Annotated in this window: 350 protein-coding genes, 3 tRNA genes and 4 pseudogenes (2 of these 357 only partly in view); 167 read left to right on the top strand and 190 right to left on the bottom strand. The window is 48.6% G+C overall.

Features of this window, described 5'->3' with window-relative positions:
* Together B5M13_RS05205 and B5M13_RS05200 are read left to right on the top strand one after the other, a co-directional pair.
* Nucleotides 1-1,179, top strand: partial view of an ABC transporter permease gene (locus B5M13_RS05205; RefSeq protein ID WP_080054644.1) — the end only. The gene continues 1,230 nt to the left of window position 1, outside the view; 1,179 of the gene's 2,409 nt are visible here — the last part of the coding sequence; the start codon falls outside the window, past its left edge; the stop codon is at nt 1,177-1,179.
* A gap of 32 nt (nt 1,180-1,211) precedes the next feature.
* On the top strand, nt 1,212-1,826 hold the full coding sequence (locus B5M13_RS05200; protein ID WP_080054642.1) for a hypothetical protein: 615 nt from the start codon (nt 1,212-1,214) through the stop codon (nt 1,824-1,826).
* Here the strand turns inward: B5M13_RS05200 and B5M13_RS05195 are convergent, their stop codons facing one another.
* The gene (locus B5M13_RS05195; RefSeq protein WP_080054640.1) at nt 1,827-2,297 is read right to left on the bottom strand and encodes a Uma2 family endonuclease; all 471 of its coding nucleotides are present in this window, start codon (nt 2,295-2,297) and stop codon (nt 1,827-1,829) included.
* A gap of 44 nt (nt 2,298-2,341) precedes the next feature.
* Here B5M13_RS05195 and B5M13_RS05190 point away from each other — a divergent pair, with 44 nt between their 5' ends.
* The gene (locus tag B5M13_RS05190; protein WP_080054638.1) at nt 2,342-4,765 is read left to right on the top strand and encodes an ABC transporter permease; all 2,424 of its coding nucleotides are present in this window, start codon (nt 2,342-2,344) and stop codon (nt 4,763-4,765) included.
* A gap of 4 nt (nt 4,766-4,769) precedes the next feature.
* On the opposite strand, the gene B5M13_RS05185 is transcribed toward B5M13_RS05190, so the two are convergent.
* Complete coding sequence (locus B5M13_RS05185) at nt 4,770-5,219, bottom strand: hypothetical protein (protein ID WP_080054636.1); 450 nt, start codon at nt 5,217-5,219, stop codon at nt 4,770-4,772.
* Nucleotides 5,220-5,305: 86 nt separating this feature from the next.
* Between B5M13_RS05185 and B5M13_RS05180 the strand changes: the two genes are divergently transcribed.
* The 3 genes from B5M13_RS05180 (at nt 5,306) to B5M13_RS05165 (ending at nt 13,069) form a co-directional block, all read left to right on the top strand.
* Nucleotides 5,306-7,753 carry an FtsX-like permease family protein gene (locus tag B5M13_RS05180; protein WP_080054634.1) on the top strand — a complete coding sequence of 816 codons (2,448 nt, stop codon included), beginning with the start codon at nt 5,306-5,308 and terminating at the stop codon, nt 7,751-7,753.
* A gap of 120 nt (nt 7,754-7,873) precedes the next feature.
* On the top strand, nt 7,874-10,261 hold the full coding sequence (locus B5M13_RS05175) for an ABC transporter permease (RefSeq protein WP_080054632.1): 2,388 nt from the start codon (nt 7,874-7,876) through the stop codon (nt 10,259-10,261).
* 423 nt (nt 10,262-10,684) lie between these two features.
* A complete protein-coding gene (locus B5M13_RS05165) occupies nt 10,685-13,069 on the top strand; it encodes an ABC transporter permease (RefSeq protein ID WP_080054627.1) in 2,385 nt (794 codons plus the stop codon).
* Between the two features lie 17 nt (nt 13,070-13,086).
* Here the strand turns inward: B5M13_RS05165 and B5M13_RS05160 are convergent, their stop codons facing one another.
* A complete protein-coding gene (locus B5M13_RS05160; protein ID WP_080059809.1) occupies nt 13,087-13,530 on the bottom strand; it encodes a hypothetical protein in 444 nt (147 codons plus the stop codon).
* A 41-nt stretch (nt 13,531-13,571) separates the two neighbouring features.
* Here B5M13_RS05160 and B5M13_RS05155 point away from each other — a divergent pair, with 41 nt between their 5' ends.
* Both B5M13_RS05155 and B5M13_RS05150 read left to right on the top strand, forming a co-directional pair.
* Complete coding sequence (locus B5M13_RS05155) at nt 13,572-15,932, top strand: ABC transporter permease (protein WP_080054625.1); 2,361 nt, start codon at nt 13,572-13,574, stop codon at nt 15,930-15,932.
* Nucleotides 15,933-16,026: 94 nt separating this feature from the next.
* Nucleotides 16,027-18,411, top strand: a complete 2,385-nt coding sequence (locus tag B5M13_RS05150; RefSeq protein WP_080054623.1) for an ABC transporter permease — start codon at nt 16,027-16,029, stop codon at nt 18,409-18,411.
* Here B5M13_RS05150 and B5M13_RS33290 read toward each other — a convergent pair.
* Nucleotides 18,397-18,540 (bottom strand): hypothetical protein, encoded by a 144-nt coding sequence (locus B5M13_RS33290; RefSeq protein ID WP_155297188.1) that lies wholly within the window; start codon nt 18,538-18,540, stop codon nt 18,397-18,399. The two genes, B5M13_RS05150 and B5M13_RS33290, sit on opposite strands and share 15 nt — an antisense overlap.
* Nucleotides 18,541-18,630: 90 nt before the next feature.
* Between B5M13_RS33290 and B5M13_RS05145 the strand changes: the two genes are divergently transcribed.
* The 10 genes from B5M13_RS05145 to B5M13_RS05100 all read left to right on the top strand — a co-directional run bounded on the left by B5M13_RS05145 (nt 18,631) and on the right by B5M13_RS05100 (nt 31,852).
* The gene (locus B5M13_RS05145; RefSeq protein WP_080054621.1) at nt 18,631-19,260 is read left to right on the top strand and encodes a hypothetical protein; all 630 of its coding nucleotides are present in this window, start codon (nt 18,631-18,633) and stop codon (nt 19,258-19,260) included.
* A gap of 182 nt (nt 19,261-19,442) precedes the next feature.
* Nucleotides 19,443-21,803: an ABC transporter permease gene (locus B5M13_RS05140; protein WP_080054618.1), complete on the top strand. Its 2,361-nt coding sequence runs from the start codon at nt 19,443-19,445 to the stop codon at nt 21,801-21,803.
* Nucleotides 21,804-21,997: 194 nt separating this feature from the next.
* Nucleotides 21,998-22,543 carry an RNA polymerase sigma factor gene (locus tag B5M13_RS05135; RefSeq protein WP_080054616.1) on the top strand — a complete coding sequence of 182 codons (546 nt, stop codon included), beginning with the start codon at nt 21,998-22,000 and terminating at the stop codon, nt 22,541-22,543.
* Nucleotides 22,518-23,354, top strand: coding sequence for a HEAT repeat domain-containing protein (locus B5M13_RS05130; protein WP_080054613.1), 837 nt, complete (start codon nt 22,518-22,520; stop codon nt 23,352-23,354). The genes B5M13_RS05135 and B5M13_RS05130 overlap by 26 nt, the downstream gene beginning before the upstream one ends.
* An 84-nt stretch (nt 23,355-23,438) precedes the next feature.
* Nucleotides 23,439-24,305 (top strand): DUF4097 family beta strand repeat-containing protein, encoded by an 867-nt coding sequence (locus B5M13_RS05125; protein ID WP_080054611.1) that lies wholly within the window; start codon nt 23,439-23,441, stop codon nt 24,303-24,305.
* Nucleotides 24,305-25,147 (top strand): DUF4097 family beta strand repeat-containing protein, encoded by an 843-nt coding sequence (locus B5M13_RS05120; protein ID WP_080054609.1) that lies wholly within the window; start codon nt 24,305-24,307, stop codon nt 25,145-25,147. Before B5M13_RS05125 ends, B5M13_RS05120 begins: the two co-directional genes overlap by 1 nt.
* Nucleotides 25,148-25,301: 154 nt before the next feature.
* Nucleotides 25,302-26,480, top strand: a complete 1,179-nt coding sequence (locus B5M13_RS05115) for a serine hydrolase domain-containing protein (RefSeq protein WP_080054607.1) — start codon at nt 25,302-25,304, stop codon at nt 26,478-26,480.
* A gap of 171 nt (nt 26,481-26,651) precedes the next feature.
* Nucleotides 26,652-29,003 (top strand): ABC transporter permease, encoded by a 2,352-nt coding sequence (locus tag B5M13_RS05110; RefSeq protein WP_080054605.1) that lies wholly within the window; start codon nt 26,652-26,654, stop codon nt 29,001-29,003.
* An 81-nt stretch (nt 29,004-29,084) separates the two neighbouring features.
* Nucleotides 29,085-31,460 carry an ABC transporter permease gene (locus tag B5M13_RS05105; protein ID WP_080054603.1) on the top strand — a complete coding sequence of 792 codons (2,376 nt, stop codon included), beginning with the start codon at nt 29,085-29,087 and terminating at the stop codon, nt 31,458-31,460.
* Nucleotides 31,461-31,558: 98 nt separating this feature from the next.
* Nucleotides 31,559-31,852 (top strand): hypothetical protein, encoded by a 294-nt coding sequence (locus B5M13_RS05100; RefSeq protein WP_026261813.1) that lies wholly within the window; start codon nt 31,559-31,561, stop codon nt 31,850-31,852.
* A 93-nt stretch (nt 31,853-31,945) separates the two neighbouring features.
* Here B5M13_RS05100 and B5M13_RS05095 read toward each other — a convergent pair whose 3' ends face one another.
* Together B5M13_RS05095 and B5M13_RS05090 are read right to left on the bottom strand one after the other, a co-directional pair.
* Entirely contained in the window at nt 31,946-33,382 is a 1,437-nt protein-coding gene (locus B5M13_RS05095; RefSeq protein WP_080059808.1) for a SusD/RagB family nutrient-binding outer membrane lipoprotein, read from the bottom strand.
* Between the two features lie 115 nt (nt 33,383-33,497).
* Nucleotides 33,498-36,740 carry a SusC/RagA family TonB-linked outer membrane protein gene (locus B5M13_RS05090; protein ID WP_080054601.1) on the bottom strand — a complete coding sequence of 1,081 codons (3,243 nt, stop codon included), beginning with the start codon at nt 36,738-36,740 and terminating at the stop codon, nt 33,498-33,500.
* A 742-nt stretch (nt 36,741-37,482) separates the two neighbouring features.
* Between B5M13_RS05090 and B5M13_RS05085 the strand changes: the two genes are divergently transcribed.
* Entirely contained in the window at nt 37,483-38,535 is a 1,053-nt protein-coding gene (locus B5M13_RS05085) for a DUF4097 family beta strand repeat-containing protein (protein ID WP_080054599.1), read from the top strand.
* Nucleotides 38,536-38,613: 78 nt separating this feature from the next.
* Nucleotides 38,614-38,961: a hypothetical protein gene (locus B5M13_RS05080; RefSeq protein WP_080059807.1), complete on the top strand. Its 348-nt coding sequence runs from the start codon at nt 38,614-38,616 to the stop codon at nt 38,959-38,961.
* Here the strand turns inward: B5M13_RS05080 and B5M13_RS05075 are convergent.
* Both B5M13_RS05075 and B5M13_RS05070 read right to left on the bottom strand, forming a co-directional pair.
* On the bottom strand, nt 38,884-39,438 hold the full coding sequence (locus B5M13_RS05075) for a biopolymer transporter ExbD (RefSeq protein ID WP_080054597.1): 555 nt from the start codon (nt 39,436-39,438) through the stop codon (nt 38,884-38,886). The genes B5M13_RS05080 and B5M13_RS05075 overlap by 78 nt on opposite strands.
* A gap of 5 nt (nt 39,439-39,443) precedes the next feature.
* On the bottom strand, nt 39,444-40,106 hold the full coding sequence (locus B5M13_RS05070) for a biopolymer transporter ExbD (protein ID WP_245859783.1): 663 nt from the start codon (nt 40,104-40,106) through the stop codon (nt 39,444-39,446).
* Between B5M13_RS05070 and B5M13_RS05065 the strand changes: the two genes are divergently transcribed.
* Together B5M13_RS05065 and B5M13_RS05060 are read left to right on the top strand one after the other, a co-directional pair.
* Nucleotides 40,089-43,118, top strand: coding sequence for an FAD-binding and (Fe-S)-binding domain-containing protein (locus B5M13_RS05065; RefSeq protein WP_080059806.1), 3,030 nt, complete (start codon nt 40,089-40,091; stop codon nt 43,116-43,118). The genes B5M13_RS05070 and B5M13_RS05065 overlap by 18 nt on opposite strands.
* A gap of 116 nt (nt 43,119-43,234) precedes the next feature.
* Complete coding sequence (locus tag B5M13_RS05060; protein ID WP_080054592.1) at nt 43,235-44,287, top strand: hypothetical protein; 1,053 nt, start codon at nt 43,235-43,237, stop codon at nt 44,285-44,287.
* 85 nt (nt 44,288-44,372) lie between these two features.
* On the opposite strand, the gene B5M13_RS05055 is transcribed toward B5M13_RS05060, so the two are convergent.
* Nucleotides 44,373-45,338, bottom strand: a complete 966-nt coding sequence (locus B5M13_RS05055; RefSeq protein ID WP_080054591.1) for an RpnC/YadD family protein — start codon at nt 45,336-45,338, stop codon at nt 44,373-44,375.
* Nucleotides 45,339-45,418: 80 nt separating this feature from the next.
* Between B5M13_RS05055 and B5M13_RS05050 the strand changes: the two genes are divergently transcribed.
* On the top strand, nt 45,419-46,099 hold the full coding sequence (locus tag B5M13_RS05050; protein WP_080054590.1) for a 3-keto-disaccharide hydrolase: 681 nt from the start codon (nt 45,419-45,421) through the stop codon (nt 46,097-46,099).
* Between the two features lie 112 nt (nt 46,100-46,211).
* Here B5M13_RS05050 and B5M13_RS05045 read toward each other — a convergent pair whose 3' ends face one another.
* A complete protein-coding gene (locus B5M13_RS05045) occupies nt 46,212-46,925 on the bottom strand; it encodes a DUF1028 domain-containing protein (protein WP_080054589.1) in 714 nt (237 codons plus the stop codon).
* A 123-nt stretch (nt 46,926-47,048) separates the two neighbouring features.
* On the opposite strand from B5M13_RS05045, the gene B5M13_RS05040 reads away from it, so the two are divergent.
* From B5M13_RS05040 to B5M13_RS05035, 3 genes are all read left to right on the top strand, one after another.
* Entirely contained in the window at nt 47,049-48,524 is a 1,476-nt protein-coding gene (locus tag B5M13_RS05040; protein WP_080054588.1) for an acyl-CoA synthetase, read from the top strand.
* A 3-nt stretch (nt 48,525-48,527) separates the two neighbouring features.
* Nucleotides 48,528-48,650 carry a hypothetical protein gene (locus B5M13_RS34390; RefSeq protein WP_262508068.1) on the top strand — a complete coding sequence of 41 codons (123 nt, stop codon included), beginning with the start codon at nt 48,528-48,530 and terminating at the stop codon, nt 48,648-48,650.
* A 70-nt stretch (nt 48,651-48,720) separates the two neighbouring features.
* Nucleotides 48,721-50,277, top strand: coding sequence for a sodium:solute symporter family protein (locus B5M13_RS05035; RefSeq protein ID WP_245859781.1), 1,557 nt, complete (start codon nt 48,721-48,723; stop codon nt 50,275-50,277).
* A 122-nt stretch (nt 50,278-50,399) separates the two neighbouring features.
* Here B5M13_RS05035 and B5M13_RS05030 read toward each other — a convergent pair whose 3' ends face one another.
* The 19 genes from B5M13_RS05030 to arfB all read right to left on the bottom strand — a co-directional run bounded on the left by B5M13_RS05030 (nt 50,400) and on the right by arfB (nt 81,717).
* Entirely contained in the window at nt 50,400-51,791 is a 1,392-nt protein-coding gene (locus B5M13_RS05030) for a sialate O-acetylesterase (RefSeq protein ID WP_080054587.1), read from the bottom strand.
* 239 nt (nt 51,792-52,030) lie between these two features.
* Nucleotides 52,031-53,491 carry an FAD-dependent oxidoreductase gene (locus tag B5M13_RS05025; protein ID WP_080054586.1) on the bottom strand — a complete coding sequence of 487 codons (1,461 nt, stop codon included), beginning with the start codon at nt 53,489-53,491 and terminating at the stop codon, nt 52,031-52,033.
* Between the two features lie 110 nt (nt 53,492-53,601).
* Nucleotides 53,602-55,047 (bottom strand): RagB/SusD family nutrient uptake outer membrane protein, encoded by a 1,446-nt coding sequence (locus B5M13_RS05020; RefSeq protein ID WP_080059804.1) that lies wholly within the window; start codon nt 55,045-55,047, stop codon nt 53,602-53,604.
* 103 nt (nt 55,048-55,150) lie between these two features.
* Nucleotides 55,151-58,558 (bottom strand): SusC/RagA family TonB-linked outer membrane protein, encoded by a 3,408-nt coding sequence (locus B5M13_RS05015; protein ID WP_245859779.1) that lies wholly within the window; start codon nt 58,556-58,558, stop codon nt 55,151-55,153.
* 22 nt (nt 58,559-58,580) lie between these two features.
* Complete coding sequence (locus tag B5M13_RS05010; protein WP_080054585.1) at nt 58,581-59,609, bottom strand: FecR family protein; 1,029 nt, start codon at nt 59,607-59,609, stop codon at nt 58,581-58,583.
* A gap of 43 nt (nt 59,610-59,652) precedes the next feature.
* On the bottom strand, nt 59,653-60,303 hold the full coding sequence (locus B5M13_RS05005; RefSeq protein WP_080054584.1) for an RNA polymerase sigma-70 factor: 651 nt from the start codon (nt 60,301-60,303) through the stop codon (nt 59,653-59,655).
* 304 nt (nt 60,304-60,607) lie between these two features.
* Nucleotides 60,608-62,890 carry a DUF7133 domain-containing protein gene (locus tag B5M13_RS05000; protein WP_080059802.1) on the bottom strand — a complete coding sequence of 761 codons (2,283 nt, stop codon included), beginning with the start codon at nt 62,888-62,890 and terminating at the stop codon, nt 60,608-60,610.
* A 68-nt stretch (nt 62,891-62,958) separates the two neighbouring features.
* Nucleotides 62,959-63,588: a 3-keto-disaccharide hydrolase gene (locus B5M13_RS04995; RefSeq protein ID WP_080054583.1), complete on the bottom strand. Its 630-nt coding sequence runs from the start codon at nt 63,586-63,588 to the stop codon at nt 62,959-62,961.
* A gap of 99 nt (nt 63,589-63,687) precedes the next feature.
* A complete protein-coding gene (locus tag B5M13_RS04990) occupies nt 63,688-65,193 on the bottom strand; it encodes a RagB/SusD family nutrient uptake outer membrane protein (protein WP_080054582.1) in 1,506 nt (501 codons plus the stop codon).
* 20 nt (nt 65,194-65,213) lie between these two features.
* Entirely contained in the window at nt 65,214-68,609 is a 3,396-nt protein-coding gene (locus tag B5M13_RS04985) for a TonB-dependent receptor (protein ID WP_080054581.1), read from the bottom strand.
* 132 nt (nt 68,610-68,741) lie between these two features.
* Nucleotides 68,742-69,860, bottom strand: a complete 1,119-nt coding sequence (locus B5M13_RS04980; protein ID WP_080054580.1) for a FecR family protein — start codon at nt 69,858-69,860, stop codon at nt 68,742-68,744.
* A gap of 69 nt (nt 69,861-69,929) precedes the next feature.
* A complete protein-coding gene (locus B5M13_RS04975) occupies nt 69,930-70,568 on the bottom strand; it encodes an RNA polymerase sigma factor (RefSeq protein WP_080054579.1) in 639 nt (212 codons plus the stop codon).
* A gap of 212 nt (nt 70,569-70,780) precedes the next feature.
* A complete protein-coding gene (locus B5M13_RS04970) occupies nt 70,781-72,238 on the bottom strand; it encodes a sulfatase family protein (RefSeq protein ID WP_170061088.1) in 1,458 nt (485 codons plus the stop codon).
* Nucleotides 72,239-72,253: 15 nt separating this feature from the next.
* Nucleotides 72,254-73,759 carry an arylsulfatase gene (locus B5M13_RS04965; RefSeq protein WP_080059800.1) on the bottom strand — a complete coding sequence of 502 codons (1,506 nt, stop codon included), beginning with the start codon at nt 73,757-73,759 and terminating at the stop codon, nt 72,254-72,256.
* A gap of 51 nt (nt 73,760-73,810) precedes the next feature.
* The gene (locus tag B5M13_RS04960) at nt 73,811-75,409 is read right to left on the bottom strand and encodes a RagB/SusD family nutrient uptake outer membrane protein (RefSeq protein ID WP_080054578.1); all 1,599 of its coding nucleotides are present in this window, start codon (nt 75,407-75,409) and stop codon (nt 73,811-73,813) included.
* A gap of 27 nt (nt 75,410-75,436) precedes the next feature.
* The gene (locus tag B5M13_RS04955) at nt 75,437-78,931 is read right to left on the bottom strand and encodes a SusC/RagA family TonB-linked outer membrane protein (protein ID WP_080054577.1); all 3,495 of its coding nucleotides are present in this window, start codon (nt 78,929-78,931) and stop codon (nt 75,437-75,439) included.
* A 397-nt stretch (nt 78,932-79,328) separates the two neighbouring features.
* On the bottom strand, nt 79,329-80,336 hold the full coding sequence (locus tag B5M13_RS04950; protein ID WP_080054576.1) for a FecR family protein: 1,008 nt from the start codon (nt 80,334-80,336) through the stop codon (nt 79,329-79,331).
* Between the two features lie 45 nt (nt 80,337-80,381).
* Nucleotides 80,382-81,059 (bottom strand): RNA polymerase sigma-70 factor, encoded by a 678-nt coding sequence (locus B5M13_RS04945; protein WP_080054575.1) that lies wholly within the window; start codon nt 81,057-81,059, stop codon nt 80,382-80,384.
* A 256-nt stretch (nt 81,060-81,315) separates the two neighbouring features.
* Entirely contained in the window at nt 81,316-81,717 is a 402-nt protein-coding gene (gene arfB, locus B5M13_RS04940; protein WP_080054574.1) for an alternative ribosome rescue aminoacyl-tRNA hydrolase ArfB, read from the bottom strand.
* Nucleotides 81,718-81,887: 170 nt separating this feature from the next.
* Here arfB and B5M13_RS04935 point away from each other — a divergent pair, with 170 nt between their 5' ends.
* From B5M13_RS04935 to B5M13_RS04910, 6 genes are all read left to right on the top strand, one after another.
* The gene (locus tag B5M13_RS04935) at nt 81,888-82,262 is read left to right on the top strand and encodes a hypothetical protein (protein WP_080059799.1); all 375 of its coding nucleotides are present in this window, start codon (nt 81,888-81,890) and stop codon (nt 82,260-82,262) included.
* A 17-nt stretch (nt 82,263-82,279) separates the two neighbouring features.
* A complete protein-coding gene (locus B5M13_RS04930) occupies nt 82,280-82,972 on the top strand; it encodes a hypothetical protein (protein ID WP_080054573.1) in 693 nt (230 codons plus the stop codon).
* Nucleotides 82,973-83,150: 178 nt separating this feature from the next.
* On the top strand, nt 83,151-83,510 hold the full coding sequence (locus tag B5M13_RS04925; protein WP_080054572.1) for a hypothetical protein: 360 nt from the start codon (nt 83,151-83,153) through the stop codon (nt 83,508-83,510).
* 87 nt (nt 83,511-83,597) lie between these two features.
* Nucleotides 83,598-83,945 (top strand): hypothetical protein, encoded by a 348-nt coding sequence (locus B5M13_RS04920; protein WP_080054571.1) that lies wholly within the window; start codon nt 83,598-83,600, stop codon nt 83,943-83,945.
* Between the two features lie 76 nt (nt 83,946-84,021).
* Complete coding sequence (locus B5M13_RS04915; protein ID WP_080054570.1) at nt 84,022-84,372, top strand: hypothetical protein; 351 nt, start codon at nt 84,022-84,024, stop codon at nt 84,370-84,372.
* Nucleotide 84,373: 1 nt separating this feature from the next.
* Nucleotides 84,374-84,724, top strand: coding sequence for a hypothetical protein (locus B5M13_RS04910; protein WP_080054569.1), 351 nt, complete (start codon nt 84,374-84,376; stop codon nt 84,722-84,724).
* A gap of 60 nt (nt 84,725-84,784) precedes the next feature.
* Here B5M13_RS04910 and B5M13_RS04905 read toward each other — a convergent pair whose 3' ends face one another.
* From B5M13_RS04905 to B5M13_RS04875, 7 genes are all read right to left on the bottom strand, one after another.
* Complete coding sequence (locus B5M13_RS04905; RefSeq protein ID WP_080054568.1) at nt 84,785-85,423, bottom strand: hypothetical protein; 639 nt, start codon at nt 85,421-85,423, stop codon at nt 84,785-84,787.
* Nucleotides 85,424-85,511: 88 nt separating this feature from the next.
* A complete protein-coding gene (locus B5M13_RS04900; protein WP_080054567.1) occupies nt 85,512-86,762 on the bottom strand; it encodes an FG-GAP repeat domain-containing protein in 1,251 nt (416 codons plus the stop codon).
* 43 nt (nt 86,763-86,805) lie between these two features.
* On the bottom strand, nt 86,806-87,666 hold the full coding sequence (locus tag B5M13_RS04895; protein ID WP_080054566.1) for an MBL fold metallo-hydrolase: 861 nt from the start codon (nt 87,664-87,666) through the stop codon (nt 86,806-86,808).
* A 19-nt stretch (nt 87,667-87,685) separates the two neighbouring features.
* Complete coding sequence (locus tag B5M13_RS04890) at nt 87,686-88,537, bottom strand: SDR family NAD(P)-dependent oxidoreductase (RefSeq protein ID WP_080054565.1); 852 nt, start codon at nt 88,535-88,537, stop codon at nt 87,686-87,688.
* 29 nt (nt 88,538-88,566) lie between these two features.
* Nucleotides 88,567-89,301: an SDR family oxidoreductase gene (locus B5M13_RS04885; protein WP_080054564.1), complete on the bottom strand. Its 735-nt coding sequence runs from the start codon at nt 89,299-89,301 to the stop codon at nt 88,567-88,569.
* Nucleotides 89,285-89,635, bottom strand: a complete 351-nt coding sequence (locus tag B5M13_RS04880) for a darcynin family protein (protein ID WP_080054563.1) — start codon at nt 89,633-89,635, stop codon at nt 89,285-89,287. The genes B5M13_RS04885 and B5M13_RS04880 overlap by 17 nt, the downstream gene beginning before the upstream one ends.
* 77 nt (nt 89,636-89,712) lie before the next feature.
* A complete protein-coding gene (locus B5M13_RS04875; RefSeq protein WP_245859777.1) occupies nt 89,713-90,408 on the bottom strand; it encodes a Crp/Fnr family transcriptional regulator in 696 nt (231 codons plus the stop codon).
* A 14-nt stretch (nt 90,409-90,422) separates the two neighbouring features.
* On the opposite strand from B5M13_RS04875, the gene B5M13_RS04870 reads away from it, so the two are divergent.
* Both B5M13_RS04870 and B5M13_RS04865 read left to right on the top strand, forming a co-directional pair.
* The gene (locus tag B5M13_RS04870) at nt 90,423-90,989 is read left to right on the top strand and encodes a hypothetical protein (protein WP_080054561.1); all 567 of its coding nucleotides are present in this window, start codon (nt 90,423-90,425) and stop codon (nt 90,987-90,989) included.
* A 151-nt stretch (nt 90,990-91,140) separates the two neighbouring features.
* Nucleotides 91,141-91,620: a hypothetical protein gene (locus B5M13_RS04865; protein WP_080054560.1), complete on the top strand. Its 480-nt coding sequence runs from the start codon at nt 91,141-91,143 to the stop codon at nt 91,618-91,620.
* Nucleotides 91,621-91,689: 69 nt separating this feature from the next.
* Here the strand turns inward: B5M13_RS04865 and B5M13_RS04860 are convergent, their stop codons facing one another.
* Nucleotides 91,690-92,049 (bottom strand): hypothetical protein, encoded by a 360-nt coding sequence (locus B5M13_RS04860; RefSeq protein ID WP_080054559.1) that lies wholly within the window; start codon nt 92,047-92,049, stop codon nt 91,690-91,692.
* A gap of 237 nt (nt 92,050-92,286) precedes the next feature.
* Here B5M13_RS04860 and B5M13_RS04855 point away from each other — a divergent pair, with 237 nt between their 5' ends.
* Both B5M13_RS04855 and B5M13_RS04850 read left to right on the top strand, forming a co-directional pair.
* The gene (locus tag B5M13_RS04855) at nt 92,287-92,706 is read left to right on the top strand and encodes a hypothetical protein (protein ID WP_155297187.1); all 420 of its coding nucleotides are present in this window, start codon (nt 92,287-92,289) and stop codon (nt 92,704-92,706) included.
* Between the two features lie 116 nt (nt 92,707-92,822).
* The gene (locus tag B5M13_RS04850) at nt 92,823-93,758 is read left to right on the top strand and encodes a homoserine kinase (protein ID WP_080059798.1); all 936 of its coding nucleotides are present in this window, start codon (nt 92,823-92,825) and stop codon (nt 93,756-93,758) included.
* Nucleotides 93,759-93,825: 67 nt separating this feature from the next.
* Here the strand turns inward: B5M13_RS04850 and B5M13_RS04845 are convergent, their stop codons facing one another.
* Nucleotides 93,826-95,157, bottom strand: a complete 1,332-nt coding sequence (locus B5M13_RS04845; RefSeq protein ID WP_080054557.1) for a lytic transglycosylase domain-containing protein — start codon at nt 95,155-95,157, stop codon at nt 93,826-93,828.
* 351 nt (nt 95,158-95,508) lie between these two features.
* Here B5M13_RS04845 and B5M13_RS34600 point away from each other — a divergent pair.
* Nucleotides 95,509-97,452, top strand: a pseudogene (locus tag B5M13_RS34600) (beta-N-acetylhexosaminidase); the annotation flags it as partial.
* A gap of 116 nt (nt 97,453-97,568) precedes the next feature.
* Nucleotides 97,569-97,943 (top strand): discoidin domain-containing protein, encoded by a 375-nt coding sequence (locus tag B5M13_RS34595; RefSeq protein WP_394334311.1) that lies wholly within the window; start codon nt 97,569-97,571, stop codon nt 97,941-97,943.
* 78 nt (nt 97,944-98,021) lie between these two features.
* Here the strand turns inward: B5M13_RS34595 and B5M13_RS04835 are convergent, their stop codons facing one another.
* Nucleotides 98,022-98,756: an SH3 domain-containing protein gene (locus tag B5M13_RS04835; RefSeq protein WP_080054556.1), complete on the bottom strand. Its 735-nt coding sequence runs from the start codon at nt 98,754-98,756 to the stop codon at nt 98,022-98,024.
* Nucleotides 98,757-98,927: 171 nt separating this feature from the next.
* Here B5M13_RS04835 and B5M13_RS04830 point away from each other — a divergent pair, with 171 nt between their 5' ends.
* The 3 genes from B5M13_RS04830 to B5M13_RS04820 all read left to right on the top strand — a co-directional run bounded on the left by B5M13_RS04830 (nt 98,928) and on the right by B5M13_RS04820 (nt 100,344).
* Nucleotides 98,928-99,374: a hypothetical protein gene (locus tag B5M13_RS04830; protein WP_080054555.1), complete on the top strand. Its 447-nt coding sequence runs from the start codon at nt 98,928-98,930 to the stop codon at nt 99,372-99,374.
* 145 nt (nt 99,375-99,519) lie between these two features.
* The gene (locus B5M13_RS04825; protein WP_080054554.1) at nt 99,520-99,909 is read left to right on the top strand and encodes a helix-turn-helix domain-containing protein; all 390 of its coding nucleotides are present in this window, start codon (nt 99,520-99,522) and stop codon (nt 99,907-99,909) included.
* 48 nt (nt 99,910-99,957) lie between these two features.
* A complete protein-coding gene (locus B5M13_RS04820; protein WP_080054553.1) occupies nt 99,958-100,344 on the top strand; it encodes a VOC family protein in 387 nt (128 codons plus the stop codon).
* A gap of 44 nt (nt 100,345-100,388) precedes the next feature.
* On the opposite strand, the pseudogene B5M13_RS34590 reads toward B5M13_RS04820, so the two are convergent.
* A pseudogene (locus B5M13_RS34590) lies at nt 100,389-100,729 on the bottom strand (sensor histidine kinase).
* Between the two features lie 1,571 nt (nt 100,730-102,300).
* Complete coding sequence (locus tag B5M13_RS04805; RefSeq protein WP_080054550.1) at nt 102,301-103,017, bottom strand: LytR/AlgR family response regulator transcription factor; 717 nt, start codon at nt 103,015-103,017, stop codon at nt 102,301-102,303.
* A gap of 449 nt (nt 103,018-103,466) precedes the next feature.
* On the opposite strand from B5M13_RS04805, the gene B5M13_RS33980 reads away from it, so the two are divergent.
* The 6 genes from B5M13_RS33980 to B5M13_RS04785 all read left to right on the top strand — a co-directional run bounded on the left by B5M13_RS33980 (nt 103,467) and on the right by B5M13_RS04785 (nt 110,796).
* Nucleotides 103,467-105,167 (top strand): hypothetical protein, encoded by a 1,701-nt coding sequence (locus B5M13_RS33980; RefSeq protein WP_245859775.1) that lies wholly within the window; start codon nt 103,467-103,469, stop codon nt 105,165-105,167.
* Nucleotides 105,154-105,597 carry a T9SS type A sorting domain-containing protein gene (locus B5M13_RS33975; protein ID WP_245860043.1) on the top strand — a complete coding sequence of 148 codons (444 nt, stop codon included), beginning with the start codon at nt 105,154-105,156 and terminating at the stop codon, nt 105,595-105,597. Before B5M13_RS33980 ends, B5M13_RS33975 begins: the two co-directional genes overlap by 14 nt.
* A 70-nt stretch (nt 105,598-105,667) precedes the next feature.
* On the top strand, nt 105,668-105,811 hold the full coding sequence (locus B5M13_RS33685; protein WP_170061086.1) for a hypothetical protein: 144 nt from the start codon (nt 105,668-105,670) through the stop codon (nt 105,809-105,811).
* Between the two features lie 512 nt (nt 105,812-106,323).
* Entirely contained in the window at nt 106,324-108,516 is a 2,193-nt protein-coding gene (locus tag B5M13_RS04795) for an alpha-galactosidase (protein WP_080054549.1), read from the top strand.
* 130 nt (nt 108,517-108,646) lie between these two features.
* Nucleotides 108,647-110,305 (top strand): FAD-binding dehydrogenase, encoded by a 1,659-nt coding sequence (locus B5M13_RS04790; RefSeq protein WP_080054548.1) that lies wholly within the window; start codon nt 108,647-108,649, stop codon nt 110,303-110,305.
* A 56-nt stretch (nt 110,306-110,361) separates the two neighbouring features.
* Nucleotides 110,362-110,796 carry an SRPBCC domain-containing protein gene (locus B5M13_RS04785; RefSeq protein WP_080054547.1) on the top strand — a complete coding sequence of 145 codons (435 nt, stop codon included), beginning with the start codon at nt 110,362-110,364 and terminating at the stop codon, nt 110,794-110,796.
* A gap of 10 nt (nt 110,797-110,806) precedes the next feature.
* On the opposite strand, the gene B5M13_RS04780 is transcribed toward B5M13_RS04785, so the two are convergent.
* On the bottom strand, nt 110,807-112,414 hold the full coding sequence (locus B5M13_RS04780; RefSeq protein WP_170061085.1) for a T9SS type A sorting domain-containing protein: 1,608 nt from the start codon (nt 112,412-112,414) through the stop codon (nt 110,807-110,809).
* 312 nt (nt 112,415-112,726) lie between these two features.
* On the opposite strand from B5M13_RS04780, the gene B5M13_RS04775 reads away from it, so the two are divergent.
* The 6 genes from B5M13_RS04775 (at nt 112,727) to B5M13_RS04750 (ending at nt 118,294) form a co-directional block, all read left to right on the top strand.
* Nucleotides 112,727-114,199, top strand: a complete 1,473-nt coding sequence (locus B5M13_RS04775) for an APC family permease (RefSeq protein ID WP_080054545.1) — start codon at nt 112,727-112,729, stop codon at nt 114,197-114,199.
* 206 nt (nt 114,200-114,405) lie between these two features.
* Nucleotides 114,406-115,098: a hemerythrin domain-containing protein gene (locus tag B5M13_RS04770; protein WP_080054544.1), complete on the top strand. Its 693-nt coding sequence runs from the start codon at nt 114,406-114,408 to the stop codon at nt 115,096-115,098.
* A 103-nt stretch (nt 115,099-115,201) separates the two neighbouring features.
* The gene (locus B5M13_RS04765) at nt 115,202-115,828 is read left to right on the top strand and encodes a TMEM175 family protein (RefSeq protein ID WP_080054543.1); all 627 of its coding nucleotides are present in this window, start codon (nt 115,202-115,204) and stop codon (nt 115,826-115,828) included.
* Nucleotides 115,829-115,843: 15 nt separating this feature from the next.
* A complete protein-coding gene (locus B5M13_RS04760) occupies nt 115,844-117,217 on the top strand; it encodes a peptidoglycan DD-metalloendopeptidase family protein (RefSeq protein WP_080054542.1) in 1,374 nt (457 codons plus the stop codon).
* A 77-nt stretch (nt 117,218-117,294) separates the two neighbouring features.
* Nucleotides 117,295-117,657 (top strand): hypothetical protein, encoded by a 363-nt coding sequence (locus tag B5M13_RS04755; RefSeq protein WP_080054541.1) that lies wholly within the window; start codon nt 117,295-117,297, stop codon nt 117,655-117,657.
* A 103-nt stretch (nt 117,658-117,760) separates the two neighbouring features.
* On the top strand, nt 117,761-118,294 hold the full coding sequence (locus B5M13_RS04750) for a ferritin (protein WP_080054540.1): 534 nt from the start codon (nt 117,761-117,763) through the stop codon (nt 118,292-118,294).
* A gap of 48 nt (nt 118,295-118,342) precedes the next feature.
* On the opposite strand, the gene B5M13_RS04745 is transcribed toward B5M13_RS04750, so the two are convergent.
* The 4 genes from B5M13_RS04745 to atpA form a co-directional block, all read right to left on the bottom strand.
* Entirely contained in the window at nt 118,343-118,639 is a 297-nt protein-coding gene (locus B5M13_RS04745) for a hypothetical protein (RefSeq protein WP_080054539.1), read from the bottom strand.
* A gap of 101 nt (nt 118,640-118,740) precedes the next feature.
* Entirely contained in the window at nt 118,741-119,310 is a 570-nt protein-coding gene (locus B5M13_RS04740; protein WP_080054538.1) for a DUF4136 domain-containing protein, read from the bottom strand.
* A 366-nt stretch (nt 119,311-119,676) separates the two neighbouring features.
* On the bottom strand, nt 119,677-120,561 hold the full coding sequence (gene atpG / locus B5M13_RS04735; protein ID WP_080054537.1) for an ATP synthase F1 subunit gamma: 885 nt from the start codon (nt 120,559-120,561) through the stop codon (nt 119,677-119,679).
* Nucleotides 120,562-120,753: 192 nt separating this feature from the next.
* Complete coding sequence (gene atpA / locus B5M13_RS04730; RefSeq protein WP_080054536.1) at nt 120,754-122,328, bottom strand: F0F1 ATP synthase subunit alpha; 1,575 nt, start codon at nt 122,326-122,328, stop codon at nt 120,754-120,756.
* Nucleotides 122,329-122,701: 373 nt separating this feature from the next.
* Here atpA and B5M13_RS04725 point away from each other — a divergent pair, with 373 nt between their 5' ends.
* The 3 genes from B5M13_RS04725 to B5M13_RS04715 all read left to right on the top strand — a co-directional run bounded on the left by B5M13_RS04725 (nt 122,702) and on the right by B5M13_RS04715 (nt 126,080).
* Complete coding sequence (locus tag B5M13_RS04725; RefSeq protein WP_245859773.1) at nt 122,702-123,472, top strand: FKBP-type peptidyl-prolyl cis-trans isomerase; 771 nt, start codon at nt 122,702-122,704, stop codon at nt 123,470-123,472.
* Between the two features lie 120 nt (nt 123,473-123,592).
* Entirely contained in the window at nt 123,593-125,707 is a 2,115-nt protein-coding gene (locus B5M13_RS04720; RefSeq protein ID WP_080054534.1) for a carboxy terminal-processing peptidase, read from the top strand.
* A 46-nt stretch (nt 125,708-125,753) separates the two neighbouring features.
* A complete protein-coding gene (locus tag B5M13_RS04715; RefSeq protein ID WP_317046984.1) occupies nt 125,754-126,080 on the top strand; it encodes a hypothetical protein in 327 nt (108 codons plus the stop codon).
* 42 nt (nt 126,081-126,122) lie between these two features.
* Here the strand turns inward: B5M13_RS04715 and B5M13_RS04710 are convergent, their stop codons facing one another.
* A complete protein-coding gene (locus B5M13_RS04710; protein ID WP_080054533.1) occupies nt 126,123-127,538 on the bottom strand; it encodes an MATE family efflux transporter in 1,416 nt (471 codons plus the stop codon).
* 139 nt (nt 127,539-127,677) lie between these two features.
* Here B5M13_RS04710 and B5M13_RS04705 point away from each other — a divergent pair, with 139 nt between their 5' ends.
* The 5 genes from B5M13_RS04705 (at nt 127,678) to B5M13_RS04685 (ending at nt 132,496) form a co-directional block, all read left to right on the top strand.
* Complete coding sequence (locus B5M13_RS04705) at nt 127,678-128,448, top strand: DUF4290 domain-containing protein (RefSeq protein ID WP_080054532.1); 771 nt, start codon at nt 127,678-127,680, stop codon at nt 128,446-128,448.
* A gap of 104 nt (nt 128,449-128,552) precedes the next feature.
* A complete protein-coding gene (murA, locus tag B5M13_RS04700; protein WP_080054531.1) occupies nt 128,553-129,860 on the top strand; it encodes a UDP-N-acetylglucosamine 1-carboxyvinyltransferase in 1,308 nt (435 codons plus the stop codon).
* Nucleotides 129,861-130,037: 177 nt separating this feature from the next.
* Nucleotides 130,038-130,682, top strand: a complete 645-nt coding sequence (locus B5M13_RS04695) for a DUF305 domain-containing protein (RefSeq protein ID WP_080054530.1) — start codon at nt 130,038-130,040, stop codon at nt 130,680-130,682.
* Nucleotides 130,683-130,724: 42 nt separating this feature from the next.
* Nucleotides 130,725-131,555 (top strand): bacteriorhodopsin, encoded by an 831-nt coding sequence (locus tag B5M13_RS04690; RefSeq protein WP_245859771.1) that lies wholly within the window; start codon nt 130,725-130,727, stop codon nt 131,553-131,555.
* Between the two features lie 35 nt (nt 131,556-131,590).
* Nucleotides 131,591-132,496, top strand: a complete 906-nt coding sequence (locus tag B5M13_RS04685) for an SAM hydrolase/SAM-dependent halogenase family protein (RefSeq protein WP_080054529.1) — start codon at nt 131,591-131,593, stop codon at nt 132,494-132,496.
* A gap of 59 nt (nt 132,497-132,555) precedes the next feature.
* Here the strand turns inward: B5M13_RS04685 and B5M13_RS04680 are convergent, their stop codons facing one another.
* Nucleotides 132,556-134,388, bottom strand: coding sequence for an ABC transporter ATP-binding protein (locus B5M13_RS04680; RefSeq protein ID WP_080054528.1), 1,833 nt, complete (start codon nt 134,386-134,388; stop codon nt 132,556-132,558).
* A gap of 188 nt (nt 134,389-134,576) precedes the next feature.
* Here B5M13_RS04680 and B5M13_RS04675 point away from each other — a divergent pair, with 188 nt between their 5' ends.
* The 4 genes from B5M13_RS04675 to B5M13_RS04660 are packed head-to-tail and all read left to right on the top strand — an operon-like array spanning nt 134,577 to nt 136,994.
* Nucleotides 134,577-134,921 carry a PadR family transcriptional regulator gene (locus B5M13_RS04675; protein WP_080054527.1) on the top strand — a complete coding sequence of 115 codons (345 nt, stop codon included), beginning with the start codon at nt 134,577-134,579 and terminating at the stop codon, nt 134,919-134,921.
* 9 nt (nt 134,922-134,930) lie between these two features.
* Nucleotides 134,931-135,602, top strand: coding sequence for a hypothetical protein (locus B5M13_RS04670; RefSeq protein ID WP_080054526.1), 672 nt, complete (start codon nt 134,931-134,933; stop codon nt 135,600-135,602).
* A gap of 4 nt (nt 135,603-135,606) precedes the next feature.
* A complete protein-coding gene (locus B5M13_RS04665; protein WP_080054525.1) occupies nt 135,607-136,302 on the top strand; it encodes a hypothetical protein in 696 nt (231 codons plus the stop codon).
* Nucleotides 136,303-136,307: 5 nt separating this feature from the next.
* Nucleotides 136,308-136,994 carry a hypothetical protein gene (locus tag B5M13_RS04660; RefSeq protein WP_080054524.1) on the top strand — a complete coding sequence of 229 codons (687 nt, stop codon included), beginning with the start codon at nt 136,308-136,310 and terminating at the stop codon, nt 136,992-136,994.
* Between the two features lie 44 nt (nt 136,995-137,038).
* Here the strand turns inward: B5M13_RS04660 and B5M13_RS04655 are convergent, their stop codons facing one another.
* On the bottom strand, nt 137,039-138,100 hold the full coding sequence (locus B5M13_RS04655) for a glycosyltransferase family 4 protein (RefSeq protein ID WP_080054523.1): 1,062 nt from the start codon (nt 138,098-138,100) through the stop codon (nt 137,039-137,041).
* Nucleotides 138,101-138,201: 101 nt separating this feature from the next.
* Here B5M13_RS04655 and hemE point away from each other — a divergent pair, with 101 nt between their 5' ends.
* Nucleotides 138,202-139,245, top strand: coding sequence for a uroporphyrinogen decarboxylase (gene hemE, locus B5M13_RS04650; RefSeq protein WP_080054522.1), 1,044 nt, complete (start codon nt 138,202-138,204; stop codon nt 139,243-139,245).
* 261 nt (nt 139,246-139,506) lie between these two features.
* Here hemE and B5M13_RS04645 read toward each other — a convergent pair whose 3' ends face one another.
* From B5M13_RS04645 to B5M13_RS04635, 3 genes are all read right to left on the bottom strand, one after another.
* Nucleotides 139,507-140,508 carry a bifunctional heptose 7-phosphate kinase/heptose 1-phosphate adenyltransferase gene (locus tag B5M13_RS04645; RefSeq protein ID WP_080054521.1) on the bottom strand — a complete coding sequence of 334 codons (1,002 nt, stop codon included), beginning with the start codon at nt 140,506-140,508 and terminating at the stop codon, nt 139,507-139,509.
* Nucleotides 140,509-140,592: 84 nt separating this feature from the next.
* Complete coding sequence (locus tag B5M13_RS04640) at nt 140,593-142,110, bottom strand: NADH-quinone oxidoreductase subunit N (protein WP_080054520.1); 1,518 nt, start codon at nt 142,108-142,110, stop codon at nt 140,593-140,595.
* Nucleotides 142,111-142,209: 99 nt separating this feature from the next.
* Nucleotides 142,210-143,022, bottom strand: coding sequence for a TerC family protein (locus tag B5M13_RS04635; protein WP_080054519.1), 813 nt, complete (start codon nt 143,020-143,022; stop codon nt 142,210-142,212).
* Between the two features lie 474 nt (nt 143,023-143,496).
* Between B5M13_RS04635 and B5M13_RS04630 the strand changes: the two genes are divergently transcribed.
* Nucleotides 143,497-148,566 carry a translocation/assembly module TamB domain-containing protein gene (locus B5M13_RS04630; protein WP_080054518.1) on the top strand — a complete coding sequence of 1,690 codons (5,070 nt, stop codon included), beginning with the start codon at nt 143,497-143,499 and terminating at the stop codon, nt 148,564-148,566.
* A 6-nt stretch (nt 148,567-148,572) separates the two neighbouring features.
* On the top strand, nt 148,573-151,011 hold the full coding sequence (gene tamL / locus B5M13_RS04625; RefSeq protein WP_080054517.1) for a translocation and assembly module lipoprotein TamL: 2,439 nt from the start codon (nt 148,573-148,575) through the stop codon (nt 151,009-151,011).
* 7 nt (nt 151,012-151,018) lie between these two features.
* Here the strand turns inward: tamL and B5M13_RS04620 are convergent, their stop codons facing one another.
* Nucleotides 151,019-151,738, bottom strand: a complete 720-nt coding sequence (locus B5M13_RS04620) for an arylesterase (RefSeq protein WP_080054516.1) — start codon at nt 151,736-151,738, stop codon at nt 151,019-151,021.
* Nucleotides 151,739-151,868: 130 nt separating this feature from the next.
* Between B5M13_RS04620 and B5M13_RS04615 the strand changes: the two genes are divergently transcribed.
* Nucleotides 151,869-152,561 (top strand): ABC transporter ATP-binding protein, encoded by a 693-nt coding sequence (locus tag B5M13_RS04615; RefSeq protein ID WP_080054515.1) that lies wholly within the window; start codon nt 151,869-151,871, stop codon nt 152,559-152,561.
* A gap of 119 nt (nt 152,562-152,680) precedes the next feature.
* Nucleotides 152,681-155,269: an ABC transporter permease gene (locus B5M13_RS04610; protein ID WP_170061233.1), complete on the top strand. Its 2,589-nt coding sequence runs from the start codon at nt 152,681-152,683 to the stop codon at nt 155,267-155,269.
* A gap of 155 nt (nt 155,270-155,424) precedes the next feature.
* Here B5M13_RS04610 and B5M13_RS04605 read toward each other — a convergent pair whose 3' ends face one another.
* Complete coding sequence (locus B5M13_RS04605; RefSeq protein ID WP_080054513.1) at nt 155,425-156,057, bottom strand: ABC transporter ATP-binding protein; 633 nt, start codon at nt 156,055-156,057, stop codon at nt 155,425-155,427.
* 318 nt (nt 156,058-156,375) lie between these two features.
* Between B5M13_RS04605 and B5M13_RS04600 the strand changes: the two genes are divergently transcribed.
* The gene (locus B5M13_RS04600; RefSeq protein ID WP_080054512.1) at nt 156,376-157,383 is read left to right on the top strand and encodes an IS110 family RNA-guided transposase; all 1,008 of its coding nucleotides are present in this window, start codon (nt 156,376-156,378) and stop codon (nt 157,381-157,383) included.
* A gap of 37 nt (nt 157,384-157,420) precedes the next feature.
* On the opposite strand, the gene lpxA is transcribed toward B5M13_RS04600, so the two are convergent.
* From lpxA to B5M13_RS04580, 4 genes are all read right to left on the bottom strand, one after another.
* Entirely contained in the window at nt 157,421-158,215 is a 795-nt protein-coding gene (lpxA, locus tag B5M13_RS04595) for an acyl-ACP--UDP-N-acetylglucosamine O-acyltransferase (protein WP_080054511.1), read from the bottom strand.
* Nucleotides 158,216-158,298: 83 nt separating this feature from the next.
* Nucleotides 158,299-159,693, bottom strand: coding sequence for a bifunctional UDP-3-O-[3-hydroxymyristoyl] N-acetylglucosamine deacetylase/3-hydroxyacyl-ACP dehydratase (locus B5M13_RS04590; protein WP_020594596.1), 1,395 nt, complete (start codon nt 159,691-159,693; stop codon nt 158,299-158,301).
* A 103-nt stretch (nt 159,694-159,796) separates the two neighbouring features.
* Nucleotides 159,797-160,825 (bottom strand): UDP-3-O-(3-hydroxymyristoyl)glucosamine N-acyltransferase, encoded by a 1,029-nt coding sequence (gene lpxD, locus B5M13_RS04585; protein WP_080054510.1) that lies wholly within the window; start codon nt 160,823-160,825, stop codon nt 159,797-159,799.
* A 173-nt stretch (nt 160,826-160,998) separates the two neighbouring features.
* The gene (locus B5M13_RS04580) at nt 160,999-162,240 is read right to left on the bottom strand and encodes an HD domain-containing protein (protein WP_080054509.1); all 1,242 of its coding nucleotides are present in this window, start codon (nt 162,238-162,240) and stop codon (nt 160,999-161,001) included.
* Between the two features lie 127 nt (nt 162,241-162,367).
* On the opposite strand from B5M13_RS04580, the gene B5M13_RS04575 reads away from it, so the two are divergent.
* Nucleotides 162,368-162,441 (top strand) — tRNA-Ile (locus B5M13_RS04575).
* A gap of 321 nt (nt 162,442-162,762) precedes the next feature.
* On the opposite strand, the gene B5M13_RS33275 is transcribed toward B5M13_RS04575, so the two are convergent.
* The 4 genes from B5M13_RS33275 to B5M13_RS04555 all read right to left on the bottom strand — a co-directional run bounded on the left by B5M13_RS33275 (nt 162,763) and on the right by B5M13_RS04555 (nt 168,657).
* Complete coding sequence (locus B5M13_RS33275; RefSeq protein ID WP_155297184.1) at nt 162,763-163,401, bottom strand: DUF805 domain-containing protein; 639 nt, start codon at nt 163,399-163,401, stop codon at nt 162,763-162,765.
* Nucleotides 163,402-163,906: 505 nt separating this feature from the next.
* Nucleotides 163,907-166,009 (bottom strand): WG repeat-containing protein, encoded by a 2,103-nt coding sequence (locus B5M13_RS04565; protein WP_080054508.1) that lies wholly within the window; start codon nt 166,007-166,009, stop codon nt 163,907-163,909.
* Between the two features lie 193 nt (nt 166,010-166,202).
* Complete coding sequence (locus B5M13_RS04560; protein WP_080054507.1) at nt 166,203-167,876, bottom strand: protein kinase domain-containing protein; 1,674 nt, start codon at nt 167,874-167,876, stop codon at nt 166,203-166,205.
* Nucleotides 167,848-168,657, bottom strand: coding sequence for an FHA domain-containing protein (locus tag B5M13_RS04555; protein ID WP_080054506.1), 810 nt, complete (start codon nt 168,655-168,657; stop codon nt 167,848-167,850). The genes B5M13_RS04560 and B5M13_RS04555 overlap by 29 nt, the downstream gene beginning before the upstream one ends.
* 233 nt (nt 168,658-168,890) lie before the next feature.
* Here B5M13_RS04555 and B5M13_RS04550 point away from each other — a divergent pair, with 233 nt between their 5' ends.
* From B5M13_RS04550 to B5M13_RS04540, 3 genes are all read left to right on the top strand, one after another.
* A complete protein-coding gene (locus B5M13_RS04550) occupies nt 168,891-169,901 on the top strand; it encodes an FHA domain-containing protein (RefSeq protein WP_080054505.1) in 1,011 nt (336 codons plus the stop codon).
* 107 nt (nt 169,902-170,008) lie between these two features.
* Complete coding sequence (locus B5M13_RS04545; protein WP_080054504.1) at nt 170,009-171,505, top strand: protein phosphatase 2C domain-containing protein; 1,497 nt, start codon at nt 170,009-170,011, stop codon at nt 171,503-171,505.
* Between the two features lie 46 nt (nt 171,506-171,551).
* The gene (locus tag B5M13_RS04540; RefSeq protein WP_080054503.1) at nt 171,552-175,517 is read left to right on the top strand and encodes an FtsW/RodA/SpoVE family cell cycle protein; all 3,966 of its coding nucleotides are present in this window, start codon (nt 171,552-171,554) and stop codon (nt 175,515-175,517) included.
* Between the two features lie 12 nt (nt 175,518-175,529).
* On the opposite strand, the gene B5M13_RS04535 is transcribed toward B5M13_RS04540, so the two are convergent.
* From B5M13_RS04535 to B5M13_RS04460, 16 genes are all read right to left on the bottom strand, one after another.
* Nucleotides 175,530-176,858, bottom strand: coding sequence for a PrsW family glutamic-type intramembrane protease (locus B5M13_RS04535; RefSeq protein WP_080054502.1), 1,329 nt, complete (start codon nt 176,856-176,858; stop codon nt 175,530-175,532).
* Nucleotides 176,859-176,865: 7 nt separating this feature from the next.
* Nucleotides 176,866-177,828, bottom strand: coding sequence for a YML083C domain-containing protein (locus B5M13_RS04530; RefSeq protein ID WP_080054501.1), 963 nt, complete (start codon nt 177,826-177,828; stop codon nt 176,866-176,868).
* Nucleotides 177,829-177,925: 97 nt separating this feature from the next.
* Complete coding sequence (locus tag B5M13_RS04525; RefSeq protein WP_080054500.1) at nt 177,926-178,627, bottom strand: DUF4339 domain-containing protein; 702 nt, start codon at nt 178,625-178,627, stop codon at nt 177,926-177,928.
* Nucleotides 178,628-178,734: 107 nt separating this feature from the next.
* Complete coding sequence (locus B5M13_RS04520; RefSeq protein WP_080054499.1) at nt 178,735-179,235, bottom strand: hypothetical protein; 501 nt, start codon at nt 179,233-179,235, stop codon at nt 178,735-178,737.
* A gap of 136 nt (nt 179,236-179,371) precedes the next feature.
* Nucleotides 179,372-179,935, bottom strand: a complete 564-nt coding sequence (locus B5M13_RS04515) for a BUD32 family EKC/KEOPS complex subunit (protein WP_080054498.1) — start codon at nt 179,933-179,935, stop codon at nt 179,372-179,374.
* Between the two features lie 83 nt (nt 179,936-180,018).
* A complete protein-coding gene (locus tag B5M13_RS04510) occupies nt 180,019-180,624 on the bottom strand; it encodes a hypothetical protein (protein ID WP_155297183.1) in 606 nt (201 codons plus the stop codon).
* A gap of 44 nt (nt 180,625-180,668) precedes the next feature.
* Entirely contained in the window at nt 180,669-181,109 is a 441-nt protein-coding gene (locus B5M13_RS04505) for a hypothetical protein (RefSeq protein ID WP_080054496.1), read from the bottom strand.
* 39 nt (nt 181,110-181,148) lie between these two features.
* Nucleotides 181,149-182,027: a tetratricopeptide repeat protein gene (locus B5M13_RS04500; RefSeq protein ID WP_080054495.1), complete on the bottom strand. Its 879-nt coding sequence runs from the start codon at nt 182,025-182,027 to the stop codon at nt 181,149-181,151.
* Between the two features lie 46 nt (nt 182,028-182,073).
* Nucleotides 182,074-182,655 carry an RNA polymerase sigma factor gene (locus tag B5M13_RS04495; RefSeq protein WP_080054494.1) on the bottom strand — a complete coding sequence of 194 codons (582 nt, stop codon included), beginning with the start codon at nt 182,653-182,655 and terminating at the stop codon, nt 182,074-182,076.
* Nucleotides 182,656-182,817: 162 nt separating this feature from the next.
* The gene (locus B5M13_RS04490) at nt 182,818-183,588 is read right to left on the bottom strand and encodes a caspase family protein (RefSeq protein WP_080054493.1); all 771 of its coding nucleotides are present in this window, start codon (nt 183,586-183,588) and stop codon (nt 182,818-182,820) included.
* Between the two features lie 4 nt (nt 183,589-183,592).
* Nucleotides 183,593-185,233 (bottom strand): protein phosphatase 2C domain-containing protein, encoded by a 1,641-nt coding sequence (locus B5M13_RS04485; protein ID WP_080054492.1) that lies wholly within the window; start codon nt 185,231-185,233, stop codon nt 183,593-183,595.
* A 31-nt stretch (nt 185,234-185,264) separates the two neighbouring features.
* Complete coding sequence (locus tag B5M13_RS33970) at nt 185,265-186,044, bottom strand: FHA domain-containing protein (protein ID WP_245859769.1); 780 nt, start codon at nt 186,042-186,044, stop codon at nt 185,265-185,267.
* 50 nt (nt 186,045-186,094) lie between these two features.
* On the bottom strand, nt 186,095-187,483 hold the full coding sequence (locus B5M13_RS04475; protein ID WP_080054491.1) for a hypothetical protein: 1,389 nt from the start codon (nt 187,481-187,483) through the stop codon (nt 186,095-186,097).
* Nucleotides 187,484-187,591: 108 nt separating this feature from the next.
* The gene (locus B5M13_RS04470; protein WP_080054490.1) at nt 187,592-188,272 is read right to left on the bottom strand and encodes an FHA domain-containing protein; all 681 of its coding nucleotides are present in this window, start codon (nt 188,270-188,272) and stop codon (nt 187,592-187,594) included.
* Nucleotides 188,273-188,353: 81 nt separating this feature from the next.
* Nucleotides 188,354-189,655: a protein kinase domain-containing protein gene (locus B5M13_RS04465; protein WP_080054489.1), complete on the bottom strand. Its 1,302-nt coding sequence runs from the start codon at nt 189,653-189,655 to the stop codon at nt 188,354-188,356.
* Between the two features lie 51 nt (nt 189,656-189,706).
* Nucleotides 189,707-191,521, bottom strand: coding sequence for a serine/threonine-protein kinase (locus tag B5M13_RS04460; protein ID WP_080054488.1), 1,815 nt, complete (start codon nt 191,519-191,521; stop codon nt 189,707-189,709).
* A 755-nt stretch (nt 191,522-192,276) separates the two neighbouring features.
* Between B5M13_RS04460 and B5M13_RS04455 the strand changes: the two genes are divergently transcribed.
* Together B5M13_RS04455 and B5M13_RS04450 are read left to right on the top strand one after the other, a co-directional pair.
* Nucleotides 192,277-192,951 carry a response regulator transcription factor gene (locus B5M13_RS04455; RefSeq protein WP_080054487.1) on the top strand — a complete coding sequence of 225 codons (675 nt, stop codon included), beginning with the start codon at nt 192,277-192,279 and terminating at the stop codon, nt 192,949-192,951.
* 2 nt (nt 192,952-192,953) lie between these two features.
* Nucleotides 192,954-194,339, top strand: a complete 1,386-nt coding sequence (locus B5M13_RS04450; protein ID WP_080054486.1) for a sensor histidine kinase — start codon at nt 192,954-192,956, stop codon at nt 194,337-194,339.
* Between the two features lie 115 nt (nt 194,340-194,454).
* Here B5M13_RS04450 and B5M13_RS33965 read toward each other — a convergent pair whose 3' ends face one another.
* The 3 genes and pseudogenes from B5M13_RS33965 to B5M13_RS04440 all read right to left on the bottom strand — a co-directional run bounded on the left by B5M13_RS33965 (nt 194,455) and on the right by B5M13_RS04440 (nt 198,715).
* Complete coding sequence (locus B5M13_RS33965; protein ID WP_245860042.1) at nt 194,455-194,919, bottom strand: sigma-54-dependent Fis family transcriptional regulator; 465 nt, start codon at nt 194,917-194,919, stop codon at nt 194,455-194,457.
* Nucleotides 194,920-194,961: 42 nt separating this feature from the next.
* Nucleotides 194,962-196,349 (bottom strand): annotated as a pseudogene (locus B5M13_RS04445) (sigma 54-interacting transcriptional regulator); the annotation flags it as partial.
* Between the two features lie 56 nt (nt 196,350-196,405).
* Complete coding sequence (locus B5M13_RS04440) at nt 196,406-198,715, bottom strand: tetratricopeptide repeat-containing sensor histidine kinase (RefSeq protein ID WP_080054485.1); 2,310 nt, start codon at nt 198,713-198,715, stop codon at nt 196,406-196,408.
* Nucleotides 198,716-199,034: 319 nt separating this feature from the next.
* Here B5M13_RS04440 and B5M13_RS04435 point away from each other — a divergent pair, with 319 nt between their 5' ends.
* From B5M13_RS04435 to B5M13_RS04365, 16 genes are all read left to right on the top strand, one after another.
* On the top strand, nt 199,035-199,862 hold the full coding sequence (locus B5M13_RS04435; RefSeq protein ID WP_080054484.1) for an alpha/beta hydrolase: 828 nt from the start codon (nt 199,035-199,037) through the stop codon (nt 199,860-199,862).
* Nucleotides 199,863-199,905: 43 nt separating this feature from the next.
* Nucleotides 199,906-200,730 (top strand): alpha/beta fold hydrolase, encoded by an 825-nt coding sequence (locus tag B5M13_RS04430; RefSeq protein WP_080054483.1) that lies wholly within the window; start codon nt 199,906-199,908, stop codon nt 200,728-200,730.
* A 65-nt stretch (nt 200,731-200,795) separates the two neighbouring features.
* Nucleotides 200,796-202,298 carry an aldehyde dehydrogenase family protein gene (locus tag B5M13_RS04425; protein ID WP_080054482.1) on the top strand — a complete coding sequence of 501 codons (1,503 nt, stop codon included), beginning with the start codon at nt 200,796-200,798 and terminating at the stop codon, nt 202,296-202,298.
* 52 nt (nt 202,299-202,350) lie between these two features.
* Entirely contained in the window at nt 202,351-203,106 is a 756-nt protein-coding gene (locus tag B5M13_RS04420; RefSeq protein ID WP_080054481.1) for an SDR family oxidoreductase, read from the top strand.
* A gap of 39 nt (nt 203,107-203,145) precedes the next feature.
* Nucleotides 203,146-203,781, top strand: coding sequence for an alpha/beta fold hydrolase (locus tag B5M13_RS04415; RefSeq protein WP_317046983.1), 636 nt, complete (start codon nt 203,146-203,148; stop codon nt 203,779-203,781).
* Entirely contained in the window at nt 203,778-203,927 is a 150-nt protein-coding gene (locus tag B5M13_RS34510; RefSeq protein ID WP_317046982.1) for a hypothetical protein, read from the top strand. The genes B5M13_RS04415 and B5M13_RS34510 overlap by 4 nt, the downstream gene beginning before the upstream one ends.
* Nucleotides 203,928-204,096: 169 nt before the next feature.
* The gene (locus tag B5M13_RS04410; RefSeq protein WP_080054480.1) at nt 204,097-205,536 is read left to right on the top strand and encodes a TolC family protein; all 1,440 of its coding nucleotides are present in this window, start codon (nt 204,097-204,099) and stop codon (nt 205,534-205,536) included.
* A 10-nt stretch (nt 205,537-205,546) separates the two neighbouring features.
* Complete coding sequence (locus B5M13_RS04405; RefSeq protein WP_080054479.1) at nt 205,547-208,810, top strand: efflux RND transporter permease subunit; 3,264 nt, start codon at nt 205,547-205,549, stop codon at nt 208,808-208,810.
* Between the two features lie 16 nt (nt 208,811-208,826).
* Nucleotides 208,827-209,960 carry an efflux RND transporter periplasmic adaptor subunit gene (locus B5M13_RS04400; RefSeq protein WP_080054478.1) on the top strand — a complete coding sequence of 378 codons (1,134 nt, stop codon included), beginning with the start codon at nt 208,827-208,829 and terminating at the stop codon, nt 209,958-209,960.
* A gap of 372 nt (nt 209,961-210,332) precedes the next feature.
* The gene (locus tag B5M13_RS04395; RefSeq protein WP_080054477.1) at nt 210,333-211,394 is read left to right on the top strand and encodes an aldose 1-epimerase family protein; all 1,062 of its coding nucleotides are present in this window, start codon (nt 210,333-210,335) and stop codon (nt 211,392-211,394) included.
* Nucleotides 211,395-211,429: 35 nt separating this feature from the next.
* Nucleotides 211,430-212,929, top strand: a complete 1,500-nt coding sequence (locus tag B5M13_RS04390; protein WP_080054476.1) for a sugar ABC transporter ATP-binding protein — start codon at nt 211,430-211,432, stop codon at nt 212,927-212,929.
* 23 nt (nt 212,930-212,952) lie between these two features.
* Nucleotides 212,953-213,942 (top strand): ABC transporter permease, encoded by a 990-nt coding sequence (locus B5M13_RS04385; protein WP_080054475.1) that lies wholly within the window; start codon nt 212,953-212,955, stop codon nt 213,940-213,942.
* Nucleotides 213,943-214,088: 146 nt separating this feature from the next.
* A complete protein-coding gene (locus B5M13_RS04380) occupies nt 214,089-215,036 on the top strand; it encodes a sugar ABC transporter substrate-binding protein (RefSeq protein WP_080054474.1) in 948 nt (315 codons plus the stop codon).
* Between the two features lie 111 nt (nt 215,037-215,147).
* Entirely contained in the window at nt 215,148-216,014 is an 867-nt protein-coding gene (locus tag B5M13_RS04375; RefSeq protein WP_080059793.1) for a ThuA domain-containing protein, read from the top strand.
* 20 nt (nt 216,015-216,034) lie between these two features.
* Entirely contained in the window at nt 216,035-219,223 is a 3,189-nt protein-coding gene (locus tag B5M13_RS04370; protein WP_080054473.1) for a PVC-type heme-binding CxxCH protein, read from the top strand.
* Between the two features lie 25 nt (nt 219,224-219,248).
* Nucleotides 219,249-220,142, top strand: coding sequence for a sugar phosphate isomerase/epimerase family protein (locus tag B5M13_RS04365; protein ID WP_080054472.1), 894 nt, complete (start codon nt 219,249-219,251; stop codon nt 220,140-220,142).
* 226 nt (nt 220,143-220,368) lie between these two features.
* On the opposite strand, the gene B5M13_RS04360 is transcribed toward B5M13_RS04365, so the two are convergent.
* Nucleotides 220,369-222,564, bottom strand: coding sequence for an outer membrane protein assembly factor BamB family protein (locus B5M13_RS04360; RefSeq protein WP_080054471.1), 2,196 nt, complete (start codon nt 222,562-222,564; stop codon nt 220,369-220,371).
* 598 nt (nt 222,565-223,162) lie between these two features.
* Here B5M13_RS04360 and B5M13_RS04355 point away from each other — a divergent pair.
* The 3 genes from B5M13_RS04355 to B5M13_RS04345 are packed head-to-tail and all read left to right on the top strand — an operon-like array spanning nt 223,163 to nt 226,849.
* The gene (locus B5M13_RS04355) at nt 223,163-224,077 is read left to right on the top strand and encodes a helix-turn-helix domain-containing protein (RefSeq protein WP_080054470.1); all 915 of its coding nucleotides are present in this window, start codon (nt 223,163-223,165) and stop codon (nt 224,075-224,077) included.
* A 27-nt stretch (nt 224,078-224,104) separates the two neighbouring features.
* Nucleotides 224,105-224,560 (top strand): (2Fe-2S)-binding protein, encoded by a 456-nt coding sequence (locus B5M13_RS04350; RefSeq protein WP_080054469.1) that lies wholly within the window; start codon nt 224,105-224,107, stop codon nt 224,558-224,560.
* Between the two features lie 33 nt (nt 224,561-224,593).
* Nucleotides 224,594-226,849, top strand: a complete 2,256-nt coding sequence (locus B5M13_RS04345) for a xanthine dehydrogenase family protein molybdopterin-binding subunit (RefSeq protein ID WP_080054468.1) — start codon at nt 224,594-224,596, stop codon at nt 226,847-226,849.
* A gap of 188 nt (nt 226,850-227,037) precedes the next feature.
* Here B5M13_RS04345 and B5M13_RS04340 read toward each other — a convergent pair whose 3' ends face one another.
* The 4 genes from B5M13_RS04340 to B5M13_RS04325 all read right to left on the bottom strand — a co-directional run bounded on the left by B5M13_RS04340 (nt 227,038) and on the right by B5M13_RS04325 (nt 229,987).
* Entirely contained in the window at nt 227,038-227,544 is a 507-nt protein-coding gene (locus tag B5M13_RS04340) for a hypothetical protein (RefSeq protein WP_080054467.1), read from the bottom strand.
* Between the two features lie 12 nt (nt 227,545-227,556).
* Nucleotides 227,557-228,711, bottom strand: a complete 1,155-nt coding sequence (locus B5M13_RS04335; RefSeq protein ID WP_080054466.1) for a zinc-dependent alcohol dehydrogenase — start codon at nt 228,709-228,711, stop codon at nt 227,557-227,559.
* Nucleotides 228,712-228,855: 144 nt separating this feature from the next.
* On the bottom strand, nt 228,856-229,623 hold the full coding sequence (locus tag B5M13_RS04330; protein ID WP_080054465.1) for a hypothetical protein: 768 nt from the start codon (nt 229,621-229,623) through the stop codon (nt 228,856-228,858).
* Nucleotides 229,624-229,633: 10 nt separating this feature from the next.
* Nucleotides 229,634-229,987 (bottom strand): hypothetical protein, encoded by a 354-nt coding sequence (locus B5M13_RS04325; RefSeq protein ID WP_080054464.1) that lies wholly within the window; start codon nt 229,985-229,987, stop codon nt 229,634-229,636.
* A 190-nt stretch (nt 229,988-230,177) separates the two neighbouring features.
* Here B5M13_RS04325 and B5M13_RS04320 point away from each other — a divergent pair, with 190 nt between their 5' ends.
* From B5M13_RS04320 to B5M13_RS33270, 9 genes and pseudogenes are all read left to right on the top strand, one after another.
* Nucleotides 230,178-230,459, top strand: a complete 282-nt coding sequence (locus tag B5M13_RS04320; protein WP_155297182.1) for a hypothetical protein — start codon at nt 230,178-230,180, stop codon at nt 230,457-230,459.
* A 15-nt stretch (nt 230,460-230,474) separates the two neighbouring features.
* A complete protein-coding gene (locus B5M13_RS04315) occupies nt 230,475-231,338 on the top strand; it encodes a manganese catalase family protein (protein WP_080054462.1) in 864 nt (287 codons plus the stop codon).
* 154 nt (nt 231,339-231,492) lie between these two features.
* Nucleotides 231,493-231,717: a hypothetical protein gene (locus B5M13_RS04310; protein ID WP_179950478.1), complete on the top strand. Its 225-nt coding sequence runs from the start codon at nt 231,493-231,495 to the stop codon at nt 231,715-231,717.
* 437 nt (nt 231,718-232,154) lie between these two features.
* Nucleotides 232,155-232,700: a carboxymuconolactone decarboxylase family protein gene (locus tag B5M13_RS04305; RefSeq protein ID WP_080054461.1), complete on the top strand. Its 546-nt coding sequence runs from the start codon at nt 232,155-232,157 to the stop codon at nt 232,698-232,700.
* Between the two features lie 22 nt (nt 232,701-232,722).
* Nucleotides 232,723-233,625: a helix-turn-helix domain-containing protein gene (locus B5M13_RS04300; RefSeq protein ID WP_080054460.1), complete on the top strand. Its 903-nt coding sequence runs from the start codon at nt 232,723-232,725 to the stop codon at nt 233,623-233,625.
* A 26-nt stretch (nt 233,626-233,651) separates the two neighbouring features.
* Nucleotides 233,652-234,530, top strand: a complete 879-nt coding sequence (locus tag B5M13_RS04295; RefSeq protein ID WP_080054459.1) for a helix-turn-helix transcriptional regulator — start codon at nt 233,652-233,654, stop codon at nt 234,528-234,530.
* Between the two features lie 71 nt (nt 234,531-234,601).
* A complete protein-coding gene (locus B5M13_RS04290) occupies nt 234,602-235,144 on the top strand; it encodes a YceI family protein (protein WP_080054458.1) in 543 nt (180 codons plus the stop codon).
* A complete protein-coding gene (locus B5M13_RS04285; protein ID WP_080054457.1) occupies nt 235,141-235,653 on the top strand; it encodes an SDR family NAD(P)-dependent oxidoreductase in 513 nt (170 codons plus the stop codon). The genes B5M13_RS04290 and B5M13_RS04285 overlap by 4 nt, the downstream gene beginning before the upstream one ends.
* Before the next feature lie 32 nt (nt 235,654-235,685).
* Nucleotides 235,686-235,956, top strand: a pseudogene (locus B5M13_RS33270) (hypothetical protein); the annotation flags it as partial.
* Between the two features lie 159 nt (nt 235,957-236,115).
* Here B5M13_RS33270 and B5M13_RS04280 read toward each other — a convergent pair.
* The 5 genes from B5M13_RS04280 to ubiE form a co-directional block, all read right to left on the bottom strand.
* A complete protein-coding gene (locus tag B5M13_RS04280) occupies nt 236,116-237,423 on the bottom strand; it encodes an amidohydrolase family protein (RefSeq protein WP_245859767.1) in 1,308 nt (435 codons plus the stop codon).
* Between the two features lie 590 nt (nt 237,424-238,013).
* A tRNA-Val gene (locus tag B5M13_RS04275) sits at nt 238,014-238,091 on the bottom strand.
* 123 nt (nt 238,092-238,214) lie between these two features.
* Nucleotides 238,215-241,232 (bottom strand): amidohydrolase family protein, encoded by a 3,018-nt coding sequence (locus B5M13_RS04270; protein ID WP_245859766.1) that lies wholly within the window; start codon nt 241,230-241,232, stop codon nt 238,215-238,217.
* Between the two features lie 225 nt (nt 241,233-241,457).
* The gene (gene porT, locus B5M13_RS04265) at nt 241,458-242,177 is read right to left on the bottom strand and encodes a type IX secretion/gliding motility protein PorT/SprT (protein WP_080054456.1); all 720 of its coding nucleotides are present in this window, start codon (nt 242,175-242,177) and stop codon (nt 241,458-241,460) included.
* A 5-nt stretch (nt 242,178-242,182) separates the two neighbouring features.
* Nucleotides 242,183-242,911: a bifunctional demethylmenaquinone methyltransferase/2-methoxy-6-polyprenyl-1,4-benzoquinol methylase UbiE gene (ubiE, locus tag B5M13_RS04260; RefSeq protein WP_080054455.1), complete on the bottom strand. Its 729-nt coding sequence runs from the start codon at nt 242,909-242,911 to the stop codon at nt 242,183-242,185.
* Nucleotides 242,912-243,118: 207 nt separating this feature from the next.
* Here ubiE and B5M13_RS04255 point away from each other — a divergent pair, with 207 nt between their 5' ends.
* The 7 genes from B5M13_RS04255 (at nt 243,119) to B5M13_RS04225 (ending at nt 249,187) form a co-directional block, all read left to right on the top strand.
* On the top strand, nt 243,119-244,327 hold the full coding sequence (locus tag B5M13_RS04255; RefSeq protein ID WP_080054454.1) for a dipeptidase: 1,209 nt from the start codon (nt 243,119-243,121) through the stop codon (nt 244,325-244,327).
* Nucleotides 244,328-244,403: 76 nt separating this feature from the next.
* Nucleotides 244,404-244,835: an ABA4-like family protein gene (locus B5M13_RS04250; RefSeq protein WP_080054453.1), complete on the top strand. Its 432-nt coding sequence runs from the start codon at nt 244,404-244,406 to the stop codon at nt 244,833-244,835.
* Between the two features lie 88 nt (nt 244,836-244,923).
* Nucleotides 244,924-245,694 carry a hypothetical protein gene (locus tag B5M13_RS04245; protein ID WP_080054452.1) on the top strand — a complete coding sequence of 257 codons (771 nt, stop codon included), beginning with the start codon at nt 244,924-244,926 and terminating at the stop codon, nt 245,692-245,694.
* A gap of 91 nt (nt 245,695-245,785) precedes the next feature.
* The gene (locus B5M13_RS04240; RefSeq protein WP_080054451.1) at nt 245,786-247,093 is read left to right on the top strand and encodes a Gfo/Idh/MocA family protein; all 1,308 of its coding nucleotides are present in this window, start codon (nt 245,786-245,788) and stop codon (nt 247,091-247,093) included.
* Between the two features lie 55 nt (nt 247,094-247,148).
* Nucleotides 247,149-247,358: a type II toxin-antitoxin system HicB family antitoxin gene (locus B5M13_RS04235; protein WP_080059790.1), complete on the top strand. Its 210-nt coding sequence runs from the start codon at nt 247,149-247,151 to the stop codon at nt 247,356-247,358.
* Between the two features lie 82 nt (nt 247,359-247,440).
* Nucleotides 247,441-247,686, top strand: coding sequence for a type II toxin-antitoxin system HicA family toxin (locus B5M13_RS04230; protein WP_080059789.1), 246 nt, complete (start codon nt 247,441-247,443; stop codon nt 247,684-247,686).
* Nucleotides 247,687-247,870: 184 nt separating this feature from the next.
* Nucleotides 247,871-249,187: a Gfo/Idh/MocA family protein gene (locus B5M13_RS04225; RefSeq protein ID WP_080054450.1), complete on the top strand. Its 1,317-nt coding sequence runs from the start codon at nt 247,871-247,873 to the stop codon at nt 249,185-249,187.
* Nucleotides 249,188-249,212: 25 nt separating this feature from the next.
* Here the strand turns inward: B5M13_RS04225 and B5M13_RS04220 are convergent, their stop codons facing one another.
* Both B5M13_RS04220 and B5M13_RS04215 read right to left on the bottom strand, forming a co-directional pair.
* Nucleotides 249,213-249,629: a response regulator gene (locus B5M13_RS04220; protein WP_080054449.1), complete on the bottom strand. Its 417-nt coding sequence runs from the start codon at nt 249,627-249,629 to the stop codon at nt 249,213-249,215.
* 137 nt (nt 249,630-249,766) lie between these two features.
* The gene (locus B5M13_RS04215; RefSeq protein WP_245859764.1) at nt 249,767-250,525 is read right to left on the bottom strand and encodes a sugar phosphate isomerase/epimerase family protein; all 759 of its coding nucleotides are present in this window, start codon (nt 250,523-250,525) and stop codon (nt 249,767-249,769) included.
* Nucleotides 250,526-250,844: 319 nt separating this feature from the next.
* On the opposite strand from B5M13_RS04215, the gene B5M13_RS04210 reads away from it, so the two are divergent.
* The gene (locus B5M13_RS04210) at nt 250,845-251,540 is read left to right on the top strand and encodes a 3-keto-disaccharide hydrolase (protein ID WP_155297180.1); all 696 of its coding nucleotides are present in this window, start codon (nt 250,845-250,847) and stop codon (nt 251,538-251,540) included.
* 71 nt (nt 251,541-251,611) lie between these two features.
* On the opposite strand, the gene B5M13_RS04205 is transcribed toward B5M13_RS04210, so the two are convergent.
* Nucleotides 251,612-252,616, bottom strand: coding sequence for a YpdA family putative bacillithiol disulfide reductase (locus tag B5M13_RS04205; protein WP_080054447.1), 1,005 nt, complete (start codon nt 252,614-252,616; stop codon nt 251,612-251,614).
* Nucleotides 252,617-252,955: 339 nt separating this feature from the next.
* Here B5M13_RS04205 and B5M13_RS04200 point away from each other — a divergent pair, with 339 nt between their 5' ends.
* Entirely contained in the window at nt 252,956-253,819 is an 864-nt protein-coding gene (locus tag B5M13_RS04200; RefSeq protein WP_080054446.1) for a M12 family metallopeptidase, read from the top strand.
* A gap of 111 nt (nt 253,820-253,930) precedes the next feature.
* Here the strand turns inward: B5M13_RS04200 and B5M13_RS04195 are convergent, their stop codons facing one another.
* Entirely contained in the window at nt 253,931-257,674 is a 3,744-nt protein-coding gene (locus tag B5M13_RS04195; protein ID WP_080054445.1) for an SdrD B-like domain-containing protein, read from the bottom strand.
* A gap of 209 nt (nt 257,675-257,883) precedes the next feature.
* Between B5M13_RS04195 and priA the strand changes: the two genes are divergently transcribed.
* The 4 genes from priA to B5M13_RS04175 all read left to right on the top strand — a co-directional run bounded on the left by priA (nt 257,884) and on the right by B5M13_RS04175 (nt 265,586).
* Nucleotides 257,884-260,409, top strand: coding sequence for a replication restart helicase PriA (gene priA / locus B5M13_RS04190; protein WP_080054444.1), 2,526 nt, complete (start codon nt 257,884-257,886; stop codon nt 260,407-260,409).
* Nucleotides 260,410-260,512: 103 nt separating this feature from the next.
* A complete protein-coding gene (gene pyk / locus B5M13_RS04185) occupies nt 260,513-261,949 on the top strand; it encodes a pyruvate kinase (RefSeq protein WP_080054443.1) in 1,437 nt (478 codons plus the stop codon).
* A gap of 225 nt (nt 261,950-262,174) precedes the next feature.
* Nucleotides 262,175-264,733, top strand: a complete 2,559-nt coding sequence (locus B5M13_RS04180; protein ID WP_080054442.1) for a circularly permuted type 2 ATP-grasp protein — start codon at nt 262,175-262,177, stop codon at nt 264,731-264,733.
* A complete protein-coding gene (locus B5M13_RS04175; protein WP_080054441.1) occupies nt 264,723-265,586 on the top strand; it encodes a transglutaminase family protein in 864 nt (287 codons plus the stop codon). Before B5M13_RS04180 ends, B5M13_RS04175 begins: the two co-directional genes overlap by 11 nt.
* A 157-nt stretch (nt 265,587-265,743) precedes the next feature.
* Here the strand turns inward: B5M13_RS04175 and B5M13_RS04170 are convergent, their stop codons facing one another.
* Together B5M13_RS04170 and yihA are read right to left on the bottom strand one after the other, a co-directional pair.
* Nucleotides 265,744-266,265, bottom strand: a complete 522-nt coding sequence (locus B5M13_RS04170; protein WP_080054440.1) for a DUF5606 family protein — start codon at nt 266,263-266,265, stop codon at nt 265,744-265,746.
* Between the two features lie 97 nt (nt 266,266-266,362).
* The gene (gene yihA, locus B5M13_RS04165; protein WP_080054439.1) at nt 266,363-267,022 is read right to left on the bottom strand and encodes a ribosome biogenesis GTP-binding protein YihA/YsxC; all 660 of its coding nucleotides are present in this window, start codon (nt 267,020-267,022) and stop codon (nt 266,363-266,365) included.
* A gap of 279 nt (nt 267,023-267,301) precedes the next feature.
* Here yihA and B5M13_RS04160 point away from each other — a divergent pair, with 279 nt between their 5' ends.
* The gene (locus tag B5M13_RS04160; RefSeq protein WP_080059787.1) at nt 267,302-267,787 is read left to right on the top strand and encodes a thioredoxin family protein; all 486 of its coding nucleotides are present in this window, start codon (nt 267,302-267,304) and stop codon (nt 267,785-267,787) included.
* A 49-nt stretch (nt 267,788-267,836) separates the two neighbouring features.
* Here B5M13_RS04160 and B5M13_RS04155 read toward each other — a convergent pair whose 3' ends face one another.
* The 9 genes from B5M13_RS04155 to tgt all read right to left on the bottom strand — a co-directional run bounded on the left by B5M13_RS04155 (nt 267,837) and on the right by tgt (nt 278,778).
* Nucleotides 267,837-269,078 carry a glycosyltransferase family 4 protein gene (locus tag B5M13_RS04155; RefSeq protein ID WP_080054438.1) on the bottom strand — a complete coding sequence of 414 codons (1,242 nt, stop codon included), beginning with the start codon at nt 269,076-269,078 and terminating at the stop codon, nt 267,837-267,839.
* On the bottom strand, nt 269,075-270,724 hold the full coding sequence (locus B5M13_RS04150) for an alginate lyase family protein (protein WP_080054437.1): 1,650 nt from the start codon (nt 270,722-270,724) through the stop codon (nt 269,075-269,077). The genes B5M13_RS04155 and B5M13_RS04150 overlap by 4 nt, the downstream gene beginning before the upstream one ends.
* Nucleotides 270,721-271,821 (bottom strand): non-hydrolyzing UDP-N-acetylglucosamine 2-epimerase, encoded by a 1,101-nt coding sequence (gene wecB / locus B5M13_RS04145; RefSeq protein WP_080054436.1) that lies wholly within the window; start codon nt 271,819-271,821, stop codon nt 270,721-270,723. The genes B5M13_RS04150 and wecB overlap by 4 nt, the downstream gene beginning before the upstream one ends.
* A gap of 12 nt (nt 271,822-271,833) precedes the next feature.
* Nucleotides 271,834-272,958 carry a glycosyltransferase gene (locus tag B5M13_RS04140; protein ID WP_080054435.1) on the bottom strand — a complete coding sequence of 375 codons (1,125 nt, stop codon included), beginning with the start codon at nt 272,956-272,958 and terminating at the stop codon, nt 271,834-271,836.
* Entirely contained in the window at nt 272,955-273,977 is a 1,023-nt protein-coding gene (locus tag B5M13_RS04135) for a glycosyltransferase family 4 protein (protein ID WP_080054434.1), read from the bottom strand. Before B5M13_RS04135 ends, B5M13_RS04140 begins: the two co-directional genes overlap by 4 nt.
* 64 nt (nt 273,978-274,041) lie before the next feature.
* Nucleotides 274,042-275,367 carry a hypothetical protein gene (locus tag B5M13_RS04130; protein ID WP_080054433.1) on the bottom strand — a complete coding sequence of 442 codons (1,326 nt, stop codon included), beginning with the start codon at nt 275,365-275,367 and terminating at the stop codon, nt 274,042-274,044.
* Complete coding sequence (locus tag B5M13_RS04125) at nt 275,364-276,401, bottom strand: CgeB family protein (protein ID WP_080054432.1); 1,038 nt, start codon at nt 276,399-276,401, stop codon at nt 275,364-275,366. Before B5M13_RS04125 ends, B5M13_RS04130 begins: the two co-directional genes overlap by 4 nt.
* Nucleotides 276,398-277,531 carry a Wzz/FepE/Etk N-terminal domain-containing protein gene (locus B5M13_RS04120; RefSeq protein ID WP_245859762.1) on the bottom strand — a complete coding sequence of 378 codons (1,134 nt, stop codon included), beginning with the start codon at nt 277,529-277,531 and terminating at the stop codon, nt 276,398-276,400. Before B5M13_RS04120 ends, B5M13_RS04125 begins: the two co-directional genes overlap by 4 nt.
* Before the next feature lie 116 nt (nt 277,532-277,647).
* Nucleotides 277,648-278,778, bottom strand: coding sequence for a tRNA guanosine(34) transglycosylase Tgt (gene tgt, locus B5M13_RS04115; protein WP_080054431.1), 1,131 nt, complete (start codon nt 278,776-278,778; stop codon nt 277,648-277,650).
* 168 nt (nt 278,779-278,946) lie between these two features.
* Here tgt and B5M13_RS04110 point away from each other — a divergent pair, with 168 nt between their 5' ends.
* The 4 genes from B5M13_RS04110 (at nt 278,947) to B5M13_RS04095 (ending at nt 281,444) form a co-directional block, all read left to right on the top strand.
* Nucleotides 278,947-280,140 carry a glycosyltransferase gene (locus B5M13_RS04110; protein WP_080059785.1) on the top strand — a complete coding sequence of 398 codons (1,194 nt, stop codon included), beginning with the start codon at nt 278,947-278,949 and terminating at the stop codon, nt 280,138-280,140.
* A gap of 70 nt (nt 280,141-280,210) precedes the next feature.
* On the top strand, nt 280,211-280,840 hold the full coding sequence (gene rsmG, locus B5M13_RS04105) for a 16S rRNA (guanine(527)-N(7))-methyltransferase RsmG (protein ID WP_179950477.1): 630 nt from the start codon (nt 280,211-280,213) through the stop codon (nt 280,838-280,840).
* 103 nt (nt 280,841-280,943) lie between these two features.
* On the top strand, nt 280,944-281,249 hold the full coding sequence (locus B5M13_RS04100; RefSeq protein ID WP_080054430.1) for a PH domain-containing protein: 306 nt from the start codon (nt 280,944-280,946) through the stop codon (nt 281,247-281,249).
* Nucleotides 281,250-281,370: 121 nt separating this feature from the next.
* Nucleotides 281,371-281,444, top strand: a tRNA-Asn gene (locus B5M13_RS04095).
* 159 nt (nt 281,445-281,603) lie between these two features.
* Here the strand turns inward: B5M13_RS04095 and B5M13_RS33265 are convergent.
* Nucleotides 281,604-283,037, bottom strand: a complete 1,434-nt coding sequence (locus tag B5M13_RS33265) for a relaxase/mobilization nuclease domain-containing protein (protein WP_155297179.1) — start codon at nt 283,035-283,037, stop codon at nt 281,604-281,606.
* Entirely contained in the window at nt 283,037-283,405 is a 369-nt protein-coding gene (locus B5M13_RS04085) for a plasmid mobilization protein (protein ID WP_080054429.1), read from the bottom strand. Before B5M13_RS04085 ends, B5M13_RS33265 begins: the two co-directional genes overlap by 1 nt.
* Before the next feature lie 293 nt (nt 283,406-283,698).
* On the opposite strand from B5M13_RS04085, the gene B5M13_RS04080 reads away from it, so the two are divergent.
* Nucleotides 283,699-285,513, top strand: coding sequence for a type IV secretory system conjugative DNA transfer family protein (locus B5M13_RS04080; protein ID WP_080054428.1), 1,815 nt, complete (start codon nt 283,699-283,701; stop codon nt 285,511-285,513).
* A 115-nt stretch (nt 285,514-285,628) separates the two neighbouring features.
* Nucleotides 285,629-285,982 carry a cupin domain-containing protein gene (locus B5M13_RS04075; protein WP_080054427.1) on the top strand — a complete coding sequence of 118 codons (354 nt, stop codon included), beginning with the start codon at nt 285,629-285,631 and terminating at the stop codon, nt 285,980-285,982.
* Here B5M13_RS04075 and B5M13_RS04070 read toward each other — a convergent pair.
* From B5M13_RS04070 to B5M13_RS04055, 5 genes are read right to left on the bottom strand one after another with little or no spacing between them, the layout of a single operon-like run.
* Entirely contained in the window at nt 285,979-286,404 is a 426-nt protein-coding gene (locus B5M13_RS04070) for an NUDIX hydrolase (protein WP_170061084.1), read from the bottom strand. The genes B5M13_RS04075 and B5M13_RS04070 overlap by 4 nt on opposite strands.
* Before the next feature lie 34 nt (nt 286,405-286,438).
* The gene (locus B5M13_RS33260; RefSeq protein ID WP_155297178.1) at nt 286,439-286,744 is read right to left on the bottom strand and encodes a CU044_2847 family protein; all 306 of its coding nucleotides are present in this window, start codon (nt 286,742-286,744) and stop codon (nt 286,439-286,441) included.
* Nucleotides 286,719-287,426, bottom strand: a complete 708-nt coding sequence (locus tag B5M13_RS04065) for a hypothetical protein (protein ID WP_080054425.1) — start codon at nt 287,424-287,426, stop codon at nt 286,719-286,721. The genes B5M13_RS33260 and B5M13_RS04065 overlap by 26 nt, the downstream gene beginning before the upstream one ends.
* Before the next feature lie 6 nt (nt 287,427-287,432).
* Nucleotides 287,433-288,173, bottom strand: coding sequence for an SDR family NAD(P)-dependent oxidoreductase (locus B5M13_RS04060; RefSeq protein ID WP_170061083.1), 741 nt, complete (start codon nt 288,171-288,173; stop codon nt 287,433-287,435).
* A gap of 57 nt (nt 288,174-288,230) precedes the next feature.
* Nucleotides 288,231-290,888 (bottom strand): S1 family peptidase, encoded by a 2,658-nt coding sequence (locus B5M13_RS04055; protein ID WP_080054423.1) that lies wholly within the window; start codon nt 290,886-290,888, stop codon nt 288,231-288,233.
* 325 nt (nt 290,889-291,213) lie between these two features.
* On the opposite strand from B5M13_RS04055, the gene mobF reads away from it, so the two are divergent.
* From mobF to B5M13_RS04040, 3 genes are all read left to right on the top strand, one after another.
* A complete protein-coding gene (gene mobF, locus B5M13_RS04050; RefSeq protein WP_218919477.1) occupies nt 291,214-293,970 on the top strand; it encodes a MobF family relaxase in 2,757 nt (918 codons plus the stop codon).
* On the top strand, nt 293,948-294,346 hold the full coding sequence (locus tag B5M13_RS04045) for a hypothetical protein (protein WP_080054421.1): 399 nt from the start codon (nt 293,948-293,950) through the stop codon (nt 294,344-294,346). Before mobF ends, B5M13_RS04045 begins: the two co-directional genes overlap by 23 nt.
* 295 nt (nt 294,347-294,641) lie before the next feature.
* On the top strand, nt 294,642-298,028 hold the full coding sequence (locus B5M13_RS04040; protein WP_080054420.1) for a hypothetical protein: 3,387 nt from the start codon (nt 294,642-294,644) through the stop codon (nt 298,026-298,028).
* Nucleotides 298,029-298,131: 103 nt separating this feature from the next.
* Here B5M13_RS04040 and B5M13_RS04035 read toward each other — a convergent pair whose 3' ends face one another.
* The 8 genes from B5M13_RS04035 to B5M13_RS03995 form a co-directional block, all read right to left on the bottom strand.
* Entirely contained in the window at nt 298,132-298,338 is a 207-nt protein-coding gene (locus B5M13_RS04035) for a hypothetical protein (RefSeq protein ID WP_080054419.1), read from the bottom strand.
* A gap of 263 nt (nt 298,339-298,601) precedes the next feature.
* On the bottom strand, nt 298,602-299,531 hold the full coding sequence (locus B5M13_RS04030; RefSeq protein ID WP_080054418.1) for an ArdC family protein: 930 nt from the start codon (nt 299,529-299,531) through the stop codon (nt 298,602-298,604).
* 195 nt (nt 299,532-299,726) lie between these two features.
* A complete protein-coding gene (locus tag B5M13_RS04020; RefSeq protein WP_080054416.1) occupies nt 299,727-300,200 on the bottom strand; it encodes a JAB domain-containing protein in 474 nt (157 codons plus the stop codon).
* A gap of 12 nt (nt 300,201-300,212) precedes the next feature.
* Nucleotides 300,213-301,124: a toprim domain-containing protein gene (locus B5M13_RS04015; RefSeq protein ID WP_080054415.1), complete on the bottom strand. Its 912-nt coding sequence runs from the start codon at nt 301,122-301,124 to the stop codon at nt 300,213-300,215.
* Between the two features lie 42 nt (nt 301,125-301,166).
* Nucleotides 301,167-301,355: a helix-turn-helix domain-containing protein gene (locus B5M13_RS04010; RefSeq protein WP_080054414.1), complete on the bottom strand. Its 189-nt coding sequence runs from the start codon at nt 301,353-301,355 to the stop codon at nt 301,167-301,169.
* A 140-nt stretch (nt 301,356-301,495) separates the two neighbouring features.
* Nucleotides 301,496-302,716: a tyrosine-type recombinase/integrase gene (locus tag B5M13_RS04005; RefSeq protein ID WP_218919476.1), complete on the bottom strand. Its 1,221-nt coding sequence runs from the start codon at nt 302,714-302,716 to the stop codon at nt 301,496-301,498.
* Between the two features lie 355 nt (nt 302,717-303,071).
* The gene (locus tag B5M13_RS04000) at nt 303,072-303,878 is read right to left on the bottom strand and encodes a TIR domain-containing protein (protein ID WP_080054412.1); all 807 of its coding nucleotides are present in this window, start codon (nt 303,876-303,878) and stop codon (nt 303,072-303,074) included.
* 531 nt (nt 303,879-304,409) lie between these two features.
* Nucleotides 304,410-305,012 carry a master DNA invertase Mpi family serine-type recombinase gene (locus B5M13_RS03995; RefSeq protein WP_080054411.1) on the bottom strand — a complete coding sequence of 201 codons (603 nt, stop codon included), beginning with the start codon at nt 305,010-305,012 and terminating at the stop codon, nt 304,410-304,412.
* A gap of 150 nt (nt 305,013-305,162) precedes the next feature.
* On the opposite strand from B5M13_RS03995, the gene B5M13_RS03990 reads away from it, so the two are divergent.
* Nucleotides 305,163-305,990: a TaqI-like C-terminal specificity domain-containing protein gene (locus B5M13_RS03990; RefSeq protein ID WP_080054410.1), complete on the top strand. Its 828-nt coding sequence runs from the start codon at nt 305,163-305,165 to the stop codon at nt 305,988-305,990.
* Here B5M13_RS03990 and B5M13_RS03985 read toward each other — a convergent pair.
* From B5M13_RS03985 to B5M13_RS03970, 4 genes are all read right to left on the bottom strand, one after another.
* On the bottom strand, nt 305,956-309,762 hold the full coding sequence (locus B5M13_RS03985) for a DUF7149 domain-containing protein (protein ID WP_080054409.1): 3,807 nt from the start codon (nt 309,760-309,762) through the stop codon (nt 305,956-305,958). The two genes, B5M13_RS03990 and B5M13_RS03985, sit on opposite strands and share 35 nt — an antisense overlap.
* Nucleotides 309,763-310,287: 525 nt before the next feature.
* Nucleotides 310,288-310,812: a hypothetical protein gene (locus B5M13_RS03980; protein WP_080054408.1), complete on the bottom strand. Its 525-nt coding sequence runs from the start codon at nt 310,810-310,812 to the stop codon at nt 310,288-310,290.
* A gap of 47 nt (nt 310,813-310,859) precedes the next feature.
* Nucleotides 310,860-312,194, bottom strand: a complete 1,335-nt coding sequence (locus B5M13_RS03975) for a radical SAM/SPASM domain-containing protein (RefSeq protein WP_080054407.1) — start codon at nt 312,192-312,194, stop codon at nt 310,860-310,862.
* On the bottom strand, nt 312,142-313,002 hold the full coding sequence (locus B5M13_RS03970; protein WP_080054406.1) for a recombinase family protein: 861 nt from the start codon (nt 313,000-313,002) through the stop codon (nt 312,142-312,144). Before B5M13_RS03970 ends, B5M13_RS03975 begins: the two co-directional genes overlap by 53 nt.
* A gap of 234 nt (nt 313,003-313,236) precedes the next feature.
* Here B5M13_RS03970 and B5M13_RS03965 point away from each other — a divergent pair, with 234 nt between their 5' ends.
* The 4 genes from B5M13_RS03965 to B5M13_RS03950 all read left to right on the top strand — a co-directional run bounded on the left by B5M13_RS03965 (nt 313,237) and on the right by B5M13_RS03950 (nt 315,896).
* On the top strand, nt 313,237-313,803 hold the full coding sequence (locus B5M13_RS03965; RefSeq protein ID WP_080054405.1) for a hypothetical protein: 567 nt from the start codon (nt 313,237-313,239) through the stop codon (nt 313,801-313,803).
* 70 nt (nt 313,804-313,873) lie between these two features.
* Nucleotides 313,874-314,353 carry a hypothetical protein gene (locus B5M13_RS03960; RefSeq protein ID WP_080054404.1) on the top strand — a complete coding sequence of 160 codons (480 nt, stop codon included), beginning with the start codon at nt 313,874-313,876 and terminating at the stop codon, nt 314,351-314,353.
* A gap of 153 nt (nt 314,354-314,506) precedes the next feature.
* Entirely contained in the window at nt 314,507-315,124 is a 618-nt protein-coding gene (locus B5M13_RS03955) for a type IV toxin-antitoxin system AbiEi family antitoxin domain-containing protein (RefSeq protein WP_080054403.1), read from the top strand.
* On the top strand, nt 315,117-315,896 hold the full coding sequence (locus B5M13_RS03950) for a nucleotidyl transferase AbiEii/AbiGii toxin family protein (protein ID WP_080054402.1): 780 nt from the start codon (nt 315,117-315,119) through the stop codon (nt 315,894-315,896). The genes B5M13_RS03955 and B5M13_RS03950 overlap by 8 nt, the downstream gene beginning before the upstream one ends.
* 33 nt (nt 315,897-315,929) lie before the next feature.
* Here the strand turns inward: B5M13_RS03950 and B5M13_RS03945 are convergent, their stop codons facing one another.
* The 6 genes from B5M13_RS03945 to B5M13_RS03915 all read right to left on the bottom strand — a co-directional run bounded on the left by B5M13_RS03945 (nt 315,930) and on the right by B5M13_RS03915 (nt 322,890).
* Complete coding sequence (locus tag B5M13_RS03945; RefSeq protein ID WP_155297177.1) at nt 315,930-317,240, bottom strand: hypothetical protein; 1,311 nt, start codon at nt 317,238-317,240, stop codon at nt 315,930-315,932.
* Between the two features lie 4 nt (nt 317,241-317,244).
* Complete coding sequence (locus B5M13_RS03940; RefSeq protein ID WP_080054400.1) at nt 317,245-318,297, bottom strand: nucleoid-associated protein; 1,053 nt, start codon at nt 318,295-318,297, stop codon at nt 317,245-317,247.
* Between the two features lie 99 nt (nt 318,298-318,396).
* Entirely contained in the window at nt 318,397-318,639 is a 243-nt protein-coding gene (locus B5M13_RS03935; protein WP_080054399.1) for a hypothetical protein, read from the bottom strand.
* Nucleotides 318,636-318,911, bottom strand: coding sequence for a helix-turn-helix domain-containing protein (locus tag B5M13_RS03930; protein WP_080054398.1), 276 nt, complete (start codon nt 318,909-318,911; stop codon nt 318,636-318,638). The genes B5M13_RS03935 and B5M13_RS03930 overlap by 4 nt, the downstream gene beginning before the upstream one ends.
* Before the next feature lie 131 nt (nt 318,912-319,042).
* Nucleotides 319,043-320,257 (bottom strand): site-specific integrase, encoded by a 1,215-nt coding sequence (locus B5M13_RS03925; RefSeq protein ID WP_080054397.1) that lies wholly within the window; start codon nt 320,255-320,257, stop codon nt 319,043-319,045.
* A 947-nt stretch (nt 320,258-321,204) separates the two neighbouring features.
* Entirely contained in the window at nt 321,205-322,890 is a 1,686-nt protein-coding gene (locus B5M13_RS03915) for a glucosidase family protein (RefSeq protein WP_080054395.1), read from the bottom strand.
* 145 nt (nt 322,891-323,035) lie between these two features.
* On the opposite strand from B5M13_RS03915, the gene B5M13_RS03910 reads away from it, so the two are divergent.
* From B5M13_RS03910 to B5M13_RS03895, 5 genes are all read left to right on the top strand, one after another.
* Entirely contained in the window at nt 323,036-324,046 is a 1,011-nt protein-coding gene (locus B5M13_RS03910; protein ID WP_080054394.1) for a hypothetical protein, read from the top strand.
* Nucleotides 324,043-326,250 carry a hypothetical protein gene (locus tag B5M13_RS03905; protein WP_080054393.1) on the top strand — a complete coding sequence of 736 codons (2,208 nt, stop codon included), beginning with the start codon at nt 324,043-324,045 and terminating at the stop codon, nt 326,248-326,250. Before B5M13_RS03910 ends, B5M13_RS03905 begins: the two co-directional genes overlap by 4 nt.
* Nucleotides 326,251-326,305: 55 nt before the next feature.
* Nucleotides 326,306-329,275, top strand: a complete 2,970-nt coding sequence (locus B5M13_RS03900) for a PVC-type heme-binding CxxCH protein (RefSeq protein WP_080054392.1) — start codon at nt 326,306-326,308, stop codon at nt 329,273-329,275.
* 172 nt (nt 329,276-329,447) lie between these two features.
* Nucleotides 329,448-329,651, top strand: a complete 204-nt coding sequence (locus B5M13_RS33255) for a hypothetical protein (RefSeq protein WP_155297176.1) — start codon at nt 329,448-329,450, stop codon at nt 329,649-329,651.
* Nucleotides 329,641-330,048 carry a putative toxin-antitoxin system toxin component, PIN family gene (locus B5M13_RS03895; RefSeq protein WP_080059783.1) on the top strand — a complete coding sequence of 136 codons (408 nt, stop codon included), beginning with the start codon at nt 329,641-329,643 and terminating at the stop codon, nt 330,046-330,048. The genes B5M13_RS33255 and B5M13_RS03895 overlap by 11 nt, the downstream gene beginning before the upstream one ends.
* Nucleotides 330,049-330,065: 17 nt before the next feature.
* Here B5M13_RS03895 and B5M13_RS03890 read toward each other — a convergent pair whose 3' ends face one another.
* Complete coding sequence (locus B5M13_RS03890; protein ID WP_080054391.1) at nt 330,066-334,115, bottom strand: hybrid sensor histidine kinase/response regulator transcription factor; 4,050 nt, start codon at nt 334,113-334,115, stop codon at nt 330,066-330,068.
* Between the two features lie 84 nt (nt 334,116-334,199).
* Here B5M13_RS03890 and B5M13_RS03885 point away from each other — a divergent pair, with 84 nt between their 5' ends.
* The 6 genes from B5M13_RS03885 to B5M13_RS03860 all read left to right on the top strand — a co-directional run bounded on the left by B5M13_RS03885 (nt 334,200) and on the right by B5M13_RS03860 (nt 341,875).
* Nucleotides 334,200-337,490: a SusC/RagA family TonB-linked outer membrane protein gene (locus B5M13_RS03885; protein ID WP_080054390.1), complete on the top strand. Its 3,291-nt coding sequence runs from the start codon at nt 334,200-334,202 to the stop codon at nt 337,488-337,490.
* Nucleotides 337,491-337,499: 9 nt separating this feature from the next.
* Complete coding sequence (locus tag B5M13_RS03880) at nt 337,500-339,002, top strand: RagB/SusD family nutrient uptake outer membrane protein (protein ID WP_080054389.1); 1,503 nt, start codon at nt 337,500-337,502, stop codon at nt 339,000-339,002.
* Nucleotides 339,003-339,368: 366 nt separating this feature from the next.
* Nucleotides 339,369-339,593: a DUF2798 domain-containing protein gene (locus B5M13_RS03875; RefSeq protein WP_080054388.1), complete on the top strand. Its 225-nt coding sequence runs from the start codon at nt 339,369-339,371 to the stop codon at nt 339,591-339,593.
* A 19-nt stretch (nt 339,594-339,612) separates the two neighbouring features.
* On the top strand, nt 339,613-340,185 hold the full coding sequence (locus B5M13_RS03870; protein WP_080054387.1) for a Crp/Fnr family transcriptional regulator: 573 nt from the start codon (nt 339,613-339,615) through the stop codon (nt 340,183-340,185).
* Nucleotides 340,186-340,218: 33 nt separating this feature from the next.
* Complete coding sequence (locus B5M13_RS03865; RefSeq protein WP_080054386.1) at nt 340,219-340,794, top strand: Crp/Fnr family transcriptional regulator; 576 nt, start codon at nt 340,219-340,221, stop codon at nt 340,792-340,794.
* 64 nt (nt 340,795-340,858) lie between these two features.
* Complete coding sequence (locus tag B5M13_RS03860) at nt 340,859-341,875, top strand: NAD-dependent epimerase/dehydratase family protein (protein WP_080054385.1); 1,017 nt, start codon at nt 340,859-340,861, stop codon at nt 341,873-341,875.
* On the opposite strand, the gene B5M13_RS03855 is transcribed toward B5M13_RS03860, so the two are convergent.
* Nucleotides 341,865-343,247: an MFS transporter gene (locus B5M13_RS03855; protein ID WP_080054384.1), complete on the bottom strand. Its 1,383-nt coding sequence runs from the start codon at nt 343,245-343,247 to the stop codon at nt 341,865-341,867. The two genes, B5M13_RS03860 and B5M13_RS03855, sit on opposite strands and share 11 nt — an antisense overlap.
* Before the next feature lie 272 nt (nt 343,248-343,519).
* Nucleotides 343,520-344,374, bottom strand: coding sequence for a helix-turn-helix domain-containing protein (locus tag B5M13_RS03850; protein ID WP_080054383.1), 855 nt, complete (start codon nt 344,372-344,374; stop codon nt 343,520-343,522).
* Between the two features lie 274 nt (nt 344,375-344,648).
* Here B5M13_RS03850 and B5M13_RS03845 point away from each other — a divergent pair, with 274 nt between their 5' ends.
* From B5M13_RS03845 to B5M13_RS03830, 4 genes are all read left to right on the top strand, one after another.
* Complete coding sequence (locus B5M13_RS03845; RefSeq protein ID WP_080054382.1) at nt 344,649-345,557, top strand: helix-turn-helix transcriptional regulator; 909 nt, start codon at nt 344,649-344,651, stop codon at nt 345,555-345,557.
* Between the two features lie 57 nt (nt 345,558-345,614).
* Complete coding sequence (gene ilvB, locus B5M13_RS03840) at nt 345,615-347,348, top strand: biosynthetic-type acetolactate synthase large subunit (RefSeq protein WP_080054381.1); 1,734 nt, start codon at nt 345,615-345,617, stop codon at nt 347,346-347,348.
* Between the two features lie 362 nt (nt 347,349-347,710).
* Nucleotides 347,711-348,745, top strand: a complete 1,035-nt coding sequence (locus B5M13_RS03835; RefSeq protein WP_080054380.1) for a GntR family transcriptional regulator — start codon at nt 347,711-347,713, stop codon at nt 348,743-348,745.
* Nucleotides 348,746-348,763: 18 nt separating this feature from the next.
* Nucleotides 348,764-352,177 carry a VCBS repeat-containing protein gene (locus tag B5M13_RS03830; protein ID WP_080054379.1) on the top strand — a complete coding sequence of 1,138 codons (3,414 nt, stop codon included), beginning with the start codon at nt 348,764-348,766 and terminating at the stop codon, nt 352,175-352,177.
* Between the two features lie 170 nt (nt 352,178-352,347).
* On the opposite strand, the gene B5M13_RS03825 is transcribed toward B5M13_RS03830, so the two are convergent.
* The 8 genes from B5M13_RS03825 to B5M13_RS03785 all read right to left on the bottom strand — a co-directional run bounded on the left by B5M13_RS03825 (nt 352,348) and on the right by B5M13_RS03785 (nt 360,937).
* Nucleotides 352,348-352,668 (bottom strand): hypothetical protein, encoded by a 321-nt coding sequence (locus B5M13_RS03825; protein ID WP_080054378.1) that lies wholly within the window; start codon nt 352,666-352,668, stop codon nt 352,348-352,350.
* Between the two features lie 272 nt (nt 352,669-352,940).
* Nucleotides 352,941-353,573, bottom strand: coding sequence for an NAD(P)-dependent oxidoreductase (locus B5M13_RS03820; protein ID WP_080054377.1), 633 nt, complete (start codon nt 353,571-353,573; stop codon nt 352,941-352,943).
* Nucleotides 353,574-353,794: 221 nt separating this feature from the next.
* The gene (locus B5M13_RS03815) at nt 353,795-354,265 is read right to left on the bottom strand and encodes a MarR family winged helix-turn-helix transcriptional regulator (RefSeq protein ID WP_080054376.1); all 471 of its coding nucleotides are present in this window, start codon (nt 354,263-354,265) and stop codon (nt 353,795-353,797) included.
* Between the two features lie 340 nt (nt 354,266-354,605).
* Nucleotides 354,606-354,914 (bottom strand): hypothetical protein, encoded by a 309-nt coding sequence (locus tag B5M13_RS03810; RefSeq protein WP_080054375.1) that lies wholly within the window; start codon nt 354,912-354,914, stop codon nt 354,606-354,608.
* Nucleotides 354,915-354,961: 47 nt separating this feature from the next.
* Nucleotides 354,962-356,233, bottom strand: coding sequence for an MFS transporter (locus B5M13_RS03805; protein WP_080054374.1), 1,272 nt, complete (start codon nt 356,231-356,233; stop codon nt 354,962-354,964).
* A gap of 405 nt (nt 356,234-356,638) precedes the next feature.
* Nucleotides 356,639-357,082, bottom strand: coding sequence for a MarR family winged helix-turn-helix transcriptional regulator (locus B5M13_RS03795; protein WP_080054373.1), 444 nt, complete (start codon nt 357,080-357,082; stop codon nt 356,639-356,641).
* 694 nt (nt 357,083-357,776) lie between these two features.
* On the bottom strand, nt 357,777-359,999 hold the full coding sequence (locus B5M13_RS03790; protein ID WP_080054372.1) for a TonB-dependent receptor family protein: 2,223 nt from the start codon (nt 359,997-359,999) through the stop codon (nt 357,777-357,779).
* Nucleotides 360,000-360,397: 398 nt separating this feature from the next.
* The gene (locus tag B5M13_RS03785; RefSeq protein ID WP_080059782.1) at nt 360,398-360,937 is read right to left on the bottom strand and encodes a hypothetical protein; all 540 of its coding nucleotides are present in this window, start codon (nt 360,935-360,937) and stop codon (nt 360,398-360,400) included.
* Nucleotides 360,938-361,237: 300 nt separating this feature from the next.
* Between B5M13_RS03785 and B5M13_RS03780 the strand changes: the two genes are divergently transcribed.
* The 4 genes from B5M13_RS03780 to B5M13_RS03765 all read left to right on the top strand — a co-directional run bounded on the left by B5M13_RS03780 (nt 361,238) and on the right by B5M13_RS03765 (nt 367,843).
* A complete protein-coding gene (locus B5M13_RS03780) occupies nt 361,238-363,805 on the top strand; it encodes a TonB-dependent receptor domain-containing protein (protein ID WP_080054371.1) in 2,568 nt (855 codons plus the stop codon).
* A gap of 63 nt (nt 363,806-363,868) precedes the next feature.
* A complete protein-coding gene (locus B5M13_RS03775) occupies nt 363,869-364,582 on the top strand; it encodes a LolA family protein (protein WP_080054370.1) in 714 nt (237 codons plus the stop codon).
* A 1,116-nt stretch (nt 364,583-365,698) separates the two neighbouring features.
* Nucleotides 365,699-366,727, top strand: a complete 1,029-nt coding sequence (locus B5M13_RS03770) for a LacI family DNA-binding transcriptional regulator (RefSeq protein WP_080054369.1) — start codon at nt 365,699-365,701, stop codon at nt 366,725-366,727.
* 60 nt (nt 366,728-366,787) lie between these two features.
* Nucleotides 366,788-367,843: a glycoside hydrolase family 43 protein gene (locus tag B5M13_RS03765; RefSeq protein ID WP_080054368.1), complete on the top strand. Its 1,056-nt coding sequence runs from the start codon at nt 366,788-366,790 to the stop codon at nt 367,841-367,843.
* A 161-nt stretch (nt 367,844-368,004) separates the two neighbouring features.
* Here the strand turns inward: B5M13_RS03765 and B5M13_RS03760 are convergent, their stop codons facing one another.
* The 19 genes from B5M13_RS03760 to B5M13_RS03680 form a co-directional block, all read right to left on the bottom strand.
* A complete protein-coding gene (locus B5M13_RS03760; protein WP_080054367.1) occupies nt 368,005-371,442 on the bottom strand; it encodes a VCBS repeat-containing protein in 3,438 nt (1,145 codons plus the stop codon).
* A 205-nt stretch (nt 371,443-371,647) separates the two neighbouring features.
* The gene (locus B5M13_RS03755; RefSeq protein ID WP_080054366.1) at nt 371,648-373,186 is read right to left on the bottom strand and encodes a RagB/SusD family nutrient uptake outer membrane protein; all 1,539 of its coding nucleotides are present in this window, start codon (nt 373,184-373,186) and stop codon (nt 371,648-371,650) included.
* Between the two features lie 33 nt (nt 373,187-373,219).
* Nucleotides 373,220-375,298, bottom strand: a complete 2,079-nt coding sequence (locus tag B5M13_RS03750) for a SusC/RagA family TonB-linked outer membrane protein (protein ID WP_245860040.1) — start codon at nt 375,296-375,298, stop codon at nt 373,220-373,222.
* Nucleotides 375,295-376,353: a TonB-dependent receptor plug domain-containing protein gene (locus tag B5M13_RS33960; protein ID WP_245859760.1), complete on the bottom strand. Its 1,059-nt coding sequence runs from the start codon at nt 376,351-376,353 to the stop codon at nt 375,295-375,297. Before B5M13_RS33960 ends, B5M13_RS03750 begins: the two co-directional genes overlap by 4 nt.
* A gap of 580 nt (nt 376,354-376,933) precedes the next feature.
* Nucleotides 376,934-378,439, bottom strand: coding sequence for an aldolase/citrate lyase/malate synthase family protein (locus B5M13_RS03745; RefSeq protein WP_245859753.1), 1,506 nt, complete (start codon nt 378,437-378,439; stop codon nt 376,934-376,936).
* Nucleotides 378,373-378,822 carry an aldolase/citrate lyase/malate synthase family protein gene (locus B5M13_RS33955; RefSeq protein WP_245859751.1) on the bottom strand — a complete coding sequence of 150 codons (450 nt, stop codon included), beginning with the start codon at nt 378,820-378,822 and terminating at the stop codon, nt 378,373-378,375. Before B5M13_RS33955 ends, B5M13_RS03745 begins: the two co-directional genes overlap by 67 nt.
* Nucleotides 378,823-378,930: 108 nt before the next feature.
* Nucleotides 378,931-379,515, bottom strand: coding sequence for a LutC/YkgG family protein (locus B5M13_RS03740; protein ID WP_080054365.1), 585 nt, complete (start codon nt 379,513-379,515; stop codon nt 378,931-378,933).
* Between the two features lie 178 nt (nt 379,516-379,693).
* Nucleotides 379,694-381,070, bottom strand: coding sequence for a lactate utilization protein B (locus B5M13_RS03735; RefSeq protein ID WP_080054364.1), 1,377 nt, complete (start codon nt 381,068-381,070; stop codon nt 379,694-379,696).
* Nucleotides 381,070-381,807 carry a (Fe-S)-binding protein gene (locus tag B5M13_RS03730; protein ID WP_080054363.1) on the bottom strand — a complete coding sequence of 246 codons (738 nt, stop codon included), beginning with the start codon at nt 381,805-381,807 and terminating at the stop codon, nt 381,070-381,072. The genes B5M13_RS03735 and B5M13_RS03730 overlap by 1 nt, the downstream gene beginning before the upstream one ends.
* Nucleotides 381,808-381,962: 155 nt before the next feature.
* The gene (locus B5M13_RS03725) at nt 381,963-383,228 is read right to left on the bottom strand and encodes an MFS transporter (RefSeq protein ID WP_080054362.1); all 1,266 of its coding nucleotides are present in this window, start codon (nt 383,226-383,228) and stop codon (nt 381,963-381,965) included.
* Between the two features lie 147 nt (nt 383,229-383,375).
* Complete coding sequence (locus B5M13_RS03720; protein ID WP_080059781.1) at nt 383,376-384,839, bottom strand: NAD-dependent succinate-semialdehyde dehydrogenase; 1,464 nt, start codon at nt 384,837-384,839, stop codon at nt 383,376-383,378.
* Between the two features lie 11 nt (nt 384,840-384,850).
* A complete protein-coding gene (locus B5M13_RS03715; RefSeq protein WP_080054361.1) occupies nt 384,851-385,978 on the bottom strand; it encodes a zinc-dependent alcohol dehydrogenase family protein in 1,128 nt (375 codons plus the stop codon).
* 164 nt (nt 385,979-386,142) lie between these two features.
* Nucleotides 386,143-387,135 carry a D-2-hydroxyacid dehydrogenase gene (locus B5M13_RS03710; protein WP_080054360.1) on the bottom strand — a complete coding sequence of 331 codons (993 nt, stop codon included), beginning with the start codon at nt 387,133-387,135 and terminating at the stop codon, nt 386,143-386,145.
* 207 nt (nt 387,136-387,342) lie between these two features.
* Complete coding sequence (locus B5M13_RS03705; RefSeq protein WP_080054359.1) at nt 387,343-387,972, bottom strand: YhcH/YjgK/YiaL family protein; 630 nt, start codon at nt 387,970-387,972, stop codon at nt 387,343-387,345.
* 80 nt (nt 387,973-388,052) lie between these two features.
* Complete coding sequence (locus B5M13_RS03700; protein WP_080054358.1) at nt 388,053-389,261, bottom strand: YncE family protein; 1,209 nt, start codon at nt 389,259-389,261, stop codon at nt 388,053-388,055.
* 124 nt (nt 389,262-389,385) lie between these two features.
* Nucleotides 389,386-390,828 (bottom strand): RagB/SusD family nutrient uptake outer membrane protein, encoded by a 1,443-nt coding sequence (locus B5M13_RS03695; protein ID WP_080054357.1) that lies wholly within the window; start codon nt 390,826-390,828, stop codon nt 389,386-389,388.
* Nucleotides 390,829-390,842: 14 nt separating this feature from the next.
* Entirely contained in the window at nt 390,843-394,367 is a 3,525-nt protein-coding gene (locus B5M13_RS03690) for a SusC/RagA family TonB-linked outer membrane protein (RefSeq protein WP_080054356.1), read from the bottom strand.
* 312 nt (nt 394,368-394,679) lie between these two features.
* Nucleotides 394,680-396,860: a glycoside hydrolase family 20 zincin-like fold domain-containing protein gene (locus B5M13_RS03685; RefSeq protein ID WP_080054355.1), complete on the bottom strand. Its 2,181-nt coding sequence runs from the start codon at nt 396,858-396,860 to the stop codon at nt 394,680-394,682.
* Nucleotides 396,861-396,867: 7 nt separating this feature from the next.
* Nucleotides 396,868-397,665 (bottom strand): polysaccharide deacetylase family protein, encoded by a 798-nt coding sequence (locus B5M13_RS03680; protein ID WP_080054354.1) that lies wholly within the window; start codon nt 397,663-397,665, stop codon nt 396,868-396,870.
* Between the two features lie 401 nt (nt 397,666-398,066).
* Here B5M13_RS03680 and B5M13_RS03675 point away from each other — a divergent pair, with 401 nt between their 5' ends.
* A complete protein-coding gene (locus B5M13_RS03675; RefSeq protein ID WP_080054353.1) occupies nt 398,067-399,029 on the top strand; it encodes a hypothetical protein in 963 nt (320 codons plus the stop codon).
* Between the two features lie 205 nt (nt 399,030-399,234).
* Here B5M13_RS03675 and B5M13_RS03670 read toward each other — a convergent pair whose 3' ends face one another.
* From B5M13_RS03670 to B5M13_RS03650, 5 genes are all read right to left on the bottom strand, one after another.
* The gene (locus B5M13_RS03670; protein ID WP_080054352.1) at nt 399,235-401,340 is read right to left on the bottom strand and encodes an outer membrane protein assembly factor BamB family protein; all 2,106 of its coding nucleotides are present in this window, start codon (nt 401,338-401,340) and stop codon (nt 399,235-399,237) included.
* A 338-nt stretch (nt 401,341-401,678) separates the two neighbouring features.
* Nucleotides 401,679-403,028 (bottom strand): TolC family protein, encoded by a 1,350-nt coding sequence (locus B5M13_RS03665; RefSeq protein WP_080054351.1) that lies wholly within the window; start codon nt 403,026-403,028, stop codon nt 401,679-401,681.
* Nucleotides 403,018-406,122: an efflux RND transporter permease subunit gene (locus tag B5M13_RS03660; RefSeq protein WP_080054350.1), complete on the bottom strand. Its 3,105-nt coding sequence runs from the start codon at nt 406,120-406,122 to the stop codon at nt 403,018-403,020. Before B5M13_RS03660 ends, B5M13_RS03665 begins: the two co-directional genes overlap by 11 nt.
* 8 nt (nt 406,123-406,130) lie before the next feature.
* Nucleotides 406,131-407,165: an efflux RND transporter periplasmic adaptor subunit gene (locus B5M13_RS03655; RefSeq protein WP_080054349.1), complete on the bottom strand. Its 1,035-nt coding sequence runs from the start codon at nt 407,163-407,165 to the stop codon at nt 406,131-406,133.
* Between the two features lie 331 nt (nt 407,166-407,496).
* Complete coding sequence (locus tag B5M13_RS03650) at nt 407,497-408,060, bottom strand: Crp/Fnr family transcriptional regulator (protein WP_170061082.1); 564 nt, start codon at nt 408,058-408,060, stop codon at nt 407,497-407,499.
* A gap of 207 nt (nt 408,061-408,267) precedes the next feature.
* Here B5M13_RS03650 and B5M13_RS03645 point away from each other — a divergent pair, with 207 nt between their 5' ends.
* Together B5M13_RS03645 and B5M13_RS03640 are read left to right on the top strand one after the other, a co-directional pair.
* Nucleotides 408,268-409,188 carry an alpha/beta hydrolase gene (locus B5M13_RS03645; protein ID WP_080054347.1) on the top strand — a complete coding sequence of 307 codons (921 nt, stop codon included), beginning with the start codon at nt 408,268-408,270 and terminating at the stop codon, nt 409,186-409,188.
* Nucleotides 409,189-409,222: 34 nt separating this feature from the next.
* On the top strand, nt 409,223-410,218 hold the full coding sequence (locus B5M13_RS03640; protein ID WP_080054346.1) for an alpha/beta hydrolase: 996 nt from the start codon (nt 409,223-409,225) through the stop codon (nt 410,216-410,218).
* 83 nt (nt 410,219-410,301) lie between these two features.
* Here the strand turns inward: B5M13_RS03640 and gcvP are convergent, their stop codons facing one another.
* Nucleotides 410,302-413,208 (bottom strand): aminomethyl-transferring glycine dehydrogenase, encoded by a 2,907-nt coding sequence (gene gcvP, locus B5M13_RS03635; protein WP_080054345.1) that lies wholly within the window; start codon nt 413,206-413,208, stop codon nt 410,302-410,304.
* Between the two features lie 160 nt (nt 413,209-413,368).
* Here gcvP and B5M13_RS03630 point away from each other — a divergent pair, with 160 nt between their 5' ends.
* The 3 genes from B5M13_RS03630 to B5M13_RS03620 all read left to right on the top strand — a co-directional run bounded on the left by B5M13_RS03630 (nt 413,369) and on the right by B5M13_RS03620 (nt 417,004).
* Complete coding sequence (locus tag B5M13_RS03630) at nt 413,369-415,186, top strand: hypothetical protein (protein ID WP_080054344.1); 1,818 nt, start codon at nt 413,369-413,371, stop codon at nt 415,184-415,186.
* A gap of 68 nt (nt 415,187-415,254) precedes the next feature.
* The gene (locus B5M13_RS03625) at nt 415,255-416,151 is read left to right on the top strand and encodes an alpha-1,2-fucosyltransferase (RefSeq protein ID WP_080054343.1); all 897 of its coding nucleotides are present in this window, start codon (nt 415,255-415,257) and stop codon (nt 416,149-416,151) included.
* Between the two features lie 22 nt (nt 416,152-416,173).
* Nucleotides 416,174-417,004: a glycosyltransferase family 2 protein gene (locus tag B5M13_RS03620; protein ID WP_080054342.1), complete on the top strand. Its 831-nt coding sequence runs from the start codon at nt 416,174-416,176 to the stop codon at nt 417,002-417,004.
* A gap of 6 nt (nt 417,005-417,010) precedes the next feature.
* Here B5M13_RS03620 and B5M13_RS03615 read toward each other — a convergent pair whose 3' ends face one another.
* On the bottom strand, nt 417,011-417,730 hold the full coding sequence (locus tag B5M13_RS03615) for a class I SAM-dependent methyltransferase (protein ID WP_080054341.1): 720 nt from the start codon (nt 417,728-417,730) through the stop codon (nt 417,011-417,013).
* A gap of 79 nt (nt 417,731-417,809) precedes the next feature.
* On the opposite strand from B5M13_RS03615, the gene B5M13_RS03610 reads away from it, so the two are divergent.
* The gene (locus B5M13_RS03610; protein WP_080054340.1) at nt 417,810-418,655 is read left to right on the top strand and encodes an FkbM family methyltransferase; all 846 of its coding nucleotides are present in this window, start codon (nt 417,810-417,812) and stop codon (nt 418,653-418,655) included.
* Here the strand turns inward: B5M13_RS03610 and B5M13_RS03605 are convergent.
* From B5M13_RS03605 to B5M13_RS03590, 4 genes are read right to left on the bottom strand one after another with little or no spacing between them, the layout of a single operon-like run.
* Nucleotides 418,652-419,818 carry a glycosyltransferase family 4 protein gene (locus B5M13_RS03605; RefSeq protein ID WP_080054339.1) on the bottom strand — a complete coding sequence of 389 codons (1,167 nt, stop codon included), beginning with the start codon at nt 419,816-419,818 and terminating at the stop codon, nt 418,652-418,654. The genes B5M13_RS03610 and B5M13_RS03605 overlap by 4 nt on opposite strands.
* 4 nt (nt 419,819-419,822) lie before the next feature.
* Nucleotides 419,823-420,167, bottom strand: coding sequence for a DUF2304 domain-containing protein (locus B5M13_RS03600; protein WP_020596179.1), 345 nt, complete (start codon nt 420,165-420,167; stop codon nt 419,823-419,825).
* Nucleotides 420,164-420,850, bottom strand: a complete 687-nt coding sequence (locus B5M13_RS03595) for a glycosyltransferase family 2 protein (RefSeq protein ID WP_080054338.1) — start codon at nt 420,848-420,850, stop codon at nt 420,164-420,166. The genes B5M13_RS03600 and B5M13_RS03595 overlap by 4 nt, the downstream gene beginning before the upstream one ends.
* Nucleotides 420,840-422,930: a DUF7657 domain-containing protein gene (locus tag B5M13_RS03590; protein WP_080054337.1), complete on the bottom strand. Its 2,091-nt coding sequence runs from the start codon at nt 422,928-422,930 to the stop codon at nt 420,840-420,842. The genes B5M13_RS03595 and B5M13_RS03590 overlap by 11 nt, the downstream gene beginning before the upstream one ends.
* 128 nt (nt 422,931-423,058) lie before the next feature.
* On the opposite strand from B5M13_RS03590, the gene B5M13_RS03585 reads away from it, so the two are divergent.
* From B5M13_RS03585 to B5M13_RS03575, 3 genes are all read left to right on the top strand, one after another.
* The gene (locus B5M13_RS03585) at nt 423,059-424,084 is read left to right on the top strand and encodes a lysylphosphatidylglycerol synthase transmembrane domain-containing protein (protein WP_080054336.1); all 1,026 of its coding nucleotides are present in this window, start codon (nt 423,059-423,061) and stop codon (nt 424,082-424,084) included.
* Nucleotides 424,085-424,169: 85 nt separating this feature from the next.
* Nucleotides 424,170-425,765 carry a M28 family peptidase gene (locus B5M13_RS03580; protein WP_080054335.1) on the top strand — a complete coding sequence of 532 codons (1,596 nt, stop codon included), beginning with the start codon at nt 424,170-424,172 and terminating at the stop codon, nt 425,763-425,765.
* Between the two features lie 426 nt (nt 425,766-426,191).
* Nucleotides 426,192-426,878, top strand: a complete 687-nt coding sequence (locus B5M13_RS03575; RefSeq protein ID WP_080054334.1) for an ATP-binding cassette domain-containing protein — start codon at nt 426,192-426,194, stop codon at nt 426,876-426,878.
* A gap of 248 nt (nt 426,879-427,126) precedes the next feature.
* Here the strand turns inward: B5M13_RS03575 and B5M13_RS03570 are convergent, their stop codons facing one another.
* The 8 genes from B5M13_RS03570 to B5M13_RS03530 form a co-directional block, all read right to left on the bottom strand.
* Nucleotides 427,127-427,789 (bottom strand): outer membrane beta-barrel protein, encoded by a 663-nt coding sequence (locus tag B5M13_RS03570; RefSeq protein WP_080054333.1) that lies wholly within the window; start codon nt 427,787-427,789, stop codon nt 427,127-427,129.
* 742 nt (nt 427,790-428,531) lie between these two features.
* Nucleotides 428,532-429,731 (bottom strand): MFS transporter, encoded by a 1,200-nt coding sequence (locus B5M13_RS03560; RefSeq protein ID WP_080054331.1) that lies wholly within the window; start codon nt 429,729-429,731, stop codon nt 428,532-428,534.
* 199 nt (nt 429,732-429,930) lie between these two features.
* A complete protein-coding gene (locus tag B5M13_RS03555) occupies nt 429,931-430,881 on the bottom strand; it encodes an NHL repeat-containing protein (protein WP_080054330.1) in 951 nt (316 codons plus the stop codon).
* Between the two features lie 49 nt (nt 430,882-430,930).
* Nucleotides 430,931-432,625, bottom strand: coding sequence for a glycoside hydrolase family 43 protein (locus B5M13_RS03550; RefSeq protein ID WP_080054329.1), 1,695 nt, complete (start codon nt 432,623-432,625; stop codon nt 430,931-430,933).
* 29 nt (nt 432,626-432,654) lie between these two features.
* On the bottom strand, nt 432,655-433,944 hold the full coding sequence (locus B5M13_RS03545; protein ID WP_080054328.1) for a nucleoside hydrolase-like domain-containing protein: 1,290 nt from the start codon (nt 433,942-433,944) through the stop codon (nt 432,655-432,657).
* 63 nt (nt 433,945-434,007) lie between these two features.
* Complete coding sequence (locus B5M13_RS03540; protein WP_080054327.1) at nt 434,008-435,018, bottom strand: pectinesterase family protein; 1,011 nt, start codon at nt 435,016-435,018, stop codon at nt 434,008-434,010.
* 56 nt (nt 435,019-435,074) lie between these two features.
* Entirely contained in the window at nt 435,075-435,848 is a 774-nt protein-coding gene (locus tag B5M13_RS03535) for a rhamnogalacturonan acetylesterase (protein WP_245859748.1), read from the bottom strand.
* Nucleotides 435,849-435,907: 59 nt separating this feature from the next.
* The gene (locus tag B5M13_RS03530; RefSeq protein ID WP_080054325.1) at nt 435,908-437,554 is read right to left on the bottom strand and encodes a glycoside hydrolase family 28 protein; all 1,647 of its coding nucleotides are present in this window, start codon (nt 437,552-437,554) and stop codon (nt 435,908-435,910) included.
* 132 nt (nt 437,555-437,686) lie between these two features.
* Here B5M13_RS03530 and B5M13_RS03525 point away from each other — a divergent pair, with 132 nt between their 5' ends.
* Nucleotides 437,687-438,529, top strand: a complete 843-nt coding sequence (locus B5M13_RS03525; protein WP_080054324.1) for an IS982 family transposase — start codon at nt 437,687-437,689, stop codon at nt 438,527-438,529.
* Nucleotides 438,530-438,612: 83 nt separating this feature from the next.
* On the opposite strand, the gene B5M13_RS03520 is transcribed toward B5M13_RS03525, so the two are convergent.
* From B5M13_RS03520 to B5M13_RS33250, 8 genes are all read right to left on the bottom strand, one after another.
* Nucleotides 438,613-440,259, bottom strand: a complete 1,647-nt coding sequence (locus tag B5M13_RS03520) for a RagB/SusD family nutrient uptake outer membrane protein (RefSeq protein WP_080054323.1) — start codon at nt 440,257-440,259, stop codon at nt 438,613-438,615.
* A gap of 21 nt (nt 440,260-440,280) precedes the next feature.
* Complete coding sequence (locus B5M13_RS03515) at nt 440,281-443,604, bottom strand: TonB-dependent receptor (protein WP_080059780.1); 3,324 nt, start codon at nt 443,602-443,604, stop codon at nt 440,281-440,283.
* A gap of 283 nt (nt 443,605-443,887) precedes the next feature.
* A complete protein-coding gene (locus B5M13_RS03510) occupies nt 443,888-444,925 on the bottom strand; it encodes a FecR family protein (protein ID WP_080054322.1) in 1,038 nt (345 codons plus the stop codon).
* Between the two features lie 371 nt (nt 444,926-445,296).
* Entirely contained in the window at nt 445,297-446,667 is a 1,371-nt protein-coding gene (locus tag B5M13_RS03505) for a DUF3748 domain-containing protein (RefSeq protein ID WP_080054321.1), read from the bottom strand.
* 27 nt (nt 446,668-446,694) lie between these two features.
* On the bottom strand, nt 446,695-447,339 hold the full coding sequence (locus tag B5M13_RS03500; protein WP_080054320.1) for a gluconate 2-dehydrogenase subunit 3 family protein: 645 nt from the start codon (nt 447,337-447,339) through the stop codon (nt 446,695-446,697).
* Nucleotides 447,336-449,081, bottom strand: coding sequence for a GMC family oxidoreductase (locus tag B5M13_RS03495; protein WP_080054319.1), 1,746 nt, complete (start codon nt 449,079-449,081; stop codon nt 447,336-447,338). The genes B5M13_RS03500 and B5M13_RS03495 overlap by 4 nt, the downstream gene beginning before the upstream one ends.
* Nucleotides 449,082-449,433: 352 nt before the next feature.
* Nucleotides 449,434-450,069: an RNA polymerase sigma factor gene (locus B5M13_RS03490; protein ID WP_245859747.1), complete on the bottom strand. Its 636-nt coding sequence runs from the start codon at nt 450,067-450,069 to the stop codon at nt 449,434-449,436.
* Nucleotides 450,070-450,470: 401 nt separating this feature from the next.
* Complete coding sequence (locus B5M13_RS33250) at nt 450,471-450,728, bottom strand: hypothetical protein (protein WP_155297175.1); 258 nt, start codon at nt 450,726-450,728, stop codon at nt 450,471-450,473.
* A 543-nt stretch (nt 450,729-451,271) separates the two neighbouring features.
* Here B5M13_RS33250 and B5M13_RS03485 point away from each other — a divergent pair.
* A complete protein-coding gene (locus B5M13_RS03485) occupies nt 451,272-451,484 on the top strand; it encodes a hypothetical protein (protein ID WP_080054318.1) in 213 nt (70 codons plus the stop codon).
* Here the strand turns inward: B5M13_RS03485 and B5M13_RS03480 are convergent.
* Nucleotides 451,481-452,821 (bottom strand): hypothetical protein, encoded by a 1,341-nt coding sequence (locus B5M13_RS03480; protein WP_080059778.1) that lies wholly within the window; start codon nt 452,819-452,821, stop codon nt 451,481-451,483. The two genes, B5M13_RS03485 and B5M13_RS03480, sit on opposite strands and share 4 nt — an antisense overlap.
* 173 nt (nt 452,822-452,994) lie before the next feature.
* Between B5M13_RS03480 and B5M13_RS03475 the strand changes: the two genes are divergently transcribed.
* The 3 genes from B5M13_RS03475 to B5M13_RS03465 all read left to right on the top strand — a co-directional run bounded on the left by B5M13_RS03475 (nt 452,995) and on the right by B5M13_RS03465 (nt 460,381).
* On the top strand, nt 452,995-456,042 hold the full coding sequence (locus B5M13_RS03475) for a SusC/RagA family TonB-linked outer membrane protein (protein ID WP_080054317.1): 3,048 nt from the start codon (nt 452,995-452,997) through the stop codon (nt 456,040-456,042).
* Nucleotides 456,043-456,149: 107 nt separating this feature from the next.
* Nucleotides 456,150-457,634 (top strand): RagB/SusD family nutrient uptake outer membrane protein, encoded by a 1,485-nt coding sequence (locus B5M13_RS03470; RefSeq protein ID WP_080054316.1) that lies wholly within the window; start codon nt 456,150-456,152, stop codon nt 457,632-457,634.
* 266 nt (nt 457,635-457,900) lie between these two features.
* Nucleotides 457,901-460,381 (top strand): hypothetical protein, encoded by a 2,481-nt coding sequence (locus tag B5M13_RS03465; RefSeq protein WP_080054315.1) that lies wholly within the window; start codon nt 457,901-457,903, stop codon nt 460,379-460,381.
* Nucleotides 460,382-460,543: 162 nt separating this feature from the next.
* Here B5M13_RS03465 and B5M13_RS03460 read toward each other — a convergent pair whose 3' ends face one another.
* Nucleotides 460,544-461,373, bottom strand: the 3' portion of a protein-coding gene (locus B5M13_RS03460; RefSeq protein WP_080054314.1) for a hypothetical protein. It continues 193 nt past the right edge of the window; only the last 830 of its 1,023 coding nucleotides appear in the window; its start codon lies off the right edge, out of view; it ends in the stop codon at nt 460,544-460,546.

Raw genomic sequence — 461,373 nt, 5'->3', positions numbered from 1 at the left:
TCGTTCCGGCCACTGGGTGTACTGAAAGGTCAAATTGCCTCAACCGTACGGAGTGGCAAACTGCGGCAGGTGCTGGTGATCACTCAGTTTTCCATCGCCATTGTTCTGATTATCAGCACCGCCGTAGTCTACAACCAGATGAAATACATCCAGAATTATCGACTGGGCTACGCCAAAGATCAGGTGTTGATTCTCCGCGATGTAGGCGATTCGACGACCAATTACGAAACGCTGAAACAGCAACTGGTTCAGACCGGCTTTGTGCGTGATCTGGGTCGCTCATCGCGGATACCGTCGGGACGCTTGCTGGATTCATACGGGGCTATGGCCATGAAAGGCGACACAATGGCACCCGTCAAAATCAACCTGCGGGGGCTAAGCGTCGATTACGATTTTATTCCAGCCTATCAGATCAGCATGGCTGCCGGGCGAAACTTTGCCCGCTCTTACTCGACCGACACGGCGATGGTTATTCTGAACGAAACCGCCGTTCGGCAACTCGGCTGGACACCTGAGCAGGCAATTGGCAAACCATTTCAGTATGGACCGGCTAAAGGGCAGATTATCGGTGTTACGAAAGATTTTCATTTTGAATCCCTGCACCAGCAAATGGCGGCTTTGGCGATGATTCTGCGGCCTGGACAACTTAACTGGCTGTCGATTCCACTCAAAGGCAACACGCCCGAAGCGGTACAACGGGTCGAGTCGGTCTGGAAGCAATTCTTTCCGCAGCAACCGTTCGATTACAAATTTTTGGACGAACGCTTTGATCGGCTCTATGCACGCGAGCAAACCCAGCAAACCCTGTTCAGCGTGTTTTCGGGTATCGCCATCCTAATTTCATGCCTGGGTCTGTTTGGGCTGTCGATGTTTATGGCCGAAGCCCGTACCAAAGAAATTGGCATTCGAAAAGTGTTGGGCGCGTCGGAAGCCAGTCTGGTCGCCCTGTTCTCGAAAGACTTTATGAAGCTGGTACTGGTCGCGCTGGTGATTGCGTCGCCGGTGGCCTGGTACGCCATGCACAACTGGCTAAAGGATTTTGCCTACCGCACCGACATTCAGTGGTGGGTGTTTGTACTGGCCGGTGGCCTAACGGTCCTGATCGCCCTGTTGACGGTCAGTTTCCAAAGTGTGAAAGCCGCGTTAACGAACCCTATTAAATCACTTAAATCGGAATAAATAGCAGGGAGCATGCCCCTTTCTGAACAAGTATGAAAACACATATCACAATCCTACTGGCGCTGGCAAGCTCATTGGCTATGGCGCAGAAACATTCGTCGCTCAGCACGAGCATTAACGACGATGAGAAGACCCTCTCAATTCGTGTAAACGGTACAGTCGATGGGCAAAAGATCGACTACGACCGGAGTTTTAATGTGTCGGGTTTAAATCTTGCCGAACGCAACGCCCTTCGCGAACGCATTCTGGACTCATTGCACATCAGCAGACCTGAACCACCGATTCCACCCACCGAGCCTGCAATGAGTATAGCTGCTCCTGCAGCGCCCAAGGCCCCTAAAGCGCCCAAACCTCCTCGTTTTGATGGCAGTGAGTCTGTCACGATCATCAGTAGCGATGGACCGATGATAACCAGTAGTAATGGTAACAGTCAGGCTGTAGCTGTTGGCGGGAAGAATCCGTATACCAAAGAGGTGAATTACGATTCGGAGACGGGCAAACTATTCCTGCGCTACCGATTCCAGAAAGACGGTGAAGACATCACCTACGAACGCACGCTCAACGCCCGCGACAAGTCGCAGCAGGAACGGCAACAGCTTATCGAGCGGATTGAAAAAGAGATTGGTATACCGAAGAGTGGGAAGTGATTAGCCTTCAAAGATTTCGCTCAACTGGAGTTGAATGCCGGTTACGGGATCAGCGACGAGGCCATTCGCAAAGTTAAGCTGGCGACGATCTGGCAATAGAATGGAAACGGTTTGAACAGTGGGTACCACCAGCCAGACGGACTTCACACCGGCCGGGAAATGTTTTTTGTAAATGCGTTCGGTCAGGCTGTTCAAGCTTTGTTCAGGAGAGAGAATCTCGATGGTTGTTAACGGAACATCCTGTACAACAATTTCATCGGCTAGCCAATCGGCTTTCCGTTTGGGCATAATAGCGAGGTCAGGGCGGGCCTTGCCAGATGCAAAATCGAAATCAAGCTCTGTCAGGATACTGTATTGAGTACGATAAGAGAGTTTCAGCAGGAAAGCCAGATTGCTCTGCAACTCAGAATGATTATAACTCGACATTTTTTCATCTTCGAACTCGGTGGGTTGATCAATGACGGCCTCCATAACGCAACGAAGTTTTTTATCAAAGATAACAAAAAGGCCATAAGATGCTCCTTAACTATATCAAAATCGCCTGGCGGAATCTGGTTCGCAACAAAGCTTTTTCAGCCATCAATATTGTCGGGTTGGCGCTCGGGTTGGCCACATGCCTGCTCATCAGTTTGTACCTGTTCAATGAACTGAGTTATGACCGCTACAGCGAAAAAGCCGACCGGATTGTGCGGGTCGTTTTTCAGGCCATTACGAATGGTGGACAGATCAATGAGGCCAATGTGATGCCACCTGTTGCCTCAACGTTAAAAGCTGACTACCCGGAAGTGGAAGAAGCGACCCGTATCCGGGCTGCCGGGGCACCATCGATCACGGTGGGCGATAAAACGTTTCGGGATGATCAAATTGCGTTCGTCGACTCCAACTTCTTTCAGGTATTTACCCTACCCCTGCTTCAGGGCGATGCCAAAACAGCGCTGATCCAGCCCAACACGGCTGTTATCACCCAGGCGATGGCGCATCAACTTTTTGGTACTGAAAACCCGATTGGAAAATCGATACCAATCAAAAGCTGGAATGCCCTCTTTCGGGTAACCGGTGTAATCAAAAAAGTACCCGTCAACTCGCACTTTCATTTCGATATGTTTGTGTCGATGGCCGGGAATTCCGATGCCAAATCGCCTTCGTGGATGACATCGAGCTATCACACGTATTTGGTACTTGCCAAAGGATACGATCCCGCAAAGCTGGAAGCGAAAATGCCACAGTTGGTCAGCAAATACATGGCGCCACAACTTCAACAGGCCTTTGGTATGACGCTAAGCCAGTTCCGCCAGAAGGGCAACGATGTTCGCTTTCTGCTTCAACCCTTAACCGATATTCATCTGCGCTCGAACCTGACGGGTGAGCTGGAACCCAACGGTGATGCGCAGTATGTCTATATTTTCGGGGCCATTGCCCTGTTTATGCTGATCATCGCCAGTATCAACTTCATGAACCTGAGTACAGCCGGAGCCTCGAAACGGGCCAAAGAAGTGGGCATCCGGAAGGTAATGGGCTCGGTGCGCCAGAGCCTGACCAGCCAGTTTCTAATCGAGTCGCTGCTCTTAACCGCTATTGCGCTGGTGCTGGCCGTCGGGCTGGTTTATCTGACCTTACCCCTTTTCAATGAACTGGCTGGCAAAGAACTCACCTTCAATTTTTCGACCAAACCCTGGCTTCTGCCGGGTTTATTATTGCTGGGTGTGGTCGTGGGCCTACTGGCGGGCAGCTACCCTGCCTTTTTCCTGTCGTCGTTCAGGCCCGTTCAGGTGCTGAAAGGAACCAAGTTCACGGGCGACCGAAAGAGTATTGGCCTGCGAAGTGGCCTGGTGGTAGTTCAGTTTTTCATTTCAATCACGCTAATGATTGGCACGACGGTCGTGTACCGGCAACTCAGCTACATTCAGAATAAACGGCTGGGTTACGATAAAGATCAGGTACTGGTACTACCCGAAACATGGCAGTTAGGCAACCAGGCAGAGGTGTTCCGCAACCTGGTTATGCAGGACCCTCGGGTGGTCAATGTCAGCACATCGGGGTATTTACCAGCGGGGCCGAGCTACAACAACAACTACATGATTTACCCTGAGTCTAACTCAACGCAGTTGGTCAAAACGCTACGGTACGAGGTTGATTACAATTATATTCCGACGCTGGGTATGCAGATGGCTTACGGTCGAAATTTCTCCAAAGCCTATGGCACCGACTCGTCGGGGGTAATTCTGAACGAAACAGCCGCCCGCACGTTTGGCTGGAACGGTAATGCGCTTGGCCATACGATTACACATACGGAAAACGATGGCAAGCTGGGAACGTATCGGGTTGTTGGTGTAGTAAAGGATTTCCATTTCCGCTCGATGCACGAAGCCATTTCGCCCCTGGTCATGGTGCTGGGTAGTACCTCTGGCGCTGTCATCGTGAAAATTAAAACCAAAGACATTCGTGGACTATTGGCTTCGCTAAAAAAGCAATGGGAGCAACTGACCACCGAAGCGCCATTTACCTACTCGTTCCTGGATGAACGCTTCAACAATACCTATCTGGCCGAACAGAAAACCGGGCGCATTCTGGGTCTTTTCGCCGGGCTGACCATTTTTGTAGCCTGCCTGGGCCTGTTTGGACTGGCGACGTTCATGGCGGAGCAGCGTACCAAAGAGATTGGCGTTCGGAAGGTATTGGGTGCCAGTGTTCCAAGTATCGTCGGTCTCCTTTCTAAAGATTTTCTGAAGCTGGTGGCTATGGCCATTGTGCTGGCAAGTCCGGTGGCCTGGTACGCCATGAACCGATGGCTGGCTGATTTTGCCTATAAGATCGACATCGAATGGTGGATGTTTGTGCTGGCGGGTGTACTGGCAGTCGGCATTGCGCTGTTGACCGTGAGTTTCCAGAGCATCAAAGCCGCGCTGATGAATCCGGTGAAATCGTTACGGGCAGAATAAGGATTTACAGAAATTTACTCAGATCAACGTTCAATGTATCAGACTGAGCTGAGGTCTCAACAAGGCCACCATTTCCCAGACGATACCGATACCATTCAGCGGTTTTATAGTTATACACAAAACCTTCCAGAATGCCGTATAAACCGCCATCGACTAACCGAATGACTTTGTCCAGATCGCTCTTCACAGCTCTTGTATGGCAGATTTCAATAATGACGCGGGTTTGTTCCGTTTCATTATCGTAAAGAATCAAATCGGGAGTAGGGCTGCTGATCCCTTCACCAAGCATGGTTTCCGGTAAGGGTTCGTAAGGTATACTTCTGCGATGGTAGTATAGAACACCTAGTTCAACATGAAGTCTGGAAATGATACGTTGATGGGTGATAGGAGCATTTACGCCCATTTCATCCTCCATGACGAGGAATTTCTGAGGTATAGGATCTGGATAACCCATATCAATTGGACTTTAAAATACGACCTATCAAAGATAAGTAAACCAATGTAATAAAGTTATCACCTTTCGCTTCGTAACCCGACCTCATGCTTCTTAACTACGTCAAAATCGCTATCCGCAATCTGAGTCGTAATCGGCTGACCACGCTCCTTAACGTAGCAGGGCTATCGGTAGGCATTGCATCCTGTCTGGTCATTTACCTCATTGTACAGTTCGAATTGGGTTTCGACAAACGATTGCCAGATCGTGAGCAGGTATACCGACTCGTCTCCAAATTTAAGTTCGGGGACGATTTTTACTACAATTCGGGCTTATCAGCACCAATCCCGGAAGCAGTACGAACCAAACTGGCGGGGGTCAGAACCGTAGCTCCATTTCACGCAGGCAGTTTCCAGGTAGTTGACATTCCACGGCAGGGTGCAGAACCGCTTCAGGTCCGTGCCGAAAAGAACGAGCGTGAATGGATGGTCAGTACGAACGAAGCCTTTTTCGAGATTTTGCCCCGAGAGTGGTTGGCGGGTTCGCCTAAAACATCCCTGTCGAAACCCGGACAGGTAGTGCTTACCGAGAAGCAGGCCCAGTTGTATTTTGGCAATGCCAGTCCGGCACTTGTCGGCCGACAGTTAATCGGCAAGCAATACAAAGACACCCTGATGCTGACGGTTTCAGGCTTGATAAAAGACCTCGAAACGCCCAGCGATTTTGACTATCAAGCCTTTGTTTCGCTGGCGACACAAACCACCAGCAAAAAACGACGGGACAATCTGGGATTCGAGCAGTGGAACAATACCAACTCGTCGTCGCAATGTCTGCTCAAACTAGCACCCGGCACCGATCCCAAACGATTTGGTGAGCAGGTGACCAAACTGGTAGCGGCCAACGTACCACCCAGTGAAGAATCGGGCGACCGCTGGCTGTTGCTCCAACCGTTGTCCGACATTCATTTCAACGCCGATTATGCCAGCGGCCATCACATTGCCCATAAACCAACCTTACTCACCCTGGGCTTAGTGGGTGGCTTTCTGCTGCTACTGGCCTGTATCAACTTCATCAATCTGGCCACGGCCCAATCGACACAACGGGCGAAGGAAATCGGTATTCGTAAATCGCTGGGTAGCGAACGGAGCCAGTTGATGGCGCAGTTTCTGGGCGAAACCCTGTTGCTTACCTTGCTGGCGTCAAGTCTGGCTATGCTATTCTCGCAGGGAGCGATAGCCTATCTGGGTGAACTAGTCCCGAAAGGTGTGGTTCTTGATTACACCCGACCGAGTCTGTACCTCTTTCTGCTGGGCGTAGCCATTTTTACGGCCTTACTGGCCGGTTTTTATCCGGGTACACTGCTGGCCCGTTTGTCACCAGTCGTTACATTGCGGAAGCAGACGGGGCTGACAACGGGCAATGCACTTTTGCGAAAGGGGCTGATTGTCGGACAGTTTACCGTAGCGCAGGTGTTTATCATCGGCGCATTGCTGGTGGGGCAGCAACTCCGGTTTATGATCAACGCCGACCAGGGGTTTCAGCGCGAAGCTATCGTTACGTTTCACACACCAACCAGCTCGTTTTTTAATGGCGATCACCACGATGTTCGGTTTACGCTGGCCGACCGAATTCGTAAACTGGTGGGTGTCGAACGGGTAAGTCTGGCCAATCAGACTCCCCTCTCGGGTGGGTATTCGACCTCCACACTGGAATACACAGGTAAAAAGGGCAAATCGGAGGTGAATGTATACCGAAAGGAAGTGGATACTAGCTTTATCGCGCTATATGGACTAAAGCTGTTGGCGGGTCGAAATCTGATGGCAAGCGATACGGCTAATGAGTTTGTCATCAACGAAACCCTGGCCCGGTATATGGGGTATCAAAAGCCCTCGCAGGCCATTGGCAAGATGCTGGGCAAAATGCCCATTGTGGGTGTCGTCCGAAATTTCAACCACCGTTCGCTACATAACCCCATCCAGCCTACAGCCCTGATGAGCCAGAAAGAGAACCTGCATATCTTTAATGTACGCTTCAGACGGACCGGAGCCACTTCGTTCGATCAGACGCTGGCTCAGGTCAAAGCCCTCTGGGACGGTACGTATCCAGATGAGACCTTTGAGCCCAAATTCGTTGACGAATCGATAGCTGAACTCTACGGCACCGAACGCGACCTGGGCAAACTCATTTCACTGGCAACGGGGATAGCTGTCTTTATTAGCTGCCTGGGACTATTTGGCCTGGTTACCTTCACGGCCGAACGTCGTACCAAAGAAATTGGTATTCGCAAGGTTTTAGGGGCATCTGTCGTCAGTATTGTCACCCTGCTCTCAAAAGATTTTCTGGCGCTCATCTTAATAGCCATCCTCATTGCGTCGCCCCTGGCCTGGTGGGGTGTCCGTACATGGCTGGACGGATTCGCCTATCGTATCGATCTTCCCTGGGGCATGTTCTTCCTCGCCGGACTTCTTGTCATTGGCATTGCTCTCATCACCGTAAGTTTTCAGAGCCTGAAAGCAGCGTTTAGGAATCCGGTTACGTCTTTGCGGAGTGAATAGCTTGGGGCGAGGGGCAAGGTGCATGGAGCGAGGGGCTGGGAGTAGGGAGTACGTCCTCCATTACTACTCCCAACTCCTCGCTCCCGACTCCTTGCTCCCTGCTCCTTTCCCCTTACTCCTATGCTCCTTAATTATCTGAAAATCGCCTGGCGGAACTTGCGCAAAGACAAGTTTTACAGCCTGATCAACATTCTGGGTCTGACCATTGGGGTCACCTGTGGATTACTTCTACTGCTCTACGTGACCGACGAGCTTAGCTACGATCGGTATCAGGCCAAGGCTTCGCAGATTTACCGCATCGTTTCACACATTACCGAGCCGGATAAAGTGAACCGCTGGAGCAGTACCCAACCGGCGCTGGCGCCCACGCTGAAAAAAGATTACCCGTTCGTAAAAAACTACGTGCGGTTCTTTCCCTATGGTCGGATGCTGTTTCGGCAGGGGGAGAAACGATTTTATGAGGAAAACGTCTATTCGGCCGACTCTACGGTGTTCGACGTATTCAGCTACAAATTTGTAGAAGGCGATCCCAAAACAGCACTCAATCAGCCGGGTAGTGTGGTCCTGACGGAGACAGCTGCTCAGAAATTTTTCGGTTCGAATAGCGCACTGGGGCAGTCGTTACAAACCAATGATACAACCTTCTACAAAGTAACGGGCGTACTGGAAGACATTCCCAAAAACTCCCACTTTACCTTCAACGCTCTGCTATCGACAGGCCGGGACGAACGGCAGGCGGCTACGGTTTGGGGCGGTTTTTACATCTATAGCTACCTCGTGTTGCCCGAGCATTTCGACACCAATATACTGGTCAGTAAGTTTCCGCAGGTGTACGATAAATACATCGGCCCTATCTTCAAACGGATGGGCATCAAAGTTACTTACGAACTCCAACCGCTGACGAGTATCCACCTGTATTCGAACATGGAAGGTGAATCGAACGGCAATATCGGGTACGTCTATACGTTCAGTGCGGTTGCTTTTTTTATGCTCCTGATTGCGAGTATAAACTACATGAATCTGGCAACGGCCCGTTCAGCCAAGCGGGCTAAAGAAGTTGGTCTTCGAAAAGTGATGGGCTCGTTGCGAAGCCGACTAATGGCTCAATTCCTGACCGAATCCGTTCTGATGACGGTACTGGCGTTGGTATCCAGCCTGATTCTGGTCTTGATTCTGCTCCCCTTTTTCAATAGCGTTTCGGGTAAAGACATCCATTTTGTCGAATTACTCCGACCACAGTTTCTGTTGATAGCCTTGTCCATTGTCGTGTTTACAGGCTTCATCAGCGGTAGTTATCCAGCATTCTATCTATCAGCTTTCGAACCGGCAGCGGTGCTCAAAGGGTCGTTCAATGCCAAAGGCGGTAGTTTCTTCCGAAAAGCGTTGGTTGTTGCGCAGTTTTCCATCTCGCTCATCATGCTCATCTGCACCTGGATTGTGTATAAGCAACTGAACTTCATGCGCAATCATGACATGGGGTACGACCGCGAGCAGGTGCTGACCGTCAACTACCAGGACCGGCAACCCCGCGAGCGTTTTTATTCCTTGCGCAATAGTCTGCTAGCCAATCCAAACATTCGGGAAGTAGCTTCAGCCTCCTCACCCACCAGCAATATTGGCGGCCGGGTCATTTTCACCGTCGAGTCGAATACCGGCCTGAAAGAGATGGGCTTCAAACCGATGCAGGTCGATTACGATTACCTCCGAACGATGGGGATGAACGTTGTACAGGGGCGTGATTTTTCCGATAAAATTCCCGCCGATACGCTCAACTCCGTCATTGTCAATCAGGCAGCCGTACAACGCATGGGCTGGAAAGAACCGCTGGGCAAAAAAGTGATTCTGGGCGGTCTACCGCAAAATGGTCAGCCAAGCCCGCCAACAGCACAGGTAATCGGCGTTGTCAAAGACTTCCATCAGCAGTCGCTCTACAATCCGATTGAGCCGCTGATTATCCTTTGTCGGCGTGCCAATCCTGTGATTCACATCAAAATACAGCCCCAGAACGTGGAACAAACGCTGGCTTTCATCGGCAAGACATGGCGCGAAACCTACCCCGACAAGTTGTTTGAATACCGCTTTCTGGATCAGGACTTTGCGTCGGCCTATGAGGCCGATGAGCTACGGGGTCGCATCTTCACTGCTTTTTCAGCGCTGACTATCCTGATTGCCTGTCTGGGGCTGTTTGGCCTGGCGACCTTTACCACCGAGCAGCGGGTCAAAGAAATTGGCGTTCGGAAGGTGCTGGGCGCATCGGTGTCGAGTGTGGTGGTGCTGCTATCGAAAGACTTCACGAAACTGGTGCTCTTCTCGTTTCCCATCGCGATACCCATAGCCTGGTATTCGATGTATAAATGGTTGCAGAATTTCCCGTACAAAACCGACATCGGCGTTTGGGTATTTATAGCTGCCTGCGTGCTTACCCTCCTGATTTGCTGGGCAACGGTTATTTACCAAAGCGTAAAAGCCGCCATAACCAATCCGGTGAAAAGCTTGCGCAGCGAGTAGTCTGAACCGGGGTTTATGTGGAAGCTGTTTAAATTTTTACAGATGGAGCCCAAACAGGGGCGTTTTTGTCATGCTGACGAAGGAAGCATCTTCGATAGCTATAAGAATGCTGTTACCGAAGATGCTTCCTTCGTCAGCATGACAAAACACTCCAATTTCTGTTCTAAGCAGGAAAGTTTAAACAGCTTCGTGATTTGACTGACCACCTTCTTTGAATGCTGTTAGAAAATCAGGGTCGATCAGTCAAATCAGCTAAATCCCGCCGGGCCGCCTGTCCGTAAATGACAACTGGGCGTCCGTTTGCGGACAAAGATGTTCAATATCCAACAAGTTATACCACTGACAGTCAATAGCATAACTCTAATAAAAAGATTTGGTCGTGTATTTGTTGTAGGCGTAGTATCTTAACACTAAACGCCGGTCATGATCAGAAACTACCTCAAAATCGCACTGCGGAATCTTTGGAAAAACCGCCTGTTTAGTAGTCTCAACGTTGTAGGCATGGGGATTGGTCTGGCGGCTGTCGGGCTGATGAGCCTGTACATCATTCACGAACTCAGCTACGACCGTTTTCATACCCATGCCGACCGGATTGTTCGGGTCGTTCACTATGCGAACTGGCCCGGTGGTAACCTCCAGTTGGCACCTACATCTGCCCCTTTTGCCGACGCGCTAAAGGCCGAATACCCTGACATTGAAAAAACCGTACGCATTCATCCCGAAGGAGGTGGACAGATCACGTACAAGGATAAAAAACTGGACGTTGGCGACATCATGTTTGCCGATAAAACGGTCTTCGACGTTTTCTCCTTCCCGTTTCTATACGGCGATCCAGCCAGCGCCCTCACGCAGCCGCAAAGTATCGTTCTGACCAAAAGCCTGGCCGAAAAACTGTTTGGCGATGCCGCTAAAGCCGTTGGACAGACAATTGAATTCAGCAACCACTTTCCCAACAAGGTGACAGGGGTGATCGAGGATACTCCGTCCAACTCACATTTACAATTCAGTGCCCTGCGTTCGCTACCCGACAATTATACCAACGGCTGGCAGAATTTTGAGCTGTATACCTACTTGCTGCTAGCCAAAGGCAGCGATTACAAAACGCTGGAACCTAAACTGGCTTCGTTCTTCCCCAAATACCTTAAACGGGAAATGGGCGACGTAACCTACCGGATGGAGTTACAGCCCATAACCTCCATTCACCTGCATTCGCACCTGGATTACGAACTTAGTCCAAACGGCAACAGTACCACCATTTATACCTTTGCCGTGGTGGCTGCCCTGATTTTACTGATTGCCGGTATCAACTATGTCAACCTCTACACCGCCCGATCTATTGCCCGTACCCGCGAAGTAGGCGTTCGGAAAGCAATTGGCTCCCGTCGTGGTCAGTTGATAAGCCAGTTCCTGACCGAGTCGATGCTGATGGCATTTCTAGCTAGTCTGGTCGGACTAATAGTAGCCAAGTCAGCCTTACCTCTGTTCAATGACCTGGCAGGCAAATCGCTGACGTTAAGTCAATATGGCCCTGTGGCTACGGGTCTGGTGCTGATGGCATTTACCGTTTTGCTGGGCGTTGGCAGTGGTCTTTATCCGGCATTTCTTCTTTCCGGCTTCCGGCCGGTAATAGCTCTCAATGGACGGCTGGGGACGAAACTCGGCGGCAGCCGATTCCGCGAAGCACTGGTTGTGTTTCAGTTCGTTGCGGCTGTTGTCCTGATTACCTGTTCGTGGGTTATTTACCGTCAGATGGGTTATTTTTTGCATAAAGACCTGGGCTTCAATAAAGACCAAGTATTAACCTTCCATCTGGATAATCAGGGCGTCCGCAAACAGATTCAATCGTTGAAAGAAGAGCTGCGAAAAAGTCCGCTGATTGAGCAGGTATCGGCCGCCACCAATCCGATTGGCAACAACAACATCGGCACCAATGGCATGTTTTTCGAGCAAAATGGTATCATGCCAACGAGCACGCAGGTCGTTCAAACGTTCCAGGTCGATGCCGATTACCTGAATACAATGCAAATCAAACTATTGGACGGTCGCAACTTTACCGAGTCGATCAGTGATGGGTTTGGCGCGGTGCTTGTGAATGAAACCCTGGCCAAAACGCTGGGGTGGCAGCATCCGGTGGGTAAGCGAGTCAAGTATTTCCTGGGCAAAGATCAAACCGTTGAAGCACGGGTGATCGGCGTTGTCAAGGACTTCCATACGTACTCGCTCCAGCATAAAATTGAGCCACTGGTGTTGCAAATGCCCGCTCCTGATCAAAAAGATAATCTGTATGTGCGCATTCGGCCTGCCAAAACAACCGAAGCACTGGCTTATATCCAGTCGGTTTACCAGAAATTTGACCCCGATGCGGAGTTAAGCTTCCATTTTCTGGACGAGAACTTCTCCCAACAGTATCAGGCCGAGCAAAAACAGGGACATGTCTTACTTACCTTTACTATACTGGCCGTATTAATTGCCTGCATGGGCTTGTTTGGGCTGGCTGCTTTTGCCGCTGAAGCCCGGACGAAAGAGATTGGTGTTCGGAAAGTATTGGGCGCTTCGGTGGCGAGTATTGTCGCCTTGCTGAGCAAGGATTTTCTCAAGCTGGTTCTCATCGCAATCGTCGTGGCTACACCGGTTGCCTGGTACATTGCCAATCAATGGCTGCAAAGTTTTGCCTACAAGATCGAGCTTGCCTGGTGGTTCTTCCTACTGGCCGGTCTGATTGCTACCGTTATTGCCCTGGCTACCGTCAGTTTCCAAAGTATAAAAGCTGCCTTGATGAATCCAGTTAAATCACTTAAAACGGAATAAAAAGAGCCAGGAAGGGCTTAAAGGAATTGATTTAAGTCTAGTTGAAGTAGCTCTGAGAAGGACGATTCGGTTGGTAAACCACCATCACCCATTCGATAGCGGAACCACTGGTTAGCGATGTAGTCGTAGATAAAACCTTCGATAATGCCATAGTCATCATCGTCGATAAGCCTAATGACCTTCCGTAAGTCCCGACGAAGGCCATCTGTATGACAAACTTCGATTATGATAGGTGTGACCCGATTTTGATTGTCGTAAAGAATTAAGTCAGGAACGGGGCTAGCTTCGCCTTCATTAAGCATTGTTTCTGGCAACGGCTCCAGATGTAACGTATGCTTGTGGTAAAAAAGCGGTCCCAATCCTGAATTGAGCTTAGAAATAATCCGTTGATGAGCTTTAAGCCCATAAACGCTCATGTCATCATGAACAAAAAACGGAGCGTTCATCGGTGAATTATACATAGCCTTGTCGTCGGTTTCAAACAAATTTAATACATACACCTATGCTAACCAACTACCTCAAAATAGCGCTTCGAAATTTATTGCGCAGTAAGGGCTTTTCGGTTATCAACATCGTCGGTCTGTCTATCGGCATGGCCAGTGCCATTCTGATTATTCTCTGGATCCAGCACGAACTCAGCTACGATCAGTTTCATGAAAAGAAGGACCGAATTTATGAAGCCTGGAATCGGTCGATTTTCAGCAATAAACTCGAATGCTGGAATACGACGCCACGGGTGCTGGCGAAGACCATGACCCGTGATTTCCCGGAAGTAGAACGCACAGCCCGTGTCGACTGGACCCAGGACATGCTATTTACGGTTGGCGATAAACGGCTGGTGGTAAAAGGTAATGTCGTAGATTCGACGTTCCTGAGCATGTTCAGTTTCCCTTTGCTGCGGGGCAATCCAAAAACGGTACTGAATGGGGCGAATACCCTTGTCGTTACCGAGAAGCTGGCGCAAAAGTTGTTCGGCAATACTGACCCCATGGGTCGTACTGTAAAACTGAACAACAAGGATTTATTCACCGTAACCGGCGTGTTGAAAGACCTGCCCACCAACACCCGCTTCAACTTTGAGTATCTACTATCCTGGGCCTACAACAGACAAAACGGCAATGACGACGAATATTGGGGCAATAATTCAACCCAAACGTATGTCGAATTGAAACCGAAGGCCACGCTGGCCTCCATAGAGCCCAAGTTAAAATTGCTGCGTAAACGGTATGATAAAGACGACCCGAAAGGCGAGGTTTTTCTCTATCCCATGAGCCGGTGGCGGTTATACTCCAGTTTTACTCATGGTGTCGAAAACGGGGGCCTGATTGATTTTGTCAAACTCTTCGGCCTCATCGCCATTTTTATTCTGCTGATTGCCTGCATCAATTTTATGAACCTAAGTACGGCCCGCAGCGAGAAACGAGCCAAAGAGGTGGGCATTCGGAAAGCATCGGGAGCACAGCGCGGTTCACTGATTGCTCAGTTCCTGGGCGAGTCTATTTTAATTGCTTTTCTGGCGGGCATTGCCGCCCTTGGTATTGTGCAGGCCAGTTTACCCGCCTTCAACACGCTGACCGACAAACTCCTGTCGGTTCCTTACAACCAACTGTATGCCTGGTTCTTTTTCGGCGGTTTTGTGCTGCTGGCCGGACTGCTGGCGGGTAGTTATCCAGCATTTTTTCTCTCATCTTTTAAACCCGTAAACGTGTTAAAGGGCCACTTCCGAAAGGTAAATGCCCTCATAACGCCCCGGAAAGTGCTGGTTGTACTTCAGTTCACCTTTGCCGTTATGCTGATAATCAGCACCATCATTGTTCGTGAGCAGATTCAGTACGCCCGCGACCGAAGCATGGGCTATGCTAAAGACAATCTGATCTATCACAGCCTGTCGGGTGATATTGGCAAAAACTACGAACTCATCAAGAACGAGCTGATGGCCAGCCAGGTAGCTGTTTCGATCAGCAAAACCAGTGCACCACTTACGCAGGGATGGAGCAATAGCTGGGGCTTTCAATGGGCAGGGAAAGCTCAAAATGACAAAACCATCATTGATCGGTTCGGTGCCGACGATAACCTGATTAAAACGACGGGCCTACAACTGGTACAGGGCCGCGACTTCGACCTGAAACAATACCCCAGCGACTCAACAGCGATGATTCTGAACGAGTCGGCCGTCAAATTAATGGGCTTTAAACAGCCAATTGGTCAGGTCGTACAAGACAATGGACGCGACTGGCACGTGGTGGGGGTCATTAAAGATTTTATTCTTCAGTCGCCCTATTTCCCAACCAAGCCAATGGCCATCGAAGGTAGTAAAGGCTGGCTCAGTATCATGCATATCAAACTGAACCCGGCCAATTCAACCGAACAGAACCTACGCAAAGCCGAGGCTATTTTCAAAAAATATAACCCGGAATATCCGTTCGATTATAAATTTATCGATCAGGAGTATGCCCGAAAATTCGATAACGAACAACGGATTGCCACCCTTTCGGGCCTGTTCGCTGGCCTGACGATCCTTATTTCATGCCTGGGTTTGATTGGTCTGGCAACGTTTACGGCCCAGCAACGCACCAAAGAAATTGGCATTCGCAAAGTTTTGGGTGCATCCATACTCAGTGTCGTTGCGTTACTGTCCAAAGACTTTGTGCGGCTGGTGATCATCTCGATCCTGATTGCCTCGCCCATAGCCTGGTACGCGATGGATAAATGGCTGGCCGACTACGAGTACAAAGTTCAGATTCAGTGGTGGATGTTTGTGCTGGCGGGCCTGCTGGCCGTAGGTATTGCCTTGCTAACCGTGTCGTTCCAATCGATAAAAGCGGCTCTGATCAATCCAGCAAAATCACTTAAAACGGAATAAATAGCATGGTGTGGGGAGCATGGAGTAAAACAATCCCTGCTCCCCGCACCGCGCTCCATGCCCCCTGCTCCTCGCTTTTTTAACCTCCTTCCCTATGCTTCGATTTGCTATTCGTAATCTCCTAAAAACCAAACTATTTGGTTTGTTGAACGTAACAGGTCTTGCTGTCGGAATGGCGGCATCGGTGCTTATTCTGCTATGGGTACAAAACGAGTTAAGTTTTGATAGTTATCACGCCAAATCGGCCCGTACCTATCCGATTATCAGCCATAATCAGGTTAATAAAGAAGAAACCTGGCACTGGTCCACAACGCCCTTACCGCTGGCAGAACTGGCCAGGCGGTTGCCCGAAGTGGAAACAATCACCCGCCTTTCCAAGCCCTTCTGGAACGGCCTGACGATGAAAATTGGTGACCAATTGATTCAGGAACCGAAGGTCGCCTGTGTCGATGAAAATTGGTTTTCAGTATTCGATTACGCGCTTGTCGATGGTAACCTGACCGATTTTAATCGCAACATGCGTAGCATTGCCCTAACCGAATCAAAAGCTACCAAGCTGTTTGGTTCAGCTAAAGCCGTTGGGCAGTTGGTCCGTATCGATACGCTGGATTATGTGGTACGGGCTGTTTTTAAAGATAACCCGGTCAGCTCGAGTTTTCAGTATGATTGTCTGATCCCTTTATCGGCCCACCTTTCGAATCCGGACACGTATAAAAATGAGAACAACTGGAACAATTTCAATTACGAAACGTACGTGGTTCTCCGCCCCGGAGCCGATGCGAAAAAAGTCAGCAAAAAACTAACCCAAATCGTTCAGGTGGCCAAGCCAGACGAAAAAACTAAGAAACCTGATACCAGCATCACCCTCGAACTGGAAGCCCTGACCGATATGCACTTCGACACCGTCGATCGATACGGCAGTGAACAGGGCGACCGACGGACCGTTTACATTTTCTTTGGGCTGGCCCTGGCCATTCTGCTTATGGCGTGTATCAATTACGTGAATCTGACGACTGCCCGGGCCAGTGTTCGAGCTAAAGAAGTGGGGGTAAAAAAGATCATCGGGGCCGGTCATTCGCAACTATTTGCCCAGTTTATGCTGGAATCTATTCTGATGTGTGCGGTAGCGCTGGGGATTGCGCTGGTATGTACCTATAGCTTCCTGTCTGTATTTAATAGCCTGACCAACAAATCCTTTTCCATCCATTTTGGAAACCCCTCGTTGTGGGTAGTTCTGGTTGGTACTATATTGACCGCTATCGTTCTGACCGGCATTTACCCGGCGGTGCTCCTGTCGTCGTTTCAACCCGTCCGGGCCATACGGGGCCTCAATGTGCTGGGATCGACCAACAGCCTGTTCCGCAAAAGCCTGGTGGTTGTTCAGTTCACGATTTCCATTGCCTTCCTGATCGCCATGCTGGTCGTTTACTATCAAATCAAGTTCATTCGCACCACAAAACTGGGTTACGACCGCGATCACATTCTGTCGCTTACCATTCCCTGGGGAGTTCAGCCCAAGGTCGATCCACAAGTGATGAAAAGCAAGCTCCTGCAACATTCCAGCATTAAAGAAGCGACCATTGCCAGCCAGAACATTGTGGAAATCAAAAGCGCCCATAGTGGGAGCCTCGACTGGGATGGCCGCCCGGCCGATTTTCAGCCCACCGTCGGCCAGATTTCGGTCGAGCCTTCGTACCAGAACGTATTCAACCTAAAAATGGCCGAAGGACGCTGGTTTGCCGAAAATAATACGGCCGACGAGCATAATGTTGTTCTGAACGAAGCGGCCGTCCGAAAATTTAAGCTACACAAGCCCGTTGTTGGTCAGCGTTTCCATTTTCAGGGATCGAAAGGGGTCGTACTCGGCGTTGTTCGGGACTTTCATTTCAAAAGCCTACACGAAGAAATCAGTCCGCTGGTGATGTTCAACAATCCGGGCTGGCGCAGTGGTATTTACGTAAAAATTGTACCGGGCAAAGAGGCCGACGCCATTAAAGCTATTCAGCAAATCTGGACCGAGCTGGTACCGAGCCGTCCGCTGGAATACACATTTCTGGATGAAACATTTGATCGACTTTACAAAACCGAAGCCCGCACGGCTACGTTGTTCAATGCCTTCGCCCTGGTTGCGGTTCTGATCTCCTGTCTGGGCTTGTTTGGGCTGGCTACATTTACGGCCGAAATGCGAACGAAAGAAATTGGCATCCGAAAAGTGCTGGGTGCCTCGGTAATGAGTTTGATGACGCTGCTATCGACCGATTTTCTGAAGCTAGTTCTGATTGCGATGCTAGTAGCCATTCCCGTCGGCTATTATTTCATGAATAGCTGGCTCCAGTCTTTCGCCTATAAAATTAATTTGTCTTGGTGGTTGTTTGCGCTGGCGGGCCTGTTAGCCGTCGTCATCGCCCTGTTGACCATCAGTTTTCAAAGCGCCAAAGCCGCCCTGATGAATCCTGTGAAGAGTTTACGGAACGAGTGAATAGTTGGGAGTTGGGAGCATGGTGCCTGGCGGCTGGTTTACTACGCCATACACCACGCTCTTAGCACCCAGCCCTTTGTCCACTGGCGTACAGCGTTTTGTCCGATTTCGGACATTCAATTTCTTCATATATAGCGAACAAATTGATTAACAAGCCAATACACTCTTGGCATGATGATAGAGGGGAGTAATTTTACTTAACTTTATTTCTGCCGATTCATGAAAACGCTGTTTACGCTGGTATTGGTTGCGGTTAGCTTTGGTGCAATAGCACAACGGTCGTCGAGCAAACATGTATCGACGGATGGTCGGCATTTACGGATTCGTGTTGATATGCAGGAGGCCGGAAATTCGCTGCATTACAACCGCTCGTTCGATGTATCGGAGATGGAGAAAAGCGAAGTAAAAGCCCTGGAAAACAGCATCATCGATTCGCTGGAACGCGCGTTTAGCGAGCCAGCCGTAGCCGTTACGACAAGCCACAAGCGGGATAGCTGGAGCAAGGAGAAATCATACAAATCCGATTATTCGCCAGCCCAGCAGGCATCTTATGATGAACAACGGATAGCTTATTCCAGAAACTCAGAAGAGAAGGAGAAAATGTATGAGTTTTCTACCGAAGCCAAAGCCAATCCTTCGTACTCACCCAGCGAGGTGTCGCCCCAATCGGTGAAAGTTCAGGAAGACAAAGAAAACGGTCGGCTCTGGATGCAGTATACGTTTATGAAAGACGGCGAGGAACTGATCATTGAACGTACAGCCAATGTACTTGGCAAGAGCGAACGCGAAAAACAAGCCATTATCCGTGAAACCGAACGCAGCTTCGGTATCAAAACGGTGAATCAATAACTGGAAAAACGGGAAAGGCAGAAGGGAGAAAAGGAGTAAGGCTACGAAAGCCCTGTTCCTTTTCTCCCTTCTGCCTTTCCCGTTTTTCCAGTTATGGGCCATCAAGTGTAAACAAATAGAGAATTAGTTAATATCTAATTTTTTATTTACTTTACTTCGTTTCTTTATTCCGCCCACTTCTCATGTTCCGTAACTATCTCAGCATCACGACCCGTAACCTTAAACGCAACTTTCGGTACGTTATCATCAATGTACTGGGACTAAGCATCGGCATTGGTTTTGGGATATTGGCTTTTCTGAATTACCAGTACGCGCATACCTTCGACAACTGGCATAGAAACCGCGCCCGCATTGTTCGGGTCGAGAGCGTAAAAGCGGATAACCTGACGCTGTATGGCACTTGCCCATCGCCACTAGCTACAGATGCCCAGCAAATTTCGGGCGTTGAAACGGGGGTACGATTTGAAGCCCGCCGGGCCGTAGTCAAGTACGGCGATAATACCTTTAACGAAGTTCTACATTTCGCCGACCTCAATTTCTTCCGTGTTTTTGATTTTAAGATCATTAAAGGCTCGGCCGATTTTTCTGACCCGTCGAGCGTTCTGATTTCAAACGAGATTGCCACAAAGTATTTCGGTAGTGAAAACCCGATTGGCAAATCCATTATTGTATATGCCGATCAGCCGTTCAAAAAAGTACTGACCGTACGCGGTGTGATCGATAGTCAGCAAAAGCAATCCAGCATCCGATTCGACTTCCTGACGCACCTTTCCAACCAGTTTGACAACAATAAGCCCGTCGATTATACCAATTGGGAATACCGGGCCGATGCCGTATTCCTGCTGCTAAAGCACGCTTCCGACCGAACAGCGGTTGAAGCTTCCCTGGCTAACTTTGTGGCTCGCCAGCAATCGGCCGACCCGGATTGGAAAATCAGCCGATTCGTCGTTGAGCCCTTTGCTACAGTGGCTCTTTCTGGCCGCAGCCTGCGAAACAACAGCTTATATCCATCGCTGCCCGCTGCGGCTGTTTGGGGAACCGTGGCAATGGCCATTATGATTCTACTGACGGCTGCTTTGAACTTTGCCAATATGACCATTGCGGTCTGTAATGGTCGGCTGCGTGAAATAGGCGTTCGAAAAGTGCTTGGGGGAACGCAAAGCCAATTAGTGGTGCAGTTACTTACCGAATCGAGCGTAATCTGTACGCTGTCGATTTTGCTGGGCATGATTCTGGCTTATCCGATCGTAATCTGGTACAACCATATGTGGTCGTATCTGGAACTGACCATCGACTATACCCAGCCTACAGTACTTGCTTTTCTGCTTGGCTTATTGATTTTTGTTACGCTCCTGGCCGGTTCTTACCCTGCTTTTTACGTGAGTGCCTTTCGTCCGACTCATATTTTCCGGGGAGCCCTGCGTTTTGGGGGCTCAGGGCTTTTCTCCCGCATTATGATGGGGATACAGATTGCCATTTCCCTAACAGCCGTGGTTACCGGACTTAGTTTTGAACGCAATGCCGAGTTCAATCGAACCGCCAATGTGGGTTATGACCGGCAAAATGTCATCGGGGCTTATGTGTATGATGAATCGACCTGGCAGGTTTTCAAAACAGCCGCTCAGTCGATTCCGAACATTGAAGCCGTTGGGGGTACGCAGAATCTGCCCGGTTTTAGCTACAGCATGACCAATTTCAACCTGAATAGTGAGTCGCACGAGAGTATGCTGTATAACGTGGGCGATGATTTTCTGCGAATGCTCCAGATTGAGCTTCGCGATGGTCAGCCACTGCTCCCGCTTCAGGGCGACCAGCCCGCCCAGACAGTACTGGTCAACGAAACCTTTTTGCGTGAATTTGGTGAAGGTAAACCACTCATCGGTCAGTCCATCCGACTTGATTCAACCACGTATCAGATCGGCGGAGTCGTGCGCGATTTTATGACTAATACACCGTTTCGTCCCATTTCTTCGGCTATTATCCGGCCCGTACCACCCAGCCGGTTTGTCTATTTTATTGCCCGCGTGAAAGCTGAACATCAAAAGCAGGTATTTGCTGAACTCGAGAAAACCTGGAAACGACTGTTTCCCTATAAACCATTTGATGGTGTTTACCTCAACAACGCCCTGGCCGAAGCCGAATCCGTGTCGACCAGTATTGCCGAAACAATGGGCGTTTTCTCGCTGGTTACAGTATTGTTGGCTATTTCGGGCCTGTTCTCATTGATCTCACTCAATGTACTGAAACGAATGCGTGAGGTAGCGGTTCGGCGGGTATTAGGCGCTACCGGAGCGCAGGTAGGCTGGGTACTGCATAAAAACTACCTCTGGATTTTGGCTATAGCCACGCTTGTCGGTTGTTCGTTAGGCTACTATATGGCGATCATGATCATGAACAGCGTGTTCAAAATCAACAATGGCGTTTCGGCGGTCGCTATCATCCTCTCGGCTATAGCTGTGCTGACCATCGCCTTTTCGACCATCCTGCTCAAGCTCTGGCAAACTCTTAAGTTAAATCCTGTGGATGCGTTGAAGGCCGAGTAGTTTTTGAGCGTAGGGCATTGGGGTAAGGGCAGAGGGTATCTAGCAAAGGCTACCCTCTGCCCTTACCCCAATGCCCTACGCTCAAAAAAATTTTCCCTTTCTCTGTAACCTTGCTCAACTTCCGCAGTTTCCAGTCCAAAACCCACTAAACGCAATAGCAAAACGGTTTGAACGCGCTGACAGACAACGCACTCATGCTGCAGGTAAAAGCAGGAAATCTGGACACGATGGGCTTACTCTTCGAGCGATACCATCGGCCCTTGTTCGGCTTCCTGTTCCATATGACCAACCAGCGGGAGGCTAGTGAAGACATGCTGCAAACGGTGTTTTACCGAATGCTGAAATACCGGCATACCTTCACGGGCGATGGCGAGTTCAGAAGCTGGATGTATCACCTGGCCCGCAATGTTCTGGTCGATCATAGCAAGCAGAACAAACAAAGTTCGCAGCAGTACGACCTGGCCGAAGTTGCCGAGCGAATTGGCGGGGGCCCAATGGCCGACGAGCGATTCCAGAAAGAACAGGAGCTGGATACGCTGAACCGGGCCATGGCCAAACTGAGTCCTGATAATCGCGAAGTGTTGGTACTTAGCCGGTATCAGGAATTGAAGTACGAGGAAATTGCCCGTGTACTCAACACGACAGAAGGTGCGATAAAAGTGCGGGTCCATCGGGCAATGGCTGAGTTAAAAAAAATTTATCTGACTCTTGAGAATGGAAAAACTGCCTATAAACTGTGAACAAACGCAGGAACAATTCAGCGAATGGCTCAGCAACCAGCTACCCGATGGTGAACGAGCGATTATGGAAGCGCACCTGGCAGACTGTTCGGCCTGTCGGGAAGATGCCGAATCGACCCGGCAACTCTGGCAACTAATGGGCAAGTTACCTGCTCCCGAACCAAGTGCGGCCGCAAGGGTACGGTTTCAGGCTATGCTCGACACGTATAAGGACACAACGGCTGTCGAAAAGGAAAGTATATTCGAAACACTACTAGCCAAACTTCGCCAGCTCTGGACACCCCAGTACGCCATGCGGCTGGCCTACAGCATAGCGCTGCTGGCAGTCGGAATAGCGGCCGGGTACTGGTTCCAGCGATCCAGTACGCCCACGGTAGCCTATCAACAGCAGGTCGACACACTGTCGCGGCAGGTGGAACAGATGCGTCAGATGATGATGCTCTCGCTACTGGAAAATCCGGCGGCTTCCGAGCGGCTCCGGGCGGTGAGCTATACGGAAGAAATCAATGAGGTCGACGATAAAGTCATCGACGCCCTGCTGACAACATTAAACAACGACTCAAACGTGAACGTCCGGCTGGTTACGCTCGAAGCGCTGGCTAAACTGGCCGATAATCCCAAAGCCAGAGAAGGGTTAGTCCAATCGATTGCCCAGCAGGACTCGCCCCTGGTGCAGTCGGCACTGGCCGATGTGATGGTGAAATTGCAGGAAAAACGATCCATTAAGCCCCTTCGGCAATTACTCCGCGACGATAACCTGAACCACATGGTCAAAGGTAAAATTGAACAAAGTATTCGGGAACTGTCCTGATTGTAACGCGGGTGGAAACCCGCGATTCCAGATCGATGTGCGGGTTTCCACCCGCGTTACTAAAACCATAAACCCCAAAAAGCTATGCAACTGTTTATGATCCCCGTTTTGGCGGGGCTGGTGCTCTCTTGTGCCCAAACACCGGCCAGCGCCCAGGAGGCCAAAGAACACATCCGTAAAGAATTTACGGTCTCAAAAGGCTCCAGCAACGTATTTGCCCTGTACAACATCAACGGCTTCGTCAAAGTCGAAGGCTATTCGGGCGACAAGGTTATTGTCGAAGTCGACAAAGCGATCACGGCCAAAACCAATGCTGACCTGGAGATTGGCAAGAAAGAATTTCAACTCGGTTTCGACCAGAAAGGCGACAGCGTTACGGTTTACATCGCCGAACCGTTCGACTCGCGCCCTCGTCGGCAACGGCGCAACAACTGGAACAATGACCGCGATATTGAGTATGATTTTACCCTCGATTTTACAGTGAAAGTGCCCAATCACATGAACCTCGTCGTCTCGACCGTTAACCGGGGTGAAGTGACGGTGAACGATGTGAGTGGCACGGTGAAAGCCCGGAATGTCAACGGAGCAATTACACTAACCAACATCAAAGGTACCACCGATGCCAACACAGTAAACGGAGCCGTCGATATCAAGTACTTGGGCAATCCGCCTGAAAACTCGTTTTATCATACCATCAACGGCGATATTCGGGTAACCTATCAGCCTAATCTGTCGGCCGATCTTCAGTTCAAAAGTATGCATGGCAGTTTTTACACCGATTTCCCCAATGCCGAAGCCTTACCGATGGAGGCTGTTAAATCAGAACAGAAAACGGGCAGCGGCACCGTCTACAAGCTCAACAAAACCACTGCCGTCCGAATCGGTACTGGTGGAAAAACATTCAAGTTTGAAACACTAAACGGAAGCATTTACATTAAAAAACAATCCTGATGAAAACGATTAAATTAAGCCTTGTAGCCTTATTACTAAGCGTACTCACCGCCGGCTCCATACTAGCGCAGAATGACGTAAAAGAACAACTGGTTGTCCCACTGAGCGACCCCGGCAAGCCGGGTACACTGCGAGTAAACCTGATAAATGGCTCGATTAACGTAGTTGGCTATAGCGGAAAAGATGTCGTGATCGACATTGTAGCTAGTGGGAGCAAACGAGGCCGACGCGATGATGACGACCGGGACCGGGGCGCAGCGGCAGGTATGAAACGAATCAGCGCCGGTAATCCACTCGATATAAGTGCCCGCGAAAAAAATAATACGGTAAACATAGAAGCCAACTCCATCAATCAGCCTATTGACCTGACCATTAAAGTACCCCAGCAATTTAACCTGCGTATCGGCACGGTTAATCACGGCGAAATCACGGTTGATAATGTATCGGGTGAGCTGGAAGTCAACAACGTCAATGGCGCTATTGAGCTGACGAATGTGGCAGGTTCGGCGGTAGCCAACACCGTGAACGGTGTCGTAAAAGCCACTTTTAAGAATGTCAATGCCGATACACCGATGGCCTTTTCGACCCTCAACGGTAATGTGGATGTAACCTTTCCGGCCAATGCAAAAATGAACGTCAAGCTCAAATCAGACCGGGGTGATATGTACAGCGACTTCGATATTGATGTTGACAAGACCCAGTCGAAAGTGAACCGGACTAATCAGAACGGTATGTATCGGGTTAGTATCGACGATTGGGTACAGGGCAAAATTAACGGAGGTGGCCGCGAAATCATGATGAAAAACATGAACGGCAACATCTACATCCGCAAAGCCAAGTAAGGTTTATGGTTTACAGGATTCGGTTTACAGTAAACTGATGCATCAACTGCTCCTGCGTCAGCCACCGTAAACCGAATCTTATAGACCAGCATGCAACCCCACCGTGTCAATTTGCATCTTGCCATTGATACACCCCTCAAACCAGCTCAATCCCATGAATGTCTGGCTCACATCTGTCCTCTTGCTTGTTACCCTGGTAGCCGAACCCGTTCATCCGAAGCGCCTGCCCATACTAGCTCGACTACCCGAAAAAGCATCGACCGATAATCCGCTGGAAACCACCGTCGATTCACTGGTCGAACGGGCTGCTCAGCAATTTATGCGGCTGCCTCAGGCTGTCGGGCTTTCCATCGGGATTATCAAAGGTGGTCAGCCATTTGTGTACAACTATGGAACCATCGAACGAGGCCGACAGCAACTTCCAACCAGCCAGACCGTTTACCCCATTGCATCCATTACCAAGACATTTACTGGGGCTTTATTAGCCCAAGCCGTAGTCGATGGGAAAGTACAATTGAACGACGACGTTCGTAAGTACCTGACCGGTGATTATCCAAACCTGGTCTATCAGGGGCACCCTATTCGGCTCGTTCATCTGATTAATCATCGGTCGGGCTTACCTTTCCTGCTCCCAAACAAACCCGAGGCCTTCAGCAACACCAACACACCCGCGTCGGCCGTGGCTATGGAACTTATGCGTCCTTACAGCCGCACCGATTTTTACAATGATCTTCACCAGATCAAGCTGGACACGATTCCGGGCGTTGCCTTCAAATACTCCAATACAGGGGCTCAATTGCTGGGGTATATTTTAGAACGCGTTTACGAACAATCGTTCGAACAGCTTGTCCAGCAAAAGTTGACCCAGCCACTGGCAATGAGGGATACAAAAATTACGTTGACGCCTTCGGCTCAGACCCGCATGGCCAAAGGCTATGACTGTGAAGGTATTCTGATGCCTGATAGCCCCGACGAGCTCCAGGCTGCCGGAGCATTAAAATCAACCGTTGTCGATATGTTGAAATACATTCAGTGGAATATTTCCGAAAAGTCCCTTACAGCTAAATTAACCCATCAGCCAACCTGGACAAACGGTAGCCAGTATGCATCAGGCTTAAACTGGCAAATGCTTCAATCGGCAGGCAATCGGGTGATCTGGCAGGATGGTAATATTCCGGGTTTCAGTAGCTTATGCGTCAACTACCCCGAACAGAATCTGGGCATTGTCGTTTTCGCAAACGAGTGTGACCGCACAACCGCTTCCCGGATTAAAGCCATGACCAATCAGATTATAAAACAACTGGACGAACGGGCCATATCACTACCTAACTAACTTTTCGAACCAACTATCGTTAATACTGCCTGTCCGCAACTGAACTAAACCCGTCCGAAACCGGACGTAGTTGCTTTTTACCCCTAAAACAAATATCTGATAATCAGCCAACTAAAACAGATGGTATAATATTTGAGCATACGTTACCCAACCTAAACAGACGGGTATACGATGCTCAGCAATTACCTTAAAATAGCGGTCCGAAATCTCTGGAGAAACAAGCTATACACCAGCCTGAACGTCGGTGGTTTGGCCATTGGTCTGGCAGCCTGTATGCTGATGGCCTTATATGTCGATCATGAGTTTTCGTATGATGGTTTTCATCCCAACGCCAGCCGGATTGCCCGCGTCACCACTGTGATGAAAACGCCGGAGTCGCCGTTGTCGATAGCAGCCAGCCCGTTACGCTTAGGTCCCACACTGAAACACGACTACCCCGAAGTAGAAACAGCCGTTCGGTTTCTGATGACTGGCGCTACCGTCCGGACGAAGAGGCAATTGGCCGAACAGACCGATGTATACTATGCCGACAACGACGTTTTCTCGGTTTTCAACTATCCATTCGTAGCTGGTAACCCCCGGACCGCCTTACTCAATCCGAACAGTGCTGTCGTTACCGAACGGTTTGCCAATAAATTTTTCGGCCGGACCGATGTACTGTCCCAGTTGGTTCAGATCAACAAAGAAACATACCAGATCACGGGCGTGATGGCCGACCTGCCCAGCAATACAGACCTACCTATTAGTGCGCTTCTCTCGGTAAAACCAGACAAGACAACCAGTTGGCTGGAAGATGATTTTCCAGCCTATACGTATGTAAAGTTCAAACAGGAGCCGAAATTGGGCGATTTCACCAAAAAGCTGGCTCTGTTGGCCAAAAAGTACATTGATCCGGAACTAAAAAAAGCAGGTGCTGAAAATTACTCCATTACCTTTCCGGTCGAGTTATTACAGGATGTGCATTACAGCCAGGACAAGTTGGAAGACACACCCAAAGGGTCAAAACAATACAGTTATCTGTTTGCCTTTCTGGCCGTGTTTGTACTGGCCATTGCCCTGCTTAATTACATCAACCTGGTAACAGCCAAAGCAACCGAACGGGCCAAAGAGGTAGGAATTCGCAAAGCCAGTGGTGCCCACTATGGTCAGTTGGTCCGTCAGTTTCTGTTTGAATCGTTCCTGCTGAGCGGTCTGGCGATTGCCTGCGCCCTACTGCTGTTACACCTCACTATCCCGGTCTTTAATGAGCAACTGGCGATCCAATTACGACTCGACTCGCTTGATGCCATACCCCTGATCGGCTGTACGTGGCTCCTTGTCACGCTATTGGGTGGTCTATATCCAGCCTTTGTATTATCCGGCTATCGCCCCGTCGATGTGCTGAAAGGCCGGTTAGCCAGCTACGGCCAGGGTTTGTGGTTCCGTAAATCCATTATAGTCTTCCAGTTTGTGCTGGCGGTCGGTATGATTGCCGGGGTGCTGGTCATTCACCGGCAAATGACTTACCTGCGTCATTACGACGTTGGTTTTACCCGCGATCAAATCCTGAGCGTGTACCTACCCGACGACTCAGCCATGCGCGCAGGTGCTCCTGCCTTCGCCAACAGCCTCAAACAACGGTCCGAAATTGGTGGCGTAACGCTGGGCTCCGGTTTGGCGGATGGCCCGATGGCGATGTCGTCAACTACAATCCAGTCGGGCGGTAAAAAACGTGAACTGATGGCCAACTACATGTTCATCGACGAAACGTTCGTTCCGCTATTGAACATCCGACTGAAAGCGGGACGCAACCTATCTACGCAATATAAAACGGACATCAAAGGCGGCTTTCTGGTCAACGAAGCTTTTGTGAAACTGGCAGGCTGGAAAGGAGGAATCGGGCAGGCCATGGAAGGGTTTGGCCATAAAGGTGAAGTGGTTGGCGTGCTAAAAAACTTCAACTACCGCTCGCTGCACAACCCGGTTGAGCCACTCATCCTCATTTACCGTACCGTCCTGATCAACAATGTAATGGTACGCGTCAAACCCAGTGATTTATCGGTGGTCAAAACGATTTGGCAACAACATTACCCAAACAACCCGTTCGATTACAGTTTTCTGGATGCGTCGTTCGATGCGAAGTACCGAAAAGATCAATTGATGGTCATGGTATTCAACTGCTTTGCCGGGTTAACAATTCTGGTATCGTGCCTGGGTCTGTTTGGCCTGGTCGCCTTTACAACCGAACGCCGAACGAAAGAAATTGGCGTACGGAAAGTACTGGGCGCATCAGTCGCCAATATTGTTACCCTGCTCACCAACGATTTTCTGAAACTGATTGGGCTAGCCATTCTGATTGCCAGTCCGCTAGCCTGGTGGGCCTCCGATCGCTGGCTACAGGCATTTGCGTACAAAACCGATCTGTCGTGGTGGGTATTTGCCCTGGCAGGTGTACTGTCCATCGCCATTGCCTTGCTGACGATTAGCTTCCAAAGTATAAAAGCGGCTCTGATGAATCCTGTCAACTCACTTAAAACGGAATAAATGGCTTGGAGCAGGGTGCAGAGAGCGTGGAGTAAGTTAGCTCTCTGCACCCTGCTCCAAGCTCCTTACTCCACACAACCTATGCTAAGAAACTTCCTAAAAACGGCCTTTCGCAATCTCTGGAAACACAAGCTGTTTACCTTCATCAACATCTTTGGCCTGGCGTCGGGGATGCTGGTTTGTATGCTGGCGATGATCGACATAAAAGGGGCTTTTGACTACGACACCTTTCATCCGCACGCCGACCGAACATACCGGATTCTTACCGATGTCACGACGACAAACAACGACAAACAGGGATTTGCCACCTCGCCCTTACCTCTGGCCGAAACCATAAAACGTCAATACGCTTTTGTGGACCGGGCCACCCGAGTCATTCGCAACTATAGCGACTTTACAGCCAATCGAAAACAATTGCCGGTAGTGTATAGCGCTGTTGATCCAGATTTCTTTACCCTTTTCGGGTTTCAACTGGCAAAAGGCCAGGCCGCTATTGCCCCACGCACAGCCGTACTTACTCCCAAAACGGCAGCACGTTTTTTCGGCACAGCCAATCCAATTGGCAAACGCATCGACCACCCCGAACTGGGTGCGTTGACTATTGCCGGTATTTTGGCCGAACCACCTGCCAAAACCCACCTGAATTTCGATGTACTGATTTCAACAGCCACCCTTTCTGGTTCGGATTGGAATCAATTACGCACCAACTGGAAACAGTATACGCAAGGGTATACGTACATCTCGCTAAAGCCCGGCACCCCTGCTGATGCGCTCACAAGTGTGCTACCCACCTTAGCCGCTCAGGTAACAAAAGGCTTACACTTTGCCAACGAAAAAGGGTATACGTTCCGCAGTCAGCCGTTGGCAACCCTATCGCCATCGCGGGAAGAGTTGATGCTGGGCACCTATGAACCTTCGTTGGGTAAGCTGGAAACCGAAATGATCGTTGGCTTACTTACGCTGTTGCTGGCTTCGTTCAACTACATCAACCTGACCCTGGCCCGCTCCCTGAGTCGCGCCCGCGAAGTCGGAATCCGGAAAGTAGCTGGCGCCTTGCGCTGGCAACTGATGGGACAGTTTATGGCCGAATCAGCCATACTGTCGATGCTGGGGCTTGGCTTAGCGTATGGGATGCTGCAATTGGTGAAGCCTATGCCTTTTGTACAACAATGGCTCATTGGTGGTGTACAGTGGGAGCAGGATGTACGCGTGTGGATAGTGTTCATCATCTTCAGCCTGATCACGGGTATGCTGGCAGGGCTGTTGCCTGCCCGCGTGCTTTCCGGCTTTCAACCGGCGCAGGTACTTCGGAGTCAAACGGGCCTGCGTGTACTGCGCGGAATCAGTCTTCGCAAGTCGCTGATTGTGGTTCAGTTTTCGATTTCATTGATCGCCATGATCGCTTTACTAGGTATGGCTCGTCAACAGCATTTTATGGGCACCACCAACTATGGATTTCAGCGGGATAATGTACTGATCGTACCGCTCAATGGAGCTGATCCTGTTCGGTTGACAACCGAAATCAATCAGTTGGCGGGTGTCGAAAAACTAACGGCTACGTCCGATCTGTTTGGCGAAAATGGAGGGCGCTGGGAGATGATCCGACGCCAGCGAGCCACCGGCGACTTAGCCAGGGCCCATATCTATGCAACAGACGCCAACAGGATACAAGTGGCCGGATTGACCGTACTGGCTGGACAGAATATGCCTGTTTCCATGGGTGATTCGGCTTCCCGATTTGTCTTAATCAATGAAGAAGCCGTCCGGGCTTTCCAACTGAAAGAACCCGGAGCCGCTGTAGGTCAAACACTCTGGCTGAACGATAGCACAGAAGTCCAGATAGCGGGTGTACTCAAAGACTTTCATTTTTCTACGATGGCCAGAAAAATAGAACCACTTGTTCTGCGCTATGAACCCAACACATTCCGCTACCTGAACGTCAAAATAGGCGGTGGAAAGCCAGAAGAAACACGGGCCACTATTGCTCAGATCTGGAAACGACTGAATCCCTATGAACCCTTTGCGGGCGTATGGTACGATGATTTTCTACGGAATCGCCATAACCATACCGACGATATTTCATTTATGGGCTTATTGATTGGTTTTGCGTTATCGATTGCCTGCCTGGGGTTATTGGGCATGGTAACCTATACAACTCAATTGCGCACGAAAGAAGTGGGTATTCGTAAAGTGATGGGCGCCCGTATCGATCAGGTTATCTGGCTGTTGTCGTGGGATTTCCTGAAGTTATTGCTAATTGCCGGAGCCATTGCCCTACCCATCGGGTATCTGGCCACCAGTTTCTTTTTGATGAGCTTCGCCTATCACATTTCGGTAGGTGTGGGTATGTTAGGTGCCTGTTTTGGTACGATGTTGCTTTTAGGCGGCTTAACGATTGGCTGGCGCACATATCGAACGGCGTTGACCAATCCAACCGATAGTTTACGATCTGAGTAGCGTGGTGCAGGGTGCAGAGTGTTTTGCTCCTTACACCATGCACCCTGCACCACGCTCCGTGCAAAATAAATTTTAATCAAATTCCTTTTCCTAACACTATGTCATACATCGCTATACCTATTTCTTCGATGCCTGGGAAGCAGGAAATCGAAATCGACGTGACTATCAATGGCCAGAAACAGGCACTGCACTACCGTGTCGAACTGTTCTACTGGAGCGATTGCCTGGTGCCCACTTTCGACCGGGTCGAGTGCATCCGACAGTTGCTCTCTACGTATGACCAGGATTGGACGCTCTATTACATCGGTTCGCCAACCGATGAGTTTGTCCCGATCACCTTCGTCAAGAAAGAGGATCTGGCCAAACAGCGAACCTTGCTGATGAGCCGATAAGATAACCTGATAAGTTGCTAATAGAATGATGAATCAGAAAGGCCAGTCAACTTGACTGGCCCTTTTTTCTTTATGCTTCACTCAAACCAGGTTCTATTTATAAATCGCCAGCGCTTCAAACGTAGCGGGTACAGGCTTCGGTGTACTTGGGTTCGAGTTGATCTCATTTTGCGGGTAGATAAACCGCCACGGCAGTTGGGTACCACTATTCGGTGTCAGCTTGATCCCATAGGCTTCGGCACGAGTCCGGCGTTCATCGTTCCAGCCAATGTGCTGCCCGTAAAATGAAACGTAACGTTCCTGTAAAATTTCGCGGAGCAACGCATTATCGGCCGAAATACCATCGGCATTTTCAATCCCACCTGCCGCAAAATCAGCCGCTACGTAAGGCTCATATTTGTAAGAACCCGCCGTCAGATAAGCCGCGTTAATGTTACCACCCGTGTTCAACCAGGCCCGGTACGCATTCAAATGACCCAGAGCCGTAGCAAACCCTTTTCCCGAACGCAAGGCGGCCTCAGCCAATGTCAGGCTATTTTCCTGATACGTAACCAACGGAAAACTGGCACTTTGCGCGAAGAAGCCCGTTGTTCCGGTTGTATTCGGCTCCATTTTGCCAGGACTGTTGACGCCGACTTCCAGGTAATAAAACTTAAACCGGGCTGTCTCATTCGTTTTTGAATTGCCCCGGTATCGCGCACTCGTCGGATTGAGCAACGTCGTGTTATACGCGTTCACGGCATTAATATCACCCGTTCGAGAGCTAGCCAGAAAAGACCAGTATTGATTCTGGTTTACGTTAGCGGTGTTGCCATGGGGCGCATACAACGAATTGGCAAATACGCTGATCCCACTCTGAGCGGCTGTATAGGCTTCATCATACTTCTTCAGATCGGTCAGCAACCGGGCTTTCAATGTATAAGCTACCTGTGTCCATTTCGTGGCATCGCCCCCAAAGTGAATATCCTCGGTCGTCACCGTCCCGACCCCTGATTTCAGATCGGTAATAGCCTCATCCAGCGACGCCAGGAGCTTGGTATAGACCGTTGGCTGGGCTTCAAATGCCGGATTAGGATACTTCGCGTTATCACCTGCCTGATCGAATGGGATGTCGCCCCATAACTCCGTTCCCGTAGCCAGTGCATTGGCCCGCAGAATTTTAGCAATCGCAACCATTTTACGGTTCCCCAGGGCGGTTGCCTGCGCAATGGTTAGCAGCGCATTGGCATTCGTTGCCTGATATACCAGATTCCAGTCGCCATCATAAATCCCGGCCGACACGTTGTAATTATAATAATCCAGCCATTGCCGGTCGGCCCCGGACGCGTAACCCGACCAGATGGTTGTCAATCGGCTGGCCATGCCTTCCTGCGTAGCCATGTTGGCAATCTCGGTCCCGGTCAGCAACAGGCTGGCGGTCGATTTAGTAGGATTGTTTGGGTCTACGTTCAGATTCTCAACAATCGACGAGCAGGCGAATAGCTGAAGGCCAAACACAAAGGCAAAAACTGATCTATAGAGTCGTTTCATGAAGATTTCAATGATTAGTGCATACTGGATAATGTAGAATGTAAAATGAATAATGGATAATGGTCGTTCGCCTGAGATCTCATTGTGCATTGTACATTATTCATTCTCCATTTAATTAGTAATTGATTTTTATACTGAACAGCAATGACTTCGTGTTCGGGCTGTTGAAGTAATCCTGTCCGCGCGAGTTGCTGGCTCCGTTGAGGGCCGTTTCGGGATCGATCCCCACCATCTTTGTCCACAACACCGGGTTCCGACCCGTTACCGTAATGTCGATCGACTGCAACTTGCTCTTCTGGCGGAACTTGGGCGAACTGATGGAATACCCTAGTGAAAGTTCGCGGATACGGGTCCAACTGGCATCGGTGATAAACTGCTCGACAAGTGTGCTGAAACCGCCCCCAATGGATGTGTAATAGGATTGATCGAGCAGTACGGGCCCCGCGCCAAAGTCCTTGATATTACCCCGAACGGTGCTTCCGGCAGCAATGGTTTTACCCGCATAATTTTTCAGGTCCTGCGTCAGCGTTACCTCATTACCGACATCGGCATGGGTGCCAAAATTGTAGAGCGTTCCTCGGGTGCCATTGTAGAAATCACCGCCCTGGAATGTCTCGAAAAGTACATTCAGCGAGATTTTTTTATACGTCAGATTGGTACCGAAGCCTCCCCGATAATCGGGGTTTGGATCGCCGATAACGCCAAACTGCGAGGCCACCTGCGGGAACCCATTGGCGTTCAGGTTAAGTGAGCCATCATCTTTCCGAAGATAGGTGCCTCCGTAGAGCGCCGACATAGCATAGCCCACTTTCGCAACGGTACTGGCGGTTGTACTGAAGCCTCCTAACGTAATAATGTCCGTTCCGGCCAGGTTTGTTACCCGGTTTATGTTTCGGCTTAAGTTCCCAAACACATTCCAGTTAAATCCACTCTTGTTCAGTAGGTTATAGTTTAACTCCACTTCCCAGCCTTTGTTGGTCATAGAACCCGCGTTGGTGTATTTCGAGGTATAGCCGGTTGAGCCTGCCACTGCTACGTTGAGCAACAGGTTCATAATCTCGTTCTGGTAATAGGTGAAGCCAGCCGTCAGGCGGTTGTTCAGGAAACGAAGGTCGGTGCCAATTTCCCATTCGGTTTTCCGTTCGGGTTGCAGAAAAGGGTCGCCCTGGGTAGCACTGCGAACATAAGCCCCATTGCCATAGCCGGAGCCACTGAGCGTGTTGGCCCAACTGCTGAATGAGGCATTTACGTAGGTCGTAGCATTCCGATACGCATCGGGCTGCACGCCCACCGTACCGTAGGAAGCCCGCAGTTTACCAAACGACAGAACAGGGCTATCACGAAAAATAGGAAGCTGCGTAAACTGCCAGGCCACATCGGCCGATGGGTAATAGAACGTCGATTTAGTCTGACTGCCGAAGGTAGAGCCGGATTCACCCGCCAGCGAAGCATTGACATAGAGCTGGTTATAAAAGCCCAGGTTCAGAGTCGAATACAAACGGGCCATCCGGCGGTGTGTCGTTGTCCGATAGGGCGCATCGTTCGATACCAGCGAATTACCAAAATTGGCGGGTGCATCTGGAATGATGAACGTGTTCATGGTTCCGCCCAGATTGAGGTATTTCCGGTCGTTCAGGTTGAAGCCTACGATGAGCGTACTCGTAATATTCTTACCAAAATCCTTGAATATACGACCAATCAGATCGCCGTTCATCTCCGATTCCTTATAGATATTCTCCTCATAACTTCCCAGGCCGCTGTTTGACGCCGAGTTTACCGGGTAATTTGTAATACGGTGATCGGTGTTGGCATCAATACCGCCCCGGACCGTAACGTCGAACCAGGAGGCAGGGGTAATGAGCAGTTCTGAACTCATAATGAATCGATCAACTTCCGAAAAGTTGGTCAACTCATTGATTGCCCACAACGGGTCGTTATAAATCGGATTGGCCAGGGCACCCAGGTAATTTCGATATGCCCGCTGCCGATTCGGAATGGCACTTGCCGTTGGCGACGCAAAGTAATTCCCTTTATAATCTCGACTGTCGAAATCGGCGGGGGTACGGAGGTAACCAATGTACAGACCGTTTACGCTATTACTCCGTTGAATCCGGTTCGAGGTCGTTCGGGCGTAGGTAGCGTTGGTCGATGATTTTATAACATCGTTGAACCGACGTTCGGAGTTAAACCGGAGTGTAGTCCGATTATAATCACTTTGACCGTTGATGATCCCTTTCTGACGCAGATCGCCAAAGCTCAGGTAGAAATTCCCTTTATCATTTCCCCCACTGATCGACAGATTGTTATCGACATAGGTACCCGTTCTAAAGACCGCATCTTTCCGAATGTCGTTGTAGGTTTCCTTCGAGTTCTTGGTGATAATGGGGTAATACGTCTTGCCACTATAAGCCTCAAAACGAGCCCCATTCATATTGACAACGTCGTCGCCCCCGGCCCGATTGGCAATTTTATCGCCCCACGAATTGGCAACCGTCGGGTTATATACCCCATCCGACCCCTGCCCATAATTGCTTTGCAACGGGTGTAGCAGATTGGGTTTATCGAACGACACGGTAGAGCTAAATGAGATGTTCACCTTATCGCTATTGGCCCCTTTTTTGGTTGTGATCACAATTACCCCGTTGGCTGCCCGTGACCCCCACAAAGCCGCTGCCGACGCTCCTTTCAGAATTTGCATCGAGGCAATATCTTCGGGGTTGATGTCGTTCAGACGCGACTGCTGGGTTACCCCGGCAACGCCGTCGCCCAGCGTCGAGTTGCTGATGGGAATCCCATCCACAATAACCAGCGGCTGCGTCGAGCCTGTAATCGTGTTCTGTCCCCGAATCTGGATGTAGGAACCTGCCCCTGGGTCACCCGCCGACTTGGTAATCTGAACACCAGCCGCTTTGCCCGACATCCCATTGATCACTCCCGTTTCGCCCGACCGAACGATGTCTTTAGCTTCGATTTTGGAGGCTGTTGCCCCACGTTTATCCGCATTCTCCTTAAAGCCTAAAGCACTCACAATCACTTCATCGAGCGACGTTTCATCGTGCTGTAACCGGACCGATATGGAGGTCTGGTTACCAACGGTTACTTCGGCCGTTTTCATCCCAATGAATGAATAAATCAGTACCGCATTTTTGAACAGATTGTCGGGGATGGCAATGGAATACGTTCCTTCTGCGTTTGTTGATGCCCCAATGGTGGTGCCTTTGATCACTACGTTTACACCAGGAAGCCCTGAGTTATCTTCGCCAGACGTGACCGTACCTTTTATAACCCGGCTCTGTGCCAGAAGCTGAAGGGGGATAAAAAAGGCAAAAAGTAAGCTAAGTAGTTGTTTGTGCTGCATTTCACTCCATGATTAGGTTAAAAAGAACACCTACGCCAGTAACTGACTGGTGCTAATGGAAAAAGAACAGGCGCTTTATTACGTGGAAAGAAATCTGGACAAGGCAGGCATTATGCCCTTCCTCGTTAGGGTACTTAAAGACTTATTGATGCTGGCCAGGCATAGAACCGAATAACCTGTTGCCAGGCTATTTTTAATCCAAATATAATTCCAATAAAAACATAAAATCAATACTATATTTTTAATTAAAATATTTATTCACAATTTTATTCTAATAAATTAACAAATAATTAAAATATTATTTCACATTCTTCGATTATTTCAAAATAAAAACCAAAATAGCCTAATAATTCTACTAACCAGCTAAGTATTTTTTTAAGATAATGCTCTGAATTATAAGTAGTACACATTAATACCTATCCGTATAAATAACTAATAATAGTACTATTTTACGATTCATGGCACTTTATTATGTGCCAATTAATGACCTAACGAAATACTATGGATCTTGGTAAAGCGTCATACCTGTCCGCGAATGAACAGCTGTGTGTCCGCAGACGGACAGGTAAAATGTGCACACCAAAAACAACACACTACAAATCAATGGCTTACACAAAGTGGCACAGCCCTTGCCAATCCATTATTAACCGTATGGTCAATGCCTAACGGATGACAACAACAGCTAATGCAACCTTCGTAAGCGAAACCGCATCTTTAGTACATCGAAATCAAAACCAATCGTATGAAACGGAATCAATTCTTCTTAACACTCCTCGGCGTAACAACCCTCTCGCTGACAACCCTTGCCAATCGCCCATCCGACGATCCAGCCCCTTACCAGACCAAAACCTTTTCGGGCAATATCAACACCGTTCGGGCCGAAACCTCGGGTGGTAGCCTGACCGTAGAGGGCGGTTCAGGAAAAGACGTAAAAGTAGAAATGTATGTACGCGGCAATAACGGCAACGGCAATCTGGATAAGGCCGAAATCGAAGAGCGGCTCAGAGATTACGACATCTCCATTACGCAGGAAGGCAACACGGTAGTGGCCACCGCCAAACGCCGGAACAACGACCGCGACTGGAAGCGCTCGCTCAGTATCGGCTTCAAATTCTATACCCCCCGTAACATCGCTACCGATCTGCGTACATCTGGGGGTAGCATTCACCTGGCCGCTCTGACCGGCACGCAGAAATTCCGCACGAGCGGTGGTAGCCTGCACATGAGTGATGTGGATGGCGACATCAACGGCCAAACCTCCGGCGGTAGCATTCATCTCGACGGTTGCCAGGCAAATGGCTCCGGTGAAATCGATCTGCAAACCTCGGGCGGCTCCATCGAAGCCAAATCATCATCGGGCAAAATGCGGCTGCACACCTCAGGCGGCAGCATTCGCCTGACCGACCTGAAAGGCCCTATTGATGCCCAAACCAGTGGCGGTAGCGTGAATGGTGAAGACATTGAAGGCGACATCAAAGCGGGTACATCGGGGGGCTCGGTTCGTCTGGAAAACATCGCTGGTAGCATCGACGCTAGTACCAGCGCTGGTGGCGTAGACGTGAGCATCAGCAAACTGACGGGCCCGATTCGTCTGTCGACCAGCGCCGGTAGCGTTCGCGTCAGAATGCCCCTCGATAAAGGCATCAGCTTAAACCTAAGCGGCAACCATATCAAAATTCCGCTGAACAACTTCAGTGGCGATACAGACCGGAACCACATTAAAGGTACGCTCAATGGTGGTGGCATCCCCGTTACACTTTCGGCTTCGGCAGGTAGCGTGTATGTGAACCAGTAAGGGATATATGATGTATGATATAGGATGTATGGCCGAGCTTTTACAAGCTATACATCCTATATCATACATCATATCTATATGAGTAATTCCTTCTTCGACCGCCGACTTCTCCTGAATACCCTACTGACGCTGATTGGTAGTGCTTTTCTGCTGTATTGCATTCGCGTTGCCATAGCCGCCCATCTTCCTTACCTGGTCGCAACCATTTTAGCCACAGGTTTGGGATTTCTGGAACCCCGCAAAGGCTGGTTTCTGGCCATTGTCCAGGCAGCATCGATCTGGCTTGTCTACACGTTCGTTCTCGAACACCCGACCAATTCCTTCAATATCGAACTGGAGAATTTCGGACTATACGGTTCCATGATCCTGACGTTTGTGGGCAGTTTTATCGGCAGCCGCCTGAAGCGTGTCTTTGATCGGGGGTGAATGCAAGAATTGGGTTACCGATGATCGCTCAGCAGGAGTTAATGCATCTACTAAGGCATATCGCTTAAACTTAACAAGATGCATCTCGTCAAGCATATCTACTATATCAGCGTAGGTTGACTCATCGGTCGGTTTAATAACGATAACAACTCGGTCTTTTAGTTTTTTTGATAGGTGTAGTAGAGTTCCCCTCATGGCCTTCCCTTGAAGGTGAGCCATCGTTAAATTAGATTGCTGCCCTGGTTCACCAAACGCATAGAGTACATTATGATCACCTATTAAATATATAGTCAGTATTGTGCTCCAGCCGTCAATCTGAACGTATTCACAATTGATTTTATCTGGTACAGCTAAAGCCATAACATTTAGTCGTTGTACCATTTTTGCCCAAACAAAAAACACAATTAACAGCAGAGCAACGCTAACAAAAGGCGTAAAATCAACGCGAAGAGAAGCAGATATTCGTCGTGTCAGCATAGTGATTAGATAATAGGTATTCTTTTAGCATATAAAGGAATCTGTATCAATACAGGAGTTGACAGGTTAGCCGCTTTATATCGTTTGTATTTCCCCAGCATAGCCTTCTCGTCAACAGTCAGATCGTACCCCAGATGAAACCCGATATGCCCAAGAATTTGCAGTTCGTCCAGCACATCAACAATATTTTTGAAAGTTGCCTGATTCGTAGGTTTAATCAGGACAATAGCCCCATACTTGTGGTTCAGGCTGATGCTCAGTAGCTGCTTCCTGATGCCTTCAACGGAGTAGTCGGTTTCTAAAAACTCCGCATTCGAGCCATCGGGTCGATACCTCAGAAAACCTATTCGATTGTTGGCCAAAAGGAATACGTGTGCATCTGGTTTCGGATGCTCTGCACAGAAAATCTTCTTGGTATTACGAATAGATGTAGACATGATGGCAGGCTTTTGCACCGTTTTGATCAGCATAAAGAAGGTCAATAGCAAAAAGGCAAGATCGACAAAGGGGGTAAAGTCAACGCGAATAGGTGTAGATGTTCGGCGGAAAGTCATAGCGGTAGTCGTTTGCTGATGGATGAACCAGCGTAGCGTTTTCCATAATCTGCCTGTGGTTTTCGTATCTTTACGATGCGTTTGATTCTTGCCTGTATGTTTCGTCTTCCTCATAAACCGCCTTTTGCCTCGCTGGAACCTTCATTTGAAGGGGACCTCTATTTCGATGAATCACCCGAACACACCGCCCAGCGTTTACTCTACGCAACGGATGCATCGGTTTATCAGGAGATGCCCATAGCGGTAGCCCTACCCAGATCGGTCGCCGACATCAAACGATTGCTACGATTCGCCCAGCAACATGGGTTAGGCTTGATTCCTCGTGCAGCCGGAACCTCACTCGCCGGTCAGGTCGTAGGCAGCGGCATCGTGGTCGATATTTCTAAGTACTTCGGAAAAATTCAGGAAGTTAATACTGCCGAACGATGGGTACGTGTACAACCCGGCGTTATTCGCGACGATCTGAATGCCTTTCTGAAACCACATGGTCTGCTGTTTGGCCCCGAAACCAGTACGGCCAGCCGGGCCATGATTGGCGGAATGATTGGCAACAACTCCTGTGGCCTTCACTCCATCATCTGGGGCACCACCCGCGACCATCTGATCGACGTTCGGGTCGTTCTTAGCGACGGTGCCGAGGTCAAGTTTGGTCCACTGACAAAAGAGCAATTCGACGCCAAATGCCGGGGCGAAAACGTGGTTAGCCCACTTGAACAACGGCTATACGTGCAGTTTCGAGACTGGCTTTCCAAACCCGAAATCCAACAGCACATCCGCGATGGCTACCCCAAACCCACCGTCACCCGCCGAAACACGGGGTATGCGCTGGATGCACTAGTGGATTTTTTTAGCGGAGAGCAGGGAGCAGGGAGCAAGGAGCAGAAAAACGTGAGTTCGGCTTCGCTTATTACCCCGCTCTTCAACTTTGCTAACCTCATTGCGGGTTCAGAAGGGACTCTCTGCTTTATTGTCGAAGCCAAATTGAATCTACTGCCCTTGCCGCCTAAAGAAACGGCCCTGGTCTGCGCCCACTTTTCGACGATCCGCCAATCGCTGGAAGCCAATCTGGTAGCGCTGGCGCACCACTGTGCGGCCTCGGAACTGGTCGATGATTACATCCTGCAACTGACCAAAACCAACATCGAACAAACCAAAAACCGGGCGTTTGTGGAGGGCGACCCTAAGGCAATCCTGATGGTCGAGTTTTTCGATGACACCAAAGAAGGGGTTACCCAAAAAGCCAATGCATTTGTAGCTACACTAAAAGAAAAGGGATTGGGCTACACCTACCCGATTCTGTTCGACGAAGAAACAAAAAAGCCCTGGGCACTGCGAAAAGCAGGACTCAGTATCATGTACAATATTCCGGGCGACGCAAAACCAGCCAACGTGATCGAAGATACGGCCGTTGATGTTCACGACCTGCCCGACTACATCGACGAACTGGACCGGATGGCCTGGGAGAACCATGGGCTAAAACTCGAATACTCGGCCCATGCCGGAGCGGGCGAAATTCATGTTCTTCCCCTCATCAATCTAAAATCGTCGGAGGGGCGCGCCAATTTCCGGGCGCTGCTGATGGATACGGCACAGTTGGTCAAAAAATACGGTGGCTCCTTATCGGGTGAGCACGGCGACGGGCGGCTACGGGGCGAATTCATTGCCTATATGTTGGGTCCAGAAAATTACCAGTTGTGCAAAGAAGTCAAAACCCTTTGGGACCCCCACAACACCTTCAATCCCGGCAAAGTCATTGATCCGCCACCGATGAATGAGTCGCTGCGTTCGGAAGCCGATATAGTGATTTCGCAACCTAAAACCGTTTTCGACTTTTCGAAAGATGGTGGTTTGCTCGAACTGGCCGAAAAATGCTCTGGCTCCGGCGACTGCCGTAAAACCGAAATTTCGGGCGGCACCATGTGCCCAAGCTACATGGCTACCCGGCGGGAACGCGATACTACCCGCGCTCGCGCCAATATTCTCCGGCATTTTTACAGTAACCAATCGGCACCTACTGAGCTGGACTATGAAGCAGCCAAAGAGGTACTCGACTTATGTTTGTCGTGCAAAGGCTGCAAAGCTGAATGCCCGTCGAGCGTCGATATGGCGCGCATGAAAGCCGAATTTACGCAACAGCATTACCATGAAAAAGGCGTTCCGCTACGGGCCAAACTCGTTGGTAACTTCACGAAGCTGATGTCGTTGGCTAGTCTGGCTCCCTGGGCTTACAACGCCATTTACAACGCTCCTGCCCTTCGCCGGGTAGCCAACCAACTGGTCGGCTTCCACCCCGACCGAACCATGCCGCATTTAGCGGATACGACGTTGAAGACATGGGCGAAGAGCAGGGAGCAGGGAGCAGGGAACAAGGAGCACATTTCCCAATCCATGCCCCATGCCCCACGCCCCATGCTTTTCGCCGATGAATTCACCAATTACAACGACGTGGAGGTTGGGCAGAAAGCGATTCAGTTGCTGGAGCGACTAGGCTATACGGTCACGATTCCCGACCATGCCGAGAGTGGCCGAACCTACCTGTCGAAAGGCCTGGTCGATGAAGCCCGAAAGCTCGCTATTCGAAACGTAACCTTACTAAAAGATCAAGTAACCGACGAAACGCCTTTGATTGGCTTAGAACCTTCGGCCATTCTGACGTTCCGTGACGAATATCCTGATTTAGTGCCGACTGAACTGAAGGCGGATGCCCAGCGCATTGCCAAAAACGTTTTTCTGTTCGAAGAATGGCTGGCTCAGGAAGTGGAAGCCGGTCGAGTAAACAAGCGTTTATTTACCGAAGAAGCCCGATTGGTGAAAGTACACGGCCATTGCCACCAAAAAGCCCTCTCGTCGATGGTTCCCGTGAAAAAGGTGCTTTCTTTACCTACTAATTACAACGTACAGCTGATACCATCCGGCTGCTGCGGAATGGCTGGATCATTCGGTTACGAAGCAGAGCATTACGAGTTATCGATGCAAATTGGTGAGCTAGTCTTGTTCCCTACGGTACGAAAAGCAGAAGAGGCTATTATTTCGGCTGCGGGTACAAGTTGCCGCCATCAGATCAAGGATGGAACCGGCAGAAAAGCCCAGCACCCCGCCGAGATTTTATTTGATGCGCTGAAGTAACGACGTAACACGGACAAGATGCCCGCATTCAATACCACTGCGGACATCTTGTCCGTGTTACAAAACCTTTTGCGTTTTCAGTAGTTCTTTTTAAACCTAAAACATTCACAGTTCTCATGGAAAACTCAAATTCTTCAGCCCTTAGCGACGGCGCCCAACAGGCCAATCTGGTGTCGAACGAAAACGCAGAAGCGATGTTCGGTGCCGATCAGGGCGAAACAAATATGGTTAAACTCGTCGACGGTAAACTGACACCTATTGGTGATACCGACGATGATGTTGTAGATGAACAACTTCGCAATCGCTATAGCTCCGACGAAGAACGAACCGTACAGGGTGATCCATCGCGGGGAAAAACGTACGAAAATTCGGAAGCCTCATTGCACGTAGGCGAAGGGGTTGATGAAGCCATCTTACCGAATGATCCAATTGCCGTTGCCGACATCACGGGAAATCCAGATGCGGGTTCAACAACGGCAACCGGTCTTCCATCGGAAGACGAACCCAATAATTCGACCAATTCAGACTCGAAAAGCACATCGACCAATTCGTTTGCAGGCTGGAATTATATTGGCGGAGGGCAACCGCTGGGCAGCAATGGCGTTCAGAACATGATTCCGCCCACACCCGGCACACCCGACCCAACGCAGCCTATTCCGCCAACGCCCGGTGTGCCTCCGGAAACGCCCCCCACTCCACCAACACCCGGCCCTGAAATCCCTGACTTACCGGATACCCCAAAGCCAGCCGTTCCCGATATTCGGAATGTTCCTGCTTCATTAAGCACATTCACAGCTACGGTAGCGGCTCCGGCCGAACCGAAGTCGGCCAATGCAGAGAAGGATACCCAATATGAAGGGATTCATGAGGACATAGCCGAAGCTGCCAAAGCTGCTCCCGGTACGGAGGAGGGTATGGAAGACGCCCCCGATACGGGCGATTCGGCTCGACCCTACGATGTGAATGCCAAAGACCCAACTCAGAATCAACCCGGCGAACGACCCGAGGAAAAGCGGGAAGCGGAGAGTTTACCCCGCGAAATGGCCGATGAAAGTAGCATTGCGGCACAGGATATGATTTCTGGCCCCGATCGTTCCGACCAGAAATCGACCGAAGGACTCGACCGGAAATACAACGATCTGGATGCTTCCCGCGACATGGCAACCTAGCACGCCAACCCTCCAAAATCTGAAAGCGCCCACAACAGGAGTCATTCTCTGTTTTGGGCGCTTTCAGATTTATAAATGACTCGGATTATTTTTTCAGTTCGCTCTTCACCTTTCGCACAAACTCGTCCGAGACACTAGCGAAGTTAGCAATCTCAGCATCTGTAAATTTCTCAGCAAGCAGCAGTTTAAGGACTACTTCAAGGCTTTTTTGTTCGACGCCTTTCTCAAGACCTTTCTCAAGACCTTTCTCAAGACCTTTCTCAAGGCCTTCCTCATATCCTTCTTCCAAGCCTTCTTCTCTGGCTAGCATTTTGATTGTCTCGATGATACCCATAGCTCTCTGACTCCCGGTTAACAGTTCAATCTCCTTATCAAAGTTACGATTTATGTCTGGATCTCCAATGTAGACGAATGTCTTTAAAAAGAACAGAAAACGTCGAATTTGTTCGCTGTCGTACCGTTGGCTTTGAATCAACGCTTTGGCAATGGTCAGTCGTTGTTCACCCAGTTCTTTTTCAGGAATTTTGCCTAACAACAAGGCTTTCTGGGCCGCCAGAACGATGAGCGCAAACGGATTAGCCATTGCCAGCAACTCACTCTCCGAATGATCGAGAATATGATAGGCGTTGTATTTGTACGTGATCTCAGTTCCTAAAAACCGTTTGTGGTACTGATCCGGTCGGGGTTGATTTTTACCACCTGTAAACACTGCCAGGGCAACAATATCCACTTCATATCGATCATAAATACGGTACCAGTATTGCAACATCCGATGGGCAAATCCGCGCGTGTCGTCACCCTGAATCTCCAGGTGTACCAAAATCCATTCTTCAGTACCGTCCAGCAACCAGGCTTTGACCAGCATATCGACAAACCGGGAACCACCCTGCTTTTCCAGTTCAGGAAAGAGTTCGCTCAATTCTTTGTCCATAAACTCAAAACCTCGGTTCATATCGAATAACTCGTCAGCCTCTGGAAAGAAAAATCGTAATAAATCAGGAAAAGCTTCCTCAAAAGCGCTTTTCAATAAAATGTCGTTCTTTCTACGCATCTGGCAAAGATAGACGATGTGCGAACGTGTAGTTAAAATCCACCGTTCCAGTTACCTTTATCTCAAAAATTCTAAACTCCATGAAACGATTACTGATTCTGAGCGTACTCTTTTGTCCATTATCCTTCACATTTCCCCCAAAATGGACCTCGTTATTTGATGGAAAAACGATAAAAGGCTGGCACAGCTACCATAAAGATGGGGTTGTAGGCTGGTATGTCGAAGATGGAGCCATGACGCCCGACGGTACGGGCGGTGATCTCGTTACAGATAAGGAATACGAAAACTTTGAGCTGGAGTTTGAATTCAAAATCCCCAAAGGCAGCAACAGCGGTGTTGTGTACAAAATCATCGACAGCCCGGATATTAAGTCAACCTACATGTCGGGACCAGAGTATCAGGTGATTGACGACAAAGGCTATCTGGATGGTGACGGAAAGCCCTATAAGTTGAAAGATACGCAGTTAACCGGCGCCAACTACGACATGATTCCCCCAGCCGACATGAATGCTGCCAAAGCACCGGGCGAATGGAACAAAGGCCGCATCGTGGTTAACAAAAACCATGTAGAGCACTTTCTGAACGGCAAAAAAATGGTCGATTACGAATACGGCTCCGACAACTGGAAAGCCCTGGTTGCCAAAAGTAAGTTTGCCAACTGGCCCTACGCAACGCCCCATGCAAAAGGCAAAATCGCCCTCCAGAACCACAGCCCCAAAGAGCGTGTCTGGTACCGCAATATACAGATTCGGGAATTGTAAATAGTTATTCGCCTTTGCGTCGGGATTGTCATTCGTAGTCATTAGAATACATTCCAATAATGACAATCCCTGACGCTAAAGGCAACTGACTACGAATACCGAAGAGGCTGGTTTATTTTTTACGTTTCCAGTCATTTAATTTTTTCCGCAAAGCCTCTACTGCGTTTATTTTATTATTGATGCCATACACAATCAAATTCAAGTATGGCCTCTGCGGTGAATCGTCTGGCCGTGCAATGGTCAGAAATGCACTGGATGCCGTTCGTTCACCACACCGCTTATCGCCACCCCGTTTCGCACCCGCTTCCAGTGCCCGCATGAGTATCTCTTCCAGAGGCAGCTCCTCTTGCTGTGCCTGTAACGCAGCATCCAGAACAGCCCGCAACAGCGCTGCACTGGATAATGTATTTCCCTGTACTGATAGCCCTTTTGCCGTTAAAGCTCCTTTAAAAGCTGTTGTTTCGCTGCCGGTATAGGTCATCACCCTGTCTGGATACTTGATGCAGACGATGGCGTACTGCTGTACTTCAGGGTCGAACTCCGGGTCTTTCATCGCTTCCAAAATTTGTTCGGGTGGGGCATCAACCATAATCATCCTTCGCCCCTGAGTACGGGCTGCTCCACTACTCATGGCCTGCACAACAACGGCCCCTTTCCCCGGTACGATTGACCCGATACCATAGACGCTGTACGTACAGGAAGCCCCCGCTATCCCAATGGCTTTGGTTTGGGGATCAATAAGTATGATCGACCAGGTCGCGTAAGCTTGGATGACGGTAGCGATCAGTACCAAACCAATCAGACTCAATCGCTGAAGAGCTTTCATGCTGAAGAAAGTAGTATAGACATTTTTGGGTAACTTACGATTCAGTACGCATATCGCCAATACATTTGGTAAACCAACACTAGTTAATAGGGTAACAAGCTGCTAATTGCTACTTTGGGGTCTATGATTCATCTTATTCAGCAAGCTCATCGCCATTTATACAATACGGCCATTCAGTCTAACGGTCAAAGCTATACGTACCAACAATTACTTGAGGATTCGGCAGTGTTTAGCCAGAAACTGCTCAACGGTCAGAGCGATCTTGCCGAAGCACGCGTAGCCTTCATGGTCGAGCCGGGGTACGACTATGTACGGGTGCAATGGGGCATCTGGCGTGCCGGGGGTATTGCGGTGCCGCTCTGCATTACGTATCCGCCAGCATCCCTGCAATATGTGATCGACGATACAACAGCCAGCATCATAGTAGCCTCTGCCCGATACACGTCTGTTCTCCAACCGCTTGTCGACGCTAAAAATCTGCGTTTTATCGAGTTAACTCAGCCAGAAAGTTACCCGTCTGTTGAACTGCCCGACATTGACCCAGCGCGGGGTGCGATGATTCTGTATACCAGTGGCACGACGAATCTGCCTAAAGGTGTGGTAAGCACACACGCCAATCTGGAAGCACAGATGACAACCCTCGTGGAAGCCTGGGAATGGCAGCCGACCGATCATATTCTTTGCGTATTGCCGCTGCATCATGTGCACGGCATTATCAACGTAATCGGTTGTGCGCTCTGGTCGGGCGCCTGTTGTGAGTTTCTGCCGGAATTTTCGCCCACAGCCGTTTTCAACGCCTTTCAGCAGGGCGCCATTAACCTATTTATGGCTGTGCCCACCATTTATTTCAAACTGATTGCCTATTGGGAAACGCTCCCGAGCGACGAACAGCAGGCCCTGACAACTAGGATGTGCTCGTTCCGGCTGATGGTTTCGGGATCCGCGGCCTTGCCTGTGACGGTCATGGAGAAGTGGGAACGGGTCAGTGGTCATGTGTTGCTCGAACGCTATGGTATGACCGAAATTGGTATGGCGATCAGCAATCCATACCGAGGGCAACGGGTGCCAGGGCATATTGGTCAGCCGCTACCGGGCGTTGGCGTTCGATTAGTGGACGACGAAAACAACCCGGTTGCGGATGGGCAGCCCGGCGAAATTCAGGTGAAAGGGCCAACGGTGTTCCGTGAGTATTGGCAGCGACCACAGGCTACCCAGGATGCATTTACCCTAGACGGCTGGTTCCGTACGGGCGATGTGGCAGTAGTTGACGAAGGGAGTTATAAAATTCTGGGACGCAGTTCGGTCGATATTATCAAGTCGGGTGGCTACAAGCTGTCGGCGCTTGAAATCGAAGAGGTATTACGAACGCACCCAGCCATCGGCGATTGCGGTGTTATCGGACTGCCCGACGAAGAATGGGGCGAAATTGTGGGCGCGGTGCTGGTTACCAAAGAACCGATTGACATAACCGCCCTGAACCAGTGGATGCGCACCCAGATGCCTGGTTACAAAGTACCGCGCCATTATCGGATTGTGACCGAACTACCCCGTAATGCCATGGGAAAAGTGACGAAGAACGACTTAAAACAAATTTTCTGACCAATGGACTTTCTGACTGCGTTTCCGTACTGGTTTATTATCGTGATCATGATTCTCAACGCCATTGCAGTTCAATTTATGAACATCGACATCCGTAACGACGATAAGAAAATGGATAATGAGTAATTGATAATGAATACCTCCTGCTGGATGGCATCAGATTATCCATTATCCATTTTACATTATTCATTGCCCTATGACCTACTTCTCCGAACATGCTACGGTGCTGCTTTGCATGGTAGTTTACCTGATTTCACTGATTACGTTTGGCTGGTATCTGCAACGGCAGGCCAGCAAAACCGTGGGCGAATACTACGTAGCCAATCGTAGGATACCCGGCTGGGTGGTATCGCTGGCCTTCTTTTCAACCTTTGTCAGTACGAATACCTACATCGGTCAGGCGGGAGAATCGTTCCGATACGGCCTTTCCTGGACCTGGGTGGGCGTTTTCTGGGCGGTGTTCTGCATTATTTCGTGGCAGATTTTAGGTCCCCGAATGCGGAATCAGAGCATCCGGCTCAAGTCGTTTACCGTGCCCGACTATTTTCAGTTGCGCTACCAAAGTCAGCTTTCCCGAAGTATCCGGGTGCTGTCGGCCGTGATTATTCTGTTTGCCACTGTCTGGTACATGACGGGTATTGCCAAAGGGTGTGCTCATCTGCTCCAGTCGCTGCTCGATATTCCCTATGCGTACGGCGCGGCCTTTATGCTGTTCTTCACCTGTTTTTATACCATTGCGGGCGGGATGTACGGCATTATGTGGACCGATGCCGTTCAGGGTATTCTGATGTTCATTGTAGCAATCATCATGCTCGCCTTGCCCTTCATCTACGCAGGAGGGTATGATGCGTTGATGGCTAAAATTGCGTTTGTCGATCATGTATCAAAAAAAGGAGCCCCTATTGGCAATGGGCTGGTGACGTTTGGACAACTAACTTCATTTACGTATATCGTCGGAATTGGGCTTTCGATTGGTATGAAACAGATCTCCGAACCCAAATTACTCATCCGGTTTTATACCGTGAAAGACAAGGCAGGTATGAAGTTTGCCATGACCTGGACGCCTATTTTCATGGGTGTCTCACTCGTTTGCGTTATGGGCCTGGGCGCATTGGTACACGGCATGGTCACCAGCGACGAAGCCGCTAAACTCATCAACAACACCGACGAAGTGGTGGGCTTTATGCTCAAGAAATTCAACAATCCATTGATTAGTGGTATTTGCCTGATGGGATTGTTTGCGGCTGGTATGGCGGCACTGGCCTCGGTCACGCTGGTGGTGGGTACAACCCTTGTGAAAGACATCTGGAATGTCTGGAAGCCGATGCCCGTAGACAAAATTATTCCCCGCACCAAAGTGGTTATGCTGCTGTACTGCATCATTGTCTACTATTTCACCATTTTCCCTCCTGCCGATGTCGTTGAACTGTCGGCCTTTGCCGGTTCGGTTTACGTAGCCAGTTTCTTCCCAACTATTTTTGGTGGGTTATATTTCCGTTGGGGAACGGACTTTGGTGCGATTGCTTCCATGCTGGCAGGGATTGTAGTCAACATTCTCTGGCGATTTGGCGTTCGAACCCGTTACGAAAGTCTGGGCGATATTCATGAAGTTTTCCCGGCATTTCTGGCTTCGTTCATAGCTTATGTGCTGGTGAGCCAGCTAACGGGCCAACGGAAACCGACACCGGATCATCTGACTACTGTTTTCGGCGAAGAATCGAAGCTGGATTTTATTCCATCCGCCAATCGTTAAAACCGTTTTCTACAGCAATCCAAAAACTATAAATCTCCCGGCAGATAGCCACCGGGGATTTATCAAAACCAACCTATTTCTGAAACCTCCTGATTGGTCTGGACGAAGCCATCTTGGGCCAATCAAAATTTAGTCAGGCCCAAATCCCAATTATCGGTGCGAAACGGGATGACGGGTAAGCCTTCTCTGCTGAACAGATTTGGTTCGGGGGCGTCGCGAAAAGCAAACCGCACAGCTACGGGAGTTTTGACGCTCTCGGCCCAAACCTCAATCTCATTGCCGGCGATCCGGGCCTTGGCTTTTACAAACACCTGATCGATACCCGCAATGCCAAATTCAGTCAGTTCATTCCCTGTACTTATGAACCCGTTTGGCACTTGATCGAACATGAGCCGAATTACCGAACCACGTATTTGCATCGACCGATATTTAGGGCTCTTATAGGCGATTATCGGTCGTTTGTAAGTCTCAGCTAACGCCCAGCTTGCCAGCCGATTACCAACCTCTTTTTTAAAGATCGGATGTACATCATCCAGATTATCAGCTAAATCAGTTGTAACAACCATACCCGTTTTGGGTATATCCATAGCGTTGGTCTGGGCTTCCCGAAGTAGTGGCGTTTCAAATTTTCCTCCGTACCGATACGGAGCCAGTTGTACGTAGTAAAACGGAAAATCAGTCTGCCAAAGCCCTCGCCAACCCTCGACCAGCAGGTGCATGAGCCGGTAATAGGCTGGCGGATAGTGCCGGTTCGATTCACCCTGATACCAGATCACTCCTGCAATAGCAAACGACGTAATGGGGGCAACCATGCCATTGTACAACCAACCGGCTTTGGCAGGTGCCCATTGGTTTTGGGGCATCATCTGAATCGAGTGACGCGTCTCAGGGTAAAGCGTAGCCAATGCTTCGGGCATCCAAGATTCAATCTTTGTAGCGCCCCACGACATATCAATCAGGCCAATCGGGACATTCAGGCCTGCATGCAGCTTTTTACCGAAAAAATAACCGACCGCACTAAAGGCTTTCAGACTAGCCGAATCGCAGATTTGCCACCGCCCTTTTACATCGTCCTGAGCTACAGGAGCCGAGCGTTTTGTCATTTTAAACAGACGGATGGCTGGATTGAACGCCTGTGGCAACTCAGCCTGCGCATCTTTAACGCCCCCTGCCGCACTCAGGCCCATATTCGACTGCCCGGAACAAAGCCAGACCTCCCCAATCAGGATGTTGGTCAATTGGATGGTCGAACTCCCCGCAATGGTAATCGTATGAGGCCCACCAGCGGCTGGCGTTCGCAATCGAACTGTCCAGGTAGCATCGTCGGCGCAGGTTACGCTTATGGGTCGATTGTCCCAACTGGCCGTGACGGTAATTTTTTCCGGTGGACTGCCCCAACCCCAGATGGCAACATCTGTCTGTTGCTGCAATACCATATTCGATCCCAGAATAGACGGTAAACTAACTTCAGCCCTAGCAGCCAGAGCCAGTAGGAAGAAGACTATGGTTTTCACTAGCTTTATGTTTTAACAAATTATATGGTGTCTATCCGTGGTGTCGGTTACTTTAACCGACACGTAAGGGTTCTCAAAACCTAATTCGATTCGTTCGATTTTAAGAAACTTCACGTGTCAGCTAGGAGTAGCTGACATCACGATATGCTTTAGTCAGGATTTGACTTTTTTGATCAACCCTAAACTCCCATTTAGATCTCTCCTTGCGTCGGGGTGACAACATATAAAACTTCATAACCCTAAGCCCGCATACCCAGCTTGGTCAGTAATTGGGCGGCATCGCTCCAGGCTACTTCATTGGGCAGTTTATTGGTTTTGGCCGCAATGGAAGCCACAGCACCAGCCGCTTCGCCCATGGCAACGGCATTGCCCGTTACCCGATAACTAGCATGAGCTACAAAGTCGCCACTGATGCAACGTCCGGCCATCATGAGTCCATCCACATCTTTGGCAATCAGTGCCCGTAGTGGAATGTCGTACGGGATCATTTTGATGCCACCCCGACCGATGGTTTCTACCTCGTTGGTTTTCCGATCAGCCGCGTGAATGTCGACGCCAAAGGTTGGTCGAACTACCGCATCCTCATGTCGGGCACCAACTACCAAATCCTGTTTGGTAACTGTATAGCGACCATGAATCCGTCGGCCGTCACGAATACCAATCTGCTCGGGGGTTGCCACAATCTGCATACCCTCCCAGGGCCCACCTAGTTTGTTCAGCCCCCGCACAATGTTGTACACTTCAGCTCTGGCCTGAACAGTAGCTTCGGTAATCTCATCAGCATCGAACGCTTTGATATTGTACTCATGATTGACCATAATCATGACCAGATTATCCCGAATCAGAAAGAGCGTTGGCATACCATATGAAGGCGTAATACCTGCCCTAGCAATCTCCTTTTTGAACGCTTCAACCGCTGGAACATGCCAGTTCTTTTTATCACCATCGTTCGTGTAAAACGAAATGAACTGCTTCAGAGCCGCCGGATCACGAACAACAGCCAACGTATTGAGTGTCAGCGGCTGGCAGGGACATGTATCGCCACCATGCCCGATTTCCCAACTGTTGCCTGCCTGGGCTCCCACATCACCATCGCCGGTAGCATCGATAAATACTTTGGCTTTCCAGGCTTCACGACCCGACTTGGAATCGGTCACAATGGTTGTAAGCTGTTTTTTGTCTTTATAAGCGGACGATACGCGGGTGAGCAACCGAAACTTTACACCCGCTTCGATACACATTTCTTCCAGCAACACTTTCATTTCGTCGGGGTGGTACACAAACTGATCAGCAATTTTGTTGCGACGGGCATTTCGCTCATCGAGTTTCACCTTGATTTCTTTGGTCAGCCCTGGCTTGTCGAAATCGAAAATGTAGGTCAGTAGCCCGGCCGTCCAGACGCCCCCCAAGCACCCGTGAACTTCAATCAACTGCGTTTTGGCTCCCGCGCGGGCAGCCGTAATGGCGGCCGATACACCCGCCGGCCCGGCTCCACACACCACGACGTCAAACTCGCCTTTGATGGGTAAATTGCGGGCGGGTTCTTTAAATTCGTCAGCCGTTTTCAATGCGGCTTGGGCGTCTGATGCCAGTACAGGCAACGCAGCGGCTCCCGCGCCAGCAAGCGTCGATTGAATAAATTTCCGGCGGTTCAGGCTGAACATGGCCGATAGGCGATTTTGATTCTCCGTTGATTCCATGGACGAGAGATATAGGAATGAACAATGAATAATGCAAAATGGACAATGAACTCACGCACAGGCCAATAATTACCCATTTTACATTATCCATTGTTCATTGAATTGAACATTTAGTACCCTGGATTTTGGTCTTTTACTGGATCAATAGCGGTATTGTAACTTACTTCCGAAACCGGAACAGGCCACAGATAATGTTTCTGAACGATGGTTTTGCCTTTGGCAGCCAGAATGATTTCGGCCGCTTTACCCGTTCGTTTGAGTTCGAGCCAGCGTTTGCCTTCATATTGAAATTCATAACCCCGCTCTTTCACCAGTAAATTCAGGAATGCAGCCGCCGATCCGTAATCAGCAAGTTTGAAATCAACCGACGATGGGGTGCCCGACGGCTTCCCATACGCCCGGCGATGCACCTGATTGAGGGCTTCCATCGCGGCTGTTGTTGGGCCATTCGCGGCCTGACTGGCGGCTTCAGCATAAATCAGCAGCAGATCGGCGTAGCGGTACCAGCTTACATCATTGGCGGCTCCCGCAAATTCGAGTGAATTCGGATCAATGTATTTCTTACTAAGCAAGGATGTAGTACCAACCCCGATATTCCACGAATACCAGAGCATTTTCCGCAGGTCGGCGTTATCCCAATTGCTGTAGGTGGGCAAGGTACTATCGCTGTACAGCCCAAATACACCACCACCACCACCCAGCAGTTTGGTTCCGGGATGATTGGTTAATGTAGGAAACAGATTACCCTGACCAGGTTGGTGCGAGAACTTTAGGGAGAAGATCTCTTCGCTGGTTGTGATGACATCAGGCCCAAAAATCTTCAGAAAATCATCGACGGTTGCGACCTGAACCAGCGCGTATTTATTGGTTTTAATCACTTCATCAGCTTTATCGCGGGCTTCGGCATATTTACCAAGTTGCAGGTATACATCAGCCAGCATGGTTTTGGCCGCCCATTTTGTAGGTCTGCCAATGTCCGTTACCTGATCGGGCAGGCTCGTTTCGGCCACCTGCAAATCCGACAAAATCAGCGCATATACTTCATCGACGGAGTTTCGTTTTGCCGTGATATCGGCCATATTCGCTTCTGTCCGAATGGGTACTCCACCCCAGTTACGTACCAGATGGAAGTAACTGAACGCCCGCAGAAACTTGGCTTCAGCGATTGACTTGGCAATATCGGCCTGACTGATCGCCTTCCCGTTGGGTGCATTTTTAATCACCAGATTCGCATTGCGGATACTCAGATAGAAGGCCGACCACGCACCCGATACCCGGCTAACGTTGACGTTGTCCAGTCCCGCAAAATTATTCAGGATGGCATAGCTGCCCCGGCCAAGCCCATAGTCGGTATGCCCTTCCAGTACGGCGATATAAACGCCCATACCACTGGTATTACTATCGCGCAAAGGGGTATAAATAGCATTAACGGCTGCCTGTACTTCGGCCAGCGTATTGTAGAACGTCTCTACAGCCAGTGATTTAGGCGCTTCCTTCAGCACATCCTCACAGGATGCCAACAAAAGCGTGGAGAGGAGGAATAGGAGTTTTTTCATAATTCTGAATGATTGAATTGCTGAATGATCGAATGATCGAATTGCGGGCGATTTGAAAATCCCATTCAACAATTCAATCATTCTATCATTCAATCATTGGCAATTAAAACCCAGCTCGCACACCAAAGGTGATGGACTTGGCAGTAGGGTAGCTGTATTGGTCGAAACCCTGGGCAATGGAGTTGGACCCACCACTGGAGTTCACTTCGGGGTCCCACCACGAATAGTTGGTAAACGTCAGCAGGTTTTGGCCACTGGCATACACTTGCATCGACCGAATCCAGGTTGCCCCCCATTTCTGAATGGGTAGGTTATACGCCAACTGAATGTTTTTCAGCCGTAAGTACGATCCGTTTTCCACAAATCGATTTGAAACGTTGACACGTGTGGTACTGCTCACGAGCGGATATTTAGCGTTGGTGTTGGTCGGTGTCCAGTGATTCAGAAAAACCTCGCGCGGCATATTCAGCCCATACCCGTAATCGACCGTATTGTTGATGGCACTGGTGTTGAAAATGTCGTTGCCCTGTGTGCCCTGCAAAAAGAGGGTCAGATCGAAGTTTTTGTACGACATGCTGGAATTGAATCCGTAGATGAATTTGGGATTGGGATTCCCGATGAATGTCTTGTCGCGAACAGTGATGGCCCCATCGCCATCCATATCCTTGTATTTTATTTTGCCTTTATCGTCGTACCCATCTTCGATATAGCCCCAGAACATGCCCATCGGCTGGCCTTCCCGAAGAATATTTCGCGTATCGGTAATGGCCGATATATCGACAAAAGCGCCCAGAATATCCTGCCCACCGTATAATTTTACCACCTTGTTCCGATTCAGCGCCACATTCGTGTTTACATTCCACTTTAACGCGCCCGTCAGAATATTGGCGTTAATTCCCAACTCCAACCCTTTGTTCTGCACTTCGCCTACGTTCTGAATCGTCGTGGTAAAGCCTAGGGACGACGGAAGCTGTACGGTATTCAGCAGATCGCGGGTGTTTTTGATGTAGTAATCGGCTGTGATCAGGATGCGGTTTTGCAGGATGCCCAGATCTATGCCGATGTCCTTTTGCTCCGTAGTTTCCCATTTCAGATTGCCGGGAAGGTTTGTACCGGGCGAGTAGGCCGTATAAAGCGCATCTCCAAAAATGGTTTTTCCCGAATATAGCTGGTTCAGTGTGGCATAGGCATTAATGGCCTGACTGCCTGTAAGGCCCCAACTGGCCCGAAGTTTCAGATCTGAGACCAGGTTGCTGTTCTTCAAAAATTCTTCGTTCGAAATGCGCCACGCCAGGGCACCGGATGGAAAGTACCCCCACTTACTGCCTTCGCTGTACTTGGACGACCCATCGGCCCGAAAGCTAATCGTTGCCAGGTATTTGCTATCGAACGCATAATTGACCCGGCCCAGATACGACAACAAAACCGATTTGGAATAACCCGATGCTGGAATACCAGGAGTTCCGGCCGCTCCCAGATCAGACGTCTGACTGGAATTACTGATGTAGTTGGCCCCGCTGCCGCTCAGCGTCGTCGTCAGAAAATCCTGATAGGTAAACCCAGCCACGGCCGAAATGCTGTGCTTCTGCCGGATGGTCTTGCTATAGCTAATGGTATTCTCATTCAACAGGCTGGTTAGCTGGGTTGTACTCACATTGGCGTTACCCGTTGAACCGAAATAGTTGGTCGTTGTGTAGGAGTCGGTGCGGTCGTCGGAGTTTTCGATACCACCCGAAATTTTGATGGTCAGCTCGGGGATGGGATTATAAATAAACGCGGCATTGGTCAGAACCCGGTTGCCTTTGGTCAGGCTGCTCTGCTCGTTCAGTATGTTAATTGGGTTACGGAGCTGTGTATTAACAAACGCATAGGTTGTGCCAAATACTTCGTAAGAGCCGTCGGCTTTGTAAGGCCCTAAAACGGGCGGGGCCGATATGGCTCCCGCAATGAGCGATCCGCCCCGGTTGCTACCCTGGCTATTCTGGGCGTTCGTCGTGATTTTGGTTAACGTACTGGCAAAGTTGACCGATAGTTTTTTGCTGAGCGCATGGTTAATATTGGTCCGTATAGAGTAGCGGTTGTAGTCGCTGCCGCGAATGATTCCGTCCTGACTGAATACACTTCCCGACAGTGAAAACTGCGTTTTTTCGGTTCCCCCACTAATGTTCAGCGATGCCGTTTTCATAGGAGCGGTTTGAAATACGAGGTTCTGCCAGTCTGTACCCTGACCGAACGCGTTGATCTGGTCCTGGGTGAAATAAGGTTTCAACCCATCGTTGGCTGCCTGTTCGTTATAGAATGTCGCGTATTCTTTGGCATTCATCATATCCAGCTTTTTGCGCAGGGTTTGCGAACTGTAGCTGGCTTCGAAATCGACCGTGGCCTTGCCCGACTTTCCCCTTTTAGTGGTAATGAGGACCACACCGTTTGCCCCACGAGAGCCATAAATAGCGGTCGCCGAGGCATCTTTCAGTATCTCGATGTTTTCTATATCGGCATTGTTCAATACGGTCGGATTACTACCCGATAGGGGAAACCCATCCACTACATACAGCGGCTCGTTACTCCCCTGAATCGAGTTGGTACCGCGAATCCGCACGCTGACACTCCCACCGGGAGCACCCGTATTTTGCAACACCTGCACCCCAGCCGCCCGACCCGACAACGCCTGTAGCACGTTCGTAGCCGGATAGGCGTTTAGGTCTTTGGCCTTTACCTGAGCCAGCGACCCCGTCAGGTCACTTTTCTTAACCGTACCATAACCTACGACCACCACTTCGTCCAGCGATTTATCGTCGGGTATCATTTGTACATCGATATTGGTTCGGCTACCGATGCTGATCTCCTGATTCTGATAGCCCACAAAGGAGAAGACCAGCGTAGCCGCTCCATCTGGTATATTCAGTCGGTATTTTCCTTCGGCATCGGTGGTGGTGCCACGGGTCGTATTTTTCACTACCACGCTTACCCCAGGAAGCCCTTCACCCGTTTCGCTTTTGACGATCCCCGAAATTGATCTTTCGATAACTACCGGAGCCAATGCCTTTTCGGTTGACAGCGTAGGGGCTGCCGCATTGTCAACGAGCTGGGGCGTTACGGAGGTCTGCGCATTCAGCATTGACGTTTCCGAGCGAACGTCGGCTGTGAGTGACTTTCCCGGCTTTTTTTCGCCAATCACCATATACACCCCACTTTTCACTTTCTTGTAGCGAAGCCTTTGTGGACGAAGGATTGTATCCAGATTTTTTTCCAGTGAAGCCGCCGGATCGACCATCGAGGAAAGTACTGTCTGATCGTTGATCAGTTTGTCTTCAAATAAAATATCGACGTGGTAGCGCGCCTTAAACTGGTTGAGTACATCCCGGAGTTGAAGCATCTGCGAAGCGGTCATGGAGGACTGAACGGGCTTTTGTGCAGCCCAATTAGCAGCCATCACCTGTGCTTCTCCGGGGTAGCCATTCAGCAATACGCTGATGAGCAAAGCCACTGATGAGCGGAGAGCCTGTTGCATGTGAGTAAGTAAAGGTTAGGAGTTAATTCGTAAAGGTTACGTTGTTGTTATCGCGGTGGTAGTTGATCTGGAGCAGATCAGCCACCAGTTTGATCAGTTCATTAGCATCCTGAGCCGGGAAAGCCCCCGAAATGGTCCGATTGGCCAGTTCTTCGCCTTCTATATGGACAGTCAGGCCATAGTTATCGTGCAAGGTCTGGGCAATCTCCCGCAGTGACGTAGTCTCGAAGGTAAAACGGTGTTGTTTCCACGACGATGCATTTTCAGGATGCGGGGTTTGCTTCAACGCCAGGTTGCCCTGCGCATCGAGCGTGACTAGATCACCAGGTTTCATTAGCATGGCGGGTTCATTCGGCTGTTTCGGCAGAGTCAGAGCAACTTTTCCCGAACGCAACACAACCTGCGTCCGGCGCTCCCGACTGAAAACTGTGAATTGCGTCCCCAATACATTCACTGCCAAGCCCTTCGGAGTCAGAACGACAAATCGCTGGTGATTTGGGAGATGACGCACGGAGAAGTCGGCCTCCCCGGTTAGTTCAACCTGTCGTCCGGCCGTTGCAACGGATAGGAGCGGAATATGACTTTCTGAAGCAAAGCTAAATCGCGGGAAACGAATGCGAGAATTGGCATTCAACTCCACAACCGACCCATCAGGCAACAGGCAGTGTTTGGTTTCGCCAAAGCCGGTTTCGATGGTTTTGTAGCGAATAACGTCGCCAGCCAGCCAGTTGCCAATGCCCAGAATCAGGATCACAGAAGCAGCCGCCAGCCAAACACCCATCCGCCTATTGCCCCACCATCGAACGGCTCTTTCCTCAGTTGGAGAATTTATCCAAACGGTAGTATATATACGTTTTCGGGTAGCGTCAAAAGCGTTCTGCCAGTTGGTCGTTAGTTGGAGGTTGGCAAGTTCCCACTCATGCAGCCACTGGTAATACGTATCCTGATTACCGGGTTGGGCCAGCCAGCGTTCAATTGATTTTTTCTGGATTGGACTCACCTTTCCGGCGAAATAGTCGAAAACGAGCGTTTTATTCACAAGTTCTTCCATAACAAAGGGGTTTGGGGAATGACACCGTATGGTTAATTTACCCTTAGTGTAATCCAACAAAAAGTAGACAAACCATCGTCAGAATGGCCCGCCGGATTTGAGACAAGGCCCGCGACAGATGGGCTTCTACGGTTTTCAGCGCAATACCCAGCTCGGTAGCAATTTCCAGATTTTTCCGGTTTTCGAATCGGCTCATCAGAAACACGCGCTGGCACTGGGAGGGTAATTCTTTGATGACTTTCTCCAGGCGCTGAAAGGTTTCATCGTACTCGACCAACGTCTGGGGCGACTCCTCCGCTCCCGCATACTCCAACTCATCAATCGACGCCGGAGCGCGGTTGCCCGTTAGCTCGTCGCGCAGGTAATTATAGGCCCGATGGCGCACGGCGGCATAGAGATAGGTACGATAGGTAAATTGTACAGAGCGATTTGCATCCGTTTTCCAGAGCTGGTAAAATATTTCGCTGACAATATCTTCGGCCACCTCACGGGTATACACAAACCGCAGTGCATGGCTGCAAAGGGGATTATAATAAAGCCGGAACAGAGCTTCAAACCCTTTTTCCGACGATTCGGCGAAGGCCGCTCTGATAAAATACTCGTTATCCACAACGGCCGTTGCGTGACTGCCCGCACGCAGGGGGCGGGGTACATCACCTGAATCGAAGCGCTGATATCCTTCTGGTTCGGTCATAAGATTGCCGGTCAAGTACGCGAATGACACGAATGCTGGCGATTACCCTTAGTCGAAAATAACTTTTTTGTGAAAATTTTTCTCTGATTTTCACAAAAACCAACCAAAAAGCCCTAGAGACCCTATAAAAATAAATTCCCGGCAGACATCCACCGGGAATTTACCAAACCAACCTATTACTGGAACACGGATCATTATGATGGTTATGATAGATTAAGATCTGTGTAAAACATAAGAATCATAACAATCTGTGTTCTATCCGCTTAGTCAACTTTGTTGCCCGAAAGTAGCACAACCAAATTCGTTATTTCTTACTCTGCCGCAACAAATCGCGCTCTTTAATCAGCTCATCCCAGGTCCAGGGTATTGTGCGACCAGCCGTTTGTTCCCGGATTTTCTTTACCTGTTCGGGTTTGACCAGCACGAAATTAGTCATATAGCCCGACGACATTTCCGGAAAACTCTGCATACCCAGTTCCAGCCGGACATAGGTCAGTACCGACGCAATCCACTCATCGCTGTTCGTACCCATAGGCGGCATCATTTCGTGATACGTAACGCCATCGACAGGCCCCGTCAGTCCATTGAGCATGATCTTGATGACTTCGTCGCGGTTTTCGAGCAGCTTGAATTTACCAGCCAGATGGGGTGCCATTTTCGTAGGCGTACCTTCGCCCTGCGGCCCGTGGCAGGTTGAGCAAAGCGACGTAAAAATCTGCTTCCCCTCCCCTACCCGCTTTCGGTCTTCCGGCAACAGGGCGGCCAGGCGACTGCTGCCAACTTTTCGGGTTTCCTCGGCTTTTTTCAGGGTTCGTTCTATGCTCGTCAGTATTACATGATCGGAATGCCGGGCCAGGATAGCCTGTCCAATTGCTTTGGCGTTATCGGCCTTACTGTACGACAGCGATAGCAGCAGTTGCGCCAGCACATCGCTGTCCGTATCGTTTTTGAGCGACTCCAGCTTATCAAACACCTGCCTATCAGCCGTTTTAATCCAGGGTTCGCTGAGCCATAAGGCCATCTTCCGCATTTCGGGTGCTGGATCGCTCAGGGTAGTCAGCAGTAGTGGTTTGTCGATGGCATCCAGCCCTTCCAGTGTCCACAAGGCGTGAATCCGGGCCAGGCTTGATGGTTTTTTGGTCAATGGTCCTTTCTGGCCCAGCGCGATTTTTCTCAATGAAGTCACTGACGACTTGTCGTTGCGCACAATGATTTCTTTTTGGGCATTATCGCGCCACCAGCCGTTCGGATGATCCAGATAGGTGACTAGTTTGGTCGTGGTTTCGTTCAGCATTTTGGGGGCTGGACTGGGTTTTATACCATCGTAAACCAGCCGGTAGATACGCCCCCGGTCAATGTTTTTGTTCAGCCCTTTGCTCATGATCTGGGCGTACAGGTAACTCCCCGGCTGAGCCCAGGTCGATTCCTGAATGATGCCCCGGTACATATCGACAATATACAGACAGCCATCGGGCCCTGTGTAGGTGTTGATGGGCCGGAAATTCATATCGGTCGATGAAATGAATTCGTCCTGATGATACACGTTATACAGTCGGATTTTTCCGTTTTCGTTTTTGATATTGGCCCGTCGGATAATGCGGGCAACGGGTTCGGCCACGATATAATCGCCGAAGATTTGTTTTGGAAGTCGATCTCCGCGAAAAACAGATTGGCCACAGATGGACGTAAAATCGGCCATCGTACTGTCGGGACGAAGGGTTTTGGGGCCACCATTCACATCGGGCGTTTTAATGGCTGACCAAACATGGTTGAATCCGTCTTCGAACGCATCCGGTAAATCGAGCTGTCCATAGGCCGGGTTAATCTGAAAGCCCGATGCCGCAATGCCAGATGCAGCCCGGCTGAAGAAAACGCGTCCGTAATCGTCGTGCGTCAGCCCCCACTGGCCAGCCGCAAACGGAAGTGTATCGGCCTTAAGCACACCTTTTTTGTACCGATAGCGAATGGGATCGATGGTTTCATAAATCCAGTTGTCCAGGTTCCAGTCAAGGCCACTGCGCTGGTGTTCCACATTACCGAAAGCTTTCCGTTTATTCTGAAACACAGGCCTTTTCTTATCAGCTTTACCATCGCCATTGGTATCCTGATAGGCGTAAATATCGTAGGAATCGGTTTCATTGACCAGCAGTTCGTGACCGATACACAGAATGGCACGGGGCAGCAGCAGGTCTTTCAGAAACACCGAACTCTTGTCCATTTTGCCATCACCGTTGGTATCTTCCAGCAGCATAATTCGACTTTTGGGCAGGTTTTGTCCTGTTGCCAGTACGGTCTGCATGTAGGTTTCCATTTGCGCCACATACAAGCGCGCATTGCCATCCCAGGCTAGTGCTACGGGTTCTGAAATCATTGGCTCACTAGCCACCAGTTCGAGGTGATAGCCTTTGGGCAGTCGAAACGTTTTCATACTGGCTTCCGGCGATAGCGGTACAGTAGTCGGAGTCTGACTGACAGATCGGGGTGTCTCGAATGGATCTTCCTGGCTATCATCCGCACGCTGATAAGCAGTGAAAAGCAGTATCGACGACAGAATGACAATCGTGGTAATCCAGTAAGAATGTTTCATACCAATTTTATAAAGTTCTTTTTTGACAGGATTTACAGGGTATACCCTGTAAATCCTGTCAAAAAGCATCAAGGAAGTTCGTCAATCTCAATATCTTTATAAGCCACCTGCGTAACGCCAGCCCCATGAATCTGTAATCCAATAACACCCGACTGCGGAATGGTTTCGTCCGATTCTGTGTAATCGACCGTCTGATGGCCATTGACATACAGCCTAATCCGGCGATTTTCGGCCTGTATCCTAAAATCGTTCCAGTCGGCTACTTTTATCCATTTAGCCGTTTGTACAGAATCTGGCTGGACCAGCGTCACTTTTCGGCGCGACTCGTCATACAGGCTCCCCCAGTACTTCGGCCCCCAGTCGGCCTGATAGCCAATCATTTCGTAAGCCGGGCTGGTCAGTCGTTTACTCCGAAACTGTACGCCCGCATTTACAAAACCTTTCGTTCCGGTTAGCCGAACTTTCAGCCGCAGGATGAAATTGGCGTAGGAGCGGGTGGTACACAGAAAATCGTTGTGCGGCACCATCCGATCGGGGTGTCCGGCGGCAATCGTTCCATTTTCGATTCGCCAAGTGTTTACCGTGTCGCCTTCCCAACCCCGAAAGGTTTTCCCATCGAATAGCCGGACGCTCTTTTTTAGAGGGATTGCATAGAAGCTGAGGAGAGATACAGTGATTATAAGCAGAAAGGACTTCATAGTAAGTGCTTCGGATTTAATAGAACACAGATTTTTATGATTAAGGCTAATTATCATACCCATACGAATCTGTGTTCTATTGATATCTACTCAAGCTCGTTAATACCCAGGATTTTGTTTCAGATCAGGGTTGGTAATGATTTCGCTTACGGGAATCGGATAGAGCAAATCCCGGTCGGTTACGTTAAACGCAGTGGCAATAGGGGCTCCACCTGTCGGATAATAATACGCCTGTGGGTTTGCTTTGACTTTAGCGCCAAACGCCGACATCACCTGTACAGCCGTGCCACTTCGGACCAGATCGTGCCAGCGTTTGTTTTCAAAAGCCAGTTCAACCTGCCGCTCTTTCAGGATGCTGGCTTGCAGGGCCGTCTGACTGCCTGCTGTCAAGGGATTTAATCCAGCTCGTACCCGAACCTGATTCAGATAGCCTACCGCATCGGCCTGCCGCCCCTGCTCGTTGGTCACTTCGGCCAGCATCAGCAGCACCTCAGCGTACCGATAAATCGGACCATTATCGGCCGTCTGCCCATAGACGGAGTGCGGATGCAGGTATTTTTTGATGTAAGGCGTATGGTTATACGTAATTCCTATCAGGGGTGACGGCCCGGTATAAAACCCGATGGAAGCCGCAAATCGCTGGTCTTTAAGTGTATCTTCATACGCCTTCAGCAAGTCGGGCGTCGGAACGTTGTACCCCCCATAGGTTTGCTGCGAGGCAGGTTTCACCCCCGTAATAACCGATGGGTCGGCCAGCACAGGTATAAACAGATAAGGCAGCGCATTAAAGATAGCCTGTGAAGTTCCCTCGGCGTACTGTATGTCGAAAACGATCTCCTTATTACCTTTATTGGTCGGCTTAAAAATATCAGCGTAGTTGGGCAGCAGGCTGTAACCCAGCGTGGTTACGGTTTTCAGAGCGGTTTCGGCATCGGCCCAGGCTTTCTGATCCATGTAGGCATCGGCCAGCAAGGTATACGCAGCACCCGCCGTAGCCCGCCCGGTTGCCGAAGCAACAGCAGGCAGTAGTTTAGCCGCAGCCGACGCATCAGCCACAATCTGTTTGTAAACCTCCGTAGCGTCGGAACGTGCCTTAAAGGTGGTTTGGTACGATGTAGCCGGTTCCAGAAACAGCGGCACACTGCCAAAATTTTTGACCAGATCGAAGTAGGCAAAGGCCCGCAGAAAAAGTGCCTGTCCTTTCAGATTGGCTTTCGCCGACTCAACGAATGTTGCCGATTCGAGGCTTTTCAACACCTGATTGGCCCGGGAAATAATCAGATAATCGTTCGTCCATTTGCCCAGCGTATAGGTATTGTTGGTTTCTACAGTAAACGTAGCCGGATCTTCCTGCTGCTTTCCGCCACGCTGAGCAATGTTATAGATAAAGAAGGTATTGTCGGACCGCATTTCGTTCAGAACCCAGTCCTGATTGTAGATTCCCTGAAGGGGGGCATAAATACCACCCACAGCCTGTTCAAAATCGGTCTGCGACTGATAGAAATTGTCCGCTGCCAGCGAGGTTTCAGGAACCACCTCCAGAAAACTCTTGCAGGCACTCAGCATCAGCAACGCTATACTAACGATAAGAGATTTAGGTTTCATGATGTAGGATTTTCCGTGGTTTATAGGCCAATATTGACACCGAAGCTGATCGTCCGGGGAACGGGATAGGAGTTTTCGTCGACGCCCGGCGAACTGCCACTGCTCGAATTTCGGGTATTTACTTCTGGGTTGCCGGGGTATTTGGTAATCACCCAGGCATTCTGAATGCTGCTGTAAACCCGTAGGTTTCGGACACTCTTGATCTTGATCGGCAGCGTGTAGCCCAGGGTAATGTTCTTGAACGACAGAAAACTGCCGTCTTTCAGGTAGCGCGTACTCCAGCGGTCGCGTTCGAGATAAGTAGTTCCCTGCTGCACACTGCCGTATTTACCATCACCCGGATCGGAGGGTGATTTCCAGCGATTTTTCACTTCGGCCAGTACGTTAAATGGCCCGTCGAGATTCGTCAGCCAGTTTTCGTAATGGGCCAGAATCTGGTTGCCATAACTGCCCGTAATGGTCAGGCCAAAGTCGAAATTTCGGTAATTGATCTGGTTGGTCAGCCCGAAAATGTATTTTGGCCAGGGCGTTCCGGTTGTGGTGTAATCTTCTGGAAAAGTAATCTTGCCGTCGCCATTGATATCCCGAAATTTGATAATACCCACCTGCGAATCAGCGTATTTGGGCGAATTATCGAAATCCTGCTGGTTCTTGTAAACGCCATCCCACACGGCTCCCCAGAACAACCCAACCGGCGAACCGACCTGCGAAATATGACTGGTAAACCCATAGTTGGTCATGCCATGGTAGAGCGCCGTTACTGATGACAGTTTCTCAACCCGGTTCCGGTCGAACGACAGATTCAGGGTGGTGTTCCAGCTAAAACGATTGGTGTGGATATTGATGGTATTGAGACCGATTTCATGCCCCCAGAATTTCAGTTCGCCAATGTTGGTCTGGATGTTGCTGAAGCCCGACGATACCGGCACCGATACGTTATACAACAGGTTACTGGAGATGGTACGGTAGTAGTTATACGTCAGTTGAATCCGGTCGTTGAGTAGGTACACATCCGCCCCAATGTTCAGTTGTTTTTTCTGCTCCCAACCTAAGTTATTATCGCCCAGATTGTTGGCTGCCCGTCCCTGAAACAGTGTATTCGCAAAGGCGTAATATACCGGACCAACTGTTGAGCGGAAGGTATAGTTACCAATCTCAAAATTCCCGGTAAGCCCGTAGCTGGCTCGTAGTTTCAGGAACGAAATGGGAGTCAATTTCCAGAAGGCCTCTTTCGAAACAATCCAGCCAATGGACGCCGAGGGGAAATTTCCCCAGCGGTTGTTGGGCCCAAAGCGCGATGAGCCATCCCGCCGAATCGAAGCGGTTAGCAGGTATTTTCCTTTGTAATTGTAGTTGAGTCGCCCCAGAAAGGAAAGCAATACCCACTCCTGCACATTGCTGGTCACAACGGTTTTTCCGGCCGCACTCACCGCCTGAATTTTGTCGTCGGGATAATTGGTGGCCGTAACCAGCGTGTTATCGCTGCGAGAACGCTGAGCCGTGAAATCGACCAGCGCGTCGATACTATGCCCATTCAGCTCCCGCTGATAGGTCAGTGAGTTTTCGTTGACCCAGTTGTAGGAACGGGTACTATTGTCCGAGCCACTCGGGATCAGCGGTGGGGGCGAAAACAATTTACCAATGGTCGATGGATTGAACTGGAAAATACTGTTGTAACCCAGTTGGACATTGGCTGTTGTTTTGGCTTTCAAACCCTGTATTATTTCGTATTCCAGATAAGCATTGGACAGTAGCGACAGGGTTTTGTTTTTATAGATTTTTTCCTCAGCCACCCGCAGCCAGTTCGGGTTCCCAAACGAAGCAGGGTCTGAAGCGGTTAAGGCCAAGCTCCCATCGGCATTATAGGGACTGGTCAGTGGACTGGTCGAGAGGGCTGATGAAACGATATTTTCGGACCCATAAGGATTCCCATCGGTCGGGAAATTCCGGTTTATGGCGTAGTTCGGCGCTACATTGAATCCGATTCGAATTCGGTCGCTGGGTGTAAAGATTGTATTGGACCGCAACGACAGGCGTTCAAATCCGGTGCCAATCACAACGCCATCTTCTTTAAAATAGCCACCTGTCACCGAAGTCAGGATGTTTTTGGTTCCCGAACTCAGCGTTAGGTTATAACTCTGAACGGCTCCGGTTCGGGTCACAACGTCGTACCAGTTGGTGCCTTTCCCGGCATACTGCGCTGGATTCTGGAATACAGGATTTACGGTTCGGCCATTGAATTCGGCGATTTCTTTCTCAAACTGAGCGTACTCCTGCGCATTCATCATTTTCAGCTTCCGGGCGTCAGGAATTTGCTCGAAACCATAATAGGTATTGAAATCAATCTGCGTTTTACCCGCTTTGGCGGCTTTAGTCGTAATCAGCACAACCCCATTTCCCGCCCTCGATCCATACAGAGATGAAGCAGCTGCATCTTTCAGGACACTAATGCTTTCGATTTCGGCTGGATTTATCGTATTAATATCGCCCGTAATCGGCATTCCATCCACGACATACAACGGATTGGCTCCAGCCGTAATCGACACCGATCCCCGCACTTTGATATTCATGCCCTCACCGGGGCGCCCCGTCACCTGATCGATACGGACACCAACCAGCTTGCCCTGTAGCATCTGGGCCACCTGGCCCACCGGCGGATCTTTCAACTCTTTGGCTGCGATACTGGTAATGGCTCCACTAATATCCTCTTTCACCTGCGTACCATATCCCACCACCACCACTTCGTTCAGCGATTTCTGATCGGGCACCAGTTGCACCTCTATCAGTGTCCGATTCCCGACAACGACTTCCTGATTTACATACCCCACAAACGAAAATACCAGCGTTGTTACCGACCCGTTGCCAGATTCATCGGGAATAACCAGGCGGAATTTACCCTCCGAATCGGTCGTTGCACCACGGGTCGTATTTTTAAGTACAACGCTGACGCCCGGCAAGCCTTCGCTGGTTTCGCTGCGAACTACTCCAGTCAACGTTCGATCAACGAATTCGGCGGAGGCCGGATACTTAGTCGTAGCCCCCTCACCCACATCTTCCGACGTAGGTCCACGCACAATGGCAATCTGACTACCTGTTACCACATACCTTAGTTGCAGGGGTTTTAACAGCCGTTCCAGAATATCGGCCAGTTTTTCGTCGGTAGCCGCCAGCGATACTTTCCGGTCGATTTGAACAATCTGCCGACTGTAAACGAACTTGATATGCGCGGTTTTTTCCAGCGTTTGCAGAGCCTGCCGGAACGTGTTGTTATCCAGTCGGATACTGACTCGCTGGTCGAGGAGTTCCTGGGCATTCGCTGCCAGAACGCCGTTGACCAGCCATACCGTAAGCAACAATTGGAGTAGCGAGATTCGCATAAGCATCCGAATCGTTTCGTGATTTGTAAACTTGTACATAACTTGGGGGTAGGTCTAGTTATTCCGGGCAAAGGAGTAGCTATACCGGTCGGCGGTGGCCCGAAATAGCCGCCCGATCGGTCAAGTACGCCCGTTATGTTGCAGCATAGCGGGCTTTTTTAGTAAGAAATTTTAGCAGCCTTTGCTGGTAATAATGACGCGGGCATCCACCACTTCGTACGAAGCGCCGATAGAAGCACACAACAACTGGAGTTGGTCGTAGAGCGAAACACCCGCCAGGGATGCCGTTAGGGTACAATGCCGCAGCGCCGACACGTCGTAAATAATCTCCACACCATACGCTTTCTTTAGCCGCTCAAAAACTGACGTGGCCGGGGTATCGTCAAACACGAACGTTTCCGGTGTTTCGGATGTCGAGGGAAGCAGGGTCGGTTTCGCCACCAGCTGTTTCTGGTAACTCCCCTGGCTAGCATCGTACGTTACCTGTTGATTGGCCGTCAGCACAACGCCTGCCTTCGGCACATTCGGAGATGATCGGGCCGAAACCCAGTCTTTCTGCTCCATGACCGACACTTTACCCGACAGAACAGACACCATCATACGGGTTTCACCAGGCCGGGCCTGCACCCGGAACCGAGTACCCAGCACGCGCGTTACGAGCGCTCCGCTATAGACCAGAAATGGCCGTTTCCCTTCGTGAACAACCGAAAACAGGGCATCGCCTTTTAGATACACTTCCCGCTTATCCGAATCAAAGGTGTATGGATAGGAAGCCTGGCTATGAGCCATCAGAGTCAACAGACTCCCATCGGGTAACGAAAGCTGTACGGGTTGCGACGTACCATTGACCTGATTCACCCATTTATCCGTGGTAGGCTCATCGACCTTAGATGGATTATGAGAAACAGTCGTCGAGTTGGTTTCACCGCGATTGACCAGAAACCACCCGCCAGCGCTCAGTATGAGCAATACCGTAGCTGCCGCTAACCATCGATACCGAGTCCATAGGTTTCGCTGAACGGGCCAGTTCGACTGTACGGGTACGTGCCGGGTCAGTTTCACGATCTGTTCTACCTCCAGTTGCTCCTGCCCAACCGAAAGACTATGCGGACGATTTTTGAGGGCTTCGGCCATGTCTTTAGCCAAAAGCAGCGTGTCGCGCCGGTCGGGATGCTGCTGCTGCCACTGCTCCCAGAACTGACGCGCTTCGGGCTGGTTGTGTTTTACCCAGGCCAGAAACCAGCTATCCGTCAGGAAATCTTCGACGGTATACTGTTGATAGGTTTTCATATCGTGTGGGAGTAAGCCGTTCAGTTGTTAATAGGGGCTTTTTTCGGGTTGATACTCAGCACATCGTCTTTATTTTGTGAACGATTCGTGCAACAGCCAGCCCGCCAATAGCGAAAGCAACGACGGCCAGCTTTCGCGCAGGCGAGTCAATCCCCGATGCAACAGATTGGCAACCGATTGCTTGTTAACAGCCAGTATATCAGCAATTTCCTCGTTCGACAGTTCGGCATAAAATTTCAGGTGAATGGCTTCCCGTTGCCGATCCGACAACTGCGCCAGCAGTGCATTGAGCCGGGCAGTCTGGTACTCCGATAATTCGGTATGAATCAGTGCCTGTTCGGCCGTTATGTCGTCTGAACTTACGTCATCGAATGGCATTGTCGCTTCACTAACGATGGCCGAATGACGCATCGCTTCCCGATGAATTTTGCGTCGAAGCGATTTATAGAGATAGGGTCGGATAAAGGACGTCTGTACAATCTTGTTTCGGTAAGTCCACAAGTCTAGAAACAGGTCTTGCAGGCAATCTTTCAGCAGATCGGAATCGCGGGTGAAACGGCCACCGTAGAAGTGTAGTTCCCGGTAAAAATGCTGAACAAGTCCCTGAAAAGCCGCTTCCTGCCCCTCCCGGAACTGTTGCCAGAGTACGGTTTCGTCGGTTCGCTCCCAGGTGCGCTGTGCGGTATGACTCAGGTCGGGCTTCAGCATAATCGTTCCTCGTTATCCGTAATCTATTGAGTAGTCTGATGGATGATTCCGGGTGGATACGCTGGTTAATAGGGGCGATAAGTCAAATAATACTCAGGATTGTGCAAAAATTATTAAAAAATAAGTTTGCCTAACTACTTACGGACTCTGAGCATAACCCTCAGTCGCCAAAGCAATTAGGCAATCGTTAGAGATTAGGATATTGAGTCAGTCTATTGCGTAATCCGGCCGGGTTCGCGAACGTTGGTACCGGCCCGCTTCTGAATGTCGTCACCCAGATCGGCGCGGGCCTCTTCAGCGATCTTCTCTAGTTTGGCGACAATCTCAGGATGCTGCTCCCGAACGTCGTAGCGCTCACCCGGATCACGACGGAGATCGTACAAACCAGCCGGAAATTCGTGGGTTTCGGTGCTGGGTCCCGGTTTACCGTTCTGGCCAGGCAAGAACCCTTCGTAAGTACGACCGGGATGGGCCAATACCAGTTTCCAGTCCCCTTCTCGAACCGCTTCCAGGCTGTTTTTACGATAATAGTAGTAGAACTTATCCCGAGGAGTAACGGATTCATCGCCTTTGAGCAGGGCAATCCAGTCGACACCATCAATGCGATTTTTAGGAAGCCGGGCACCGCAGAGCCTGGTTACGGTCGGCAGAATATCCATCGTGGTCAGGAGCTTATTGCATACCCGGCCTGCTGGCACCACGCCCGGCCAGCGAACCAGACAAGGCACCCGATGCCCGCCCTCAAACGAGGTTCCTTTCCCTTCGCGGAAGCCCCCCGACGAGCCCGCATGATCGCCATAGTTGAGCCAGGGGCCATTGTCGCTGATGAAAATAACCAGCGTGTTTTTATCCAGGTTCTGCTTTTTCAACTCACCCAAAATCTGCCCAACAGACCAGTCCAGCTCGGTCAGCACATCACCAAAAAGCCCACGGGCGGTTTTCCCTTTAAACTTATCCGAAGCCGCTAACGGTACGTGCGGCAATGGATGAGGGACGTACAGAAAGAACGGGGCATTTTTGTGACGCCGGATGAAGGAAAGCGCCTTTTCGGTCACTGTTGAGGTGATCTTGCTGGCATCGTTCAGATCTTTAATCTCTTCTTTAGGCTCGTTTCCTTCAATCCAGTTTAGAGGAGGGTAATGCGCCTGCGCCTGTGCCGGGTGCAATGGCCACATATCGTGCGAGTAGGGTACACCGTAATATTCATCGAACCCCTGTTGAAGCGGCAAAAACTGCTTCCGGTCGCCCAGGTGCCATTTTCCAAAAATACCCGTAGCATATCCCCGTTCTTTAAGCAAGTCAGCCAGGGTTTCTTCGTTCGGGTTCAGGCCGATGGGTGAGTTAGGCCCAAGGGCACCCGAAATACCCAGCCGATTCGGATAACAACCCGTCAGCAGAGCCGCCCGCGACGCGCTACAGACCGCCTGAGCGACCAGGAAGTTGGAGAATCGCGACCCTTCGGCGGCCATGCGATCCAGATTTGGCGTTGTGTAGTCCAGTGCTCCGGTTACGGATAAGTCGCCATAGCCCATATCGTCCATAAAAAACAGAACGACATTGGGTGGAGCTGGAGCCGGTTTCTCGACCCAGGCACTGATCAATAAACCAACGCCAATCAATGCGAAGGTAGTTAGTAATACGTGAGACAACCGTCGGGGAAGTAAATTCATAGCAGGTAGTTTTAGTTATAATTTCGGGTTGATGATTTCCCATTCGTTGATGTGCGTTGGTCTGTGTTCTCTGGCAACGATGGCATCAAGTTGCCGCAGCAGGTCGGGATGCTGGGCGGCTACGTTAGTCGTTTCACTGACATCGTGGGCCAGATCGTACAATTCCCAGGTGGCAGCCCGGTTCTTCCGCAAATTAGTCTTTACGGCTTTCCAGTTACCCACCCGAATGGCGAGTTGTCCACCCTTTTCAGGATATTCCCAATATAAAAAGGGGTGCTGCTTCTGACGGTCCGATTGCCCGAGCAGGGTTGGCAGAAACGACAGGCCATCGGTAGTGAACGGCTGTTTGTAGCCGACCAGATCGGCCAGTGTAGCCAGCAAATCGTACTGCACCGAAACCTGATCGGTGACCTGTCCCGCCTTTATTTTTCCCGGCCATCGGGCCAGCATGGGTTCGCGAATACCGCCTTCGTAGACATCCATTTTCAGTCCCCGCAACGTACCAACGCTGTTGAAATACGCAGCCTCTACCCCACCGTTGAACGTGGTGCCGTTGTCGCTCGAAAACATGACCAGCGTGTTGTCGTCCAGTTTCAGCTCTTTCAGTAGTTGCATGATCTGCCCCACTTTCGTATCCATATAAGTAATCATGGCCGCATAGGTTGCGCGTGGGTAGGGCGTCGATGCGTAACTCTGCTGACCCAGATACGGTTTGTCGTCAAACTTACCAACATATTCGTTCACAGCCGCTTCGGGAGCCTGCAAGGATGCATGCGGCACAGTGAATGGCAAGTACAAAAAAAATGGGCCATTCTTGTTCTGCCGAATAAAACTCTCTGCTTTCTGAGCCAGTTTGTCAATCGCGTAGTCATTGCCCCGATAGTAGGCAAACGCTTCGGGGGTAGCTGTTTCGGGTGTCAGTTTCCGGTGTACGTCAATAATGGGATTATTCAGGCGGTCAGGTTTTCCGTTTTCCCAGAGGTGCGTCGGGTAGTAATTATGCGCCTGTTTTTGATCCAGATAGCCATAGAAGTAATCGAAGCCCTGCTCGTTCGGATTGCCGGTGGTGCTCGCCATGCCTAATCCCCATTTACCAATGCAGGCCGTCTTGTACCCCGCCTGTTGCAGCATCCGGCCGATGGTAAACGCCCCCGGATACAGTGGCATCTGTCCACCTTCCAGCGAGTCGGCAAAACCACCCATTTCATAATTGCCCCGGATGTACGAATGTCCACCGTGTTTGCCGGTCAGTAGCATACAGCGGGCGGGTGCGCAGACGGGCATACTGGTGTAATGCTGGGTAAACCGCATGCCCTCGCGGGCGATCTGGTCCAGATGAGGGGTTCTGATTTTCTGCTGTCCATAACACCCCAATTCGGCATAGCCCAGATCATCGGCATAGATATAAATGATATTGGGCGGACGGACAGGCGAAGCTTGTTGAGGCCGATACGCCATCAACAAGCCACCTGCCAGCAGGAGTATAAAACAAACGTTGAGTAAAGACGGTCGTTGCTTCATGAAAATTGCTATTCCTAAAAACATAGAACCGCCCGGGCGGTTCTATTACTTCTACCAACCCGGATTCTGCGAGAGTGTGGGGGTAAGGTTTCGTTCTTTTTGCGGAATGGGCCAAAGATAATGCCGGGATTTATCGAATACCCGATTGATACCCACAACCTGAACCGTTGTCAGTTTACCATCCGTTCCTTTATACGTGATGCCATAAACCGGGCCGGGGACTACCGTTTCAGCCGTTTTCCAGCGACGAATATCGAACAGGTGCTGCCCTTCGAATGCCAGTTCAACCGTCCGCTCCCGACGAACGATAGCCCGTAACTCAGCCTGGGTTGGTGTACCTGTAATGGACGGTTGTTTCACATCAGAACGGCCATTGCGAACGGTATTGATGGCATTGAGCACACTCGCGTCGATCTGGTTCAACTCGATCTTCGCTTCGGCATAGGTCAACAGGATTTCGGCATACCGTAGCAGGATGATGTTGATACCGTTGTTGCCCGGATTAGCGTAATCGTCTGCATTGATGTACTTCTTGAGGTTGAAGCCTGTAGTCGAGGCAATGTAGGTGTTCCCAATCGCATCGGGGGTACCGCTGTTCGGTTCAGGACGGAACGTAGCGCCACTCGGCAATACATCGCCCGTCAGGAAAATCGAAAATTTGAGCCGGGGGTCACGATTAGCATAGGGAGTTACCGGGTCATAGCCGCTGGTTGGGTCGGAAATGAGCTTACCCGCCGTCGTCTCGTACATATCCACCAGCGCTTTGGTCGGTACAAAGTTGCTGTTGGCGCTTTTCTGACTGTATGGTGCCATATAAGAGAACACGTTGACGGGGTAGGTATCCTTGATAAACTGCCGATCCAGCAGCACCTCCTTGTTGTTCTCAGCCGCATACGAAAACAGCTTTTCATACGAATCGTTCAGTCCATAAATACCCAGCTTGATCACCTGATCGGCCGCATCGGCAGCTTGCTGATAGCGACCGGCATACAGATTAGCCCGCGCCCGAAGCCCAACAGCTGCGCCTTTGGTAATCCGGCCTTTATCGACGGCCGCATACGTAGCAGGCAATAGCCCGGCCGCATCGCTCAGTTCTTTATCGACAAAATCCCAGATCTGTGAAACAGGTGTGCGCGCTAAAGCCCGGCTTTCGTCCAGTGAAATAGCCGTTGTTACGAGTGGTACGTCACCAAACAAACTCGCCAGTTTGAGGTATTGGTAGGCCCGTAGTGCCCGCGCTTCGCCTTTGAACTGGTTAATAAGCGTAGTATTGGTCGATGGCACTTTATCCACATTGGCCAGAAAATAATTGCAGGCCCGGATACCCTTGTACGCTTTGGCCCACTCACCATATACCCGCGAGCTGGTAGCATCATATTGTCCCAGCTCGATATAGGCGTGTAAATCGAACGGCTGATTGACGTGGCCAATATCCGTCAGAGCGTCCCAGCTAAAAATATTGGTACTGTCGAGATCGGTGTACAATGAATTGGCCGCCAGCCGGGCATCGTTCTCCGTTTTCCAGAACAGGTCTTCCGACAGGCGGTCATTCGGAACAGTGTCCAGCAGATCACGGTCGCAGGAAGTTAGTGATAGTCCAGCGCTAAGTGCCAGTACGACCAGAGGTATATAATAACGTATTGGTTTCATGAGATTATCGGCGAAAAAAAGGTCGGGTTAGAAGTTCAGGTTAAGGCCAAGCGTATACAGCGACGTTTGCGGATAATATACCGCCCGACCCGACCCAACTTCAGGGTCCAGATTCCACTCGTTCAATTTCGAAATGGTAAATATGTTGGTAGCCGACACATACGCCCGAATCCGGTTCAGCCGCAACTTGCTGGCGATCGGGGCAGGCAGTGAATACGCCAACTGAATGTTTTTCAGCCGGATATACGAACCATCGATAATCAACCGATCCGACGTAGCCACGTTCCGCAGATCGAACTTCAGTGGTCGGGGGAAACGCGCATCGGTATGGTCGGGCGTCCAGTAGTTGTTGGTATAGATCGAGTGGGTAAAGCCTTCCTGGTTACCCATTTCGGCCAACGCTCCAGCTAAACGGGTATCGACTTTGGCAGCGCCTTGAAAGAGCAGGTTCAACTCAAAATTCTTGAATGAAAAACTGGAGTTAAGACCAAAGGTGTACTTCGGAAAATTATTCCCGATGTTAGTCATATCATTGGCGTCGATCTTGCCATCGCCGTTTAGATCTAGATACTTTACGTCGCCGGGTTTAGTATTGGCCGCATAGGTCGCCTTGTAGGCATCGATCTCCGCCTGCGACTGAAATAGCCCGGCAGTTTTGTAGCCCCACAAGGTGTTGATGGGTAACCCCACGGCGATAATGTAACGGGGGTCAATATCCGAACCGAGAATGTACGGCCCGGTGCCTTTCAGATCGACAACCTTATTTTCATTAATGCTGAAATTACCGCCCAGATTATACTGAAAACCCGATGTGCTTTTAGCCCCGCGATAGTTCAGGCTAAATTCCCAGCCCTTGTTTTCGACCGAACCGGCATTTTGCGGAGGAGCCGTCAGCCCAACCGTCGCCGGAATATCCAGATTCAGCAGAATATCGTTGGTGAGCTTGCGGTAATAATCGACCGTCAGGTTCATACGCCCCCGCAGGAACGATGCATCGAGGCCCAGGTCCAGTTGGGTTGTCGATTCCCAGCCCAGGTTGGTATTCGCCAGACTCGTTTGCCGATAGCCCTGCACAGCCGCGCCATTGAAATCATAGCCACTGGCTTTCAACGAGGCATAATAGCTGTACAGATCGACCGACTGGTTCCCTGTTATGCCCCACGAACCGCGTAGTTTCAGATCGCTAATCGTTGGCTGGATACCCTGCCAGAACGCTTCTTTCGAGAGCCGCCAGCCTGCTGAGAACGATGGAAAGAAACTATACTGCTTATTACCCGTAAACTTCGACGAGCCATCGTAGCGGCCATTCACTTCGACCAGGTATTTGCCATTGTAATCGTAGTTGATCCGCCCGAAATACGACCGAAGTCCATAGACTGCGTCGTTCCCCGAATTGCTCTTGGTGCCATCATTCGCCCCCTGCCCAATCGACTGAATATCGTTGTTGTAGAACCGTTCGCGGTAGGCAGTCAGGAAGTTTTGGGTGTTACCAATCTGCGAATATCCCAGCAAGCCTTTAATATTATGATCGCCGACACTCTTTGTGTACGTCAACAAACTGATGAGCGTGTACTCCCGTAGCGTATTCCTAACCTCATTCAGGGTGTTGTTGGCCACCGTTTTGGTGATATTCGTATTCTTATCGGTGTTTACGTACGAATTGGCGAAGTTCTTTTCCTGCGTGTAATAAGCCCGTCCTGCCAGTTGGGTCGAGAAGGTAAGCCCGTCCACAATGTCCCATTCGCCCTTAATCGAGCCAACCAGATAGTCCGCAAATCGCTTGTTCAATCCACTGATTTCGGCGTACATGATGGGATTATTCCCCTGCGTACTCAGACCATACGTGCCATCCGCGTATTTGGGAACGGCCCACAATGAGCCATGTAACAAGAAATTGATCGGGTCGACATTCGGGGTTTGGGAGTAATTGTAGCGGTAGTTAATATCGCCACTCACGCGCAATCGGGGTGTAATGGTATAATCGGTATTGAGCCGGATTTCCCCGATTTTGCTGTTATAATTCGTAATAATCCCGCCCTGATCCTGATAGCGCAGGCTCAACCGGGTACGCAAAGCCTCACCGCCACCCGCTACCGATAAGGTGTGGTTTTGCTGAGGAGCCGAATGTAGTACTGTCTGAAACCACGTATTGGGCAATGGATATTTCTCGCGGTCGGTAGCGGTTACGTAGGCCTGTATCGACTGTTCGGTAAAGCGGGCGGGCAAAGCCGAACCGGCATTCGTATAAGCCGCCACCTGCATCCGCATATAGTCTTCAATACCCATCATATGGGGGGTATTGATGGATTTCTGAATGGCGTAATAGCCGTTGTAATCCACCTGAACCTTGCTGCCTTTGGCCCGTTTGGTGGTTACCAGTACCACGCCGTTCGTAGCCCGCGAGCCGTAAATGGCGGTTGAAGCCGCGTCTTTCAGAATCGAAATGGATTCAATATCGTCCGGGTTAATATCCTGCAAACGCTGCTCAATCCCATCGACAATCACGAGCGCATCGTTTTTGCTCATGTCGTACCCACCCGAGCCGTTGTTGGTGCCTGCCGTGTTGCCAATACCGTTGATGTTGAAGGTCGTAATTCCCCGAACCCGAATGGCCGTTGTGGATCGGCCCGGCGATCCACCCTGATCTAACACCGTAACGCCCGGCAACTGTCCCTGCAACGACTGCTGGATGTTGGAAACCGGCCGACGGGCCACTTCTTCGCCACCAATCTGCGATACGGCATTGGTCAGGCTTTCGCGCTTCTGCGTTCCGTAACCCACCACGACGACCTCGTCAAGCTGCTTATTATCTGTGACCAGCGTAACATCCAGGCGGCTGCGGCCTCCGACCGAAACCTCCTGCGTTGTAAAACCAATCCCCGAAAAAACCAGGACGGCTGTGGCGGGAGCATCAATCGTGAATTTTCCATCGGCATCTGTACTGGTCCCTTTGGTGGTGTTCTTAATGACTACGTTGATGCCGGGTAAGGTCTCACCCGACTGGCCTTTCACCGTACCCGTAATCGGTCCTGCAACCACCTCGGTTCGGATACCCATCGATGCTAACGCGGCTGGTGTTTTTACAGGTATATCCACCGATGAATTAAGCTCCTGGGCAGTAACGGTTTCGACCTGCTGGCTATTGAGAAGCGCTACTTTTTTCGGCTTTTTTTCAGCCAGAATCAAGTACGAATTGCTGTTTACTTTTTTGTAGCGTAATCCCAGAGGACGCAGCAGAGTCTCCAGATTTTTTTCGAGCGTCGATTTGGCATTAAGCTTATCCGACGAGACCGAAATCCCATCGACGGTTCGCAGTTCGAACAGGATCTCAGCACCATATTGGGTTTTCAGATCATTCAGCACATCCTTGAGCTGACGGTTCAATACATGGGTAGTTGCTACCTGCTTTTGCTGAACATTGCTGGCAAATACAACCGATTGCGACCAGCCGGGTCGAAGCCCAACCAGCAGGAGCATGGAAAGTAAACCTATCGGTACGGTTTTTCGTAGCGGATTTATCATAAAATAAAGAGGGTTAATACGTGGACTGCCTGGAAGTGAGCAGAATAGGGTCAATAATCAGTAGCGAACGTGTTCTTAGTGCTGACAACAACTAGCCTGAGCATGGCTAATCGGGCAATTGCCCGTGGTGACGAAGGGGAGTAAAGGCAACAAATTCATATTAGTATTGTTAATTGATGGGCAAAGATTACTTAACAAAAAGCCTTTTCCAAGGAAAATCTAAAAAATTGACAATCAACAACTTACCAATTAGTCTATCGAGAAATACGGTTATTCGGGAGGCAATCGAATCATTAAGAATAGCTCCGTTCAGCAAAGCCGTTGAAGAACAGGAAGTTGTTGACTATGGGTAAACCTGATTCACTACTCTGCGCCCTACCTAGTCCGATACACGTCATTACTGATCCATAATCTGCACCTGATTGCCCTGCCGAACCACACTGATGTCGAGCAGTTCTGAAATGGACTGCAAAAGCTGATCGACATTGTCGGCCCTGAACGAACCCATGAGTATCCGCTCGGCCAGCGCCCGGTCCTTGATCGAAACCTGGAGGCCGTAATTTTCTTCGAGCAGATAAGCTACTTCCTGCAGGGTGGTTTCATCGAACACGAATCGTTTTTCCTGCCAGGCGAGTTGTTGCTGCGGCTGCTGGAGCGTTTTCAGGGCTAAATGGTTCTGTGGATCGAGCGTTACCAGATCGCCCGGTTTCATCGTAACCTGCTTAGCCGTTTGCCCTTCCTGGTAATGCAACCGCACTTTCCCCTTGTTCAACACCACTCTGGCCCCTCGCTTTCGGGCAAAGACGGAGAATTCTGTACCCAATACAACCACGTCGAACTTATTCGCCGTTTTTACCACAAACTTCTGGTCATCAGCCGTGTGAGTCACAGAGAAAGCCGCTTCGCCCGTCAGCCAGACTTCGCGGGTTTCATGGCCAAAACCCCAGCGAGGCACCCGCAAGCTGGAATTGGCATTCAGCACCACCGTGCTTCCATCGGCCAGTCGCATCGAACGCGTTTCTCCAAACGCCGTTTGGTAGGTCTGATACCGTATCTGGTTGCGGAACAGAAAACTACCCAATCCAAGCAGCAGTAGAACAGTAGCCGCTACCAGCCATTGACGCCAGGTTCGCTCATCCGTAAGTGGCCGAACATTTGCACCCTCCGCAACGCTACCCGCATCCGAATGTGGGTTTTCCGTTAAAAAGGTGACGTAGCGTTGGAGGGCGTTGCCGGTCTGAGCCAGATACTGCGGGTGCTTCATTTCCCACTCTTCCAGCCATTCGTAGTATTGCTCTTCGTTGGATTTCTGTTGGAGCCACTGAGCGATCATCTCACGCTGGAGGGGCGAGGTTTTTCGATCAAAATGGCTAAATATCAACTCTTTGTTTATTTCGGCTTCCATAGCGTAGAGCTGGTTGATGAAACAATGGGTGGCTAACTCAATTAATTAATACGGCAAAAGCAACCGCCAGGCGGCCACGAGCATGACGAGCCAATGATCTTTCAGCCCTTTCCGAACCAGGCCCAGCGCCTTGACCATGTGCACTTCGACTGTTTTGATGGAGATCCCCAGTTCAGCTGCGATGTCGGCATATTTCTTTCCCTCGAACCGACTCAACAGAAACACTTTACGGCATTGTGGAGGCAGGGCTTCAACCAGATCTTCGACCCGCCGAAATACCTCTTCGAACTGGAGAACCTGATCGGGCCGCTGGCTGCTGGCGGTTTCCCGCGTTTCGGCATTCTCAATATCGTCCAGTTCCTGAAATTCCAGCCGGAGGTAGTTATAGGCTTCGTTGCGAACGCTGCGAAACAGGTAGTAGCGATAGGATGAGGTAACGTTCTCGTAGGCCTTGGTTTTCCAGAACTTGCAGAACACATCGCTCACCAGATCTTCGGCGGTTTCTTTCGAATACACGAACCGAACGGCATGGCTGCACAATGCCTGATGATACCGCCGGAATAGCAGCTCGCAGCCTTTTTTCGGGCTTTCGGCAAACGCCCGTCGGATGAAGAGTTCAGTATCGGTGCTGGCCGTTTCCGCTTGTTCATGGGCCAAACCCTGATCGGTAAGCGGTACCGGAGTCGGTTGATCGGACGTTGGGATCAGGGGTCGAATTTGCATAGCCTATGACGTACGGAAGGTGTCGCCAAAAAGTCAATCATCTACTATACAAGACAACTTCTACAGAAAAACCCCTTAGTCAATTGTAAATTTTTCTCAAAAAGATTCTATTGGCTCATCACCCCCTCCGCTCGTTCGCAATTGAACCACGAAATGAGCCTTTTCTCTATTAATCGATTGAAGTGTCGGTTACTAATAACCATCCTTGTGGTGTCAGACGCTCACATCTAACACCACAAAACAGTCAACAATCGCCCTAATAATCCACGCGTTTGCGACCCTCTTTCACGTCAGCTTTACGCTTCTTCTGACTAATGCGTTCTTCAATTGAAGCTTTGGAAGGCTTGGTAGCTTTGCGGGGTTTAGGTGTTTCGAAAGCTTTTTCAATCAGCCGATAAAACTTCCTGGTAACTTTCTCCTTATTGGCTAGTTGAGTGCGCTCGGTTTGATGGGTCAGGACCAGTTCGCCCTCCGTAGTCAGTTTAGTTGCTAACTTCTCTTCCAGAATGGCCCGCTCATCGTCGGTAAGCAATGTCGATAGACGAACATTGAACCGCAACTCCGCTTTGGTGGCAACTTTGTTCACATTCTGGCCACCCGCTCCCCCACTGCGGGCAAACTGGTACTGAATTTCGGGCTGTAATCGTGTGGCATCCATACCGGGCAAGGTAACTAACAAATCAGAAAAAACCCATCCTTGCAGTGAACAATCCCCACAAGTGTCAGTTCCTTTTCAAAGCAAACCAATACCACGGGCGGAAGGCTCTGGCAGCCAATCAACCAAAAGCCTTTCGCACGAAACAATCACTTACTCAACAAAACCAGCTAATGATTTCCAACGATCAAACTCAGATTTCGCTCATCGATGAAACCGTCAATACGCTCGACGGAAACATCGATACTACCACCGCAACGGATGGGCTATCGCTCATCGATAAATGGCTGAACCGCCTGGAGGATGTCAGCGATGAAGCCACCGACGACATTGCCGAAACACTCGAACGACTTCGGCCTGAACTGGATTCTGCTCAACGGTACAACCGAATCGATAACCACCAGATTGCGAACTTGCTACAGGATCTGATTGAGCAAACCCGCAACATTGCCACTACGGTTGAAGCCAGCGCCGAGCAGGTAGAGCTTTCACAATTGATTGCCGTTCTTGAAAACCTGCATCGCCAGGCAGTAAGTCAGCTTCAGTAACAAAACCTTTTATTCCTATGGCACTGAATCAGCATGCATCGAACTTGATTGATATAACTGTAAAAGCCTTCAACGGCGATTCGGCCAGTGTATCCCCAACGGATGGTATGTCGCTTATTGATAGCTGGCTAGACTTTTTACAAACCGATCATCAGCATGATACGTCGCTGGAAGACAGCCTGACCAGCTTACGAGCCGAATTGCAAAACAGCCAGCATGATGGTGCTCATATCCAGGAGCTTTTGAGTGAACTAACGCAGCAGGTAAGTCAACTGGCTAGTTCGGCCGATACTGACAACAAACCGAAGCTGACCAGTTTAAGCAATGCTTTAACTGGTTTTCAGCAACTAATGGATGGGAAATCTGGGCATGATCATACCGATAGCCAGGCTCCCATGACCAGCACCGTTGGTGGCGAATCGACTTCGATGGGTATTGGCGCTTCGACAATAAGTGATGATGACAATGATTTATCGGATCGAACCGGCGGAACAGTAGATAGTGAATCAGCAGCCCCAGCCACTTCATCGTCGAAGGGGTCAAAAGAACGTTCGGCCGATGAAACGGGTGATACAAGCTATTCAGATAGTAATCGGTCGTCGGCTAACAAGCTCTCCCGAAGTGATACATCCCGAATAGATGGTATGGGGGTTTCCGGGGGCACTACCGATTCCGATACAACACAGTCGGGTGGGCGGTCGCAGTACTAACAGGCAAAACTCGTTTGCTACTCAGCTTATCACATGAAACCAACCCTTTCTAAAGCAGTCGCTTACAAAAAGCCCAAACAAACGCCCATTTAGCGAAGTTATTCTAAGATCAATCACCGACAGACTGGGAATTGTCGGCCTACATAGTCGCCCGGCCTGTTGCTAACATTCAAGCAATATGGTTTCTCACGCATTGGATCAGCGGTTATTTGAGCGAACAGATAGCCTTACTGACGAACATAATTCCATTTTAACGTCTACTCCCGGACGTGTCGAACTCATTGACGGTTGGCTGAAAGTAATTCAGGGTAATGAGCGAACAACGCTCATCGAAGAAAAACTGACGGCCCTACGAGACCAGCTCCAACTGAATCATCCTGATCCAGACCAGGTGCGGGCTTTACTGTTAGACCTTGCGGATTCAACCTCGTTGATTGCTCAGGGTTCACACATGCAGGAACAAACTGCTTCCAAACTGGAAGACTTGGCTACTACACTGCGTAAGCTGGCAGGTGTTCAGGTGGTTGAAACAAGATAGATTAACCGTTTACAGTGGTTGGTGCAAGAGACTGCTGCATCAACCACTGTAAACGGAATACCGTAAAACCATTTAACCATTTTCACTATGCTAGGATCGAATCAATGGGAAGCGAGTATGCTCGACAATACACTCGCTATGTTCCGCAACAATAGCCAGCCTATCTCTTCCGATCAGGGTATCATGCTGATTGATGGTTGGTTGCAAGCCTTGCAGGGCGACCCCAATATGAACCAGCTTACGGGTCAACTTACTGAGTTGCGTACGGCATTGCAGGATACGTCGCCCGATACAGTATATATCCGACAGCTAATGGGTAGCCTGGCCGACAAAGCACAGGCCATAGCCGAAGATGAAAACGCAGAAGGAACCTGGACGGGTGGCCTGGAAAGCCTGTCTAAAATTTTACGTCATTACGGCGACCAAGCCAGTTAACCACTGAAACGGACTCACTATAAGCCAGGTTAGTAGTGATACTTTAAACCTGCCACCACCATAAACAAGACTACAGATGGAAGCAACAGAAACAACACTCGAACACCGGATGCTGATTGATACATTAGGTGCATTCGGCGATGGAACACACGCTACCATTACGGCTGACCAAGGGATTTTACTACTCGAAGGCTGGCGCAATGCACTCCCCGGTAATGTAGGTACCGAACGCATTCTAGGGGAAATTACGGCCCTGCGCGATCACTTAAAATCAGGCCATGTGGATGGCGAAAAAGTACGCCAATGGCTTTTTAACATGTCCAGCCACATGATGATTCTGTCGCATGAGCCTTCAGTCGACAGAGCCGCCGTGCCTCAGCTCCAACAACTAGCCACAGTGCTCCGCAACTTTACTAACCAGATCTGATATGTTTACGCACGAAGATGCCTCCGAACTGCTCGATTCGACCATGACCGTTCTGGAAAGCGAATCGGGTTCCACCACGCCCCAGGATGGTTCCAACGTTATTGATCAATGGCTGACTCAACTCCATCAGGCCGATAACGCTGGCCCTATTGCCCAAACGCTTGAGCAGGTGAAAGAACAACTGCTAATGGAGTCTGTAAATAGTGACGAGCTTTGCCATCTATTGAACACGCTGGCGACTCAAACGTCTGAGTTCAGTACAATGATGGGCTCGGAAGGCGACATGGCGACGCGGCTGGAGGCTCTTTCGGCGGGACTAAAACTGCTGGCGGGGCAGGTCAATCACGCTTAACATCTGCTCAGTGCCTATCTGCGATAGAGTTACGGATGAGCACTGAATGTATCAGGAAGGTCAGTTTCCTGATACCGCTTTCGCCAACGAACGCCATGCCTGGTTCAGTAAGTTCTGAATTTTCTGCCAGTCGGCCTCAGTGATTGCCTCGCCCTGGTGATCCCGAAACAACATAGCTTCGGTACGCAGCCGACCATATTCGGCACAACGATCCACCGGAATCTGGTAAAGATTAGCCACCGTCTGTGCCTGAAGTCGGGCCCATTCAACGGGTGGATAATGTTCCCGCTCCCGGCGGATAATCCACCATTCCAGTTCATGGCGGGCTGTTTGATCTATATTGAATGGTTGTTTACTGATAGCGCTAATAGCTCCATAAAACGCTTCCAGGTCAGGTAGGGCGCGGTTGTAATCAGCTCTACTTTTTCCATCTTTAAATACAAACGCAGCTTTGGCTGCGTGATAGGCAATCACAAACGAACGCCAGAATGGGGCGTGTACCTGTCTTCGTACCAACTCGGCCGATTGCCAGAAGAGTCTTAAGGGATGCCGCTCGTAGTAGGATCGCCACATATCGGTGTCAAGCCGGGCTACATCGGCCGGGTCAAAATGACGTAAATCAACCTTGAAGGGCCTATATACATCAACGAGTACCCACCCTATCAACAGAACCAGTACGACCAGTGCAATTCGTTTCATCGCCTTTTACAATCCAGGCTCTACCTCGTTTTCAGTGTAAATGGGTACGACTGTCAGCCTGCCAGACAAACATTGAGCATCTTTCCAATCAACGTTTTAACTGATTCCAGTAGATCAGTACATTGAGCGTTGCTCGGCCCGATGCAATAAGATCTAAGTCACCATCGCCGTCCAGGTCAGCGGCTTGAATGTCTTCGCAGGCCATCCGCACACTATCGTCGATAGGATATCCCCCTACATTATCCTGTTCCTGCGGTTTGTATAGTCGAACGCCAACTTTCTTTTCGGCATTTGGATTACGCCAGCCTGCTACAATCTGGTCGCTGCCTATTCCCAGAAAATCGCCACAAACCAGCGCATGGCCCTGGTTGAATATGTCGGTGAGTACGTTGATTTGCTTGTCTGTAACGGCTTTTCTGCCTTTCTGAACCGAATAAGCCCCCGTTTCAACCTGGAGCAGATTACCGTGCATAGGCTGAATTGTTGCAATCGATTTCCCCTTATCCATTCGTCGGATTTCACCGATACCGTCTACACCTTTATTCAGGAGTGGTAACGCATTACTGGCCCCTTCATCATCGACCGGACGCCATTTGTTCTTCCGCCATTCAAAAATCTGCCCACCTTCTTTTCCCGCTACAATGAGCCCTGTGGCATCGCCATCTTCCCAGATTTCAAAGTTATGCGTCAGGTGCATGGTCGAGTCAACCAGATGCCGTTTCCAGCTATCGCGCGGGTTTTTCGGAAGTTCGTATCCCCAGATTCGGACGCCCTGCCCGTTCCCATTCCGATTATGCAAGCCATGCAGCGGCACTACGATCAATTGATAGGTCTTCCCCACTTTTGCCCAGCGCATTCGGTGAGTAGTTACCTCGTGCGGCAGTCGAATCGGTTCCCAGCGCTGAGTAGGGTCCTGGGGTCGAACCAGATAAAAAACGGCCCCCGATTTCGTACTGTCGTCGGTTTCGGCAGGGTTCCAGCCAGCGCCCACAGCAACTTCCACGCGCCCATCACCATCCAGATCGCGGGCAGTTATGCACACGTTGTCCTGCGGAGTCAGGTTTGCAGCCATCACGTACCGTTTCCATCGGGCAGAGGTATCGCCTGCCATGCGAGTGCCCGGATTTTTATACCAGACAAACTCTTTCTGATCGGCCAGCAGTATATCAGATTGACCATCGCCGTCTACATCGCCAATAGCCAGCCCATACCCAATACTAATCTGATTATCAACCACCTGAACCTTAAAATTCGGCATACCTGACGGCGATGAACCTGGTTGAGCCAATGCAGGCGCAACAACGGCCAGACCCAGAAGTAAAAAGAAGGCGTTTTTCATGATGGATATTGTCTTACAGACCAAAGTCGGCGCAATTCGGCTTCTACCGACTCAGGCTTACGCGCTCGCCCAACTGCATCACCCGATAAGGCGTATCGTATTGCTGACAAACACGCACAAAATCAGCCGGGTCAGCTGTGTTGAAGGCAAACAGGTCGTAATGATGCGGTATCACGAGCCTAGCGCCAATTTCTTTCCCGAGTCGGGCGGCTTCATCCGCGTCCAGATTACCGGCTACCCGTCGTTCGGGCTTATTGCCATTGATGGGCAGGAAGGCTATATCGACCTGAAACGGCCGTAGTAATTCGACCATGCCTTCGTACCAAAGCGTGTCTCCGGAGTGATACACACGGTATGGCCTTTCGTGGCCCGGCCCAATTTCAACCACATACCCCATGAACTTAGGACGCCCTTCAATATCCCGTTCGAGTTCGTTATGCGCAGCCGGAACCCCATGAAGGACAAACCCTTCGACCGAGACCGACTGTCCATCGATCAGGCCAATAGGCCAGGCCACATCACATTGAAGCCGGTCGGCAATGAAGGCTCGATTCGCTTCAGGAATAACCAGTTGAATCGCCGGATTTGCCTGAATTAATGGAAGCAGCGTTTCAGCATCGAGGTGATCGGTATGGTTATGGCTCGATGTTACCACATTGACACCCGTCAGCATGTCTGGTTTTATAACCAACTCCGAAATACGAACATGCGGCTTATCGGTATTGGCATATTTGCGGCTTAAGGAATCCGATAGATAGGGGTCGAACAACAACTGCTTACCGGCATATTGAAGGAGAAAGCCGCTTTGGCCAAGCCACCAGATATGTAGGGCATCGGGTTGCTCACGAGCGATTTCAATATCGGCCAATAGGGCATTGTCTTTTTGAAAGGCAGGTTTCAGCATATGGGTAGTTGGATATGTATTATTTTTTCAGTCCGCTTATGCGCTCCACAATCCAGTCTACAAGTCGAGCAGGGAGCCGGGGTATTAGCCAGCCTATCAATTTATTCGGTACAATGGCATAGCGGATTTTAGGCCGTGCCGCTTCATGAATAGCTACGATACGTTCACCCAGGTAATCGACCGAAAAACCATTCGCTTCGGAGGTTTCGACCTGCTTCAAAAACCATTGCATGGCCGGATAATAGGGTGTAGCCTGATAAGCACGCATATCCGTTCCTTTACTCCAAATGGGCGTTTTTACCGCACCAGGGCCGACAATGATCACCTTGATCCCAAACAAAGCCAGTTCCCGGCGCAGACTATGCGAAAACCCTTCGACGGCAAACTTCGATCCCACGTACGCGCTCATAAAAGGAATCGCCACTTCCCCGTTTACCGAACTGATATTCAGAATACGACCAGGTTGAACGGGGTGGTCGGGCCGAGCGCCCAGCAGGGGCAGAAAGGCCTGTGTTACCTGCACCAGACCAACCACGTTGACATCAAAATGCTGCCTGAAAACATCCATCGGCTGGTACTGTACAGGCCCACCAAAAGCAACGCCCGCATTATTGACCAACCCACCCAGGCCGCTACCCGCCAGTCGTTGGGTCAGGTAATCAGCAGCGTTCGAGACGGCTTCAGAATCGGTCACATCGAATACGAGCGGTTCAAACGGAGAGCCAAATTCAGCCTTCAGCCGGTCGCCATCCTGCGCGTTACGAACACTTCCGAACACCGTGTACCCACGTTCGATGAAGTGTTTGGCGGCTCCATAGCCAATACCAGTCGATACTCCCGTTATCAGAATAGTCTTACTGAGCGATTTCATGCTGTAAAGCTACGCGGAACAGGCATTCATCAGCCATTTTTCAGCATCCGGTCGGCAAGTCCGGGAACCAGGCGGTGAATAATTCGAAACAACTTAACCCTCCCAACATTCACGACCTTCCGTCCATGTTCTACCCCCCGAATCAGTTCATCTGCGACTTGTTCGGGCGAAATCTTTCCTCTGCCTCGTCCGGTAGTCATGGGCGTATCGACCAGCGGAAGCACAACATCGACAACCTGCACCGTTGAATCTTCTAACTGATACCGTAAGGCTTTCGTGAATACCTGCAAACCCGCTTTTGTAGCCGAATAAACCGGAGCCGACCGTTTGGGCGAAATACCTAATCCCGACGTGATGTTTACAATAGCGGCTTCGGGCTGCTGACGTAACTGAGGAAGCAAGGCATCGCAGAGTTGAATAGCAGTCGTCAGATTGATCTGGATTTCACTACCAATCCGTGACTGTCCCAAAGCGTCGTCGCCGAGGAGGTAATTGAATTGTATCCCTGCGTTATTGATCAAAACCGAGCAGTCTGGAAAACGCTCCTGAACCGTTTGAATCAGGTCCGCTACCTCCGAAGACACTGCCAGGTTGCACCGAATAAACGTCACAGCTGGATACCCGTCGCGCAGTTCAGCCATTCGTTTTTCGTTTCGTCCAATAACTATAAGTCGATTTCCCCGGCCATACAGGCTATGCAGAAGCGCCAGCCCTACCCCCGACGTTCCGCCCGTAATGAGGATAGTCTTATTGGTTAGTTTCATGGCGTGGCTGGCTGGCTTCAAATTCCCGAAAACCGTCTTCGACCGACACAATCACATCGATCAGTTCAATGTAGGGTTCCCCAAACAGTGACGTATCGCGTAGGGACTCTATCAGAAAATAGTAGTGGCGTAAATCCATACAGGAAATTAGTAGCACGTCCGACACACGAGCGTGAAAGGCCTCAGCATCAAATAAGCGAGTCGTCACCTGCGACTGGTACTTAGCCAGCACAGGCGTTACTTCGGCCGTAAAAATAGCATTACGCTCTGCGCGTGTTAGTTTCAACCAGGCCGGTAAGGCCCGGTACAGAACGGAGATGGTGTATGTTGTCATAAACAAGGTTTTGATTGGTTACGACAAAACAAGCGTCCGTTAATTAGCCAGACATTTACATAGGTAAAGAAATGCGTTTACCGATCAGCCCGGATTCGGCTTAGCTGCGTTGGTGTAATGCCCAGATGCGAGGCAATGTGGTACTGCGGAACGGCCTGTTCGATTGCAGGAAAATTGCGCTGAAATTTTTCGTAACGCGCTTTGGCATCCAGCATGACCAGATCGATTTCGCGCTGTTCTTTAATCAGAAACAGGTGTTCGGCTTGCTTACGAGCCAGTCGTTCCAGGGTTGGGTGTTCATCGTACAACGCTTCAATCTGTCGAAAATCGGCTATCAATACCGAACAAGGAGTTAAGGCCTGGACTGACAACGGACTTGGGCGATTAAGCAACAGAGCATAATAAATGCCCATCAGATCATTTTCGATGAAAAACGTTTTGTTGTATTCGACACCATCAGGCGACGTAGCGAAACAGCGAAAGATCCCACTCATGACAAAGGCGACGCTATGGGTGGTGTCGCCAGCGCGTACAAAGAAATCATGTTTGGCGATGGCCTCAGGAGTGAATAAGCGTCCTAACGCGGCCTGCGCTTCTGGCGTAAGCTTAACCAATACGCCGAGTTGGCAAAACAACTTTTCCATATCCTGCAAAATACGCGATTCAGTCAACCAATTCGTTGTAAATTGAGTTACCGATTTAAAGAGTGGACGAGCGAATGAGCGAATGAGTGAAAGCTCTTCTGCGACCCACTCATCCACTCTTTCACTCATTCGCTCTTTAAAAAATGCAAGACATTGAGCCTTTTTATGGTTGGGAAAAGTACTACAATGCTTCGGAAGACGACCGTTCGCCGTTTCACGAGCGTGAGTACAATATGCAGCAATACGAGAACACGATTTACGGCTATTACATCCACCCACTATGGGATGAAATAGGCTCCGAAACGCTGTATTGCAAGATTCTGTTCGCCAATTACGACCGTGAATTTGTGGTTATCGAACTGTTTGGCGAATGGAACGACACCTTACACAACGATATCATGTATTTGAAACGCCAGGTGGTCGATCCGCTTGTCGATGAGGGAATTAAGTATTTTATTCTCGTCACAGAAAATATCCTCAACTTCCACGGCTCCGACGACAGCTATTACGAGGAGTGGTTCGAAGATGTGGAAGACGGCTGGATTGCGGCCATTCATTCGCCGGAGTTCATTGAACGTGAATGGAAAAAATACCATCTCGATTACTATATCAACTTCGGTGGTACGCTCGACATTGCCAACTGGCGTACCCTCAAACCCGCTGGTCTGTTCGAATTAGTTAATAATTTAATCGTAAGACGATTAGGCTAAAGAAGAAAGGATGGAAAGGCCGTTACTAACGCCTTTTATCCCTCCTCATTTCTTCCTCTCCTGCCCTATCTCCTTTCCTCCCTCTTCTCCTTGCTTTTCCTCTTGTTTCTCGTCAACTTTCGCCCATTACCAACATCCCACAAAACATCCTATGGATACGAATGATAAGGCTAAGGCTACCGAGCAGGCACAGGCCGCTAAAGCAACAGCCGCTGAAAAGCTAGAAGCGTTCAAAACAGAAGCCAGCCAGCACCTCGATGCCACGGCTGCCCAGCTCGACGAACTGAAAGATAAACTGGTGGCTCAGGCCCAGGAATTTGGCAAAGACATTGACATCGAAGGGATCAAAGCCAAGGCAACGGAGCATTTTGAAGCCGCCAAAGCGTCGACAGCCGAAAATCTGGCTAATTTACAGGCTCAGGCCGAAACCGTTTTTGCCGCTGCCTCGGCCAAGGCCGATGAACTATCGGACGCAGCCGAAGACAAATTCGATGAGTTGAAAGCTGATGCCGCCGTACAACTCGAGGCCGCTCAGGCTAAGCTGGATGAACTAAAGGCTGAAGCTGCTCTCCAGATCGAAGTTGCCAAAGAAAAAGCCAAAAGTGTTTGGAACCAGTTGTTTGGTGAATAACTCGGGGCAATTCGTTTAAAAAAACAGCCTGACTCATGTTGAGTCAGGCTGTTTTTTTAAACGAATTAACTAGCCATGTTTGGGGCCATGAGGTGGGTGGCCCGGTCCACCGGTTCCACTAGCGGGCGGGGTGGCTGTACCACTATGCGGTGGGCCATTCGTACCACTGTGAGGAGGTGTATCGGTGCCTGAAGTGGGGGGAGTAGCCGTGCCACTATGCGGAGGGTGGGGCCTACCGGGACCATGCCCATCCGTACCGCTATGTGGGGGCGTATCGGTACCCGAATGAGGGCCTGTAGCCGTTCCACTGGTCGTAGCACGAGTGCGGGCCGCACTCGTCGAATCGGGCGACAGATCCGAGCTTTTGGTGCAGGCATACCCAACCAGCAAAGCGGTCACTACACAGCCTGATACAATTAATTTCTTCATTGACGTATCGTTTAGGAAATAAATCAGTACTTCATTTTAGGTTCTGTAAAAACTTTACGCGAGCAAGTAGAATAATGTGGCAGCTTAAATAAAAAATTAATCCAAAACTATCCAATGATAAAACATTATAAATCAGTCGATTAACTGGGCAAATCATAAGTAATAACCCTTATACGCAGCCTGAGAGCTTCCAACCAATAGCGAACCAATCGAATCTTATTAGAAATTCGAAGCGTTATGAATCGTTTGCTCTCCCTCTTACTGCTTTTCTGCCTAACCCAATGCCAATTGTCAGAAGATATAATTCCCGACGACCCAATTACTCCTGTAGCTGGGCAGGGCCTGCCCGGAACCTGGCAATGGTTTGAACGAGGCTACTCACCTGGGGCAGGTTATTATATCGATCAGATTCCTGCTAAACCAGCGCAGACACTAACGTTTTCGGCCAATGGGCATTTACAGGTTCAGGGCAGTGGTCTGATCAATTATCAGCCATTCAGCCAGTTCCGAATCGACACAACCGGGAGCGAAATTCTTATCCGATTTTTGCCTAGTACGGCCAACTATAGTGAACGGATTGTCTTAAACGGCGATACGCTCCGCTTATATCAGTCTTGCTATGAAGGCTGCCATTTAGGCTTTTTACGAATCAAATAGAATGCCTGATTTGGGGTCATCCTCATCCACTAACGAATTGGTACGCAACCCAAAAAGCCACAAACCTTGATTTTTGGGGCAAATGCTTACCTTTGCGCTTCGTTGATTCTTCTATCGTGGATTCTATTCGTGTGTTTGCTCCCGCTACGGTGGCCAATGTGGCCTGCGGGTTCGATATTTTTGGATTTGCTGTTGATAACCCCGGCGATCAAATTACCCTTACTATTAGCGAGGAACCCGGCGTTCGAATTACCGATATTCTGGGTGATGAAGGTCGTTTACCGCGTGAAGCGAGCCGCAACACAGCTGGCATTTCGATACAGACCTACCTCAACCATATCAACCGAACCGATCTCGGCCTCGATATTGTGCTGCATAAACAAATGCCACTCGGTAGTGGGCTCGGTTCTAGTGCAGCCAGTGCGGTAGCCGGTGTGTTTGCGGTCAACGAACTTCTTGGGCGGCCGCTACCTGTTATGAAACTGCTGCCCTTTGCGATGGAAGGCGAACGAATTGCCTGCGGATCAGCCCATGCCGACAATGTTGGTCCTTCCTTGCTGGGTGGTTTTGTAGTTGTTCGCAGCTATCAGCCCCTGGATGTCATTCGGATCGATACCCCGGCCAACTTATATTGCACACTCGTTCATCCTGACATTGAGGTCAATACGAAAGACGCCCGATTCATTCTGAAGAATGAGGTTTCGCTAAAAAATACCATAACCCAGATGGGTAATGTAGCCGGACTAATCGCGGGTTTGATGACCCCGGATTACGACCTAATCAGCCGCTCACTGGTCGATGTGATTATTGAGCCGGTACGTTCCATTCTGATTCCTGAATTTAACGAGGCCAAACAGGCAGCTCTGGATAATGGTGCATTAGGCTGTAGTATTTCTGGTTCAGGCCCTTCGATGTTTGCCCTCAGCCGGGATGCACAAACGGCCGAACAGATCGGTGCCGCCATGCAACAAGCCTTCTTATCGGTCGGTATCACCAGCGAAGCCTACGTATCCGAAATCAACAAACTAGGACCGAAAGTATTGAATGATTGAGTTGTTGAATGATTGAATAGGGTATTCGTCCGCTATTCAATCATTCAACAACTCAATCATTCAATCATTACAATTCCTCCCACGTCAATTGCCAGCCATCCAGCCGGGATGGGCGGGACACACCGGGTTGTTTGGGCTGTTCAGTAGCGACCAGTTTTAGGGGAGAAACCTGCTGAGTTTGAGCGGAAGTCAAGCGGTCGGTGCGAAGAAAAACCCGACCCGAGCCCGGATCAATGATCTCGATATGCGCCTGAATCAGATCGCCAACGGCAAAAGTGCGGCCATTGAGCGTAACAGGCTGGACCACCTGAAACATACAGAGTTGCCCTTCTGTTAATGGGCCTTCGCTCAGGCTCCGGGTCACCAACCGGATAACAGACGTCGATGGTGACACTATTTTCCCGGCAGATGCAACGGGTTGTTCTGTTGTTTCCGATGTTTCAGGTTTTAGGTCAGTTTCTGGTTCTTCGTCGTCAGTCAATAGTACAACGTTGGTTGTTGAATCAGTCACGAACACGGGGCCATCATCTTCACCAGTCGTTGACAATCGATTGGACGCCAGACTTTCAAACGTTTTTTCATCAATATCAAACGAAGACAAGATAGTTGCCCGCTCGGCCGATGCAATAGCTTCCAGACCATCGCTAAGAGCAGCCAAATGCCGACTACTTAAGCGATCCCGATAATTTTGCGGTCGGGTAAGGAGTTCCTTAATAGCAACTGTCTGATACAAATACGCTTTCGTTTCGGCAGCGCGATACGGCAACGCCATGGGGTGCACGTTGGGGTGCTGGCGGCTGAGCTGCTGGATGTAATTAGGCCCCGCATTATAGGCTGTAGCAACCAGCATCCAGGAGCCCAACTGGTCGTATAAATCATTGATATACCGACAGGCTGCGTGAGTCGCTTTGACCAGATTGAACCGTTCATCACGCCGATGCGATACACTTAAGCCAAGCGACTGGGCCGTTTGGGGCATCAACTGCCAAAAACCGGCCGCCCCTTTCCGCGACACGGCGTGGTTGGTAACAGCACTCTCAAGCAAGGGAAGAAACTTAAAATCAGATGGAATCCGGTATTGCTTCAGAATAGGCTCAATGAGGGGAAACACAACGGCCGCCCGTCGTTTTAATATAGTGAGATCTTCAGCATAAGAAGCTTGCTGGTTCAGCGTCCGAATCCAGCGCTGTACAATGGCAGGTTGATTGGTTGGAATAATTTCCCCACAAAAATGGACCGGGTTTTCATCGATGCTGGACCCTTTCAGGTGAGTAGCCAGCGCTTTTACAGGCGCAGCAACATTTAGGGCAAGTAGTGAGTTAGTTTGGGCAACTGCCGATGAAAACGTTAACGTGACGCCGACAAGTCCAGCCGCCACTATCAGGGATAGTTTCGCCATTAACAACTATGGGTTATGATGGATACCTACTCAGCCGCTCAGCCTGAACGGCACTCGATACATACGCGGCTTTATACTTCCGTGCAACAACCCACTCATTCAGCAGCCGCATTAAAAACTCTTTGCTGAACAGTGCTAACGTATTTTCAAGAAACGATCGTTATAAAAGAACCAATCGTTGAATTCGTTGAGTCAGTAGTAGGAGACTGGGAGGCCCAGTAGCTGTCTAATAGAAGGCGGAAAAACGCCGAAAAATCTGGCCAACGGGTGGCGGCTGGCCATTGTGTTCGTAAAAGTACAAATGTGGGCTAAGAAAAACAACATTTTAGCCTCAATTCGTGAAATTCAATTATGATTACCCGCTTTTTAGTACTTGTTGTGTTGTATTTTCTCGGGTCTCCCACCTTTTGCCAAACGACCGATCGGTACACAATTATCCCCCAACCAGCCCAGTTAGAACCCCAGGCAGGCGAGTTCATCATCGATCACACAACCACGATTGTAGTACCGACTACGGATACAGAATTGAAGTCGATTGCAGACCAGTTCGCTCACCAGATCAGTCGAAGTACGGGCATTAGCGTTGGAGTAAAGTTAACGGCGCAGATTACCTTGCCAGGGCAGACTTTAGGCACGAATCTCATCCAACTCCTACCCCTTCGCGATAGTACGATGGGCCAGGAAGGCTATCATCTCGACATTACCCCCAGGCAGATTACAATCCAGGCAGCCTCCCCTAAAGGTTTTTTCTATGCCATACAGACGCTATATCAGCTACTTCCACCGATTGTATTAAGCAAGGGATCTGGCGCTAAGGGCATAGGGAGTTTACTGGAAGACAATCCTTCAGCTCAAGCCCCTATGCTCCTTACACTGTCTGTGCCTGCCTGCCGCATTCAGGACAAACCGCGCTATTCGTATCGGGGCATGCATCTGGATGTAGGGCGACACTTCTTTTCGGTGGATTTTCTCAAAAAATACATCGATCTGATGGCGCTCCACAAGTTCAATACCTTCCACTGGCATTTGACAGATGACCAGGGTTGGCGCATTGAAATTAAAAAGCATCCGAAACTGACGCAGATTGGGTCGCACCGGAGCGAGACCATTGTAGGACACTACGACGAGTACGATCCGCAGGTGTTCGACAGCAAACCCTATGGTGGGTATTATACGCAGGACGATATTCGCGAGGTAGTTCGGTATGCCGCTTCACGCTACATCACAATCGTTCCCGAAGTCGAACTACCGGGTCATGCGCTAGCCGCTTTGGCATCCTATCCTGAGTTGGGCTGTTCCCCCAAAAAGGGTATCAGGTGGCGACCAAATGGGGGGTGTTTGGTGATGTCTTCTGTCCGACCGAAAAAACGTTCGCGTTTCTGGAAGATGTACTTACCGAGGTTATGGCCTTGTTTCCAGGTCAGTACATTCATATTGGGGGCGACGAATGTCCGAAAAGCACCTGGCGTCAGAGTGCGTTTTGCCAGCAACTGATAAAGCGGGAAAAGCTAAAAAATGCGGCAGAATTACAACGCTATTTCATCAAACGAATCGATCAGTTTGTTACGTCGAAAGGCCGTCGAATCATTGGCTGGGATGAAATTCTGGAAGGAGCCAGCCCTAAACTTCGGCTATCGGCTCAGGCTGCCGTGATGTGCTGGCGAGGTATTCGGGAGGGGGTTCAGGCGGCACGTCAGCATCACGATGTCATTATGACACCCGGTCAGTTCTGCTACTTCGATCATTTACAGGGCGATCCGCAACAGGAACCGACGGGTTTCGGTGGCTCGCTGCCCCTGGCCAGCGTATACAGTTACGACCCTACACCTGCTGGGTTGTCGCCCGAAGAAGCGTCGCATATTCTGGGAGCACAAGGTAATTTGTGGACCGAGTATATTCCAACACCACAACAGGCCGAATATATGCTCTGGCCCCGGGCGGCTGCTCTGGCGGAGGTCGTCTGGACACCGATGGCTCAGAAGAATTATCCCGATTTTCTGCGTCGGCTCATGACGCATTTCACACGCCTGGATTACCTGAATGTGACCTACAGCCGCACGCTCTTCGATGCATTACCCACAGCCAAACCCACTGCCGAAGGACATCTTGAGGTAAGCCTGACACCTGCCGATCCAACAATTGGAAGCCTGATTCCAGATATCCGGTATACAACCAATGGCACAATCCCATCCAGCGAATCGCCCCAATACGATAAGCCCATCCTTCTCACCCAATCCACCACTATTCGAACGGCGACCTTCTCGATGGGCAAACCAATCAGTCAATCCGCCAAAGTAGAGAAAGACTTTATCGTTTCGAAAGCGACAGGAAAACCCTACACCTTACTCAATGTCCCCACTAGTGGGCGGCCCGACAGAGGGTATAGTCTTACCGATGGCAATACGGGTAGTATGGGCGGGTATGAAGTAGCCGGAGTCGTTGCGTTCAGGAATGATTTCAACGTGGTTATCGACCTCGGAAAACCAGAAACCGTAGAACGGGTACGGATTGGCTTTCTGAAGTATACCGCCCGAAACCTTTGCCTGCCCAAACAGGTCGACCTATCCGTATCGGAGGATGGCAAAACATTCACGCCAGTGCTAACAGCGAAAACCAACGCAGCCGAAGGAGGCAAACGCGGTTTCGTCCGACTCCCGTTCGATTTCGCTCCCACTCAGGCCCGTTACGTTCGTATTATCGCTCACAATGTCAATCTGGTACCAGCAGGGTTGCGCAATCCGGGTAAACCTGCTCAACTGGCTGTGGATGAGCTTGAGGTCAATTGAGCCTGGATGATAGAACGCAGATTTTTATGATCCATATGATTTACACAGATCTTACTTATCAAACCTGTTGAAATTTCGTTAATCAGCAGTCGAAAATTTGAGGCTCCAGCGATTGCCTTTGGGCTGAATAATCAATTGTGAATACCCACCGTCGCTGTCGATGGTCAGTTGCTGTTTGGCGGCATCATAAGTTCCTTTCGTCTTTTCTTTGCCAAACCAGGCAGTACGGAATAGTACCAATACTTCCTGCATGGTAAACTTTTCCTTCGGCAGCTCCAGTAGCTGAGTTGCTCCGCCCTCGTAATATTGTTCCTCAAATCGGGCCCCATCGGCATACAGATATTGATACCGTTCAATGGTGCCGTTGGTAGCAGGCAAGGTGGTTCGTTTGCCTTTAACGGGCGAAATAGTCCGATAAAACGTATCCATTAGCGAAACACTACCATCCATGTTGTCGCGCTGCAAAGGCTTATACCGCGACAGATACCCATCAAATAGATAGCCCTCCTGCCCATCACGCGTTTTTACGGCCACCCAACCGCCTTTTACGGCAAACGAACCGATGGTTTCAGCCGTATAGGAACTACCCGGCTCCGGTAAAGACACTACCGTCAGTGGAGCCCCATTGGCCGGAACCGAAGTAATTTTGGCCCCATCTTTCGAAGCCGTTTTTCGGAGTGTCAGGCTGCTGGATGCATGCACATACACAATGTCATTCACCTGAAGTGGCTTATCTGTGGGCGCTATAATAATCGATGACAGGAATGTAAGAAGACTCGATAAAGCAGGAATGAACGATATACGTTTTACCATAAACAGTATGGTTTAAGCCGATTAGCAACGGTGGTTTTGAAACAGTTGACCCAAAACAGGGTTGGTTTGACAAAGAAATAGCGTGAGTCAATCGTCCGCCGAATTTATTTATCTATCGTGTAAGCCACCCTGCTATTTCTCAGGCTATTCTACGACCCTAACAAACGAACTATGCTCTTAAAACAATCAATCGTTCTGCTTTTACTAAGTTTGGGGCCGGGTGCATTCGCGCAGTCGTCCATGAAAGTGGCGAATTACGCCTACGGCCAGCCCGGCACCGACACCTATGAAGCGTTTAGCTTTTGGGTAAAAAATGGCAAACGGACAACAATCGACTATACTTATGGCAAAGACCGTAAAGAAACACCCTTGCAGTTTGTGGGCAAATCGCAGCCTGGAAGCAAAGCTAGTTTTACGGTTCAATTCCCTAACCGCTATACGTTGTACGTAACCCCGATGGGCAACCAGTTACAGGTGATGGATGAACAGAAAAAATACCGAAAAACGTTTATCTGGCAATATGAAGGTCCTATCAATGGCGTTGGAACCTTCTGCGATGTTTGCGCCCAAGATGAAAAAGAGGCCATGCGTTTGATTCAACGGTATTACCTAAAATGAATGAGTTAATCACTAAGAGCCTACTTGATTTTTTTCGCAAGTGTGGAAATGAATGATTTTGTCATTCCTCCCTCCGGCCGGAATGACAAAAAGTCTTCAACAAACTCTTAAACAGTTTCTTTATCAATAATTCTTTCAATGCGCAATGACCTACTACGCAACTCAGGCTCTGGCAATTCGGGATCAGATTTTTCCTGCGGCTTACCAAGTCAGGCAGATTATCCGGGCAAAGCAGTTTATCGACGCAAATCTGACCGAACCGATCAGCCTGGAAGCGATGGCCCAGGTCGCGTTGTTGTCGAAGTTTCATTTTCTACGGCTTTTCAAACGGTGTTATGGTCGCACACCACACCAGTACCGCACCGAACAGCGACTCATTCGCGCCAAACAACTCCTGCAAACCGGCCTATCGACGACCGAGGTCTGCCACGCCCTGAATTTTGAAAGCGTCACATCATTTATCGGTCTGTTCAAAAAATACACCAGCCAAACACCATTGGCCTACCAGCGAAAAAAGCAATTTTCAAGAGCCTGAACTCTGTTTTCCGATTGATCTTTGTCCTGTTCAACAACTACTTCGTTTATGCGAATCAAACTGGTGAGTGTGCTGGTCGATGATCAGGAAAAAGCGCTCCAATTCTATACGAACATTTTGGGGTTTGTCAAAAAAACGGAAATACCACTAGGCGAACATCGATGGCTAACCGTTGTATCTCAGGAAGAACAGGATGGCGCTGAAATCGTACTCGAACCGATGGGTTTTCCGCCCGCCCAAACCTACCAGAAAGCCCTGTTGGATGCCGGGATTCCTCTGACCGCTTTTCAGGTCGATGATATTGAGGCCGAATACCGCCGACTAACCGAGTTGGGCGTTTCGTTCAGCATGGCACCCACTCAAATGGGCACCACTACCCTGGCCGTCTTTGCCGACACCTGCGGCAACAACATCCAGATCTATCAGATAAGCTGATTGATTAGCCTAAACCATACGCAGAAGTTCCTGACGAGCCAGAATTATACGGCCGCAAACGTGAGGGTAACGGTAGTCCCTTCACCTACATTGCTTATAACCGTTACAGTGCCCCCATTGACTTCCATCAACTCTTTCACCAACGAAAGCCCCAGTCCATTTCCCTGTTCATTGGCGGTACCAGTGGCCGACGGGCGATTATGCAACGTAAATAGAGTTGTCAGTTGCTCGGAGACATTCCCACGCCTGTATCGTCAACTTCCAGTTGGGGCTTACCCATATGCTCAGCATACCGAAGCGTGATGGTACCGCCTGTTGGCGTAAACTTGAGAGCATTGTGCAGTATGTTGCGAATGATAACGGCAACGTGATTGGGGTCTGCCATCAGGTAGGTATCTGCGGGGATTAAACTGCGAATCTGAACACCTTTTTGCTCGGTTCGGGGACGGATCAGGTCTAGTTCGGCCTGGACCAGGGGAGCGATTGCCACGTGCTGCAGGCGAGCCCGGAACCCGCTAATCTGCGTAATGGCCCAGTTGAGCAGATTGTCGAGCATGAACCGCACGGAGCCAATCATCTGCCCGAACGTATCGGTAGCCTCCACGAATTCGGTTTGACTCATGCCACCCCAGTTGGTGAGCATGACGTTATTATGCAGATTGGCCACCGGCGAGCGTAAATCGTGCGCCAGAATAGCAAATAGTTTGTCTTTGGTAGTGTTGAGTTGGGCTAATTGTTCCCGCTGGCGTTCAATACGCTGCTGAGTACGCCGTTGCACCAGTACAAAGCCAATGAGCAGGCTTGCGAGCAAAATAGAGCCAATCAGATAAAGACGTTGACGTTGGCGTGCGGCATCAAGGAGTTTAATCTGCGTTTCTTTCTCTTCCAGTTTAAAGGCAGCTTCCTGCCGGGTCATTTGAATCTGGGCATCACGGGTCTGGCGCTTCCCTTGTCGCCAGAGTTCAAGACGGGCTACTGAGTCTCGAGCCAGAAACGCCTGGTGCCAGTTTCCACTCTGGGTATAGGTTTCTACCAGAAACCGTTGGTAATGGAACAGATGTAGCGAGTCGGGCCGTACGCGGCTTTTTTCAAACGCAATACCCCGTTTTATTGCAGCTATGGCTTCGTCATACCGCCCCAGAAAACCCAATAGCCGTGCCTGATCGGCGTTATAAACAAACAGCCCGAGTCGCTTCTGGAGCTGCTGAGTTTGGGTTACCAACTGACGGGCCATCTGCTGAGCCTCTGCCTGCCGCCCTTCTTCATAAAGAAGATTACAGTAATCCAGACCAGTCGTCATCCAGCGGTCTGGGTCTATTCCCTGGCTTGCGTCCATTGCCCGCAAAAGCATTTTCTCATGGTAAGCCCCACGCTTCTGGCCCCGGTCTAACTCATAATGAGCGGCATAGGCTTCGGCCAGCAGGCTGCCATTGTTCGCTCTTTGGGCATAATCGGCTGCTAGATGGAGATACTCTCGAGGATTACCCATTCGCTGGTTCGCCGAAATAGCCGCCATCAACTGGTAGCCTTTCGAAAGACTTGCGTAATTGGAGTTTGCCTTCGCTAGTTTCAGGGCTTGATTTAAGTACGTAATCGCCTGGACTTCGTTGTGGGTGTAGTAATGGTGGGCGTGGGCCAAAGACAGCAGCGCACGGGTAGCTCCGACCGAATCGCGTACATGCCGGGCCAAACGCAAGGATTGATTCAGGTACAACAAACTGGTATCCACGTTTTCCTGTAGGTATTCATAACCCAGGTTGGCCAGCAGCCGAGTGCGGGCCGTGTCGGTAGTGGCCTGGGCGAGTTGTGCGCGCAACCCAGGAATAAAAACCGATTGCGCGTTGAGGAGTGGAAACTGAAGCGTAAAAAGTAATAAATGAATGCGTGTGAATAGCGTAAAACGCTTCGGTTTTCGGATCATCGGGCCGTCCTATAAGGGTCTGAACTTGCTGTATTTTACCGACTCACGATCCGGCCTTCCAGATGTTTGCGATGCAGTTGGGCCCGGTACTGATCGCCAATGGGAATACTCTGCCCGGTGGTCAGCATCAGGTCATTTTTCCCAATACGGCTGATGGCCGTCCGATTGACCAGGTAAGACCGATGTACGCGCAAAAACGTATCGGTTTTAAGCTGCTCCTCCATTTTGGCAATCGACACGAACGGCTGGTAGATCTGAGTAGAGGTTACAATCTGTAAGATATTCTCCTGGGCCTGCATATAAAGCACATCGCTGGCCAGAACCTGAACGTAATAGTGATTGTCGCGAATAAAGAAATAAGGCTCGTTTTGCACCGGATCGGGGTCATGAAAGAGCCGTTGCCGTACCTTCTCAATGCTGGCCAGAAACCGGGCAGGTGCAATGGGCTTCAGCAGAAAATCAATCGGCGATACCTCGTAGCAGGGAATGGCATGATCGGGGTAGGCGGTTACGAAGATAACCAGCGGTGGCCGTTTCAGGCTGCGGATAAATTCCAACCCATTAATCTCGGGCATCTCGATATCACAAAGAATGAGGCTGGTTTCTCCCTGCGCCAAAAGAGCATAGGCGTCCATGGCCGACGCACAAACACCCGTCAGGTTCAGGAGCGGATTTAGCCTGACCAGTTTACGAAGCATGTCTTGCCAGGTAGGGTCATTCTCAACGATGAGGGTATTTATTTGATTGACCATAAAAGCCTACAGGTAAGGTAGATAAATTTTAATCAACGCCATTTCGGGCTTCATCAACGCACTTTGAGGATTCACCAATTCTCTAAAATTAGCCTTGGAGTCAGGCCTTGTGAGCTAGTAGCTTCGACTGTAAAAAACCTTCCTCAGCGCTGTTCAAAGATATTCACCAAGGCAATAGTAGCCAAGCGAATGATTACTTAATCATGCCCCGACACGCATTTAATAACCAATAAAGATGATAATGCACCATAACAGAGTACCATTCGGTGGCTCTTTCCTCCCTTACCTGCCGCAATCATGATACCAATCAAAATCCCTTACTGGATCAGTCGATTGGCTTACCGAATCCAGCAACGCCTGCACCGACGAGCCTAACCAATAAGGCAGACGCAGGCTACGGCCAGAGAAGAATGTACCCATTCACTTACACTTTAACTTTTACATATCCCATGACACACAGTTTACCAGCCAAACCTACCGCTACCCTACTTGCCGAACGGTGGTCACCCACCCGAAACTGGCCTCACCAAGTGTTCCTGCTCCTGCTGACGCTGCTAATGAGCCTCTCCTCGCCCCTACAGGCCCAAACCTGCGATGCCTCCACCTGGACCCTCCAAACATCGGCCGCTAACAATTTTTGGACTTCTGTGACCTACGGCAACGGCTTGTTTGTAGCCATGGGCGGTTCTGGCACGGGCAACCGGGTAATGACCTCAACCGATGGCATTACCTGGACCACCCGAACCTCAGCGACTGACAATAACTGGCGTTCGGTGACCTATGGCAACGGCTTGTTTGTGGCTGTGAGCGCTGATGGTACTGGCAACCGGGTGATGACCTCCCCTGATGGCATCACCTGGACCAGCCGTACCTCAGCGGCTGACAATCAATGGCTTTCTGTAACCTACGGCAACGGAAAGTTTGTGGCCGTAAGTGCTGATGGTACGGGCAACCGGGTAATGACTTCCTCCGATGGCATTACCTGGACCAGCCGAACATCAGCGTCCGACAATTATTGGAACTCGGTAACCTATGGCAATGGAAAGTTTGTGGCCGTGGGTGGTTCTGGCACGGGCAGCCAGGTGATGACCTCCCCCGATGGCATTACCTGGACCAGCCGTACCCAAGCCGCTAACAATTTCTGGACTTCGGTAACCTACGGCAATGGCTTGTTTGTGGCTGTCAGCAATAATGGCACAGGCAACCGGGTGATGACCTCAACCGACGGCATCACCTGGACCAGCCGAACATCAGCGGCTGACAATAGCTGGCAGTCTGTGACCTATGGCAATGGCTTGTTTGTGGCCGTCAGCATTAGTGGCACAGGCAACCGGGTAATGACCTCAACCGATGGTATTACCTGGACCAGCCGCACCCCAGCCGCTAACAATAACTGGTATTCGGTGACCTACGGCAACGGCTTATTTGTGGCCGTCAGCACTAGTGGCAGTGGCAACCGGGTGATGACCAGTTGCCAGTTGTTCCCCACCATCGGGGCAGGTACGGCTACCGGCACGGCTACCGCCTGCCTGGGAACAGCCTCCTCCAACCAATCCTTCACTCTATCGGGCACCAACCTCTCGGCTGACATCGTGGCTACCACACCCACCGACTTTGAAATCTCCACCAGTGCCTCCTCTGGCTTTACTTCCTCACTCACTCTCACCCAAAGCAACGGCTCCGTCACTACCACTACCCTCTACGTCCGCACCACCGCTGCCGCTACACAAGGCGCCAAAACTGGAAAGGTAACACTGACATCCACCGGAGCCACCAGCCAGACCGTAGCTGTGAGTGGCACCGTCAATGCCCTGCCCTCGGTCAGCATCACACCCTCTCCCTCCAGCAACATTACCAGCGGCAGCAACCTTACCCTCACCGCGTCAGGAGCCACAACCTACCTGTGGAGCGACGGATCAACGGCCAATCCTCTCCTGCTCACCAACGTCACCTCCGCCACCACCCTTTCGGTCACCGGCACCACCGCAGGCTGCTCGGCATCGGCCTCCAGCGCCATCACCGTCTCAAACCCCATGCCCGTCAACCTCATCAACTTCTCGGCCAAAATTCTGGAAAACCACGCCGTTCAACTCGACTGGACAACCGCCTGGGAAACCCACAACAAAGCCCTTCCGCATCGAACGAAGTAAAGACCTCAAAAGCTTCGAAACCCTTACCCTCATCAACGAGGTCGCCGGTACGCTTCAGGCCAGCAGCCACTACGCCACCATCGACAACAACCCCTACCCCGGCACCAGCTACTACCGACTCGCCCAAATCGACCTTAGCGGACAAGTCACCCTCTTCCCTGCCGTAGCGGTCGTCCTGCGGGAGAAACCCTATCAGCTCTGGCCCAATCCTCTAGCCAATGGACAAGCCTTTAGTCTCAGTCTGGACGAACCCCAAACCGCCCTGGTGAAGCTCTACGCCCCCAATGGCCAGCCGGTGGCTCTCCACAAGCTGGGGGTGGAGTCGGCCAGTCTGCGGCTGCAACCAGCCACGCCACTACCAGCCGGGGTGTATCTGCTCAGTGTGGAGGAGCGAGCTCTGATCCGCTACCATCGGCTGGTGATTCCCTAACCCAGGCCCAGCCGGAAGGTCTGGCTGGGCGAACCAACACGCTTACCAACAGTCCATTCATTTCATGCTCATGAAAACTCACCCCAAAAACAAGTCCGTTGTCTCTTCCAAAAAGACGTATGCATCTCCCAAACTAAAGGTATTGGGAAGTGTCCGAACGCTCACCCTTAAGTCAGGTTCCAACACCGATGGGTTTGGGGGCACATTTGTTTGACCACGATAAACTTACTTGTTGTATCTCATGCAACTTGTTCGTAAGGGCAGATTCTTGCAACCTGCCCCATGAGATTTCTTAAAACCGAACGGTTCGTCTGACTCGGTTTTGAGAATCGGCCCTCAACCTAACTGGGCCGCTTTACATTGACTAATTCGACCAGCTTCTTAGTTAACCTGGAACCCGTTTAAACTTTTTTGTCATGCTGAGGCACGAAGCATCTTCGATAGTTGGAGTTATAGCAGCTACCGAAGATGCTTCGTGCCTCAGCATGACAAAAACGCTCCTGTTTTGGCTGAGCAGGAACCCGTTTACATAGCCTCCAGGTTACGAATGATAACCGTAGCTTTTTTGTCATCTCTTCTGCGTCGGGATGACAAAAAAGCTACTGGAACAAAAATTCAAATAGGCTCTACCCTACGTCTATCTACTAACTACACTCGCAAAACTAGCCGCATTGGATCGATTAGCGAGTGGTAAATGCCTATTTTGCAGTCTGAATTTTTTCTACTATGAAATTGGCTTATTTCCTCTTACCCTTCCTTCTGTTGGTGGTACTGTCGGTACAGGCGGCACCGGGCGATACACACATCATTATCGAAACCAGCCAAACGGCGCTGGTAATCCGAATCGACAAAGAGCAGATTCCTACGCTGGTTCATCTGGGAGCCAAACTTCGCAATACAGCCGAATACGCAGCCATTCCAGCCAACGGTAAACGCGGAGACGATTATACTGGCATCTATAATTCGGTGTATACGCCCGCCGGAGGCCGCAACCTGCTGGAGCCAGCCATTCAGGTCACCCATGCCGATGGCAACCCCTCACTCGACCTCAAGTATGTCCGGCACGAAACCCAGTCTATGGCCGATGGGGTCGTACTTACCAAAGTCTATTTAAAAGACCCACAGTATCCGTTCGAGGTGACGCTGTATTATAAAGCGTATCAGAAAGAAGATGTGATTGAACAATGGTCATCTATCCGACATACCGAGAAAAAGTCGGTTGTGCTGCATAAGTACGCATCGGCTAACCTCTACATTCCGGCCCAAAACTATTACCTGACGCACTTTCACGGCGATTGGGCCAACGAAATGAACCCGTCGGAAGTACTACTGACCGAAGGCATTAAAGTACTGGATTCCAAGCTCGGCACACGGGCCGATCTGTTCCAGCCGCCTTCGTTTCTGGTGTCACTCAATCAACCTGCCGACGAAGATCAGGGCGAGGTCATTGCAGGAACCCTGGCCTGGTCGGGCAATTATCAGTTGGCGTTTGAAGTCGATCCGCTACACAATCTGCGGGTTATACCTGGTATTAATCCGTATGCATCGGCTTACAACTTAGCGCCGGGCGTTGAGTTTACCACCCCGGCTTTTCTGTTCACCTATTCCCAGCAGGGAAAGGGCGGTGCCAGTCGCCATTTGCACCGCTGGGCCCGAAAGCACCGCATTCCACAAGGCGAAGGCAACCGACTGACTCTGCTGAACAACTGGGAAGCTACCTACTTCGATTTCAACGAAGAAAAACTGAGTGCGCTATTCAAAGATGGTAAAAAACTGGGCGTCGATCTGTTTTTGCTCGACGATGGCTGGTTTGGCAACAAATACCCCCGCAACGATGACCATGCGGCCCTGGGCGACTGGCAGGAAAATGTCAAAAAATTACCGCATGGCTTGGGTTATCTGGTAAAAGAAGCCGAAAATGCGGGGATCAAATTCGGTATCTGGCTGGAGCCGGAAATGGTCAGTCCGAAGAGCGAACTCTACGAAAAGCACCCCGACTGGGTGCTTAAACTGCCTAATCGGTCGGAGTATTATTTCCGTAATCAGTTGGTGCTCGACCTATCGAATCCGAAAGTACAAGACTTCGTGTTCAATCTGGTGAATGACTTACTTACCAAAAACCCAACGCTGGGTTTTATCAAATGGGACTGTAACGCGGTCATTTACAATGCCTATTCGGCTACCAATTTGAATCAGTCGAACCTCTACGTCGATTACGTACTGGGCCTATACAAAGTGCTGGACCGACTCCGGGCCAAGTACCCTACACTGCCCATGATGCTTTGCTCTGGTGGCGGTGGCCGAGTCGATTATGGGGCACTGAAGTACTTTACCGAATACTGGCCCAGCGACAATACCGATGCATTGGAACGGATTTTCATTCAGTGGAATTACTCGTATTTCTTCCCTTCCATTGCCAGTTGCAACCATGTAACCGACTGGGGAAAACAGCCGATCAAATTCCGAACCGACGTAGCCATGATGGGCAAACTGGGCTACGACATTGTGGTGAGCAAACTGACCGACGACGAACTACAGTTCAGCCAGCAGGCGCTGAAAACTTACGAACGCATTAAAACCACCATCTGGCAGGGTGATCTGTTCCGGCTGGCGTCTCCCTATACAAGCGATGTTGCGTCCAGCCTTTATGTTAATGAGCAGCAGGACCGTGCGGTCTGGTTCACCTACCTGGTCAAAAATCGCTATAAAGCGGGTAGTCAGGCCCCTATTAAACTGAAAGGCTTGCGCCCCGATAAGCTGTATAAAATTCAGGAACTCAATGTCTATCCGGGCACGCGCTCTGCTATCAATACAGCCAGTCCCTCCTACTCAGGCAATTACCTGATGACCATCGGCTTCAACCCGCAGGTAGATACCCGTCGAACCAGTGTGGTGCTGGAACTGACCGAAGCAAACTAGTAGGCTGGCTATGGATCAGGCTTTCGTAGTTGCAATAGAATACAGATGATTATGATTTACATAGGTCTTAACTAATCTTATAAATCATAACCATCTGCGTTCTATTCTCTATAAAAGCGTAACATATACTATGCAAACAGACGCAGATGTCATTGTTGTCGGCGCTGGTCTGGCAGGCCTGGTAGCTGCCGCTGAACTGGCCGATGCCGGGAAGCGCGTTATCCTGGTCGATCAGGAGCCGGAGCAAAGCATGGGCGGGCAGGCATTCTGGTCGTTTGGCGGCCTGTTTCTGGTCGATTCGCCCGAACAGCGACGCCTGAAGATTCGGGATTCGTACGAGCTGGCCCTCACGGACTGGATGGGCACAGCCGCCTTCGACCGCCCGGAAGATCACTGGCCGCGAAAATGGGCCGAAGCCTACGTAGCGTTTGCGGCTGGCGAAAAGCGTTCCTGGCTACACCAGCAGGGTATCCGTTTCTTTCCGATTGTGGGTTGGGCCGAACGGGGTGGATACGGCGCTATCGGGCATGGCAATTCAGTACCCCGTTTCCACGTCACCTGGGGTACGGGCCCCGGCGTTTTGGCTCCCTTCGAGCAGCGAGTTAGAGAAGCCGTTAAACGCGGGGTGATTACGCTGAAGTTTCGTCATCGAGTCAATGAACTACTCATAACAAACGGAGCGGTGGATGGTGTTCAGGGCGAAATTCTGGAGCCCAGCACCGTGAAGCGGGGTGAAAAAAGCTCCCGCGTTCCTATCGGAGACTTTACGTTTCGCGCCCAAGCTGTTATTGTTACGTCAGGAGGTATTGGTGCCAATCACGAACTAGTCCGGCAAAACTGGCCTAAACGTCTGGGTGAGCCACCCAACCATATGCTATCGGGCGTACCCGATCATGTAGACGGGCGTATGCTGGCTATTTCGGAAGCCGCCGGCGCCAATCTCATCAACCGCGACCGGATGTGGCATTATACCGAAGGCGTTCAGAATTGGGCACCCATCTGGAGCCAGCACGGCATTCGGATTTTGCCCGGCCCATCGTCGTTATGGTTCGATGCCCTGGGTAATCGATTACCCGTACCACTCTTTCCGGGCTTCGATACGTTGGGAACCCTCAGCTACATCCAGCAAACGGGCTACGACTACACCTGGTTTATCCTGAATCAGGCCATTATTCGGAAGGAATTTGCCTTGTCGGGATCGGAACAGAACCCGGACTTGACGGGTAAAAGCTGGCGACAGGTGTTGGGCCGGGCAGTAGGCAAAAGCGCACCGGCCCCTGTCGAAGCCTTCAAACAAAACGGAGCTGATTTTATCGTTAAGGATAAGCTGACCAGTTTGGTTGATGCCATGAACAAGCTGACGGGCGAACCGCTGCTCAACCTGGTCACTATTGAACGCGAAATCGCAGCGCGTGACCGACAGTTGCTTAACTCATTCAACAAAGATGCCCAGATCACGGCCATTCGGGGTGCCCGTCACTATTTGGGGGATCGGCTGATCCGAACAGCAAAACCGCACCCTATTCTTGATCCATCGGCCGGGCCGTTGATCGCCGTCCGGCTCCACATTCTTACCCGCAAAACACTGGGTGGGTTGCAAACAGACCTCTCAAGTCGGGTGTTGGGAATCAATGGGGAGCCTGTTCCGGGGCTATATGCTGCGGGCGAAGTGGCTGGCTTTGGTGGGGGTGGTATGCATGGGTATCGGGCGCTGGAAGGTACGTTTCTGGGCGGCTGTCTGTTTTCAGGACGCACCGCCGGCCGGGCAGCGGCCCAGGCTATTCAGTGAGCAAACATTTTCGGGCGTATTGGTCTTATACTAGACTACCAATTGCTCAATGCGCCATGAAAAACTTTGTTGTCCGAAAAAAGATCAGCCTGAAAGCCACTCCCGAACAGGTTTGGAACGCGCTGACCAATCCCGAGAAAACGAAAAAATACTTCTTCAACTGCGAAGTATTTTCAGACTGGGAGGTAGGCAGTACCATCCTGTTTACCGGCCGTATGTTTCTCATCCGAAAAATTGAGCTGAAGGGCCAAATCCTGAAATTTGAACCCAATAAGCTCCTCAAATACACGCTGATGAACGACGGGGCGGATGAAGAATCAGGCAATTTTTCGACCGTGACCGATGAACTGACCTATAAAGACGGCAAAACCATCCTTTCCATTACCGACGATGTAGGCCCAGCTAAAGGAGCCGAAGAACGCTACGAACGTTCGCTGAAAGGCTGGGATAGTATCCTGAAGGGATTAAAGAAAGTGGTGGAAGCACCTTGATGCTTAGAAACTACAATTTCATAATGCGCCGGGCCGTTTTCCGGTTGCCAATGTTGATTAGCAATAAATAGCTGCCAGTCGGATAGTCGGTCATGGGGAGTACGGCCATCTCCTGCTGCGTTTCTTTTCTATAAAGGCATTGACCCGCCAGATCGACTAGCTCCAGACGAGCGGCTTGCTGACTGGTCAGTCCCCGAATACGAATTGTTAATGATGAAACGGTTGGATTCGGGAACACCTCAACGATCTCGGCCAAGGTAGCATCTTCTATACCCAAAAGTGGGTTAATCAGGACAGAAACCGGAACCCGTTCGCTCTCGCAGGAACCGATTTTCTGAGCCACATAGTACGTAGCCGGACCAACTTGGTTAGTCAAGGGTTTCGGTGCTACACTTGTTCCTACTCCACCCGTCGCATCAGTACCGTACCATACTAAGGACGCCGTACTATCGGTCGTTGTGGCACTTAGCGGCATCGCTACCTGACCCTGATAATAACTCACTACCGTGGTAGCAATAATTGGTTTTGTGGGAGTAGGATTAACGGTTACTTTTACATGCGTATAGGTTAGCAAATTATCATTCGCGCAGCCTTTGGTGTAATCAATCGGATACAGGTTCATAGTATACACACTATATCCTGGCCGACTGGTATCCGGTATAGGGGGAATAAATGTGGCAGTAGGTATAGGCTGATAGGTTGGGTCGCCCAACCAGTAACGAACCTGATAGTTTTCGGGGGGCGGTCTGTGACCGTTAACATTCAAGGGATAAGCCTGATCTCCCTGACAATAAGCTATCTGACCATACTGGCCGTAACTCATGTATGGCATTGGGTTGATCACTCCAGGCCCACCGCCAGCTTTCCAAATAATGCGAAGTTTACTGGGTGCCAGTTCACTCTCACAGCCATCTATGAGTTGAGATATATAATACGTTCTTTCGCTAACGGGGTACACATAAGTGGTTGAAGTTGCTCCTGTCTTGGTAAGTTGAAAGTAACCATGCTGCTTGTCACGAACATACTCGCCCGTAGGTAGCTGGGTCTGATAGGGAAATTCTGCATACTCCTGATAATCGTCTCGTTGCTTCGTATAATACAACCGGGGGGTAGCACCGGGTACTAGTCTGAAAGATAAGTCTGAATACAGCCCAGCCATGGATGATTGATTGGTTGACATACAATCCACAGTTAGCGAGTCGACAAGTGGTAGTGGAGGCCTAGATTCGACGCCTTTCAAGAACAGTTTATTCTGACTAGGCGAACCAATTACATCAGGATTAGTGGCTTTTATCCGAATGGAGTAAGCTGTATTAGCAGACAAATCGGCTGGAATGGTAATATTGATTGCCCGATCATAGGTTCCCTGGTAACCATACTGTATCCCGACACTAACATCTTTATACTCGCCCCCATCCGACATTTGTATCGTAAAAACAGTATTAGAAGTATAGCTGCCTGTGATGCTGAATGGAATGGTTAGTATAGAGCCAGGGCAAGTGGATGTTACGCTAAGCGGCTTAGTGGCTAATTGTAGGGTCTGTGCATACACACCTACACCTACTCGAAAGGTCAGGATGAGCCCTGCCCAGATGGACCAAAGTATACGATAATTCATAGTTGGATGGGTTAGCCAATGCATGACGAATATAGTCATACACCTAAGAACCAAAAACATCCGTTAGGGTTTAAGTTACCCGTCAGCCAATTGAAAAAACCGTTTTTAACGATCCCTTATCTCTCTGGCAGTTATGTTGAAAACCATAAGGAGTGAGTTACAGGTTAGCCAAAATGACCAAATAAAATAGCTCTACCATGCCATCGGCCTTTATTTGTCTTTGGGTAACTCAGCCGTCAGCCATAGAATTTAGGGGTACCTGTTTGCTTTTCTGACGAATTGAGCGGTTCTTGTATCTATATCTTCTTCTTCATGGCAGAAAACGTCTCTAATTCCGTTTCGTCGGTCGAAACCAACGCCGAACCCACCGAATTTAACCGCTCACTGAGTCTGCTCGACTCTACGCTTATTGTATCCGGCTCCATGATTGGCTCCGGCGTTTTTATTGTATCGGCCGATATGGCCCGCAACCTGGGGTCGTCGGGCTGGTTGCTTATGTTATGGGTGCTTACCGGCGTCTTGACGGTAGCCGCTGCACTAAGTTATGGTGAGCTGGCGGGCATGATGCCCAAGGCGGGTGGACAATATATCTATATTCAACGCGCTTTCGGCCCCTTGACGGGCTTCGTCTATGGCTGGACGGTATTCATGGTTATCCAGACCGGAACCATTGCGGCTGTAGCCGTGGCTTTCACCAAGTATACCGCTGTCTTTATTCCGGCTTTAGGGCCAGATAATGTGCTGCTGGCACTAGGCCCCATAAAAGTGACGCTCGGATCATTGTTTGCCATATCGAGCCTGGTATTTCTTACCTGGTTAAATAGCCGGGGGGTGCAAAGTGGGAAATTCATCCAGAACGTGTTCACTTCTGCTAAACTGATTGCTCTGCTGGGTTTGATCGTGATTGGTATTACCATCGGATTAAGCAGCGGTTTACTATCAACCAACCTGACCAATGCCTGGGAAGCCAGTACGACATCAGCTACCGGCGACGTAATTCCACTGGCGGGTATGGCGCTGATTCTGGCTTTTGGTACGTCGATGATTGGATCGCTATTTTCGGCTGATGCCTGGAACAACGTGACGTTCATTGCTGGAGAAATCAAGAATCCGCGCCGGAATATTCCGTTAGCCCTGTTTTTTGGCACGCTGATCGTAACAACGATTTATTTTCTGGCGAATGTATCGTACCTCTCCCTCCTTCCCCTGAAAGGATCGCCCAACGGCACCGACATCATCAGCCGGGGTATTCAGTTTGCCGTTGCCGACCGCGTGGCCACAGCCGCTGTTGAAACCATTTTCGGTAACGTAGCGGTCGCTATTATGGCTGTGCTGATTATGATTTCGACCTTCGGCTGTAACAACGGGTTGATTCTGGCGGGAGCACGACTCTACTACGCAATGGCAAAAGATGGGCTGTTTCTGAAACAGGCATCGCACCTCAACCAGCATGCTGTGCCAGGCCGGGCACTTTGGGTTCAGTGCATCTGGGCATCCGTTCTCTGCCTATCTGGCAAATACGGCGACCTGCTGGACTACTGTACTTTTGCTTCGCTGGTGTTTTATATGGTAACCATTGCTGGTCTTTTCCGGCTTCGTCGCACCGAACCGAATACCGAGCGACCATACCGGGCGTTTGGCTATCCGATTGTTCCAGCTCTGTACATCGTTGCGGCACTGGCCATTTGTATCATTCTGCTATATACCAAAACATTCAACACCGGTATGGGGCTCCTGATTGCCGGATTGGGTGTACCCGTTTATTTATTGACAAAACGGAAATAATCCGATAATCGAACACGGATTGGTATGATGATTATGATTTACACAGATCATAATCATCATACCAATCCGTGTTCGATTATCTGGCAACTTTACACTTCACCCGGCCCTTTCTTCGATTCACCCACCTTCTTTCACAACTGGTAGGTATTTTACTGGTTAAGGTGTTTCAGCATAGCTAGTTTTGTCGTGTTAACCAACAACTACTTATGAACACCTTAGAACGTCCCGACACCTTCCGCAAAGTGCATAAAGCCCTGCGTAAAACGCTGTTCGATACTACCTATTTAGCAGGTCGCACCGATTTTACGATCGACCATGAGCTGGAAGCCCTAAAAGCCCAGGTTAACGAGCTGGTTCACTTCCTGCATATGCATGCACACAAAGAAGAAGCGTATAGCCTACCCCTTATCGAAGCCAAATGTCCCGGTGCATCGGCTCATGACCAGGCCGAACATGAAAAAATCGATCAGCTCATTGCCGATCTTGAGCATCGGTTGGCAACCACCCAGGCCAGCCCTTTATCCGTCCGGCCTGGTCTGGGCTATGATTTTTATCTGGCACTTAATCGGTTTGTATCGGTCTACCTGATGCATATGGACGAAGAAGAAACCGACACTACCGCGCAAACCTACGCCCTCTGTACAGACGAAGAGATTCAGAGTGTTACGCGGGAAATTATTGCTAGTATGTCGCCAGCCGATGCTGGTTTATCGTATCGGTATATGATTCCAGCCCTGCACTCCGGCGAACGAACAGCTTTCTTCAAAGAAGTACAGGCAACTGCTCCGCCTTTTGTTCTGCAAAACCTTCTAAGCGTAGCCAGCACAACACTATCTGACAGTGAGTTCCAACAGTTAGAAACCGCTGTAGTAAGGCGGGTGGAAACCCGCAATTTTTAGGCATATAACGCGGGTAGGAACCCGCGTTACTTTAAGTGCAGTTCATTTCATAACTTATTGGCTTATTCAACCGTTTGTCTGTCAATGAATGACATAACGGCAAATGGCAGATTTCCAGGAAAACGAAACCCTACGCATGGAAACCTTCAGCGATGGGGTTTTCGCCATTGACATTACCCTGCTTACGTTTCAGTTAAAAACGCCCAGTCTGCGGGCTACAACCTCCAGCCAGTCGCTGGCCTTAGCGCTGTTTCATCAATGGCCAAATTACATCGCCTATTTTGTCAGCTTCACAACCATCTTTATCATCTGGCTCAATCATCATCGGATGTACAATGTCATCCAGCGTAGCGATGTCCGGTTTATGTTTTACAACGGCCTTCTGCTACTACTAGTCAGTATTATTCCGTTTACGACCTCGCTACTGGCCGATTATATCAACACTCCGGCTCATTCTCTTTCGTCGGCGCTGTATATGTTCCTTTTCTCCGGGATTTCCTGGGTCTTATTTGTGATGTGGACCTATGCTACCGACAACTATCGACTCATTAAACACCCTGTTGGCGACGTACGTATACACACCATTCGGGCCAGCCATCTGATTAGTGCCATTACGTATGCATTTGCCGCTGTTGTATCCTTTTTACTACCATTCCTTAGTATTCTGGTTGGTTTGGGAATGGTTGTCTATTTATCACAATTGAAATATCACCGCAACAAAGTCGTTTAATACTATAGTACAACTATGGTAATTAAGTATTATTCTCACCTTCTTTTGGCAGGACTTATCGCTGGCTGGCTTAGTGCCTGCACAGGTATTGGACCGGCCACCAATTTGTTTCGTTCCACGTCGCCCCACGATCAATACGGCCAATCGCTTAAGGAAGCAAAGCTGGATCAGACCGCCCTGGGTACCGATTGGCTGGCGGCTGCCGACCGAGCTCTCCACGACTCGCTGAAAATCACGGTTCCATACCGGGAAAGTGGTTATTTTTCGGCCAACAAAGCATTTGCTGTAGGCTATCGGCTGGATGGACAACGGGGAGATCGGTTCCTGATTCGGGTAGAAACACAGGGGCAAAAAACCACGCAGATTTTTATCGATGTATTTTCGCTTGACGATCGAAACCGGATGTCTTTAACGGCAGCATCGAAAGCCGATACGAATGTGCTGACCTGGGAGCCTCGAAAAAATCAGCCGTATCTGATCCGTATTCAGCCAGAACTACTCCGAAGCGCCAGCTACACCATTTCAATTACACGTGAACCTGCTTTGGCTTTTCCCGTCAAAGGGCGCGATAGTCGTCAAATTAGCAGCTATTTTGGCGCAGCCCGCGATGGAGGTCGCCGTCGGCACGAGGGTATTGATATTTTTGCTCCCAAAGGAACGCCCGCACTCGCTTCGGCCAATGGAGTTGTTACAGGCGTTGGCACTAACTCGCTGGGTGGCAACGTTGCCTTCCTGACGGATAACGAACGAGAAATCCGGCTTTATTACGCTCATCTGGACAGTTGGCATGTCAATAATGGGCAACGCGTTTCGGTAGGCGATACGATTGGCTTCGTGGGTAATACCGGCAATGCCCGTACAACTGGCCCTCATCTGCATTTTGGCATTTATGGCTTGACAGATGGAGCTACTGACCCGCTCCCTTTCGTTCGACTTGGGCGCGGCCCGGCCAAACAGATGCCCCTGTCTACTGCCCGTTTAGGTGATTCGATACGTGTGTCGGCCGCAAAATCGCTGGTTCGCCTGTCACCTGGCAGTGAGTCGCCTATCGTGCGTGAGTTGCCTAAATTATCAGCTTTGACCATTCTCGGCGGAACGGAAACCTGGTTACGAATCGAAACCCCGGATGGCCTGACAGGCTATGTTCTCAATAGTACTACAGAAACGCCTAAACAGCCCATTCGGCGTTTAACGTTATCGACACCGGGTACGCTTCGGGATGCTGCTGACCAACAGGCGGGGATTATCACTACATTACCTATAGGCTCTACCGTCGATGTGCTAGCCCGAACCGATGTCTTCCAACTTGTCCGAAGTTCTACTGGAAAAACAGGCTGGTTACCAGTGACAGCCAGCTCGGCCCAATCAATCAATTCGACCGCTCGTTAACTGCCTTATAAAATACTGTTTAGAAACTATCTAAATTAATAGTTTTGGCTTATCTTTGTGCGTTCATTTGCGTACCCATGACCAGTAACGTACCGACAACCTATCAGGAAGTCTTCCGAACCGACAAAGGTGTTGTTTATCAATGTGATGCGAGCTATCGCCTGATTCTGGAATTCTGGAATACCCGCACGCAGTTTTCAGCCCGCGACTTTGCCCAGTTTCGTCGTATGGTCGAAACTGTCGACATTCGGCAGATGGCGCTTAGTACAGCCGCATCCGATGACGTTGAAATCCTGACACTTCCCCGTTCAGAGCGTTGTTATGTGCTTACCCTATGCGAGATTGTTCATCTGCGTGAGTTGCTCAACGGTGCCAAACTTATGCTGGACCTGAACTCCATGCTACGCGAATGTGGCTGTACCCTACCCCAGCCAGCATAAATAGATTCCGTCTAAATTTCTTGATAGTCAGCCGGCTTTATAACATGAGCCGGTTTTTTTTGTTCTTTTGGGAAAAGATCTCACCGGCAACAGCCATTTAACTATGAAAGACTTAGCAAGACTTCGCACCGCAATCAAAGAGAGTGTTGAGCTGGCGCTGAACCAGCAAATACAGATGGAAATGATATCCTCGTCAAAATACCTGGCGATGGCGGGCTGGTGCGACCGTAACGGACTTGACCACTGTGCAGGGTTCTTTTATAAGCAGTCGAATGAGGAGCGCCACCATGCAATGAAACTTTTCCACTATCTCTGCGACCAGGGTGCTACAGCTTATTCGCCCGAAGTTCCAGCAGTTGCACAGGAATTCGACTCACTAAAATCTTTATTTGAAGGGGCTTTGGAACAGGAAGTTTCGGTAACAGACTCGATCAACCGCATTATCGGTATCTGCCGTCGCGAAAGCGACTATGCAACCGAAGAGCTGCTGAAGTGGTATGTAAAAGAGCAAATGGAAGAAGAGTACATTGCCCGTCGCTGCCTCGAACTGATCGACCAGATCCCATCCGACCAGATTTATTATCTCGATAAAAAACTCGCCAGCGTTACCTACGATGGCAACGTATTTGACGAATAACCAACCTATGAGAACGTAGAAAGGCATCTGTCATGGATGCCTTTTTTATTACCAGTTGAGTGGCGGAGATTGAGAAACGGCCTTCGTTGGTGTATCGACGGGTACCGTATTCCAGGACGTATCGATAGGTGCCATTGCTTTAGTTGTATCACAATCCTGTAACCGCTCCTGCAATTCGTTGATTTTACTCTCCTGCTGGGTCAGATTTCTCTGAAGATCAATTGTAGCGTCTTCCAGTCGTTGATGTCGGTTATAGGCCACACCAAGCAACGCCATAATGCCTAACAGCAGCACAATGACAACTGCCACGAGCGAATAAATAACTCCTCGGCTTACGGTGGACATAACCTGAAAACGAAAGGCGCAAAATAACAAAAAGCTATGGCCATAAAAAAACCTGTCCTTTGTAGAGGACAGGTTTTTATTATACTACTTTAAAACCTCACTTAACGAGCCGCGCCATAATCCTGGCCAGCACTTTCAGGGAAGTTTTTCATGATACTGGAAACCGTTTCACGGAAGGCCTGATCACGATCACGTTCTTTGTTACGGGTGTTGAGCTGCCCTGTTGCCCAACCTTGCCAGATGATGTCATTAGTACGAGCATCCAGTACGTTGATTACCACACGGTTCTCTTCGTATTGACGCGAATACACGTTATTGCCCATACCACCATACCACCACGAATAAGGCGAATACATGTTATTCGACTGGATTTGCTGACGATCTTTCGAATCCATAAAGAACCGGACAACCAGATCGGCTTCACCCTGTGTTACGGGTTTGTAGCCACGCGATTTCAGCGACTGGTCAAGCGCATCAGCAATCCGACGCTGGTTGAGGTTGCTACCCACAATGGGATCAGCATTCCGTTGGCGGTCAGCTTCGATCCGGTAGGTCGTAAACTGACGAACATTCACTTTAGGGTCGTAGTCGTATTTAACAGTAATAGCAGGAGCACAGGACGCCAGCGTACCGACGACGAACAGACTAGTTATTATGCCTTTGAGTTTCATGTATTTTGAGTCGTTAAATGGTCCTTAAACCGCTTAATTAACGTTAGGGAATTAGTCATTCGTATATGACAACTTAATAACAACAAAAGTGCTTCATGCGTTTCGATTCCGGGTTAAATATTTAGGCAGAAACAGATCGTTAAAAGACTGGTAATCAATGGACATACTTTATAATTAAGTATTTTTAACAAGGCTTTAACTTGACTTGACCAACGGGCGCGTTCTGGCTTGGCGAGCGCTTCTGCTTCCTTTTTCCATGACGCAATCTAGCCGTAAAGCGTTGCAATGAGTTAGTAAAAGTTACAAAAAAATAAAGCCACTTCTTGATAAAGGAGTGGCTTTATTTTTTTAACGGTAAGTCGATTATTAGCCGTTGGCAAGGGCTTCGGCACCTCCCACAATTTCAAGAATTTCGGTAGTAATTGCAGCCTGCCGAGTCCGGTTGTATACCAACCGAAGCTCTTTCAGCAGTTCGCCAGCATTCTCGGTTGCCTTATCCATAGCGGTCATCCGGGCACCATGCTCAGCCGCATTTGAATCCAGAACCGCTTTGTAGAGTTGAATCTTAATCGTTTTGGGGATCAGTTCCGTCACAATCTGCTCTTCCGAAGGCTCGAACAGGTAATTGATGGAATTGCTGCTCCCCGCAGTCGGCTCAGCCGCTACGATTGGCAGTATCTGTTCGGTCCGAATAATTTGTACCGCTGCATTACGGAACTCATTATAAACGACCTCTACCACATCGTAACGACCATTGGCAAAGCCTTCCATAGCCTCTTCGGCCGCAGCCCGAACCGTACCAAAATTGAGTGAATTAAACGTATCGATGTGGTTTGTATTCACTTTAAAGCCACGGCGCTGAAACGCTTCTGCACCTTTCTTACCAATGGCCATAATTTCTACATTACCCGAGCGGGCCTGTGTCGAATACTTTTCATCGATCAGTGTCAATGCTCCTTTTATCGCATTCGAGTTGAATGCCCCGGCCAATCCACGATCAGAGGTAATCACAATGATCAGGACCCGCCCAATAGTCCGTGTTTGCTTATATGGACTTTCCGAAGCCGTTTCCGCCCCTGCCGATACTGTTCCAAGCATCTGACTCAGTTTCTGGGCGTAGGGACGCAATTGCGTTATGTTATCCTGCGCCCGACGCAGTTTAGCTGCCGACACCATTTTCATGGCTTTGGTAATCTGCTGAGTCGAGTTGATCGAAGCAATCCGGGCGCGTACTTCTTTTAGTGAGGCCATTCCTTTAAGGAGTTAGTAGTTAGGAGCGAGGAGTAAGGAGTTGCCGACGCACATATAATATTCCCTAGTTTCGTTCCTAACTCCTTAAGCTATTAATAAAAAGGAGTTAATAGTGAGGAATCAGGAGCGAGGAGAAAACCGAACGCATCAGTATTCTCTCTCCTGACTCCTCGCTCCTAACTCCTTAGAAAATTAATAATTTGCTGATAGATCAGCGGCTACTTTCTTCAAGGTTGCTGTACCTTCGTCGGTCAGTTTACCGGCACGCAGCTCGTCCAGTACCTTCGGATACTGAGCGCTCAACACCATACCAAACTCACTTTCGAACGCTTTTACCTTGTTGACAGGAACTTTGTCTAGTAAGCCGTTAGTCGACGCATAGATGATGGCCACCTGCTGTTCAACCGGAACGGGCGAGTACTGCGCCTGTTTCAGCATTTCCTGATTCCGACGTCCCCGCTCAATGGTCAGTTTCGTCGACGCATCCAGGTCAGAACCGAACTTGGCAAACGCTTCCAGCTCGCGGAACTGAGCCTGATCGAGTTTCAGTGTACCTGCCACTTTCTTCATCGACTTGATCTGGGCGTTACCACCTACCCGCGATACCGAGATACCTACGTTGATGGCCGGACGGATACCCGAGTTAAACAGGTTCGACTCCAGGAAGATCTGACCGTCGGTGATCGAGATTACGTTGGTTGGAATATAAGCCGAAACGTCACCTGCCTGTGTTTCGATGATTGGCAACGCCGTCAGCGAACCACCCCCTTTCACCTTGTCTTTCAAAGATGGTGGCAGGTCGTTCATGTTTTTCGCGATGTCGTCGTTGGCGTTGATCTTGGCAGCCCGCTCCAGCAACCGGCTGTGCAGATAGAATACGTCACCCGGATACGCTTCGCGTCCTGGCGGACGACGCAGCAGCAGCGACACTTCGCGGTAAGCGACAGCCTGTTTCGAAAGGTCATCGTAAACAACCAGGGCCGGACGGCCCGTATCGCGGAAGAACTCCCCGATAGCAGCCCCCGTAAAGGGAGCAAAGAACTGCATCGGCGAAGGGTCCGAAGCGTTGGCCGCCACAATCACCGTGTAATCCATAGCCCCCGCTTTCCGCAGCGTAGCTTCTACCTGTTTTACGGTTGAGGCTTTCTGACCGCAGGCAACATAAATACAGTAAACGGGCTGGCCTTTGTCGTAAAATTCTTTCTGGTTGATGATGGTATCAATGGCCACAGCGGTTTTACCCGTCTGACGGTCACCGATAATCAATTCACGCTGACCACGACCGATGGGGATCATAGCATCGATAGCTTTGATACCCGTTTGAAGTGGCTCGTTTACCGGCTGACGGAAAATTACACCTGGTGCTTTGCGCTCCATCGGCATGGGAAACAACTCACCCTGAATAGGGCCCATACCATCAATCGGCAGACCAAGGGTATTGACAACGCGGCCAAGAATACCATCACCTACGTTTACATAAGCAATCTGATTGGTACGCTTAACGGTATCGCCTTCTTTGATTTCCGAATAATCGCCGAGCAATACAGCGCCAACGTTATCTTCTTCAAGGTTTAGAGCCATGGCCTGAAGCCCATTCTCGAACGACAGCAATTCACCGGCCTGCACCTTCGAGAGGCCGTAGATACGCGCTACGCCGTCGCCGATTTGCAGCACCGTACCGACTTCTTCGAGTTCAGCTTCAGATTGTGTTCCGGCCAGTTGACGGCGGAGGATCGCTGATATCTCGTCGGGTCTTACGGATTCCATATATGTGAGAGGGAAATTTAGTTTATTTTTTCGGCCGCAAAGGTACGATTAAAATTTAATAAAAATACGATGAAATGAAGAAATAACGACTGAATCTTAGACTTTTCCGATATTCCTCATCAAAAGTGCGCACCATTGGCTGGCGCTGAACGACCGTTCATCCAAATTAACGGTACTTTAAGGGGCTAAAATTGATTTCTGCCAAATTTTCAACTACTTTTATTTGCCTGATCAGCGACAGGATTAGGCTGAAATTGACAGCCCCCTCATCAACATTTTTTAGCCGAACCTGCTTATCGTTAAACTTTTATCCTATTCATTCACGTTTCAGTAGTATTAGGTCTCAATTCAATTACACCCGTTTTATTTTCGCATGAAGTTTAATCAATGGATGCTGGCCGGTACTGTATCGGCATTAGTAGTTGCTGGTTCCGCCACCGCCCAAGTCAAAAAGCCTGCCGTAAAAAAACCTGCTTTGGCCCCAAAAACAGCCCTGGCTCCCAAGCCAGCAAAAGGCACTTTAACCTCCGAACGCGATTCTCTTAGCTATAGCATCGGCGTCAGTATCGCCCAGAATATCAAGCAGCAAGGTCCAAAAGATGTCAATTCAGCGCTGATTGCTCAGGGTCTTGATGAAGCCCTCAAAGGGGGTACGATGCTGCTGTCGATGGATCAGGTTCAGCAGGTTATTCAGAATTTTTACCAGAAGCAGATGGTCGCCAAAAATGCAGAGGCCATGAAGGCATCGGCTGAGAACAAAAAAATTGGTGAAGCATTTCTGGCCGAGAATAAAACCAAGACGGGTGTAGTAACCACAGCCAGTGGTTTGCAATACTCTATTGAAAAAGAAGGTACCGGTCCTAAACCGACAGCTACTGATCGGGTGAAAGTGCATTATGCTGGCCGATTGCTGGATGGTACTGAATTTGACAGTTCTATCAAGCGCGGTCAACCTGCTGAATTTGGTGTAGGCGAAGTCATCAGAGGCTGGACTGAAGCGCTCCAGTTGATGCCCGTTGGCTCTAAATGGAAACTCTATATCCCCTCTGATTTAGCTTATGGCGACCGGGGTGCCGGTGCCGATATTAAACCCGGCTCAACATTAGTATTCGATGTTGAGTTACTTGATATTGTAAAACAATAACCAAAGAGCGAAAGAATGAAAGAGCGAAAGAGTGAATTGGAACCAAATCGTTTTGCACCAGTGGTTCAGTTTCACTCTTTCATTCTTTCGCTCTTTCGCCGTTAACCTGGGTAATAATAGATGAAGAAGTATCTGGTGACTCTTATGCCCGTGCTGATGCTGAGTTTTCAGCCGGATTTGCCCTCGAATGGTGCTGTAGGCCACGCTTCGTCCCTACAAACCTCGTCTCAATCGTCGACAGCCGATGATTTGAAGCCGACTGTTTCCCAGGAGCGGGTCGAACAACTGGTAGCGAAACTATTGACGACCTACCACTATCGGAAGGTGCGGCTCAATGACTCGCTCTCGTCAGTTGTGTGGGACAATTACCTCAAAGAACTCGACGGTAATAAAACGTATTTATTGGCATCGGATGTCGCGTCGTTCGAAAAATACCGTTATCAGATCGATGATGCCCTGATCAATGGTGATTTAACGGCCGCTTATGACCTGTATAATGTGTTCCGTAAACGGTTCAAAGAGCGCAGCGATTTTGTGAAAGAACAGCTTAAAAAGCCGTTCACGTTCACCGAAGACGAATCCTTCAATACTGATCGAGAGAAAGCCCCCTGGCCTAAAACGGTTGAAGAGCAAAACGACCTATGGCGTAAGATCCTGAAAAATCAGGAGTTGGAACTGCGACTGGGTAATCGGAAAGATAGTGCTGTTGTGGCTACCATGAACCAGCGTTACGCGAATCTGGATAAAGCTTACAACCGCATCAAGAGTGCCGATGTATTCCAGATTTATATGAATTCCTTTGCTGAAGCTCTCGACCCACATACGAACTATTTCTCGCCAACCAATGCCGATCGGTTCAATCAGGAAATGAGCCAGTCGCTGGAAGGGATTGGTGCCATGCTTCAGGAAGACGGTGAGTATATCAAGATAACGCAGGTGTTGCCCGGTGGCCCGGCCTTTAAAAGCAATTTGATCAAAGTAAATGATAAAATTGCCGGGGTGGCACAAGGCGATAATGGAGCAATGGTCAACACCATGAACTGGCAGGTCGATGAAGTCGTCAAACTTATTAAAGGCCCCAAAGGGACCGTTGTACGGATTCAGATTGTCTCGCCCGATGCTATTGCGGGTGCTCCACCAAAAGAAATCCGACTGGTGCGGGAGAAGATCAAACTGGAAGAGCAGCGTGCCAAAAAAGAAATCATTGAAGTAACCGACAATGGTAAACCCTTCAAAATCGGTGTGATTAACATTCCAATGTTCTATCGCGATTTCGAAGGTGCCCGTAAGCGTGAAGAAGGCTTCAGCAGCACCACAAGCGATGTGAAGAAGTTTGTCGAAGAACTTAAAGGCGAAAAAGTAGACGGTATTGTCATTGACCTGCGCGACAACGGCGGTGGTTCGCTTACCGAAGCCATTGACCTGACGGGTATCTTTATTCCGAAAGGTCCGGTAGTTCAGGTGAAAGAATCATCTGGCGAAACCGAGGTGTATGCCGATAAAGACGGTGGAACAACGGTTTATAACGGTCCGCTGGCCGTTCTGGTAAACCGCTTCAGCGCATCGGCTTCCGAAATTTTTGCGGCTGCCATTCAGGATTATAAGCGGGGCATTATCGTCGGTGGTCAAACCTTCGGGAAAGGCACCGTGCAAACGCTGATCGATCTGAACCAGTGGCTTCCCAAAGAACCGGAGAAAGTAGGTCAGGTGAAAATGACTATTCAGAAATTCTACCGGATCAACGGCAGCAGTACGCAACACAAAGGGGTAACGCCCGATGTAGAATTGCCTTCTGCTTTCTCAGCCGAAGAGTACGGTGAAAGCTCACAGCCAAGCGCATTACCCTGGGATCATATTAACTCAACGCGCTATGAGCAGTCGAACGATCTGGACGATAAAGTACTTACTCGTCTCCGCGATCGTTTTGAGCAACGGCTGAAATCGGACCCAGAGCTGAAAAAGCTGGCGCAGGACTTAGCCGATTTCAAGAAAGCGAAAGAAAATACAGTCGTATCACTCCAGGAGTCGAAACGTCGGAAAGAGCGGGAAGAAGCGGAGCGCAAACGGGCTGCTGCCAACAAAGTTTCGCAAATGTCGGCTACGACCGAGGAAACCGGCACGCCATCAACTGCAGCGACTGCCAAGAAGAAAAAAGACCTGTATCTGAATGAAGCTGGTCTGGTATTGGCCGACTACATTCTGGCATCAAATCTGGCCGTGAATAAGAAAATGTAGCGAGTTGCCTCATTTTAATCCTGAAAAGCCTGCATTTCGAACCGAGATGCAGGCTTTTCAGTTTGTAACGCGGGTGGAAACCCGCAAGTATACATGTGGACTGAAAATTGCGGGGCCACCCGCGTTACAAACTGTGTGGTATTTTCTTATTAAACAAGCCGATCTTGAAACAGCACAATTCCAAAGCCTGCAAAGGCAGTCATCGCTGACTGAGGTTGAAACCTTCAATGAACCCTACGAGAACTGGTACGTTTTCACCGTGGAGAAGGAAAGTTATGTTTCGTTCATGGATGACCTTGACCGACAGGGTATTGCTTATGAACTAACGGCCAATCGGCCAACTCGTGCCGAGTTGCTGGAACGTATGCGATGATCGTCTCCCCTCTTACAACAGCAAAGGGTAGGCATTGGCCAATTAAGTTCCCTTTTCCTGTTCTAGTAGAGGGGAAGAGGATGAAGTAAAAGCAGGCAGCTGGACTAGCTTCACCCTACGAAAAAACCGCCAGGTAAGCAGAACGGCTGCTATGGTTAGGCCAGCCAATAAGCCAATCCAGACACCAATGGCGTCCAGACCTAGCGGAAAGGCTAATACGTAGCTTAAGGGTAAGGCCACAATCCAATACGAAAAGAGAGTAATCAGCGTTGGAACATTCACATCGGATAGCCCCCGCAAACTCCCCAATGCCACAACCTGAACTCCGTCGGAAAGCTGGAACACGCCGGCAATGATAACCAGTGAAGCCGCAATGTGCATTACGGCCGGATTGTCGCGGATGTAGAGGGTAACCAGCCATTCGTTGGCCGTTAGAAAGACCAAGGCCATCAGCGTCATGAAACTGATCGACAGCATAAAAGCCGCTATCCCTGCCCGCCGAACCCCTTCCCGACTTCCCCGCCCTACTGACGCGCTTACCCGTATAGCGGCTGCCGACGAAATACCTGTAGCCATCATATACGTCACCGATGCCATATTGATCGCAATCTGGTGAGCGGCCAGTCGATCCTCCCCAAGCCAGCCCACAATCACTACCGCTAGTGAAAACGTAGCTACCTCAAAGAAGAAAGTTAAGCCGCCCGGTATACAGAGCCGCAGAATTTCCCAGGCTTCGGCATTCGTTGGTAATGCCCGGAATTGGGGAAGTAGAAATGGTTTAAAGCGATCTGACCGATAAATGTACATCAGCATAGCTCCCGCCATAAACGTTCGCGATAGGAGCGTAGCGATTGCCGACCCCATCAACCCCATCGCCGGAAAGGGCCCCATCCCTTTAATGAGTAAATAGTTAAACAGTGCATTCAGGAAGAGGGCCGAAAGCGTAATGGCCATAGCGACTCGTGGATAGCGCAACCCATCGCACAGCTGGCGAGCACCCACAAAAACCATCAGCGGTACTAAGGACGCGCTCAGAATCAGCATAAAATCACGGGACAGCCGCGTTACTTCCGCACTCTGACCGAACAGATCAAAATTAAACGCTAATAAGGCCGAAAGACTCCCTAAAATGAAACTCAGCAAAAGTCCCACCCGTAGCCCTGCCCGAAACAGTCGGTTCACCGCAGCCGGGTCGTTTTGGTTTTGCGACTTCGACACCAGAGCCGCCACTACCGTTAAACCGCCTACTCCAATACTCGACATCAGGAACGACAATGAATTGGCCAGCCCGGCAGCCCCTAGTGGAACCGCCCCCAGCAGCCGCCCAACGAATAGATTATCCGTAACACCCATCAATACGACACCCAACTGAGCAATGATAATCGGAACGCTCAGACGAATGGTATCGGTGATTTCGGAGCGGTAACGGGTTAGCAAAGAGGTGGGAGTATAGGACATAGGGGTACTAAATAGAAGTCGATGACAAAGGTAACCTTTCCCACTTGCTTATTCCCTATGCCCCTACTTCTTTGCCCCTTGCCGCTTGGTCCTTTCTTCGTACTTTTGTTTTCTTATTGACATAAACCAGGCAAGGCCTTTGAAAGAATACGGCAGCAGTATCCAAAAGCTGGTTGACAACATGGTCAACATTGAAGATCGGGAGAAGCGTACCCGCTACGCACATATCCTGATCGAGTTAATGCGGCAGATTCATCCCAACATGAAGGATGGACAGGACTACTACAACAAACTGTGGGACGATCTGTATATCATGTCGGGCTTTACTCTCGATGTCGACAGCCCCTATCCCCCTCCATCGGAAGAAGCCCTGGGTAAAAAGCCACAGCGTGTTCCCTACAACACGCACCATCTGAAATTCAAACATTTTGGCCGGAATGTGGATTTACTGGTAGCAAAAGCCGTTGCGCTGGAAGATCAGGAAGAACGTAGAGCGTTTGTTTCATACCTGACTCGCCTGATGCGCACGTTTTACCAGGCCTGGAATAAAGAATCGGTCGAAGATGAAACCATCTATCAAAGCCTGATCGAAATTTCGAACGGAAAACTTTACGACGATATCAAGCTCATCCGAGAAGAAGGGCTGGTGGAGTCTACCCCGCGCGAGCGTACAGGTGATCAGCCCCAGCGTATCAGCGGCAATACGAATTATCGCAATGATCGTAACCGCGACGGAGGGTCGAATCAGGGACGCCAGAACCGCGATGGAGGCAACCGAAACTTTGGCAACCGAAATAATGGGCCAGGCTCTAATCAGGGGCGCCAAAACCGCGATGGCAACCGAAATTTCGGCAATCGCAACGGCGGCTCAGGTGGCCCAAACCGAAACAACGACCGTCGAAGACGGTAATTTTTAACGAATAATGTACAATGAATAATGTGCAATGTTGGCACAGCTATCAACAGCATTATTCATTGTACATTATTCATTATACATTATTCATAATTTCCTAAATGGCATCTTTTCAAATTACAGGTGGACGCCGACTCAAAGGCGAACTTATTCCGCAAGGAGCAAAAAACGAAGCCTTACAGATTCTTTGTGCTGTACTGCTCACCAAGGAGCCTGTTGTGATTCATAATATCCCGAACATTCGCGATGTCAACCAGCTCATCGACCTGCTGGGCGATTTAGGGGTTTGGGTTACCAAAATTGGTGAAAGTTCGTACCGTTTCCAGGCCAGTGATGTTAATCTGGAGTATTTGGAATCCGAGACATATAAGCGAAAAGCAGCCGCCCTGCGGGGCTCGGTTATGCTGCTGGGTCCTATGCTGGCTCGATTCAAAAAAGGACGAATTCCACGGCCAGGTGGCGATAAAATTGGACGTCGTCGGTTGGATACCCATTTTCTCGGCTTTGAGAAGCTGGGTGCCCAGTTTAACTATGATGCGAATGATGGTGGTTATTATCAGGTTGATGCCAGTAACCTACGAGGCACCTATATGCTGCTGGACGAAGCGTCGGTAACGGGGACGGCCAACGTGCTCATGGCCGCTGTTATGGCTGAAGGAATTACCACCATTTATAATGCGGCCTGTGAACCCTACCTACAGCAACTCAGCCGGATGCTCAATTCGATGGGCGCTAAAATTTCGGGGGTTGGCTCCAACCTGCTGACTATTGAAGGCGTATCGGAACTGAAAGGTACTGAGCACACCATGTTGCCCGATATGATCGAAATTGGCTCGTTTATCGGTCTGGCGGCCATGACCCAGTCGGAAATTACGATCAAAAACTGCCGGATTTCTGAGCTGGGCATCATCCCCGACCAGTTTAAGCGACTGGGAATTCAGATGGAATTCCGGGGCGACGATATTTACATTCCCGCCCAGGAGCATTACCAGATCGAGACGTTTCTGGATGGTGGTATGATGACCGTTGCCGATGCTCCCTGGCCAGGATTCACGCCCGATTTACTGAGCATTGTGCTGGTAACAGCGGTTCAGGCACAGGGAACGCTGCTTATCCACCAGAAAATGTTCGAAAGTCGACTCTTCTTTGTGGATAAACTCATCGACATGGGGGCTCAGATTATTCTGTGCGATCCGCACCGGGCTACGGTGGTAGGTCTCAATCGGCAGATGCCCCTAAAAGGTATTCGCATGTCGTCGCCCGATATTCGGGCGGGCGTTGCATTGCTCATTGCGGCTATGTCGGCCAAAGGAACCAGCATTATCGACAGCATCGAGCAGATCGACCGCGGTTACCAGAATATCGATACCCGGCTGAACGCTATCGGTGCCGAGATCATACGGTTATAATAGCAGCTTTTTATAACATAAAGGGGTCATAGTCAGACCCTTTTTTTATTTACTATGCTTATTTATTTGAACAATCCTTATTAATTCAACTAAACCTTCTGGCTTCATTTTTGTCTTTAGTATATAATCCGTTTACTTAGGCGATTGATATTGTCTGTAAAAAACCATTTACAAAGCATGAAAACGCTACAATCCAATTTAGTGATCTGGGGATTAGCCTTCTCTCTGTCTGGAATTTCGTTTGCCGCCTGTGCTCAGGCAACCACAAGTGCCGCCACGTCAACCCAGTCAGCCAATGACCCGGCTAAAACTGCCTTATTGACCCCATTACAACAGACGGTTACGAAAATAAAGAAACTGGTAGCCACTGGAGACCCTGACTTTGATTATGCCTTTCAGGCGAAGATTCATGCTCAGGGCGCTCAGGATTTGTTGAAACAGGAAATTCAAAATGGCAAGGATACATCGCTATTGAAAATGGCAAAAACGCTGTTGCCAGCTACCGAAGCCGATATCAATCTGGTCGATGGTACAATGCGCCAGTTGAAGCCTACTCGCCCGAACCAGGCGTTTACACAACAGCAAAGTCGCAACATTGAGGCCATGAACCTGAAATTGCAGCAAACCGGCACCAGCGACAAACTGACCAGCAATCTGGATAAAAACTTCGCTACCTTACTGGCCGATCAGCGTCAGGACGCTATCGATATGGCTACTACCTACCTGCAATACGGTAAAAACGAAACACTGCGGACGTACGCCCAGCAGTTGATCGACAGATCGAAGAAAGAAATCGAGCAGATTAAGGGAATGCAAAAATAAAAACCCGGTTCCAAGGGCTATATAGAAAAGGGAGGTATATTCATGCCTCCCTTTTTTGTGTTTATGGACGTAGCCAACTCATTTATTCCAACGGCAGGTACAGCAGGCATCCTGCCTATAATTACCTATTTTTTTCTAATTGTAGCGATGCTGGCCTTTGTCGGCAACTTTGTCTTCATACTGCTTTCTTCAACCAAACTATCACTTTCTCCCATACGACCACTCTATAGCCAGATGCCCAATCTGCTGGCTATTTGTGCGTTAACATTGAGCTTTGTGTATTATCTGTTGCAAGCTTATTACCGGGATGTATTGGCGGAGTTACCTACTGTCACGGACCCGAACGACCGCCAAACGCTGCTGCGTGAGTCCTATAACGCCCTTGGTCAGTACCGCTATATGGGCTGGTTCATAACTACTCCATTGTTGCTCCTGCATCTTCTTCTTATCACTACTATCCGGTTCGAATCCATTAAACACCCACTCGCGTCCTTATTGCTATCAGCTTTTTTCATGGTGATTGCCAGTTATATAGGGCACGAACAACTATCGTTCGACAATGAGATTCAGATCGGGCCGAAGCTGACCTGGGGTCTGATTGCCCTCATCGATTATGTATTCATCCTGTTTACGCTAAACCGACTGCGTAATCAACTGGCGGGTGGCGCACTCAGCAAACAACCGCTTATCCGCCTGACGGCCCTATCGGTTATCGGTAGTTGGGGAATTTATTTACTCGGTTATTTCCTGACGCTCCTGCCTATCGATCTCAACTGGATTCACCTTATGTTTACGGTAACAGATCTTATAAGTGTGATTGGCAGTGGTCTGATTGCCTATCTATACAGCTCTCATGAAAATACCGAAAGGTGATTTATAATTCCTCGATACCGTAACCTCCTACCATCATGCATAATCTTTACAAACTCGCTCTCTTTCTCTGGCTATTTGCCTCGCAATCAAGCAATGCCCAAAATGGAATCGTCGTTTTCCAGTCTGATTTTGGGCTAAAAGATGGGGCTGTATCCGCCATGAAAGGGGTAGCAATGGGCGTATCACCTGCGCTCAAATTATTCGACCTTACACACGACATTCCGGCTTACAACATTTGGGAGGCCGCCTATCGATTGCATCAAACGGTTCCTTACTACCCCAAAGGCACGGTGTTTGTATCCGTTTGCGATCCGGGTGTTGGGACCGAACGACATTCGGTCGTGCTGCTGACTAAATCGGGTCACTATATCGTAACGCCCGATAACGGAACTTTGACGCTGGTAGCCGAGCATCTGGGTATTGGCCAGGTCCGGCAGATTGACGAAGCAATCAACCGACTACGGAATTCAAACCAGTCATACACCTTTCACGGGCGTGATGTGTATGCCTATACAGCCGCCCGACTAGCCTCACATACCATTCGTTTCGAACAGGTTGGCCCTAAATTACCAACCGAAGTCGTACGATTACCCTACCAAAAAGCGGAAACAGCCAATGGTATGTTGAAGGGGACCATCCCGGTATTGGATATTCAGTACGGGAATATCTGGAGCAATATCCCCAAGTCGATGATTGACCAGCTTGACATAAAACCGGGGGCCATGGTTCGGGTGCAGATTTTTCAGAACGATCAATCGCTATACGACAAATCCGTTACGTTCGTCAATACCTTCGGCGAAGCACCCGTTGGCGACGACGTAGCCTACATCAACAGTCTGCTCAACTTCTCAATAGCTATCAATCAGGGAAATTTCTCAGAGAAATATAAAGTGTTCAGCGGTCCCGACTGGAGGATTGTCCTTAGTAAGGCGAGCAAGTAAGGCGGGTGGAAACCCGCGCCATCAGCCACCATTGCGGGTTTCCACCCGCTTTACAACAGCTATACATTTTGCATCGTGCTCAGCTTTCGGTAAAAGCCTTCGTCCAGCGAGAGTAATTCATCATGACGCCCGCGCTCCACAATGCGTCCCTGATTGACGACCAGAATCTCATCGGCGTGTTGGATAGTACTCAGTCGATGGGCAATAACGAGCGTTGTCCGGTTGGCCATCAGACGAGTTAGTGCTTCCTGCACCAGTTTTTCCGATTCGGTATCAAGGGCCGATGTAGCTTCATCCAGAATCAGAATCGGCGGATTTTTCAGAATCGCACGGGCAATGCTGATACGCTGACGCTGTCCCCCCGACAGTTTGCCACCTCGATCGCCAATGATGGTCTGGTAACCGTCGGGCTGCGCCATGATGAATTCGTGGGCATTCGCAATCCGAGCGGCTTCCATTACCTGGGCTTCGGTCGCTTTACTACCAAAAGCGATGTTGTTAAAAATGGTGTCGTTGAACAGAATACTCTCCTGCGTCACAATACCCATCTGAGCCCGTAGCGAAGCCATTGTACAGTCGCGCAAATCCACCCCGTCGATTCGAATATTACCTGATGTTGGGTCATAAAAACGGGGAATCAAATCGGCAATGGTCGATTTCCCCCCCCCTGATGAACCAACCAGGGCAATGGTTTTGCCTTTAGTCAGGTCAAAACTAATGTTGCGCAATACGGGCGTATCTTCATTGTAGGCAAACGATACAGACTGTACCGAAATCCGGTCGCTAAACGTACTGAGTGTAATAGCTCCGGGTTTATCCTGAACAGCCGATTGGGTGTCGATCAGTTCCAGAACCCGCTCGCCCGACGCCAGGCCCCGCTGCGAACCACTAAAGGCGTTGGAAATATCTTTGGCCGGGCGCGTCACCTGCGAGAAAATAGCAATGTAGGCAATAAATTGGGCGGCTGTCAGGTCTGATTGACCACTCAGTACCAGCGATCCACCGTAGAGCAAGATTCCGGCTACCACTGCCACACCCATCACTTCAGAAAAGGGAGACGCCAGTTCCCGGCGGTTTGCCAGCGACCGAACAGCCTGTCGATAGCCTTCGTTTTCCTGCCGAAACTTATTGAGAATAAATCCTTCAGCCACAAAGCCTTTTACCACTCGCATACCCCCAAAGGTTTCGTCGAGCAAACTTACCAGGCTACTCAGGCGTTGCTGACCTTCCTGAGCATCGCGTTTCATCCGTCGAACCAATGTGGCAATAAACCCACCCGAAATCGGAATAACGATGATAGCAAACAGCGTCAGTTTTACCGAAATGCTGAGTAAAGCAATGATGTAGCCGATCAGCAAAAACACTTCTTTCGACCCGGCCGACAACGTATTGGCAATGGAGTTTTCGACCTCCTGCACATCTGTCGTAATGCGCGACATCAGATTTCCTTTCCGTTCGTTGGAGAAGAAACCCAGGTGCAGGTGAATTGTCCGGCTAAAAACGGTTTCACGCAGGGTAGCCACCATCCGGGCCTTGAACGACTCTAGTTGTCTGATCGACAGATATTTAAAAACATTACTTAGCAAAACCGATACGATAATAATACCGCACACAAATTGGAGAGCACCGATTTTACCATACTCCTGAAATACCTGAGCAAAGTAATAATTGAAGGCCTCGGTCGGCGATGAGGTAATGGAGGGAGCCGGTTGATTCAGAAACGCCTGCATCCGTTTGGCATCGATCTGTTCGAACAGGATACTCAGCAAAGGAATCAGCAACGTAAAATTAAGCACACCAAACACACTGGCAATCAGCGACGTCAACACAAATGGCGCCAGGAAACGACCCAGTGGTCTGGCAAACGAGAGTAATCGACTATATGTTTTCATTCGTGGTGCAAAGATAACCGAAACGTCGGCCCGGCGGAATTTATCTGATTTAGGGATTAAACAGATTTTGCTCGCATTGCGAATCCATACATCTACGAAATCCTATTCATCCGTAAATCAGCTAAATCCCGATTCAGGCCTATACCTAAGATTTGGATGTATATAATTTCTTTGTGTATATTTGATGCATGAACACGTCCAATAACTCCTCTTTATTGAAAGGTAGCCTGTCGGTGATTATTCTACGTCTACTGGAAGATCGTGACAAGATGTATGGCTACGAGATTACGCAGAAGGTGAAGGAACTAACGGCTGGTGAAATGACCATTACTGAAGGGGCTTTATACCCAGCCTTGCACAAACTCGAAGCCGAAGGGTTACTAACTACCGAAACACAGATTGTGGATGGTCGCGCCCGTAAATACTACTCGCTCACCAAAATCGGGCATACCGAAGCCGCCGGACGCATCGCCGATTTAACCGCCTTTCTGGAAAACCTGAATCTGGTCTTGAAACTGAAACCGAGCCTTTAAACATTAAACATGTCACTTTCGAATAAACAAATTACGGCTCTACGGCACGACCTGATCGGGTTGGCGTCCATTACCTACGACGATTTACTAGCTGAATTAGTTGACCACTATGCTACACTTACCGAACAGAAGATGGCAGCAGGACAGTCATTCGATGAAGCGAGTAAATGGGCCTGGTTCGAGTTAGGTGGTGGCATAGGCCTTGATCACATACAAAAGGACTATGAAAAAAGTATCGTCCGGCAGGTGCGCATTCAGCATAGGGCCATTCTGAAAAGTTATTTTCGCTGGCCCACAATTCTATCGACTGCCCTGCTGTGTTTACTTCTTTTGATACTTGTCCCTTTACTCCCTCCCGACACAGTAGCTACCAGTATTTTCTATCTCGCGTTATCTCCATTAGTACTACTGGTATGGGGGTATTTCAAAAGCGTCGATCAGCGCATTTCAACGGGTAAACTGGTGTGGCAGTACTTTCAAAATCAAGGTATGATTCCCATAAACCTATTACAGATCAGCCTCAATCTGACCAATGGCTTTTCTGAAAAAGGCTCACATACTATTCACGATTTTTTACAAACCTACCCAATAGTATCTGTCCTGATTTGCCTACTGACCCTACTGTATAGCCTTAGTTTTGTTCAGCTTTTCTATAAAAAGTTCTATTATAAACTCGCCTAAAGCCATGCTCAGTACCGATCAACTTCAAGCCATTGACCGCCATTTACGGAAAGACAACTGGTTGGTCAACGAAGAGCTAATCGCCGAACTCAAAGACCATTATGCAGAAGACATTGAAGAACGAGTAACGAATGGTATACAATTCGAAGCAGTCATTCAGGAAATCCATAATGGCTTTGGTGGACGAAAGGGGCTACGGAAAATGGAGGAAGAGTTTCAGAAGGCACAGGCACAGAATAATGGGCGCATTATCCGACAGAAAATAGCCAGTTACTTCCGCTTACCTCGCTTGGTTATTACCTGCCTACTGCTGCTTCTGGTTTATTACAATACACAGACATTAGCCAATGGATTGACTTTAATTTGGAACACTAGTTGGCTACTTGCTGGACTGGTGGTTGGTGTTATTATTTTGAATGCAATGCTGTACGGAATGGCATTCTTTCAATTAATACAGGAATTCCAACAACCCAGTCAGGCAAAAGCCTTCAGCAACGAACTACGTATACTACTTCAGGTTATTACCTCATTTATGAACCTCAGCATCTTCGTGCGGATATGGCTTCCTATTGAACAAATCCTTTTGCGTTACCCATTCATATCCTCAATTATCATCACAGGCTTTATCCTTATTGAACTTGCCACTACTGAACTCCTTTGGGATCGTCTTTATAGAAAGAATAGACCTAAACTTGCTTAACCACTATGCTTACCCCTAGCCAACAAGCCGATCTTGATTATCATCTTCGGGAAGTCAATTTGCTCACGAACGAAGAATTGATTCTTGAACTGACCGACCATTACACGGTCGCCCTCACCGAATACATGACGCAGGGCATGACGTTTGAAACCGCGTTAACCGAGGTTCAAAAAGCCTTTGGCGGCCGAAAAGGGCTACAGAAAATGGAGCAGCAATATAATCAGGTTACCTTCCGACGATATGATACGCTTTTTATGAATTACGTTCAGCAGCAACGTAAATGGCCTCATCTACTAGTACCTCTATTGATTTACAGCATGGTATACTGGGCAACCACCCATGTAGCGCGCCCCACTTCATGTACTGTTGATAGACTATTACTTACCCCATTGGGTGGTTTTGCTCTGGGCTCAACAATAGGCTTGCTTATACAGGCTTGCCGGTTTCTACTCCAACAGAATGGTTTAAAACGGAATTTATCACCAAAAGCCATCTACGTGATAACCCGATTCTTGCCAATCAATCTGCTACTATATGGATTCGCAATTGCTTTAGTCTACTGGGCGCAGTTATTTCCTCCCTACGTGTATGAGGCCACATTAGCCACCCTAGCCGCTCTTGGTGTAAGCTATATGCTGAGTTATAGTAAGTTTCACCAATCTGTATTCAAATCGGTGCAAAAAAGTGATTAATGGGTATATTTCCATAAGCCCCTATTATCAGTTATACAGCTAGCCTACGAAACTAAATTTCTGTACAACTCCCAATACGTTTTGGCAACATCAGGCCAGCTAAACGTGGCGGCTCGTCGGCGCAGACGCTCCTGACGGAGGGGGTTCTGGTTAAAATCCCGCAAGCCTTCATCCAGCGTTTGGGCCATAGACTCAGGCTCAAAATTTTCAAAATAATAGGCTTCCTTTCCGCCTACTTCGGGTAGGCTGGTGAGCCGGGAAATAAACACGGGCTTTCCGAATGCCATGGCTTCGGCTACGGGCAAACCAAATCCTTCCGATAAAGATGGGAACAAGAAGGCTGTACAATGCGTATAAAGCCACAGTTTTATTGATTCATCGACGGGGCCGGGCATTAGCAGTCTGTCAGCAATGCCCAACTTTACCGCCTGCTCGCGAATGTGCTGAGCATAGGGATGCCCGTCAGGACCAGCCAGTACCAATCGGTAATCCGGAAAGGCCTCCAGCATAGGCAGTAAGGTAAGAACGTTTTTTTTGGGGTGAATAACGCCCACAAACAGAAAAAAGGGCGCATCGACCAATGAATCAGCCCATGCTGATTTCGGCGGTTCTGTTGGGGTATCCGCCGGATTAACAGCTACTCCATTCGGAATAACCTGTATTGGTTTATCGGTTAACAACTGTTCACGAACCACCGATGCCGTATATTGAGAAATGGCGGTTAAGGCCGTCGCCCGGTTGACTTTATTTTGTAATCGGGTCAGTTTACGCGCTTTGGTACGCTCCGAATAATCTGATCGTTCAAGAAAATTAAGGTCGTGAATCGTCAGGATGAGTTTTGCCTGCCGGGGCAGATAAGCCGAATCCTGGTGCAAACAATGCCATACATCATACTGACCTGGTATCCAGAATTTGCGAGTCCAGGAGGCTTCTAGGTAACTCACCGAGTTGCCGAAAATACCTGTTTTGCCAGTTGGCACCAGAAACGTTAGCTGCCATCCGACGGGTGCCTGACGTACAAGTTCCTGACCAAGATGCAAACAGACCTGCCCTAACCCACTGTTAAGATCACGCAGACGCTCAGTATCGATAAAAAGTGTGGGCATATAAAGGCGATTTTTCGGCAAAATTGGCGAATTATAAAATGGTTTGGGAGCAACCCGACTTCACGGCCTGAAATTTCGGCTTGCAAGCGTACTTTTGCGGTATGACTTTACAAAATGATCTGCTGCTCCGCACCGCACGGGGCGAACTGACCGAGCGAGCTCCGGTCTGGATGATGCGGCAGGCCGGGCGCGTGTTGCCTGAGTACCGTGCCGTTCGCGAACAGGCTGGTAGTTTCATCACCCTGGCCAAAACCCCCGAACTGGCTGCCGAAGTGACCATTCAGCCCGTCGATGCGTTTGGAGTCGATGCGGCCATTATCTTCTCCGACATTCTGGTGATTCCCGAAGCGATGGGGTTACCTTACGAGATGATCGAGAGCCGGGGCCCTGTTTTTCCCGAAACAGTCCGCACGATGGACGACCTCAAACGGCTACGGGTGTCGGATGCTGGAAGTGATCTGGGTTATGTACTGGATGCCATCAAGTTGACCAAGAAAGAGTTGAATGGCCGAGTTCCACTGATCGGATTTGCCGGGGCACCGTTCACTATTTTCTGTTACATGACGGAGGGCAAAGGTTCCAAAACCTTCTCGATTGCCAAAAAGCTACTCTATACCGACCCCGATTTTGCCCACGCATTGCTCCAGCAAATTACGGACAGCACGATAGGCTATTTGCAGGCCCAGATCCGGGCAGGGGCCGATCTGGTACAGATTTTCGATTCCTGGGCAGGTATTCTCTCGCCCGAACAGTACCGGACATTCTCGCTGCCTTATATCAAGCAAATCTGCGATCTGATCACCGGAACGCCGGACCGCGAAGTACCCATCACCGTTTTTGCAAAAGGTGCCTTTTTTGCCCGACAGGAAATCGGCCAGCTAAGCTGCGACGTGGTTGGCCTGGATTGGAACATGGACCCGCATGAGTCGCGGCAGTTGATTCCCGACCGGGTATTGCAGGGTAATCTGGACCCTTGTGTACTCTATGCCGATTTTGCCCAGATTCGGGCCGAAGTGAAACGGATGTTCGACAGTTTTGGTCATCAGCATTACATCGCTAACCTCGGTCATGGTATCTACCCCGATACCGACCGCGATAAAGCCCGGTGTTTTGTCGACGCGGTGAAGGAATTAGGAGCCGTTTGATGTTTAATCAGGTGATGATAGGGAAAGTACAAACTGTGTTAAAAGTCACAGTTTGTACTTTTCTCAGACGGGTTTATAACTAATGTGGCTGTTGCAAAAGTCGGAACAACCGCGAACTTGCTCAATAAACAGCCAACTTTTAGCGAGTGAATGATCCGGTTCGAAGCCACGAATCAGGGTCATTTGACTTCATCCAGACTTTTGCAACAGCCACCAATTATATGTTAAGCCATAGTTCGGTCGAAAGGCCAAATACTCAGGCTAACCAAACAGATTCTCTTTCGCTTCTTCTTTCAATTTAGCTTTGTCGATTGGTACTACGCCAACTGATTCACAAACCAGTCCACCACCCAGGTTCGACAATCCAGCAATAACATGTGGGGGTTGTTTTAGAGCAACACAGCAGGCAGCAATACTGATAACGGTATCGCCCGCGCCCGACACGTCGGCAATTTTGCGGATGTGAGCCGGAAGTTTCTGCTTCTCCCCGTTGAAGTCAATAAATACCCCTCGCTCTGAAAGGGTAATCAGCGCACCCTTTACATTCAGTTGCTGCTTCAGTTGGTCAACAGCCGCCTGAAACTCTTCGGGGTCATCGACATCAAAATCGACTTTCAATCCTTCGCGTAATTCTTTCAGATTGGGCTTAAAAAGGGTTGTATTCTGATACGACAGGAAGTTACGCTTCTTGGGATCAACCACCGTTGGCACGCCCTGTTTGTTGGCAAAATCAGTAATCTCGGCAATAGCCTCTTTGCTCAGAACGCCTTTATCGTAATCCTCGAAAATAACGACATGGCAGGTCGGAATCAGACTTTTAGCTTTGTCGATCAGCTTTGTCCGTTCAGCCGAAGTAATGTATTTATCAGTCTCGGTATCGACACGCACGACCTGCTGTGATCCGGCAATGATTCGCTCTTTGATAGTCGTGATGCGGTCGTCACTACGAATAAGTCCATCGCAGTTTAGCCCCCGGTCGCAGAGTTCTTTTTCAAGCTGATCGCCCGACGCATCCGTACCAATTACCGAACAAATGATGGCTTCGGCCCCTAATGCCTGCACATTGAGCAGTACATTTCCCGCACCACCCAGCCGCAATTCACGACGGTCGAACCGAACAATAGGAACGGGAGCTTCGGGAGAAATTCGCTCGACATGGCCCCACACGTAGGAATCAAGCATAACATCGCCAATGATCAATACACGTAGATTATCGAACTGATCGAACAATTCATCAAGCGTCATATCCAAAACTGGACTCATAAACTAACAGGTTGTGAGGCTACAAAGAAACGAAAACAAACGATTCGCCCGGACGGACACTCCGACTACTTATTGAACGATAAGCTACCAGTTGGTTAACCAGCGCGATACTAAGTCCGGTTTGAGAAAAAGCCCAATGGCCGGTATTGTCAGGATAACTGCTACCCAGACTGCCAGTTTAGGCAAAGCAACATTAGGATAGGGTTCCAGGTCTGTGGGTCTTGGTCGGAAGAATAGAAGGAATGGTATCTTTAGATAATAGGCCAGGCCAATCAGCGTATTTAGAATACCTAAGGCAAACAATAGCAACAGCCAGCCATCGCCCGTTTGCTGATAGGCATCGTAAAGGGCTGAAAACGAAAGAAGCTTGGCCGTGAACCCAACTGTCGGCGGCAAACCCGTTAAGGCAATCATAACTACGGTAAGAGCGATCGATAACAGCGGTTGCTGTGAACCAAGGCCAGCAAAATTTTTGATGGTCAGATCACTGCCATTGCTACGTGCCAGTAGGTCGACCAGAAAGAAAGCAGCCAGCGTTATAAACAGGTACGTACCTATATAAAACAAAACGGCATTGAACCCAGCTTCGCTCATCGCTACTACGCCAACCAGCAAAAATCCAGCATGGGCAATGCTCGAATACGCCAGCAGTCGTTTGGCATCCGTTTGCCGGAGCGCCGACAGATTCCCAATCAATATACCAGCCAGGGCCAGTACGGCGAGCGGGGTTTGTATTGCTGCCGTTGTGGCTCCGCCTACTGGCGAGTCGATTGGCAAAGACGTTACTACACGCATCAGGACTAGTATAGCAGCCGCTTTGGGGGCTATCGAGAAAAAGGCGGCTACCGGAACCGGAGCGGCTTCATACGCATCGGGAGTCCAGACATGAAAGGGAACACCAGCCAGTTTAAACAACAATCCGGACAGCGTCAGTACTATAGCAATCGTAGCAACGGAGATTTCCTGCTGAGCCAGTTGGGCGCCAAATGCATCAGCCGTCAGGTCAAGCGTTCCAGTCATGCCATACAACAACGACATCCCATAAAGCATGACGGCCGAGCTGATTGAACCGAACAACAGGTATTTTATTCCGCCTTCTGAGGCTTTTCGATCGGTGGTGAGTGCCGTAAGCAGATACGAGCAGATCGAAACCAGCTCAATGCTCAGGTAAATACTGAGCAGATTGACTGAAATGGCCATCAGAAACAAGCCCAGGGTCATGGCAATCAGTATCGAGTACCATTCCAACGGCAGTTTTGTGGCCCGCCCAAATCGCTCCGATGACGTGGCCACCTCATAAAGCAATACGGCAACGGCACTCAAGGCCACCACCTGCTGAATGAAAATCGCCTGGTTATCGACAAAAAGCAGGTGCATGAACAAAAAGCCCCTTGCAGGTAGCCTAATGGCCCATACCCCTGCTACGCCTACGACGAGTACACTCAGACCAGCCAGATAGGTTCGGGCATTTGATAAAGCCACTGCCCGAACCAACACCAACTCAACTACCAGGAGCACACATACTGCAACCGATAGCCATATCTCAGGCCCAAAGCCACCGAGGCTAGTTAGAATGTCGTTTAGTTGGTCGGTAAGAGACAAAGCTTTTTAAAAGAGTGAGAAGCGAGGAGTAAGGAGTAAGAAGGCTGGCGATTATTTTTGGTGCGTCAGCCTTCTCACCCCCACTCCCCACTCCTGGTACTAAATAATCCCATCTTCACCCGGTTGCCCATCATACTGATGCAGCTTAACAGGTTTTTCTTTTTTACGCAGTTGAATATTAAGGAATTCGACCAGTAACGAGAAGGCAATGGCAAAATACAGATAGCCTTTCGGTACGCTGCCCACCTCCTGATCGAACATAACTACTTCCGAAAGGTGAGCTCCTTCGGCCAGCAGCATGAATCCAATCATGATCAGAAAGGCCAGGCCCAGCATCTGAATGGTAGGGTGATCGTTTACAAAACGACCTACTGGACCAGCAAAAAACATCATAATCAGAATTGACAGCACCACGGCAATCATCATAACGGCAACGTTCTGCGTCAGGCCAATGGCCGTCAAAATCGAGTCAATCGAGAAAACGATGTTCGTAACAGCAATCTGTGCCACTACACTGGAAATGGTCGTTTTACTTTTCGTACCGCCAGCCGTTTCTTCATGATCGCCCCCTTCAAGCTTGTGATGGATCTCAGACGTTGCTTTGTAAAGTAGAAACAACCCGCCCCCAAACAGAATCAGGCTTTGCCCTGTAAAAGCAGCTTTGAACCAGCCAGCATCAACATGGGTAAACGGTTTACTCAGGGAAATTACAAACGAAATACCCATCAGCAATACCAGCCGGAAGGCCATCGCCAGACCGAGACCGATATTTCGGGCTTTGGGCTGGTCGTTGCGGGCAAGCTTGTTGGCCGCGATGGAAATGAAAATGATATTGTCGATACCCAATACGATTTCCAAAAACGTTAGGGTTATCAAACTGACAATAGCTTCAGCAGTAAAGATGTCGCTCATTCGGTGAACAGATATATGGCCCAAAATTACCCGCTACAAGCCGGGTCTGCAACATCTTGTTTAACAAAGAGGTAGAAACCGGATAAAAGGCACGCCTAAAGGACCATTGGTACACAGCCTAAAACAATGAAAGAAGCAACATATTCTCTACATATTGCGTACTGGTATAGTATAGATCCAGCCCAGATTCAAACTCTTGCCGTTTCGGCATAGTTAATGTAGGGTAATACAACTTATTACTTCTGACTGTATCAACCCGACTGAAATTCAAAAATTACGGCAACACAAATGGTTCATTAAGAAGAAAATTATAGACATTTAAAAGCCATTAAAAGTACCCAGTAACATAATGACCTATATACGCGTTATTCAATGAAACTTATTCCCGAAATCCAGTCAGGTTCGATTTCAACTGCTATAATGCGTGAGGATTAGTTTATCCATCTAGTAGTAATCTGAAAAAACGTTTTATCTGTGCCAAAACTGATTGTTCGTGTTCTCCTCGGCTTACTTGCCCTCGTCCTATTACTGGTGGGGTTTGTGGTGCTTGTAGCCACTACCCCCTGGGGACAGCAGTTTGTTACGAAACAGGTAAACTCGTATCTGGCAAAAAAACTTCAGTCACCCTTTCATATCGGACACATCCACTACTCCATTCCCGACTGGATTGAATTGGAGGACGTCTTTTTCCAAACCCCCAAAGGCGATACCCTCCTGAATGGTGGCCGGATGCGGGTCGATCTGGACATGTGGGGATTACTTAATAACCGTGTTGCTATCAATCAGATTGAACTGGAACGTATACGGCTGAACATTACTCGTACACTGCCCGACACGACGTTTAACTTTCAATACATTCTCAACGCATTTGATACAGGCGAAGCGGCCGAACCGTCTGATACGGTGTCGACTCCGATGGCGGTTAATCTGACGGGAATAGCCCTTCGGGATGTGCGAATCAAATATAAGGACGATGTAGCCGGGGCCGATGTCAATGCGTACCTCGATAGCTTACGGGCAACGTTTAGCGAAACAGACGTCGATAAGTCGAAGTACCACCTGTCCAGTGTTACGGGCAACGGGCTGAATGTTTACACGCGATTGTATGAGGGACTGCCGACTCCACCTAGTGCTCCCAGCCAACCCGGTGATACCCTTGACCTGGCGTTGGGAAAATGGCAACTCAACCATACCCAATGGGATGTACGTGTCGAAACAGCCGATTTTGCAACCAAAGGCGCTGCCGAACGACTCGCCATGGAGTCGGACTATTTGTATCTGGAAGGTCAAAAAATTGGGATCAGATCGCTTGAGTTAACCAATGGGGATATTGCCGCTTTGCTAACCAAACCCACAAAAAAACCAGCAGCTACGCCAGGGGCATCCACATCAACAGCCGTAGCGTCATCCACGCCGGGCTGGCAGGCTAAGCTGACGAATGTACGGTTCGCCAACAACCGAATCCGGTTCGATGATGAAACAGCTCTCCGCCAGAAACAGGGCTTGGATTATGGGCATCTCGATTTACAGAGTCTGGGCATCGACGGACGCTTTCTGGTTTATCAGGACTTAGGCAAACGAGGTCAACGTATCAGTGGTCAGCTTCGTAATGGGCGCTTTCGAGCTACCAGTGGTTTTGTGCTCCAGCAACTTGACGGCAACGTACTTTATACCGATACCACCACTACGCTTACAAAACTATACGTCCAGACACCGACGACTCTTCTGCGCGACCAGCTTGTCCTGCGTTACGATTCATTAAGTCAGTTAACCGATCCACGCTTTGCCAAACGCGTGAGCGTGAAGGTGAATCTGCGCGACAGTCGGCTATCGGTCGATGATGTGCTTCAATTGGCTCCGGCCTTAGCCGATACTCCCCCATTTGCCGGAAATAAGGGGGGCGTATTCCGTGCCAATGCCCAGGCCGTTGGTACCCTGGCTTCGCTGAATCTGCCCCGACTGGAATTCCAGATGCTGTCGGGGACCCGCATCCGGGCGAGTGGCCGCCTGACCAATGTAACCGACCCCAATCATCTGGGCGTGGCCATGACTGTTCAGGAAGCAACCACCAGTCTGGCCGACATCAACAAACTAGCTCCCAAAGGCTCAATTCCATCGTCTATTGCCCTGCCGCCCTCTATCAAGCTGACGGGTAAGATCAATGGGCAATTGAACGACCTCATTTTAGATACTAAATTGGCCACAGAATGGGGCACAGCCAACTTCGACGGGCGGCTGGCCGGTTTCGTTTCGGGCAAACGGCAAACCTACAAAGGCACGCTCAATTTAGCCGATTTTGACGCAGGTAAGTGGCTAAAACAAACGGGCACCGTTGGGAAAATAACGGGGCGAGCTACGGTCGATGGACAGGGCATTGATGTCAATACCCTTACCACTCGCTTCGATCTGGCCGTGCAGTCGGCCGAGCTAAACGGCTATACCTACCAGAATCTTGATGCCGAAGGACGGCTGACCAATGGAAACCTAACCATTACCGGGGCGCTCAAAGACCCCAACGCCAATTTGAAACTCGATGCACAGGTAGGCCTGAAAGGCGAGTTTCCGAGTGTGACTGGCGAAACTGTAATCCAGGAGCTGAACCTGCAAAAACTAAAACTCTACAAAGACCAGCTATCATTGAAAGGGCGTATTGTCATGAATATGGCATCGACTAATCCCGACAAGCCTGTCGGTACCATTTCGGCTCAGGATGCGGTGCTTGATCTGAATGGCAAAACATACCCCGTCGATTCGCTGTATGCCCGTCTGGATGCCAATGGCCTCAATAAAAGCGTGATCGCTCAGTTGCCCGGTGCCCGGCTTAGCCTGGACGGGCAGTTCAGTTATCCACAGCTTTACGACATCATTGCGGGCGAAATCAGCCAATACATTGCGCTACCAGCCTTGGCCTATAAACGCATTCCTCCTCCCCATGCGTTTAACCTATCACTGAAAGCCTATCAAAACCCACTCTTTCAGGCCTTTGTACCGGCCCTTACCCGGCTGGACACGGTACGGCTGGATGCGTATCTGGACAATAAACGGGATACAACCCTCTCCGCTACGCTCCGAACGGGCGTCATTGTGTACGATACCACTACCCTACAGGGAAGTTCCTTTGCCATACGGGGGGCCAACAACCAGCTTAAAGTAGATGGACGGATTGCCGGTGTACTCTACAATGGCATGACCATCCGGGAAACGGACTTAAACGGGATCGCTGCCAACAATCGGTTCCAGTTTTCGATGGTCAACAAAGATTCGATTAATCGGGATTTGCATGGGCTGGCCGGTACACTTAGCGTTGTTGATTCCAGTTATCGATTCCAGTTTGCCCGAAATGGACTCCTGACCAATTACCAGCGGTGGCAGACCGACACAAGCGGTTTTGCCCAATACGGCAATAATGGGGTCTTGATCAACAATCTGCATATTGAACAGGGGCAGCAATCGCTTGAAATCAGCAGCACCGAGCAGTATGGCAATGCCCCCATTCGGGTTACAGCCCGATCGCTCGATGTAGCCAACCTGGCTCGGTTAGCCAATCAGGATACGACGCTGGCCAGTGGTGAACTGAATGGAACCGTAGTGGTGCGAAATTATATGGGCACCAATGAAAGTCTGGCGTTTATTGGTGCGGTCTATGTCGATAGCTTACAGGTGATGCAGAAACCCATCGGTAATCTCACCGCCCGCTTCAATAATACAACCGAAGGACGAATTAGTGTCAACACAACCCTGGTCGGCCCTTACAATGATGCTGCCATAACCGGGTTCTATAACCCAAATAATGCTAAAGAAGCCCTGAATCTGGCTATCAAACTGAATCGACTCGACGCCCGAACAATCGAAGCCTTTAGTTTCGGTGAGTTACGTCAGGCTAAAGGCAAACTCACTGGCGATTTTAGCGTAGCCGGGGCTATCGATAACCCGGAGATGGACGGTAGTGTTGCATTCGATTCGGTTGCATTCAATATCAAACAGCTTAATTCAACCTATCATATCGATCAGGAGAAATTAGCCTTCTCAGGGCAAACGATTACCCTAAACGATTTTAGTCTGCGCGATTCACTAGGTCGAACGCTCACCACCAATGGCACCGTCGTGCTCAAAAACCTGCCGAATGTGGCCTACAACCTACGCGTTCAGGCCGATCATTTCCAGGTACTCAATGCCTCCCGAAAAGACAATGACTATGCCTATGGGCAGGCTTCGGTCAGCACCGATCTTCGAATTAAAGGGACGGGAAGTGATGCTTCCGTTAATGGTACGGTACGACTCGAAGATGACAGTAAGATTTCGATGGTATTGCCCGACGAAACCGCCAGCGTCAATGAAGCCAATGGCATTGTTACGTTCATCAATCATAACGACTCGCTGGCGCTGGTAAAGTATCTGTACCAACCTAAGCGGGATAGTCTGGCCCCTCGACTCTCATTTGACAAGTTAACCAACTCAACCATTTCGGTCGATCTGGAAGCCGATGAAAAATCAGAACTGACCATTGTAGTCGATGAGCTCAATGGCGACTACCTGAGGGTACGAGGAAATGCCCGACTCAATGTTGGGGTCAATGCCGCTGGTCAGGTAAGTGTACTGGGCCGGTATGAAGTAACCGAAGGCGAATACTCGCTGACCTACCAGGTACTGAAACGTAAATTCGAGCTTCAGAAAGGCGGTTACATCAACTTCTCGGGCGATCCACTCAAAGCTGACATCAACATGACGGCCGTATATAAGGTCTCGACTTCGCCGGGAGATCTGATCGGTAATGAATCGACGACCTTGGATGCCTCATCCCTAAAGCGTAAATTACCTTTTGAGGTATTATTGACAATTAGTGACAATCTGGCAGCGCCTAAGCTAAGTTTCGACATTCGCTCACCGGAGGCAGAAAGTGACATAGCCGCAACGAGTGCTTTAGGTACAAACGTCGAAAACAAACTAAAAGCACTTCGACAAGACCCATCGCAGGTCAATAAACAGGTTTTTGCGTTGCTGGTATTGAATCGATTCCTGCCTGAAAACACCTCCGATTTCTTCTCCGGCTCCGACAATGGTGGACTCAATACACAGGCCGAAAACATTGCCCGAAGTAGCGTCAGCAAACTCATTTCCGATCAGTTAGGCCGACTGGCATCGGGCGTGCTAAAAGGATTTGATGTTGATTTTAATTTACTTTCTCAAGCGGGTAGTGCCAATACGGGCGGTACCACCAACGGCTCTCGTACTGACCTGAATGTAGGTGTGTCTCGGAGCTTTCTGGCGGGTCGTGTTACGGTCTCGGTTGGTAAAAACTTTGTGCTCGACAATGCTGCCAGTGCAGCTACTCCCAGTCAGAATCAGGTCTTCGATAACGTTTCGGCCAACTACAGTATCACTCGCGATGGCCGTTATGTATTACGAGCATATCGCCGGAACGATTATCAGGCCGTACTGGATGGGTATGTCATTGAAACGGGTATTGGGTTCATCATTACCATGGACTACAATACGTTATCTGAAATCTTCCGGAAGTCGTCGCCGGGTACAACGATGAACTAATCCGTTATGAGATTCTTAGCTACGATACACGATTACTGCACCATTCTTCTCACCCGGCCGAATCAACCAAAAGGCGCTTTTTTGTTTCGAGGTTTGCGTATAGCCCCTATTCTCTGTTTTTTGTTTGCCGCATGGCTTTTGAATGCCTGTAACATAGCCAAGCACTTACCTCCCAATGAACGGCTTTATATGGGAACCGACATAGTCATCCACGCCGATTCGACGATTTCAAAAGACGAGCAGAGTGGCTTGCAAACCCAGTTAGAAGGTATTGCCCGCCCCCGGCCCAACAAACAAATTTTTGGATACCCTTATAAAGTGGGTTTATACTACCTGTTTGGCGAACCCAAAAAGCCGAATGGATTTCGTTCTTGGTTTCGGAATAAATTTGGTCAGGAACCCATCCTGGCCAGTGCCAAAGCCCTTATGTCGAACATACCTATTTTTAAGGCAACATTACAGAATCAGGGGTATTTCGGCTCGGATGCTACCGGCAAGTTAAACGAAGAAGGCTACAAAGCACGGGGCGTTTACGATGTGGATGTAAAGCAACGGTTTTACATCGATTCAACGGGCGTTCTGTTCGATTCAACACCCGTACGAAAAGCCCTGCTGGCGGCTTCTCGTCGAACCATTATTAAAAAAGGCGATCCTTATCTGTTCGATAATATCAAGCTGGAGCGGGAGCGGATTAGCCAGGCCATTAAACAACGGGGATTCTACTATTTCCTACCCGATTATGTGGCCGTACTGGCCGATAATGACACGGCTACGCACCGTACTAAGCTCTATTTCGCGATTAAACCCGATATGCCCGAAGCGGCCGGTGTGCCTTATCATATTCGCGACGTATTCATTTATTCCAACTACAATCTGTCGACAGCTCGGAATGATACCAACCGACGACGTGCTTACCAGACCGAACAACAATTCCGAATCATTGACTCAACGCGTCGGTTCGATCCCAAACTTTTCCGCGATATTGTGACTGTACGACCCGGTCAACGGTATAACAGCCGTATGCAGGATTTAACGCTGTCGCGGTTTATCAACGTAGGCGCCTTTAAGTTTGTACGCAATCGGTTCGAACCCGATCAGCAGGGCGACTCTGCCGTGCTCGATGTGCATTATTATCTGACACCCTACCCGGCCAAATCCATACGGGTAGAATTGGACGGAACCTCTCGATCCACCAATTTCAATGGTACCCAGGTGGTTGTAAGCTGGCGCAACCGGAACGCGCTCCACCGTGCCGAACTCCTTACGGTCAATGCAAATGCCGGTATCGAATTTCAGGTTGGCGATGCTGGAGAGAGTGTTACCAATTACCGCTTAGGGGCCGATGCCACCTTGAGCTTTCCAAGGCTAGTAGCTCCTTTTAGCTTCCGATACGATCAGCGGCAGGCCTTACCTAAAACCAACGCTACTGTTGGTTATCAGACAATTATCCGGGGTGGTTTGTATCGGATCAATTCCGCTCAGACCACGTTTGGCTACGCCTGGCGACAGAACCAGCAGGTAGAGCATGTTTTCCAGCCATTCAACATCAACTATGTGTATGTGCCCTTAAATAGCGTAGGCGATCGGGTCTATGAAATTATTAGTGATCCAGATATCCCCTCCATTGTCAGGTCGCAATACCAGACTACGGTTTTCCTGTCGGATCAGCTTATTCTCAGTTCATTATATACATTTAATTATAACTCGCCAGCCCGTTCTATTTCGCCGAATACATTTCGATTCACAGCAAATGCAGAAGCTGCCGGGAACCTGGCCAGCCTTTTCTTTCGAAAATCGCTCCCAACCGATGATCGTAAAGGTATCTTTGGCGTACCTTATGCTCAGTTTGTTCGGTTTGATGCCAATCTTCGGTATTACCGTCAACTAAATCCTAAACTGACATTGGCTAATCGACTGTTTGCTGGTTTAGGAATTCCGTATGGAAATTATAAAGGCTATCAGATTCCTTTCACCAAACAGTATTTTGTGGGTGGCAGCAATAGCATTCGGGCATTCCGACCCAGAGCTATCGGTCCGGGCCTATTTACCCGCGATACAATTCGGAATCTACCACCATTTCAGGACGGTGGAGGAGATATAAAACTTGAAGCCAATACCGAATTGCGGTTCAAGTTTAACAAATACCTGGAAGGGGCTCTATTCGTTGATGCAGGCAATGTCTGGACGTATTATAACCTTGATAATTTCGAAGGAGATGTTGAAACCTTTTCGTCCAATTTTTACAAGCAAATTGCCGTGGGCGCAGGTGTCGGAATTCGACTGGATTTATCGTATTTCCTGATTCGCCTTGATCTGGCAACCCCGTTACGAAAGCCCTACAAAACCGACGGTAACGAATGGGTCATCGATAAAATGGCGTTTGGGAGTCCTGATTGGCGAAAGCAAAATCTTGTGTTCAACATCGGCGTAGGCTACCCGTTTTGAGTTTTATTTACTCTTTTTCCAGCACGGGTTTCAATACCTTCCAGACCGTGTTCGCTACAAGTTTATGGCCATCGGGTGTAGGGTGGATACCGTCGGGTTGGTTTAGCTTGGGAATGCCGCCAACCCCTTCGAGCAGGAACGGAATCAGTACGGCTTTGTTCTTAACGGCCAGTTCGTTAAACAACCCTCGAAACTCTTTCGTATAGGTCGTTCCCATGTTGGGCGGAATCTGCATACCAGCCAGTACAATGGTTGCTTCCGGGCTTTTCTTACGAACCGTATCCATAATAGCCTGTAAGTTTTGACGGGTTGCCGTTAGGGGTAAGCCGCGAAGGCCGTCGTTACCACCCAGTTCGAGCACGAACACAGCTACGGGCTGACGCATCACCCAGCTAATCCGGCTTTTTCCGCCTGCCGTCGTTTCGCCACTCAGTCCGGCATTCACAACCGTATAATTCAGCCCGAGGGAATCAATTTTTTTACCGACCAGTGCCGGAAACGCCTGCGACGGTTCAACTCCATACCCAGCTGTTAAACTATTCCCATAAAACAGTACAATCTGTTTTTTTGCCGGAGCCATTGGCGAAGCAGCAGAAGTTTTAGATGTACTATTACCTGAATCTGAAGTAGTCTTGGTATCTGATGAACCGCAATTCCAGACCGTTAAGCAAACGATCAGGCCGCTTATCACAGAATAAACCATTTGTCGATTTTGCCAGAACTTCATTGGTTGTCTGTCGGTTAGATGTAAACGTAGAGAACACAGAGGATAATCCAAAGCTTATAAAAAGTGCTGTTCCTCGCTTTCTCCGTGTAAATCTCTGTTATCTCTGTGTTTAGAACAACCTTTTTGTTCCATGAGTATCCTACACGTCGAAAATCTTACCAAAACCTATACCAGTGGAGGCCGTGAATTGACGGTACTTCATGGAGTCAACTTTACTCTTGAACCGGGCGATACCTTTGCCATTGTCGGTCCATCGGGTAGCGGCAAAACAACGCTATTGGGCCTATGCGCTGGGCTGGATCGGGCTTCTTCCGGCAGCGTTTACCTGAACGACATTCGGCTGGATACACTCAATGAAGATCAGCGGGCCGCCATTCGTAACCAATATGTTGGGTTCATTTTCCAGAACTTCCAGCTTCTGCCCACGCTGACTGCCCTCGAAAACGTGATGGTTCCGCTCGAACTACGGGGCGAAAAAGGAGCCGCCAAAACCGCTCAGGCGTTGCTGGATCGGGTTGGCCTGGGACAGCGAGGGCACCACTACCCTACTCAGCTTTCGGGGGGTGAACAGCAACGGGTTTCGCTGGCGCGTGCTTTTGCCAACCGCCCTAAACTCCTCTTTGCCGATGAACCAACCGGCAACCTCGATGCCGACACCAGCGCTACGGTTGTCGATCTGCTATTCGAACTCAACCGCGAAGCAGGTACCACCCTCGTACTGGTTACCCACGATATGGAATTAGCCTCCCGCACGCAGCGAATTATTCGAATTAAGGGTGGGACGGTAGTTAATGATCGAATGACTGAATTATTGAATGACTGAATGAAGTGACTGAGATAATTCAATCATTCAACAATTCTATCATTCAATCATTACCTATGGATTCCCCTCAATTTCAGACAAATCTCCTCCCCCGCCCCGGAACAAACTGGTTATTTCGGATGGCCTGGCGCGATAGTCGGCGGAGCCGCCAGCGATTATTGCTGTTTATGTCGGCAATCGTACTGGGCATTGCTGCGCTGGTAGCCATCAATTCGTTCGGCGATAACCTGGCCCAAAGCATCGACGACCAGGCTCGTGAATTATTGGGCGCCGATTTAGTGCTATCGACAAACGACCCAAAGAAAGAAAAGCTTTTCTACCCGCTGCTGAAGAAAGTTGCTCCCACTACTTTTCAAAAGACTAATGGCCACAATGTAGTCGCTAAGAGCCCTTACGAGTACACAAATGAGATTTCGTTTGCGTCGATGGTTTCGTTCCCCAAAAATCAGGGAGTCAGGCTGGCTCAAGTCAAGAATTTAACCCTGGGCGTTAGCAATTTTGGTTCTCAGAACAGTTATCCGTATTACGGCGAATGGCAGATTGTTCCACAGTCTGCTGAAAAGCTCTGGCGAGACCAACTTCAAAAACGGCCTAAACCGTATTACGCGTTGGTTGATGACGCGCTGATGGTTCAGTTTGGTGCCCAGGTAGGTGACTCCGTACAAGTGGGTGGGGTTTCGTATAAAATAATCGGACGCGTATTGAAAACGCCGGGGCAGTCCACGGTAACTACTACCGTAGCCCCAACGGTCTTTTTGCAGTTTGTTTCGGAAGACTTATTACAGCGTGGCAGTCGAGTTAATTATAAATACTACTTCCGCTTCAATCAGGGTATAGACGTCGAAAAAGCGATTAAACAAATTGGCCCTACTTTGGAAAAAGAAGGAGTCAGCTACGATACGGTAGCTGGGCGTAAAAAACAGACCGGACGGGCGTTTGGCGATCTGACCAAATTTCTGAGTCTGGTGGCCTTTGTGGCCTTATTGTTGGGCTGTGTGGGTGTTGCCAGTGCCGTTCAGTTATACGTAAAAGAGAAAATTGCATCCGTAGCCATTCTGCGGACACTCGGTACCAGCGGACGGCAGGCGTTTCTGATTTACTTATTCCAGACGGCGATTATGGGCTTTTTAGGGGCCGCCATTGGCGCTTTGGCTGGTTCGGCCATTCAGCTGATTCTTCCCCGCGTATTCAGCAATTTTCTGCCCATCACCGTCGAGACATCGGTATCCCTTCCGGCCATTCTGGGTGGTCTGGGTACAGGGTTACTGATTTCGGTTTTATTTTCGTTATTACCCCTGCTGGCTATTCGGAACGTATCGCCTTTGCGAGCCATCCGTAACTCGTATGAAGATGACCTGAGCGGTCGAGACCCACTTCGTTGGCTGGTATACCTGCTTGTTGTTCTGTTCATTGTTGGCTTTGCCTATCTGCAAACCCGAAATCTGATGCTGGCCATTAGTTTTACCGGTGGTCTGATGCTGGCCTTTGGCATATTGACAACGCTGGGTCTAGGGCTGATCTGGCTGGTTCGTCGATTTTTTCCCGCTTCGTGGAGTTACGTCTGGCGGCAAAGTCTGGCCAACCTTTATCGACCCAATAACCAAACGCTGATTCTGATAACATCCATCGGGTTAGGCGCTTTTCTGATAGCGACCCTTTACCTTACTCAAGGTTTGCTGCTGGGGCAGGTCGAATTATCGGCTAGTGGCAAGCAACCCAACATGGTCCTGTTCGATATTCAGAATGAGCAGCTTGGCGGAGTGAAAAAATTAGTCGCTGTCCAAAAATTGCCGGTTTTACAGGAAGTCCCGGTCGTGACCATGCGCCTGTCGGATATTAACGGCAAAACAGACAATGAAAACCGGAACGATACCACCGCCAGGCCACCGAAGTGGGCTTTTACCCGCGAGTACCGAGTGACTTATCGCGATACGCTGATTTCGTCGGAGAAGTTGATTTCAGGCAAAGCGCCCTATCGAGCCGATGGCGCTGTCTACGTCTCTTTAGAGAAACCTTTCTTCGACCGAATGCACCTTAAACTGGGCGATACGCTGAATTTCAACGTGCAGGGTGCTCCTATTCAGACGATTGTAGGAGGCACACGCGAAGTTGAATGGAACCGGGTACAGACCAATTTTCTGGTGGTATTTCCTTCAGGCGTTCTGGAGCAGGCTCCCCAATTCCATGTGCTGATGACCCGTGTACCCAACAATCAGGTTTCGGCCCAGCTTCAGCGGGGTTTGGTTAGTCAATTTCCGAATGTCTCGGCCATCGACCTGGGCCTGATCCTGAAAACGGTTGATGAAATTCTGGGGCAAATCTCGTTCGTCATCCAGTTTATGGCCTTGTTTAGTATTCTGACGGGCTTATTGGTACTAGCTAGTTCGGTCGTTATCAGCAAGTTTCAGCGGCTGCGTGAGAGTGTATTGTTGCGTACTTTGGGAGCCAGTCGGGAGCAGATTTTAAGTATTACCGTTCTGGAATACGGCTTGCTGGGGCTATTGGCGGCTCTTTCGGGTATCGTCCTATCCATAGCCGGAACCTGGGGTCTAGCCCGATTCGTGTTTGAAGTCCCATATAAACCAGCCATTATTCCACTAGTGGTTGTGGCTTTAGTCGTTACCGTCATGACGATCCTGATTGGTGTATTCAACAGCCGGGAAGTGCTGTCAAGGCCACCGCTGGATGTGTTGCGGGCCGAAGTGTAATGTGACGAATCGTAACGTTTATCGCTTTTGTGAAAACGGCATCTGACCATGAGTATAGCCGAAGCGCTCGGTGACATAGCCAGCAGCCGGCCTCAATTAGTAGGTTAAAAGCTCCTACCTCTAATTGAAGCGTTTCGAAAAAAGGTAAAGTAGCCTTATTTCCACTGCGTAATATCAATCACATTTGGGCAGAAGTCATACTCCTCCGGCTGGTTGGAGCCGATCAACAGAAGCCGGGGTAACGGGTTTAGGGGGGCAATTAACTGCTGTATCTGCTCCTGATACCAGTTCATCCCCTGCCGATCCAGATTGGACGTCGGTTCATCGAGGATGATAATCGGCGAACTGGAGAAAAAGGCTAACCCAAGCTTCACGCGTTGTTTCATGCCCGACGAAAAATACTTGATTTCTTTATCAAGGGCATGGCCTAGCCAAAGCTTCTCAGCAATCGTTTCGGGGGTTTGACCGGCTACGAACGGTTTAAACGTCTGGTGAAACGTCAGCAGTTCGTCCAGCGTCAACTCCTCGACCAGTTCCAGGTAAGGCGCGGCTATTGTCACATACCGAAACCAGTCGTCGGCTTCGAGAGCCTTGTCCTGTAGCGAATAAGTAAGCGTTCCTTCCGTTGTAGGCAAACTTCCGGCCAGTAATTGTAATAGTGTCGATTTACCACTACCGTTTGGCCCTACAAACGTATAACTATTTCCGGCGGTAAGCGTCAGATCGACCCGCCGAAAAATCCACTCTTTCCGATACTTCTTGCCAATTTTTTCAGCAGCGATATGCATACATGAATACTATCAAATGGATAATGCACCGCACGGGCGGCCCCGAATGAATAATGATGGCTAAACACCCATTGTTCATTCGGGGCCGCCCTTTAGGTTTGTCTTGTGGTAAGATTTCAAGATTTGGTAGCTTGTCAACTAGTGAACAGGGTGGGCTACCCTATGGGGCCGCAGAGTTCCAGCTCTAGGCGCGGATTCAGGACCCACCCTGTTTTACTTGCTTGAAGGCTCGAATGGAAATGAGGGCAACTAGGCCCATTAGCAAGGGTTTGAGCACCAAAGCAAGAACTTATTGAACACCCTAAATTACTATCTCTCATGGACATTCGCTACTTCATCGGTGTTGACGTTTCGAAAGCTACCCTTGACTGGGCCGTCTTTGATGGCAAAACCATAGTATTGCAAGCTCAATCGGTTAACTCACCAGCAGCGATTAGGGCCACCGTCAAATTGGTGAAGGCGTTGCCTGGATTTACGGTAATGGAATCGGTCTGCTGTCTCGAACATACAGGCATTTATTGTGCGCATCTTTTATCTTCCCTTTACAAATTGAAACTACCAATTTGGCTAGAGAGCAGCCTGCAAATTAAAAAAGCAGGCGGTTTACAACGAGGTAAAACCGACGCTATCGATGCTATTCGCATTGCCGAGTACGCCTTCCGTTTTCGAGACAAAATGTGCCTTTGGCAGCCACCAAGGCCTATTCTGCAAAAACTAGCCACGTTAAGTGCCCTTCGTCAACGGCTTCTTCGCGTTCGCCAGCAACTTCAACAACCTATTGACGAACAGCAGGGCTTCGCGGAAAAGTCACTCCAAAAGCAACTGGCCCAAAACTGCCAGGCCTCGTTAAAAGCCATCACTGCCGATTTGGCAAATGCCGAAAAACAGATCGATACGCTCATCCAAAGTGATGATCGCTTGAAGGAGCTTTTTGCCTGGATTACCTCCGTTCCCGGTGTGGGTGATGCCATAGCGACTGAAGTGTTGGTGGCTACCAACGAATTCAAGGCTATCAACGATCCTAAAAAACTGGCCTGTCACGCGGGTGTGGCACCCTTTGAATACCGATCGGGTAGCAGTGTGCGTGGCAAAACGCGGGTGAGCCAACATGCTCGTTTACGTCTAAAATCTCTGTTTCATTTAGGGGCCATGTCAGCGATCCGGATGAAAGGTGAGCTACAGACCTACTACCAGCGCAAGGTAGCTGACGGCAAAAATAAGATGCTCGTTCTCAACGCGGTTCGCAATAAGCTAATCCACCGGGTTTGCTCGGTGGTTCATCGAGAACAGAAATATGACAAAAATTATACGCCAGCGCTTGCATAAACCATGGAAATCCGTGCGGTGCATTATCCATTAAATCTTACTCCCGCTCTCCGTTGGCCGATGGACCGCGCATGATACCTCGTTCGGAGCTGCGGATGAAATTTACGATTTCATCACGCTCGTCTGAAGCAGGCAGTTCCAGCTCGATCTGGGCCAGGGCATCAGCATTATTTAAACCACGCAGATAGATGTAGCGGTAAATCTCCTGAATCTGGTTGATCTGTTCGTTGGTGTACCCCCGCCGACGGATACCCACCGAGTTGATACCGGCGTAGGTGAGCGGTTCGCGAGCCGCTTTTGAGTAGGGTGGCACATCTTTCCGAACTAGCGAACCACCCGAAATAAAGGCATGCGATCCAATCCGGGAAAATTGCAATACAGAACTCGATCCACCAATAATAGCCCAGTCACCCATATGTACGTGACCCGCCATCTGCACATTGTTGGTAATAATGCAGTGGTTTCCGATTCGGCAGTCGTGCGCAACGTGCGCATAAGCCATAATCAGGCAGTTAGTTCCGATTTGCGTTTTCCAGTGCTCTTCGGTACCCCGGCTGATGGTTGCATACTCACGGATCGTCGTATTGTCGCCGATGAAAGTTCGTGTGTATTCGTTATTGAATTTCAAGTCCTGTGGTGTGGCCGAGATAACGGCTCCAGGATAAATTTTGCAGTTTCGGCCAATACGGGCACCTTCATTGATAACGGCATGGGAACCGATCCATGTTCCTTCACCAATCTCAACGTCTTTGTGAATAATGGCAAAGGGCTCAATCACTACATTCTGCGCAATCTTCGCTTCAGAGTGAATATATGCTAACGGTTGAATCATTGTATGAATGTATACAATGAATAATGGATAATGCTTGACAGTTGAGTTCTCAACCTAGACTTACATTATTCATTATCCATTATTCATTTTTTCTTTACTAAGCTGGCAATCATATCGGCTTCGCAGACCAGTTGATTCGCTACATACCCCCGGCCCTGCATTTTTACGATCCCCCGCTTCATGGGCGAGGTAAACTCACACCGGAATATGACCGTATCGCCGGGCAATACGTTCCGCCGGAAGCGACAATTTTCAATACCCACTAAAAACGGCCAGTAATTCTCAGGATCAGGCACCGTACTCAAGACCAGAATACCGCCCGTTTGCGCCATAGCTTCGAGCTGCATAACACCAGGCATCACCGGATTACCGGGAAAATGGCCGGGGAAAAACGGCTCATTCATCGTTACGTTTTTGATGCCGACTACACTGTTCTCGTCCAACGCAATGATTTTATCGATCATCTGGAACGGGTAGCGGTGGGGCAGTAACTGCGATATACGATTGATATCCAGTACGGCTGGCTGCATGGGGTCGTATTTTGGCACCTGATTGGCCGCGTTTTTCTGAATAAGCTTCTTAATTTTTTTAGCAAAGGCCACATTAGCAGCATGACCAGGCCGAGCTGCCAGGATCTGCGCTTTAATGGGCCGCCCGATCAGCGCCAGGTCACCCACTACATCGAGCAGTTTATGCCGGGCCATTTCGTTCGGATAGTGCAGTTTCAGGTTATTTAAGATTCCCTGCTGCTTATTAACACTCACCTTCGGCTTATGAAGCAGTTCGGCCAGATAATCCAGTTCACCATCCTGCACATCCCGATCAACAATCACAATAGCATTGGTCAGGTCGCCCCCTTTAATCAGATTCTGCTTATAGAGTGCTTCCAGTTCATGCAGGAAAACAAACGTCCGGCTACTGGCAATCTGTTCAGGAAACTGACTGATGTCGTTCAGATACGCGTGCTGGCTGCTGATAACCTTTGAGTTATAATCCACCATTACCGTCAGCCGATAGTCGTCGAGGGGCAGGGCTGCCAGTTCAATATCCTTCTCCGCATTTCGGTAATGAACGTATTCGTTCACTTCAAAGTAGTTACGGGTGGCATTCTGCTCTTCGATTCCGGCATCCCGCAGGGCATCGATAAACTGAATGGAAGAGCCATCCATAATAGGAGGTTCAGGACCGTCCAGTTGAATCAGGATGTTATCGAGTTGTAAACCAACCAGCGCAGCCAGTGTATGCTCAACTGTATGAATCCGGGCCCCACTCTGCTCAATGGTAGTTCCACGCGAAAGGTCGACCACGTTATCTACGTCGGCATCCACAATGGGTTGGCCCGGCAAATCGACGCGCTGGAATTTATAACCATGATTGGTTGGTGCCGGCAGAAACGTCATCGTTGCCTGTACACCCGTGTGGAGTCCCACTCCCGATACCGAAACGGCTTTCTGAATCGTCTGTTGTTTGGTATTCATTCCTTTTCAGTTTACAGTTTACCGTTTTACAGTTTACAGTAGGCCGACGCATAACGTTGCTGGTGCGTCTATCCACCGCCACCCGTAAATCATAGACCGTAAGCTATTTTTCGTTTTTCTTTTCCAGTTTAAACACTCTTTGTTCCAGATCGGGCAACCGACGGAATACCGCCAGCGAGCGCATACTTTCCTTTAAGCCAAAAGCGGGTGAGCTATTGAGCGAAGTACCTTCTTCCTCAACACTCTTGCCTACGCCCGACTGCGCCCCCACTTTAGTGCCATTGGCAATGGTTAAATGACCGGCAAACCCGACCTGGCCGGCAATTACACAGTTATCGCCGATTTTGGTGGACCCCGAAACCCCAGTCTGCGCGGCAATGACCGTATTTTTTCCAATCTCGACATTATGAGCTATCTGGATCAGGTTATCCAGCTTGGCTCCCTGTCGAATAATGGTTGAGCCCATTGTAGCGCAGTCGATGGTCGTATTTGACCCAACATTCACATTATCTTCCAGAATCACATTACCCAGTTGGGGAATGGTCTTATACGTTCCATCGGGTTGGGGCGCAAAACCAAACCCTTCGCTACCAATAACCGCATTGGGATGGATAACACAATTCCGACCAATTACACAATTGTCCAGAATCCGAACTCCGGGATGAATAATGGTATTATCTCCGATCCGAACGTTATTCCCAACGTAAGCTTGTGGGTATATTTTCACATTACTTCCGATCTGACAATTTCGGCCAACGTACGAAAATGCCCCCCGGTAGCCCTGTTCGCCCATCTGACTTCCATCGCCTATATAAGATGGCTGTTCAATGCCAACCCGCGCGAAAATTAATTGCTTGTGGTATTCTTCCAGCAGGCGAGTGAAGGCAGAGTAGGAATTTTCTACAAAAATAAGAGCCGATGCAACCGGCTTTTTAGGCTCGAACGACCGATCGACAATCACCGCCGAGGCTTGCGTGGTATAAAGATGCGGTTCGTATTTGAGGTTCGACAGAAATGAGATATCCCCTGGTTGCCCCTCTTCAATCTTAGCTAACCCAGTGATTGTCAGCGATTCATTTCCGGCGACTTCGCCCCCCAGCAGTGTGGCAATCTGCTTGACTGTAAACTCCATATATGTATGACGGCCGTCGCAAAACACCCATTATAGCCAGGTGTTCAGGCCGCTAAGGTAGCGAACAAATTGCACTTTTCCGCAATTGGTCAAGCGGTTAATTGGTGAAGCATTCCGAGCGAATACGGATTTATGGTTATGCCATGCTACCAATGACTGACGCCACCGATCAGCTACTCCACAAAATTCCTGGCCCAGCAAACATAGTATCGACGGACAATGTTGGTTAGCACCTGGATATTCGACAGGTCAGAAGCATCGGCAATATCGATCACGTTGCCACTTTTCAATTTGATAGAAATGCGGTCGCCCGAAGGCAAATAAGCAGCATTGGTGGCCTGTCCTTCAATTAGAAAATACGAAAGCCAGTCCTCCGGCATACCTGTTTGCCGCAACTGTTTTTCAAGCTGAATAAGTAATTCACCCGCAAAAGGCTCGGTCGATAACATGATCTTAAACAACCGCCGATTCAGTAGCATCTGGCAGAGTTTTGAAAAAATCGGGTCGGGATGCGAAGCGCCCTGCTTCACACAAGTCCAGATATCAAAATCATCTAATCGGGTAAATGCCTCAAGATAAGTGCGGTTGGTCTGGAAATCCTGAATCGACACGCTGTCACGCAAAAACAACCGAAACACATCTGACGCAAACACCGACTCAACGCCCTCCTGACGGCTCAGGAACCGGGCCCGTCGTAATATCTGAATCATCATCGATTCACAGCAGATCGACGTTTTGTGCAGATACACCTGCCAGTACATGAGTCGTCGGGCATTCAGGAAGTTTTCGACGCTCAGAATACCTTTGGCCTCAACAACCAGTTGATCGTCGACCAGATCGAGCATTTTAATAATTCGCTCGGCCCCAATAGCTCCTTCAGCTACGCCCGTATAATACCCATCGCGGTTGAGATAATCCATCCGGTCCATATCCAACTGGCTGGATATAAGCTGATGGAAAAATGGGCGTTCATACGTCCCCTCAAACATGCGGATCGCCAGCGACAATGCTCCGTTAAACTGCTGGTTGAGATCGTGCATCAGCATCAGCGAAATCTGTTCATGGGGCACATTGTCCAGCAAGCAACACTCCAATACGTGCGAAAACGGCCCATGCCCTACATCATGCAGTAGGATGGCGATTTGAGCGGACTCGCATTCCTCATTGCTAATGGTGTGGCCCTTGCTTTGTAGTGTACTCATCGCCTGCCCCATCAGGTGCATGGCCCCTAACGCATGATGAAATCGGGTATGTAAAGCCCCCGGATACACGTACTCGGAGAGGCCCAGTTGCTTTATTCGCCGAAGTCGCTGAAAATAAGGGTGCTCGACTAAATCGTAGAGCAGTTCGGATGGAATGGTGATAAACCCGTAAACCGGGTCGTTGAGAATTTTCTTTTTGTTGGGCGTTGCCATTAGGCAAAGATACCAGACTGAAACACAGGATTGGCGGCATACTTATTGAAATATCCGCCCAAATCTGTTCATTCTGTCAAAAAATATGTAAATTTGCCCTGCTGAATCTGAGCAATCAGTCAGCAATGGGCTTGTAACTCAGTCGGTTAGAGTGCCTGACTCATAATCAGTAAGTCGCAGGTTCGAGCCCTGCCTGGCCCACGCTCATTCTCAAGCACTTACCTTTTTAGAGGTAAGTGCTTTTTTATGGGTTGCCATATATTCTCTTGACTAGGCAATAGCGTGTTTCTATCTCTGGAATCAGCTTCTTACCAAACTGGCCTTTCTGGCTTTCTGATACATGCGTTTCTCGTTCGATCAGGCTCTACTATTCACCAGCCCACGGTAAAGGATTCAGGACGCTGATGATCGTTACGACTGTAAAAACATACATGGTGCTGCTTTCAGATTAACACAAACATCAGTTTGCTTTCTCTACCGACCTACCAGGAAGTTGATATTCGAGAATCGTTAACTTATTGTCTAAATATACTTTGGGTCAGGCCCATATTGATTGGGGCCTCGGTTACCTTCCGTACACAATAAGATTAAATTGTAAAATGGAATTAATATAAACCAGCCGCTTTGGCCCGTGTCGTGTATTCGTCTAACTGCAACAGCAAGGTACGGAACTATAGTGGCAAAGTAATATAGACTGGTTAACAAGCCATAGCCTTCGCTACCGCCATTCTTCATTTCATCGATAACACTTGCGATAATTAATACAATGAAGTGAAACAGAGTAAAATACCAATATTCACTTCGTCGAGCGCGGCCCGTAAACTGAGCGTATTTCTGCCAAACCATGAAATACCATTCATAAGCAGGTGGTGTTGGTTGAAGCTGGTAATTGGGATACTGAGGAGGATATGGCTGATTAGGAACCTGATACGAAGGCGGTGGCGAATAGGGTGGCTGATTGTATTGTGGATTAACAGGCGGTGTATTCGATGGCCGATTAAACAGATTGGCCAATTCAGGTAGTTCATAGCCTTTCTTCCATTGAGGAAGGCCTTCATACCAGAATAATGTATCTGGAGTTAAGTTCCGGTTGAATAAGTCGCTATAATTTAGCGGCCCAATTTGCTCATTACCATTAAAATAGTAGTAGCGTTTGTCCATTTGATTTAGGTATATTAAATTATTGGGAAGATTTACTGGTTACAGCCTGTTTGTTACTAACATTAGTCAACTCATCGTATAACCTTTGTTCTGATAATTGGATAATTATACACTACAACAAGAGCTATACTGCTGACAATAAGAACATCACCAATTAATTGCTTTTTTATGTTTTGTTGTATTCCTCTCAAAATAAGCTACTGCTTATTTTTAACTACTGCCTGCTAAGACACAATTTGCCCTGTAAGCATGTTGTTCTTGCTAATATAAACCTTCTAGTATACTAGCGCAAGGTCCAATCCAACATCCTGTAACTTTGCCCTGCAAGATGTATCATTGGGCAAAAAAATAACATCAATACTCTGTTTTCTGTCAAAAGCATTTCCCTTCCAAAGCCTTTATGAACAAACAGAGGATGGCCTACTCTCCGAATAAAGAACTATGAGCAAGCCATTTGCTTACGTCGAGCTGACCTAAAAAAGCAATTAAGATCTCGTTTTACAAATTATGAACGAGTGGTGCATGCAAGTAACTTTTGGCCGGTTCTGTCAATAAAATCAATATAGTTTTTAGTACGAAGAAAAGAGCTTTCGACTCTGATTAGTTTAGCTATTCCTTCCGAAAAATAAGTTGCATTGTTGTAACTAAATGGAATCATCACTTTCCCTTTTTTATTGATAAAGCCAATCTTACCGTTGTTTTGTACTGCCGCCAGCCTATCCGAAAAAGGCCAGACTCTCTCAAATTGAAGCGGCACTATCAATCTCCCTTCTGTATTAATATAGCCCCACACACCTCCTTTGGCGACACCGGCTACCCCTTCGGAAAAGCTATCCATTGCATCATACTCTCCAAAGCCGATTATCATTTCCCCTTCCGTCGTAAAAAAGCCTCGTTTGTTGCCTTGTTCCACTAATGCAAACCCATCTGAGAAATCGTAGGCCATACTATAACGCAGTGGAATCACAACTTCATTAGATCGATTAATATATCCATACTTCCCATCGATCATTACCATCGCCAGGTCGTTGTGAAAATCACCTGCCATATCGTACTGTAATGGTATACGGGTATTTCCTACTGTATCAATATGGCCCCACTTCCTTTTTTGACTGACTAAAGCCAATCCGCCCCGGAATTCACGTGCTTTATCATATTCAAATGAGATAACTGTTTGGCCTTTTTTATCAATGTAGCCAAATTTATAGCCTTTTCTAACGGCAGCTAAGCCTTCGGAAAAAGATCGACAGTCATTGTACTCTAAAGAGAGTACTGGTTCTCCTTGCTGGTTTATAAACCCATAGTTAGTTGATAAATTTTTGCGAACTCTTGCCAGGCCTTCCACAAAATCGTTGGCTTCTTCATACTCTGCCGGGATAACCAGTTTGCCTGATAAATTAATGAACCCGTATTTAATGGACCCTAGTTTACTACGTTTTCCTACTATGGCCAATCCATTGCAAAAACTACCTACTGTTTCATACTCTTCTAGTATGATTGGAGCCTGCTGGTCAGGCCGAAAAACAAAAGATTCGGTATGGTCCGTCTCCTCTGGTGCCACTTCTACCCATACCTGGGTTTCCAGATTGCCACTTGGCTGACCACTTATCAAGCCCGTAAGGCGCTCCCGAACGAGCGGATCGGCCTTATTTTCGGCAGTCAATTCCAAATAAAGTAGCTTCGCTGCTTCTGCTGATCCCAGTTCTAATAATCGGTTGGCAATTTGTCGCTTTTCCCGATAGATTTCTTCCCGTCGGTGAGCGGTCTCCCAAAAGAGCAGTAGCTCGTCGGCTTTCTGCACACGCTGATCAATATCTTTCACCAAACAGCGTCGGATTATCGTCTGGTAAGGTTCATCCAGTTCCGATAAATTAGCAGGCAGTTCAGCGTTAGCAATTCTGCGAAGTACTTCCGCTCTATTCATTTCAGAATCGGGCACTTGCAGGCTAAGCTGGAAAGGTCGTTCGCCCGTATACAATTCATACAGCAACACACCATATGCCCATAAGTCAACGTTAATCCGCATTTTCCCATTCGTTAGCTGCTCAGGTGCCATATAGTGTGGCGAGCCACCCACTGTACTATTCGAAAAGGCACTATTATCGTTCAATACAGTACGCCCCAGACCGAAATCTGAAATTTTAGCCACTAATCGGTTCCCTTCATTATCAATCAGGATGTTAGCTGGCTTTAAATCCCGATGAATAATCTTGTGGGTATGCAAATGCTGTAAGCCCCTCAAAATGCTAATGGCTACTTCTTCTTTTTCGGTTGAGGTTAGCGAACGAGCGGCCAATAACTGGCTTAAATTCCCACCTTCATAAAAAGACATAACCCCATAATCGTATGTGCCTACACCAGGCAGATCGAACCGGTGGTGTTCCAGATAACGGACCAAATTGGGGTGTTCTGGTAGTTGATTGGTCAGGTCTACTTCTTTTTGAAGCGACACATTTGGCCCCGTCGGATTAACCTTTGCCGATTTGATGGCAACAAACTGCTGAAGTTCCGTATCGAAAGCGCGATATACCGTACCAAAGCCACCCTGACCAATAAAATCGCGACTGGTGTGATAGCGAAAGCGTTGCAAAAACTGTTCGTAATTCATCTCTCTATGTAAAAGACATCATCTTCAAATCGGCATAGGTCTATATCCAGTAGATCCAAGCAGACAGGAAAAGGTCAATGAGCTTTACAATAAATAGTTGTTTAAATCCGAAATTGTAGCTTATAGACGGTCAATTCAAGCGCCAGTCAGAGGCTGGTTATTCCAAGGAGATCGGTCTAAATGACCAGGTTAATCAAGTAGAGCAATGTAATCTCCTGATGGCCTGTTTGGCTTCCTGGTTATTGTGCTGGGCGGCCCGTTGATACCAGTAGCAGGCCGTTGATTGATAAGATCGACTATCCGATTGCCGTTCAATAAGCTTACCTAACAATAATTCTGCTTCAGCACTCTCGCAGCCCGCAGCCCGCTTGAGCCAGAACTGGGCCTTCTCATCCTGCCTTTTCGTAGCGTAATAACTGCCAACCGCATAGCTGGCTTCAATCACTATGGCATTATCGGATGTATAAGCTGCCCGTTTCAAATATAGCATCGCTCTGGATGGGTTTTTGGACTTACCGTTTCGCCCTAACAGATAATCATTACCCTTATTCAAAAGCTTTCGAGCCTCTGCGGGGGCAATCGTTGCATAAACTGGTGTATCCGTTGTTACCGTCGAATCTGTAGCAGCAGACTGGTTACTTATTTTGGGCTGCTTAGCGGGTTTGAAGAAAATTTCCTTAAGAAAAAAAACTAAAACCAACCCACTCAAAAGCAGTAAAATACCCGGCAAAATTCGTCTAGATAGCCAGTCGCCGGACTGGCCCGTTTGTCGATTCGGAGATGTTGATTCGACGGGAGCTTTCTTTATCGCTTTTCCGTTATCAACAAACGGACGAGGACGCTGGCCAATTGATGGGCCACGTTTTGGCTTCGTTCCGGTCACCGTGTCAGCGTACGGAGCATCCTGCCTAAAAACCTGTTGTTTCCAGCTATCATATTCCTGTTGTAATAAAACGTTATCAGGCAGACAGGCTATCGCATATTCATACCAAACCGAGGCCTCATTTTTAAGAGTAGGCCGATCCAAACGGCTGGCCTTGGCAAGAGCCACTTCCCGACAGGCAGAAGCGAAAGCAGTTGATAATTCGGCTCCGTTTCGGAATCGATTGCCCGGTTCTTTCGACAGCATTTTTAAAATAACCCGGTCTAACGCTTCTGGAAATTCTGATCGATACGCTCGTATTGGTTTAGGCAAAACTGTTTCCAGGGCGTTCAGAAAATTTGTTCCAGGAGCAATGGGTAATTCACCTGTCAGGCACTGATAGATCACACAACCAAGACTATATACATCGGCAGTAAAGTCTAGCCGAGCGCCTTCATAGAAACGTTCGGGAGCCATGTATTCGGGAGTTCCGGCCTGATCGGGCTGGGCGAGTGGTGCCGATTGGCAGGCAATTCCCAAATCCATCAACACAAAATTTCCACCTGGGCGTCGCATGAGATTCGACGGCTTTACGTCCCGATGAACAACCCCCTGATTCTGGAGCTGATCGAGGGCGGAACCGATCTGCTGAATTAATCGGCAGACCTGAATAGTCGGTAATGTCGATTCAGTGCTAAGAATCTCCTCCAGGCTTTTTCCTTCGACAAACTCCATAGCAATGAAAACGTAATCCAACTCCTGCCCAAACTCATGAAATTGTGGAAAGCTGGGCGAGTTAAGGCGTTGCATCAACTGCGCTTCTTCCCGAAAATGCTGAAGTTCGTCTGGCGTAGCCATAGACTCTCGCAGTACTTTCAGCGCATACACCTGTTGTGGCTGACCGTTTCGGATTACTTTGTAAACGGTACTAAACGTCCCTTTTCCAAGCTGGCCAACGCGAACGTAGCGAGCGATGTTAAACCGCTGGGTCTGATCCGAACTCATTCGTAAGTGAGGGATGGAACGAAAACAAAAGGAGCCCCTGTGGATTAGTACTATCCAACGAAATCTGATCGCCTTCGGCCAAGATATGAGTAGCCCCGCTGTAGTTTAACTGGATAGGCTGAACAGCGCCCTCTGCCCGAACAGTTAGCCGTTTGTTTTCGGCCTTTAGCAAAAAACGGCGCTGTTGGGGATCGTATCGAATGACAGCATGATTGCGACTGATGCCACTATTTCTCTCGGAGTCGATAAAATAAATGTGATTTTCCCGATAGAACCCGTCATCTAACCGGGGGTTACTTCCACGCCCAATTTGAAAGGAAAGTTTATCGGCAGTTGGTTGTAGGGCAAATCTTGTTTCACCTTGATAAACGTAAGCTGCGAGCGGCTCTATAGCCTGGTAAGCCTGTTGACGTAAAATTAGCCATACACCGAATTGATAGGTTGACGAATGCCGCTGAAAAAGCCGAAGATGATGAAGGTGATGAGGTTTCTCGACGACAAGCTCAGCTTGCCAGAGGCAATTAGCAGCCGCGTAAGCGGCCTCCTGAGCAAACGCAGCTTGCCAATCCGTCACAAAGTTTGGCTGCGCCAAATGCTGTGCCAGTTTCTGTCGGGCCACTTCATCGTTACTGACTACATATAAAGTAATTCCGACTAAGGGAACAGACGATTCTTTGCTAAAATCTCTTAAAGCGTCGTCGGTGGCATCCTGAGCGGCTTTTATAAACTCGTGGTAAGACTCCTCCCGTTTTCGAAACGAATCAATAAGTTTAGTCAACATAAAGTGAAGGAATGAACGAAGGAATGGACTAAATTGACAAGCTAACTTACTCAAAGAAAGTACATAAACATCAAAAAATAAACACAGTGTACTATCTTATTTCTTTGCGACCCAATGCTTTTTATTTAATTTGCTCTACTTAATTAAAACAGTATATTCTGACGCTACATTACAAAGGAAATAGCCATCTAGAGTTTATCCATAAAGACACAATATTTTACGACATAAACAAAATGTTTCATACTATTCAATCCTTGTTTCAAAAGCTGACAACGGATGTGTATCGAGAAGCCGAACCTCAGCCAGCTACTCAGCTTCGCGTCGGATCACGTCGTATTATTGATGAGCTCCTGCTTGCTTTTCAACAGTCGCTTCTGGAAGAAAGCACTTATCTAAAACTAATTCCGCATTGTAGTTATATAATCTGCATGCATCCAGAAGTTTACGAGCGTCAAAAAGCAGCCTTTAAAGCCGTTGTTGACGAAGTAGTCATTTTTTTTGACCAAAAGTTGCAAACAGCGTTGGACCTGAAACGCAAAGAGGCTTCCGCTCTGAAGATAGCCCCTCTGGCAATAAGATGGCAGTTTCAGTTTGTGGCTACGGAAGAGTTCGCGCAGGAAACCATCAAACCCGACAACTTGCTTATTTTTAGCGAACTGGTAGGCCCGGCGCCGGATGATAACCGCGAATCGGGTGCTGGACCCACCGGAGCAACCAACCGACGCGGAACGGTCCGCAACGCACAAAGTCAGACTTTCCGAAACCTGGCTATGGCGCTGGATCAGTTCCCGGCTGTCGCTTATGAACCTGGTGGCTTATTTTGGGTACCTATTCTACGTCCGGGGCTAAAACCTTCCAGTACGCCATCCGCTGCACCCATCGACCGGCTGTGGTCGGATGCACCCCTGGCCCGCATTCGGGTGAAGCCCGATGATGCCGACTCATGGGATTATTTTATGAATAAACGTGAGATCACCATTGCCCGCAAAGAACCGGATAATGATCATTATGAAGTACGGATCGAGTCGCGCTATGTTTCCAATCCACACGCACGAATTCGTTACAACGACACCCTAGGGCATTTTGAAGTAGCCGTTTTAAGTAACAAAGAAACCTTGCTTGACGAAAAACCTCTCACGCAAAGTTTGCCGGAAAAAGGCCAGTTTATCTACACACCTTTAACTCTGGGTAGTAAACTGCTTTTAAATCATACGGTTGAACTGGAGTTTTTTCCCAACCTCTAAATTTCTCCAGACAATGCTATGATTGATACCCTGTTAATCGTCGTTTTACTGATAGTTGCTCTACTGCTCGTTCGATCTCATTTACAGAATAAACCTGACTGACCTGCATGGCCTCTAACAATATGGAAGAAGCCATTGACACGTTTTCTGACGAATCAAAGCGGCCTTTGATCCTCTTTGCCGGTCGAACGCACCCAGGCCGTGTACGCCAATCGAACCAAGATACGTTCATTATGCTTTCTCCGCTCTGGAGTCAGTCGTCCGGCAAAAGTATGTTTGCAGTTATCGACGGTGTCGGTGGATATGCCGGAGGGGAATACGCAGCTGAACTGGCTCGAAATGCCCTTGAGCAAGTCATGAACAAAGCTTCCGGCGAGCTGAAACAGATGCTCCGGGAAGCCGTTGAATATGCCAATCGACGCATTTATGAAGAGAGGCAGCAGAAAGATCAATACCAGGAAATGGGGTGTGTACTCACTGTAGCGGTAACGGACGTACATGAGCAGAAGCTTTATTTTGCCCACGTTGGCGATACGCGGCTTTATCGACTGCATCAAACCGAATTAACAAAGCTTACCCACGATCACTCGGTTACTGGCCTATTAGAAGATTCGGGTCAACTAACCGAAGCCGAAGCAATGAGCCACCCTCGGCGCAATGAAATAACGCGCGATGTCGGCAGCTCCATACCCGTAGAGGGCGATGAACTGACGGAAATCGGCGAAGCTACATTTTTGCCTGGAGATGTAATACTTCTTTGTAGTGATGGATTAACTGACATGGTAGCTAGTCGGTCCATCGAAACAACCCTTAGTAAGCGGAGCTCGCTTGAGAGCCAGATTGATGAATTACTAGAAAATGCCTTGGCAGCAGGTGGCAGGGATAATGTCACCATTGTACTGGTTCGTAATCAGACTTGTTCGCCCGTTATGGCAGAGCCGGGTCACGCAGCTACTAAGCCAATTGTAGACAAGCCTCAACTCGCCAGTACGAATGAGTTGTTTGCAACCCAATCAGCTCAAGAGCCTGCAAGCCTACAAAATCGATTGAAATGGGCCGTTTGGGTTCTTTCAGTACTCTGCCTGCTTCTGTTAGCCGTAGTCGTTCGACTCGTAAGCCAGGTAAATGCCCCCTTGGCTAAAAGTAAGCCAATGATGTTGTCTGTTGTCAGGCATTCGGCCGAAGAGGCTAAATTACGCCGTCTGATCGACCAGGTTCGTCAATCGCCCCAGCGGATTGTGCGCTTAAGCAAAGCCGTTTTTGGACCAACTATTACGCTAACCAGCCCGATTGAGCTAAAAGACTCATTAGTGGTTATTGGCGATGGTGATGTATCCATTACGGCTGACTCAAGTTTTCAGGGCCCTGCCGCACTACTCCTGTCCGGCAAACGGCCCATTGTTCTGCGTAACCTTCGGCTCAGTGGCTTTTCGGTTGGTATACAAACAGCAACATCTACCTATCAGGCAGATAGTCTGCAATTTATAAAAACGACTATACCGATTCGTTATGTTAATCCGTCGGCAATGGATACGCTTCGGCTGGGCTCTGTCCACCCTGCGAACACTTATCCCAAAAACCCAAGGCCCTTTTTTACAAAGTAACTGAATCTTTTGTCTAGTAAGCTATCCATAACTGTATTTAAGCCGTATGGCTCCATTACCAACCCATTCGTTTGCGACAAAACGCTCTCAGGAATTTCGGTGGTTACTAATCATCACAACCGTACTAGGATTCTGCTTTTGGCGAATGCATCATGTACTGATCGCTGATGTAGAACGGGTAGATATGGCTTATCAGGCCGGCCAGGCGCTAAATATGGAAGCTGGGCTGAGTGTGCCGGAGGTAGAATCGTTTCTTAAACAAAACTTTTACCTGGAAGACCAGCGCGATCGGCACCTGCTGGCCAGCGCCCTCTGTGATTCTCTGGCGCACGTGGGCCGTCTAGAAAACCTGGGTACGCTGAATAAGAGCGCCTTTAAAATTGTGGCTCGGCTTGCCGACTCGCTAGGAGGCCCTTACTTCAAAGGGCAGGTTTCGCAATCACTTCGGCAACTTGGTCTGGATTCTACTTTACTGGATCAGGAACAGAAACACCCTGTTTCGTTACCGGCTCAGGTTGGTGAAGGTGGCTTATCGATGAACGGTCAGGTGGTCGATGCAGCTAAGCGCCCCATGGCGGGAGTACTGGTACGATTGCATCGACACATGCCTGATGTAAGCCTCGATGAAGAGCAGACCGGACTTATCCGCACATCGTTAGATAAGGCAGGAGGCTACCAGGTTGTATTGCGTCAGGCTGGTCAGGCAGATAGCCTGCTTTTCTACGAGCGATATGCCCGGACAAATGCAGAGGGTCGCTTTTCCTTTCGTGGCCTCACCGAAGGTGAGGCCTACAGCGTACTACCTATTCATCCCTACTATGAGTTTGGAACGCGAAAAGGTGTCGAAAAGCTCTATCCGCCCGGCCTGTTCGACCGATTAAAGGTTTTATTTGGGCGCGAAAAATACCGTTTTGAAGGCCACGAGCATCAGATTCGGTTGTTAAGTCCCAGCCTTTACAACCGGCTGAAAAACGATGTGGCTTTAACCGTTCGCACCCCAAAATCGTACTCACAAACCTATTTTTGGCTCTGTCTTAGCTTATTAGGGAGCTTTTGGGCAGTTCATTTTTTGTGGGTTTGGCAACGCTTTGCTGGCGACGCGCTGCTTTTACCAACCCTGCTGCTGTTAGTTGGCTTCTCGTTTCTGACCGTGTCCAGCTTACAGCAACCCGTACTCGATACGTTTTACAGCCGATACATGGTATGGGGACATCCGGTTCCGCTCGGCATAAGCCTGGGTGTGTTATTAATGGGTGGATTGTCGCTGGTGAACATAGCCGGTTTTTTATATACCAATCAGCGAACCAAACGTCAACGCATTTCGAATAGTGTAGGCCTGCTGGCTCTTCTGCTGGCCTTAGCCACTGCCTTTTTGGGCAGTGGCCCTGAAGGAAGCGGGGTGCAGGTAAATCTATCAATAGGGCCAATCAAATTTCAGCCCAGCGAATTAATTAAATTTTTGCTTGTCCTCTATCTCGCCTACACAGCCGAAGATCTTCGTGTAGTGGGAGGTAGTAAATCCAGTTTTCGTGATCAACTGCCGTATGTCTGGAAACCCCTCCTGCTGACATTGTTTATCCTGGCACTTTTCATGAAAATGGGCGACACCGGACCCGCGATTATAGCCTGTACAGTGGTGATCGTGTTCATTTATCTGATTCGTCGGAATACTCAGGTTCTTGTCGCTTATATAGCTTTAGTGGTCGGTTTTTACTTTATTGGTCAGCTCCTGCCAGGCATTGGCGATAGGCTGGTTGAGCGTACGGCCATGTGGCTGAATCGGTGGAACAACGAAGTTCGGGGTGGTGATCATACAGCGCACAGTATCTGGACGTTTGCTTCGGGGGGCTTCACAGGACAGGGATTTGGACAGGGAGAAGCTCAAACGCTGCCAGCCGCCCATACCGACATGATATTGGCCAGTTTTGGCGAAGAGGTAGGTTGGCTGGGTCTGGCTGCCTTCTGCCTGATTTATTTCATGCTTCTGCAACGCATTCTGCTGATTGCCATCCGATCGATTAGTCCCTTCCAGTTTTTACTCGGTGTTGGTATCTTTTTGGCTATAGGTTTGCAAGCCGTTCTGATTATTGGAGGATCGGCTGGCTTACTGCCGTTAACGGGTGTGGCACTACCGTTTATGAGTTACGGGAATATTTCCATGCTTTTGCACCTGATGTTCCTCAGCTTACTTATTCACATGTCGGCTTTCTCCAACAAAGTAAGACAACCGGCAGCTACCCAGCTATATCTGCCCTATCTGCGGCTATTAGGCAATACATTTGGCATTTTTTTTCTATTTGTATTAGGTACCCTTGCCTGGATTCAACTTATTCAGGCTAAAGAATATGTTGTACGCCCAGCTTTGGTAGCCAATCGACAAGGGGAGCGAGTGGTCAGTTATAATCCCCGAATAGAGTTGTTGGCTCAGAAAATCCCGGCTGGTACTATCTACGACCGGAATGGATTAATCCTGGCAACTTCACGGCCAGAGCAATTAACCCAACAGCGCTCCGAACTGGAAAAATATCTATCATCCTATCAATTAACAGCGCTTTCGTACCGACGTCAACGGCGCTACTACCCATTTGGTGCGCATACGTTTTTCTGGACAGGCGACCAAAATCGTCACCAATGGTATAAGAACAACGGTTACTTCGCCGAGCTACGTCATTTAACGCAACTTCGCGGTTATAACACCACGCCCGAGGAGGCCAACTCTCATCAGCAGGTTACGGCCACTCATTACCGACCCGACCGCTTTTTGCCGTCTTATTCGAAGCAGACGGATGTACGTTTGTTCGATTACCATACACTGGCTCCACTCTTGATAAAAGGAATTGACAGTGACGAGGTTAAACAATTTGCCGCCCAGAATCGGGATTTTAAGTTAACGTTGGATGCTGCCTTGCAAATGGCACTTCAGAAAGGCCTGGCTGAATCGGAGTCAAAAAATAAACGTATATCAGTAGTCGTAACCAGGTCTACATCGGGCGACGTGCTGGCATCTGCCGTGTGGCCATTAGCGGAGCCATCTCTGGACGAAACGAACGCCTACAGGAGCGAACAGCCGGATGACCTTAGCCCAACCGATCAGGATTTAGGTATGTTTTACGCTACAGCACCCGGCTCCAGTGTTAAAATCCTCACCGCACTCGCTGGGTTCAACAAGCTCGGTAGCGCGGCTGATACGGTAACTTATGCTGTGAAACAGGACGAAGCTATTCGCCGGGATAAAAAAGGAAATCCAACTGAGCCCCTCGGTTTGCACGTAACTATGGAAGAAGCTATTGTGAAATCCAGTAACGTTTATTTTATCAAACTGGCAAATGACAAAAACCTTAAACAGGAATTAGTAAACTTATACTACCCCTTAGGGTTCCGGCTTGGCACTACCGTCGACAAACGATTAAAGATTGTTGGCGCTAACCTACTCACAACCGACCCTGTATCGCCCCCTGTTGAGCAAGAAATGATCCAGGCAATGAATCAGATCCTGGAAAAAGGCCGCCGTAATTTTTCTGGCAATGGGCCTAGTGCAGTACGGTTTAGTGGCGAACTGTCGAAAGTGGCCTGGGGTCAGGGTGTTCTTGACGCCACACCACTGGGCCTTGCCCGCCTGGGGGCAACTATCGCCAATGGCGGTCGGCTAGCACCCTCACGTTTTCTGCTTTCGGTAAGTGGGAAAGATTCAGCAAAGATTTCAACGCTTAAACTCACCCAACCTGACTATGCAGCCACCGTTCAACGCTACATGGCTTTACAAACCAACACCAAAGCGTTGAGCAAGGAAACTGGACTCGTTTTGTACGGCAAAACGGGTACCCCCAACCGAATTATCAGCGGCAAAGGCCTTCGGAACGATGGCATTTATGTATTCTTCGCCCAACATCCGACCGACCGCTCCTTTACGGTTGTCTGTATCCGGGTTGAAGCCGGTACAAATTCAAAAGAGGCAGTCAGCCTGGCCAAAGAAGTGGTGATTCCTATATTACGCAAATTCGCCTATATGTGAGCAGCCACAGGCTTATTGCAGCGACCGTTTCTGAGCATCCTGAACTTGCTTAAGTCCTTCCTGAATTAAGCTAAAAATCACCGTCCAGCCCATCAGTCCCAACAGAATAAACTTAGTGGGAAAAAAGTCCAATATATACGGAATCACGGGAAGTTGAATATTCATATTCCACAGCATATGGAGAACAACAGGCACTGCAAACAGCCGTAAAAATGCCTTACTGGTTAGCAAGCTCCAGTTAAAAGGTTGAGACCCTTTCAATCGCCAAACCGCAGCCACAGCAATAGCTGTCCAGATGGTATGGGCAAAAGGAGCCATAAGCCCCCGTAACAAAATATTCTGAACTGGACTTCCACCCTGCTCAAACAACTGAATAAAAGCATAACCAGCCGATTCAAAAGCGGCAAAGCCCGTACCCACTGCCGCACCCAGAAGCAGGCCGTTTAACGTCCATGAATACCGTATTTTATTCCGCATTAGCAGAAGTACCGCCAGCAGCTTGCCCGATTCTTCAATAATGCCTGCACTTGGTGGTCCTATCGTGGTGGCCAGAAAACCTGTGTTACTAAATAATAGCAGCGAAATCAGTAATGATGCAATCCCGCCCGACAACACCAGTTTAAGAGTCTGATAGATTGAAATATTTTGAGGAACATTCATCTCCCAGAAAAACAACAGACACGTCATCGGAACGGCCAGTGATCCTGTCACGAGAAGCCCAGGAATAAGAATCGGGTTATTGAAAGAAGAGACGCAGATGTAAAGTCCTACAAACACGATAAGGGCAAATAGGCCTATTCGAGCAAATAACCATGGTTTGGGCCAGGTAGATGACAGCGTTTGAACAGGAGGTGTTGTCTGTATCGACCCAACCGTAAAAGCCGTCTCGATATCTTCATCGCTCCGCTTCTCCCATACAGCCGAAAAAATGGCACTTAGCTTAAAATCGCTCTCTAAATGCTGAAGCCCCAGCCACTCTTTCATTCTCCCCAACTGGGATAGCGGCTGAACGGGTACGGCCTGACGGCTAAAACGCCATAATGACTGACCGATCTGCAAATCGCTGCTCCCTTCGGTATAAAGTAAACCACTCGGGGTCAATTGCGAACCCATATATACATAATTCCCCTCATACGTACTAAAACTAAGCTGGTTACCAACCAGGCCAATAACCAACTGAAAATCTACTACATACGGATCAGACAAGACAATATCATTCTGAGGAGACCGTCCCAGCGACAACTGCTTATTGATCGGCAAGGCAATGGACTTTCCACTATCTGGCCCGGCAAGGCAGTAAAATACATAGGGTGACTGAAAATTATTCGTCGGAGGCTGCATAATCCGGTTACTTAGGGCCGACTAAAGTAGTTTCATCATCCTGATGAGGAAGCTGTGGTTTGGGCGGTATTGGGGAGGAAAAAATCTGCGTTTCCTCTGACTCAGTAGATCCAACGAGTGTATCTTCAGATTGGTCTCTATGAACCGGACGAACCTGAGTTTCTTCCGTATACATAGGCGCCATGAAAGGCGGTTGTGGCTGCCAAGGCTGATTTATTGGAGGAGGAGTTGGACCCGTATACGGAGACTGGCCTGAAGACATCGTTTGGGAGTAAATGGGCTGGTGAGCAGGAGAAGGAGGATTGGGCATACCTGTTCTGCGAGTTTGGTTTCGGCTACGAAAAAACCAAAAAGCGCCCAGTAAGAAAACAATGCTAATAGCCCACTTATTGACGTACTGAAATGTTACCTGAATTGGCTGGGCATAATCATTCGTCAGGTTGAAATCCCAGGCACAGATTGTTCGGTCTTTTCCGTTCTTACCCTCCTCTTTATCCTTTACTTTCTCGCCATTTAAACCTGTGATGAAGAATCCTTCGGGGGGTACAATTTTACAATAACCCTTTATCTTAAAATAGGTGCTGATGTCTCGGCCAGCCAACCGTTCCAAATCTAAAAGATAATTGATTCGAATATTTTCGTAGAAAAAGAGATTGGTTCGTTCAATAAATGGAACCTCATCTTTCCTAAAAAGCCGATCGCCTGGCGACAATGTTTTTTCGCTAAGCAATATATTGTCGTTATCGCTATCGATTATTGTGAAGCCCTGCTCAGTCATAGCATTCGAGATGTAGCTGGCCACGGAGGAACTATATCCCTCCATCTGCACAGCTATTCGGACCGTAGCGGAACCGTCTGGATTAAGTACTGTTTGGGTGCCAACACCAGATACCATCGTTGACAAACTTGAACAGGATTGTAATAAGGCTAACAGCGGAAGCACCGCCAGCAAAAAACCAAAGCGTCGCATCAGTTTAAAATTGGAGGAAAGGTTTGTTATCGACAAAATAATGAGAATAGATGGGTAATATACAGACCGATAAGGCACTTTGCAAATTAAGAAAGAGCTAGTTTAAGTCTGTATTATCCAACGCATTCAGAACGGCGCCAAGCGCTACATCACAAATCTGATGCTGAGTGGCACAACCATTACGTTGCGTAATCTTGTAGTCCTGAAATTTACCATTCTCAGTAACGTGCAGCAACACGGTATACCCCACGTCGCAAGGACTATCGAAGATGGTGCAGCTTCCCTGCCAGTTGGTCTTCACTTCTATTTCGTAAACTCCTCCGCTATAGTCCCAATCGACAACGTCATAGGTAGGATTCTTGCCCGTTACCGGATACGTCGCCTGCATTAATTTTGCCGCAAAATTGCTGGCGTACGTCTGCACATACGGTTCCCGATTTTTATCTTTACTTGAGCCAAACAGCTTAAATAAAAGAAACAAGGCGACAACTCCTCCAACAATATAGAGTATTGTTTTTCGATTGGGTGAAGGCGATGCGGGTGAGTAACCTGGAAGGTGAGGCTGAGTTCCATGAGCTGCTGGGTTGTTAGGCGGTAGGCTACTCAGCAAAGTGGGTGGGATAGACGGGATTGATGGCTGTTGAGGAGCCAGTTCTGGAATGTCGCTTGCCTTTTTCCAATCCGACTGCCCCTCAAACCAAACCAGGGTATCAGGTGGAAGATTCAACTCGCGAAACTGTTGCAATGTGACTGGTCCTATGCCAGGCTGGCCATTTACGGAATAAAATAAATTGTTCATAAGGTTGATCAGCGTGTTAACGTATTGAAGAAATTAAGCGGTATAAAAATGAATACATAAGGAAATTGTACAGCTTGGCTGACTTTTTAATTCATCAGCCAAGCTGTTTACCAGCCAAATTGACGGAGTAATTGTCTTTGTTCACTTTCACTCTCCACAGCCCGGAAATACATTTCAGCAACCTGATTGCTATCATCTACATTAGTCAATCGATATCGACCATTCTCTTTCCACAGAATGAAATTATCAGGTGCGTAGGTTGCGTGCCGTACAGTCGATCCTGCATAAACAGGCTTATAACAAGCCAGCATCAGCGCTCCAGTTGTTGTCGTTTCGCATTCGATCAGCTCTTCTACAGTTTCCTGACGCTGATTCCGAACGCTGTAAAATTGAATGCGAACTACACCTACACCATTTCGAAGCAGCATAAGACCATGGTGGCGCATTCCGTTCGATTTGAAAGAGAGCTCAAAAACTCCAACGCGTCCAGCCTGAAATAACGGTCCGGTAAGAAGATGATACTCGTTGATGCGGTGCGATTTGGCATCGGTAGGCGAAGTTTGCAGGACGAGCAGGCAGATGATTGTGAGCGTTAGTAAGTACTTCATGATAGTCGAATTTAAGATGACGGTTTCATTAACTATATCCGACTATTGGGCAACATGTCAGTGCTCAATATGAAAAAAAATCCGGCACCCTCGTCCGAAGCCTTCATCTCCCCCCAACTGCCATTTACAACCTATTTCAGGTTAAATCTTCGTAATAAAACCCTTGTAAAAAGTATTTACAAACGGACTCCATCTCACCCAGCTCATTTGAAACAGCCTCTTTGAAGCATGCGCTCCCAATATCATCTTTCAGCATCGACAATCCCGTATCTACTAAACGAATACCATCAGAAGTTAAAATAACATTGTTCGCAATGATTTGACCGCGTGAAGATTTTACAACTGTTCTGTTAAAGTCATTAAATACAAATCCTGCACTGTGAAGCTCTGTTAATTTTTGTTTAAATTCTTCAGTAAATTTTTGCCTTGTTTCAATTTCTACCCCCCAATGCTGCAAAGGATATAGCCTTTCCATTACCAGCAAATTTGTTTCAGCTTCATCCTGCCTTAAATCGACAAATTTTACGACTAAATCATTTATTTCATTCGCAAACTTCATATTATTTGCTTCTAATTCAAGCGAAGACCTTGAGTTGGTATAAGCTATCTTTGCTACTTCCTTTTCGTTTAATGCCACAACGACACCATACCTCCCGTAAGCAAGTATTTTACTGGAGTATTGGGAATAATGAAAATTCATATTACACTTTTTTACTATATAAGTATTGAAAACACTAAAATCCAACTGGGCTTTATTATATTGCAATTTTCTGAAATGGATACCTAATTAATTTCCCAATTAAAATTGCTTAAGAATCGATTTTGCTCGTCTATACCCTCTATGACTGAGATGAAAGCTTCGGCAGTTACACCCTGATCGTCAATATTAGTTACCGACCATTCGCCATTTTCATTGCGGGATATATAAAAATTATCAGGTATATAATTTGCAGTCTCTCCAGTTTCGGGATTAACCGGGCTATACCCTGTTAATCGTATACCGCGATCTGTGTTTTCTACCCTCATCTTCTGCTGAACCATTACAGGCCCAACCCCTTCTTTATAATAGCGAACTCGCATTAAGCCTTCCCCATTTTTTAGCCATAAAGCGGCTTTATATTGGGTAACCTCGACCACAAAACGAATATCAAAAATCTGTACAGTTCCAGTTTCAGTATTGTCGGAATAATTCTGCTCAGGCGCTGACGGCGCCGAATTGGGCATATTTTGCTCTGGTTCAGGGATTGTAGACTGGTCTGGCTCGGATGGCTTATAAGGCTCCGAAAAATGGTGCGACTCAGAACTTTCTTCTGATTTTCTTGAACAATTCTGCAGCAGCAAACAAATGCCGAATGCAAATAGAATCCGGGAAAATAAATTCCATTTCATGTGTGTGGTATTTTAATTGATGGAGCTTCGTAAATGAAGACAAATCATATATGCCAGTTGAAATCGGTGAGGAATTGATTGCGATCATAAGTAGACTGAAAAACTCGTACCCAGGCTCGCGAAGTACCCCCACTATCATCAACATTTAGAACCGATACGTTCCCATATTCGTCCTGTGATAAGTAAAAATTATCGGTGATATAATTTGGAAACCGAGTTGATGTACCTGGATAAACCGGATTATAACAAGCCAATCGAAGACCATATCGCGTATTTTCGGTTCGAACATATTGTTCAACCATTTTTGTCCGCCCTTCGCTAAAATAGCGTACACGTATTTTACCCGTTCCATCCGAAAAAATAATCAGTGCGGCTCGATGCTGAGTTGTACCTGACGTAAAGCGAATTTCATATACTCCCTGTATCTGGCCAAAGCCTAGCAGGGGGAACAGTACTACAGTAGCAATCAGAATACTTTTTTTCATGATGCAAATAGAAATGGAGTGTATAAATCATTGCAAAACTTAGTAATACTGATTTAGTAAATTGCTGGCCTTCTGTTGGTAAGTGTGGCCTGGAGTATTAGCAATTTGAGTAAAAAGTTTTCTGGCATCATCTGATCGATGCGCTTTCAAATAGGCCAGCCCTAAATACCATTCCGATCGTTGCTGTAATTCGATGATCGGAGCTTGTCGGGACTTCTCTAATTGGTCGATTGCTTTAGCCGTTTGATTATGCTCCAGAGCAATAAGACCAATATAGTAGGCTTGATAGTAATAGGCTGTTCCTTTGGAAGTAGGTTTAAGATTTCTAAATTTTTCCTCTGACAGTTTCAGCCGATTATGCCTGTACTCGTCGATCGCTTTTGATAATTCCTTCTCATTCTCGCTCACTTCGGGCGGAAGTTGTAGTGTATTATCGGTACTATCAGGCCGAAAATATTGCCGAAATGTAACTTCCGATTGGTCGCTCTCTTTGCTCCGATATTGAACGATAAATAAAGTTCCCAGAAGAACGCCGATAAAGACAGAGGCTGCCGCGTATTGCCAGAAATAGTTCCGCCGAATGGGAACGACAGGAACATCTCGTCGAATAACCGGCTCCTGAGGCTCAGACCGAATAACTTCCAGATCGGGAGTAGCATCGTCTTCCAGACTAACTTCAGGTTCCTCTTCATCCTCCGACTCGGCAAGCAAACCCATCCGGTCCAATTGCAGATGCATGGCTTCAAAGCGTTTTTTGGCGGCAAGCACCTGCAAGCTTTCACGAACAGCCCGATGTTGCTCAACAGCCTGCCTCAATTGATCATCCTGCGTCATATCCTCTATCATACGCTGCTGTTCAGCAGTCGTAAACTTTCCGGCCAGGAAATCATCAATACGTTCAAATTCTGATTCGGTCATGGCTTGTTAATACGCTTTCTAACAACAGGCAGTGTCGTCTTTAATTTTATTGGTTATGTTTCCAGAATAATTTTTTTAACTGCTCGGTACACTCGTAGCGCTTTGTCCGAGCCGTTTTGGGGGTATACTCTAACGTTTCGGCAATTTCTGCCAGTGATCTTTCTTCTATGTAAAACAAACGGATCACGTCCTGACACCCTTTGCCTAATTGATTCAGCAGTAACGTCACTTTTTCAACGTTACTGGCTAAGGTCATTAATTCGTCCAGTATGTTTTCTTCTTCCTGGTCCATGTAAGACTCCAAAACCTGCGTCTTCCGGTGTCTTGCACTTTGTAATTCATTGATCCACTTTCGCTTACAGAACTCAAAAAGAACGTTTTTCAGGCGGGCTTTCGGAGAAAGCTTATACTTTTCAGTCTGAATAGCTACATAAAACTCGGCCATACCCTGTTGAAAAGCATCCTGTGCATGCTCAAGTGTTCCTTGTGTACTTTGAACGTAATGGGCAAACGAACGAAATGTTTGTGCGTATAAACAAGCGTAAGCGCGGTCGTCATTTTGCTTCAGACCATTATACAGCAACTCATCGGTAGAATAGTGTCTACACGGATTGTGAGGAAGGAGCATAGTCTAATTTTACTAATGGATTGTGGAATTAAAAGCTGTTCAATATACACAGCATTTTCGAACATTATCAACTCTAAATACATCCATTAGCAACACTCAACAACATTTCACTCAACACATTAACAATCCATTAAAGACATATAAAACCTTCTTTACATACAGTTACAATTTTATTATAGGCATTGTATTCGAGAAATGTCCATAAATGGTGGGAATCTGCCGATTGCGGGTAAGAGCCGCCACCTGCTTCCGAACATACTCATAGTGTTCCTGCACAGTAACAATCCTGTCTTGATCAACATCGGCTTCTCCCTGAGCGCCTTTTATCAAAAAGTATGTAAAAACGCCCTGGCGCAATCGAGAGGTTTCGGCAGAATTCTGATTATACCGCGATGAGGTCATAACCACGATATTCAGTTTGGGATCATTAAAATGAGTATAGGACTGGCTAGACTGTGGCTGAGGATTTCGCCTTTTCAGGCTACCCGACAGGCACGCATCTGCCCATACGATTTTTGTTTTGGCCGCAGACCGTCGGAAGGCGGCTTTCAATTCCTGATGAAGTAATTGCTCCTTAGGGGCATCGTATGGATAAAAAACACCCCCATCACCATGGCCCGAAAAGTGAAAAATGACGCGATCGGATGGGCGAGCTCGTTCAAAAATGCGAAGGGCTTCTAAAATATTGGCGTGGGTGGCCTGGCTATTGGTTAAGGTAACAATATGATCACTGGACACACTGCCCCCCTGTGGGCTTTTCAGAAACCGTGTCACTAGCTGGGCATCATCATCGGCATACCGTAGATCGCCCTGGTTATTGCTTAAATTCTGGTAATCAGCGACCCCTACAACAACTGCGTAGGTTTGCTGTGCCAAGGCACTAAACGCAACTCCTGCGAGCAGAAAAATCAGGAGAACAGATTGCTTAAACATAGGACTATTGATGATCGGATGGCTGTGCTCCTGTTTGTTTAGATGGTTTAGCAGACGAGGGGCCAGCCTGAGACGAGTTCAACCGTTTACCCGTTTTATCAATGTCGTAGGTATCTTTCCCTTCGCGCACTTTGGCTTTGTCCCCTTTAAAATCCTCTGCCTGATCAAAGCGGCAATCAATGATTTCTTTGCCTTCTGAGTCGATGTACCCCCATTTGTTGGTACCACTGGCCTGTACGGCCATAATGCCAGAGTCTTTGCCAGGTTTTTTTATATTTTGATAAACATTATGATTAATCGTATTATTATTTTCGTCAACCAGAACCCAGCCGTCGTCGACCTTCTTCTTAAAGAGCTTGTCAGCCACTAATTTTATTGGCTCATCAGCGGATGGTTTTCGGTTATTATCCATTGCTTCGGCCAAATCCTGGGTTTTGTTGAGGGCATCATCTACCTTATCAATAGCCTCTTTTGTGTCACCAGTACCTGAATTACCAGGACTAATGCCTTCGTTGTTTTTTCTGGAATGTTTATTCGGAGACTTGGCATCGCTGCTGGGTACTGCCGCATCCTTATCCGGACCAAACAACAGCCATGCAGCCGCCAGCAAGCCCGTTACGACCAAGGCATACAGCAACGATTGCCAGACCGCCATTTTAGACGAAGGAGTAGGCTGTGAATTGGCAGGTTTAGGCGCTGAAAAAGCTGGTGGGGGAGAATTGTCTGGTTTGGATGTCGGAAGCACTGGCATAGGTGGTCGAACGGGTGGCGCTGTACGCGGACTTGGACTCGCCGACATACTAATGACCGCTACATCTTCGTCATCGGAGGTATCATTGTAATCAGGCACATAAAGTGCTGGCGAAGGAACCCGATACTCGGAGGAAACCTCACCCTGAACTGTCTCAATTTGAATCAGATAAGCAGAAAAATTATCTTTCGTTTGCCCGATTGACTGTGCTATTAATTTTTGCTGTTTCTGCTCATTGGAAATCGATTCACTCAGGACCGACTCCAGAAAGGCATCGGTAACCTGCTCAAGTACGCCATCTGTACAGAGAAAAAAATAGTCGCCAGACCGTACATCATTCAGAATCTGTACATCAGGCAAAACAGGCCGTTCACTGCCCTGAATAGCCCTGTCAATTACATTACGTTTGGGATGCGTTTTAGCCTCCTGTGGCGTAATAACGCCTGCTTTGAGCAATTCGTTGACAAACGAATGATCTTGTGTACGCCAGATAATTTTCCCATCGCGCAGGTGATAAACCCGGCTGTCACCGATGTGAGCTACAGTTACCCCAGCCTGATGCAAATAAAGTAAGGTGAAGGTTGTGGCCATACCTTTTGCCTCCGGTCGGCTAGTGAGTTGATTGTCAAACTTTGTTTGCACATCCGCCAAAGCCTGCCCAATGTAAGCAGGTGTAGCAATGGTTTGCGGGTGATTCAGGAAATAATCATTGAAGCCTTCAACGGCCACGGCACTCGCAATTTCGCCCCATGACATGCCCCCTACACCATCGCAAACCATGAACCATTTCTGATCTGGAGTAGCCTTTCCGGCTGCCGGGAAGATATTGTCCTCGTTATTCGCACGTCCTCCCTGCTGAGAGTATCCTAAAGGTTGATAAATAGTCAGTTCCATGAAAATAGGGGTTCTAAGAATAGCCGACGACTCAGGTAAAGGATAGAATAGTTCGGGTGTAATCGGTCCCTTCAACCTGCCGATAGGCCTTTTGCAGCGACTCAGACATCTGGAAAGTTTTAAGGACAACCTTGGTTTCGCCGAGCTGGATGGTATCACCGTCTTTCAGATAAATGCGTTCCGAAGGATGCAAAGCGGGCTCCTGCCCATTCAGGAAGGTACCATTCCGGCTGTTTTTCCAGGAACCGTTTGGCTGAACGGCCCCATCCTGAAGCACATATTCTACCATCCCCATTTTACTGATTTTCACTTCAATCGTACAGTGTGGTCGGCTCATGTATCGATCATCTGTTTCAATCATCAGATCAGAAGGAGATTGCTGCGATAAACGCCCTACCGAGTTGAATCCTTTTTTAAGATTAAAATTCTGCGTTTTTGTTTTCTCGTCATGCACAATCAGCCAGCCTAATATCTCTGGCAATGGGGGTTTCGGCCCATTCGCATCACGAAGGAGGGTTTCATCATCCTGCTGATGCTTTAGCAAGGTACTTTCATCGGCAGGTTGCCCCGGATTTGCCTGATAGCCACCCTCGAAAACACCATCAGGTCTCTTTCGAACATACGATGGGTTGGGGGGTGGAATGGGACTACCAGGTATGGGAGGGGGCGTGGCAAATGTAGGCAATGGATTTACCTGACCACAATTTGGGCATTTTACGGTTGTGGCTTTCGTCGGCAGTTTTACGCGAACAGTGAGCCGACGTCGACAATTGGTATTTATACAGACAATGGTCAGTTCTTGAACATTCATGAGCGAGCAAGGTGAAATAAGGGTTGGACCGTCAAAGGGTTACGCTGTATTTAAGCGGCCCATTCACTCATGTCGGAGTTATTGTCGTAATCCTGTGTATCCGCCATGTTGTTGTCTGTATGATCCAAGTGGGGAACGTCAACAGCATGATCCAGGTAGCCTACCTGCTCTACATTTCCCGTATTTGGATCATATAGAACGCCCACGTCGAACTGGTGGTCTCCATCTGTATCGACAAACATGACGCCATTGTCGGCAAGCATAACATCGACATACCCATCCTGATCAACATCGCTTAACAACACTTCGTGCTCATCAACAGTAGCCAGCACTACTTCTGGCTCATCGCTAGCGTCGGCATTATTTGTTTGATGAGTCTGATCATTATCCGTCGATGTAGGACCGTCCAGCGCATTCATTGAAGGAGCTGCGAAAGGCGATGATAATGGACTACTGGACTCTACCTGATGGGTTTCGGCATTCAGCTCCACCCGTGTATCCATTATCCCATCATTGTCGGTATCTACAGCGCCCACTGTGCCATTGTCGATGATAATAATTTCGGCATCTCCGTCGTGGTCAGTATCTCCCAGGCCGATCGTATGGCCTTCATATTGGCCTACCTTGATATCAGGTTTGTCGTTTGTTTCGTTACTTGATGTAGTAGGTTCATGCGTGGTCGAATCGTTGTGGGCATTGTAATCCCGGCTGGTACTCTGTTCGTCGTCACCGTATATTTTGTCAATATAAGCCTGACGTTCCTCGGGCGACATGCGATCCCATTCTTCTTTGTAGAACGTATTGTATAATTCGCCATGCCATTCAAAAAAGCCGCCAGCCCCAACTTCTTCCCGAGCCGCCTTAAAGGCATCTTCCTGGGTCATGCTATCGTCAACATGTGTAGCCAGGGTTGGTTCATGGATCGTTGTATCCACCACCTCCTTCGCTTCTGTTGAGGTATGTGAATCAGGGTGACTATTGGTTGGGTTCTCTTCGGTTGTCGTGTGCGACTCAGGGTGAGTGGTAGCAGGAACTCCCTCGGTTTTGGTCAGTGACTCAGGATGCGTATTGGTAGGTTTTTCCCCAACTGGTTTATCCTGATGCGTCTTTTCGTTAGCCGGAACAGTTGTTGCTACGGGATGTTCTTCTGGGGCTGGTTTGTGATCAGGTTTTTCGGGCTTGGTTTCTTCACCTACCGGATTGGTTTTGGATTCAGCGGGAGTAGTTGATGAATCGGAATCTGGTGCAGATTCAGGATGTTTATCATTCACAGAACCATCCTGGCTCATTCCCCAGGCCAGAGCCGTGCCAATGGTGCCGAGTGTAGCAGCACCGCCCAGACCAGCAAAAATGCTGGCTTTTTGTCTTGGTGTTAATTTTTTGCCGACGGGTTTACCTCCCTGGGTAGGCTGATCGAAAGATTCTGAGTGAGATTGCATGGTCAAAGAAAGTTTTGGCTGTTTATGTGTTTTGACTACGTTTAGCGAGTGGTCTGCTTATATATCCGGCATGAAACCGGAATGTCAGTGCCCGTTGCAAAAAAAATTTCAATTATCTACCCAGTTGCATTTGCAGAAACGGCACTGCTTCTGAAAAAGCAAGTCTTTATAAGGAGTATACCCCAAAAAATGCTGACAGTCGGGATTCGGGCAAACGTAGTCGCGCTTAAAGGCTTCGTCGAGTATATGCAGTTTCTCCGTCGGATTAAACATATACGCATCGGCCAGAGCCGCTAGCTGCATTCCATAAAGAGGAACAAACATGAGTGCAACACGCGCCCACGTTTTTGTCTTATCAACCTGAATGTCTTTTTTCGCCTTCAGATAATTGTCGTAGTGAAACTCAATCCGTTTAAATGGCTCAGCATATGACACCCCTTTGGCCGCTCCCCCCTGATTGTAAAATTGCTGTGGTATGGGTGGTGGAGTCGAACCCGGTTTAGGTTTTGGCTTTACATCGTCGAACAATGATTTTATATCCAGTGGAGTAATTGGCCCCAGCATTACTTTACTGGTGGGCGTAACCAGCTTTAGAACAATCCGATGGCTATCGACCTGAGTCCCGTACGTTGAGTCAAGGTCTTCAATTAACCCCAGGAAATCGGTATACAGTGAAAGTCTGGCATGATAACGGCTAACTCCTGGTTTTTCGAGCACCAAATCATTATCTGGGTTTTTGCCAATACGGATTACACGTAATGCGGACTGTTTGAGTGGATCGGAAGTCATTGGTTAAGAAAGGTCGAAATAAAAGAGTTACCAAAGGCAGTTTGTGTCTCAGAGGGTATAGGTCAATTGCAGCCCAACAGGTCAAATTAAATCGTATAGCAGTCTGGATACCAGGCCAACATCATAAAACCAGCTAATCGGTGCCAGAAATAGCCCAATCCAAAAGCAGTTTTTAGCCCTGGATGAACTAGCCAGTGCACTCGCTACATCACCCCGATCAAAAGCAGGATTGACACGGATTCCATAAATGAGGGAAGCAATACCAAAAGGCCAGAAACAAAACAGGATAACAAAAATGGCTCCGCCTATCCAGTTGCTGGGCCGTTGAGCAGCAGGCTCCTGCCCTGTAGTGATCGGATTTGAATAAGTATTGCTCGACTGCCCACCCGAAGGCATAATAATAGGGTGAACCTGCGAATGGGTTGAGAAGGTTGTGGATCCGTAAACGGGAATTGGCGGTAGCTGACCATACACCGGTGGCGGAACAACTGCGGGATTGGGGCCAGCAGTTCCCATTGATCCGAACGAACGGTTTTCCGACGAATGCCACTCGGCTGGCGCTCTATACACCTGAGTTGGTGCCTCGGGCATTGTCAGCATGTTTTTGAATTCCAGACAAGTCTGAAAGCGGTCGGCTGGCGCTTTCTGGGTTGCCTTTTGAATCACATTATTCACCTTGTCCGAAACCCCTCTAAGCCGAGGCAATGCCGTCTGAATGATTTCTCTATGGATCGTAAATACCGAACCCGCCGAATCATCATACGGCTTATGCCCTGATAGTAAAGCATATAACGTTACGCCCAGCGAATAAATGTCGGTTCGGTAATCAACTTGCTTGGGCGTCATAATCTGTTCAGGGCTCATATACTGTGGAGAGCCTATAGCAGTGGATGTTACCGTCAGGTTCAGGTCAGAGTCTACCAGTTTGGCGATACCAAAATCCATAACTTTCACCTGCCCATCGTCGGATAAGAAAAGGTTAGAGGGCTTAATATCACGGTGAAAATAATTCTTTTGATGCACGTAGCCTACAGCGTCCAGAATTGATTCGAACCACGTTACAACCTGGCTTTCCGGAACAGACTGATGTATTGCTCCGTACTCAAATAAATCGTTGCCCTGAAGGTATTCCATGATGATCGCCATCGTCGCTTCGTCCTCATAATAATCATACACCTGACGAATATTCGGATGACGCAGGCTCACCATAATTTTAGCTTCGTTCCGAAATCGCTCGGCTGCCTGCGGATACTGCATCAGCTCCGGTTTAAGAATCTTGATCGCAAATTCTTTCCCCAGCGCATTTTCGGCATACCAAACCGTAGCCATGCCCCCAGAGCCAAGTTGATGCTTGAGTTGATAAAGGCCTATCTGTGTAACCATTGATATAAAATTGAAAACGATAGAAACGGGTATTCGTCAGCCATGTACGCATTACCGCCAGCTATATCCATAACCAGTCAGTACTTTCTGGGCATTTTCATTACCTAACTGGGCCGATTTTTTGTAATAGGACAGTGCTGTGGACCAGTCTTTACTTTTGCCGTAACCATATTCATAATATTGCCCCAAATAATAGAGCGCCCTGGATTCGTTTTGATCGGCAGCTTTTTCAAACCAGGTTATGGCAGTATCATAATCATTCTGTCCCGTAGCGTAGCCAGCTCCATACATATAACCTAGTCCATATTGCCCCTCAGCATATCCCTGCTCGGCTGATTTTTGAAACCATGAAACTGCCTGCGAGTTACTTGTACTGACCCCCTTACCCAATGCATACATCAGACCAAGCCTGTACTGAGAGGCTGCGTGCCCCTCTTTGGCAGCCTTTGAATAATAATTAAATGCCCTATACAGGTTAACATCTACACCTAAACCATTCTCATAGAGATCGCCCAGGTTGTAATTAGCCAGATGTACCCCCTCAGCGGCTGCTCGTTCAAAATACGATCTGGCCCGACTGTAATCTTTATCCACCCCCGACCCATATCGATACATAACGCCCAGATTATTCATACTCATGGCGATTCCTTTATCTGACGCTTTTTCATACCATTCCCGTGCTTCTGTATAATCCTGTTGTGTGCCGCTTCCAGTGTCATACATATAGCCCAAATCGTGCATGGCCTGCGGAGTCAAAAAACTCGACCCCCGGTTTTTGTAAAGCAGGTTAAACGCTTCCGTATAATTCTTTTCTTCATACAGGTTAACCCCTTTATTTATTTCGCTTTTCTCTATCTGAAGGCCGAACAAAACCAACCCGCCAAACACAGCGATGACAATGACGACGGCTATGATAATGTTTCGCCCTACGTTGGATTTGGGCTTTTCGGGATAATGCCTTATAGGCGGATTATCGTAGAGAGGTTGAACCGGAGGCCGATGGTTGTATGAAGGTGGAATAACTGGAGGTCGATCATCTATTTCTACCTCAACCTGATCAGAATCCAGGCTATCAGGCTCATTCAGAGCGGCTTTAAACTCCTCGCAGCTTTGGAATCGGTAGTCCGAATTCTTACTGGTGGCTTTTTGAATTGCTGCGTTGATCGCAGATGATACCCCCGGAATATAAGGTAGCGGATTTTTGGTAATCTCTGTTTGAATAGTATATGATGAACTATAGGAATCGTTGTAAGGCTTTTTACCAGTTAATAAAGCATATAACGTGACACCCAGCGAATAGATGTCGGTACGGAGGTCGATGGATTTTGGCGTAAGCACCTGCTCCGGGCTCATGTATTGCGGAGAGCCAATCGAAATCTGAGTTAGTTCCTGAGTAGAATCAACGATCTTGGCAATGCCAAAATCCATGATCTCTATTTGTCCTCCGCTTGTCAGAAACAAATTTGAGGGTTTAATGTCACGGTGAATGTACCCTTTGCGGTGAACGTAGGTCATTGCGTCCAGGATATCATTAAACCAGCGAACGGCCATACCTTCGGGTATTGCTCCATAGGTTGTCAGGTACTTGCCTAAGTCCTGCCCTTCGAGGTATTCCATAATGATGGCCATTGTGTTCTCATCTTCGTAGTAGCTTATGACCTGCCGGATATTAGGGTGATTCAGGCCGACCATCAACTTAGCTTCATTCCGAAACCGTTCTACAATTTTTTCTTTGCCCACCATATCCTGGTTGAGAAGTTTTATGGCGAATGGTTTTCCAAGCGCATTCTCGGCATACCACACAACCGCCATTCCCCCCTCTCCTAATTTTTTAAAGTTTTTGTAATCAGGTATTTTAGGAATCATAATGGTAAGTATTAGTTTTTTTGATCATACTAAGAGTATATCCAGCTTATGAACTAAATGTCAATGGAGAATTGTGAGATTTAATTAAAATCTGTCCCATTAAGCAATGGGGAACCGTAACCTATATCGTCAACTACAAATCAGCTCTGGTTTGTAGTCCTTCAGATCATAGTATCAAAACGTATAATACCAGCTGCAACAGATTGGGCTAAACCCACTATGGATAATTAATCAGGACTAAAGAAATCTACGACAACGATATCAGGCCCGCTCATAGATTTAAGAAAATTCGCCAGCAACAGTATTTTTTCAAGAAAGGGCAATCATTAAACTCATACAGATCAAAAGCGAACTTTACTCTTCCGATCATGTAGTATATACTTTATACTTTTCTATTTAGGCCCCAAAAGCACAAATGATCATATCTCATAGATAGCTTTACTTGTAAAGCTGCTTGAAATTAGATTGAGAAAATTACATACACAAATCAATTGGTTGACTTAGCAAGATTACCAGTTTTTTTATAGACTTACGCACTTGCACATATAAAACTGTGGATGCCTTTTTGTTGCCTATTCATGAAATTCTTCACTTTGTTTTTGCTGTCCCGACTACGTTTTATCGATCGGGTAAATTTAGAGAAACCCTGGACGGATTCGACGCGTTATTGCTTTTTAACCATTGCTGATCCCGTTTTTTACGTCTACCCTTGTTATAATCACGTATTAACAAAGTGAGTCCAGTACTCTTAATCCATGAAGATACTACTTGTTGAAGATGAAGTGAGTCTGGCCTCCTTCATTCGTAAAGGCATTGAGAGCGAGGGTTACGAAATCGACCTGGCGTATGACGGCCTGATGGGTCAGCGTATGGCGAATAACAATAGCTATGATGTTATTGTACTGGATGTTAATCTGCCGTATATCAACGGATTTGAATTATGCCGACAGATTAAGCAGGAGTCACCTAAGCAATCAATACTTTTGTTGACCGCATTGGATAGTCTGCCCGATAAAGAAAGTGGTTTCGGAGCGGGTGCCGACGACTATCTGGTGAAGCCGTTTGAGTTTCGTGAGCTCCTACTACGGATCAAAGCTCTAGCCCGCCGAAATAGCGATTACAGCGGTTTTAAAACGGTGTTACGCGTGGTTGATCTGGAGCTGGATACCGAAGCCCATTCCGTTACCCGAGCGGGCCAACGGATTGATTTGACCGCCCGAGAATATGCGCTACTAGAGTACCTTATGATAAACAAGGGTAAAATTGTCAGCAGAATCGATATAGCCGAGAAAGTCTGGGATCTTCATTTCGACACCAATACTAACGTTATTGAAGTGTATATCAACTACTTGCGCAAGAAGATCGATAAGGATTTCAGCCCAAAGCTAGTACACACCATTGTGGGCATGGGTTATGTCTTACGGGGCTAATTATGCAGATCAAGCACAAACTCATCCTCTGGTTTTCGGCACTGGTGGCCAGCATATTGCTCATTTTCTCGGTCTATGTATACAGTACCTACGCCAGCTTTCGGCAACGGTCCATCGAAGATCGGCTGGAACGAAAAGCCAGGGTTACTGAGCAATTGCTGACCCTGAAAGGAGTGGCAGGCAGTGTGATTACCTCCATGCCTGAGCAGGTTGAGTTTGTCTACTCGCCAGCCGATAGCTTGATCTATAAAAGTCAGGATACCAACGACTTTATGTCTGGGCCATCATTCCGCAACCGGGTTCGGCGAGAGCGGCTAGTGCGTTTCCAGTATACGAGTTCGGGGCACACTTACCCAAAAGATGGAGTCGCCCTGACCTATGCAGGCCTATCGCCCTCGCCCGATGGCCATGAGTATGTAGCTATCGTGACCGCTTACGATCAGGACGGCTATCAACGGCAACGGGAACTACGAGACCTGTTTATCGTTGGTAACGTAATGGCCATCGGCCTGGTGATTTTCTTAGGCTATTTTTTTTCCCGACAGGCCCTCAAACCGCTTACCAGGCTAATCGATCAGATTAACACACCCACGGCCAGCAAACTACCTTTCCGGTTACAAACCGAAAACCCTAACGACGAAGTAGGTGTATTAGCCCAGGCCTTCAATGAGTTACTGACACGACAGGAACGGCTCGTCGAGAACCAGCGCTCCTTTATTGCTCAGGCTTCTCACGAACTACGCACGCCATTAACGACCATCAAAGGCTGGCTGGAAACATCTCTCATCTACGACGCAGACCCCGATGCGCTCAAGCGAGGTATAAGCCAGGCCGTTACCGAACTGGATAAACTTACGGCGCTGGCGAACGGGTTATTGCAACTGGCTCGTATCGATGGGCTGGATGCACATCTTGATCGAAAAGCCCTCGAACTGGTAGAGGTCGTACTCGATGCAGCCGATACCCTCGGCCAGCAACGCCCCGGGCAAGCATTATCCGTACAGGTCAGCGACGGAATCATTGAACAAGCCACACCCGTTACGGTTCTGGGCAATGCCTACCTGCTCAAAACCTCCTTGCTGAATCTACTGGACAATGCAGCCAAGTATTCCAGCGGACAGCCTGTTACGTTATGCCTGGAAATGGACACCGACGAGCGGGCACGTATTCGTATTGAAGATCAGGGGATTGGCCTAACACCAGGCGAAGAAGAACGGGTCTTACAACCGTTGGTTCGAGGATCTAATGTAGAGCCAATCGCGGGATTCGGCATCGGATTAACCTTAGCGCATCGAATCATCACGCTCCATCAGGGGCGGCTTCACTTACTTCCACGGCCGGGTGGCGGCACCATCACCGAAGTCATTTTACCCTTGCACGCTGTTTGATTAGGTTATTGTTTCTCCAGTTAATTGTCTTGCTGCATGGGTACATTTTTTAGACGGGCAGCAGTGTATTGCAGGTATGTCAGGAAAAGTCTCATGTCGTAACCCACATCCTATACTACTTATGATCCAGGTACTCTTTACGAATCCCCAGTTTTTTCATTTTAGAATTTAGCGTTGTTGGCGGAACATTCAGCACTTCGGCGGCCCCACCCGCTCCCCAGATTCGGCCGTTGCATTTCTTGAGGACAGCAATGATATGATCCCGCTCATTTTCATCGATAGTCTTAATCCGGTGCTCTTCAGACACCGTTGGTAAGGGCGGTTGGCCTATATTGAGTAAACCCACTTCTTCGATTAGTGAGCCTTTCGTCAGCAACACACTTCGTTCAATCAGGTGCTCCAATTCCCTAATATTACCAGGCCATTGATAGTCTAGTAAGGTATTTAATGCCGGAGTCGATATCCCTGCGACTCTCTTACCCGTTTTCTGATTATACTTTTCGATAAAATGCTCGACAAGGGCGGGTATATCTTCCTTACGATCTCGCAACGGGGGAAGGGATATAGGAAATACGTTCAATCGGTAGTACAGATCGAGCCGAAAACGACCTTCGGCTACTTCCTTTTCCAGATTACGGTTGGTGGCAGCAATAATGCGTACATTGATTTTAATGGACGACTGCCCCCGATGCGTTCAATCTCTTTCTCCTGCAATACCCGCAGCAACTTTACCTGCAATTCAACCGGCATCTCCCCGATTTCGTCCAGAAAAAGGGTGCCTCCGTCGGCCTGCTCAAACCGGCCGATTCGCTTATCGGTGGCTCCCGTGAATGAACCTTTTTCATGACCGAATAGCTCGGACTCAATCAGGTTGGCGGGTAAGGTGGCACAGTTGACCCGGATAAAAGGCTTTCGTTTTCGGGGAGATAACTGATGAATCGTGGCTGCAATGCGCTCTTTGCCGGTTCCGCTCTCACCCAGAATCAACACCGACGTATCGGTAGGAGCCACCAGCGACAGATGATCGAATACCGTCAACAGCAAGTGACTACTACCTACAATTCCCTCAAATGTGGTTTGGCTGGAATAACTAGCTACCGGCGGAGGAGCTATTGGCTCTGGAGACGGAACCCCTGTTGAGTGAAGGGGGCTCGTCGTTAGTTTCTCGGCAACAGCATTCGTCAATACGGTCGTTAACTGGCTAAGCAGAGCAAGGTGTTCCTCCTCGTAGGCATCTGGACGACGACTATAAAAGTAGAATGTAAAGAATTCGCCCGTTGGCACGGCCAGCGGCAACACCAGTTGAGAGCGCATCAGAAACGTATTGGCAATTAATTTTCGGATGGAAGGCAGTTGGCACACACGCTTAAAGGCAGTCTCATCATACCAGGTGGCTTCTGTTTCCAGAGGGGTTTTCGCTTGTAAAGCAGCCAGTTCATGCTGTTTCAAATTGGCCATAATCATCAGCTCGCTCGGGCCTACAAGCTGATATTCGTCGAAACCGATGCGTAAAAAGCCTAGATCTGTGTACACCGTTTTCGAGGCTGCTGATGGGCCTGCCGCCACAAAGTCAAACGGAACGAAGGGCTGAATCGCTTTCCCAACATTCAGCAACTTCTGCTCCCAATCGATTGGCTCCGCAAGGAGTTTGGTGAGTTGTTTGAGAAGCTGAGCGCCCCGACGGAAGCTAGCTTCGAGGCTATGTTCATACCGATACCGGGCCACTTCGAGCGTAACCAGTACATCTTTTTCCCGAAACGGCTTCACTAAAAAACCATCGGGCTGGGTCGCTTTGGCGGCCGTCAGGACATCCTGCGTCGAGTTGGCCGAGAGATAGATAAACGGAATCGAATCTTCTTTTAATTGTTTAGCCAGATCAATGCCGGTAAGTGGTCCTTTCAGGAAAATATCCAGCAGGACCACATCCGGTTTTTCCTGACCGATAAGTTCCAGCGCATTGGGAACCGAACGGGCAATCCCCGTAACCCGGTATCCGGCTTTTTGCAGCATTAATCGCAAGTCATTGGCTTCAATAAACTGATCCTCTACAATCAGGACTGTCTGGCTCATAACGTGGTCGTTTCAAAAGGTAGATGGGGAGCTAATCCGACTGATTGCGGCCCATCAGTCGGTTCGTATACAAAGTGGATAGTAATAAGAGTCCCGTTGTTGTTGGTGATGGAAAACTGACCATCGATATCGTCGCTCAGCCCCCGCATCAGGCTCAAACCCAGCGAATCGTGTTGCTGACTATCTATGGTGGCGGGCAATCCAATTCCATTGTCGGTAATGGTGATGACATAATTTGTACCGCCCATATGTTGGAATGAAATCGTAATCTGACCTACCATATTGCCGGGAAATGCATACTTGATGCTATTGGTAATGGCTTCGTTGAGAATCAGGCCAATAGGCACGGCATACGATACGCCCAGTTTGACCGGATCAAGATGCGTTTCGAATCGGATACGCTGCCCTGCGCCAAAGAAATCCCGTAGATATTCGACGAGTTCGCGGATATACACCGACATATCGATGGCCGATAAATTTTCAGATTGATACAGCTTTTGGTGGATCAGTGAGATGGCCTGAACCCGATGCTGACTATCCCGAATGGCCAGCATGGCTGCTTCATCGGTCAGGTAAGCCGATTGCGTATTCAACAGGCTCATCACGATTTGTAAATTGTTCTTGACCCGGTGGTGAATTTCTTTGAGCAGCCATTCTTTTTCAGTCAGCAACCGCTGAAGAGAGGCATTTTTATCATTAATTTCGATCTGTTGAGCCTCCAGAATGGCATTACTTTTCTGTTTGAGCCGATACCGATTGTATACTAAGCTCAGAATGATGGCAAGCAGCACAACGACGATGAACGTAACATTCCGTAAGAGCCTGGTTTGGTTTAGATCGTTTAGTTGCAGTTCGCCCTGTTTTTTGAGTAGCTCAATGTGCTGCCCTTTTAGCTTTATATCCTGATCTTTCTTTTTGGTATCGAACTGGGTTTGGAGTAAGGCTATCTGTTTACTTTTTGACTCGGTAAACAAGGAGTCATTCAACCGTTTATGGCGCTGGTAATGCATAATGGCGGCTCGATAATTACCTTGCGCTGAATCCACTTTAAATGTCCATAAATGATTGGTAGACAGACTCCGTAGAGACCCCATTTTCTCAGACACTTCCCGATGAATCAGCAGGTATTTATCAGCTTCCTGATACTGGCGGGTGTCTAAGAAAAAACGAATCAGCATACCATAGGCATAGAGCTGTGTTTCGTTATCAATTTGTTCCCTGTTTTCGGATAATCTGACCAAACGATCACTGTAGGGTTGAGCCAACGTGTACTGCTTACCGGGCAGATAGGCATTGATAAATTGTCCTGTAATATAGATTTGGCTGGCCAGGCCAGGAAGGGTGTATCTTTTGACAATTGTCCGCAAAAAATCGAGAGCAGCCACTGGCTGATGAAGCAGTATGTAAGTATCGCTGAGATTCGTCGCTAGTATACAGATCGCTGCAACGTCGTGATAGGACTCTGCAATGGCAATCGACTTTCTAAAGTACAGATTGGCCAGTTTAAGATCATGCAGGTTCTGATAGGTAATTCCCAGCCGGTTATAGATAGTCGCCAGCAACATGGTCGAATCGCCGGATTGTTCGGCCGTTTGCACCGCCAAAAGTCCATAACGAATCGCTTCTTTATAATCGCCCAGTTCACCGCAAACCTGGCCCAGCAAGTCATATACCCCTTGCAGGCGGCCTCGACCTACGACTTTGTATAAACTCAACGCCTGCTGAAGGAAAGTCAATGCCTTACTATTATTCCCTTCGACTTGGTACAAATCGCCGAGTTCCTTGTTACAATTGGCCTGCTTGAGTTTATTGCCTGACTGTTGAAACGTCAACAACGCCAATTCTGCCATCCGTATTCGTTCTGCCAGCCCCGGCCCAATCAATGGCGAGTAGCTACCGAATTCAAAGTAGGCTTCGCCCAATTCATCCAGATAATGAAAGGCTGAAAAAATGGCAATGGCTTTTCGCACCTGCGCTTTTGCTTTTTCCTTTTTCCCATCGTGGTTGTATACGCGGGCATACAAAATAAAACTGGTTGCCTGCCCTTTCGGGTCGTGTAGCCGCACACTCAACTGTTCGGCCTGCCGGGCCACGGCCATTGCACTATCCATATCAGCAGCCTGAGCGTTCGGTTTGAACATATAATAGGTTGCCAAATCCTGCAACAGGTGGACCCGATGAGTGTCGGGCTTGCTTTGCTGCAAAAGCGTCAGTAATTCACGCGACGACTTATTGGTTGGAGGTTGGGCGGAAGCCGTCAGCCATGCACATCCTGCTACGCAGCTAATTAATAACAGTCTCCTCATTAAGTTTTCGTTTCGGCTGGTCGTTCATAAATCAGGCCATCGCCATTGGCAGGCTGGCTAAAGAAAGCGGCAAGTATATTAACGTACTGTTTATCAGCACATAGCCAATAAATATCGTACTTTTTCGAGTGATTTAGCCATGCGCTGTTTTGTGTGGCTCAAGCTATAGCCAACGATATATCGTTGTGCCGTTCGTTGTTCAACGATATGCAGTAGCCAAATTCCTGGCACAAAAACATAACAGCTTGATTTTCAGAAGACATACAATAACGGCATTTCGTTTGGTTTAGATGGCTCAACCAAATAAACTGAAACGATCATGAAAACCGCCCGTCCCAAAACCATCGTCTTTATCACTGGCGCCTTTGTTAGCAATGATTGCTGGAATGAATGGCAAACGTATTTTCAGCAGAGAGGTTACACGACTATCGCACCGCCCTGGCCCCATAAAGATGCTCCGGCTGAAGTATTGCGAAACCGCCATCCAGATGCCAGCATTGCCTCCAACCGTCTGGCCGATCTGACCGATTATTACGCCCGGATTGTTGAGCAACTTCCCGAAAAACCCATCCTGATCGGTCACTCCATTGGAGGGCTAATGGTGCAGCTTTTGTTACAACGCGGATTAGGGGCAGCCGGTATTGCGATTCATTCGGTGCCTCCACAGGGTATCTTCACCTTCAAGCTGTCGTTTCTGAAAGCAGGCTGGGGACCGCTGGGCTTTTTTACCTCCACGAAGGAGACTTATCTGATGTCGTTTGAAGACTGGCAATATGCCTTTACCAATGGCATGCCACTCGACCAGCAGAAAGCCGCTTATTACCAGTTTGCCATACCCGAATCCAAACTCATCGTTCGCGATACGATTACGGCAGCGGCTCATGTCGATTTCAGCAAACCCCACGCCCCATTGCTGCTTACCTCGGGTAGCACGGATCACACGATTCCGGCTCCGCTCAATTACGACAACTACCGCAAATACCGGCATTCAGACTCTATCACGGATTACAAGGAACTTAAAGGGCGTAACCATTTTGTGCTGGGTCAACCTACCTGGAAAGAAGACGCCGACTACATCCTGAACTGGATAAACAATACACTGCCCCAGCCCGAAACCACCGATAAGTCAATGACGATCAATAACTAACCAACGTTTCTCCTTCCTCTAACTTTATAACCAATCAATTCCCATGAAAACGCTCTTTTTCTCATCAATTCTGTTCGTAATTACAATTTTTGCGTTGCTGTCATGCACAAAAAATGACACGGTTGCACCTGCTCCAAAAACGTTTGTACTGGTACACGGAGCCTGGCAGGCACCTTATGCCTGGCAATCGGTGAAAGATCAACTGGTTCAGCAAGGCCAGAACGTAGTAGTGGTCGAACTACCCGGTCACGGCAGTGATAATACCGCGCCTGCTACCCTGTCGATGGATGTATACCGGGATAAAGTCGTATCTACGATAAATGCTCTGTCGGGAAATGTGATTCTGGTGGGCCATAGCATGGGTGGGATGGTCGTATCGGCCGTGGCCGAAAAAATCCCCAGTCGCATCGACAAACTGGTGTATGTTGGGGCTTTCTTACCCGCCAATGGCCAATCCCTGCTGGCCCTTGCCTCTACCGATAGCACCTCCCAGCTGGGGCCCGCTTTGATTCCCTCGGCCGACCAACTTACCCTGGGCATCAAGACTGAGAATTTAGCCTCCATCTTCATTCAGGATGGATCGGAGGCCGTCAAAAAACAGGTGATCGATAATTACCGGGCCGAACCGGCTATTCCCTTCACCAATCCAGTTACGCTGACGGCCACCAACTTTGGTAAGGTAACCAAGTACTACGTGTACACAATGCAGGACCATGCCGTGGGGCTGAATCTGCAAAAACGTATGGTAGCCGCAGCAGGCATCAAAAGTACCTATTCGCTCAACAGCAGCCATTGCCCCTTCCTGTCGATGCCAATGGAGGTAAGTACGCTACTTCAGACCATCGCCAGCGCAACGCCCGCCCCATAAAACCCGCCCTTCTCCCATTCGAAGCGTCGGTCCTTCCCTCTCCTACATTTTAAACCCTTACTAATATGCTAACCTTAGAAGCAACGCTTGGCCTTGACGACCAACACACACAGACGGCCTACACGGAGTTGAACAGGCAATTTATAAATGGGCACTGGGTCGATGGTCGGGAAACTGCGACCATTGATAACCTGAATCCATTTACCGAAGCCGTCATTCATACACTTCGTTCGGCCGGAACCGCCGATGTCGATGCCGCCTTTGACGCTGCCAAAAAGACCTCATCTGTCTGGGCAAACACCAATCCACTCGTTCGCCGGGACATACTCCTGAACGCAGCTACGATTCTACAGGAACGTCAGGAAGAGTTTATTCACTGGCTGACCCAGGAAACGGGCAGTACCTATTTGAAAGGCTTACTTGAGGTACAGCAATCGCGCGATATTCTGCTCGAAGCGTCCTCTTTTCCAACTCGTATGCATGGCCGCACTACCGCGTCGACGATTGATGGGAAAGAAACCTACGTATACCGCAAACCGTTGGGCGTTGTTAGCCTCATCAGTCCCTGGAATTTCCCTTTGTATCTTTCTATGCGAACCATCGCTCCGGCTCTGGCCGTTGGCAATTCAATGGTCGTCAAACCGGCCTCGCAGTCGCTGGTTACGGGCGGAACCATCATTGCCAAGCTACTGGAAGAAGCAGGTGTTCCTGCTGGTGTATTCAACGTTGTGGTTGGCCGGTCAGAAATCATGGGCGATTACTTCACGGCTCACCCCTATTCGCGGATGGTTTCCTTCACGGGTTCGACGCCAGTAGGAAAAGGCATCGGACGAATTGCGGGGGAAGGGCTCAAAAAGTCGGCCCTGGAGTTAGGTGGTAATAATGTATTTATAGTCCTGGATGACGCTGATGTGGATAAAGCTGTGGATGGGGCCGTGTTCGGGCGATTCCTGCATCAGGGTCAGGTATGCATGGCTACCAACCGCATTCTCATCCACGAAAGCCGCTACGACGAGTTCAGAACCAAGTTTGTAGCTCGGGTAAAACAACTCCCCTACGGTGATCCGGCAGATAAAAACACGGTGGTAGGCCCCTTGATCGACCAAAAAGCCGTGCAGCGTATCCTGGGTATTCTGCAAAGCGCCGTAGCCGACGGTGCCGTCGTCGAAACAGGAAACGTAGCCAACGGGAACGTTCTCCAGCCGACCGTTCTATCGGGTGTAACCAAGGCTATGCGGGTATTTAGGGAGGAGATTTTTGGCCCAGCCGTCGGCCTTGTCTCGTTTGCCACGGATGCGGAGGCTATTGGACTGGCCAATGCGACCGATTTTGGGCTAAGCGGAGCGTTATACACCCAAGATATTTACCGGGGTATGCAACTGGCCCGGCAGGTAGAAACGGGTATGATGCACATTAACGACCAGTCGGCCAATGATGAAATACATACGCCATTCGGTGGCGAAAAATCGTCGGGAACTGGTCGTTTTGGGGGTGATTTTATTCTGGACGAACTCACGACGGTTCAATGGGTGAGTGTTCAGAAAGTAGCCAGAGAGTACCCATTTTAACCTAGTGAGGCCTGATGAACAGGCCTCAACTCGACCTCAACACAATACCATCATGAATCGTCTTCAAAACAAAGTAGCCATCATTACGGGCGGGAGCAGCGGTATTGGTCTGGCAACGGCCAAAGAATTTATCGCTCAGGGAGCCACTGTACTGATTACTGGACGCAACCAGGAGTCGTTGGACAAAATTACCGCTGAACTGGGTGAAAGAGCGCATGGGATCGTATGGGATGCCAGTACGCCGGGCAATGTAAACCACTTGTCGGAGTTTGTGCAAGCCAATTTCACCCGTATCGACATTCTGTTTGTCAATGCCGGTGTGGCCAAATTTGCCCCGTTCGAGAGCATGACCGAAGCGGTCTTTGATGAAAGTATGAACACCAATGTCAAAGGAGCGTATTTTACCATTCAGACGCTGGTGCCTTTTTTCAAAAATGGGGGTTCCATCATCTTAAACACCTCCATCAACGCGCACGTTGGCGCACCCGGTGCGAGCGTATATGCCGCTACGAAAGGGGCCTTACTGACAATGGCCAAGAATCTATCGACCGAGTTAATCCATCGTCAGATACGGGTCAATGCCATTAGTCCGGGGCCGGTCGATACCGTTCTGCATAGTGCTGCTAAACTCGGCATTTCAGAGCAGCAATTAACCCAGATGAATCAGGGGATTATCGAGGCCATTCCGCTGGGCCGATTCGGTCGACCGGAAGAAATTGCCAAGGTCGCCTTATTCTTTGCCTCCGATGATTCCTCGTTTGTAGTCGGTGCCGAGCTGATCGTCGATGGCGGCATGTCGATGGGTTAACGAACTTAATCTCAACCTCACTTTTAACCAAACACAATCATGTACACAGTCAACCGCGCTCTTAGCGCACTAACCGCCATCAGTATGAGCCTTTTAACCCTCTCAGGAGCAGACGCTCAATTGACCAAAACGGGCGTAACCCATGTGGTGCTCGTTCATGGTGCCTTTGCCGATGGATCAAGCTGGTCCAAAGTAATTCCGCTGCTGGAAGCCAAAGGACATACCGTTATTGCCGTGCAAAATCCCCTAACCTCGCTGACCGACGACGTAGCAGCCGCCAAACGGGCCATTGCCTTACAAAATGCCCCCGTACTTTTGGTTGGCCATTCGTGGGGTGGCGCCGTAATCACCGAAGCAGGTAACGATCCCAAAGTGGCAGGCTTGGTTTACGTGGCGGCTGGCGCGCCTGATGAAGGACAGTCTTTTGGCGAGATGGGTCAGGCAGCCCCTCCAGCACCGGGCACTGCGGAAATCAGGCCCGATGCGGCTGGCTTTCTTTCTCTGACGGCCAAAGGAATCAAAGACGATTTTGCTCAGGATCTGTCAGAAGCGGAAACCCGCCTGCTATTCGCTACACAAGGCCCGTGGTCGGTCAACGCATTGGGGGATAAAATTTCTAAAGCGGCCTGGAAACCAAGCCCTCCTGGTACATTGCGGCCAGTGAAGACCGCATGATCAATCCCGATCTGCAACAGACATTAGCGAAGAAGATCAACGCAACAACCCTTACCCTCAAAACCAGTCACGTACCTATGGTATCTCAGCCTGAGAAAGTAGCGGCTTTCATTATTGAAGCGGCCTCCCAGGTACCCGTACAATAAAGCGGATATGCCCAACAGATCAAGTCCTGCCCCTATTCAGGGCAGGACTTGATCTGTTGGGCCAGGCGTAAAAACTAGCAGAAAATCGGCTCTAATACTAACTAATCTGGCTCTAATCTGGCTCTAATATTGGCTTCCTAGCTTTGGCCTTATTCATCGAAATAGGCTCATGCTCAGCGGAGATAAACGACACTATTGGTTCATAGCGGTTCTAACCAGTTGCTGGATAAGTCAAAGTTTGGCTCAATCAGGTAGCCCGTCTTCGCCCCTATCCAATCAACTTACCTTGTCCAAAGCGCTGGACTTAGCCCGGACAAATTACCCTACCTTACGGGGAAAATTAGCCAACATCCGGGCTACGGAAGCTGATGCTCAGGCGTTGGCTATGGCTTTGCTGCCTCAGGCGGGTGTTCAGGCACAGACGCTGAATGCCACCTCCAATCAGGTCCGAGGGGCCTACGTCTCCAATGGAGGTCTTTTATTGCCCATATCTGGAGTACGCACAGACGGATTTAATAGCCAGGCCGCCTGGACCAGTGGTGCTTCGCTGGTTGTAGACTGGGAGGCCATTACATTCGGTCGTCGGGAGGCACGGCGCAGTCAGGCACGGTTAGCCGTCGAACAGGCACAGGCCGATTACGAGGGTGAACTGTTCACCCATCAGGTGCGCGTTTGCGATGCGTATCTCCTGGCCCTCAATGCTCAGAAATCAGTCGCCTTGCAGCGGGCCAACCTTCAGCGGGCGCAGGAACTTCAACGCATAATTCGGGCCAGCACCGAAGGAGGTCTGCGCCCAGGTATCGACAGTTCGGTAGCCAATACTGAAGTGGCCCGCGCCCGTTTGCAGGTATTGGAAAGCCAGCAAATGGCTCAACAGCAGGTGCTTCGGCTCACCGAACTAATTGGGCTGCCCAATCCAACTATTCAACTGGATTCGCTGGTGTTTTACAACCAACTTCCGCAGATGCCCGCTATGCCTGGCAGCAACCCGGCGCTGCATCCTCAGCTACGGGTCTACCAGAAGAACATCGACCTGGGACGAGCCAGCGAAACCTTACTGAAGGCCAGTGCTCTGCCATCGATCTCGGTACTTGGTTCTCTTCAGGGGCGCGGTTCCGGTATCAGCGAACAGGCGCAGTCAGACGGTACGTTTCGGATCGACCCTTCGCTGGGTGCTGGTTTGCCCTTGCGCTCCTACAATTACATTTTGGGGCTAACGGCCATCTGGCGCCCAACTGATTTATGGCGTACTAAATATGCCGTGTCGGCCCAGCGGGAACGGATCAATGCCAGTCAGCAGCTATACGACCAGCAGGCGCTAGGCATACAGGCTGCGAGCCAGAATGCTGTTTTGCAACTCGAACTGGCTCAGGCTCGTGCGCAGCAGGCTCCTCTACAACTGGATGCTGCCAAACAGGCGTATATCCAGGCCCAGGCGCGGTACGAATCGGGGTTGGACAATATTCAGGCGCTGACTCAAACCAGTACGCTATTGAACCGGGCCGAAGTCGATCAGGCGCTGGTTACCAGCAGTGTATGGCGAGCCTTATTGCTACGGGCCGCTACGGCTGGTGATCTGGACTCTTTCCTGCAACAACTTCCCCACTAACTCAACTGTCATGATCAAAGCTGCCTTAGCCAAACCCATTACCGTACTCGTTGCCCTGGCCGGCATTGTCCTGTTTGCGGTACTGGCACTGCTCAGTATCCCGGTCGATATTTTCCCCCGGCTCAATCTTCCGACCATTTACATTGCCCAACCCTACGGCGGTATGACCCCCGCCCAGATGGAGGGTTTCATTGCGACCCGGTATCAGAACCAGTTACTGTATGTATCGGGCATCAAGAATGTCGAAGTAAAGAACATTCAGGGCCTTTGTCTGGTCAAATGCTCGTTCTACGAAGATGTCAACATGGCGCAGGTATCGGGCGAAGTAGCCAATCAGGTCAGCCGGGTTATGAATTACCTGCCGCCGGGTACTGTACCGCCCACCGTGGTTCGGTTCGATGCATCGAGTTTGCCGGTTGGGCAGTTGGTATTCAGTAGCCGACGGGCCTCGCTGGGCGAAATGCAGGATTTAGCGTCGACGCGGATTCGGCCCCTGTTCTCTCAGATTCCAGGGGCATCGGCTCCTCCCCCATTCGGTGGCAACGAGCGAACCGTGGTCGTAAAAGTAAATCCCGAACGGATGCGCAGCTACGAGCTGACCCCGGATGAAATTGTACAGGCCGTTGTGAAGAACAACCAGATTTCGCCCGCAGGAAGCGTTCAGATGGGCGATTACACGGTCATGACGCCCAGTAATACGGTACTCGACAAGGTGGGCGAGTTTATGAACATCCCACTGCGTAAAGGGGTAGGACCAACGGTGTTTCTGCGCGACGTAGCCACGGTAGAGGATGCCACAGATATAACAGTAGGGTACGCTCTGGTTAACGGAAAACGGTCGGTGTATATACCCGTCACCAAAAGTGCCGATGCCTCTACGATGAGCGTGGTGAGAGCCTTGAAAGCCAAACTGCCCGAAATGAAGGCCCTGTTACCCGACGATGTGCAGCTTTCCTATGAATTTGACCAATCGGTCTACGTCACCCAGGCCGTACATAGTCTGGCGGTAGAGGGAGGGCTGGGCGCTATTCTAACCGGGTTGATGGTGTTGCTTTTTCTGGGAGACTGGCGCAGTTCGCTGATCGTGATTCTGACCATTCCGGTATCCATCTTGAGTGCCATTTTGCTCCTCAACCTGACCGGGCAAACCATTAACATCATGACGTTGTCGGGTCTGGCACTGGCTATCGGGATTCTGGTCGACCAGGCAACGGTGGTCATTGAAAACATTCACCAGCATCTGGAAATGGGCAAGCCCAAAGCCCGCGCTATTCTGGATGCCTGTCAGGAAATGTCGTTCCCGCTACTGCTCATTACCTTGTGTATTCTGGCTGTATTTGCCCCAGCTTTTCTGATGAATGGCGTTCCGCGCGGGATGTTCCTGCCTTTATCGCTATCGGTAGGCTTTTCGATTATTGCATCGTATATCCTGTCGCAAACGTTTGTGCCGGTAGTAGCTAACTGGTGGCTGAAAAATCATGAACACGCTCATCCGCATGACCTGAGCATCCTGCCCGATTTAGCGAATCAGCCTGAAGCCCGACAGGAGCACTATGAAGAAAAACACCCTGAAAAAGTAACGGGTTTCGAACGCTTCAAGCTGAGCTACTTACGATTACTTGATAAAATGATGGGCCGACGCGCATTGGTCATAGGTGTGTATGCCCTGATTTGTGCGCTCCTGATTGGGGTTGGATTTACCCAGATTGGCCAGGATATGATGCCCCGGCAAAATCATGCACACCAGTTTCAGGTACGGATCGTAGGACCTCAGGGATTGCGAATTGAACGTACCGAAGCACTGACCAAACGGGTTATCAAACAGATCAGCGACATCGTTGGTCCTCAGAACATCGCGATTTCGTCGGCCTTTGTGGGAATGACGCCCTCCAGTTATGGCACTAGCGCCCTGTACGTATTCAATGCAGGCCCTCACGAAGCCGTATTACAGGTCAATCTGTCTGAAGACTACAAAGTTGAGTCGCTGGACGCGCTCAAAGAACAGATTCGCCAGCGGATTCGTCAGAAGATGCCCAATGTCCGGCTGTCGTTCGAACCGATCGACCTGACGGACAAAATCATGAGCCAGGGTGCCCAGACACCAATTGAAATTCTGGTGGGGGGAAAAGACCTGACTGAAGGTCAGCATTACGCCAATCGGCTGCTAACCCGGCTGCGCGAAATTCCTTACTTACGCGATCTACGGATCAATCAACCCCTTAGCTATCCGACCGTTTCGGTAAAGGTCGACCGTGAGCGGGCGGCTCAGTTGGGGCTGAGTACAGACGAAATTTCAAAGTCGCTGGTAGCGGCTACCTCGTCGAGCCGGTTTACAGCCAAAAACCTATGGCTCGACCAGTCGAAAGGGTTCGCGTATCAGGTGCAGATTCAACTGGAACAGGATCAGATGAAATCCGTAGCCGATATCCAGGCCATTCCGCTCGTAAAAGGGCAGCTTCGCCCCACTCTCGGCGATGTGGCTACGATTACGCCAACCACCGTACCAGGTCAGTACGACCGCATCGGGCCCCGACGAATTATTACGGTATCGGCCAATATCAATAACCGGGATTTGGGCACGGCAACCCGCGATGTTCAGGCAGCAATTACGGCGGCTGGCGACCCTCCAAAAGGCTCTGTGGTAGAACTGCGGGGACTGGCGCAACTGCTTCAGGAAACGCTCAGTAGCCTGCAATTCGGTCTGGGATTAGCCATTGTCGTGATCTTTCTGCTGCTGGCCGCTAATTACCAGTCGTTCAAAGTGGCAAGTGTGGTGCTTGTGAGCATACCCGCTGTGCTGGCGGGTGCCCTTACGCTGCTACTGGTAACGGGACAGACCCTGAATCTGCAATCGTACATGGGCATCATCATGTCGGTGGGGGTATCGGTGGCGAACGCGCTGCTGCTGGTAACCAATGCCGAATCCCTGCGACTTCGGTACCGCGATGCCCGGGCGGCTGCACGCGTAGCGGGAGCGGCTCGTCTGCGGCCCATTCTAATGACCGCCCTGGCCATGATTGCCGGGATGATTCCAATGGCCAGTGGCCTTGGCGAATCGGGCGAGCAAACGGCTCCCCTAGGCCGGGCCGTAATTGGCGGATTGCTTTTTTCGACTGTGGCCGCGCTGCTGATCCTGCCCGTCGTGTTTGCGGCTGTTCAACGAAAAACAACCTTCGATTCGCCGTCACTGGATCCCGACGACCCAACCAGTACTGTGTACGACGGAACACCCGTTGCCGCTACGGAGGCTCACCAAACCAGTTTAACCTATTAACCTTTCGAACAAGACCATGCAATTATATCCTGCGCTTCGATCTGGCTTCCAATTGACTTTTATGGCCGGGATGACGTTCCTGCTAAGCCAGTGCGGTAACTCGTCGGCCGAAAAAAGTCGAATGGAGGAAGCTCCAGCCGACGAAGAAATCCGCTATGAAGCCATTCGGGTAACCACTTCCCGACCCACATCGGAACTAAACCTGCCCGGCGAACTGGAAAGTTATTACGAAACCGATATTTATCCGCGTGTGAGTAGCTACGTTAAAGCCCTGCATGTCGACATTGGCGATCAGGTCCGTAAGGGACAGGTTCTGGCTGAACTGGAAGCCCCCGAACTGACGGCTAATCTGACCGAAGCCTATTCGAAGGTAAAAGCGGCCGAAGCGGTTTTTGGCACCAGTAAAGCCACGTTTTTGCGGGTGTTACGTACCAGCCGTACGCTTGGGGCCATCTCGCCAGTCGATCTCGAATCGTCCCGTACCAAAGCCATTTCGGATAGTTTGGCCGTAGTGGCCGCGAATGCCCACTACAGTTCTGTAAACCAGTTAGTGAGTTATCTGAAAATAACCGCTCCGTTTACGGGCGTCATCACCGATCGTCGGCTATCGCCTGGAGCATTTGTTGGGCCGGGTGGGCAAAATGGCATACCTATTCTGAAAATAAAACAGTTGGACCGACTCCGGCTACGGATAGCTGTCCCAGAAGCCTATCTGGGAGATATTCGTACTGGAAACCCTGTGCAGTTTACGGTGCGTAGCTTTCCCAATCAGACCTTTACGGGACGAATTAACCGTATCTCCAATAGTGTACGGCCCGAAACCCGATCGGAGATGGTTGAGATCGACTTTCAGAACAAAGGCGGCAAGCTGAAACCCGGCATGTTTGCTTCGGTTCGACTACCGGTGGCCTCATCAGGCGAAGGCAGTGTCTATGTCCCCAAGTCGGCCGTTATCAGTACGATGGAACGCACCTTTATTCAGAAACTCGTGGATGGGAAAGCCATTCGGACAACGGTTCAGAAAGGCGACGATGCGGCTGGACAAACGCAGGTTTTTGGCGACGTTAAGCCAGGCGATATTATCCTTAAAACAGCCAGTGAGGATATTGACGACCAGGCTCCCATTAAAACGCAGTTAGTAACCCAATAATCATGCCTGTTGCCCAAGAGACCTAGTTTACGCTATCATACTCATAACCCCTTACAGGACCAGGCACTGACAGCTTTAGCTAGCAGTGCTTTTCCGTTTAACAATACCATCCCACTACAAACGCCTGTTGGCTAGAGGCCTACCCAGCTGCTTACATGACCAAGTTTACAGACCAGTACGTTTGCCATAAACGAACGCAGTAGCGTATAGTACAACAAGCGGAAACTACAGTATAGAAGTAGACTACCTCATGGTCTATCGTAAAATAATAACCGAAATGACCTAACCGTGACAAATTCGTTGGGTAGCTACGGCTCTCCAGGGGCTTTTAATGACACGTAAAGTAACCATTCACATTTACCCTGCTTTGTTTTGGCACTACAACCTTTGTATACCAAAATCTCGAACCCAGCGCAGATTGGCGGCATCGAGACCTCTGTTCTTGACAATGGTGCGGGTCGCGGAACCCGAATAGCCTGGATCAATACCGGAAGCGGCCTCCGGTACAAACTGGTTCTTGACCGGGCGATGGACATTGCCGATACCTTTTACAATCAGCATAGTCTGGCCTGGCTAAGTCATTCCGGCATTACATCACCCCAGCCATTTACCGAACGCGGACTGGACTGGCTGCGAACCTTCAACGGGGGGTTGCTGACTACCTGCGGGCTATCGCACGTGGGTGGCCCCGAACAGGATGCCTACGGCGAACGGGGGTTACATGGCCAGATCAGTAACATTCCGGCCACCATCGAATCGATCAGCCAGCCGGACCCATCTATGGGGAAACTGGATATGAGTATTACTGGGCGCATGATGGAAACCAGGGTATTTGGCCCAAGTCTGGAGTTGACCCGAACCATTTCCGGCACCCTTGGCCAGCCCGTTATTCGGATTCATGATGCAGTGGTGAACCGGGCCAATACACCCGCTCCCCACATGCTACTTTATCATTTTAACTTCGGCTGGCCACTGGTCGATGAAGGCACCAAGTTACTCTGGAAGGGCCCCTGGCAGGCTCGTGAGGGTGGCATGAATGCTGAAATTTTCCGGGATGGATATGATTTCCGTACATGTCCGGCTCCACTCGATAGCCATAGCGGTACGGGCGAAGCCGTTGCGTTTATCGATGCCACCCCCGACCAGAACGGCCAGTGTAGCGCCGGGCTGTACAATCCTATGTTGGGCATAGCTGTAGCCATGCGGTTTCAGAAAGCCGAGCTACCTTGGCTCACGAACTGGCAGCATTGGGGAACAGGCGAGTATGTTACCGGAATTGAACCCAGCACGCACCCACCCATTGGTCAGGCGAAGGCGCGGGAACAGCAAACCCTTATTTTTTTAGAGCCCGGCGAAAAGCGATCCTATACAGTCGAACTGGAAGTGCTTTCCCATACCGATCAGATCAATGAACTGGTCAATCGTTTAGCCTAGGCCGAAATAGCTGTTCAGGACAGCGTACATTTCCTATGAATCCCAATTCCGATTACATTCTTCAGGTAAGCGGGCTAACCAAAACGTTTTCGGGCGTGAAAGCACTCGATCAGGTTCAGTTGGCGGTGCGCAAAGGAGAAGTTCATGCGCTGATGGGTGAGAACGGGGCCGGAAAGTCCACCTTAATGAAGATTCTGATCGGTCTTTTACCTGCCGACTCAGGAGAAATCATCTTCGAAGGGGAAGAACTGACGGCCGCTCATGTCCGGGATGTGATGAAAAAAGGCATATCTATGATTCATCAGGAAATGCTGGTCGTTCCTGAATTGACCGTCGCACAGAATATTTTCCTGGGTCGGGAAACGAAGGGCAGACTGTTTAGCTGGCTGGATGATCGAACGCTTACGAAACAGGCGGCTGCATTGCTCCGGGAGATGGCTATCCAAATCGACCCTGACCTCAAAATGAAGTACCTGAGCGTGGCCCAGATGCAGATGGTCGAAATAGCAAAGGCCATTTCCAACAACGCCAAGGTGATCATCATGGATGAGCCGACCTCAGCCCTTTCGGAAAAAGAAGTCGCCACCCTCTTTCGGCTGATTAAAGACCTCACAGCCAAAGGCGTAGCGATTATCTACATCTCACACAAGATGGAAGAAATTACCGCTCTGGCCGATACGATCACGGTACTTCGCGACGGCAAATACATCGGCACCCGACCCGCTTCCGAACTGGATATGGATACGCTGATCACAATGATGGTGGGTCGGAAAATTGAGAGTCTGTTTCCAGCGTCTACAACCCAGCGGGGAAAGGAAATCCTGTCGGTGAAGCAATTAAGTCGTCATGGGCAGTTTACCAATATCAGTTTTGCCGTCCACGAAGGTGAAGTGCTGGGCATTGGGGGCTTGATGGGGGCAGGCAGAACCGAAGTTGCCCGCACTATTTTCGGCCTTGACCAACCCAATAGTGGCCAGATTTATATCCGGGGAGAACAAGTCTATATACGTTCCCCACAGGACGCCATCCGGCGGGGCATTGGCTACGTGAGCGAAGACCGGAAAGGCTTCGGATTTATTCCCCGGTTATCGGTACGGGAGAATATAACCCTGGCAAGTTTACCCGTTCATGCCAAGGGCGGACTGGTTCGGGCAGCGAGTGAGTCGGCAGTTGCCGATCGTATAATGGCTGATCTGCGGATCAAGGCCGCCAGCCCTGAGCAATTCGTCACGTTTTTGAGCGGGGGAAACCAACAAAAAGTAGTCATTGGCAAAATATTGCTTTCCTCCCCATCAATCATTATTCTTGACGAACCGACACGCGGTATCGACATTGGCGCGAAAGCTGAAATTTATAAACTCATTCACCAATTGAAAGAAGCGGGTAAAGCTATCATCCTGATCTCGTCTGAACTTCCTGAACTCTTGGGACTGAGCGATCGGATACTGGTCATGGCGAAGGGCAAACAAACGGCTGAACTATCGGCTCAGGAGGCTTCGCAGGAGGTCGTTATGCACTACGCGATGCAGGTTTGACAGCCCACCTTTTCGACAGATACATGGAAAACAATCTCAACAGCTATTTCGACAAGGATAGCGGGTCATATAAACTACTGGTGCGCCTACAGGAAGTTCGCAAATACGGCCTCCTGATTGCGTTTGTCGCGGTTTGTCTGGCGCTCTCCCTCACCACTCCCCGCTTTCTGACCATCCAGAATCTGATGATCATTGTGACGCAGGTTTCCATCAATGCGCTGCTGGCGTTTGGGGTTACGTTTGTCATCATTACAGGGGGTATCGATTTGTCGATTGGATCGATGGTAGCCGTTACGGGGGTGGTAGCCGCCACGTTTGCTCATCCCGACGAGTACCCGGTAATCGTTCCGGTCGCCGTGGGGCTACTGGCCGGACTCCTCTTCGGTGCTTTCAACGGATTCGTAGTGACCCGCAGTAAAGTTCCGCCGTTTATCGTTACCTTAGGAACCATGACTATCGGCCGTGGCTTAGCCCTGATTATCAGCAAAGGTCGTCCCGTCTCTAATCTATCCGACTCCTTCAATTTCATCGGTGGAGGCAAAATTCTGGGTATTCCTACGCTGATTATCATTCTGATTGTAGCCTTTATTGCCTGCACAGTCGTGCTTCGAAAAACCGTGTTAGGTCGTTATATGTATGCCGTAGGTGGTAACGAACAGGCGGCCCGAGCTTCTGGTATTGAGTTGGGTACAGTCAAAATGATCGTCTACACACTCTGTGGAGGCCTGGCAGCCTTGGCTGGTATTCTGCTAACCTCGCGCATTACAACGGGACAGCCGAATGCGGGCGCGGGTTTCGAACTGGATGCGATTGCGGCTGCTATTATTGGTGGCACCAGCACCTCGGGAGGAACCGGCACCATAACCGGAACACTGCTTGGAGCCTTACTCATCGGCGTCATTAGCAATGGCCTCGATTTGCTCAACGTAACCTCTTATTATCAGCAGGTTGTGATGGGCATCATTATCATCGGCGCGGTTGTACTGGATAGCGTCAATCAACCGAGTCGTTAATTTTGGAAAATAAGAAACGAATAGCAGAACATTACCCCCAACCCCTAAAGGGGGCCTTGCTCGTTTTGGAACTACGCCCCCTTTAGAGGGTTGGGGGTAATGTTAGCAGATATCGCAGGTCTTAAACATCCATAGTCCCAGTTACCATGAAGCCGATTTCATCCATAGTCCTCACAATCAGCCTGATTAGCACCTTAGTAGCCTGCAATCAATCCACTACCAGCGAAAGCAGCCAAAACGGAGACGGCAAAAAACTGGTGATTGGCGCTACCATGCTCAGTATGCAGAATGAGTTTATTGTCAATGTTCATGATGAAATGGCTAAAAAGGCCGAAGCCGATGGGATTGACCTGATCACGGTCGATGCCGAACGGTCGGCGCTGAAACAGGTAGAGCAGGTCGAAAGCTTCATTGCCCAGCATGTCGACGCGATCATTATGAACCCCTGCGAGGTAGAAGCCAGTTCACCCGCCGTTACCAAAGCCTTAGCTGCCAAGATTCCAATCATCAACGTCAATTCGGAAACCAGTACAAAACCTTCGGCCTTTGTGGGTTCGGATGATGTGGAGTCGGCCCGGATTGCAATGAAATTTATTGCCGACAAGCTGGGTGGCAAAGGCACCATCGTTATGATGCACGGCTATATGGGTCAGGCAGCACAGATCAAACGCGAACAGGGGGCCCGCGAAATCCTGAAGCAATACCCAAACATTAAATTGATTGCCCACCAAACCGCCGAGTGGGACCGCGCCAAGGCCATGTCGTTGATGGAGAACTGGATTCAGTCATATGGTTCGCAGATCAATGCCGTCTTCGCCCAGAACGACGAAATGGGATTGGGGGCGGCAAAGGCACTGGCGGATGCGGGTCTGAAAGATAAAGTCGTTGTAGTCAGTATCGACGCCATACCCGACGCCCTTCAGGCGGTTCAGAAAGGCACACTGGATGCAACCGTTTTCCAGAATGCCCAGCAACAAGGCTCAAAAGCCATCGAGACGGCCGAAAAAATTATTAAAGGCCAACCCTACGAAAAGGAGACGCTTATTCCGTTTCAGTTAGTGACGAAGGCCAATTTGTCTCAGTTCATGAAATGAGCAACGACGAAAAGAACACGGATTGTTATGATTCTTATGATTTACACGGATCATAACCAATCATAAAGGTCATAGCAATCGGTGTCCTATACACATTTAAAACGAACAGCCGTGAAAACAAAACGAAGAGCCTTTCTGCAAACGATTACCGGATTAGCCAGCCTGAGTGCCCTATCAGCCGTCAGCGCAGCCGCCCCTCAGAAACCGCTGGTGGTATTTGTGACCGGCGATCATGAATACAGTGGCGAATTGACCTTACCGCTCATTGCCGCCGAACTGGAGAAAAATTATGGCATGCGCACCAAAGTCCTCAAAGCCTATCCCGACTATAATGGCGAAAAAGACATTCCAGGCCTGGAAGCCCTGCGCGAAGCCGATCTGGCAGTATTCTTTCTTCGCTGGCGACAACTCCCTCAGCAACAGCTCGATTACATCGACGCCTATCTCAAATCCGGTAAGCCGGTGATGGGTTTCCGCACCACCACTCATGCCTTCAATTACCCGGAAGGCGACCCACGTATCCGGTGGAATGCCTTCGGGGAGTTTGCTTTCGGAGCACCTCCGGGCTGGGGGGGCAAAGCCGCCCACACGCACTACGGCCACAAGAGTACGACCGATGTGACCATCATTCCTGAAGCAGCTAAAAACCCAATTCTGACCGGTGTGGCTCCCAGCTTTCATGTAGCCTCCTGGCTGTATCGGGTACGGCCCGACTACCCCGCCAAAGGCGCTACCTGGCTGCTGATGGGGAAATCGGTCAATCCCGATAAAGAAGCTATCGACAACCCGGTAGCCTGGACCTGGAAAAATGAGTGGGGCGGCAAGGCCTTTATGACTACGCTGGGCCATCCCGAAGATTTTCAGGTCGAAGCCTTCCAGCGGCTGGTAATCAATGCCATTCACTGGGATCTAGGCTTACCCGTGCCCACACGCTGGAAAGGTAAGATTAACATCAACGTACCCTATGGCCATCCTTAAATCCCTGATATACTGATCGTATGCGACCATTCGTAGCCCGAAAAACCAGCGTTTATACCCTGTTTGCGATGGTGGGTTTTCTCATCATGCCCATGAGTGCGTTTCAGCGGAAGCACTACCCGACTGATGAACCGCCCATCCAACTCAAAAAAGACACGCATATTAGCCTGATCGGTAATAATCTGGGGTCCAGAATGATGAACTATGGACTGTTCGAGACCGAACTCCAGGTTCGTTATCCCGCTTATCAGCTGTTTATCCGCAATATGTGCGATGGTGGCGACACGCCTGGATTCCGGCCACACGCCAGCCGATTTGCCCCCTGGGCCTTTCCCGGAGCTGAAAAATTCCAGACCGAACTGGCCAACAATTCCGAAAGCGAAGGCCATTTCGAAACCCCCGACCAGTGGCTTACCCGTCTGAAAACCGATGTGATTGTCGCCTTTTTTGGCTATAACGAGTCGTTTCAGGGCAAAGAAGGGCTGGCCAATTACAAAGCCGAACTCGACGCCTTTATAAAATGGACGCTGAGTCAGAAATACAATGGCGTAACGGCTCCCCAACTGGCCCTGGTTTCGCCCATTGCCTTTGAAGATTTATCGGCTACCTACGACCTGCCGAATGGCAAGAAAGAGAATGAAAACCTCCGGCTCTATACCGAAGGTATGAAAGAGGTGGCGCAACAGAACAAGGTACTTTTTGTGGACGCCTTTACGCCCTCGCTGGCTTGGTACGAAGCGACTCCCGAACCCCTCACCATCGACGGGTCGCAATTGAACGAAGCAGGCTATAAAAAACTGAGCCTGTTACTAGCCGATCAACTGTTCGGGCAAACAGCTGCCCAGGCCGAAGCCAACCGGGCCTTCGTTCAGGAAGCGGTACTGGAAAAGAACTGGATGTGGCACAACGACTATAAAATTCCAAACGGCGTTCACGTGTATGGGCGTCGGTATAATCCGTTCGGGCCGGACAACTACCCCGCCGAAATTGAAAAGATTCGGCAAATGACCGCCATTCGGGATACGGCCGTCTGGCAGGCGGCTTCCGAAGGCAAACGGATGGATATTGCTGCAGCCGATGAGCGTACCCGCCAGCTCCCAACGGTGAAAACCAACTTTAATCCCGAAAAAAACGGGAGCCTGACCTACCTTTATGGCCAGGATGCGTTGAGCAAACTAAAAGTACCCGCTGGTTATAAGATCGAACTGTTTGCCTCGGAGCAGGAGTTCCCCGATCTGGCCAAACCCATGCAGATGTCGTTCGACAACAAAGGGCGGCTTTGGGTGGCCTGTATGCCCAGCTACCCCCACTACAAACCGGGCGATCCAAAACCCAACGATAAAATCATTATTCTGGAAGATACCAATGGCGATGGCAAAGCCGATAAGCAAACCGTTTTTGCCGATAAGCTGCACCTGCCGCTGGGCTTCGAGATCGCCAAAGAAGGTGTCTACGTTTCACAGGGGACTAATCTCAAACTATTTACCGACACCAATGGCGATGATAAGGCCGATAAGGTTGAAATCCTGTTGAGTGGTTACGACGACCACGATACGCACCACAACAGCCACGCCTTTACGGTCGATCCATCAGGGGCCATCTATTCGGGCGAAGGGGTGTTTTTGCATACCAATGTCGAAACCTCCTACGGCCCCGTTCGGGCGACCAACGGCGGTTTTTACCGCTATGCGCCCCAACTTCATAAATTGGAACGCACGGCCCAGCTATCGATTCCAAACCCATGGGGTATTGCCTTCGACGATTGGGGCCAGCCATTTTTTGCCGAAACATCCAGTCCCGATGTGCGCTGGATGATGCCGGGGACGGTACTGCCTCGCTACGGCGAAGCAACGGACAAATCGAAACAGTTGATCGAGGAAGCGCACCGGGTACGTCCCACATCAGGGCTGGAATTTGTATCGAGCCGCCATTTCCCGGATGACATTCAGGGTGATTTTCTGATCAACAACACCATCGGTTTTCTGGGAACCAAAGAGCACACGCTGGTCGATGACGGAACCGGCTACAAAAGCAAGCACCGAATGGATCTGGTGGTGAGCGATGACCGGAATTTCCGACCCGTCGACATGGAATTTGCGCCCGACGGCTCGCTGTATCTGATCGACTGGCACAACATCCTGATTGGTCATATGCAGCACAACGCCCGCGATCCCCTGCGCGATCATTCGCATGGCCGGGTGTATCGCATCACCTATCCGTCACGCCCATTGGTAACACCAGCCCACATTGATGGAGCCAGCGTAGAGGAGCTATTGGACAACCTCAAACTGCCTGAGTATCGTACCCGCTATCGGACTCGGCGGGAACTGCGCGGACGGGATGCGTCTGAAGTACTATCGAAGTTGAAAAGCTGGGTAGCAAAACTGGATAAGAACGATCCTCGCTACGAGCATCACCTGCTGGAAGGGCTGTGGGTAAGCTGGGGAATGGACAAAGTCGACCAGAACCTACTCCGCCAGGTACTGAAAGCGAAAGACTACCATGCCCGTGCAGCCGCTGTTCAGGTGGTACGGTATACGGGGCATCAGGTAGCCGATCAGGCAAACTTGCTGATGCAGGCGGCTAAAGATGAGAATAGTCGGGTTCGCCTGGCGGCTATCGTAGCAGCTTCTTGGATTGGCAAGGAAAAAGGATTGCCCATTCTGGCCGAAGCAGCCAAAAAACCGCTGGACGACTGGATGATGCCTGCTTACGAAACAGCGGTGGCTCACCTGAAAGGCGAAAATGTGAAAAAGAAAAAGGAGATCACCGTGACATCCAGCCTGAAAGGGAAAGAACTGGACCTGTACACCCAGGGCCGACAGATTTTTGCCAAGGAAGGGTACTGCATTACCTGCCACCAGGCCGATGGAAAGGGACTGGCCGCTTCGGGCTTCCCTCCGCTGGCGGGAACCAACTGGGTGACGGGCAGTGAAGACCGTCTGATCAAAATCGCCTTGAAAGGGCTGATGGGTCCCATAGAGGTCGCTGGAAAAAACTATCCCGGCCAGGTACCTATGACACCCTTTGGTGGTTTACTGAACGATCAGGAAGTGGCGGCTGTGCTTACTTATGTCCGAAACTCCTTCGGCAACAAAGCCCCGGCGGTCCTGCCCGAGAATGTTAAAAAGGTACGATTAGCCACGCAACAAAAGAAGGACTTTTATACCCCCACTCAGTTGCTGAAAGAGCATCCGCTGGAGAAATAAAACTGGATTCATTCCCCTTTATCCTATGTCATTATCCGATTCCTCATCCGCTTCTACACCCAAACCTCTATCGCCAGTTGGCTTCAACCTGCTGGTCTGGACGGCGGCCATCTCCGAACAAATGAACCCCATCGCCGATCGGCTGAAAGCAATTGGCTACGATGGTGTCGAATGTTTTATCGATACGCAGGATGTGGCTGTTTACCAGAAGTTTGGCGACCATTTAAAGCAGACGGGCCTGCAAAGTACCTGCGTAACAGTGGTAGGTCCCGATACCAATCCGGCCAGCGAATCGGCCAGTATACGACAACAGGCCGTGGAGCATCTGAAAGGGGTAGTCGACCGGGCACACGCAATGGGCGCATCGGTCATTTGCGGCCCCTTTCATTCGGCTTTTGCCACGTTCACCCGTCGTGAACCCCAGCCCGAAGAGTACGACCGCAGTGCCGAAGTGCTACATACGGTTGGCGATTATGCCCGGCAGGCTGGTATTGTGCTGACGCCCGAAGCGCTCAACCGCTTCGAATGCTACCTCTGCAACACGATGGAACAACTGGCCGAGCTGGTCCGCCGGACTGATCACCCAAATGTGCGGGCCATGTTCGATACGCACCACGCCAACATGGAAGAAAAACGCTTCCCGGATGCCATTCGAACAATTGCTCCGTATCTGGCCCACGTCCATATCAGCGAAAACGACCGAGGTACGCCCGGTGACGGACATATTCCCTGGGACGATACCTTCCGAACGCTGGCCGAGATCAACTACCAGGGCTGGATGACGATTGAAGCCTTTACACGCAACGACATTGACTTCGCCAATTCGATCAACGTCTGGCGGGAATTCAGCAGCCCATGGGATATTGCCGAAAACGGCCTGAAGTTCATCCGGTCGATGCAGACAAAATACGCCCGTTAAGTACTCAAACGAAAATAGTTTAGAGTATGCTACAAGGACGTTTCTGTCATCCCTCGTTCCTCGGGATGACAGAAATAACCTAATGTATTTGCACTAATCTACTTAACAAGCGGTGGGTTTGTGCAACACAGAGGTTATTTGAGTAAAAAGAGGCTGCCTTTGGGTGTCAGGTTTAAGAACCTGACACCACGAAAGACAAAATACACCCTAACAGACGGTACAAAGGCTATTTGAGGGCAAAGGCGATGTAGTTTCCACCGATTTTCTGGCCTCTACCGCCCCCAGCGGCAATCACGATGTATTGTTTTCCGCTCACCTCGTAGCTGATGGGCGTTGCAAAACCACCCGCCGGAAGCTGGTATTCCCAAACTACCTTACCCGTTTTCCTGTTGAAGGCCCGAATCTTTTCATCTTTCGTTCCAGCAATAAAGACCAGGCCACCTGCCGTAACCAATGGGCCGCCATAGCTATCAGTTCCTGTGGTAGGAATGCCTTTCTTCGCCAGTTTGGGGTACTCACCCAACGGAACCCGCCAGAGGTAATCGCCCGTGTTCAGGTCAATAGCGTTCAATGTGCCCCAGGGTGGTTTAATGCCCGGATAGCCTTCTTGATCGGTAAAGCGCTGCCACACCTTGCTTACATAAGCAGGCACATACGGGAAGCCATTGTTGCTACCGGTAACGGGTGTAGCAGCCGAAGCCTGCGCTACCTTAGCTAATCCGCTTTCGGTGTTCAGCAGGAAACTAACGAGCGCATCCCGATCTTTCTCCGACAGATGGCCGAACGAGGGCATCCGACCGCTCCCGGTTTTCAGCAAGGTTTTAATTTCATCGGCCGACCGCTTTTTCCCAATATCGATGAGCGACGGTAACTCGGGGCCACTGCCACGCCGATCCTGCCCGTGACAGGTGGCACAGTTCGCGATGTACAACGCATTGCCCGCCGTAACAGGGGTATTGCGCTGTGCCAGATCGGCTCGTTTAGTCATAATCAGCTCCCAGGGGTCTTCGTTTACGTTCTGATAAAGAATTCCTGACGGGTCGATGGCATTGCCGCCCCATTCGGCCCCTCCACTGTAGCCGAACAGCAGCGTACCTTTTTCGGATGGCGGGGCAAATTTATTGTCCGTTTTTAGCCTAAGATACCGCTCCTTTACATACGCATGCGCTTCTGGCGACAGGTCGGTAATATCCGCTTCGGTATACACCTGCCGGGTTAGTGGGAGTGGTTTACGAGGAAATTTCTGCGTCGGCCAGGGATGTTCGCCAGGTAAGCCGTTGATGGGCACCTTCCGTTCATCTATCGGAAACAGGGAAGTTCCTTTATCCCGATCCAGCACGTACACTAGTCCGTCTTTAGTGGTCTGCACGACCGCATCTACGCGCCGGGGTTTACCGTCTGGGCCAGGGCGATGCAAGGTAATCAGATTGGGTGGGCAAGGGTGATCCCGGTCCCAAAGGTCATGATGGATGGTCTGATAATACCATTTCATCTTGCCTGTTTCGGCTTCCAGCGCCATAATGCAATTGGCAAACAGATTCTGGCCTTTGCGGTCGCCCCCGTAAAAATCGGATGCAGGCGAGCCAGTTCCGAAATAGACGACTCCCCTTCGTTCATCGAGTACCATCCCACTCCAGTTATTGACGCCCCCGATTTTCAGGTAGGCATCTTTCGGCCAGGTGTCATAACCGAACTCGCCTGGCTGCGGAATCGTATGAAACACCCATTTCAGTTTGCCGGTGACCACATCGAACGCCCGAATATGACCAGGGGCTGCATCACCCGATTCGGATACACTTGACCCGATAATGAACGTATTACGATATACGATTCCCGGCGAAGTTGCATTGACAGATAGCTTACTTACATCATGGTCTAGGTTAGTTTGTAGCCCCGCATGCAAATCGGCCTTGCCTTCTGTACCAAAATTGGCAATGGATTTACCCGTTTCGGCATTGACGGCATACAGGCTTGACCCTACGGTGTAGAGAATTCGTTTGTCGGACCCATTCTCCCAGTATACCACCCCGCGATTGGAATTGCGCCGATCATTGCGTGATGGTTCAAAGCGCCAGAGTTGCTCACCCGTTCCAGCCTTCAGGGCAAACAGATTTAGATCGGGCGTAGTCCCGTACAAAACGCCATTCACCACAATGGGTTGACACTGAATGGCCCGATCAGGCCGACGCCCGTTAGCGTCCGGTTTTTCAGAAGCATCGTACATCCAGGCTACTGCTAAGCTCGCTACGTTTTGGGTATTGATCTGGTCCAGTGGCGAATAGCGATTTCCGGCTTTATTGCCTCCGTAATTGGGCCAATCCTTACCCGTCGTTATTGGGCCTTCGCTCGTGATCATACCCGCTCCAAGTACGCTACTTACCACCAGTCCTAAAATGGCTCCCTTGTGATCCAGACGAATCATAAAAATCTGTATGAAGTAGATGTAAGGCTACCGATCAGCCTTTACCTTCTAAAAGAAACAGTCGCCGATAATTTCATCAATCGTTTCAGAAAAAATAGCATAATACCAACAACCACCAGGCACGGTTTTACCGAACTACGCTGTACAGAATATTCGGGGAAGCCCTACTTTCTTTTCGACCAACAACTACTTTTCCCGACAAACTGCATTACTTCTAAGCAAGATGTTTTGTAGGAGCCGTTAGCGGTTGTTCGTCTAAATTCGAGCCCATTAACTTAATTCTTTCCTTGATTTGCTCTACACGAACGGGCTGTAGGCAAAACAGCCTACTCATGCACAAATAATTCGGCATCAGGTTGTTTGAATTTTGTAATTCCTTATTTGAAAATAGTAAGGTGGCGAGGCTAGATACAAGTAATTTAGTAGTCAAAACCCTGACTGGGCTGACCAATAAACCAGTAGCGCTTTGCTACCAAGTGCCTTTACGAATAACATACTGACAACAAGCACATTAATCGCATTCGTAATTTTCGCAACACCTATTTAGGGCAGGCAGTAAAGGTACATATAGTTGCCCTCGTTACGACAAACACTACCGATGAACGACATCGAAACGATAGACGAATTATATAAGCGAAAGTTTGATGAAGAAGCTTTCCATTGGATACCCAATCCCATTCGGCATGAGATTGGGCATTTCAACGTAATTCGTCTCGAACCACTGGTCGATGGAAAAGCAAAACCGGTACCCTACAAACGGCGGGATTACTACAAGGTCATGCTGGTAATCGGCCATAGTCAGGTGCATTATGCCGACAAAGTCGTAGCGGTAAAAAAACAGGCCCTCACCTTCTCCAATCCGCACATTCCTTACAAATGGGAACACCTGGATACCGTTCGGGAAGGATATTACTGCATTTTTAATCGCCATTTTTTTAGTCAGTTCGGCAATCTGAGCCAGTACGATGTGTTTCAGCCGAACGGCACGCACGTCTTTGAGCTGACGGATGAGCAGGTGAGTCAGCTTCACCCGATTTTCGAGCGTATGTTTACCGAAATCCGTTCCGACTACATCCATAAATATGACGTGCTACGAAACCTGGTGTTCGAGGTGCTGCATTTCGCGATGAAGATGCAGCCGACATCGACCTTCACCAAACAGGCCATCAAGGCATCGGAACGAATTGCAGCCTTATTTCTGGAATTGCTGGAGCGACAATTCCCGCTTGACGATACCCATCAGCAAGTAGCCTTTCGGTCCCCATCCGACTTTGCGTCTCAGTTGAATGTGCATGTTAATCACTTAAACCGGGCCGTTCGAGTAACCACGCAGAAAACGACCTCGCAACTCATTGGCGAGCGAATTTTACAGGAGTCTAAAATGCTACTGAAACAGAGTACCTGGCCTGTATCCGACATTGCCTATGCATTGGGTTTTACCGAGGTGACCCACTTCAACAACTTCTTCAAAAAACACATGCAGGTAAGTCCGATGAAATTCAAAAATAGTTAACCGACATCCCTTAAACGCGTAAAAACATTGGCAAAATTCAGCTTAAAAATCAACGGAAAAAGCAGGCTGGTTGATGTAGACCCATCGACGCCCATGCTCTGGGTCCTGCGCGACCATCTCGATTTACCAGGCACCAAGTACGGCTGCGGTATGGCTCAGTGTGGAGCCTGCACCATCCACCTGGATGGCAACGCCGTTCGCTCCTGTCAGCTTCCGGTTTCGGTTGTAGGCAATCAGGCCATTACGACCATCGAAGGTCTGTCGGCCAATGGCGACCATCCTGTACAAACAGCGTGGCTCGAACACGATGTCGCGCAGTGTGGCTACTGTCAGGCGGGCCAAATTATGAGTGCAGCCTCTTTACTCAAAACCAATCCGAATCCGAGCGATGCCGACATCGATGCGGCCATGAGTGGCAACATCTGCCGATGTGGTACCTACCTGCGCATCAAAAAAGCCATCAAATCGGCTGCCCGGCAGTAATCAGGCTCCTCAACTCATAACCAGAACCTTGACATGGAAAACACGAAAACAACCTATAATCGGCGTTCTTTTCTGAAGGCGTCACTGCTTTCGGGTGGTGGTATGATGCTCAGTATTAGCTGGCTATCCAGTTTTAAGCCCGCTGATAAAATGGAGGCTATGAACCTGCCAGCGCAATGGTCTCAGCTTACTGGCTATATCCGAATTACCCCCGACAATAAGGTGACGCTTCTGTGCCCTAACCCTGAGTTTGGCCAGAATGTGATGACGTCGCTCCCGATGATTATCGCTGAAGAGCTGGATACAGACTGGAAACAGGTTGTGGTCGACATGGCCCCACACGACAACGTCAAATTTGGCTCTCAGTTTACCGGGGGAAGCCAGTCGGTCAGAGCCTATTGGAAACCACTACGGACCGCAGGCGCGGCAGCCCGGCAAATGCTCCGGGAAGCCGCTGCCCAAAGCTGGCAAGTTCCCGCTGATGAGGTAACGACCCGAGCCGGGATGCTTTACCATGAGAAATCTGGCAAGTTCGCTACATATGGACAGCTAGCCTCAAAAGCGGCCGAAATCCCGGTACCCAAAGACGTTACGCTCAAGACACCCAAGGCGTTTAGCATTGTCCGCCACCCAAAGAAAAATGTTGAGGGCCTTAAGGTAGTAACCGGTAAGCCCTTATTTGGTCTGGACTATCGTCAGGAGGGTATGCAGATCGCCATGATTCAACACCCACCCGCTTTTGGGATGAAACTAAAATCGTTTGATGCCTCCCAGGCCCTTAAAATGCCGGGCATCAAGGATGTATTCACCATTACCCTTTTCGAGGAGGGCACCGAGCGGGGTGCTTTCGAGACTCGGTCATTCAATGAAGCACTGGTAGTGGTAGGCAAAACAACCTGGGAGGTTATGAATGCTCGCAAAAAGCTGAAGGTTCAGTGGGAGCCAGCTCCTGAGCTTAGAGAAACCATGAATGCATTCGGGCGTACGATTGAGGACATTACACCCGCCGGTCTGGAAAGTACGACTACCCAACTGCAAAAAATGAAGGAATGGGCGTTAAAGCCTGCCACCCAGCTTCGAAAAGACGGCGACCCGGAAACAGCCTTCAAAAATGCAGCACAAATCATCGAACGGACCTACAATGCCCCTTTTCTGGCGCATAATACAATGGAGCCGATGAACTTCTTCGCGCATGTAACCGACGACAAAGCCCTGTTGGCAGGCCCCTTGCAGGCACCCGGCGTAGCCGAGCAAACGTTGTCTAAACGATTGGGACTGCCTGCCGACAAGATTGAGATTCAGATGACCCGAATGGGCGGAGGGTTTGGCCGTCGGGCTTATTCGCACTATCTGGTAGAAGCGGCTCTGATCTCCAAAAAGGCCAAAGCACCAATCAAGCTAATGTACACCCGCGAAGACGACATGACGTACGGCATTTACCGTCCTATGTACACCGCCACGTATCGGGCCGCTTTGGATGCGAATAAAAATCTGATTGCCTTCCATGTAAAAGGGGGTGGTATACCCGAGCATCCCATTCATGCCAATCGATTTCCGGCTGGAGCAGTTGACAATTACCTGGCCGAAGGCTGGCAGATTCCGTCCAACATCACCATCGGTGCTTTCCGGGCCCCACGTTCTAACTTCAACGCTGCCGCCGAACAATCCTTTCTGGACGAACTGGCCGAGGCTATGGGCAAAGACCCTATCGAGTTCCGACTTGATCTTCTAAAACGCGCGAAGGATAATCCGGTAGGCAAAAACAATGAGTATGACCCCGATCGGTATGCGGGTGTGCTCCAACTGGTGCGCGACAAATCGGGCTGGAATACGCCGGGCAGCGAACAGTATAACCGGGGTGTAGCCGCTTATTTTTGCCACAATTCCTACGCAGCTCACGTAGTCGATATGGTCACCCGCGATGGTGTACCGTATGCAGAGCGAGTATTCAGTGCTATGGATTGTGGGATTGTCATAAATCCGGAATCCGCGAAGAATATGGTTCAGGGGGCAGTGGTCGACGGGATTGGCAATGCGTTTTACGGAGCCCTCACGCATAAGGCTGGTGCCGCCGAGCAAACCAACTTTCATAATTACCGACTTATTCGCCATAACGAAGCGCCCAAACAAATTGAGGTTCACTTTGTCGAAAATGACATCGACCCAACAGGTTTAGGAGAGCCCCCTTTCCCACCTGTGTTTGGTGCCGTAGCCAATGCCTTGTATAAGACTACGGGCAAACGGCACTATAATCAACCATTCAAGCCCGATGTAGAGAAGCGCATCTAATACCGCTATAAGCAACCTATTATTCGGTCGGCAAGTACTTACAGGGCACTTGCCGACCGAGCGGTTTTCCACTAGGGTTTCGCAAACTAAGAGTTCAGATTTTGGGGCGCCGATGACTTTTCCGAGCGCCATCTGCTCATTTTCGTGAAGCAGGTTCGATTCGGGACTATGCGGATTTGTCGTATGGATTACGCTCTTCCGGGGCCCTTCGTTCGGGACATAATCGTGAGGATTGTGGTTGTCACCACCGCTCCGATCAGCACATGCTGAAGCAGATTTTTTCGATTGTATTTCCAATCGGCCAGCATCCCCTTTTCGGCAAAAATGTTGGGAACAATCCCTTGTCTGACATCATCGATAAGCCCTTCTACCACGTTGACCCGGTCGGCGAGCAGCAATGGGAGCCAATGCCCATATTCCGATTCGCTGAATCGAAAGGCAAACCGACGAATCTGGCCGCTAAGCCCGGTTGGAGGTACCGACGTCCCAAAAACGGCGCTGACGTTTGGGCGTTCTATTGAGCGAAGCACCTCCGTGTCGATGGGCTGTTGTGTCGGCCGCTGCCAGGAGTAGCCCCGTTGTTCGGCATCGGTGCGATTCTTGATAGGATAGGTCGGATCATTTTTCGGATCGGCATCAATGCCCCAGCCCCGAATATGTGTGTACTTCTGTGCTAATGTTTCGATGGTTTCCATAGTCGTTGTGTGTTAGCTTCGAGCCGAAGGTGGAATAAGAACGGGTTTAATGCAGTTGTCGAGTTTGTTGGCAAAGATGTTATAGGCATCGGCGACATCTTCCAGCGGCACACGGTGGGTAATCAGGGCTTTAGGGGCCAAAATACCATTTTGAATATGGTCGATCAGCCGTGGCAGGAGCCGTTTTACCGACGCCTGATTAGCCCGAATAGTAAGCCCTTTATTAACTACATTACCAATTGGAACCAGGTTGTCAGTAGGTCCATACACGCCCACCACCGAAACGATGCCTCCTTTTTTGACCGAGTTAATGGCCCAGTGAAGCGCTGTTGCCGACCCGGCCTGAAGCAGTAGCTTACGTCCGGTAATGGTTTGCAACGGGCTACCAGCGGCTTCGGCCCCAACGGCGTCAATGCATACATCGGCCCCCATCCAGTCCGTTATTTTTTTGACAAACACCACCGGATCGTCCATCTCGTTAAAGTTATAGGCTTCGCAGGGAGCATAGTTTCGGACAAACTCCAGTCGGTAATCAACCTGATCGATTACGATGACGCGTCCCGCCCCAAACAGCCACGAACAGCGTGCCGCCATGATACCTACCGGCCCAGCACCAAATACAACAACCGTATCGCCGGGTTGAATACCGCCCATCTCGGCTGCCTGGTAGCCTGTTGGTACTACATCTGTCAGCAGCACAGCATCATCGGGGTCCATGCCGGGAGGAATAACCGTAGGCCCGAAATTGGCGTAGGGCACCCGAACAAATTCGGCCTGGCCCCCATCGAACCCACCAGCCGTGTGCGAATACCCAAAGATGCCCCCTACCGCCGTAGCTTCGGTGTTGGATTCGTGGCAGTTACCATACAAACCCTGCTGACAAAAGGAGCATTTGCCACAGGCAATATTGAAGGGCACCAGCACCTGATCGCCTATTTTGAGTTTGTGTACTTCAGGACCTACTTCCTCGACAATGCCGATAAATTCATGCCCGAACGTCGATCCGACGCGTGTATCGGGCACATTACCATTGTACAAATGCAAATCTGACCCACAAATGCAGGAACGGGTCACCCGCACGATGGCATCTTCCGGGTGTTTGATTTCGGGATACGGTTTTGAGTCAATACGGACCCGTCGAGGGCCCCGGTAATTCATGGCTAGCATATGTATATTTTGATGACTACGATTAATTGATCGGGACTGCTTATACCAACTCGTTTGCTGGACGGAGTGCCCCAACGAGACAAAGCGAGTAAGGGAATGGGGCATCCGTCGTTGCCCTGAACCAGAAGCCGGAAAGCGTTCCCGTCAGCCTCTAGGGTCTCGGTTTCCATTGACTGATTCGATCACCAGCCTGGCCAGGCCAATAGAGCCCTGCTTCAAAACCGCCTGACTACCCGGCATTTGAGCCACTACACTAAAGACATGGTTGTTGTAAAGGACATGCAAGGATTTTTTACCGGGTTCCCAAATCGCTTTATCCCCTACCCGGTCTACGGCTTCGCCAGCAGAAGGGCTTTGAACGGGAGCCACCAGAGGGGGCGTCTGCTTGGTTATCCCCTCAATGGGCGAATTCGGGTCCGCACCTCGCGTAGAATCCTGCTGCGACGAGCTTGTTGTACTAGCGGGTGTTTCGGCATTAGTGCCTTCGGGCGCGGGGCCCGACAGAGCCGGTTCGGCCCTAGCCTGCTGGTCGGCTATCTGATTGGCCTTAGGATCGAATAACTTATTGAAATAATATTCGGATTGATAAACCGACTCGAAGGGCTTTTCACTTTCCAGATAAAACCCAATTTTGTTTGGCCCCCACCGAAGTTCACAACTGTTTAACTCGGTGTAACGGGTTAGCTCGACCTCATCGCCCAGATGAAACAGATTGCGCACAAACTCTTCCGGCAAGTAATTGCATCGTTCCTGATAATGGTAGTCTGTACTGAGCAGCCAAACGCCCGTTACGCGCCGGGCCATATAGGCATCGCCCAGACCCGCTGCGCCACCCGTTTCCTGCCCTTCCCGTTCCTGCGTTGAACAGGCCAGTAGACAACCGCTGAGAAAAAGTATCCTGATTGATTGCATAGGTTCCTCTTTATTGTCCTTCCGTGGATTTTGGTTCGTTTTGGATCAGGTCATCATCTCCCTCGTGGTAGGGCGTTCCCGTCGTAACTTGCCCCCCACTGGTCCACAGGCCCCCACCATGTGCACCGTTATTTTTGGTGTTTTCACCACTTGGCCCATCCTCGGTAACCGATCGGTCGGGTGCCTGATCTGGATCATAATTATCGGCATGACTTCCCTCGTAGGGCGTTTCACCAGGGCTGCTACTAACCGGACTCTGGCCCTTTCGCGTTTGGGCCAGCGACTCGTTATTCTTTGTATCGTACTGATCAGATGGGGCCGCATCGTCGGGATGCGGATACCGCTGGAGGGGGGGCTGGTTCATGAGATGATTCGTGTTTAGTAGGGTTTCAACTCATCAGCCCCCACTCCTTTCCTGCTATTTCGAGACTTTAATGAGGTAACGGAACCCACTTTTTGGGCTGGCACCGTTCGCTCACTCCTGGTCTTTTTTTTAAAGCCATTACCCATGTAATGGGCGTTGACAGGATAATACCAACGCAGTTTAGCGACTTATGAAAAAGCCAATCTGGATACTCGTATGGCTTATGATCTGGGCGACAGCCGAGCTAATGGCGCAGGCAGGTGGCAATGCAAGCGGTAGTTCGAAGGGTAGCCGAGCAGCTCAGCAGAGCCGAAAACAGGCGCGCGATATATCAAGTAATGGGTCGCCTGTTTTATCCCGAACCAGTACCTCGCAGGTTTCTTCCGGTAGCCAGGCCAGTGGCCATACGACCGATCAAAAAAAAGGGCATCGGCCAGGTAAACCGGGCTCTAAAGTCAATAAAAACCAATAAACCCCTCTATTTCTTATGTTTTATCACGACAAAAAACTCCAGTACACCGTCAAAGTCGAAAAACCAGACCCTCAGTTCGCTCGTGCCCTTCAACAAGCCATCGGCGGTATTGAAGGCGAAATCCGGGTTTGCCTTCAATATTTGTTTCAGGCCTGGAATTCACGAGGCCCTGTTCGTTATCGGGATATGCTGCTAAACACTGGCACTGAAGAAATTGCTCATATCGAAATGCTGGCTACCGCCGTTTGTCTGAACCTGCAAGGTGCTTCAAGCAGTGTGATCGACACAATTGTTGGCAACGACCCACTTATGGAAAAAATCATCGGTGGAGGAGACCCTCGGCACTTTCTGTCGGGTGGCATGGGGGCGTTGGCTTCTGATGCCAATGGTGTTCCATTCAACGGCTCCTGGGTAGTTAGCTCAGGGAATATGGCGTCCGATATGTTTGCCAACGTAATGGCCGAAGCAACCGGGCGCACGCTGGCCACACGGCTGTATGAACTGACAGACGATGCAGGCATGAAAGACATGCTCTCTTTTCTGATTGCCCGCGATACCATGCACCAGCAGCAATGGCTGGCCGTTCTGGAAGAGTTGGGGCATGGCGATATGCGGGGGGTATTACCTATCCCGAACAGTTTTCCACAGAGCCAGGAGCATCAGGAATTTAGCTATGCTTTTGTAGATACCAACATTGACCCCGACTCCCGATCGGCCGGACAGAACCGACGGTGGACACAAGGCCCATCGATGGATGGCAAGAGTGAGTTCCGGGAAATAAAAGCGCAGCCCCTGGGTGATGAGCCTATGTTAGCCCCTCCTCTGCCGGAAGGCCATGCGCAAACAGAACAGATCGAACAAGCTGGAAAGAAAAGCTAATTTTCAGAAACAGGCTGAGTGAAAAGGCCGTCGCCAGGATAGCCTTTTTCACTCAGCCTGTATTGACTATTCAACCAACGCAACGCCCAGGCCTGGGTTGTGGATTTATGATTGCCATACGGCCCTACTGTGGGAACGACTTAATGGCGTTTGTATGTCAAGACGCCTGGGTACCCTCTCTTCAACGGCCCGACCACCGTTTGCCTTTCGGAGCCTATTATTCTCGGTTATCTCCAACCCAACTATCAGTATGAAAAGTGGGCTTGAACAACAACCCGATGTATATCGAAAAATCATCATTGCCAAAGGGCTAAAGTGGGAAATGCGGGACAAACTTATCGGGCCACTATCAACGAGCGAGTACTTTTTCCAGGTATAGATGGCATTGGTCGATGGCTGATTCTATCATAGCTGAATGCACGCCTGAAGCATAGTCCAGTCCGTTTCGGAGAGTGGTTGCCATGCCTCCAGTGTATTACGTAGTGTAGCTAACATCACCTTCTAAAAATACAGACTTTTGAGTCAATCAAAATAAACACTTGGTTTTAAGCACGTTAGTAAACACGAGTGCTGCTTTTTAGAGAATCGTTCCCGCTCTTTCTGCTTTCTCACAACGCTACTAAATTTAGCCACTCTACGATTCGAGATTGGTAACCAATGAAGGCATTTCAAGTCTGGCTGTTTAGTATAATTAAGAAACACATCAGGCTGGTCGGGCGAAATTGATAACTAGTCGGGTGGAATCGTTATTTCCGGCCTGCCTTTCATCGGCGAATTTTGTCTCGTTAATCAAACAGAAACTAAATCAACCAACGCATGGCACAATTCACTGTCCCGACCCGCGATCAGGTATCGCCCGCAACCCAAACGGCTTTCGATAGCCTGCAAAAAATGGCCGGTTTCGTCCCTAATCTGTTCGCTACGTTCGGCCATTCGGACAATGCACTGCCTCGGTATCTGGCTTTTCAGGGAGCCAAAACGTCGCTTTCCAATAAAGAAAAAGAAGCCGTTAATTTAGTCGTGAGCGAAGTTAACGACTGCCGCTACTGCCAGAGCGCCCACACGGCCATCGGCAAAATGAATGGAATTTCGGAAGAAGAAACGCTGATCATCCGGGCAGGCCACAGTACCAACCCCAAACTGAATGCGCTGGTCGTCCTGGCGAAAGACATTACCGAACACAAAGGGCACGTATCCGACGAAAACCTGAACGCTTTTTATGCCGCCGGGTATGATAAAGGCAATCTGGTCGACCTGATTTTACAAGTGAGCGAAAAAATTGCGGCCAATTACCTGCACAATTTAACTGGTGTCGATATCGACTGGCCGCTGGCTGCCGAACTCGAAGGCACAGTTGCGTAATTTGTCTGGAAATAGCCGTTCTATGCTGTCAATTTATCATGAACCGACTACCGATGGCGTCATCCGGCTCGTTGAACACGAAGCGGGTTTCTACCGTCAATTTTTTGACGAAACCATTCGCGGAAATCAAGTGCCGACCGGTCGCGGACAGCGCCTGCTGACGATCGCCTGGAACACCGGAGCCGACCAGCCCGTCACCATCGACGGGCTGGATTACGTGTTTCCGGCCCAGACGGTGTTACCACTAGTCGTGAATCAGACGTTTCGTTTCGAACGAGCCGAAACTGTCGTAGCCTGGCAGTTTGACCGGGAGTTTTATTGCATCATCGACCACGACAAAGAAGTATCCTGTTCGGGGTTGCTGTTCTACGGTCGCCCCGAACCGATGTTTTTGCGCTTAACGGCTGACGAACAGATCAAACTAGCGGCCCTGCTAGTTGTCTTCAACGACGAGTTTGCTACCTGTGATAACATTCAGGGTGAGATGCTGCGGATGTTGCTCAAACGGCTGATTATCACGCTTACCAGGCTGGTTAAAATGCAATACGTTGACGCATTGCTGCCAGATTCGAGCCGGGAACTGATTCGGCAATACCGAATGCTGGTCGAGCAACATTACCGTCAGCAACATCAAGTAAGTTTTTACGCTGATAAACTGGCCAAATCGCCCAAAACGCTAACCAACGTGTTTGCTCTGAGCGAACAGGAAAGCCCGCTCCAGATTATCCATGAGCGTATCGCTTTAGAAGCCCGGCGGTTGCTGTCGTTCACCGACAAGTCAGCCAAAGAAATTAGTTATGAACTGGGTTTTGAGGAAGTCTCGAACTTCAGCCGTTTTTTCAAAAAGATAGTCGGGCTGCCACCTTCCGAATTCAAGGAAAAGCTTCGTCAGCCGGTCGGCGTGTTGGCTGGTAAGCTAACTTAGTGGAGCTAATAAGTAGTAAAAATTCGATGCACCGCCATTTTCCTGTTTATTCCATCGGGCATTTTATTAATCAGCCGGACAATCCGACGGCGTTTGAAATTACCCATTTTGAACGCATGGCCGAACCCGACGTAGAAGACCTGCATCGTCACACATTCTACGAAATCATCTGGGTCGATGCGGGAAATAGCCAGCAGACTATTGACTATCAGACGTATGAACTTCAGCCCCAATCGCTATTTTTTATTTCGCCGGGGCAGTTGCATGAGTTTGAGGAATGGGAAGCGCTACGGGGCGGCAGTATTTTGTTTACCGAAGCGTTTTTTCTGCTCAACCAGCAGAATAAAGACACGCTGTTTGCGCTAAGTTTTCTGGATAATTTCTACGCCAACCCACTGCTACAACCCAGCCCAACCGACTTTCGGTACATTCGCCAGACGATTGAGTTACTGAGCCGCGAACATCAGCGCCCCGACCACGCGGCAGCTATCACCCAACCGCTACTACAAGTGCTAGTAGCTCAAATTCAGCGGTGCATCAACCAGCAACAGCCGCCCATATCCCGTCGATATGTTATTCAATACAAGCAATTAAAGCAATTGCTCGATGAGCAGTTTAGCCAGAATCTTCCAGTCAGCTACTACGCATCGGCGCTCAATATGACTCCGCATCATCTGAACTTAATTTGCCAGGAAGTGACCGGCCAGACGGCGGGCAACGTCATTCGGGAACGAAGCCTACTTGAAGCCAAGCGATTACTGACATTCACCGACCAGACCATAACGGAAATAGCCGCCCACCTTAATTTTATGGACCCGTCTTACTTCGCCCGCATTTTTCGGGCGGCTACGGGTCAGTCACCGGCCTTGTTTCGGCAAACGATGTCCGAATTGTACCGGGTATAGTCGGTTCTGTTCTACCCCTCCCAGTAACGGGTCAAATACCTTTGTGTCGTTATTTTCACCGACTTACTTCAATGACACAAGAACTGACCAAGTGGGCCTTTGAACCCACACACTGCAAGATTGGCTTCGCCGTTACACACTTTGGCATTACCGAAACCGAAGGACATTTTAACAAATTTGACGGAACGGTGGTAGTTGGTACTGACGATTTTTCGGATGCTCAGGTAACCGTTCACGTCGATGTGAGCAGCATAGATACCCTCGACAAACAGCGCGATGCCCACCTGCGTTCAGCCGATTTTTTTCACGCCGAGCAGCACCCAATCATGACCTTTGCGAGCACCGACATACGTACCGTTGCTACGAATACGTACAAAATGGATGGGAACCTGACCTTAGCGGGTATCACCAAACCGATTGAACTGGACGTAGTGTTTCGGGGCATTGTTCCGAAAGACCCGTTTGGCAATACCAAAGCGGGATTCAAAGCAACGGGAACGATCAACCGCAAGGATTGGGGTATAGTCTGGAACACGGTTATGGATTTTGGCGGACTGGCCGTGGGTGAAAACGTCCACATCAGCTGTCAGATTGAATTACAGAAACAGGTATGAGTCAGCCAAATGCTACCATCTGGTTTATCACGGGCATTTCTAGTGGGTTGGGGAAAGCCCTCGCCGAAGCGGTCATGCAGCATGGCGATTTTGTAGTCGGTACGTTTCGCCTGGCGGAGCAAGTCGCCGATTTTAACGTCAAACAGGTGAATCAAGGATTTGCTCTGCTGGTGGACATTGCCCAGCCCGACCAAATTCGACAGGCCGTTCAGACGTTTACCGAGCGCTTTGGAAAAATTGACGTGCTGGTTAATAATGCCGGATATGGCTTCGCAGGGGCCGTTGAAGAAGCTTCCGAATTAGAAATTCGCGCCGTTTTTAACGTGAATTTCTTTGGTACGCTGGCCGTTACACAGGCCTTTCTACCCATGTTCCGCCAGCAGAATAACGGGCATATCATCCAGATTTCGTCGCAGGCCGGCGTCAAAGCGATGGCAGGCTTTGGCGTCTATAACGCCAGTAAATTTGCGCTCGAAGGCATGAGCGAAGCTTTGCTGGACAGAATTTGAAGCTAAATTTATTCATTAAAAGCCAGCAAGTTCACGTGTCATGTTCTGCCCAGCATCGGTGTTTCCAACGACACGGCATTAGCCGCTTACCACTGGCTGACCAAAAGCAGACCTCGCAAAAGAAGTTTAAAAACTACCCCATTGGCTATTTGCACATTGATTTTGCCGAAGTGCATGCCCAACAGGGAAAGTCATATTTGTTTGAGGCCATTGAGCAACGTTTAGTCAAGCTGGCTCATCCTTGGACTAATAAGCCGCCGGGCGGAAGAACACATGAACCGCACGATTAAAGAAGCCACCGTGTACCGCTGAGTTGGGTCAACACTTGCACACGCCAAACGATTAAAGAACGAGGGTTAACGTCGTATGAATTTGGCTGTACCCAGTGGCAAGCCCATCTGACTATCTTTACTCGCAATCCAACCCATCACACTTTGGGATTATACACCTGGGTACTGGACACTATTTTTTTGTTTTACGATAGACTAACTTGCCGGCATGAAAAACCGCTTCCACATCGAATAGAGCCTTCTCAAACCTAGTTTCTAAATCCCCACTAAAGACCACCAAGTTCGCTTTCATCCCCTTTTTGATCGTACCGATGCTGTCTGACCGTTTAAGTGCTTTGGCTGCATTATAAGTAGCGAAACTAAGTAGCTCAGCCACCGGTAAGCCCGCTTCTCGGTAGGCTAAGAGCACATCCACTGAACTCGGACCCCACTTCAGACCTTTGACATCATTGTAAAAATCGGAACCCGAGACAATCATCACCCCCTTCTTTACGGCTCTTCGCAAGCGGTCATGGAAAGCGTCTAAACTACTTAAGGCTACTTCCGCTGTCTTACCCCTCATACCCAGACCAGCCACCAATATTTTACCTCTGCGTCGCGAAACATCAGTAGGCACCAAATATACATTTCGGGCGGCCATTAGCTCTAATGTACTGTCTGACATACTATAGCCATGTTCGATACCATCAACCCCTCCTAAAACAGCGTTTCGGATGGGTTCATCATGCGTCGCATGAGCCGTAACCGGAATGTTTTTAGCGTGAGCGGTCTCGACAATAGCTCTGATTTCGTCCACCGAAAGAAGCTTATCATACGTATTTGCACAAATTTTGATCACGTCAACACCGTGTTGAATATGGGTCAACACCGCTGCTCTTGCTTCATCAACACCCTTAATTTCGGTATATTCCTGACCGATTAAAACGCTATCTGCGGGAGCGAGTTTACCGAACTGTCCCCCTGGAGGGCTTATTATAGGCCCTGAAGCATACATATCGGGGCCAAGTTTGGCATCGGTACCCAATAGTTTTTTTAACCGAATATCCAGATACCTGCCCGAATTGCCGACATCGCGTACGGTGGTGATTCCAGCGTTCAGATCCTGTTTGGCAAAGCCAAGCCCTCGTTTAACTCGCTCTTCTGCGGGTGGCCTTGCGCCATCTTCAAACCCAGTCTGCGTCTGTTTCTGATAGAAAAGCAGATGCGTATGCATATCGATCAGCCCAGGTGTTACCGTATGCTGACTCAGATTAATAAGTGTTGTTCCTTTTGGCCGTGTCAGCCGTTTACCCACGGAGCTGATAAAACCATTTTCGATGAGTATTTCTTGGTTGTTAATGAACTGGCGTTTTTCGCTATCATACAGCTTACCTACCCGCACTAAGATGGGTTTTGATGATTTACCTTGAGCGTTAGCGACTATGCCTGTCCACGCTATCATCAGAATTGCCCTGAGAAACTTTGTTGTGACTGATGCCATTTAAATCTGTTGGGTAAGTAAACGTTATGGTAAAGGATAAAATTTAGAGTTAAATACTGTATCAGCAAACGCCCCATTTACGAACAGGCCAATCCTCTTTTTCTCAGGTAGAAGCATTATATGAGATCAGGAAATGAATGGCATCAAACCGATAGATTAGAAAACTGCCACCCCAAGCCCGTTCGACACAGTTTATGTCTTTGTCTTATTGACCTGTTCTGTAAACGATCGGACTATATTTTGATAAATACTGGTTGAAGCAATGACTTTTGTCTTTCGGTAAGTGCAACCCCTTACGAATAATATTCGTAAGCCTGCTGGGGAGTTTTCATCGCTTGGCTTATTTCACCCAGACGATCGATCATCTAGATTAGTATCATCGGGATACAAAGAAAGGGCCCACTCCAGGGTAGCCTGATCATCGCTCAGCTTTTGCGAATAGAATAGATTATAGGCAATATGAGTTATATGCTGTAGAGTGAGCAAGAGCATCCCAACTTTATTCGACTATTGCAACTTTGGGTCTTGATCCGCGTTGTACCCAGAATAAAAAAGCACTTAACAGTATCTGCTAAGTGCTTGATTTTCAGTGGTGGGAGTTGACGGGTTCGAACCGCCGACCCTCTGCTTGTAAGGCAGATGCTCTGAACCAGCTGAGCTAAACTCCCTTTGTTTCCCGTCGTTTGGGAGTGCAAATATAGCAGCCTGTTTCGTCTTTTTGCAAGTAAATTCTGAGAAAAATTTGAAAAATTGTACAGATTTTTCTCAGGTCAGGGCCAATAAACTGACAATCAATGGGGTTTCAACAGGCTATCAATTGAAAAAAGTTCGCCATTTTTAATTACATGCTCCACATTGAGGGCATCCTGAACCGTTTGGAGTGGGTCTCCCTTTACGATGACCAAATCGGCTATCTTACCCAGCTCTATAGATCCCAGGTCTTTACTAACGCCTACCGTCTCAGCTGCCCAGAGGGTTGCAGACCGCAAAGCTTCATAGGGTGTTAGGCCAGCATCGACGAACGATTGCAACTCGGTATGCAAGCTTAGACCATATGGCACAAAAGGACTATCGGTACCCGTCGTAACATGGGCGCCTGCCGCAATCAATTTTTTGACGCCTTGCTGTAAGTTGCCGAAGTTGGTTAAATAACCCGGATTAATTTTGGTAATCTGAGCAGCTCCGGCCTGAAGCGAATTTCGAAAGTCTTCGCTGAAGAACGTTTTGTATTGTAGGTTCTCATTAAGCGCTGGATTTTTTGAACTCATCACGAAAAAACCACCCTGCAGCGAAGCCGTCGGCGTAATGTTCATCCCTGATTTCGCCAGTAGCTCAATAACATCCTGATAGCTTTGGTTCATGGCCGTAATCTTTGGCGAATACCCACGCCGACTGGTTCCACCTATATGCTCAACTGCATCTACATCATAGCGCATGGCCGGGAAAATTTCATGTGATGATACCGGCAATCCATGCGCATGCGCAAAGGCCGTGATACGCTGCTGCATGGCATCGGGCATACGAACATACGTTTTGATCAGATCATAGCCGAGCCGAACGGCACGGTTCAGTTCACGGTCAAGCTGCTCGTCGGAATTAATGCTTGTGGCGGCTCCGTAATAAATCCGGGTTCCATCGGTCAGTCCTCCCGTAAAAAACTGCCTTGGCCCCGGACGAACTCCACTAGCCCACGATTCTTTCCGTTCAAGGGCATCATATGGGTCGGCACCGGGTTCGCGAATCGAAGTAATGCCATACGATAACCACAACCGCCCCAAACGCTCGCCCGTCATGGCGTGCTGGTGCGTATGCATCTCAAATAAGCCGGGAATGACTGTTTTGTCGGAGGCATCAATCAACTTTCCCGAACGACCCGCCTGGTGCGGCAGAATGGCTTTAATCCGATGCCCCTCAATCAGTATATCTACGTTCTGTCGGTACGTGTTGGAACGACCATCAAACAGACGTCCGGCGTGAACAACCGTCTGACCAGTAGGCTGGTTTAGTTGCCAGGTCAATTCCATTGGAATGGTTTCGATATGGCCGTCAGCCAGTGACACTTCTTTCAACACCTCAGTAGCCAGAAATAACAGATGTTTCGAATCGCCTGTCCAGGTTGGAGCCTCAGCCTGCTCCGTCGTTAACCGGCGCGGTTGGCCAGTAGGCGTTCCATCGGGCAAAACCGCCGTTACCCAGAGCAAGCCATCCAGAATATAAGCCATTTGTGTTCCATCGGGCGACCAAACGGGACCGTTTTTACTGCGTGTCCCCAGGCTATGGTTAGGTGCAGGTGATACATACCGATCATTTTTACCATCGAACGAAATCAACAGTACTTCACTAACGCCTTCCCGATACCGCGACGAATAGGGATGCAAGGCTGATACCGCAATCGTTTTTCCATCGGGCGACCAACTTGCCTGACTAGGCACAAAGACCGACTCGTGAACTTTCTGCGTTTTGGGCGTATTAACATCAGCCGTATAGGTGACGTCGGCCGTATACAGTGTACTGCGCCCCCAGGCGTTACGTGGATCACTTTGGTAGAAAGCGATTTTGCTACCATCGGGCGACCAGGTTGGAAAGTGAAGATCTTCAGCCATATCGACGAGGCATTTTTCCTGGCCCGTTTTCAAGTCGTGAATCCAGATATCCATTGTTCCATTTCGATCCGATACATACGTTAGTTTGGTACCATCGGGCGACCAGGCCGGGTCCACTTCCATAGACGAGCCACTGGTCAATGGTTTAGGTTTTTTATCGCCTTTAGTAAGAAGCCATATGTCGCCCAGGGCGGCAAAGGCAATCTGTTTACCATTGGGCGAAATTGCTGGCCCTTTGATCCCCAGTACCGGATGGGGGCCTTTCGTATCGAAGTCATACGTTTTTCGTTTGTAGGTGTTGCGAGGTAGGGAGATAATGGCTTGAAACGGAATAGTCTGTGTCGTTTTACTCCCGATTTTACACCGTTTTAGGAGGCCATCAGCCGTGTACAGATACTCATCGGTCGAAAACCAGGCTAATCGAAAGGGAAACACATCTTCAGCCGGTTCGGTCAGAATCGTTGCCGAACCCGACTGTGAACTGACAGCCGCTAAACCACTCTGCGATTTATTGAGCAGGTTATAGTAAAGCGCTAATCCATCGGGTTGCCAGGATGGACTGGCCAGCTTGTCGTTGGAAGCAGAAATTAGTTTTTCGGTTCGTCCGGGTGTTAGTGTGTACACGCCGGGTGCATCGGTCCGGTCGGAGATAAAGGCAATCTGTTTTCCGTCGGGAGCGAAAGCGGGATTGAAGTCGTTGGCGGTATTGGTCGTGAGCTGAGTGAGTTTTCCATCGGCTAAGGTTAGCTGCCAAATGTCGTAATTGCCTCCCCGATCCGATGAGAACACAATTGCTTTGCCATCGGGCGACCAATGTGGCTCGCGGTCGTCGGATAATCCGCTGGTTAGTTGACGAGGGTTTCCGCCAGTCTTCGACACCGTCCAGATATGATAGCGGCCATCCCAAAAGGCATGAAAAGCAATCTGACTCCCATCCGGCGACCAACTCGGTTGCCGACAGTCGCCAAGTGCGTCGGTAATGGGTTTGGCGATACCACCTGTAGCCGGTAGTAACCAGAGTGTACCCTGTAAATCGATAACGATTGTTTTCTTGTCGGGCGACAGATCGGCAGCCATATTGGTTCCTTCTGTAACCGTAACCCGGATCGAATCGGCTACCAATTCAGCCTTTACAAACGTGGTTTCGAACAATGCCCAGACAAGTACCAACAAGCAGACCTGGTAAAGCAAGCGTAGTTTAGTCATGATGCGTGCGTAGACCTTTAAGAGTCAATATAATACCTCATCTGCTAAATTAACTGTATTGACAAATAATTTCGAATAATATTCTACATAAAAGCGATATTGTAAAATAATTTATAGGTAATCTTTATTTTTGGCAAAATAAAACCAACGGCTCGCTGATAATCAGGCAACAAAAAAGCGGATCACGATATACACCGATGATCCGCTTTTTATAGGCTAACAAAGCTATTCGAAGTTAAGGTATAAGGTAACCGAATGAGTAGTCAATTTACTGATACCAACGCCAGCCGCATTATTGGTTGGATTAAACAGATTGACGAGGCCATGCGAAAAGCGTAGTTCAGGTGCCAGCTTGAAGTATTCAAAAAACTGCTCCAGACCAATACCGTATTCAATCGCAAAATCCATCGTTCCGGTACTCAGCCGACTAGCCCCCTGAAGCTCTTTTCGACGCACATTACTTTCAATACTAAACGTTCCACCAGCCAACAGATACATGCGTGTATTGTTGCGCCGTTCAGATTTGTATTTGAGTAACAGTGGAAAATCGACCCAGGTCGACTCGCGGGTTTCAGTTTTGGAAGTGCCACCCGGATAATCGTAGTGTACCTCCCGGCTGAACAAAGATACCGACGGCGTAAAGCGGAGATCAAACCGATCATCCAGAAAGAGATTGATGACCCCACCGACTCGAAAAGCGGGTTTATTGGGTGAGTGAATCCGGTAGGCTGAATCGGCTGTCATAAACTCAGGGCTGTAGGTTACGCTGAACCGTGTAACCGGAGCGGCAAAGAAAAACCCGTAATGGATTTCCTTTTCGTCGTAACGTTCGAGGTGTTTACGAACGTATTTGTACGATGTCTGGGCCTGGCTGTGAACCGTCAGTAGTAAGCCAAGTACAACAGTTACGCTCAGTGATCGCACCGTCCGACCTATCCTATTCATAGAGGCTAAGCCTGCTTGTGACCTATGTAAATTGAGGCAACGCCAAAAGTAAGCGGTATCCATTTAGTAGTTGTAAATCCGGCTGCTTCATAAATCCGCAGAAAGTCGGGACCATCGGGAAAAGCCTGCACGGATTCGGGCAGGTAGGTATAGGCCGATGCGTCTTTGCTTACCACGCGCCCGATGAGCGGCAGAATAGTTCGGGAGTAAAACGAATAAAGTTGTTTAAACGGAAACTGACGTGGATTCGAAAATTCCAGTACCACACAAACGCCACCCGGACGTGTTACACGGTGCATGTCGGTTAAGCCTTTGAGCAGATTCTCGAAATTGCGTACACCAAACGAAACGATGACAGCATCGAATTCATTGTCTGCAAACGGTAAACGTTCTGAATCGCCCGTGCGCAGGTCAATAACAGAATCGACACCGCGTTTCTTCATTTTTTCGCGCCCGATCGAGAGCATGCCCTCCGAAATATCGACACCGATAATTTTTTTGGGCTTCAATGCCAGGGCTTCGAGGGCAAAATCGCCGGTACCGGTGGCAATGTCCAGAATCGTTTTGGGAGCGTACGGCTTTAATTCACGAATCGCCCGTTTACGCCAAAGAATATCAATCCCTCCGCTCAGTACGTGATTTAGTAAATCGTACTTGGGCGAAATGCTATCGAACATCTCTGCAACCTGTTCGCGCTTCGACGTATCTTTATCTTTATAAGGAACAACAGCCATCTTTTAATGAGTGAATGAGTGAATGACAGAATGATTGAATAAGTGTATAGGCTAGTTATTCAATCATTCTGTCATTCACTCATTCAAAATTAGTATTACCACAAAGGTAGTGCCATAACAGGAGCTTTCCGTCGAAAGTTTGTCATTTCGGGGGGCAATGCGTAGTTTCGAAACAATCCTCTTCGTCTCTATACAACTTGACTGATTATGCTTCCAATTACTTTATATACGCTACTCGTCCTGAGTTTCGCTGGCCCCCGTCCGTCAGGTGGCGATGATCCGGTGGCGAAAAAAGTTCATAAGATTCATCAGCGCGTGCTGACGCTCGATACGCATGCCGATGCACCGATCATGATGAAAAAAGACGGCTTCGACGTCGGCCAGACGCACGATACCAAACGGGATCAGTCGCAGATCGATTTCCCACGTATGAAACAGGGTGGAATGGATGCCATGTTTTTTGCCGTATATACTTCGCAGGGGCCACGCACATCCGAAGGCCATGCCGATGCCAAACGCGATGCGCTGAACCAGTTCGACCTGATTCATCAGGCTCTGAAAAAATACCCCAATCTGGCCGAATTAGCCACCTCTCCGGCTGATGCCTATCGAATTCAGAAAGCGGGCAAACGGGCGGTATTTATCGGTATGGAAAATGGCTATCCCGTCGGCGATGACCTGTCGATGCTCCAGAAGTATTATGACCTGGGCGCTCGCTACATCACCCTTACACACTTTGCCAACAACCTGATCGGCGATTCATCGACTGACCCTGACGGGCCGATGTATGGCGGATTAAGCGATTTTGGCAAAAAAGTCGTAGCTGAAATGAACCGGCTGGGTATCCTGATCGATGTATCACACGTAGCCGATAGCACGTTTTACGATGCACTGGCTTTGTCGAAAGCACCGATGATTGCTTCTCACTCGAACTGTCGGGCCATTTGCGATTTTCCGCGTAATATGACCGATGATATGATTAAGGCACTGGCGGCCAAAGGAGGGGTAGTACAGGTGAATTTTGTGAGCGATTACCTAAAAAAACCGTCGGATGCCCACCGGGCCGCTAAAACCAAAATACGGATGTCGCGGGTTGGTAAAGTATCAACACCAGAAATGGAAGCCCGCATTCAGGCCATGAGCGATTCGGTATCCAAAGTGTATGCGTCGGAGCGAGCCAGCCTATCCGACATTGTCGATCATATCGATCATATTGTCAAACTGGTCGGTATTGACCATGTCGGTATTGGTTCCGATTTCGATGGCGGTGGTGGCGTAAATGGACTGGAAGATGTGAGCCAGATCGAGAACCTGACCGCCGAACTGGTTCGGCGGAACTACTCAGAAGCCGACATCGCCAAAATCTGGGGTGGCAATCTCCTGCGAGTACTAGGCCAGGCAAAAGTCACTCAATAAGTTTTGGGTTTACAGTGGCTGATGTAGCCGATATAGGGCGCTTCAGCCTCTGTAAACTGTAATCGGTTAACTACTCATGTCGCCCGAAACCGCTTTTCAGATCGCGAGTACGCTTGTGCTGCCTCAGTGGTTGCTGATGGCCTTTGCCCCACGCTGGCTGGTAACGCGCTGGCTGATGAACAGCTACCTAATTCCGGTATTTATTGCTGTTATTTACCTCGTTTATCTGTTTGGCGATGGCATTATTGATTTTGGTGCCTTCGGGTCACTGGCGGGTATCAAACGGCTATTTGCTACCGGAAGCAATGGAGTTATACTGGCCGCCTGGGTGCACTACCTTGCTTTCGATTTGGTCGCTGGCAGTGTTATCGTGCGGGATGCGCAGGAGAAAAACATCCCACACTGGCTCATTATACTTCCATTGATGTTCTGTTTTATGCTCGGCCCGGTGGGGTTACTCCTATACTGGATCATTCGGTTGATTCGAACGCGCCGACTGTCAATCTAATCGCATTTTAAGGAATGGACAAAAACTTGTCAGCGTTTGTATCGTTCAGTTAATGAGGGCCAGTACGACCAATTGAACCGACCTGCATATGAGCTATTTTCTGGAAATTCTTAAAAAGCGAAATAACCTGCTCTATTCCTTCGGCTGGCTATGCCTGATCGGTACATTCATTTGTGCCATACTCGCGCTCACTACCCATGTGCAGGTGCTGGGAATCAATGCATTTATTAAGCCCATGAAGTTCTTCGTGTCGATCACACTGTTCTGCTGGACGATGGCCTGGTATACGGGTTACCTGCCCCCGACTCGTAACGTGGCGATTTATAGTTGGGTAGTGGTCGTAGCAATGACCATCGAACTCATAATTATAACAGCACAGGCAACCTTGGGAAAGCTGTCGCACTTCAACGTCAGTTCACCTGTTGACGGCATGCTATTCAGCCTAATGGGCATAGCGATTACGGTGCTAACCGGCTGGACGGCTTATATTGGTTATCTCTTTTTCCGTATTCACAACAATCCGCTGGCGGCAAGCTATTTGTGGGCCATTCGGTTAGGTATTTTACTGTTTGTCGTGTTTGCATTTGAAGGATTTATCATGGCTACCCGGCTCAGCCACACAGTAGGTGGACCCGATGGGGGTGCGGGATGGCCTATCACCAACTGGTCTACCCAATTTGGTGATTTACGCATCGCTCATTTTTTCGGAATGCATGCGCTTCAATTGATTCCCTTGTTTGGCTACTACATCGCCCGACGCCCAGCTCAGGTTTTCCTGTTTACCGTTTTATATATCGGAGCCGTCACTTTTCTTCTCCTGGAAGCGCTGGGAGGCCGACCGGTGCTATCAGGTTTATAAAATCGACGGTAAAAAACCAGGAGGTTCAGCTTTGACAAATGGAAGGCCTGCCTGATAGGCTGATTCTGACCTAACTGAAACCTCGTTTCCGATGAACCGCTCCGATTTCCTGAAAACGTCTGCTCTTGCCGGTGCTACCCTCATTACCGACCCTACCCAGGTACGGGCATTTATTACACGCCAGCCTGCCCAGAAATACCGTACGGCCCTAATTGGTGCCGGATGGTGGGGGAACAATATTCTGCGTTGTGCCGTACAGGCGGGCGAATCGAAAATAGTAGCTTTGTGTGACGTGGATAGCCGCCAGCTTCAGAAAACAAGCGAAGAGCTGAACAAACTCACCACCGATAAACCAAAGCTGTACCGTGATTACCGGGAAATGCTGGCCGCCGAAAAACCCCAGATAGTGATTGTAGCCACGCCCGACCACTGGCATCCACTGGCTGCTATTGCCGCCATGCAGGCAGGAGCGCATGTATATGTTGAAAAACCTATCAGCCATACCATTAACGAAGGCAAAGCGATGGTAAAAGCGGCCCGGCAAACGGGACGAATCTGTCAGGTTGGGATGCACCGCCGTGTATCGCCCCATAATGTATCGGGTATGGAGTTTCTGAGATCAGGGAAAGCAGGCAAAATTGGAATGGCACGGGCCTTTGTGCATTATGCAGGGGGGGCCGGACAACCTACGCCCGATAGCGAAACTCCGCCAGAAATTGACTGGAATATGTGGTGCGGCCCTGCCCCGCTTCATGCCTACAATAAAGCCATGCACCCCAGAAGCTGGCGTAATTTTTTGAATTATGCGAATGGAACCCTCGGCGACTGGGGTATCCACTGGATGGATCAGATTCTGTGGATAACTGAAGAAAAACATCCGCGTAAGGTATACTCTACCGGCGGACGAGCCATCAAACAGGACAATAGCGATGCGCCTGACCATCAGGTAGCTACGTTTGAATTTGAAAATTTCACGGCTGTTTGGGAACACCGGACTTTTGCCGGTAATAATGCGGAGAAAACGCATCCTCAACAGGCGGTAGGCGTCTATTTCTACGGAACGGAAGGTACTTTTCATATGGGCTGGCTCGATGGCTGGACTTTCTATCCGGCCGATTCGAAAAAGCCGATTATCCATCAGGACGCTCAACTGGATAAACCTGATGACCAGAACATCGCTTTGCTCTGGGCTAACTTCCTGCAATGCATCAAGTCCAACAAACTCCCCGTTTGCGACATCGAGATTGGTCATCGCTCTACGAATATGGCCCTGCTGGGAATGCTATCGTTAAAACTTGGCCGAAGCGTTGAATGGGATGGCAGCCAGATACCCAACGACCCCGAAGCCAACAAATTACTCAGCCGTGCTTATCGTGGCGAGTGGCAGTACCCGGTTTAGAATTATTCGTTATATTTGTCAGAGAGCCGTTTCGATGGCCCGGCTCTCTGATTACATGAAAGAAATCTTTTTTCTAATTGAGGAAGCAGACGAGGGAGGGTATATTGCGTCGGCAATTGGCCAATCCATTGTTACGGAGGCCGACACATTGGAGGAACTGAAAGCAAATATTCGGGAAGCAACTATTTGCCATTTTGATGAAGGACAAGCTCCACAAATCGCCCATTTGCATTTCGTGAAAGATGAAGTCCTGAGTTTGGTGTGAATTATATGTACATTTACGTCATACTTGCACGTCAAAGAGGCTGATTGTGCTGCCTATTTCAGCAATTGTGCTGATATTCTTCATGAAAACACCTCGCGATCTCAAAGGTGAATCACTTATCAAATTATTAGAAAAGCATTTTGGCTACGAACAGACCCGGCAAGCAGGGAGTCATCTCCGGCTAACCACTGTACGCAATGGTACCCACCATCTAACTGTTCCCAAACATAATCCGGTCAGGCTTGGCACATTAAATAAAATCTTGTCAGATGTAGCCGATCATTTTGGGTTAAGTCAGGAGCAAGTAGTCGATCGGCTGTTCCAATAAACTACTTCATTTTCACTGTTCATTATTGGGCAATATTCGGTTCAGGATATTGCCCGTTTTGCGTCGTAATAGGTCAGACAGTTGTCGATACACAGCCACTGAATAATCGCAGTCCATAGCGGTAGTAGTTTCGATTTGTTGTTGCCTTTTTTAGGTGGCCCTTAGCCTTTTCTACTTTAACAAAATGCCTTCATCAAGACGCGATTTTCTTCACCAGTCAACGCACCTGGCGGCAGGGCTAGGTCTGTCGGCCACGCTACCCGAAATAAGCCGTTCAGCAGCTCCATCCGATACGATCCGTATCGGGTTGATTGGTGTTAACAGCATGGGATGGGCAGATCTGACGTCGATGCTCAAAAATCCCGGTGCTGTTTGCGTTGCACTTTGTGACGTAGACAACAACGTACTGAAAAAACGGGCAGATGAACTGGAGAAACAAACGGGTAAAAAAGTTACGCTGTACAACGATTTCCGGAAATTGATCGACGATAAAACGGTCGATGCGGTCATCGTGGGTACGCCCGATCATTGGCATTGTTTGCCAGCCGTATATGCCTGCCAGGCCGGGAAAGATGTATACGTTGAAAAGCCACTGGCCACGACCATTGAAGAGTGTAATCTGATTGTAGCAGCCGCCAAGCGCTATAATCGGATTGTTCAGGTAGGGCAATGGCAGCGGAGTGGCGACCATTGGAAAGCGGCACTAGACTACGTTCAGTCAGGAAAAATCGGTCGGGTCCGGTCGGTAAAAACCTGGGCATTCATGAGTTATGGCAAAGAATTTCCACCCCGCCCAGACGAACCTGTACCTGCCGGTGTCGATTACGATATGTGGTTGGGGCCGGCACCAGGTCGTCCATTCAATCGAAATCGGTTTCACGGTACTTTTCGATATTACTGGGATTATGCCGGTGGACTCATGACCGACTGGGGCGCCCATATGATCGATATTGCCCTTTGGGGAATGAACGTGACCGCGCCCAAATCGGTCATAGCTACGGGAGGTAAATTTGGTTTTCCCGATCATGACGGCGATACACCCGACACCATGCAGGTTGTGTATGATTATGGTCAGTTCTCAATCCTGTGGGAACAGTCGCTGGGAACGATGCGTGGCCCTTACGACCGCGATCATGGCGTAGCGTTTATTGGCAACCTGGGTACGGTGGTGATTGACCGGGGAAAATGGGAAGTACTACCTGAGGTAGAACAGGGCCGGTATCTGGTTCCGGCTCAACCAATTCAGTATGGCAATGGCCGGGATCTGGACAGCCACACCCGAAATTTTCTGGAATGCATTCGATCAAGACAACAACCCAATTGCCCAGCAGAGGCTGGCCGCAATGTAGCCCTGCATTCGCATCTGGGCAACATTGCCTATCGGACTGGTCATAAGCTCATCTGGGATGATGGACAGGGCGGTATTGTGAGTGATCCGTCGGCCCAGGCACTCACTAAAGCCCATTATCGAGCACCTTGGTCTTTACCTAAACTATCCTAAGCTCTTCCTGGAAAGGAATGTCAATCTATTGAGGAATAGTGGCCGTTTCGTACCAGAATTTTTTCATAGCTGCTACATAGTCTTTCCATCCTCTCAACTCATCGGGCTTCTGCGTATAGGCAACCGCACCAGCCTGATAGGCTTGCTGGATATGCTGCTGGCTATCGGACTGCGAAAAAATAACGACAGGGACTTTTTTCTGAAAGCGAGCCTGCAACATGGGCAGCCAATCGATTCCATCCTTTTCCTGATGAAAATCGATATCTAATAAGACCAGATGAGGAAATTGCTCATCGATCGTATTGATCGCATCCTGAGGGGTAGCAGCACTTCTAAATGTAGCTTCAGAAAATTCCCGTTGCCCTACCATATGCAACAGGTCATAAATAGATGGATCGTCGTCCACTACTAAAACATCAAACGGTTGATTCTGTGTTGTCATGAGGGACTAATGATTTCTGTGTAAATCCTTATGGCCGCTAATGCTTCTAACGAAATAAAAGACAACTAGTTTAGCTAATTTTACCTGAAGAGCAATAACAATTCTACTCTACGATTAAAAATAACAGGTGGATTCACTTAGCCGTTCGTTGTTAATGCCTTTTTAACCTTGTCGAAAAAAGCCGCTACTTTTACTTTCGGATCTCCTTTTCCAAGTGTTTCGATGGGCAAATAGCCCCGATACCCCGACTCGCGCACGATGCGTACAACACGTGCCAGATCGGTAGGAACTTCTTGCCCATCAACAAACAGATTTTCTTTGAGTTGCCATGTTGCCGCATACGGTGCCACACGAGCGATTTGTGCATAAGGATCGCCCACTTTAAAACTTCCAATGTCCAGATTAACCGCCAGCCAATCGGAGTTGACCTTACGAACGATGTCCAATATATGATCGGCCGTTTGTATAAAATCAGCGTGGTTTTGTAATACGATCATTACACCCCGGCTGGCCGCATAGTCGGTACAAGCACGAATTGAATCGACTACCCATCCGGTTACCTCTTCCCGATTGTAGCTGGCAGGTAATTCTTTTCCCAGGCCTGCAAAAATCCGTACAACAGGAGCCCCCAGACGCGCGGCCACATCGGTCCATTTCGTCACCAGATCCACTTCGGCTTTTCGGCGGGTAGCGTCGGGTAAGGTAAAATCATTTCGTACACCCGTTCCGCTAATGTCGAGCCCCAGTCGAAAGGCTTTTTGCTTGATCTGATACACATAGGCATCATTGGGAGGGGTTGGGTAGCCTGGAAAGTAATAAGCGGTTGGGTCAACGGCATCAAAGCCCAGTTCTGCACAGTAGACTAGCACGTCGTCAAGCGTCATCTGTTTACTCATCAACGGTTCATTGAAGGAATACAGATTACAACTAAGCCGAACCCGACTCGGTAAATGCAATAACGAACCTGTTCCAGTATACCTCTTAGGAGCCGCCACAGAGACTGTCCCTGCCAAAGCCATTTTGAGAAACGAACGTCGGTCCGGTTGTGATGAATCTGTATACATACCAAAACGAATGTAAAGTCCTGTCTATCTGCACCCTGCACTAGTAAGTACCAATGGGCCTAAAAATACTAGTAAAGGCTCTATACAGTAAATCCGTCACTGTCCTTAACTTATAGTCAATCAAGTAGATCAAGTATTTAAACCCACAACTATGCCTTACGGAATTCTGATTGCCCTCTTTCTGCTAAGCGGCACCTTCGTTTCTTCAGATGCTTCTCTTTCCAGGCCCCCACAACCAACTCAGCTTACGGCTAATGCAGGCTGGCGACCTTTATTTAACGGAAAAGATCTGACAGATTGGAAACACGTTGGGAAAGGAAGTATGCTGGTCGAAAAGGGATTAATTCACGGAAAAGGCGGTATGGGATTGCTCTATTACACGAAAGAAAAATTCGGCAATTGTACCTTACGTGTGGTCTATAAAATGCAGAAAGAGAACAGCAATGCTGGCGTTTTCATCCGAATTCCCGTTGAGCCACGGGAAGAATGGATGCCCGTGCATTATGGCTACGAAGTGCAGATTGACAACCATCCCGAAACCTCTGACGAAGACGAATACCACGTAACAGGCACCCTTTATTCGCTCACCAAGCCCCTTGCAAAGCCTGGCAAACCTGGTCCGCAGTGGAATACGATGGATATCACGCTGGATGGTCCCCGCACAATCGTTTATGTAAATGGGGTAAAAGTAACCGATTACCGGGAGGGCGGGCCAGTGCCTCCCCGTAAATTTGACTTTGAGCCTTATCGGGGTATCCGACCCAATTCGGGGTACATAGGCCTACAAAATCATGGTGAGCACGACATCGTTTATTTCAAAGAAGTATCCGTAAAGCCACTTCACTAAGCCCATTGAGTGATTGGGTGAGTTCGTGATTGAGTGCTATAATCACCAAATTACGAACTCACCCAATGTAGTTAAATACGTTGAATAAGCGCTGCCACTTTATGGACCTCCCGGCCCATGATGTGGTCAATAATAGCCTGAGCATGTTCTCGCCCGTTTTCGATGAATACCTTTTCGGTATAGATACCAGCCAGCACCGTACCACATACATACAAGCCGGGAATATTGGTTTCAAAGGTTTCCTTATTATAAACAGGCACCTGCGTTTCGGGGTTAAGCTCGATACCGCAGCGAGTCAGCAGGTCAGCATCCGGGATGTATCCAGTCAGGATAAACACGAAATCGGCCGGTAAGCGAATTTCCTCACTGGTTTTCAGATCGTTGACGGTAACCGAATGCTCGTCGATTTGGGTGACACAGCAGCTAAATACCGTCTTGATCTTCCCTTCTTTGACCCGATTCTTTACATCGGGAACCAGCCAGTATTTCACTGTGCTGCGAAAATCTTCGCCACGATGTACTACTGTTACATCAACATCATGCCGGTATAATTCCAGAGCGGCTTCAACGGCCGAATTCGACGCACCGATGATGACCACTTTTGTGAACGAATATTTGAAGGGCTCGTCGTAGTAATGCGATACGTGCGGCAGATTTTCGCCCGGAATGTTGAGCCAGCGCGGACGGGTGAAATAGCCTGTAGCCATGATCACCTTACGAGCCTGATACTGTTGTCCAGTCGTTGTTGTAACCGTAAACAGGTCGTCCTGTTTCCTAACATCCCAAACCTCCTGAAATACGTTAAAATTCAGTTTGTAATAGGCAGCCGCTTTTCGGTAATACTGTAAGGCTTCGTTACGACTTGCTTTTACGTCCGAAATAGAGAATGGAAGACCGCCAATTTCAATATTTTCGGCAGTCGAGAAAAAGCGCATCCGGCGCGGGTACTGCCGAATCGACTCCGTAAGACTTCCCTTCTCCAGAATTAAATGGCTCAACCCCGCTTTGGTTGCTTCGATACCAGCTGCCAGTCCACAAGGACCTCCGCCAACAATAATGACGTCGAACAATTGCATGATTTGCTAAAAAAATCTGTCTTTTTCTGGTGACCAATCCAATAACTTGTTTCCAGCCGTACGTACGCAGGTAATGGTAGTCAAAAAAGCAACGAAGAGTGTTTCGCAAAGATTCCTGATCTGGGCAATAGGAGCCTGATTAAATGATAGAAACAACTAGTAAAGTAGGATTAAGTAAACCATATCGATAATATAACAAAATATTCATATATAGGTATAGTTTTTTTATGGTAACTTATAAGTAATCAAATATGCGATTTATTAACCGCTTAATATATATATTAACATTTATTATGCAGTTAATGTTATTTGGTCACGACAACTTAATACTGCACAATTATGAAAAACAAACTATCCTATTCACTTTTTTACACACTAACCGTACTTTCAATCAGTTGTTCGCCAGAAGCTACCGAACACGACTTACAGAGCGTAAAGCCGACTTCTGCTATTACACGCCCCGAAGAAGCTTTCCCCAATCAGCGGGGATCCATTCAGACCACCAAACTCAACGGAAAAACCGTGACTTATCAGTTGTTTGGTGATCAGGCTGTATTCGAGAACGACATTCTTTTGTCGGAACATGATTTACGCCAGGCTGATGATTTACAGATAGAAGGAACTGGCCGAACAAAAGCGTCTTCGCGCTGGCCCAATAAAATTGTCTATTATTCCATCAGTCCTTCCCTACCCAATCCGTCGCGCGTGCTGGCCGCTATTGCTCATTGGGAAGCCAATACGCCCATTCGATTTGTTGAACGAACTACACAGCGAGGATATGTACTGTTTCAAACGGGCTCAGGATGCTCAGCGAATGTTGGGTACGTGGGTAGCGTTCAGTACATAAACCTGGCTAGCTCCTGCACCACTGGCAACACAATTCATGAAATAGGCCACACCGTTGGCCTCTGGCACGAACATAGCCGCGCTGACCGTGATACGTATGTAAACATCAACACAAGCAATATTATTACGGGCTACGAGACCGATTTTCAGACCTACGTACAACGAGGCACAGATGGCTTCGATTCGGAAGGAGGCCTTGATTTTGGGTCAATTATGATGTATGGCTCATACGATTTCTCCAAAAACGGACTGCCTACAATTACTAAAAAAGACGGGTCAACATTTACCAGCCAGCGGAATGGCCTGTCGCAAATTGATATTCAAACTGTGAACTTAATGTATCCTACTCCTAACTGAGCACAGCACACACTATATCCATAGATGTATGAGCTAAATTGAGTAAATGCAACAGGGTCTGCACGTTATGTACAGACCCTGTTGCATTTACTGGATGATACGAATAATAGGTTATTTGAGTCGGCGCACCAGTATCGGCAAGCATTTGGGTTCCCGCCCCGTACAGGGGTCGTCGCCGTCCGGTGGTGACACTTCAACCGTAAGATCAATTTTACAGCCATTGGTTCCCGTAGCAACAACGGTATAATCGCCGGGTACAGTCACTTCGGGCTCGGCTTCGGTGCTGGTAAATCCATTAGGCCCACTCCAGAGTAAAGTAGCTCCCGGCGCATTGGCATACAGCGTAGCACTACAGCCTTTGCAGGGGATAGCCGCCCCATACGCTTCCAGAACCGGCTTGGTGGTATCGGCCGTCACAACCACCGTGGTCGATGTAATAATATCGGGGCAATCAAGTGTGTAAGCGATTACGGTGTAATTGCCGGGTACCGATACACCTGGATTCTGACTGGAACTGGTAAAGCTAGCTGGTCCAGTCCAGTTATAAACCAGATTTGGCGGAACTGTTGCATCCTGTAAACTGGCCTGTGCCGAAAGGGTTACTGATAGAACTGAGCAGGTCAATTTACCTTCTGTAGCGGTGATTGATAGAGGTGGGCATGGATCGTCGGTAACCGGCTGAACTTCAACGGAAAGGTCGATCTTACAGCCATTTACACCCGTAGCCACGACGGTATAATCACCTGCCAGCGTTACTTCAGGCTCAGCTTCGGTGCTGGTGAATGAGTTAGGGCCTGTCCAGAATAAAGTAGCTCCGGGGGCATCTGCAAACAAGATCGCCGTGCAACCTTTACAGGCCAGTGCCGCTCCATAAGCTTCCAGAACTGGCTTGGTGGTATCAGCCGTCACTACGGCAGTAGCTGTTGTAAAGGCATTAGGGCAATCGGTGCTACTGATTGTTACTGTGTATGTCCCGGCTTCCGATACAACAGGATTCTGAACCGCACTGGTAAAGCTATTGGGGCCTGCCCATGAATAGATTACATTGGGAGCAGCCGATCCATTGCTAAAAATAGCCTGTGCAGTTAGCGTTACTGATTTGACAGAGCAGGTCAGCTTGCCCCCGGCGGCCGTTACGGATAATGCTGGCGTGATTTCGATAACGGTTTCGCCTTCTTGTCGACATGCTGGATTTTCAGGCGTCGGATAGATGATCGCATAAACGTACTGTCGGGATATGTCGGCTGTAGTATTGGTCGTATTTATACTTGGGCTATACAATACCGCCCGATTATTCGCATCGGGCTTTACCGTTCCCAGCACAGTACCCGTGTTGCCATACATAGCCGTTCCTGATTGAGGGCTCGTAAACAGAACAAAGCGAACCGAATCAACACGGCTGAAATAGTTGCCAACCGCAGCGATGGAATCAATAGGTACTCCTGTACAGACAGCAATGGTGTCTTTTTCATTTTTTAACTGCGGACAGGAATAAATTGATAAATCATTGGTAAAGTCATTCTGCCCGGCATCAAGCGTCGTTACGGCAATTACGGCCGAACCACCAACCAGACTCGCATCAGAATCCCGGAGATAAGCATCCGTAAAGTTGCCACGATTGGCTGGCGACAGTGAGTAGTAGCGTTGTGAGGTCGGCGCCGACAGCCGGGCACCACGTGCAGCCAGGCGTCCACCCGAACCGGCTGGGATTATCGGTTTGGTACCGGCCAGTGTTATGTCAAGCAGCGGTAACTGAGTCGTATCCATCCGAATCTCATAGCTATGTCCAAACTGGAGTCCGCCAGGTACTGTGGTACTATTAAAATAAAACTGACCGCCATCGTGGGTTTTCTGAGAAGCAATCTGGGCCCCACCTGCCTGCATGTCGTGCAGGGTTAGTACAATGCCGTCGATACCGGGTTCATAGGCGTCCTGAATACCATCGCGGTTATCATCGAACCACAACCGGTTCCCAATTTCGACAGGAGCCGGGTCGCAAAGCGGCTGATTATCGCCTAATCCTGATGCTTTTCCGAATGAGCCAGGATTAATTGTGTATAAAACATAATTCCGATTTTCGGCTCCTGTTTTGACATTAAAGGCTTTCAAGCCCCCCGATTGATACACATCAGTAATGGGGTCAAACGCTGATGTTATAACATCATCATAACCCGGCACTTTGGTTAAGGCACCGTTTGTGATTTCTGCATGAGCTACATTGCCAAAAAACATCCAGCGATCTTTTCCGTAAAACTCGCCACCATCAGGCCCTTCATTATTACCAACGCCTGAACCGGTCAGATTACCGGCTTTCCCGTTCTGCTCCAGCCTGAATGTGCCATTGTCGTTATACGCCCGTAGCAGATCGCCACCCGTAAATCCATCATATAAGCCATTACCGCTGGGGTCATGGTTAGCCACACCAGCGAGATGGCCGAAACGATCCAGAAAACCAATCAGCATGGAGCCATCGTCGTCAAAGGCCAGATCCGATAAAATCGGCTGTGGATACATGACAAATTTAGGGTCAGGGCCGATACCACAGGCAGCAGGCCAGTTTTCAGTCCAGGGAAGCCAGTGATCGTACTGAATACAGGTGCCCGTCAAGTCGGCCGAACCACGGCGAAAATCAAGTGGAAATGAAAGAACTTCTGTAAATACCGGCGTAGCCGCATTGGGATCAAAACGATAAATCGTCGCTTTCAAATCACTTTGCAACTGCGACGTTTCGGCTGAACAAATGACTCCGATATACACCGCTCCATGGTATACTTTCAGGGCCCAGGGGCGAAAATCACCATTTGAACAACCCGGGTTCGGAATATCCCATGACTTAACGGCGGCTGCCGACGTAGGAGCTACCGCTGGCGACCCAACCAACAAGCCATAGACTTTCCGATCTTTAAGGTTAACAAAATAGAGCGTCTTGTCGTCCTCTGACATATCCATGCCACCAAAACTCATACGGCCCATAGCCGTCATCGAACTAGGGTCGGCACTGGTCTGGGTTTTATCGCCAAACAGATTCGCTAACGGATCCTGATGGGGGTCCTCACCCACATCGATACCCACAGAGCTCACCGACATAAATGTTGTGGTCGTACCCGCAACGATGTCTGTTTTATAAATCCCGCCTGGGCCTGCCGGACCAAAGCTTGCATGTCGCTTGACAACCGCAGCGCTAAAAACAGTTTTATTCCGTCGCTGGTAGGCAAGCGCCCAGATCGCTCCTACTTCGCCAGCCGATGCCAGGTGGGTAGGCATAAAATTACCCGGTCCGGCCACACCAGAGGATTCATAGGCAAAGCTTACTAATGCGTCGCCATGAGCCGCCTGCTTATCGTCTGGTACTGGATTGCCATCCTTATCGGTGGTTATTTGTGAATTTCCATTTACGTAACAGGGGGTTACTAATTTTAAGCCGCTCGACTGACAATAGTCGGCGGGATAGTTAACACCAAGATTAATATGTTCTGCCGGAGCTTTCGTAAATTGAACACTGGTACCACTACCAGCTCCATAGGGCCCATTATAATCGCCCGAAGCAAAATTCCTGAATTCAACCCGAACGGGTAAGCCAGCCGGTACATCACTACTATTAAATGCGTACGAACCGTCGGATGCCGTAGTTGTCGATACGGGTGTTTTACTTTGATCGACAAAAGCCAGTACGACAACGCCTGATAGCCCCACTTCAATAGGCAGGGTATCGGATCGAACACCATTCAAATCAAAGTCTCGGAATACAACTCCTTTTACCTGAGCCTGCGTAGTAATTGTACTGCTAAAAAAGAGAAAACAAACAACTAACCATCGCCCATACCGGTTGAATAGTAGTGTGTAGACAAGCTTCATAATTTGAGAAATTTTTGTTGGAAAAAGGAATGCTTACTGAGTACCAGACAAATACATAATCCCATCTGTCTAGTGACATATTTTTTTTTGATTTTCTTTATCTATTTTTTTGTTTACAAAAAGAAAATTGACAGACGTACGTATGACAAAAGCCTTGCCAGACCGCTTTGGGTTTCTGTGTATATTTACTGTCCATCCGTATCCAACAAGTGGAAAATCAGCTCAATACGTTATTTTCGTCGTTTGAAAGTGAAGAAATCACCTTCTTCGCCGACTTAATTCTGCCAATTCCGGTCCCAAAATTGTTTACCTATCGGGTTCCTCGAGGAATGGCCGACATTCTCAAAATTGGTGCCAGAGTGATTGTTCCATTTGGCAAGAAAAATAGCCGGGTGCTCACGGCTGTGGTGGCCAAACTACACAATTCACCACCTACGGCCTATCAGGCACGTTACATTAGTGAAGTGCTGGATGAGTATCCCTTAGTGACTGGCTATCAATTGGAATTATTTCGATGGATGGCCGAATACTACATGTGCTGCATCGGTGACGTCATGAATGTAGCCCTACCGTCGGGTCTTAAAATATCGAGTCAATCGAAGGTGCAGTTCAATCCTGATTTCGATTACCCTGAGCTACTGACCGAATTTGAGGAGGTGTTGCTGACCGAACTCAAAAAGCATCCCGCTCTTTCGTATGAAGAATTAGGACGTCTGGCTGGGGAGAGCACCAACGTACCTGCCCTGATCAAATCGCTGGTTGGTAAGAAAGCCGTTATCGTTTTCGAAGAAGTTCGGGAGAAATACATCCCAAAAATGGTTCGAAAAATCAGGTTGCATCAGAACTATGAAGAGCGGGAACAATTGTTGGCCCTGATTCAGCAGCTCGATAAACTGCCTAAACAGCAGGAAGTGGTGATGCGCTACCTGCGGCATGTTCCCATGCAACGCGACCCGTCTCTGAATCAGAAAGGGCTGGATAAAACGATTCTTAATCAGGACGACGAGCTTTCACAATCCTCCCTGTCGACGCTGGTCAAAAATGGCGTTTTCGAAACCTTTGAGGTTATCCAGCCCCGCTTTTCGGACAACCTGGCCCCACAGGTAGAAATTCGGTTGACCGATGCCCAACAGGCAGCGGCAAACCAGATCATGCAGCAGTTTGCTCACCAGAATATTGTCCTGTTTCATGGGATTACAGGGAGTGGTAAAACCGAAATTTATATCGATCTTATTCAACAGGCACTGCTGGGGGGCTCGCAGGTGCTTTATCTACTACCCGAAATTGCCCTGACCGCCCAGATTGTGGTGCGGCTCCAGCGAGTCTTTGGCGATAAAATGGGGATTTACCATTCCAAGTTTTCGGACAATGAACGTGTTGAGGTCTGGAAAGGTGTTGTATCAGGGCAGTATCAGTTCGTGGTTGGTGTACGGTCGTCGGTGTTTCTCCCGTTCGATAACCTGGGGCTGATTATTGTCGATGAGGAACATGAAACGAGTTATAAGCAGCACGACCCCGCTCCTCGTTATCATGCCCGCGACGTAGCGATTATGCTGGCGCATTGGCAACAGGCTAAAGTACTACTGGGATCGGCTACGCCCTCCCTCGAAACCTATTTTCAGGCCAAACAAGGCCGGTATGGACTTGTTGAACTATTCCAGCGATTTGGCGATGCTACGTTGCCCAACATTGTACTGGTAAACACCCAGCAGGAAAAACGGCAAAAGACGATGAAGAACGAATTTTCGTCGGCCCTGCTTGGAGCTCTGGAGATGAACCTGGAGCGAAAAGAGCAAAGCATTTTGTTCCAGAATCGACGCGGCTATTCGCCCTATATGCAATGTGAAGATTGCGACTGGACAGCCGAATGCCAGAACTGTGCCGTTAGCCTGACCTATCACCAGCGCGATGCCGAGCTGCGCTGTCATTACTGCGGCCATAAGGAAGCGGTACCACGTACCTGCCCTAGCTGCGGCTCTACCAAAGTCCGGACCATTGGGTTCGGAACAGAAAAACTGGAAGATCAGCTTCAGATTATTTTTCCGTCGTCGCGGGTGTTACGAATGGATCTGGATACGACTCGCGCTAAAAACGCTTACCAGCAAATTATCCAGGAATTTGAAGGTGGCCAAGTCGATATTCTGGTGGGTACGCAAATGATCACCAAAGGGCTCGACTTCGATAATGTGAGCCTGGTCGGTATTTTCGATGCCGACCGCCTGATTCACTTCCCGGATTTTCGGGCTACCGAACGGGCTTTCCAGATGCTCACGCAGGTAAGTGGTCGGGCCGGTCGACGGGCCGGTCGGCAGGGAACGGTACTTATTCAAACGAATAATCCTCAACAGCCGATCCTGCAAAAGATCATTACCAATGATTATAAGGGCTTGTACGACGAAGAAATTCAGGAGCGGCAGGATTTCAACTATCCGCCTTTCTCCCGGCTCATTAAGCTGACCATCCGGCATACGGATAAACTCATCAGCCATCAGGCTGCCGAACGACTGGCCGCCGAATTAACGGATGTGCTGGGCAGTAGTCGCGTGCTGGGTCCCGAAGAACCTCTGGTTGAACGGATTCGTAACCAGTTTCTGTTCGACATTCTGATTAAAATTGAGCGGGATAAGGTCAACATCAAAGCGGTTAAAACCTACATTCAGGATCGGATCAACGACATTCTGACCGACAAAGGGTTGCGTCAGGTAAGCATCGTGGCCGATGTGGATTGTTTGTAATACGCATCATTACTGTAAAATTTCGATGAATACGACCGTTTTTTAGGGCATCCGGTTATTTTTGCACCGGCTTTGGCCAATTTTGCCCAATTTTTCCCATCCTATGTCTAAGAAAACCAAAATTGTGGCCACCATTGGCCCGGCTTCCGAAACCAAAGAGCAGTTGCTGGCATTAGCCAAAGCCGGGGTAAATGTGTTCCGACTCAATTTCTCCCACGGTACGCATGAAGACCACCTAATGCGGCTGAACCGTATTCGCGAAATCAACCAGGAGTACAACCTGAACCTCTGTGTTCTTCAGGATTTACAAGGTCCGAAAATCCGAATCGGTAACGTGGAGAATAAAGATGGCGTCATGATTGTACCCGGTCAGGAGCTGGTCTTTACCAACGACGATATTATGGGGACGGCCGAACGCGTCAGTACACCTTATAAAGATATGTATAAGGATGTTCATCCCGGCGAGCGTATCCTTATGGACGATGGCAAGCTGGAGGTTCGCGTCCTGCGCACCGAAGGAACCGACGTAGTTACAGAAGTAGTATACGGAGGTCCAATGAAATCCAAAAAAGGGGTGAACCTGCCGAATACCAAAGTGTCGATGCCTGCCGTTACCGACAAAGACTGGGCTGATCTAAAATTTGGCCTTGAGCATGAGGTTGAGTGGATTGCGCTCTCTTTTGTGCGGGAAGCCTCTGAAATTCTGGAGATTAAAGAATACATCAAATCGCAGGGTAAGAAATGCCGGGTTATCGCTAAGATTGAAAAGCCCGAAGCCATTCAGAACATCGACTCCATTGTGGCTGCTACGGATGGTCTGATGGTTGCCCGTGGTGATCTGGGGGTTGAGCTACCCGCCGAAGAGGTGCCAATGATTCAGAAAATGCTGGTTGAGAAGTGTAACAAGGCGGCCAAACCCGTTATTGTGGCTACGCAGATGCTCGAAAGCATGATCGATGCCCCACGGCCAACCCGCGCCGAAATTAACGACATTGCCAACTCAGTACTGGATGGCGCCGATGCCGTTATGCTCAGCGCTGAAACGGCATCCGGCAAATATCCTATACTGGCGGTTGAAAGTATGGCTAACACCATCCGACAGGTAGAAGCTACCTCCGACAAAATTTACTATCGCTACCATGCGCACGTCAACGAGGAGCCTACCGATAATGTCCTGAACGACAATGTGGTTATGAGCGCCTGCCGACTGGCCCGCGATACCAAAGCCAAGGCCATTATTGGTATTACCAACTCAGGCTATACGGCTGTACGGATCTCGCACCACCGTCCCAAAGCGGATTTATATGTGTTTTCGAATGATGCTCAGTTACGGAACACGCTAGGGTTGTACTGGGGAGTTCAGGTTATGCCGTATGAACCCGATCTGGACCTGACGGTCGATCAAACGGTGGAAGGTATCAAACAAACACTGATTGGACAGGGAAAACTGCAATCAGGTGATATTTTTATCAATACCCTCAGCATGCCGTTAACCCAGTCTCGCCGGACCAATACGGTCAAATTAAGCATGGTCGATTAAATCATTGTACACATACCGAATTTTACTTATACAAACGGCAGTCGGGCCAGCATCTTTACGATGCTGGCCCGACTGCTTTTAAGCCACTAAAAATTGCACTCTTACAAACAAAATTTTATTTAATCCAATAATAACCTTAAAAAAGTTGGCCAAATACAATATAGGGGTAATTTTATCACTCTAATTACTTTCATTGCCATATTCGCCTATAATCCGTATTACGTAATGGTTTCAGAATCTGTCAGTAGTCTACTCGACCTATACCGCACAAAGCTGAACACCTACGACGAAGTATTGGGCAGCAATGGGACAATCAAGCGTCATTGGCAGAAACTCTTTTCGTCACTGGAAAAAATCGGCCCCGACGAGTTGGCGAACCGTTCGCAGGAGATAAAAAATAAGATTCGTGAGAACGGCGTCACCTACAATATATACCAGCATCCCGATGGTCTCAATAGTCCCTGGAAATTAGATTTAATCCCATTCTTAATTGAACAGCGGGAGTGGCAGGCGATCTCGAAAGGGTTACAGCAACGGGCTATCCTACTCGATTTGATTCTACGGGATATGTACGGTGAGCGGAAGATGCTGAAAGATCGGGTATTGCCCGCCGAATTGATTTATACAAACACTGGTTTTTTTCGCTCCTGCTACGATGTAAAACTACCGACCCAGAATCAGTTGGTCATGTATGCCGCCGATATGGCTCGCGGCCCTGATGGGCGAATGTGGGTAGTTGACAATCGAACACAGGCCCCATCGGGCTCAGGCTACGCGCTGGAAAACCGCGCCATTATCAGCAAAATTATGCCTGAACTGGCAAGGGATATGTATGTTGGTCGCCTTTCACCTTTCTTCACACAAGCCCAGCAATCTATTTTTAAAGTTTTTCGTGAAAAGTCCGACTATCTGAACGTCGTTTATTTAACCCCTGGCCCTAATAACGAAACCTACTTTGAGCAGGCGTACCTGGCTTCTTATCTGGGCTATACACTGGTTCAGGGCGACGATCTGGTGGTGAAAAATGGATGCGTCTGGGTAAAGGCCATCGATGGACTTCAGCGAGTCGACATTATTATCCGACGAATTGATGATGAATGGTGCGACCCGCTCGAACTCCGAATCGACTCAAAATTGGGCGTTCCGGGCTTGCTCCAGGTGATTCGTAACGGCAATGTCATGGTAATTAACCCACCAGGCACCAGCGCGGTTGAGAATTCGGCCTTTAACGCATTTATGCCATCGTTATGCCGTTATTTTCTGGGCGAAGAACTAATCCTGCCATCGGTCGCTACCTGGTGGTGCGGTCAGCCTAAAGAACTTCAGAACACACTCGACCATCTGGACAGTCTGATTATCAAAAAAGCGAATCGTAAGCAGGTCTTCCGGTCGGTATATGGCAAAGAGCTTGCCAAAGAGCAGCTACACCAGCTCCGGGAACAGATTCTGCAAAACCCGACCGAATATGTGGCTCAGGAAGAAGTGAATTTTTCGACCACACCCACGTTTGTAGATGGGCAGATTGAGCCTCGTTACGCAGCCATTCGTGCTTTTCTGACGGCTACGCCCAATGGGTATCAGGTGATGGACGGTGGCCTTACCCGTAGTTCGGCGCTTAAAGGCAAATTCACGTTTTCAAACCAGTACGGTAGCGTTTCGAAAGACACCTGGATTATTTCAGATGAAGCCGAAGTGGTTCGGGAACGAGTCAAACTACCCGGCTTTGTTTACCACCAAACGCAGGCATCACTTCCAAGCCGTAGTGCCGAAAACCTATACTGGGCGGCTCGCTATAGCGAACGAAGTATGAATGCTACTACTTTTCTGATGTTTACGCTTAATGCTTTAAGTCTCCAGCGTAATTTCGGCAATCTAAATAAGACACAGCACATTGAAATACTGCTGAAAACGGTATCTAACCTTATCCAGATTCAGCCCTGTTTTTCGGAAGAGAACAAGGATGACTTCAAAAACCCGTTCCCCATCATTGCCGACAGTATTGCCAATAGCAATAAAAACGGTACGGTGACCTCATCGGTCAATTCATTTTTAAGAGCCATGATGGCCGTCCGCGAACGCTGGAACAACGTAACCTGGCGAACAATCGATGTTATTGAACACATCAACCAGAAACTTCAGCAAATACAGGCCAGTCACAACCCTAACGATATTCAGAATACCCTGAATAGTTTGCAGAGTAATCTGTTTACATTCTACGGAATCGTAAACGAATCGATTCCCCGGAACAATGGCTACTATTTATTCGAGACCGGAAAACTAATCGAGCGGATTCTATCAAAAATCACGATTCTGCAATCCATTTTCAGCAATAAGACCGAGCCGATTATCGAAAGCGAATTGCTGGAAGTGGTACTGATGAATCATTTTGCCTTATCGCACTACCGGTCGATTTATAAAACCAACTTCGAAAAAGAATATGTGCTGGATATGATTTTACTGGATCGGCAGATCCCCTCCTCGCTGGCCTACCTTCTTGATTCACTGGACTATAGCATTAGTCAATTACCCCAGGCTTCCGAACGACTGAGCAAATCCCGGAAGGCGATTCTGGAAGCGGTTACTCAAATTAAACTAATTGATGTATCCGACATTGCGACTGTTGAACCCAGTACACAGGCTTACGAAAAACTGAGTACTATTCTTTCGCAGGTATATGGACTGATTGCCGACGTTTCCAGCTATACTGCCAATCAATATTTCAATCACACAGCTACGCAGCATTCCATTACCGAAACCATTGTTGATATCGTAAATGAATTATAGAGTATTCCATAAAACCCAATACGATTACAGCGAAAACGTGAATAATTACCATGGATTGGCGTGCGTGATGCCGAAAAATATAGGCTATCAGACCTGCCATGATTTCTCACTGGCCATTTACCCCACTCCTGACGAGATTGATTCACGAATCGATTTTTATGGCAATACCACGCATTATTTTTCGATCTATAAGCCGCATAACAAACTCGTTATTATTGCGAAAAGTACGCTTCAAACGCACGCTGGAAACCCCACCCGTTCGTCGCTAACCAATGGAGCAGTACGAAAAAGACTACAAACCGATCGGACACTCCGCAATGAGTTGCTGGACTATATGCTTCCCAGTCCCTTTGTTCATTGGGACGACGAAATCAGGCAGTTCGGTGTCGACTGTTTTAACGATCAGGCGTCCTTTTATGACAGCGCCCGGCTTCTTTGTCAGAAAATTTATCGCGACTTTACCTACGTGCCCGGCTTTACGACCATTTATACACCTTTGAAAACCGTACTGCGCGAAAAAAAAGGGGTCTGTCAGGACTTTTCGCATCTGACCATTGCCTGCCTGCGTAGTTTAGGGTTTGCGGCCCGATACGTTAGCGGCTATCTGGAAACGCAACCGCTACCCGGTGAACCCAAGCTACAGGGATCCGACGCTACTCATGCCTGGGTATCGGTTTATGTCCCTGAGATTGGCTGGTGTGATTTCGATCCAACCAATGACATGATTCCGCAGGAGCGGCACATCACCACCGCCTGGGGGCGTGATTTCGGAGATGTTTCACCACTAAAAGGAATCATTTTCAGTACAGGCAGGCATACATTCCAGGTGGAAGTCGATGTTTTGCCGATCTGATTGGCGCTACTTAAAGGCTTTGAATGCAGATAGGTGCCAGGAAATAGACTGGATTTCATCTAAAAAGCCGCGAAACCAAAGGTCATCGCGGCTTTTCGGTTCTTACTGAAAATAAGAACGTTGGTAACAAGAGCTGTACTTACAAAAAAGCGAAAATCTATGCTTTTTGTTTTTTCTGCTTGGCAGGTTTTTCGGCCGCAGATGCATCAGGTACCGTTTCAACAGCTTCTGATTCGTCTGATTTTTCTTCCGTTGCTGCCTCGGCTTCAGCCGTTACCTCAAATAATTCGGGGGCATACTGGTTCAATATGCCATACCAACTTATGAGCTTCTTAATATCGGCCTGACGGACACGCTCGCGGTCGTAAGACGGCACGACCGAAGCCATGAACTCAGCCAGTTCGTCGGGTGAACCTTTCGGATCGACCGATAGTGTATTACCATATTTTTCATGGATAGACAACAGAACTTCGCTCAGTGGAATGGATTGCTCCTTGCTGTCGTCATCGACATAAATAGAAATATCGTTCAGGACTGACACCCGTGCCGTGGGGCCCATCATGGTTTTAGCCTTTTTATCGTCCAGCGATTCAACAATAACGCCAGCTCGGCCCGGTTTCAAAATTCGGTAAAGGCCGCTGTAGCCAGCCACATTAGCAATCTGTTTTAATGCTTCCATAGAGAGACTTGTAATTTGGTAACGCGTATTTGGGTGGGTGTATTGCCCGTTTACTGATTGAATGATTGAGTTGTTGACTGATCGAATGGCGCAAAGACTAGTTGCCTGTTTTTCGTAGAGGCCCGGCGTTTCGCTTCTTTCGTTCATTCTTTTGCTCTTTTACATAGTCTTCGTTCAGGGGTCGAATAAACGAAAGAATATCTTCACGCCCGGCTCCAGTCATGGCCGATGTTACAAAAAACGTGGGGGCTTCCTCCCAGCTTTCCAGCAACTTTGCCCGGTATGTGTCGAGAGTAGCCTGTAACTTCATAGGTCCCAGCTTCTCCGTTTTCGTAAAAACGACAACGAAAGGAAGACCGCGATCACCCAGATTTTCCATAAAATCGAGGTCTATTTTCTGCGGTTCAATTCGGGAGTCAACCAGAACAAAAATGCAAAGTAAATTGGGTCTTGTGGTCAGATAGCCGGTGATGAGTGCCGCAAACTTTTCCCGTTCGGTTTTACTAACCTGGGCATATCCGTAACCCGGCAAATCGACCAGATACCATTCATTGTCAATGATAAAGTGATTGATCAACTGGGTCTTGCCCGGTTTGCCCGAAATTTTGGCCAAGCCCGAGCGGCCCGTCAGCATATTGATCAGCGATGATTTGCCAACATTGGAACGGCCAATAAAGGCATATTCAGGCCGATCAGGACTAGGGCATTTCGCGGGGTCGGAGTTACTGACAAAAAATTCGGCTTGCTTAACAGGCATACGACTAAGTCATTTATTGTTACTACTCGCCATTAATTATCATTCATCGTTACAGAACAACGGATGGCTAATGAATGAGAGTCAATGACCTCAAATGACGAACATTGGTTGAAACGGCTGCAAAGTTCGGAAAGATTACCGAGAATGGCACACCATTTGTAAATTGAGAAGCAGACTATTAATTTGCTTCAGAAACAGGCGATCAGAAACGAAAATCGCCTGCCGATGCGTTATAGACTCAGAAAAACCATTAAAGACCGCCGGATTGCCGGTTCAATCATGAAAAAAGTTTTTTGGCTACTTGCGCTATTACTGGTAGGATTTTCTTCTTTACCAACTCAGGCTGGATCGCATCCGACCCGTACTAACCGAACTGGCAACCACAGCATTGCTCCTAAAAACGACGCAGAAGGTATTCAGTTTACAGAAACCTCCTGGAAAGAAGTGCTGAAAAAAGCCAAGGCTGAAAAAAAGGTAATCTTTCTGGATGCCTACGCGAGCTGGTGTGGCCCCTGTAAGATGTTGCAGAAGAACGTGTTCACCAAAAAAGCGGTAGGAGACTTCTACAACAGCAAGTTCATCAATGTGAAAATGGACATGGAAAAAGGGGAAGGCCCTGCTCTGTCGCAGGTGTATCCGCTCGAAGCCTATCCAACGCTGCTGTTTATCGATGGCAATGGTAAAGTGCTGAAAAAGGTATTAGGCTACCAATCACCTGAAGATCTGATTGCGATCGGTAAGAGTGTAAAATCGGCATCCATGTAGTTATTCTTCTGGCCGATTCGCCAGATTCAAAAGTAAGAGGTCGGCTTAATCAAGCCGACCTCTTGTCATGTATGCCGGACAGATCAGTACGCCTTACTGTTTTTAGCACCTGCCTTATCTGACGGGCCAAAGCCGCATTGATCGTCTGCCGTTGAAATTGACGGACAAATTGATGCCTTGGCTGGGTAACATAAGGCGTCTCTCGCAATTTGCGCACAAACCCTGCTACATCACCTGGTCTGAACACAATTGTATTGGGTATGTATTTGTTGATGAATGCAGCCGCATAGCCCGACACTCCAGCAATAATTGGCATATCGGTAGCTCCGTACTCAACTAATTTAGACGGTATTACCCGCTTAAACGCTTCCAGATCATTCAGATGCACAAAAAGGTAATCTGCCATTTGATAGGCAGCGATCAAATTGGCACGACTGGTTGGCGGGCGCCATTCGATGTTCGGGATTGCGTTCAGGCGAATGGCTTTTTCCAGCTTCGATCGGGTGCTTCCATCGCCGATAATTACAAAACGGTAACCGTCGCCTAATTGCTGAGCCGCTTGTGGAATAATCACATCAAGCCCCTGCCCTTCGCCAATATTCCCTGCATAGAGAATAGTTTTAACAGTACAATCCGTTCGTTTTTCGGAAAGTGGCAACTTGATAAACAGTTCATCTATACCATGTGTATAATAACTGTATGTGGCCTGGACGAATGGTTTAAAGTAGTCGGTAAAACCTCTTGATACCAGATTAATATGCCGGGCATACCCGAATGTGTACTGCTCAATCGGGCGCAGCATCCGATCGGCCAACCGGGTAACAGGCCAATTGAACCTCCGGCGATTGAGTACCTCCAGGATTGTTTCCCGAAATATATCCCGAATATCTAAGAACAAAGCAATATTCTTTTGCCGACTGATACGAGCCCCTAAAAAGGCAGTAAATAATCGGGATGATGAGGCTACTACCAGATCGTATTGTTGATCTTTGGTTAGTTGTCGAACGTGTCGATAATACGTATAAAACGCAATGAGCTGTCCAATAAAGCTGCTTTTGTGTGCTAAAACGTTGACCCTATGAATCGTGATGGTCGCTCCTCCATGATACCATTCTTCATGACTCGCTGCAGGTGGATGATACGCACTATACCGATTGGGATGGGTTGTAAGTACATGAATTGAATCGCTGGGGGCTAGTTGGCTGGCCAGTTCATTGACCAACGAAGTATTACGGGTAGCACCTGGCCCCAAATCAGGTTCAAAATAAAATGTCAGATAAAGTATGTTCATCCACTGAGCAGAAAAGATGTTTCCAGCCTGCCTGTAAAGCTTATTTCAAGGCACTGGCCCGGACTAAGGCGATTGAAGCCTTCAGCACTAGAAAACGTTGAGACGCGATACGTCGGTTTGGTATCGGATTTTACGTTTATTTTTATCGAATCGGCCTGAATGGTATCTCCTGCCAGTTGCAAGGCAATGGCCGGGTGAAAATGGAAACGTGCAACTCCTCGCTGTTCGATTGTAGTTTGAGTATGTATGTTCAGTAACGAATCCGTAATCAGAATCCGGTCAGGTGCCAGCGCCCAGGTTCGTTGATGAAGTACGTTAATAATCTTATAGCCATCGTGACGGGCAGACAACTCAGTGGCCGAATCGACTTGCAGACTCACCCTCGCCCGGCGCCCAACGCGAAAGCTTGCCCACACTTCGGAGGAATTTCGATCATTAATCGTTACCGTATTATGGGCTACCGTACTTCGCTCCCAGCAACGTTGGGCGCCAGCCTCATAGGTCGACGTGCCCGCATCGATAAGTACAGGCTTATTGTCGACATATAAGATACATGAGAACGTGTCGGCATGGGCGTGGCCCGACCGATGGGCATCGCCAATGGCACCTACGTTTGCAATAAGCTCGTATCTGCTTTGTCGAAACATACGATAGCCACTCTCTCGGAGTACTGCTTCCTGCCGAACAAAGCCAGGTAGAACCGTTTTGGCTTTCGCATACAGTTGTGGTGTTGAAGGTGCCATATCTTCGGCACTATCATTCACCATAGGAACGTCGCCATTACGAAATGTTACAGCGTTTAACCAAGCCAGCATTTGGGATGCGATCTGCGTTAGGAACAGCCTGAGACCGAGGTTATTATACCAGGTATCTGCTTGTAAAACCGTTAACGTGTCGAGTAATCGGTTGAGCAATAGCTGATGGTAAATAGGGCTGCGCTCGTCGTGTCCGCCATCCGGCAAAATTTGTCTGGAGAGTTCCTTTCTGAGCAGCCTTTCCGCTTTCGTAATCCAATGGGTATGCCGAAAATATAAGCCCGCCGTCAGTAAGGCAAACCCATTTTCGATCACATGATTGCCTCCCAGATGATACTCTAACCGTCGATTAAGTAGGGCCGCCTGCGCAAACAAGTGTCTGTTAATAGTATCATCCTGAATCTGGTGCCTGCTTAGAAAGTAAATCCAGTTTACAATCCGTATCGACATTGGATAAGACTCCAACCCATCTTTTAGCCAGAGTATCTGGGCTATAAAATCACGTATCATCCTCAGACCGCCATTCTCGCTTATATGCGGCTGATTCAGAAAATCGAAGTAGTTGAGATGATACGTCCAAAGTTTACCTAACTGGTTAAAATTCCAGTTTATCCACGGTAGAAACGAAACGGATTGGTTCAAAAATGTAAATGATCCCGACTGCCATAATACAGGCTTATCGGCATCTGGTACATGCAGGAAATAGCCTTTGCAAAGCCGGCTGGAGAACGTTAATCTGGCTGGCCCTCTTAATCGATGCCGTATCTGATGTATAATCTGCCCGGCCGATAAGTGTCGTATCGTCCGCCAGATTATCCCAATACGATGTACTGTATGAACAGGTAAGGCTGGCTCCAGAGCTTCCAAAACAGGTAGATTTATTGACGTCATTCGTACTGAGTGGCCATTAGTATGTTGACGATGCGATTTGCGCTTCTGCCATCCCATAAGTATGGAGGAGCCGTCTGGGGCCTTGTTTGGTCCGGCAGTTCATCGATGTACTGTCTGACTGAATCTTTACTCAGCTTATCAATGAGACGATTAGTGCCTAAAGAAAGCGTTACTGGCCGTTCGGTGGAAGGGCGAATGGTTAAACAGGGAACCTGCAAGTAGGTAGTTTCTTCTTGTAAACCACCCGAGTCGGTAATGACTGCAGCCGCACTTTCCATTAGATTCAGAAATTCGAGGTAGCCGAGTGGTTCCAGTATGCGAACATTCGGAATATCCATAAGCTGGCCTTCCAGTCCAAATTGCAACAGATTAGCTCGGGTACGTGGGTGAACAGGAAAGATCACCGTTTTGAGTAAAGCTACCGTTTCGATTAATTCCAGAATTTTTCGCAGGCTGGTTTCGGTATCAACGTTAAAGGGCCGATGGATGGTGACTAAAACATAACTTTTGTCCGACACGCCCAGTCGTCTTACCGTATTTAGTTCCGAAGCCTGAGAGCGGTACTGAACCAGTGCATCGATCAGGACATTACCTACCCAATGGACTTTATGGGCAGCTATTCCCTCTCGTTGAAGATTCTGAACGGCAGCCTGCTCAGTCACGAATAAACGTTCTGACAAGGCATCGGTCAGGATTCGGTTGCGTTCTTCTGGCATTTGGCAATCGCCCGAACGCAGGCCCGCTTCGACATGCGCAACGCGAATACCCTGTTGAGCGGCTGCCAGTGCACAGGCCAGCGTACTGGTTACATCCCCAATTACTAATACCCAATCGGGCTGCTCTTTGGCCAGCACCTGCTCAAACTTAACCAGTATATCGGCCATCTGTCGGGTAGGGCTTTCAGCGTTAATGTGTAGGCGATAATCGGGGGTTGGCAGGGTAAGTTGTTGGAAAAATACGTCGCTCATTGCCAGGCTAGTATGCTGGCCTGTGTGCACAATCTTCGAACATATTCCTGGTGCGCTAGAGAATGCCCGCTGCAGTGGAGCAAGCTTAATGAAATTGGGTCGGGTACCTACAACGTTAATAATTTTCATACCACATAGCCCTTAGTTAGAATGGATTTGCTGGTCGTAAACCTGCGACCATTCGTCTATGGAATCGCTAATTGAAAACGTCCGCTGCGCAATCTCGACAGCCCGTTTGCGGTAACCCTGGTATTCATCCGACGACATTACCAGATAGCGCTCAATAGCGCGTCGTAATGGATCTGGGTTATTGCTAATCCAGGCTCCCACGCGTTCGGTTTCGAGCAATTGCCAGGGGGTATTGATGGATGCGATGACCGGCGTTCCCTGAGCTAGTGATTCAATCACGACATTGCCAAAGCTCTCCGTGTGCGACGGCAGAATCGTCAGTAAAGCACTGGCATACAATTGTTGTTTTTGCGCCCCGCTAACGAACCCTATGAACGACACCTTTGCCGAAAGCCCCAGGGTTACTACTAATTGTTTTAGGGTTCGCACGTAAGCCCTGTGCGCTTCTGGCCCAGCAATCAACAGCCGAAAGTTGCCTTCCAGAAATAAAGGCGATGTACTGACTGCTTTCAGCAATCGATCAATGGCTTTAACGGGATGCAATCGGCCGATAAAAAGCAGATAAGGCGTATCGACAGATTCAGGCATAAGTAAGGCGGGTATCTCCAGGCGATTTCGGATAATATGGACTACTGCATCAGCCCCAAAATGCTGCCGGATGTAAGCTGCTTCGGGAGCGCTGGCGGCATGAAAGCAAAACTTTGGCCTGGCAAGCTTGACAAGTAGCAATATCAGCCATTTACGAAAGGGCTTAATGGCTAAAACGGCAGGATTAAGTTCACCGTGTGGAGTCCATATCACGGGTTTGTTTCTGATTCGGCACATAAGCACCCAAACCACAGACGCGGGATAAAAGAAGCTATTGACGTGAACAATGTTGGCGTTCTGGATCGCCTGCCAGCCGTACCAAATATGTTTTATCGGCAGATAAGCGTGAGGATTTTGGGTATAGATTACCCGTCCGCAGTCCAGCGTAACCCAAGTATTGGTGGGAACCGACTGCAAGGCCTGTGAAGTAGCCACTACCGTTACGTCATGCCCAGCTTGTTTCAATGCTTTTGCCAGCCAGTAAATTGAATTGCTGGGACCACCCATCTGCGAAGGGTAAAAATAATCGGCCGACAGAACGATCTTCATGCGATTGCTTCAGCCACGGGGAGTCGATGGGTTGCTTTCTGATAAATAGCGACATATTGGGCAGTCGCTTTATCGATAGAATACCGTTGTGCATTTTCGACCCCTGCTTCAATAAGCTTCGTCCGATAGTTTTCTTCATCAATCAACTGCAAAATACCCTGACGGATAGCTGCCGTATCTGTTGGGTCAACAAAATGAGCAGCTTCAGCGGCAATCGTTCGCATTGGATCAATAGCCGAAGTTAGTACTACCCGGCCTATGGCATTGGCCTCCAGTACAGGCATACCGAACCCTTCGTAGGTAGACAGAAACGTAACCATATCGCAGTCGATATAGCTGTCAATAAGGGCATTCCGGCTCAAGTTGACGCAATTCCGATAGTCGATCTGGTGCGTCTCCAAATAGGCCAGTATATCATCGGTCAATGAGCCAACGATTACCAGCGTGCAGGGGATACCGTAGAGAGCGGTTATTAACCTGATCAGATTTTTGTTTGAAGCCGTACCTATCTGTAATAAGACTGGACGTTCGGTTCGAAATCGGGCAGGCGTATAAGTCATTCTGGGGTCGTGTCCATTGGCAACCACTACCGCTTTCTCGGCAATCTGTCCTAGGTATCGAATTAACTCCTGGCGGGTTTTCTCGGATACAACCGTTACGTATCGCGCCCGACGTACGGGTAAGTAATACCAGAACAGCCAGAACGCGACGTATCGCAACGGTCGATTTCTGAATTTTTTGAGGGGGCCGCAGTCATGAATCGTTAGTACTGTACGCGATGCAGGTAACGCCAGGGCTGTATAGTGAATGTCGCCTGTAATGTGAAACACATCAGCCTGTAACCGTCGTACAAAGCGTAGATTTTGCCACACGTGCCACAAACTCTTACTAATGTGCGGCACGTTAATAGCTTGTATATGAACGCCTTTATCCAGACTCATTGTCTGTTTAATATGCCCAAATAAAGTTTCAATGCTGTGACCGGTACCTGAGCTTCGAAATAAATAGGTAATCTGCATAGACAATTAACAGTTTCATCGATGCGGTGAATTGATTCGCAGCATCGTCATACTTAGTTACGATTTATAAATTCACTCCCATTGGCTTCATTATCCAGTACAGGATGGTTATAAACATAGCGCTGGTTAGCAGGCTACCCCAGGCCGAAAACACATCCGTTTCCATGGTCATGCATCCGGCAAACAACATGGGTAGCCACAACACAGCAGAAGGCACCCGCCCGGCTACCTGGAATACAAACTGAAAGCAGTTACGCAAAACGGCGCCGTATAGCCAGGCGAAAAGCACCCCTCCATAGCCGAAATTGACATACCCTTCGCCTATGGGCGAAAGGTTCATACTTGTATTCTCCAGTTGTGGAAGGGATGTAAACCGTTTGATATTGGCGAACCCACCCGCAAGTGGTTTATCAGGCCATAGAAAGCGCGGAACAAATGGATATAAAAAGGACAGTAGCACTTCGCCACGAGCATACGCTTCAAAGGCAGGTACTTTAGCCATAGCGCTGCCAATGAGAATACCCTGATTGAATCGAACAGATGATCGAAACAACTGACTGGTATTCAGAAGTTTGTCTGGATGAGCCAGCCGATCTGCCACTAAGTCAATCAGCAACCCGGCATCTGCCGAGCGTTCGGTACGCCAATAGCCCCAGGTTTTGGAGCGGTATTCCCCTTTAATGGACTGAATTAGCAGCAAGGTGCCTAAGGCCAGGCTCAAAGCAACCATTTTGATAGGCCCAGTCAGTGGCTTGCCAAGACCAACCGAACCAATCAGCAACCATAATAAAAGCCAGAAGAACAATTCCCCAAACATTCCTGTCTGAACCATATTGACTAGCCAGACGGTAATAACCAGACCAATCATTGGCAGCCGAAATGAGCTTCTAGTATATTGAGCGTACAAGGCGCTGGTCAGCAGGCAATTCATGGGTAATGTCCCCATAAACGACGGCGCATCGGTCCAAAATCGTTTGACCATGAAGCCAACTAAACCCACGCAAAACAGCACAATAGCAACCGCCTGCCGATGCTGAACAGAATTGGATACCCGCCCAATAATGGTCTGATGCACTGGCTCCGACTTTGCTAATCCATTGACACCCATGTAAAACAGTACGCAAGCCGGAACCGCATAGCTGAAATAGGCATCCGATTCGATAGGCATAGAGGCCGCAAATACCCAATACGTAACCGCCGGAATAAACAGAATTTCAAACGCAGCAATAGCTCCTATGCATTCGGGAATAGCAATACGCTGGCCAAAATGACTGAAGAAGGTCTGAAAGGTATATGCCGAAAAACCCACCGCTATCGCTTCATAAAACGAACCATAAACAGGCCAGAGGGCTCCCAGAAAAACAGCGGATGGTAGTAGTAGTCGATTCATCGGTCTGTGGGCCTGGTTTGTTCCTGAACGATCGGAGGCATCAAGCCAACGGTTTGTAAAAGCTGTGAAACGCGACGGTCGAATGTATGGTGTTCCTGAAAATGGGCGTACTGTTTGGCCGCCAGTTCGTGTCGCCGGGCCGGATGGGCCAGATAATACCGGATCTTATCAATCGCATCGTCCATAGTCCGGTAGGTGACCAGGTCGGCCGGAACTCCGGTATAGGAATCAACCGTCGGTTTATAATCGCAGAGCTGGAACCCGCCAATGCCGTTGATCTCAAAATATTTTTGATTGACCGACGTCACCTCGGCGTAATGAAGGTTATTGAAAACGATTCTGGCTCCGTAAAGAAGCCGGTTTTTTGACTGGCCGATCAGGCGTTGGCGTTGAAAAACAGTACGCACATCAGGACGCATATACGGACCTTTTGTACCATACACCGCCACTTTGACCCCAGCCCGAATCAGTTGCTCGATCATTCGAACGCGATAGGCATACAAACTGCCAAACACCAACACATCAATATCGGTGAGCCATTCGGCAACCGCTTTTTCAATCGGTGGTTTCTGGTGGAACCTAGGGTTAAATCCTTCCGGCAAATAATGTGCATTTAGCCCGGCTTTGTGGCGCAGTACTTCCACGATATAAGGCTCTTTCGAAAAGTAATAATCAAAATCAGCAGCAATGATCTGTTGCTTTTCCAGGTTCGACAGAGCATCCGGATTGAGCTGAACAATGGGTATATCAGGCAATTGAGCCTTCACCTGCTCTACCAGTATCGGATTCATGTACCGATATACTACCAGCACCAGATCGGGCTTATGGTTTACAATTTTACCCGCTAGCTGTCTGCCAACCAGTCGATCATATAAACCCACAAAACGAGAAAGCCAATAATTACCTCTTGTCCCCATGGGCCCAATTGCGACGGTATCTATCAGAAAAGCATCGTGGCCCAGCACCCGAAACGAATCGCACAGGTGTTGCTCCAGTGAATCGGCAAGGCTGCTTCCTACAATAACTACATTCATATCGATACCTCCATCGGCTTTATATCGGTTATAATCGCTCTGACACGCGCTTTTAAGCCAAATTGTCCGGCAATAGCCGACAATACACTCACCATTAACCCCAGCAGGATGAAAGCCAGCAGGATCATCGTTCGTTGGGGAGAAGTCCGCTGATGCGGTACTTTGGGCGGTTCGAGTACCTTGAAAATGGGGGTCTGCTCCTGAACCTTAAGTTTTGCCTGTTCGTACTGGCGCGATAACTCGGTAAATACCGTCTCGGTAGTAGCCACATCCGCATCTAGTCGATACCGCTCCATGGCTACTGTCTGAAGCACTACATTGCGGTGATTATCATTGTATTGGAATACCCTGAACTGAGCATCCTGATAACGTTGACGGGCTTCGGCCAATTGGTGGCTATAAAAAGCGAAATCGGCCCGTGCCTTTTCCGTCCGGTAGTCTGTTACATAAAGCGTCAGATACGTCATGGCGGCCTGGGCTACCTGGGCAGCTACCTCGGCATCGGGCATTTGCGACACGATGGTAATGATGCCCGACCGCGTATCCAGTTTGGCGCTTACTCGTTCGCCAATTTCCTCGACCAGTTCCTGTTGCCGATCCGATAAGCGTACGGTTCCCTTCAGTCGGTTCGACACAGGTCGTATAGCGACTGCTTTTTTGAATGAAAGCCATTTCCTGAGTGACCAGCCCGTCGAATCAGGTAGTAAAAACTGGCCAACCGTTGTGGCGGGTCCATCACTCGGATAAACTGTCTGGCCAATCAGGTACAACGCAAACGGTGTACTTTGTACGACATTGGGGTATAAATCGGGCCGAACGGCATCCATACCTTCCGTGCTGGATAGATCAAGATCGGCAAATGCAGCTACTGACGACAGTCGCTTGAATAAACTACCCGCATTCGTATTCATCTCGGGCATAATCCGTGCCTCAGACCGAAACTCCTGAGGCAATAAAAAAGCCGTTACCACACCGAGTATGGCAAACAAAAGTGTACATAGCAGGACACGGTGCCGAGCTTTCCACGCGGTTCGTAGCACCTGGTCGGCGGACAATAGCCACCAACCGGGTTGTAGGGAGGGCTCAAACTTCGTCGATGTGACCATACCAAAGTCGTCCGGGAGTTGCATCCTTCTATAAAGCCCGAAGTGGCCTTAATCAAACTCTATGACGACAAATCATAAAAAAAGTCTCCTAAACAAGGCGCTTAGGAGACTTTTTTTAGCTAACTAATTGGTTGTCTGCTCTATAATCGACGCATAAATTTGACGACCATCTCATTTTTCCAGGCGACGAAGTCACCGGCTTCGATATGCGTTCGTGCCTGCCGAACAAGCCACAAATAAAAAGTCAGGTTATGCAGGCTGGCAATCTGTCCACTCAGCAGTTCTTCAGCTTTAAACAGATGACGCAAATACGCTTTCGTGTAAAAAGTGCTGGCATATCCACCCAGCGCCGGATCGATCGGACTAAAGTCGCGGCCCCATTTTTCATTTTTGATGTTGATAATACCCTCCGTCGTAAACAGAATACCATGACGGGCATTGCGGGTCGGCATCACACAATCGAACATATCGACGCCCAGGGCAATCGCTTCCAGAATATTGGCAGGCGTGCCAACGCCCATCAGATAACGAGGCTTATCGGTGGGCAATATGCTATTGACCAATTCAATGGTTTTATACATTTCTTCGGCCGGTTCACCCACTGCCAATCCACCAATCGCATTTCCTTCCCGTTCTTTGCTGGCAATATATTCGGCCGACTGTCGGCGTAAATCGGCGTAGGTACTCCCCTGAACGATAGGAAAAAGGGTTTGCCGATACCCATACAGCCCTTCACCGCCATCAAACCGGGCAATACAACGATCGAGCCACCGGTGCGTCATGTCCATCGACTGTCGGGCATATCCATACTCACAGGGATAGGGTGTACACTCATCGAACGCCATAATAATATCCGCACCAATGGTCCGCTGAATGTCCATAACGCCTTCGGGGGTGAAGGTATGCTTCGAGCCGTCGATATGCGATTTAAACGTAACCCCTTCTTCCTTAATCTTACGCGTTCCCGACAATGAGTAAACCTGATAACCGCCTGAGTCGGTCAGAATGGGGCGCTGCCAGCCATTGAACGCGTGCAACCCACCCGCCTGACGAAGAATATCGAGCCCCGGCCGCAGGTATAGATGATAGGTATTGCCGAGAATAATTTCGGCATTGATATCGGTTTCCAGTTCACGCTGATGGACCGCTTTCACCGTGCCAGCCGTTCCGACTGGCATAAAAATTGGTGTTTGAATAAGGCCATGATCCGTGGTTAAGGCACCTGTTCGCGCCTTCGACTGGGGGTCATGGGCAGTAATAGAAAATGTCATACTGCAAAGATAGAAAGGAAAAGGCGGAAGGGACATTAAGCGGCCGGGTGAGCGATACAGTACCGTAAATTCCTGCCTGCTTTGCCGTCTTGCCTGTTCTGCACTCTCTTTTCCCTTATCTTTGCGGCTTCATTCAAAATCAACGCATTAACGAATAAACATTTACTCCTGGTGATTACGGCACTACTGATAGCCTGGCTGGTCATAGTCGGCATTCAGCTTATTTACATCTTCTTTGTTTACTCCAGAACGGCTCTCTATCGACAGTCTGAACCAGGTGATGTTAACGGGCAACGGCAATTTTTGAACGAATCTACGGGGGGCGTTACAGTAGTTGTGTGCGCCCGTAATGAACTCAACAATCTACGGGAACTGCTGCCACTCCTGAACGAGCAAGTCTATCCCCATTTTGAAGTGCTGGTTATGGACGATCGTTCGACAGATGGCACACTGCTTTTTCTGGAAAATGACATTGCCCACCTCAACCGGATACGATTTATCCGCATCGATAAAGAGCATGAGCATGTAACCCCAAAAAAATATGCCCTTACGATAGCCCTCAAAAAAGCAACTTATCCGATAGCCCTTTTTACGGATGCCGACTGCCGCCCTGCATCAACCGACTGGCTGGCGGGCATGGTAACACCACTGGTAACGAACCAAAAGGACATTACGCTGGGCTTCTCTCCTTACTATACTCAACCGGGCTTGCTGAATCTGCTCATCCGCTCAGAAACCTTGTTCACAGCTGTCCAGTATATTTCCTTAGCCCTGGTGGGTAGCCCCTATATGGGGGTTGGCCGAAATCTGGCCTACCGAACCAGCCTGTTTTTCGCCAATCGGGGGTTTTATTCGCACATGAACATTGTTGGTGGCGACGATGACCTCTTCGTGAATGAAGTAGCTACCGGCAAAAACACGGCTGTCTGCCTGCATCCCGACGCCTTCACCTGGTCGTTCCCCAAAGAAACCTGGGCCGAATGGCGTCAACAGAAACGTCGGCATCTGAACGCTGGCAAATACTATAAGCAGGGGCATAAACTACGTCTGGGGCTACTCCTCGGTTCGCACGTACTTTCGTGGGTACTGGCCATGGCCGTTGGCCTGGTTGTTCTTATGCATGAATTGCAGCATCGTTCGTTTACCAACAACGAATGGTTATTTTTGCTAACGGCAACGGGTATTTTTGTACTCCGGCTGATCGCCTTCTGGGGTATTGTCGGACGAATCAGTTATCGTTTGGCGCATACCGTGCATTGGGCTGTTATGCCGTTGATGGATATCTTGTTAGCGGTCTATTACGGAGTATCGGGACTCACAACCCTATTCGTACGGCGTAAAAAACGACTTTACTGGAAATAACTGAATCAACTATCGAAGTCGATGGGTGCGTATCCAATCGCTACTCCTGATTCAGGCTATAGCATTTACTATGAACATTGACCTGATTCTAAACTATTTCCCAGGCCTGACCGCCGAACAAAAAGAGCGATTTGCGGCCTTGGATGAACTCTACCGGGATTGGAACGCGAAAATCAACGTAATTTCGCGGCAGGATATCGATGCGCTCTACGAAAAGCATGTGCTTCATTCACTGGGCATTGCCAAAATTGTGGACTTTAAACCGGGAACCGAAATCCTGGATGTAGGTACAGGTGGTGGCTTTCCGGGTATCCCGCTGGCTATATTGTATCCCCTGGTCGATTTTCACCTGGTCGATAGCATCGGAAAGAAAATAAAAGTAGTACAGGAAGTGGCCGATGCGTTAGGGCTCCAAAATGTAAAAGCGGAGCAAGCGCGTGTCGAGCAACTGAACACCACCTACGACTTTGTTGTGAGTCGGGCTGTTACACGGCTAAAGCCCTTTCTGGGTTGGGTACGATATAAAATCCATAAAGCAGGCAACAACGACCGGCCCAATGGTGTTTTGTACCTCAAAGGGGGCGACTTGGCCGAAGAGTTGGCTGAAATCCCGGACCGATACCGGGTCTATGACTTATCCGACTATTTCGAGGAGCCTTTTTTTGAAACCAAAAAAGTGATTTATATACCTAAAAAGTAGTAGGAGGAGTGGGCGGTGTGGAGCGCGAATCCATCCGCAATAACTTTAGTGCATCAGCATTCTTACTCCTCACCATTCACTCCTACTACCACGACTCCCACATATGCCAAACGAAAAATTCCGCAGCAGCAGCTTCAAAGATCCACTTACACCCGACGAGGTGGTATTCAACGACAAAGGCGTTACATTCCGGTCGCGCAAGCTCATTGGCGGGACCGACAACTTCGTCTTCTTTTCGGACATATCCGGCGTTGAAATCGACAACGGATTATTTTTTGCCACGATTCGGGTCATTCCACGCGCTCGTCCGGAGATTGTGATCCGAAACTTCTCAAAAGGGGATGCCCGACGCATCAAGGAACTGATTTTAGAGAACGTACCCAATCATCGTCCCGACGCGTTCAGATAAAAAAAGGTGCAGCAGGGTGCTTGATTCCCACTAGGTTATCAGAAAGTCGCTCAAAAAAAGACTTTTTTTCGGGGCAAATGCTTGCGTAGTATCCCGAAACCCCTTAGTTTTGCACCACGATTCCCGAATAGCTCAGTCGGTTAGAGCATCTGACTGTTAATCAGAGGGTCGCTGGTTCGAGCCCAGCTTCGGGAGCCTGAAAACCAAGCACTTACGAGGTAAAACTTGTAAGTGCTTTTTTATTTGCACAAGATTTGCACAAGAATTTTAGGGCGGCTCGGAACAGGCAGTGTGCAACAGATGCACTATTGGGGTTCATCTATACCACCGTAACCGAATTTTTCACGAATATTTTTAGCGAACCCGCTTTTTTGCCTTCTGCCGATTGCGCTCTCGGATCGCCCTCTGCTCCTGCATCAGTCGTTGAAGCTCGTTTTCGGCCTTGGCGACTTCGGCTGTCGTTAGTTCTTCATTTTCCAAAAATTGCCGTGCGGTTGTCTGCTGTCGCTGCACGGTTTCTTCCTGTGATAGTTCGTTTTGATCAACCAATTCGTCCTCGGCCTGCATAAACTCTTTCAGGATGTCTTGATGCCGTTTACTATCAGGCTTTGCACTCAGTTGACTTGTGTCTTCTTCGTTAGCCGCGAATTGCTCTGCGATCCTTTGTTGTCTCTGTCGGCTCTCTAATCTCTTTGGCTTCGTGGTAATGTCCTCACTTGTCTTTGTGTAATCTTCCGCTAATTGTGTTGCACGTTCTTCAGCTATCGTTTCCTCAGCTTTTCCCGTCAATTCATCCGAATTCAAAAAATACTCTCCTGCCCGTTTCTTTTTCTTTTCAAGGCTATCGCTTTGGTCTGTGGCTTCCGTCATTTCCTGCCCTGACTGGATAAAGCTGTCAGCCAAGTCTTTCATTCGCCTGCGGCTCTGGGCCTCTGGGCTTTCCTGTGTTGTGTCCTGCTTATTACCCCAGAAATCTCTAGCCGTTCGTTTCGCTTTATCTAAATCACGCTGTTGTTCGGCCTTATTCGCGTCACTGCTGCCCTCCTGCTTTTGCCGCATCAACTCGATGGCTTCTTTTTCAGGAATCAGCTTCTCATGACGTAAACGCTGGCGAACCTCCTTGATCCGTACTCCTTTTAACTGACGTACTAGATCGAACGATCGTCCATTCTCATCTACCACCATAAATGGATGACGCGGCACGCCTTCCGCCAACAGATACCCATTATCGTGAACGGCTTTGACAAACTCTTTCCCTGTTTTGGTTTCCTTCCATAGATTGGTCAGTGCTTCTTTGAGTTCAGGCCGATGCTGGTTACGGTGGGGCGTCGGCTGCTGTTCAAACACTCGCTCCATTTCTTTACGAGCGCGATCTTGAGCCAGTCGGCTAAACTTGTTGGCAATGACTTTGCCCGTCTGATGGTCGTAGCGTTCCCAGACCACATGTGCGTGTGTCCGTCCCTTTTTGGTGTGTAGGACAATCACGCGCCGTTGTTCCTGCAACCCTAACTCGTCGCCCAAAATATCAGCCGCCTTGAGCCAGTCCTTTTCGCTCATCTTTCGGTCTTCGCTATAGGCTGGATTAATTTGAGCGTGGTAGAGCCCTTTCTGACTTTTGGTCAGTTCGCTGGTTAGTGACATGCTTTGCAAGGTCTGATGCAAATAAGCGTCGGTGGCGTTTGCACGTCCGGCAACGTCTACAATCTGGACACGTTCATTCGCTTCGCCAGAGAGAAGATAATGCGCTAGCTGCTTGCCATTGCCCCGTATCGCTCCTCGGATGACCATTAGCTAAGGAGTTTGAGAACCTGAGCCGTGAGATCATCCAAGCTTTGCATGGCCTGGTTGATCTCACTCGTATTGATACCCACCAACTGCCCCGTCTCATCACGGCTGTTGAGGCTACGTGCAATCTGATTGACGTTGCTGCCGATCTTGCCAAGCTCGGCCATGACATTGAGCAGCAATTCACGCTCGGGTGTCGGCTTATGCCGCAAGGGCTGCGTGGCAGCCATCGTCCGTAAGCGCATGAAGTCGCTAGGCGTCAAGCCCGCTTCGGCTGCCATCTGCCAGATACGGAGTTTCTCAGATACCGTGACCCGAACGCGAATGGTGAATTCGCGTTTGTCCGCATCGTCCTTTTGAGGTCGTGCCATACGCGCTAGCGTTTACAGGGAGGGTTAAGGGAGGGAGAATCCCCACCCTTACAAGAACGGTTTGAGAGCTACAATTACGGAGTTTTTGTAGCTACAAACCACGTCTTGCAACACTTACCCACGAAGGTAAGGAAACTACTGGGTTTCAGGGCAAACTGCTTTTTCTTTTTTCTGGGCAATTGCTTTTTCATTGCAGAAAACACCCGTTTCAAATACGGGAAAAATCCCGTTGCGGGGAGTTATTCTTTTTCCGTTTTTGGGCAACGTTTCCACGCTCCTTAACCTACTCGTTAATGAATCCCGCCGAACCCCAAATGGTTGGCGCACCGCAACCTGCCACAAACGGGTTTGGTGTGACCTCAGATGAAATCAATCAGCTTTTCAACATCACCCCCAATCCTTCGCTACAGAACAGAATTATTCTGTTTCTGGTCGGCCTCTTCCTAACCCCTATCACGTTGGCAGGAGCCTTATTCGGCTATACGCAAGCCTACCTGCGCTTTATGAAGCCGTTGGCAGAATACCCCCTGCTCTATCCCCTGCGGCCCATCGTTAAGTTTGCGATGGTTATCTGGGCGATACTGGGCTGGTTCGTTCTGTTTGGGCTTTTGTTCGTTCTCTGGTTCGTCGCATCCCTGATGGGGATGCAGGGCTATGCGTTTCTTGTTTTCATGAGCTTCAATCTTTTCTTTTCACTCGTCGTATTTTTCATTTTCCGACGTTGGCAGATTGGTGTTAACAACGAGCTGATCGAAGGCAATCGTTTTGGTACGGCGCGGTTTGCCAGACCCGATGAACTCAATCCCTATCGGCAGGGCCCAGGCATTTATATCGGCGGTGGGTACGTCTTTAAAGATAAAGGCCACATTCTAACCGTTGCCGGTACACGGGGTGGCAAAGGCACGAATTTGATTATCCCGAACTTGCTGGGTCTTGGCGGCTATACAGGTTCCTGGGTCGTCATAGATCCCAAAGGTGAGAATGCCGCAATCACGGCACGATTTCAACGCGAAAGCGGACGACAGGTTGTCATTCTCAATCCGTGGGGATTACTTGAAGACCACATTGGTGAAGCTGAATCCTATAATCCACTCGATATTCTAGCTGACACGAACAGCATTCATCTAGTCGATGACGCACACATGATCGCGGAAATGCTGGTGCCCGTCGAGCGAGACGACAAGAACCGCTTCTTTACCGATACAGCGCGTTCCGTCGTTACTGGCCTCATCATGCAGATTGCCACTACACAGGAAGGTGATGATCGAACACTCACAACGCTCTGGCGTTGGGCGCGGCTTGCCGGAGATGATTGGGATGAGTTAATCGCTCGTATGCGGCTCAACAACGATCCAGTTAATGGCGAAATCATCCGCAATTCCGGTAATGAAATCGTCAAATTGATGGAAGCAGGCGAAGAAACGTTTGGCAGTATTCTGTCCTCCGTTTTACAGGCAACCGATTTTCTGAAAAGTCCATCGCTGCAAAAGGCGTTACGATCTGGCTATGATCCAGCCACCTTATCAGATGGCGATACAGCCCTCTATATCATCATTCCAGCCGACAAGTTGCAAAGCCACGCGCGGTGGCTGCGGCTCATGGCAACAACGACCTTACGTGCTGTTGTTAGAAATCCCAATAAGCGTGTCACATTCTTGCTGGACGAGTTTGCAGCTCTAGGTTACCTACCGGAAATAGAAACCGCTTTGAGTACGTATGCCGGATTTGAGATTACCGTTTGGCCAGTCTTGCAATCACTCATTCAGTTACAAGGATTGTACGGCGAAAACTGGGAAACGTTTACAGCTAATACAGCAATCCGACAGTTCTTTACAATTAACGACAATTTTACGGCGAACTATGTGAGTGCGGCTATTGGCCAAACGTCGCATGTAATTACAACCCGAAATTGGTTCGGAGTGCAGGATGCTAATGCCAATCAAAGGCCGCTTGTTACACCAGATGAGGTAAGGCGTGGGTCAGCAGAAAATATATTCGCGTTTTTGGGAGGCAACCCGCCAACTATATTTGCTAAGCAACCCTATTATCGGATGTCAAATTTATTAGAAAAGAGTGACATAAACCCTTATCAAGCACTCAGCAATTAATTTTACCAAATTTTTCAAGTAGACACCAAGGTGCTCTCAATTTGTTTGCAAAGATTTGCGATTTTCAGTATATTTTTGCTTAAGTTTGAGCCTAACTAAAAGAGCACATCATAATATGAGCACAACAGATGCAGTCATCAAAAAGGAGGAGGAAATTCAATCTTTCTTAGTTGATCCCTATACTAAGATTTTTAATTATTTTTCGTCTGATCATTCTACTAAAGTTAGCGTTGTGGTTCTGGAGCTAACCGGTGAGCATTCTCGGAGAGTCAATCATGTTAGCGATAAAATCTATTATATTTTAGAGGGTAAATTAGATATTGAAGTAGAGGGGATTAAATATACAATTAAAAAAGGCGACAGTATATTAATAAAATCTGAGAAATGGCACGAAATGTTTAGTGAAGCTTGTAAAATGCTAGTAATCTGTGGGCCTTCTTTTAATGACAAGGATGAAAATATAGCTTAAGCTATGTCAGATTTTTCAATTAAACAATAACTTTTTATAATACTTTTATTGTAGTTATCTAATGGGCTATATTCATAATCATTAGGTGATATCCACATATAGTCATCAAATGAATCTTCCAATATCACCTTATTATCATATACATGAACAAGAAAATTAACTTGTAAATTGATATGATTTTCAGATAAAAATCTATTATCAAATTTAGAATATGATACAATTCTTACAATATTCCCTGTTAAATTGGTCTCCTCATAAAGTTCGCGTAAGCAAGCCTCTTTAATAGTTTCATTTAGTTCTACTTTCCCACAAGGAATTGACCAAATAGAGGGTAGATATAAAGAGTTGGCACTTCTTTGAATAATTAATATTTTGTTATTATATAGAGATATAGATCCAGCATAAATTATGAATTTATCCATAATATTATAAATAATTTCAAAATAAATATTTATTTTACTTAGAGTTGTTCCACTCGAAGATAACCCTAATAGTAGAATTAGCATTACCTTTTGCTATTAAAGTAGTTATACCTGAAGCCTCTAAACTTATGTTAATTCCAAATTCAACGGTTGCTTTTTGTGGTCGAACTTTCTCAAACGAACCAACAATTGCCTTTGCAATGCCTTCTATCTTATCTGTAATATCTGAGAATTTGTAATCAGTTACCAAACCTACGTTTTCTTCAATATTTTGCGATTCAACCTCTACATAAATCAGCGTACCATTGTCTAATTTAAGAGGTATATTTTGTGTTTCCATTTTTACATTTACTAATTAGTTCGATAAAAATATTTTCTAAGTCAAATATAGAAATATTTGGCGAATCAATTTCATTTGAATCTATAATTAAGTCATCACTATAAATCTGCGTATGGTCGTCCAGTGCCGAGCCTGCCAAGAACAGAGTCGCAGTATAATCAGACTCAACTAAGTTTACTTTGTGTAGAACATGGCAATCTAACACTAAGTAACTATCAGCACTAAAAACGATTCTTTCTACAAGCTCTAGATGCTTAACTCCCTTATATTCTAAGATGAAGTTTGTCTTACTTAGTCTTGGATAATAAAAATATTTATATTTTAATATACCGCTATTTGCTTCTTCATAGATTTCATTTCTATAGCCTCCAATTAGTACATATGAAGCGAAATTCCAACGGTGATTATGTATGTCCTCATGATAAGCTTTTTCATCTTTTCTCCATATATGCAATCTTAACTTGTAATTTTCAGACGCATGCAGAACTATCTTAAAAAAACCATTCGCATGTTTATAAGATAATTTAGAAATCTGAGCTAAGATATGCTTATCACTAAGTAAGCAAGAAATATATTCTTTTAAATCAACTGTTTCTACAATTTCCTGTAAAATTCTCCTAAGTAATAATGAGTCCTGACGTAAATTTACATGATTATCCAATATCAATTTTATTTTGTCCATCAGTTATTACATGTTTAGAATATGACCGCCGTCAACTGTTAACACATGGCCAGAAACATATTGAGAATTAATTAAATACATAGCTGCTTCTGCTACTTCTTGAGGAGTGCCCAAACGTGGGATAGGAGAAGTATTTTCGACCCATTTTTTGAAATCTTCACCAGCAGAAGATGTCATTCTTGTATCAATATTTCCAGGCGCTATGGCGTTTACTGTGATATTATATTTGCCCAGCTCTCTTGCCATAGAGTGAGTTATATTAACCACACCAGCTTTAGCAGCTGTGTATACTAATACTCCAGCCGCTCCAGTGATACCATATGTAGATGTGATATTAATTATTCTACCAAACTTGTTCAGAATCATTTTAGGAACAAACTGGCGCATACAAAATATAGGACCTTTTAAATTTGTATTAATAGTTTCATCTATATCGCTAAATGCAATTAAGTCCCATTCGCCTGGTCGCTTAATAACTCCCGCATTATTTACTAGTATATCAACATATTCAAACTTTTCTTCTATAACTTTTGCCATAGCCTCAACTTGATCAGGATCGCCAACATCGGCTCTAACTGATATTGCTTCTACATTAAATGACTTTATTATTTTTACAACCTCATTAGCAGCTTGATCATCTTCTAAATAATTTATTACCACATTAGCACCATTCTTGGCTAATTCAATAGCTATAGCTTTACCAATACCGCGGCTTGCGCCTGTAACGAGAGCAACTTTATTATTCATACCCATATGCACTTATGTATTTTTTGAAGTTCAATATATATATTAAAATTTCGAAAGTCAAATAAATTTATATTTCTTTATTAATTCTTCACTATCAAAGATCTCTGGCCATTCAATCTGTTCACTTTTAAATTTCTCAATTATTGCATTGAACAAATAAATCTTTTCTTTAAAAACTTCTGAAAAGTCCTCGCTAGATTGACTTCTATACTTTCCAATATAAATAATTGTATAGAGATCTAGTCGCCAACTAGCTGCATTATTTTTTTTATTATCAAGTTGTAGCAAGAGCTTCGAAACTGTTCCTCTACATTTCCTAAGGCCTTGGTCTTTCTCTGGATACAGTACCTCAAAAGGTTGGTCACCAAAATAGGTTAATTGGCTACCTACATTGATATCGTTCAATCTTGAATTTGTCTCATTTCTAAGCATATCAACATAGTCATTGAGGAACTGATCATTACCTCCAAAAGCTAGGCCAATAATGATACTCCTTTTTATAAATTCATCTTTTTCTCTATAAAGTAATTGTTCAACTAAGAAATCGTAGGCGTTCTTACCTTTTAGGTGACCCATATTATACGCTAATTGACTTCTGGCCAATCTTTTTCTACTTTTCTCAATATTAGAATCGCCTCTTTTTTCACTACTCATATTGTATGCTTCAATAAATATTTCTGTAGTTGAAGTTAAAAATCTAATGTTAGTATTAATATTACTAATAAATTCTTTCAAAAACTGTTCTACTTCCTGCGAAATGTGTTGCCTTAAACAAGTAGCAAGCTTAGCCGAGCTATTACGCATTAAGCTATATATATATTTAGCAACAAAAAATTCTTGAAAAGACTTATGAGTAAATTTTAGCAGAATTTGATTTAATTCTATTCTTTGTATAGATAAAATTGACCTTAATGCTAAATCAGAAGTAATATCTTTTCTGTAATTATATTTTTTCTTTAGGTATTTATCATTCTCCAAAAAACTACGCATCTCAGGTAGAGAAAACGAATTTTTTTGTATATCATTTCCTATCTGGCCTTCTTCGTAGAACTCCCAAGATATTATTTCAAGAGAATATATCTTATCTTCTATACTCAATATATTACCTACCCTTGAAGCTTCTCTTGATAACCAACCATATATATAATTATCATATAGCGAATTTAAGCTTTCGACTAAATCAAAATTCATAAAGCTACTCGATAAAGTTTCAAGTGTCATGTTATATCTTAATGGTACTTTACATATCTCCTTCAAATTTTCTGATTTTTGAATTATTTCAAATATGTTATAAGCATTTAAATTTGAAATTACCTCATATCCTATACGCTCCAAGAACCATTTTGTATACTCTATTGTATATTTTTCTTCCCAATTTGATAAATAACATTTTTCAAATTGGGAAGAAAAATTTGACATAGCTAAATAAGTATCGAAATATCTAGTCCGGCACGAAATGATGTTGGCTAACCCAAAAATATATTTGCCTAATCTAGAGTTAACTTCTGATGGAGTACAATCAGCCAAATATTCATCTAAAGAATCAAGAATAAAATAAGGAAATAACGTCAAATTGTATATTGATTTTTTATTTGGCATTATAGACCAAGTAACATTCTCATTCTCAGTTATCGAGTCTAGATACTTATAAGTCCACTCCTTTGTACCAAAACTTTGGTCATCTGCATAATCATGTAAATCAATATGTATAGGTATAAATCCTATTTCTTCATTATATAATTTCTGTAATAAATCATAATATAGTTTATATAGTAATGTAGATTTTCCAAAGCCAGGATCACCTAATATTACAAACTTCTGATGCTGAATTTTCGACAATGAAGCTGCATCCGTGATCCGTTCAATACAATAATTTATAAATTCTACTTCTTTTTTTTTCTTATTTTCAATTATTACAGTTTTAAAATTTAAAGTAAAGTCACTTTTAATTAGATCCGCTAATCTAACTAAGTTAGAGCCAGAGATAAAATTAGAACAGATACTCTCCATTCTTTCTTTTGAATTACTTATTAAATTCTCTATAGAAATGTCTTTTTCTTGTATATATATTTTGTATATGCCAATCTCCTTCTTCTGGTTGTCAGTAAGCATATTATACCATTTCCTATTGTATTTATTAAATTCATTATTTTTTTGAAATACAAAGTCTAATTCGTTTACATTTTCTTGTATTTCATTTAAACATATCGCTCTACCACCTAAATCTATTGCTTTGTTTCTTGTAGTTTTAATCATACCACAAACTAAACCTGTTCTTAAATTAAGTAAGGGGGCACCACTAAAACCAGGCTTTATTTGCCCTCTTTTCAATTTTATTAACTGATAATTTTTGTATCCTGTGCTTGAATAACCTTCATACTCCACGCTTAGAGAATCTCCTGTCCTGTAATCTTCTGGATACCCGTAACTATACAGAGTATCTCCTATACTATTTAGAGACCCTATCATTACGCATGTATTATATATATCTTCTTCAACCTTCAGAATACATAAATCTATATATTTTTCAGTAGAAACGGCAATAGTAGTATTTATTTTTCTATCTTTCCAATAGACTTCATATGGTATATCTATAACATGTAAACAGGTAATAATCATATTTGGAGCAATGAAAAAGCCTGTTCCCCCACTTGTCTTTGTCTCAATTCTTACAGTGTATTCTTTTAGTATGGCTGTAAGTTCATTGTCCCTCATATCATTCAATTAAAAATCTTTTTCATTCTAAATATATGATTTATTGATGAATGTTTTTTAGAAATTAAGTTAGATTGGGATGGTTCAATCTAATGAAGCAATTTGCCTCCTACCATAAGGCATGACCAATCAATATCTAAAGACCATAAAACTATAACCTCAACACTAGCCTTAGGCTAATCTAAGGGAAGATGTCTGACGGATTTTATTTAACAGTCTCACTATTAATTAGGTATACCTTTATCACTCTGTTACCACCTATAACAAACTAACAATCTACCCAGCCGCTGAGCATTTCCGATGTATAGAATCATACATGATCCGTATGATTCAAAGCACCTCGGCTGGACAGGCAAAAGAGTATTTCAACGACTCTTTGCACCAATCTGACTATTACCTAAATGATCAGGAACAGCCTGGGTGTTTCTATGGACGGATAGCCGCTCGTTTTAGCATTACAGGGGTAGCGACGAAGAACGCCTTTCACGCCCTCTGCGAAAACATTAACCCAATCACGGGCCAGGCCCTTACACCTCGTAAAAAAGATAATCGCACGGTCGGGTACGACATCAATTTCCACTGTCCGAAGTCGGTTTCGATCCTTCAGGCGTTGACGGATGATAATCACATTCTGGATGCGTTTCAGGAAAGCGTTCGTGCCACCATGCTGGATATTGAAGCCGATGCTCAGACACGGGTTCGTAAAAACGGCATGGATGAAGACCGACCAACGGGTGAACTACTCTGGGCCGATTTTATCCACCAAACGGCAAGACCCGTTGATGGATTAGTGCCAGACCCTCACCTCCACTGCCATTCGTTTGTATTCAATGTGACGTGGGATGCGGTTGAACAGCAGTTTAAGGCGGGACAATTCCGGTCGATCAAACAGGACATGCCGTATTATCAGGCACGGTTTCACAAACGACTGGCCGATAAGCTGGTTGAGTTGGGCTATCGCATCCGACGTACCGATAAAGCCTTTGAAGTCGCTGGTGTCCCCGAACACATCATTGACCTGTTTTCCAAACGCACCAACGAAATCGGCCAGCTTGCCAAAGAACTTGGCATTACCGATCCGGCCGAACTGGATCAATTAGGAGCACGAACCCGCTCCAAAAAGCAAAAGGGTTTAACCATGACCCAACTGAAGGCTGAATGGCGCAAACAAATATTCGGGTTAGGAATACGCGATAAAGATGAAGGTGAGCAGCCAATCCGTTTTACCCCCATCAAACCTATAACACCACCCTCGCCTAAACAATGTGTCGATCATGCGTTGGCGATGCGCTTTGAGCGCGTTTCGGTCATGCAGGATCGGCGGATTCTGGAAGTTGCCTATCGGCAGGGGTTGGGCCATCCAACGCTGACTATTGACCAGATTACCGACTACTTTACCGACGATAAGCGGATTATTCGGGTCAAGGATGGAGCCAAAACGCTCTGCACCACCAAAGAGGTGTTGCGTGAAGAGAAACGCATGGTGGCTTTAGCACAACAAGGCAAAGGCAATCTGCCCCCGCTTTATCCGGTTGCCCCTGTAATCGCACTGGAAGGTGAACAGCATGAGGCTGTAGTCCATGTGCTGACTACTACCAATCGCGTGTCGATCATCCGAGGCCGAGCCGGAACCGGCAAAACCACACTCATGAAAGAAGCCATCCGGCTGATTGAGGAAGCAGGTCATAAAGTCACCGTTGTCGCACCGACGGCGCAAGCCGCACGGGACGTATTGCGGGATGAAGGCTTTAGCGAAGCCGAAACTGTTGCCAAACTATTGTCCGCACTCGAACTGCAAAACAGCCTATTGGATGGCGTGTTATGGGTGGATGAAGCCGGACTGTTGAATACCAAGGATATGACCGCCCTACTGGAACTGGCCATTCAGAAAAATGCTCGCCTGATTTTAAGCGGAGATACCAAACAACATAGCAGTGTCATTCGCGGGGATGCTTTGCGCATTTTGAATACGGTAGCGGGTATCCGATCCGCTGAAGTAAGTCGTATCTATCGGCAACGCAATCTGGATTATCGCAAAGCCGTACAAGCCTTGGCTGATAACAAAATTAGTGAAGCGTTTTCGGTGCTAGATGGCATGGGAGCGATCAAGACTCTTGATCCCGCCAATTCCTTTACCGCCTTAGCTAACGATTATCTAGCTGCCTTGAAAAAAGGGAAAACGGCTCTGGTGATTTCACCGACACATAAGGAAGGCGAACAGGTCACCAAAGCCATTCGCGAGACATTGCGCCAGACCGGACGTATTGCTAGCGGGGAAACAACCTTGACGCAACTGGCCAATACTAATTTGACGTTGGCCGAAAAAAGCGATCATCGGAATTATCGCAACGGTCAGATCATCCAGTTCAGCCAGAATATAGCAGGCATTGAGCGTGGTTCACGGTGGAAGGTTCATTCTGTGGTTGATAGCATAGTCCACATTCAGGATACTAGCGGCCAGCAAACCTCTCTTCCCCTGGATCGCATGGATCTGTTTGACGTGTACCGACCCAACAAAATCGCGCTATCTAAAGGCGATAAAGTACGCATTACTCGTAATGGATATGACGCTAATAAAAAACGACTAACGAATGGACAAATGCTGGACGTTATCGCCCTTGAGCCGAACGGGGCTTTGCGCCTACACAACAAGGCAAGCAAAGCCACCTATACGGTTCCAGCCAATTTCGGCCATATTGCTCACGGCTACTGCCTGACTTCTCATGCCGCACAAGGAAAGACCGTCGATGAGGTCTTTATTGCGCAACCGGCTAGCAGCTTTTCGGCTACCAATCTTAACCAATTCTATGTGTCGGTGTCACGGGCGCGGGATGGTGTGCATATCTATACCGATGATAAAGCCGCTTTGCTGGCTCATGCATCAGAAGCAGGAGAGCGATTGTCAGCATTAGAACTGGTGAACCGAAACAATACCAAACGAAATGCTGTCGAGCATATCATCAGAACAACACGGCCTGCACCACCGAAGGTGAAACCATCAATCAAGCGTATTAATACCCCAAGCAAGCCAAAGCCTATGCAGCGAAAGCCAAACGGTCATGCACCAAGTCCAAAACTTTAGGGCGAATTTCTCGCAAGATGAGGTAGTGGATACAACCAGCGATAATCTTACGGATTACACGGTTGGTAGCACAGAGTTGCATGATATAGACAGTACTGTACGGAATCTCTGCTTCGTATGGGAAAACGGACGACGGGCATTTTTCAATTACGCCTATCTGGTATCGGTTGACTTGGTAATCGCTGACAATTTGAATGAAATACTACTTTATTTCAGTGGTCATATCGTCACGTTGAAAGGGTATCAGCTAAGCCCCTTGTTCGATTTATTGTTCGATCATAGCCTCAAAATGATTAGAGTCAGTAACCCACGCTATAAGGTTGATGGGCAAACACAGATTAGTCTTGTGACTGAAATCTTACTCAAAAGCGAGTGATATAATACTATGCGTAGATTTTTGCCTTTATTCTAGGCATATTTTCGGTGAATAAGTGGACATGGTATTTACAGCCAGCCCGAAAAATAAAAAAGAGCCTACTAAACTTAGCAGTAATGACTTTGCCAAAACGTCAAGGAAGCATTTTTTCATTAGTTCCTAATTTTATAGGTTTTTGACCAAGAATTTTGATTTTCTCGCTACACATCGGTTGCACATCGAAGAAGTGAAACCTGTACAAAAAAGAATATGTTTTTAGGGTGAAACAGTCTCTTTGTACTGTACAATATCCAATATGAGTGAGAATCTACCTAATCCCCTCCATCAACTTCACATCTTTAGTAAAAATACAGATGCCCCATCTGGTATTCGCGGTTTTGAATACCAGAAACTCAAAACCTTAGCCTCTTGGATTGATAGCTGGCATCAACCCGAGGCTCAGATTTACTGCGAGTATGAGGATGATATTATGCAGGTAAATCCAGCGGAGGAGGTTGTGACCTTCCGCCAGATCAAGTTGTATTCATCAACCTTTTCTCTAAATAGCCCGGAAGTCAAAAAAGCAATTGCTAATTTTTTTATGTTATACTGCAATCCGGCTTATGCCGATCAGCAGGTTCGGTTTACCTTCGAAACAAATTCATCCATTACTCCTTCTGAGGCACTTTTACAAGACTGGATAACGCATCAGAACAATCTTGTCGAAGAGGTTTTGGAACGTTGCCGAGATGCGGTTAACGCCATATTAGTTGATTATATAGATCAGGAAACGAAGTCGTTCACTGAACGAACATCCCGTAAAATTCAAACCCAGCAAAAGAAATACGACGAAGCTACAACTGAAATCCAAAAAGCTACATATCAATCCGCTATTGAACAATTGGAATGGCAGATAAAGAACCGAGTTCTTATCGCTGACAGTTATCAAGAGCTTGATAATAATGTAAAAACTAATTTCGTAAAAAGCATTCGCTGGGAATTCTTATCCACTCCCTCCGAACAGGCCATTTTAGCTATAATCGAACAGATCCATAACCAACTTTTACAACTTCCTTACGGCATTTTAGCTAGTGAAACGGATGCATTGATTGCTCGACTGCACTGGTTTGTCTCTCAAGCATCTACCGAAGAAGCACCATCGGATCGACTGCTAACATTCCCTCACTTAGAAACCATTATACTAACTCGGAATGAGAATGACGATAAATGGTATGCTGACATAAGGGAGCAGTGGCTACAGGCATCGGTGGATTATTTTTTAGTTGCTGAATTTTATGAAGTCGTCAATATTAGTCATCACTGCCGCAGTAAGTTGTATTTATATAATGACACCGAGTTTTGGGTTGATATTTTAGAGCATTATTATTCTCTCAATGAGATACCTCGTTTTGCCCAACGAAAAGCAGCTTACGAAATCTGCATGCTCATTATAAAACCTGATTCCGTAGCGCAAGGATATACTCCAACTGCTTCGTTAGGCGACCGTGTTGCTTATCTATACGATTACTTTGAGGATGTAGAAGCTTATACCAGCATCCGCGATATTGAAGATGCCATTTCTTTATTAGCTGTTGTTTTTTGGGAGCTACACGTTTCGGGAACGTCTCTTTTAGAAGAAAACTGGCAGGACTGGATTGATCGGCTGAATGCCTTACTGGATAAGCAATTAAAAACCCATAACCCTAATTACCGATGCGGCTTATTGGAGTGTAAAGCCAATTTAGCTTTTACGAGTGATTTGATTAAAGATATCGATGGGACTTGTTATCGAGTCATTGAATATATCAACAAAATTATAGAGCTATTGCCCGATGCTCCATTCTATTCGGCATATCAACTACAAGATCGGCTGAATTTGCAAGTTCGTCTGCTTACGGACCGAATCCCAGACAAACTACTGGACATCCTGGTTGATCTATCAGAGCGGCTCAGTAAGTTCGTAGGTGAGCGAGAAGGTGATTTTAAGCGAGCTAAAAGCAACGTTGAGCAAGGGGTCAGCTTTCTGGAATCAAATAAGTTGATCCGAACACTTCAAAACTTTCATAAGGCCAAAAATCTTTGGTCAAAAAAGGAATCAGCCGATGGCTTCATCCTGGCTTGTCTTAATATAGCTCAAGTATACGACGCGTTAGGGATGCACTTAGCGGCTAAACAGTATGCATTAGCGGCTGGTTGGTTTGCTGCAAACACAAATGATCCAGCATTAATGAAGCGTTATGGTCATGCTTTTTTCCTAGCTGCTCATTCGGATTATAAACAAGGGGCATGGGTTAGTTTCTTAGATTGTTACAGCACGTTTGTGTATGCCTCGATTGAGTTTGACCCTAATGCATTCGAGTCCGATCATGGAAAGTTTTCTAGAATAGGTAAGGCACTCGCTGATAGTTTGTCCATTGAGTATATAACGCTGCGCTTCGCTCCCCAATTACAGTACTTAATTTCCCACAAACTGCGATGCAATTCAGCTCTTGATCCGTTCGTACCAGTAGATGAAATGAGAGCTGTACTAAATAAACAGTTTGATGATTTTTCGGATACAAAGTTATTAGAGCACTTTCACAGAAATAAATTGGATGATGAACCTTTCAGTGATTTAGGACCAACCCGTACCATCCGTTGGTTTGCCGAAGGAAGTGAATGGCAAATTAGATTTGACAATGATTGGCACACTACCCCAGTCGCTGAGCAAGTGGTTGCTAGTCTCCAGATTTTACAAGTTGAATTGATTCCAGAAGATCTCCATTTGATTAAAACCAAGATTGAGATTGATCTTTCCGTTAAAAATGAAGGCAAAAATGTTGACTTTGAATTAACCGAATCCAACAATCGTACACATTGGACGGTTGTTGTACCCACATTAACTTCAATTAACGATAAAGATCCAGAAGAAGTAAAGTGGCTACAAGTTCAGATCGTCACCATGGCTTATTTCTTAATACGGAATATAAGCCTGTTACCTATAAAGGCAAAAGAACAAATATTCGAAGATAAGCTGAAAAACGGTGGATTACCCGAAAAAACGCTAATCGTCCAGCCTTACGAAAAGCTATACCGTCAACTCTTTAGCCAAGCTACCTTCGAGGAAACGCAACGCGCAGTTTTTGCTAAACCAATTCTGTACAATGATTTTAGCCTGAATGAAATAGCAGAATTACAATGGAAGGATTCAATAAGTCCCTTATATAATCAAGAGCAGACACTTACCTATATAAAGAATCGCTACGACAATTTTGACAAGGTAATATCAATGACCATAAGGAGTTGGATGGCAGATAAAAGGGGGCAAGAAATAGTAACTGAATTAAGGAATGAAGGATATTTAGATTGGCACATTTTACTGGCTATGAAGCATGTAATTTTCAATTACAAGACAAATTATATAGTCAGACAACGAGGGCCATTTGCCTCAAGGAAAGAGTATGAAGATGTATTTAATGGCATATTTAATACCATCCGCCTAGAAAACGAATCTGACAATAATATTGCCGTACCCATCGAACTAATCTTTTCAGATGAATTCCGATTCTGGGTAAGTCAGGTACCTGTATGGGTGTTAGAATCATACGGCTTAGAAAACGAAGCACGCACACCACATGCCACTGCGATTCTGAGCTTCCTAATAAAACGATTTAACTTTCAAGTGGATGATGTGACTCATAAGCAATTAATGACGAAAGAGTAATATTGTCAAGCATGATTGTATTGATAATTGATACGTGCTTAATACTCATTTTTCGGCAAAATCAAAGCCGGAGAGAAAGAATCTCTCTCCGGCTTTGCTGCAATTAGGCTTTCGGTTTGTTCTTACGAACAACAACCGGAATTTTCTGGCCGAGGATGTTCAAGGACAGGTTCAAGCCATCTTTATCGCCGTGTTCCCAAGCAGCCCCTACTCTGATCCAGTCAGCTTGCTCAGTATCGGCTTGCGGTTTGAGAACATAAACCGTGTGGGTTGGCTTGGTCGAACGGGTTTCGGTTTGGTTAGTCATCATCAAATCTCCTTTCTTGTGTTGTTGATGATGGAAGCGAACAAAGCGCAAGGGGCCGTATCAGCTCTCCAAGGCCATAAATTGATGTGCAATGTCTATTTTGGGCCGCAGTCGTAGATCGTTTTTACCTCGTAAAAAGGAGGGATAAGCGCCATGACGGACAATTGGGCTAAGCTGACATGCTCTATCAACCGACCCAAGAAAGGTACAGTTGAAGAAACTGTCAAATCGTCCGTGAACCAACACATCGTTTGTGCCCTCGAAACTCAAGGGCGAGGGCATTGCAGGGCATGAATGTATTCAACCGCCTTTTGCGCGTGGGATGCGGCCTGAAAGACAAAGCGTTTGTCATCCTTGAGCACGTGTAGCCAGGACTGGATATAAGCCGCATGATGTTCTTCCGGTTGCGGTTCAAAGCCAAGATCAGCCGCCAAGAAGCAGGCTCCTAGTTCGGCCACCAATTCTTCTTTAGCGTACCCTTCATCACCATAGTGCTTTTTGCCAAGGTCTCGGTTCAACCGCGTAGGCGCTTTTGTCCAATGGGTGAGTTCATGGGCTAAAACAGCATAATAACGCATGGCTGTTTCAAAGCTTTCGAATGGCGGCATTTGGATGCGGTCGGTGCTCTGCGTGTAACACGCTTTGGAACCGGTATAAATGTCGGCTTTCGTCTGCGCAAAGAACTGTTCAAGTTCCTGATGACGCGCTTGCTGATTTTTAACAACGGGTTCAGGTGCTTTATAGAAACCATCGGACAAGCCTTCGATCTGAGACGCATTGAAGACGGTGTAGCATTTGAGAAAGGGAATCTGGCTAGATTTAATTTCGCCATTACTATCTTCCTCTGCTTTGGTGAATTTATCGGCATAGACAATTTGGGTGCCCTTCTCACCTTTACAGACAGCGGCTTTCATGTCGGTGGCCTGCTTGAAAGTCATCCAATAGGGAGAGGTAAAGCCTTGCTCACTGGCAGCATTCCAGAGAATGAGCGTATTGATGCCGGTATAAGGAATATCATTCCAGCGCAGAGGACGCATGACCTGACCAGTCATGTGTTCGGAGTGCCAAGGCTTGCGCCACGAGAGATTACCTTGTTCCAGATCGGTTAGGATTTTAGCCGTAACACGAGCGTAAATATCTTGTTGAGGCTGTTCGGCAGGGCTTGATGAGGTTTTGCGGGTAATCGGTTTGGTCATGTATCATGCTCCAATGGTTGGGGTTACAGGGAATGAAAGAACACGGCGGCTTAGCGAGAGAACCAACCAGAATTTTGGTCGGGCGGGGAAAGCCGAAGGCTTGGCGAAAATTGTGGTTGGTGGAATGAGTGGCGTCGGGTATAGACCCACAAGTAACTCTGGCTTTTGGCAGAATGAAAATTGAACCGGTGACTGTTAGCGTGGCATACAGCCCTCATCGGCAAAGGAATAATAATTATGCGATGTGACAATCAAGTGGTCGAGAACGGCAATGTCCAACAGCTTGCCGCATTCAGATAGTTTTCGCGTCAAGGCTAAATCCTGTGGACTCGGCTGAAGGTTTTGCGAAGGGTGGTTGTGCGCCAAAATAATACTGCAAGCATTGGCTTTGAGGGCTGTCACAAAAATCACTTTGGGATCGACAATGCAAGCGGTCATACCGCCCGTGGCGATGTCGGAGATTGCTAAGCAATTATTCTTCCGATCTAGCAACAGAATCTTGAACTGTTCCAGCAGTTCGAGTTTATTTTCGTCCCAAGCCGTGCGTAGGACTTCATAAGCCGTTGCGGACCGGGTAATCTGAATCCGATCCTGATACGGTGTTTTGTTACGGTAGCTGATCTCAACTTCGTTGACCGTAAACAGCGATTGAATGGCCAGTTGTGACATTCTTACCTCTCTTTACAGCGTCAAGTTGAGTTTGTGCATATGCCACGCGTTGACATCCTTGTGCGGAGCATAGACCTTGTTCATTGGCATATGCCGCAGATCGATCTGCGTCTGACAGAATTCAGTGATAACGTTGGTCGCTTTCATTCCAGCCTCGTCGTTGTCTATCCAGCTATACGCGATGCGGTAACCGTAATTCTGCATATAGGGAATGGCTTGTTTTAGACAGGAAAGCGAATTGAGAATGATGGCATCGTCGGCAAAGCTGCTGCCCTGCAACTGGCTGATGGCTGACAGATAATCCATGAAGCCTTCAAAGAGATGAATACCTTCCGGTTTGGGTACTTTTCCCCGTATAAAACTGATCGCTTTCGGGCGTAAACAGCCTTTAAAGAAGGGATTGCGGAGTTCAAAGCCACCGTCTTCATTGGGAAAACCAAGCGCGGTAAAGTACTTATTCGTCCGCGTATTCTGAATGCGAAGTTCCTTGAGATGGCGATGGGCAACAGAAAGTGGAATACCACGCTTATCCAGATAATGCATCAGCCCTACATGCTGAATAGATCGTTTTGATTTCAGAACCAATGATGCATCATGATGCTGGTGCTCGTCAGGCCGATAAATGGGGGTAATCGCATACGCAGCAACGCCCATGTTGCCAATCCAGCGCAAGGCATCCGAAACGGTATGCGCTTCCCGCGTGAATTGCAGATAGGCTGTGGCTAAATCAACAACGTCTCCTCCTCGCCCATCGCCGTAATCGTGCCAACGATTTGTTTTGGTATCGACCCAAAAACTGGGTGTTTTTTCATTCCGCACGGGGGATAGGTAAAGTACTTTCCCCGTCGTTGTTCGTTTGGGGTGAATGCCCAATCGGGCTAAAATTTCGACAATAGCTACCGCTTTCGCCTGATCAATGTTCACGGGCGATCTCCTAAAAAATGATGGGAATGAATGGGGAGTTATTTACTGCTGAAGTTGGCGTTCAATGAACTTGTCCAACTCCGACCGGCGATAGCGGACAGCACGGCCCACTTTGAGCGGTTTCAAATCATAGCGTTTTGTGCAATCCCACACGGCTAACGTGTTTGGAGAAATACGGAGGTATTTAGCGGCTTCTTTGCGGTCTAACAGTGTTTCATTTGTCGTCGGCATGGCTTCCCCTATCTGAAAATATCAATCTACATGAAGTAGGAATATAGTCATGATAGAAGGAATAAATACCTAACGTCAATCAAAAACGGGATTGATCAATAACAAACAAGAACCGATAAGCTGGGTTAAAAGCCAAGGTTTCATGCTGGCTTACTTTTTATTCCTCCAGCCTCCAGGATCGCATCGGTTGCTCTCTCGACAGACTGTCGCACGGGATCACTATCCAGGCGGGAATAGACCTGAGTTGCCGCCAACGATTTGTGATTGAGCGATTTTCCAATAATAATTAGGGATGCCCCTGTTTTTGCTTGCCAGCTTCCCAACGTGCGTCTTAAATCATGCAGCCGCAGGTTATCAATACCAGCCCGTTTCAGTATTCGGCTCCACCCTTTCTTCGGCTCAACCAAGTGGCCCTTTTTACCAGTACCAGGGAAGACAAATAGAGAACCCTTATCATTACGTGCGTCTAATATTCGAATCACTTCATCAATTAACATTACGGTTTGCGGATCGCCATTTTTAGTCCGAGGAATCCTCCACTCTTTTCGCGCAAATGAAAGTTCATCCCAGCGCATGGCTAATACGTTTGCTTGTCTGGCTCCTGTCAAAAGAGAAAGTAAAACATAGTCACGGATGGTTGAATTTGGCTCTTGATAGAGCGCTTCAAAAAATCGAGGGAGTTCATCGGTTTGTAAAAAACGATCTCGGCTACGGACAGCATTCCGTTTTACACCTTTTGCCGGATTCTCCTCACAGAGGCCAACGCTTATTCCCCAATTAAAAACAGCCGATACCAAATCTAAAATCCGATTGGCCGTTGCACCGCTTTTTAGTTTAGGTTTGCCCTCTCCATCTTTTTTGCCTTTGGCTGGCTGTTTCGTAATTCGGGCATGGATGGTAGCAATATCCGCTTTTGTTATTTCCGAATGACGCTTATGACCTAGTGGCTTGTCCAAGTAGCATTGATATCTGCCCTCATCTTTTTTCCAGGTTCGGCTTTTATACTTGGCATGGCCATCCAGATAACGATCAAAAAGCTCTTTAAAGGTTAGTTCCGCTTTATGTACTCGTTTCACTTGGGCGGGATTTGCCCCTGAAGCAATTTCAGCATTTACCGCGAGTGCCATCTTACGCGCATTCTCAATTGAAAGATCGGGATACCGACCCAGCGTCACTCGTTCAGGGGCTCCGCCTTTTATTCGTCGAAACACGCTGAAGGTTTTCACACCGGTTGGACTTACTCGGCATTGCAGGCCAACAACTTTTGTATCCAGTAATACAAGACGGGTCTTTTTGGGAGCATTGGCCGCTTCGATGGCAGCCTTTGTAAAATTCACCTTTTGGCCCATCCATTCCTCCACTAGATATATGGGGTTACGCCGGGGTTACAGTATAGGTCAATTTGGATGAACTTCAAGCAAACTCGATTTGGAGAAACATTGAATAAATATCTGATTATAAAACAACTAGCAATCGGTATAAAATTGTGATAAAGTCCAACAGGGCCGCTCATAACGGTCTGGTCGCCAGTTCAAGTCTGGCCGGGCCCACCATTTTAATCAACTAGTTAATTAGCTGATAATGATTGGAGGTTATATCGTGGGGTTACACAGGGGTTACACCCAAAGTGGTTTTCGAACCTATCCGTAGCCTCAAACTGTACTGAGATGTAGATCAAAGGAATTCGGTCCTTTGCCAGATGGAAAAGCAATTTATTTAGATGCGCTCAGCAAGCTTTTGGGGAATCTTAAACCCCGAACCTCTTAAAGCTCGCACCAATTTGTCTTTCCATTGCCCAGCTTTATCATACTTCTCATAGATAACACCCAGAAAATCGCTCGGTTGTTCTATGGATTCTTCTGGATGTAGAACGAACAGATTTTCACGTCCCACTTTAGCCAAAAAATACCCTAACTCTAATACTACATTTTGCCGAGCACGTGGGCGTGGTGAGGGAGCATCTTTAGAAGAACGCGCTTTAGTGCGCAATCGCCCTTCATCGTCGGCCGAGCAGAGGACAACAGCATATTCACATCGTGCTGATTCTTTAATGAATTTTTCAATAACCGTTTGCCCTAAATCGTCTTCTCTGTCGAGCACAACAGTAGCAAGGCCTAAACCCCGCAAGGCACTTTGCACCTTCTCACGCATATCATGATCACGCCCATGAACAATAAAAATGGATTTATTCTCACGATCGATTGCTTTTAAGAGGGTCAGTAATTCAGACCTTATTGCTTCCGTATCACTATCGGAAAGGCCCGAGCCGTAATGGTAAGTTTTTTTGTCAGGAAGCCTACTCTTCAATTCCGCTAATTTCCGGCCGTAAGTTGATCCGTTAACAAGATTTGGATGTTTATTTAACCATCCCGACAATCCAGAAAGCAGCGTACGAAGCTGATCCTCAGCAGTATGTTTAGATACATTAGATTTAGAAGGGACTGCAAAATTGTACTGAGACTTTGTGTTTAAAGTCTTGGTTTTTTCAATGAGTGGAAGAAGCTTCGTTTTGTCTAGATGCATTATTTCATTAAATTAGAGTATTAATCCACTATTACAAACATGATCTCAATATACCAAGTTTACAGAATTTTAAACAATGGTGGCAGTTTTGGTAATGATGTTCACTACGAATTAATGCCTTTTTGGGTAAATGATCCACAGAACGGTCGATATCCTTGGGTACCTTCATTTGATACCAAAGATGAAGCGGTTGATTTTGTCAAAACGTTGAAAGGAAAATCCGGCCCATTTACAATTATAGAATCTTGGACCGCAAGTCGGCCATACCAACATACAAGGCCACATATACCCTTGGACTGGTTCCATTAATCGGTTAATAAATCCCCATTACTCTCTTTGCAGGTACTTTTTATCGCCACTACCTCTTATAGGTCTGCGAAAGAGATATTTCATTATTGGGCTCCTTTAATCAGTAAACGATCATAATGTCCTAGGCCTAAAAGCACAGTAATCGATGGTTTGGCGGGCCTCAATGAAGAAAAAAAGCAAGCAATTGAAATAATTGCTTGCCGAAAATACATTATTAGATTATTAGTTCTTCAGTCCATGTTGTGTAGCATAACTAGCCACAGTTAATCTGTGTACACCAAGTATTCGTGCAATGGCGCTGTAGGAAACACGCTTGTCCAGTAAGTCTTTGATTTTTTTGTCATGACCAGTAAGTTTGGTTTTAGAAGATTTACTCCCTACTGGGCGACCTAAGATTACTCCTTCCGCTTTTTTTCGAGCCAATGCTTCTTTCGTACGCTGTGAAATAAGATTTCGCTCTATTTCGGCAGAAAGCCCAAAAGCGAATGCTAACACTTTAGAGTTAATATCGCTACCAAGGCGATAATTGTCTTTAATTGTCCAAACTTGGATATCTCGGTTCATACATTCATTTAAAATCCCCATGATCATCAATAGGTTACGTCCAAGTCTTGATAGTTCGGAACAAATAAGAACATCTCCTTTTTTCATTTTTTTTAAGAGCTTCCCAAGTTTTCGGTCTTGCAGATTCTTCGAGCCGGAGATAGTTTCTTCAATCCATTTATCAATTACTAGTACACTCTTCTCACAAAACTGGTTTAACTCGTAGCGTTGGTTTTCGACTGTTTGCTTATCGGTACTAACGCGGATGTATCCGTAAATCATTGGTTATTGGATTATATAGTGAAAATTGGGTGTTTGATTTAAACCAAAATTATCTATAAAAAAGCAAACCATATTTTTATACAATAAAGGAGCGATTACGTTCGACAACACGCCACGACTACCTCCTTTTCCGGGAGCGAAAGCTGGGTAGTGCTGAGCGAAATTGAGCAGCGGATTAAGGCTAAGATTGAGGCCGTAGGAACACCCCTCAAAGATTGGGATATCGCCATCAACTACGGTATAAAAACTGGTTTCAATGACGCCTTTATCATTGATGGTGCTAAACGGGCAGAACTATTAAATGAAGATCCAAAATCCGCCGAAGTTATTCGACCGATTTTACGTGGCAGAGATATAAAACGATATGGGTATGATTTTGCTGATTTATGGCTGATAAACATCCATAATGGGATAAAGGAGAAAGGTATAAGGCCGATCATTATCAGTGACTACCCAGCTATAAAAAGACATTTAGATAAGTTCTGGCCAGAGTTGGAAAAACGGCTTGACAAAGGCTTAACCCCATACAATCTTCGCAACTGTGCTTATATCGAGGATTTTAATAGACAGAAAATTGTTTGGGGTAATCTTAATTTGAGTGCCTCGTATGCTATAGCTGAAGAAGGTTTATTTGTTAATGCTCCTTGTCCTATGATAGTACCAGCAAGCAAATACTTACTGGCAATATTGAATTCCGAAGTTGCTGATTACTATATAAGAAAGCTAGGAGTTACAAGGAATGGAGGATATTTTGAGTACAAGCCTATGTTTATTGAGCAACTCCCAGTCCCTCTTATTGCAGCCCCTCTTCAACAAGGCATTCTTGATCAAGCAGAAAGACTGATTGAAAAAGTAGGTAAAGGCGAGTCTGTTAAGCAGGAACAGCAGTTGTTAAATGAAATGATATTTCAATTATATTCTTTAACTCCAGAAGAAATAGAGTTTATTGAGCAGTCTCAGCATTCCCAGATTCAATAAACTCTATTTCTTCTGGTGTAAGTTCTAAATGTTCATAAATTAGCTTATCGAGTTCACTAGTTAGTAAGCTGTAGTCTTTTCCAAGAGTAATGCAATTTAAAGCCCCTAACACTCTCTTTTGATATTCGTTTTCCTTGGATGGCTCTAGTCTAGGGATGAGCATTTGTTCAATAGTATATTTTTTCCATCGGATCGTTCCAACCCCTGTAGTAGTCCCAATCTTTGAAAAAAGGTATTCTGATAGTTTTGAGTTTAGGTATCCAACTAGATAAATAAGTGATTCGCCAACCATTAAAAAAGTTGTTGCTTCATTCATATACTTACCTTCTAAGTCTATAGCAAACTTGGTTTTATCAGATATTTCTCCCCAAACAATTTTCTGTCTATTAAAATCCTCCCAATAGCTTATACTATCTTGTGTTTCAAACCATTTATTATTAGTCTTTTTACGGGCTCCTGATCCTCCAGATTGTTCCAATCTGGCTCTACCAAAACTTAATAAATGCCCTTTTATAGCTGGATATTGCTGCTCAATATCCAGTTTTAAACTTGGAAAAGTAGCTATAAGATATAAGTCAGCAAATTCATAAGAGTACCGCTTAATATCACGCCCTCTAAGTATCGGTCGAATAACTTCGGCGGATTTTGGATCTTCATTTAATAGTTCTGCCCGTTTAGCACCATCAATGATAAAGGCGTCATTGAAACCAGTTTTTATACCGTAGTTGATGGCGATATCCCAATCTTTGAGGGGTGTTCCTACGGCCTCAATCTTAGCCTTAATCCGCTGCTCAATTTCGCTCAGCACTACCCAGCTTTCGCTCCCGGAAAAGGAGGTAGTCGTGGCGTGTTGTCGAACGTAATCGCTCATATTATTTAACACATTTTCCTTCACTATACATGCAATCGTTTTTCCTTGATTTTTCTCCTTAGAAAACATCAGGATATTTGTTTCAACAGTTGCAGACTCAAATATTTTTTGCCCTGCAAAATCAATAAGTAGAAGCGGGCTTGTCTTTTCACCAAAGAAACCTCTTGTTGATACCCCATACCCAGCTCTCATCCATTTATTTGATGTGATGAAGCAGAGGATTCCTTTCTCTTTAAGTACATTCCAACCATTCTCATAAAACAAAGAATAAATATCCCCCATCGACTCAAATGTCTGATAGCCAACCTTTTGCAGATTTTCACTCTCTTGCCCCAATTTTTGTAGCTGAATATAGGGTGGGTTGCCTAGAAGAACATCAAAACCAACGAAGTCACCATCATCATTCAATATTTCTGGAAATTCAAACCGCCACTCGAATGCAGTTTCAAACATTTTATTGTTTTTCACTTCTTCGATATATGTAGTGAGTTGAGTAATTTCCTTTTTAAGCTTTTCTTGCTTCTGCTTATTCAGCTTTGCTTCTGTTTTACTTGGTGCAAATAATTGACTTTGAGTAATGTTAAAAAACTCACCAGTTAGCTTAGATAGCTTTTTCTTCTTAGGATCATTATTACTTATTTCTGTACGAAAATCACTTTTGATCCTATTGATCAATCGTTCCATTTCACGTTTTTGCTCTTTATTTTCTGCATTTCGATAGGTCTGAACAGCAGCTTTATAATCTTCAATCGATAATTTGTTCTTTTTTAAGGCTTGGCTTAAATCAGCATCCAATGTATATCGGCTGATAAGAGAGTTACCCCACTTGATATTGATATCAATATTAGGAAGTGTTTCTAAAGCTCGTTCTTGAAGAACTGTATTACCTAAAGGGGTATAATAAGAGTTTTTTAATAATTCAATCCACAATCTTAATCGACAAATTTTTACCGAATTCGGGTTTAAATCAACACCGAAGAGGCAGTTTTCAATTATCGTTTGTTTTTCATGAAAAATAGCCTCCTGAACTCGTTGGCTCTCGAGGTTATTGAAATTATATTCAAAAAGCGAGCCATCTTCGTCAGTTATAATAAGCTCGTCATTCAGAACCTCAATATGATAATCGCGAAGTCGCCTTTTACCAGTTCGATCAAAAAGAATCTTTAGATCGTTCTTAATACTAATAATTTCATTTAAAGCAGATACTAGAAAGTGGCCTGAACCAACAGCAGGATCACATATTCTCAAACTATTGATAATTTGGTTCGCTTCAACTTTATCCTCAATTTTATCGTAAAGTTGATCTAAATCTGAACAATTCCATCCTTTAAGCTCATTAAATTTATGTACAACTGCTCGTCTAATCGTTTCCCGACACATATACATAGTTATAAAGCCAGGTGTAAAAAATGATCCGTCTTTATAGCCATTAATTTTTTCAAAAATTAGGCCTAATACCGATGCATTAATCAACGTCTTATTGTCCTCCTGAATTTCTTCTGAACCTTCGCCACTGAATTCATAAGCATTTAAAAATTCAAAAAAGTATTCTAAGGCATTAATTTCACCAGCTCGCTTTTTACCCTCTTTGGTCTTTAGTATTGTCGATGGCAAAATGGGCAAGGTATAATCATCTCTTAGATTACTCACAAAAATAGTAACGTGCTCAATATCAGTTGGTTCAAAAAGAGAACTATTGAGATAAGGAACTGTTATAAAGATATTACTATACTCTTTGTCTCTGCTTTCTGGCTTCCTTGCTAGTACTTCAAAGAATAGACTGTTTAAGGCATCAAAATTTTTAATTTTACCTATATTTAGAAATGAGTAGCTAGAATCACCTTTTTTTGTATGAGTAGATCGTGAATTGTATTTAATTAATTGAGCCTCTAGAAGTTTAAGAAATAATATACGGTTTACCCACGTGATGACTAGTTCAAGAGTAATATTAAAAAGGCATTCTTCGTATGTTGAACCAAATTGACTTGGTTTTTCCAAACGAGACATTTTGTCCAAACTCTCGATCTGATTAATAGCATTTTCAAGCAACGAACCCTTATTACGCTCTACAGCTACTTTACGCTCGATAATCTTTTTTCCACCATCTTTGGTTTCAGTCAGCCCTATAATATGAAGTAACTCACTATAAAATCCTTTATCAAGTGAATTACTGTCATTACTAAAAGGAAGCTTTAGTAAATGCTCAGGAGATAAAAGTTTGTATAAAGCAATAAGCTTATGATCATCCTGTTTGTCGTGATTACGCAGAATCTTATCATAATCGCGAATATCAAAATGAGTGAAAGGAACTGTAATCTGAATAGCAGAAATGGCCGGTTCAGCAATTTCTTTATAGAAATATTCTGTTTTACGGTCTCCTAACCTTCCTTCTTCAAAATCAATAAATCTTTGAACTAGTTTTTTATTCTGGGCAAAAACTCGTTCGAAAATAGCACCATCAAATATGAACCACTCGTAAAGGTTTGAAGCAATAATATGTTTGATTTCTAAGTTTTTATTAGTAATCCTTTCTCTCAAGTAATACAATAGTAATTCTTGGAAAGCTTTGGTATTAAGCTGTCCCAACTTTAGCATTTCTACTTTATTCGCTGGCTTTTTTATTTCTAGAATTACCCCAACAGAAGTATAAGTGGTATTCCCGTTGTGAATCACTAGATCATTACGCCCTTTTGTATTAATGTAATGATTTGGAGAGTAATATGTAGTTTCTAGAAAACGTGAAACAATATTTTTATGAAATTCTTCAGATTCTAATTCGTGTATTTGGTCTAATACCGTAATTAAATTCTTTTTGAATTTTTCGATATCAAGCCTGTTAGGTTTAACTTTTAGAAAAGCCTTATTAATTACTTGGCGGGGTCTTAGTGGTGTAAAACTCATTTAATAGGTTTGAATTTTAATAAATGATCCGTTTGCCTAACTCTATTAGATACGTCTAATTTTATTTTCATAAAATTATAAAAAAGCACATTATGGCCAAGCTTTGAGTTTTCGTAAAGCTAGTCAAAGAGCCCAAAGCTTAAATTTTGGAAAATAGGATTTGATCTTATATTGGCGATTTATATCCTAGATAAGCTACATTAACTCACTAATTATCAGACACCTACCACATATAATTACGAATAAAATCAACTGATTTGACAGTGGCGGAATCAGGCGCTCAAATTGTCCGAAGTAAGTAGATAGCCAACGAAAAACGTTACTGACTTAAAATTGCGAATTTACTGCATTACATCAATTAAAGTGATTGTCATGACATTTTGGAAATCGAGTAGCCTTACATACTATCATCCTTGCAATTATAAAACGACATATTAGGTTTACAAGGATAATTGGTTTAAGTATAGAACCGCTTATAGGATCCGCTCGGTCTTTTAAGCTTATACAAAACTTGGTTTATTCTGACTAGATATCACAATAAAAACCTATTTTATCGTTATTGTCCTCCTTCAGCATATGTCTGGCAAACCAGCCAAAATCACGCTCGATAGTCATCTTGTTGTCGTAGATGTCGTGAAACTCCACGATCAAGGTGATTGAACTTAGCTGATCGCGGACGCGGTTAAAGGCTGTCTCGTTCTCTTGAGGAGAAAGAGAGGCTTCAAAAATCGTCAATGACGAATTGGGAAAAATAACTTTTTGCACGGACTCGCTGCCATCAAGCCGCCCATAAGAACGTTTGTCTAGTTCCAGACAGTCTTCAATGGCCGCATAGCGTTTGCCGTTTTTGATAAAACACAACCGATCGACAATCATTGGTCCTACTCCATTATTGCTGACACGAATGTAGAGTTGATCTGGCCGATCTCTGAAATCAATCTGACCCAACGGCTTGAGCGATTTTTCGTTATGGGTTCGTTGGAGATAAACTTGATACAACAGAACAAACCAAGCCAACCACGAAATCAAAACCGTTACGTCCCATGTCATTGGTAACCTCCACTTTCCCTATTTAACAGCAGGATACCCAGCAGAAGTTAAAGGATTTTAAAATCCCGTAACGCTTTTAAGCGTTCCTTAGCTTGTAGTTCATATAGTAACGGAATGATCCGATGATACAGGCTGCATTGGGGATCTTTGCCATTCACCCGGTAGACCGGACAACCACTGGTACAAACGGCACTGTATCGACAAGCCTTGCAATCAGCCGACCGGTTGTCTTCTTCATGGCTACCCTGCTGGATCATATCCACTAGATCCAGTTCAGGGTCGAAGATGGAATGGGATAATTGAGCGTCATCGCCAAAATGGACATGGCAATAATTGAGGGTGCCATCGACATAGATAGCACCACCGGAAAAACCCGACGCACAGGTCTGAAAGCCTAGTTCCTGGGGTTTCAGATCGCAAAACTGGTGCCGACGCGAGAATTGCCATCCCTTTTGGATAGCCTCCTCCATAATCGCATACGATTCCAGCAAACTGCTTTCTAAAAGCTCGGCATCAAGCACTTCACCTTTGACAATCGAATACCGAAACGGGACATCCAGCTCAATCAGATAGCGAGTCAATGCGGGTAAGCCTCGCAAATTTTGATTGCTGAGAACGGTGTTGACTGTGACTGGGATCTGGTGAGCTAGTAATTTTCGCAAATTTCGATCAATGTACTTGAATGTGCCGGCTCCCTGTTTAAAAGGCCTGCTGGCATCATGGTCATATTCCAAGCCGTCCAGCGAAATACCAAAGCCAATACCCTGTGCCTTGCAATAAGTGATGATCTCATCAGTAAGTATGGTCAAATTGGTAATAAAGGAGGCTTCAAAACGGCACCCAACTTCCTGCAATCGCTGACGGATTTGAGGGATGAAGACTTTCCAGGATTTGAACTGTGTTAAGGGTTCGCCACCCGCCAATCGGAATTTAATCTGTTTGAGCTTTCGCTTGCTAGCCGTTTCGACCACCTTCTCCAGCAATTGCTGTTTGGTCTCATCAAGCATCCCTTGGGTAGTATTCAAGGTCGAAATATAACAATAGCTACAGGCCAGATTACAGCGATTGGTGGTGTGAATCCAGAAGTTGAGTGATTGGGGAATGGCTGGTTTCTGAAGCTTGGTGAACTGATCGTCAAAGCGAATGATCTCCGTCTGAACGAGCAGATTTGAAAATTCCTCTAGTACAGTTGGTGGAATAGCAAGCCGCTCACTCAACATAGAAATCGTAGACTGCCCGTCCATAGCCGCTAAAATATCAGCTTGTGGCTTCGTCAACAGGCGAAGTGACTGCGGATAGGCACAATTGACAACATAAGAATACTGCGCGTCAACAGATCGCAGCAGCAGATGCGGGGATTTGGTGGGTATCGCGTTCTTCATCGTTGGGATTGGGGTAATAGCCATCGCAATCGCAATTGGTATTGATCGAGGCAAGCGCCAATGCCTTCTCACCGAATGCCATTTCTAGCAGCGAACGATCATCAAAGAGCAGGTTGTTTTTATTCGACGGAGTTATAAGGGGTCGTGTTTTCATGGTTATTGGTTGTTTTTGTTTCAATCGCTTTTGTACTACACAAACGGTACTGGGGTGCCACTGACTATCGCCCCGAAAGGTTGGTACACCTTGCCGGTTGAGCTCCTGAGCAATCGCCCGCACAGTGATAACACCTCGTTTTTTTAAAGACTTGAGGATCGGCGCAAGCTGGTTGGCAAATTCATCGGCCGCTTTTTTATTTCGCCAAGCCAATGTCTTGCCATGCTTTCCCAAGACCACTCCTCGTTTTCGGGCCGCATCCAAAGCGGCTTTTGTTGTTTCACTAATCCGCTGACGTTGCTCTTCGGCGACTGCGGCCAGAATATGGATCGTGAACCGATTGGCATGCGGGTTATCGGTCACCACAATCTCCACATCGGACTTGACCAACCTGGCAATTTTCTCAACATCCCGGCCTAACCTGTCCAGCCTAGCGACCATCAACGTGGCCTTCCGATGTTTACATGTATCCAGTGCTTGTAAAAGCCTGTACTGTTGTTTGCGAGTGGATTTGACTTCTATGACTTCGTCAATCAGATCATACGCATTCTGCCGACAATAAGTAGCGACCACCTCTTGTTGCGCTTCCAGGCCTAATCCACTTCGTCCCTGTCGATGTGTGGACACGCGGTAGTAAGCAATCGCCTGTTTCATAGGGAGTTGGCCTCGATCTTGTTCAGATGTAAACGATGGATTACCTTTGAACAGATTTGGATAAAAAATCGATTATTTTTACGTGACTAGGCCTTGATAGACAAGGGATTACCGATGAAGAAACATTGAAAAAGAGGAATCTGTGTACGGGGGTTAATGATCGTTTACTATCGAACAAATTTTTGAAAAAGAAATTAGCAAAACGCCTTATTACTCTATCCAGCCGCCAAGCCTATGGACTTTAAATTTGATAAGTTATATCCCGATGAATACGCTTATTTAGGGGACTTTGCCGCGAGAGCGAATGTTCAGCTCAAGAAAATGGATAAGGTCATTTACCACGTATCGGATACGATGAAAGAAGTGCCTTTTTCATGGTCACGGTCGGCAGAAGATCTTGAACGAAATGATAGACGAGCCCGTGTTCTTTCTTATTTGGAAGACAAACGAGCGGCTTATCGGCGGGAAATCTTAGAGACGGTCTCCAAAGAGACGACTGGCACTGATCCAAAGGTTGCATTCTGGGTTCGTCAAAGCTGCTCATTCGAACTAGACGGATTTGATGAAGAAACCAGACGTCATAATAGCCAAGACACTGACCTCCCTGCGGAGAAGTTGTACAAGCTGTTTTCTGAACTCCCGCCAATTCGTCAAGAAGAGCCAATCGAGCAAAGGTTGGTGCCGTCTGGAGATGAGATCACCGAAAGCTTAGCGAAGGCAGACGAGATCGCCAGACTGATGGAGGAGACTAAAAAACGACGACAAACTAATCAGCTTCGGCGAGGTGGTCGTCGACGTTAGTGGTCACAATACCTGTGACGTATTATCACTGCAATAGATTAGGTAATTTATTGTTACCCTTATAATACCTATGGCATACAGCGATCTTTTAGCTCAGCAAGACAAGGAACTTGAACGGCTCAATCAGGAATATTTTGCAGATCAGGCCACTATCCGGCAACTGCAAAACGATCATTACGATAAGGCCAAGTATGATGGCCAATTAGATCGGCTCAAAACACTCCATGAAAAGAAGGTCAAAGATGTACAAACACGTTTTGCTCAAGAACAACGGGAGTACTTAGGAGAGCCGACACCGCCGGAACCCTCCCCCGATATTTCTCAAAGCCAGGACAAAGCGACTGACATGATAAAGGCTTACCGACAGCAACAAACCTCAACCCAAATCGGGGATCAACAAGGCACGGAAGGTGGTCAAGAAATCAAGTGTTCTCAGCCCGCAAAAGGGCAACCAGTCGATGAAGTTGAAGTCAAAAAATTAGCGCAACAGGCGCGTGAAAAACGTGAGCAAAAGCAGCAACAACAGCATCGGCGTGGTTTCAGACGATAAGTAGCAACCCGTCTAGTTTATATGTCATAATTATGAAAATTAACAATTTAGGCTATAAACACTTTAATAATGAGAGTGTATCACTTCTCTTGACAACGAGCATGAAAGATAGTATTTCCTTTTTTTACTATTTTTAGCAAAAAAAGGAAATAGATGGACTTCGTTACCTTCCAGCGAGCCTTTCAGGAAAGCGGCGTTATTGAACTCCATGAAGTGCAAAAAGAGTTTCCTGACTTCCATGCACGACGTTTATCCGACTGGCAAGCCAAAAACTACATTCAAAAAATCATCAATCGGTTTTATCGCTGGACAGACCAGCCGTTAACCGAGCAGTTGGCGTTTTATACAGCCAACCGGATTTACCGCGACTCCTATATCTCGCTCTGGTCAGCCCTCAGCTATTATGGCTTAATTCCCGAAGGGGTCTACCAAACCTATTCGGTATCAACCCATAAAACCAAGTCTTTCTCAACGCCTATTGGTGAATGGGTTTATAAACACATCAAGCCAACCCTCTTTTTCGGCTACCGGATCGAACGTTGGAATAATAAACCACTCCTGATTGCAGAGCCCGAAAAAGCACTTCTCGATACGATTTATCTTAATACTCAGTGGCATAATACCACCGACATCGATGCCTTGCGGATCAACTGGGCAATTTTAGCTGAAATCGCTCAACCCAATATTATTCGGGAATATGCTGAATTCTATTGTAATCAGCGTATAACCGAACTTGCCCACTACCTCATTCAACGGATGTCCGATGATTAACCTACAATCCATTCAGGCATTTTTCCCCCAGCATGTGCAACAAGCCCGTCGGTTCATGCTGCGCGAGTACCTTCAATGTCGAATCCTGGAAATTTTGTTCAACAGTGATTTCCGAAATCAGTTTGCTTTTTTAGGCGGTACATGCTTACGGCTCGTACACGATAATCAGCGTTTTTCGGAAGATTTGGATTTTGACAACTTCAATATATCCACAGAAGAATTTGATCAGGTTTCTACTGTGATTGCCGAAGGGCTCGAATTACAGGGCTATACGGTTGAATTCAAAACGGTCAATAAAGGGGCGTACCACTGTTATATTAGGTTCCCCAATATGCTATTTGAGCACGGCTTGTCCGGTTATAAAGAGGAGAAAATATTAATTCAACTGGATACAGAGCCACAGAACTTCGTTTTCAAGCCAGAAACTGTGCTGCTCAATCGCTTCGATACGATTGCACGTATCTTTGTGACACCGATTGATGTTATTCTAGCGCAAAAGTTTTATGCCATACTCAACCGTCCCCGTAATAAAGGACGTGATTTCTTTGATGTCGTTTTTCTACTGGGGCGTCAGATCAAGCCAAACTATGCCTACCTCAACCAGAAGATTGGGATCGATACAGCCAATGCCTTAAAAGAAAGACTCATAGCACACTGTGCAACGCTGGATATGGATGACATGGCAAAAGACGTCGAGCCATTCTTGTTTTACAAAGCTGATCGAAATAAAGTGATTTTGTTTCTTGATATTATAAAACAGGCTAGCTTATGAGTAACCCAAATAAATACCCATTATATAATAACATTACTTAGTATTATGAGTAATATAGTAATTAAATACAAAATATAAAGCCGTGACCAATAAAATTCCAAGAGGAACAAGCCACTTTATACTCATTCCAACCTGAAATAGAATAAAGCAAATGAAGAGTGTATTAAAAAACACTTGAATGATAAAATAAATTTTTACAGCTAAATTAAATTTAGAGAATTGTTTTAATACTTTTTGTTTCGCTTCTTTAAAATGCTTGCTATCTTCTATATTACTTTCTTTTTCAAAAAATTTATTTCTAGCAAGCTTCGCAAAATCATCCTCAAAATTGCTTTTCAGTTCTCTAACATCGTCTTGCTGTATTCCTAGAAGAAATGTTGTATAAAATGTGAACACTAAAAAAGCGGCAACTATTAATAATAGCAGAAATACTGTCGTTAAAGGCTGGCTTGAATCAGTGACCTTAAATGTAGCAAATGCCGTAACAGTTATAGAAAGCGGAAAAGCTATTGTCTGGTTAATCACCTTGCCAAGTAGCTCACGTAGCTTAGTAAAATATTGTTCTTGGCTATCTCTATACTCTGATTTTAATTTGTCAAGTGATAGATCATTAAGATATATCTCGAAGTTTTGTTGAGCATTATGAAGCATCTCAGGCATTTTTTCAATGAAAGCCTTCATACGCTCATCTCTATCAATTTTCGGTAAAAAATTAAATAATTCGTATTTTATAAATTTAGGCAGATGTCTATTTTGATCATCAAAAGCCAATTTAAATTGTTCAAATGTACTTTTTAATGATTTATCTCGATTGAAATCTGGCCTAGTTTTTCCAAACGGGATACTTAATTTCCCCTCCTTTTTTGAAGAGGTAAAAATTATTTGGTCTGAGGTATCATTGAAATGATCAACAAAATAAAATGGCTTATCTTCTTGATGGTCTTGGGTTCTTAAAAATTGTATATAGTTAAAATAAATTTGAACATTTGAAAATAAATAATCTCTCTCCTCAAAACTAAAGTTTATGTATGTTTCCCCGCTAGTATGGTCAAAAAAGTAGGGAACTCCTTTGGATGTATATATAATCAGTAAATCACATTCAAAATTATTTGGTGCTATACGATCAAAAAAGTCGTTTTCATTAAAAAATATTATTAAATCATTTTGGTCAAGCAAAATTTGAATATTTTTTCCAATACTGTCTACTTGTTTTATCTGCAAATCTTGTAAGGTTTCAACAATTAACTCAGGTTGGTCAGCAACAAATTCAATAGTACCATCTTGCTGGTTATATTCTGGGGCAGCAGGAATTATCAAATTGCAAAATGCTACTATGTTTTGCATGCGACTATTCATTGCCCATTTGTTCTAAACGGCGTAAAATTTGGTCAATAAGTGAAGGAGATTCTATGATTAATTTCCTATCGGCTCCTTCATTTTTTATTTTAATAGTACGCCTATCACCAAATCGATGTTTAGGAAATTTCAATTTTATCCCTAAATCATCGTCTTTAACATCAAATAAGTTATATTTGGCAAAGGTAGATTTATGAAGCTTAAAAGAAGAATCAATTTCTATTTTGTGTGCTCTGGCTTTATTTAAGAAAAACATATTATCATTGAATAAATGCTTCCCGATGGTTTGCAAATCAAGAGTCTTTGTTTGCTCAGATTCAACTAAATTAAAAATATCTTCTTTCAGTTTTTCTGCTGTAACTTTCTCATTAGTATTAGGATTTATTGGTAGTTCGTCTCTAATAGCATCAATAAGCTTGTATAAATCTTCTGTTGATTCCTTACCGCTTTTCCGATTTTGGCATCCTATCCATTCGACAAAGTAGTCAGATACTTCTTTCTGACGATTGTGTGTAAATGCTAAACATTTTTGACCTTCTGATCTATATTTTATATAGTCAATTTGGCAGCCCATAGCCATTTTATCGGTTTCCATATACTTGATTTTATCAAGTTGGAAGCTATGAGATTTATCATCGACTTTAAATAGTGTACCTTCTGTATCACGAACTAAAAATATACCAAGGCCTTTATTGTTTTCAAATTCATACTCACAGAAAACGTAATAGCCACCGCGTGCAAAATGTTTCTTATCCAGTAAATGATTTAATTGCGGTACTACCTCTTTAGTAAAAGCAACAAACTGCTCATCTTCTTTTTGCGAAGTAAAATATGATTTAAAAGAAGCAGCAAAGGGGTTTATCTCTGGCTCTCCGAAATAACCATGAAATACACCTTCTCTATCAAACCCCCTAATCATTTTCTCAAGGGATATGTAGTCTGATGGTTTAACCCCTGCTAATTTATCAGACAAAAACCAAGTAATTCCTGCATGGTCAGGGCTTTTTTGCAACTCGTGAATAACAACTTTATTAGGCTTGAACATCAGGTTAAAGTGGAATTGAAAGGGAATGGGTGTGAATTTTAATTTTTTTAGTGAATATTAATCTTAATAATTTATTAATCGGTCAGCAATACTTGTCGCTTATCGTTTCCTTCTAATTGTCTGCTTTTGACGTTCACGAATGGCTTTCATCTCAGCAACAAGCTTTTCTTGCTCACACTGGGTTTTCCCATGCACCATAGCTCTGCTGTAATCGTTGGGAGCGTTGTCACTTTGGGACTTCAAGATTTTGTCCAATAGCTCCGGTTCATACTTGGCGAGTTGGTAGCCATGATTATAGCCCTTAACGAACTCTGGAGATGGCTCTTCTTCATCTTCTGTCATGGGTAAAAGGTTTCTTTAGTGTGGCGAGATAAATAGTCGTTGATGGAATCGCTGTCGTATAAGATGATCTTTCTCTCAGGCTGCGAAAACCGAATGCTGCCTTCATCACGAAGCTTCTGCAAAGTTGTTTTACTTTGGATACGCAACTTCTTCATGGCTTCGCTGCCTGAAATCCATTTGTCTTCCTTGGTCGCTTGCTGTTGCTGAACCCGTTCAAGAACCTTGTCGATCAAGGCGTAAAAAGCGTCATCGTGCAGACAGATAACTTCCATTGTGCTTTTTTGACCAAAATAGATAGTCTACCGGTAAAAGCTATACGAACTGCCTAAATACTGACTTTTATTCATGCCCGTTTTATTTAACGGACTAATAGCCAATTGGTTGCTTACGTCATTTACTCAACTTATCCTAAAATTCGTTCATTGTAATTGTCTAGGATATTGACTGGCAAACCTTTGAGATAAATTTCAGTAGTTTTTACGCTGGAATGACCAAGCATTGTGCTGATAGCCGTGAGCGGAATATCATGCAGCATCGCCTGGGTCGCAAATGAATGTCGGCTCACATAGCTTGTCAGATTTGAGTCAATCCCGCATAGCGAAGCCAAAATCTTTAGCTTTTTATTGTACCGTTTTCTGGCCCATTGGATGTCCTTTTCACGAAGGGTTGGCGAGTCCCGTTTCAGAATCGGAAAGACGAATCTGGAATCAGGAGTTTGTTGCATATAGTGAACCAATATGCTTTCAAGCTGCGGGGTAACCTTAATATCGTATAACTTACCCGTTTTTCTTCGGCGATACCGGACGCGCCCGTTTTCCACAGAGCTTTTTTCCAAGTAAGCCATATCCGCAAAGTTCATTCCGTACATCATATAGCTGGCAACGAAATAATTGCGCGTATTAAAGCATAGGTGTGTAGCGGGAATGTCCAATTGAATAATCGTTTTGAGAAACTCTGCGTCCAAAGCCCGTTTTTCGGTAGGAGCAGTCTTAATCTTATAGTCATCGAAGGGATACAATTCTTTATCGGCCACCCCAGACTTAATGGCCTTGTTATAGATGGCCCGAATTGTCCGCATATAGACAGCTAAACCATTAGCGCCATTCCCTTTGCTTTTATGATTGGTCTCAAATCTGGCAAGGAAATCATAGGTAATCTCTTTGAACAATAAATCTTTCCCCTTGCGGTATTCTTTCAAAACGCTGATTAAGCCCTTATACGATCTGGCCGTACCAACCCGATGCGCTTTAATCAGTTCATCCACGCATTGACTGGCAAATTGCAGAAACGAATCCTTCGCTTCCTTTTGTGTGATCCGGTCTTTTAAGGATGTGATCGACAAGGTTTGAAGCGTGCCTAATTCATGGAGTTTAAGAATGATGTCCATCGCATCGGTCTTCTCCTTCTCAATCTGATTGTTCAGTCGGGTAACGGAACTAACGCCCTTGTAGCTTTTTTTAATAGCCCGTTTTTTCTCATCCCAATCCGCTACAGCAACGCTTATTCCAATGGGGATAGAGGTTGTTTGTGCATTATGGCCTAGCCGCATAATGACCGGATAGGTGCCGTCCTTTTTGGCACGGCGTGTATCTAAGGAAATCACGACGTTTGTGTTCATGAATTAAAGATACGAAAAATTTGCACAAGATTTGCACAAGAAATCCGTATTTATACGGTTTATTTCGAAATTGTATATCTTATAAACATCTAATAATCAGTATATTATAAATCATATTGAACCATATTAAACCAATAATCTGCTGACTGTTAATCAGAGGGTCGCTGGTTCGAGCCCAGCTTCGGGAGCCTTAAATAAAAAAACCACTTAGCGAATTTCGCTAAGTGGTTTTTTTATTTAAGGGCACCGCAAGGGATACCACAAACCTACTGGGTAGGTAATTCACATCGTCATCTACCTAAAATATCATCTACGTTACATCAACCTTTCACACAGAGCAAAAAGTTACAATTGAATTTAAGTTCGAGAGATGACACTATAGTTTTCAAAAGCAGGCTGTAGCAGGTATCAGACTAAGAGCTGGAATTCATAGGAGCCTATACAGGCTTAAGGCTTTTAAATAAAAGTGGAAACCTTTTAACCCTTTTTGATCCCCCCAATGTTGTATCCAAAGGTTACAAACTCATCTACGCGTCTATTGTCAACATGAATCATTTTAACCACCAGTTTCAGGAGGTTTATCAGACCCATATTGATCAACTGGATAGCCAAAATTGGCCGAAAGACTTATCCATATCTGCACCGTTACTGATGAATGTATTTGAGAGTTACGTTCGGATGGAGAAGAAAATCCTATTTGTAGGCCAAGAGACACATGGATGGGGCAGGATGCATGACTATGCTAGTGTTCAGGAATTACAGACTAGGTATGCAAATTTTGACCTTGGGAAACAGGCCGACTATGGAGATGGTAAACCCTTTAGATAGCTGAGAAGGCCCTTTTGGAACTTCTGCCGATCGTTCTTCTACAACCTGAATGGTCGTTTGCAACCACCTCTACTACCCAGTCAACATTCAGGAAAACCTCTAGTTCCAGAGTCAGCGACCTATCGATACGTTAGTTCAATCCGATGGTCGCCACCAGATATGGTCGGAACAACTACATACTGACTGGTTAACACTTTTTCAACCGTAGCCGTCATCCGTTTGCCGTCAACAGTAAGGCCCTTAACCTGCTTGCCAGCCGGTAAAAGCTGTCGGACGGTGTACTGCTTAGGGTCACCCTTGATCGAAAGCGCAATGGTCTTCGCTTTGGAATTATGGTGGTAAACATAACTGACAGATTTGCCGGAGGGGCCATAGGCGATGGTAACAGATGCGTCATTCTTTCCCGCAGCCAGCCATCGGGGAGTCAATTCAACTTGTCCGAACAAAGCTCCCTTATCCACTACACCAGCCAGGCCTTCTACCATCGCACTCATCACAGCGGCCTGGCCCCAGTTGTCCGGAATGCCAGCATCTACAGTGCCATCGGGCTTGTAGGAAACGGGTAGTTTGCCACCATGTTTTTCGTTAAGCTGTATCATTCGATTCAAAATATCCACCCCGTACGTTTCGTAGCCGTGCTGAAACGCAGCTTTCGCCAACTCTCCTCCCACAATGGTATTCACCCCGCCATTCATATACGATCCGGGCAGATAATCGGCGTAACTTGGTTCAACAGGTGGATAAACGCCAAACCATTCGGCAAAGGAATTTTCTACATTTTTACCCTTCAAACTGAGGTAAGTCTGAATGATCGACTCGGCCATGGATTCGGTTGGTAAACCTCGATTTATATCGTATGGATTCGATAGGCTCAGGGTGTTCTTTTGATCCATATTGAGGTAGGATGGCGTTGGATCATCAGGAACGAAATGGGCATAAAAACGACCATTCCAGCAAAGCTCATTCGTCCGTTTCCGAATCCCGTCCGCCTGTTCATTCCAGTGGGAGGCTTTGGCAGCGTTGCCCAAAACGGCATACAGTTGCGCCAGTTGCCGACAGGCGGCATACAGACCGCTGTTATCCCCATGCATGATTCCCATGGGCGTTTTCTCGTCGATGTCAAAAATACCGGTCTGTACATCATGCCCCTGCCGAACATAGTCGGCCCGAGTGGTGGGAAGTTGCATAAAATCCCAGGTATCGAGCGTATAGCCGCGTTTTATCAACTGGTACTTCTTCGACCAGCGCAGTGGATCGGTCATGTCATACATCAGACCTTTTTCCAGCTTGCCAATCCATTGGCGTATGTAAGCCGTATCGCCAGTAGCCTGCCAGATATAATGTCCGCCTTCAACCATCAGGTATTCCAGATCTGCTTCCACCGGCAGGCGGTGCATTTGAATGGTATCTCGCGCTATGATCTTCCAGTATCGTTTGTCGAATAGATTCATACGGTGACTTTCGCGGGCCACCATGGGGTAATAGTAGTCGTAATACAGGCCTTCGCGTGTCTGGTTTTCCATAAAGAATTGCCAGAAACTGCTAATGTCCGGTTCCAGGTATTTCATCGCCTTCATGACGTGTACATTGTCGCGTATCCATTGCACAAACTGCTTGCGTTCCTTGCCGCCAAAATGAACCGTTTTTCGATATTCCGTATTGATTAACTGCGTTTTAAGGCTGGTAAAAAATTGGCCATACTCACCCGTACCTTCCCCAAACTGGGTTTGTGGCTGGCTAAAACTTATGGACACGCTATGAACACAGAAGGCAGTAAGTAGAAGGACTTTAGAAAGCGATTTCATAATTCTTGACAGGACGATAAACGAATGGTGGGCAAGAACGTAAATTCCCGTCAAGGCATTGTCCTGCTTTGTCGACTGTCAGGATAAGGCAGGATAAACAAACCTTGCAAGACGCGTTGTTTGCAACCGGAATCTTATACACCGAATGAATACGTTCGCTTTTGCTGTCAAAAAATACGCGCTGCTGCTCTTTATGGCGGCTATTTACCTCGCTGGACATGCCCAATCGGTCGCTACAGGCAGTAGCGAAATGCCTAAACTACCGCTGGCAAGTGATCGGGCCGACATACAGCAATTGGTTGCTTACCTTCGGACACTGGCCGCAAGTGAGAAAAATCCACTATTGAAACGGCATTTCGAGTCGGTTATACAGATGAGTCTGGATTCAACGCACGGGCTGCGTCCTGATGACAAACACATCAAGGCAGCTATAGGGACACTGGCCTTTTTTCAATCAGAGGGGGCAAAGTGGGAAACGTACTTACAAGGCACCCGCCCCCTCATCATGGCTTTCAAATCGAAAACTGACAAAAAAAACAGCTATTACTGGTTGTTTCTGCCAAATGGCTATACCCGTCCGAAAACGAAATTCCCTTTTTATGTAGAACTGCATGGAAGTGGTGGCGGTACGAACAATCCGCCCTGGCACATGCTCTACGATTATTTACAACCCAAACCAGCGGGGGCTACCGCCCAGATGAGCCGCCGGGAAGGCTTTATGATTCTTCCCTGGGGCAGGGGCGACAAAGGTTATCGCGATATAGCTGAGACCGATATTTTTGAGTGCCTACAGGATTTCGATGCTCAGTTCAAAACCGATCCAAAACGGCAATACCTGTATGGTTTCTCGATGGGGGGCGGTGGTACGTTCCGCCTTGCTCAAAAAACGATGTCCCGCTGGGCGGCCGTTGGGCTGTATTCGGCAGCGCTGGGCAAAAACGTGACCTATGAGGAAGCCGCCAAATTTAAAGGCATGCCGGTATGGATGGTTTGGGGCGAAAAAGAGTGGCTGAACACCGAGAACCGTAAACTCAAAGATGATTTTTTGAAGGCTGGCGTAAACCTATGGTGGAAAGAAATCGAGGGAGTCGAACACAGTTACCTCGGCGAGTATCAGGAGCAATTGATGGATTGGCTCAAAACCAAAACGAAATGACAATCTACAGAGGTCGACAATGGCGCGTAAAGGGCATTTATATCCTTAGTTTACTTTTTTGCTGTCAATCACTGCTGGCCCAATCGCCCAAATCGGCGGAGATAAAGCCGTTTAATGGTCGACCCACCTTGTTTGTAAATGGGAACCCGCAAACGCCAACGTTTTACGCGCTCACCCATGCCTATGGCGGACGCTGGTCGTGGGAGGAGGTGCCCGCCCGAAACCTGCATAATTTTTGTCAGATTGGATTTCGGCTGTTTCAGGTCGATTTGTGGCTCGAAGACATCTGGGCTAAAAACAGCGATACGCTCGATATTCGAAAGGCGCAGCGGCAAATTCGGGGGGTACTCGACCAATGCCCCGATGCGGGTGTCGTGCTACGCATTCACGTCAACGCGCCCTTTTGGTGGAATAAAGCACACCCGGAAGAATGCACTCAGTATGCCGATACACCCGTGGATACCTCCTTGCGGGCTGGCCCTCCGTACCATAATGAAGAACACGACATCCATGCGGCTTTACGGGCCAGTCTGGCATCCACACGCTGGCGGCAGGAATCGGGCCAGAAACTAGTTGAGTTATGCCAGAAACTTTCGAAAACGCCAGAAGGTAACGTCCTGATTGGTATGCATATAGCGGGCGGCATTTATGGCGAATGGCATTATTGGGGCTTTATCGAACACGACCCGGATACTGGCCCGGCCATGACGGGCTACTTCCGCAACTGGCTCCGAACCAAGTACAAAACGACATCAGCGTTTCAGAAAGCCTGGCAATCCACAAGCGTTACATTTGAGAATGCGACCGTACCGAACGTAACGGAGCGGCTCAAAACGCAGGACGGTTTTTTCAAAGACCCGGTTCAGGACCAACGCACCATCGATTATTTCACCGCCCAGCAGCAGGTCGTGGCCGACGATGCAATTTACTTCTGCCGATTAGCGAAGGAAAACTGGCCCCGACCGCTGGTTACGGGTATTTTCTATGGCTACCTGCACATGACATTCAATCGACAAACCGTTGGCGGTCACCTGTTTATTCAGCAGGTTCTCGATAGTCCGTACATCGATTATCTGTCGGCTCCCCAGACGTATTGGCCCGACAGCCGTAAAGCGGGTGGCTCCGGCAATTCACGCGGGATCATCGAATCGACTTTGCTCCATGGTAAACTCTGGTTCGACGAAATCGATAACGGCTATCTGTTTAAAAACGATTTTGAAAATATCCGCTATACGTCTCGTTACGACACTACGTATGCGAACATCATGAAACGGTGTGCGCTATTGCCCCTGATGCGGGGTATCGGTTTCTGGTTCTATGATTTTGGCCCGCAGAAAGGCTTTGGCTGGTGGGATGATCCGACGTATCTGGCAGCCATGAAGGCTGAAAAAGAACTGTTCGAAAAGCGCCTGACTGTACCCTATCATTCCGAAGCGGACGTGCTGTATGTCTGGAGTCAGGATGTGTTCTATTACCTGAAATCGGCACCATTGCCCATCACGGTCAACGTACTGGATCATTCCATCGAGCAGGCTATGCGCTCGGGTGCAGTCGGCGACCATGTCTATGATTTCGACCTGAACCGGGTCAACCTGGCCCAGTACAAAGCGGTGGTTTTCATGAATGTCTATAAGCTGACGGATGCTCAACGAACGTTTATTCTGAAAAACGTCGCCAAAGATGGCCGGACCGTCGTCTGGAATTACCTGACGGGTTATACGAATGGCGAACAGTTGAATTTATCCTTTGTCAAATCGCTGACGGGCATGAATCTGGAACGTATCGACGGGAAGCAGACCCCAGGTGTTGCGTTCCTTAAACCTGCTTATGACTATAATTTCAGCGGCTCCGTAGAGCCACTGGTGGTCGTAAACGATAAAACGGCCGAATCGCTGGCTGAGTTGCAGGGGAGTAAACAGGTCATAATAGCCCGTAAGAAAACCAAAGCGTTTACGTCGCTTTTCTGCGGTCTCCCCCTTAACGGAACCGACGGATTTCGCGAAATTTTCCGGCAGGCGGGTTGCCACATTTATAATGAACAGAACGATTTCACGTACGCCAATTCCGGGTTGCTCCTGCTGCATACCAAGGATGGTGGCACACGAACGCTTCGGCTCAGAAGTGGTAAATTGGTGACCATTCCGCTGGAACACGGATCAACCTTACTTTTAGATGCTCAAACGGGTGAAGTAGTATTGAAATAAAGAAACAGTTTTGTCAGACTGAGGAACGAAGTAGCAGGCCGACAAAAGAAGGGGTATGAAACGAAGACTATTGACGAGTGTTGTGGTAGCGATCCTCATGGCTAGTGGGTTTATCAGCATACTGCCTGACCCACACGACCCACGAGCCGCGCTGGCCACGATGCAGGTGCCCAAAGGATTTATGGTTCAGCAATTTGCCGCCGAACCCATGGTGACGAATCCAACCAATATGGACGTGGATGAGCGCGGACGTGTCTGGGTGACTGAATCCCATAACTACGACGTGGCACCTGCCGAATTTGACAAAAAAGGTGACAAGGTTATTATTCTGGACGACGTAAACGGCGATGGCAAAGCCGATAAACGTACCGTTTTCTTCGAACATCCGGGCATGAAAGCGCCAATGGGCCTGGCTCTGGCTGAAGACCGAATCTATCTGGCGCAGGGACCAAATTTGCTGGTTCTCTTCGATACCAATCACGACGACCATGCCGACCGTATCGATACCTTGTTTTCAGGGTTTGGAACCCGTGATCATGGTATTCACGCGCCTTTCTGGGGCCCCGACGGCAAGCTCTATTTCTCGATGGGCAACAACGGTGGCGAGGTGCGTGACCGATTCGGGAAGCCAATACACGACGTAGCCAGCAACCTCGTTAATGGCAAAGGGAACCCCTACCGTAACGGCCTGATCCTACGGTGCAATCCCGATGGTAGCCACCTGGAAACCATTGCCCATAACTTCCGAAATCACTATGAACCCGCGCTGGATTCGTTCGGTACTCTTTGGGTATCCGACAATGATGACGATGGCAACGAATCCGTCCGGATCGACTATGTAATGGAATACGGCAATTACGGCTTTGCCGACGAAATGACCGGAGCGGCCTGGACTGCCTCACGTACTAATCTGGAAAAAACGATTCCTGAACGGCACTGGCATCAGAACGACCCCGGCGTTATTCCGACAATGCTCATTACGGGTGCAGGTTCGCCAGCGGGTTTGTGCGTATACGAAGGTCACCAGTTTCCGGCTCTCTATCAAAATCAACTCCTTCATGCCGAAGCGTTATACAACGTCGTGCGATCCTACGCAACACAAAAGCAGGGCGCTGGCTACAAAGCCAGTATTCACAATGTATTGAAAAGCAGTCAGCAGTGGTTTCGCCCGGTCGACGTCAGCGTGGCTCCCGATGGCTCGGTCATGGTGGCTGACTGGTACGATCCGGGTATTGGTGGTGGAACGGCTGCCGATGCGAACAAAGGCCGGATTTATCGGGTAAGCTACGGGGGTAAGGCTGCGTATCATGTACCCGTTTCTCGCTTCGATACACCCGAAGCCGCTACGGAAGCGTTGAAAAACCCGAACTGGGCCACTCGCCGGAAAGCCTGGGCTAGTCTGCAAAAAATGGGTAGCAAAGCCGAGGATAAGTTGCTGAAAGTATATCAGTCGACCAATCCGGTCTGGCGAGCACGGGCGTTATGGTTGCTTGCCAAACTGCCCTCTACAGGCACATCTTACCTGAAACAAGCGCTACATGACCCGAATCCTGACCTGCGTATCACTGCTTTACGGGCAGCTCGGCAACAGCCAACTTTTCCATTTGCGCTGTGTACTCCGTTAGCCAACGACCCTAGTCCTGAAGTCCGTCGGGAGTGGGCCATCGCGCTCCGTTTCCTTAAAACACCCGAAGCCGCTGAGTCATGGGCAACCTTGGCCGTACAGCATACAGGTAAGGATCGCTGGTACCTGGAAGCGCTTGGTATCGGCTCCGATCTCCATGCCGACGCCTGTTTCGATGCCTGGCAACAAAAAGTAGGCGTCAACTGGAACACACCAGCCGGGCGCGATATTGTCTGGCGAATTCGTTCGGCCAAAGCCCTGCCCCTACTTGGCCAACTGATCCGGCAAACGCCCGAAGTGAATGCTACGCTACGGTATTTTCGAGCCTTTGATTTTCATCCGTCGGCTGGTAAAAACGACGTACTGGTTTCCTTGTTAAACGATCCGCGTCCTGATATTCAGCGGTTGGCTCTGGAGCACATGGACGGTAGCAGCCTGGTACGAAACGAACCGTTGAACCGGGCCCTCGAAACAGCCCTGACCACAGCGGGCCAAACGGAAAGTTATGTTCATCTGGTCGAAAAGTTTCGCCTGACGGATAAACGAGAACAATTGCTTAATCTGGTACGCTGCTGTGCCACCCGACAGGTCGGCATTGAAGCAATGCAGCTACTCTGGCGATTCGGAGAGAAAGAGTTTGTGCGACAACAACTGCACGACGATAAAACCGCTGAAGCGATCATGACGGCACTCAAAGGCAACGGAAGCCCCGATGCACTGGTGCTGCTCAGTGAGGTTATGCTCGATGATTCGCGCCCGGTCGAACTGCGAAAAACAGCTACTCGCTTACTGGGTAGTAGTTGGGTGGGTGAGCGGGCCTTGCTGGATGAGGTCAAGAAAAAAGCCTTTCCTGATGTACTGAAACCCACGGCCAGTAGCGTCTTATTCGGTGCTTTTCGGAACGAGATCAAACGCGAAGCGGCTGACTATCTGCCCAAACCTGCCGGAAAAAACGGTGAACCATTGCCACCAGTCTATTTGCTTGTGTACGAAAGCGGTCTGGCGAGCCGAGGAAAAACAATTTTTGCACAGAATTGCCAGCCCTGTCATCGTGTGCAGCAGTCAGGGGCTTTATTCGGCCCCGAACTGTCGAAAATTGGTGCAAAGCTCTCCAAAGAGGGGCTCTTTCGGGCTATTCTCTATCCCGATGAAGGCATCAATTACGGGTACGAGACCTATCAAATTCATACCCGCGATGGTAGTCAGTTAACGGGACTTCTGGACAGTGAATCGAGCGATGAAGTAATCCTTAAATTGCCGGGAGGGGTTAAACAAACGCTACGGAAAGCCGATATCCAGTCAAAAACAAAAGCCCCCCAGTCAATGATGCCTTCTTTTGGCGAAGCGCTCTCCAAACAGGAACTGGTCGATCTGGTCGCTTATCTAACAACGCTGAGGTAATTAACTCATTGACTCAAAAACGTCTCATGCCTTGGTCAGAAATTCCTGCGGAGCTTTGTTTGGAAGGCCCTTGTTAACGTATTACCTTGAATTTTCGTACGTACTCTCTACAATTAGTCGTATTTTTGATTTGTATCAACTACTACGGTAATGGACCGGATTATTTCTTGAAGTGGCTAACAATACAGCACGCAAATGGCGTCATAGTAATCCACAAATTCGGCAACGTATCTCCGAAAAGTTCGACCTCATACTGAATGATTTATTAGATAAACAGGAAGATGACCTGTGGCCTTTTCTGGAAAAAGTGCGGGCTGAAGCTGAAGAAAAAGGATTTACTGACGAGCTATTGGCGCAAATTCTGGATGAAAGATAGGTTTGTCTTTGACGCTAATGCACTCATTAGTGCGGCTTTATCTCGACTACCTACGAATGCCCATGCGCTGAAAAAGGCTGATTCAATTGGTACAATTGTCTATTCCAATGAAACCTGTCTAGAATTTCTTGATGTCCTGTTCAGAAGTAAATTCGATAAGTATTTCAGTTTGAGCGTACGGGAAGAAATTGCTGATCGATTTTTAAGTCGTTTTCATGAAGTACAGGTAACTGAAACCGTGGTAGCTTGTCGTGACCCTAAAGATGACAAGTATCTAGCCCTCGCCTTATCTGCTCAGGCTTCGTGTATTATTAGTGGAGATGAGGATTTGTTAATTTTGCATCCCTTCCAGACGATTCTTATCCTGAAAGCCACCGATTTTTTGCAACAATTTTAGTCATATCAACTGTCGTCTTAGGCCTTCGCCAGAAATTCCTGCGGAGCTTTACCAAATTCTTTTTTAAAACAGCGACTGAAATAGGCTGGGTCGTTGAACCCTACTTTCCAGGCTACTTCCGATACGTTAAAGTGGCCGCTTTCAAGCAATTGAAGAGCCCGCTTCAGCCTCACTTGCCGGATAAATTCGGCACCCGACAAATTGAGGATACTTTTTAACTTTCGATACAATTGCATACGGCTCATATTCATGGCTTCTTCCAATTGCTCTACATCAAAATGAGCATCATCGATGTGGGCTTCAATAATGGATATGGCTTTCTGAATAAACAGTTCTTCCATCGGTGGCAGTTGGATATCAGACGGGGACGCCAATACTTTTTTCTGCCATTTTTCACGTAGCAACTGTCGGTTCCGAATCAGGCTTTTGACTTTGGTTTCCAGAATCGACAGGTTAAAGGGTTTGGTCATATAATCGTCAATGCCAGTGCCAAAAGCGGTAATCTGACTCTGATTAGCCGCCCTCGATGTCAGCAACAGAAACGGAATATGGCTTGTTTTTTCGTTAGACCGAATTACCTGACAAAGTTCGGTGCCATCCATTTCTGGTCCAGACTGGACCGGCATGAGCCAGTCCGAGAGAATCAGGTCTGGGATATGCTTTTGCGCCAGCGAAACGGCTTGCTGGCCATTGGCTGCGGTCAGGACGTGATAGGTTCCCAAAAAGCTTTCCTTTAGATATTGACGAAGTTCCTCATTGTCTTCAACCACTAGCAAAATTGGCAGCGACTTGGCTGGTAGCGTAGTAGCCTGCTCGGGCATAATGATTGGCAATACTGGTAGAGTAGCCCCCGTCGGTAGCTCCGGCGATTGTGTAAGCCATTCGGCAGGAAAGTACTGCGCATCGAGAGGCAACGCAACGGTGAAGGTAGCCCCTGCGTTTTCAGTGCTTTCGACTGTTATACTTCCTTTGTGCAGTTCAACCAGTTCGCGGGTGAGAGCCAACCCAATGCCACTACCCGATTTCTTTTGCGTAGGCTGTTCGGCCACCTGATAAAACCGTTCAAAAATATGCCCCTGTGCTTCCGGGGAAATGCCAATACCTGTATCGGCAACGGTGATACGTACCATTTTTTGGTCTGGTATCAACATCAGATTTACCCGAACTTCGCCATTCGGTGGCGTAAACTTGAACGCATTGGAGAGCAGGTTATAAATGATCTTCTCGACAATATCGGCATCAAAAAAACCATCGAATGCATCGAAGTTGCTTCGGAACGACAGTATAATCCGTTTGCTTTCAGCCAGTTCATCGAAGTAGTGAACGATTCGGTCAACAAACGAAACAATATCATTGCGGCTAATGTCAGGCACCAAGCTCTGGCTCTCCAGCTTCGATAGGTCGAGCAACTGATTTATCAGGCGTAGCAGCCGCTGTGCGTTTCGCTGGATGGTCTGGAACTGGTGCTGAAGCCGATCACCAAAGGAAGGTTCTGAAACGAGTTTATCTAAAGGCGTCAGAATCAGCGTCAACGGTGTTCGAAATTCGTGCGAAATATTAGTAAAGAAACTGGTTTTGGCTTCATCGAGTGCTTTTATCGATTCAGCTTCCAGTTGCTTGATACGTATATCGGCTTTCAATTGCTCCCGAATCCTGACAATTCGGCGGAACGTAAGGAGTGCAAGTACTAAAAGCAGTCCGTACAGCAAATAAGCCCACCACGTCCGATACCAGGGAGGCAGCACGGTTAACTGCACGGCTTTGGGTTGACTCCAAGCGCTGTTGCCAATGGCGGCTTTGACTAAAAATTGATAATTACCTTCGCGCAGATTCGTGTAGGTAGCGGATCGCTGCGAACCCACATAGTTCCAATCGTCATCAAAGCCCACGAGTTGATACGCGTACCGGATATTGCGGTGCGGCAGAAAGGATAATGCCGTAAAGTCGATGGTAAAAACGGATTGAAAAGGTTGAAAAACCAGTTTCGTCACATCGGTCATATCCAGGTGCGTCGGCGCATCGCTGTCGGCTAGATCAATGGGGCGGTTAAAAAGCTTTAAATCAGACAAGTAAACGTCAGGAGGTGTTGTTTTCGACCGTACACGCTCTGGCTTAAAAACAACTAACCCCTGCATATTGCCAAATGCCAACTCACCCGAGGGAAGCTGTGTACAGGCGTCAGGTAGAAATTCTTTGCCGATCAGCCCATCGCTCTGGTCATAATTTTCGATCAAATGGGTCGTCGGATTGAAGCATGAAATGCCGCCGTTTGTGGACAACCAAAGATTATGTTGGTCGTCTTCAATAATTCCTGCGATAAAGTTGTTTGCCAGCCCATCTTTGGTTGTCCACGAACGGAACGTTTCAGTGTGGGCATCAAACAATTGAAGTCCGTTGCCGCTGGTACCAACCCAAAGCCGTTTTTGCGTGTCTTCATATAAGGCAGTAATACTGTTGCTTCCCAAGGCTCCTGGTTTATCGCTACTGGCGAAATAGCGAATCTGACCCGTTCGCTGATTCCAGCGTAGCAAGCCGGAATTGTAGGTGCCAATCCACAAATTGCCCAACGCGTCGTCAAACAATACGTTGAGATCGAATTTTTGAAAGAGTTGGACTAACTCCTTCGTTCTGACGGCTTCTAATCGTCCCGATTTCTCGTCGAACAGATATAACTCCCGCTCATGACTCCCGATCCAGACACGACCATCCTGCGAAGCCGCAAACGCCTTCACCGACTTACTTTTACCCGGCAATAAAAATGAGGTAAACCGATCCAGGTCAGGATTATACAGGGAAAACCCGGCCGTCCAGGTGCTGATCAGTATGTTGCCTGTTGATGTTCGAAACAACAGGTTCACATCATTGGCCTTTAGCGGTGAGTTGGCCGACGTAAACCGTCGAAATTGCTGCCGGTTCGGAGAAAGCGTCGTTAACCCTTTGATGGAGCTTGCCCAAAGATTGCCCCGTTGGTCATACGTAACAGCCGTAACCCGGTCGGCCAGCAAGCTTTGTGGATTGTGGGGTTCATGGCGAAAGGAATTAAATCGCTCGGGCTGGGCGTAGTGAATGTTGATCCCACCCTGCCACGAGCCAATCCAGAGATTACCATCTTCATCGCAAAGTCCACGTTTTAAGGCATGGGTACTCAGACTGTGTCTATCCTCGCTGTTGGGCAATAGATAGATTTTTCTGGCGGAATTACCCTGCGGATAGAACCAGGCTCCATAATCGGTCAACACCCACAAATTACCCGATTTATCGTCAATGATGTCCGTGATGACATTAACCGTTTCATACACACCGGGCCTGATTAATTCCTGCCGAAACTGCTTGGATTCTGGCTCAAACTGGAAAAGCCCTCGCCCACTAGTTCCCACCCAGAATCGACCCTGATGGTCTTTTTTGATGACATTGATTGATCGGTGATGCGTGGCTATGTCGGCCGTAAACGGAATGGAATAGGACGTCAATTCACCCGTTTCGGGCGTAAAGGCCAGTAACGTTCCCTGGGCCGTACCGATCCACAGCAATCCGATTTTATCCCGGTACAAGGCTGTGACTGACGTGCCAATGCGTGAATCTGTATATCGACCAATTTTTTGCGTCGCATACTCATAATAGAACAGGCCATTTTCTGCCGTACCGATCCAGAGCCGATTAGTAGCTTCTGCAAAACAGGAAATACTGACCTGCCCGCCTGAGGCTCCTGGCCTCTGCAACGGAAAATGGTCGAATGTTTCGCCATCGGGCCGTAACCGACACAGGCCATTGTTGCGCGGCCCTACCCAGATGGTGTTCTGCTGATCGGCATAAAGTGCTGCGATGTTGCTGATGGGTAAACTATTCTTCTGAGCCGGCTGCCGACGAAAGACTTTAAAGTTATACCCATCATAACGATTAAGCCCATCGGACGTAGCCATCCAGACGAACCCTTTTTTATCCTGCGCAATAGCCCATACCGTACTCTGCGACAGCCCATCAGCCGTGGTCAGATGCTCGAACGAGACCTGACAATTCGCCTGTATGCTCAGAAAAAGTAGTATGAGAAGTGGCTTCAGGATGTCCATACCTATGACAGAATAGGACAAAGGTATCTTTTAATGGTACCAATTTTCAGGTCAGAAAGCTAAATATTTACCATAACGACACGTATGAACCAGCTTTACTCTATTTCCAGAAATCTGGCAATGGCAGTGATCATGCTACTTGTTTTTAGTAGCGCCCATGCACAAACCCGAACCATTAAAGGGAAAGTTCTCGATGCGGGCAACAACACCCCTCTGCCAGGTGCCAACATTGTCATCGCGGGCTCAGTACAGGGTACCACCAGCGATGCCAACGGTAATTTCAGTCTGTCAGTACCCAATTCGGCACAGCAGTTCGTCGTCTCCTTCGTCGGATACATTCGGCAGGAAGTCCCGATTACCAATGCCAATGACTACTCCATATCGTTACGGGCCGAAGAAGGCTCGCTGAGCGAAGTGGTGGTGATTGGGTATGGGTCACGGGAAAAGAAAGACCTGACGGGTGCCATCTCAACGGTGTCCTCCAAAGAAATCAGCAAAAGCATTGCGCAGGCACCCGAACTGGCCATGCAGGGGCGAATGGCGGGTGTGTACGTATCGACACCGGGCGGTAGCCCACTGGCACGCCCGCAGGTCCGTATCCGGGGGGTCAGTACGTTCGGGAATGCGGAGCCACTCTACGTTGTGGATGGGATTCCATTGACGGAATACGGTTCAGGAACCGACAACGCCAGCGGCTCGGTGACGCGCGACATTCGGGGGAATGTTAACGTACTGTCGATGATTAACCCCAACGACATTGAGTCGATGTCGGTCCTGAAAGATGCGTCGGCAGCGGCAATTTATGGAGTACGGGCGGCTAATGGTGTCGTACTGATAACGACCAAGAAAGGGGCGCGTGGCACCCCAAAAGTCGACGTATCGGTTTCCCATAGCATCCAGAACGTAACGAAGAAACTGAACATGCTGGATGTGTCGCAATTTGTGGCGCTTTATCGCGAAGCCTATGCCAATAACCCCAACGAAGCGAAGAATTTACCCGTTCAATTCGATCCTACCAACGCAGCTTATCTGGGCAATAAACCGACTACCGACTGGCAAACCCCGTTGCTGAACCGGAACGCACCCAATACCGACTACAGCCTTCGGGTATCGGGCGGAAATGACGCCACGCGCTACTATGTATCAGCAGGTTATACAAATACACAAGGCCCTCTGATTCAGAATAGTTTGAAACGGTATTCGCTGGCAACAAACGTCGATACAAAAGTGTCGAAATACCTGTCGACGGGCTTGACGTATCGATTGGCTTATTCGGAAGCGGTTGACAACACCCCGAGTGCCTTGCAATACGCGGCTGATACGTCGCCCTGGCAACAAATTTATGATCCCAATGGTCCGTTAGGTTTTGCTCCGTCCGTAAATTTGACCTTTAAGCCAAACCCCGAATTAGGAACGCCTGTTGCGTCACGCCCACAGTATCTGCCTTCTATCCCACCCTACGTTGTCGATGCTACTACCTTGCTTTGGGGGCCAGAAACCAACAATAACCTCTACGGCATGGTCGCCACCTCCGACCGGACCTATACGCTGCTACGGAATATAGGGACCGCCTTCGTGCAGGTTGAAACGATTTTGGGATTGAAATTCAAAGGGACGCTAAGTGTCGACTGGTACTATAACCGCCGGAACGACTGGACAGCGGTTAACAATTACCTCTTCCTGCAAAATCCGGGTAATCCGTATGCCGTGGGCGATGGCACTTCCAAAGGAACCTACGGCGAACGGCATTCGCGCAACGCCAACATTGTTAAGGAGTTCAGTATCAATTACACCAAGTCGTTTGGCGATCACAATGTCGATGTGTTGCTGAACGCCATGGATCAGAAATATACGTATGAGTTTTTGCAGGGTGGTGCCTCGCAGATTCAGTACGCGCAGCCGGAGTTTCGTAGTCTGACCAACATTCAGCCTTACACCAATGTCAGTTCGTTTCGCGATGTCAATGCCTTGCAGGGGTATCTGGGCCGGGTGAGCTATAACTACGCCAGCCGATACTACATCGATGCGACGGTTCGTCGGGATGGGGCCTCGCGGTTTGCGCCGGGTTACAAATGGGGAACGTTTCCAGCGATTTCGCTGGCCTGGCGGATTAGCTCGGAGCCGTTCATGAAAAGTGCTACATTCATCGACGACCTGAAAATACGCGGAGGCTGGGGAAAACTGGGTAATCAGGAAACCCGTTCGTTTGCGTACCTATCGCTCGTTTCCGATGCGCCCGATTATGCTTTAGGTTCGGGCAATGGAAACGGGATCGGGACGTTGCTGAACGGCACATCCCTTCCCGATTTTCCGGTGCAGAATCTGACCTGGGAAATTGGTAAAACGACGAGTTTTGGCGTCGATGGATCGTTTCTGAAAGGCAAACTAACGGCTACCGTTGAGTACTATAACCGTTTGACATCAGGAATTTTACAGGCAGCTAGTCTGGCCGCCAGTGTAGGCAACCAGAACCAGCCGATTCTCAACATCGCGTCGGTACGGAACAGCGGGATGGAATTCCAGATTGGCTACAACGGCTCAGTCGGTAAAGACTTCCGATATACCATTTCCGGGAACCTGACCACCGTAAAAAACCGGGTCGAATCGACCTTCCAGAACTTACCCTTTGGCAACGAATTTGGCCGTATTGAGGTAGGGCAACCCATGAACTACCTATGGGGTTACAAGAAAGGCGGAATTTTCCAGAATCAGGCGGAGATCGATGCCTGGAAAGCCAAGTATTCGGATGGGACAAACAACAACAATTTCGCGCCGGGCGATATGTATTTCCAGGATGTGTACGGCGATCCGAAAGACGCAGGTCAGACCCGCTCCGAAACACCCGATGGCAAAGTAAATACCAACGACCGGACCTTCCTGGGAAGCACCATTCCGGGGTATTACTACGGGTTCAATCTGGGTGGGAGTTTCAAAGGCTTCGACCTGTCGATTTTCTTCCAGGGTGTGGGCGACATTTACCGCTACAATAGCTGGCGGGCGGCTGGTGAAAATATGAGCAGCACAGGCACCAACCAATGGACAACGACGCTGAACCGCTGGACACCACAAAATCCATCGACGACGATGCCGCGCGCTGTCCGATCTGATCCGGCCAACAACAACCGAATCTCTGATCGCTTTGTGGAAAGTGCGGCTTTCCTACGTCTGAAAAATGTGCAGGTCGGCTACTCATTACCGGCATCACTGACACGCTCACTTGGCTTCGTGAATGGACTACGGGCTTACGTAGGGGCTACCAATCTGTTTGTCATTACGCCCTGGACAGGCCTTGATCCTGAAGACATTGACCGGGGCGGAACGGATTTGATTCCGCCGGTTCGTTCGATCACCCTGGGTATTTCGGCCACTTTCTAATTCCTGAACATGAAAAAATATTCGATAATCGTAGTCCTGACCGTCGTTTTTACGACGCTATTCTACGCGAGTTGCAGCGAGAAAAATCTGGATCTGCAACCGCTTTCGCCAACCGAAGCGTCGTATTTCACCGAAGAATCCGATTTTAATAAGGTGGTGCTGGGCGTATACGCCAAACTAACTGATTACTACTGGTTTAACGCAGGCTCGCCCATACAGGGCTTCTGGCAACTGCCCGGCGATGATATTACATCGACGGGAACCTATGCCTTCGAAATTTTCGGTACGTTACAGCCCTCAACAAGCCAGAATCAGGTATTCTACCGAACTGCCTATCAATTAATTAACCGGGCGAATACGGCACTCCAGAAATTGGATACGGAAAATGGAGTTATCAAAACGGCAAATTTGAAAAACTGGCTACGTGGCGAAACGCTTTTTTTACGTGGCTATACCAACTTCCTGCTCTGGAATTACTACGGCACATCGCCCCTGATTACCGAACGGATTCAGACACCTGATAAAATTACCCCGTCCAGCTCGAAAGATACCGAACTGCTCGATCAGGCCATTAAAGACCTTACCGATGCCGCTACGTTGTTGCCAGCTACCTGGGATGCCGCCAATCGGGGTCGGGTAACGAGCAATTCGGCCAATGGCTTGCTAGGGAAGGCCCTCGTATTCCGAGGGTCGGCCAAGAAAGCTGCGGCTGATTTTACGGCGGCCATCACAGCGTTTAACAAGATTTCGGGCGTTAGTCTGGTACCAAATTTCAACGATAATTTCGATGTCAAAACGGAGAATAATGCCGAATCGCTGTTTGAGTTTCAGGCATCGCAGCCCGACTTTGATAATGTCTGGCTGGCCAATGATTTTCAACGAAACGGGGTTGGTTCTACGTCGGCGTTCTGGGGATGGTATGAAAATAGCTCACAGTTGGGTGGTCAGGCACCGTATATTGCCACGCAGAAATTAGCGCAGTCTTTCGACGCTGGTGACCCACGGATTGCCTCTACCCTGGACCCCAAAACGTTGAGTTTCTACAAGTATTGGCACACAGGCGATCAGAAATCCCAATCGGGCGTGGCATCGGTTAATAATCCACGTATTCTTCGCTATGCTGACGTGCTGTTGCTGAAGGCAGAAGCTATTCTGGAATCAGGCGGTTCGACATCCGAAGCCATTGGGCTGATCAATCAGGTACGTACCCGCGCTCGCGAGATGGTTAAAGGTGGTACGTCGCCCGCCAATTTCGCCACCACCGAAACCGACAAAGCTAAAATTTTCGACTGGGTCATGGGCGAGCGCCTGCGCGAGCTGGCGGGCGAAGAAGGTAGTCGATGGCTCGATTTGCGCCGGTGGCATATGGCGGGTAAGATCAATCTGGCAACCTGGAACTGGAGTTCGGCCCGTACCGACGTAACCTTTAACGTACAGAAAAATCTGTACTATCCTATCCCTGATATCGAAACAAATCTCAATCCGAATGTCAAGCAAAATCCGGGGTATTAGCCTCTACTCATACTTCACAGTAAGATCAGGTTGGTAAGAGACCTATTGGAATGACTAACAGTAGGTTTACACCAAACAGCCCAGACACCTTGTATCTGGGCTGTTTTCATTAAAAAACACGTTTAAATCTTGTTTTGGGTAAATGTGCAATCGGGGCGATGGATCTTTCGCAAAACCAGATCGTGTATCCCGATGAAGGTCCCCGCTCCTTTCCATTCAAGGGAGTAATACATGGTTTTGCATTACTTGACGAATGCGAAAAGGTCATGAGCGATGAGTTGCCCGTTCTTTTTTGACCTACATCAAGGTTTTTGGTGTCTCGGCCTCGCACTTTTGCAGCGTTAAGTAAGCAAAACCATTCCCAACATGAAAAAGAAGCATTTTAAGTACATTAACACCCTGTTTGTGGTAATCCCGATGACGCTGATCATGGCGTTTGTTGGCCTGATGCGGAACTACGGCTTCGGCCCCGACTGGTTCCTGAAATTTCTCAAAGCCTGGAGCGTGATGCTACCGGTAGCCTATGCGGCTGCCTTTATCATCATTCCTAACGCCCGTAGGCTGGCCGAGCGGGTAGCCACCAGACCCTAACTGAACAAATTCTGAGTGAATGCACGAACAACTAAGTTGGTATATCAACCGTCAGATCAAAGTCAGTGAGGAGGATCTGAATACAATTCTTTCGTACTTCAGGCCACTAACGCTAACAAAAAACGAACTCGTGGTGACCCACGGACAAACCAGCCAGCGAATCTACTTCGTTGGCAAGGGTTGTTTACGAGTGTTCTTCATTGACGATAAGGGGCAGGAAGCTACCCGTTACTTCGCCTTCGAAAACCAGTTTGCCACGGCTTTAGTCAGCTTTATTACCGGCGAAGCGTCCGAAGAGTTTATTCAGGCCACCGAACCTACGGAACTGCTCTATATCAGTCATCACGATTTTTATCACTTACTGGATACGATTCAGCAGTGGGAGAAATTTTACCGCTATTATCTGGAAAACGCGTATGTGAACAACACCAAGCGACTGATGTCTTTCCTGATTCAGGATGCGACTGAAAAATACCGGCTGTTACTGGCCGAAAACCCCGTTATTGTCCGCCGACTTTCCAACAAACTGGTGGCCTCGTATCTGAATATTTCGCAGGAAACCTTAAGCCGATTGAAAGCCAAAGTGAAATGAACAGCGCATCTACACTCACAAAAACGATTGGGTATGCACGAACAACTCCTAAAACTCATTTCTCAGAACGTATCGCTTACCAACAACGACAATGTGTTGTGCGAGCAGTATTTCGAACCTTTTCTTTCGCCCAAAAACCGTATTCTTGAAGAAGAAGGAAAAATTCCGAAGTACTTATATTTTGTTATATCAGGCTTTGTCCGGTTGTTTCACTACAACGACAAAGGGGATGAAGTGACCACCCATATCAACTGTCCCCCTGGCTTTATTACGTCTTATGTCAACTTCATCAATCAGGCACAATCCAATGAGAATGTGGAGTGTGTTACGGACTGTGAACTACTTCGAATTACTAAAAATAATTTGGCTCTACTGACGCAGCAAAGCACGGCGTTCAAGGATTTCAGCATTTTGATTTTTCAGCAGTCACTCGCTTACAACGAAAACCGCTCAAACGAATTAGCCACACTCCCGGCAGAACAACGATACCAAAAACTTATCGACAAGTATCCGCATATACTTCACAACGTTCCGCTGCAATACATCGCTTCATTTTTGGGGATGAATCCGAAAAGTTTGAGCAGAATCCGCAAGGCCATGATTAAGTAACATTTGTGAAGTAGGCTTGCATAGGCAATCCTGAATTTTGTGTCATAATTAACTATCAAAACACATGACACAGAAGAATCTGGCCCTGGTTACAGGAGCCAACGGGCATTTGGGAAACAACCTGGTGCGATTACTGATTGAAAAAGGTATCCCGGTTCGGGCTTCGGTTCGCAATATCAAAAATAAAGAACCCTTTGCCGGATTGAATTGCGAAGTAGTACAAGCCGACATCACCAACAAGCAATCACTGATAAGCGCATTACAAGACGTTGACGTTCTGTATGCGGTTGGAGCCGCCTTCAAACTTTGGGCCAAAGACCCCAAAAAAGAAATCTACGATGTAAATCTTGCCGGTATAAAAAACACCATCGAGGCCGCAGCCGAAGCGGGGGTAAAACGAATCGTTTATGTGAGTTCCATCGCGGCCTTGAACTATACCAAACTTCCCACCCAAGAAGGTTATGGCTACAATCCTGACCGCCGGGATATGTATTATAATTCGAAAAATGACGGCGAAAGGCTGGCCTTTGACCTGGCAAAAAAGCACAACATTGAACTGGTAGCCGTGTTGCCATCGGCCATGATTGGCAGTAGAGCCTTTGCCCCGTTAAATGTTTCCTATAATATCATCAATCTGATTCTGAAAAAACAGATTCCTGTCGAAACCAATATCACCCTGAACTGGATCGACGTAAAAGACGTCGCCGAAGGCTGCTATCTGGCTGCTATAAAAGGCAGAAATGGCGAACGTTATATTCTGGCCAACGAACAATGTATGTCCATCAAAGACACGACCCGAATTGCCCAGGAACTTTTCCCCGAGTTAAAAATTAAATTACCTGCGGCCGTACCCAAACCTGTACTCTTTACCGTTGCCTGGTTTATGGAAATGGGAAGCAAATTAACGGGAAAAGCTCCATTGCTCACCACCAAAGACATTGCCATGTTCTCAGGGTTGCAGCAGAACGTTGACATCACAAAAGCACGGACAGAATTAGGATTTAATCCCAAAGATCCGGTACAAGCCGTAAAAGAAGCCATGCGGTATTTACGTGAAAACGAAAGTCGGTTCAACGAATGACAGGCTTATCACTTTTCAGCCATGATTGTATACTCACCAAGCCCAGTAACATAGCTCCCACCCCAAACGTAACGGTCAGCCCGTGCAGCATATCCTCCGGCTTTGCTGCACGAATCGGTTTCGTGGCGACTGCTAGTGAAAATAAGGCTCCCATTACGGACGCTCCCGTAACCAGCCCCAGGTTACGGGACAAATTCAGGATGCCAGCTATAATTCCATCCTGCCTCTTGCTGGTATGGGCCATCACAGCGGTGTTGTTACCTGCCTGAAATAACTGGTATCCCGGCGTCAGCAAACAAATCCCGATGATATACCCCGTCAACCCATAAACTGCTGGTAAACTGGCTAAGGCTATTGTACCAGCCCATAGACCGTGCAGACCTACTTTTACGATACGATCCGGGCCTAGTGTATCGACTAATTTTCCGGCGGGTATTCCGGTCAGTATCGAAATCAACGGGCCTACCGACATGACTAACCCGGCATTAAATTCGGTCAGACCTAAACCAACTGTCAGAAAGAAGGGGCCAATCACTAAGGTTGTCATCATGATCGTAGCGACCAAAAAATTAGCCAGTAACGAGTTCCGTAGTACCCAATTTTTAAAAACGCTGGCGTCGATCAATGGGTTACTACTGCGTTTCTGAACATAAACGAACAGACTACCAGACAGCACGGAAAAAAGAATCAGCAGGAGACTTTGTGGACGTATGGATTCTTTTCCAAGCGTCATGGACAGCGCATAAGCGGCAATTGATACAACAAGCGTCACCACGCCCAGCACGTTGATCCGTTGGGTATTGTTCACAATCAGGTTGTCTTTACGAATATAGTGCATGCTCAACCAGAACGTAGGGATACCTAAACAGGCCAGCAACAGAAAAATAGACGGCCAGCCCCAGACACTAAGCAGGAGTCCGCCCACCGAAGGGCCCATGGCTGTACCAACGGCAGATAAGGTTCCGATCAGGCCCATCGCACTACCCATTTTAACGGTTTCGTTATTTTTTTTGACGATTGTAACGCTACTGGTCATCAGAACCGCAGCTCCCATACCCTGAAGGGCCCTCATGAGGATAAGTGCTGAAATTGTAGGCGCAAATGCACACAAAAACGAGGCAATCGTGAACAGGAGTAAGCCTGTCAATAAAATCCGGCGATGGCCGTACTGGTCGGCCAGTTTACCGACAATGGTGACGGAAACTGTGATAGCCAGCAGGTATGAAATGGTAACCCACTGCACCAACTGGAACGTTGTCGAAAAGGCTTCCTCAAAAACCGGTAGAGCAATATTGGCGATGCTTGTTCCTAACGAAGTCAGCAACACACAAAAGGAAATAACCAATAGGATGGCCGCTTTGTCATTTTTCATAGCAAAGCCTGTTTTTGGGAAACCATGCCAGACTGGCCTGCTAACGGATGTTGTAGGGAGCGTCGCGGGCGTCCAATAATCCGGCTACCTACTAGCGACAATCCATGAGAATGGATGCCGACCCGTTTTAGAATCCATGGCCAGCTATCCGTAGCCAACGTCTCCCCGATACCGATAAGAATGATTTTTGCTGCTGTTATCATACGCTTTGCCTGTTGATGATGCAAAGCTAAAGACCGCAATATCCCACGGGATAGGACAAAAATCAAGTACTATGGCACTTCGTTGAACTTCAGTCTGAAGGCTTCGGGAGAATACCCGGTATGCTTTTTAAAGAAGCGAATAAAGTACGAGACATCGTCATAGCCAAGCTGCCACGAAATCTGATTGATCTGGCTGGAGGTAGCCAGTACGTATCGTTTGGCCTCCAGCAGGATGTATTCATTAATGATTGCAGAAGCTGTTTTGTCTAGCGTTGCTTTGGTGATGGCATTCAACTGATAAGCCGACAGATTCAATTGACGGGCGTACCAGCTCACCTGTTTTTGTTCGGTGAAGTGATCGGCAATTAATTCCTGAAACGCTTCCAGCCGTTCCTGACTATAGATATTGGAACTGTCAGCGGTTGTTCGGGGGCTTTTCTCCTGACGTAATAACTCAATAAAAAGCAATTGAAGGGTCAGTTGAATCGCCTGTTGGTATTGGGAGTTCTTTTCTGAAATTTCCCAATAGATAGCATTCATAAAAGACAAAATCCTCTCAAAGCTATTGGCATTGGGCTGATAATAATTCGTTTTGCTGACTTTCTTCAGGGGATCTTTGTGTAGCAAATCGCCAGGAAACTGAGCCAAAAAACCCTGTCCCCCAGTTGCCAACGATAAGGCATGCACCTGACCGGGCCGCACAATAAACACGCAGCCATCCCCGACAGGATAAGGGATAAAATCGATGCTATGCTCACCTGATCCCTTTTCAATGACCAGCATAAAATAGAAACCATGCCTATGCAGGGGCTGAATCATGCCCTGTCCGGCCAGTAATTTATCAAGTCTCCGAACAACAAAGCCATCGGAAGCCTCGGCATGGCTAACATCGGAGGGGGTATGTCGTACCGGTATCGGATCCATGTCAACAAAAGGCAGATGGCACCCATAAAAATACGATAATTCAACAGTGGTTAGACGACAAAAAGCGACACCAGGAACTGGATAGTGGACGACAATAGATCTCATGCTGGCGAGTAAACCAACTACATTCACTGTGCTGCAAGACCGACTACCTCACCAATTATTCCGGAACCGGAATTATCTTTTTTCTTTGTGAGGATATCCGATTTATTAAATAATTTCATCGTATAGGCTTTGAGTCGTTAAGTAGCAAGGTTATTTCACCCATAAGACGATGCGAATCATACATGATACCACTCCTCTTTCCAATAGTGCACACGGAGAGAACACGCCGGGTCTGTATGCCCGATTTAGCTGGCAGCATTGGTCATTTGAACAAGGGCTAAGTGCTCATTATTTCACGTTTCAAACACAGTCTGCGCACCATTTGACGACGCTCTATGGCGAAGAGTGTTTTAAGATTGTGCTTTGTATTTCAGGGCAAGCCAACATAGATTCCCTTCAGCGACGGTTTTCGTTTCAGGCAGGCAAACTTTACCTGTACAAAGCCTTAGGGGTATCTGAATCTAACTTGCAGGCTGGAATGGCTTACGAGCTGCTCCATATACATTTCCCTGTGTCGAAGCTGCAAGCAGTGATCGCGGACACCCCGCTCCAGGATATGCTTCTGAACGGAAATCAAGTGCTTTCCTTAGCGTTAACGCCAACGATTTTTAGCCTGATTCTAACACTGGTTAATTCGGAGTTTCAGGGGGCGTTACGGCAATTACAAGTGGAGAGTGCGCTGTATCAGCTCTTGTTTGAAATTATCAAAACAGCAGACAGAACCTATCCACCCGTTCATCACGCTATATCGACAAACCAAACCAGATTGATAAAGGAGGCTAAAGAGCTACTTGATACCCATACGGGCTACATATCGATACGTCAGCTCGCGAAAGAGGTGGGCACGAATATGGTTTCGCTTAAAACGGGCTTTAAAGCGCTTTACAAGACAACTATTTTTAGCTATCAGCAAAACAAAAATTTACAAAAAGCTTATGAGCTGCTTTTGGTGGAGAATATGACCATTCAGCAGGTCAGCGAGTGTTGTGGATACCAAAGTCTTGGTAGTTTCTCGAATGCGTTTCTGCGACGCTACGGCCATCGACCCTCAGCGTTGCTGAAACGACCGATTGAATAAAACATGTTTCTTATCGGATAAGAAAACTAGCCTGGTGATGCCCCACTTTTGCTTGCCATGAAGCAAGCAACAAATGATTTACCGACACCAACGTTTCAAGGCGATGCGATTGATCAAACCGGCGCACAAGCAGTCCTTGAAGCACTCTTAGCGGAAGGAGTCAATACAATTTTTGGCTACCCCGGTGGAGCAATCATACCGGTTTACGACGCCTTGTACGATTATACCCCCTCCCTGACGCATATTACCGTAAGGCACGAACAGGGAGCCATTCATGCGGCCCAGGGTTATGCCCGGGTCAGTGGCCGAACAGGCGTTTGCCTGGCGACTTCAGGTCCCGGTGCGACAAACTTAGTGACAGGCATTGCTGATGCCATGATGGATTCCACGCCTGTTGTCTGTATTGTTGGTCAGGTGAATTCAGACCTGCTGGGAACAAACGCATTTCAGGAGGTCGATATGATTACACTGACCCAGCCAATCACTAAGTGGAATTATGAAATAATTCACCCAGATGAAATACCCGGCATCATCGCAAAAGCATTTCACATCGCCCGCTCAGGACGCCCTGGTCCAGTAGTAATCAGCATTACCAAGGATGCACAGCTCATGCCGTTGCATAGACCGGTTGAACGCAGGCTTACTTTTACCTCAAAAAAGCCACCGTTACCTGATCCAACACAGCTACAGCGCGCGGCCGATTTGCTGAACGAGACCACATTTCCGTTCATTCTGGCCGGTCAGGGAATATTATTGGCGAAAGCAACCAACGAACTTGTCGCTCTTGCCGAAACAATGGGTAGCCCGGTTGCTACTACGTTACTGGGTCAATCCGCTTTTCCGACTGATCACCCACTGTACACCGGCTGGCTGGGTATGCACGGTACGTATGCCAGCAATATGTTAACGACAAAATGTGATGTTATCATTGGCATCGGGATGCGTTTCGACGAGCGTGTTACGGGAGACCCGAATGCGTTTGCCACTCAGGCTAAAATCGTTCATATTGATATTGACCCCGCCGAGATCGGCAAAGTGACTCAACCCGAAGTTGCGTTGGTGGGGGATGCCAAAGAGATTTTACGTCAACTGATACCGCTGTTGAAGGCGCATCCTTCCTCTAATTGGCAATCGCATTTTACCAGGTACCAATCACTCGAAAGCGAGAAGATCACCAGGCGGGAGCTGGCGCCGACCACGCAGAAGATAAAGATGGCTGAGGTTATCGCCATGCTTTCCGACAAAACGGCGGGTAATGCCGTGCTGGTCACCGACGTAGGCCAACACCAGATGAAAGCGTCACGCTATTATCAATTTCGCCGAACGCATAGCTTAATAACGTCCGGAGGATTTGGCACAATGGGGTTTGCGCTCCCGGCTGCCATTGGTGCCAAAGTGGGAGCGCCGGATCGTGACATTATAGTCGTTGTTGGCGACGGAGGCTTTCAGATGACCCTACAAGAGTTGGCAACAATAGCGCAATATGGTTGGCCCATCAAAATAATTCTACTAAACAACAATTACCTGGGTATGGTACGGCAATGGCAACAATTGTTTTTTGAACGTCGGTACTCGTTTGTCCATTTGCAAAACCCAGACTTTATGACGATTGCTCGTGGGTTTGCGATCGATAGTAAACAGTGTAGCCAGCGTGACTTACTTTCAGCCAGTTTAGATGACTTATTGGCTAGCCATCAACCATTCTTACTGGAAGTAATTGTCGAACAGGAAGAAAATGTGTTTCCAATGTTCCCCGCCGGAGGACGAATGGATCAGATTCGTTTAGAGTAGGGCGCCGATTTAATACATTGGTCAAATCACATCGAACCAAGTCAACAAATTAGATAGAATAACTAAGCAAACAGCCCAGACACCTCGTATCTGGGCTGTTTTCATTATAAAAGCCATTTCCTGCAAATATCATCCAAGTTTTTGCGCAAATTATCCAAGTCGATCCTTCCCCATTCGCCTACTTTCGCTTCAGCATTGGCCTATGTTTTTTACCCGAATGATACGGCACTATAACAGCAAACTCAGGCAATCGATGACTCATAAACAAAGCTATTTGTTTGAAGCGTTGATTGGCCTTTTGATTATGTTATTACTCCTACTGGGTATCGGCTGGCTGTAAGTAAACACTAACTGAAACGATTATGATTGGGGGAACTGCTTTACGAGATGCATCCTTTTTACGGATTGACGAAAACGGAAAAACGCCCAAATTCCAACAAATTATTAACGGCATTATTGCCCAGATCGAAGCGGGTATTTTCAAACCCGGCGACCGACTGCCCTCCATCAATGAAACCAGTGCTGAGTATTATCTGGCTCGCGCTACGGTCGAGAAAGCGTACTGCAATCTGCTTAAAAGCGGGCACATCACCTCCTTATATCGTAAAGGCTTTTTTATCTCGCAGGGCAAAATCGTCAAACGCGTGCTGTTTCTGACGGGTGCGATCAGCGAAACGAACCGGGCTATTTTTAAGGCAGTAAGCGAACAGCTTGGTAAAGCCTATAAAGTCGACATTTATGCCTACGAATATCAGCGCGATTACCTACTGGATGAGTTAGAAAAACAGGCGGGTAATTACCATTACTTTGTGTTGATGCCGCATCATCTGGGCGAAATATGCGACTTGACCGACCTGCTGAAGAAAATCCCATCGGATCGGCTCATTTTTCTGAATGGTTCAACGGTAACGGCGTCCCGAAACTGTGCGTCAGTACGTTTCGGATGCGGGGAGCATTTCCGAACCATTCTCGAAGCGAATGCCGCTACATTCCGTAAGTACCACACGCTCAACTTTGTCACGACCGACAACGAGTATATCCCCGCCGACTGGTATCGTGCATTTTTTGCCTTTACAGAAACCTACAAGTTGAATGGGCAAGTACTGGACGACGTTCGGGAAGCACCCTTGCAGCGTGGGTCGGCCTACCTACTCATAGACGATGACGATTTAATAACCACAATTCAGGATGCCAGCCGGAAAGGGTTTACGCTGGGGCATGATATTGGCATTGTCTCGTTCAACGATGCCCGGTACAAAGCGGTCCTGGGCGGTGGTATTTCGGTGATACAAACCGATGTAGCGACGATTGGGCGGAATCTGGCAATCATCATTGCACAGAACCAGAAACAGACCGTCCGTATTCCGATGCAGTTTATTGATCGTGGCTCGTTGTAAAGCCCTTCACCCGTCTTCATGCAACGACTTTTATTACTCCTGATCCCCCTGGTAGCCTCCCTGGCCTGGGCCGTCGGACACAACCCACCGACGCCAAAACGATTCCGTCAGCTCCCTTCTTCGCAAACGGGCATCACGTTCAACAATCGGATACAGGAATCGGATTCGGTGAATATTCTACGCTTTGAATACCTCTACAACGGCGGGGGCGTTGGTATTGGCGACTTCAACAATGATGGCTGGCAGGATGTTTTTTTTACGGGTAATCAGGTTTCTTCGCGCTTATATCTGAGTAAAGGAAAAGATGAAGAAACACCATTGCATTTCGAGGACGTAACGGAATCAGCGGGCGTAACAACGCATGCCTGGTGCACGGGCGTTACCATCGTCGACCTGAATCAGGACGGTTGGCAGGACATTTATGTGAGTGTGGCCGGTTACGACAAAGACACGACCAAGCGGGCTAATCTGCTGTTTATCAACCAGACGAAGAAAAAAGGCGATCCTGTTCGATTTCGGGAACAAGCCCGTGAATATGGGCTGAACGACATGGGTTACAGCACCCAAACTGCTTTTTTCGATTACGACCACGACGGTGACCTGGACGCTTATGTGTTAACGAACGCTCTTGACCGCTATAATCGAAACGCCCTGCGTCCGAAAATGATGAATGGGGAAGCTCCTGGTAATGATCGGTTGTACCGGAACATGAGCGCAGAAAGGGCGAAAGAGCGAAAGAGTGAAAGAGCGTTTTCTAAAGATTCGCTCATTCACTCGTTCACTCTTTCACTCTTTAAAAACGTTACCCACGAGGCTGGCATCTTGACAGAAGGGTATGGACTGGGTATTACCATTGCGGATCTGAATGGTGATGGCTGGGAGGATGTGTACTGCGCGAATGATTTTCTGTCGAATGATTTGGTATGGATTAATAATCAGGATGGTACGTTTACCAATAGAGCAGCTGATTATCTGAAGCACCAGTCTCATAACGCGATGGGCGTCGACATCGCTGATATCAACCATGATTTGCTGCCCGACATTATGGTCGTTGACATGCTGCCCAATACGAACCAGCGTCAGAAAATGATGCTGCCCGGATACAATTACGACCGGTTTCGTATGGATTTGAAAATGGGTTACCAACCACAATACATGCGCAATACTTTGCAGTTGGGCGGGGAGCGGGGAGCCTTCTCTGAAATCTCCCAACTCGCGGGTGTCGATAAAACCGATTGGAGCTGGGCACCCCTATTGGCCGATTTTGACAATGATGGCTATCGCGATTTACTGATTACCAATGGCTATCGACGAGATGTAACGAATCTGGATTTTACTACGTATCTGGCCGATTTACATGCCGGAGGTTTTGGTGATGAGCAGGAGAAAAATAAAAAAGCCTACCAAAAATTACTGGAACTTCCTGACGTGAAACTGGCTGATTTCTGCTACCGAAATCGAGGAGCGGAAGGCAATCTGACGTTTGAGGACGTATCGGAGCAATGGGGTCTCGACGCACCAAATTTTTCCAATGGGGCTGCATACGCCGATCTGGATAATGACGGGGATCTGGACATAGTCATTAACGCCATCGATGACGAAGCCTTTGTCTATGAAAATGGTACAGCGCAGGTTGCAGAGTATAGCGACAGTAAAGAACACGTAAATTCGTGGCTTCGGCTGGCGCTTGAGCGGAATCCAGCGCAGGGAACGCGGGTGAATGTCTACTCCGGGAATCATACACAAACAGCCGAATTTAATCCGACGCGTGGTTATGTATCGTCAGTGGAGCCGTATCTGCATTTTGGGTTGGGGGCCACGTCAACTATCGATTCGGTGGAGATCATCTGGAATGATGGTACCTATCAGGTGCTACGTACTGTAAAGCCCAATCAAGTGTTACGTGTTGTTTATGATCCGATTGGAAAATACAAACCACGTAGTTTTTCAACACCCACGTATTTTCAAGAGATACCAGCAACTGATCTAGGGCTGGATTACGTCCATGCCGAGAGCGAGTTTAATGACTTTGCACAGACCCCTTTACTGCCTCATAAGCACTCGCAGAATGGCCCACCTATGGCGGTCGCCGATGTGGATGGAAATGGATTGGAGGATATCTACATTGGTTCAGATTTTGGTCAGAAAAGTTATCTGTACTTCCAGCAGTCAACTGGTCGTTTTGCAAAAAAGGAACTTCAGAAAGAAGCCAATCAGGAAGAGACAGGCGCTTTGTTTTTCGACGCGGACCAGGATGGGGATCAGGACTTGTACGTAGTCAGCGGAGGAAGCCATGCCAACGCTCCTTCAGCCGCCTATCAGGATCGGCTTTATTTGAATGATGGGAAGGGGCATTTGACGCCATCCAAACAGGCATTGCCCCTAATCAACAGTAGCGGCTCCTGCATTAGTGCCTGTGATTTTGATAATGATGGTGATCTGGATTTGTTTCGAGGTAGCCGGCTGATTCCAGGTCAATACCCAATGCCCGTCAACAGTTTTCTGCTTAAAAACGAGCATGGTCGATTTATCGACATAACAGCGCAGGTCGCTCCTGAACTACAAAACATTGGGCTGGTTACGTCAGCTATATGGGCCGATTTAGACAAAGATGGTTTACAAGATTTAGCGCTTTGTGGCGAATGGATGCCTATTACTATACTAAAAAATACAGGCAAGCAATTCACTCATTCGCTCATCCACTCATTCGCTCATTCAAGTGGCTGGTGGAATACGCTCGCTACTGCCGATTTTGATCATGACGGTGATATGGATTTGATAGCCGGAAATCTGGGATTGAATACCAAATACAAAGCATCATCCGAACAGCCGATTGAGTTATTTGCCGCCGATTTTGACAAAAACGGGCGTATCGATCCTATCATAACCTATTACAATGATCGACAGCGGTGGATACGCCAAACACGCGATCTGTTAACGACGCAGATCCCATCGATGAAACGTCGTTTCCCCAATTTCGATACGTATGCAAATGCGACCTTCAACGAATCATTTACAGAAGAGGAACGCAATTCGGCCTACCATTTAAAAGCAACAGAATTTCGCAGCATGTACTACGAAAACGTTGGTAATGGGTTTAAAGCGCATCCGCTTCCTGTGGAAGCCCAATTTGGTCCTGTATACGGTATTGTGGTCGATGATTTTAATAGGGATGGGTATCAAGACGCTTTACTCATCGGTAACTCCTATGCCTCAGAAACTATCGGCGGCTGGTATGATGCCTCAAAAGGCACCTTATTACTTGGCGATAAACGTGGTGGATTTATGGTTGACAACCTTAACGGGTTGAATGCCGATAAAGAAGCGAAATCGATCGTGCAACTTCATCAGAAAAAGGCCACATCCGTGATCATAATTGGTAATACGAATAGCCCGCTTCAAGTGTTTACCAGGGGTAATACCAATGAATGACGTACTAGCACTAGACTCAAAAGGATATAAACCTGACAAGCGCCGATTTTGAACCACCCGGCCGATTGTAGCCCTAACCCAAAAGCAGTTGTAGCTAAACCCCCACCCCACTGATCCACGTAAAAACAGCACGCATGGCCAAGTACCAATCGGGACATTTGACGATAGAGCTAGTGGAAAAGTTTCTGAACGATTCTACTAAAAAGCTGCCCCAGTAAGCCATATTTAAAATGAATAAAGGGAATGCTATGCCCATCATCAGTAAACCAGGTAACCAATAGTTCGTACCGAGTGGCCCCTAAACACGGCATGGTCAGCAGTCCGACGACCAGATGGGCGGCACCCAACGCGCTAGCAGCCACCGCTTTAAATTGACTAAGCGACTCAAATTGCAACACTTCTAAAAGCTTATTACCCTCCTGGATGGCTTTATGGTAGGCCACGACTACCAAGCCTTCGAACTGCTTTAAACGACCATGGTCTGGACGCATCGGTCTGTAAACTCTGCTCGAAAGCCGCCAAATTCGTCCAATGGAGGTACTCGGTAACGTGTTGTCAATCTATACTGCGGGAAATGCCCCCAGCCACCAGACTCGCAATGGGGCCGAGTGCGTGAGACGACTATTTGCCGCTCAGGAAAAGGCCCGTTAGTAGCCCCACTTTTGTCAGGCTGATGTTATTGACCCGCGCTTGGTTTTAAGCAGAAATTCGCACTAAATCGGCCATGATACTGATTGGTAAGGCTGACTAATTCCGTTTATGACTAGTAGGCAACCGCTATCGTTTGTTGCCAATTAGCTTCTGATTCGAGTTGCCCCAGCATGAACTCAGCTAAATCGGCTCGTGAAATTGACCCGGCATTGTCCAGCGTGCCGGATACACCCACACGAACGTGTCCGGTTCGCTCACCGCTGACCAATCGAAACGGCCGCACAATTGTCCACTCCAGCGTACTCTTCCGGACAATCTGCTCCATCTGCCGCATATCTTCATATTTATGTCGAAGCAGGGGCTTCACCAGCCAGCGATAGAACAACGGGCCGACCGGTTTGTCGAGTACACCCACGCTGGTTAGGCAGACCAATCGCTTAACCCCTGCTCTATTCATTTGGGCGACGATGTTTTGAGCTGACTGACGGTGAAAGGTCATAGGCTTAAGCGAAGCCCAAAAGCTACTGATGCCAATGGCCGACAACACTGCATCCTGCTGCTCAAGGGCGGGGGCAAATGAATCGGGTTTTAGTGCATCACCGACTGTCACGTGCAGCCGCTGGTGGGTCAGAACGATAGCGGCCGGGTCACGAACAATGGCCGTTACGTAATGGCCGCGGTTGAGGGCCTGTTGCAGGAGTTCACGCCCGGTTTGGCCCGTGGCGCCAAAAATGACTACTTTCATAACGCTTATTCATTGGTTTTTCACTTAACTCTCATCGATGATCGCGTTTTTCAGATGAACGTTTGCACCCCGTCGTTATTGGATTTGCCGATACAGGACAATTTTCTAAACCCGCGGGTTTCAGCGTCACCTCGGTACTGTGGCATCGAAAGCAGTTTCGCTTTATTAGTTTTAATTGAAACTACATGTAGATAAAATAGTTTTAATTAAAACTATTTTATCTACAGATCTGACGGCCTATTGAGATTACTTACCAGTTGTAACAGCACTTTTCGACAGATAGCCAGCTCCTGCTCATCGATTCCTTGAACGGTATGTTTCGTCGTTGCCCAGGCGATAGCCGTGAGCGGTTGTTGTAGCGACCAGGCTTGCCGGGTGAGTCGTATTTGATTGATGCGTCGATCGGTGGGATCCTCGATTCGTTTAACCAGATTGCGTTTCTCTAGGTTGTTGATCAGGCTGTTAATACTGGTTTTATGTTTGGCTACCCGCTGGCCGAGTTCCTGTTGGGTTATCCCGTCCTGTTGCCAAAGGTGTACCAAGAGGGCAAATTGCTCGACGGTGATCGAATACCCAGCCCGCTCAAAATCGTCGGTCAACTGGTTGCTGATTAGTCGGCCTACCCGGCCCAGTAAAGCCCCCAAGGATAAGGGTAGGGTTGATTCATCTGTGTTGTTGCGATCCGGATTCATACTCAAAAGTAGCTATTGTTCGTTACCCCACTTAATTGAACTTACCTAATAACTGAACGGACTACCCTAACCGTGTTTAGTGGTCATTCATTGATTACGGGGCTTTCAACAGTTACTTTACTGAGCAATCCTTTTCACATGTATTATCCCAAATAGTATTTCGTATGCGACGGATGGCGTTTGACAGATAGTAAAACTGTCTCACAATTTGCTCTCATGTGAGACGGGTAAATTGTACCTATCGATACATAGGGCCTTTAATTGGCTGGCTGGTTCCATGCCTGTCAACGGCTATCCGTAACATACGATGATTCTTAGGCAAGTGATCGTGATGGTCTACCTATTCTTTGCGCTTGGCTGAGAACCGGATGCTAAGCCTTGAACTCACCAGGGCCATGCCTAATAAAAAGAAGACGACGGTTAAAGGGGCCTGATTGGACAACTGGCCAGCAAGAAGGAGCAGATAACCCACCAGGATGTTGAACCAGGCCCAGGCAATATTGAGAAAAGGAGATGACAGTCCCTGCCCACGGGGTTTGGAAAAAACAGTTGGAAATTTATTACCCGAAATTCCCTGTACAAAGTGAGGAACGGCATTCGTCAAAAATACACCACTAAAAAAGCAGGCAACATAGTGATACCAGAACATGTGATTTTTAGGTTTAACGTTTATTCTTTAAGCTAGTAACTCATCTATCAGGCTGTTGGCGCCACTGCCACTTCGGGTGCCAGATTTTCAGGCAGGGGCGAGATTGGTTTTGAGGGACTGATTTTTTGTCGATGGCGGAGGTGCAACGCACCAATCCCCAAGGCCATAATGCCTTCGCCTAGTACAGTCGCCTGTACACCAACGTGCTCTGATATAGTCCCGACAATCAGGCTACCAACTGGTAAGGCGCTAGCATATACCATGACGAACATACTCATAACCCGACCTCGCATGGCAGGAGCTGCCTGAGTTTGGAGCAGCGTGTTACTGATCGTAATCTGCGACATCATCCCAAATGCGCCAATTACCAAAAAGAGCAGCGCTAGTGGATACCAGCTCGTGTAGGAAAACAAGATGAGCCCTGCCCCGAAAACAAAGGTGTTGACGGCCAGTACCTTGCTCAGGTTGCGCTCCGGCTTTAGGGAAGCCAGAAAAATGGCGCCGATAAAGGCTCCCAGCCCGATGGCACTGTCGAGCAGGCCAAAGGTGGAGGCTGTGCCCCGAAATACATCCTTTGCATAAACGGACATCAGGCTGGTGAAGGGCAACACCAATAGACTGGCCATCGCCAGCATGATCATGATAAACCGAATGGATGCTGTTTCTTTGGCATATGTGAATCCCTCTGCCAATTCAGTTAATATATTCTTCCTATGCAGTCTTGGTACATATTTGGGCAGTTTCATGAGCAAAAGGGAGCTAATGACGGCTATAAAGCTGACAGCGTTCAGCCCAAAACAGACCACCTCGCCTAGTTTTTCGATGGCAATGCCGGCAATGGCCGGGCCAATCAACTTGGATAAATTGACCATCGATGAATTTAACGCCACGGCATTCGGTAAATCTTTTTTGTCATCGACCAGTTCGTAAACCAGCGACTGACGAGCGGGCACATCGAACGCATTAATCAGACCCAATACGACACTCAATAGAATGATTTCCCAAACGGCATAGTTCTTGAAGAAGACCACAACCGTAAGCAGAACCGCCTGCACCATCGATAAAACCTGCGTGAGTAAAAGAACCCGGTACCGATCATATCGATCGGAGAAAACACCGCCCAAAGGTGTTAATAAAGCTGACGGAAACAGGGTAGCAAACACGCTCATGCCTAACATCAGCTTGGAATGAGTCTGCGAATAAATTACCCAGCTTACCGCCGTCTTTTGCATCCAGGTGCCGAGCAGAGAAATGGATTGGCCGGCAAAAAAAAGTCGGTAATTCCGACTTTTAAACGCGGTGAATGTGCTTACTTTCATAACGTGAGTTTATCGTAATACCTGTCAATAGCACCTGAGAGTCAGGGTTTCATCTTGACCATGAATGAACTACTTGCCATCACCGACATAGCCACAATACCCAAAAACAGCAGGAACATCAACAGATTGTTCTTTGGAGATGTCTTACTTACCTGAAGTAATAAGTACTCGATAAACAGATTAAAACAGGCCCACAAAACATTGATTTTAGGCGAAGAAATCTCCTTGCCCGTGACTTGGCAAAGGGAGATGGAAACGGATCGCCAGAGATACCTTGAATAAAATGAGGTACTGCGTTGGCCAGGAAAGCACCGGCAAAAAACGCAGCTACATAGCGATATCACTTCATAATTCGATGAGTAGGTTGTTTGCAAAAGTTTTAAACTTCTTTTTTTCAAACCAGCTTCAGTCAACCTCCACCAGTTTGCTCAACGGGACCAATGCCTGACGCAGGATCGCTTTGTCTTCGGCGGAGCAGGTTTGCAGTATGGCTTTATTTAACCACTCGTCAACTTCATTTCTAACAGCGTGTAAAATGGCCTGACCGGTTTCTGACAGGGAGATCACCACTTTACGCTTATCGGTTTGGGAGGGGGTACGGGTAATATAACCAAGCGCCAGCAGGTGATTCAAAATCTGCGACATCGACTGCATGGTCACTTTTTCTGTCCTGGCGATCTCGCTGGGCAGCAGTTCTTTCTGCTTATCGAGCAGTTTAATGACCGACCGTTCGGTAAGCGATAGCTTGGCGTGAGTTGGCGACTCACTGCGTAGCTTTTTAATAAGCCGGGTCACTACTATTCGTAGTTCGGTTGATAACTCTTGGTCGTTTTGTGGTGATGAGGCCATATTAATAAAGTAAACTTATTAAGTAACTTTATAAAATGACAACTAGTTCATGATTTGCAGAAAAAAGCAGTAGTTGGTTAGTGCGTATGCGACTGATTGTATTGGACAGATAGTAAAAAATCAATGTCTCACAATTCGCCCCCAAATGACACACATCACAAAAGCTCACTCCTCATTTTGCTGTTTTAAGGCGGCCATGTCACGCTTTTGTGTTTGCTTCATGGGGGTACGTCTTCATCTTCTGACGATAAAGTTGGGCCAAACTGCGCAAGGTATGGCAACTGTGAATACCTAAGTCTTCCATCACCTGGCTTACTTCTTCACCGCCAAAGAGGATACGAAAAACGGCGGCCTTTCGGAGTTGTTCGCTGAACTGGAAGCGACCGCTTCGGCGGTCCCATCAGCAGGTCGCGAATGTGGTCTTGTATGGTTACGGTCCGCTGTTGCGGTCGATTTTGGGTGAAATCTGACAACCTATTTCAGTGTAAGCTAGTGACAGGATCAGTAACGTGTCCGACAAGATGAAAGAGCGTTTAAAATGATAGTCAGATTCTTCAGCTGTTGAACGTTGAAGTATTGACAACAGGATAGGCAATCGAATACACCTTTGTTGATAGACCGCCTGGAAAATCAAATTCCCCGCCTGCTTGCCGTATCATAATACGGCAAGCAGGCGGGGAATTTGATTTGTTGGTTAGAGGTTCAAGCCAACGGTCAGTACGGCGCTTCGGCCATCGGATGGCCATACGCCGGGCCCTGGATAGAAGGTCGGACGCTTGGTGAAGTACTGCGTATTAAGTAGGTTATTGATGCTTCCACGCACTGTTACCAGCCGTTTGATGTGCCAGGTGCCATTCAAATCCCAAAGGCTATAAGCAGGTACTGGTCCAATAGCTCCGTTGGCCGAAGCAGTCGGCGTATTCAACGCATCGGAAAACGTCCGCGCCACATAACTATACTGGAGCGTCAGACTTGCCGTACCATAACGAGCAGTGAGACCATTGCGCGTCGTCCAGCGAGGGGCCGATTCTACCTGATTGCCCGTTACGGTCCGGTTCTCGGTTCCGGCCGAAACCCGGCCATTGATGTACCGGGCATAGTTATAGGCCGTTGAGCTAAAGCCACTGATCAACAGGTTGGTTGTGCGGAGAAGTTGTGTTTCTATCAACGCTTCGACGCCGGTGCTCCGACTATCCCCGATGTTGGTCCGGTAGATATAGCTGGTTCCATCGGTATTTGTCAGTAACAACGTACCCAATCGGTTTCGGTAGAGTAAGTCAAAAACGGTCAGATTTACATGCATCCCCTGCCAGCGCCCCGTCAAACCGATTTCGGCATTGTAGCCATAGGCGTCTTTCAGGTGCTTGTCGATCTGCTCATACGTAGAAGCCGGAATGATATCCTTGAACACAACGGGGCGATACGCCTGCGACCAACCTCCATAGAGTTTTACCGCATTGCTGAGTCGATATTCGGCGTTAATACCCAGTAAGGCAAAATGGTGGCTAATGTCGGTTGGCAAATTAGACGCGTCGTAGTAACTGATTATGCCACGCATTTCCGTTTTTCCATGCTCAATCCGAATGCCCGGAGCAATCATGAGCCGATTGGTCAGGTAGAACTGGTTTTCGGCAAAAGCGGCCATGTTCTTCGTTCGGTAATGCAGGTCGCGCTTAAATGGACTGGTTAGGGTCAGGTCAAAATCACTCCCTGTTGTTCCTACACCCAATTGCCGACGATGCAAATCGGTATTCATCAACTGCACACCAGCGGCCAACGCTCCGTTCAGGCTCCCTAGTTTATACTGATGTAGCAGCCTGGCTTCGGTCGTATAGCTGTTAAAGTTGTCAATATCGACCTGGCGTGCCCGATACTGCCCCGTTACCCGATTGATCGTGTCGGGAACCGTAGCAAAGGCATCCAGTTGAACACTATTACGATTGCCCAGCACCGCCGACGTAGTCCACAAAAGTCTGGTTCGATCCGAAATGCGCCAATCCAGTTTCAAGGATGGAATGTAAATATCGGGGTTGAAATAGTTTCGGCTACGGGTCGACTGACGCGGGTCCTGCGCAAACATGGCATCGGTCAGCGGGCCGGGAATATTGTATATGTAGGCAGATCGGCCCAGTTCGGCCGTCAGGCTGAGCCGCTGTGTCGCCTGAAACTGGATTCGGCCTAACTGAGACTGAGCATCGGTACCGCTGTTTTGACGATAGCCATCCGAATGACGACGATAGTAATAGGCGTAATAGGTCCATTTACCTATCCGTCCGCCAATGGCATTAAAGGTACTCCGCAGTCCGTACGATCCAATGGAATTGATAGTCTGGAAGCCGAACCGACGCGTTGTATCCGCTTGTTTGGTAATGTAATTAAGCATCCCGCCAAACTGTGCCCCGTATTGCAGCGAAGCCGTCCCTCGGACTAGTTCGATTCGTTCGATTCCTTCCATGGGCGGTGAATAGTGGCTGGCCGGATAGCCATACATATCTGAGTTTGTAATGACACCATTCTGGCGAATATTATTTTCCCAGGAACGGTGAGGGTCCAGCCCCCGCGTAGAAATATTGATCTGATTTCCAGTCCCATCCATGTCATAGACAAATACCCCCGGAATCCGGGCGAAGATCTGCCGGGGATTTTTCTCCGCGACATTAGCATCGATTTCAGTTATGCGGATGGCCTCACTACGCTTTCCTCCCATCAGGTAGGTTCCATGGACGTTTGGTAAGGATTGTATAACGATGGAGCGGTTGCCCGTTACGGTAACAGGATTTAATAGGCGAGCCGAGTCGCCTGCCGATTTTTGTTGCTGAGCAAACAGTGAAGCCGACACCAGTACCATCCCAACGATCAGACGTGTGGTAGGGACAAGTGTAACGAATGGATTCGCTTCAATTGAAAATTGCTTCATAAATCAATGTTTATCTAAATAGCTAATTATCAGAAGAAAGGCGTTTGGTGGCTTGTACAAAAGCAGTGCCGATTCTGATAGTAAATGATTATACTGATTGTTTTAGAAAGGTCGACAATGGATGTCCTACAGGGGCACCAGCATGTAAACTCCTACAGCCTGGCCGATTAGCCAGTTCTATAGCTTGCCTCACTGACACCCGGAAATTCGAAGGGCACACGATCGCGATACTAGTTCCGTCTGGCTGTTGTACACAAGACGATTTCAGGCGCAAAAACACCTAGCTTCCTGACACAGAATACGATGGGCATCCGTCAAACACGAATTGACGGATATACTTAGCCAATACCCACTCACGAAGCGTTGGAATCTACTTGAAAACAGCCCGGAAATCGAAGTCAGGCTTGAGGAGGGGGCGAAACAGGCGACCGGTCTAGCTGGTACCGGGCAGCCAGCATATTCGGAAACTGTAGCACACACGCCAACGAACGTACCACTGGTTGATCGAGTTGGCAGAAAAAAGGAGGAAGGTAAGTAGTTAGCCGTTCGCTGATCAGTTTAAGCAGTCTACCCAAAGGCGATTGAGCGTCATTCTGGTCATCGCTAAGTTGCTGCCATTGTTCAGCCAGTTCAAAAAATCGTTCTCTGGCGTTCTGGTTCGTTTTGAGCAACGTATACAAGGTATCATTTGCATACCGCTGCTGAACGATGTTGTAAAACGTATCTCCATCCTGAATGAGCCCCTCCTGCCCATCCGGGTTTTCCCAGGCTGCGGTGTAGGGTAAGGATATTGGCAATTTGACCAGTTTAAACTCATCGGTTGCCGACCGCTGCGAGACTTCCTGATAGCTTTGTTCAAACGTTAGCACAGCCAAAGGCAACCCTAACCAATGATAGAGCAGGAGGATCAAAAAACCGATGGCTGGTAACGATTTCACAAATAGCACTTAATTCGCCGGTAATTTCGTCATTTTCACCGGATAATGTATGAATCGGCCCTAAATCTGAACGCTCCACCCACCGACAAGGCCTGACGGATAAACGAAACGAACGCGTTTCCTAAATGCCTTTAGCTTTCGATTATGGCCCTAAAACCTGTACTGAGGTCAGTAGGGCAGCCTCACCCTCTTCATTCATCAGCGATAAACACTAGTCCATCCGGCCTTATAGCCACTTCATCCACTTTTGTTTTTAAGGCTTCGTAGCATGACTGACCTTTGTTATGTCAGAATAAAGCTATGAAAACGAACATCTTCTTAACCGCTCTTCTTTTTTGGGTTGGCAGTTTGCTAACCCCAGCCCAGGCCCAGTTCCCGATGATGGGTGGCTCTACCCAATCTAAGGCATTGCCCGGTACGGCTGGCGATCAAAGCCCGAAAGGGAGCGCTAAAATTATCGGCTCGGTAGTAGACTCAACCCAGGCCAAAGCCGTTGAATTTGCCAGCATCGCCCTTTACAATAAGTCTACCGGCAAGGCCATCGATGGTACCGTTGCCGACGAAAAAGGAAAATTTGCTCTAACCAAACTGGTAGCCGGTGATTATCAGGTGCTGATTAGTTTCGTCGGATTCCGCAATAAAACCATTTCTAACCTGACCCTGACCAACGGTCAAACGCTGGATCTGGGTGTTATCAAACTATCGTCCAGTATCAAAACGCTGGAAGAGGTAACGGTCGTCGGTCAGGCCGCCGTGATCGAAGAGAAAGTAGACCGGCTGGTGTATAACGCTGATAAAGACATTACGGCCAAAGGTGGTGATGCTACCGACATTCTGCGTAAAGTACCAATGCTGACCGTAGACCTGGACGGTAACGTGTCATTACGGGGTAGCCAGAATATCAAAGTATTGATCAACAACAAACCTTCTACGATTGTTGCCAGTAGTGTTTCGGACGCGCTGAAACAAATTCCAGCCGATCAGATCAAAACGGTCGAGGTTATCACTAGTCCATCTGCCAAGTATGATGCGGAAGGTTCGGGGGGTATCATCAACATCATCACCAAAAAGAACAGCCTGCAAGGGTTAAATCTCAACATCGACTCGGGGGTTGGTAACCGGGGCTCTATGCTATCCCTGAATGGGAACTACCGGAAAGGAAAAGCCGGATTCACATTGGGCGGCTTTGGCCGGGCCATGTACAATACCATCACGAAAACCAATCTTGATCAGACTAGCCAGTCGGGTGGTGTAACGACCTTGACCCGCCAGAGTGGTGATGGACACAGCTCTGGCCTGTTTGGCCAGTATAACCTGGGCTTCGATTATGATCTGGCTAAAAATCAGAGCATTACGGCCGGTGTGCGGTATGGGGTCCGCAACTTCTCCAACCAGCAGGACCTGGTTACCCAACTGTTCAACAACGGCTCGCTCAACTCAAGTACCAACCGGAACGTCGATGCCAAAAATTTGTCGGGTACAGTAGACGCCAACATCGATTATCTGCACACCTTCAAACCCCAGCAGGAATGGAGCATTTCGACCCTCTACAGCCGCAACGACCTGACCAACAACTTCGATGCGAATCTGTTCGGCAGCACTGGTGATTTATCGGGCCGTCAGCGGAATCTGAATAAGAACGTAAACCAGGAGTTTACGCTGCAAACTGATTATCAGACCCCGATCAAGAAAAATCAACTGCTGGAGTTTGGCGGCAAAGCCATTTTTCGGGAAGTCAACAGCGACTATAAGTACCTATTTGCGGGGCCTTCGGGGCAATTCACTACGGAGTCGAACAATACACTGGGCGAACTAACCTACCATCAGAACATTGCTGCGGGGTATACCTCGTATACCTACACCACCAAAAATCGCTATACGCTGAAAGGTGGGGTACGTTATGAACACACCTTCATCGATGCCAGCACCCGCGAAGGCGGTAGCCTGGGCGTAGGCGACTACGGTGTGCTGGTGCCTAGCGTGAATGCCTCCAAGACGATCAAAGGAACGACGTTTAAACTCGGCTTTAACCGCCGGATTCAGCGTCCCGGTCTGCAACAGTTGAACCCCAACTTCAACGCTGCGAACCCTCAGGTCATTACACTTGGCAATCCTAAACTGAAACCTGAACTGACCAACAACGCCGAACTGGGTGTGAGTAAAACCATTGGCAAAACGTTTATCAATGCAACGTTCTTCGGCCGCATTACCAACAACGCCATCACGCAGGTTAGCTCACCATCCGACTCGATCAAAGGTGCCATTGTCACAACCTATCAGAACATTGGCCGTCAGCATGCCTATGGCACCAACCTGTTTGCCAACGTAGCCGCTACCTCTAAAATCAACATTGGCTTATTTCTGAACGCTTTCTACACAAGCCTGACGGGGCAGTCTACAGGGCTGGACGGAGCTTCGTCTGAAATCACGAACAGTGGTATGAACATCGGTGGCGGTACATTTATGAACGCTACCTTCAAAAATGGCTGGGGTGCTCAGGCATTTGGGTTCCTACAGGGATCGCAGGTTCAGTTGCAGGGCCGTCAGGGTGGCTTCGGTTTCTACACGATTGGTGTCAAGAAGGAGTTCAACAACAAAAAAGCCAGTCTGGGTTTAGCGGCCGAAAACTTCCTCAACAACCGCTTCAATATTCATACAACCTTGAACTCACCCTTATTTAGCCAGGTCAACGATGTGTATATGTATAATCGGGGCGTCCGTCTTACCTTCACACTCAAGATTGGCAAAATGACGATGGACGCTCCTCGCAAGAAAGCCAAGTCGGTCAATAACGACGACGTAAAAAGCGATGGAAGCGGTCAGACCCAATCGGGTGGTACGCCAGGAGGAGGCCAGTCTCGCCCTTAACTGTTGAAAATCCCACATAAAAGTTACTATTTGCCAACTAAAATTTTAACCTAATTCCGCAACATGAAAACCAACAAATTCCTGGTTCTAGGCTTCGCCCTTTGCCTTTCTGGCTTTGCCCAGGCTCAGACCGTCGACGAATTGGTCGATAAACACGTAGCCGCGCTGGGGGGGCTGGATAAACTGAGCAACGTCAAAACGCTGTATATCGAACGCTCGATGGCTATTAACGGCATGGAAATTCCCAGCAAGTCGACTATTGTGGTTGGCAAATCCATGCGGACCGAAACGTCGGTAATGGGCAACTCGATGATTCAGGTTGTAGACGGCACCACTGGCTGGATGGTGCGCCCGGCCATGATGGGTGGCACCGGCGATCCAGAAGAGATGCCCGCCGATCAGTTGAAAAGCTCAAAAGGCCAGCTTGACCCGTTCGGTGCTCTGGTCAATTACAAAACCAAAGGCAATCAGGTCGAGCTGATTGGTAAAGAGAAAGTAGATGGTAAAGATGCCTATCACCTGAAGGTAACAACTAAAGAAGGGCAGACCGTCGACGAATTTCTGGATGCGAACACCTACCTGGTCAATAAGGTCAAAATGGCGATGAATGGACAAACGGCCGAAATTGCCTTTTCAGACTACAAAGACAAAGACGGAATTAAGTTCGCCAATACGATGGAAATGGCCTCACCACAAGGCGCTTTAACCTTCACGACGGAAAAGATTACTGTTAATGGTCCGGTAGACGAAAACATTTTCAAAAAGCCGGCTAAGTAGGGTCGAAACGTGCTCACATAGCTGACCCATTCTCTATAAAAAAAACCGCTAGTCACTAGCGGTTTTTTTTATAGAGAATGGGTCAATGCAAGACTGCTCTTATGGGTTAGATTATCAATCTACCCTTTTGACTCAAAAAAGGGCCCTCAGGTAACAAAAACGCTGGCACTAAAAGTACCAGCGTTTAAATCTAACCCATAAGAGCTTGCAGCCGAGTTCACACCCAACTACAATCAATAACAAATTAGGCAAAAATCTAACTAATTAGTAACAAAGTAGACTATTTTACTAATTAATAGCTTACTTTTACTACATGCATTTATATATTCATATTTAATATAGTTTTTAATTTCCCCTCCTCACTAGACGCCTAAAGTATTATCTTAAATAGTCCAAAATGTTTCCATACTTAGGTTTATGTACCTGTCCATTCATGGTAGTATTTTAAAATTACGGATAGCCATAAGGGAATAAACCGGAAATTTTTATCGGGATTACCCGTTCACAGGTATTAATCCTTTTTTTTGGGCAAAGGCAGTTAAAGAACGTTATAGTTAAGTTAAGAAGAGAATGCAGTCAACATCCCGCCACCAATTAGCGGGATGTTACTTTTTTATACGAACCGCAACACGATGAAATCTGATGCCTATTCGTCTACGTATGTTAGGCATTACATTAGTTAAATAGAGGAATCTTAGAAACGCCCAACCATATTGAGTTGGGCGTTTTTTAGGTATATACTTCACCAGTGATTTGTAGATCGGTATAACTGGACGTAAAACAAAGCCCCTGTCAACTGACAGGGGCTGTTGGCATTTAACCTATGATAAATCTAAAAAAAGAGATAGATCGTCTACCTCCTTTACATCATGGTCTAGACGATCTGTGGATAAATTTCTGCTAATTTTTCGAAAAAGCAATCGGTTGCATAAAAAGAATCATGAAAATAGTCCGTTCTCTAATTTTTCGTATTATTGCACATATTCCTGATAACACTTCACTTTTCTCAACATACATTGTTGTATTTCGTTTTCAAATGATGATTTAATAGATCTCTTTGGCTAAAAACTGGATCATTTCAACCGATTGCAACGCATTGATAAACCCACCGCAACAATGCAGAAAGATGTAACGATTTATGACATTGCTAAACTCCTTGAGTTATCCCCTGCTACGGTAAGCAGGGCATTAAATGACCATCCTGCTATTAGCTCTTCGACAAAGAGCCTCATTACCAGTAAGGCAAAGGAGATGGGCTATCGTTCCAATCTATTCGCCAGCAATCTACGCCGTCAACGAACCAATACCATCGGTGTAATTGTACCCCGTCTTGATAGTGCGTTTATGTCGACCGTATTGGCCGGCATGGAGAAAATAGCCAATAAGAGTAATTACAATCTGATTATCAGTCAATCGCTGGAATCGGTTAAGAAAGAGGTTGCGAATGCTAAAACGATGTTCGATAGCCGGGTCGATGGATTACTGGTTTCTTTAGCCGCCGATACTGACGATCTTGAGCATTTTAATACATTCTTCCGTAAAGGCATTCCGATGATTCTATTCGACCGGGTGATGCCGCAGAAGAATTGCACCAATATTGTCATCGATAATGTAAAGGCAGGTTACGATGCTACGATGCATCTTCTCGACCAGGGATGCAAGCAGGTAATGCACGTAACGGGTAACATCAAGCGAAATGTATATGCCGATCGGCTCAAAGGCTATAAAATGGCCCTAGTCGACCGTGGGATTCCGATTTCCGACGAACTTATTCAACTCACTGACCTAACGCGTCAGGCAGGGCTGGATATGGCCAGTCATATCCGTCAGATGGCTAGCCCTCCCGATGGGCTTTTTGTTGTCAGCGATTTCTGTGCGGCCAGTTGCATGGGCGCGTTACGCCAGTATGGATTTGCCATTCCGGCCGATATTGCCGTGGTAGGCTTTAATAATGATCCAGTCTCTCAGGTTGTAGAACCTAACCTTTCGACGATTCACTACCCTGGACAGGAAATGGGTGAGATTGCTGCCCAAACGCTGATCAATCACCTGAATGGCCTGCTCCATCTGAACACAACCAACAGTATTCTGTTGAACTACGAACTGATTATCAGGCAGTCGTCTCAGCGGACCAAAGCTCTATAAGAGCCGGCAAAGGTACTTGCTGCTATTCTTACCGTACAATTCCTTACCTATTCTTAGTCTATGATTAGTCCAACCAAACTCATTATCGCTACGGCTGGCCTGGCACTTTTGGCCATCCAATCCGGTATTTGCCAGAATCCGGTTTCCAGTTCGGCAAAGCCGAAACCACTCGTGACGGACATTTACACAGCCGACCCATCGGCCCATGTGTTCAACGGTAAAATTTACATCTATCCATCGCACGATATTGAAGCCAACGTGCCCCAGGATGATGAAGGTGGCCATTTCAACATGCGTGACTACCACGTTTTTTCGATGGACAAAATTGGTGGCAAAGTGACCGATCATGGCGTTGCGCTCGACATTAAAGACGTTCCCTGGGCAGGGCGGCAGATGTGGGCTCCTGATGCCGCCTATAAAAATGGTATGTACTACCTCTATTTTCCCGTAAAGGACAAAAAGGACGTTTTTCGCATTGGTGTAGCCACCAGCAAATCGCCCGTGGGCCCGTTTAAGGCCGAACCAGCTCCTATTCCTGGTAGCTATAGCATCGACCCAGCCGTATTTACTGATACCGATGGCAAATCATATATGTACCTCGGCGGCATTTGGGGAGGGCAATTGCAACGCTGGCACACAGGAAAGTATGACAGTAGCCTGAAAACGGACCTAAAAAAAGATAACGAACCTGCCTTAAATGCTAAAGTTGCACGCATGAGTAAGGATATGCTTAAGTTCGATGAACCGCTCAAAGATCTGGTGATCGTCGACAAAGCGGGTAAGCCACTACTTGGGGGCGATCATGATCGACGGTTCTTTGAAGGAGGCTGGATGCATAAATACAAGGGTACCTATTACTTCTCGTACTCGACGGGCGATACACACTTACTGGTATATGCCACCAGCAAATCGCCATACGGTCCGTTCACCTATCAGGGAGTGCTGATGAAACCTGTGACGGGCTGGACTACACACCATTCTATCGTAGAGTTTCAGGGCAAATGGTACATTTTCTACCACGATGTAGAACTATCTGGCAAAACGCATCTGCGCAACATCAAGGTACGGGAACTGAAACGGAACCCGGATGGATCGCTGGAAACCATTACGCCATAAACTGAGTTTCTAGTATTTTTTTGTCATTCCGACGAAAGAGGAATCTTAAGATTCCATTACTCTCAAATCAGTAAATCTTGAGATTCCTCTTTCGTCGGAATGACAAAATACTTTTCAGTACAGTGTATTAAAACAGATTAACCAGCTTGATCAAACACCCATTATTTCGTTGATATAAGTTCCTCTGCTTGCCTTTTATCAGGCATTAAACAACGATTGAGCCGTATACCCTGCGAATTTATAGCCGTTATCAGCAACATTTCTTTATTTTTTCCGGTCAATAAAGCTGATGTTCGGGAGTCGCCCCGAATCACTAATCCGCTCTCGGCCGGACTCAGGGGTTGAAAATGACCGCGCCCATCGCCTAGTAGAACAACGCCCACGGAGGCATCTTCGCGACCCATGTTTACTTCGTTCGGATAAAAGTTTCCGGTCAATACAGCATCCAGCCAACCATCCTGATTGACATCATGGACAACAATACCAAAAACGGGAGCAGCCTGAGCCATGCGAGGTAAGGCATGAATCGCAAACTTTCCCTGGCCCAGGTTTTCGATGTAGGCACTTTGCAGATAAGTAGCCCTGGCTTCATACGCCCCACTCCTATCGTCGTCCGTAAACAACTGATCGAACCTGACAGCCGCGTAATCCGCAAAACGCTGGTATTTCCGTCGGAACTGAATAACCTGTTGATTCAAGGCATCGCGCGGTACAGCCGGGTAACATACCCCATTGATGTAGTAGCCCATCAGCGGGTCCATAGTGCCATCGTTGTTAAAATCCTTCGCCATGATGGTGACAGGCTCCTGCTCCGAAGCGCGATAGAGTGTATTTAGCCCCTCATTACCCGCTATGTAATCCAGATCGCCGTCCTGATCGAAATCGCCCTGGGCGAGGCTATTCCACCAACCCGATGAGTTGGGGAGTTGAATCGGTTTCGACGCCTGAAAGGAGCCTTTGCTGTTTTTATAGATCGTAAGGGGCATCCATTCGCCTGCCAATAGGAGGTCCGCCCAGCCATCCCGGTCGTAATCAGACCATAGTGCCGAACAAACCATACCCGCCTGCATCAGTGATGGGTTTAGTTGCTGGGTCACATCCACAAAGCGACGCCCCTGCGCCGTCTGATCGTTTCGAAGCAGATAGCTGCGGGCTGGTAGTGGATACTTCCCCGGTATCTGACGGCCACCTACAAACAGGTCCTGGTCGCCATCGTGGTCGAAATCGGCAGCGACTACACAGGAGCCGCTACCCGATACATCCGGTAAGGTTCCGGCAGGAGCTGGGTTAAAATCGCCTTTTCCATTGTTGATAAACAATTGATTCTGATAAAATGCCTTTTCGGTCGCTGGGCGTTCGTTTCCGCCATACACTACATATAAATCCAGATCCGTATCGCCGTCGGCATCAAAAAATAAGGCGCTGGTTGCTTCCTGATCGGCAGTAGCAGGAAAAGCACGCTTTACAAATCCACCACCTGCCGTTTGCCAGAACAGACAGGATGGACTACCCCGGTACGAGCCGCCCATAAAACAATCGTCCAGGCCGTCGGCATTGACATCGCCAACCGCCAGCGCAAAGCCTGATCGAGACAACATTTTATGCATAGCCGCCGTCTGTTTAAAATCGACAAAGTCCGACTCAGTATGGGCAAAATCAATGGTATACTGGTCCGTTACATCCGTAAAGAGTGAATTTGTCTTTTTATAAAACACAGGCTTATTGCCCGAAGATGCCTGATCCTGTGAAAGCGTAAGTACCTGGTTGGCTGGTAGGTTTCGTTTTATCTCTACTCGCCCGTCGGGCCATTCGATGCGTAGCGAATCAATTATAGTGCTTTTTCCCAGGCCTATATGGAGTCGGGGATCTACCGATGACAAATACCCTCTGATGACCGTTGCTTCACTGTACTGCATCGTTTCGCCAGACCAGAGTGTTACCTTAGTGCCAACACCCTGACGATTTGTCGGACTTCCCTGCAAGGAAATGGTCAGGTAATGATCGGTCGGGTTCTGTTCCCGGCTCTGATTCCGGTAAATAAAAGCTTCGCCATCCACGTTGTTTACGGCCAGATCCAGATCACCATCATTGTCGAAATCGGCATAAGCGGCTCCATTCGCGTAAGACTCGTCATGTAATCCCCAGTTTTGGGACACATCCTCGAAGCTTCCGTCTTCTTTATTATGGAAGGCGTAATGAGCCAGCGGGATCTCAGGAACCTTGTCGAGCAGCTCCAGGCGTTTCTTTGTATTAAATTCAGTAGTACCAAAACCCGAAAAGTCTTCGGTAAAATTGATAAAATCGCGGTCGGTAACGTTTTTCCGATAACCGTTCGTTACGTATATATCCTTCCGTCCGTCGTTATCGAAATCGGCCAGCAAGGTTGCCCAACTCCAGTCGGTTTGTGCCACACCGGCCATCAGCCCTACTTCCGAAAAAAGCGGAACATTTTTTCCCTTCTTCTCCAAGCCCTCTGCACTTTGTCCTACACCCAAATTCATCTGGAGTGAGTTACGCATGTATTGCATCTGATGGCCAAACTGGGGCGAAATACTCATCTGCTTCCGATCATAGTCCTGCCCGCCCAGCATCATTTTAAGTCGGTCATTTTCTTTCGGTAGCATGTCCAGTTGCATCAGATCGGGGAATCCATCATTGTTCAGATCGGCTGCATCGACGCCCATGCCATACATACTCGTATGTGTGGTCGCCTGTTTGATTACATTGGTAAAATGTCCTTCACCATCGTTGAGATACAGGATGTCGCTGCTGGTAAAGTCGTTGGAGCAATAAATATCAGGGAAACCGTCTTTATTAAAATCACTGATAACCAAGCCCAAGCCTAGCTCATCGTAGGTAATCCCGGCTTCTTTCGAAACGTCTTTAAAAACCGGATGCCCTTTGGTCCCTGCTCCCTCGTTACGATACAATTTACCCGTGCTCGGGTGTGATCCATCCGCTACAACCGGGCGAACGTGGGCAGGGTTCTGAAAATCGGGAGCCGTATTGAGCAGAAAAACATCCAGGTCACCATCCCGGTCGTAATCAAAAAAAGCGGACTGGGTTGTGAAAGCGGGGTCGGCCAGTCCATACTCGGTAGCCATTTCCTTGAAAACGGGCTTACCATTTTTTAAACCCTGATTGATAAACAGCAGATTTTCGGTCCGCTTAAGCGCTGGGTGACTGGCAACGGAGACGTACATATCCAGCCAGCCATCCTGATTGACATCGACCATCGCCACGCCCGAACACCAGCGATTGGTTGTTAAACCAGCCGATTGGGTAATATCCTCAAACGAAAAGGCCTTCTCGCCCTGCTTACCCTGATTCAGATACAGATGACAACTCACCTGATTGCCCGTAAAAACCAGGTCTACCAGCCCATCATTGTTGACGTCACCTATGCCTACGCCCCCACCGTTGTAGAAATTTGTGAACGTAAAGCCATTTAACTGTTCTGTAGGGGTTAAGGTGTTGGTAAACGTGATGTGGGTATGATCACTGGAAAGCCGCTCAAATCGCGTCGGTGCCGATTGATGACAGCTCACCATCAAACCACTGACCAGTAATCCAAACGTCCACAACCGGATACGTCTCATAGAAAGCATTTTGGTTCTCTTTAATATAACAATGACACCGGCATAACCGATGTCATTGTATAATAGTAAGTAAAGTCATCCAATCTCTTCTTTTCAATTCAGGAAGAGGCTCTTTTTGTCATCCCGACGAAGGAGGGATCTTTGGGTAAGCCCATTGAATCGCCCGCTCTAGAGATCCCTCCTTCGTCGGGATGACAAAAAAGGTTTAATAACCAGGATTCTGACCTTTCAGGCCGATGTTCGGGTTGTTGTCAATTTCCTGCTGAGGAATAGGCAGCAATTCGTGTTTGCCTTTCTGGAAATAGGCAATAGGCTCAGTTTTCAGTTTACCCAGCTTCCGCCAGCGCAGAATATCGCGGTTCCGAATTTCTTCGCCATTCAGTTCAATCCGCCGTTCGTGTACAATAGCCGTGAATACCTGATCTTTAGTCGATACGGGGTAGTTGGCCGTTGGGTAAGCGGGCATAGCTACACTTGGGCGGCTTCGAATCATGTTCAGATAGGAAACCGCACTGGTCAAATTGCCCAGTTCGTTTTCACATTCAGCCATCGACAGCAACGTTTCGGCATAGCGCATAATCCGCTGATTAATACCACCCGTTGTTGACGTACCGGCTTTGTACATCAGCGTAAATTTCCGCCAGCTAACTTTTTGCACTTTACCATCAACGGTTGAGCTATTGCCGTTCTGTATTTCGTCGGTCAGTATCGTCTGATCTTTGTTATACTTATCGCCAGTCGTATAAACCGATTTTGCATAGCGAGGATCCATCTTTGCGTCGCCTTTGCTGGGCCGTTCGAACTCGGCCAGCAGACTATTCGAAGGAATAATGTTCCGCCAGCCAATGCCCGAATACTCCTGCGTTCGAACGGTTTCTTCGGCTCCTGCCGTTCCATCGCCATCGCCATTCCAGTTGAAATTACCGCCTGATGGCAGGAAGTTCACTTCCCAGATCGACTCTTTATTGAACTCGCCTTCCTCCGTAAAATTGTCATTATACTCATCCACTAGAGCATAGTTTCCAGAGCTAATGATTTTCTGAAGTTCGGTCTTGGCATTGGTATAGTCGCCCTGTTGCATATAAACCCGCGCCAGAAGCATCTGCGCAGCCCCTTTGGTAGCTCGGCCCTGATTGGCCGCATCGTAGGTAGCTGGTAATGCATCCTGAGCTGCTTTCAGATCAGCAATAATAAACGCATAGACATCGCCTTCCGACGCGCGTGGTAAGGAACCCGCTACCGACGTAACGTAGTTTTTATAGAGCGGCACCCCGCCCCACATGCTCACCAGTTCGAAATAAGCCCAGGCCCGCAGAAACTTAGCTTCGCCCACGGCCTGAGTAGCGACACTGGCGGTTAGCGCTTTGGCCGCGGCAGCTTTGTCTATCACCACATTGGCCCGGTGAATAATCCGGTATGCGCCTGTCCAGACCGAACTTACCAGTGAATTATCGGTGCTATGAACACCTAGCAACAATTGGTTACGCGGAGTTTCGAGTTGCCCTCCGCCTGCCGCTACATCATCAGAGCGCAGATCGTGGGTAAAAAACCACTCACGAGCGACCAGGTTTGTCGATTGAAGGGCAGCATAAACCCCATTGACTGCACTCCTGATTTGAACATCGTTTTGAAAATAACTGTCGGTCGTAACCGCGTTGGGGTTTAACTGGTCGAGGCTTTTTTCATTACACCCAACCGCCAGGCCCAGCAATAAAACACCAATTGAGAAATAGTGCCTTTTCATAGAAAACGTATGCGTTAAAGTCGTTAAAGTCGGTTAGAACGTAATCTGAAGACCTGCCAGCAAGGTACGTGCCTGCGGGTAGTTTGCGTAGTCGATACCATTTCGCAGTAAAGTGTTGTTACGCGAACCAATTTCCGGGTCATAACCCGTGTATTTGGTAAATGTCAGCAAGTTCTGACTCGATACATACACCCGAACTTTGTTCACTACACCACTGGTCAGGCTTCCTAATGCCTTGGCTGGAATAGAATAGCCAACGGTCAGGTTTTTGACACGCATGTACGAACCATCTTCAATGAACCGATCCGATGTACGACTGTTGTTGTTCGGATCACCCGCTACGGCCCGTGGCACGTCGGTATTGGTATTGGTTGGCGTCCAAGCATTTAACACGGCCGGGCCTGCATTAAACAACCGTAGCATACCCTGTGTAACGACTTTCGTACCGTTGTAAATCTTGTTGCCGTAGGTGCCCTGCAAATACAAGGTAAAGTCGAAGTTTTTGTAGTTTCCCGTAAAGTTGGCTCCGTAGTTAAACTTCGGCAGGTAGCTTCCCAGGTAGGTCCGGTCGTTGGCATCGATTTTACCATCACCGTTCAGGTCTTTGAAGCGAATATCACCCGCCGACGTGTTTTTGGCCGGATTATCGGCATCGCGCGAAGCTGGTCGGTTCTGAATAGGTGCACTGTATACTTCGTCGACTGACTTGAAAATGCCATCGACTACATAGCCATAGAACGACTGAATGGGTTGACCCGCTTCGGTTTTGGTAATATCGGCTCCGCCGTAGTCAGCATTCGAGCCTGCGTAGATGGCTGCGGTCGGTGTCGCCAGATTCAGTACCCGGTTGCGGGTAATACCGATATTGGCCGACACGTTTCCACGAAAATCACCTTTTGCGTAGTTATAGCCCGCCTGGAATTCGTACCCCCAGTTTTTCATACTGCCGATGTTGGCCACTGGCGCATTGCTATAGCCAATCGAGTTTGGAATGGGGACGCCCAGAATAAGCCCGTCGGTGAATCGGTTATAGACTTCAGCCGTGAACGTGATTTTATTATTGAACAGCCCCAGATCGACACCCCCGTTAACCATGTCGGTCGTTTCCCACTGCAATTCGGTGTTGCCCAATGCGTTAAAAAACGATCCCAGGCTGGTCGATGAGCCAAATGGGTACTGGGTTGCATCAGCCGATACAAGCGATTGCCAGGCGTAGTTAGGTATGCCATTGAAACCTGTCTTTCCATAGCTAACCCGCAGCTTGAGTTCCGACAGATTTGGGATATCCTTCATGAAGTTTTCCTGATTGATACGCCAGCCAACCGAAGCCGATGGGAAGTTACCCCACTTTTTACCTGGTGCAAATAAGGAAGATCCATCCCGCCGAATCGACGCACTCAGTAAATACTTGCCTGCATAATCGTAATTGACACGGCCCACATACGAGATCAGATCGATTTCAGACCGAGAGCTACTAACGGATGGGTTGCTTATCCCCTGAATCACATCCAGATCATTGTTAGGTCGGTTGCCCGATCCTGTCATACCCGTTAAGAGCACTTTCTGAGTTTCAGCTACAGCCACAGCCGTAATGTTGTGCTTACCAAACGTTTTATCGAACGAAAGCTGATTGGTAATCGTCTGCGTAATATTCGTGTTGCGCGATTGCGAAACCGTAGACGATACCCGCTGGATATACCCATCATTATAGATCGGGTTGAACGTACTACCATTCGAGAAGGCCAGATCGACGCCGTAGTTGAATCGATATTTGAGGAAACTCGTCAGCCGAACATCCGCATAGACAGTAGCAAAGGCTTTCAGGAACTTCGTCCGACTAATATCCATAGCCGGTGCCCGAAGGGGGTTTTCAGGGTCTGAACCATCGGCGGCCGTTGGCGCACTATACCCTCCTACTTTCGTCGGGTCCGTTGTTGGCCAGTACGGCATCATCCGAAGGGCGTGCATCAATTGCGACCGATCGCCGGTGGTCTCGCCCCGCTGGTTACTGTAGGCAGCCGTCAACGTCTGGCCAATCGACAGGAATTTGGCTACCTGATGGTCGGAATTGAGCCGTAGCGAACCGCGTTCAAAGTCGGTTCCGACCATTATACCATCTTGTTTGAAATAGCTACCCGATGCAAAGAACCGGGATACCGCATTACCCCCGACAGCGAAAGCTGATGCTGAGCAATGGGTGCGTTACGGAAAAGCTCGTTTTGCCAGTTGGTTTCTGTCTGCGCAAAGGTTTGTGTAGCGCCGTCGTAGATGGGCGTATTCAGGTTATTCAACCGAGAAGGCAAGGCGATACCGGCGTTGGATGTCAGGGCTTTAGCGTACTGCACATACTGATCCCGGTTCAGCACATCAATTTTATGCGATGCACTCTGCGTACCCACGTACGAATCCAGCGTGATGCGAATTTTGCTGTCTCGACCACCTTTCTTGGTCGTAATCAGAATAACCCCATTAGCCGCCCGCGAACCATAAATAGCCGCCGAACTAGCGTCTTTCAATACTTCCAGCGACTCAATATCATTGGTATTGAAGCTATTCAGATCGCCGGTGGGTACGCCATCGATCACATATAATGGGCCTGACCCGTAGCTGATTGAACCGATACCGCGAATTTGTACGATGGGCGAACTCCCCGGTCCACCATTGTTCACGACAGATACGCCCGGCACTCGTCCCTGAAGGGCTGAGGCTACGTTAGGCACGGGCAGAGCGGTTAATTCTTTGGGGGTTACGGTCGATACAGCGCCCGTCAGTGAAGAGCGTTTCTGCGTACCGTAGCCAACAACAACTACCTCTTCGAGCGCACCGGCATCCGATTCCAGCGATACATTGACTACACTCTGGTTACCCACTGTGATTTCCTGCTTTTTATAACCGATATAGCTGAATACCAGCACAGAGCTTCCATTGGGTACATCAATGCGGTATGTGCCTCGGGCATCGCTGGCTGTACCGCGTGTGGTTCCCTTGATCTGAATATTTACGCCCACTAAAGGGCTTCCTTTTTCATCCAGTACAGTACCTGTTACCGGCTGATCGGCAGGCCTGGCCCAGGTCGTCGTAATCAGGCAATTGATTAAAACGACCAGTGCAAAACCCTGCCTCACGATTTTAATCACTAACGCATGGAATTGTAGGTGGTTTGACATAATTTTAAGGGTTTGTCGGTTTAGCAACGGCAAAAAAATCCCTGCATCCGTTTTACGGACGTCTTTCTCGCGATTGTACAGGGGGATTACTTAGTGAGTCAGTAATGTTGGCGCATTACTGACTTTTTTTATGTGTATACATTATGCTATTGGCATAGGCAAACAAAGGGGTTAGAATGGTTGAACAGGATATATAATCTCCAAATCAGAATGCGTACGCATTCTATTAGCTACTAAAATCTCCAAAAGTAGACCTGTAACTATACATAGCCGAAAATCACTTCTTATTTATTTACCTATCGACACAGTATGTTACAAATTTGATAAACTATCAATTAATTATATTGACTACTCTAATCAGCTTCTACGCGTATGTTGACGAAATCTGGTATCATTTTTCTTAGCACAAATATCACAATAAATTTATCATTTGCAATCGGTTGCATAATTTTTATAATTAATAGTATATGACAGATATAAGATGTATAGGTGATTAAAACACAATTAAAGCCAACGAGGGTAGGACTCCTGATTAGTCGGAGTGTTACCCTCGTTGGCTTTACGTCTGGCTGTTAAGAAATTAACTCACTGCAAAATCGAGATTTTCAGTGATCCGTTTTCCCTGGTTGACCAGCGTGTCCATGTATAATCGGATACGGTCCTGTGCTTCTGCCAAATCCATGTTATTCAGATTGATATTGAGCAGATCGATAAACCAGGGCGCTTTTTCAGGGCTTACTACATAAACCGTCGCGATTTCCTTGGCAATTGGCAAGGTTGTACTTTTCGACGCATCGAATACATCCTTATTGCTGGCTTCCAGCAACTTATCATATTCTTGCTCCAGCAAGGTGTTGAACAGGTCCTCGGAAAACATATCCCCCGCTTTAACGCCAATGTCAGGATCGTCTTCGGTCAGAACAGCGCCTTTGTGCAGCCACTCCCACAAAATACTCAGTCGAATTTCGCCCGTCGCCATATCTTCCATCAGATACAGAATATCGTCGTTACCAAAGAAATCAGCGGCTTTCAGGGCGGCTGCCTGCATCCCCTGCCCGAAGGCATTTCCGTATTGCAGGGCCACACTCAGCAGGTTACGCGCTCCGCGAATATCACGGGGGGCGGGTTCGATCAGGATCAACCCATCCGCATCGGCCTGAGTGTAGGTGAGTGGCGGGAACGAACGCCCGAGCTGGTTGGCTTCGCCCACTTTTTCCCAGACAGGCCGGACGATGTGTACCATTTTCCAGTGAGCGACCCATTTGCCGCTGGCCCCTTCGCGCTGTTCGCGTTCGGCACCAGCCACAGCCTTTGCCATACTAGCCGATACACCCGCTTCGGAACCCACCGGAATATTCGGCTCCATGCCTCCCTGCCAAAGCGCAAAATTGCCGTTGAGATCCGGCGTATTGACGGCCCGGCGAACGCGGTCTTCGTAGTTTCGCATGTAGCCGTAGGTCATTGTAATGGCTTCGATATTCGGATTGATAAAGGTGTTATCCCAGGCCATGGCATCCGACACACTGTTGATGTAATCCCATCGGCCCGTGTTGAAGCCAACAAAATGTTTTCCCAGTGCTGCCCGAATTTCCATCAACTGGTGCGTAGCTTCCAATTGCTCGACCAGTACGTATACTCTGATGGTGCCAACGGGCAAGCCAAGATGGGTTTCAAGGGCGCTAAGTAGTTCATTCCACACACCTGCTTCTTCAGCCGTCTGGATTTTAGGCAGGTACATCACGATAGAAGCCCCCGCCTGTTGCAACGCCTGATAATTGTTCACGACATACAGTGTGGCATCGACTATCGAAGCGGCCATCGCAACACCATCCTCATCCCGAATATGGCGGTCATCGAGGTGAAGGCCCCGCGCCCGGAAAATTTTGGTGGTAAAATTGAGCTGTTCTTCCCAGTTGGCAATCGTTTTTCGGCCCAGAAACGACTCGGCCCATTTGTTCATTTCGGCAGCAACCTGCTCAGCTACTTTTAAGAAAATCGGGTCTTTATGGATGGCTAGTTTCAGGTTACGCTGGTTATCGAGCGACATGGTGGTAATCTGACCCAGCGCGTCTTCGCCATCGAACATCCAGCCGTCTGCCCCGACAGCAACGCATACGCCACATTTCGAATGCTGCTCTCGACGGGTGCATTGGGTTTTGCTGCCGGGCCAGTTCCCTGTATCCACTGTCGCTGTAAATCAGTCGGAATGGCGGCTCCTTCAAATTTCCCGTCGCGGGCATCCTGCACCTTAATGGATGTACCAGGAATCAGGCTTTCGGGCTCCAGAAAGCTAATCCGGGTTTTTGATTCCTGACGAGCGGCACGGCGTTTCATCCGACTATCCATCACCTCCTTAATACGCTTGTTAAACGGTGCCAGGGCTGAAAGGGCATCGATTACCTCATGGGTATATACGTCGGAATAAGTTTCGTTCAGGTTGTCACGAATGGAGATTAAGTGAGTTAGCATAGCCAAAAGTGTAAAATGGATGAAAGAAATAACCGCGAGGACGCTATAGGCGCAAGGGATGACTAACTACTCTTTGCGCCTTTGCGGTGTAATGCAAATAGGAGGTGTTTATTCCAGTACAAATACGGTCATTGAGATGGGGCCGTGTGCGCCCAACACTAATGCCTGTTCGATGTCGGCGGTTTTCGAGGGGCCACCAATAAAAGCCGCAAAGCCGTAATCGCCCTCACCGATTTTTGCATAGGCTTCATGGAGCGTGGGAACGATTCGTTCAGTAGGTATGACCACCGCCAGATGCTGGCAGATATACGGTACAATACGCTGTCCCATGCGCTGTTCGGGTAGCCAGACAGCGCCATTTTCGGCAACGGCCAGTTCGGCCTCAATCACGGCTACGTCAACATCATCGAATGTATGGGGGTCAACATCCGTCGATAACGTTTCAAACGAATCGCTCAGCTCAGCCAGGGACGTAATGATGCGTTGGGCTGTATCAAACTGTTCGGCAATCAGGTGTTTGATTTCGGCAAAACTTTTAACCCGAAAGGCTTTACCACCAATTCCGGTAAACACCTCACAATAGGTCGCAACAACATCCTGATTCTTCCCTTTGAAGGCACTCATATCAGGCAATGGGCTGGCCGAAGGCTGGTTTTTTAACACATCAGCTAGTATTCGTTCTCTCGTACTCATAACTACTTAATCTAAAATAGTTTATTCACTTTTGTCATCCCGACGCAGGAGGGATCTCGATCTGCTCCACGCTTGAGATCCCTCCTGCGTCGGGATGACAAAAGCTACAATTAGCCCCTCTCAATCAATTACCATTTTAGTAATTTAGCAACCGCCATAGGGCCAGCTTACCGTAAACCTATTTCTTTTCATTTTTCGCATACCACTCCCCGAATGACTCTTTTGGGCTATCGGGCATATCACGCTGCCTGTACCAGGGGTTGAACTTGTTGTTGACCGCAAATGGAATATTATTCAGAACCCACCGCCCGGCCTTGCCAATCGTCGAATACGAAGTAGGCGAGGATAGTGTCCAGGCCATTGCCTTGATACCCAACACTTTGGTATTAGCCGCATAGCCTTCCTGCACAATTACCTGCCGCCACTTATACAACTGCTCATGAATGTTGATCTTGACCGGACAAACGTTTGAGCAGGAGCCACAAAGGGTGGATGCAAAAGGCAAATCGGCATGTTTACGCATATCCAGATTCGGAGCCAGAATAGCGCCAATTGGCCCGGCAACGGTATTGTGGTAACTAAGCCCTCCACTTTTCCGGTATACGGGGCACGTGTTCATGCAACTTCCGCAGCGGATACATTTCAGTGAATCCCGGAAATCGGGACGACCCAACTGCCGACTACGGCCCATATCAACCAGAATCAGGTGCATTTCCTGTCCTTCACGCGGCTTTTTGAAATGGCTCGAATAAATCGTAATCGGTTGGCCGGTAGCACTACGGGCCAGCAATCGCAGGAAAATACCGAGGTGTTTCTTCTGCGGGATAATCTTTTCGATCCCCATCGACGCAATCTGCACCTCCGACAAATGAGCACCCATATCGGCATTGCCTTCGTTGGTACACACGACATATTCACCCGTTGCGGCGACGGCAAAATTGACACCCGTAAGCGCAGCCCGGCGCGTTACGAACACATTGCGCAGGTGTCGGCGGGCGAATCGGGTGAGCGTCGTCGGGTCCGATACGCCTTTTTCGGTGCCCAGATGCTCATGAAAAATCTCACCGATTTCCTCTTTGCGTTTATGAATGCAGGGCAGCACAATGTGGCTGGGTGGCTCATTGTCCAACTGCTGAATGTATTCGCCCAGGTCGGAATTGATTACGTCGATGCCGCGCTCAATGAGGTACTCGTTCAGATGACACTCTTCCGTGAGCATGGATTTGCTCTTGACCATCTGCTCGATGCCTTTTTCTTTCAGAATCGAGTATACAATGGCATTATGCTCCTCGGCATCAGCCGCCCAGTGCACCTTGATTCCATTCTTTGTTACGTTGGCTTCAAATTCCAGCAGATAGTCGTGCAGGTTCGACAGCACGTTGTTTTTGATCTGTGAGGCCGCTTCGCGTAAGGCTTCCCATTCCGGTATGTTTTTGGCCGCCATATCGCGCTTTTGCCGAATCCACCAGAGGGCGCCATCGTGCCAGTCGACCCGCTCTTCGTCTTTGATAAACTCTTCGGCCAGGGCTGCGTGGTCTTTTTCTACTTTTTCCATTACCGGGTCGCGTTTAAAATTTCAGCAATGTGTACCGCTTTTACAGCGCTCTTGTTCCGTTGTAAAATACCTTCCATGTGCATCAGGCAGGATAGGTCGACCGAGGTGATATACTCAGCCCCGTGCCGCAGGTGGTCCGATACCCGATCTTTACCCATCTTGACCGAAACGGCTTCTTCGGCTACGCAGAACGTACCACCAAACCCGCAGCACTCGTCGGGCCGCTCCAGCGTGACCAGCTCCAGCCCATCCACCATATGTAATAGTCGAACAGGCTTGGAAAACGGAGCCGCATTGAGTTCGCTCATCTGGGCCAGATGTAGACCGCGTAATCCGTGACAGCTTTGGTGAATGCCTACTTTATGCGGAAAACGGGCCGCCAGCTTATCGACCTTAAGTACATCGGTCAGAAACTCCACCAGTTCATACGTTTTTGACCGAACCCGCTCCGCTTTGGCCGGATCTTCGGTCGAGTGCAGGTGATCTTTCACGTGCAATACACAACTGGCCGAAGGCGCTACAATGTAGTCGAACTCCGCAAAGTTTTCCAGAAACAGGTTGTTGCACTCCTGCGTCAGATGTTCGAATCCTGAGTTTGCCATCGGCTGGCCACAACAGGTCTGACGCGGTGGATAGACCACCTTTACCCCTAATTTTTGGAGTAATTGCAGGGTAGCAATAGCCGCGCTGGGATAAAACTGATTGACGTAACAAGGGATAAAAAGTCCGACGGTCATTGGTATGTAAGGCTTACTTCATTTCTTGTCCAAAGAAGCAGGCCAAATAGGTTTTACTACTGAATGGCTAATTACTTTTAGAGCGGATCAGGATCGTAGTTGTCAAGGGCTGTTTCTGTGTCGATGTACTCACAGACGCGGGAATAGCGATCCAGTCAGTCTTCCAGAAAATCCAGGTCTTTCCCAAATGTTTCTTCCATTTTCCATAGCCCAAGATACGCAATGGAAATGGTCAGCAAACCCAGTAAAGCAGCCCCGTTGATGATGCCCAGTTCGCCTTTGAAAAGCAGAAATAAGGGCGTCATAATATTGATGCTTCCCCGGACAAAATTGGGTACAGTCGTCGCAACGGTAGCGCGGAGGTTGGTGCCAAACTGCTCAGCGGCAATGGTAACAAACAAGGCCCAGTATCCTACACCAACGCCTAAACCCACACAGATGGCATAAAACACAGCGGCCGACTGGAACGGCACGTACAGATAGACCGCCACCAACGTAGCGGTCAGTAACAGAAACATCGCCAGTACCTTCTTCCGACTGTTCATATACTGGCTAAATACCCCACTAGACAGATCGCCAATCGATAGGCCAATATATTCCCACATAACCGCTTTTCCGGCCACGATAGGCTCACTCAGATGTAAGGCTTTTCCAAATTCGGGTGAGAACGTCATCAGGATACCGGCCACAAACCAGACCGGAAGGCCGATCAGGATGCAGCGCACGTACTTGCTAAACTGCCCCCAGGACGAAAATAACTTCATAAAATTCCCCCTCGACACCGTTTCCCGCTCTTTGACGCTGGTAAAAATGCCCGATTCAATCACGCTTACCCGCATCAGCAGCAACAAAAGCCCTAAGCCTCCCCCAATGAAGTAGGCATTTCGCCAGGCAAACATATCGGCGATAAAGTAGGCCAGTACGGCCCCCAACAGCCCGACCGAGGCTACCAGCGACGTGCCATACCCTCGAATTTCCTTTGGAAGAATTTCGGCCACCAGCGTGATACCGGCCCCCAGTTCGCCAGCCAGGCCAATACCGGCTATGAACCGAAGCAGCGCATACTGATCGACCGAGGTAACTACGCCGTTGGCAATATTAGCTAACGAGTAAATCAGGATGGAGCCAAACAAGACCGACAGGCGCCCGCGTTTATCACCCAGAATGCCCCAGATAATACCCCCGACCAGCAGACCCGCCATCTGCATATTGATGAGGTAGATACCCGTTGGAAGCATGTCAGCATCAGCAACGCCCAAATCCTTGAGGCTTTGCACCCGTACGATACTGAACAGCAGCAAGTCGTAGATGTCGACGAAGTAACCCAATGCCGCTACGATAACGGGAATTTGCAGCAACTGGCGAATCAGCGACTTACGGCTCGCGGTTGTCGATTTATTCTTGTAAACAGGCTCAATCATGTTTCGTTTGCGTTTACTGGCGAATTTGTCATCCCGACGAAGGAGGGATCTCAACACTCCCTGACTATTAGTAGTGGTAGTTTGAGATCCCTCCTTCGTCGGGATGACAAAAACTACCATTTTAAACCTTTGTCTATATAAAGGACTTTACATTCCCCCAAAGCACATGTATTTGATTTCGGTGAAATAGTCCATGCCGTATTTGGAGCCTTCCCGCCCGATACCAGATTCTTTAACGCCCCCAAAAGGGGCCACTTCGGTCGAAATCATGCCTTCGTTTATTCCAACCATGCCATAATCCAGCGCTTCGGCCACCCGCCAGCAACGGTTAATGTCTTTGCTATAGAAATAAGACGCCAGTCCGTAAGGGGTATCGTTGGCCTGCCGAATCACCTCCTGTTCATCGGTAAACCGGAAGATGGGGGCCACAGGGCCAAATACCTCATCCTGAGCGATAATCATATCGGCAGTAGCATCGGTCAGGATCGTTGGCTGGAAAAATAGCCCTTCCAGTTCATGCCCACCCATATGCACATGAGCCCCTTTAGCCAGTGCATCGGCCACATGGCGTTTTACTTTGTCGAGACCTTTTTCGTTGATCAGTGGGCCAATCTGCGACTGAGCGTCCAGCCCATTTCCTACCTGCAACGCTCCTACCGCCTTCGATAGCTTTTCGACGAACGCATTGTAGACGGCATCATGCACATACAAGCGGTTGACGCACACGCAGGTCTGGCCGCTGTTGCGAAACTTCGAGGCCATTGCCCCTTTCACGGCGGCATCCAGGTCAGCATCCTCAAAGACAATAAAGGGTGCATTACCCCCGAGTTCGAGCGAGATTTTTTTCAGATTCGACGCGCACTGCTTCATCAGAAGTTTGCCCGTTGCCGTTGAGCCAGTAAACGATAGCTTACGTACTTTGCTATTTTCGCAAAGCTCCAGGCCAACCTCTGCGTTTTTCGAGGTGGTGATCGTGTTGTACACACCCGGCGGAAACCCTGCTTTTTCGGCCAGTTCAGACACCGCCAAGGCCGTCAAGGGCGTTTCGGACGGGGGCTTCACAATGACCGGGCAGCCAGCCGCCAGCGCCGGACCGACCTTGCGAGTAATCATGGCCAACGGAAAATTCCAGGGCGTAATAGTCGCAACAACTCCGATTGATTGTTTGATGGTAACCAGCCGTTTGTCTCTGGTGTTGGCCGGAATCACATCACCGTAGGTGCGACGGGCTTCTTCGGCAAACCACTCGATGAACGATGCGCCATAGTCCACTTCGCCCCGGCTTTCGGTGATTACCTTACCGCACTCCATGGTCATGAGTCGGGCCAGTTCGTCTTTATTTTCCAGAATCAGCGCGAACCATTTCTTGAGCATCGACGACCGCTCTTTGGCCGTCAGATCACGGAAGGCTGGCCAGGCTGCGTGGGCCGCTTCAATGGCCTGTCGCACATCGCTCTGATCCATGTCGGTCACGGACGCAATCACCTCACCCGTAGCTGGGTTCGTTACATCGAACGTAGCCCCACTAGCGGCACTTACCCATTTCCCGTTCACATACCCCTGCGTTCGGATAAGCGAATTGGGCACCATACGATCTTCAGAAGTGATCATCGAGTTCATCGTTAAAAAGTGATTACCTGACGGATAGCTTCTCCTTTCGCCAGTCGTTCGAAACCTTCATTTATATCGTCCAGACGAATCTTGTGCGTCATTAGTTTATCGACGGGCAAGCGACCGGCCTGGTAGAGGGAAATGTAAGCCGGAATATCCCGCGCCGGAACACAACTACCGATGTAGGAACCCTGTAATGTACGTTCATCGGCCACCAGTTTGGTTGGAGAGAGCTGTAACATCTTACTGGGGTGGGGTAAACCTGCCGTAACGGTCTTGCCACCGCGTCCGGTTGCGTTATAGGTAAACTCCAGCGCAGGAACTACCCCGGCAAACTCAAATCCAATATCGACACCGCCACGTGTGAGGTCTTTCACCTGCTCGACCGCATTCGCTTCCGATGAATCAACAACATGATGGGCACCCAGTTCGAGCGCTTTGGCGAGTTTGTCTTTATTGACATCGGCTACAATAATTTTACTGGCTCCACCCGCCAACGCACCCAGCAGGGCAGCAAAGCCGATTCCGCCCATACCCGTAATGAGTACGGTTTGGCCAAGCGTTAGTTTGGCGGTATTGATTACGGCTCCTACACCCGTCATGATAGCGCACCCAAACAGGGCGGCAATATCGAAGGGTAAGGTTGGATCGATTCTGACAATAGATTTACGCGATACCACACTGTATTCGGCAAAACCCGACACGCCCATATGGTGATGAACCGGATGTTGCTGCTGGTCCTGAAGGCGCATGCCTCCGTTCATCAATTCTCCCTTGTTGTTGGCAGCCAATCCATTTTCGCAGAGCGCCGGGCGTCCGGTCATACAAGGCATACAATGACCACAAATGGGCAGAAAGGAAAACACGATATGATCGCCAACGGCCAGATCGTGTACACCCGGCCCCAGTTCGACCACCTCACCGGCGGCTTCGTGGCCAAGCGCCATCGGCATCTGTCGCGGGCGGTTCCCATCAATGACCGACAGATCGGAATGACACAGACCAGCGGCTCTGATTTTCACCAGCACTTCATCCTCCTGTGGGGCCTGTAAGTCAAGCTCCTGAATCATAAGCGGTTTACTCGTGGTGTATGGGCGTTCTTTGCCCATTTCGTGTAATACGGCTGCCCTAATTTTCATATACTAGTTATGTAAGTACTCAACTTAAAATAGTCAAATATTCTTTTTTGTCATCCCGACGCAGGAGGGATCTCGAATTACCTGATACTTGAGATCCCTCCTGCGTCGGGATGACAAAAAAGAATATAATGTATTTTGATCTGCCTAGTAATCAATAGCATTGGTTATACATTAGCTAATGGCTCATGCTCGTCTGCGATTGTAGCGCGGACGTTCGAGATCTCCGTTTTCAAAAACGCTTCGATATTCTGGCCGACTTTCTCCATTAGCAGCGTTCGGGCCTCGATACTGGCCCAGGTTACGTGGGGCGTCAGAGCTAGCCGTTCTTTATGCTTTACGTGCAAAAGCGGGTTTTCGGGCAGGATAGGTTCTTTGGTAAACACGTCGATACCGGCGGCTGCAATTAACCCTTCGTCCAGCGCTCGGGCCAAGTCGGCTTCGTTGACAATGCCCCCCCGACCTACGTTGAGCAGAATGGCCGATTTTTTCATACGTGCCAGTCGGTCGTAATTGATAAAATTAGCCGTGCTTTCATTTAAAGGGGCGTGTATAGAAACAATGTCGCAGGTATGTAAAAACTCATCTAATTCAAGTCGCAGATAGGGCTGCTGGGTATTCTGGCCAGATGTAGAGTAATACACGACTTCGCAGCCGAACGCATATGCAATTTTGGCTACCTGCCGACCAATATTTCCCAGGCCAACAATGCCAAACCGCTTTCCGGCCAGCTCCCAGAAACCCGGTCCGAAATGAGTAAATATGTCCGTTTTAGCGTATTCACCGTCTTTCACATAGTGGTCGAAATACGGCACATTGACCAGCAGGTGCAGTAGTATGGCAAACGTGCCCTGGGTAACGCTCTGTGTCGAGTAATCCATAGCGTTCATTACCGGAATGCCTCGCTTTTCGGCGGCTTCTTTATCGACATTATTAGTGCCCGTAGCGGCAATGCAGATCAGCTTTAGCTTTGGCGCCTGCTCGATGATGGCTTTATCCAGCATCACCTTGTTCGAGACAACAATATCGGCTTCCCTGATTCGCTCCAGCGTTTGATCGGGCTGCGTAGTTTCGTAGTAGGTCACCCGACCAAATTTTTCCAACAGATTCAGGTTGGGAATATTACCAATGGTTTTCGTATCCAGAAACACTAATTCCATGAGAAAGGGATCGTAAACGGTACTGGGGTAAAGGCTGCGAATGGGTTATATATTAAGTATTCGACCTATCCTAGTCTGGCTTAGTTGAGCTCAAATTTTTGTCATCCCGACGCAGGAGGGATCTCAAGTGCCAGGAAATAAGAGAGATCCCTCCTGCGTCGGGATGACAAAAATAATCGACTGAAAACTGACTGAACGCCTACTCCTTTACGGAATGGTCCGCACCTTGACCACTACTTTTTTAACCCCGTCGTATCCGTCTACTTTGTTGGCTGGGTTATGCGCTTCCTTGGGCGTAACGATGTAAAAGATACCGGGTTCGGCAACGTAGAATTTACCCTGATCGGACGAGTAAAACATAATGTCTTTAGCGGGGCTATAGGCCTCGACCAGATTCGATTTTACGTTCTCGACCGGAATGATGCCGATTTGCTCTTTGCCCTTTAGCACGAAATGAATGTCACTGTAGTTCTGGTGGGCTTCGAACTTGTCGTTGGAGATTTCGCGCGGTGGCCCTTCCGAAATGGTAGCGTATACGGCCTCATCGTCGATGGGGTATTTGCCGGGGCGCAACCGGGTGAAATCGGTGTTTTTCAGAAACGCAAACGCTTTATCCCAGGCGGCTTTATTGCCGTGGTATTGCCGGGCAAACTCTTCCTTATTGATCACCTCGGCGGGTTTGGCAGGCAGTCCGCCAAGCCAGTCCATTTTAGCAAACCATTGGTCGGCCTTTTTTCCGGTCCAGTTCTCGACCGACTGGGCGCGTACCGCAACAGTCATCAATACGGCCATACCGACCAGTAAAGCCCGCGAGCGGCTAGTGTGCGATTTTTTCATTACGAAGCGATTAAAAGGTTTATAGTAGCTGGTTTACCCATGCCAGTGCTTACAGGCATGGGTAAACCAGCTACTATAAACTAGTTCTTGGTTACCTTTTTCACCTGACCGAGACCAAACTGGTCTCCAGCGGCAACAGGCTTACCACCACTAAAGTGAATTTCAACCATTTTCTCACTTTGCACATCGTTATGATCCTGGTCTTCCAGCGAAGCAATGATCTTGCGGGTTTTCACATCGATCACGTCGCCTGTTGCTGGATACGCATATTTCCCATCCAGGCTGAATGTGATCCAGCCGGGCATGTCTTTCAGGGCGATGCTTGTTTTCTGAACGGGCGGCATTACGGTGTTGTCGAATACATGCAACCGATAGTTATGCCCATCACACAACCAAAGCTCCTTTTCATCGGGCGTTAGGCCAATGCCGTGGCTGGGGCAACCATGCCGTTTTACTTCGCCCATGTTCCAGCCTTCGACTACGACCCGATGCAGGAATTTACCCGTTACTAAATCGGCCACTTCGAAACCCAGCAATCCGTTGACATTCACATACACGAGGGTCTGTGAACCATTGACCGTAAAGGGACGGATATCGGCGCTGAACGGCCCAACCTGGCGGGACACAGTATGCGTTTTGGTATCGGCTACATTAAGCATGGTCGATTTCAAGCCTGCCAGATACACCTCTTTACCATCGGGGCCGTAAATCGTATTGTGTGAACCCGAATTGGTCACAATCTTGGTGATTACATCGCCCGTTTTGGCGTCGATGACGTTCCAGTGGGCTTTTTCGAGCGATGGCGCATAAATAATTTTACCATCGGGCGATATCGAAATACGGTCCACTCCACCTTCGTAATCTTTTTCCCACAGTGTTTTTTCGGTAACCAGATCGATACACTGAATGGCCTCCAGCGTGCTGATATAAATACAATTGTATGCCAGACTCACATCGACGCCCTTCACATTGGACGGAATACCTTTTTTCATCGTACCCGTCGGGGATGGCGAGTCTTTTCGTAACAAACCACCCGGTGTGCTGATGAATTTGACAAACTTGTGGTTATTGTCGATGTCGAACACCTGTATACCGTGCCCACCGTAACCCAGGTAATTTCGGATGCCGGGTGTAACGACGTATAGAAGGCGCTGCACTTTGGGAGCCGGTTTTGTAGGTTTGGTGGCATTGACCGCCAGTCGATCTTTAGACGCTGTTATCCAGGCCGTTGCCGTTATAAAAAGTATACTACACAGAAGCAGGGATAAAATGGTTTTTGTCGTCTTCATACAAGAAAGGTTTAAAGGCTAATTTGGTTGATGTGTTTTTATTGTTTCGGGTCAATAGTTCTGGTTTTAGGTAGGCACTCGACCGCGATACAATCGTGGACGAGTGCCTACCTAAAACCATTGTTTAATCATAGCCCGGATTCTGCGGGAAAATGGTACGGTCGTTAATGAGTTGAATCTGTGCCAGGGGAATGGGGAAAACGACATTACGCGCTTTCATTCCATATTTCCCCATCACGTTAAGCGCCTGGCCGGTTCGAATCAGATCAAACCAGCGATGCCCTTCAAATGCCAGTTCCCGACGACGCTCCAGCACAATCTGATCGCGCAGGTCTGTCTGAGTAACTCCAGCAGCCAGCGCATCAATACCCGCCCGTGTCCGAACTTGATTCAAATAAGGCAGCGCCTGCGCCGTTTTACCGTTTTCGTTCAGCGCTTCGGCATACATTAGCAACACATCGGCGTACCGAATCACTTTCCAGTTAGCGGGACTATCGTTGGCCGTACTGATTTTAACAATGTATTTGCGGGTGTAAGCCGACATGTTGTTGGACGAAACCAGGAGCGGGATAAACTTCCCTGTCGCATCGGTATACCCACGACTAGCGGTTATATCTTTCCGTTTATCCTTTGCCTCAAACAGATCGAACAGCACCTGGTTGGGTGTATTCTGATCATCGACCGAACCGGCAATGCCATAGAACGCAATCATCGACGTAACCTTGGGCGTAAAGCGGTTGGTGTAAATACTGCCTTCCCCCCCTAAACCCTGCTCGTACTCAATGTCGAAAATGTACTCGCTGTGGTGCTCATTTTTGGTATAATCCCACAGGTCGGCCCAGTTGGGTAGTAGCGAGTAGCCCATGGTGGTTACTTCCTGAAGTTTGGCTTCTGCTTTGGTAAAGTCCTTCCGGGTCAGGTACACTTTTCCCAGCAACGCTCTGGCTGCCCCTTTGGTCGCTCGTCCTACTTCTGAGCCCGCATAACTGGCAGGCAACTTACTTTCGGCATCAAGCAGGTCTTTGATAATGACTTCATCGTAGATTTTATCGACCTTTTCCCGAGGAGTTTTGTACGACTCTTCGATGCTCAGGGTTTTGGTTACCATCGGCACATCGCCAAAAATCCGAACCAGATCGAAGTAAGCCAGCGCCCGCAGAAATTCAGCTTCACCAATGTGCCGATTTTTGTTCGTGATCGACGCATCAGCGGTAGCAATACGCTCCAGGATGGTATTGGCCCGCGTAATGGCTTTGTAGTAATTCCGCCAGGTATTAATCAGCAGAGGGTCGTCGTTGGCCAGTGTAAAGTTATCGACTGCCCCGGCAGTACCTTTCACCAGCTCATCCCATACGTCGTCGCCCCGGATATCGCCAAAGTAGTACATGTTGGCATACTGATCCTGATAAATCCCATAGACACCGATAATGGCATCCTGATAGTCTTTGTCGGTTTTATACAACACATCGACCGTGACCGTATCGACGGGCAGAATTTCGATAAAATCCTTTCGGCAGGCGGTCGTCAGCAACATGACCAGCGCCACCAGAAAAATTGTCTTTTTCATTGGAGAAGAAAAGGTTAAAAGCCAATGTTTATGCCGAACAGAATACTTTTTGCCGTTGGGTAATCGTACCGTTCGTTACCGGGCGTAAGCGGGCTATCGGTCCGGCTCACATCGGGGTTGAACCCAACGAACTTCGTGAAGAGGAAGGGGTTATTGGCGGTTACCGACAGGCGTACTGAGCTGAGTTTGGCCTTTTTCGCGATCAGTTCGGGAAGGGTATAGCCCAGCACGATATTATTGATTCGCAGATACGAACCATCGTCCAGCCAGCGCTGGCTGTAGGTCCCCCGGAAATTACCCGTTGGCACATCGTTGGGGCGTACCGAATAGCCATCGCCCGGCTCCGACTCCGATTTCCAGTAGTTGTTCATGAAGGCATACTGCCGGAACCGAGCCCGGTCGTTGGCCAGTTGCTCACGCGATAATGCCAGTACACGGTTCCCCTGTACACCTTGCAAACTCACGCTCAGGCTCAGATTTTTATACGAGAAGCTGTTGGTCATGCCGTAATAGAAATCGGGGTAAGGCGAGCCCATGATGGTTTTGTCGAAACTGTTGATAATGCCGTCGGGTACGCCGTTTGGTCCGCTTACATCCACAAACCGAACATCGCCCACGCGCGAGGCATCACGACCACCAGGGTTCCAGATCGGCCCTTTATCCAGTTCCGCTTTGGTTTTGAAAATCCCATCGGTCAGCCAGCCGTAAAACATCCCGATTGGTTGGCCAATCATGGTAATATTACCTCCCTGACTGGCAATAATGGGGTCGCCGGAGGGGCCCAGACGGGTCACTTTGTTTTTATACATCGAGAAATTCAGGGCCGTCTGCCATTTGAAAGCGCCCTGGGTATTCACCGTGTTCAGGGTAATTTCCCAACCTGTATTCTGCACTTCGCCAATGTTCTGGAGTGCGGTATTGAAGCCCGTAATGTCGGGTATGTTGACGTTCAGCAGCAGGTCGGAGTTTTTCGACCGGAAATGGTCTAAGGTCAAGGCCAGCCGGTTGTTCAGGAAGCTCACATCAATACCCACGTTGATCTGTTGCTGGGTTTCCCAGGTCAGATTTGGATTGGCTAGTCGGCCAGGTGAGAACCCTCCTACTCCTGTTCCGCCCAACACATACTTTTCGTAGTTGATCGTGGCCAGATGGTCGTAATTGCCGATGTTGTTGTTTCCGGTTTTCCCGTAGCTGGTCCGCAATTTCAACTCGTTGATGGCACGAATATCTTTCATGAAAGCCTCATCCGAAATACGCCAGGCCAGTGCAACCGATGGAAACACACCGTACTTATTTTCTGATCCAAACCGTGAAGATCCATCCGTCCGCAATGAAGCCGTTGCATAGTACTTGCTGTTGTAGTTATAATTGATCCGGCCTAAATACGACAGCAGTGACCATTCCGCTACGTTCGACGAACCGCCCGTCAGAATCCCGCTCACGGCACTCAATGTAGGCACCAGGTTGTTGGGGTAACGGTTGCTGGTCAGTGTGTTGGATTCGAAGGTTTCCTTTTGGGTCGTGTAGCCTAATAGCCCCGTGAAATTGTGCTTGCCAACACTCTTGGTATAGTTCACGGTAGTTTCCGTAATCCAGTTAAGCCGTTGCGATGCGTTGTCGGTACCACTGGCCAGTTCGTTGAGGAAAGCCGCCATCTGGGGTTTGAAGTAGCTCCCTTTGATACTCATCAGGTTGATACCCAGCATCACATTCACTTTCAGATTAGGCAGGATAGCATATTCCATGAAGGTGTTCCCCAGAAACCCAATGCCTTTTTGCCGGGCCTTTATTTCGTTGGCCAGCGCCAGCGGATTCTTACTGGTCACCACGGCATCCAGGCCATTGCCAAAGGGATAATAGCTGCCATCCGGGTTGTATAAGGACTGATAAGTCGGAATGACCAGCGCATTGTAGAGTGGGTTGTTGGTAATATCCGAGTAAGTTGCTACGTCTTCAGCACCGACACCGCCCACGTTGAATTTATCGGTATAGGAGGGGTTCAGGTTCACTTTCAACGTGAGCCGGGGAGCTAGTTTGGCGTCGATATTTGCCCGGACCGAGTAGCGTTTGAAGTTGGTGTTCAGAATAATCCCATCCTGATTGAAATATTCGCCACTCACGGCGTACCGGATATTTTCGGTGCCGCCCGATGCATTTAACTGATATTGCTGCTGAGGGCCTGTACGTAATATGGCATCGAGCGGGTCTTCGTTCGTGGTGATCTTTCCTGACAGTACATCCAGAATCGTTTGCGGAACCGGTGCTTTCCACTTGAGCGGGTCACCCGACACATCGTTTCCTTCGTCCAGGTTTCGGTTGCGAACGCCATCAAAATAGTGCTGCGCTTCTTCTAAGCCGGATTGTAGTTTGGGCCGCTTGGCTATTTTTTGAAAACCGAACTGGTAACTGAAACTGATTGCAGCCTTGCCCGATTTACCCCGCTTAGTATTGATAATCACAACGCCATTGGCACCCCGCGATCCGTAAATAGCCGTAGCCGACGCATCTTTCAGCACGTCGATGGTTTCCACGTCGTTCGGGTTCAGGGTCTGGATACTGGAAATCGGGAAACCATCGACTACATACAGCGGACCAGCACCCGCCGAAATACTACCAATACCCCGAATTCGGATTTGCGGAGCAGCACCGGGTTCGCCCGAAACAGGTTTTACCTGCACCCCGGCAATTTTACCCATCAACGCCTGATCGACCCGAGGGACGGCCACCTCCTGAATGGATTTACTACCGATAGAGGCTACGGAGCCCGTCAGGTCTTTTTTCTCGATTGATCCATAGCCAATGACGACAATTTCGCTCAGTGTTTTATTGTCGGTCGCCATCGTAACGTTCAGGCTTGTGCGATTACCCACCACAATTTCTTGTGAAGCGTAACCAACAAAGCTGAAAATCAGCGTGGACGACGCATTGGGAACGTCAATTTTATACCGCCCATCTACATCGGTAGTCGTTCCTTTCTGGGTCCCTTTCAACAGAATACTGACACCGGGCAAGCCCTCCCCCTTTTCGTCGGACACTTTTCCCTGAACCGAAATATCAGCCACCCGCACTTTTTCGACGGCCATATCAGCCGATGCGGTCAATAAAGGCAGTTGTGTTGTTGATTCCGACTCCTGGTATCGCTCAGTTATCGGTGTAACAACCGGAAATCGGGCGTTGGTGGACTCCACCTTTCCCGACGGCTCCTTCGTCGTGATCACATAGCTACCGTTTCTGATTTTCTTGTAGCGCAGGCCCAATGGCTTTAGAATAGCGCTCAGATTGTCGTCTATCTTGGCATTGAGGTCTACAGCATCGACCGCAACGGTCAATCCTTCTACATGACGATCCAGATACAGAATATCGGTGGCATACTGATCCTGAAGTTTCTTCAATACATCTTTTAGTCGTTTCGTTGAGGCTTTGGCATATACCTCTTTCGGCTGAAGTTGTTCAGCCCGCGCCAGGGTTTGGGAAAAGCCAGGATGTACTCCTCCCATCACTACTCCCAAAAGGAGTAGAATACGTACTGATTTTTCCATATGGTACAGGGTTTATGTAGTTTGTGCTGCTAGGTTATGGTAAGAGGCTTGTACGCTGCGACAAAAAACCAGGATCTGTTTGTGGAATAGCCTGACGGGCGAAGTCATAGGCCTGCTGCCTTAGCCCGTCTATCCTCTAAGACGGGTAAGTGCATTAAAAACACTTAGTCGTTTTTTAATTTTTTTTTTGAAAAATTGAATTATACCCGATTTTCAACTGAAATGGAACATGGGGTATCAGTTTTGAGAAACCTCCCAGTGTCAGATGTGAGCATCTGACACCACACAAAACCACAGAAATACCTGATTGCACTAGTTTCGCAAATCGGGTTGTGCCTGTTCAGCGACGGTAATATCGTGGGCTACATCGGGGCGGAGTTTTTCCCAGTGGAAGCGGAGTTGATTATTTTCGGCCCAGGTGTGGCCTTTCTGTTCGGTCAGATGGACTAACGGCATGTCGTTGTACAGTGGACGCGTAATGGCAATAACCTCATCCCAATAACGGAGGGCTTCTTTCACGTGCTGAATGGCTACCTGCTTCTGTGCTTCCTGTCCGGTAGTCCGATAGGTTTGTAAGGCAATCGCTCCTTTCAGTTTTTCGGCAAAATGCAGCCCCAGATTGGCCCACACCTTCACATCGGCCACCTCATACAGCAACGACCGATTCGATGAGGTATTGATCGGCCTGACCAATTGTAAGGCTTTCTGGCAATCCGTTTCAAGCATACTGGCCAACACAGGCGGGGTTATTTTTTCTGGACCGAATGCCGCGCCTGTATTTTTTGCTTTCACATAATCGGCTACCGATACATAATTTGGGTCGAGTGTTGGCTGGGTAATCTGCTGATTGACGGATATATAGGCTACATTTTTAGCCGCATCGAAAGCCATCATACCTTCGCTGTATAGCGAAAAATCCCAGGTAAAATCGAAGTCGGCTGCCAAGCGAAGCGGGGTCGACGAGGCCAATGCATAGGCTTCCAGCAATGAAGCTGCCGAGGAGCCATACCGTCGGACAAATTCGGCCTTGAAGAGAGCATCGGGCGTGGCGGGGTTGTAAAGCAATCGCCCCCAGAGTTTATAAAACAGCCATTGCCGCTCAAACGCATACTTCCAGTCGACGGGGCCACCAGGGGTGGTGAAGTAATCTTTGGCCGGAATATATGTTTCTGATCCTAGAAAATAGCCGCCCACATAGGGTTGATTGTTCTCGGCAATGTGCGCCCGAACAAAGGAAGGCACGCCCCAGCGCAGACAGAAAAAATCCTCATTGCGAGCCGTCCAGGTGATTTTATAGGCTGTGGGCAATGGCTTGAAATAGGTATCGTATAACCTCCCACCATGCACTTTCACCAGCTTGGGTGTTGAGTGCGCGTGTGACCAGTTGTATTTCAGATCGGCCCAGATAGGCCCCTCAATAAATGGCAAGGCCCCTTCGCTTTCAATCGATTTTCGGGTCAGTTTTTCGGTATCGATGCTGGTAACGCCCAGAGAACCCGTCGTGCTCGAAAATGGAATCCGGTGAATGAGTTTGGTTTTCCGTCCGGCCAGCCGCATCCCCTCGATAATGGTCGCCTTCATCCAGTCTTCGCGCTGCTGGGGTGTCATGCCGCCCATGGCCTCGCCTAGTGTCAGGCCAAAACCGGTCAGTTCAGGATACTCCTGCAACACCTGGGTAACACACTCGCGTGTGTAGCGTTTGACAATCGCCGATGTATCGCCATCAATAAAATGGTGATGCTCCAGATTATTCAGCTTTGGATTGACGTTGTAGGCTTTAGAAAATTCAGGGCTTGTAAAGATGTTGAAAGGCACCAGGTATGTATCAATCGCCCGTTCGCTCGCCATCCGAAAAATAGCGTGAAACAACGCTTGCCATTCGGCCAGTTGCTGATCGTTGAAAGGGGTAGCCGCCGGAAAATTTCGGGGCCGGATCATAAACGTGTACGGATGCAGATTCCACAGGCTCAGGGCGTTGAACCGATTGGTGACCATCATATCCAGAAACGCCTTCCAGTACAATGTATCGCGGCAGGTGTCGTAATGCAGGTCAAGAGCGTAGCTATGGCGATAGGTATCCCAGGGGAGGTCAAATTTTATGGCCCGTAACGGCAAATGTGGCTTTTCGGTACTGGCTACGATTTTTGCCAATGGTGTTCCATTCTGAATGGCCTCGACCACCGACAGACATCCATAGATTAATCCGCGTGCATCGCCCCCCGTAACAAGTAGCTGACTTCCCTGACGGTATAGTCTATACGTTTCCGATCCCAATACCGCATTGATAGGTTCAAGCCGAATGGTATAATCGGCATTTCCAGCCTTTTCCCTGAGTATCGTATAGTGTTTCGCCGTAAGTGCCTCCGCAAGCTGACTCGCAGCATACCGACTCTGCGGTGATGGTTGTTTTTGTTGAATAACTACCCGTTGGGCCAATGCCGTGATTGAACAGGCCAGGGAAAGCAGGAGCAGTGTCAGGTGCTTGTGGCTCATAGCTATGTCATTTTTGGCCTACCTGCTTCTGCTTTACATACCGGGCAACGTCGATGAACGGAGCCACCCAGATGTCGCCCAGGTTTTGCTTCAGATACCGCAACAGCTTATTGTGCTCAGGCAAAGCCACATTCAACGAATGGCCTCCACCCACTCCATGAAACAGAAATACCAATAACGAACCACTTGCCTGCGCTTTTTTGACCAGTTCGATCAGTTGTTCGCCCGATTGACCATTGATAGCATACGACCCAATGTCGGCCAGGTTGATTTCAGTAATCGTTTTCATTTCGCTGGTCGTCCCTCTGGCGGCTACAAAATCAGCTTCAGCAGATTTGTAGTAATCCACGTCGCCAATTTTGGTATCGCCACAGGGATAAGCAAAGGTTCGGGCTTTTTGTCCGTCGAGGGTGTTGAGCAGGACGTTAGTCATTTTCATTTCATCCGTCATGCGCTTAACGGTGTATTTGCTCAGGTCATAGTTGGGGTTTACCCATTCACGGCCCGGTCGGTCGCCCGCGCAGGGGTGAAACAACGTATGATTTGCCAGCTCATGCCCTTTATCAGACGCTGATTTCCAGCGGGCCAGGTTATTGACGAAACCCGGAAAATAGCCCGACAGGTAAAACGTCCCTTTCAGTCCCAGCGAATCCAGAACCGGCATCACATTATCCAGATGAACCTGTAAAGCATCGTCGTAGGTCAGTACCACGGCACATTTTTTACCATTCCAGGCGCCCTTCTGCTGGGCATTGGCAGATATGTACACAAACAGGTACAGGCAGAGTAATGCTATTTTTTTCATGCTGAGGCCAATTCACAGAATCAGAGAAGCTTTTCAGTCAACTCCATAGTGAAGGTAAAACGTTTACTGATTTACTGCCTTTCACTCTTTTTTCGGCCTTGAGTCGTCTTTATTCGTCAAGGCGACATCGTTCCAAAGGCCAATACCATGCCATTAGGGAATAGGCTAAGCTTCTAGTGTTTTTTAGAGGCTTTCGGTTTCGCTGACGAGGTAGCCATCATCTGCACGGCCGAATAGGTACGTGGAACCAGCCGCCATTCATTCCGTTGACTGCCAATGAGCCTACTTTGGCCATAGGATAGGTAAACCGACGATTACAAATCCTAAAAAATACAACCTATCGGCCCGAAATGCGTTGTATGAAGACACCTTGTCGCATGATACCTTAATTCTATAAAGCCATGGATAAGCGTCTTTTTCTCTCGTTAGCCGTTTTGGCTAGTTTACAAATCGGTTGTCAGTCTCGAGTCGATGAACCCGTTCAGCCCGAACAGCAACTGGCCTCAGCAACCACCCGGCAATCATCGGACTCGCTTACACCTGATTCGATAGCGGCTTATCGGCCTGCCTTTGGCGACGCCAACACCGTTCGTCAATTTCCCTATACCAACGCCAATCAACACAATACGGCACTCCGGTTAACCCGTGTGCTTTACAACGGTCGGCCTATTCGCAACTATCTGTATAGCGATCAGGGCCGTTTGGCCGAACGAACGGATTATTATACCGATGGAACGCATATCTATAAAAAATTCACGTATAGTTATGAAGCTGGTAAACCGACTAAAATTGTCTCAGAGATCAATAAGGAGGTTAATACCTTGACGAGCTATCCACGGAACAACGATCTGCGGCCCAGCACCGTAACCACACTGGCCGATAGTGCTGGCTGGATTCAAAAAACAACCGCTATCGAGTTTCTGGACGGGTATCAGAAGCCCGGCACAACGGTATCTCGTTTGGGATTTAGTACGACTGGCCTGCTGATCTGGGATGAAAAAACGGACCAGAAGGGTATACTGAGTCAATACACGCTCTACCGTCGCGATGAATCGGGCAATGTTATCCTTCGACGAATGGGGCTGCTTAACAACCGATGGGAAGCGGTTCGCTATAATTATGACCAAAACCCAAATCCGTTTCGCACCACTGGCGATATTCAACCACTCGACTTTGGCGATCTGAATGGCCTTGATTTGGTAGCGGTTAATAACATCGTTACAGCTACTTCTACAAACTCCGAAGGGAGTCGTATACAATGGCAGTATGTCTATACCTATCGTTCGGATGGGTACCCATCTCGTGTCGCTATCTACCGAGATGAACGCCAGGTCAGTACAGTAGAGTTTGTGTATAACCAGTAAACCCCTATTCACCCTGTACCAATTTGGGTTACCTGCCCCCTTGTAAGCAACATTTTGTAACAAGGATAGTATCCAGGAATTAACGGACAGCCCTACGGTCAAATCGGTGGGGTTACAGGCCAGGTAATTTTGAAAGTCCGCTCTCAAAATTACCTGGCCACTTCTTGTTCTATCCCAGCGTTGAACAACCGCTTACCAACACAGTTTACGGCAAGGCGAACGCCACGTACCGATCCCCCGATTTCGTTTTAAGTTTGCCACCCCCGCAGGCAATCACCACATATTGCTTGCCATTAACGGCATAGGTACTGGGCGAAGCATACCCGGCGGCAGGCAGTTTGGCCCGCCAGAGTTCACGGCCCGTTTTGCGGTCGAAAGCCCGAATTAGTTCGTCGCGCGAGGAGGCAATGAAGAGTAACCCGCCCGCCGTTACGGCCGGAGCCCCGTAGTTGTCGGTGCCCGTCGGGGGCACGCCCTTCGCCACTAATTCAGGGTACTCGCCCAGCGGGACCTGCCAACGGTGTTCCCCCGTATTCATGTCAATCGCTGTTAACGTGCCCCAGGGTGGGCGGCTTACGGGATACCCGGCCTGGTCGTACCAGCGAGTAAATCCGGTATGATGGTAGGGTGATGTATTCAGATTTTCCTTACTGGCGACAGAGGTTGTTTTGCCGAACAGAAAATCCACGATGGCTTTGCGTTCGGCTTCCTTCAGATGGGTAAAGGCAGGCATCATGCCCTGGCCTTTGGCCAGAACCTGAGCCACCGACGTCTCATTGCGTTTTTGGAAAATTCGAATCAGGGCCGGATAGCTCCCGTCGTGGCTACCCTCGCGGTCCTGACCGTGGCAGGAGGCACAATGTGTTTGGTAGAGCTGGCTACCGGTGCGGTCAACGGCCATGGTTGACACCGTACTGGCAGGAGTTGGAACCAGCCCCATAGTGACCGGAATTTGCTTGGCCGGAACATACATAATGCCAGCTTCGTCTACCGCAGCCCCGCCCCACTGCGCACCCCCATCGGTGCCGGGGAAAAACACGGTTCGGTTAGGGCTCAGAGGAAGAGGCATAAACTCTTTTCCCGATTGCCAGCGCCGGAGTTGGGCTACGATCGTATCACGGTCGGTAACAAAGTCGTTAATATCGCTTTCCGAAAACGATTGCCGGGTAAATGGTGCGGGTTTGAGGGGGATCGGCTGAGTAGGCCAGGCTCTTTCTCCCGGAACGGTAGACGCGGGCATGGGTCTTTCCTCAATCGGAAACAGCGGTTTACCTGTAACCCGGTCGAACACAAACAGGAAGCCTTGTTTGGATAACACCGAAACGGCATCCACCTTTTTGCCGTCGTGAACAACGGTGAATAGATTAGGCGGAGCCGGAATATCGCGATCCCAGATGTCGTGATGGACCGTCTGAAAATGCCAGAGTCGCTTGCCCGTAGCCGCGTCGAGGGCAATCAGGCTGTTGCCGAATAGGTTCTGGCCGGGCCGGGTGCTGCCGTACAGATCGAAGGCCGCCGTTCCTGTGGGTACGTAGACGATACCACGCTGTCGGTCGATGGCCATACCCATCCAGTTGTTAGCGCCACCAAAGTTGCGGTAGCCGTCTTTCGGCCAGGTATTAGCTCCATATTCGCCAGGGTGCGGGATGGTGTGGAACGTCCAGACAATCCGCCCTGTACGAAGGTCGTAGGCACGCACATCGCCGGGCAAGGCAGGGGCAATCTCCGACACCCGGTGACCCATGATAAGCAGATTTTTATACACTACGCCCGGTGTGTTGCTCACCACGTACTCGTCAGCTCCGGGGCGGGCAAGACCTTCTTTTAAGTTAATCTTTCCACCTTTGCCAAAACTGGTAACTGGTTTTCCGGTTCGGGCGTCAAGGGCATAGAGCAGCGAGCCGTAAGCAAAGAAAATCCGGGCCTGCTTTCCATCGGTCCAGTATGTAACACCCCGGCTGTTCATGGCGAAGGTATCGTCCGTAAAATTCGTTTTCCAAAGCTGTCTCCCAGTAGCGGCCTCCAGAGCAAAGGCCTGCGAGCCTGCCGAAACTCCGTACAGTACACCATTGATGATGAGCGGATTGCACTGAATCTGGGTGTTGTTTTTGAGTGTATCGACTCCGCCCGATGCGTATTCCCAGGCGACCTGTAACCTGGCCACATTGCCGGGATTTAGCTGGGTAAGCGGTGAAAAATGGTTGCGATCGGGCCCACCATTGTATTCAGGCCAGTCGGTTGTAGGCGGTTTTTCGGTCAGGCTGAGTAGACTAACGGACAGCAGGAAGGCCAGGCAGGAGAAGCGTTTCATGAGTCGATTTAGGAAAGTATGAATGAGCCCATACTGACCAAAAGCCAGAGTAATCTTTCGGCGTATGTGGCTTATTAGCAGCAAAACTCAGTCGGCCTTACTTTTTACTGACTTCGCTGCCTACCGTTTCTCCGTTTTCTATGTTAAGCCCTATGTAGTTTAGGGTCATTCATCAAGAAAGCCTCCCTGGATACCAGAGAGGCTTTTTACAATTCCAACCTACGAGGCAGTCTCTTACTTGACTTAACTATCAATACTCGTATAGATAATACGCGTATTGGCTACAACAGGACTATTTATAGTCAGCATTTTAGTTAAAATAGACGAGGTTGCACTGTTTACATCGTCCCCGTCAGGATTTTAACGTCCAGAATAGCCAACTGGTAGTTCAACTGAGCGGACAGCAGATCGACCTGTGCTTTAGCCAGATTCGACTGAGCGGTTAACAGATCAGTTTTAAGGTTTAGTCCGGCCACCTGCCGATCCTGCTGAATTTTCAACTCTTCGCTCCGGTACCGAGCCGCTTTCTGCGCTACATCGATCAAAGCTCTGGCCTGACTGATTTTCCGGTATGCCTTTTCCAGATCGCTGCTCACCTGTTCCTGCGTGTTCAGTAGGTTTTCCTGCGCCTGCTGCCAGATCAGGTTACGCTGAGTCATTACCTGCTTGTTGGCTACCAGATCCTGTAAATTCCATTTCAGGTTTACGCCCACATAGGGGTTGTTGACCGGAAAAATCAGGTTGCCTTTCTGATAGGTGTAGCCCGCAAGAACGCCCAGATCAGGCCGATAGCTTTGCTGAGCCGCCTTGATACCCAGTTGCGCCTTTTGCTGATTCAGCGATGCGAGCTGTATGTCTACGTTATTTCGCAAGGCCGACAGTTCCACCGAATCCAGCGCAGGTACAGCAGCTGGCACTAAATCAATACCCGCCAACGCCAGCGAATCGGCTTTAATGCCCGTCAGACGCTTCAGGTCGGTTTCGTAATCGTCGCGCTGAATGGCGAGTTTAAGCAAGTTCTGCTCTTCGTCGGCCATGTTGGCCTGTAGGCCAGCCTTGCTCACGTCGATGGTTTTTCCTGACTGCAACGCACTTTCCACGTCGTACAATTTCAGTTTCGCCACATCGAGTTTGGTTCTGGCTTCAATCTGTTGCTGCTGGTTGATCAGCATGCCGTAATATAGTCGCTCAACAGCCTGTCGAATTTGCAGGGCTACTTTACGCTGCTCCTGCTCCGACATCTGAATATCAGTCTGGTCGATAGCCAGACCCGTTTTCACCTTACCCAACTGGGTAATGGGCTGGTAGGCGGTTAGACCCGCATTGAACGTATGGTGCTGCCCTAAGGCAAAGGTTTTGGTCTCATTGGGAAGCGGCACCTGTGTTGTCTGGCTCAGCGGAAGAACCCCAAACGAGCCCTGATCAATCACCAGCGAACCGATATTGGCGTTGTACTGATACGTGGAGTTGAGCGTTACCGATGGGTATTTCTTTACGTCGTCTTCTTTGAGTTTCGCCTGTTTCTCGGCTACCTGAAGCTTACGAATGGCCAGTCCCCGGTTGTTCTGTAAGGCCAGATCAATTGCCCGTTGCAGGCTAACCGATTCCGGTTGCTGGGCGCGGACCTGATTTGCCGTCAGCATCCCCACGATGCTGAGGTTGATATATAACTTTAACTTAGACTTCATGACTAACAGGTTGATTTTGAACGGCAAGGATGTCTTTTTTATCAGCGGGCCTGATCCAGGAGATGTAGAGTACCGGTACCGTTAGCAGGGCCATCACCATTGACCAGAGCACACCCACGGCAATCACACTGGCCAGCGGACTCCACATCGGAGACCCCGACAGAATCATCGGCAACACCCCAATAGCCGCAGCCGATGCCGTCAGAAAAATAGGCCGCAACCGCCGTTTGCCCGACTCAATGGCCGCCGTCCGAATATCCATGCCGTGGTGCATCAGTTCGTTGGTATGGTCGACCAGAATGATGGCGTTTCGCACAACAATCCCCGACAGACTGACCAATCCGACAAAGGCCGTAAATCCGAAGTTGTTGCCCGTGATGTAGAGCCCGAATAAAGCCCCGAACAAACTGAGCGGAATGGTTAGCATTACAATGGCAGCTTCTTTCAGGTTGCGGAACTGGAACAACAGGATAAAGAAAATCAGGACCAGGCTAATCACCAGTACTGTAATCATCTGGTTGAATGTTTCCTGTTTGTTGGCAAACTCGCCCCCATATTCGATCCGGTAACCAGCGGGCAGTTGAAGCGTATCGATGGCTGGGCGGATGGTTTTCAGCAACTCAGCAGGCAGTACGCCATGACTCGTTTCGCTCTGCACGGTCAGGGTACGGACTCCGTTGCGGTGCATGATGCGGCCGGTCTGCCATTTCGGTACCAGATCGGCAATCTGCCGGAGCGGCACCCGGCCATCGGTAATTGGCGACGACAGGTAGGTATTCCCCAGATCGTCGGTGGTTTCCCGGTTTTGCTTATCCAGCCGAAACACGACATCGATGGCGTTGTTGCCTTCGTAGAGTGTGGTGATCGGTGCCCCGCTGAAGCCCGTGTAGATCATCTGCGAAATGCTGGAGGTCGTGAACCCAAGTCGATTCGCTTCGTCTTTCAACTGGATGCTGATGCCGTAGTAATCTTCCTGAAAATCATTCCGAACCAGGGCGCTACCGGGCGCTTTTTTAACGATGTTTTCAACTTCCTGCCCAATGCTTTTTAGCCGGTTAATGTCGTCACCAATGATCCGTACTTCAACCGGAGCCTTCAGTGGCTGGCCCTGTTGCAACAACTTAATCTGCGGGCGTCCTTCCGGGATAATTGATCCAACTTTTTCCTGCAATTCGTCCGATAGGGTTTCGGTCGTATGTTCGTCGGTGGTATTGACCAGAATCTGCGCATAGTTGCTGACGGGCACTTCCGGCGAAAAATTGTAATAGAAACGCGGGGCGCTGGTTCCGACGAAGGTGGCAAAGGAGGTCACGCGCTTATCCTCTCGAACCAGTTTTTCGACCTTTCGGATAGCCGCTTCGGTTTTGTCCAGACTGGTACTGGTTGGCATCCAGAGTTCGACCACAAACTGATTCCGCTCGGCAGCCGGGAAGAATTTCTGACGCACCCCACCCGTATAGAGCAGCCCGGCAAACACAATGGTAATCAGGCTCAGGCCAATGGTTAGTTTAGGATGGCGAATGGCCCAGTCGAGCGCTGCGTTATAGCCATTCTGCATCCGGTCGAGCAGGGAGGTTTTCTTTGGACCAGCCTCCGCGTTCGGATCGTGTAACCCTTTCTTGATGAACACATAACACAATAATGGCGTCAACACCATGGCGACAATGAACGACGAAGCCAGAGCAATAGCAACCGTCCAGGGCAGCGCATTGATGAATTCCCCCACCGAACCGGTCAGCAGAATCATGGGCATAAACGAAGCAATGATCGTTACAGTAGCAGCCAGTACCGGCACCACCAGATCGCTCGCACTTCGCCAGGCAGCCGTCCAGCGGTCAACACCCGCGTCCAGCAGTTCGACGTAGTTGTCGGCAATCACAATCGCATCATCGACCACCATCCCCAACACCACGATCAGAGCAGCCAGCGATACCTGGTGCAGCTCGATACCAAAGGCATGCATGAGCGCAAAGGTCACCGCTACCGTTACCGGGATGGCCATAGCCGCGACCGAAGCAATACGGAAAGGCAACAGCAGCACCACCACTATGACCACCGAGAAAATAGCCAGAAAGAACTCATCGATGAAGTGCGAGACGTTGTTATTGACTACCTGCGGCTGGTTGACGATGGTGGTCAGTTTCACATCGGCAGGAAACAGTTTTGTCGTTTCGGCAATCTTCTTATCGACAGCCTTCCCAAAATCGACAATGTTGTTGCCCTCGTGCATCTGCACGGTCAGGATCACCGATTTGTGACCGTTGACGGTAATCTTGCTGGTTGGCTCGGCATAATCACGCTGAATGGTGGCAATATCGCCCAGCCGCACGAGCGCACCCGATTTCGACGCTCCAACAATCTGGTTGGCAATCTCATTTTCTTTCGTGAAATAGCCACTGGTGTAAAGCGGAGCTTTCTGGGTTTCGGTATCAATCGCCCCCGTAGCGCCAATGGAATTCTGCGACTGCAACAGTTTGACTACTTGCTGAATATCAACGCCATACTGGGCCAGTTTTTCAGAATTCGACGAAACCAAAATCTGTTCCTGCTGATCGCCAACCCGTTTAATTTTCGAAACGGCCGGAATCGTCCGAAGGTTGTCTTCGAGTTTCTGAGCGTATTGCTTCAACTGCGAGAAACTAGCCTGATCGCTTTCGATCCCAATCACCAGGGCTTCGGTATCGCCAAAATCGGAGTTGACGATAGGCCCTCGAACACCCTGCGGCAGTTCCAGACTTTTCACAACCAGCAGTTGGTGGCGCAATTTGCTCCAGAACACATCTGGATTTTTGACTTTCTCTCCCAGTTCGACATTCACCACCACCGCACCGTCGCGAGTGGTCGAGTAGGTTTTATCCTTGCGGACTTCCTCAAACTGAAACAGGTACTGCTCCAGCTTTTTGGTCACCTGGTCTTCGACCTGTGCGGAGTTGGCACCCGGATAAAAGGCCAGCACCAAGCCCTGACGGACCGTAATCTTGGGGTCTTCGCGACGGGGCATGGTCAGGAGTGAGTACACACCCAGCGCAAATACCAGCAGTAACACCGACAGAGTAACCTGTCTATATTTTAAAGAAGCTTGGACGAAATTCATGGCGTCGATTAATTAGAAAGGCTGACAGAAGAACCATCGGTAAGCTTTTGCTGACCACCCGTTACCACGATTTCCTGCGGAGATAGCCCGGCAGTCACTTCGATCTTATTCTTTACCAACTGACCAACACTAACATTCCGGCGGAACGCTTTTTGCTGTCCCTTGTCGACGACATAGACATAACTCTGGTTATCCGTATCGTGCAGGATGGCCTCGGCAGGCAGCAACAGTCGATCAACTGGCTGATTGGATGCCAGCGTGATCTCGGCGATCATACCGGGCCGAATCAGCCCGTTCGGATTGGGCAGTTCGATTTTTACGGTAAAGGCCCGCGATGTTACATCAGCCACTGAACCCACTTCTTTAACCTTACCCGTAAATGTCTGACCTACCGACGATACCAGCACCCGAGCCGACTGGCCAATTTTAATCGTGTGCAGTTCACTTTCGGGTATATAGGCATTTACGTTGACCTTACTGATGTCCGACACCACAAATAAGGGCGTACCCACTCCTGTAATCTCACCGACCTCCGCCATTTTTTTCAGCATTACCCCGCTGATGGGCGCGTATAGTTTTGTATCCGATAGATTCTTGGTCTGTAGTTTCTGCTGCACTTTAGCCTGCTGGAGTCCAAAATTCACTTTAGCGAAGTCGGCATCGCTCAGGCTGTTACGGTCATGCATGATTTTCAGACGGTTATACTCGTCGCCCACCTGAGCCACCTGCACATCCGACAATTCTTTGGCAATACCGTAGTTAGTCGGGTCGAGGCTGGCCAGTAACTGGCCTTTACGAACGGGCTGTCCTTCGTCGGCCGCGATAAAATTCAATTTTCCGGCTACCATGAAACCGAGCCGGACAGTGCGGCTCCCTTCGATATTACCACTGATGGATGTTGTGCGGTTAATCGGTTGTTTGGTAACCTGTTCGGTAATAACAGGAATAGCTACCTCCTTTACATCTGTAGTCTTCTCCTTTGTCTGACAACCACTTAAGACGAACAGGGTCATCAGCGCGACGTAGGGTTTACTGCTTTTCATAGCAATTAGTTAGTGAATTATGATGGTGCAAAATTGTCCGATGAAAAGCGGCTTTCTTTTCATCTATCTTAAAAAATGAAGGTGTGGGGTATCTTTCTTTATTCCTAAAACCAGCGTAAATCCAGGCTGGTATCTACAAAACTCTCCTGCCCTGATCTACTGACCACAACCTGACCAGGCATAGGGGACTCGGAAAAGATTTGGGCGTTGGCTAATGATCGACCTGTTGTGCGGTTTATGCACCAGCCAAAAGAGCAACTGAGCCGGAATCGCCTGAAAATCGCCCGCTCATCACGCTTAAAATCAGAAAACTAACCAAAAGGTAAGAATGTTATCGTTGTGCACGTATAACGCTCAGTGTTTGCTGGGTAATGCCCAGATAAGATGCGATATGCCCCAGGGGAGCCTGTTGCAGAATGGACGGATACTGGGCAAGCAGGTTATTGTACCGTTCCTGCGCTGACTGAAATTGTAAAGCGCTCAATCGGTCGGAAAACGTCTTCAGTGTCTCGATCAGCACCGTCCGCATCAGTTTTTCCAGGTTATGGTGCTGGTCGATGATCTTTTCCAGATCACTATAGTTGATGGATCGGACAACAGACTTTTCGAGCAGTTCAAGCCCATAGGGAGAAGGCCGTCCATAGAAAACGGTCTCGATGCCTACCGAGAACGAGTTCATCAGAAAGAAATGGTGGGTGATGTCCTTGCCGTCGTGCCGGATGTAGTAGGCTCTGGCAAGGCCCTGTTCAAAGAAGTAAACTTTCTGCGATACGTTGTCGGGCGGCAGGAGCTTATGCCGCTTTGGAAATACCTCCCGCGCAAAGGCGCTGTCCAGTTCATACTCCAGTTTGGGGGAGATATCGACAAGCTGTTTGAGGTATGCAGTCAGTTCCATGCGGATTCGTTTACGGCCGAAAATTAGGGCTTTCGGCGGCATCAACCAATCGCACAGCTCGAATCCCGAACGGTAGCCGGTTTGCAACGGTCTGTTTGAGAACGCTTCCGGCAACGATTGCGTAAAAAGTCACAAACGTTTCTTTGCAAAATCTAATACAACACTCTATTCTTGGCTGATATTTTCCCAACCTGTTTTTGCCTTTTTATGCCTCGAACCGGCTTACTTCTTATCGTGATTTTCGCGCTGCCTTCTCTGGCCAATGCGCAGACCTTCATGGCGTTATGGCCTACAGGCAAAATGCCCAATTCGAAAGGGCTGGTACTAACCGATAGCATAGCAAACGAACGGGTCTACCGGGTAGGTACACCCGGTTTTTACGTGTTTTTACCATCGGTACAGGAAAACAAAGGGGCGGCTGTTATCATTTGTCCGGGCGGTGGCTACGAACGATTGGCCTACATGATTAGTGGCTGGCAACTGGCCAAATGGTTCAATACGCTGGGCATTAGCGCTTTTGTCCTGAATTACCGCCTACCCACCTCTCCTGATCTGAAACAACGGGAACTGGGGCCGCTTCAGGATGCTCAGCGAGCCATGAAGGTGATTCGTGCCCATGCGGCTCAATGGGGCATCAAACCCGATAAGGTAGGCATTATGGGAACATCGGCGGGCGGGCATCTGGCCGCTCACCTGGCCACCGCCACGACCGATGTTTCAACCATAAATGACTCGATCAATAGGCAGGCTTTTCGGCCTGATTTCACCATTCTGATTTCGCCCGTTATTACGATGGGGCAATATGCTCATGCCGGTAGTCGCAAAAATCTGCTGGGGCCCAATCCTTCTGCCGAACTACTGAAAACCTATTCACTGGAAAACGCCGTTACCTCTGCCACACCGCCTTGCTTTCTGGTACACGCTTTTAACGACACTGGGGTCGACCAACGGAACAGTCTGCTTTTTTACCAGGCGCTGGTCGACAGGAAAATTCAGTCCAGTCTACACATATTTCCACAGGGTGCCCATGCCATTGCACTCCGTAACAATCCGGGCTCCACGCAGGCCTGGGTTTCGCTGTGTGAAAGCTGGTTGCTGGAGATGGGAATTATTCCAGCCAATAAATAACCTTTTTCGATATACGTCTAAACAAACAGAAAGAATGACCTCTATCGTCTGGCAACGACTTCTTTGGTTCATGAGTGCTATCAGTCTGCTGACGTCTACAGCCTGGGCACAACTTGGCCCGACAGGTGGCCGGGACACCTCGTTTACAGTCCGAAAATCCTACCTTCAGGAAAAGAAGCACCATCCCGACATTACACTGGCCGATTCAACCCTACCTGCTGACGTGCTTGTACAGCGAAACATTGCTTACAGCACACCTGTAGCAGGCCGGAGATTAGTACTGGATGTATATGCTCCCAAACTCTCTGCCACGAAAGCGCTGCCCGCCATTCTGATGGTCCATGGTGGCGGCTGGCGGTCGGGCGATCGATCGCATAATAACACGCTGGCCGGGCACCTGGCGGCAAAAGGATTTATCGCTATTCCGGTTGAGTATCGCCTGTCGACCGAAGCACTCTATCCAGCCGCGGTTCATGATTTGAAAGCCGCCATCCGCTGGATGCGGGCCAACGCGCGTACGTACCACATCGATCCGAAACGAATTGCCATACTAGGGTTTTCGGCGGGTGGACAACTGGCAGCACTGGTTGGCAGTACAAACGGGAATGCAGCCTTCGAAGGGTCAGGCGGGTATGCGACGTACTCGAGCGACGTGCAGGCCATTGTCGATATTGATGGCGTACTGGCGTTCATTCATCCAGAATCGGGAGAAGGCGACGACTCCAGATCGACGTCGGCAGCTACCTACTGGTTTGGCTATGGGAAGGCACAAAAGCCGGAGTTATGGCACGAAGCCTCTCCCCTTACTCACATTGACAACCATACACCGCCTATTCTTTTTCTGAATAGTTCTGTCGATCGTATGCACGGCGGCCGCGACGATCTGATTGCCAAACTAAAGCCATTCGGCACCTATTCGGAAGTACATACATTTGCCGGGGCTCCGCATACGTTCATGTTTTTCAATCCGTGGTTTACACCCACCGTAACGTACATAACTGATTTCCTGCCTAAAGTCTGGACGTTCTGAGTCGCGGACAAAGTACCCTTATCATGCAAACAGCCACCCACTTACCATGAAGCGGGTGGCTGTTTGGGGTATAATAAGGCTGATTAAGCCTGCTGGGCTACGGTAGACTCTTCGGCTACCTCGTCGGTATAGGCATCTACAGGTACACAGGCACAGACCAGATTCCGGTCGCCGTAAGCCGAATCGATCCGGCTGACACTCGGCCAGAATTTCCGGGCACGCACCTGCGGCAACGGATAAACGGCCTTCTCGCGGCTGTACGGGCGAGTCCACTCATCGCTTAAGGCAACCGTAGCCGTATGCGGAGCATGTTTCAGCACGTTGCTGGCCTTATCGGCATCCCCGCTTTCAATCTCGCGAATCTCGTTGCGAATGGCAATCATGGCTTCAGCGAATCGGTCAAGCTCGGCCTTCGATTCCGATTCGGTCGGCTCAATCATCAGCGTACCCGCCACCGGGAATGACACCGTCGGTGCGTGGAAACCGTAATCCATCAAACGCTTGGCAATGTCTTCTACCTCAACACCCGTTGCGGCTTTGAAAGGTCGGCAATCAATGATCATTTCGTGCGCACAACGGCCGTTCGTTCCAGTGTACAGCGTATCGTAATGACCCTGTAAACGAGCTTTGAGGTAGTTGGCATTTAGGATCGCCCGTTTCGTAGCGTTGGTTAAACCTTCACCGCCCATCATGGCAATGTAGGCATACGAAATAGTCAGAATACTGGCCGATCCATAAGGAGCTGCTGAAACAGCACCCGCTCCATGCGATTTCATACCCCGGCTATCGGCAACATGGCCTGGCAGGAAGGGTACCAACTGCGATGCAACACCAATGGGGCCCATACCCGGTCCACCGCCACCGTGCGGAATACAGAACGTTTTGTGCAGATTCAGGTGGCAAACGTCGGCGCCAATGGCAGCCGGTGAAGTCAGCCCAACCTGGGCGTTCATGTTGGCCCCATCCATATATACCTGCCCGCCATGCTGATGAATGATGGCACAAATCTCTTTGATGCTTTCCTCAAACACACCGTGCGTCGATGGATAGGTAACCATCAGACAGGATAGGTCATTGCTGTATTGCTCGGCCTTTGCTTTCAGATCAGCGACGTCGATATTTCCGCGATCATCACATTTCACAATGATTACTTTCATACCCGCCATCACCGCACTGGCCGGATTGGTTCCGTGTGCCGACTGCGGAATGAGGGCAATGTTCCGATGTAGGTCGCCCCGGCTTTCGTGATACGCCCGAATCACCATCAGTCCCGCGTATTCGCCCTGAGCACCCGAGTTCGGTTGCAGCGACATAGCCGCAAAGCCCGTGATTTCGCAAAGCCAGGCGTTCAGGTCGGCAAACAGTTGCTGATAACCTACCGTCTGATCTTTAGGCGCGAAAGGGTGAATTTTACCAAACTCTGGCCAGGTAACCGGAATCATCTCGGCCGTAGCATTGAGTTTCATGGTACAGCTACCCAGCGAAATCATCGAATGGACCAGCGAGAGGTCTTTCTCTTCCAGCGATTTCAGGTAGCGCAACATCTCATGTTCGGTATGGTGCGTATTGAACACAGGATGCGTTAGGAAATCGGACGTACGAATGAGCGATTCAGGCCAGGTAATTTCCAGGCTTTCCAGCACAACCTCCATATCCGCTTTTACCCCGAATACCGTCAACAGTTCCGTCAGGTCGTGCAGGGTTTTGGCCTCATCGAACGATACACTGACATGTTCTTCATCGGGTAAGTAACGCAGGTTGATCTGAGCCGCCTTTGCCGATTTTTTCAGCGATTCGACGTCATCGACCCGAACCGTTACGGTGTCAAAATAGTTTTCGGTACTGACTTCGTGGGCGCTCCAGCGCAGCGCCGTAGCAAACGCTTTGGTAAGGGCGTGTACATGCTCGGCAATGGCCCGAAGGCGGCTGGGGCCGTGGTAAACAGCATAGCTACTCGCCATAACGGCCAGTAGCACCTGTGCCGTACAGATATTGGACGTGGCTTTCTCCCGGCGAATATGCTGTTCGCGAGTCTGCAATGCCATCCGCAGAGCTGGTTTGCCCTCAGCATCCTGCGAAACCCCAATGATCCGACCGGGAATCTGCCGCTTGTAGGCGTCGCGGGTGGCAAAGAAGGCCGCATGCGGGCCACCATAACCCATAGGCACGCCAAACCGCTGCGAAGAACCGACCACAACATCGGCTCCCATTTCACCGGGCGACTTCAGCAAGGTCAGCGCCAGCAAATCAGCCGCAACAGCTGTTGTAATCCCTAATTCACGAGCAGCGGCAATCAGATCGGTGTAGTCGAACACTTCACCATCCGTAGCCGGATATTGCAGCAACAGGCCAAAAATATCGCCATTGGTCAGATCGACAGTCCGGTGGTCGCCAACGAGCACGTTAATATCCAGTGGCGTAGCGCGGGTCAGCACCACATCGATCGTCTGAGGGTGGCAACGCTCTGACACAAAAATAGTCGTTGCATTTTTGCGAGCCACCGGACGCAGCGCATACAGCATATGCATGGCCTCGGCTGCTGCGGTTCCTTCGTCGAGCAGCGATGCATTGGCCAGATCCATTCCCGTCAGATCCGAGATAACCGTCTGAAAATTCAGCAGGGCTTCGAGCCTTCCCTGCGATATCTCGGCCTGATAGGGTGTGTAGGCTGTGTACCAGGCTGGATTTTCCAGAATATTGCGAAGAATGACGTTCGGAGTAATGGTGTCGTAATACCCCGTACCAATATACGATTTGAATACCTTATTCTGACCGGCCAGTTTTTTAAAATCGGCCAGAAACTGCATTTCTGACTTTGGCTGCGGTAGATTGAGTGGTTTTTCGAGCCGAATGGCTTCCGGCACGGTTTGGTCAATGAGCTGGTCGATGGAGTCTACGCCTACTGCTTTGAGCATGTCGGCCTGAGCCGTTTCGGTCTGACCGTGGTGACGGTCTTCAAATATGTCTGTCTGCTGAAGAGTTAACCTCATTGAAGGATGGCTTCTGTTATGTCTATCGCAAATTTACATCAATAAGGGCAGAAAAGCCGTATGGTTGAGTCAATTGTGTTGAGGACTGTGCAAACCGGCCGTTTGTCTAATCGACGGTAATACGTTATACTTACAGCTCAACTTCCGATGAATATGCTCGATGGCAACGTTTACGGCCAACCTTTTCTCGCTGCTCCTATCCCGATTATTCTCTCAACCCTCTGTATATAACGCGCGGTCTGCTTCTGGTTCTGCTGCATCTCAGCCAACGAACGGGGTTGCTGGTACAACGCCCCTGACCGCTGTTCATCTTGCTCAGTACAGTGTTCTCATTATACTACTGGCTATTCCGGTCGTTCTCTATTACATCACCATTTACCAGAATGCATACAACTTTCCGTACGAGGACGATTTAAACAGTGCGCTTTCGTTCATTGCCGATTATCAGTTTGGCGGGTTGAGTTTCTGGGAAAAACTGAAACTTATTTTTTCGCAGTATAACGAACACCGAATCGTTTTCGACCGACTTGTTTTTCTGCTCGACTATGCTCTGGTCGGCCAATTAAATTTTACTCATCTGATCTTTATTGGCAACCTCGCTCCTTTGCTCATCAGCTACCTGTTTGTGAAGGTGGTATTTCGGGGAGTACCACTGAATCAGAAACTTCTTTTTTTGCTGCCTGTTGCCTATTCGCTTTTCTCGTTTCAATACTGGGAATTATCGACCTGGAGCATGGCGGCTTTACAGAATCTGTATGTGATCCCGTTTGCCCTGTTTAGCCTGTATAGTCTGTGCAAACCCGGCCGGAACGCCTTTCTGCTGGCAGCCGGAGCGGCCATACTCGCCACCTTTACCAGTGGCAATGGGATGTTCACGTTCATTGCCGGAGTGGGTATACTCCTCCTGTTGCAATCGTATCAAAAGCTAGGGGTATGGCTACTCATTACGGCAATTACCATTGGGTCCTATTTTATTGGGTATATCCGGCCACCTTACCACCCCGATATTGTCGATTCGCTGTTCAACCATACAGGACGGGCCATCAGTTATTTCTTCACACTCATTGGATCGATGCTGGGGCCAGGCCGGCCGAAAATAGCGTTAGCGTTCGGGGGAATATCGGTTTTGATTACCCTGGGGTTGTTGGGTTATTTATGGTTCCAGAAGAAACTGACTACTTATTTACCGTTAGTTGGCTGGATTGCCTTTCTCTACCTGACCTGCCTGTCGCTGATGGCATCCCGTTCGGGCATGGGTGTCGAGCAGGCCTTTACCCCCCGATATGGCATTATCGCCGTTATGCTGTTTGCGACCCAGGCTATACTGGCTATCGAAGCGGTAACTCATCACTACGCCCGGTTGGCTATGCTGGGCTTGTTTCTGCTGGTCAGCGTATTTTTTTATGTATCGGGTAATAATCAGGGCAATCGCCGTCGCCTTGCTGACCGCACCCTGCAAATGAAATACAACAGTGCCATTTACAACGAAAAACCCGCGATGGTGTCGTTGCATTGGGGCAACCCGGAAACAGCCAACGTTATTTTCAGGGATGTTACCAAAAAAGGAATTTATCAGGTCCCGGGCCTCACCTTCAGCGATTTAAAAAGCCCACAGCTCCCCTGCGATGCCACAAAGCTGGTTGCGTCTCACACGATCACCTATGAAGTAAAACCGTATCTATCTGGCGATTTCCTGGTCATTTACCGGGCGTGGGCACAGCTCAAAAAGGATGCACCACGCGATCTGTCCGTTCAGCTTATCGCCCGGTCCGAAACGAGTTGCTTTGCGTTTGCTACCTACAAGCATACCTGGGATGATGTGGTCGATCATACCTTAGGCGGCCACTATACGCAGCCCGGGTTTTCGTGTGTGCTGGATAAAAAAGACCTTAAGCCCGGCCATTACGACCTCTGGCTTTACCTGACAAGTGGCGCGACCAGTGCGTATGAACCCATTCATCTGACACTTGATGTTTGAGTAGAGGAGTTACGGATGCAGTAACCGTTAAAAGGCAATCGTATGGCCGAATTATATACCCATCTTGTATGAACAGGCGCGTTGTTGTCCAGCTAAAAGGCGGCCTAGGAAATCAACTCTTTCAGTATGCACTGGGGAGGAGACTTTCGCTGCAACGGGAGGCCGAACTCCTGTTCGATTGTTCGGTTCTAACAAATCGCGTCCCGGTTTCCAAGTTTACTTTCCGGTCGTTCGATCTGGATGTTTTTCCAATAGCCGGTCGGGTAGCGACCCCAGCCGATCTACCTCTTTTTCCATCATCTTCATCGATTCGGTCGCCCTGGCCCCATCTGGTCCAACTGGGCCGTCTGTGGTGGCAAGGCTATTCGTATATGTACGAGCGGGGGTTTACGTATAACCCGAAGGTGCTACGCCAACAGGCCGACAAAATTTACCTGAATGGGTACTGGCAGTCGTACCGATATTTTGATGAGATAGCCGCTACCCTCCGCTCTGATTGCTCATTTTCAGCCCCTTTACCTGATTCAGCAGCCGGATTGGCAACCCGGATCAGAGCTAATAACTCAATCTGTCTGCACATCCGACGGACCGACTTTCTTCAGGTATCCCTGCACCAGGTCCACAACACCGATTATGTTAGTCGGGCCATCGCTGAAATGGCTGAACGCGTGGTCGATCCGTACTTTTTCGTATTCTCCGATGATATTGCCTGGTGTCAGGCGAATTTGACGCTACCTTATCCGGTGATCTTTGTACCCAGCGAACTGGCGGGGCCTAAGAATAGTCTGCATTTCCGGCTTATGACCTATTGCAAGCATTTTATTACAGCCAACAGTACCTTCAGTTGGTGGGCGGCCTGGCTTTCCGAATCCGACGATGAAAAAATCGTGATCACACCTAACCAATGGTTTAGCGATTCGCGGTCTATCGACGATTTGATTCCAGCTGACTGGATCCGACTGTAGACGCCTTTAATGTATCGACTTTATGGAATCAGTCCCCCGTATTTCTGTTGTGATGCCCGTTCATAATGGCGAGAAGTTCCTGGCCGAAGCCATCGAAAGTATTCTGGCCCAAACGATTCCCGATTTTGAACTGCTGGTCATAAACGATGGGTCAACCGATTCATCTGCGGCTGTTATCGAGCGATTCATGGTGCAGGACGAGCGTATCCGACTGATTACGAATCCGGTGGCGCTGGGTTTTGGTGGAGAAAAAGCCTGTAATGTCGCGTACCGACTAGCGCGTGGGCAGTACATTGCCAAACTCGATGCTGACGACGTTGCCCACCCCGAACGCCTGGCAAAACAACTGGCTTTTCTGGAATCGAATCCGACTATTTTTTTGGTAGGTAGCTGGCTGACCATTATCGATACGCATGGAAAAACCGTTGGCCAGCGCCGATACCCCACCGAGCCCGATGTTATTTATCAGCAGTTTTACTACCAGAACTGCATCGGCCACCCGTCGATTATGTTCCGAAACCACATCCTTTCCGACGATTTCTATACGCTTCGGTTTGCGGCCTTAAACGATTACTACAGCCATTTCCTGCATCTGACCCAAGGGCTACGCATGGCGAACCTGCCAGAATATCTGGTTCAGTATCGGGTACACAACAGCAATACGACATTCTCGGCCATCAAACGACAATGGGCTGTTAATATGGACATTAAGCGTAGTTTTATTGACGATTTTGGCTACCGGCCACCACGGCATCACCGGATAGCCATGTCGTTGATCACCTTTATTGTCGACCATGCGCCAGCCCGCTGGCTCGATATACTGCTCCAACTGCGCTCCCGCTATAACTGGTGATGTACCTTATGCTTTCTTTCTGAAAATACACTCATAATTCAGGGTAAATTCTTTCCGACGATCCAGAAAATCCAGCAATAGAAATAATAGGCCTATCGAGAAATTGAACGGATAAAAAACCAGAGCACCCAGTGCCGTTCCGTAAGGGCTTCCTAAATGGTGTTTGAACAGCGTTGGAATCGACCAGGCCAAAAAATGCCCTATCACAATAAACCGCCCACCCTGGGGTTTTATCTCCAGTACATCGAACCCATACTCTGCCGCATAAGCCTTCATGGCAAATTGCGTAAATCGATGATAATCGTGAGGCACTTCGTGTTCTTCCCACGTTTGGGGAGCTGTCAGAAACAGGAGTCCACCTGGTTTCAGAATTCGGCTCATTTCGGCAATAACACGTTCTGGATAGCGAACGTGTTCGAGCATCTGATTGCTTAGTACAAAATCATAGGAGGCATCCTCAAAAGGCATATCATCGGCCGAACAGATGTAATCGATACCAGCCGAATAAGCATGATGGTCGGTGGTTCCGCACCAGTCTGTGCTGACATAGCGGGCGTGGCTAAAATACGGTTTATACTGACATTCACCTGCGCCTACATCGACAATACTTGCTCCGGCAGGAACCAGTTTAGCCACTCGCTGAATATAGCGCCGAAGCGACCATACGTTATACCCCAAAACGGGGTTCTGAAAAAGAATTCGCTGTAACAGAGCTGTTACATTCATGAGATTACGAACTTTGAATGATGTACAGAAGTACTAAATAAAACTACTTTTGGCAGGAACTTTGCAGACACCTACAAAAATGCAGCCATTTATCGCCATGTTTAAGCCTTTTTGGGACAGAGTAGTCGTTTTTTTTAAAGTACCGTTTATTTACCAGAACTACTGGGATGCCTACGCTGACTATTTTCGGCTGGTAAAAAATAAGCAGGTCATCTATACGCTCCGTTCTGGCGAAAAATTTCTGGCCCGGGCTGGCAAGTTCGACATTGCCATGCTTACCGAAGTATTAGGCTTCAACGTGTACGAAAAAGCGGAAGACGATATCGTGATTCGGCCCGACGATGTGGTGTATGATGTAGGAGCCTTCATTGGCGATTTTGCCATCTATGCCTCCAGCCGCGCCAAGAAGGTGTACTCCTTCGAACCCAGCCAGACGAATTTTAGCCTGCTGGAGAAGAATATAGAATTGAATCGCCGGCGAAACGTGATTGCGGTTGATAAAGGCGTCAACGGAACCGCCGTGACCATCGATCTGCTGGTACCTGATCTGGCCGAGCACTCAAACACCATCGACCCATCGCTGCTGGAAGGCCGGAACCTGTCCTATCAAACCCAGACGATTGATTGCCTGGGCATAAACGACATCCTCGATGACCCCATGTTTCTTTTCCCGACGTTTGCCAAGCTGGATTGCGAGGGGGCAGAGTTCAGTATTATTGATGAGATGAGCGTAGATGTTCTGAAAAAAATACGTTGCCTCATCATCGAATACCACCTGACAGCTCAGACGCCCGACGAAATGGCCAAATACAAGCGGATGGTCGATAAACTATCCGACATCTACTCCATTTCGTCGACGCCGGTTGTTAAATCCGCTACGCAGGATATTGGCCTGCTCTACTGCCGCAACAAATCAATCGATTAACGGGCCACTTCGGAAGGTTGTGTCAGCTGTTCGATCAGTGTCTGATACTGACCGATAATAGTAGCCCAGTTGTAGGTTTTCCGGACAGCCTCCAGCCCCTGATGGGCTAGTTCGCTGCGTTTTGCATCGTCTTGGAGCAATTCCGTCAATGACTGACGCAGCTCAGCCGGAGAACGATAGGTGATTCCACCCGGAAACTCACTGATCCCGGCTACATCCAGCGCAACAAAAGGAAGCCCAAAGGCCATCGCGTCGATTAGCATCAGGGGTTGCACATCCACCTGCGAGGCTGTGGCAAACAGGACCGCTTCCCGATAGGCGGCCGCCACCTGATCGCGGCTGATGGCGGTCAGCAGATAGACCGTTTTATTCAGTAAGTTTCCTGCCTGCTTTTCGAGCTGCTTGCTGTATTCGCTGCTATAACTTCCAATAAAGACCAGGGCCGTATCTGTTGGCTGTGTATCCAGAAAAGCGGCTAGTAAATCATGCTGGCCTTTAGTCGGATAATAATTCGACACACATAAAATCACACGCCGGGGAGCGATCTGATACGTTTCCCGGAAGGTTTTGCCCGCTGGCAAAGGTGTATTCTGTAGACTCGGCCCGTTTGGGATAACTGTATAGTCCTGAATGCCCTGCTGCTGGGCCAGGTAGTGATCGTAGAACCGAATTTTATCAACCTTCTGCGTCAGAAAAACCCGATGGTCGAATTGGGACAGTTTTTTTCGGAAGGAAAATCCATACGGCTGAAAAACCAGCCAGCGCAGATAGCCACTCAGGCCGGGCGGACGCCAGGTAAACGACAGGCCGTGACTTACCACAACCGTTTTGGCCCGTATCTGAGGTAACACGTCAACCGCTAATTCGAGCGGCCAGGACTCCCAGGCATGAAAGAAAATAACGTCACCATCAAATTCGGTCAGGAATTGGCGATAGGCTTCGATTTCGCCCCGAAACGGGCGTACCCACACGCCATTGCCCGATACAGCAAACTCATGAATGCGAAACATGGGCCATTGTTCATGAACCCGGTTTGCCTGTCGGCTGGTCGCTATTTCGATTTCGTACCCAGCCTTATGCAGGCCCAGTGCGTGCTGATAGGCGACAAACGAAACACCATTCTCTTCGGGTGGGAAGGTAAAACTGGCAATCAGAACTTTCATGGCATCAGTTTAGCTTTTTGCCATCGCGCAGAGCTTCTTTGCGAATGATATTTGTAAGCGTTTCGTCGAGTCGAAGGATTCGGCGATACATCGAAATCAGCGCAAAAATGATGACCAGAAACAGTAAATAAAAAATCAGATCGACCCCACGCCCTACCCCTACCAGCAACGCCAGATAAACGGTAAGACTCGGATACACAATAAAGACGACGGCGGCCGTCAGCCCTAGCATAAACAGAACCCGCAAATACAGCCGATCCTTAAATACGCGAAGGGAAGCAATGAACAGCAGCCCCAGCAGAACGATCAGCAGGAGCTGAATGGGGGTAAGCAAACCGACAGCGTTCATGAGCGTAAGTAACGATTGACAAACAGATCGAACAGAATATTCAGCGAATTCGTCCAGGACTGACCTTTGGCTTTGCTGTAGTCGGTATAGGTAATATGCGTACTCATTTCGACGACGTTCAATTTGTGTCGATAAATTTCAGCCAGGATTTCAGTAGCATGCGCCATCCGATTTTCCTTCAAGCGAATCAGGCCCAGGCTCCGCCGGTTCATCACCCGGAATCCGTTATGAGCATCCGTTAGCCAAAGTCCCGTAATGATGCCATTGATCAGCGTCGCTACTTTCAGAATCACCTGTTTAAACGCGGGCACCGACACGCGATCTTCACGAAGCAGAAACCGGGATCCCAGCACGACATCCAGTTTTCGACGCTCCAGTTCGTCGATAAACCGAGGTATATCGTTCGGATTATGCTGACCATCGGCGTCGAAGTGGACCACAATATCGGCTCCCTGCTGATAAGCAAAGGTCATTCCGGTCTGTAACGCGGCCCCCTGTCCTAGGTTGACCGTGTGCCGCAAATAATAAATGGGCAACCCGGCTACTACCTGGCTCGTATTATCAGTCGACGCATCATCGATCAGAACAATTTCGTAAGGGCCCTTCAACGAGGCTATCGTTTTTCGAATTACGTTGGCCTCATTGTAGGAAGGGATCAGGATAAATACGCGCTTAGAAGTCATTGCGTTTGTAGATCTCAAGAGTACCCAGCTTGGTAATCTGCGTCATACAACGGATTTCGGCAGGCTGGGGAGCATGATCGAATACAAAATATTTTGCGTTAAGCTGCTTCAGCTTAGGCGAGCACGGGTCCATTGCCACCGTATAGGCATCCTGATACGGGTTGAAAATGATGACCGAATCGCGCCCGTCGACGTATGAACTATATACCACATGGGCGAATCGATTATAGACCGAATCGCGCTTCGCTTTGGGGTCCAGCACACGCATGGTTTTGAAATCCGGCATGTACTTCATCCCACTTAACTGGTTGGCTCCGGTGGCCGTAACCATATACGTAATATACTGACTGCCAAACACAGCCCAGCGTGCTTTGGGGTCCTGCTTCCGTATCTCATTAACGGTTTTATACAGAACATGGTCAGTAATGGGCGACAAACCAATAGCAAACGGGTTAATTTTCAGACTTGGCAACGTATACAATACCACGGCTCCCACTACGACCAGCTCTTTCCCTTTAAACGTAAACGCGGGCGTAAGTAAGAGATTAAGTGCCATGAAAAATACCGTTGGCAAAAACAACTGGTGCGCTTTGTAATACCCTCCCGAATCACTAACATTCAGCCAGGCCGCGTAAATCATGAATCCAACCGCCCAAACCATCAAAATCGTTTTGACAGCCCCTGGAATAGCCGCATTCTGTTGTGCCCTCCGATGAATATAAGCCATATACAGCACGGCCAGCACGACATTGGCAATACCGAATGGAACCTGCGTACGACGGGTCGGGCTCACATTGAGCAGCGTTGCTTTCGCCAGAAATTCCGGGAATCCCATTTCAATCCAGATATAGAGTACCAGAATATAAACCAGCAGCAGCAAGATGGTAGGGTTTATTTTCTTTTCTGTGTAGAAAAAGGCTGCTGCACAGGCTGCAATAACCGGGGTGAAGGTGATAAAATGGGAGAGTTCACAAATATTCATCCACGAAGCCGGGAAATGCTGATCGTCCAGCAACCAGCCCGAGAAATACTCTGAAAACCAGTTGGCAACGAAACCCGTACCGCCACTCTCACTCCGTCGTCCGGGATAGGCTGTATTTGATAAAATATCGATGGTTGGCTTGGCTTCGTTATAATAGAAGTACAGGAACAGGCCTACGCCTGCCAGAGCCACCGCAAACGTAATCAGTTTAGGCCACAGGTTCCCAAACAATCGCTCAGGCTGATAATAACGCCACACAAACCCAATCAGCAGCACAATGAGCATGTAGCCAAAAGGTACCTGATAGGGTGGGTACAGGAACAGCGCAAACGCCAGCAGTGCCCAGCCAAATAGTATTCCATTGATCGCTAAAGTCCTGATTGATTGGGCGTAGAAGATATACAGTGAGCTGATCAGAATCAGTAGTCCGCTATACATCCAGCCCAAATTCACAAACGACCACCAGGCAACTCCCGGCGACAAAACAAGCCAGACAGCCCCCGCAGCCGACAACCAGAACTGGTTACGGGTCAGGGCCAGAAAAGCCAGGAACCAGGTGATCAGCCCCGCAAAAATGAAGAAATTCCATCGCCAGGCATACCCCCTTTCCACATCGAATAAATGAAACCCCCAGTTTTCGGGCCGAATCAGGGTGATGTAATGATGAGTTGGAATACTGGTCACTAAGGGTGGTTTTTCGCCACCGAGCGATTGGTTCTGCAACGGAAAATCGTTGTTCACCTGCGACAACAGCATGGGGGTGGCCCCCGCCCAGTCGTCCATTCGAATCTGCCGGGGCGTCCCAGAAATCAATCCACGCTTGGCATCCGAACCATCGGGTAATACTTGATTCCAGATAGCAATGGATGAATAATTAATTTTCGCTAAGGTCAGCAATAAAAACAAGCCAACGCTAATGCCTAGAAACAATTTTACCCGCTTATCGAATCGGATGATTTCAAACGGGCGATCTTCTTCCGCAACAACAACGGGCTTAGGTGTGGCAACGGGTGGTGTACTGACTGAGGTAACTGGCTGTGACTTAGTAGACTGGCCGGCTATAGGGGCAGGATTGGGTCCTTTCCTTTTCTTCGACATGAGCTTGGTTACTGAAATAGTTTATGGGCTTGGATTGGTATTTGCTAACGCCTTACCAAACTTACTAATACCGTGCCAAATTTTACACCTCCTCAGATTGTCTTTCTGAAAATAACTAATTTGCCTGCATGAATACATCGCTTATCAGGCAAGTGCTTCCCATTGCCCTGGCTATTGGCTTACTGTGGTATGTACTAAAAGATGTGCCTTTGGTCGAACTGGCTTCTCAATTCAAACAGGCCGATTACAGATGGCTAGCCGTGGTGAGCTTGTGTATTGGTCTTTATCACCTGACCCGCGCTGCCCGATGGCAACTTACCTTACAGGCAATGGGTTACCGTCCTTCGCTGTTTCGTACTACAGTTGCGCTGCTAGCTGGCACAATGGCCAGCATGATCATTCCCGGAGCCGGTGAGCTTACGCGTTGCGGCACACTACAGCGAACAGACGGGGTGCCCATAACTAAGGGACTAGGCTCTGTGGTAGGCGAGCGGGTTATTGACCTACTCATGCTGGGCGTACTAGTCGGTCTGACATTTTTTATTGAACTGAAGCGAGTTGGACAATTTCTTACAGATTTGCTCAATCCAATACTGACCCGCATCACCTCAGGAGGCCAATCCGAGATTGTCCTTATTGGCTTTGCAGGAATCTGTCTGCTGGGAGCGGCACTTGCTTATTGGCTATTTCGCCAGCAAGCCTTCCGACAAAATCCGTTCGTAAAACGAATAGCTACCATTGTGCTCAATATAGGCCAGGGCATCATTGCTATTAAAAACCTGAAAAGCCCCGGTTTATTTGTCGGGTTGACCCTTGCCAATTATGTACTTGCTTTTCTAAGTACCTATTTCCTACTCCTTGCCTCAGTTGAAACAGTCGACCTCCCTCCAGCATCAGCTCTGACTATCCTGACGGTCAGCTCGTTAGGAGGATTAGCTGTACCAACACAGGGTGGCTTGGGAACCTACCATTTTTTGGTTAGCCGGGTGCTGGTTTTGTATGGTATGACGTTGACCAAAGGGGTTGTTGTCGCCACGTTCCTACATGCAGTTCAGATGGGTTTTTCATTAGTATTAAGCAGTCTGAGTTTTCTGATTATTCCTATTCTGCTTACCCACCGCCCTCCGAAAGAAGCGGAGAGTCTTGTGAAGTGACGATCAGCAAAACGGCCTGAAATCTTTCCATGATTGCATCGTACATTCGTAGCTAAAAAATACCCGATCAAATTAACTGGATTACATGACCTCTCATCAACTTACCCTGGCAGCTGGTCTGATTTTGCTGCCTGGCCTTTGTTTGGCCCAGGAAAAATTCGCCAATACGATTACGGCTGCTGATCTCGAAAAAAATCTTCGCGTGCTAGCGGCCGACGATATGGAAGGGCGCGAAACAGGCACGCGTGGGCAGCGGAAAGCCGCCGAATACATTGCCAGCCAGTTTGCCGCAGAAGGCCTTAAGCCAATTGTAAAAACCGAAGATGGCAAAATGGGCTATCAGCAACCCTTTACGCTGTACCGAAAAACGTGGGGCGACTTTTATGTGAACGCGGGTGGCAAACGCTTTGAAAACCAGAAAGATTTTATCCCCAATGGGCTGCTTTACCTGCCCAGCGAAACTACTTACGAAACCATTTTTGTCGGCTACGGCATTGGCGAGTCTAGTTACGACGATTATGCCGGACGCAACGTTTCGGGCAAAGCTGTGGTGATGCTGGACGATGAGCCGAAAACGGCCGACGGTAAGAAACTGATTAGTGGCTCGTCCGAATCGTCTAAATGGGGTGGTGCAAATGGCTGGCGAGCTAAAAGTTTGCTGGCCAAAGACAAAGGAGCTGCTCAGGTGTTTATCGTTTCGACCGATTCGCCCGAAGCGTTCAAACAACTTATGGCGCAACGGGGTGCTATGCAGGGTCGTATGAATCGGCTAATGCTGAAACCAGGAGCCGAAAATGTAAGCTCCGTTGGCGTTTTTCTGATTACGACCGATATGGCGTCGGCGTTGCTCAACACAACTACAGCTACGCTCAATCAAACGACTGAACAACTGGCCCAGGCAGCCAAGCCTGTTGCGTCCTCGCTCGCCGGAACGATTCGTATGAAAGCCGACCGCGTAGAAGAAAAAACGCAGTCGTCGAATGTGCTGGGCTTCCTGGAAGGGACTGACAAAAAAGACGAAGTACTTGTGGTTTCTTCTCATTATGACCACATTGGCATCAGCCCTGATGGACAGATCAACAACGGTGCCAACGACGATGGATCGGGTACGGTATCGGTGCTGGAGATTGCTCAGGCATTTGCCAAAGCCAAAACCGCTGGAAAAGGTCCTCGTCGGTCAATTCTATTCCTGACAGTTTCGGGCGAAGAAAAAGGCTTGTTAGGTTCGCAATACTATGCCGATATGAGCCCGGTATTACCCCTTGATAAGACTGTTGCGGATCTGAACATCGATATGGTAGGTCGGGTCGATGATCTGCATGAGGGAAAATCGTCGAATTATATCTACGTGATTGGCTCCGACAAACTTTCGTCAGACCTGCACAAGATCAGCGAAGAGACCAACAAGAAGTACATCGGCATGGAACTCGATTATAAATACAACGATCCGCAGGACCCCCAGCGTATTTATTATCGTTCTGACCACTACAACTTCGCCAAACACCAGATTCCCATTATTTTCTATTTCAACGGTTTGCACCCTGACTACCATAAACCGACCGACGACATCGAAAAGATTGATTTCAAGCTAGCCGAAAAATCGGCCCGGCTGGTTTTTTACACCGCCTGGGACATCGCCAACCGCGACCAGCGACTCGTCGTAGACAGCAATAAACAATAAGCACTCAATCCAAAAGAAAAAGCGCCAGCCTATGCCCTGCCAGATGCAGGTATAGGCTGGCGCTTTCTGGTTATTCATTCTCAGCGTTAAAGCTTCTTAATTTCTTCATTGGCGTAGCAAAACGAAATATCTTTCCTGCATGCTACGCCTTCGTGTTCTACTGATCCTGTACAGACAATTATGCCCGCTAACAATAGCTGTCTCGGTACTGATGTGGCTTGTGGCCGGATACCCTACCCTTAAGTCGGACCAATTTCTATCCTTCGTCACTAAATTTTTCTGGTTACGAGGTCTATCTCAACTCTTAATCTGGTACTTGTTTCGGTTAACGAATCGAAAAGGATTTGTCTTTTATCATCACTTTGGTTTATCCGAAATCCAGTTAGCGAGTGGCGTTTATATCATTGACATTTTACTCGTTGCTCTATGCGTATGTCTGGCAAGTCTCATTCTTCAGTAACCACATTAGAAGTCGATGGCGTCTGGCTAGAGTACGCTAATCACCGTATCCTACAGAACGTCTATCTGCGTGTCGACAAAGGGCAGTTAGTGGGATTGCTGGGTCGTAATGGTTGTGGGAAATCGTCGCTGCTGGAGATCATTTATGGGATCAGGGCTTCGCAAAACAGTTCCGTTCGTATTGATGGTACCTATATGGGTAAACTGTACCAGCACCGAGGCATACTGGCTTATTTACCTCAAAAGCAATTTGTTCCAGGCCATTTGACCGCCCGGCAAGCCTTCCATCTTTATCAATCTGACCAAACAGAAGCGCGTACTTACTTTCCTGAATTGACCGGGTTGTTATCCTACCGATTTGAGGACCTTTCGAGTGGTCAACAACGTCTAGTAGAAATCATCATGGTACTTTCCTGCCCAGCGCCCTTGCTCATTCTCGACGAACCGTTTTCAAACGTGATGCCTTTGCATGTCGAAACGCTAAAGACCTGGCTTATTGACCTAAAAACCCGCAAGGGCATTCTGATGACAGACCATTCTTATCAGGACGTATTAGCAATCAGTGATCGACTATACCTTTTAAACATGAACGGCCGCACCATTCCGCTTGATCACCCTATACAACAACTAAGGGACTTCGGCTATATACGCTAGGGCTTTCTGCGCTATTCGTGTCAACACAGGATCATTGCTTGATAATCGATGGCCCAATCTTAATGTAAGACTGGGCTTCTGGAGAAAACCCGTAATTTGTTTAGCAAAAGCTCTGATTTTCAGTGACGTGTCGGCCTTAGTATGTACCATTACCACTAAAACTCAACGAATCGATAAACGAGCCGAGAACGTCGACAAATACCCTCTACAAAGGTGCATTTCCGTAGACTACAATCGCCCGATAGCACTCAGAATCGGTACATCAACTGCGCCTGCAAACTCAATGAGTACGCATGATAGTAGTCATAACCCGAATGCGATTCCAGATTATATTGAATTGTAGGCTGCGCGATCAAGGCCATGTGCTCCGTAAGATTATACAAGACGCCTACCCCTACCAAGGGAGTAACCACGACAGGTTTGCCAATTTTTACGGCTGTATATTCTCCATTACCCGTTAAATCAACATAGCTCTTCCCTCTAAAGCTGAATGTAGTTCCGAGTGAAATATACGGTGAGAGTCGTTTGGTCAATACCTGATAATTAATCAGCAAAGGGGTACTATAGAAATTCGAAAATGGATGATTGTATGTATACCGGATCGTATAGGGGGTTCCATCCTGCACAACGTCTGTTTTACTAGTAGCAACATGGGAAGCCCAGATACCTGTCGTTATAGACCATTTGGGCGAGAAGGCATACCGGGCCGAAACACCCAATGAGTAGCTTAGTCCATTGGACTCAATAACGAACTCTGATACTGGTGGTGGCTGATTAAGCCCTCCTCCGAGCGTTATTTTTGAATCACTATGCGTATATATAGGTGCCAGATGGACCGACAAGGCCCATTTGCTTTGGGCAAAAGCAGGCGCTACGCCCACCATGAACAGTAAAAAAGTCAGTGTTTTCATATGGTTGATACAGAAGTTGTGAAAGAACCTGTTTAAATGGATGCTGCACAAGCATTTCCGCTATATACATAAAGGCATAATCATTTATTTTTTAACGCAACATATGGCCGGCCGGAACGTCTGCCATAGCCTCTGACCAGCTAGACTTAATTTTACTATCCAATGTGCGACTATACATTGGAGCCCAATACATGGCAGAAAGACGCGTTCTGACCGGGCGATTGATCGCATATTGAACCCATCCCCCATTAAAATCAGTGACTACGAAAAGCTCTTTTTCATACGATCGCCAGATAGTCCCATATCCATCAACAAACCCCCAAACGGAATCTTTTGCAATTAACCTTCTCCGGGAATGACGGTAACGAACAATAAGGTATTTACTTAAGACACCTCTCGACTCTATGGCTGTAATGGAATTCAGCGTATCCGTCAGCGTTGTTGCATCCGGTGTTTGACGGATATCCTGGCTCCGAAAGAGTAACCTCCACTGCGCCTGAATAGGCTGACTAACCAAACAGCTAAAAACCAGTAATAGAACGTATATTGACTTCATAGATACCTGACTGATGCTAACGCATAGTAAGTAAATATCGAACTCAACTCAACAGATCAGATTAACAGTCAATTAATTATATCGAACAGAAGGTTTTCTATGCTCATTCATCTGTCTCGGTACCGGCTGCACCTATCCACTGCTCGACAACCCTAGAGGGACGGGTAATCATCAGCTAAAAAAACTCTAGCTGGGGTTCCCTTTTAGTTTATAAACCAGAGCCACTACAAACAGGAGCAGCGCAGTGAAGCCTAGAGCCATAGAAAGGGAAAAATGGTAGGCAATGAAACCCAGTAAAGCAGGTCCCGCTAAGAGACCCGTATAACCGATGGTCGTGATAGCGGGGAGACTTACGGTTGGTGAAATGCCGGGTAATCGGCCAGCCGCACTGAAGAATATCGGTACAATATTGGCGACCCCCAAACCCAACAGGACAAAACCCACCAACCCTCCCCAAACCCAGGGGCTGAGAATAGCAATTAACAAACCAACAGCCCCCACCAGACTGCCCCCTACAACCACCGTTTTACTATTCAGACGCAGCACCAGTTTATCGCCCACTAACCGCATCAGGGCCATAGCAATCGAAAAGGATGCGTAGCCCACGCCGGCAAGCTCTACGTTTATTCCTTTGACATCCCGCAGAAAGATGGCACTCCAGTCAAGAATTGAGCCTTCGGCTAAAAAAACAGCGAAGCACAGGAATCCCAGGAATAATACGCTGCCATGCAACCAACTGACCGATCGCTTACCTTCGGCCGGCTCCTCAGTCGTCGTAGAAAAGTCATCCATAATCTGTCGTTCAGTATCGGCAGGAAATAAATTCTTGTACTGGGTTAACGTAATCAGTATCATCAACAAGGCAATACAGATGATCGCATACATGGGATTGAGACCCAGCTTAATCAATACGCCCAGGCCTAGGGAACCGAAAAGGCCACCTACACTGAACAGACCGTGTAAAGATGACATGATCGGTTTGCCATATAGGTTCTGCACCTGTACGCCGTGGGTATTCATAGCCACGTCGATTGTGCCAATGGAAGCCCCGAATATGAACAGCGTTATGGCCATACTCGGTATGGAGGAAAGGATTAACAGCAATGGAAGGCTAAGTGCCATTACCAATGCAGCACAAGCCATAACAAGCCGACTCCCCAAACGGCTCACCAGCCAGCCGGACGTCGGCATCATCAGCATAGAACCAGCCCCCAACAGTAACAAAAACAAACCCAGACTGGCATCATTTAACCCTAACCGATCTTTGGCAAAGGGAACCATGGGTGCCCAACTAGCCATGCCCAGACCACAGACTAAAAATATCAACTGAGTCGCTCTTCGGGCTCTTATTACACCTTCAGTTGGTATTCGTTGAGTTACAATCATTGTATCGTTCGTTTTTAACAGCAACTGCTTCTGAAATACGTTCAGAAGCAGTTATAGAGACTATCTGTAAGAAGCTCTGGTCTGGTAAGTTATAATGTAGCCGCTGGTTTCATCGTCGTCCTTTAAGTATAAAAAAAGCCATCTTACAGCAATATCCCTTTGTAGGCCAACCCATTACAACCTAATTTGCGGACTCATATCAATTCGGAACAAGTTTCCCCTGGGCATCTTCCACATGTGGGCGGTTCAGATCGAGCCCATCCAACACCAGTACCCCCTGAATGGACGATTGTTGCTTAGCGTCCTGCTTCCACGACCAGACCAGTTTACCAGCCGGGGTGTATTCCAGAATCTGCGTACCACTACCGCCATGATCGGGCCCGTGCCCCTGCCAGTTCGCGACTACCCAGTTACCATTTTTCAGAATCTGAAAGCCAGCGAAAAAATGTGGATTTACGATGGGTGGGCCGCCGACACTATCCACAAACGCCCCTTTCCTGTCGAATCGCTGAAAATTGGCCGAATACCCACCACTCACCAACGTTTGTCCATTACCCAATCGCTGGGCCTGCCAGGCATGTTGAGCTTTGTCCTGTTTGGTCAGTTGAGCCTGCCACACAATAGAGCCGTCGGGTTTACCTTCAAATACGCGGTCGTTGGACGTAATCAGAAAATTTCCATCGACCGTTTCGCGGATCAGCCGAACATAATTGAAGTCGGGGTAATTGATCGTTCGTTGAACCGTCTGCGTAGCATCCAGTTCGAGCAGAACGATTCCTTTTTTACCCTGCCAGTTCAATCCAACGAGCATCACATGGCCATTGCGTAAACGCCGGGCGGCAATGGTGCCATCGTACGTGGTGAGCTCAGCCACTTTATTACCTGTTTTGATGTCGCGCTCTTCATAGCCTTTGCCCGTGCCCAGCATTACCCGCCCCTGCCCGATCAGTTGCAGATCCCTTCCCGCCGGAACCGACACGTAATAATTTCGTTCGGGATGTGCCAGATCAATGTAATTCAGTTTGGAGCGGCCTTCATCGCGCAACAGCATCTGTCGGGCTGGATAACTACCCGAAGAAGGCTGTGCCAATGCATTCAAAACGGATAGGCAAAAGGCAAAAAAGATGCTGATCATTATTTGTCTGCTCATGAGAAGGTCACTGGTTTGCACTCGAATACGCTAATTAAGCGCTTATCACCTAAAAGTTACTGCCACCCGGCACCGGCTCAACCCGGAACCAGTCGAAATCGGCATACCCTGAGTCGTTACTCTGGCTCGTTCGAGTACAGAAAATGCCCATTTTGGCACCAATCCAGCGGCCTACTTCTGCCTGAAAAGGATCTCCTGCTTTCGTAAAGCTCTTCCCATCAAGACTGTAACTGAACTGGCATGTTGCGCCATCCGTTACTGCAACCCGGAAATAAACGGGTGTATGCTGATTAATACGTGAGAGAACGGTCTCCTCTTCAGGTTTCCCCTCTGATGCCTTTTTACAAACGCCATAGACAAGTCCCAGCCCATCTTTACTACTTCGCAACACCAGGTTGGCATAACTCTGCCCCATGATAATCAGCCCGGTTCGTTCGTTTTCCAGCTTCGGGTTGGGTTTGAAGGTCAGCTTTGTCGTCACCATAAACCGTTCAGCCGGAAATTTCTGAAGCAACAGATTCGGGACATCCCAGTTGTTTTTCGTTTCGTCTGGCACTTTATACGAGTAGAGCCGCAGAAATCCCTGATTGCTCGTCGTGTGCCATGTTCCTTTCGGATTCGCCTGCCACTGCCATTGCCTTCCTAACCTGGTAGCATTAAACTCATCTGACTCGGGTGGCGTAACAATCGGATACCCCTTGCCTACGGCCGGTTTTTTATAGGTTAGAACGGGTTCGCCTTTCCCATCGCCGTCGGCATCGACACCAATGACTGGCCAGTCGGCAACCCACTTCATCGGTTGAAGGTGAACAACCCGGCCATAGGCTTCCTTATCCTGAAAATGCAGAAACCAGTCCTCGCCCGGTTTACCGTTGATCGGTTTGGTATCGACCCACGCACCCTGATGCGGACCGTTAATCGGACTTTTCCCCTGATCCATAACCACCTTCCGCTCATAAGGTCCGTAGATAGCCTTCGACCGTAGCACCAGCTGCCAGCCAGTTGGTACCCCACCCGCCGGAGCAAAGATGTAGTAATAACCATTCCGTTTATACAGTTTCGGGCCTTCGATGGTTGGGTCGGTTTCGTGGCCGTCGTACACAATGACACCCTCGTCTATAACCCTGGTTCCTTCGTCATTCAGTTTCTTGATGGTAATAATGCTCTTGATACCCGCCCGGCTACCCGCCCAGCCATGTACCAGATACACTTGGCCGTTATCGTCCCAGAGTGGGCAGGGATCAATCAGTCCTTTGCCCCCCTCCACCAGTTCCGGCTCCGACCAGGGCCCTGCCGGATTAGTCGCTTTGGTGAGGTAGATACCAAAATCAGGATCGGGGTAGTAGATGTAAAATTCCCTGTTATGGTATCGAATAGCCGGAGCCCACACGCCATTGCCGTGCTGAGTTTTCTCGAAATGCGGAAATGGTGGCTGACGTTTTAGCGCATGGCCAATCAAGCTCCAGCTAACCAGATCCTTCGAATGCAGAATGGGCAAACCGGGAATAGCATCGAAGCTGGAAGCCACCATATAATAATCATCGCCCACCCGACAGGCATCCGGGTCCGAGTAATCGGCGTTCAGAACCGGGTTTTTATACATTCCATTTCCCAAATCCGATACCCAGACCTTCGATACGTAAGGTGTTTCGACGGCCGTCGGCTTTGGCGGTACCGGCTGAGCGCCAGCCGACAGGGCAACCAGTACCAGTAAGCTTAAGCTACTGGCTGACAAATAGTTCATACGATTAAATTGGATTGCGTTGTTCGGCCTTACTGGAGCCATTTCCATCGTTTGGCCCAGTCCAGCAAGATGTCGCTACGCCAGTTGAGTACAGTTTTCGCCCCTTGCTGCCGCCCATCAAAAAGGGCTGGGTCTTTCCGGTCAGTGAACCAGTTGGAACCTAACCGGAAATCGTCGGCTCCCTGTTTACCCGGCCAGGTATTGTTGACAACAAACGTTCCGGTTTGAGTAGCAAAGCCGGGAATGGCTGAGCTAATGGTATAGGTCAGCGTTTCAGCCTGTTTGGGAACGTACATAATCGCATAGTCGCCTTTCCCCAGGTAATAACCCGGCCATTTCTGCTCGCCAATCTGCGCCTGAACGGTCATCGTAAAACAGGCTGAATCGGCCGGCAGATTAACGTCAGGACCCTTAACATGGATTTCCATCACCGAATAAACTCCTACTGTATCGGTAAGGGTCGTGTTGCGGTTGAAAATCGTTCGGGGGCTATGGGTAAATGGTTCAAAACTCCCTCCCCAACTTTCCCGCGATGGATCGACCGGGTCGCCATCCATCACGTAAAGTAGCGAGGGCGTGTCGCCCATCTTAGGATTTCCCTTGTAGTAGTTCTTGAAATCTTTGCCCAGAAAACCAGCTTCACGGATATAATGGTCGTAGTAGTTACGCGTATTCAGGCTATCGGGCGAACCCGTATTCGAAAAGAATCCGTTATATGAGCCGTTCGCTTCGATAAACCATAACTTGGGGAAGTTTCGGGCAATGTACGCGTAGCTGTTGGCACTCCATTTTTTATTGGGGCCACCGATCCAGTATACCCGAATGCGACTTTGAATCGACGGATCATCATGCAGCGCCTGGGCCACATCTTCCAATCCGCCCCAAACCAGCACCCATAACGGTTGTTTGTCTGGTTTTTTCGCACATGTAATGATCCAGTCAGACCCCTCCGTAGCCGACGCATACCCTTTAAACGGTGACGCCCCATGCCGCCCCTGTTTGCAAACAGCCCGCAACGCATCAGGCGACGGATAGCCCTGATTGTGCTGACGAAGCTTGGGCAGGTCTTTCTCGTACAAGTCGATCATAGTCAGCAGATTCTGTTTGGTGCCGTTCCCGTACGAAGGCGACGACACAAGCCCTTCCGTTTTAAACCGATCGCTGTACATCAGAAAATGGGTCATAGACTGATTATCGTCCGGGTCAGTGCCTCCGATGTCCGTACTGATTAGGATACGCGGCTTAGTAGGCACCGGTTTCTGAGCCATCAGCGTCAGTGGTACCAGGGCCAGCCAGTAAATAAAAAGGACGTTTTTCATAGTCAGTTTCTGAATGGTATACCTGAATCCGTAAGGCTCCTACGGTGAAATTTCCGTTTTTTACTAAGGATTCCGGGTGGTAGGTAGCCAGGCGGCCGATTGTGCCGAAAAGATGTTGGCCAGTGTATACTGTTTGACCTGTTTGTCTGACAGGAGCTTCGACCATCCCGCTCGTTTTGCGGTGTTTCCACCGGGTCCAGTACTGCCATATTCAGCGTAGAAGACCGTCTTTTCATTGGCCGCATTGCCCCAGTTGTCCCAGCCTGCGGGCAAAATATGATCGCCCATATCAGTTCGAATGAAAATCGTTTTGGCACTGGGTCGCCAGGGACGGCCCAGATATACCTTTCGGGCAGATGGATCGGCAATTAGTTTGCAGTCGAAGAAAACAAAGCCATACGGCTGATAATCGGGTGTGGCGGCTGCGGTAATGAATGAATCGGACAGGCTTTTGATGGTGCAGGACTGAAAAACGGCGATCGATTTACCGAAAATAAAATCGGTGGTCCCTTCGATATAACAGTTTTCGTAATACTGTCGACTCCCTTCTGCAGCCGCGTACAACGTATCCTGATTACCTAGCAACACACAGTTTTTGCAGACAAACCGATCCGCATCGACATGCAGCGCTACGGCCTGCCCAACTCTACCGGCGGTGTTGCGAATGGTCAGATTTTCCAGAATAACATCGGGGGCATCGACCAGCACGGTATAGGAGGTGTAGGTATTGAACTTAGCGTTGCCCGTTGCGTCTTTGCCACCAGGATACGTCTTTCCCGAATAATCGTCGCCCGTGATGATGACCCCTTCTTTGCTTTCGCCAAGTATGTGAATATTGGGTTTCCAGGATGGAATAACGAGTTTTTCAGTGTACGTACCATTTTTAACGAACAGGGTAACACGCACCTGCATGTGATCGCGGAAACTATTAACGGCTTCCTGAATGGTCTTGTAATTTCCACTTCCATCCTGAGCAACAGTAAAGGTGATGGAGGTCGTAGGCGACAAGGTTGACTGACCTCTGGCAACCTGCGCGCAGGCTACCAGGCAAAAAAGCAGAAGCAGTTGTTTCATGTATAAGAAAATAGAACGTTTGGCAGGTTCAATACTCGCTGCTCTTCCACGATTGTCTATTTGGCTTTCTCCGGTTTTACAATACGGTCGGCAAGGTCGAGCTTTAACGACTTGATGTTTGCCAGAACAATTTCGGCCATACGACGGGCTCCCAGTTCGCTGAAATGGGTATTGTCTTCTTTGCCCTCGGGATAATTGGGGTGCTCGCCCGGTGCCAGCTGAAGAAACAAAAGTTTCGAATTTTCGACGCCAAACTGCTGGAGCAGTTGCTGGCTTTGGCTATCTAGATCAATCAAGGGTGTTTTGTTTTCTGCGGCAACTTTTCGTACTAGTTCAGCATAAAGGGTATGCGTACCTTCAATTTTTCCGGCTTCATCAAATTTCCGACGAGCCACAGGGGTAATCAGTACAGGCATGGCCTTCCTGGCTCGCGTTTCGGTAATAAATCGCAACAGGTTGGCCTGAAAATCGGCTTCGGTTGTATAGCTCTTCTTAGTAGGCACTTCGTCGTTATGCCCAAACTGAATGAAGACGTAATCGCCCTCTTTTAGCTGATCGGCAACGGGCTGCCACCGATTTTCTTCGATAAATGTCCGGGTACTCCGTCCGTTCTGGGCTCGGTTATCAACCGTGACAGTTTCATCGAAAAAATAGGCGAACGGCATCCCCCAGCCCGTTTCAGGATAGGCTTTCACCTGCTTGATCGACATGGTCGAATCGCCGATCAGGTAGACGGTAATTTTATTGGGTGGCGTAAAAGCGGAAAGGGCCAGAAGGCTACAGGTAGCTAAAAATCTCCTCAGGTTTTTCATGGTCCATTTAATAGACATTGGTTTTGCTGGGTGTCCGCAACTGTATCGCGGAGGAATCACGGCCAATTCCATGACGTTCACTTACTCGATATCAGTAAGAGATTCTTTTCCTGGGCACCTTTCTTGAATTCCGCTTTGGTCTGCGCTTTCGTTGTATCGGTGTTTCTGACTTCGATAGCCTGGCTTCGTTCGCCATTAATTGAAAATAGTAGGCTGGCTTTCAGATCGTACCGGATATTGTCGAAGGTCAGGTTGTTGCTGTTATCGACCAGGATAACCGGCTTCGTACTTTTGGTCATAAGCTGAACATCCTTGAACTTAATCCCACTCGCATCGATCAGTTCCACGCCTTTATCGGCCTGTAGCACCAGTTTTTCCATGATAATATTCTTAATCGGCATTTCGGGTAAACCACGAATAAAAACCCCCTTGCTGGCCCCGTTGCAGACTATGTTTTCAAACGTCATGTCCCGGAATATTGGCGTTCCTTCGTTGACCACCGGGCGCTCGTCACGCTCACCGTCGGTTGCAAACTTCACGAAATAATACATATCGAAGAAGATGGCTTCCTGCGCGATGTCTTTCATGAAAATATCTTTGGCATAGATATGCTCAACAACACCACCCCGACCACGTACCGACTTGAAACGCAGTCCTTTGTCAGTCCCCATAAATGTGCAGTTGTAGACGAAGATATTCCGCGCTCCGCCACTCATTTCGCTTCCGACCACAAATCCCCCATGACCATTATAAACGGTATTGTTTCGGATAATACCGTTTTCGGTCGGCATACCGCGTTTACGGCCTTCTTCATCTTTACCGGATTTGATGCAGATGGCATCATCGCCCACATCGAGCGTACAGCCTTCAATCAGGAAATTTTTGCAGGATTCGATGTCCATCCCATCACCATTATGGGCGTATTCAGGATTTTTGGTCGTTACGTTGCGGATGGTCAAATCCTGACACATAAGCGGATGCAGGCACCAGGCGGGTGAATTTTGAAACGTAACCCCGTCCAGTAATACCTTTTTACAACCCGTCAGCACCAGCAGGTTGGGCCGAAGAAAATCCTTCATATCGGCAAAATCCTGCGGGGTTTTACCGGGTGTCAGAAGCATGCTTTTGTTCTCGGTACTAGCCCGTTTGAACTGCTCGCTCGGGTACCAGGTTTTACCATCCTCTTTCAACACGCCCCCCGATTCCACTTTTTCTTTCCACTGCGGTTCGGTCAACTGACTTTTATGCACCGCCCGCCAGACATCGCCGTTTCCATCGACAATGCCCTGGCCCGTAATGGCCACATTCTCCAGATTAATCCCCGATATGGGCGACTGATTCCGGGCAGCCTTTTTACCTTCATACGTGCCTTCAACCAGTGCGTATTGGCTTTTATCGGTCGTAAACAGCAGGGTTGCCGACTTTTTCAGGTGCAGGTTGACATTGCTTTTCAGCTCAACAGGGCCAGTCATCCACAGACCAGCGGGCACCAGCACCACCCCGCCCCCTTTTTGGCTACACGCCAGAATAGCGGCATTGATGGCTTTGGTATTCAGCGTCACACCATCAGGTTTTGCTCCCTGCGTCAGAATCGAAATCGTGTCCTTACGAAACGTCGGCTGGGTTATTTTCGGCAAATTCGTCCAGCTATATGTCTGGGCTAACGCGGCAAATGGAGCCAGAGCTACGAGAATAACGCTGAGAAATCGGTGGCTTTTTTTCATGCTTTCAGGCTGTTTTTTGCTAGTAATAATCTAAGTTGTATGAAAATAGCTTGATGGGACACCAAGAAAAAAGACATAGCCAAGAGCAAGAGTACCTTTGAGGTGCGAAAACATCAGTAACCCGCTCTGACTATGTCTGAAAAAGTAGTGGCAATTTACTGCTTTCTAGATGATTTCTTTCTAGAAACCAATCACCCTAGATCGACCAAACCACAAGCTAAACCTAAAGTAACAGACAGCATTGTGTTGACTACCGCCATCATATCGGCTCGTTTCTTTGGGGGCAACCAAGCTTCAGCCATGCTCTATATGGCGGACAAGCAGGGTGTCCTTATGCTGGAAAAGTCGGCCTTTAATCGCCGGTTGCATCGACTCGCTCATACCTTGAGTGTCTTATTTTATTATTTGGCCGACTTCTTTAAAGCCTTGAATGTGAGCAGTCAGTATCTAATTGATTCATTTCCTGTATCGGTTTGCGATAATATTCGCATCAGCCGTTCACGGTTGGTCAAGGGGGAAGAGTATCGAGGCAAAATTGCTTCCAAACGACGGTTCTTCTTTGGGTATCGGGTGCAAGTAGTGACCACCAGTACTAAGCAGCCCGTGCAATTTTTTATTCTTCCGGGTTCGTACGCGGATATAACAGCTCTTCAGATGATGCATTTGCATTTGCCCGCAGGTAGCGAGGTGTTTGGTGATGCTGCCTACACCGACTACGAACAAGAGGAACTGTACGCTGATTGTGAACAGATTTCCTTACAGATTCAACGCAAGAGTAATAGTCATCGGGCTGACCCGATTTGGATAGCCGCTTACAAGAAGATGCGTCGTCAGGCAATCGAACAAGCTTTTAGTCAAGTCAAGTTGCGATTTCCTCAAAAGATTCATGCCGTTACCGAAGCGGGTTTCCTGATCAAGCTTGTCTTATTTCTACTTGCATACGCTCTAGAATCAAACTTGTATCATACAACTTAGATTAGTAATAGAACGCAGCTTGTTATGATCCTTATGATTTACACAGATCATGATAAATCATAAGGATCATAACAAGCTGCGTTCTATTGATAACCAGCATTTTGGGTAAATTCCGTTTTATTGGTTACTGCATCCAGCTGAGTTTGCGGGATTGGACGCACAACATGATAGTCCTGAAGATTGACAGCATTATCAGGGGCATCGAGCCGGACACGCTCCAGCAGTTTTCCCGTACGTTTCAGATCGAACCACCGAATCTGCTCACCCGCCAGTTCACGGGCCCGTTCATCCAGTATAAAATCGAGGGTCATCTGGGTGGAGGCTACCTGCATGGCAGCCGCTTTCCCCGATTTAGCCGCCCGTGTCCGCAGTACGTTTACATAATCGGCAGCCGCCTGTAAATTGCCCAGCTTCATTTGAGCTTCGGCCGCAATCAGGTATACTTCAGCCAGTCGGATCACAAACACATCCCGCGCACTTTGGGCTTCGTTCAGACTGGCCCGCGTAGGGTCCATAAATTTCGATAGTGTCGGGTAACGGAGGTTATCTTTTACGGTTCCGTTGGCGTTGTAAATCTTACTACGATCGTAGGTCTGGTATTTGCGGGTCGCTTCAAACGCATCGGGAATTTCTTTCCGGGTGCAGTATACCGCCGTATCGCCCAGGTTCATACCAGCCGGACGCGAGGTCGAATTGGCAAACCACACTTCCTGAAACGACCCTTCGTAGCGGGCATCGTTATCGCTGTAGAGGTCGAGCAGGTAACGGGTGGGCATGTATCGATTGAAAGGTCGTCCGTTGGTGATGTCACGCGTCATGCCGGGTCGGTCGTCGTACTTCATCAGAAACAGTAGGTGGCCATTGTTGCTACCCCGGCTGTGGCCGTAGGGATTAAAGGTTGAGTTTGCCAGATCGTTGAGGGCCAGGTTCGTCGAATAATCGACTACGTAAATGGCTTCCTTGGTTTTCAGATTGCTCATCTTCCAGAGATCGGCGTAATTGGTTTCCAGCTTGTAAGTATTGCTGGCAATAACAGCCTGCGCCATGTCCAGTGCTTCTTTGTTCATTCCTCTGGTCAGGTACATCCGCGCCAGAAACGCCTGGGCAGCACCTTTCGTCACTTTGCCATATTGAGGCTGGGTAACAGGCAGGTTGGCAACGGCAAATTTCAGGTCCTCGAAGATCTGGTTATAAAACGTTTCGATCGGAGTTCGATTGGCCGTCGATACAATGCCGTTTGTTTCTTCGGTGGTGAAGTGAACGCCACCCCAGGTTTCAACAATATGCCAGTAATAAAACGCCCGCAGGAACCGCAGTTCCCCCTCACGGATAGGCCGCAGCGTTGCCGACAGACCAGCCTTATCAATACGGGCGATACCGCCATTGCAGAGGTTAACAGCCGCATAAAATTCGCGCCATTCGTTCACCAGTGCGGCATTGCTCCCCTGTAAGTTCAGGTATTGCGTCAGATCACGGTACACTTCGCCCGATCCGCTGGTCCAGATATCGGTTCCGGTTTCGGCAATGTTGTACCTTTCTTCTTTACCGTACCACCAGCGCTGATAGGTGTAGGCGGCATTCACCAGGGTTTCAAACCCTTCGGGGGTCGTATATACGGTTTCGGCGGTCAGACCACTAGGATTGTATTCTTCCAGCACATCCTTACACGACACGAGCGTAAGCAGGGATAACACCAATAACCCCGTCTTTTTCAAAAAATAGGTATTCATGATCAATAGCAGCGTTAAGGGTTATAAACTGACGTTCAGGCCAAAAACATAGAGTTTAGTCATCGGGAAGTTTTCGGAGCCACCCCGCTCAGGGTCATAGTTCAGTTTAGTGAAGGTGAACAGGTTTTTACCCGTTGCATACAGCCGTACACTCCGAATAACCTTCGAGCGCAGGAAGCTGGTTGGCACATTGTAGCCCAGGGTAATATTTCGAATCCGGGCAAATGAGCCATCGACATAACCCAGGGTCGAGAGGTATTTGAGGCCCCCATTTTTATTCGGACGAGGGTATGCATTCGTCGGATTTTCGGGTGTCCAGTAATCCAGCCCGGCAGTGCTGTTGCCTACACCCTGCTGATCGAAACGAGCCGAACGGTCGGAGTTGATCATCTGACCAATGCGCGCGTACAGGAACACGTTCAGGTCGAAGCCTTTGAACTTGACGGTATTGTCGAAGCCACCACTCCATTTCGGACGGGGATTTCCCAGAATAATCCGGTCGTTGACCGCATCAATTTTCCCGTCGCCATTCTGATCTTTCACCTTAATTTCGCCGGGCAACTGCGTCGGTGAAATTTTGGCAGCAGCATCGACTTCCGAGGTTTGCCAGATACCCAGTTTCTGGTAATCGTAAAAGACATTAATGGGTTGGCCAATGAACCAGCCGTTGCCAATGTCGTTGCCTCCCGTCACCAGTTCCGTAATTTCTTCCTTGTTTTTGGTAAAGGTGACGTTGCTGGTCCAGCTAAAGTTGTTGGTACGAATGTTGGTACTTCCCAGCGCCACCTCAATACCCCGGTTACGGGTTTTGCCGATGTTCTGCTTCACGGTTGTTACGCCGGTCGTTGGCGGCAGGCCCCGGTCCAGCAGCAAAGCTTCGGTTCGGGTATCGTAATAGTCGATCGAGGTGTTGATGCGACCGTTCAACAAGCCAAAATCAAGACCGAGGTTTTTGGTATACGACAACTCCCAGCCCAGTTCTGCGTTACCCACATTTCGCGAAAAGGTGTAAGCAGGAGCGGCTATGTCATCATAGCCAAAAGCAATTCGGGTCAGCGTGGTCTGGGTAGCGTAGGGCCCCGACGGATCGTTACCGGCCACCCCATAGCTGGCCCGCAGTTTCAGATCGCTAAGCCCTTTTACGCCCTGCATGAACTTCTCTTCGATCACGCGCCACGCAAAAGCCGCCGATGGGAAGAACGTCCATTTATTGCCCGTAGCCAGTTTCGACGAACCATCTTCACGTGCGGTCAGTGTGAGCAGATACCGATCCCGAAACGCATAATTCAACCGACCAGCAAACGATACAAGGTTGTTTTTTGAATAGGCGGAGTTGATTTTGATCTCTTCTGTCGCACTGCCGAGCGAGTAGAACAACTGCGAGGGTAATAACTGATTCACGCCTGACGCCGACACATTATCCGACGAGTTGCCGATGTAGCTGGCGATTCCCGTAAACGTAAACGCGTGCTGGTCCAGTGTCCGCTGGTAGGTCACGACGTTTTCCCAGTTGATACTGCGGCTGTTGCTGGCATCGTAGGTCGCCAGCGATTTACCCGTCAGCGAACGATCAATGGATTTAGGCGACGAATAAGCGCCATTTCGAATCGAAGCCAGGTTCACGCCCAGCATACTCCGAACCGTCAGCCCTTTTAAGGGTGTCAGTTCTACATAGCCATTGGTCAGAATGCGAGTGGTCAGGATCGAGTTGTTGAACACATTGGGCTGCTCGTCCGACAGGGGGTTGGCCGTCTGTCCGTCGAGCATGATGTAGTTGAAATTCCCGTTGGCATCGTAGAGCGAACCGAGTGGGCTGATTTTGTTGGCCTGGTTCAATGGGTCACGACGCACACTCTGGTCGTAATAGGTAAGCTGCGTCGACAGGCCGATTTTCATCCAGTTATTGATGGTATAATCGACATTCAGGCGGCCCGTATACCGTTTGATTTCATCCAGCTTCAGAATGCCTTTTTCGTTGTAATAATCGACAGATACATACGATTTCAACTTATCGGTACCCGACCGGAAACCCACCTGGTAGTCCTGCTGTAAACCATTATGAATCAGCGCATCCTGATAATCGGTCCAGATACCATTCTGTAACGCATTGTACTCGGCTACGTTGGTGAAAATAGCGGCATCATCGGCCGGGCTTTTCCAGACACCAGCCGCCCGCCAGGCTTCCCGCTTGAAATCGCGGAAGGCGTTGATGTCCATTGCTTTCGGATACATGGTCACCTGCGAGATACCCGAATAGGCATTGAACGAGATATCGGGTTTTCCCAGCTTCCCTTTTTTGGTCGTGATCAGAATGACCCCGTTGGCTCCCCGCGATCCGTAAATGGCAATGGACGACGCATCTTTCAGTACATCCATCGTTTCAATGTCGTTGGCATTAATGTCTTCCAGGTTACTGTACTGAATCCCATCGACAATGATCAGGGGTGCGTTGTTGCCCCCAATTGATCGGTTACCCCGAATTCGGATGCTGACGCCAGCCCCCGCCTGACCACTGTTCCGGGTAATGTCGGCTCCGGCAATCTTACCCTGAGCCGCTTCCAGCACGTTGGCCGTTGGCACTTCTTTCAACTGCTCACTTTTAAGCTGAACCACCGAACCCGTCAGGTCTTTTTTCCGAACGGCACCGTAGCCAATAACCACCACCTCATCGAGCGAGCTAACGTCAGGCACCATCGACACATTGATTGTTGTTTGATTACCCACCACAACATCCTGGCTCTGGTAACCCACAAACGAAAACGTTAAGGTAGTGCCGTTGCCGTCGGGTACTGTGATGCGGTATTTACCGGTTGCATCCGTTGTAGCGCCACGGGTCGAGCCTTTCACTACCACGCTAACGCCCGGCAACGGTGCATTTTTTTCATCCGAAACCGTTCCAGCCACAGCATGTTCCATTGGGGCAACAGTTGGATTGATTACCTGCGTTTGGGCTTCATTTTCCGTATCCAGCACGATTTGCCCACCTACAAGCCGGTAGGTCAGTTTGAGCGGTTTGAGCAATTCGGTAAGCGTTTCGGTCAATGACCTGTCTTTTACCGAGATGGTCACCGGCTGATTGGGATTGACGGTTTTGGAGCTGTACACAAACCGGGCGGAGGTCTGACGCTCAATCTGGCTTAGTACCGTTCGCAGCCGTTGCCCTTCAACATTGAGCGTAACAGGCCGGGTCATCAACTCCTGCGCTTTCCCATCGAACGCCAGCGAAAAGCTCGTGCAGGCAATCATCAGGAAAAGCTGGGTAAGCGATAGTTTCATGAGCCTCAAAAATGGATGAGCACGTAGGCCGGTTGAGCAGCCTGTTGGTACGGGTACTCTTTTTTTCATACCTTTAAAGGGTTTGTTAAATGGAAATTTGACAACAACCTCCTGTGTACGGGGCATGATTCGCAGTCTGCCCGTTCAGGAGAAACATCGACGCTGGCGCATGTTAGCCGCATGGCCAGCGTCACTTTTTAAGTCAGGTGAAGGGTTGTTACATAGGCCTGTTCGATTTAATGGATAATGAAAAATGGACAATGGGTAATGCCTGCTGTTGTTAATCAACCCGTTACTCATTGCTCATTCTCCATTTTTCATTATCCATTGTTCATCTTACATTATTCATTACTCATTTTTCGCACCCTTTGCCGCTAATCAGGATTGTAGTTCCCTGTACCTTGTAGCTGGCCTTTAGGGCTGCACAGATAATATCCAGCTGGGTGTATAAAGGCTGATTGGTTAAATCGGCAGTGAGTGGGCAGTTGTTCTGCTGCTCATTTTCGACCTCGATGGCAATCCCATAGGCCTGTTGCAGCCGACCCAGCACCTCCGATAAGGGCGTATCGTCAAACTGAAACGAGATTTGTTTGGCTTCAACAGCCGGTTTCTGAATCAATACCGGTTTCTCGACCAGACCCGTCACGAAATGCTGTGCTTCGGCAAAGAACGTGGCGGCCTGATTTGGGGTGAGCACAACGCCGTTATCGTCTTTTTTCTTTGGGGATGTTTCTTCGTATACCGCCACCCGGCCCGTCACCACTTCCACACGCACCTGTTTGGTGATGGCCTGTGTGCGAATAAAAAAACTAGTGCCGAGTACTTTCGTAACGACGCTACCCGTATGCACAAAGAACGGTCGCAACGGCATCTTCTGAATATCGAAAAAAGCGTCGCCAGTCAGGTAAACCGTTCGATTGTCTGATGCAAATGTTTTGGGAAATCGTATGGAACTCCGGGCAGCTAAATGAACCTTGCTCCCATCGTCCAGGCGAACCAGTAGTGATTTCGATGTGGTGTTAGTCCGCTCTAGCCAATCCGTGCCAACCGACGTTTCCTGCGCCGTATTTGTCTCCAGACTCTGGAATGCCTGTCGGCCAATGAACCAGCCAACGAGTAGTAAAACAGCGGCTGCAATACCCACCCACCGATAGCGGGTTGTAGGCATGGCAACAATACGGGCGTCGTCGGCGGTTTCATCATCATGCATTTTTCGTTGCATCTGGCTCCAGAGCCGATCTTCCAGCTCTACCCAGTCCAGGTCTTGGCCCGACTCACCCGTTTCGGTTTCCAGCGAGCCATACCAGTGCTCAACAAAGGCTTTTTCTTCGGGTGTGCATTCTCCCCGCAAATACTTCTGTAAAAGTTGCCCGAACGATTTTCGGCTCATGGCCCTGTAGCAATGGTTTCCTTTATAGAGTCAACAAAAGGGCAAGCCAACCGCAATCGATCCAGTTATTTATCCAAAAGATACAATGATTATTAACTTTATGAGCAATTATTCTTGATATAATACTATACCCTTAGCCAATAATTCTAGTTATAGAATCATCAGTGAACAGGGGGATTGGAGTGTGAGGCTCTGATTATGATATTGGTTTTTAAGTGCCACGACCTAGGTACTCAAGCGTAACTTGTTTACCGTAGGCTACAAAGCTATTCCGGGTCATCTCTGGAAACGACAAAAAAATAGCCTAATGGAAATCCATTAGGCTACTCCTAGTGACTCAAATTTTAGCGCCGATTACGGTTTTCGCAGCATCAGAATCCCGTTAGCTGAAACAATTGTATGTATCGCCCGGCAGCGGTCGACACGTACCGATTATACACAATTTTATCCCCTTTATTGGACCAGACTACGGCATTAATCGGTCGTTGCTCGTCTGCTGACCGGGGCGTAAGACGACGGTAGTTTCCATTAGCCAGATCGGTCACGAAAATACTATTGTCAGCCGTGTAGGCAACCTGTTTCCCATCGGGGCTGAAGTTGAACGTTGTTTGTATCGAGAACGGCTGGTGCGTCAGTTGCCGAATCGGACCGCCATTGGGCGAAACACCAAAGATCTGAACCACCCCAGTAGCGTCTTTAGCCAGGAACCCAATGAGTGAGCCGTCGGGTAAGCTCCGTAACCAATGCCGGGGCCCTTCAACACCTTGTTCCGTGAATGTGATCCGGCGCTGGGTGACACCTGCGGGTGGATTAGGGCGGGTGGTTGCCGTACCCTCCAGTGGTTGGCCGGGTTTGGCTCTGGTCAGATCCTCCGGCAAATCGGCCACAAACACTTCCGTAACGATCTGATTGGCCCGATTCCGAACATTACCCTGAAAGGCTATGGCTCGCTTTTGCCAGCTACCATCGGCTTTACGGTATCCGGTACGGCCAATCCAGGTTTCATCGAACGCCCGCTCAATCTCGTCAGAACCCAACGTAGGCCGCTCGGTCACCTGCGTAATAATGGTAGCAAACCATTCCCCATCAAAACAATCCGCATCGTTCGAATCGTGGACCTTTACGGGATGCGCTGGACTTAAAACGCCTACCGTCCGAAGGTCTTTTACAGTTGGGTTCGTTTGAGAAAGTCGTTCCATGACTTCATCGTTATAGGTAAAGCTGATGCGCTGTCCGTCATCGCTCCACTGATGGGCGTGTGTGCCACCACGCAAAGCCCCCGGTACGAAAGGCGGGTTAAGGCATCGGCCATCCAGAAAGTGGGGCTTCTGAGGTTGCCTGACATCGACGAGCACACCCGTTCGCCGACTCATCGCATACGGATAGCGGGCATCAGCATTTCGGAGCCCATGCAGGAACAAAACCTTTGCTTCCGTAGGCGAAAACGTAACCGCGCCCGCTCCTGGGCCGTATTCGGTCTGATTGGTCGTTCGATACAACAGGCTGGTTTTTCCCGTGCGCACGTCGAATAGTTCAATAGAACTGGTTTGCCCTAAACCCGTGTCGATATTACGCGTATCATACACCATCCAGCGGTCGTCTGGCGAAAAAACCTGGTTATTATTCAGCGTATGACCTTTGGCATCGAAAGTCAGTTGCGTTTCAATTGGCATGGGTTGTTGTTCTCCAGCCAGCAAGAGCCCTAAAAAGGCCAGCCAGCCAGGTGTCAGATGGTGAAGCATGCAATGTTTCGCTCTAGTTTTCAGGCATCAACCCATATCCGCATAGTGTACATCGGGGTCGAAGCTTAGGCCAAACTGGTCCAGTACGTCTTTCGGAGGACCTGCCCACTGGTGGGGCGTATTTCCCATATAGCCGAGGTAAGCAATACCGGCCTTGCTGGTGAAGTACCCGGCGGCCGTCAGATTGCGCATACGCGAAAAGAACGATACGCCATGCATATGTTCGGGTTTGGCTTTGGCCGGATAGGCAATATCGTCCACTACAGCAATGCGCTGGGGCGCTGTACAATCCGTAAAAGCCTTTCCAAAACGCTGGCGACATTCGTGATCGAGCCAGCTCAATCCGCCCCGAACCGGGGTCTGCATATCGGGCTGATCTTTGAGCATAAACTCAATAAACTGGGGCACACCTACCTGAGAGGCACTTGGTGACCGGGCGTCGGCCGGTAGAATGATGTCGCACAGCAAGGTAACAGTAGCCAGTTCGTGGGCCGTCAGAAATTTGGCGGCTTGCAGGGCATTGTCCCGACGTTGCTCTTCGGGGGATTTTCCGTTTTTGAACTCCGTAATAGCTGCTTTTGGTACAGGGACTGTTGGAGAAGCCTCTGGGGTAGCAGCCGAAAAACTCAGGGTAGTCAGTGGAATCGATTTTAGAATATCCCGGCGGTTCATAGGGCTTTCTTTTTGATTTGGTCGATGATATAGTCCGAAGTACGCATGGATGAGGCCAGAATGGTCCAGGTCAGGTTTTTGTCGCCCTGCGAGGGGAACGCAGCCGCATCAACCACAAACAGATTTTTGACCTCATGGGCCTGCTGAAATGCATTGAGTGCGGACGTTTTGGGGTCGTTCCCCATCCGAATCGTACCTGCTTCGTGAATGATGCGGCCTGGAGCTTCCAGCCCATAATTTCGGTCGGCACCGGGGGCAGGGCTAACTCGCTGTCCACCCATCGCATGAAGAATTTCATCGAAGGTTTGCTGCATATGCCGGGCCTGTTTTATTTCATAATCCGACCATTTGTAGTTAAACCGTAAGGTAGGAATCCCATACTGGTCGACCCGGTTTGGATCGATTTCGCAGTAGTTACTTTCCATCGGTACAGGTTCGCCCCGGCCTGCCATCGAAACAAATGCGCCATAGTACCGAAGATAATCTTCCTTTAAACTAGCTCCATACCCACCGGCTTCTTTCTTCTTACCACTGGCGTCGGCCATACGTCCATTATAGGCTTCAATACCACCCATAAAACCAGCGTCGGGCATGCGCATACCGCCCCCGTATTCGATGTGGTACCCACGCGGGAAATCCAGCTTTTTGTTATCGAGCCACCAGGGGGTATAAATATGGCAGCTCTGGGCTCCATCTTCATTGTACCGCTTGCGGTTCATCAGGGCGGGTATGAAACCAGACATGGAAGCTCCCGTTGAGTCGTTCAGATACTTACCGACCACACCCGATCCATTGGCCAGCCCACGCTGAAAACGGGACGATTTTGAGTTTAGCAGGAGTCGGGCCGACTGACAGGTGCTGGCAGCCAGTATCACCATTTTCCCTTTTACGGTTCGTTCCTGCAAACTGGTCTTATCGATGTACGAGACCCCTGTGCACAGGCCGCTCTGTGGATCGGTCAATACCTCGCGGGCCATCGCATTGTTGATGAGGGTAAGCTTACCGGTTTTCAACGCTGGAATAACCAGTGCCGACGACGATGAAAAATCGGCATAGGCCGAACAGGCACGGCCACACTGGGCGCAATAAAAGCAGGTTCCCCGTTCCTGATTGATCGGCTTGGTCAGTACGGCCAAGCGGGACGGGAATACAGGTACCCCGATGCTACGAGCTGCCTTGGTAATCAGCATTTCGTGCAGACGAGGCTTGGGTGGCGGTAGAAAAAAGCCATCGGGTTCATTGGGCAATCCAACATTGGTACCAAACACACCGATGAGTTTATCGACCCGATCGTAGTAGGGTTTCATGTCGTCGTAACCAATCGGCCAGTCGGCACCAATCCCGGAAAGGCTGTAGCGCCGGAAATCGTCGGGGCCAAAACGCAGCGAAATACGCCCCCAGTGGTTGGTTCGTCCACCTAGCATCTGTGAGCGAAACCAGTGGAATTCGGTACCTGTTTCGGCAGAATAAGGCTCCCCATCGATTTGCCAGCCGCCCCAGGCAGCGTCGAAATCACCGAACGCCCGAACGGTACTCGCTCCTCTGCGTGGGGATTCGTACGGCCATTTAAGTTGCGTGATGTACTTCGGATCGGCCGGATCGAAATAGCCGCCTGCTTCCAGCAAACAGACATTGGCACCCGCTTTGGTGAGTTGGTAAGCCGCCATGCCCCCGCCAGCGCCAGAGCCGATGATAATAACATCATACATGGCTAATTCTTTACCATTCAGACTACAAGACATAAATACGTATGAGTTTTAATTTGGATAACCCTTGATAAGGCAACACTCAATCTGTTGTTCGACAACAAAACCCTGTCTGACTGCTATGTCCGGAACCGATAAAAAGTAGTAGCCGCCAAAGAAGCATTTTTGCAAAGCGGTAACGACAGTGTACGTTCAGGACAGTGTCCATTCACGAAGGCCTTTCCGTATACTACTGGCAGAGTGCCCAATCGTACCTCCCTCTTGCCAAAAAAATCGTTCATGGAACGACCCACGTCTTTTTTCCAGAATGGCTACTGCAAAGCAGAGGGGATCCTCCTACGACATACTGGGTGAGTCTCAATCAGGAGAGCGGAGTAGCGAAAGTGGGCTAATGAACTGACAACCAGGAAAGACATGCATACACCAGAGCAGGAAGATAATCCCGCAGGTAAACGCGTAGTGTCTTAATAGCCTGACTAAGATGGTACTCAACCGTTCGTTCGGGCACTTTCAGCCGGGAAGAAATTTCTTTGATAGACTGATGCTCCAGACGGTTAAGCCTGAAAATTTGCTGTGTCTTATGGGGCAGGTCGTTTAACTGTTTCTCAACCACACTCATCAACTCGTTCAGTTTGAGTTGTTCATCGGTAGTGTTGACAGCCTCTGAAGAAAAATCGACGACATAATCCGCATATTTTTCATGGATAATGGTCGCCTTAATATGGTTGATAATGGCATAGCGAACGGCAGTGAACAGATAGGCCTCTAAATGCTCGATTCGCAATGTACTCCGACGCTCCCATAGTTTGAGGAATATATCCTGAACGATCTCTTCCACGATTTCGACAGATTCTACTTTCCGCCGGGCAATGCTATACAGCTTTTTCCAGTAGCGCTGATATATAGTCCGAAAAGCCAGTTCATCGCCTGTTCGCAGATAAACCAGCAGCATTTCGTCCGGCAATGATTTGTAGTTCACAAGCGTACCTGGATTAAACGAGTTATAAGCGTACGGATTCGGCATTCATAAGCATTGGGCAACCGGATCCCCAAGCAAATTGTACTTTTAAGCGAAACAGGTAGTTTTGCCTGACAGCTCCTTCTTTGCTTTTGCTTATTAAATTTCCGTAAAGACTTCACTTTTCCAAGTATATAATTGACTTTTTCTATGCAATCGTTACCGGGAACGTTACCAGTCGACATAAAAAGTCCTATCTCTCGCTCTAAAGACGGAGCGAATATCTATAATCCACCAACCCTACGTGGTTTACCTTGAAAGGGCTTTATTATATTTTTTAAAGATCGACCAACTAGCTTAGCCCGTAAACCCTCTAAAGTGTCAGGCCTGTGGCTTCCAGGATGCAAACCGCCCCCATTGGCTGTGACTCAACCGAACAGCTCGTTTAAAATAACGTATCAGATTCCTTACCGCCGGGATGCAGGCCTGCTGAACCGTCCAGAGCGCAATCGCTCACGTAATATCCAGGTCAATTGCCCAATTGGCCCCAGCCAAAGTGGGCTACTGATCCACCACCACGACCAATCCAGAAAGCCGCTCAACTTCAAAACAAACAGACCTAAAAAGGCAGTGAATAAAACGGCGTAGGCTGTAATCGACAAGCGGACAGGTGGCCGTTCATCAGGGTTTCGCTGACGGAAAAAATGAACACTATCGGTAGACATATAGTTTATATAAAAACGAATACGGTAACTTATATAATCTACAACGTAATACCCTACATAAGGTTGTGGTGTTAGCCATAGTGAGGGCAAAAAACTATCTAACTGAGCATTATCCCGCAATGTATCTGGCTTCGATACACGGCTACTAGCTAGTTCCTTTTTTGAGCTTGCCAACCTGAACTAACCGTGTTTTTGTACTGAATGTTTTCAGACAGTTTATTTATTCAATCGAACTGGCCCGATATTTTTCTTTATTAGCTGGGGAAGTTCTGTATTTATTCACCCTCAATAGTGTAGAGTTTATTCCTCAAATCAATCTAGTTGGTTTTTAGACGACTAATTAAACAATTGAATTTATCAGCATATTTAAATGACTAATGGAAACCGTTAAGGTATTTTTTATTGAAAGATGACGGTCTATAGACTGACTAGCTAGTTACATTGAGGTTTTGGCAGATAAATTGTCGCTCTCCCGTGGTGTTACTTTTTCTGACTGGGTAACTCATCCAGCCCAGACCCTAAAAATCGTCTTTGATTTAACTTATGCGACAGCCACAAACCTTACTTCTTCTGGGTATAATCACATTAACCGTCATTGGTTTATTCGTGTACTGCGCTGCCCTAATTGACTGGATACAGGATTTTCGGACGGGCGTGTACACAAACGATTACGCCGAAGCGGTATTGGAAACAGCCGCTATTTTACTCTATACGATTGGAGGCTTTTTCTTTTTCAGACGGAAACTAGCTCACTAAGCGCCGAAATTCCCACTGAACAGTTTATTGGTTCGCATATCCTTTAACAAAAAGGAATGAATCACGCCAATGCCCGAAAACCGAATTTTAACCCCGTAGATTCGGCGCATGGATTTTGTATAAGCGGTTTCATATACTTTCCGGGCATTAATAAATAGCTGGGCTTTCCGGCCAACTACTTTCAGTTTCAGCGTTCCACCCAGGCGAAGGTCGGCTCCCAGAAAGCTTAGGTCATCACGATGCCCGTTTTTATATATATCGGATGCCTGTAAGTTGATCCAGTGAACACAACCAGGTTTCATGACATCGAACAAGTGCTGCGACGACTCCCCCCAAACCGTTAGGCCCACCTGTGAACAGCGTACCCCCGCCCGATCCTGCGATGTGGCGACACGCATGGTTAGTTCGAAGTTATCGCCATCAATTTCGGTAGGCTGGCTGTTAATAAATTCTACAAAAAATGTCCGGTTGGTGTCGATACCCGCATGGGCCGCGTCCTGAGCACTTACACTGAGCCGTTTAGTAACCAATAGATCGTTCAGATTGATGGGATAAACCCGACTCGTATCGTGCATCATGTTCGCCGTTGCGGTCCATCCTTTCGTCTGTACATATACCGTTGCCGAATCGACGTCGACACCACCGCGTTGTAAAACGGCAAAATAACGTCCCGGCCGTTCGTAGTAATGTGTGTACACGCTATCAATAGCATTCGTTATCTCTCGTTTTCCATCGCCATATAAAATGGTATACGATTCGTCTCCAGCGGACTTCTGACGTCGGAGTTCAAAAACGGCCGAATGGGGGTTTTCGCCCAGTGGATTCCGACAGATAAACGAAACCGCACCAGGACGTTCGGTGGCTGGCTGGATCAGAAAAATCACCACAGCCAGTAAAGCTATACCTACCAGCGCCAGCCAAAGCCACGTTCTGGCTGCTGGCTGGCGTCTGTTCAACACCGCTTCTTTCGGAAGAACCGGCAGTCGATTCGGCTCGTTTGTGGTAGGTTTAGGCTCGATCTGGCGTTCGGCCCATTCCTGAATCTGTACAAAATGCTCCCAGTCGAGATGGCCCAGGTAAATAGCCAGTGCATCGCGGGTCGCCTTTTGTGGATAATAGCGAGCGTCGGTCTTGATCTTGCCAAAGATTCGTTTCAGCGTATTGGGGCTTATTCGAACGCGGGTTTTTCGGAAAAGAACCTGGCTCAGGTTAATGTAATCGCTATTCATCCAGTTCTCCCGATCTGGTTTGCCAAACGCTTCGCTAACCCGCTGACAACAAACCTCTATCAAATAGAAGGCTTCGGTCTTACCCTGTTGTCCATTTTCCGTGACCATAGGCATTAATAATCTATCAATCAGGCGGTTATCTTGTTCATAATTTCGATCATCGAAATGGTTACGCTTCGCTTGCGTTCCTCGCAAAGTACAAAATTACCTTTGCATACTCGCATTTCAACCCGTCGGCCTGACGGAACGATTGGCATAAAAACTATAAATATCTGAATATTATGCGACAAAAACTTTTACTCTACTGCGTTGTTTTCTGGGGCTGGTTTTCGCCCCTGCTGGCGCAGCCAAACTCACCTTCTGGCCAAACAGACGACCGAACCGTTTCGGGCACTATTACCGACGAAAAAGGCAGTACCTTACCAGGTGTTAGCGTCATTCTCAAAGGCACCCAGCGCGGAACCGTTACGGATGGCAAAGGTACATTCCAACTGGCAGTTCCGGCCAAAGGAGCGGTGCTGGTCATCAGCTTTGTTGGTTATCTGGGTCAGGAAGTGGCCGTTGGAGGCCGAAGTACCATCAATATCCAACTGGCTCCCGATACGAAAGCGCTTGAGGAAGTGGTTGTGGTAGGCTACGGTACGCAACGAAAGATCGAAACCACGGGCGCTATTGCCTCCGTGAAAGCCGCCGATCTGTTGCAAACGCCCATAGCTAACGTAGCGCAGGGACTACAGGCACGCGTGGCAGGCGTCCAGATCACGCAGAATTCGGGAGCGCCGGGTGGCAATGTCAGTGTCAGGATTCGGGGAACGAACTCGATCAACGGGAGTTCGGAACCGTTGTACGTTATCGATGGGATTCAGATTTCCAACAGTGGTGGCATCACGGACGTTAGCCCGCTTTCGCAAATCAACCCAAACGACATTGAATCGATTGAAGTCCTGAAAGATGCCTCATCGACCGCCATTTATGGCGCACGGGCCGCCAATGGCGTGGTGCTGATTACGACCAAACGGGGAAAAGACGGGGCTACGCGCGTTAGCTACGATGGCTATGGTGGTGTACAACAGGTGAATAAAACACTCGATGTACTGAACGCCCAGCAGTTTGCACAGCTCGAAAATGAAGTCTACAAGCGGTCAATCTATGCTGACCCGTCTACGCTGGGACAGGGCACCAACTGGCAGGACCTGATTTTCCGAAAAGCGGCCATGCAAAGCCATCAGCTTTCGGTATCGGGCGGTAATCAGAAAACGCAACTGGCGCTCTCGCTGAACTATTTTAATCAGGACGGAATCATCAAAAACTCCAACTTTACCCGCTACTCGTTTCGCTCCAACATCGACCATCGGCTAAGCGACCGGGTGAAGATCGGCACCAGTTTATATTATGGTTATTCGGTCAACAAAGGGCTGAGTGTAGGTGGTACCGGCTCCGACGTCACCAGCAGCCGGGCCGGAGTGCTGGGCGCAGCCGTAGCGGCTCCCCCCACGCTGACGCCCTACCGGCCCGATGGTGGTGTATTTCCGTTTCAGGATCAGATGAATGGACAATACCAGGAGGTAACGAACCCCCTAAACTTTATTACGCCCATCAACCGGCAAACGACCCAACGGATTCTGGCCAATGTATACGTCGACTTTACACTGTTCAAAGGGTTTACGTACCGGCCTAGTTTCAACGCCGATCTGGGCAATAGCTTATCCGAATCTTACTCGCCCCTGTCGCTATTAAGTCAGTCACAGTTGGCATCGGGCGGAGGCAATGCCAGTAATGTAAGCGGCTATAGCCGTACACTGCTGCACGAAAGCATCTTTACCTACCGCACCCGAATTGCCGAACACCATTCCATCACGGCCACGGCAGTACTGGCTACACAAGCCAATGTCAATCAGAGCTATACGCAAACGGCATCGAATTTCCCGAACGACGTTACCGAGAATAATTCGGTTGGGCTGGCCGTAAATCAGCGTATTAGCAGCGACAAGAGCAAATCCCGGCTCGACTCGTATCTGGGACGCATCAACTATGGGTATAAAGACAAATATTTTCTGGATCTGACCGCCCGCGCCGATGGATCGAGCAAGTTTGGCGAGAACAATAAGTATGGATTTTTCCCGGCGGTAGCGGGTGCTTGGCGGATTATTGAAGAGCCGTTTATGAAGTCGGTTTCGGTGATTTCTGACCTGAAGGTGCGCGGAAGCTGGGGTATCACCGGAAACGCAGGCGCTATTGACCCCTACCAATCGCTGGCAACGGTCAGTGCGTCGGGACTAAACTATAATTACAACCACGTTCCGGTTACAGGCATCAATCCAAGCGCCATTCCGAACCCGGATCTGAAGTGGGAGCGCTCTACGCAGGTCGATATTGGGGTAGACATCAGCCTGTTCCGCAACCGTCTCTCACTGGTGGCCGACTACTACAACAAACGCACCGACAACCTACTGTTCCAGAAAGTATTACCGATGTCGTCGGGCTATACGGCATTGACAGGAAATTTTGGCTCGATCCAGAACAAGGGTCTGGAACTGGCCGTCAACGGGCGAATTCTCCCTGGAGGTAGCCGGGGGCTTCAATGGGATGCGTCGGCCAATATTACCTTCAACAAAAACGAGGTACTGGCCCTCGACGGAGTTATCGACGAGTTACCTCGCTCGGCCTTTGCTCTGCTCAAAGTCGGTTATCCGATGGGGCTTTACCGAACGTATATATTCGACGGCATCAGCCAGACTGGCGAAACGATTTTATCGGGTTACGACGGGCGCGTGGGCGGGCATAAACTCAAAGACCTCAATGGTGATGGTACCATCACAGCTGCCGATCAGGCCATTGTTGGCAATGCTCAGCCGAAGTATATTTTTGGATTCTCGTCGTCGCTTCGTTATCGCGGTTTCGATCTGAATCTGTTCGTGCAGGGTGTGCAGGGTAACAAGCTTATGAACCTGTTCCGCTATACCTTCGAAACGGCACTTGGCCAGCAAAATGTACTGGCGGGGCTCGTCAATCGCTGGTCGCCCACGAATCCGAGTAACGAATACGCCAGTGGTTTTCAGGGCGGTCGGCTACCCCTGTCGGATCGGTACGTAGAGGACGCGTCGTTTGTACGGCTGAAGAATATCTCATTAGGGTATACCCTTCCCAAGATCAAAGGCATCAGCCAGATACGGGTGTATGTCAGCGCGAATAATGCGCTTACGATCACCAAATACAGCGGTTTCGATCCCGAGGTCAACAACTTCGGAAATGCCACTACGCAGTTTATCGATAACGGTACATACCCCATTGCCCGGTCGTATCTGGGTGGACTACAGGTCACTTTTTAAAGAGCGAAAGAGTGAATGAGTGAACGAGCGAATGGCTGACGCTTTCACACTACTTCTATCACTCATTCACCTTTTCGCTCTTTCACTCTTTCACTCTTTTATCTCCCATGAAAAAAACACTCCTGCTGCTGATGGCGTTGTCGGGCCTGACGGTTTCGTGCAGCAAACTGGATGAGTCGGTGTATTCGTCCATTTTTACGACAAACTTTTATAAGACCGCGTCGGATGCCGAAGCTGGTATCGCGTCGGCTGCGGGCTCGCTCATCAATCTCTACGGTTTTCCGCTGGTGGCCGTTTCGGATTTTGCCGCCGACCAGGCTTACCCACGTGCAGTGGTTGGGCGAAATACCATTACGCTGTTTACCTACGATCCTTATTTTACCGCTCAGCGTAATTCGGGGCGTCATGAAACGGAAGGGCCGCAGGGCGTCTGGCGGTTCAGCTATAAAGGGATCGAAAATGCCAACTGGGTCATCGAAAAAGTCCCTAATATTCAGATGGATGCCCAGCGCCGAACCGAAATTGTAGCCGAGGCCTATGCCCTGCGCGGATTGTATCACTGGACACTGGCCAAAACCTTCAACGAAGTACCGATCAAAACCAAAGCCAGCACCAGCGAAGCCGAAGCCCTCGTTCCGAAAAGTCCAAAGGCAGACATTTACAAGCAGATTTACGCCGATCTGGATCAGGCCATTGCCGGGCTTCCCTCCTATTCGACTAATCTAGTAAAAGGTCGCCCATCGAAAGAAGCCATTCAGGGGCTGTATGCCAAAGTAGCGTTGTATAACGAAGACTGGGCGAAGGCGTTGCAACTGGCGCAGGCCACCATCAGTTCGGGCAAGTATTCGCTCATGCCAAACGTGCTGGACGTGTTCGATGTCGACAAAGAAGATGCCGCCCGTATTGAGAATATGTGGGCTGTGGAAGCCGACCGCGTAACCCCCAGCCGCTGGCTAACAGTGATGGGTATTGCTGGCCCTAAAAACAGCAGCGGCCCCGATTACGCCAAAGTCTCCTACGGCTCCTGGTTTGCCTATCAGGCCTTCTTTAACTCCTTCGACCCCAAAGACAAACGTCGTCAGTTGCTCGACACGACTTACCGCGATGTGTCGGGCGCGATTGTCCGCCAGAAAGATGTTACGCCCATCACACCCAAAGGGGTGCTGATCCGCAAATACCGCGATCCGAATTCGATTGGCGAAGCGAATAACTGCAACTTTCCGATCATTCGTCTGGCCGATGTGTACCTGATTGCCGCTGAAGCCGAAGCTCGTCAAAATGGTCCGACTGCGCTTGCTTATAGTTATATCAACACCATTCGTAAACGGGCCGGACTGAATGATCTGACGCCGGGGCTGAGCAAAGATGCGTTTATCGATGCGGTGCTTCAGGAACGTTCATGGGAGCTGTTTGCCGAAGCCGACCGTTGGTTCGACCTAACGCGCACCAATACCTTCCTGACGGTGATTCCTAAAGCGGTCAATGATGTATACCCAACGCGTACCCCACAGGCGAAACACCGCTACTATCCTATTCCGCTGGAAGAAATCCAGGCTAATCCAAAACTTACGCAAAGTCCCGGCTGGGAATAATTTTTTGACAGGATTTACAGCCGGACCACTCAAAATGAAAAAGGAACCTGTTTAAGCTTTTACTTCAAAAGCTTTTTGTCATCCCGACGCAGGAGGGATCTTCGGATAAGCTCATTAATAGTTAGTTGCCAAAGATCCCTCCTGCGTCGGGATGACAAAAACATCTCTTACTTCTCAATTGAGGAAAGATAAAAAACAGCATGACAAAAACGCTCAATTCGTAAACGTTTAAGCCTGTTCATCCTGTCAGAAGAACCATTAATGCAATGAAAAAATATATTCTTTCTGCCTATTTCGTCGGCTTGTTCTTTATGCAAAGCCAGGTATCCTTCGCGCAATCGAAACCATTGCCTTCTTACAGCGGCATTTATCCGCACCTGGCCATGTACAACAACGAAGGCGAATGTGGCACGGGTGCTGTGGTGCCCTGGGCCGGTAAACTCTGGGTCGTTACCTATGGTCCTCACCTACCGTTTGGCTCGTCGGACAAACTATACGAAATAACGTCGGACTTAAAACAGATTGTGCGACCCGAAAGCATTGGTGGTACACCCGCCAACCGCATGATTCATCCCGAAAGTAACCAGTTGTTCATTGGTCCTTATGCCATCGATAGCAAAGCACACGTACGGACAATTCCCTACAAAATTATGCAGGGACGCCACACCGGAAACGCTCGCCATCTGACCGACCCGAAAGGAAAAATCTATTACGGCACCATGGAGGAAGGGTTTTACGAAGTCGACGTGAATACCTTAACGCCTACCATGCTCTATGAAGACAACAACGTCAAAAACCCGAAGGTATCCGACGAGTCGAACAATCATCATTCGAACCTACTACCGGGTGCTCATGGTAAAGGCGTTTATTCGGGCCAGGGGGTTATGGTCTACTCCAACAACGGTGAACCGGGTCCCCAGGCATTGGTTCAATTCGATATTCCAGCCGGATCGCTTTCGGAATGGAACGGTAAAGACTGGACGGTTGTACGGCGAAATCAGTTTGTGGAAGTAACTGGCCCCGGTGGTATTTATGGCAATAAAAACCCGGAAACTGACCCCATCTGGGCCACGGGCTGGGATCATAAATCAGTCCTACTGGGCGTTCGGGAGAAGACAACGGGCTGGCACTTTTACCGACTCCCCAAAGCCAGTCATAGTTACGACGGTGCCCACGGCTGGAATACCGAATGGCCGCGCATCCGGGACATCGGCACCAATCAGCAACCCGACTATCTGATGACCATGCACGGTATGTTCTGGCGGTTTCCGGGTTCATTCACTGCGTCGAATGCGGTCGGCATTCGTCCCCGGTCGGCCTACCTGAAAGTGATTGGAGATTTCGCTCGCTGGAACAATCGATTGGTGTTTGGCTGCGACGATTCGGCTCAAAAAGAGTTTTTGAATAAGCGAAAAGCCAAAGGCAATATCGAAGGACCGGGCCAGTCGAATTCAAATCTGTGGTTTACGCCATTGAATTTGCCTGACCAACTTGGCCCCAATACCGCCGAAGGAGCCGTCTGGCAAAACGAAGCCGTTAACGCGAACGCCCCCTCTGAACCGTTTCTATTTGCGGGTTGGGGCAATCGGTCGGTGTGGTTACAGAACAAAAGTAACGCTGCGTTAACGATCACCTTTGAGGTCGATAAAGCCGGTAATGGCAGTTGGACTCCGCTGCAAACAACCACCGTCGGCGCCAACAATGCAGCCCACCTGGCTTTTGCCGCCAATACACCCGGCGAATGGATTCGGCTGAAATCCGATAAAAACGCGACACTGTCGGCCCAGTTTTTCTATGCCGCCAGCGACACCCGCAACGCAGCTATCAGCCCGATATTTACCGGATTAACGAACATCAACTCAGCCACAACTACGGGTGGATTACTGTATGGACTGGGCAAGAATCGGCGGGCACTCGGTCTGGCAGCTCGTTCTTACACAAACGGCCAACCCAGCAATATCGGGTATTACGAACTGAATGCGGCTATGCAGCTGGTTCGGAAAGATGACCCGGATATGCAGTCGTTTATCAACACTAAATTCGCGATTCCTCAAAAAGCCGTAACCATCGACGAAGCCAGCGTATTAGTCGTTGATGACAAAGGCCGTCGTTGGCGGCTCCCTTTAGGCAACAGTGCGTATACCGACCTGACCAATCAGGCAACCCTGCGCATTTGCCGGGAAGTAGCGACCGAACGCGACCTGTTCAACTGCCACGGCACGTTTTATGAACTTCCCGCCGAAAATGCCGACGGTTACGCCAAAATTCGACCCATTTCGTCGCATAACCTGCGCATCAATGACTACGCATCGTACCGGGGTCTACTTATTCTGACCGGAATTGATCGTTCATCGGTGGGTAAAAATGAGCACATTGTGGTATCGGACGATAAAAAGGCTGCTATTTGGGCGGGCGCTATCGACGATCTGTGGAAATTGGGGAAACCAATCGGTCACGGTGGCCCCTGGAAAAATACCAAAGTCACTGCCAATGAAGCCTCTGATCCATATCTGATTGGCTTCTACGATCAGCGGTCTTTGCAACTTTCGCACAAGGCGACATCGCCAGTTACGTTCACCATCGAAGCCGACCCAACAGGCAATGGTATCTGGATGAGCTATAAAACAATCACCGTTTCGCCCGATAAACCGATTAGCTACGAGTTTCCGAAAGACTTTCAGGCCCGCTGGATACGCTTCAAAACCGACAAAGCTTGTGAGGCTTCAGCGTTATTGGATTACAATTAGCGGTCTATTAGCCGCAGCAGAAAAAAATGTGGAAAATAAGCTCAATTCTGTTTCAGAGCACACAATAAAACGACAATAGCAGCGTTTTTAGGTTGTTCGTCGCTTCTCAAGCCCTGGTATTTCTCAATACCGGGGCTTTTTTGTTGATTTCTACAGGATCGATTAGTGAAGCGAAATCATCGCCATGCTTTGTGAAACCAAATCACCCATCGTCTGGCAGCGGAGAAAATCAGCGTGATGATAGTGATCCGCTAAGGATTGGCGGAGGCTAAGAACATTGCTTTCTGGCGCAATCTCATCCTGCCGCATCACTTCCATCAGGTCATGAAGTCGGACGGTTTCGGCTCGTATCCGACTGGCAATCAACGCCCGTTCTTCTATCTGATATTGCCGGACACTTTCGGGGGTCATGTAGCGTAATCCAAGCTCAATGATCGGTTGATTCTGTTTGTAATATTGGGGCATGTATACCGATTTACGTCCTTCGTACGATTGCTGATCGAAGTCGATGGCCCGGATGCGGTAGTAAACCTCATCAAAATCGGGGGTTATATCGACCACAAAATTGCTGGAATGCATGTCGCCCAACAGTCGGACAAAACATCGTTCGTTGAACTTGACGAACTCTTTACACAGCCGAATCGGATTCAGGGCGGGGTCGTGGAGCTGGTTATCGAAAAACATATCGCCCGGAATACCCGCAATATGTTCTTCTACCAGCGTTTGTCCGCTGGTTATGTAACTGATCCGATTGGGAGACAGAATATGCTCTAACTCAAGGCCATAAATACGCGACGCATCGGCCCGTTTGATATAAAAGTAATCGAAGTTATCGTTAACCAGATTCCGAATCCGAACGCGAAATGGTTTTGTGTTGCCGTACAGGCACAGATCGACCCGGTCGATGGTCAGGTGCCGGGTGATCGACAAATCGCCATCGGCTTTCAACAGTGCGTAGATTGCCTTCAGGGAGAGCTGCATTTCATCAGCTT

The sequence above is a fragment of the Spirosoma aerolatum genome, from assembly GCF_002056795.1.
Taxonomy (GTDB): domain Bacteria; phylum Bacteroidota; class Bacteroidia; order Cytophagales; family Spirosomataceae; genus Spirosoma; species Spirosoma aerolatum.
This window is presented reverse-complemented; position numbering and strand designations above follow the sequence as displayed.

Bases quoted from the DNA above. Each gene is read 5' to 3' on its own strand.
- B5M13_RS05200 (WP_080054642.1), top strand. From the start codon at position 1,212: ATGAAAACACATATCACAATCCTACTGGCGCTGGCAAGCTCATTGGCT.
- B5M13_RS05195 (WP_080054640.1), bottom strand. From the start codon at position 2,297: ATGGAGGCCGTCATTGATCAACCCACCGAGTTCGAAGATGAAAAAATG.
- B5M13_RS05190 (WP_080054638.1), top strand. From the start codon at position 2,342: ATGCTCCTTAACTATATCAAAATCGCCTGGCGGAATCTGGTTCGCAAC.
- B5M13_RS05185 (WP_080054636.1), bottom strand. From the start codon at position 5,219: ATGGGTTATCCAGATCCTATACCTCAGAAATTCCTCGTCATGGAGGAT.
- B5M13_RS05180 (WP_080054634.1), top strand. From the start codon at position 5,306: ATGCTTCTTAACTACGTCAAAATCGCTATCCGCAATCTGAGTCGTAAT.
- B5M13_RS05175 (WP_080054632.1), top strand. From the start codon at position 7,874: ATGCTCCTTAATTATCTGAAAATCGCCTGGCGGAACTTGCGCAAAGAC.
- B5M13_RS05165 (WP_080054627.1), top strand. From the start codon at position 10,685: ATGATCAGAAACTACCTCAAAATCGCACTGCGGAATCTTTGGAAAAAC.
- B5M13_RS05160 (WP_080059809.1), bottom strand. From the start codon at position 13,530: ATGTATAATTCACCGATGAACGCTCCGTTTTTTGTTCATGATGACATG.
- B5M13_RS05155 (WP_080054625.1), top strand. From the start codon at position 13,572: ATGCTAACCAACTACCTCAAAATAGCGCTTCGAAATTTATTGCGCAGT.
- B5M13_RS05150 (WP_080054623.1), top strand. From the start codon at position 16,027: ATGCTTCGATTTGCTATTCGTAATCTCCTAAAAACCAAACTATTTGGT.
- B5M13_RS33290 (WP_155297188.1), bottom strand. From the start codon at position 18,540: ATGAAGAAATTGAATGTCCGAAATCGGACAAAACGCTGTACGCCAGTG.
- B5M13_RS05145 (WP_080054621.1), top strand. From the start codon at position 18,631: ATGAAAACGCTGTTTACGCTGGTATTGGTTGCGGTTAGCTTTGGTGCA.
- B5M13_RS05140 (WP_080054618.1), top strand. From the start codon at position 19,443: ATGTTCCGTAACTATCTCAGCATCACGACCCGTAACCTTAAACGCAAC.
- B5M13_RS05135 (WP_080054616.1), top strand. From the start codon at position 21,998: ATGCTGCAGGTAAAAGCAGGAAATCTGGACACGATGGGCTTACTCTTC.
- B5M13_RS05130 (WP_080054613.1), top strand. From the start codon at position 22,518: ATGGAAAAACTGCCTATAAACTGTGAACAAACGCAGGAACAATTCAGC.
- B5M13_RS05125 (WP_080054611.1), top strand. From the start codon at position 23,439: ATGCAACTGTTTATGATCCCCGTTTTGGCGGGGCTGGTGCTCTCTTGT.
- B5M13_RS05120 (WP_080054609.1), top strand. From the start codon at position 24,305: ATGAAAACGATTAAATTAAGCCTTGTAGCCTTATTACTAAGCGTACTC.
- B5M13_RS05115 (WP_080054607.1), top strand. From the start codon at position 25,302: ATGAATGTCTGGCTCACATCTGTCCTCTTGCTTGTTACCCTGGTAGCC.
- B5M13_RS05110 (WP_080054605.1), top strand. From the start codon at position 26,652: ATGCTCAGCAATTACCTTAAAATAGCGGTCCGAAATCTCTGGAGAAAC.
- B5M13_RS05105 (WP_080054603.1), top strand. From the start codon at position 29,085: ATGCTAAGAAACTTCCTAAAAACGGCCTTTCGCAATCTCTGGAAACAC.
- B5M13_RS05100 (WP_026261813.1), top strand. From the start codon at position 31,559: ATGTCATACATCGCTATACCTATTTCTTCGATGCCTGGGAAGCAGGAA.
- B5M13_RS05095 (WP_080059808.1), bottom strand. From the start codon at position 33,382: ATGAAACGACTCTATAGATCAGTTTTTGCCTTTGTGTTTGGCCTTCAG.
- B5M13_RS05090 (WP_080054601.1), bottom strand. From the start codon at position 36,740: ATGCAGCACAAACAACTACTTAGCTTACTTTTTGCCTTTTTTATCCCC.
- B5M13_RS05085 (WP_080054599.1), top strand. From the start codon at position 37,483: ATGAAACGGAATCAATTCTTCTTAACACTCCTCGGCGTAACAACCCTC.
- B5M13_RS05080 (WP_080059807.1), top strand. From the start codon at position 38,614: ATGAGTAATTCCTTCTTCGACCGCCGACTTCTCCTGAATACCCTACTG.
- B5M13_RS05075 (WP_080054597.1), bottom strand. From the start codon at position 39,438: ATGCTGACACGACGAATATCTGCTTCTCTTCGCGTTGATTTTACGCCT.
- B5M13_RS05065 (WP_080059806.1), top strand. From the start codon at position 40,089: ATGTTTCGTCTTCCTCATAAACCGCCTTTTGCCTCGCTGGAACCTTCA.
- B5M13_RS05070 (WP_245859783.1), bottom strand. From the start codon at position 40,106: ATGAGGAAGACGAAACATACAGGCAAGAATCAAACGCATCGTAAAGAT.
- B5M13_RS05060 (WP_080054592.1), top strand. From the start codon at position 43,235: ATGGAAAACTCAAATTCTTCAGCCCTTAGCGACGGCGCCCAACAGGCC.
- B5M13_RS05055 (WP_080054591.1), bottom strand. From the start codon at position 45,338: ATGCGTAGAAAGAACGACATTTTATTGAAAAGCGCTTTTGAGGAAGCT.
- B5M13_RS05050 (WP_080054590.1), top strand. From the start codon at position 45,419: ATGAAACGATTACTGATTCTGAGCGTACTCTTTTGTCCATTATCCTTC.
- B5M13_RS05045 (WP_080054589.1), bottom strand. From the start codon at position 46,925: ATGAAAGCTCTTCAGCGATTGAGTCTGATTGGTTTGGTACTGATCGCT.
- B5M13_RS05040 (WP_080054588.1), top strand. From the start codon at position 47,049: ATGATTCATCTTATTCAGCAAGCTCATCGCCATTTATACAATACGGCC.
- B5M13_RS34390 (WP_262508068.1), top strand. From the start codon at position 48,528: ATGGACTTTCTGACTGCGTTTCCGTACTGGTTTATTATCGTGATCATG.
- B5M13_RS05035 (WP_245859781.1), top strand. From the start codon at position 48,721: ATGACCTACTTCTCCGAACATGCTACGGTGCTGCTTTGCATGGTAGTT.
- B5M13_RS05025 (WP_080054586.1), bottom strand. From the start codon at position 53,491: ATGGAATCAACGGAGAATCAAAATCGCCTATCGGCCATGTTCAGCCTG.
- B5M13_RS05020 (WP_080059804.1), bottom strand. From the start codon at position 55,047: ATGAAAAAACTCCTATTCCTCCTCTCCACGCTTTTGTTGGCATCCTGT.
- B5M13_RS05015 (WP_245859779.1), bottom strand. From the start codon at position 58,558: ATGCAACAGGCTCTCCGCTCATCAGTGGCTTTGCTCATCAGCGTATTG.
- B5M13_RS05010 (WP_080054585.1), bottom strand. From the start codon at position 59,609: ATGGAAGAACTTGTGAATAAAACGCTCGTTTTCGACTATTTCGCCGGA.
- B5M13_RS05005 (WP_080054584.1), bottom strand. From the start codon at position 60,303: ATGACCGAACCAGAAGGATATCAGCGCTTCGATTCAGGTGATGTACCC.
- B5M13_RS05000 (WP_080059802.1), bottom strand. From the start codon at position 62,890: ATGAAACATTCTTACTGGATTACCACGATTGTCATTCTGTCGTCGATA.
- B5M13_RS04995 (WP_080054583.1), bottom strand. From the start codon at position 63,588: ATGAAGTCCTTTCTGCTTATAATCACTGTATCTCTCCTCAGCTTCTAT.
- B5M13_RS04990 (WP_080054582.1), bottom strand. From the start codon at position 65,193: ATGAAACCTAAATCTCTTATCGTTAGTATAGCGTTGCTGATGCTGAGT.
- B5M13_RS04985 (WP_080054581.1), bottom strand. From the start codon at position 68,609: ATGTACAAGTTTACAAATCACGAAACGATTCGGATGCTTATGCGAATC.
- B5M13_RS04980 (WP_080054580.1), bottom strand. From the start codon at position 69,860: ATGAAAACCTATCAACAGTATACCGTCGAAGATTTCCTGACGGATAGC.
- B5M13_RS04975 (WP_080054579.1), bottom strand. From the start codon at position 70,568: ATGCTGAAGCCCGACCTGAGTCATACCGCACAGCGCACCTGGGAGCGA.
- B5M13_RS04970 (WP_170061088.1), bottom strand. From the start codon at position 72,238: ATGAATTTACTTCCCCGACGGTTGTCTCACGTATTACTAACTACCTTC.
- B5M13_RS04965 (WP_080059800.1), bottom strand. From the start codon at position 73,759: ATGAAGCAACGACCGTCTTTACTCAACGTTTGTTTTATACTCCTGCTG.
- B5M13_RS04960 (WP_080054578.1), bottom strand. From the start codon at position 75,409: ATGAAACCAATACGTTATTATATACCTCTGGTCGTACTGGCACTTAGC.
- B5M13_RS04955 (WP_080054577.1), bottom strand. From the start codon at position 78,931: ATGATAAATCCGCTACGAAAAACCGTACCGATAGGTTTACTTTCCATG.
- B5M13_RS04950 (WP_080054576.1), bottom strand. From the start codon at position 80,336: ATGGAAGCCGAAATAAACAAAGAGTTGATATTTAGCCATTTTGATCGA.
- B5M13_RS04945 (WP_080054575.1), bottom strand. From the start codon at position 81,059: ATGCAAATTCGACCCCTGATCCCAACGTCCGATCAACCGACTCCGGTA.
- arfB (WP_080054574.1), bottom strand. From the start codon at position 81,717: ATGGATGCCACACGATTACAGCCCGAAATTCAGTACCAGTTTGCCCGC.
- B5M13_RS04935 (WP_080059799.1), top strand. From the start codon at position 81,888: ATGATTTCCAACGATCAAACTCAGATTTCGCTCATCGATGAAACCGTC.
- B5M13_RS04930 (WP_080054573.1), top strand. From the start codon at position 82,280: ATGGCACTGAATCAGCATGCATCGAACTTGATTGATATAACTGTAAAA.
- B5M13_RS04925 (WP_080054572.1), top strand. From the start codon at position 83,151: ATGGTTTCTCACGCATTGGATCAGCGGTTATTTGAGCGAACAGATAGC.
- B5M13_RS04920 (WP_080054571.1), top strand. From the start codon at position 83,598: ATGCTAGGATCGAATCAATGGGAAGCGAGTATGCTCGACAATACACTC.
- B5M13_RS04915 (WP_080054570.1), top strand. From the start codon at position 84,022: ATGGAAGCAACAGAAACAACACTCGAACACCGGATGCTGATTGATACA.
- B5M13_RS04910 (WP_080054569.1), top strand. From the start codon at position 84,374: ATGTTTACGCACGAAGATGCCTCCGAACTGCTCGATTCGACCATGACC.
- B5M13_RS04905 (WP_080054568.1), bottom strand. From the start codon at position 85,423: ATGAAACGAATTGCACTGGTCGTACTGGTTCTGTTGATAGGGTGGGTA.
- B5M13_RS04900 (WP_080054567.1), bottom strand. From the start codon at position 86,762: ATGAAAAACGCCTTCTTTTTACTTCTGGGTCTGGCCGTTGTTGCGCCT.
- B5M13_RS04895 (WP_080054566.1), bottom strand. From the start codon at position 87,666: ATGCTGAAACCTGCCTTTCAAAAAGACAATGCCCTATTGGCCGATATT.
- B5M13_RS04890 (WP_080054565.1), bottom strand. From the start codon at position 88,537: ATGAAATCGCTCAGTAAGACTATTCTGATAACGGGAGTATCGACTGGT.
- B5M13_RS04885 (WP_080054564.1), bottom strand. From the start codon at position 89,301: ATGAAACTAACCAATAAGACTATCCTCATTACGGGCGGAACGTCGGGG.
- B5M13_RS04880 (WP_080054563.1), bottom strand. From the start codon at position 89,635: ATGACAACATACACCATCTCCGTTCTGTACCGGGCCTTACCGGCCTGG.
- B5M13_RS04875 (WP_245859777.1), bottom strand. From the start codon at position 90,408: ATGAGTGAAAGAGTGGATGAGTGGGTCGCAGAAGAGCTTTCACTCATT.
- B5M13_RS04870 (WP_080054561.1), top strand. From the start codon at position 90,423: ATGCAAGACATTGAGCCTTTTTATGGTTGGGAAAAGTACTACAATGCT.
- B5M13_RS04865 (WP_080054560.1), top strand. From the start codon at position 91,141: ATGGATACGAATGATAAGGCTAAGGCTACCGAGCAGGCACAGGCCGCT.
- B5M13_RS04860 (WP_080054559.1), bottom strand. From the start codon at position 92,049: ATGAAGAAATTAATTGTATCAGGCTGTGTAGTGACCGCTTTGCTGGTT.
- B5M13_RS04855 (WP_155297187.1), top strand. From the start codon at position 92,287: ATGAATCGTTTGCTCTCCCTCTTACTGCTTTTCTGCCTAACCCAATGC.
- B5M13_RS04845 (WP_080054557.1), bottom strand. From the start codon at position 95,157: ATGGCGAAACTATCCCTGATAGTGGCGGCTGGACTTGTCGGCGTCACG.
- B5M13_RS34595 (WP_394334311.1), top strand. From the start codon at position 97,569: ATGGGCGGGTATGAAGTAGCCGGAGTCGTTGCGTTCAGGAATGATTTC.
- B5M13_RS04835 (WP_080054556.1), bottom strand. From the start codon at position 98,756: ATGGTAAAACGTATATCGTTCATTCCTGCTTTATCGAGTCTTCTTACA.
- B5M13_RS04830 (WP_080054555.1), top strand. From the start codon at position 98,928: ATGCTCTTAAAACAATCAATCGTTCTGCTTTTACTAAGTTTGGGGCCG.
- B5M13_RS04825 (WP_080054554.1), top strand. From the start codon at position 99,520: ATGACCTACTACGCAACTCAGGCTCTGGCAATTCGGGATCAGATTTTT.
- B5M13_RS04820 (WP_080054553.1), top strand. From the start codon at position 99,958: ATGCGAATCAAACTGGTGAGTGTGCTGGTCGATGATCAGGAAAAAGCG.
- B5M13_RS04805 (WP_080054550.1), bottom strand. From the start codon at position 103,017: ATGGTCAATCAAATAAATACCCTCATCGTTGAGAATGACCCTACCTGG.
- B5M13_RS33980 (WP_245859775.1), top strand. From the start codon at position 103,467: ATGACACACAGTTTACCAGCCAAACCTACCGCTACCCTACTTGCCGAA.
- B5M13_RS33685 (WP_170061086.1), top strand. From the start codon at position 105,668: ATGAAAACTCACCCCAAAAACAAGTCCGTTGTCTCTTCCAAAAAGACG.
- B5M13_RS04795 (WP_080054549.1), top strand. From the start codon at position 106,324: ATGAAATTGGCTTATTTCCTCTTACCCTTCCTTCTGTTGGTGGTACTG.
- B5M13_RS04790 (WP_080054548.1), top strand. From the start codon at position 108,647: ATGCAAACAGACGCAGATGTCATTGTTGTCGGCGCTGGTCTGGCAGGC.
- B5M13_RS04785 (WP_080054547.1), top strand. From the start codon at position 110,362: ATGAAAAACTTTGTTGTCCGAAAAAAGATCAGCCTGAAAGCCACTCCC.
- B5M13_RS04780 (WP_170061085.1), bottom strand. From the start codon at position 112,414: ATGAATTATCGTATACTTTGGTCCATCTGGGCAGGGCTCATCCTGACC.
- B5M13_RS04775 (WP_080054545.1), top strand. From the start codon at position 112,727: ATGGCAGAAAACGTCTCTAATTCCGTTTCGTCGGTCGAAACCAACGCC.
- B5M13_RS04770 (WP_080054544.1), top strand. From the start codon at position 114,406: ATGAACACCTTAGAACGTCCCGACACCTTCCGCAAAGTGCATAAAGCC.
- B5M13_RS04765 (WP_080054543.1), top strand. From the start codon at position 115,202: ATGGCAGATTTCCAGGAAAACGAAACCCTACGCATGGAAACCTTCAGC.
- B5M13_RS04760 (WP_080054542.1), top strand. From the start codon at position 115,844: ATGGTAATTAAGTATTATTCTCACCTTCTTTTGGCAGGACTTATCGCT.
- B5M13_RS04755 (WP_080054541.1), top strand. From the start codon at position 117,295: ATGACCAGTAACGTACCGACAACCTATCAGGAAGTCTTCCGAACCGAC.
- B5M13_RS04750 (WP_080054540.1), top strand. From the start codon at position 117,761: ATGAAAGACTTAGCAAGACTTCGCACCGCAATCAAAGAGAGTGTTGAG.
- B5M13_RS04745 (WP_080054539.1), bottom strand. From the start codon at position 118,639: ATGTCCACCGTAAGCCGAGGAGTTATTTATTCGCTCGTGGCAGTTGTC.
- B5M13_RS04740 (WP_080054538.1), bottom strand. From the start codon at position 119,310: ATGAAACTCAAAGGCATAATAACTAGTCTGTTCGTCGTCGGTACGCTG.
- atpG (WP_080054537.1), bottom strand. From the start codon at position 120,561: ATGGCCTCACTAAAAGAAGTACGCGCCCGGATTGCTTCGATCAACTCG.
- atpA (WP_080054536.1), bottom strand. From the start codon at position 122,328: ATGGAATCCGTAAGACCCGACGAGATATCAGCGATCCTCCGCCGTCAA.
- B5M13_RS04725 (WP_245859773.1), top strand. From the start codon at position 122,702: ATGAAGTTTAATCAATGGATGCTGGCCGGTACTGTATCGGCATTAGTA.
- B5M13_RS04720 (WP_080054534.1), top strand. From the start codon at position 123,593: ATGAAGAAGTATCTGGTGACTCTTATGCCCGTGCTGATGCTGAGTTTT.
- B5M13_RS04715 (WP_317046984.1), top strand. From the start codon at position 125,754: ATGCAGGCTTTTCAGTTTGTAACGCGGGTGGAAACCCGCAAGTATACA.
- B5M13_RS04710 (WP_080054533.1), bottom strand. From the start codon at position 127,538: ATGTCCTATACTCCCACCTCTTTGCTAACCCGTTACCGCTCCGAAATC.
- murA (WP_080054531.1), top strand. From the start codon at position 128,553: ATGGCATCTTTTCAAATTACAGGTGGACGCCGACTCAAAGGCGAACTT.
- B5M13_RS04695 (WP_080054530.1), top strand. From the start codon at position 130,038: ATGAAAACGCTACAATCCAATTTAGTGATCTGGGGATTAGCCTTCTCT.
- B5M13_RS04690 (WP_245859771.1), top strand. From the start codon at position 130,725: ATGCCTCCCTTTTTTGTGTTTATGGACGTAGCCAACTCATTTATTCCA.
- B5M13_RS04685 (WP_080054529.1), top strand. From the start codon at position 131,591: ATGCATAATCTTTACAAACTCGCTCTCTTTCTCTGGCTATTTGCCTCG.
- B5M13_RS04680 (WP_080054528.1), bottom strand. From the start codon at position 134,388: ATGAAAACATATAGTCGATTACTCTCGTTTGCCAGACCACTGGGTCGT.
- B5M13_RS04675 (WP_080054527.1), top strand. From the start codon at position 134,577: ATGAACACGTCCAATAACTCCTCTTTATTGAAAGGTAGCCTGTCGGTG.
- B5M13_RS04670 (WP_080054526.1), top strand. From the start codon at position 134,931: ATGTCACTTTCGAATAAACAAATTACGGCTCTACGGCACGACCTGATC.
- B5M13_RS04665 (WP_080054525.1), top strand. From the start codon at position 135,607: ATGCTCAGTACCGATCAACTTCAAGCCATTGACCGCCATTTACGGAAA.
- B5M13_RS04660 (WP_080054524.1), top strand. From the start codon at position 136,308: ATGCTTACCCCTAGCCAACAAGCCGATCTTGATTATCATCTTCGGGAA.
- B5M13_RS04655 (WP_080054523.1), bottom strand. From the start codon at position 138,100: ATGCCCACACTTTTTATCGATACTGAGCGTCTGCGTGATCTTAACAGT.
- hemE (WP_080054522.1), top strand. From the start codon at position 138,202: ATGACTTTACAAAATGATCTGCTGCTCCGCACCGCACGGGGCGAACTG.
- B5M13_RS04645 (WP_080054521.1), bottom strand. From the start codon at position 140,508: ATGAGTCCAGTTTTGGATATGACGCTTGATGAATTGTTCGATCAGTTC.
- B5M13_RS04635 (WP_080054519.1), bottom strand. From the start codon at position 143,022: ATGAGCGACATCTTTACTGCTGAAGCTATTGTCAGTTTGATAACCCTA.
- tamL (WP_080054517.1), top strand. From the start codon at position 148,573: ATGAGATTCTTAGCTACGATACACGATTACTGCACCATTCTTCTCACC.
- B5M13_RS04620 (WP_080054516.1), bottom strand. From the start codon at position 151,738: ATGAAGTTCTGGCAAAATCGACAAATGGTTTATTCTGTGATAAGCGGC.
- B5M13_RS04615 (WP_080054515.1), top strand. From the start codon at position 151,869: ATGAGTATCCTACACGTCGAAAATCTTACCAAAACCTATACCAGTGGA.
- B5M13_RS04610 (WP_170061233.1), top strand. From the start codon at position 152,681: ATGGCCTGGCGCGATAGTCGGCGGAGCCGCCAGCGATTATTGCTGTTT.
- B5M13_RS04605 (WP_080054513.1), bottom strand. From the start codon at position 156,057: ATGCATATCGCTGCTGAAAAAATTGGCAAGAAGTATCGGAAAGAGTGG.
- B5M13_RS04600 (WP_080054512.1), top strand. From the start codon at position 156,376: ATGGACATTCGCTACTTCATCGGTGTTGACGTTTCGAAAGCTACCCTT.
- lpxA (WP_080054511.1), bottom strand. From the start codon at position 158,215: ATGATTCAACCGTTAGCATATATTCACTCTGAAGCGAAGATTGCGCAG.
- B5M13_RS04590 (WP_020594596.1), bottom strand. From the start codon at position 159,693: ATGAATACCAAACAACAGACGATTCAGAAAGCCGTTTCGGTATCGGGA.
- lpxD (WP_080054510.1), bottom strand. From the start codon at position 160,825: ATGGAGTTTACAGTCAAGCAGATTGCCACACTGCTGGGGGGCGAAGTC.
- B5M13_RS04580 (WP_080054509.1), bottom strand. From the start codon at position 162,240: ATGGCAACGCCCAACAAAAAGAAAATTCTCAACGACCCGGTTTACGGG.
- B5M13_RS33275 (WP_155297184.1), bottom strand. From the start codon at position 163,401: ATGGACAAACGCTACTACTATTTTAATGGTAATGAGCAAATTGGGCCG.
- B5M13_RS04565 (WP_080054508.1), bottom strand. From the start codon at position 166,009: ATGAATTACGAACAGTTTTTGCAACGCTTTCGCTATCACACCAGTCGC.
- B5M13_RS04560 (WP_080054507.1), bottom strand. From the start codon at position 167,876: ATGAGTTCGGATCAGACCCAGCGGTTTAACATCGCTCGCTACGTTCGC.
- B5M13_RS04555 (WP_080054506.1), bottom strand. From the start codon at position 168,657: ATGTTGACTAAACTTATTGATTCGTTTCGAAAACGGGAGGAGTCTTAC.
- B5M13_RS04550 (WP_080054505.1), top strand. From the start codon at position 168,891: ATGTTTCATACTATTCAATCCTTGTTTCAAAAGCTGACAACGGATGTG.
- B5M13_RS04545 (WP_080054504.1), top strand. From the start codon at position 170,009: ATGGCCTCTAACAATATGGAAGAAGCCATTGACACGTTTTCTGACGAA.
- B5M13_RS04540 (WP_080054503.1), top strand. From the start codon at position 171,552: ATGGCTCCATTACCAACCCATTCGTTTGCGACAAAACGCTCTCAGGAA.
- B5M13_RS04535 (WP_080054502.1), bottom strand. From the start codon at position 176,858: ATGCAGCCTCCGACGAATAATTTTCAGTCACCCTATGTATTTTACTGC.
- B5M13_RS04530 (WP_080054501.1), bottom strand. From the start codon at position 177,828: ATGCGACGCTTTGGTTTTTTGCTGGCGGTGCTTCCGCTGTTAGCCTTA.
- B5M13_RS04525 (WP_080054500.1), bottom strand. From the start codon at position 178,627: ATGAACAATTTATTTTATTCCGTAAATGGCCAGCCTGGCATAGGACCA.
- B5M13_RS04520 (WP_080054499.1), bottom strand. From the start codon at position 179,235: ATGAAGTACTTACTAACGCTCACAATCATCTGCCTGCTCGTCCTGCAA.
- B5M13_RS04515 (WP_080054498.1), bottom strand. From the start codon at position 179,935: ATGAATTTTCATTATTCCCAATACTCCAGTAAAATACTTGCTTACGGG.
- B5M13_RS04510 (WP_155297183.1), bottom strand. From the start codon at position 180,624: ATGAAATGGAATTTATTTTCCCGGATTCTATTTGCATTCGGCATTTGT.
- B5M13_RS04505 (WP_080054496.1), bottom strand. From the start codon at position 181,109: ATGAAAAAAAGTATTCTGATTGCTACTGTAGTACTGTTCCCCCTGCTA.
- B5M13_RS04500 (WP_080054495.1), bottom strand. From the start codon at position 182,027: ATGACCGAATCAGAATTTGAACGTATTGATGATTTCCTGGCCGGAAAG.
- B5M13_RS04495 (WP_080054494.1), bottom strand. From the start codon at position 182,655: ATGCTCCTTCCTCACAATCCGTGTAGACACTATTCTACCGATGAGTTG.
- B5M13_RS04490 (WP_080054493.1), bottom strand. From the start codon at position 183,588: ATGTTTAAGCAATCTGTTCTCCTGATTTTTCTGCTCGCAGGAGTTGCG.
- B5M13_RS04485 (WP_080054492.1), bottom strand. From the start codon at position 185,233: ATGGAACTGACTATTTATCAACCTTTAGGATACTCTCAGCAGGGAGGA.
- B5M13_RS33970 (WP_245859769.1), bottom strand. From the start codon at position 186,044: ATGAATGTTCAAGAACTGACCATTGTCTGTATAAATACCAATTGTCGA.
- B5M13_RS04475 (WP_080054491.1), bottom strand. From the start codon at position 187,483: ATGCAATCTCACTCAGAATCTTTCGATCAGCCTACCCAGGGAGGTAAA.
- B5M13_RS04470 (WP_080054490.1), bottom strand. From the start codon at position 188,272: ATGACTTCCGATCCACTCAAACAGTCCGCATTACGTGTAATCCGTATT.
- B5M13_RS04465 (WP_080054489.1), bottom strand. From the start codon at position 189,655: ATGGTTACACAGATAGGCCTTTATCAACTCAAGCATCAACTTGGCTCT.
- B5M13_RS04460 (WP_080054488.1), bottom strand. From the start codon at position 191,521: ATGATTCCTAAAATACCTGATTACAAAAACTTTAAAAAATTAGGAGAG.
- B5M13_RS04455 (WP_080054487.1), top strand. From the start codon at position 192,277: ATGAAGATACTACTTGTTGAAGATGAAGTGAGTCTGGCCTCCTTCATT.
- B5M13_RS04450 (WP_080054486.1), top strand. From the start codon at position 192,954: ATGCAGATCAAGCACAAACTCATCCTCTGGTTTTCGGCACTGGTGGCC.
- B5M13_RS04440 (WP_080054485.1), bottom strand. From the start codon at position 198,715: ATGAGGAGACTGTTATTAATTAGCTGCGTAGCAGGATGTGCATGGCTG.
- B5M13_RS04435 (WP_080054484.1), top strand. From the start codon at position 199,035: ATGAAAACCGCCCGTCCCAAAACCATCGTCTTTATCACTGGCGCCTTT.
- B5M13_RS04430 (WP_080054483.1), top strand. From the start codon at position 199,906: ATGAAAACGCTCTTTTTCTCATCAATTCTGTTCGTAATTACAATTTTT.
- B5M13_RS04425 (WP_080054482.1), top strand. From the start codon at position 200,796: ATGCTAACCTTAGAAGCAACGCTTGGCCTTGACGACCAACACACACAG.
- B5M13_RS04420 (WP_080054481.1), top strand. From the start codon at position 202,351: ATGAATCGTCTTCAAAACAAAGTAGCCATCATTACGGGCGGGAGCAGC.
- B5M13_RS04415 (WP_317046983.1), top strand. From the start codon at position 203,146: ATGTACACAGTCAACCGCGCTCTTAGCGCACTAACCGCCATCAGTATG.
- B5M13_RS34510 (WP_317046982.1), top strand. From the start codon at position 203,778: ATGATCAATCCCGATCTGCAACAGACATTAGCGAAGAAGATCAACGCA.
- B5M13_RS04410 (WP_080054480.1), top strand. From the start codon at position 204,097: ATGCTCAGCGGAGATAAACGACACTATTGGTTCATAGCGGTTCTAACC.
- B5M13_RS04405 (WP_080054479.1), top strand. From the start codon at position 205,547: ATGATCAAAGCTGCCTTAGCCAAACCCATTACCGTACTCGTTGCCCTG.
- B5M13_RS04400 (WP_080054478.1), top strand. From the start codon at position 208,827: ATGCAATTATATCCTGCGCTTCGATCTGGCTTCCAATTGACTTTTATG.
- B5M13_RS04390 (WP_080054476.1), top strand. From the start codon at position 211,430: ATGAATCCCAATTCCGATTACATTCTTCAGGTAAGCGGGCTAACCAAA.
- B5M13_RS04385 (WP_080054475.1), top strand. From the start codon at position 212,953: ATGGAAAACAATCTCAACAGCTATTTCGACAAGGATAGCGGGTCATAT.
- B5M13_RS04380 (WP_080054474.1), top strand. From the start codon at position 214,089: ATGAAGCCGATTTCATCCATAGTCCTCACAATCAGCCTGATTAGCACC.
- B5M13_RS04370 (WP_080054473.1), top strand. From the start codon at position 216,035: ATGCGACCATTCGTAGCCCGAAAAACCAGCGTTTATACCCTGTTTGCG.
- B5M13_RS04365 (WP_080054472.1), top strand. From the start codon at position 219,249: ATGTCATTATCCGATTCCTCATCCGCTTCTACACCCAAACCTCTATCG.
- B5M13_RS04360 (WP_080054471.1), bottom strand. From the start codon at position 222,564: ATGATTCGTCTGGATCACAAGGGAGCCATTTTAGGACTGGTGGTAAGT.
- B5M13_RS04355 (WP_080054470.1), top strand. From the start codon at position 223,163: ATGAACGACATCGAAACGATAGACGAATTATATAAGCGAAAGTTTGAT.
- B5M13_RS04345 (WP_080054468.1), top strand. From the start codon at position 224,594: ATGGAAAACACGAAAACAACCTATAATCGGCGTTCTTTTCTGAAGGCG.
- B5M13_RS04340 (WP_080054467.1), bottom strand. From the start codon at position 227,544: ATGGAAACCATCGAAACATTAGCACAGAAGTACACACATATTCGGGGC.
- B5M13_RS04335 (WP_080054466.1), bottom strand. From the start codon at position 228,711: ATGCTAGCCATGAATTACCGGGGCCCTCGACGGGTCCGTATTGACTCA.
- B5M13_RS04330 (WP_080054465.1), bottom strand. From the start codon at position 229,623: ATGCAATCAATCAGGATACTTTTTCTCAGCGGTTGTCTACTGGCCTGT.
- B5M13_RS04325 (WP_080054464.1), bottom strand. From the start codon at position 229,987: ATGAACCAGCCCCCCCTCCAGCGGTATCCGCATCCCGACGATGCGGCC.
- B5M13_RS04320 (WP_155297182.1), top strand. From the start codon at position 230,178: ATGAAAAAGCCAATCTGGATACTCGTATGGCTTATGATCTGGGCGACA.
- B5M13_RS04315 (WP_080054462.1), top strand. From the start codon at position 230,475: ATGTTTTATCACGACAAAAAACTCCAGTACACCGTCAAAGTCGAAAAA.
- B5M13_RS04310 (WP_179950478.1), top strand. From the start codon at position 231,493: ATGTCAAGACGCCTGGGTACCCTCTCTTCAACGGCCCGACCACCGTTT.
- B5M13_RS04305 (WP_080054461.1), top strand. From the start codon at position 232,155: ATGGCACAATTCACTGTCCCGACCCGCGATCAGGTATCGCCCGCAACC.
- B5M13_RS04300 (WP_080054460.1), top strand. From the start codon at position 232,723: ATGCTGTCAATTTATCATGAACCGACTACCGATGGCGTCATCCGGCTC.
- B5M13_RS04295 (WP_080054459.1), top strand. From the start codon at position 233,652: ATGCACCGCCATTTTCCTGTTTATTCCATCGGGCATTTTATTAATCAG.
- B5M13_RS04290 (WP_080054458.1), top strand. From the start codon at position 234,602: ATGACACAAGAACTGACCAAGTGGGCCTTTGAACCCACACACTGCAAG.
- B5M13_RS04285 (WP_080054457.1), top strand. From the start codon at position 235,141: ATGAGTCAGCCAAATGCTACCATCTGGTTTATCACGGGCATTTCTAGT.
- B5M13_RS04280 (WP_245859767.1), bottom strand. From the start codon at position 237,423: ATGGCATCAGTCACAACAAAGTTTCTCAGGGCAATTCTGATGATAGCG.
- B5M13_RS04270 (WP_245859766.1), bottom strand. From the start codon at position 241,232: ATGACTAAACTACGCTTGCTTTACCAGGTCTGCTTGTTGGTACTTGTC.
- porT (WP_080054456.1), bottom strand. From the start codon at position 242,177: ATGAATAGGATAGGTCGGACGGTGCGATCACTGAGCGTAACTGTTGTA.
- ubiE (WP_080054455.1), bottom strand. From the start codon at position 242,911: ATGGCTGTTGTTCCTTATAAAGATAAAGATACGTCGAAGCGCGAACAG.
- B5M13_RS04255 (WP_080054454.1), top strand. From the start codon at position 243,119: ATGCTTCCAATTACTTTATATACGCTACTCGTCCTGAGTTTCGCTGGC.
- B5M13_RS04250 (WP_080054453.1), top strand. From the start codon at position 244,404: ATGTCGCCCGAAACCGCTTTTCAGATCGCGAGTACGCTTGTGCTGCCT.
- B5M13_RS04245 (WP_080054452.1), top strand. From the start codon at position 244,924: ATGAGCTATTTTCTGGAAATTCTTAAAAAGCGAAATAACCTGCTCTAT.
- B5M13_RS04240 (WP_080054451.1), top strand. From the start codon at position 245,786: ATGAACCGCTCCGATTTCCTGAAAACGTCTGCTCTTGCCGGTGCTACC.
- B5M13_RS04235 (WP_080059790.1), top strand. From the start codon at position 247,149: ATGAAAGAAATCTTTTTTCTAATTGAGGAAGCAGACGAGGGAGGGTAT.
- B5M13_RS04230 (WP_080059789.1), top strand. From the start codon at position 247,441: ATGAAAACACCTCGCGATCTCAAAGGTGAATCACTTATCAAATTATTA.
- B5M13_RS04225 (WP_080054450.1), top strand. From the start codon at position 247,871: ATGCCTTCATCAAGACGCGATTTTCTTCACCAGTCAACGCACCTGGCG.
- B5M13_RS04220 (WP_080054449.1), bottom strand. From the start codon at position 249,629: ATGACAACACAGAATCAACCGTTTGATGTTTTAGTAGTGGACGACGAT.
- B5M13_RS04215 (WP_245859764.1), bottom strand. From the start codon at position 250,525: ATGAGTAAACAGATGACGCTTGACGACGTGCTAGTCTACTGTGCAGAA.
- B5M13_RS04210 (WP_155297180.1), top strand. From the start codon at position 250,845: ATGCCTTACGGAATTCTGATTGCCCTCTTTCTGCTAAGCGGCACCTTC.
- B5M13_RS04205 (WP_080054447.1), bottom strand. From the start codon at position 252,616: ATGCAATTGTTCGACGTCATTATTGTTGGCGGAGGTCCTTGTGGACTG.
- B5M13_RS04200 (WP_080054446.1), top strand. From the start codon at position 252,956: ATGAAAAACAAACTATCCTATTCACTTTTTTACACACTAACCGTACTT.
- B5M13_RS04195 (WP_080054445.1), bottom strand. From the start codon at position 257,674: ATGAAGCTTGTCTACACACTACTATTCAACCGGTATGGGCGATGGTTA.
- pyk (WP_080054443.1), top strand. From the start codon at position 260,513: ATGTCTAAGAAAACCAAAATTGTGGCCACCATTGGCCCGGCTTCCGAA.
- B5M13_RS04180 (WP_080054442.1), top strand. From the start codon at position 262,175: ATGGTTTCAGAATCTGTCAGTAGTCTACTCGACCTATACCGCACAAAG.
- B5M13_RS04175 (WP_080054441.1), top strand. From the start codon at position 264,723: ATGAATTATAGAGTATTCCATAAAACCCAATACGATTACAGCGAAAAC.
- B5M13_RS04170 (WP_080054440.1), bottom strand. From the start codon at position 266,265: ATGGAAGCATTAAAACAGATTGCTAATGTGGCTGGCTACAGCGGCCTT.
- yihA (WP_080054439.1), bottom strand. From the start codon at position 267,022: ATGCCTGTTAAGCAAGCCGAATTTTTTGTCAGTAACTCCGACCCCGCG.
- B5M13_RS04160 (WP_080059787.1), top strand. From the start codon at position 267,302: ATGAAAAAAGTTTTTTGGCTACTTGCGCTATTACTGGTAGGATTTTCT.
- B5M13_RS04155 (WP_080054438.1), bottom strand. From the start codon at position 269,078: ATGAACATACTTTATCTGACATTTTATTTTGAACCTGATTTGGGGCCA.
- B5M13_RS04150 (WP_080054437.1), bottom strand. From the start codon at position 270,724: ATGACGTCAATAAATCTACCTGTTTTGGAAGCTCTGGAGCCAGCCTTA.
- wecB (WP_080054436.1), bottom strand. From the start codon at position 271,821: ATGAAAATTATTAACGTTGTAGGTACCCGACCCAATTTCATTAAGCTT.
- B5M13_RS04140 (WP_080054435.1), bottom strand. From the start codon at position 272,958: ATGAAGATCGTTCTGTCGGCCGATTATTTTTACCCTTCGCAGATGGGT.
- B5M13_RS04135 (WP_080054434.1), bottom strand. From the start codon at position 273,977: ATGCAGATTACCTATTTATTTCGAAGCTCAGGTACCGGTCACAGCATT.
- B5M13_RS04130 (WP_080054433.1), bottom strand. From the start codon at position 275,367: ATGAATCGACTACTACTACCATCCGCTGTTTTTCTGGGAGCCCTCTGG.
- B5M13_RS04125 (WP_080054432.1), bottom strand. From the start codon at position 276,401: ATGAATGTAGTTATTGTAGGAAGCAGCCTTGCCGATTCACTGGAGCAA.
- B5M13_RS04120 (WP_245859762.1), bottom strand. From the start codon at position 277,531: ATGCAACTCCCGGACGACTTTGGTATGGTCACATCGACGAAGTTTGAG.
- tgt (WP_080054431.1), bottom strand. From the start codon at position 278,778: ATGACATTTTCTATTACTGCCCATGACCCCCAGTCGAAGGCGCGAACA.
- rsmG (WP_179950477.1), top strand. From the start codon at position 280,211: ATGAACATTGACCTGATTCTAAACTATTTCCCAGGCCTGACCGCCGAA.
- B5M13_RS04100 (WP_080054430.1), top strand. From the start codon at position 280,944: ATGCCAAACGAAAAATTCCGCAGCAGCAGCTTCAAAGATCCACTTACA.
- B5M13_RS33265 (WP_155297179.1), bottom strand. From the start codon at position 283,037: ATGGTCATCCGAGGAGCGATACGGGGCAATGGCAAGCAGCTAGCGCAT.
- B5M13_RS04085 (WP_080054429.1), bottom strand. From the start codon at position 283,405: ATGGCACGACCTCAAAAGGACGATGCGGACAAACGCGAATTCACCATT.
- B5M13_RS04080 (WP_080054428.1), top strand. From the start codon at position 283,699: ATGAATCCCGCCGAACCCCAAATGGTTGGCGCACCGCAACCTGCCACA.
- B5M13_RS04075 (WP_080054427.1), top strand. From the start codon at position 285,629: ATGAGCACAACAGATGCAGTCATCAAAAAGGAGGAGGAAATTCAATCT.
- B5M13_RS04070 (WP_170061084.1), bottom strand. From the start codon at position 286,404: ATGGATAAATTCATAATTTATGCTGGATCTATATCTCTATATAATAAC.
- B5M13_RS33260 (WP_155297178.1), bottom strand. From the start codon at position 286,744: ATGGAAACACAAAATATACCTCTTAAATTAGACAATGGTACGCTGATT.
- B5M13_RS04065 (WP_080054425.1), bottom strand. From the start codon at position 287,426: ATGGACAAAATAAAATTGATATTGGATAATCATGTAAATTTACGTCAG.
- B5M13_RS04060 (WP_170061083.1), bottom strand. From the start codon at position 288,173: ATGAATAATAAAGTTGCTCTCGTTACAGGCGCAAGCCGCGGTATTGGT.
- B5M13_RS04055 (WP_080054423.1), bottom strand. From the start codon at position 290,888: ATGAGGGACAATGAACTTACAGCCATACTAAAAGAATACACTGTAAGA.
- mobF (WP_218919477.1), top strand. From the start codon at position 291,214: ATGATTCAAAGCACCTCGGCTGGACAGGCAAAAGAGTATTTCAACGAC.
- B5M13_RS04045 (WP_080054421.1), top strand. From the start codon at position 293,948: ATGCACCAAGTCCAAAACTTTAGGGCGAATTTCTCGCAAGATGAGGTA.
- B5M13_RS04040 (WP_080054420.1), top strand. From the start codon at position 294,642: ATGAGTGAGAATCTACCTAATCCCCTCCATCAACTTCACATCTTTAGT.
- B5M13_RS04035 (WP_080054419.1), bottom strand. From the start codon at position 298,338: ATGATGACTAACCAAACCGAAACCCGTTCGACCAAGCCAACCCACACG.
- B5M13_RS04030 (WP_080054418.1), bottom strand. From the start codon at position 299,531: ATGACCAAACCGATTACCCGCAAAACCTCATCAAGCCCTGCCGAACAG.
- B5M13_RS04020 (WP_080054416.1), bottom strand. From the start codon at position 300,200: ATGTCACAACTGGCCATTCAATCGCTGTTTACGGTCAACGAAGTTGAG.
- B5M13_RS04010 (WP_080054414.1), bottom strand. From the start codon at position 301,355: ATGCCGACGACAAATGAAACACTGTTAGACCGCAAAGAAGCCGCTAAA.
- B5M13_RS04000 (WP_080054412.1), bottom strand. From the start codon at position 303,878: ATGCATCTAGACAAAACGAAGCTTCTTCCACTCATTGAAAAAACCAAG.
- B5M13_RS03995 (WP_080054411.1), bottom strand. From the start codon at position 305,012: ATGATTTACGGATACATCCGCGTTAGTACCGATAAGCAAACAGTCGAA.
- B5M13_RS03985 (WP_080054409.1), bottom strand. From the start codon at position 309,762: ATGAGTTTTACACCACTAAGACCCCGCCAAGTAATTAATAAGGCTTTT.
- B5M13_RS03980 (WP_080054408.1), bottom strand. From the start codon at position 310,812: ATGACATGGGACGTAACGGTTTTGATTTCGTGGTTGGCTTGGTTTGTT.
- B5M13_RS03975 (WP_080054407.1), bottom strand. From the start codon at position 312,194: ATGAAGAACGCGATACCCACCAAATCCCCGCATCTGCTGCTGCGATCT.
- B5M13_RS03970 (WP_080054406.1), bottom strand. From the start codon at position 313,002: ATGAAACAGGCGATTGCTTACTACCGCGTGTCCACACATCGACAGGGA.
- B5M13_RS03965 (WP_080054405.1), top strand. From the start codon at position 313,237: ATGGACTTTAAATTTGATAAGTTATATCCCGATGAATACGCTTATTTA.
- B5M13_RS03960 (WP_080054404.1), top strand. From the start codon at position 313,874: ATGGCATACAGCGATCTTTTAGCTCAGCAAGACAAGGAACTTGAACGG.
- B5M13_RS03955 (WP_080054403.1), top strand. From the start codon at position 314,507: ATGGACTTCGTTACCTTCCAGCGAGCCTTTCAGGAAAGCGGCGTTATT.
- B5M13_RS03950 (WP_080054402.1), top strand. From the start codon at position 315,117: ATGATTAACCTACAATCCATTCAGGCATTTTTCCCCCAGCATGTGCAA.
- B5M13_RS03945 (WP_155297177.1), bottom strand. From the start codon at position 317,240: ATGCAAAACATAGTAGCATTTTGCAATTTGATAATTCCTGCTGCCCCA.
- B5M13_RS03940 (WP_080054400.1), bottom strand. From the start codon at position 318,297: ATGTTCAAGCCTAATAAAGTTGTTATTCACGAGTTGCAAAAAAGCCCT.
- B5M13_RS03935 (WP_080054399.1), bottom strand. From the start codon at position 318,639: ATGACAGAAGATGAAGAAGAGCCATCTCCAGAGTTCGTTAAGGGCTAT.
- B5M13_RS03930 (WP_080054398.1), bottom strand. From the start codon at position 318,911: ATGGAAGTTATCTGTCTGCACGATGACGCTTTTTACGCCTTGATCGAC.
- B5M13_RS03925 (WP_080054397.1), bottom strand. From the start codon at position 320,257: ATGAACACAAACGTCGTGATTTCCTTAGATACACGCCGTGCCAAAAAG.
- B5M13_RS03915 (WP_080054395.1), bottom strand. From the start codon at position 322,890: ATGAAATCGCTTTCTAAAGTCCTTCTACTTACTGCCTTCTGTGTTCAT.
- B5M13_RS03910 (WP_080054394.1), top strand. From the start codon at position 323,036: ATGAATACGTTCGCTTTTGCTGTCAAAAAATACGCGCTGCTGCTCTTT.
- B5M13_RS03905 (WP_080054393.1), top strand. From the start codon at position 324,043: ATGACAATCTACAGAGGTCGACAATGGCGCGTAAAGGGCATTTATATC.
- B5M13_RS03900 (WP_080054392.1), top strand. From the start codon at position 326,306: ATGAAACGAAGACTATTGACGAGTGTTGTGGTAGCGATCCTCATGGCT.
- B5M13_RS03895 (WP_080059783.1), top strand. From the start codon at position 329,641: ATGAAAGATAGGTTTGTCTTTGACGCTAATGCACTCATTAGTGCGGCT.
- B5M13_RS03890 (WP_080054391.1), bottom strand. From the start codon at position 334,115: ATGGACATCCTGAAGCCACTTCTCATACTACTTTTTCTGAGCATACAG.
- B5M13_RS03885 (WP_080054390.1), top strand. From the start codon at position 334,200: ATGAACCAGCTTTACTCTATTTCCAGAAATCTGGCAATGGCAGTGATC.
- B5M13_RS03880 (WP_080054389.1), top strand. From the start codon at position 337,500: ATGAAAAAATATTCGATAATCGTAGTCCTGACCGTCGTTTTTACGACG.
- B5M13_RS03875 (WP_080054388.1), top strand. From the start codon at position 339,369: ATGAAAAAGAAGCATTTTAAGTACATTAACACCCTGTTTGTGGTAATC.
- B5M13_RS03870 (WP_080054387.1), top strand. From the start codon at position 339,613: ATGCACGAACAACTAAGTTGGTATATCAACCGTCAGATCAAAGTCAGT.
- B5M13_RS03865 (WP_080054386.1), top strand. From the start codon at position 340,219: ATGCACGAACAACTCCTAAAACTCATTTCTCAGAACGTATCGCTTACC.
- B5M13_RS03860 (WP_080054385.1), top strand. From the start codon at position 340,859: ATGACACAGAAGAATCTGGCCCTGGTTACAGGAGCCAACGGGCATTTG.
- B5M13_RS03855 (WP_080054384.1), bottom strand. From the start codon at position 343,247: ATGAAAAATGACAAAGCGGCCATCCTATTGGTTATTTCCTTTTGTGTG.
- B5M13_RS03850 (WP_080054383.1), bottom strand. From the start codon at position 344,374: ATGGATCCGATACCGGTACGACATACCCCCTCCGATGTTAGCCATGCC.
- B5M13_RS03845 (WP_080054382.1), top strand. From the start codon at position 344,649: ATGCGAATCATACATGATACCACTCCTCTTTCCAATAGTGCACACGGA.
- ilvB (WP_080054381.1), top strand. From the start codon at position 345,615: ATGAAGCAAGCAACAAATGATTTACCGACACCAACGTTTCAAGGCGAT.
- B5M13_RS03835 (WP_080054380.1), top strand. From the start codon at position 347,711: ATGATTGGGGGAACTGCTTTACGAGATGCATCCTTTTTACGGATTGAC.
- B5M13_RS03830 (WP_080054379.1), top strand. From the start codon at position 348,764: ATGCAACGACTTTTATTACTCCTGATCCCCCTGGTAGCCTCCCTGGCC.
- B5M13_RS03825 (WP_080054378.1), bottom strand. From the start codon at position 352,668: ATGCGTCCAGACCATGGTCGTTTAAAGCAGTTCGAAGGCTTGGTAGTC.
- B5M13_RS03820 (WP_080054377.1), bottom strand. From the start codon at position 353,573: ATGAAAGTAGTCATTTTTGGCGCCACGGGCCAAACCGGGCGTGAACTC.
- B5M13_RS03815 (WP_080054376.1), bottom strand. From the start codon at position 354,265: ATGAATCCGGATCGCAACAACACAGATGAATCAACCCTACCCTTATCC.
- B5M13_RS03810 (WP_080054375.1), bottom strand. From the start codon at position 354,914: ATGTTCTGGTATCACTATGTTGCCTGCTTTTTTAGTGGTGTATTTTTG.
- B5M13_RS03805 (WP_080054374.1), bottom strand. From the start codon at position 356,233: ATGAAAGTAAGCACATTCACCGCGTTTAAAAGTCGGAATTACCGACTT.
- B5M13_RS03795 (WP_080054373.1), bottom strand. From the start codon at position 357,082: ATGGCCTCATCACCACAAAACGACCAAGAGTTATCAACCGAACTACGA.
- B5M13_RS03790 (WP_080054372.1), bottom strand. From the start codon at position 359,999: ATGAAGCAATTTTCAATTGAAGCGAATCCATTCGTTACACTTGTCCCT.
- B5M13_RS03780 (WP_080054371.1), top strand. From the start codon at position 361,238: ATGAAAACGAACATCTTCTTAACCGCTCTTCTTTTTTGGGTTGGCAGT.
- B5M13_RS03775 (WP_080054370.1), top strand. From the start codon at position 363,869: ATGAAAACCAACAAATTCCTGGTTCTAGGCTTCGCCCTTTGCCTTTCT.
- B5M13_RS03770 (WP_080054369.1), top strand. From the start codon at position 365,699: ATGCAGAAAGATGTAACGATTTATGACATTGCTAAACTCCTTGAGTTA.
- B5M13_RS03765 (WP_080054368.1), top strand. From the start codon at position 366,788: ATGATTAGTCCAACCAAACTCATTATCGCTACGGCTGGCCTGGCACTT.
- B5M13_RS03760 (WP_080054367.1), bottom strand. From the start codon at position 371,442: ATGAGACGTATCCGGTTGTGGACGTTTGGATTACTGGTCAGTGGTTTG.
- B5M13_RS03755 (WP_080054366.1), bottom strand. From the start codon at position 373,186: ATGAAAAGGCACTATTTCTCAATTGGTGTTTTATTGCTGGGCCTGGCG.
- B5M13_RS33960 (WP_245859760.1), bottom strand. From the start codon at position 376,353: ATGTCAAACCACCTACAATTCCATGCGTTAGTGATTAAAATCGTGAGG.
- B5M13_RS03745 (WP_245859753.1), bottom strand. From the start codon at position 378,439: ATGTTCGATGGCGAAGACGCGCTGGGTCAGATTACCACCATGTCGCTC.
- B5M13_RS33955 (WP_245859751.1), bottom strand. From the start codon at position 378,822: ATGCTAACTCACTTAATCTCCATTCGTGACAACCTGAACGAAACTTAT.
- B5M13_RS03740 (WP_080054365.1), bottom strand. From the start codon at position 379,515: ATGAGTACGAGAGAACGAATACTAGCTGATGTGTTAAAAAACCAGCCT.
- B5M13_RS03735 (WP_080054364.1), bottom strand. From the start codon at position 381,070: ATGGAAAAAGTAGAAAAAGACCACGCAGCCCTGGCCGAAGAGTTTATC.
- B5M13_RS03730 (WP_080054363.1), bottom strand. From the start codon at position 381,807: ATGACCGTCGGACTTTTTATCCCTTGTTACGTCAATCAGTTTTATCCC.
- B5M13_RS03725 (WP_080054362.1), bottom strand. From the start codon at position 383,228: ATGATTGAGCCTGTTTACAAGAATAAATCGACAACCGCGAGCCGTAAG.
- B5M13_RS03720 (WP_080059781.1), bottom strand. From the start codon at position 384,839: ATGATCACTTCTGAAGATCGTATGGTGCCCAATTCGCTTATCCGAACG.
- B5M13_RS03715 (WP_080054361.1), bottom strand. From the start codon at position 385,978: ATGAAAATTAGGGCAGCCGTATTACACGAAATGGGCAAAGAACGCCCA.
- B5M13_RS03710 (WP_080054360.1), bottom strand. From the start codon at position 387,135: ATGGAATTAGTGTTTCTGGATACGAAAACCATTGGTAATATTCCCAAC.
- B5M13_RS03705 (WP_080054359.1), bottom strand. From the start codon at position 387,972: ATGAAAAAATCGCACACTAGCCGCTCGCGGGCTTTACTGGTCGGTATG.
- B5M13_RS03700 (WP_080054358.1), bottom strand. From the start codon at position 389,261: ATGAAGACGACAAAAACCATTTTATCCCTGCTTCTGTGTAGTATACTT.
- B5M13_RS03695 (WP_080054357.1), bottom strand. From the start codon at position 390,828: ATGAAAAAGACAATTTTTCTGGTGGCGCTGGTCATGTTGCTGACGACC.
- B5M13_RS03690 (WP_080054356.1), bottom strand. From the start codon at position 394,367: ATGGAAAAATCAGTACGTATTCTACTCCTTTTGGGAGTAGTGATGGGA.
- B5M13_RS03685 (WP_080054355.1), bottom strand. From the start codon at position 396,860: ATGAGCCACAAGCACCTGACACTGCTCCTGCTTTCCCTGGCCTGTTCA.
- B5M13_RS03680 (WP_080054354.1), bottom strand. From the start codon at position 397,665: ATGAAAAAAATAGCATTACTCTGCCTGTACCTGTTTGTGTACATATCT.
- B5M13_RS03675 (WP_080054353.1), top strand. From the start codon at position 398,067: ATGGATAAGCGTCTTTTTCTCTCGTTAGCCGTTTTGGCTAGTTTACAA.
- B5M13_RS03670 (WP_080054352.1), bottom strand. From the start codon at position 401,340: ATGAAACGCTTCTCCTGCCTGGCCTTCCTGCTGTCCGTTAGTCTACTC.
- B5M13_RS03665 (WP_080054351.1), bottom strand. From the start codon at position 403,028: ATGAAGTCTAAGTTAAAGTTATATATCAACCTCAGCATCGTGGGGATG.
- B5M13_RS03660 (WP_080054350.1), bottom strand. From the start codon at position 406,122: ATGAATTTCGTCCAAGCTTCTTTAAAATATAGACAGGTTACTCTGTCG.
- B5M13_RS03655 (WP_080054349.1), bottom strand. From the start codon at position 407,165: ATGAAAAGCAGTAAACCCTACGTCGCGCTGATGACCCTGTTCGTCTTA.
- B5M13_RS03650 (WP_170061082.1), bottom strand. From the start codon at position 408,060: ATGGAACTGACTGCATACCTCAAACAGCTTGTCGATATCTCCCCCAAA.
- B5M13_RS03645 (WP_080054347.1), top strand. From the start codon at position 408,268: ATGCCTCGAACCGGCTTACTTCTTATCGTGATTTTCGCGCTGCCTTCT.
- B5M13_RS03640 (WP_080054346.1), top strand. From the start codon at position 409,223: ATGACCTCTATCGTCTGGCAACGACTTCTTTGGTTCATGAGTGCTATC.
- gcvP (WP_080054345.1), bottom strand. From the start codon at position 413,208: ATGAGGTTAACTCTTCAGCAGACAGACATATTTGAAGACCGTCACCAC.
- B5M13_RS03630 (WP_080054344.1), top strand. From the start codon at position 413,369: ATGGCAACGTTTACGGCCAACCTTTTCTCGCTGCTCCTATCCCGATTA.
- B5M13_RS03625 (WP_080054343.1), top strand. From the start codon at position 415,255: ATGAACAGGCGCGTTGTTGTCCAGCTAAAAGGCGGCCTAGGAAATCAA.
- B5M13_RS03620 (WP_080054342.1), top strand. From the start codon at position 416,174: ATGGAATCAGTCCCCCGTATTTCTGTTGTGATGCCCGTTCATAATGGC.
- B5M13_RS03615 (WP_080054341.1), bottom strand. From the start codon at position 417,730: ATGAATGTAACAGCTCTGTTACAGCGAATTCTTTTTCAGAACCCCGTT.
- B5M13_RS03610 (WP_080054340.1), top strand. From the start codon at position 417,810: ATGCAGCCATTTATCGCCATGTTTAAGCCTTTTTGGGACAGAGTAGTC.
- B5M13_RS03605 (WP_080054339.1), bottom strand. From the start codon at position 419,818: ATGAAAGTTCTGATTGCCAGTTTTACCTTCCCACCCGAAGAGAATGGT.
- B5M13_RS03600 (WP_020596179.1), bottom strand. From the start codon at position 420,167: ATGAACGCTGTCGGTTTGCTTACCCCCATTCAGCTCCTGCTGATCGTT.
- B5M13_RS03595 (WP_080054338.1), bottom strand. From the start codon at position 420,850: ATGACTTCTAAGCGCGTATTTATCCTGATCCCTTCCTACAATGAGGCC.
- B5M13_RS03590 (WP_080054337.1), bottom strand. From the start codon at position 422,930: ATGTCGAAGAAAAGGAAAGGACCCAATCCTGCCCCTATAGCCGGCCAG.
- B5M13_RS03585 (WP_080054336.1), top strand. From the start codon at position 423,059: ATGAATACATCGCTTATCAGGCAAGTGCTTCCCATTGCCCTGGCTATT.
- B5M13_RS03580 (WP_080054335.1), top strand. From the start codon at position 424,170: ATGACCTCTCATCAACTTACCCTGGCAGCTGGTCTGATTTTGCTGCCT.
- B5M13_RS03575 (WP_080054334.1), top strand. From the start codon at position 426,192: ATGCGTATGTCTGGCAAGTCTCATTCTTCAGTAACCACATTAGAAGTC.
- B5M13_RS03570 (WP_080054333.1), bottom strand. From the start codon at position 427,789: ATGAAAACACTGACTTTTTTACTGTTCATGGTGGGCGTAGCGCCTGCT.
- B5M13_RS03560 (WP_080054331.1), bottom strand. From the start codon at position 429,731: ATGATTGTAACTCAACGAATACCAACTGAAGGTGTAATAAGAGCCCGA.
- B5M13_RS03555 (WP_080054330.1), bottom strand. From the start codon at position 430,881: ATGAGCAGACAAATAATGATCAGCATCTTTTTTGCCTTTTGCCTATCC.
- B5M13_RS03550 (WP_080054329.1), bottom strand. From the start codon at position 432,625: ATGAACTATTTGTCAGCCAGTAGCTTAAGCTTACTGGTACTGGTTGCC.
- B5M13_RS03545 (WP_080054328.1), bottom strand. From the start codon at position 433,944: ATGAAAAACGTCCTTTTTATTTACTGGCTGGCCCTGGTACCACTGACG.
- B5M13_RS03540 (WP_080054327.1), bottom strand. From the start codon at position 435,018: ATGAAACAACTGCTTCTGCTTTTTTGCCTGGTAGCCTGCGCGCAGGTT.
- B5M13_RS03535 (WP_245859748.1), bottom strand. From the start codon at position 435,848: ATGTCTATTAAATGGACCATGAAAAACCTGAGGAGATTTTTAGCTACC.
- B5M13_RS03530 (WP_080054325.1), bottom strand. From the start codon at position 437,554: ATGAAAAAAAGCCACCGATTTCTCAGCGTTATTCTCGTAGCTCTGGCT.
- B5M13_RS03525 (WP_080054324.1), top strand. From the start codon at position 437,687: ATGTCTGAAAAAGTAGTGGCAATTTACTGCTTTCTAGATGATTTCTTT.
- B5M13_RS03520 (WP_080054323.1), bottom strand. From the start codon at position 440,259: ATGAATACCTATTTTTTGAAAAAGACGGGGTTATTGGTGTTATCCCTG.
- B5M13_RS03515 (WP_080059780.1), bottom strand. From the start codon at position 443,604: ATGAAAAAAAGAGTACCCGTACCAACAGGCTGCTCAACCGGCCTACGT.
- B5M13_RS03510 (WP_080054322.1), bottom strand. From the start codon at position 444,925: ATGAGCCGAAAATCGTTCGGGCAACTTTTACAGAAGTATTTGCGGGGA.
- B5M13_RS03505 (WP_080054321.1), bottom strand. From the start codon at position 446,667: ATGCTTCACCATCTGACACCTGGCTGGCTGGCCTTTTTAGGGCTCTTG.
- B5M13_RS03500 (WP_080054320.1), bottom strand. From the start codon at position 447,339: ATGAACCGCCGGGATATTCTAAAATCGATTCCACTGACTACCCTGAGT.
- B5M13_RS03495 (WP_080054319.1), bottom strand. From the start codon at position 449,081: ATGTCTTGTAGTCTGAATGGTAAAGAATTAGCCATGTATGATGTTATT.
- B5M13_RS03490 (WP_245859747.1), bottom strand. From the start codon at position 450,069: ATGCCGAATCCGTACGCTTATAACTCGTTTAATCCAGGTACGCTTGTG.
- B5M13_RS33250 (WP_155297175.1), bottom strand. From the start codon at position 450,728: ATGTCTACCGATAGTGTTCATTTTTTCCGTCAGCGAAACCCTGATGAA.
- B5M13_RS03485 (WP_080054318.1), top strand. From the start codon at position 451,272: ATGCGACAGCCACAAACCTTACTTCTTCTGGGTATAATCACATTAACC.
- B5M13_RS03480 (WP_080059778.1), bottom strand. From the start codon at position 452,821: ATGGTCACGGAAAATGGACAACAGGGTAAGACCGAAGCCTTCTATTTG.
- B5M13_RS03475 (WP_080054317.1), top strand. From the start codon at position 452,995: ATGCGACAAAAACTTTTACTCTACTGCGTTGTTTTCTGGGGCTGGTTT.
- B5M13_RS03470 (WP_080054316.1), top strand. From the start codon at position 456,150: ATGAAAAAAACACTCCTGCTGCTGATGGCGTTGTCGGGCCTGACGGTT.
- B5M13_RS03465 (WP_080054315.1), top strand. From the start codon at position 457,901: ATGAAAAAATATATTCTTTCTGCCTATTTCGTCGGCTTGTTCTTTATG.